Here is a 338,108-nt window from a genome sequence, read left to right on the forward strand (position 1 = left end):
TTTGAATATTTCCTTGGAACGATTGAATCACGTCAGACATACCTAGTGCTAATGACAGTGAAGCATTGAATTTTTCCCCACCTGAAAGTGTCTTAACGTCTCGATTTTGACCAGTATAAGCATCATATACATCTAATCCTAACCCGCTTTGTTTCCCTCTTGCCTCTTGTCTATCACTTCTGATCAGGCGATATTGTCCATTCGAGATTGGGTTCAACCGTTCGTTGGCAGCTTGAATAATTTGTTCCAAATATTCAATTTGCAAATATCGCTCAAATGAAATTTTCAATTGATTTTGCCCGCGGAGTATATCATATAAATCGATTATCTTAGAACATTTTTCTTCTAGTTCCATGATTTGTTGACTAATTTTTTTAATATCATTAGATAATTGCATAGCATCGATTTGATGTTGTTTTGTTTGATGTAGTTGATCGCTAGCCTCAATTGACTTTTGTCTTAGTTCTTCTAAAAGACGCTCTAGCTGAAACTCATCTTTTAGCGTTTTTTCTGCGTAATCATCTGCTCCATCCTTTAGTTGTTCTATGATTGCATATTTTTGTTTAACGTAATTTGTATAATCTGTTTCAAGCTGTTCTAATTCTTCTGTTTTTAGACGTGCAGATTGATAAGCATTTCCATTTTCAAATCCAGCTGTAAATACCGCTTCTTTAAATCGATTTTGTGATTGTTGAAGCGTTTCTTCGGCTTCTACTCTACTTTGTTCGGCACTTTTAATTGAAGCTTCTAATGAAACTACTTGTCGATTAGTCGCTTCCACCTGTTGTTGTGCTTGTTCATAGCGTTGTTTTAATTGATCACGATTTAATATGATTGTTTGAATTTTCGTATGAAGTACCTGAATTGTTGGAATGTCCTCAGGTATTTCTTTTTGAACACTATTATATTTCGCTTGAGCATCATAATATTTTTCTAGATGTGCATTCTTTTCAATTTCAATTTGTTGTTGTTTTTGAGTTTGCATTTCTAATTGTTGATCTAATTGTTGTTTTTGAGTTTGTACATTTTCAAGTTCTCTTTTTCTTTGTTTTAATTGTTCAATTTCATTTTGAAGTTGTTTATATTGGATAAGAATTTTCTGACCGTCTTGAGGTTGCAATTCTAATTGAGTTAATTTTTCTACTAAATGACTTAATTGTTGAGTACTTGCTTGAACTCTACCATGTAATTCATAATATTGATTGGTTGCAAGCTCTGCTTGTGATTTTAATGTTGATAGTTGATCATCACTTATTGTTTCTCCTAGACTCGCTTGTACAGAATGGTGTTCAAGACTTCCACAAACAGGACATGGCTGCCCGTCAACTAGCTGCGCAGCTAAAATGCTTGCCTGGTTGCTAAGCCATTTCTGTTCTTCAGTACGATACTTGGTTGTTACTTGATCATAAATACTTTTTTTCTCAACCTCTAGTTTTTGAAGTTCTTTTACTGAAATCGCTTGTTGCTGCCAATTTTGCCATGCATTTGTTTTTTCCTTTAACATGGTTAGCTGTTCATTTTTTTTATCAAAATGATCTAATTGTTGAGTTAAATTTATTATTACTTCACTATTTTCTAATCTGATTAAGTTCAGTTGATCAAGTTTTATTTTTAGCTCATTGATCGTTTTCGTATCTTGATCCACAACCAATTGTTGCTGGTTTAATAATCGCGTTGCTTTTGTTAAATCGTTAAATTTCTCTTCTAAGCTTTTGAGTGAAGCTATTTCAACTGTTAATTCCTCAATTTTGGGTTGTTGCAATTTTTCATTTTCAAAAAAGACTATTGACTCCTCCCATTTAGTTTTTGCAGAGGTATATGACTGCTGTAAGGAGATTAAAGCCTGCTCTTTTTCCTTTTTTGAATGAAGATTCTCATAATAACGTTCCTCTAACGGAATAATATGGCTAGCTTTTTTAGCAGCATCTATTTTCATTTTAGTTTCTTCAAAATTAGATGATTGCTTTTCTAATGCAACTAGCTGTGCTTCTTTTTCTTGGTAAGCACGTAAACGTTTATTAAAATCCTTTGTTTCAACAACTAAGTGATGTTGAATCTCAACTTGTGATGATATTTCTTGATAAAATTTTTCTTTTAATTGTTGTTCTTCTGAGTAAAATCCGATTTCTTCATTTAATGCATCTACTAATTGATACATATTGATATGTTCAGCAGACAAAACCTTTTGTAAAGTAGATTCACGTTTCGGTAATGAGGTTCTAACACGATCAATATGTAAGTGCTCAATAGATTTCGCACTATTTAACGCTTTTTCTGATTCATCTTTTTTACTTTTTAAACGATCTGCTAAATGGCGATAAGATTCTGTTTTAAATATTTTGCGAAGAATGGCTTCTTTATTTTCTGTTTCTGAAGTCAATAATTTTCGAAATTCACCTTGTGGCAACATAACAATTTGTTTAAATTGTTCTTTTGACAGACCAATTATTTCTTCAATTTTACGATTGATTTCACCAACTTTTTGTGATTCAACAACCGGTCTTTCTCCTTCTGGTAAAACTTCTACAAGTTCAAATTTATCACCTGTAGCTGATTTGTTTCCTTTTTTTTGGTGAGGAAGCTGTCGTAAAATACGATAAGTTCTTCCTTTTATCGCGAATGTCAATTCTGCAGCTGTATGAATTTCATCACTAGCAAAATCACTACGAATTTCTTTAATATCAGCACGATCTTCTCCACTAGCAGTACCATACAGAGCAAAACAAATTCCATCAAAAATAGTTGTTTTCCCTGCACCAGTTAAACCTGAAATAACAAACAATCTATTTTCGCCTAATTCATTAAAATCAATAGTTTCAGTATCTTTATACGGCCCAAATGCTGTAAGTTTTAGCTCTATCGGTTTCATTAACTCTTCACCTCGACTTCACGGTTTGTTAACAATTCTTCTTGCAAAACTTCATGGAAAAGTTCGATTGTTTTATCATCTGCTTCTTTCCCTAAAATTTCTCGATAAAATGATTTGAACAGCGTAAGGTCGTCCATTTTTTGTCTTGATACGACTTCTTGTTGTACATTAGTAAAATCTTTTAACGTGATACGTTCAACATGCATAGCGTTCGGATAGACAGATCGGATTTTCTCCATAGGTGAGATAATCGGTGCCTCATCTAATAACTTTACAAATATATAATCCTCGCTTTTAGGGGATCTTAAGATTTCTTCCATTGTCATCTCTACTGATCTTAGGTCACGTCTAGGTTTTAGTTCTTTTTTTGTTATATTAATTGAACCGTCGCCAGTTATGTCTACAATAAGGTATCCTTTTTTATGCGTTTCTTCTGAAATAGAATACTTTAAGGGGGATCCTGAATATCTGACCTTTTCTGAATCTACAAAATGAGCTTGATGTAAATGTCCAAGTGCTGTGTAGTTAAATGGTGCGAATAGTTTTGAATCGATACATTCTGAACCACCGATTGATAAAGGGCGTTCAGCATCTGTTTTATTCTCTTCCTCAGCACCATTTTTCGTAACAAAAGCATGTCCCACTAGTACATGTCTAGCATTTGGATCTAGGGAAACAACAATATTTTCTAGAATTTTGGCCATAGCATCTTGTTGGGTTCTTACAGTGTCATCATCGAAAATATAACGGACATGTGATGGATCAGTATAAGGAATTAGATGAAAATGTACTTCGCCAAATTCATCTTGCAATACGACCGGCTTTAAATCCTTTGATAAGTTTCCTATGATATGAAGTCCTTTTGACCCCATAAATCGGGAACCAAAATGTATACGACCAGGACTATCATGATTCCCAGCAATTGCAACGACTGGTATTCCTCGTTTGATGGCAATGGCAGATAGAACATCATCCAATAACCGAACGGCTTCCGTAGGTGGAACAGAACGGTCATATAAATCGCCTGCTATTACGACAACATCGGGGTTTTCTTTATCAATATCATCTAAAAATTGCTTTAAAATGTATTCTTGATCTTCGGTCATTGATACACCTTGTACTAATTTACCTAAATGCCAATCAGCTGTGTGAAAAATTTTCATATTATCACTCCGTTCCAGTTACTATATATATTGTATTTTATCACAGAATTATTTTAGAGAACAAATGTTCCGAGATGGTATTTTACAAGAAAAAAGGACATTAAGACAAATTTTGTCTCATATGCCCTTAAATCCTTTAATACTGCAAAATAGTATAAATTAACACTACAGCTATTACAATAGGAACGATAAATACCATCATAAATCTCCAAGCTTTATAATAGCCTATCGGAATAGTGCTCCCTCTCAAAAACTCATCTGCCACTAACTTTTTATCAATTTTATGAATGATAAAAATAGCAATTAGTAAGTTTCCTAATGGTAAGAGAATATTACTTACAAGATAATCTGTTGCATCAAAAATACTTTTTTTGAATATTGTAAAGTCGCTTAATGTACTTGATGATAAAGCCGCGGGAATTGATGCAATAAAAACTACTACCCCAATCCCCCATGCTATTTTACGTCTTGCATTTGGCCATTTTTCAACAAGTGCTGCAACGATAATTTCGTATAAACTAAATGACGAAGTAAGTGTCGCAAATAAGAATAATAATAAAAAGATTGCGAAGAACACTTCTCCAAATGGCAGTTTACCAAATACAGCGGGAAGAACCATAAACAATAATGCTGGCCCTTGTTCTGGTTTAAAGCCAAATGCGAAAACTGCTGGGAAAATAGCAAGACCTGCTAACAAAGATACAAATATATTCATTATGACTACTGATCCAGCTGAGTATGGTAAACTCTCATCCTTTTTCAAATAAGAGCTATAAGTAACCATACACGAAAATCCAACTGCTAAAGCAAAAAATGATTGTCCTAAAGCATATAGCACAGAACTTGCAGTAATTTTCGAAAAATCAGGAGCTAAGAAAAATTTTACACCTTCCATAGCACCGTCAAGAGTTAACGAACGTACGACTAAAATAATAAAGAAAATAAATAACAATGGCATCATGACTTTATTTGCTTTTTCAATACCATTTTGAACACCTAAGCTTATCACTAGTACGTTAACAACAGTAAATAATAACAATCCTACTATAGTAACCCAAGGAGTCCCTGTGACCATTCCAAATAATTCACTTGGATTTAGACCCGTTTGGATAACATTCCCTACAACAGCTTTTCCTGTATAAATTAAGATCCAGCCACCTACAACACTATAAAACGACAAAAGTAAAAAGCATCCTACGACACCTAACTTACCGATCCATGTCCATTTTGAATTTGGCGCTAATATCTTATATGCACTAACTGCTTCTCGATTTGTGCCACGTCCAATGATAAATTCCGAGATTAACATGGGCAAACCGATTAATAGTGTAAAACAAACAAATAGTAAGAAGAAGGCACCTCCACCACTTTGCCCGGTTACATATGGCAATTTCCAGATGGCACCTAATCCAATCGCTGCTCCCGCGGACGACAAAATAAATCCCAGTTTTGTTGACCACTGATTGTTGTTCTTGTTCAAAAAAATACCTCCTATACTCTGCTCAGCTCGTCTCAACAATTTTACGATTGAAGAGTCTCCTGACGTTCACTATTTTATCACTAAAATCGACTTTTGAGCTTTATTATTAAATTTTCCGCACTAAAAAACCCGTTATATTCAAACATAACGGGTAGTTGTTTACTATCTATTGTTATATATTTTGAAAATTCTATGCATGAAGCTTACTCATTTTAGCTTCTTCTGACCATGGTAATTCATCTAAGAATTGAAGTGTATCTTCATATACTTTGTCACGTTCCTTACCTAACGTAATGATGTGACCTGAATTTTGGTACCATATAATTTCTTTATCATCTGTTTCAACTGTATCATAAATAAATGGTGCACTTTCTTGGTATAAAGAATCATCCAGTTTGCCTTGTAATACAAGCGTTGGCGCATGTATTTCTTCTATTTCATCTGAAGTATGTTGAATCATTTTTTGAACTTCATCGATTGCATTTTGTGGTAATTTCTTTAATTCTTCAAGCTCTTTTTCAATTTGTTCTTCATCTTTTCCTTCAAATTGTTTATACGCTTTTGCGTAGTTATATAAGCGTTCGAAAAGACCGTCTTTTGATTTACGTTTAATAGGGGCACACATTGAAACAACACCTATAACAGGGAACTCTGCACCTACTTTTAAAGTAAAGACACCACCTAAAGATATACCGACAACAGCAATTTCCTCATAACCTAATTCTTTTAAATGATGATAACCTCTTGTCACATCTTCCCACCAGTATTTCGCACCGTATTTCAAAATTTCTTCGGCACTAAGACCATGACCACGATACATTGGTGCATGACATGTATATCCTTGTTTATTTAAATACTGTCCTAATTTTTTTACATCCTTTGTACTTCCAGTAAATCCATGCAACAATAATACAGCTCGACGATCTCCCTCTAATGTAAATGGTTGAGGTGCCAATAACTTCATCTTTTTGAACTCCTTTTTAATTTGAGTGCCTTAATTATTTTTCTATTAAATGTAAATAATATAACTGTCAACTAAAAACATAGACAATCTTACATTTTTACCTTTTGGGGCGCTCAATTTTGTTCACATTTAATATTACATAGAGAATAACACCTTTCTTTTATAATGTACACAATATTATCTTATAAAAAATCATGCATTTTAGTTATGATTTTAATGCCTTAAACGCTGATTTAATAGGATTTCAGAAAATTTACAAAATAAATCATTACTTTTTACAAATGTCCAATATTTTGGTTGAATTTCACTTAATTTTTTTGACTTTTTACAAATATTTCATTATTTTTTCTTCGAATTACAAAATTTTCAGTTTATTTTCACGCGTTTATCATTATTTTAATTTTTAAATAAATTCTTTCTAGACTACAACAGTTATATCTGTTATATAATAGAGATAATATGAAAATTAGGGGGATAATGATGAGAGTTTCTACAACTAGACTAGAAAAAGAAGATGCCAAAATCATTTATCAAGAAACGGCAGGTTTAGCCATTATCACGATCAGTCGTCCACAAGCGAAAAATGCGCTTACCGCACATATGTGGGATGAACTTCGAATAATCGCCTTACAAGCATTGGATAATCCCAAAAATAAAGTATTGCTTATAAGAGGATATGGACAACAATTTACAGCTGGTTCTGATATTAAAGAATTCAATTCCATTTCTTTAGAGAAATCTGAGGAGGCGTTTATTCATATGGAAAAAACGATTTCTACTATTGAACATCTACCAATTCCAACAATTGCTGTTATTAATGGTCCTGCAATGGGTGCCGGATTGGAACTAGCTCTTGCCTGTGACATTCGAGTTGGATCAGATAAAGCAAAGCTTGGAATTCCTGTAGGAAAGTTAGGAATCACTTTAAATAATAAATTTGCAGCACGACTTGTTAATTTAGTTGGCCCAAGCATGACGAAGGATTTAGTTTATACAGGCCGTTTACTCAAAACAGATGAAGCTTATCGTGTTGGCATGTTGAATTATATAACACAAGAAAAGGATTTGGATCGTTATGCAATTCGTCTAGGTAAACTTGTCGCATCAATGTCGCCAGCTTCAGTACTAGCAGTTAAAAAATCAGTCCAAGAATGTGTTGATTCTGCACCTGTACTTTGGAAAACTTCTACACCTTTTGTGGATCCTCACGATTTTCCCGAAGGAGTACGAGCATTTGTAGAAAAGAGAACTCCACAATTTAAACGTTTACCATAAGAATAAAGGAACTAGCTATTCATTTACTTGTGAATAGCTAGTTCCTTATTTTTTCCATTCTGAATAGAAATTATATTTACATCGATACTATGTAATTCCAATTCAAATTCCTTTTCAAAAGCATGCATGATGTTTCGCTGCACTTTATCAATCGGTATCTGTTCATTCAAATTAATTGGTCCGCTTAATACAATGCTAATCATTGTTTTAGGTAATGGTAACAATTCAAATTGTACTTTTGTTACTCTTTCTATTAAGTCTTCTTCTTCACAAGCATGCTTGATAACCTGAACAAATTGTTGTTTTTCAACATGTCCTATTACTTGATGAAAGTCCGGTTGTACTATTGTTGTTTCTCCAATTTTTTCTTTTTTAGGTGAGAAAATCTCCACGCCCTTTTGTATGAATCGTTTAAAGAAATTTTGCTCAACCTGCACAACAGGAATTGGCATTATATGCTTCCCTTCCGTTTTCCGTATAAATTTAGCTAATTTCATTTCAGAAGATGTTCTTAAATTTTCTATATGATATAAATATTGAATATCTCCAAATGCTAAGCGTTCTGCTATATTTTTAGTCATACGGTCAGATGTACCGATGATTAATAGTTTTTCTATTCCTTGCTCATTTATAGCATTTTGTACTTCATGTAAATGATCTTCGTCTGTGAAGATCGCTCTTTTTACTGCTTTAAAAGCGCTTTTTTCAAACTTTGCAGATGTGCCAGCAATTTTCTTCCCTTTGACAATAAAAAGACCGTCATCAATAATTCCATCGATTCCGTGATCATGTGCAAATGAAAGAGCTGCTGTGCTTTTTCCAGTGCCACTAGGTCCACTTAATGAATATATTTCCAAGGTAAATCACCTACTTACTTATTTTTGAATCCAATTAGATAAAATGCTTTTTTAGATAAAAAATACGAATATTTTCTAAATAAACAGCTCAATAATTCGGTTGATATTTCATTCCCCGTATTTACATAGTATGCCGCTCCAGATGGCGCTTTCCGCGGGCGAGCGTTGAGCCTCCTCGGAAGCCCGTACCGTGCTTCACTGCGGGGTCTCACCTGTCTCGCTTTCCCGCAGGAGTCGCCATCTTCCGCTCCATAGATAATGTTTAATTGATATGGCATATACAATGCACATTTAATGTTCGTGTTTTTTATTAAATCTTTGAATTATGAAATTGATTTAATTAATAGCTATATACTAGTCGGTTCTTTATTTTGTTGCAAATTTATTTCTAGTTTAATATGAATCAATTTCATAAATCTATTATCGGTTATTAAATACGAACATTTCAAAATATTAACTTTACCATATTCAGATTTAGATATTCCGCTACAGACGGCGTTTTCCATAGGCTGTATTTTATTAAATCTTTGAACTATGAAATTAATTCAAATGAATACTTCCCAAAAATATTTTAATATAAAAGTAAGCCTTGAAGCACTATATAGCTTCAAGGCTTACTTTTTTGTGTTATTACACTTTAAACTGTTGTGTTAATTCTTGTAGCTCAACGGATTGTTTACTTAATTCTTGGACGACACTATTTATTTCTTGTAAAGTTGCATTTTGTTCTTCTACGGAACCAGAGATATTATTAGTAGCTTGAGCTGATAATTGTGAATGATTTGCGATTTCTTCTACTGATGCTGTTACTTCTTCTGTTGCTGCAGAAAGTTGTTCAGAAGTAGCTGTAACATCCTCTAATCTACTTGTCATATCTTCAACAGAATTTACAATGTGACCAAATGAATCGGATGCATTTGTTATGACATATACACCTTCTTCTACATTCTTCAAACTATTAGTAACTGATTTTGCTACGACTTCTGTATCTGTTTGAATTGTATTTGTTAACTTAACAATTTGTTCTGCAGAGTTCTTAGATTGTTCAGCTAATTTACGAACTTCATCTGCAACCACTGCAAAACCTTTACCATGTTCACCTGCTCTTGCTGCTTCAATTGCTGCATTTAACGCCAATAAATTTGTTTGTTCTGAAATATCTGTTATTTCTTTCGTCATAACTTGTATTTCTGTTGCTTGTTTTTTTAGACGAATGATTAGCTCATTTGTTTGATTGGTGGATTCTGAAATTAATTGAACTTGTCCTTTTGCAACTTGTAGAATTTTACCACCATTATCTGCAAGTTCAGTAGCTTGTTTTGCTTGTTTAAATAGTGAATGAGAAGCTTCTGCTATTCGTTGTACCCCAGTCGATGTTTCGTGCATAGCTGTAACTGCATCTTTTGCAATTTCTGCTGAATCATTTGCGCCTTGGGATGTCTCTTCAACACTATTTGATACTTCATCAGCAGCATTTGAAATTTCTTCAGTAGATGCTGAAAGTTCTTCAATTGATGCAGATAATTGACGAGACCCTTCTCCAATATGAATAATAATCGTTTGTAAATTCTTTTTCATCTCATTAAAGGATGAAGCTAATGCCCCTAACTCATCTTTTGATTTTATTATTATATCGTCTTGAAGTAAATTTCCAGAAGCAATTTGTTTCGCTCCATCTACGACTTTCAGTAATGGTTGAACAACTAATCGTTTAACTCGATTGATAAATAACAGTGCTATAATCATTCCAACAATCGCAATGATAATTGCCACAACCTTTGCTACTTGAGCTATATGATCTACATTTTCATGTGCAGCATTTAACTCATCTTGCTGATATTTTTCGGCAGATGTAATTATACTCATCATGTCATGATTAGCTGATTCTGCACTCGTCAATTGTGATACCGCATCATCGTTATTTCCTTCTTCTTTAAGCTGGACGATATTAGTAATTACTTTACTATAGTTTGTCATTAAATCACTCATTATTGCTGAATAATCCTTCATTTTCTTTGAGTCTGCATTTTTTTGAAGTTCTTCAACCGATTTAGATAACTTTTCTTGATAAACAAGTAATTTTTGTTTGTTTGAGGCATTATCATCAATGATGAACCCTCTCAAATACAAACCTTCAGTTGCTAGATCAGATTTCACGTTATTGACCAAATCAATATTTTTTATGTTTGTATTGATTACGTGATTAAAAGAATCAACAACACTATTCATACGATTGTTATTATACCCCATTAAAATTAAGATAAAGACAAACAATATTATAAATCCTAGACTTATTTTTCTTTGTACAGACATAATCATATACATCCCCCATTATAGTTAATTTATCACTATTTATGCAAATGTACTATTATAATAGCATTAATATTCAGAAAATGACATTAGTATGATTTTACTAATTAATCGGTATTTCCCCGTAACAAAAAAATTATATAATACAAAAATCCTAGTATAATAATTTTATACTAGGATTTCCATGTTATACTTTAAACTTTTGAACTAATTCGTTTTGTTCCACTGCTTCATTTGTTAATTCATTTGCAACTGAAGAAATTTCTTCAATTGTTGCTGTAACTTGGTGTAAATTAGATGATATTAATTCAATTTGTTCAGTAGAGTTGCTGGTAGATGTTGCTATTTCAGTTACTGATGCCGCTACTTGCTCTGCAGCAGCAGATATTTCTTCGGTAATTGCAGACACATCTTCAATTTCGGCTTTCATACTGTCAACTGCTTGTACAATATTTTCAAATGATTCACCAGCATCTTGGATGAGATGTACGCCATCTTCAACAGTATCTAAATTAACTAGAATTGCTTTTTCTACATTTTTTGTATCCTGCTGAATTTCAACCGTTAATGATTCTATTTGACTTGCCGATTGTTTTGATTGCTCCGCTAATTTCCGTACTTCGTCGGCAACTACTGCAAAACCTTTTCCGTGCTCTCCGGCTCTTGCAGCTTCAATTGCAGCATTTAAAGCCAGTAAATTCGTTTGTTCAGTTATATCTGTAATGACCTTTAATATATTCCCGATTTCTTCAGATTGTTTACTCAATGATTGTATTAAATCTGTAGTATTTTTTGTCGAAGAATGAATAAGCATCATTTGTTGCTTTGCATTTGAAATCTTCCCTTGACCAATATTGGCAATATCTGATGTATCACTTGCAGAACTATGTAAACTTTGAGCAGACTCAGCTATTTTTTGAACACCTGCAGCAGTTTCATCCATAGCAATTGCACTTTCTTTTGCTGCATATGTAGTAGATTCTGCGGTTTGAACTGTACTTTCAAGATTTTGTGACACTTCGATTGATGATGCAGATACTTCTTGAGTTGATGCGGACAACTCTTCTGATGATGCACTCAAGCGTTCTGAACTAATTGCTAATGAAGAAATCAATCCTTTTAACGATTCTTTCATTGCATTAAATGATTTTGCAAGTTCCCCTACTTCATCCTTTGAATGGATTTGAATTGCAGGCTCAGTTAAGTCTCCTCCAGCAATAACATTAACAGATTGATTTAGTTTCGCTAAAGGTTTTGCAATAATCCGGTTCATATAAAGTAAAATAAATACGCCTATCATAATCGCGATAATGATGATGATGACCGCAAGAGTGAACGCTGTATTAGCCATAGTTTCTGATTTGTTTTCAGCTTGTTTAAATAAGGTTTTTATATAGTCTGATAGTTCTCGTGTATTATCTGTTGCTTTTTTTAATTCAGCAGCACCTTCTGTATTTGTTAGCTGAAATGCTTCTTTACTTTTCCCATTTTGATTTAATTCAATAATTTGATCTGCAATATGATCATAATTATCAATCTCAGTAGAAACTTGTGCTATCAAATCTTTTGTTTTTTGTCTTTTTAATTGCTTACTTAAATGATCGATTTCGTCATTTAATTCTTTTCTAGTATTCATTAATGTATCTAAAGAATCTTTATTTCCTAAAAGATAAGATCTAATTAATACACCTTTTTGTAAAGATAAATTTTCAATTTTTGCTGCAGAATTGATTTGAGGTAATCCACTATTTATTGTTGAGTAGTATTGATGATCAATCTTTGTTAGTTGACTGAAAATAACTATGCATGCAATTATGGTAATTAAAATCGATGCACTAAATCCTGCAATCAGCTTATTTCTTATAGACATATTTTCACCCCATAATAATATTTCCTAGTACTTTTTCATCGTATATTATTATTGGTAAAAAAGATATACATTTTATTAATTAGCTATAGATTCGTAAAAAAATACTAAAATTTAAACAATTTCGATTATTTTGTTATTATTATGAGAAAAAACCTTTCTCATACTTATCATAAATATATGCTTTAATAAATTGAATACAATTAGATGATAAAATACTTTTCTCCTCTTTTATCAAATCTCCATAGGGAACTCCGTCTACCATTCGAATCATTCCATCAAAAGGTTGATCATTTAAACCATCATATCCTTGAACTTTAATAAAACATGTAATTGATCCGTGAAAAGAATAGTCTAAAATTACTACTTTATGTTTCATTTGTTTTTATTGTCCTTTGCTTCATTTGTTATTCGTTTTCGATACGATTTTAGTTGCCAAACAGTTATTAAAATGACTATCCAGAAAAATGGCTCTTTCATACTGAATCCAACAGCTGATTGCCCGCCTAAATATGGTAAGAGAATAATTAATAAAACTAAGTACACCATAACTGCAACTTCTACATAAAAATGTATCATTTTATCTTTGGAGGCTGGTGCATATACGCTAAAAATTAATAAAGCAAACCCCAAAACAACCCAAGTCCACTTGGGAAGTGATTGCCATATGGTCCACTCTTGATAAAAGTCATAACACATTAATAATGTTGCACCTAAAAGCCCACTCAATAACTTCAAAACATTCACTTCAAACACTCCTTCAAAACAAGTGTAGCATAGGTAAAATGATTGAACATCATCAATAGCTAGGATAACGACAAAACCCACAGAAAATATAATTTTCTGTGGGTTAAACCTAATCAGTTTTTTTGCATCGTATCAGTATCAATTTCAAAATTCGAAGGTTATTACTCTATATCTTATAGCTAGAAAAGCATTGATGAATTTGATTCATCTATTATAATATATTATCCCGCGTGTTGATTATCCAGTTTTATCCATTAAAAAACGGATGATCAACTGATACTCGCTACGGATTGCTCGCTTTCCTGCGGGCGTGCGCTGAGCCGCTTCCTTCGCTACGCTACGTGCAGGGTCTCAGCTGCCACGCTTTTCCCGCGGGAGTCGAGCAATCCTCCGCTACAATCAATAAACAATGTAACACAAGCATCTTGAAAGTAAGTATACAAAAGAATATTCTTCCTATTTTATCCTAATCAACACGCTTGAATATCTATATCTTTTTAAAAGTAATGATTGACCTAAGTAGGGAGCAATTATACCCCTCTTTTATTCCCCCAAATATACGTATGCAATTGCGGAAGAACTTTTACATTTGTCAGCTCCTGATCGGAAATGACTTTTTCAATCAACCATTCATACTTTTGTAAAAGTTTTTTTATAAGCTTCGAATCATCAGTCGTGGTTATATCATCATTTCCAACTTGAAAATAGAATGGTACATCTGGATAACGATGATGTACCCTTTTCCCGTACTCAAAATCTTCATCATTAAAGATAACAATCTTTAGCGACACATGTTGACTGTTCTTACTGTCTTTAAGATTCGCTAATATGTCATCGAGAATTGCGAAATTTGTTTTCATACCAGAGCTAGGTGGTTTAGGTGAAATGGTTAGTTCATCTATCTCATAAAACCATTCTTGCCATCTGCTTCCCTGTGTTTCGACACCAATTTGTATCTGGTTTTCTTTTAATAGAGATACTAAACGATCTAGGTTTTTCAATAATGCTGGGTTACCTCCCGAAATAGTCACAAAAGAAAAACCATTTCCACCAATTCGTTTCAGCTCATTCCATATTTCTTCAGCTGTCATTTGTACAATTTGATCTTTCCCACTACCATCCCATGTAAAAGCAGAATCGCACCAGGAACAGGAATAATCACAACCTGCCGTACGAACAAACATTGTCTTTTGACCAATAACCATTCCTTCACCTTGAATAGTGGGACCGAAGATTTCTAAAACAGGAATTTTACTCAAAATCCATCCACTCCCGTCTTGCTTCAGCAAAACTTGTCGGAGTTTCGTAAAGGCGGACAAATTCTACACGAGCTCCTTTATAGGATTGCTCCTCTAGCAAAGCTTCTGCCATTTTTTCATATATCCAAACAACCATGTTTTCAGCTGTTGTATTCATTAAAGGAAGCGTTTCATTCAAATATCGATGATCCAAATAGATTTCAATTTTTTCTTTCCAAATATTTTTTATATCACCAAAATCGATCATCAAACCACGTTCATCTGTATAGCCACTTAAGCCAAATATTACTCGATACGTGTGACCATGCAGATTTTTACACTTTCCCTCATAACAATGTAGATGATGAGCTGCATCAAAAGTAAATTCCTTACTTACCAGAACTCGTTTAGCATGGTATTTTAATTGATCTCGTTTTATATCTTCATCAATCTTTTGAAGATGATCGACAATTTTAAATCCATACATTTCTTATGACTCCTTTCGAACACTTAAGTATTCCGAAAGACCTTTCAGCCTTAACTTGCAAGCAGGACATTCTCCACAGCCATCTGCGATGATGCCATTATAACAAGTTAAAGTTTTTTCACGAACAAAGTCAAATGCCCCTAATTGATCTGCTAGAGCCCAAGTTTCTGCTTTGTTTAACCACATTAGTGGTGTATCAATAACAAAGGAATCATCCATTGCTAGGTTTAAAGTGACATTTAAAGATTTTATAAACATATCCCGACAATCAGGATAACCGCTGAAATCTGTTTCACAGACACCTGTGACAATATGTTTAGCACCAATTTGTCTTGCAAGTACTCCTGCAAATGAAAGAAACAGTAAATTACGTCCCGGCACAAAAGTCGAAGGTAGTTCTCCATCTTCTCCTTCTTTCACTTCTATATCACTACGAGTCAATGCATTTGGAGCCAATTGATTAAGAAGTGACATATCCAGAATATGATGCTTTACGCCAAGTTCTTTGGCAATATTTTGCGCACATTCAATTTCTAGACTGTGTCGTTGGTCATAATCAAACGTCACTGCCTCAACTTCTTCAAATTTTTCGAGTGCCCAGAACAAACATGTTGTACTATCCTGACCACCACTAAACACGATAACAGCTTTTTCTTTTTTCATTTCTGCAATTACTCCTTTATTGCAAAAAAACAGTACTCTAAGAAAGAGTACTGTTTCTTCTTAGTTTTTTAAAGAGGGTAGCTAGAACCTCTTCCGCTTTAAAGCAGAATATTTAATTCCATACTAATAGTATATTTATGTTATCAGTAAATCAAGGATTTTCTTATTGTTATCAAAATGAATCTATTCCAAAAAATACTTTTCTATACGAAAAACGCGAATGTAATCTAAATATACACCCAAATGATTCGGACTATACTGCAACAATACTATTTGCTTAATACGCTGCTTCAGATGGCGCTTTCCGCGGAAGAGCGGTGAGCCCTCCTCGTCCGAAAACCCTTTGCTCCTGCGGTTACTCGTCGCAGTTAAAAGATTGCTCCTGCGGTTACTCGTCGCAGTTAAAAGATTGTTCCTGCATCGCTACGCTAACTTCGTCGCAGGACTTTGAATAGATCTCACTGAATTAACATAGCACGAAGGAAATGCGAATGCATTTTCGAGGACTCGCCATCTTGCTTCTTAGACAGGTATAGCACATACAATTTCCTCATTTAATGTTCGTGTTTTTCATCAAAACTTTGAATTATGAAATTGACTCAAATTAGTTAATCTCCCGTTTTAAAGCTTATAAACTTTTGCTCCATCATCTCATTCATGGCATATTTTACGCCTTCTCTACCAACACCACTGTCTTTCCATCCACCATAAGGCATATTGTCATTTCGATATGTCGGAATATCATTTACAATCACTCCACCTGTTTCAAGACGTTCAGCTACATAGAATGCCCGTTCAATACTTGGAGTCATCACACCTGAATTTAAGCCATAACGTGAATCATTTGCATCCTTGATGGCTTCATCCAATGTACCAAATGGAAAAATGCATACAATGGGACCAAAAACTTCAAAGCGAAATACTTTAGAATCTCGATTTACATTTGTTAAAACAGTTGGGTATAATACATTCCCTTCTACATTTCCGCCGCACTCAATTTTTGCTCCCTCTTGTACGGCTTCATCTAACCAGGTTTTTAATCGATCTAAAGATTTTTTTGAGATAACTGCCGTGATATTTGTCTTTTCATCCAATGGTGGACCAACTACAAGTTGTTTTGTTCGACTTACAAACCGTTCTAAAAATTGTTTATACAACGATTGATGTATATAGATTCTCTGAATCGAGATACAAACTTGACCATTGTTTGAAAAAGACCCCAAAACACTTCGATCTATGACTTTGTCAATATCCACACCTTCATCAATAATAAAAGGAGAATTAGATCCTAATTCAAGTGTTAATTTGCGGAAACCTGCTTGTTGTTGAATTATATGACCAACCTCAACGCTACCTGTAAACGTTACTTTTTTGACATGTGGATGAGACGTTAACACCTCACTTAATACATCGCCTTTTCCTGGAATAATGTTCAACACTCCATCTGGAAGTCCAGCTTCTTTAAAAATTTCAGCCAAAGCTAATGCACTAAGCGGTGTTTGTTCAGCAGGTTTTAGAACAATTGAATTTCCAGCTGCAATCGCTGGTCCTACTTTGTGAGCCACAAGATTGAAAGGAAAATTAAAAGGTGTAATAGCCGTCACTACCCCAATTGGCGTTCTAATTGTAAATCCAAAACGCTTCTCGCCACCTTCTGCTGCATCCATTGGAATTTGTTCACCATAATTATTTTTTGCTGCTTCTGCTGCAAAGCGATATGTTTGTACTGTTCGATTGATTTCCTCACGAGCATTACGTATTGTTTTAGCAGATTCCAAAGAAATAATCTTAGCATATTCTTCGCTGCGTTCTTCCATTATGGTCGCCGCCCTCGCTAATATCTTTGCTCGAGCATGTGCTGGAAATGTTCTAAAGTTTTGAAAAGCAACATGTGCCTCTACTACTGCTTCGACAGCGTCTGCAGGTTCAGCCTGTCCAATTTGTGTTAATTCCTCATTTGTATGGGGATTAAATAATGGTTCGTATGTTTTTGCCTCTCGCCATTTTCCACCGATCCATAATTGCCATTTTTGTTTCATTTCTAAATGCACCTCCAATTAATAAGCGTAAATATTAGTATGATAGGTTAATCTTTACATTACCTTACAAATTACAAATATAGTCACCAAGCATTTTAGACAGTTTTATATTCTCTGAATAATCAACATCCACATCAATTAATACAATTTCTGAACTTTTTATTGCTTTTTTTAGAGCAGGGAGTAAATCCTCTGAATGCGTAACTTTTATTCCCTTTGCACCAAAGCTTTTAGCAAACTCGATAAAATCTGGATCTTCAAATTCTATTGCATTCGATCGATTAAATTTATTGAGCTGTTTCCACTCGATTAAACCAAATTTTGAATCGTGAAAGATAACAATTACTATGGCAAGGCCTAGTCGTTTGGCAGTGGCTAACTCCACACCATTCATGAGAAAGCCACCATCACCGGTAATCGCAATGACCGGCTTTTCGGGATGGGCTAGCTTGGCTGCAATTGCTCCTGGTACGGCAATCCCCATTGAAGCAAAGCCGTTTGAAATGATTGTGTGATTCGGTTTTTCAGGTTGATACATACGGGCAACCCATAGTTTATGGGCACCGACATCCGAAATAATAATTGCTTCTCCTTTTTCTGCCTTTTTTATATCCGCGATTATACGCTGTGGAATTATTGGGCTTCCTTCTATCTCATCATAAGCATGCAGTTTTTCATCTAGTTGTTCTTTTAAACGTTTTATCTCTGACCAAAGCTTTTTTTCATTCACTAGGGGGCTTAATGCTTCCAATGTTTTTTTAACGTCACCGACTAATTCAGCTTCAAGTGGGTAATAAGCATCGACTTCGGCAGGCATGGTATCGATATGAACAATAGGATTCATAACTTCATCATTCCAATATTTTGGTAAATACTCGACAATATCATATCCGACAGTAATAATGACATCTGCAGAATCAAAGCCGCAAAGTACATAGTCTTTCGATTGCATCCCAACTGTAAATAAAGTTAGCGGATGGTCAGAAGGTAAAACTCCTTTTGCCATAAATGTATTAACAACTGGTATTTGCATCGCTTCGGCAAATTTCCGTAGTTCTTCTGTAGCTCCATCTCGTATTACTCCATTTCCAGCCAAAATTAGAGGTCTTTTTGCTTGATTGATCAGTTTTGCAGCTTTACTAATTTGTTCTTCAGCTGGACAAGAAATTGGCATTGGGGTAACTGGTAGTGGTTCCCCCTCTGTATCCATCATCGCTATATTTTCTGGAAGTTCAATATGAACAGCACCAGGTTTATCAAGAAGAGCAGTTTTAAATGCTTTACGAATAATTTCTGGAATTGTTTCTGGCACTCGAATTTGTTGACTCCATTTTGTTACTTCTTCAAACATACCAATAATATCTATATATTGATGTGAATTCTTATGAATACGTTCTAGACCTGCTTGTCCTGTAATTGCAACAACAGGTGAATAATCAAGATATGCATCTCCAATTCCAGTCAAAAGATTAGTCGCACCAGGTCCAAGTGTAGCTAAGCAAACACCCGGTTTACCTGTCAAACGACCATATACATCTGCCATGAAAGCAGCTGCTTGTTCGTGATGGACTATGATAAATTCGATTTTAGATCCAATGAGCGAATCAACAAGATCTGTATTTTCTTCACCAGGAATTCCAAAAATGTACTTAACTCCTTCATTTTCTAAACAACGCACAAATAAATCCGATGCCTTCAAGTCATTTCCTCCTCTATTTAAGTTTTAAACTAATCATTTTGTTGTTCTAACGATTTTTGATTCATTGATAGACTTAAAACTTAAAATCGCATTCTTCCTTTTATGATGGCATGTTCATCAAAAATTATGTATTCTGGCCATTTCACTCTCTGAATAAATGTAAGTATTTTCGAGAAGATTAAAACCAAATAGTTTTAATATTTTTAGGAGGAATTTAATGAATATCGCTGATTGGTTAATTATTTTCGTTTTTACTTTGACTGTACTGGCTGTTATAGCTGTTATTGTTCTTCTAGTTTATATAATTACATTTGATCGAAATCAGAAGCGTCATGCTATTTTAAGAAATTATCCTGCGCTCGGTAGAATGCGCTACTTTTTTGAAAAAATCGGTCCTGAATTTCGTCAATATTGGTTTGACGGAGATCTTGAAGGGAAACCATTTTCCCGTGTAGATTACGAACATATAGTAAAAGGCGCTAAATATATGCGTGAAGTGGTTGCCTTTGGATCAAAACGTAATTATGAAGAAGAAGGTTTTTATGTTCGAAATGATATGTTTCCTAAACTAACAGAGGAAATAAAAATGGATAATGAAACGAGGGTAGATACCAAAAGATATATTTTATTGAAAGATTCTCTCTTTTTTCAAAGAGACGAAAAATGGGAAGAAGAAGAATCATCTGCCTATTTATTGCATGATGATGATGCGATTGTGATTGGTCCAAACACAAAGTATCCTTTTAAAGTGAAAGGCCTTATTGGTATGTCCGCTATGAGTTATGGTTCATTAGGTAATCATGCAATTACAGCTTTATCAGAAGGATTAAGTTTAGCAAAGGGTACTTGGATGAATACCGGGGAAGGCGGTCTATCTCCCTACCACTTAAAAGGTGGAGTAGATGTCATCATGCAGATTGGTCCTGGATTGTTCGGTATACGGGACAAAAATGGCGAAGTTGATTGGGACGAATTAAAAAGAAAAAGTGAAATTCCAGAAATTAAGGCATTTGAAATCAAACTAGCTCAAGGTGCAAAAACACGCGGTGGTCATATTGATGCAGAAAAAGTTACACCTGAAGTGGCAGAAATTCGCAAAGTAGAACCGTATAAATCCGTAGATAGTCCAAATCGATTCCATCAGTTTAGTGATGTAGTAACTATGTGTGATTTTATAGAAAAAATTCGTTCTCATACTGGAAAACCAGTTGGCATGAAGATTGCTGTAGGTGGAAATGACAGTGTAAAAGAACTGGCAAAATATATGAAGGAAACTGGCAAAGGTCCTGACTTTATAACAGTTGACGGAGGTGAAGGCGGAACAGGCGCTTCTTATCAAGAATTAATTGATAGTGTAGGTTTACCAATTAGATCAGCTTTACCTATTGTCGTATCTACCCTTCAAAAATATGGCGTACGAGATCGAGTTAAGATCATTGCTTCTGGTAAAATGTTCACTCCAGACCGAATCGCCATAGCTCTCGCTATGGGGGCTGATTTAGTCAATATAGCGCGTGGATTCATGATATCCCTCGGATGTATTCAAGCGATGCGATGTAATTCAAATACTTGTCCTGTTGGTGTAGCTACTACCGACCCGGATTTACAAAAGGCGCTTGTGATTGATGAAAAGAAATATCGCGTTGCGAATTATCTTGTAACTCTTCGAATAGGTCTATTTCGAATCTCAGCAGCTGCTGGAATCGATTCACCTGTTCACTTTCAACCTAAACATATTATGTTTAAAGATGAAAAAGGTGTGGTAATTTCCTTAGAAAATATTCTTCAGGATATTGATAAACAGATTGGTTAAATATGATGATTAACATTCATTTCAGACTGTAGACAAACTTTATGATTTTTAAGTTAGTCTACAGTCCGTTTACTTTCACAATATATAAACAACTCAATAATTCGAATAATATTTTATTTCAAGTATTCACTTAGTATGCACCTCCAGATGACGCTTTCCGTGGGCGCGTATTGAGCTTTGAGTCCACTGAAAAAGTGTAGTAATACAAATATTTATAGTATATATCTGCTATTACATGAAGTGGAATTAGCTCCGCTTTCCGTGGGCGAACTGACGAGCCTCCTCGCTGTGCTCCGGGGTCTCGCCTAGCTCGTTTTCCCACAGGAGTCTCCGCTAATTCCACTTCAACGAAGATAGTTTTCCAGATTTTTATCATAAATTTCCATCTATTTTTACTTTTCCAGTGTCCTCCTAGATTTCCCGTAGGACTATGAATGAACATCGCACTAAGGAAATGCGAATGCATTTAGAGGACTCGCCGTCTTTCACTCCAATTGTGGTTTTAAAAAATATTGTTATAAGAAATCCTGTTAGCTTAAAGCTAACGGGATTTCTTCTTTCACTAATGGAGCAGGATTATACGATAAGTGTATAGAATGTACTATAACATCAATAATGTTTCGTGAGGTGAATAGAAGATGGATTACTATGGGGAACTTTGTACAAAAATATATGAAAGTGAAAAATCCATTGCAATTGGAGTAGAACTGAATTTTTATCTATCTTTCGTTAAAGATAATAATATGAAAGTTTTAGAGCCTATGTGTGGCAATGGTAGAATGCTTATTCCTTTTCTGCAAAGAGGGATTGATATCGAGGGCTTCGACATCTCAGAAGAGATGCTGAATGTATGTGAAGAAAAAGGAAAAAAACTAGGTCTCAATCCAATAGTTTTTCTTGAAAAAATAGAGGCATTTAAGAGCAATAAAAATTATGATTTAATTATGGTTCCTTTCGGTTCCTTCTCACTTTTACCTGATAAATTAGTGCACGTCAGTCTTCAAAATTTAAAGTCTGTTCTAAATCCAGATGGTAAACTACTTTTGACTGTTATGATAAAAAATACAGAGGTTAAAGAAGTTCCTGATTGGATTGAAACGAATAGGATACAATTTGTTGATCAAATGATTATTGAATATAAAAAAATGAACTATGATCAGGAATCTAAGGTATTAAATATTGAGTTGAAATATCAATCAGTTCAAGGTGAGCAGTTAGTGAAAATAGAAACTATGGATTTCCCTATTCGTCTTTATGAGTTAGAAGAATTCAAGGATTTACTCCAGACAAATGGATTTAGAGACATAGTAGTTCACGAAGTAATTAACGGATATGGCGAAGGAAGTTCGTTCAATGTATTTGAGTGTGAAATATAATGTTATGTTTTTAATGAACTGAAGGTACGTTATATCTGAGCTGCAGTTTTGTTGGCTCTTTTTGCTTTGTGAACTAACCAAAATAATAGTAAGCTTGATTTCAAACTGGCTATAAAAAACCGACTCCCTCTCTTAGGAAGTCGGTTTTTTAAATTATCGGCCTAGTATACTAAACCGTATAATGCTTTGATATGTGATAAGTAACGAATGTTACTAGCTTCTTTCATCAATGTAGCTGGTAGACCTTTAAGTTCAGTATTGTTTGCTCCGACTGTTGCTACCCCATCTTTGCGTCCAAGAGATGCAAGTGTACCAGAGTTAACTGCACTGAATTCTTTCATTGGTTGACCTTTTAATTGTGCGAATAGGTTATATCCTGCTGTTTCGCCCATTTGCCATGCTACTTGAGCAGTTGGAGCATATAATGGACGTGCGCCTTCTTCAGGAATTAAAACTGAAGCGTCACCTACAACGAATACATCTGAGTGAGATGTAGATTGTAAAAATTCGTTGATTGTTGCTTTACCACGGTTTACTTCTAAACCTGATTCAGCAACTACAGGAAGTGCCGCAACACCACCAGTCCAAACAAATGTGTTTGCTTCGATTACTTGACCATCTTTAAGTGAGATTTTGTTACCTTCAACAGCTGTAACAGGTAGACCAGTTAAGAATTCTACACCACGTTTAGCTAATGATTCAGTAGCACGTACAATTAAAGTATCTGGTAATACAGGAAGAATTTTTGGACCTGCTTCGACTAATTTAACTTTGAATTCGCTGAAGTCAACGCCGTATTTTTCAGCAACTTTAGGCATGTTGTCGATGATTTCACCAACAAGTTCGATACCAGTTAAGCCGCCACCGCCGATTACAATTGTGCCGTCAGCAGGATCTTTTGTTTCAGCATATGCTTTAATTTTAGCTTCGATATGAGCATTGATTTGGTTTGCTTCGTTAACAGATTTAAGTACCATACTGTTTTCTTCTAGTCCAGGGATACCGAAATATCCAGTTTGGCTTCCTAAAGCCACTACAAGAACATCATAAGATAGAGATGATCCATCTTCTAATTTAACAAATTTGTTATCTGGTGAGATTTCTTTCACTTTAGAAATGTGAAGATCAATATCTTTCCCTTTGAAGATTTTTTCTAATGGGAATGAAATAGCTTGTTCTTTAATAGTACCACCAGCTAAACGGTGAAGTTCAGTGATGATTTGGTGTGTTGGGAATTGGTTGACTACAGTTACTTCTGCGTCATCTTTAGTTGCATATTCACGGAATTTTAGAGCAGTTAAAACGCCGCCATAACCTGCGCCTAAAATGATGATTTTTTTTGACATAATTAATCCTCCATAATCAGTATTGATGTAAAGACTATTTTACTTGTTTATGTTCTTCGTTCACTTGAAGAAAAGCATTAGCGAAACGGAATAATTGTTGTACTTGTGGATCTTTTAGTAAACGGAGTACACCAAAAAGACCAATAGTTTCAGTGCTTTCAGCAGCACGATCTTTTGCTTCAATAGCTGTTGCAGCTATACTTTTAGCTGAATTTACAACTGGCGTTGCCATTTCTCCTACAGCACCAACGATATCATTTTTTAACACACTGTCTGTTGAAAGAGATTGTGCTATATCATATACCTTTGTTATAGTTGACACCATTTCTGTCAACTTTGGTAATTCGTTTACCAATGCTGTAATAGACTCTTGCACCTCAGGTTTTAATAATTGATCTAATACATCAAGTTTTTCTTGGCTTACAGCTGGTTGTTCAGCTTGTAATTGATTAGTCGTTTCTGACATATCCAATTCTCCTTTGCAATAACTATTTACTTATTATTTGAAAATACAAATAATTGTGATACTTGATCATCTTTCGACATTCCATTAGTTCGATAATTCTGGCCAAGCATGCCTGTAATCATCTTTTTTAACGCTCACTCTACTTCAAAAAGTGCTCGTATACCAATCTTAAAAACGATTGCCATTTTGACGATCTATATTCAACCTCTATCCTATAATATGTGGAATGTAACCACTATTATAAGCCTACAAATGAATAATACACCTTTCTTTACATAGTTTCCATCAAATTTGAATATTTTATGTGAAAACATGAACAAATACACGAATTTCTTAGCATTTTCCTATATTTTTATATTGACTTTCCCTATATATATTTTCCCTATCAATTCTATTGGTGTATTTATAAAATTCTACCTTTTGTATAATTGGTGAAATTTGTATTATTTTAATAAAATTTTTTAAAAGTTATGTTATTCTACATAGAGTAAGTGGCTATTCTATTTTTCTAAGGAGGAATTAATTTGACATTATTTAATATTCGACATGCAGAAGGTATACATATTATCGTCGACGTCAAAAAACATAAAAACCATATTGAATTACGTACAACAACAGGGGAAGAATTATTTATTATTGCACTTACTGATGAAAGCTATACGGTTTATGATGATCGTTTTGCTGGTGCTTCGAAACAAATGAATTCAATAGAAGCTTTTGAAATAGATGGTAGCTTTAGAAACTTAGATTTTGATAATATACGAACATTATTTACAGATTCTTTTGAACGTTTAATGGATGAACTTGCGAAGTATGTTGGTACTACCGAATTAGTCAACTTAGAAACATTAAAAGAATCTGTAACAAAAGATGTTAAAGGCATTTACTTTAAAATCATTTCAGATACAAAAACTTATCAAATTTAGCTAGAGGTTCCTTATTAGGAACCTTTTTTTTGCTCACTATCCCCCTATATATAAAACACACTGGCTAATTGCGATATAAAAAGCAGGATTCGTAATCGTTGCTTCTTCTTCAATTTGTAACTCAATATGAAAAGAATCATTTTGCAAGTTTGCTCTCCATCTCGCAACCACCCTGTCATTCACTAGAAATGTAGACCAATCTTCCATTTCTTTATGTATCTTCATCAAAAAATCGCCTTTCGTCAAAATTAAATCCGGAATCATCCGTTGCCAACCATCGTAAGCAATCGTATATTTTTCATTTTGTTGTTCATCTATTACTTCATAATAAACTTTGCCTTTTCTAGATATCTTCCTACAAGTAAAAAGCTCTTGTTGCTCAAGATTATAAGTTTTATATGTTAAAAAATATTTATTTTCTAATAGTTTGTCAATCACACGTTTTAAAAAGTTACTATAAATTCTTTGACATGTAAAAATTTTTTCTTTTTGTTCATTTTGAATCTCTAGAATAGGTGTTTCTTTTATCGTATTTGGATGTACATAATAATAACTATTCATGTGTTTACTCCTGTCTTAAATACCATTTTCCTTACCCAAACTATATCGAATAATATTGCCCAAAACAAATAAAAGATACCTACTTTAAGTAAGGATCGGTATTTACTTAGTAAGACGCTGCAGATGGCGCTTTCCGCGGGCGAGCGTTGAGCCTCCTCGGAAGCCCGTACCGTGCTTCACTGCGGGGTCTCACCTGCCTCGCTTTCCCGCAGGAGTCGCCATCTTCCGCTCCATAGATAATGTTCTAATAGATATGGCAAGTATTTTATTAAATCTTTGATTTATGAAATTGAGTCATTTATAACATTTTTATTGTAAAAGAAAAAAACTGTAAACAAGCTCAAAATACTTCGAGTTTGTTTACAGTTTGAGTTACCTATCAAGTAGGTGATAATTCTATAAAATTGCACTTAGATAATCAAATTAAGCATGAACCAATTGAATTTTATTGGCAACACGATTTGTTAATACGCTTGTTGCTTTTGGAAGTACTGCCGTGAAAAGTGGATTTAAAACTGGTGCAGCAAGACCCCCTGCTTTTACTTCTAAATGACCTGTCATTTGCGTTTTATTTGCATCTAATGCCACGTCTTCGAAATAACCTGTTCCTGAGAATTTATCAGATAGTCCAGTTAGTTCGAAACTAATTTTAGAAGGTTCTTCCCAGCCCGTAATATCAATTTGTACTTTCACTTCTTTTTTTAATACACCTACATTTCCTGCAAATGTCCATGTAGATTGTTTGTCATTTAAAATTTGGTGTTCACGATATCCTGGTACTAGTGTTGCCCATTTCTCCATTTGACTTACGAATTCCCATACTTCTTTTTGTGGTACTTGAACTTCTACTGTGTGTGAGGCTGTTGCCATTATTGGTCACTACTTTCTCTTTTAAGTAATTTTATTATACAATAATATCAATCATTTAATAGAACTTTAAGACCCATATTTCCCTATTATTCACGAATTTGTCCAGTTCCTGATATATAATATTTACTAGAAGTCAATGCAGGTAAGCCCATAGGTCCTCTTGCATGTAGTTTTTGTGTACTAATTCCGATTTCTGCTCCATAGCCAAATTCAAAACCATCAGTAAAACGAGTGGAAGCATTATGATATACCGCTGCAGCATCTACTCCCGTTTGGAATTCTCTTGCATTTTCTAGATTTTCAGTAATAATCGCTTCTGAATGTTTTGTTCCATATTGATGTATATGCTCAATCGCTTCGTCGATATTCTTAACAATTTTGGCACTTAACGTTAATGCTAAATATTCTGTTGCCCAATCTTCTTCTGTTGCTTTTTTGACTTTTGGATCAGCTTCTCGAACGGTGTCATCTCCAAACATTGTGATGTCCGCTTTGAGCAATGATTCTATTAATTCTTTCCCATGAGCTACAAACCAATTTTCATGAATCAACAGACTTTCAGCAGCATTACAAACTGATGGACGCTGTGTTTTAGCATTTAAAATAATATCTTTTGTCATTTGTAAATTTGCTGTTTCATCAATGAAGATATGGCAATTCCCCGCACCGGTTTCAAGCACAGGCACCGTAGCTTTTGATACAACGGTATCAATTAAATTCTTGCCGCCTCGAGGAATTAATACATCTAAGTATTCTTTTAAATGGAATAGTTCTTCAGCAGCTTCATGACTTGTATTTTCAATAAGTTGTACTGCATTAATAGGTAATGTTGATTTACTTAATGCTTTATGGATCGAATCGACTAGAGCCATATTTGAAAATTTTGCAGATGAACTACCGCGAAGAATAACAGCATTGCTAGTTTTCAGTGCAAGTGATGCTGCATCGACTGTTACATTAGGTCGGGCTTCATAAATCATCCCTATAACCCCAATCGGAACACGTCTTTTTTCGATATGTAGGCCATTTTCTTTTGTAATATTTTCAAGAACTTCCCCTACTGGATCTAGTAAGCTTACTACTAATTCAATGGCTTCGGCAATGCCATTTATTCTGTCTTCTGTAAGTAAAATCCGGTCCAAAACTGATGGAGAAAGTCCTTTTTCTTTACCAGAGATAATATCTTTTTCATTCTCTCTTTGAATAGTTTCTTTATCCATTAGTAATTGCTTAGCAATTAACTGTAATGCTTCATTTTTTTCTTTTGTTGACTTTTGATTCATCTCATAGCTTGCTTTCTTAGCTAATTTACCTTTTTCTAAAACTTCCGTCATACTAATTCCTCCTTATATTTGAACCCAACGATCACGATGAATCACTTCTATCGATTGCGTTTCAATTTCGCTTGTTCTTTTTCCCATCGATTGTTCCAACTGTTCTGAAGAATATAGCACTTCTCCTCTACCTAAAAGACCTTGTGTGCCATAAACTTCTACAACATCTCCTGTAGAAAATTCGCCTTTTAAGCCAATAACACCTGCAGGTAAAAGACTTTTCCCGTGATTAATCAACGCAACTTCTGCACCTTTGTCAATCGTAATTATACCTGCGACAGCTGAGAATATTGAAATCCATTGTTTTTGACTATTCAATATTGGTAACTCATCTTTTTCGATATAAGTTCCATCTCCATCACCATTTAAAATGGATAATAGCTTATCTTCCCCTGTACCTCGTCCTATGAAAACTTTAACCCCTAAATCATAGGCAGTTTTGGCCGCAAGAAGCTTGGATTGCATGCCACCAGTACCTACTTTTGAGCCTTCTGCTGTTGCAAAACCAAGTAACTCATCTGTAATTTCAATTAATCGATTGAATCGTATTGCATCTGGATTTTTTTTAGGATTCGCATTATAAAGACCATTAATATCCGTTAAGATAATAAGTTGATCTGCATGTACTAAACCACTTACTAATGCAGATAGCATGTCGTTATCACCAAAGGTTAATTCTTTAACCGATACTGTATCATTTTCGTTGATTATTGGTAAAACTGAGCGTTCTAGCAATTCAGACAGTGTTGCATAGGCATTTTTGTATCGATCTTTTTTTGAAAAATCGGTTCTTGTCAATAAAATCTGTGCAGTCACAATATCGTATTCACTTAACTGCTCTGTATAAGATTGCACAAGTAAGCTTTGACCTACTGCTGCAGCTGCTTGTTTTCCTTTTAAGGTTACGGGTCTTGAAGAATATCCAAGTTTACGGAATCCACAAGCAACTGCTCCCGAAGAAACGAGAACAACTTCATGTCCTGCTTGTTTCAATTTAGCAATTGCTCGTATATGATCATGAAATTTTAGCTGATCAATCTCCCCTTTGGAATTAGTTAGAGAGCTACTACCAATTTTCACAACAATTCGTTTCTTTTCCATATCATTTCCTCCAATAAAGTGAAACTTCAATCTGTGAGTTTACTTCCCCTACTGATAGTTAGAATTGAACTAATCGAGGTTTTACGGAAAGTTAAACACAATCTCTTTGAAAAACGGCTCTATGTCAAACTTTGGGGTAAAACATCAAAATATCTAACGCACCCGTTCCGGTGCTTGCCCCTCCCTTTCCGCCGACTGACTGCCGAGCCTCCTCATTCGCTATCGCTCACTGCGGGGTCTCGACCGCCAGTTTTTCGGCAGGAGTGTCGGGGCATTCACCTCCACTTTTCTATTGCTTTTTGCTAACTTATATGAAAACCCAACAGTTAGTATAGAGCCCAAAACAAGATAAAAAAACCCTTTTCATCCTTAAAATTAAGGACGAAAAGGGTTACTCTTCGTGGTACCACCTTAGTTGAATACCAATTTTGATATTCCACTCATTCCTCATAACGCTTGAGACTGCGCCTAGTTTTGCTAGGAGCTATGAAGTAGGTTCTGCATGGTTCTGTTGCAATGCCTTTCAGCCGGTGAACATCGCTCTCTTTTACAGAAGTGACACACGTACTAGTCTTCACTTACGCTTAATATTACATATAAGAATGCAACAGATTAAGCTAATTGTCAATATTTTAAAAATGATTTCTTATAATGCGCGGTATTTTTTCAATGAGAATATATTTAACACGATAAATACTAATGCAAAACCTAATAATACCGTTAAATCGATTCCGATATCACTAAAGCCATATCCCTTGTACATGACCCCAGTAATCGCATCTGATGCATAATATAGTGGCATGATTCGACCAATGTTAACAAGCCAATCTGCCATTCCATCCATCGGAAATAGTCCGGTAAAGAATACTTGTGGGATGATTACTAAAGGAATAAATTGCACCATTTGAAACTCTGAAGTTGCAAAACTAGATAATAGAATCCCAAGTGACAATGCAACTAAAGCTAAACATAAATTTATCAAAAGTACATTCCAAATGGAGCCGATAAGTACAACATCTAATACATTTACTGCATAGAAAACGACGATTAAGGTTTGAATAATAGCAAAAATACCATACCCCATTAAATATCCTAAAACTACTTCATATCGTCTTATAGGTGTTGAAAGCAATCTTTCTAGAGTTCCTGTCGTACGTTCTTTTAATAACGCAATTCCTGCGATTAAAAAAACAAAGAAGAAAACGAAAAAGCTTACTAATATCGGACTGATTACATCAAATAATACCGTATCCTTGCCACCGTAAACATAATCGATAGAAATTGGCGTGGACTGCTGTGGTTGACCAGAAAGTGCTTGCTTTAGCTTTAATTGAAGTGCTTTTGCACGACTTGGTTGATCATTTTGTAATGTTAGTGAAAGCTTGCCATCTTCAACCTTCAACCAGCCATCCAGTTTATCATCAATGGCCATTTTGTTTGTTAATTCATCATATGTTTTAACTTTTATATCAGACTTTTCAATTGTTTTCACAATTTTTTCATTTACATTCACAACACCTAATGTAGTATCCACTTCATCTGAATTAAAAATAAAGTACATCAAACTTAACACAAGTAAAGGTGCCAAAAATAGCAACGCCATTGTTCGTTTATCACGAATCATTTGCTGTATGATTCTAGTCACCAATGCAAAAAATCTCATGATAGTTGCCCCCCTGCTTTTAGGAATACATCATCGAAATTATCTGCTTCGAATTGAGATTTTAGTTCTACTGGCATTCCTTGTGCAATAATTTTACCCTCACGCATTAAAGCCAACTCATCACATTTTTCTGCTTCGTCCATCACATGGGTTGTGATGAAAATAGTTTTTTGCTCTTCATCTCGAAGTCTTTCAAGTTCTTGCCAAATTATTTTCTTCAAGGCAGGGTCAATCCCTACTGTCGGCTCATCTAATATTAAAATTTCCGGATTTTGAATAAGAGCAATCGCAAGCGATAAACGACGTTTCATCCCACCAGAATAATCTTGTACTTTTCTTTTTAAGTCATCTGTTAATTGCACAACTTCTGCAGCATAGGCAATTTGTTGGTCTCTTTGTTTTTTAGGGAATCCATATAATTTAGCAAAAAATTTTAGATTTTCATAACCTGTTAAATCTGTATAAAGTGCATCAGATTGTGCCATATACCCTATTTTTTCTAATTGATCAAATTGAGGGACTGGTTTATCTAATACGATCACATTGCCACTATCTGGCTTTAACATCCCTACCATCACTTTTATTAATGTTGTTTTTCCACAACCAGAAGGACCGATCATCCCAAAAATTTTCCCTTTTTGAACAGTTAAACTTATATCCTTTAAAACTACATGCTTATGAAACTGTTTGTTTACTTCTGTGATTTCAACTGAAACAGTCATCCTTATCATCCTTTCACTAAACACGGTGTTAACTATAGTTTGAGTGTAATTCAACGATTAGAGGAATACAATAAACATTCTTAATGAAAGTGTTTATTCGCATTTATATTCATTTAAATACTAAATTATTTTTTGATAAGGGGAACAAGTGTACAACTGCTATTCACTTAAAATCATAAATTATCATTGTAAGACAGATTAATACAAAGGAGGTGATATGATTGGGTAGCTCGAGAAATCACCGTAATGATTGTCATAAATGTCACGAGAAAAACCGCTGCAGAGGCTGTGCATGTGATCAATTAAGAAGATTACAAGTGCAAACAGAAGTTGATCTTTACCTAAAAAGTGGTACAGTTTTTGACGATGTTCTATTTATCTTCTTTGACGAAAAAGATTGCTGTGCATACTTCTTTGATCCTGAAAATCCACATGAAGCACCATCTACAATTATCGTAGACTGCCGAGATATTCAAGCTATACGAATCGAAGGTAGAGATTGTTAAGTTTTTAAGGCCTCTTTCTGTCTGAAAGAGGTCTTTCTCTATATGATCAAGAATCAATTTAAATAGTAGCTACTCCCTTGATTATTTACAGTTCTTTTAATTTTTATTGCATTTCAATTATTGATTTGAAATATCTTACAGATAAATAAAACTATGCTACAATATTTATTAGACAAATTTGGATTAAGAAAGGTAAGGAAATACATTGGGGAAAATCCATGAGCAAATGACTTTGCAAACAAAACAAAAATTACATGATGCTTGCATCCATCTTATGGAAGAACGAGGGATTCACGGTGTTTCTATTCAAGCATTAACTTCTGTTACTGGACTTAACCGTGGGACATTTTATCTTCACTATACAGATAAATTTGACTTATTATCTCAAATTCAAGAACGACTTCTTGATGGGCTTCAAAATTGCCTAAATAAAATAGAACCATTAGATGGCTTTATGTATATAAAAAATGGAGATCCTTACCCAGCTATCATTCAAATGTTTACATACTTTGGTCAAGAAGCAAATGCTTTTAAAGTATTATTAGGACCTAACGGTGATCCTTCTTTTTCAAAAAAAGTAAAAACACTTTATAAAAAGACGATTTTAGCAAAACTCCTTAAAGAAATGGCTAAACAAAACACTAATCATTACTTTAATAGTAAAGAGAATCAACTGAACAATTATTTTCTATCTTTTATGACTTCTGCCATTTTTGGTGTAATTGAAGAATGGTTAGCAAATGACGCAAAAGAAAGTCCAGAAGAAATGGGGAAAATTCATTTATCTATTATTCAAATGATTCGATCTCAATTAATTCGTTCATAATAGTAAAAACATAAAAAGCACGATAGAAGAAACAACTTTGAATTTGTTTCTTTTATGGTGCTTTTGTCATTTTAATTATTCATTTAATTTTGATTGCGTTTCTTTATTTGTTGGATTACCCTGATTTTCATTTTTATTTTTTGCTTTTGCTGCATTGTTTTGTCCAATAACATCTAAGTCATCAGGACTAAGATCGTAACCATAGCCGTATTCTTCACGGCTTACATTACTTTTCTTATTCTTATTATTCTTTGTCAATTTAGCTCACCTCCATCAAATAGAATTGTCTATTTCCTGCTGTTTTATACTTGGAAAGTAATCCTATATTAATAAGAGGTGAATAAAATAATTATACTAAAGCATGCCATTACTAAATTACGAATAAATTGGACAAGGGGTACACTCATCGATGAGCGTACCCCTTGGATTATATATATTAGCTAATTTATGAAAGTTCTAATTTCAACCCGATCATCCGGGGAATATTTACGAGAAAGTCTACCTTTCTTGCCGCGGTAAAATTCCACTGGAAAGCTTTCTAACTTAAGCAACGCGAACCCTACCTTCTTTCGCGTCCTTGTGACCCCAAAGTCACGCCAGTGTGAATAAGTATCTTCAAAAACAAAAAGCAGAATGCCAATAACTCCTAAATTAGCTAATCAGCATATATTCCATTATCGCATAGAATAATGTGTTTGTCTATTTTAATGCTTATAAACATAATAAAGTTTAAACATACTTATTATCTTTTCTTCAACTTTATCCTATAGGACAAGCATTCAGATAAAATAACCTTTTCATGGGATTCCAATTTTTCATAATCCATTACACCACCATATTTCTTATGTTCAAACAAGCATCTCTGCCATTATTAAATAATTACATCCCCTATTAAGTTTATTCGTTTTTTTATCTTATTGCTTTCTTTTTAATTTTACATATAGACTATCGAGGTTTATAAAAAGATAAAGTATTTTAAAATTTTGAACTTTGATTTCTATGGTCTGTCTAAATATTACACAATAAGGCGATAAATAATTTAATGACTCTTACGAAATTAATCATGTACTTGAGGTGATAATAAGTGCCAATTGTAACTATACTTGGTGGGAAAACTTTTGAAGTTGAAAATGGGAAAAAGTTAGTATTAGCACTGGAGGAAAACGGTGTAAATATTCTACATCATTGTGGCGGTAATGCTAAATGTACGACTTGCAGGGTAGAGATTCTTGACGGAGATTATTTAGAATTAACAAATAAAGAACATAAAGCTTTTGTAAATAAAGGAATGGATAATCATATATTTGAAGATCATTTACGATTATCTTGTCAAATACTTGTGAAGGGAGATATTACCGTTCGTCCAATCATGACAGTAGAAAACACTGGAAAAGCTGCTGGACCTAGACCTGTTGACTAGAAGAATTTTATTGCAAATAAAAAAAGCTTCACACAAGTAACAAGACTTAAGTGAAGCAATAATAAAAGGATAAAAATCCCTGTATTATTTAGTATGCATTTTGAAATACATTGGTTTTCAAATTACTAGCTGATGTCAGATCGAAATTGGGTAAAGCTCTCCATTTAATGCAAAAGATACTCTACCTGTTTCCTCCGAAATTACTAGCACCAGTGCATCACTTTGTTCTGATAAACCGATAGCCGCACGATGACGCGTACCTAACTTTTTTTGATCACCAATAGACTTATTTGTAAGTGGAAGTACATTTGCGGCAGATTTAATGTGATTTTGATTTACTAAAACAGCCCCATCATGTAATGGATTTCCAGGATAAAAAATGGATTCCAATAAAGAATGAGTTAGCTCTGCGTTTATAGTTATCCCTGGTTGAATTAAAGATGACAAGGAATCTTCCCGTTGAATGACGATTAAACCACCATGTCTTTTATTGGATAATTTTTGTGCGCAAATTGATATTTCTGGATATTTATCTGTATATGGTGCCAGATAACAATTTAAATAGAAAGTAGCAGCTTTGACTTCAATATCACTAAATTTGTCTTTTACATTTTCAAAATTACCAAGAAGACAATAATTTTCTTTACCCATTTCATCTAAACTATTCTGCAGTACAGTTATGACTTGTCTAATATCTTCTTTTAATACTTGTTCCATCGGTGTAAAATCGCAATTACAATCATTCACAAACAAGCAACTCCCTCATAATCATTTCAACCTCGTTTATATGCTGTTATCATACAAAGCGAGATAAATTAAAGGCTTAATAATTCCAAAGTGTAAAATCTTCTCAGATATTCATGATCCCTGTATTAAAAGTTTGTCTAAAATAGAATTTATTATTCCTTTGTTGGAAGTTGGATTGATTGTCTTATTAATTGAGTCTATTTCATAAGTGCTTTTCTAGTTAAAAAATACGAATATTTTCTAAATAAACAAATCAATAATTCGAATAGTATTGCATTTCTAGTATTTGCATAGTAAGCCGCTCCAGATGGCGCTTTCCGCGGGCGAGCGGTGAGCCTCCTCGGAAGCCCGTACCGTGCTTCACTGCGGGGTCTCACCTTTCTCGCTTTCCCGCAGGAGTCGCCATCTTCCGCTTCATAGACAATGTTCTAATAGATTTGGTATATACCAATTACTCATTTAATGTTCGTGTATTTTATTAAATTTTCGAATTATTAAATTGATTCAATTAAATGCAAAAATAACTTTGCCTTGATCAAGTTTTAACTTTGCAGAAAAAGTAGTACCTTTTTTAGACTTAAAGCCTTTCATCTCTTTTGTCACACTTTTAGTACATATCTTCTTTGTTTAAATATTTAATCGTACAACCGATATTATCGTATAACCTGTAAAAGGTGATTGGGAAAGAAAATCAAGACCATTAAAATGAGTTTATAGGGTGAAATTGGTTCAAAATTAAAATATTCTAATTTCTAAAGGAGTAATGTGAATGACAGATGCTCAAACAAAAATCAACGATTAAAGAAATAATCATTCGTTTAGTAAAGATAGATGATCTTGTAATGTATGTTATTGCAACTTAAAAAGCATTTAATCAGAAATATTTTCAAGAAATCTTTAATCATCTTACAAAAAATATTTCACGGATTCAGTGATAAAGAAAATCTTTCTTCTATCTTACTAAAAAATAAAAGGGGTTAATTTTATGAATATTCAAAATTCTATTAAAGTAATAAAAGTACTAGTATGTTTATTAATTGGCTTTTGCACTATTAATTATCCGATTATCTCCTTCGCTGAAACACAAACTAGTAATTCAGCTGATGCAACAAAGAATACTAGTGGCATTGATAATGGCATAGCAAATTTAAAGTATGATAATAGAGATATTTTAGCAGTAAATGGTGATAAAGTAGAAAGTTTTGTTCCGAAACAAGGTATCAATTCAAAAGGTAAATTTGTAGTGGTTGAACGTGAGAAAAAATCACTTACAACTTCACCAGTCGATATTTCAATTGTTGATTCTATGACTAATCGTACATATCCAGGAGCAGTACAACTTGCAAATAAAGCTTTTGCAGATAATCAACCTAGTTTATTAGTGGCTAAGAGAAAACCTTTGAATATTAGTATAGACTTACCTGGCATGAGAAAAGAAAATACAATAACTGTCCAAAACCCAACATATAGTAATGTGTCTGGAGCAGTAGATGATTTAGTATCTACTTGGAATGAAAAGTATTCATCAACACATTCGATACCTGCAAGAATGCAGTATACAGAATCTATGGTTTATAGTAAATCTCAAATAGCAAGTGCTCTTAATGTTAACGCTAAATATCTTGATAATGGACTGAACATTGATTTTAATGCGATTGCCAATGGAGAGAAAAAAGTGATGGTTGCGGCGTATAAGCAAATATTTTATACCGTAAGTGCAGAACTACCTGACAATCCATCAGACCTTTTTGATAATAGTGTTACTTTTGAAGAGTTAACTCGTAAAGGGATAAGTAATGAGGCCCCACCTGTTATGGTGTCAAATGTAGCCTATGGAAGAACAATTTATGTGAAATTAGAAACAACTTCTAAGAGCAAAGATGTACAAGCTGCCTTTAAAGCTTTAATTGAGAATCAAGGCGTCCAAACGAATCAACAGTACAAAGATATTTATGAAAACAGTTCCTTTACTGCTGTAGTGTTAGGCGGAGATGCAAAAGAGCATAACAAGGTTGTTACAAAAGATTTTGATGAAATACGAAATATAATTAAAGATAATGCAGAATTAAGTCCTAAAAATCCAGCATACCCAATTTCATATACTAGCACTTTCTTAAAAGATAATGCGGTTGCTGCTGTTCATAATAATACAGATTATATCGAGACTACAACTACAGAATATTCCAGTGCTAAAATGAAACTTGATCATTATGGTGCCTATGTTGCTCAATTTGATGTTTCTTGGGATGAATTCTCATATGATGAAAATGGAAATGAAGTACTATCTCATAAAACTTGGGAAGCAAACGGCAAAGACAGAACTGCTCATTTCTCTACTGTCATATCACTTCCACCTAATTCAAAAAATATAAAAGTCATAGCAAGAGAATGTACAGGTCTTCCATGGGAATGGTGGAGAACAGTTATTAATGAACAAAATGTTCCATTAGCAAATGAAATTAACATCTGGATTGGCGGAACGACATTATACCCAACCTATAATATTAGTTATAATTAAAAGTGATGTATACGTTCGAGGCGCCCTGTTTATAGGGCGCTTTATACTTTTGAAATAATTACTTATTATATTTTTTATCTCACTTAATTTAATCCCTCTATTCTAAGTTAATTTAACGTGAAAACTCAAATACTTAGCAAAAACATATTTCCCTTGATTTATCTTTTGTTTTTGAAACGGTTAAATCTGGATACAAAAAAAGGCTATCAGCAGAACTGACAGCCCTATTCCTAATCCAAACATTCCTTATCGCTCCATTTTGAAGCGACTCCAAAAAGCTAGACAAGTAGTTATTTCATTAGGCATCTTTTTAGTGTGTGGTAATTTGTCGATTTACTTTAACAAGTCGCTAAACACTTTTCTCCCCTTTACACCCTACCTCATCGAATGTTTATATGAGTTAAAAATACTCTTTGGAAGTTATATTTAGGTTCAATTAAAATTCAAAAATTACTTTCCCCTGTTCCAACTTCAGTTTAGCAGAAAAACTTGAGCCTTTTTTTGACTTAAAGCCTTTCATCTCTTTTGTCACACCATTTTGACATAGATCTTTTATTTGATTTGGTGAAAGTTTTTTGCTAGCTATTGTTTTAGAAACAGTGAATTTACATCCTGCTTTGTAATTTGAACAACCGTAGAATGATTTTCTTGCGAGCATTTTTCCTTGATGGCAAATTGGACATTCTACAATTGGTTCGTTTGAAGGCGTCGCTTCTACTGCAGCTTGGATATTTGTACCCGCTACTTTTTCAGGTGTTACTTCTATTAAATGGTGGAGAAATTTTGAAACGCTTCCTAAGAATGCTTCTTGTGATCCATTCCCATTACCTATTTTTCGTAGATATGTTTCCCATTTAGCTGTCATTGCTGGGCTAGATAATAGCGAGCCCTCAATCGTTTCACAAAGTACACGACCTTTATCTGTAATCATAACGATATTTTTTGCTACTTCAATATAACTATGTCTTTTAATCGTTTCAATAATTCCAGAACGCGTGGCTTCAGTACCTAGGCCTTCCACTTCTTTCAAGATATCACTTTCTCCCTCATCCTCTATAAACTTACCGCAAGTTTTCATCATTTGTACAAGCTGTCCTTCTGTATAAGGCTTTGGAGGTTGTGTTGTGCCTTCATGAATATGGATATGTGCTTCAACTATTTCTTGTTGTTTGACTTGTGGTAATAAAGGCTCTTCTTCCTTTTTCTTTTTGGATGAGACTGGCCACAGTTCTTGGAAACCTTTATCTAGCTCTACCTTGCCTACTGTTTTAAAATCAATACCTTTGACATCTGTCATAATGGTTGTTTCTTCATATAAATAATCTCTATGGAACATCGCTAGCATACTGCGGACGATCTCAAGATAAATATTCTGCTCCATTGGTGGCAATCCAGCAACCTTTTGTTCAGATGGAATTGTTTTAGTTGGGATGATCGCATAGTGTTCCTCAACTTTGGCATTATCAACATAGCGTTTTTGAGGACGGTGATTGGCTACCTCAAATGGGTGTCCAATAATTCTCTGATAGGCCGGAATTTGCCCTACTAGATAACCAAATTCTGCTTCTGTAATGTATTGACAGTCAGAACGAGGATAGGAAACGAGTTTCTTTTCGTATAAAGATTGCACAATCTCCAACACTTTCGCCGGACTATATTTCCAAATTTTATTGGCCTTTGCTTGTAAAGTAGATAGTGAATGAAGCTTTGGTGGCTTGATCGATTTACGAGCTTTTTTCACATCTTTGATTGTTCCCTGAAGAGGATCATCTTCTACAATACCCGCTTGCATTAAAATCGCTTCTGCTTCTTCACGCTTGTCCTTTTTTACAGCGGCCTTCCCTTTATATGGACCAAATTCTGATAAAAAATCACCCGTTAACTCGTAAAAATTGGATGGCTTAAAGTTTTCAATCTCCATTTGGCGTTGATAAATCATATAAACAGTTGGTGTTTGTACACGGCCAATTGACATTGTCTCGTTTAGTCCCTTTGCTTTTAAAAGCATCGTATATAAGCGACTCGCATTCATCCCTACGAGCCAATCACTGATTTGACGAGTTTGAGCTTCACGATATAATAGCAAGTCTTTCTGGTTATCTCTTAAATTCGTAAAGCCCTTTCGAATCTCATCTATTTCTAACGAATTAATCCATAATCGTTGTACCGGTTTATTCCGCACACCGGTTTGACGTAAAATCGAATAAAAGATATTAGATCCTTCTCTGTCCACATCGCATGCGTTAATCAATAGGTCTGCTTCTTTAAAAAGTCTCTTCACTTCTTGGAATTGATCCCACTTCCCTTTTGATACACGAAACTCATATTTTTCAGGGATCATTGGAAGTTGAGCAAGCGACCATCTTTTCCATTCAGGTTTATAGTCTGCAGGTTGTTTTAATTCAACTAAGTGACCGATTCCCCATGTGATCGTAGCACCTTGAGGAAATGTAGCTGATGGCTGTAATTCTATGTAGTTTTTTGTTTTCTTTGCTACTTTAAATGCGTCCGCATATGCCTTTGCCTGTGAAGGTTTCTCAGCAAGTATACATATAAGAGTCAAATTAAGTCACTCTCCTTGAATCCTATTAAAATTGATTTAATTCTTCTTTTACTCAAAAAAGGCAATTTATTTTATTATAATTTATTTTACGAGTTTTGGGACAAACAATAAGATGTGATCTTTTATAACTTTGTTCAGCAATCGGCTCATTTTCTTGAACAAAGTTATGAAGATTTGTACATAAATTAACGAAGCATTATTGAAAAAAATAGATTCAACAGTCCACGTCTATTTTTATTCGCTTTCAAATTGAAAAATATCTTGATTAATCATTTGATGGAAGTATCTATCCATTTCTTCTGCTGAAACACTTTCTCTATTTTGAAACCACCATCCACTTAACGTTGTAATTACCCCCGAATAGAATGCGATAATTAACTCATTTGGTATCGTATGATTTTTACAAATTCGATTTAATTCTTGATTCTCTTGTTTCTTCGTTTCACGAGTTTGATAATTTATAAAGCTAAAAAATTGTTCATCATCTATTTGTGACTCTAATATTTTCCCTATCTCCTTATGATGTAGGAATTGCTCCATCACTTGAAATGGTTTAGTTAATCGTTCTAAAAGTGGTATTGTAAAAGCTTCCTCTTGAGATTGTTTAAATCCAAATGCCAATAACGCATCTTTATCTTCAAAATGTTTATAAAATGTTGTTCGATGCACCATCGCACGATCACAGATTTGATTGATAGTAATGGAACTATATTTCTGTTTTGATTGCGTCATTAATTCAAATAAGGACTCCCACAATAATTTATGTGTACGTCTAATTCGTAAATCCAGCTGTCCCTCATTACTTTTCATCTACACTTCTCCTTTTTTGTAGATTAATTATACAACGACTGAAAATTGATTCTCCCTATTTTTAATCTACACATGTATATTATATTACATGTGATTTTTTATATACACATGTATAAAAAGAATAGAATGCAGGAGGAAATTGAATAAATGAATATTACGACCACGGATTCTACAAATAGTAAAGTTGATATTTCTAATATTAGACATACACCAATTTTAATTGCATTAATTTTAGGTGCAATGGTCGCATTTTTAAACGAAACATTACTTGGTAATGCTTTAACTGTATTAATGCAAGAATTTGATGTAACACCTTCAACAATTCAATGGCTTTCTACGGCCTACATGTTAGTAGTTGGGGTTTTGGTTCCGATTACAGCTTTACTTCAACAATGGCTCACAACAAGACAAATGTTCTTAACCGCCATGTTAACATTTTTAGTCGGTACATTGATTGCTGGATTCGCACCGACATTTTCTGTTTTATTAATCGGTCGTATTGTCCAAGCAATCGCTACTGGATTAATTTCACCACTACTAATGAATACGATTTTAATTATTTGTCCTCCAGAAAAACGTGGTGCCACAATGGGCTTAATCGGACTTGTTATGATGTTTTCTCCAGCAGTTGGTCCTACATTATCCGGATTGATCGTTGATACACTTAATTGGAGATGGTTATTCTACATTGTTATTCCTATCGTAATCATTTCTATTTTAATTGGAATGAAGTACATTCAAAATGTCACAGAGTTAACACGACCAAAAGTTGATTATTTATCAATCCTTTTATCAACATTAGGTTTTGGTGGTATTGTGTATAGCTTTAGCGCTTCAGGCGATTTGGGATGGTCAGATTCTAAAGTGTATTTCTCTTTAATCATCGGAGCTATATCGTTAGTCATTTTTGTTGTTCGTCAATTAAAGATCGATAATCCAATTTTAGAACTACGTGCATTTAAATTTCCCATGTTCACTTTAACTGTTGTGTTAATGTTCATCGTCATGATGTCGCTGTTCGCGTCAATGACATTATTACCAATGTTCTTACAAACGGTTTTACTTGTTACAGCCTTTAAATCAGGGCTAATCATGCTACCAGGCAGTATTGTTAGTGGCATAATGGGGCCGGTTGCAGGTAAGTTATTTGATAAACTTAGTCCAAAGACGATTATCATCCCTGGCATTGGGCTAGTAGCTGTTGCAATGTGGCTATTCAAAGGCATTACCCCAGAAACAACATTGACACAAATTATCTTGATGCACAGCTTATTAATGATTGGACTCATGTTTGTGATGACAGCACAAACGTATGGTTTAAATCAATTGACGCCGGATCTTTATCCACACGGTACAGCACTCTTTAACACGTTATCGCAGGTAGCCGGTGCAATTGGCACAGCTATATTTATATCTAAAATGACAACAGGTACAACAAAATATATGGAAAACTCAACAAATCTAATGGATCCAGCAGAAAAATTAAACGGCTTAACATCCGGCTTCCAAGAAGCATTTACGCTTGGATTTATCCTTGTAGTTGTTGCCCTCGTTGTATCATTTTTCTTAAAGGGTCAGAAAAAGGAGGTAAAAGCGACTCAGCTCTTACACAATGAGAATTAGCAGATCCTTAATTTAATATTAGCTGTAGAATGATTTAATAAGAAATAATAAAACTTAAAAAGAAGCTTTTAATATTGCAAAATCTTTAGATGTGGACACTTCAATGTATCAGCTTTAATTATCATAAACAGACACACAAAAAGACCAGGTACTCACATTTTTATGAGCGCCTGGTCATTTGTTTATATGGCTGAAAAGTAATTCTTCCACTTGTGTTTAAAAAATTGCAACAATAGATCATGAAAGATTGGCTTTATCTATTTAATTTTTAGTATTACTATTGTCCATTATAGGTTTGTCAAACACATAAATTGTCATTGCAATATCCGTTTTTATATCGATATCTGTAAAAACATTGACTAGTTTCGCCTGAACTATGTCCTCAAGCTTTTTCACCTTTGCAGGGTCCTCATAAATTTCTTTCACTAATGTCGTCCTTGCTTTATGAACCATCTGTTGTCCTTCTTCTGATTCGATCATAAACTTTTCAACATTCGTTAAATTACCTTTCATCTCGCAAATTACCCAAGAACCTACAATACGAACATTAATTTCTTTTGGGCCATTTCCGATATTTTCCTTACGAATTTCGCGGATTAACATACTCATTGCATGTTCCATTTTTTTTGTCATTATATCCCTCCTCGGATTCTAATCTTTAATTTTCTTCTAGGTTATTCAATATAAAATTGATTCAATTACATCATTAATTTACAGAGTTATAAATGTTTTTCAGGTTGATTGTAAGGAAGTTTTAGTCTCCATTTATAATGAACCGATAGCATACGAATAAATACAACGACAACTACTATGGTCGACAATTCAATAGGACTGCTCCACCCAGCCCAAATACAAAAAGCACACATGAATGTAAGTATCGCATGAATTTCTTCTTTTAAAGCAAGTGGGGGTCTACCCGCTAACAAATCTCGAACCATTCCTCCGCAAACACCAGTAAACATAGAAGCTATGACAATAATACCTAGATCATAATTCAAACTTTTTGCTAACAGTGCCCCATTTATCGCAAAAGAAGCAAGACCAATAGAATCAAAGAAATATCCCCATCGTTTCCAATGATGAACCCATTTTCTCTCAATGAATACGATTGTAGATAGCGTTATTATTACAACAAGTAAGGATTGACGATCCCATATTTCAGAAATTGGAACATCGAGAACTATGTTTCTAATCACAGATCCACCATATGAAGTTGTAAGTCCAAGCACAAAGATTCCAATAAAAGAATATTTAGCCTCCATAGCAACAACTGCCCCACTTGCTGCATAAGCAATAATTCCGATTGTGTGTAAAACCGACCAAGTCAATTGACTCTCTCCCCCTTTATCAAAACTAAGCCTTTATTCTCGAAGTCAGAGACTTGATTAGGTTGTGTGTAATAGGAAAATTACAGTTAGAAGGACATCATCACCCCAAAATAAAAAAACCGCCATAAAATAGTTTGCGTATGACTTTACACAAACTATTTTATGGCGGGCTAATATCTAAGCAGTTCATCCTACTAGTTTATCCATCTCACCATTTAAAAATAAAAAAGAAATAGAAGTAAGCAATCTAGCATTACTTATCATCCATAACTTATATTTTATAATTATATTACATTAAACTTTTTAACTCAATATAAAATTTACAAAAAATCAAGTTGAAAAGCAACAAAATTCCATTTAAATACCGTGATTTATTTCTTCACTTTAAAACCTCAACATCTGTTAATTTCCAATCGAAAACATTGTTACTTTACCTTTATCGAAAGCTACTATTCTATTTTTGATAATCTATTTTGACTATCCACCGATATGTGACATTTCGATTTTTGATTTTTTTCTTTTTTCCATCGTTTGTTCATTTCGTTCATCGGAATAGCGGTCATTTCTATTTTCCCAAACATTCGAAATGCATTTGATGATTGATGCATCATCTTCCCCAGTTCTTAACAATTCTCTTAGATCAGTTCCATCTGTTGCAAATAAACAAGTATATAATTTTCCTTCTGCTGAAATACGTGCACGCGAGCAAGTTGAACAGAAAGAATCTGTTACAGATGATATTACACCAATTTCGCCCTGCTCATCTTGATATTGATAACGCTTAGCTACTTCCCCTGTATAATTAGGTTCAACAGGGTTCAAAGGGGAAAATTGATGAACTTGCTCAATGATTTCTTTCTTCGACACAACGTCATCTAGTCGCCAACCATTTGTGTTACCTACATCCATATATTCAACAAAACGAAGAATATGCTGTTTGTCTTTAAAAAATTCTGCCATCGAAACGATATCTTGTTCATTTTTTCCTTTTTTAACAACCATATTGATTTTCACTTGTAAACCTGCTTCTGCAGCTTTTTCAATACCTTCTAATACCGTTTTCACTTTTCCTCGATGACCATTCATCTCGAAAAATCGCTCTTCATTTAGCGAATCTAGACTGACAGCTACTCGTGATAATCCTGCTTTTGCCAAATCATTTGCATATTTTTTCAATAAAGTACCATTGGTTGTTAAAGCAATATCCTCTACTCCAACTATGTTATGAATGCGTTCAATTAATTTTGGCAGATCTCGACGTAGTAAAGGTTCACCACCAGTAATACGCACTTTTTTCACTCCTAATGAGACGAAAATCTTTACTAATCGTTCGATTTCTTCAAAACTCAATATTTTATCGGACGGTAAAAAAGCGTAATCTGGACCAAACACTTCTGCTGGCATGCAGTATTGACAACGAAAATTACAACGGTCTGTCACTGATATTCTTAAATCTCTTAACGGTCTGTGTAGTTGGTCATGTAGATTGTTAATTTTAAACTCCTTCTTTCATATTAGTCAATTGCTTCATTCGTAGGTAATTGATTACGCTCTTTGTGCGTACAGAACCACTTTCTAACGCGTAAAATCTCTCGTGATTCTGCTCTTTTCAAAAGACATCTCGTTATTCACTAATCTTATCTTCAAAAACAAATACAGAAATAGCAATATCTTCTTCAATTTTTATATCTGAAAATAAATGGAGTAACTTAGTACCCATCAATTCTTCCATACCTTCAGGGATTGCTTTAGGATATAAATCTTGAATCATCCTTGTACGTGCAGCATGGACCATTTTTAATCCATCTGGTGTACTCGCAATAAACTTTTCTGTTGGTGTAATATTGCCATACAAAGTTGAAACAGCCATATTCTCAATGAAAACCGTATGCATACGCTCTGGTCCTTTTCCAAATATATCTTTGCGTAGTTTTCGAATAATATCGTTAAATTCATGCACTTTTTTTGACATCTTAACGATTCTCCCAACGTAATTAAACTTATTTTGTCTTGTTATCTTGAGACGACCCTTACAGTTTGTTAATGATATAGCAACTTGAAAAAAATTTAAAGAGAAAATAATTATTGATAACAATTCTCATTTAAAGCGATTTTATATTGCAAAATTTATATGGAATATATTCGAATATTTAGTGATATCCAATTTGTTCATTGTGGAGCGAAAGACGGCGACTCCTACGGGAAAAGCTTGAGCTGAAAGCCCCGCAGGAACATAGTGACGAGGAGATTGAAGCCAAGCCCGTGGAAAGCGCCGTCTGTAGCGGAACATCGGAATCTGAATATGGAAAAGTTAATATGTTGGAATGTTCGTATTTATAAAAATTCATAATTATTCTTGTCCATTTTGAATGATGGGGCTATAATAAGTGATATTACAAATGGAATTGAGATATTTTGATTCTTATGTCGTAGTTTTATACGACCAGAGTTGATCTATATTTGAATTCTATTGTTATACTAAAAAAATAAAGTAGATTGAGTTTTTAGCAAGTCCTGCTAAGAATTTTATCCACCATGAATAATCAGCACGTGAAGTCCGTGCCGTTTCATGGTGGATTTTTTATTTTTAGAGCAATGTCAACAATATGACAACTCGTTAATGAACGTTTCTTAATCCACTCTGGTATAGCAACACGATAAATCGAGAATTGAAATTATAACTAGACAATCTTTAATCAGTGTTACCAACTCGATATACTCCCCCGCTTTACCATAAGTATTAACGTGTTGTCTTATAAGTGACAAAGAACTAAAGGAGGTTATTACCTTGTCTAAAATTAAAATTAATGGCGTTCCGTATGATGTTGCAGAAGGAGCTACAATCCTTGATATCATCAATCAAAATGACATCGCCCATCCACAAATCTGTCATGTACCATCTGTTGATCCTATCGAAACTTGTGATACATGTATCGTTGAAGTTGATGGTCAATTGGTTCGTTCTTGTTCAACAAAAGCAGTAGATGGAATGGACATCCAACTTACCTCTGAAAGAGCGAAAGCTGCACAAACAGAAGCAATGGATCGTCTTTTAGAAAACCACTTGCTGTACTGTACAGTTTGCGATAATAACAACGGTAACTGTACTTTACACAACACAGCAGAATTGATGGAAATTGAACATCAAAAATATCCTTATGAACCAAAAGTTGAAACAAATGAAGTAGACATGTCACATCCATTTTATCGCTATGACCCAAACCAATGTATCGCGTGTGGGCAATGTGTAGAAGTTTGTCAAAACTTACAAGTTAACGAAACATTATCCCTAGATTGGGAAGCAGAGAGACCACGCGTTATTTGGGATGAAGGCGTTAATATTAACAATTCTTCATGTGTAAGTTGTGGACAATGTGTAACAGTTTGTCCTTGTAACGCACTAATGGAAAAATCAATGCTTGGAGAAGCTGGTTTTATGACTGGGCTTAAACAGGATATGTTAGAACCGATGATCGGTTTAATTAAAGACGTTGAACCAGGATATAGCGGTATCTTCGCCATTTCTGAAATCGAAGCTTCAATGCGTAGTAAACGTACTAAAAAAACAAAAACAGTCTGTACTTTCTGTGGTGTAGGTTGTTCGTTCGAAGTTTGGACAAAAGGTCGCAAAATCTTAAAAGTTCAACCTTCTGAAGGTCCAGTTAATGCTATTTCTACTTGCGTAAAAGGTAAATTTGGCTGGGACTTCGTCAACTCTGAAGAACGTATTACAAAACCATTAATTCGCAAAAATGATGAATTTGTTGAATCATCATGGGACGAAGCACTTGACTTGATTGCTTCAAAACTTGGTGGTATTCAAAAAGAATATGGTTCAGGTTCTGTTGGTTTTATCTCTTCTTCAAAAATTACGAATGAAGAAAGCTACTTAATTCAAAAAATGGCACGTCAATTGTTCGAAACAAACGACATCGATAACTGTTCTCGTTATTGCCAATCACCAGCTACAGACGGTTTATTACGAACAGTTGGTTTGGGTGGTGATGCAGGAACAATCAAAGATATAGCAAAAGCTGGTCTTGTCATTATTGTAGGTGCAAATCCTACAGAAGGTCACCCTGTTTTAGCTACTCGAGTAAAACGTGCTCATAAATTACATGGTCAAAAATTAATCGTTTCCGATGTTCGTAAACATGAAATGGCTGAACGTTCCGACATCTTCATGCATCCAAAACAAGGTACAGACCAAGTATGGTTAATGGCCGTTACAAAATTCTTGATTGATCAAGGGTGGCATGATGAAGCCTTCATCAAAGAGAATGTGAATTTCTTCGATGAGTTCAAAGATGTTCTTGAAAAATACACACTCGAATATGCAGAAGAAAAAACAGGTATTTCAAAAGAGACACTCATTAACGTTGCTGAAATGATTCGAGATGCAGATGGTACATGTATTCTTTGGGGTATGGGTGTTACACAAAATACAGGTGGTTCAGATACATCCGCTGCTATTTCAAATCTTCTTTTAGCTACTGGTAACTATCGCCGTCCAGGTGCAGGTGCCTACCCTCTTCGTGGCCATAACAATGTACAAGGTGCTTGTGACATGGGTACACTGCCAAACCATTTACCAGGATATCAAAAAGTAACAAACGAAAAAGAACGTGCAAAATTTGAAAAAGCATATGGTGTAAAAATTCAATCACAACCAGGTCGTAATAATATGGAAATGTTAGATGCGATTATGGAAGGTAAAATGAAAGCTATGTATTTAGTTGGAGAAGATATGGCCCTTGTAGACTGTAACGCAAACCATATAGATGAAGTTCTTTCACAATTAGATTTCTTTGTTGTAGAAGACTGTTTCCTATCACGTACAGCACAATACGCAGATGTTATTTTACCTGCAGCACCATCTCTTGAAAAAGAAGGTACATTCACAAATACAGAACGTCGTGTTCAACGTCTATATCAAGTGTTACCAACGCTTGGGGAATCAAAAGCTGATTGGGAAATTCTCCAAGCAGTAGCTCGTCGCCTAGGTGCAGATTGGAATTACAGCCACCCAAGTGAAATCTTTGCTGAAATGGCTAGTCTTTCTCCAATCTTTGCTCAAGCAAACTATGACGTTTTAGAAAATTGGGGTAGCTTCTGTTGGGGTAGTCTTGATGGTAAAGATACACCTTTACTATATGAAGATGGTTTTAACTTCCCAGACAAAAAGGCTCGTTTTGCTTTATATGATTGGGTAAAACCTGCTGAATTTGAAGCACAATACGACTGTCATATTAACAACGGTCGTGTGCTTGAACACTTCCACGAAGGAAACATGACAAATAAATCACAAGGTATTCAATCAAAAATACCTGAGGTTTTCGTTGAAGTATCACCAGAATTAGCAAAAGAACGAGGCATTGAAGATGGAGCACTTCTTCGTTTAGTTTCTCCATACGGCGCATTAAAATTAAATGCCCTAGTAACTGATCGTGTACAAGGAAATGAACTATTCATACCAATGAACTCTGTTAGCAAAGATTCAGCGATCAACTTCTTAACAGGTCCTGCTGCAGACATCCGCACATCTACACCGGCATACAAACAAACAAAAGTGCGTGTTGAAGTGTTGAAACGAAAAGGAAAAAATCCACTTCCTAGAACGAACCCACGTTATAAAAAACGTCATCCACAAAATGGTGTTGAAGTACAACGTAAATGGAATCGTCCTGACTACGTTCATTTAACAACAAATAACGAAAGGGAGTGATAATATGGCTACACCAATTACAACAATAAATAAGCAACAATTAACAGAAGAACAACTTAAGGATCAAAAGCTAGAGAATTTAAAACAACTACTTTCTGAGAATGAAGAAGCTGTTAATCAAGTCTTTACTATCATGGCAGAGTTAAATGATATCGGAGCACTTGAAGCAGCTACAAAACTAATTGAAGCAAAAGAAGAAATAGCTCATATTGCACTTGGCCAGATGACTCGTAAGCCTGTTACTAATATCATCAACAACTTAATGGGAGTTGCTGGAGTATTAACTGAAATGAATCCAGAAACGACAACAAAACTTGTTGAGAGTTTAAATACTGGCTTAGATGTAGCAAACAAAGCAGTAGAGTCTGATGAAAAAGTTAGTGTCTTCAAATTGGTAAAACTCTTAAAAGATCCTGATATTAATCGTGCTCTAAACTTTGGCATTCACTTCTTAAAAGGGCTTGGAAAAGGCTTAGAATAGTAAGGAAGTTTCTTATATGCTAACAAACGAGAACATCTTAAATGCACTGAAGAAAGTTGATGGCCCGAAATTTCATAAAAGCATCGTCGACTTGAATATGGCTCGCAATATTCAAGTTGATGGTACGGATATCTCACTTGACGTTATCTTAACCATACAAGGTTGTTCACTAAAAGCAAAAATTCAACAAGATATTGAACAGGCTTTAAAAGAAATTGGTGCTTCAAGTATCTCGATTAAATTCGGTTCTATGACACAAAATGAACGTCACAGTTCAACTTCTTCTTTAAAATCACAAAGTGCAATTGATAAAGATATGCCTAAAACCTTTTTACTCAATTCTGATATCAAATTTATTGCAGTTACCAGTGATAAAAGCGGTGTCGGTAAGTCAACAGTTACAAATAGTTTAGCTGTAGCCCTTGCCCGTCTTGGAAAAAAAGTTGGTATTTTAGATGCAGACAATTATGGCTTTAGTTTTCGTACCATGTTGAACATCGATCAAAGACCAACAATAATTGACCAAACAGTTATTCCTGATGCGAGTGATGATGTAAAAATTATGTCAACGGGCTTTTTTACAAAATATAACCAACCTGTTATTTGGAGTGGCTCAATGCTCAACAAATGGATTCGCGATTTCCTTGTCAACACAGTGTGGGGAGAATTAGATTATCTCCTACTAGATTTACCACCTAGTACTGGAAAGGTCACCATTGATGTGGTTGCAATGATTCCACAAGCACACGAAATAATTGTAACAACACCTCAGAATGCCGCTTCTCATGTAGCATCTCGTGCAGTTCTAATGGCTCAACATACAAAACATACGATTCTGGGTGTTGTTGAAAACATGGCTTACTTTGAAAATTTAAATGGTGAAAAGAACTATTTATTTGGACAGGGTGATGCCGAAAAACTAGCAGATGAACTTCATACAAATGTCATTGCTCAAATTCCATTTGCTCAGCCTGATGAAAAGACAGGTTCTTCTGGTTTTGACGAAAACTCAATTATCGGTGAAGTATTTACCCATCTAGCAAAAGATATTATTTATCAATAACATACAAAAACCTGACTCGTTCTTAATCGAGCCAGGTTTTTTGTATGTTTAGTGTTTCACTAACACAGCCCTACTATCTATTTTAATAACCGGCCTTTTTTAAAACCTGCATAAAATAAAACCGATACGTATTTTTGACAAAAGTGTCTAAAGGCAAGCCAACATTCAGTTGATATTTCGTAAAAATAAAATAAAATCTCTTATCCCATTTTAAACGTAATAATTCCCCTGCATCTTCACCGTATTTCTCCGTAAATTCCACTATTAAAGGTTCTATCATATCGTAACAATAGTCTTTTAAACTTGCGAGAGCTTCGATATCTTTATCCTTTTGAAAACGCGTAATCCAATCTGCTAATTGCTCGTTCATTATAGATTTCCAACCTTCTATCTTTTGAGTTTCTTCCTATTTAATTATACCTCTTCTAATCATTTCTTGCTTTGCTTGTTTCTTAGATATTTAATAATGCTATAAAGTTTACCAAATGAAGCCGTTAGCTTTATAAAACAAACTCAATTAATTGAAAGTTGGTATGGAACATAGAAATCAACCTCGTTGAAGTCTGCATTGCTCAGCACTCTTCAACTTAGCAGTACTACGATAGGGTACTGAACAGTATGTAAATGCAAATATAATAGTATTAACTGTTTTCTGAAAGATGTGGAAATAGCTTCGCTTTCCGCGGGCGAGCGTTGAGCCTCCTCGGAAGCCCGTACCGTGCTTCACTGCGGGGTCTCACCTGTCTCGCTTTCCCGCAGGAGTCTTCGCTAATTCCACATCAACAAATATAGCTATACAAGATTTTTATTATAAATTTCCATCTATTTTTACTTTTTTAGTGACTTCACTGCGTTATTTCAGGGCTTTCAGCTCAAATTTTTCCGGTATGACTATCAATAAACCTCATTAAATTGACATCTCGTGTAGGAAGTGCTCATGCATTTTCATGAAGCCCTCCACAAATAATCTCTATGGAACATTGCTAAAGTATTTCGTACGATCTCCAGATAAATATTCCGCTCCATCGGAGGCAATCCAGTAATTTTTTGTTCAGATGGGATACTCTTTGTCGGAATAATTGCATAGTGCTCCTCTACTTTTGAATTATCATCATATCAGGTGATGAACTATCAGTCTTGATGAACGATAAATTTAGGCAGTGGATCATTCAATTGAGACCAATCTTGTGTCATTTCGACATCAGTCAATAAGCATTGGTCTAACTCTGTCTCAATTTGTTGTTGATTTATTTCTACTCCAATCCAAACAATTTCTGTTTGTCGATCTCCATATACTGGATCCCATCTTTCTTTTAGAGAGGGGTCTTCTCTTAACTCTATCGTTTGTTCTTCAGGAGATAAATCGGCGATCCATTCTCCTGCTCCTTGAAATTGAATGGATACTCCAGCTTGTGAAATCATTCCTGGCATATTACGAGTTGCCAACCAAAAGAATCCTTTTGATCGCACAATTTCAGAAGGTAGATTTTCTAACCATTCAAACCATCTTTGGGGATGAAATGGCCGTTTTCTTCGATAAACAAATGATGAAATACCAAATTCCTCTGTTTCAGGAGTATGTTCTTCGTTTAGCTCTTTAATCCAACCAGCTCCTTGACTCGCTTGATCGAAATCAAACAAATGACGATTTAGTAGTACATTTGGTGAAATTGATCCATTCCGAACAATCTGTTGCTCAGCTATTGGATTTATTTTTTTTAAAAATGCTTGGAACATTTCTAAGTATTCCATTGTCACTAAATCTGATTTCGTAATACATAATATATTTGCAAATTCGATTTGATCAATTAATAAATCCGAAACGTCTCGTTGGTCGTAAGGATCATCAGTTTGATGACGTTCTAATAATGTTTCACCACTTTCATAGTCATGCCAAAAGCGATTAGCATCAACAACAGTAATCATCGTATCCAAACAACAATATGGCGTTAAATCAATTCCTGTTTCTTCATCAATATACGAGAAGGTTTGTGCGACTGGAATCGGTTCACTAATCCCTGTCGATTCAATGACAATGCCATCAATGTCACCTTGTTCTACTAATTTTTCCACTTCAATCATTAAGTCTTCTCGTAATGTACAGCAAATACAACCATTTGATAGTTCTACTAGTTTTTCAGTCGTTCTTGAAAAGCCTTGATTTTCAACAAGTTGCATATCAATATTAACTTCGCTCATGTCATTAACAATAACAGCTAGTTTTCTTCCTTCTCGATTTTCTAATAGATGGTTTAAAATTGTTGTTTTGCCTGCACCTAGATAGCCACTAAGTACGGTTACTGGTATTTTATTCATGATATTCTCCAATTCTTTTAAAAAATAATTATTATGATTTTTTATCTAGTAAGGTAAATAATTTTTCTAAAAAGCCTATTATAATCTGTTTGTTTCTGTAGATTGTTACCTCATTTCCCAATTAAAAGGATTTTCCAATGTATTCCAATTGCTATTAAACTCTTCTTCTGTTAAAAGACATTCATCTAATTGTTTTGTAATTTTACCTTTTGGTAGATCCATACCGATAATGACTAATTGAGAATTACGGTCTCCTATTTCCGGATCCCATTCATCTGATACCTGAGGATTTTGAAGAAGAATTTGTTTTCGCTGTCCCTCTGGCAACGCAGCAACCCAGTAAGATAACGGTGAGATATTAATAGAAGATCCAGCTTGTGAGAATAGAATGGCGATATCATTATGACAAGCAATCCAAATAAATCCTTTCGAACGTACAATTTCAAGAGGCATATTCTCCGCCCAAGCTTTGAATCGTTTTGGATGGAATGGCATTGTTCGTGTATAGGTAAAAGAACTTATGCCATATTCTTCTGTTTCTGGTGTATGATTCCCGTGACCTATTTCAAGTTCTCTTAACCACCCTGCAGAATTGGCTACACGATCAAAGTTAAATCGTTTTGTGTTTAAAATTTCCCGCGGATCAATTTCACCATGAGTTGTACGAATAAATTTTGCTTCTGGCTGCAATGTACGTAAAACCCCTTCAAGACGTTCTAACTGCTCCACTGTTACTAAATCGCATTTGTTCAAAATAAGAACATCACAAAATTCAATTTGGTCAATTAGTAAATCTGCAACGTCTCGTTCATCTAATTCAGCAGCAGCTTCTTTACGATCCAACAAACTTTCACCAGATTGAAAATCAGTCCAAAATCGATTTGCATCTACGACTGTTACCATCGTATCTAACGAGCAACTTGCAGTTAAATCAATCCCCAATTCTTCATCGATATATGAAAATGTCTGAGCAACAGGAATTGGTTCGCTAATACCTGTTGACTCAATAACTATGTAGTCAATATTTCCTCGCTCAGCAAGTTTTTGAACTTCAATCAGCAAATCCTCTCGCAATGTACAACAAATACAACCATTTGATAGCTCAACAAATTTTTCTTCTGTTCTTGAAATACCGCTTCCTTTTTCTACAAGAGAAGCATCGATATTAATTTCACTCATGTCATTCACAATGACAGCAACACGTAAATTTTGTTCATTTTGTAATACATGGTTTAAAATAGTTGTCTTACCTGCACCAAGATAACCGCTTAAGACGGTAACTGGAAGTTTATTTTTCATTTATTGCAACCCCTTTAATAGTAATGATTACGTTTTAAAAACACCTAAAAAAATATACTGTTTTATTAATGGAATTTCGAGTACTATGCATCAAAAATAAATACATCTTTAACTGATTATTATTTGGTTTCGCGATGCAATATCACTTTTTTAATTCTAAACGCTCTAGTCTGTTACTTTAATTTTTTTGAAATGTAATTTTTATCTCCTGATGTTTCAATCAAGGATAAAGTAACTTGAAAAGCAATATATTTCTCTCTTTATAAATAGTAATGGTTACGCTTTAGAATATTACACCTGTAAGCTGCCTTTGTCAATAGAAGCTATTATTAAATCTCCTTATCAATAAAGTGGTTCCCTTCTATTGCCCAATTTAATAAAAAAAGCGTATTCGAAATAAATACTCGAATACGCTTATTAACTTGAAGAAAATCAACAATTAATCTAAATGGCCTTATTCTTAAAAATTCCGATATAATGTTTTTTCTCTCTCGGATGTAATACTAAGATTTAGTAGTCTTATAATTCCGGTGCTTTTCTGCTTTTCGTTGCTTGTTCAAAAGCAAATGCAAGCTTAATTAATGTACCCTCACTAAAAGCGGTACTTGCAAAAGTAATACCAAAGGGTCTTCCATTTTCCATATAGCCTGCAGGTACTGCTATAGATGGATACCCAGCCTTAGCACTTATAGTCGAACCAATATAAGATGGAAATAATATGGCATCAAGATTATACTCATTCAGTGCATAATCAATGCCCATTTCTTGAGATAGATACACATCTTCTAATTTCGCATTTAAATATTCAGGATTTCTTAACGTGTTTGTTAAAAATTGTCTTTCCTCCAATTTATCTTGGCCATATTTTAATGCTTGTCCTTCATGTTTCTTGTTAAATTCTATTAATTCTTCAATAGAATGTACTGGAATGTAGGAAGGCAACTTAGATAAATAATTTTCTAAGCTATGTTTTAGTTCATATTTATTTACACTCCAACTCCAATCACTATTGAAAGATGGAATTTCGATATCTTCAATAACTTCTGTTCCTTCATCTTTTAAAATTTGAATCGCATTTTCAAATAGATTTTCATTGTATTCTCCAGAGTTATAATATTCATTTGAAGCTTTATTGAAGACACCAATTCTTGCTCCTTTTAATCCTTTAGAATCTAAGAAGGAGGTATAATCATGACTAGCATTTCCATCACTTTTAAATGTAGCTGCATCAAGTTTATCAACACCTGTTAAAACACTTAATAAAATAGCTGCGTCAGTAACTGTTCTTGCAAAAGGTCCCGCAGTATCTTGTGAATAAGTAAATGGAATAATTCCTGTTCTACTGATTAGACCAACTGTGGGCTTAATGCCAACTACTGAATTTTGAATCGCTGGACTAAGAATAGAAGCATCTGTTTCCGTACCGACAGATAACATTGTGAGATTTGCAGCGACTGCCACTGCAGATCCTGAGCTCGAACCCCCAACAAAAAGATCTGCATCACCATAGGGATTTAATACTTGCCCTCCCCTTGCACTATAGCCTGCCCACATTTTAGTTGCCATTCCATTTGCTAGTTCTGTCATATTTGTTTTACCCATTATTACTGCACCTGATTGACGTAGTTTTTCCACAAGAAATGCGTCACGATTACTAAGATAATTTTCTAGTGCAAGTGTTCCAGCACTCGTATGCATGGAATCATTAGTTTCTATATTGTCTTTCAAAAGAATCGGTATACCATGTAAAGGTCCCCTTATTCCCTTTGTTTTTCTTTCATGGTCCAGTGCTTCTGCAATAAATATTGCATCAGGATTAATTTCCAGAATAGAATTTAATTTCGATCCACTCTGATCATACTTTGCAATTCTTGAATGATAATACATAACTAACTCTTTCGATGTTATTTCACCTTTTTCTAAAGCGGATTGAATTTCATAAACAGTTAATTCTTCTTTAAAAAAATCTTTAAATTTAATTCTCATATGCATCCCCCTTTGATTTTATTACGGAATATAAACATTGTTCGACCTTATATTACTGCATTTATAATTGAAAAATTGTTATACATATAGCAACTTTAAATTAAGTGAAAAATAATTTTAACCCTCTTAGTTACAAAGTAGGAACCTTGTAAAATTACTCATTTGAGTCAATTTCATAATTCGATGTTTTGATATAAAACACGAACATTAAACAAGGGAATTGTTTGTGCTATATCTATTAGAATATTGTCTAGTAGCGGAAGATGGTGACTCCTGCGGGAAAGCGAGAAAGGTGAGACCCCGCAGGGAGATTAAGGAACGGAGTCTAGGAACGCCACGTCCTGTGGCAACGACTCCGTGACCAACTTCCTGTTGCCCCGAGGAGGCTCAACGCTCGACCGCGGAAAGCGCCATCTGTAGCGGCATATTAAACAAATAGTATATTTGAAGTATTTGTATTGTACGTTTAGATAATATTCGTGTTTTTTGCCTAGAAAAGTATTTATGAAATTGATTCATTTCGATTTTAATTATTTATTGTAATCAGATTTTGTCTCAATTTCTTTCGCTTGTCTGATGGATAGAAATAAAGATGTTTTGAAACTTTTCTTTAATCAACTTTTTTGGGAAACAAATATTTCAACTTAGTCCAATTATTTAATAAATTGTATGAATCGCTTCTTCCCTATTTGTAAAACATCGTCATTCATTAAAATTTTGTCCATATCATCTTCTGCAATTTTTTCACCATTTAAAGAAACGCCATTTTGTTTAATTAATCGCATAAATTCACTTTTACTTTTAATATAGTCTTTAGCAATTAATGTTGGAATAATATCAAATACAGATTCTTTCCCTATTTCAATTAACATGAAGGGAATGTTATCAGGGATTTGTTTCTTTTGAAATGCTGTTTCAAAATAATGCTTTGCCCTCCTCATAGCCTCTTCCCCATGGTATAAAGTAGTAATAATTTCTGCTAATTCTAGTTTTATATCTCGTGGATTTTCACCTTTTGATAATCTATTCTTCACTTCCTTAATCACTTTAGGATGCTCATCTGTTGCAAGTTCAAAATATTTAATAATTAATGCATCAGGTACTTCCATTACTTTTTTGAACATTACTTCAGGTGCTTCATTCACCCCAATATAATTCCCTAAGCTTTTACTCATTTTTTCGACACCATCTAAACCTTCTAATAGAGGCATGAAAATAGCGATTTGTTTTTCGAGCCCTAAATGCTTTTGTAATGTACGTCCCATTAATATATTGAACGTTTGGTCTGTACCGCCTAATTCAATATCAGCAAAAATTTCAACTGAATCATATGCTTGCATTAATGGATAGAAGAATTCATGAACACCAATTGATACTTGATTGTTATATCGTTTATAGAAATCATCACGTTCTAAAATACGAGCTACAGAAGTCGTCGCAGCTAATTTGATAACTTCCTCAAATGTTAACTTTGATAACCACTCACTATTAAAACGTACAGTTGTCTTTTCCTTTTCTAAAATTTTAAAAATCTGCTCACAATATGTTTTAGCATTTTCTTTTACAATTTCATCACTTAGTGCAATGCGCCCTTTGGCTTTTCCTGTTGGGTCTCCTATACGACCTGTAAAATCACCAATAATAATGACAACGCGATGGCCTAAATCTTGCATTTGTTTAATTTTTCGTAGAACTACAGCATGCCCTAAATGAATATCTGGTGCAGAAGGATCTAAACCAAGCTTAATCGTTAAAGGTTTTTGTTCTTTAAAAGAATGTTCCAATTTTGCTAATAACTCTTCTTCATTGACAATCTTGTCTACACCTTTTTGAATAATCACTAATTGTTCCTCTGGTTTTAAAAACATACAATACAACTCCTTAAATTTGAATTAATATTGCAAGTTCTATAAGAGCAAAATAAAAAACGTCCTTTAGGGATTAACCTAAAGGACGTGTATGAACGTGTTACCACCTTTATTTAAGAGTTATTCGCATAACTCTTCTCAATAGGTACGGCTAAATTGCGATACCTTTGCATTGATTACGGATGCAAACCCGTCGTAGCCTACTAAAGTTCGGTACGCAGCTCCAAGATGTATTCATTTTAACTTTCCTTCGCGCCTCTCATCTACCGGCTACTTTCTGTAAGTTCCATTAAAATTACTCGTTCTCTTCAACGCTTTTACTCTTATACTCCAAATTGTTATAAACAATTCTTTGTTATGCAAATCTTGATATCTATTATATTGTAATTATTAGAATTGTCAATAAATTTTTAATTCTCTTGTCATTGTATACTTAGATTAATACAACAAAAATAGCTGGTAAATTGTAATACATATCGCCACAACAATCGGAGAAATTCTTAACACTTTAAAACCGGTTAATGAAGAATTTATTTCTTCTAATGGATCTTGCGTAGGAGATGCTAAGTATCCAATAAAACGTTGCCATCTATTCAGTTTAAATTGACTTAGTTCTTTCGGTATTTTCACTTCATATTCATCGAGTCGATTTTTCAACGGTTTTTCTTTATTGAACTCTTCTTTCAGCATAACAAACCTCCCCCAGCTCCTCTTTTAAAGATTTGATCGCGTTATGCAATCTTGACTTTACAGTACCAATTGGAATGGATAATATCCGTGCAATTTCTTCTTGCGTTAAATCATGATAATACGTCAATAGGATGACCGCTTTTTGCTTTTCAGGTAAATTAGCAATCGCCTGTTGAACAGCTAACTTTTCATCTGATGAAAAAGATGTAACTGCAGTTGGTACTAAAAATGGCAATAAAGTTCGCCACTTTTTTCGTCTATTTAATTTATTGATCAGTATACGATATGCGATTTGAAAGACATAAGATTTCACGGATCCTTTTTGCCTATTATAATCTGATTTTACTTTTTGCAATTTTTCAAACGTATCGTGAACAATATCCATACTTAGTTGTTCCTCACATGTATAGCGGTATAAAAAACAATAAAGAGGCTCATATAATTGCTGATATAACAAGGTGAATGCCTCTAAATCTCCTTGTTTATATGACTCCATCCACTCTTCATTGCTTTTCATTTAGCTCATCCTCCCAATGAGCTTTAATCGATTTTAAGGTAACTGAAACACGTGAGATTAAATAAAGAATGGTCACAAGCACCCATACTTGCGATTGGTTCGTAAAAAATTGAACATAAGGATTTTCAACTGATTGATTGAATGATAGCAACAGATTTAAAACTTGCACACAGATGATTGTATAAATAGCCAAAATAAGTGTTAATGTATCAAAAACATTCCATCGTAAAAAAATCGTTGTTTTTTTATAGTCAATTTTTCTGTTCTTCCGTACAATATATTTCCGGTCCATAGAAGGCATAATTACCGCAATAAGAGTAGTTATTAAAACAATAACTATTAACGATACAATCCAACCTATTCCCATAATGATCACCTATCCTTCAAATATTTTCTTTTTCCATTTTCATTTACTATACAAATGAGCAAAGCAAAAAGTTCATTCAAATCCAAAAAAAATAATAATTCCCTTTATATTACTTTTATTTTACTAAAGGCGATATATAAAACCCACCAACTTTCTGATAAGTTGATGGGTAGTAAAAACAAGCAAAAATCATTATTATGGCTGAAGAAGCAAAATATTTGCATGATTATTATCAAACTGAACACATTAACACAAGAAATAAGAGTTCCGAAAGTTTTATGACGAAGCTAGAAAAAGTATCACCACTTCGTTTTTAAGTTCAAAAAATCCCATAGCTGATATTGCTGGTATGAGAATAATTTATTCCTTAGTTAATAATATCTATCACATATACTCTCAAGCAGCTAAAACTACAAAATTAATCGATTAAAAAAGATCACAGCGATGTAAAAAAATTAAATTAAAAATGTAAATACATTTCACAAGGAGAATATATTTTGGGAAAAGTTGAATATCAAAATAAATATCAAATAACCTCTTTGATAAAGGGTTTCTCACCTATTGAGCAGGTGAGAAAAAACTTCAACAATAAGGTGCAAGTGCAAAGTTATGTATGAATTTATTTTTTAAAGGGGTTGGTTCAAATGGATAATCAGAAAGCGGTAGCTTTTGAAGATGAGAGTACAAAACATCGGGGACTATTGATCGTCGGTTTATTAGTTGCTATGCTTTTCGCTGCACTTGATAATACAATTGTTGGAACCGCTATGCCAAGAATTGTGGGGGAACTTGGAGGATTAGGTGTCATGACATGGCTTACAACAGCCTACATGCTCACATCCACTACCGTTGTACCTGTTACAGGTAAATTGGCAGATTTGATTGGGCGCAAATCCGTGTATGTAACGGGGATAATTATATTCTTGATTGGCTCTGCTCTTTGCGGAATGGCAAATTCCATGACCCAGTTAATCATTTTTCGTGGGATTCAAGGGTTAGGCGGAGGCGTAATGATGCCTATGGCAATGATTATTATTGGTGATATTTTTACGGGTGCTCAAAGGGCAAAATGGCAAGGTGTTTTCGGTGCTATTTTCGGTCTTTCATCCATTATAGGTCCCCAGATTGGTGGGTGGATTGTAGATGCAGCCAACTGGAGATGGGTATTTTACATTAATATGCCAGTTGGTATTATTGCAGCCATTCTAATTAGTTTAGGGCTTAAAAATAAAAAACTAGAAGGACCAATTAAAATAGACTTCGTTGGTATCTTTACGATGATTGTTGGCGTTGTTAGTTTACTTCTTGCTTTGACATTTGGTGGTAAAGATTATCCATGGGGCTCATGGCAGATTGTCTCTCTTTTTGTAATTTCTGCGGTGTTTCTCATTAGTTTTGTAATCGTTGAATCTAAAACAAGCGAAGCGATATTACCTATGCATTTATTTAAAAATAAGACTTTTTCCATTTTAAATGGTATTGGATTCCTTATGTCTGTGGGAATGTTTGGTGCTATTATGTTTGTTCCTCTTTTCATGCAAGGGATTATAGGAATGAGCCCTTCACAATCTGGAACGATGATGATTCCAATGATGGTATCTATGATGATTGCAAGTATTTTTGGAGGTCAGATAGTTAGAAAAATTGGCGTTAAAACGCAAATTATTATTGGTATGATTATCATGGGTGTAGGTTTCTGGTTATTATCAACAATGGGTATTGACACTACAAAAAAAGTAGCAATGAGCTTTATGGGAACACTTGGCTTAGGTATGGGATTAGTTATGCCAATAATAACCCTTGCCTTACAAGAGAGTTTTCCAAAGTCAGAATTAGGCGTTGTTACTTCATCCAGTCAATTTTTCCGTCAAATCGGTGGAACATTTGGAATGACTATTTTGGGAGCGATTATGAATTACCGTTCAACCAATTTATTGACAGAAAAATTAGTTCCTACGCTAGAGAAACTTCCACCAGAAGCAGGTGGGTTAGTAAATCAATTTGAGGGTATGATTAAAGAGTCGCCGCAAGGTGTCTATTCGATATTGCTTAGTCCAGAAACATTAGAAAAAATTCCTACTTCTATTCAAAATATGATGATCCCTATTCTAAAATCTACATTAGTTGATGCATTGCATAGCGTATTTCTTGTAGGCTTAATATTTGTAATATTGGGTGCCATTTTATCATTCTTTATGAAGAAAATTAAGCTGTCTGATCCTAAAAAAGAAACAGAGGGTAACAAATAAATTCCGATAAATCTACTGACAATAAATAATTAGAAGAACATTCCTCAATGATACGATATCCGCGTATTGTTATAGAATTGTTGTCCATTCATTAATGTATACTTTTTTAATAAATGAAATATAAACATGTAAAAAAGCATGGCATTCGCCATGCTTTTTTTCTTACTATGTTAGTTCCCGATTTTCTTGTCTTTTAAAACAAATTGCTAAAAACTCCAAATCCACAATAAATTGATCGCTTAATTTAATTGTTTCTTACAGATGGCTTTCCCAACCGCAAAGACATCAATCCCTGGATAAGTTCATGGTGCTCTCCATCCCTGTTTTTCCATCCTCATTTAGCGGTGGGAGGAAATATGATTTTAAACAATAAATGAAAGCGAGTTGAGAAATTGAAAAAAGCAATTATCATCGGAGCTAGTTCAGGTATTGGAAAAGAGTTAACCAAGATTCTTTCCGTTGAGGGATATATTGTTGGTATTGTAGCTAGAAGTACAGCGAATTTAATTGAGCTTTAAAAACAACTCCCAAATAAAACATTTATTAAAACTGTCGATATTTCTTGTCCAAATAGAGCAAATACTCTTATAGAGGATCTAATTAGAGAGATGGGAGGAATAGATTTATTTGTCATCAGTTCTGGAGTGTGACATCTTAACCCCGAATTAAATTTAAGTTTCGAACAAGAAGTTATTGATGTGAATGTTTCAGGGTTTGTAGCTATTTCCAACTAGGTATTAACAATTTTCCTTGTAATGAGACTTGTTGTTATCCCAACTACTAATAAAGTAATAATTGATAGTAAGAGCGTATGTGCGGATATTAATACTCCCCCTAATATAATAACTGTAATATCAATCACGAAAATAACAATTCCAACGTTTACTCCTGTTTTAACACTTACGAATTGAGCAACTAGATCAGTCCCTCCAGTACTTGTACGGTGTCGTAACATTAATCCAATGCCAGTACCAACAAAGATGCCTCCTAATATCGAACTAAAAACAGCACTAATATCAATTAAGGAACGAAAGGGTTTGAACAAATCAATGGTGAAAGAAGACAAAAGTAATCCATGCAAACTATTGTAAAAATAAGTTCTATATCTAAACCAAGCAACAATAAAAATCGGCATACTCAAAATAATAATCATTAGGCCGACTTTCAAATTGTATAAATAGTTTAAGATTAATGCTAATCCTACAATTCCTCCATCTAGTATTTTATATGGTGTTAAAAATAAGTTTATTCCAAGTGATAAAAAAACACTTCCAATTATTATTATTGAGCCTTTCTTTAGGAAATACATATAAACCCCCTCTAAGGACAACACATATTTCATGTTATGAAATAATAGAACAGAACATGTTTTAATTGAAATACAAAGTTGAAGTGTTAATGATGTTTTTTTTGCATAATGAGGTAATTTCATATTTTCGGTTTTTAAATACGAACATTTCAACACATTAATTTTTCAGTTTACAGATTTGGATGTTCCGCTACAGACGGCGCTTTCCACGGGCTTGGCTTCAACTTCCTCGTCACTATGTTGTGGGCACTGAAAAATGATTTTACCCCTAACTTATAGTACAAATCCGCTATAACATGAAGTGGAATCAGCTTCGCTTTCCGCGGTCGAACCGACGAGCCTCCTCGCTTCGCTGTGGGGTCTCTCTGGCTCGCTTTCCCGCAGGAGTCTTCGCTGATTCCACTTCAACAAAATATGTATCACAAAATTTTATTATTATTCATGCATTTTGACTTTATCAGTGGCCTCCACTACTATCCAGAGGGGCATTCAGCACAAGCTTTTCCCTTAGGTCTATTAATGAACCTCACTGAATTAACATCGTACGTAGAAAATGCGAATGCATTTTCGAGGACTCGCCATCTTCCGCTTCATAGACAATGTTCTAATAGATACGGCATATAACAATGCCCAATTTAATATTCGTTTTTTTTATTAAATCTTTGCATTATGAAATTAATTCTAATATATAAAGCTACCAATTATTTTGAAACCATCTATTAAGTTTTACGTATATTATGTAAATAAATTAAATGGAGGAAACATATGTCATTATTACATAAGGCACTTGCAAGCTTTGGAATAGGAGCAGCAAAAGTTGATACAAAAATAGAACAATCTGTTTTTACAGTTGGACAAATAGTTCAAGGTGAAGTCCACATTCATGGAGGAAATGTTAATCAACATATAGATGCGATATTTTTAAATGTTTATACCTCTTATATACATGAGTCTAATGATTTAAAGCACATTGAACATGCATCTATTACACAAGTAAAGGTGACCGAACCATTTACAATTCAAGCAAGTGAAGAAAGAGTTATCCCATTTTCGTTTACTCTTCCCATCGATTGCCCTGTCACAATGGGAAAAACAAACGTATGGATTAAAACTAGCTTAGCTATATCAAATGCTATTAATCCTAAAGATGAGGATTATATAGAAGTTCAGCCTACTCCCCTAGTTGCGGATATTCTAGATGAAATTACTAACCTTGGTTTCAGACTTCGTGAGGTAGAATGTGAGAAAGCATCCTACAAATTACGTAATCATTATCCTTTTGTACAAGAATTTGAATTTGTTCCTACTGGAGGTAGTTTCCGAGGTAAACTAGATGAGCTTGAAATAATTTTCACTGCGCAAGCAATAGACTCCGTAGAACTACTAATGCAAGTGGATCGAAAAGCACGTGGATTAAGTGGTCTTTTATCTGAAGCATTAGAAATGGATGAATCTTATGTACGCTTCACAATAAATCAACATGATATTCCTAACCTACGTGGAACATTACAGAAGTTGATTTCTAAATTCGCATAATATAGTGACTAGTAACTTTCCCTCAAATCGCGGAGAAAATAGGAACTAGAAATAATCATTACATTTCTAAAATTCTGCATGAATTATAAAAGGAGTGGTTGAATGTTTCCAATGTTAGAAACAGAAAGATTAGTTTTGAGAGAACTATTAGAAGATGATGCACAGGGGCTATTGAATTGTTTTTCGAATGAGGATGTACTACGTTACTATGGGCAAAAACCATTAGTAGATAAAGGACAGGTTAAAAATATTATTAGGAATTTTTCAATTAACTACAAGGAAAAACGAGGAATTAAATGGGGCATTGAATTAAAAGAAACAGAAGAGATTATTGGAACTATCGGTTTTCATGACTGGTCATCTGAACACAAGAGAGCTGAAATAGCTTATGCACTTTTACCTGAGTACTGGGGAAATGGGTATGCTACTGAAGCGGTTTTAAAAGTTATATCATACGGATTTAATGAACTTGATTTAACTCGTATTGGAGCAGTTGTTTTTACAGAAAATACAGCCTCTAATCTGTTATTAGCAAAATTAGGGTTTAACAAAGAAGGCGTTCTTAGAAATTATATGTATCAAAATAATGTCCCATATGATACGAACGTGTACTCCTTGCTTCCAAGTAAATCATAAAGCAAGAATATTTCGAAATAACCTTACTGCTATGTTAGAGAATTCCTTCATACCTTATAAAGGGACGATGGTTGGGAAGATTAATCTGGATTACTCTAATTCAATTTAAAAATATGAAAATAAAAAAAGTCGCGTCTGCGATTTTTTTTATTTTTAATAGCTGTTTTCTAAAAGATTGTTGCTTATATGATATTTAGTTATACTCGTTCCACTTTTTGTTGAAATATAGTATATATTTATCAAAGAAATAGAGATTTCAAATTTAATAAATGAAAAAAGGGGGAAAAGAAATGTATTGGGAAACTCTACCTAATTGGTTTTGGGCAATATACTATTTGTTTTTATTAGCAACATTAGGAACCGCCATATTTAGTGTTGTCAAAAGGAAAATGAAAGGTTTGTCCGTTATTGCAATTGTATTCACTTTAACAGTTCCAATAGTTAGTCTGGTAAATAGTATTGGAAGAGCAGAAGGAAGGAATGAATTTGAACATTTAGTGAGTCAATTGCAACAAGGTGCTATTTGGTCTGTTTTTGTAATTATAGGTTATTTGTTTTTATTAGTTTGGTGGGTTTTATTCCTATCCAAAAGCAAGACCGAGAAGTAAGTTATCGTTTCAAATAAAAACAATTCGAAGTCCTCAATTTGGAGGTCTTTTATTATGCACTTCTCAACATCTTAACTGTTCTATAAAATTCCAACTATATTTAGTTGGATCCTTTTTCCTTTATTTCTTCTTTACGCTTTTTTAATATAAAGAAAATAATTCCATACAACACCATTAATAATAAAATGTCGATTAAATATCTAATTGTATCCCCCTCTTTGAAGTTTTTATAAAAGTCTGGAAACACTAAGCCTATTAAACCACAAATTATAATAATTGAGAAAATTTTCATTTTTGTCCAATTCTCCTTTTTTCTATATCATTATCTATATGTAAATAATAACATTAGAGGGATTTTATTGCGAAAAAGGTTATTATTATAATCTTATCATTTATATTTCTAGCAAACAACTGAGCCTGCATATCCTGAAGAAAAAAGCGAGACTTTAGTAACTTGTTTAAGACAAGAAATGAAATTACAACAAACTGATGAAGGATTTAACGGTGGTGTCTCTACTTATCAACTACCGGGATATGATCCTTTTCCCTATTGTGTAGAAAGTCTCTGAATGCCCCCTCTATTAGTACAATAATTTCAACAGCAAAAGCGTTAATCCTTTGGATCAACGCCCTCCCAATTATGGTTACTAGAAAATTCACCTTGTTAATTCTCAATTAATGAATTTATCATACTATCTTATGATTAGTTTCATCGAATTCAATGACTTTCCTGTTTTCTTTTGAGCTTTTATCTGTGTTCAGCTTAATACGTATTAGTCTACCAATCTTAATTATGCCAATAATAATTAAGGATAATGAAATGATGAATAAAGCATGCCCAATGCCTGGAACAAATAATGTTACCGTTGATAAAGGTGCCACTAAAGTAAATTCATACAATATTAATAATGGTAGTAAGAAGTTAAAAACAAGCAAAGACACTACATTAACTATTACCCTGAAAGGCTTTACTTTACGTTTTTGTCCTTTGAATATTTTATAAATTGAAAAAGCCACGAATACTATTGCCACAACAATTATTAAATCAAATATGATATAAATCATAAAAGGATTCTCTTCGCTTTTCAGAGGTTCATTATGTTTAACAAAATTGTATAGATTCGTCACCATCTGATCATATTGGTTACTATTTAAATAATCGAATGAATTGATTAGTAAGGTAATTCCATACTCATTATCTAAAAGGACCCTTGTATATGTATTTTCTGTCCAACCATTATGCGATATCACATCATTATCTACTTCCCATCCCATTGCATAATAAGTATGATCCTTAATGAGAGATGATGGTTGATGCATTTCCTCCATACTTTGTTTTGTTAAAACCCTTTCGCCTTTAAATTGTCCTTTATTTAATATGGCAATCATATAATTTGCCATATCTTCAGCACTTGAAATGAGATAACCATGAGGAACGTTTGCTTCATGATTCAATTGTTCTGTTGGACGTTTAAATCCAAACATCGTTTCATAGCCAGTAGCTATCGTATTGTTTTTATCTTCTTTTGGATTTGTATAACTATTTACCATATGAAGCGGTTTATAAATATTTCTTTTTATATATTCATCATAGGGAGTCTTTGTGACTTCTTCAATGACTAAACCTAGAATAGCGTAATTCAGATTGGAATATTGGTATGATTCACCAACTCCTTTTTCTAGGTGCAGCCCTTTTAAACTCTCTACAAGTTTTTTTAACGATTGATCACCTTCAGATATAGCACGTTGCCCATCATATTCAGAGATTCCACTGGTATGATTTAATAAATGCCGGATGGTAATTTCTTTTGATTCTTCCTCATCTGCTACTCTAAACCAAGGGATATATTGTTGAACCGGATTATCCAATTGAATCATTCCTTGGTCCACTAATTGCATAATGGCTAGTGCGGTAAAAGATTTACTAACAGATCCAAGAACAACTGGCGTCTGTGGTGTCATTTTAGTACCATTAGGACCTGATATTCCATAACCTTTGATATATTGTACTTTATCACCTTTCACTATCGCTATTGAAGCACCAGGGATGTGTTGTTTCTCAAGTTCTTTGTTTATGTATTCATCAATTTTAGAAGTGTCTAAATTAGTATGATTTTCAGCTGCCAAAGCCTTCTCATTTAATGATGAAATAAAAGACAGAAGAATGATTAGTATTAATTTTCCGATTTTCGATACTGTTAAACTTTTCATGCTGTCCCCCAATTTCTATAATATAATCTTTATTGTATCTTCATTTACGTCTTTTCCAACATCATTAAAATAAACAGTTTGCAAGCTGCAATGGATTTGAGCATGCACTTTTTTACCTCCTTTTTAAATTTCATTTCATACTTTTACTCTACAAATGAAAAGTAATATACAGTAGTTCCGGTAAGTCATTAATAAGTAATATCTATTTTAAAAAAAAACGAAAATTTATGACCATTGGCTAATATATATTACTTCTTAAAAAAAGTGACTATTGAAAAGTTATTGAGGCTCTCTTTTATTGCGAAAATCTATAGGACGTCTACTGTTGTAGCATTTAAATAAGGTTTGATCAAAAACACCTCAAAAATCAGTATTTTAAGTTAAGTAAATAGAATCCATTTTGAAAAAAGATTGATCAAAATGGATTCCTGTTTTAGGAATGTGAAATTAGCTATTATTATTTGTTTTATTTATACAACAAGTTAATACTTTCTAGCTGGGCAACTCTTTTGTATGTTTTCCCTAATCTCCATACCCACATCGCGACTTTTTTTCAAATCCACACCCTTTACAGTAGGCCAAATAATGAAAAGTAAATCGAACCCTATTGAGACTGCCAACGACTTGGATACGAAGAGGTAGTCGATTTGTTGAGTACGAATATGTGAGAATAGAAATTTCATTTTCAACATCTCCCATTTACAAATCTATAAAAGTAGATATAATTGTTGTTATGGAACCTTCATTAATTTATAAAGCATTATCAAATGATACTAGAAGTCAAATCTTATTATGGCTAAAGAATCCAGAAAATTTTTTTGACGAAAAGCCTTATTTAGAACAAGGAATTAGTTTTCAAGTTGGAATATGTGTAGGAGATATCCAGCTCAAAACTGGCTTAACCCAATCTGTTGTTTCTAATTATTTATTAACGATGAAGAAAGCAGGTTTATTAGAATCCGAACGAATTGGGAAATGGACGTATTATCGACGAAATGAAAAAACAATACAAGAATTTTCCGATTACGTCCAAAACGAATTATAAAGTGAAACTTGAATCAGTGAGAGTTTTCTTCACCCTCACTGATTATTAGTCTTCTCGAATTCTGCTTTTACAGGCAAGATAAATAGAAAGGAGGATTTTTTTTAGGATTTCATATCTAGTTATATAGATATCTGTTATTGTATATTCAAAATAATTCCGTACATAAACAAATGAAAGTTGACACTTTTAGCGATATCTCCTTGCTACAATATCCACTTTTTTTAAGTTAATGAATTGGATCCCTATAAATTTTAAGCATTTATGTATAAAGACTTTTAAAATCAATATAAGAATGGAGAATTTTATATATGAAAAAAGTAAACCATCTACTTATTATTATGCTAGCAGTAGGTGTATTTGGAATTATTACAACAGAGATGAGTATTGTCGGAGTATTACCACAAATCACTCAAAAATTTGGAATTTCAACTACACAAGCCGGATTATTAGTAAGTATATTTGCTCTTGTTGTTGCGATTTCTGGACCATTTTTAATACTTCTTGTATCTGGAATTAATCGTAAAATACTTTTATTAACAGCAATATCTATTTTCGCTATCTCTAATATGATTTACGCTTATACAACACAATTTGAAGTTATGCTCATTTTCCGTATTCTACCAGCAGCACTTCACCCACTCTTCTTTTCAATCGCTCTTGTAACTGCTGCTAAACTTGTTCCTCCAGAAAAAAGCGGTCAAGCAGTTACAAAAGTTTTTATGGGAATTACTGTTGGGTTTGCTTTAGGTGTACCATTGACTTCTTACCTTGCAGAACAGTTTTCATTAGAAATTGCGTTCCTATTTGGAGCATTTGTAAATGCTCTAGCATTTATCGGAATATTGATTTTACTTCCTTCTATGCCCGTTGAAGAAAAAATGTCTTTTGGCAAGCAAATTCGTATATTGCGTAAACCAGCATTATGGTTAAATATCGCAACTGTTACCTTTCTTTTTGCAGCCATGTTTTCAGTATACAGTTACTTTGCCGAGTACCTTGCAAAAGTAACAGACATGAATAGCTCTCTCATCAGTTTCATGCTATTCATATTTGGTGTGACTATGATTTTAGGTAATCATTTATTTGGAGTTTTTCTGCAAAAAAGTGTAGTAAATACCGTAATATATTTTCCAATTTTATATTCAGTCGTTTATTTATTGGTTTATTATTTAGGGCCTTATCTTGTTCCAATGATTTTTATGGTATTCATTTGGGGCATCGTACATTCCGGCGGTTTAATTGTTGGTCAAACATGGTTAATAAGTGAGGCAAAAGAGGCTCCGGAATTTGGAAATAGCTTATTCGTCTCGTTTTCCAACCTTGGAATTGCTTTTGGAACCTCTATTGGAGGCTGGTTCATTTCTCAATTAGGCATTCACCAGCTTACCTGGAGCGGATTCACATTTACACTGCTTTCGTTTTTATTGATCATCATAAAACTAAAATTTTTCAACTCTAATAACCAAGCATCGTTATCAAGCTAACATAATCTTATATTCATACAATCATGTAGCTTTGAAATAAAGTTTGATTAAATTAACGCCTTCAACTTTGATATAATTATCAAAGATTATTCAAAATCCACAACTGTGAGATTTTGTGAATGATGGACTTTATAAATTTCCCATGGAGTAAACAAATCCAAAAAAACGTTCCAGTTCAACACAATAAAAAAAGAATGTAGACAAAGTCGATTTAACTTTGTCTACATTCTTTTACTTCAATGTTTCTTATCTTCTACTAGACTCTCTTCCATTGCTTTAATAATAGCAGCAGATCTGTTTTTTACATTTAACTTCGAATAAATGGTGGAAATATAATTTTTCACAGTTCCAACTGAAAGAAACATCTTTTCTGAAATGTCTTTATTGGATAATCCTTGAGTTAAACATTTTAAAACTTTTAATTCTTGATTATTTAAATCATATGGATTACTTATAGAGTTATGGTCAAGTTGTTCTGAGTGTACGATATTATTTAATTGTAACTGACCAAATACCTCTTTTGCTAATTGTTGAGGAATGAGGGAACCTCCGTAATACACCATTTTAATTCCCTGAACTAAATATTCAGGATCAACAGCTTTTAATATATAACCTTCTGCACCAGCATTTAAGGCATTCAAAACGTGTGTAACATCTTGAAAAGTAGTAAGGATGATAACTTTTATATTGGGCCAACGTTTTTTAATTTCTTCTGTCGCCTGTACACCATCCATCACCGGCATTTGAATATCCATTAAAACAATATCAAGGTTTTCCTTTTCGCATAAAGCAATTGCCTGTTCTCCATTTTCCGCAGTTCCAACTATCTCAATATCTGAAATACTTTCAATTACAATTTTTAAGCTTTTTCTTAAAATCTCTTGATCTTCAACTATTGCCGCTTTAATCATTATAATTAAACTTCCTTTACCATAGGTATGTTACACGTTATCCTCATACCGTTATTCAATTTAGAATAAAAGTTAACTGTACCCGCTAATGCCGATATTCGATCTTTCATTGAGCGTAAGCCAAACCCTAAATTTAATTCATTACAACCATTTCCATTATCTTCAATAAGAACAATCAATTCTTCTTGTTTAAACGAAATATGTATTTTAATAAAAGTTGCCTGACCATGTTTTTTCGCATTTGTAAGTCCTTCTTGTATACAACGAATAATGGCAAGCTTTATTCTTTCACCAACTTCGGTCGCATTCCCTTCGACATTCAGTTTTATAACTGTTGATGTATGTTTGGTAAAATCAGCAATCAATTCTTTCACCGATTCGACAAGGGTTTGATGATTCGTTGGCGACATATGGTGAATTGTTTTTCTCACATCATTCAATCCATTTCGCGCTAAATCTGAAATCTCTTTTATACTTTTTTCTGCTTCTTTTTTATCTGCCTGATATAGATAAGGAAGGGCATCTAAACTTGTTATGACCGATGTGAAAATATGGCCAACTGTATCATGCAAATCTTGTGAAACTCTGTTTCGTTCTTCCTTAATCGTCAGTTCCTCAATCTTTTTTGAGTAATATTCCAAATCCTTGTTTTTTTCCTCAATAGAGGCAATTAACTCTTTATTAGCGTTATTGACAATCGTCAACCTCCCTAAACAAAAGCCAATACCATAAAAAATAGTTGAGTCAATAAAGAGTGCAAAGAAATCATTATTAGTAAAGAGAATGCTGGCCCATGTACCAGCTAACAAAAAAGGTCCTACCCAAATTAATGTCCTAACTTGACAAGCATAAGCAACAGTAAGAATAGGTAAGAGTAGAAAACTGTAAGTCACTGATATTTCATACTGACTCGATAAGTAAATAAACAAAGAACCCGTTAACAGCACCTCGGCGATTAAATAATATTGGAATTTAATACGCCCAGGCCGATAAAATTGATAAGGGATTATGTAAGAACAACTAGCCCATAATAGTAAAATCCACTTTACTGAACCAATCGTACCAACGAATATCGCGTAGCCATTATTAGTAAACCATACCGTACGCATGAGAAATAGAAAATAGTCCAACCAATGCCATTTCCTTTGATCCATTACTGCTCTCATACTTTTATCCCCCATTTTCACTGTCTATATCATCGTTCCTAAAACTTCTCAAATCAAGAGGGAGAAAATAAATTGAAGTGCACGGGAGTTTTTGACGGATACAACCCATTCATTTCATTTTTTGCATTTACAAGTTTATATCTAAACTCTAAGCTACTATCCTCATTTAAATTGCGATTAGTATCCCTTGTATCATTTCTCCATCACTATATGATACAGAGATGATATTTCCTTCTTGTCTATATTCAAATAAAGTTTGGATAGAAACTTCTTCATTCTCTGTATTTTCAATTTGAATAAATTTACGACCGTTATATTTTATCATATTAAGCTACTACCCTTTTACATTTTTATCAATCTTTATTATAAACAGTAAATCTTTTTTAAAAGGCTACAGCTACTTGATATGACTATGAAGTAATGAACTAATAACTCAATAAGAGATTCTATTGTTTGTGCTATATCTATTAGAATATTGTCAAGTAGCGGAAGATGGCGACTCCTGCGGGAAAGCGAGACAGTTGAGACCCCGCAGTGAAGCACGGTACGGGCTTCCGAGGAGGCTCAACGCTCGCCCGCGGAAAGCGCCATCTGGAGCGGCATACTAAGTAATGAAATGTTATGCGAATTAATGGATTGTATATTTAGATAATATTTGTGTTTTTAGGCTAGAAAAGTATTTATGAAATTGAATCAAATACTTAAAAATAAAAATACTTCTTTTTTTTTAATAATATCGCTATCATTGTGTAACAAAGGTAATTTAAAGGAGCATGAAGAATGACAACTATATTAATCGTAGACGATGATATGAATATTTTAGAACTAGTGGCAACACATTTACGTGAGGAAGGATATTCTGTTACACAGGCAAAAGATGGTACGATCGCCTTACAGAAACTAAAACAGCAAACCTGTGATTTAGCTATTGTCGATGTCATGATGCCATTTATGGATGGATTTTCTCTTACAAAAGAAATTCGTAAAAACTATGATATTCCCATCATTTTATTAACGGCAAAAAGCCAAATATCTGATAAGAAACAAGGTTACGAAGCTGGTACCGATGATTATCTGGTTAAACCATTTGAACCTGAGGAGTTACTATTCAGGGTTAAAGCATTACTCCGTCGCTATGATGTTGTAGAAGATGATAATGTATTGAAAGCTGGCAACATTATTATTCAGAAGGATCGTTATGAGGTCCAAGTAGAGGATCGTTCACTATTCCTACCACCAAAGGAATTCGAATTATTATGCTTCTTAATGGCACATCAAAAACAGACATTTAGCCGAGAACAACTCATTGAGCAAGTTTGGGGAATGGATTTTATTGGAGATGATCGCACGGTTGATGTTCATATCAAACGATTACGCGAACATTTTAAAGACATTACCGAACATGTACATATCAAGACAATACGCGGTGTCGGCTATATGTTGGAGGAATTTTAATGAAATCTCTTTATTCAAAATTTGTTATCCTCTCGATCGCCATCATGTTTTTGAGTGGTGTTATTGCCTTTATGATTTCAAATACGTATTATCAACAAAAACTAAAGCCATACAACGATGAAAAAAATACGAAAATTGCTCTTGATATTGCAAAGTTCACTGATTCACATCCAAATGTTGACCTAAAAGACTATTTAAACAACATAGCTTCAGTTGGCTATCAACTCTATTTAGTCGATGACACTGGTAATGAGCAATTTTTTGGAGCAGATTATCGAGTAAAAGATTTACCTAAACAATCGATTGCGTATGTATTACAGGGACAAGTTTACCACGGGATATTAAATTTCCCACAAGAAACTTTTGTTACGGGCTTTTTTGCTAACGAATTACGAAATACAATTGGGGTTCCACTAAAACATAATGGCCATGAATACGCTCTGTTTTTACGACCAGATATTAAGCTATTATTTAATGAAATGCATATACTATTCGGTATTCTTTTCGCGTTAACCTTTGTATTAATCATTGTGTTTATCTTGATCAGTACCAAGTATTTAGTGAAGCCTATTACACATTTAACAAATGCTACTCATGATCTTGCAGCTGGAAACTTTAATGTACAGCTTGATATCGATCGAAAAGATGAAATCGGAAGGCTTGCTAACAGCTTCTCTCATATGGCACAACAACTTGAACAAACCGAAGATATAAGGAAAGAGTTTATCTCAAACGTCTCACATGATATTCAATCACCATTATCAAATATTAAAGGCTATACAAATTTATTGGAAAAAGAAAATTTAAGTTCTTCACAAAAATCACAGTATATTAAAGTGATTAATGGTGAAATTAATCGTTTATCATCGCTAACACAGCAACTATTATTATTAACTTCATTGGATCAAACTAATAATCTAGTCAAACCTGAACACATTGAATTATCACTTATGATCAAAGAATTAGTTCGCCAATATCAGTGGGCTATTGGTGAAAAAGGGATTATGCTTAGTTATAATTTGCCTGAAATTAGTATTGAAGGTGATCCTGTTTTACTGAACAATGTGTTCGATAATTTACTAACAAATGCGATGAAATATAATCTTGATGGTGGTCGAATGGATATTTCGTTAGAGGAACATGCAGATCATATCATTATTTCATTTAGTGATACGGGTATCGGCATGACTAAAGAGCAACAACTTCGTATTTTTGACCGTTTTTATCGAGCCGATACTTCTCGTACAAAGTCAACTCCAGGAACAGGACTTGGACTTTCAATTGTAAAGTCTATTATTACAATGCATCATGGCAGTATTTCAGTTGATAGTGCATTAAATCAGGGTACTACTTTTACGATTACATTACCGAAGCAATACACAAAATCCAGTAGCTAATTTAGTTACTGGATTTTTTTTACATTTTTTATTCATATTCCATTCATAATCCCCTTGTATAGTAAGGGTATCAACAAAACAGGAGGATGATGAAAGATGTTTTCATTATCATTGAAAGAAATTCAATTTTTTAAACTACGTTATATATTAATTGGCTTTATATTATTTTTTATATCGTCACTTGTCTTTATCATTAGCGGACTGGCAAACGGGCTAGCAAATGATAATGCCTCAGCTATGAAAAATATGCAAGCTACTTCCTACTATTTAGCAAAGGATTCGGAAAATCGATTAGATCGTTCTCATTTTTCCGCAAATGATGTTGCAAAAATGGACAATGATCACGCACAAGCTTTTGGATTACAAATGATGTCACTTAAAGATACAGACTCAAAGAAAAAAGTTGATGTAACATTAATGGGCCTAAACCCAGAGAAGTTTATTATGCCCACTGTAATAGATGGTAAAAGCTTAAATACAACTACAAAAAACACAGTTGTTGCTGACAAAACACTCCAAAAACAAGGTGTTAAAATTGGGGACAAACTTTATGAAGAAAACACAAAAACAACATTTACAGTAGTCGGTTTTACAGAAAATCAAACGTACAGTCATACACCTGTTGTCTTTATGAATAACAAATCTTGGAATGCATTCTTTGGTGGAAAAGACCACGCTTCTTATAACGCTATTGCAGTACAGAACGACTCTAGAAATACAAAAGCAGATGTTGAAAAACATGTCGCTGATGGGAAATGGATTGTAAAAGACGATGTTGTGAAAAAGATTCCAGGATATGATGCCGAACAAAGCTCATTAAATATGATGCTTGCATTCCTTATCGTAATCGCAGTATTTGTACTAGCAGCATTCTTCTACATTATGACGATTCAAAAAGTAAACCAATTTGGTATTTTAAAAGCAATTGGTGCAAAGAACGGCTTCTTAATTGGCTCTACTATGCTCCAAGTGCTTGTACTTTCAATTATTAGTATTAGTCTTGCAATTGGCTTTGCATTTATTTTGCAAAAGATTATGCCAAATGGAATTCCATTTGTCTTTGACTTTGCGTTAATCATGAAATTCGGTGGCGTATTATTAGCCGTTTCATTACTTGGTGCACTTTTCTCAAGCACAAGTATTGTGAAAGCCGATCCACTACAAGCAATGGGGAGAGTTGAATAATGACTACAATACCTTTACAACTAAAATCAATTACAAAGAAATTCAAAGATGGGGATAAAGAGATTGAAATCTTACACAATGTAGATTTCAAAGTTGAACCTGGTGAATTCGTTGCCGTAGTTGGGCCATCTGGTTCTGGTAAAAGTACAGTTTTATCAATTGCAGGTGCACTTCAAAGTCCAGACGGTGGAGAAGTATTGATTAATGGTGAAAATATAGCTAACTATAATGAAAAGCAAAAAGCCGATGTTCGTTTACGCTCTATCGGATACATTTTCCAAGCTTCCAATTTAGTACCTTACTTAAAGGTAAAAGATCAATTAAAACTTGTAACGGAACTCGCAGGCAATTGGGATGATGAAGCAAAAAAACGTGCAGATGATCTTTTAGAATCTGTTGGATTATCAAATCGTGCCAACAAATTCGTACAGCATTTATCTGGTGGTGAAAAACAACGTGTAGCCATCGCACGAGCTTTTATGAATGAACCAGATATTATTTTAGCCGACGAACCAACCGCTGCCCTCGATTCTTCTAGAAGTAGTGAAATCGTTGAACTTATTGCAAAAGAAGTTCATGACAAAAACAAAGCTGCAGTGATGGTAACACATGATGAATCTGTTCTTCACTACTGCGATAAAATCTATGAAATGCAAGATGGACGTCTTGTATTACGCGATAATGATCTTTTCATGCCTCAACAAAATGATGCTTTTTTTGAAGAAGTAAGAGGTGTCTAGAACTTCAAATAAAGGGAAACCCAATTTTCTAAGGGTTTCCCTTTTTTATTAAGCTAATGGCTAAATGCTATCTTATTATTTTTATGAAGTTATAACTGGCAGCTCGATGATAAAGTGCAACATTCCATCCTTATACTCCGCGTTAATCTTACCCCCATGTAGTTCTACAATGCTCTTAGCAATTGCAAGTCCTAGTCCTGAACCATCTGCTACACTTGTTCTCGATTGGTCTTTTTTATAAAACCGCTCAAATAAGCTCATTAGCTCTTCAGACGTAAATTCAGCACTTTCATTTGCGATACAAATGCGAAAATTGGCTTCTTTTCTTTCGAGTGAAACAAAAATTCTACCGTCACCTGTACTATATTTAATTGCATTCATTAATAAATTATCAAAAACTCTGACAATTTTTTCGGAATCTAGTATTGCAAAGATGCGTTCCTCCGAGAAATTTTTTATAAATGAACGATGATTTTCCTCTGCCTGCGGGATTAGCTCTTCAATTAATTGATCGAGGAGTTCATTGATACATACCTCTTGTTGCTCAAGAACAATACTTTCATTCGTTAGTTTCGTATATTCAAATAAATCATCAATCAGTTTTTTTAATTGTTCGGATTTTGAAAAAGCAATCTTTAGATACTCATCATACTGCTCTTTAGTTTCATACCTCTCTTCTCTTAACAATCGTAAATAGCCCATAATCGAGGTAAGTGGGGTCCGTAAGTCGTGTGATACATTTGTGATTAATTCACTTTTTTGTTTTTCTACCCTTCGTTCCATTTCAATACTTGTCATGATTGCTTCAGCCATATGATTTACATTGTCTGTTAATACAGCAATCTCATCCTGCCCTTTTTTCTTAATTCGATAACCTAAATTTCCTTTAGCAATTTCCATAACGCCCTTCGCCAACACCTCAATTTGATTCATTTTTCGTTTCGTTATATAGAAGAATGAAAAGGTAAATACAGCAATTCCAATAAATAATGGGATAAGACCTTCCTTCGAACTTGCGATAACCATTCCCTCTGGAATACCACTGACAAACAAATATAAGTTTTTATCTTCTATGGTTAATGGATAATAGGCAATAAATTCTTGTCGCAATTGCTCGATTGCCGGTATCTCATAATTATAGAGTGGATCGTTAATCGTAAAATCCATTGCATTTCGAATCTTAGAATGCAAATTGATTTGTTCCTCTTCCACTTGCTTTGTTTTGTATATAACCTTTCCGTTCTCATCGGTAACTATTACTTTCAATGCACTCTGTTTCATTTCCAGCTTTTCATTTTCTGATTCAATCATTTGCTGTAAAGCTTCTACACTATTTTCTGTGATAGCTAAATCTGCGGTACGCTGCGCTTGATCATTTATTTGTTGCATCCCTTGACTATAGTCAAAGGTAGTTGTTTGGTTGAACGGAAGTGTGGCTCTTGCAGCAAGTAAACCTAAAAATGCGCAAAGAATAAAAGCCGTCAACAGTTGAATTCTAATACTCTGCCGAACTTTTGTAATGGAATTTACAATGAGCATTTTAAGTTTATTTAGTAAATATTTGAATGGCTTAATGATCTTTCTCAATTTTATAACCTACTCCCCATACTGTTTTAATATATTGAGGATTTCTTGGATTTGTCTCAATTCTTTCTCGGATTTTGCGAATATGTACCATTACCGTATTTTCATACTGAATAGCCTCTTCCTTCCAAACCTTTTCATAAATTTGCTCAGCACTCATCACCATGCCTTGATTTCTTGCAAGTAATTCAAGAATTGAAAACTCCCTTGGTGTAAGCTTCACTTTTTCATTTTTGACAATTACTTCATGTGATGCAGTATTAATTCGCATATCGCCAATTTCTATTTCATTCTCGTTCATCATATCTAGTCGATTCATTTTGATATATCTACGAAGCTGAGACTTTATGCGCGCAATTAGCTCTAAAGGGTTAAAGGGCTTTGTTACATAGTCGTCTGCCCCTAATGTTAATCCAACAATTTTATCCATATCCTGCGATTTTGCTGACAGCATAATAATCGGCATCTCGGCTATTTCCCTTACCTTCTTACACATCTCAATGCCATCCAAATTCGGCATCATAATATCTAAGATAATTAAATGTACTTTATGCTTCTTTAAAAAACTTAGCCCCTCCTCTCCATCTCTCGCCTCAAGTACACCGTAGCCTTCGTTTTTTAAATAAATCGCAATAAGATTTCTAATCTCTTTTTCATCATCAACAATAAGTATCGTTTCTTTACTCATCAAATCCCACCAATTTCAAAGTATATTAAACTATCAGGTATATTATTCAGAGCCATCAGCATAGCGTGGTGTTGATTTCCGTTCCGTCTGGCCGTTTTCCTGGAGGCGTCCATTGATCCGCTTTGGCCAATAGGATGTTGGTCACGAAGGCGTTATCACAGGACGTGATGCTTTTAACTTTCGTTCCCCTACTCACTCGCTCCAGGGTCTCATCTGTGACGCTGATCCCCAAGGAGCCGCCCAGTCTCCACTCCAATCATCCTCTTTGCATACAACACACTTCCTAATTTTAACTATTTTTTTATTTTTCGTATATAAAAATAATAAAAACATTCTATGATATCGACTTTAATTTTTGTGCATAAATATAATAAAAACATCCTAAAATACCGACGAAAGCGCCAAAATATATACCGTATTTTGTTGCTAGTATGGAAATATTTTCAATGTATTTTCCAAAGAACAAACCAAGTGTAAAGTAAATCAATGTCCAAACAAAACCTGCTGAGTAATAATACAAAGCGTATTTTTTAAACGACATGTTGTTCATACCGACTAAGTATGGAAGTATATGTCTTACAATTGGTATGAAATAGCTTATAACTAAAGCAAAATGACCATATCTATCTATTAGTTCTTTTGACTTCAATAAATATTTAGCCTTTTTCTTTTTCACCAATTTATCAAGTATTTTATGGCCAAACACTTTACCAAGGATAAATCCTAAGGAAAGTCCTGAAACTGCACCAAGATAAGTTATTACAAAAGCTTTTAATACACTCATTTTTCCTAAAGATGACATTAATCCGCCACTCATAACGATCATCTCATCAGGAAGAGGCATGCCCACAATACCTAGCCATAAGCTAAAAAATAAAGCAAAATAACCATATTGCTCAATATATGATAAAAGATCCTGTAACCCCATTAACTAAACCTCCTATTTCCAAGTTTGCAGCTCAGTACATAAGCTGGCGGAAGGTTAACCCACACTTTTTCATGTGAAATATTCTCAAAAAATTGTTGAATAAAGGATTTCTTTACAAGTGAATATTGGAAGGTAATAAATTCTCCGTCATCTAAGCAATCCTTTACATTTCGTAAAATACATGATGAAATATCAGGATTCAAAGAAGTAAAAGGTAACCCAGATACGACATAGTCAATTTTTTCGATATTTAATGTTGACATATATATGCATAAATTCTCAGCTGATCCGTGTATAACGATCACACTCGGCTCATGTTCAAATTGCTTACGTAGCTTTTCAAAAAACACCTTATTATTTTCAATAAGAATTAGCTTTGTTGACTGCTCTTTTCTTTTCATTAGCTCATTCGTAAATGAACCTGTACCTGGGCCAAGTTCAACAATACATTGGGCTTTTTCAAAGCAAATTGTTTCGATCATTTTTTTTGCTAATTTTTTTGAACTAGGTGAAATCGCACCTATATTTTTTGGCTGTTTAATAAATTCTGTAAGGAACGTTATAAATTGCATAAATTTTCTCCCCAATCATGTGTAATATTAGATTGTTTTTAATATAACGAGAATTCCTTAAAGAATTGTGAGGGGATTTCTTAACTTTTTCTTAATAATCAGCATTATTTAATTGTATTTATCATGCTATCTATTATTAAATCAATGTTTTCAAGTTCTCTATGTATGGAGTATTTTAAAGCTATCATTATTTGTATTTAACCGTATTCTCATGTGGGAAATAATTGGGGTACGGAACATTTTTTACTGGGGACCCAAATTTATACGGACAGGTATATACGTCAACGTCAAGTAACTCCAAAATATAAGGAAAAAGTTGTTTATTTTGGAGTTATTTTTTATTTACTTCACCTTTTTGGGTACTCTGCATTTAGCTGGTAAATCCAATGAACACGGTAAGACTTTATCGATTTTCTCTTTATTGTTTAAAGCGATGTTTGGGAGAGTTTCAACTAGGGTTAATTGTAGGGGGGGAATATTTGACGCTTACATAGCGTCAGGTACAGGAGTGTCGGAGCATCCACCTCCACTATTCTTACATTTCGCTAAATTGTATGAACACCCCAACAAATAGTATAGATCCGTAATTTAAGCAAATAAAAAACAGACCCTACAAGTAGGGTCTGTTAAAAGCTAATATTAAGCTTTTTGAACGTTTGTAGCTTGTGGGCCACGTTGTCCATCTTCAATATCAAAAGTTACACTTTGACCTTCGTCTAAAGATTTGAAACCTTCGCCTTGGATTGCTGAGAAATGTACGAATACGTCTTCTCCTGCTTCACGTTCGATGAATCCAAAACCTTTTTCTGCATTAAACCATTTAACTTTACCTTGTTCCATAATTGTTGCCTCCTAGTGTGATATCCACACAATTTAATACTATCCTTGCTCAAATACCTTAGACGAATAACAAAATGCTATTCTCAATCTGAAATTTAACAAAAATAATTCTTCTTAAGAATACCAGCTATAATATGAAATAGCAAACATTTTAAAGACAAGAAAGTGAATTAATTTCATAAATGCTTTTCTAGTTTAAAAACCGAATATTTTTCTGAATATACAATTTAATAATTCGAATACTATTTTATTCATAGTATTTACATATTATCCCGCTACAGATGGCGCTTTCCGCGGGCGAGCGTTGAGCCTCCTCGCTCACTTCGTTCACTGCGGGGTCTCACCTGTCTCGCTTTCCCGCAGGAGTCGCCATCTTCCGCTAATAGCCAATATTCTAATAGTTATAGCATATAACAATGGTCCATATTTAATGTTCGTGTTTTTAAAAAAACTTTGAATTATGAAATTGACTCAAGTATATACTAATTACCATTCTTCAGAGTACCTGCTCCGTTAACTCAATAAGCGATTGCTCTAATTTTTTTCCATTACTGCAAAGTAATTATTTTCACTATCTGCAAAATTAAATACTCTACCCGAAGGCATATTTACAATTTCTCCTACTGTAACGTTTTTCTTTACTAAGTCACTATATAAATTATCGATTTTTTCTGAGAAGAACATTAAAGAAGGTGTTCCAAGATTTAATTCAGGCTGCATTTTAGCAATTAGCTCCTTATTATGGAGAATAATACTTGTTTCAGCTTCTTTAGTTGGGGCAACTTCAATCCATCTCATTCCTTGACCGTTATCTTCCTCTGAAATGACACTAAAGCCTACCTTTTCTGTCCAAAACTCCTTTGCTTCATCTTGGTTATTAACATACAACATGATTTGACCAACTTTACTTATCATTGATTTTTACACTCCCTAATAAAATTAATAACTAAACTCAATGCTCAAACCTTACTGACGCTGAAAACAACTTTATGGAAAATCTACTTCAGCGACTCCACTAGCTCGTTCAAACGGTCCCAAGTTTCGGTGATGCCTTGCAGCATGCCCATGTCCATGACGGTCTTAAGAGCATCTTCGGAAACATATTCAGCACGGTTTATCAGCTTTGTCTTTCCATCCAAATCGATGAATTCCAATGTGATCTCGGTCGACGGTATGGAGTCATTCAAATTACCTTCGGCATCCGAAAAATAATCAATGTAGACGATATTCTCCGGCGCGACAATCTCCTTATATATCCCTTTGCTCCAGGCTTCCATACCAAAAAATTGACCTAGGTTCTGATCGACGCACTTCATACAATAATGCCAAACGCCTCCCGGACGAAAATCGACGGTGCAGACCGGAATCTCCCAGCCCCTCGGCCCCCACCAGCGTTTCAGATGCTCAGGTTCTTTAAACATTTTGAATACGAGGTCTCGTGGCGCATCGAAAACGCGCTCCAGTACCAATACTCGATCATTCTCCACTCTCGATACCATTTCATTGTTTGACATTGTAATTCCTCCTTGATCATCAAATGGTTTTATGATTTTTCCTTGTCCTGTAATTCCTTCAAATAATCATCTAGATTGTCGAATCTTTCTTGCATCACGCGCTGGAAGGACTGTATCCAAGAATCCAGCGCTTGGAAAGGCTCGGGCCGGAGCTTGTAGATGCGGCGGTTAGCTTCTGCCTGCACTTCCACAATCCCGTTGTCGCTTAGAACTTTAAGATGCTTCGAAGTTTGAGGCTGCCTTAACCCCAGCTGGTCTGCGATTTCCCCAACTGTCAGTGGACCGTCACGCAAGAGTTCGACGATATTCATACGATTTGATTCAGACAAAGCGCTCAGCGTCGTCATGTTCACGCTCGAAATCTTACCTGACATGTTACTTCACCTCGTCAAGTGATGGCCTTTTGTTAAGCCCATCTACATCATCTTAGTAATATCGTGCTGTTGAATTGATCATACTCGATGAGGAATATTCCTGTCAAGGAATATTCAAAATCCAAAGTGATTCTGTGTCAGTGCCAAAACGATAACATTGGAAAACATTCTAAAATTTTATTAAGTTGCCTTTCCACTTTAGATTATTCATTCACTTACTCATCATTCAATATATGACTCCTATAAAATAAAAATAGCGCCAACTTCTATTTAATAGAAATTGGCACTTCGTTTATTCGCTATACGTTTAGCGTGACTCTTTTGGCGGTTGACATACTTCACATTTACGTTGGTTATTATTTTTAAATTTCGTAAATGTTTTTTCAAAGTTGCTACCACATGCACATTTAAATAGTAACTTTTGAGAAAAACCGTGATATTCCGTCGTTAACAACTTACTTTCTGAATTTTTCTCAACAAATTCTCTAATTTTACTGATCGTCCATCGTTTATTCATTCTCTTATACCTCCATATTTTATCGCTAGGCGGAGGCTTTTCTTGGCATCCGTTCAATTATGAGCAAAAGTTCGTAATTATCCTAAGTTCAGTTTTTCATTATATCACGGACTGGCACACAATTAAACAAATCGTTATTTTGAGCAGGTACTAGTTTAGTTTAGCTTTGAGATAAAGTTTGAATAAATTATCGATCTTAGCCTTGATATACTCTACTTAGAAACTCATCAACCCTATGGCTTTAAATCTTTTTTTAAATAGTAATGCTGATGATCTCTACCTACATTATCTATACTCCCAAACACTTGATATCCATTCTTTTCATAAAAATCTAATGCTTGAAAACTCAATGTATCTACTTTAATGAAATCACATTCTTTTTCTATAGCGATTTTCTCAAGTTCTAGTAATAATTTAGTTCCAAATCCCGATTTTCTTATATCCTCATCTATCATAAAAGTATGAATCTCTAACCAATTCCAACATATTTCACTAAGGATTCCACCACGAACATTGTCTTTTTCATCTTTTAGAAATATACAGATTTCTTCGTATCTCCCTGCTAAATCTTTTGGGAAGTGCTTTAAATTAAACTTATAAAGTTCATCGTTAATATATTGTTTATTCTTTTTATTTAATTCTTTAGTAATATGAAGATTCATGTACATCCCCTATTCTGCCATAAAATAATGAATTGCTCTTTTCTTAATTAATTGTTGTCAGTTCTCAATCCATCACATCAATAATTTTGTTGGAAATCATTACTACCTCCGTGTTTAAATCTTTAGGTTTAAAGTTAGGATCAATACACTCATCCCAATATTCAAGATGTTTTTTATCAATCCAGTGTTCTGATTCTTCTACTTGAACACCGCCAGTTCCTTGTACAGAATACCAATATAGATATTCATGTCCATCTAATACTTCACGGAATATTGTTTCAACGTACATTTTTTCACCTTCAAGTGTAACAAGCACATCTTCCATATTCTTATTTAAAAAATCTAGCCATTCCGTAACCTTTTCAGACTTCCCTTCTTTTACACGAAACCTTGTTAATTCAATATTCAATTTATTCACTCCCTATATCTTTATTTTAATATGAGATAAATGGTGCATTATGAACATACCTGGTGTTATTACCAGATAAGATGCATAGACATTGAAATATAATCTTTATCGTCTTAACAATTCAGCTACATCTTTATGATTTTGTCGAAGAGCTACATCCAGCGCAGTCTCGCCATCATCCTTCTTAAGGGTGTTATCTGCCCCATATCTAATTAATAATTGAAGCATTTCTAGTTGTCCGTTCATCGCCGCTTCATGTAGTGGAGTCCAACCGGAATCTTGCTTTGCATTTACTTGAGCCCCATTCTTTAAGAGCAATTCCGCAATGTCCACTTTTTTTGTAGCTACTGCTGAATGTAAAGGCATCACTTTCATACTATTTTTAGCTGTACTATTGATATCTGCCCCGTTTTCTATTAGATACTCTACGATATTTTTATAACCTAGGTAGGAAGCAAGACCAAGAGCAGTAAATCCGTCATTTGCGAACTCTAAAACGAGTGAAGGATTTAACTCTACCAGCTCTTTTACTCGAGAAAGTTCACCAGTTGCCGAAGCTTCGTATATATCAAGAGGAAGCCTTTTTTCTAACAAAAATTCTAAAGAATGACTAGCACCATTATAAATAGCGGTAAGAACTAGAGATTGACCTGTTTGACTTCGTAAATTAAGTAATTCCGGATTTTCACAAATCATAGATTTTACTTCTTCTAGGTTATCTTTTTGAATTGCTTCTAACAATTGTTGAGCCATTTGAATTCAACTCCTAATGGGATATTTGTAACTTTCTGTATTATATGAAAAATTATACACAATTTCAAAAGTTTGTAGATATAGTAAATTCTAGCTCTTTTATCAAAACTTCGTTTGTTCTCCACAAATTTTAATATTTCGATCATTCCCAATGTCATTTGAGTAATTTTGACAAAATCCCATGCATATGTTATTACCAACAAATGAAAAGGAGCTGATTCATATGGGGGCAAAATGGATTAAAATTGCGGTTGTTTATTTTGCGTTGGGAATCACTTATGGCCTTTTTATGCATTATACAGTCGAGTTAAAGTGGGCAGCAGTTCATGCTCATATTAATTTGATGGGTTGGGTGACGAGTGGTGTTATTGGATTAATCTATTCTTATTATAAGGAAGCTGGAGAAACTTCTTTAGCTAAAGCACAATTCTGGTTATATCATATTGGTTTACCTTTCTTACTTCTCGGAATGAAATTCATTCATTTTGATGTACCACGATATATGATGGAGGTCTGCGTTTCTGGCGGTGGGATTGCAGTAGCACTTTCAGTTGTACTGTTCATTGTGAATGTATTCAAGAATATTAAGTAGTAAAGGTTTTAATTGAATTTAAGAAAAATAATCTTATTCATTAAGATATATTAATTGCTAAAAAGAGTTGTACCTTCCCCTGAAAGGTCAACTCTTTTTATATTTGGTGAATAAATCAACTTCATATTTCGATGTTTAACATCAAAATCTAAACTTATCACTTTTGATTGGAGTTTGTTTCTCCGTCCTTTCTTATAATTCTACAGAAAGGATTGCTAATTTTTCATTTCAGGATGAATTTCCCTTTGTTTGTTTGATATTTTCATAAAAACTTACAAACTATTTTATGCAAAATTTCGAACATCGTTATTTCGGCCAAATCTATAAACCGAGACTAGAAAAAATACGGCGGCAAACGCTAGTAGAATCATAAAATTAAGGTAAAGACTGCCAAAATGATGTCCCTGCTGTAGTTGGCTTATGGTATCAAGTACCCATCGCTGCGGCGTAAAGTTGGCAATTTTCTGAAGAGTCTTCGGCATAATATCAAAGGGAAAAAAACAACCTGCCAAAAGACACGATGGTGCCAAGATTAAATTTTGCAGTGCACTTGCTGCCCCGGAACTGTTAGAAAAGGAAACAAGCATTAGCGATAAACCTGCTGCCACTAAAGCAAACAAGATTAAAATGATTGACATTTGCCAAATGGGTACATGCATCTCAATATTGAAGACATTCGTTACAACCAGTAGCGTAAAGATGATTTGGACAACCATTACCAGCATACTGACCGCTATATTCGCAAGCACATACTTCCTGGCATTAATCGGCGTTGATAACAGACGGAAATAGGTACGATTTTCTTTTTCCTTCAAAATGATTTCCGCAAAGTTTCCTGCTGATAATAGCATTATCATTAACAAAAAGCCGATGGTCCCATTTGTCATATTTTTACCTTTTGAGGTATCTTGCAGTGTCTCTACATGAAACTTGAAATCAGCCTGTTGATAGCGGGCAGACATTTTTTGATATGCATCTTGATCACCATTTGCAGCCTTATTTAAGGCCATAACATTATCAAGATACTGGTAAAGATATGATTTTACAAAGCCGGTAACTTGTGCTCCTTTAATCGAGACAAGCTGTATATGCTCCGGGTTTTCGGTTTGAATACTTTCCGAGAAGCCTTCGTCCAAAATAATCGCACAATCTAATTTCCCCGTAGCAATTTGATCCTTCATAGAAGATTCATTGACCTTGACCAAGCTCATATTTTTCAAATGTTTTAGAAAATTTACTGTATCTCCCGCAATCTGCCCCGAGTCATGATTGATCACCCCAACTTTCAGTGCTTGTTGGCTGCTTCCTCCATAAGCCAGAAAGGCAATGACAATTCCGATGAGCGGCACGCCAAAGTATAGAAGGATATTTCCTTTTTTTCTAAAAGTCACACTAAGAATTTTCTTAATCAGCCAGATTATATCTTTCATCATAATCCCTCCCGTCTTTGGAATGAAACGATGGCAACCGTTAAAAATAGAAGCGAAATCACAAGATTTAAGGTGATTGGGAACATCGCAGCCGATAGGTCATTGGCATAGATGATTTTCGTAATCCCCTGGTTGGACCATGTAAGTGGGGATAAATCCGTTATAAATTTAAATGCCCCCGTGGCACCTTCAATTTTGAAATAGGCGCCGCCAAAGAATGACGCAAGCTGAATCAATAGAGTGATGATTGTTCTTGTAGCCTCATGTGTTTTGATCAAATAGCTAACACCAAGGCCTAAACTGACCGCCAGGAATACTTCCGATATTAGGATAAGAAGAATCCACCCAATATGACTTCCCCAGTCCGCTTTGTACACATAGTGACTAAAGATAATAATTACAATAATACAGATCATGTTAACAAGAACACAGCCAATAATTTTTCCGAGAAAAATCTCACCTTTTCGAATTGGGGCAGCCAATAATCGAATCGAAGTATGATTGACTCTTTCATCGCGAAGAAGTCCCATTCCATACATCGCCGAATAAAAGGCAATCATCGTCGTCATTGCAATCGCATAATAGTCCATTGAACCGGGCTTCTTCGTTGACTGCAGTGAAGATTCTGCTATAAAATCATGCTTGGCCGGGCTTCCTAAAACGGTACTGACTTTTGCTGGATCAACACTTGCTACCGCAGCCGTAAGATTATATTTATCGGCAAATGTGGTCAGCATTCCTTGGAGAATACTCTCCTCGATGCTATTTTGGCTACTGCCATATAATTTGACTCCTTTATTGGTCACCTCAGCAAAGGCAGTGTAGTGATTTTCTTCTACCTCCTTTTGCCCGTTCATCCCGTCAGCTGCCTTCTCAAAATTAATGCCGGTATCTTTAGCTTCCTTGATAAACGCTTGAAAATAGGAGGAAATCTCTGAACTAGCAGTAGTTTTATATAAGACATGAACATTGTCGACTTTTATTTTTTGATCAAAATCTTTTGATAAGGCGGAACCAAGAATCAACATCATGACAATGGGAATGGCCAGCATGAAGATAAATGTATGGTAATCCCGGAAACTCACTTTAAGTTCCTTCCAAATAATGCTAAGTACATTCAAAGAAATAACCTCCTTTCTAGTCTCTTAAATTCCTTCCAGTAAGTGTAAGAAATACGGTTTCCAGATTCGGTTCCTTTTCCTCCAGTGAACTGATTTCAATCCTTCGATTCATTAAATGCAAAAGAATATTATTTAAATTATTTACGTCTATTTCCGAATTGATTTTGATCAGGTTTTCTTCCAAAAGGACGGATTTCACCCCGTTGATTTCCTTGATTTCCTCTAAATCGATTTGTTCAATCGATTTTACCTCAATCCAAATATCCTTTGTATTGGTAATAATCGCGATTAATTGCTCCTTCGTGCCTTCTGCAATCACCTTGCCGTGATCCATTATGGAAATTCGTGTACAGATTTCCTCCACCTCTTCCATATAGTGGCTAGTATAAATAATCGTACATCCCATCTCATTTAACTTGTGAATCGATTGTAGGATATAATTCCGCGAATGCGGGTCAATTCCGACCGTTGGTTCATCCATAATAATCAGCTTCGGACGATGGGCAATGGCACAAGCAATGTTCAACCGTCTTTTCATCCCGCCGGAGAAATTCTTCGGATACTCCTTCTGCTTATCAAGTAGGCCAACAAATTCTAACGCCTTTTGAGCCATCTCCGTTAATTCCGTCCCTCTTATCCCATATAATCCGGCAAAAAATTTCACATTTTCAAAAGTAGTAAGATTCTCATAGATCGCCAAATCCTGTGGCACAATCCCGATATTCATCTTTGCAAAGCGGCTGTATTTCCTACTGTTTTTCCCAAGAATATTAATTTCACCCTCTTCGCAGCGCAGGAGACCGGCAATCAGATTAATAGTGGTACTTTTTCCAGCACCATTGGGTCCTAAAAGCCCGAAAATTTCACCTTCGCTTATGGAAAAAGATATATTATCAACAGCAAGAAAATCATCAAACTTTTTCGTTAAATTTTTCACTTCAAGTACCTTCAAATGATTTCCACCTCTCGTTAACTTTCTGTCTTTATTATAAAAAAAAAGATGAAGCCGCATAAGTGCAACAATTCATCCTTTTCACATGAGATATTTCATATTTTTATAGTTACCTTTTTCATTGGAACAGTGGTTCAGGAACCATGTGTATTTTTATTTTTCACAATTATATTGTTTATTGGATTGGAATTAACATCGTGACTGAAAAGCCATCGGTACCGTCCACAATAATCGTTCCGTTGATTGATGCAGTCCGCTCCTCCATTCCAATCAATCCAAGTCCTTTTTTTACATTTTGGATTCCAACTCCATTATCCTTCACTTCCGCTTTGATCATCGTGTTTAGGACGTGAATTTCAATGGAAACCGTCGTCGCTTCAGAATATTTAAGGGCGTTAGTTACGGCCTCTGTCAAATTTCCCTGAATAATTTTCCACTGAATCGGGGTGATCCGTTCCATATTTCCCTTATAAACAAAGGGCATATCCATCGAATGTTTGGCAGAAAACTCTTCTATGAAAAATTTAACCCGATTAATGCCCATTTGTTCTGTAGGCGGCTTCAAATTTTTCAGGGTCATGCGGATACTTTCGATACCCAGTTTTGAAATATTAATAGCATTTTGCAGCAATTCTAGAGCTTTCACCTGATCAGATCCCACCAACCGCTTGGCCGCCTCCATTTGAATGAGAGCGCCGGTCATCGAGTGGCCAATTTTATCATGAAATACTTGAGCAAGGCGATTCCTCTCCTCCAATTTAAACGTATATTCAGATTGCCTGATGAATTCATTATTTTCATTCAAGCTTTTCGTTAACTTCTGAAGATTTTTCCTCATCATATCCAATTGATCCTCTTGCCTTTGCAGCCGTGAAACGAACTGCATAAGCATCATATAAATGAGACAACTTAGAGCTGCCACCAGTCCATATTGAAAACTTAAATCATCTTGAAGCCAAATAAGCGGCAGAAATACCAAGATTAGCATCATAAACCGTTTTTCCTGATTAAAAGGAGAAAATTCGCATAAATTTAACGGCAGCAGCAAGATAAAAAACGGCTGTACCTTATAATAGGAAAAGAGAATTTGGACCAGTGAGATGAATAGAACAACCTTCTTCATCCTTTGCCGCTTCACGATATAGAGCACAATATTGATGCTCAAATAAAGTAGCAAGGAAAAAATAATCCAAGGAATATTCGGGTCCGGCAATGTGCCATGAATAAACCAGAGCGACAAATATCCCAATAATATGAGTTTACTAAGAATGATGAAGAATTCCATGTTAGTGAATTCTTCCCGTTAAAAAGTAAATCGCAATTTGCGTGCGATGACTCAACCCCGTTTTACTAAGAATAGAGGTAATATAGTTGGCAATAGTTCCTTCTGAAATATAAAGTTGTTTGGAAATCTCCTTATTTGAAAACCCCTTTGCAATCAAAGCCATAATATCCAATTCCCGCTCACTAAACAGGCTCGTATCTACTTTACTTTCCTGCTTATTTTCCATCAAATTGGATTTTATTTTCTCCAACACAACATCCTGCATGATGGTATTGCCATTATATACACTAGTAATCGCTTCACGAATTCGTTCCGGGTCATTATTTTTCAATAAATAGCCTTTGGCGCCATTCTTAATGGCATCCAAAATATACTCATCATCATCAAAAGTAGTAATAATCAACGTCTTTGTCTTTGTTTGTTCACTAATTAACTTGGTTGCTTCCACACCATTCATATTCGGCATCCGCACATCTAATAAGACCACATCGATTTCATGCTGTTTACAGTAATCCACCGCCTCTAGCCCGTCATTTACCGCAGCTATCACTTCGAATTCTTCATATGTATTTAAAATTATTTTCATTCCTTCACGAATAAAGGAATTATCATCAGCAATCAGCACTTTGATTTTCATGTTCCCACCATCCTTTTCCATTATCATAGCAAGGATGGTGTCATAACGCACTAATAGGTGTTAGAAAAACATTCGACAAAATGCGAGTTAAGACAGTCGCTTATAATAGATAAAGGCGATTGCTATAGATTAGTAGCAATCGCCTTTTATAAAACCTCATTTACTTGTGGTATGGCTCACCGTTGGGTCGCTAATAATTTTGAGCAGTATAAATAGATAATTTAATGAGATAAAAAATAGCCTTGTTAAATTATTTTTAACAAGGCTAACTTTACTTTCTTCTGTTTCGACTAATTCACCACTTTACCTTTGGCATTCAAAATTTTTATTTTATAAGAGTCAATATGTGATACTGAGTTTAGTTCTTTAGAATGTAAGATTTTATTTATTGTTTCTTCAATTTCTATTGCTAACTTATGTGCATCTTTATTGGAATCTTTTATTGATGTATGAATGGTAATGGATTCTTGAAAAGCAGTATTTATATTTCCTATTACTTCGTAATCTTCTTTTAGATTCTCCGCTAATGTATTTGTTAAAAGTAGAAGTTCTTTATGTTTATTTTTTTGTTCTTCAGTGATGAAAGATAAATCAAGCCTCTTTACAACAACTGTATAGTTTTTTAATGTAGAATATTTTATTACACTTTTTGCAATGGACTCAATATCCTTTTTTACTGAATTAAAATAATCTTCATTTTCTTGAACTTGTATATTCAATTCATTCTTTGGATCCGAACCTACAACAAATTTCAAACCCTTATATTTATCATGGATTTTTTCAGTTACTGTGTTCAATATAGGAATATTTAGTTCTTCTTTTTTAGTAAATAAAGGTTTTCCCTCTTTATTTGCAACAGCAGTATCAGCTTCTAAAGATTTAATTAACAGGCTTAATGCTGCTATTCCGACTATTAGTATTCCAACAATAATCATGATCCTTTTTAACATATAATCCCTCCCGTTAGAAGGTATGTCCTGCATCTACCTGAAATTACATAAAAAAAATTCATTCAAATAAAAACTCATTGTATTGCATGGCTTTTATTAGCTGCTCTTATTATGGTATTACGTTCTCAAAAATACATTATTGTATTTGTTTGTTTTAAATCATTATAAAGATCTGAACATTTGTATATCACGTAAATAAAAAAGTGACGTCACTTCAATCAAGAGGTAACGTCACTACTAACAGCCGGGTCATATAAAATTTTATTCCTGATCTTCTAGAATTTTCAGAATTTCCCCATTAATATTCTGGAAGGTTAGGATCTTCCCAGAAAAACTCTCCAGTCTTTTCAATAACGTTCTCAATAAATGAAGCAAATGACTCTTTTGTCTCCTCAGGCATTATATGGCCCACGTAGATAGCTCCTTGCGAAGAATCCTTTTTTACTTTTTTATCATCTATCATAATATATCCTACATCTGGGAATTCCCCAATAGGATAGTCTTTGGTAGGTTCAAGGTCATCTACTTTTCGGTCTTCTTGAACAATCAAGAAATTCTCACAAATTTCATCCAAGCTAAAAAATTTATATTCTACAAGGTAACTTTTGAAAAGCGTCATCCCATTATGTAGCAGGAGAAATTCTCTATAATCTTGTGGGATTATTATCCCTAATTCTTTTTCTAACGAAAATATTTCCTCTTCTGTTGAAGGAGGATTAAATTCACACTCTTCGCGTAAAATAGTACCATCACGCCCTATTAAGCCATCTGGATCTAATCGAATAAAATTTTCATCTAGCTGACTTTTAAGAGCATCTAACACTTTTTTGATTTTTGTCATATTTATTTACTCCTAACTAATTAATAACTATCAAACCAAGTGGTGATTTTTTGGTGTTTTCTCTAGGAATGGAGAAAAAATTAGAAGTAGACTGAACAATAATAATATATGGTTCTTTACTGATATCAAAAATATCTCTCCTCTTATTCCATTTAGTATATTACACAATATAACATTTATGGGAGTCATATAAATCCACATATTTCACCAAATATTAATCATGACCATTTAACTAATTTTTATAATTATCTTGATTTTTATTCCAATTTTTAAGATTGCTAATTACTTATGTTATTTAGCATAAATTAGGAACTTTCACCTTTTTAAAAGAGTTTATCAACTTTTTTAAATAAATTTTTATCATCAATATTGATTTTGGGTAAACATCAAAAACCCCCTCTTCCATTTAGGCTGAGGGGTTAATCTTGAATCAAGTTTCTTTAATCGAAGCACCTTTTTAGTTAAACAAAAACTAATAATTTTCTTAACTACATATATATAAATCAAAGTAGATTTCCGCTTGGATTAAACTGGCGAAATCTATAATGTGTTTCCGTAAATACGTTGCAGGCGTTTCTTCATTTTCCACTTTAATTACAATCATAAAAAGAAACTCTAAACTATATTTCTCTTTTAATTGTTTTAATTCTTTCGTTTTGCCTTCAAGAGATTTAAGAATTGGATTCAACTGGTCATAAATGTCGTATGATTCTTGATATCCAGTGCTTAAAGTCCAATCGGTTACTTTTCTCCGTCTAATTTTGTTTGAAGTTGATACAAGATTGGGATTATTAGTTCTTTCTATAATATCTCCCTTTTTGTATGATTCTGTAGGTTCAATAGCAAGAGTATCGGTTACTACCTCCAAAGGAAATTCATCACCTGTAGCACTAAAGTAAGCCATTACTTTTGTTTTATCCAATACACTTCATCCTCTTTCTTTTATAAAAAATGTTTATTTACTCATAGCATCATTAATATTTAATCTCTAAAACATTAAGGGTTTCCTATTCTACAAATCTGCCCTTTAGGTGAAGAACAAAGAAAACATTTATCTTCATAGCACTATAATTATCTTATTTTAAGGCAATTTTTCGTAAAGATATTGCGGATCTGATTTTCCACCTTTTTTCATTATATATAATTTTTTTGTTTTCTTATCTTTAATGAGCTCCTTGAGCTTTTGATTCTAGATACTCCACTTTCAACTTATGAGCATCAATCCCTTTTCGTTTTAAATATGAAGTACTTACCATGTCTAAATCTTGTTTTTTGACTTTTTTTGATTTAATTTTTTTCTTTTAATATTTTTTAGGTAGTTTTCCAATATATCTAACCGCTTTGTGTCCAGCCTTTTTAACTCCGTACGAGACTGTTTTTCTAACAATTAATCCACCCACTATTACAAATGAAACAGTCCTAAAAACATTAGTAATTGCATTTGGAGGTCTTTTATCGTGTCAACAGAACTATTTAAATATTTTTTTCTACTATCTGTTTTTGTTCTTCTAAAAATTGATACCATCTATTTAAAAATAGTTCTTGATTCTTCTCTGTTACTTCAAAAGACATCGTGAAATATCGAAAATCACGAGCTGGTATTGAAGGAACTTTAAAATCCCATATAACATCATAAACTTTAGTGCTATAGTCTATTTCTTCTAATGAATTTTCGTATCCTTTAGGATGATTATTTTTTTTAGGATCTTGATACAACCACAATAAAGCAATATAAAGATATTTGTTTTTACAATCTATCATGAATTGTTTATTTTCCAATAACGTTGAATCAATTATTTTCTCTTCTATTAAATCATTAATATATTTTTTTGCTAAGTCTTCTTCATCTTTAAAAAGTGAAGCAAGCTCAAATAAAGTATTTGAAGCACTATCATTAATTGATACGACTGATACTGCTTTTTCAATAGCATAGTTTATAGAAACATATTGACTTTTAAATCCAAAATATAACTCATTCCAATTTAAAGTGGTGTGTTCTGTAAAGAAAGCATACGGAATATTTAAATTTAACGAGTTCTCTGGCATATCTAAAATAAACTCTTCTAGTTGATAATCTTTCATATTAAAAATTAATCTCCATCTTTTCCATCATTATCTCGAATAGACACAACATCATCACGGTGGTTTGTTTATTAATACTCGTATAGTTTTTATGGAACAATACAACACCCCTATAACTGTTAAAATAATCGGGGTTAATTTAGTAGGTTAATTTAGTAATTGTATAGTTTACTAAAAAACCATTATTCTTTGATTACATCTTTCTTTTTTCCTTTTCACAATTCCAAATCACTATTTGCAAGATTTATAGTCCAATTATCTGGTATAAGAGGAAGTAGCTTTTTAGGTTTATTTATTTTTTCATCCAATGTACGAATACTAATACCTACTTCACTAATATCAAGAAATGTCATTATTTCTTCTGTTAGTAAGTTTGGAAATGCCACATCATTCACTAAATCATATCCTAGGAAATGCTCGAAAGGGATTTCTTTCTTCTTTCTTCCTATGATAATACTACTACCCAGCCCGTTTATTGCGTTTATATATACATTATGCATTAATTTTTCGAATTGACTTCTAGAATAAATATTACCAATCAATAGATTATTTTCTGATTTTATCACTTTCATCTTAATTTCCATATCCTCTTCCGAAGCAAATAAACCATCTAAAACAACTGTACATGGATAATCGATGATTTTAGCAAGAAACAATCCTAAATTAACTTCTTGATCCTGCGAATCTAATGAAACTCCTATTTCAATTGATGAAAAGTGTTTTTCATTTTTAAAATATTCTCCCTTCCATAAATCGGATGTATATTGAATAAAGACCTCATTTTTCATTTTATTCACCTCTTTTTAATTCAACTTTTATTCCAAATTTTTCAATTCATTATTTTTACATTCTATATTCTTAGCATCTTTATAATAAATCTGGAATAGTGTTAAAGAATAATATATATTCATATAATTCAACGTTATTCACATCTATTTCAATCCTCAATACAAAAAGTTGGAATGTTGAGACCAAATCATCCCCAAACATTCCAACTTTGTGATGTTGTTTATACTATAAGTTTTACAATCTATCCCCACTATTTTTTGACTGGATTATATAGATGTTACTAGATTCACACTCACATTTATAGTGTCCCACGTTAAATTCATTCAGGTTTATTAAATCTTTTAAATATTTGGGGACAGTGCAATTCCAGTTTAAATTATCTATTTTAAAAGGGAAATTGTCTTCATTAGGGTTAGGTGTATGCAAATAAATGGCATCTGAACCCGCCTCTTCATCAACTATTTCAATCCATAATTGATAAGGTTTTTCAAATTCTTGAAGCTTTTCTAAAAAATCATTGTGTAACGCTATATATGCTTTAATTTGTTCTTTTCTTATCTTTAAACTAGTATTTCCATGCCCGTAAAAATCAAGATGCGTATGCCATAAATCAAACCAACTGCCCTTCCCAAATTCTAAATCATAATACTTAATTCTAGCCTCTCTCCATAAATTACGAAAATAGCGTTTTTTTCCACGGAATTTTTTCAAAAAAAATATTCCTCCTACTTACTAAAATTACTCTTTAATTTTAAACAGATATCAATTTTCATAAGTATCATTTACTGTATACTTAAACTTTAAAACCTCTTTTACGTAAGAATTATTTTATTTCTTTTGGTGGTCTAGTTGATTCACCTTTGTGATGTGGGTACCATCTTGATTAACCGATCCTTTTTTTCCTCCCTTTTTCCAATGCGCGTGATTCTTACCATGATGTTCTTCTACTCTAACATTCCATCCTTTAATATTTTTACTAGTAAAATACCAATTTGAGTATTTTTTCTTTGCCCATGGGATACCATATTTTCCAATCAACCAAGCACTACCTACCACTGCTCCAATAGCTGCTACAGTCAACCAACCTATTCCAGGAATTAAAATTACGGTAGCAACAGGAATTGCATATTTCCCATCCGAATCCACATAAATCACTGGATTATTATTCCCATAAGTATACCCATTCTGTGACAACGGTTCATCATCACCAGGGTGTGGATCTAGTGCTAAGAATGCACCATTCTCTGGGTTGTAATAACGAGCTTGTAGATAATAGTTCTTAGTTTCCTCATCATAATAGTAGCCTGCATAACGAATAGGGTTGTCTTTTGCGATATCGCCTTCTATTGATAAAACATTTCCATAAGCATCATAACTATAAGAGCCAACTTCTTGGTCGTCTTGATTACAAAACAGTATTACGTGATCTCATTATTTAATTTCACAACTTTCAATTTAGTATAAGTTTTTTTTAGCAATTTTTAATGACTCCATGGAGTTAGGAATAGTGCCACTATAAATATTCCACAGATTGACGCGAATAATATAACTTTGTATGTATTTGCTTTGTCATCAAATGCTTTGAGCATAAAGAAGAGGCTAGTCATTATGCCTAAGAAAAAAATATGAAACAATATAAATATAATAACGTCTGGAGCGTTGCTAAAAATACAATAGAATACAATACATATTAAATATAATAGTAAAGTAAATTTACAAATAGTTAAATAAATTTTACTGTTCATGGTACTCTTGCCAAATACCCCTAGGAAAATTAATATCCAACATGTCAACCCTAGCCAAATATCTATAAAATCTCTCATTCACATAATCTCCCAATCAATAAAATACAATATACTCATATGTTTTTTCTTTCCGAAATATCAACAAGCTAACGATAGTTGTCATCTATACATTATAAAAGCTATATAGAAAATAATTATGGATATTGTTATTAAACTAAATAAAATAATAAGCATTATTTTTTGGACTTTCCTTGGAAATAATTTAATTATTGCTAATAAGGTACTATTTGCCGCATAAATTGTTTCACTCTTTCTATCCCATTTAAAAAGCCATAGTGTGCATCCAAATGATAAAATTATTAGTACAATAAATATTAAATGTACCCACATTTTAAACCCTCCTTGCTACTTTTATAGCTCGTGCCTGCCTCCTCGGATATACGCTTGATAAACGAGCTTTAATGCTCTAGTTTCACCTTGTATCATACCTATTCCAGCATCATATAATGCTTTCCAAACATTAATTTTCCCTCTTTGTGAATATTGTTTTGCTAATTCAGATTTAAACTCCCCTTAAAAAATGTTCAAACTATGCTTCTGTGATTATGATAATTAGAATAAAAATAATTCCTATTAAAAAAACAGTGCGAAACCTTTCATAATAGAGTAATAAATTCCTTTCTAATCTTTATAAATATACAAACCACTACTAAATATTGTAATTAACATTAAAGCAGATAAAATAAATCTAATTTTCACCATAATCTCATCCTATTTTTTTTGTGAATTTTTTAGCCAAATTTATTAATATACCCTCCAAGTAAAATATTTACTTACTTGTATAATGGTATATTATTAATAATCCATTAGAAATAGTATATAAAAATCACATAATTAATACCATATGTATTTTCATCTCATTTGTTATTTAGATATCATTCATTAGTAAGCGTATTGATTTACCTATTCAGCCACTATAACCATCAAATAATAAAAAAACCCGGTGGAAATAGCCCTGTAGATACAAGGTTCTCAACACCGAGAAAGTTCTAAATAATTAATATAAAATTATTGGCTTCACTGAAACTAATTTTTTATTTCAATTTCTTCAATTCATTAATTTTACATTCAATATTCTTAGCCTCTTGATTAGTTAATAATGCATCTGGAATGATGTTGAAGAATAGTAGGTATTCATATAATGAAACATCATTTTCATCTATTTCAATTGCTTTTTTTGCATGATAAAAGGCTGATTGGTACGCTCCCTCTATATGACATAATGGTTCAAAGGTCACAACTTCTCGCAAAATACCCATTCGAATAGAATCATAATATTTATCTTTGTCATAAAGTACTTTGCGAATTTGAGCGATATTCTTTTTAGTCAGCTCTAAACGCCTGATACATCAATAATTGCTACGAGGTTCATCGCCACAATTGTCGCTGCTTGTAAACTGACACATGATAGCCAGCACCAGTTAAGGATCGAAACTATTAACTAAAATCTTTTAATATTCTTAAGTTAAGTTCATAAATAGCTATCTTTCAAAATTATCTATACTGAAACTAATTAATTCAACCCCTGGAATGCGGGAATCACAACATTGCCCTGAAAAATCCAGCAAACCGTTTTCATAAATATTAGGACCCTCAATTCTTATGTCATCCCCTAAAATATTTACTACTCTTAAAGTTATAAAAACAGCAAGTTCAGGTTTATTTAAGTCTAGGCTATAACTTGATTCTACTACAAACATATTATCTTCTTTCCAATAAGGTTCTATAGAAACGATTTCCAATTCTGAACTTTCATTTTTAATTTTATTTACTACTTTTAAAGCCTTCTCTTTATTCTTAGCTTTAATAAAAAAAGTAAACATAATAGCTTTAAACATCTTTTTTCTCCTATCTTTTAGTGAATATTAATTATGTGTTATTTTTCAATCGAGAGACACTTACCAAGATAAAGGATCCCCCCAACCTACACAAAAAAGATTGGGGGAAATACAACTTTGATAAATGTAATTAGGGGGAATTCTGCACTTTTTAGGAAATAAAGGTTTAGTTCTTATCTATTATTATTATTATTTTCATATCTTTTAAACGCCCAATCTGACATAGGAGCCATTTCCATTTTTTGAGGATAAGAAAGTTTTATATATTGCTCTTCCACGCGCTTAATATAATCTGGAAAATCAGAAAGCACTTCTGTGCATGCACAGCTTAATAGTTCTTTCTCGTCTTCCGTATAGGAACCGTCAAAAAATACCTTCCATATTAAAATTCCATTTTCATATCTACAAATTATACCTCTTACATTTGGAGGTATTGCTTCATATAAAGCTCTATGAGTAGACAAAATTAAATTATTCTCATTTGGTGATTCATTCATTTTTTATTAACCCTTCTAGGTTATTTTTTAGCATTTTTTTCGGTGTAGCAGGAACAATATGAGCACCCTTTTTAATTTATGATTCATCAACTTCTTGCAATTGACTCATGAAATCAACTTAGTATTAATTATCAAAGTTTTTAACTAACCTATCCAGAACATATTTAATGCTGGTTCCTCTGTATTCGAAGTAATTCTGCGCTTTTTGCCTTACTCCCAAATGTTTAATTTGGGAATGTTTTTGCAGCTTCATATGTATAATTATTCTTCTCTATCTTTTGCTAATAATAAGCTACTCACCAGTGTGTGAATCCATAAACTTTCTTGTTTTTAAATCGTAAATTTTATAATCCATTTCCCACATATGGTCTTTGGTCCTGTAACCTCACAATAATAAGGTATGGATGTTCCATATGCATCAAGATCAGGAACTCTTTGGATTAAACTTGCACCTTAGCTCCGAAATTAAATAATCCTAAATGAAGATATTTTTTACTCTTCATTAAAATTGTATTGAACACCACTTGGTAAGCTAGCTATCAGGTCTGTTAAATTTGAAAAGTTATTATTCTTTGACAAAAACAATATAGCATCTCCATCTAAATCCACTCCTATAACAATAGCATTTCCCTTCATATTTATCACAGGTTCTGTATCTTGAAAATAGCAAACATCTTCAATCAATGAAACAGCTGCAAACTGATTCATACAACCATTGCCATATATATAAGGGAAGATCATTTTAAACTGTTCGATATTTTCAATACTTCCCTTATAATAATGACTGTCCAAATAAGTATAATGATTGAATAATATTTTTTTCTTACTCATACCCTTTTCAATTTCCGAAGTCATAAAATCATAAGCTTCAAACAAAAAATATACAGGAAATCTATCTATTTTTTCAATCCAATTAATACAAAATTTAATTCTATGGTTTTCCTCTCTATCCTCAAAATAAATGCCACATTTATATACATCTTTTCCCGTAAGGTTAAAAGGAATTTCACCATATGATTCTGGGGTTGTAAGAAAAGTAACTTCCAACTAATTTTCCTCCTTTACTTCTTTTTTAATTAATAATCTTAATTACATATAGAATACTTGGTTATTTATTTATTCTTAGTCCATCTGGAGCTAAAAACCAAGATTGATAGTGTCCTCCATTTGGTAAATGATAATGCCAATAACCTGTTTTTTTCTTTTACTTTTCTTTTCTACTATAACTATTAAATCATTTCCATGTTTAGAGAACTTATTTTATATTTTTACTCCTTGAATCATAACTAACTTTTCGGATTCTGTTTTGGAGTTTTTTGATAGGGAGGGTGGCTATATTTCCTGAAAATAATAATCCGGTTACCACAAATACTGTTGCTGTAATATCAAACATAGTAATAGATTCATTTAAAAAAATAGCAGCTAATATGTATCCGAAAATTGGAGTCATAAATAACCAATTGTTAGCCCTTACCGTATCCTGTTTCAACAGGTAAAACCAAAGCAACATTGTGCCGATCGAAATAAAGAACACCAACCAAATTAGCGAACCAAGTAAATCATAATCCAATTCTAAAAAAAATTTTTCTTTTTCGAGAATATAAGTTATTGGGATTAAAACAACTCCACCAATTGAGACTTGCCAAGTATTAATGACAATACCCGGAAGATTTAAATTGATTTTTTTAAAATAAACACTTCCGATCGCCATTGATACCATTCCTAGTTCTAAAATAATTAATCCACTTACACTAGCCTCACTGGTTGTGATAGATGGCCATATGCCAATTAACAATCCAAATGCTGCTATGACCATTCCTATCCATTCTTGTAAATAAACTTTTCGTTTTAAGCATATAGAGGATAGGAAAGCAACCACAAAAGGATTTGTTGTAACAAATAAATTAAATAAGCCTGCCGATACATAATTCAATGCCCAAAAGGTTGCACCCAGATAAATTGTTGTATTCAATAACCCTAAAACAATTAGTGAGCGCCATTCCTGTGACCTAGGCCAAGGATATTTTTTATTTAACAAATAAACATAAAGAAATAGCAAACCTCCAGCGATCAGAAAGCGAGTGGTAGCCAATACCAAAGGGGTGGTAGAGTTTAAGCCAATCTTTGTAGCTATTGCAGCAGATGACCATAAGAGTGTAAAAAATAAACCTAATACTGTTTTCATTTTTTGCTCCTTTTAAGTTAAGTGACTGCTCAAAAAGAACTGTGATTACAGAAAGAACCACAGGAATCAAGAAGTAACTCGGACTTTAACTAAGTCCATATTAAAATTTTACAAGCATCGGAAAACAGTATTTTTACTGAAACTCAGAATCTTTTTATCCAAATTTCATTATTTGCTTGGTTTATACGATTCATAAGGGTTATTTTCCCAAAACCCTATATTTTTATCGAAATTGGCTTGGTGTTATTTCCTCATATTTTTGGAATAAACGTGTTAAGGACGATTGATGTTCAAAACCTACTTGAACTGCAATGTGTAGAATGGGTAAATCTGTATTCCGTAGTAATTCTTTTGCTTTATTCAAACGAACTTCATGTATATATGCTGAAGGGGATTTCCCAGTTTCTTTTAGAAACCAATCCGAATAATATGAATGATTGTAATGTTCAAGTGAAGCCAGTTTACTTACCGTAATATTCTCATTGTAATGTTCATGGATATAATTAATAGATTTAGGTTGTTGCTCTTGGAGTAAATAATGTGAAATATAGGGGTAAAGGTCTTTAAGAGCAGAGCCATGTAAAGATTGTTTATCGATTTCATTCAGGATTAGATATCTAATCCCTTTCCATTGATTATCTAATTTAAAGGAAATTCCTTTATTATATAGCTTTCTCCTAGTTAGCATAAAATGAGGAATATCTATAACCAAGAATTCGTTACGTACAACTGAATGAAAAGTATGATTACACTCGGGAGGAATAAAAAATAACGTTTGATGGTCTAGTCGAAAATCCTGTGCCTCTGCCTTTATATACAGTTCTCCTATGAGAGGCAAAATTAACTGAGCATAACAATGTGAATGAGTGTTTTGCTTATGTGTATAGGTTCTTCGTTCTGCTACAATTTCTTTAATCTTTTCCATTTTCAATCCTCCTACCCTTTTTTAGTAAGAAAATCCCATACAATTTTACACTATTTTGAGCTCGAAACATTCATCATTATTCCTTCTTTTACTCAACAAATCTAATCCTAATAAAGAAGCACAACTTACTGCAGAATAGATCCTTTGATGGAATAAATAAAATATGATCTCAATCATTAAATCATTTTAAATCACTTAATTCTTCTTTCACTAAAGCACCCGTTTATTTAAGTATAATTATTCACAATAGCTATTAACTTCCCTAAGATTTTTAAGTTATATACAAAAATTGCGCTTTGACATCATCTAAAGAAGTAAAATAAAACTGCAAAGTTTTTTTTAACTCATATATTTATTGAATTCATTAACTCGAAAAAGTATTCAGGTTTATGAGTCTTATTTAGGTTATACCACGAATGTAATGTATCTGGTAAAAATACATCTATTTTCTTCAGTACTTCCATCGCAAATTCTAGAGGAGCTACTCCTGATGCAGTAACCAAATTTTCACCAGCTACCACAGGCCCCATCTCATAAAATTTTTCTCCTTTATAATTAGGACAGACCATTTTAATATACTCTAAGTCATTGCTTGTATGCTTTCTTGAATCTAAGTATCCATTATTCGCTAGCCCCACAGTTGCACCACAAATTGCAGCAACTAAAGTACCCAGCTTTAAAGCTTCACCAATTTTTTTTAAGATAGGTTGATGAATATCTTCTCCCCAAGTATTTCCTCCAGGTAACACTACAAGATCTTCACTCTCAAAGGTACATTCATCTAGAGAAATATCTGGTTTTATACTCAGTCCTCCCATCGTAGTAATAATTTCTTTATTCGCTCCTACTGTAATCACTTTTAAAGGTGCTAAATCCTTTTTGAAATATCTTCCTGAGTTTAGTTCAGCAATTAAATATCCATATTCCCAGTCTGACATTGTATTAAATACATAAAGATAAGCTTTCTTTATTTTCATCCACTAACACTCCAATCACAATTTTTTCATAGTTTATTATTACCAAAATAAAGAACAAACGTTCCTATCAATAAAAATTATATACCACAATTAACCAATAGTCTATTTCTTTTAAATCTATTCTGCTCCATTAGTTGAATAAAAAAAGAGCAGTCTGAACAGATTTAAGTACATTTCTTTACAAACTATTAGCTGGTTAGTTCAATAACTATAAATCTGGAACAGTAAAAGGCTTGCCGATTACTTATCGGTCAAGCCTTTTTATAATTAACTGTTTAAAGAAGAAGCACCTTTTTTAAAATATTCCTGCCGTTTCGCACCTGATACAGCTTTCAATGCCATTAGCCCTAATAAGAAGAAGGCAAATGAACCGATTAACCCCACAGGACGGATCGAAGTTAATTCAGCTGCTAAACCTATTAAAACCGTTAAAGCAACAATGAAACCTGCTTCAATGACACTAAAGATGCTTCCGAATCTTCCCATCATCCTCACAGGAATATGATTTTGGTAAAAAGTCAAATACCCTGTATTTGCAAACGTTACAGCAAACCCTATTAAAAATACACCAGGCGCTGCACTAAAAAAGCCACTTGAACTATAAAGTACTATATAACCTATTGAGGTAAAAATGGTACCAATACCTATTAAAAGATTAACTGCAAGTTGTTTTGAAAATACTGAATTAATAATTGATGCTATTATTATTCCAGCTCCAAAGACACTTAATAAAAACCCATAATTGGTGTCTGATATTGAAAGTACTCCTTTAGCAAATGCTGCCTCGAGAGAATCTATTGCAGTCATGAATATTGTAGTACCACTAAATAATAAATATATCTTTGTGACATAGGTATCGCCCTTACTGAATTTAAAAACAACCCGAAAATCATTTTTTATCAAATCCCATGTAAATCTTTGCCTTTCTGTCTCTTTGAGTCTTGAATCAACATTGGGTAGCATCATTATAATAAGTGCCGAAAAAAATAAAGCCACTGCATTCACATGGATTGCGGTATAAGGAGTACCCATCCAAAATAAAACCCCAGCAATGGTAGGGCCTATTAGTGATCCACAAGAGTTGATAAAACTACGTAGTGCATTAAAGCGTTGCCTATCTTTTTCAGGTATTAGTTTAGTCATATAAACCATAGATGTAGGTTGAAAAATAGCACTTCCCATATTAATGATAAACGCTAGTACATAAACATAAATAAGTGAAGGTAAAAATGGAATTAACGCAATACATATTGCTCGAAAAACGTCTAATCCCATCATAAGCCGCCGTGTATTTACCCGATCAATTAAACTACCTGCCCAAGCATTCGAACATATAGTTGCAATTGGGCCTAGTATATATAAGAAAGCAATTGCAAGTGGGGAACCTGTTTCATTCAATATTATTAAATTTAGTGCGATTAGGTAAACCCATGCACCCACATTTGAAATGCCTATTCCCCCTAATAGTATTAAAGGATACTTCCATGTGGACATAATCACCACTCCTATTTTATTTTTTTGTAAATCAAAATAAAAAAACTCACCCCCAAGATATTTATCTTGGGGGCGAGTCATATCGCGGTGCCACCCCAGTTCATTTCTACATTGCTGCAGAAGCCTTATCGAGTACGGCTTTGTGAATAAATCACCTGCGATACTCTATCTCTTTAACGTGAGAATACGTTGCATCATCATTGTTTCAACAAACAAATCCAATGCACAGCTCCAAGGCTTGTTTCAACACATTTCCTATCCCTCTTTTTCAGCTACCAGAGGTCTCTGTAGATAGTACGTATGTTTACTCTTCTTTTCATAGCTTTGTTATATATAATTTTGTAAATTTTATACTATTTTAAACTAAAATTCAATACAAAAAAGAAGCCCACCAATTATTCAACCACACCTTATTCTTATTCAACTAACCTGCATCGTCAGTTGAATAATTTAAAATATCCTATTCACTAATTTTAAAGTTTAGTTCGGAAGCTAAATGTTTTTCATCAAATGAAAATGGAAATGCGTTCTCCCTTTGACAATCTTGAACTAGGTTTAATGACTTGTTCATTTAATTGAATCGTTCCTTTTTCAATCTTTTCTATGATCTGTGATCGACTCCAATCCTCAATTTGGTTTGCTAGCACTTTATCAATTCGATGTTTTCCTATCACATCATCTAGTACAATGTGTATCACCTTTACTCCTTGTTCTGCTAAGCTGGTTATTGGAAGAATGGCTGACATAATTGAAGATTCTTCTTTCTGCTCCTCAATTTCAGCAACATGCTCTGAGAACGTTTTATAAATAGCTAATTTTTTGTTCCACGTATGATTTTTTTCGCATTTATAAATTGCAAATTTGTAAATGCTTTTTCCGTTTGCGTTATGCCTTCGCACATTGGTGTCAGTAAAAACTGATAATTTGCCACACATTTTGCAGTGCTTTTTTACAGCTCGTTCTGGTATTTGAGAAAGTTTCCAGTGGAATGTTATATTTAACATTAATCCTTCACCCCTTAATAAGATAAAGGTATGCAAGCATCTATTTGGATATCTTGCTTCGCAGTATAAAATTAAATTGAAAAAATTAAAAAGGAGATCCCACAAATGGACCTCCTTTCTTATCTCACTATTCTGATTCGTTACTTTAAATACATTTCTTCACAAGCTCTTCTAAACGTTACTGTAGATCCCCATTTTCCTTAAAAAATGTTATTTCACAAACTGGCCCGATTGCTAGCCCTATTCTTATTAAACTAAAGCACCCCGTTCGCATTTTTAGGAATTTTTAAATGAAATATATGTTTTATAGGTAAATATCATTGTAAGTTATAATATTTTTTGCATAATAAAAAATGATGTTTTTCATGTATACCTAGTATAGCAATACATTGTATTAAATTTGGATAATGAGCTATTGGATCGGGGTAACGTATATGTCCAGCAACGTTATCGCTAATATTAGAAAGTATTTTTTCTAAATGTCTAGTTTCGCTATCTAGCTCGTTTACTATCCAATCAAATGTAATTTTCTCTTTAATACCTTTTGGTGGCACTAAAACAAAAGGTGCTTTCATAGGTTTGTTATGTTTTTCTTTATATTCAGTGAATATATCTTCACTATTAAATTTGTATGACTTTCCTCTTCTTATTGTAGCAACGGGCTTTGAAATCGGTAAATACGGTTTGTTTAACTGTCTAAATAGTCTAATCATTAAGTATAAATGATAATATGTTTCTCCAAAAGACCACTTGTCTTCTTGAGGACGTTCCCATTCTTTATTTTCAAAATTTTTTAGCTCATCAGCAAATTCTTCTCGTTGCTCATAAATGACGGTGAAATAATTTTTCATATACTTACTTTTCATAACGTCTCCTCTAAATATAATCAAAGTTTATTTATCATACCTTATTTAGAGTATAGCATAATAAAATTCCATTATTTAACTATTTATCAATAATCCTCTTATTCAACTAAGCTGTACTGTTAGTTAAATAAAAAAGGAGAAGTCTGAACAGCTCAAATATCCTCCACTAAAGCACCCGTTAGTTAAGTAATTTTTTTCAAGTATAATTTTATGTAACCCTTTTTTATAAGTATCAATGATTTTTTATATTTAGTATCAGCATACTACGCCATCTATTCATTGTTTTTGTTTTCACAACTTTATAGCCATGCTCCCTTAAGTATTGATGTTGCTGTTCCTATTGTTCAATTACATGGTCCCCTAAATGAAAATAAGCGCTTATCCTTGTAATTCAAGGATAGCGCCCGATTGCTTATGTGACAATGAGTATCTTCTAATGAAATTTATTGCATTTCATTTTAAAATGTGCAATTTAATTCGTATTCAAATGATAGATTAATTGCACAACACCAGATGAGAATGTTTTTGTATCAACCATGTTTAAATTTAACCTTTGCTTTATATCAGTAAACAGCGGTTTTCCTTCTCCCAAAATAACAGGATGAACAGATAATCTATATTCATCAACAAGCCCTAAATTGATAAAAGTTGTAATTAGACTTGATCCACCATATAGCCAGATGTCTTTACCAGGCTTATTCTTCAATATATTTACTTCTTCAAGAATGTTATCATTTATGTAAATGGTTTTAGGATTAGTGCCTTTTTGCGTTTTAGAAAAAACAACTTTTTCTTTACTATGAATTAATTTCCACATTTCTATATCAGTATTAGGATCATCTATTTCTGGAGTAAATTCTCCCCATAAATCGTAGCTTTTTCTTCCATAGAAAATAGTATCAATTTGATTTAAGAAATTAATAAACCCCATTTCAGAGTCCATGATGCACCAATCAACTTCTCCATTTTTCCCTTCAATAAAACCATCTAAAGTAACTGCTAAATCTAAAATAATTTTTCTCGATTTTCCCCCATTAGACACAATTCTTCCTCCCTTTAATCATTTAGGTAGTGTTTCTCTCCGATTTTTTATTTTATCATTATTTACACAATTAGTTATACAAGAGTATTCCCCTAATTTTTATAAGAGCACTACCTTTTACTAGGATTAATAAAATTCAATTTTACATCTTCTTATTTGCTTAGGCACAGCATCATTATTTCACTTTCACTTTTGTTCTATTCTTGATCAGCATCCACAAACTACACCCGCATAATAACCATCCAAATAATGAAATTATTGCAACTGGAGAAATGATTTTCACAAAGGAAAGAGATATCATAACCATCCCAACTATGACATAGTGATTCACAGCATGGAGATGGTAGGTATCCTGTTCAACATGCCACGCTCGAAAATATCCTTGAAAAAATCCTAATAGAATTTGTAAGAGTAGCGCAATGTATGGTAGGAGTTCAAACTCTGATTTAATCTGTCCTACGAACAAATACATACATCCCATTCCTAAATAAATAAGTGTGATGTTCGATTTTTTCTTGTTCTTTTTTACTTGGAATACCCGATAACCCCATGCAGCAGCAAAGGAATGTATGGCAAAAAACCAAGCAAATAGCGTGAACGTAAGTGATATACCTTTTAACCATATTATATAGTAAGGAAAAACGGCTACCTGTCCTACTGTAATCACCAATGGAATTATTCGGTTACTTTTACTTATCATACATTCCCTCTTTACTTCAAATAGTTTTCATAAAAATTGTTAACAAACACTTCATTTGGATCTTGAATACGTTTCTCTTCTATAAATTCTTTCCAATTTGGATATGATTCTTTAAATTGTTTCTTAGTTTGATAAGGATAATAAGGAAGATAATATGTGCCACCATGTTTTAGAGTGATATCTGTCCACTTTTGAATCATTTCTTTAGCATTTTCAATATCCTTTTCTTGAAGACCATGCTGAATTAGAATCACTAAACCTAGCATATCTTCTTTTGCATAGTTTAGAGATGTTGTTTTGTCTTCTGCTGCATAGCGAATTGTAATATTATGAATTTTAAAATCATCATCAGAATCATTCGCAGGAAGTAATTTCTTTAATTCTTCCATATACTCATCAAATTCATGAATAGGAACAAAAAACTCCTGCAACACTTCTACTTTTTCGGGTTTCGTAAATTCCATAAAAGTAGATTCAGAACGCATGACATTATTACGTGTAATTTTTGAATTATCAATCTGATTCAAATAGAGATTTTGTGTTGTCCAAAAAACATCCTCTAAAAAGCCACCCTGTCTCCCTAATTCAAGTGAATATTTTGTTAGATGTACAAAATCTTCACCTTTCAACTTTGTTACATGATCCGATTTGCCCGTCTTGTGATAATCAATCACATACATGTTGTCTAAAAATGAGCTCGGTGCAACACTCACCCTCGCATAATGCATAGCAATATCGGGATTATTAAGTACTTTCAAAAAATATGATTCATATTCGTTTGTTTTTATTTTTTTCGTATGAATGGTATACACTTCGTTATCAGTCAATTCGAGTGTCACATCCAATATCACACCAAATAGCCCATAACCACCTAGCACATATTGCATCATATTGTCTGCATCCTTATTTGATATGGTTTTAATTTCACCTGTTGGTGTCAACAGTGTTATCTCCTTTACCATATCTGCCATGGGCCCAAACCGAATGTCTCTCCCATGTGCATTCACTGAAAGAGAACCACCAATCGTGAAAATCGATTGTGATTGTGTTACCTTAAGAGCTAATCCATATGGTTGAATGGCTTCTTGAACATCCTCCCAGGTAGCCCCCGCTTCAACTCGCACAGTTTTTGCTTCTTTATTCACTTCTAATACTTTGTTGAATGTTCTCATATCTAATACGATGCCATCTTTATAATATGTATGTCCCCCTTGAGAATGTTGGAGACCTGCGATCGATATATGTTTGCCTTCTACATTGGCTTGCTTCACAATTTTTTGTAAATCGCTACGATTGCTTGTTTTTATCACTTGATCAACATGCTCAGGTAATAACCCAGTATAATCGGTCGTCAGTCCAGATTGAGTTAGCCCATATTTTCGTTTCTCAATGGGAATATTGAACGTAATTACACACGCTATGATTAAAACTAGAAAAAATAGAATCCATAGACTCCTAATTATTCGCTTCATTTTTCTCTCCTCATATATTTAAACAATTATGAAAAAACGTCTATGCAAATATTAACACAAAGTGAACTCGCACAATCACATAATCTGTTCATCAGAACACGTTGTTTGATTTGAAAAATACAAAGGTCGCCAACGCTATCGTTGTAAATGTTGCAACAAAGCCATTACTAACGATAATTGGTTATTTATAGTAAAATATTATTTAGGGAGGAATGGTTTTGAAAATTAACTCTTATCTTATTCAATTAGCAATTTCAATAATAGTCATTTTTGGTGGTACTTTTACTATTCGCTATTTCCGAACAGGTGAACTTTTATTAGACCAAATCATCGGAGCTACTATAGGTGTTATTCTACTGGTAGCAACCTTAATTTGGAGAAAAGTAAACAAATCATATTCATAAGTCAACGTAGTATGTTGGTTTAATCAGAGCAGGAAACTCAAGAGAAAAAAGGGTTTCCTTTTATTATGTTTAATTATCAACATTAAAATTTAACAGAGCCATTCTTTAAAAGAATTATTAGCCGAACTGCCTTAAATTTCACACTTGATTTAAATTCAAATATAAAGGTCGTTTTTTGTATTGTAAAAGCTGAACTCGGTAAAAATTACTGAGTTCAGCTTCAAGTAGTTCAAATCGTAATTAGATTTTGTGCTTCTTTATTTCTCGTTTCAAATCTCCTTACGATTTCTTTCCCAATTTCTAAAGAGGCCGTTGCCGCTGGAGAAGGTGCATTTAAAACATGTGTACAACGTTTACCGGAAATAATATAGAAGTCATCAATTAGCTTCCCATCACTTCTAAGAGCTTGTGCTCGTACCCCCGCTCCCCCAGTTTTTAAATCTTCTCCTTGAATTTCTGGTATTAATTTTTGTAAACTTTTCACAAACAAATTTTTGCTATATGAACGGGCCATCTCATTTAACCCCTCTTTCATAAAGCCGCTCGCTAACTTCCAAAATCCTTTATAGGTTAATACTTCAGCTAAATCATAGATGTTAATGTCAGTCTTCTTATAACCTTCCCGTTTAAAACTTAATACTGCATTCGGGCCAGCTTCTACTTCACCACCAATCATACGTGTAAAGTGTACACCTAAAAATGGAAAGTTTGGATCGGGCACTGGGTAGATTAAGTTTTTCACGAGATTTCGTTTTTCTTCTTTTATCGTGTAGTATTCACCTCTAAAAGGTACGATTTTAACATCGGTCATATATCCAGCCATTTTTGCGATACGATCACTTTGCAGACCTGCACAATTGAAAAAGTACTTAGTTTCATAGGTCGTTCGATTTGTTTCAATTATGACACGATCTTGTTGCTCAACTATATGATGAACGGTTTCGCCACAATGGATTTCTCCACCCCTAGCTTCTATTAACTCACGAATTTTATCGGATACTTGTTTATAATTAACAATCCCTGCATTCTTTACATGAATGCCTCCAATCCCAGCAACATGTGGTTCGATTTCTTTTAGCTCATCAGCAGATAGTCTACAAATATCGAGTTCATTTTGTAAGCCTCTTTCATATAAATTATGTAGTAGCGGTAATTCTTTACCTTCTGTTGCAACGATTACTTTTCCACAAATATCATATTCAATCCCATGCTCTTCACAAAAAGCAACCATGGATTTACTTCCCTGTCTTGCAAAACGTGCTTTATAACTTTCAGGCTTATAATAAATACCCGAATGAATGACACCACTGTTATTGCCTGTTTGATGCATAGATACTTCTGGCTCTTTTTCTATAATGATTACCTTTCGATCGGGGTACTTCTCGATCAAAGCAAGTCCAACTGAGAGACCGACAATTCCTCCACCAACAATGACAAATTCTTGCATTAGCGAATCACCATCCTAATTTGTTTTTTATTGTGTCGTTGTTAAAATAAATGCAGTTAATAAAATAGATAGGGGGTCTAATTTGTGGATTTCCGTTGCAGGCGGACGCTTTCCGCGGGCGAGCGGTGAGCCTCCTCACTTCGCTCCGGGGTCTCACCTGTCTCGCTTTCCCGCTGGAGTCACCGCCTTCCACTTCAATCAACATACTTATTCATAAAATGAAAAAAAGTCTGTCAAGAAAAAGCAGTTTTCTAATAATTGAAAACACAATATGTTATTCAATATAGACTTTTCGGATAGCCCCTTCTTCTTTAAAAAGAAGTCAAATACTAATTCCACAGGCTTCTGATAGTAATTCGACTAAATGTACTGTTCGAATTTCGTTCTTTAACCCTTCTCTTTCTATTCCTAGTTTCATTTGCAAATGACATCCAGGATTTGTTGTAACGATAATTGCTGGTTCTGGATTAATTTCTTTCACATATTTCATTTTATTGTTTAATATTTTCATAGATTCTTCGTATTTTACGATATTATAGATACCAGCTGAACCACAGCACATATCTTTCTCCTGTAATTCTACGTATTGTATTCCTGGAATTTGCTTTAGCAATGCTAAAGGCGCTTTCACATTCTTTTGTACATTTGTCATATGACAAGATGGCTGATAAGTGACCGTGGATATAATCTCTTTGGTAAAAGGTAAATCATGTTTAGACAAAATGACACTAATATCCACCACATGTCCTGAAAATTGCTTTGCTCTTTCCGCCCACTCGGGATCATCGGCAAATACTTTTTCATATTCAATAAGCATTGCTCCACAACCACCAATACTATTGACGATAAAATCAAAATGATATTGTTCAAATGCTTCAATATTTTTTTTGGCTAACGTAATGGTTGTTGCAATTTCACCACTATGTTGATGTAAAGCTCCACAACATTGTTGTTCAGAAATAACCGTAACCTCACAGCCAATAGATTGTAATAGTTTAATACTTAATGTATTTATAGAAGAAAACATCGTATCCATGATACAACCTTTAAAAAAACCTACTTTATATAGTTGCTTTCCATTTGGATCATAATGTTTTTGGCGTTTTCTTTTTTGCATCGCTCCCTGTACAACTGGTAAAACCTTTTCAAATTCGCCTAAATTTTCGGGTATTATTTTTAAAATCCCACTTTTACGTGCAATTTTTTGAATCCCTGTTTTTTGATAGATTGCTAAACCCGCACCCATTGCATTTAGTATTCTATTTTTAGGTACAACATGATTCAATAGCATAGATTTTATGATTCGATTTCGAACAGTCATTTCTTGTTCACGTTGCTCAGCAATGGCTGCAACTGCAGATTCTAAGATTTTTCCATATTCTACACCTATGGGGCAAGCAGTTTCGCATGCGCGACACCCTAAACACAGATCAATAGAGTCTTCCATATCCTTATAACTTATTCTGCCTTCAGCAGCCATTTTTACTAGGTTGATTCTTCCACGAGGTGAGTGAGTTTCTTTTTTGAATGTAACGTATGTGGGACATGACGGTAGACAGTAACCGCATTGAACACAATTAAGTGTTTCGCTATATGCTAACTGATGTTTAACCATTTAGAAGTTCAAACCTTTGCCCAGGTTTCGGGAAAATTTTCCCTGGATTTAATACATCATTAGGATCCCAAGCTTTCTTTATACGTTTCATCATGTCAATGCCCATCTCACCTAACTCCATTTCCATAAATGGTGCTTTCAAAGTTCCAATTCCATGTTCACCAGACAATGTACCACCCAGTTCAATCGCGGATTTGAAAATTTCCTCTACTGCAGCTTCCACTCTTTTCATTTCTTCTCGATCTCTTTTATCTGCAATAATATTAGGATGTAAATTCCCATCCCCAGCGTGACCAAAAACGACAAGATCTACTCGATACTTTTCTTTAATTTCTTGCAATCGTTTAAACATTTCTGGAATTTTACTACGAGGAACAGTGGCATCCTCTGAAATTTTTGTCGGTTTTTTTCGTACTATGGCCGGCGAGACAAGTTTTCTTGCTTTCCACAATTTTTTTGCTTCTTCTTTTGTTTTGGCAACCATGACTTCTCGAGCATTTTGTGCTAAGCAAACTTTTTCTACTCTCTCAATCTCTTCTCGAATAGCTGCTGGATGTCCATCTAATTCAATCAGGATTAGCGCATCTACATCTTTAGGTAATCCAGATGGCTGGTATTCCTCAACAGCAATAATTGATGCCTGATCCATTATCTCCATCTTAGCAGGTAGAATTCCTGAACTTAATATTTTTGAAATTGCCCTTCCCGAGTCAACTATATTGTCAAACAAAGCCATTAAAGTCTCAGTTGCTTGTGGTTTTGGATATAATTTTAGAATTGCTTCTGTCACGATCCCAAGAGTACCTTCAGATCCAACAATTAGTTTAGTCAAGTCATAACCTGTAACGTTCTTTACTGTCCTGCCACCCGTGCGAATGATTTCCCCTTCAGGAGTAACTACCTCTAAACCTATTACATAATCTTTTGTTACTCCATACTTTAATCCCCTTGGGCCTCCTGAATTTTCTGCAAGGTTTCCGCCAATTGTTGCGATATTCATACTACTAGGGTCTGGAGGATAGATTAAGTTATAATGTAAAGCTGCTTCATTAATGGCCATTGCTGTAACACCTGGAGAAACAGTAGCTAACATATTATCTGCATCAATATCTAATTTTGAATTCCACTGAGATAAATCCAACACAATACCACCTTGAACAGGTAATGGCCCTCCACTTAAACTTGTTCCCTGACCTCTAGGATAAACTGGAACTTTATGAATATTAGCAAATTTCAATATATCTGAAACTTCTTTTGTACTCAGGGGCTGAACAACTATATCTGGCATGTATTCTCCAAAAGAAGCATCATAAGCATAACTACATAAATCTGCAGCGTCAGTAAAGATTCGTGAATGATCGGTTATTATTTGTTTTAGGTTTACTTCTAGAAGTTCTATCATAACCGCCCCCTTATTTCAGTTAATAACAAACATATTCAATAAATTCTTATTCTTCAAACTTCAAACTTTGAAGCTTTTGCATTACATTGTCTAAATGTATTTCCATAGCTTCCTTAGCAGCTTCACTATTTTTATCTTTTATCGCCTGCACAATTCTTTCATGTTCTCGATAAACATCATTTCGCTTTTTCTCCCATCTTAAGTTTTTCGTTAGAGAGTATTCTAAAGCACGCACATGTAAATCTGCTAAATTACTAATGGTTTCAATGATAAATGAATTTTTTGATGCCTGCATGATTATATGATGAATCTCAAAGTCTTCTTTATATCCAATTGCGTTTTGATCATCCATTATTTGTTTAAAATCAGCAAGTTTATCAATTAAACTTTTAACATCTTCTTCCGTTCTTCGTTCAGCAGCTAATGCTGCTGCATTCGTTTCAATGATTTTACGAAATTCAAGTAATTCTAAAACTTGATTTCTTGTAACCATTTCGAATTTAATAGGATCCATCATATCAGATAAATTGACCTTCTTTATCCAGCTTCGGCCACCTTGTCTGCTTTCTATTACACCTGAAACTTCTAATACTTTAAGAGCCTCCCGAATTGGAGGACGACTGACTCCAAACATTTTGGCTAACTCATTTTCTGTAGGTAACTGAGTATTCGGTAAAAACTTTCCTGTTTTAATCATCTCGATTAACGCTTCGAGAACTTGATCTGCAACTTTTCTACGTTCGATCTGCATAAATAATCCTCCTTTATCAACTATGCAGACACTTCTTCTGTATTATTCTTTACTTCGGATTGTCTATATTTCTTTGCCCTTGTAATATTTGTTGCTAATACAACAATAGTTACGATACCTCCTGCAATACCTGTCAAAATAGAAGGTTCGATTAATAAGAATGCTGCAATAAACATTCCAATACGTTCGATTATTTTTAACTTGATATTAAAGAAGTTAAAAGTAGCTACTGACAAAGCAAATACTCCTAGTAATGTTGTTAAAAAAGCAATAATAACATCTACAATTGCAGCTGGATCACCAGTTGTCGTTTGCGTTACTAATGCTGGATTATAAACAATCATAAATGGTAGCAAGAAACCTGGTAAACAAAGCTTCACTGCTGTCCATGATGTTTGCATAGCATCCGCTCTAGCAATACCTGCTGCTGTATATGAGGCAAGAGCTACAGGTGGTGTTATATTGGACAATGCCCCAAACCAAAATACAAAGAAATGTGCTGCAATCGGATTTACCCCAGCTTCAATTAATGCAGGTGCTGCTGTAACAGCAACAACAATATATAAAGCTGTAGAAGGTAATCCCATACTTAAAACAATACTTGTAATCATTATTAATAATAAAATAACTGCTAGATTATTGCCTGATAGTTCAATTATATTATAAGCCAAAGTTGATCCTAAACCTGTCATTGTTATAACAGCTATAATAATTCCTACTACAGAACACGCTACAGAAACTTGAATTGCACCACGTGCACCCTCTATTAATGCAATTGTTGCCTTTTTGATATCAATTCGATTTGTTTTATCCTTTGTAAGCCAACTAGCAACAATACTCGAAATTATTCCCGCGAAACCTGCAAATAATGCTGTTTTCCCAATCATAAGTGTCACGATAATTACAATGATTGGAATTATCAAGATACCTCTTTCTTTAATTACTTGTAAAACATCAGGTATATTTTCTTTACTAATTCCTTTTAACCCTTGTTTTTTAGCTTCAATATCTATAGCAATTATTAATGAAGCATAGTAAAGTAATGCTGGCACTATAGCAGCGAGTACTATTACGTTATAACCTACGCCTAAAAAACCTGCCATAATAAATGCTGCTGCACCCATAATTGGTGGCATAATCATCCCACCAGTAGAAGCAGCGGCCTCAACTGCAGCTGCAAAACGTGGTTTTAATCCTAGTTTTTTCATAAGAGGAATAGTAAATGTCCCCGTAGTTGCAACGTTCGCAACAGCTGAACCACTCAACATACCTGTAAGAGCGGATGAGATTACCGCTACTTGTGCAGGGCCCCCTCTTCGCTGTCCAGCTATAGCCATTGCAACATCATTAAATAAACGTGTTGCTCCACTAGAATTTAGAAAGGCACCAAATAAGATGAAAATCACAATATAAGTAGTCGCGATTGAAAAAGTCATACCAAAAATACCTTCAGTTGTCATATATAAACGATATAAGATCCTTTTAAACGTAAATCCAGCGTGACCAAACATCCCTGGGAACCAAGGTCCAAAGTATGCAAAGAATAGAGCAATAAACGATAGGATTGGTATAAATAGTCCAATTGCACGCCGAGCTACTTCAAGCAATACAACGATAGCAATGAATGCAAACACATAATCAACAGTTGTAGGCTCTGACATCTTAACATTATGAATAGTATAATAATTAAAGAGAATATATAACCCTCCAGATAACCCCAATACCACCCATACATAATCTACAATACTAGCTTTAGTTCTACTAGATTTCTTTGTTGCAGGATAGAGTAAAAATGTAAGAACCGTTATGAATGTAAAAAATATCGCGTTTCTGTACATTTCCTGGATATTCATAAACCCATTCACATAGATAGAAAATGCAGATAACGTAAAACAAAGTATCGCTGTAACTAATCCTAAGGTACCAGAAAGTTGACGAAGGCCACCCCCTGCCTCTTTATCACTTTCTAATACTTCGTTTACATCAAAATCTTCTTTCTTCTTATTAAATAGCAATTTAATACACCCCTTTGTTTAAAAATGAATTCGATAACCCCAAACTTATTTTTTCACTTCTGGAGGGATTAATTTTTCAGGTATTTCTAAACCAACCTCTTTAAAATAACGATATGCCCCTTTATGTAAAGGGATTGGTATTCCATTTAGAGCTGTTTCAAGTTGAATCTCATTAGCAGAATTATGCACTTTATGCACTTCATCTAAATTTTCATACATAGTTTTTGTTAACTTATAAACAATTTCTTCGTCTAATTCTGTTGTCGTAGCTAAAAAATTTGGTTGTGCGATTGTTTTAATTTCTTTATCAATTCCTGTATATGTCCCAGCTGGAATTACATATCGAAACCATGCATTATATAATTTATTGATACTTTCTAATTGTTCATCGGTTACATCTAATACACTTGCTTTTACGCCTGATGCTGACATATCCATAATTGCTGAAACCGGTACACCTGCTGATATGGATCCACCATTTAGACGACCATCACGCATTGCAGATATCGCATCATCATAGCCTAAATATTCTGGTTTAATATCTTTTTTAGTTATACCTAAACCTTTCATCATTACAAGTGTAGATTGCTCGGTACCACTTGCCTGTGGACCAACTGAAAATGATTTCCCTTTAATATCAGAAATTGTTCCTGTTTTAACTTGATCTTCCATTAAAACAAAGTGTTCAACATTAGACCATAACATCGAAATAGAACGAAGATCTTTGTAAGGTCTTCCCTCAAATGAATCCCCTCGACCTTCATACGCTTGAACACCAATTAACCCCTGTAAGATTGCAATTTTTGCCTCACCATTTCTTAATAGTTGGATATTTTCAACAGAACCTGCTGAAGATTGCCCTGTAGCTTGTACCTTATCTTCCTTTAATAACGAAGTCCATAAATTTCCTAATCCGACTCCAATTGGGTAGTAAGTACCTCCAGATGATGCGGTTGCAATATTGATGAATTCACGTTTTTCAACACAACCGCTTAATACAATAGATGTCATTAGTAGTAATAACAAAAGCCCTCTTTTCATTTTTATCTCCCCTTTGTTCAGAAATAGCTAATTGAAAACGTTTTCTATAACTTGTATTACAAATATACAACATTACAAATTTAGAAATCAATATTTTTTGAAAATTTTGTTAATATTTTTTTAGAATCAACTAACGGGGCATCTTAGTTAAAGATGAATCCTATTATTGGTTCGAATTTAATGTAGTTATATGGTGAATTCAAATTGGAGGAAAATTGATTTATAAACAATAAATAAATTTCTGTTAGTTGAGCTAGAGTAATTCTACAAAATTCCTACAAAATGCTTGGAGCAGGTTAACTAAAAAATAGAAAGCACTTTCGATTTAGATCCATGGCAGATATGTATCTCTATTGGTTCCGTCGGCTTGAATAAGAAAAGGATTAAGCTTTGATAAACGTGTAGAGCAAATGCAAATTCAGCTTGTCAAAAGTTTAATTATACAAAGTTGAAATGTTTAGAAGTGCATAAGAAAAGACCTCAGTTTTGTGAGGTCATTTGCTTAAAGCGATATCTAAATATTTATCATATCTTTTCTTTTCAATGTTTAGTTCATAAATTCTAATAAAACTCACTTCAAAATTGGGATAAGGAGTCAATTCTTTATCTACTAATCCTTCCATATCTTTTAGTTCTTTTTTTGATAGTCCAGTAGAAATATTTCCACCGTACTTTCCTTTCCCCAATGTTACGTGGGGTACAAAGGCATCAAGTTCAAAATAACTCTTTATTAAGTCCTCTGATGGTGAAATTTCTTTCACTTTTTTTTGATGTAAATTGTGTAAATTATTTGAGTTAACGCTCAAATATAAAATGTTATCTCCAAAATACATTGGTTTATCTAATGTCACTTGAAATGGTTTGAAATTCTGGCACACTTTTCGTACTTGGTTTATCCACTTTTTATCTGGAGTTAATCCACCTTGTGCTTTCAGAGTTATATGTGGTTCTACACCTAAATAGTTAACCCATCTTCCTTGAAAATGCTTAATTCGTTCTAAATAATCTTCTGGCGGGACAATTCCAATAAAATATTCTAATTTCATTTTTCTCCTCTCCTCTCATTTCAGTTTTTTAGTGTTTTTACTCAAAAATTCAGAACCTGCAACCAATAGAATTGTATGAAAAACAACAATTTTTTAGAAAACAACCAAATTAAAAGAGCTTTGTTCCTTATCCAACCAAAGCTCTTTCAGCTAATATTAAGTTTATTTGTTGATTTTCAAAATAGATCTTTCAACATCAAATCAGATGGTACAGGCTTTTTTCCAATTTCTCTAGCCCAAACCGATAATTGTCCCATATGATGAATTTCATGAGTTATGATGTGATGAAGGATTTTCTCATACGAAAAATGCAGTTCTTCTCCATTATTCTTTTGAAATACAAGTGTTTTCTTATCATTCCTTTCAATATAATCTAAAATAAATTGTTTAGTCACAGTTTTTGTTAACGTTGAAAATTCTTTTATTTCATTCAAACTTGCTATTGTGCTAATGTCTTTTTGAATAACCAGTGTTCCTTTCATTTGATTAATCCAAAGTTGTTCACAATCGATAACGTGAAATATATTATGGAGAATACTGCCCATTCCTCCAGTTCGTTTCTTTATAAGATCATCCTTTGAAAGATCCTCACACCAGTTAAACCAATCTTCTCTAATTTGCCAATTATACTTAAATAATTCGTACATGCCATACCTTCTTTCTACGTAACCTTAAATAAGTTGAAGTTTCTGTAACGCAAATTCAATCCCTCTTCATTTGACTTTTTGGTTACAAAGTCTGCGACATGAATAACGCCTTATTTCGGGAGAGGATTTGTTTCATTCAAAAGGAATCCCTTAATGTATTTGTTTGCTGCTGGATCTGAAGCATGTGCATGATGTCCACCCTTTAATTCTTCTGCATATATCCCTGTATTTTTTATCTTCTTTATTTTCTTTTTAATTTTGAATTGAACTTTTGTAGGTTCTTTTTCTTGATTTCCATAGAGTATTAAGCAAGGAACTTTTAATTTTTTTGTCATTTTAGGCAAATTTGATCGATAAGCTGCCATCATCAAGCTAATTCCTTTTAAATTTATACCCGCAGGTTGATTTTTAATGGCATTTCTAATAAAAGGATTATCTTCTAATTCTAAAGTGTTAATTACCTTTAAAATGTTTTCTTCTGTTATTTCAGTTTTTGCTTCATTCCATTCCATTTCTTTTCCTAACGCTTTTTCGCCAAAAATTTTATGAAATACATTAATAATTGGAAGAGCATAACCAACAGGTCCCATCATTTTAACAGGGAATCTAGGAAGATTTGAATAGCCAGTATCTAGTAGTATTAGTTGATTTACTCGATGTGGATAATAAATAGCGTAAGATAAGCTACAAATCCCCCCCAGTGAATGTCCGATTAAATTAACTTTTTCCAATTGATTCTCTATTATGTAATCTTCTATCCAATCTGCTATATCTTTAAGTTTTACAACCCCATCGAGGCCTTCGCTTCTACCAATGCCTGGTAAGTCTAGCATATGTGTAACGAAATTTGATTCTAATTCTTCTGCTATTTGGAGTCCAAATTCAGCTGTCCATCCAAGTCCTGGTAGGAACAGATTTATATCATTTCCTTTTCCTTTCACTATAGCAAAATGTTTTTTCATCGATTTACACCCTCCATGAATTTCAATATCTTATAAAAACATGCAATCGTTTATATAATTAAGTAACTTCAATTAATTAACTTCTTTATATAAAAGTTTGTTCGTTTCATTATAAGTTCATCATTTGTAAGACCCTCACACCACTTAAACCCATCTTCTCTTCGCCATTTCCACTTAAATATTCGTACATACTATGCCTATTTTACAAAGTATCCCCTTAAATAAGTTGCAGTTTCTGTAACGCAAATTCAATTCCATCTTCATATGATTTTTTGGTTACAAAATCTGCGACACTTTTTAATGTTTCATGAGCATTTCCCATTGCAATACCAAAGCCAACTTGTTCTAGCATGTCTATATCATTTTCTCCATCCCCAAATGCTATAGCTTCTGATGGTTTTATGTTGAAGTATTCTAATACTTTTTTTATCGCAATCGACTTCGATACATCTTGTTGCAATACATTCACAATAAATGGATGCCACCTTTTAAAAATTAAATCAGGGAAATTTTGAAGATATTTTTCAACAGTTGAATCATCTGCATATAAGCACATTAGATATATTTCTTGAGTCACTACTTCTCCAATAATAGCCGGAAATTCATGTAGTGATAGTGTTTCATTCATTGCTTGAAGAGTAGTTGAATTTTGAATCCTATTCATAGATAGTCCCTCTGTAAAGAATAATAGACTTTGTTTATTCTCATGAGCAAAACTCTTTACAGTTTGTACAACATCAATTGTCATTGAAGTTTTATGTATGACTCGATCTTTATGTTTAACATATGCACCATTTGCAGTAATGAATGTATCTATCCCTAATTCTCTTAGTTCTTGGCACATCGATAAAGGTCTACCCGTAGCCGCTACTAATCTTATTCCATTACTTTTTAACATTTGTATAGCTTTTTTTGTACTTGAAGAAATACAACCATCTTCGTAATTTATAAGAGTCCCATCAACATCAAAAAATATTATTTTAACATTCATTATTATCTCCTTCAGTGAATTTATACACTTTTCTGATAATTATTAATAATATAACAATTTATCGTCTTATTCCACCATTCGGTTAAAATAGATATTTTATGTAATTAGCTTTAAACTGATCGTGATCCTCTTGAAGGAAAATGAATAAAATAGAGCCAAGAAAAAAGCGATTTTTCATTCAAAATCGCCTTTTTTTGTAAAAATTGTTTTATAAGATTGAAAAACGAAAATTTTTCAATCTCCTCTATCACAAGTGGTGTTTTTAAATTATTTACATTGTAACTGGTTTAAAGGGATAAATTTATTTGATTTTATAATTAAATAATTGTGTCTTCTTTAAAATGAGCAATGGAAGGGTTGTCAAGAAATTTATCAACCTTGTTTCACTCCCTTTGATACAATTTATTGTCTATATTTGTACCTTTAACTACACCATTCATGGAAACAATCATATTTTACAATGAGCAAGAAATGGGAGGTGATAGGTATGTCAACTAATTGGCTCAAAGTATCTGCCTTATATCTAGCTGTTGGAGTTGCTTTAGGTATTTATATGTATGCCACATGCAACTATGAATGGGTAGCATATATTCATATTCTCATATTCGGATGGTTGACTAACGCTGTAATTGGTACACTGTATATGTGTCACAAATGTTTAGGAAAATCAGATTTAGCTAAAGCACAATTCTGGTTATTCAATATTGGTTTAATCGTTTTCTTAGTGGGATTACTGTTTATCAGTCCTGCTTATTGTGGAACTTGGATCTATATTGGTGCTATTTCTGTAGCGCTTTCAGTATTCTTGTTCGTCATAAATATCTTCAGTAATTTAAGAACATAATTAGAAAAAGCAGATTCCATGTTAATTTGGAATCTGCTTTTTTTAATTATTAATAGGTTCATTTATATCTACTTCTACTGAAATATGTTTAAAGTTTGTAACATCAAACAGTCCAGTATCTGTCAGCTTAATATTTGGAATAACGGGCAGTGCAATAAATGATAATGTTAAGAAAAGATGGAAGTTTAAATCCGGATTTAATTGTAACAAAGCACAATGTAAATCATGTAATTTTTTAGCTGCTTCTTCCGCTTTTAAATTTGTCATAAGCCCTGCAATGGTTAGAGGTAATGTACTTAGTATTTCCCCATCTGCGACTACAACATAGCCCCCTTGCATCTTTTGTAAAGTATCAAGAGCTAGGAGCATATCCTCATCATTTATTCCGCAAACTAGAGCATTATGAGAATCATGTGCTACAGTTGTTGCGACTGCTCCTTTTTGAAGGCCAAAGCCATGTACAATACCAAGTCCTATATTACCGAGATTGTGATGTCGTTCGATGACAGCTAATTTTAAATAATCATCTTTTATTGAAGGAACAAACATTTCATTTTCTACTTGGACTTTTGCTATCTTTTTATGAGTAATTAATTGATTTGGTTCGATTTCGATGATATTTGCTAGATTACCTTTTTTAAATGCAATGCTCAAATCCTGTGATTTCAGCATTGGAATATGAACTGATTGTAAAATAGAAGGAGGTATAGGCACAGATTCTAGTTTTCTTTGAAGCAATTGACCATTGTCGACAACTTTTTTCCCATTCTTCCAAACAGCTTGAGGCTTACAAGTTGTTACATCATCAAGTAATATAAAATCTGCAATATAGCCTTCTGCAAGGGCACCTTTTTGATTCAATCGATAACATTCTGCAGCATTAAGTGTAGCCAGTTGAATTGCTTGAAGTGGTTCCATTCCCTCTTCTACAGCTAAGGCGATTGAATGGTTTATACTCCCCTCTTCAATTAATTCATCTAAATGTTTGTCATCTGTGCAGAATAAAAATCGTCTTGCATTGGCAGAATTCACTGCTGGTAATACATCACGTAAGTTTTTTGCAGCCGATCCTTCACGAATAAGGACATACATCCCTTGCTGTATCCGAATTCTTGCCTCATCCGCTGTGACACATTCATGATCTGTTTGAATTCCTGCAACTCTATATCCACGAATTTGCGTAGCAGTTAAACCTGCACCATGTCCATCAATAACACTTTTATTCGCTTCTGTTTGAGCAATTTTCATAAGCATATCAGATTCACCATTTAACACTGAAGGAAAGTCCATTACTTCGGCTAATCCTAAAACATTGGAATGAGTTAATAAGGGGGCTAAGTCATGAGCATTAAGTGTGGCACCAGCATTTTCAAAAGATGTGGCTGGAACACTTGAAGGTAACATAACATGGATATCCATTTCAGCATTCTTCGCATCTTCTAGCATAAATTGAATGCCTTCAGTACCTGCTACATTTGCTATCTCATGTGGATCTGTAACGACTGTTGTAATACCGTGAGGCAATAAAATTTTACTGAACTCAGAAGGAGGTAACATAGAGGATTCGATATGAATATGGCCATCTATTAAACCAGGAATTACATAACCTCCGTTTGCATCTTCCTCATGCTCCGCTTCAAAAATCCCATCTTCATCAATCGCAATAATCATTCCATTAGTTACGATAATATCTGCTTTTCTCCATTGAAGATTAAAAACATCTGCAATTTGTGCGTTACGCAATATAAAATCTGCTTTTCTTTTATGTTGTGAGCTTAAAATCCTCTCTTTTTTACTTACTATAGTGTTATCCATTCTTATACCCCTCCCATATGCTTTCTAATGTTATACCACAAACTATTAACCCTGAACAAAAAAATTTGTTTTCCTCATAGCAGCTATTTCTCAAAATCATGTTAGTTTTGCCCATTTCTTACAAAATCGCTTTGTGAAGTGATATAGCAAATTATAGAAATCATTTGTAGTTCAATTGGATAAGAAAAAGACCAACGAAATTTATTCGTTGACCTTTTTTGAGAATGCTCAATTATTAATTAAATTTTATACACTTTCCACGTAATCTTTTCTTAAATGAACTTTTTGGATTTTTCCAGATGCAGTTTTCGGCAATTCTTTAATGAATGTAACACCTGTAATTGCTTTAAAATGGGCTAATTTCGAACGAGAGAAATCTATCACTTCTTGCTCCGTCAAAGTTGCATTTTCTCGTAATACAACATATGCATGGGGTGTTTCTCCCCATTTTTCGTGTGGTACAGCAATAACAGCTGCTTCTAAAATATCTGGATGTTCGTATAACACTCCTTCTACTTCAATAGAAGAAATATTTTCTCCACCACTGATAATAATGTCTTTTTTACGGTCGGTAATCGCTACATACCCTTTTTCATCAATCGACCCTACATCTCCTGTGTGTAGCCATCCATCTTTTATCGCAGCAATTGTTGCTTGTTCGTTCTTCCAATAGCCTTTCATTACACCGTTACCTCTTACGATGACTTCACCAACTGATACCCCATCATGTGGTACTTCATCGCCAAACTCATCCACAATTTTCACCTTAGTACCAATCATTGCATTACCAGCTTTTGCTTTTAAGCGGTATTTCTCTTGATCAGGTAAATCTTGATATTGTGGACGGATACGTGAAATCGTACTTAGTGGTGATGATTCCGTCATTCCATATACTTGTACAAACTCCCAACCAATCTCTGTTTCTACTTTTTCAATAAATGCTTGTGGTGGCGCTGATCCTGCAATGACTACACGGAGTCTATCTGATAGCGCTGGTTTTTGCTCATCATAATATTGAATCAATGAATTCAGAACAGTTGGTGCCATATGCGTTACTGTAACATTGTGTTTTTGAATTACTTGGAATATTGCTTCTGGTGTAGCTTTTCTTAGGAAAACTTGTGTTGAACCATTTGCAGTATAGTAAAATGGTGAGCCCCAACCGTTTACATGGAACATAGGTAAAACATGTAAAAGTACATCTTCATCTGTTACACGTAAGTGATGCATAGAAGTTAATGCGTGAAGATAATTGTTTCGGTGTGTTAACATAACACCTTTTGGATCACCTGTTGTTCCACTTGTATACAATAGGCTGCATATTTCATCTTCTTCTAATTCAGCTCGATTAAACTCACTATTATCAAAAGCTGCAAGCCATTCATCATATCCTAATTCTGGTGTTGTTTCATCTTTATAATGGACAATAATTTGTTCAACTGTTTCTAATTTCTCTTTTATTGGTACGATTAAATGATATAAATCTTGATCTACTAGTAAAATCTTAGATTCACTATGATTTAAGATAAATAAGTAATCTTCTGGCTTTAAGCGAATATTAAGAGGAACCATAATAGCTCCTAATTGATAAATGCCGTAAAATCCCTCATACATCTCAATCGTATTTGATGCTAAGTAAGCAACTTTGTCCTCTTTTTTTACTCCAAAGGATTGTAGACCCCGAGATAACTGATTTACACGTCCGTTTATTTCACCATATGTAAATGCTCTCTTTTCATCAAATATAGCTTTTTTGTCTCCATATAATTCTACAGCTCTGTCTAAAAAATCCGTAAGTATTAATGGTACATTCATCCCTAAACACCCCTTAGCAAAATGGAATTAGATATATTTTACAATATTCAGATATTTTTGTCATTTAAAAGTTATTTTTTAGTTTAAAGAGAAAATATTTACATTAATGTGTGCGTTGTTAAATTGATATTTGACTTAAAAGTATTAGCACAAGAAGATGAAAGCTTGAAAGCTATTCTTTTATTCTTAAATGGAGTAATATAAGAGTCTTTCAATTTCTTAATATGTATTGTTAAAATAAATCAATTCCCATAAAAAAATGGATGTATCTGTGTAGTATCAGCAAGATGATACAGTTCAATTAAGCAATAAAAATTCTTTAGAAAAACAGTTTATATACAACATATCCAACTATTAATATAATTATAAGTATTCCTGTTTCTTTCCAACCCAAATCACCAAGGTCTGCTAAATTGCCATTTCCAGCTCTATTAAATCCATCTTTTAATGCACCTGTTGGATTTTTTTTAATTTCTTCTTGTCTTAATCTCTCTCTTTTTTCTTCTGAAGTTTCTTGTTGATCATTCAGATCAAACACCCCTTACCTAACTAACACCTTATTCAACTAACTTAATCCGTTAATACAATAAGTTCAACAAAAAGGACGCTAATCCTCCTAGATCAACGCCCGCTTTACCATCAAAAGATTTTATTGTTCACCAATACCCATCGCTAATAATAATAGAAAAGCATTAGGCAAAACTATGGGCATTTTCCTACAAGAATTGCATCGAAAGATTATTGTTGGCTATGCATAAACACCGTCACATGTATCAGGTGCTGGTTCATAAAAACAATGGTTTTTAAATTGACCAGTAAATGGTTGACCGTACCATGTTGGAGGGCATGGAGCATATGGATTGAAATACCAAAGTGCATATTTTGCTGGGTGTTGTCTCCAATAATCCAAGTTTTGTTTTGCTAATTTTCTTTCATTTTCTCTCGCTCTTTGATAAAATGAATTCCCTTTTTGAACAGCTTCAAAAGAATAATTTCCTCCTTGCACCTGAAAGATGACATCTTCAATTGTTCTTAAATCTACAAAGTCTAAACAATTAGCTACTAGGCGATTAACAATTACATTTCCAACAAATAACATCCCCATGTTTCCTTCGCCTTCTGCTTCTGCTCTCATCATCCTTGCCATTAAGTCAACATCTGAACTTCGGTAATTTGCTCTTGGCATTTTTTCACCTCAAATATATAGTATGAAAAAAACCCTAAATTGATATCATTATTGCCTCCTTAGTTGAATCAATTTCATAATTCTAAGTTTAAATAAAAAAAGAACATTAAATAGAATATTGCTATATGCAAACAACTCAATTATTTGGATAATATTTCATTTTCAATATTTACTTAGTATGCCGCTCTAGATGGCGCTTTCGTGCTAAGTGATCGTTGAGCCTCCTCGGAAGCTAAAACAATGGTGCTCCTGTGGTTACTAGTCGCAGAAAATTCTTTCTGCGGGGTCTCACCTGTCTCACTTTGAAGCCACTGAAAAAATAAGAAAAGCTATATTATCATGATAATAATCTTGTATTGTAATCTTAGTTGAAGTGGAATTAGCGTAGACTCCTGTGGGAAAACGGACTAGACGAGACCCCGCAGGAAGCGAAGCGCACGAGGAGGCTCGTCAGTTCGCCCACGGAAAGCGAAGCTAATTCCACTTCATTCACTAGCATATATAAACTATAAAATTTTGTGTTACTACACTTTTTCAGTAGCCTCCTCTCTTTCCCACAGGAGTATCCATCTTCCGCTTCATAGACAATGTTTTAATTGATATGGATTTAGAAACTATTCTATTTTTACTATAAAAGCATTTATGGAATTTATTCAGTTAGAAGTTTAACAAAAAAGTGTTAATCCTTCTTGGATCAACGCTTTCAACGATTCCTTCATTGTAAAAAAGTGTTTTGAGATTAGCCTAACTATTTATTAATGATTGCTTTATCACTTGTATCGGCTTCCTGACTATAAATCACTCCATTGTAAAATGTAGCCATTGCTGTTGAGACATAAGGAACTAGCCACAAAAATCCTATTCCTAAAGTAAATAAACAAAGAATACCCCAACCAATAAAACTAAGTCCCAGCAAAAAATATTTCCACTTAAACCCATCCATTCTTCTTCTACTCTCTGTTATTGCTTCAAGAATAGTATATTCAGGATGATCACGTAATAAGTAAAATGTTTGTGAGTAGGCTAAGCTTTTTATTATTCCCGGAATAATTAATAACAAAGACCATAAAAACACAAAAATCCCTTGTAATATAGATGTTCCAATTAATTTTAGTGAAGTTTTTCCATCTTTATAGATTGAAAACACATTAGAAATCTGAGGATTGTTTTTCCTTACTAAGGATAAATAGAACCAATATACACCAATAGAAAAAGGAATTTGTAAAATTGAAATGATTATACTTATAAACCTTAATCCTGTTGGTTTTTCATATTGGTTAAACCCACCACTTATAATAATTTCGACAATAGAGGGGAGAGTATAACAAAATAGAAACATGATGAAAGAAAGTAATACACCTAGCCCCCAATTTCCTTTTAACGATTCTAAAGATTGTCTCTTAATTTCAGAAATTTTCATATTCACAAATATACTCCTTTTTGTAATATATTCACCTCACTGAACAGTACAACCCTTTAAAAAAATAGAAAAGCAATTCTAGTAATAAAAATCTAAGAAAGCTTATTAAAGCTCAAATCGAAATCTTAAATTGAAAATTCCCTCCTAATTTTATTTTGCTAAAAAGTTCTTAACATTTACCGAATTTTTTTTATTTATCCTTCTTTAAAAACCTCCTTTTAGTTGAACAGACATTTCTTATTTTATATTTCACCATCAGGTCCTATAAGGTCTTGGAAAACAAAAAAGTACACCACTATATATAAGTAATGTACTAATAAAAAAATAATTATATTACAAATCACCCTATTATGTGATTATTCTTACTGTTACCACTCGATACACATATTACTCATTGTTCCAAATTCATATGTTTGGTTAATCTTTTTTGGTTTGGTTGCTTTGTCAATTGCACTACCCATTGCGATAAATAATGGAACAAAATGTTCAGGTCTTGGCACTGCAAGAGTTGCGTTTGGAGCAAGTGAACGATATTGATCTAATGTATCAATATCCCCTTTTTGCACATGGTCAAATATCCAATTATCAAAATCTACAGCTTCTTTTACTGGGCTTGTAGCATTTGGGAAAAACCAACTGAAGTTGTGTACAGTTGTACCACTACCAATTACTAAAATATCTTCCTCACCAAGTCCTTTTAATGCTTCTCCAATTTCAAATTGCTCTTTGGGTGATAAGAATGGATTGACTGATAGCTCAACTACTGGAATATCTGCTTCTGGATACATATGTTTTAGTGCGACCCATACACCATGATCTAGTCCCCGCACTTCTTCACGTTGAGATGGTATTTCCGCTTTTTTAAAGCGATCTTCCAATATTTCTGCTACAACTTTCGATCCTTTTGCAGGATATTTTTATTTGGTACATTTCCTCAGGAAAGCCATAGTAGTCATACACTGTATCTAAAATATCATCTGTATAGGTTAACGATAATGTTTGACTCTCCCAGTGAGCACTAAAAATTACAATTGCTTTAGGTCTAATACGTTTACCTAATTCTTTCAGAAATTCTGAATAATCATTTTGAGTAACTGCTAAGTATGGTGAGCCGTGTCCTATGAATAATGATGGGACCATTTAAAAACTTCCTTTCTAATTGCCCTTGTTCTTATGTCACTACGTTCATCATAAACTTTTAGTGCTTAAAAAAGAAGTAAGCAGTTTTTGCTTCTCTCCCATGATCCACTAAAGGGCTAGATTGTTGAACATCACGTTTAAAGATAATTAAAGACTGAAGAGACTATGTAGAATGTCTTTCTATACAACTAACGCATCGAATCAATTGTTTCGATGCGTTAGTTGTTTAATTAATTACATTACTCCTTTTCAACAGATTCTAACTAATCTTTTTTCAGGTATAAGTGCTAAGATGATGTATTTGATACAATTTTAAATCAATAAAAATCATATAAAGTTAGGAGAATAATTATGTTCGAGAAATTAGGTAGATTAGCAGTTTCAAGCCCCAAAGCAATACTATTTACATGGATCGTTTTATTTTTACTCTCTCTCTGGTTTGGTCCACAACTAAATAATCATCTTAGTGGCGAAACCCTAGCTTCACCTAATAGTGAATCGATAATGGCAAATAATCAAATTAAAACAAATTTCGATGGTAATTATTCACAAAACATAATCGTTGTTTTAGAAAATCCCAATAAAAATACATCTGATCCAGAATTTATAAATGAATTAAAGAAAGTTGAACAGCAAATCAAACAAAATAAAAGGGTAGAGAAAACTACAAGCATTTTAAATTCTGCAGATCCAAATTTGGTAGACAAGAAAAATAATCGTATGTTCATCAATATATATATGAACGCCTCATCAAAAGAAGCTGAAGAATATGTTCGGACTTTAAAAACAGATCTCTCAAATGAAAATTCAATAAAAAAAGGGGTTAAAATTCATATCACAGGTGGAGCCGCTATTTTAAACGATATGAATGAAGTGAGCAAAAAAAATGTTCAAATGGTTGAAATGATTGGCCTTCCTATCGTGTTTATACTATTACTATTTGTCTTTCGCTCATTGATTGCCTCCTTCTTACCTATTTTGATTGGTGTATTTTCAATCATGATTACAATGAGTATCATATTTTTCATATCGTTACAATTCAATCTCTCTATGTTTCTAACTAATATAGTTACTATGTTAGGGTTAGGTGTTTCCATAGATTATGCATTATTCATTACTCAAAGGTTTCGTGAAGAATTACAGACTACCAATGATATTAAAGAAGCAGTCATTCACAGTATGAAATCAGCGGGACGGTCAGTATTTTTTGCAGGTCTAACAGTAATGGTCTCGCTAGCGTCCTTAATTTCTACCAATACGACATTTTTCACATCAATTTCGCTTGGCGGACTTATTGTCTTGTTTGTGTCCATCTTATCTGCTATGACCTTACTACCTGCACTGTTAGTACTACTTGGACATAGAGTTAATTCATTTAAAATTCCTGCTGTTATTAAAAGTAATAAAATAAATCGTTTTTGGCATTCAATCATTCAATTAATTTTGAAAAAACCAATTTTATTAATTGGAACCTTTCTATTAATTCTTATTGCTGTCTCCTTTCCTGCACTAAAACTACAAATGCATCTCCCTGTAGCAGCTTTTGAAGAATTACCAGAAGACAGCGACTCGCGGATTGGAATGGAAGCATTAAGTGACCATTTAGGTTCAGGTAAAATTTTCCCCATAAAAATATTACTTACTAATAAGACAAATTCTATATTAGATACAAAATCACTCAATCAAATTAATGAATTAACTAATGAAATCGAAAATCATGAAAATGTTAAGGAAGTCTTAAGTTTAGAGTCTCTCATAAATAAAACTCAAGGCAACATGATTTCTCTAGAAAGTGACAATCTACCTCTGGAGATTCAGCAACAAGTTCAAAGTTTTTTGAGTCGAGATAAACAACAAACTATATTATATGTTATTCCTAAGGACGGACCTAGTTCCGAAAAAACTAGAGACCTTGTAAAACAGATCCGTTCCATCATTGATCATAATTTAGAAAAACCTTTTACTGCAAAAGTGACCGGTGAAACCGCTACTGGCTTAGATTTTGACCAACAAATTATAAAAAGTATACCGTCTATCATTTCAATTATTGTGATAATGACGTTAATTGTATTATTCTTTGCATTTCGTTCAATCATTCTACCAATAAAAGCTGTTTTATTAAATGGACTGGTTACTTTAAGCACATTAGGTATATTAGTTTATATGTATCAGTTGGGCAATTGGGTTAATACTAATGCTCAAGCACTTAATGTTGGAACTCCAGTATTATTATTTGCTATTTTATTTGGATTAAGTATTGATTATGAGGTAATTATCGTATCCCGAATTAAAGAAGAGTATGAAAAAACACATAATAACCGATCATCTATCATAAATGGGGTTATATCTACCATGGGCATGATTAACGGAGCCGCTTCCATTATGATCGTTGTATTCGGGGTGTTTATATTTGCAGACTTTCGATTTGTACAAGAGATTGGAGTGGGGTTAGCCATAGCAATTTTTATTGATGCACTAATTGTAAGAACTATCATTGTTCCTGCGTCTATGCATTTACTAGGAAATCTCAACTGGTGGGTACCCTTTAATCGTTCAAGAAAGATATCCAGTGATATAAAACAAAAAAGAGAAATGTAAAGCCTTATTGTATTCACACACATTATTCCAGGTATCCTTTTGAAACATTCCAATCGGCCAAAGATGATATTACCACGTTCAAAAGTATTTAAAATATTTAGATCTATTATGCCTTACTTGCTGACGGAACCTTTAAAAATCGTCTGGCACTTTTCTGGCAAAGCATAAAAATGACAAACGGCATCGAATGTTCACATTCGGATGCCGCTTGTATACAATCTGAACTGCCGGATGGCTGCTCTTCTTTCAATTTTTTTACTCTAGAAAAACCGCTTCACAAAGGAATTTCCAATCAATCACATCATTGTTACGATACTTTCTGCCATCTCTGGAAAATCAATAAATGGATTCCTATTGCCTTGAAGTTCATAGATAGCTAGGTTGCGATGCTTTTCATAGATGGATACTGGAAATGTTTGATGCCATTTTAGCAATAAAGAGACATTCTCAAGTTCTCTTTTTATTGTGTTTGGATAGCGAATTAGGAAATAGAGTGTTGCTCTGGCAACGATTCCTTTGCCGTATTCTGGTTCGAATTTACTTTCTTCAGCCTTGCCACAGCCATCTTTGATGCCTAAAATCCGTCCTTCAGGGACATAATCCTGGAAATCGTAGTAAGGATAGTTGCTGCGACTGCTATTACAGGTTGGTTCGCAGGCAAACAGATGATGCAAGTCTCCTCTCATCGGTTTTTTTTTATCGAACCATGATTGAGGCACTACATGTTCACAGTTAAATAGATCATCCGAAGAGATGCTGATTAACCCTTTTGCCTGCATTTCATGGAGCCGAACGTCCTCCTCTATGACAGAAAGTGGATCCATCTCATTTCCAGAATAAAGGCTTTTTAATGAACCGTTTTCCTGCAAATCAACCCAAGGGTACACATAACGGTACGGGCTGTAATTTAACTGATCTGTATGTGTTTTTTCAAGTAATGAATGAAGGCTGTCTGAAAGATTAGCATCCGTGAATGAAATGCTCTGATAGTATTGATTTCTGACTTCCTTGTCTTTCTTTTCGTCATAATAAGGTCGATTTTCCTTATAGTTTAAAAAGTCTGACTTGGCCTTTTCCCATTCACAGTATAGCAATCCTTGCTTTTCCATTATATTTCCAACACCTGTGCAGATAATATTTGGTCGAACACTTCCGATAAGTAATCCTCTAATGTTAAGTACAGCAATCCGTTGCCTTCGAGTTTTGGCGAGTTTCCTAAAGGAATCGTTCTCTTTATTAATTGTGCATACAGCTCATCCTCTGTCAGATTTCGCTCAAAGTTTTTGGTGGCAATATCTTTTATGAGTGCAAGTGCACCGGATATATGCGGTGTTGCCATCGAAGTACCGCTTAGTTTTGCATAATTTCCTTTTAAATATGTTGAAAGGATTGCTTCACCAGGGGCTACTAAGTCGATTTCATTATTCGAATTTGAAAATTTAGAAGAAAGGCGTTGCAGATTAACGGATCCGACACTGATGACTTCATTGTAGCAGGCAGGATAGGTCAATTCATCTGAATCACTCTTTCCATCTCCCTCATTCCCAGCAGCACAAACTACTAGAATTTGCTGAGCGATTGCGTTTTGAATAGCTTGGTGTAACTCAAATACATCCTTAGAACCGCCTAGGCTCATGGATATGATATCCACCTTTTGTTCAACTGCATAATTAATCCCATTTATAATCCAGTCGTATTGCCCTGATCCATTTTTATCAAGCACCTTTAAAATCAATAGACTTGCTTCAGGTGCAACACCAACTACTCCTGTACCGTTATGGACGGCAGCAATTGTACCAGCCACATGGGTTCCATGGCCATTATAGTCGGTGTAAACATCAGGATTTCCATAATCATCGCCAGTGAAATTCCGTCCGCCGACAATACGTTCACTCAAATCAGGATGGGTGACATCGCAGCCTGTGTCCAATATCGCAACAGTGATTCCCTTCCCTTTAGATTTCTCCCAAATTTGTGGCGCTGCAATAAGCTCAATACCTTTTGGTACCTCAGACACCACTTCGATAACTTCATTCACTTGATACGGAATTAAATGTAATTTTTGCTCCATTTGTATCCCTCCTAATAGAATTAAGTTTCAAGTGTATTCTTGGTAGTTATAAATAGTTTAACAATTCAGAATTTATATGAACAGTTACTATAGACGTGTTTTTTTACTGAATTATCAGAATTTTAATAAAAATAGATTTAAATAGTAGGAGACCGAAAGAATTATATTATTATCGGAAGCATGGAAAAAGGATAAACTAGATAAGATTATCGAGGGATATTCATCACTTTGTGAAGTGATAGTGAGGGTTTTAAATATACTTATGGTTCAATTTTATGGAAAATCTTGACATAAGTTTAAATTGGTTTACAATTGAGTAAACACTCAAACTTTCAGAAAATTAGAGGTGGATTTTTTGATATCAAAAAAGGATAAAATTGCACAAAGCGCATTGAAGCTGTTTACAGAACAGGGATTTAAAGCAACAACAACAAAAGAAATTGCATTAAAAAGTGATGTAGCAGAAAGTCTTATTTTCTATTATTTTAAAGATAAAACTGAACTACTTAATCATTTAATTCGTGAGTTTTCATTTATTGGATCAATGTCCAAGGAGATGAAGGAATTATATGAAATGGATCCCATTCCGGCTTTAATTCAATTGGGACATCTATATTCCGATTTTTTATATCTTAATAAAAGCTTCTTGTCATTTATTTGGTCCCCTGAAATGATACAGAACAAAGATGTAAATGTGAAGGTTGTTGACCTTATTCATTCAATGTCTCAAGAAATCAACACACATCTGACAAGGGCTGTTTCTGTTCCTATTGAAAAAGAGACAATTGAAATGGCAGCTTCTATGTTTCTTTCAACCTTATTAACACATTTTTTAGTTGGAGAAAGAGCATCAGATGAATTTCCTCTTGAAAATGATAACTATATTAAGAATGTAGTAACTCTAATATTAAATGGACTTGATAGTTCTAATTAAATATACTTTATTTTTTTGAACTATATTGAGTATTTACTCAGGAGGTGCTACATTTTTTCACCAAAGTGTATAAGGTTACCACTACTTGAAATTCTTATGAAGAAATTCCAAAGGCAAAGTAAGTAGTTTACGGTTACAAATAGATTCATTAATTTCCTCATAATGGATTTTTTTATGAGTTACTGGTTTTCAGGTTGTAATTCAGAATTATTAACGTAGAAAAAATAGTGGGAAGAGGTGTTGTTAAATGAACAATATGCAAGTGATTATATGGCTGTTCCCTATCCTTTTTATGTTCCATGATTTTGAAGAAATTATTTTTATGAGAGCATGGATAAATAAAAATAGAAGTTATATGTCTGAAAGGTTTCCTACTTTATCAAAAAAGTTACTACCTCATTTTGAGCATATGACAACATCTGCATTCGCTTTGGGGGTAGCTGAAGAATTCATTTTAATTAGCACCATTACTGTTATTTCTTATATGACAAATTGGTATGACCTTTGGATAGGCTCATTTATAGCGTTTACTTTACATTTATTAATACATTGTTTTCAAGCATTGATAGTAAGGAAATATATTCCTGTTATTGTAACAAGCATTATTTGTTTGCCCATTTGTATTTATATCATTATGCAAATACTACAGATATCTTCGTTATATACCATTATTTTGTATTCTATTTTGTGCTTTATTATTATGATTATCAATATAAGTATCGTTCATAAGTTAATGGCTATATTTAGCCAATGGATAGTGCGATATGAACATAAATAGAAGTTTGGATAATGAACAGTTTGTCATAAATAATTAAAGGACTAAGGCCATATTTAAGCTATTCTATTAAATGGCGCTATTTTTGAATAAAACTTAGATTTTCAAACAACATTATTGTTATATTTTTCATTATAGTGAAGTATCTTACATCAAAAATTAAATAACTATTTTTTTAACCCCGTCCTAAATTTAGAACGGGGTTATACTTGTTTGAGCATTTCATAAATCCATTTTTATATTCGAACATTTTAACATACTTACTATTCAATATTCATATATATATTCCGCTACAGACAGCGCTTTCCACGGGCTTGGCTTCAATCTCCTCGTCACTACGTTCCTGCGGGGCTTTCAGCTCAAGCTTTTCCCGTAGGAGCCGCCGTCTTTCGCTCCATAATAAACAAAATGGGATATTATTAAATATTTGAATATTTTATATTAATTTTGCATTATGAGATTGATTCAATTAAATAACTTTATTCTCTTTTTACAATTTTCTTGGTATAGTAAGCGAGGAATTAGGCTTTTTCTTCAAAATGCCAGTCAGTGGTCGGTGTATTTTATATTAAATTATAGTCTAACCTTAACTTCAGTACCGTCCTTAGCTTTGACATCTACTAGCACGATTCCCTTATAATTTTTCAGTTCCTTGACGATAGGCTTTAGCGTTTTTTTGTTTATTAGTGGAAAGGTAAAGTCTAGTTTTTTTCTTTCGAAGTGCTCTTTTGTCCATTTGTTTATATTTTTCTGAAAAAATTTTGAAGACAAAATTGAAACAGCAATATTTAAAACAGTATATGGAATTGGGATGGTAAACCGAACGTCTTTTGTTTTCACTTTTACATGCAACATAAACAAATCACTATTCAATGATGACCGAAACGGTATCTCCGTTTGCTGATTTAATATCAACAATTTGGCCATCTAATTCGTTTTCAATTGCTTCAGTAAGAAGGTTGATGTCTATATCTTTAACGTATTTTTCCGATTGAGGAATACTTGCTGCGATGCTGTGCCCAGCCATTAATACTACCTTGAGAAGTTTAATAGGCAAATTAACCGTGACGTTATCATTTTCGGCTGATACAACACGAATTTTTAATGTTTTATCTAAATAGTTAGTGGATTTTTCAACAAGTTTAGTATCTGTTACTGCTTTCTCTTGTAATACTTGAATCAGTTGTGATCCCTTATCTGCATCGATTTTCCCTTCTTGAACCATTGTTAACACTCTTGTAATTTCCTCTTTCATGATAAATTCCTCCTTATTCCTCTTTTAATAGCTTAATGGCTTCTTCTGGTGTGATTTCGCCATTTTCCAACATGGTGACAACTTTTTTCTCATCTACTTCATTTTTCTTTTTCTGCTCATATCCAAGGGATGAGATGATGTCTGTTAGCTTGCCTCGAACCGTTGGATACGATATCCCTAGTTCCTTTTCAACTTCTTTGATATTCCCTCTACATATTAAAAATACTTCCACAAAATGAAGCTGATCCTTTGATAAGGATGCCAGCTTAGATAATTCAAACTCATTTTCAATCGTAGTGTTACAATGAGAGCACTGCAACTTTGTAATTTTCAATGTTTTACTGCAAACAGGACAATTTGTGATTACTTTATAAGCCATATTGTATTTCCTTCCTTTTAGTTGATTCGATTATATAACAAGTGATTAATAATGTAAATTATATAATTAATTTTTTTAATTCAAAAAATCAATAAAATTAATTTATCGATTAACATTATTGATAATCTATTTTAATTATTCATTTAATGACTGAAATTGTAGACATTCCTTTTGGTGAAATCCCCAGTTACATAATGAGCACAATTACTTAGACTATGAGATGCAGATTTATAATCCATAGTTATTTGATATTAATAATCCAACTGATGATGATTCAGCAGTCGTTAGCATTGATGAATTATTTAATGATTTAGAACTTGAATATTATTAAGCATACGGGTTAATTAATCTCCGAATATGTGGTGATTTGAGGACTTAGTCTATATTTTAGTTATTTCAGAATAGAGCGCATTTCCAAAGTAAATGATTTACGCTTTTTTACATAAAAGGGCCATATTTCGGAATAAAATGTGTTAAAGTCGAACTGAAGAAGCACGAATATTAAGAAATTTAGGGTGTGATAGGATTAAATTGATAATAGTCATACAGTTCGGGGAAGGAGTAGATAAGCTTGATATTTTTTGCAGAAGTCATTCGTACAATTTCTTACGTAATACTTATTATTAGTTCTGGTTTCTATTTAAGGCATTTAGAAAAAACTAAAAAGCAAAATAAACTTTCAACCTTTGAATTTACAATGTACATAATCATTCAAATAGCATATTTATTATTAACAATCAGTTTATTGATTTTTGTATTTGGCGATAAGTTTTAAACAATCGTGCGCGTTTGTTGAACAATAAGTAAGAAGTTAATACACATTAGACATGACTAATGTGTATCAACCTCTTACTTTTATGCCTTTTTACAGATCATGATATTATTTTTCAAACTTCAAAGATTTGTTTATGCTTCTTTCACAACAAGTGACTTCACCTTTGAACGTTTCACATTTATTGCCCAAGCTACAATAATTGAGATGATTAAAACAAATCCTAAGTAACCCATTGCCGGATATACGGCGCTAACAAGTTGTATAAAGCCAACAAAACTTAAGGCATATCCAACTGCCCCTATTGCCCATACTACCCAATTGAAATGTTTACTTTCTGCTGGCACAATACGTACTGTAAACGCATAAAGCATCCCCACAGCTGTATTGTAAATCATACCTAGTAAAGCAATCGACATCAGTACACCAAGAATTGGTGATATTTTAGTTGCTAGTACAAGCATTGGCATATCTGTACTGCCTACTTGACTAATTTTTGTGAATATTGCGACATTTATGAACAAAATAAGAAGGCCTAAGCCTATACCACCTAGAATCCCGCCACGTTTCGCTACTTTTTCATCTTTTTCAAGTCCACCCATAACTGTAAGCATCGATGCTCCTGCTGCAATATTATAGGATACATATAATAGTCCTCCCAAAATCCAATTGGAAGCTCCTGAATTTTGTTGTTTTGCCAAATGATCCATCTGAGCAGCAGTTAAATCCGTTGTGAAAATGGAATAACCGGCAATGATCACTACTAATAACATTAAGAAGGGGGTTATGGCACTGATCAACCCTATAATCATTTGAATATTAAACATCAATGTCAAAATGGTCACAACCAACATTGCTAAACTACCATACATTGCAGGAATACCAAACTGGTTTTCAAAAATTGAACCCGCACCTGCAAACATAACTACTGCTACACCAAACAGGAAGAAAGTGATAATAAAATCAACCGCAGCCCCTAAATACTTTCCGCAAATTTGATAAACCACTTCTTTGTGGGAAGTCGCATTTAAACGACTTCCTAATGTTGTTAAATTCATTCCTAAAAAGGCAAATAATACGGTTGCAATCGCAGTACCTGCAATCCCCCACCAGCCGAAGCTAGTGAAAAATTGCAATATTTCTTGTCCTGAAGCAAAACCTGCTCCAACAATTACTCCGATAAATGCACCGGCCATTTCTAAACTTTTTTTCATTGAGCCACCCCTTCTTCTACTAGGTTGTATACTCTTTTCTCCACAGTAAATTTTTCAATTAACTCAAGATTTGGTTCATAACCTATGCCAGCTTTATCTGGTACCTTAATATAGCCATTTTCTACAGTTACTTCTGGATTAATAATATCTTGATCCCAGTAACGATCTGAACCTGCAGTATCACCAGGCATGATAAAGTTTGATAATGTCGTAAGAGCTACATTATGTGCACGGCCAATGCCAGACTCTAACATACCACCACACCATACAGGTATCTCTTTTGATTCACAATAATCGTGGATTTTCTTCGATTCTGTTAAACCACCCACGCGACCGATTTTAATATTAATAATTCCACAGCTTCCTAGGTCGATAGCTTTGCGTGCATCCTCTAAAGAATGGATACTTTCATCTAAACAAATTGGTGTTTTCAATTGTTTTTGTAATGTCGCATGATCGATGATATCGTCTGAAGCAAGTGGTTGTTCAATCATGGTTAAATTAAATTCATCCAGTTGTTTTAATAAATCTGCATCCTCTAAGCAATAAGCTGAATTTGCATCTGCCATTAAAGGTACTTCAGGGAAACGCTCACGAATTGCCCGGATAACATCAACGTCCCAACCTGGTTTAATTTTCACTTTAATGCGTTTATACCCTTCATTTACATATTCATCTATTAATGCTAGCAATTCATCAATTGAATTTTGAATACCGATGCTAATACCAACCTCAATTTTCTTATTATCGCCACCCAGCGCAGAAGCTAAAGTTTGGTTTGTGCGCTTGGCATAAAGGTCCCAAACAGCTCCTTCAAGTGCCGATTTAGCCATATTATTTTTTCGAATAGATGCAAATAATTCATTGATCTCATCCGGATGTTCAATTTCTGTTCCCTTTACAAGTGGGATAAGGAAGTCTTCTAGCATAATCCAGTTTGTTTTATAAGTTTCTTCGTTGTACCAAGGAGCATCAAATGCAACTGATTCTCCCCATCCTTTATTCCCACATTCATCGATTACTTCTAATAGAAGAAACTCTTTATCATAAAATGTACCGAAGCTTGTCGTAAAAGGTGCTTTCATTTTCATTTTCATTTGACGAATTGTAATTTCTTGAATTTTCATTTATAAAATCCTCCCTATTGTGGAATGTTGACTGAATTCTTTTTAACAACTAAATAGTGATGAACCGATTCATCATTTGATTTGACTAACTCGATTGCTACATAGCCTGCTTGGAATAATGCTTTAAACATTTGACGTGTTTTCAAACGCCAATCGATTGCTAAATTCAAGTCACGCTCTTTCAATGAAGTAATGTCTGCTGGTACAGGTACTAGATAAGCTGTATCTTTCAAAACAGTAAAGTCTTCAGAATCAAAATCTTCACAGTATGGTAAATGTTGATCATTGTATAACCATGCTACAAGTACTTTGTGGTTGTCGTATCCCTTATTCACAAATTGATTGACATAATCACTTGTGATCCACCAATCGATTTGGAACCGATCTGAAGGGAGACCACCATTCAAACCATCTTCCATTTTGCCATAGCAATCTTCTATATATGTGTCACAGACACCATGTAATTTTGTTAAGTTTAAATAGGCATTTCGTGTTTGCAAAGGATCGTATGTCCAAGTCATTCTTTCGTAACCAATTGTGGTAGCAAGTTGTTTTTGTTGTCGTTTCAGCTCTTCTCCAATGCCACCTTCACGGTATTCCGGTAATATCCCAAGCATATGGGAGCAAAGAGAAACTTGGCCATTTTCAAATCCTGCAAAGCCATAGCAAAAACCGACTATTTTGTCACCATCAAAAGCACCTATGACGGTACCACCATGTTTCACTGCTGTTAGTGTTTGATGAGTTGGAATCGGAGATATACCCCAAACGTCTTGTTCTACTTTTTGGACTAGCTCCATCTCATCATTTGTTTTTAATACTTTATACGTTATCATTACGTGTCACTTCTTTCTTTGCATATGCCACTGCATTTAGTACAGTTCGTGTTAATATTTCAACTCCTGTAATTAATGCTTCTCTATTAAATGTCATTTTCGGATGATGTAAACCTGGTTGCAATCCGCATCCTAATCCAAGCATAGTTGCTTTAATATTCGGACATTTCAAGGTGTAAAAATGAAAATCCTCTCCTCCAGGTGTTACAATAGGCGGTTTCGTATTTGCTTCACCAACTGTATCTACAATGGCTTGACGCATAATTTGCATTGCATCTTCATCAACCTCAGCGGCAGCAATATTGGCTTCAATTTGATAGTCTATTTCAATATTATATTGTGTTTCAATACCGTGGATGGCATTTTGAAACGCATTCATCAAAGCATTAATTCCTTCATTCTTTTGAGAACGCGCATCTATACAAAATTCTGCTTTCCCTGGAATAACATTTGCTGCAGCACCTGCTTGGAACTTCGTCAATTTAATTGAAGATGGAATCAACGGATCAATGTGAATACTTTGTAATGCATTCACTAATGAGGCTCCAATTTCTATAGCATTTTTTCCAAGATGGGGACGGGCACCATGCGCTTCCCTACCATAAATTGTTCCTGTTATTAATCTTGCTGCACCATGGTAGATTGCTGGACTAAATGTACCATCTTGTAATTCTTGAATAGGTCGAACATGAACACCAAATAAGTAATCTATATCGTCGACTAATCCTTGTTCTATGAAATGTAACGCACCTTGACCTTTTTCTTCTGCTGGCTGGAATAATACACGAATCGTAGCATCTTCTGGGGTAAATAATTTTTGTAGTAATAGTAATGTTCCAATTGCCATCGTCATATGGCCATCATGTCCACATGAATGATTTGCTTGAAATTTGCCATCAACTTCTTGCCATAAAGCATCAATATCTGTTCGAAGGCCAATCACGGGTTTACCTGATCCGATTTCTACGTATAAACCTGTAGATTCTACTAACAAATGCGGTTCAAAACCGTATGATTCTAATAATCGTTGTAAATAAGTTGTCGTGTTATACTCATGCCAACTTATTTCAGGGTGATTATGTAAATGCGAAAAAACCTCCTTTAGCTTAGGGGTAATCTCCTCTAATAGTTGTTTCATTCCAAATCATCTCCATCTAAAAATAAAAAGCTACTGTCAACGCTATCGTACTGTGCTTTATAAGCTTCGTATTGTTCTGGCGCTTGTACAGTCATTCCAGAAACTAGGGTATTCAAAAACGAAATAACGGTAGGCATAATATCAATTGTCGATGTTTCCGCTGCCGCAAGAGGGAAATAATAATCAGAATATCGATAAATCGGTGCAATCTGTGCATCTGAAACCCCTATAATCGTTACACCTTTTTTCTTGATCATTCGTGTTAAGTCAATTGTTTCTTTGTAATAACGGTGAAACGATAAAACAACTAACACTTCCCCTTCTTGCATATGACTGAGAAGTTGAATAATGTCCTGAGACTGTGGCTCAATCATATGAATATCAGAACGTAGTATATTTAAAGTAAAACCAAGCCACTGTGCTGCTGCAAAAGAAGAACGTAAACCGAGTACATATATTTTCTTTGCTTCATGTAAACAATGACAGCTCATTTGAAAATCATCTAGGTTTAACCTTTCAGATACAGTTTGAATTTTCTTCGCATCATTTTTCATAACCTTTTCGTGAAAAATATCATCTGCTTCTATTTCAGCTTTTGAAGCTAAATAATTACCGAGAGAACTTTTCTTATGAATTAATGAATTTCGAATATTCGATTGTAATTCACTATACCCAGACATTTCGATTGCATAGCAAAAACGAATAACTGTAGTTTCACTCACGCCAACTAACTCGCCAATTTCTTGTGCAGATTTTAAAGCTACATCATGTGGAAACTCTAAGATGTAACTTGCTACCTTTTTTTGCCCTTTCGATAGCTCCTGAAAATGTTCTTGTATTTTTTTTTGATACAATATCTTCTCACCCTAATGCAGTATATGCTGTATTATTTTGTTCTTATGAAGTGTAAGCTTCATTTTTGATGTATATAACAATACCACTTTTATATTTTTAATTCAATAATTTTTCAGAATATTTTATTTTCTTATATAAATGAATCAATTTCAAAATACTTTTCTAGGTAAAAAACACGAATATTATCTAAATATACAATCCAATAATTCGGGTTATTCTTCAAATATACTATTTGTTTAATATGCCGCTACAGATGGCGCTTTCCGCGGGCGAGCGTTGAGCCTCCTCGCTCACTCCGTTCACTGCGGGGTCTCACCTGTCTCGCTTTCCCGCAGGAGTCGCCATCTTCCGCTACTAGACAATATTCTAATAGATATAGCACAAACTATTCCCTCAATTAATGGTCGTGTTTAACCATTAAACCCCTTGCCTGCATTATAAAATTGATTCAAATATTATTATATTTTTTGAAACAAATTGGAATTTTTTACGTATATAGAGATAATACATAACGAAGGGATGAACAGATTTAATGTTAACTGAAATAAAAGATGCCTTCCTTTTCTTATTGGACATCTATAGGGGAAATTTGCCTCAATCTGATTTATATTTACTTTGCTTGATCATGGCAATTATGCCCCTTGCTGAATCTATAGATGAAATAAGAAAGAAATCAATTGGAAGTAAAAAGTGGATTATTGTCTATTTGAAATGGATTCCTATCTCATTTTTAGTTATTTCCGTGTATCTATCTGGTTTTTATTTTATTACAAATATATTTGATAATTTAATTTCTATACCTGAAGCTCTTCATCAAGAACAAAGTTTACGATCAATTGCCATTATGTCTTTAACGATGGCGAGCATTGGTTCTTTAATTGTTGCTATTTGGAAGTTAAACGCCTTCTTTGTTTCTAAAAAAGTCTTATTTACTTTTATTATAAATACATTGTTTATTGTCATCGGTATGTTCCTAATCAATATACTTTGGTATGAAATGATTCATCTACCATTATGGTGTTACGGATTGATTGGAGTGATTAATACTGCTATGTTTTCCTTTTTACTATTTGAGGAGAATAAAGAGTTGGCGCAAACTCAAAATAATGCAATACGATAATTCACCTAAAAAATTGAATTTGTCAGCACATTCGAAAAGCCGAGCAAACTGCAGCTCGGCTTTTTTTGTATATATTGGTTTCCGCCTGTTAGGAGATGAAGCCTTAAATTTCACAAAATAAAAGTTAAAACTAAAAAGAGACAAACTATATTTGTTATTCCATGTATTATGACATCTAGCCAAATTGAATTTGTTCGTTCATATACTAAAAGCTCAATTTCTCGATTGTTGGAAGAGAAAAATTAAGCTTTAATTAAATCATAAAAGGGCTCGATTACGGTATAAGAAGCATAGCTTATTTATACTTTATCGGTGAACTGTTTAATAAATCCCTAAAAAGTATGGCTAATGGAATCATCTATTTCTATTAATAAGCTCTATATATTGTAAATCCCCATATCCTATTGTTGGGAAAAGATCAAATAACTTATTAATTAATTCTGATGTTGGTAAATCTTTATTTTTAGAAATATACTTTACTACTGCATTGTTTACTTTTAGCATATCTAAATATATATCTATTGCCTGATACATTACTGGAAGTATTTCATTTGATGGTCTTTCATGATTTACCAATACTTCATTGTATACAGAAGAATAGTTACCTAATTTAAGTTCAGTTTGACTTACTTTAAATTCATCCTCTCTGAAACTATTTAAGAAAACTTTGCCATCATACCCTGACTGTTCAAGATAGGCAAGTATTGTAAGTAGATTCATTTGACAAAACATGTCTTCACCAAACCATAAAACAATACATTTATACTCTTTATTAAAAAGATTGTCTAATGGGTCAATTACTTTTTCGGTATAATTTTCTATTGAATCATGGTGTCCAAATGCTCGTGTTTTTATAAACTCTTCATCAAAAACTTGTTTAGTAGCTACGTTTACACACATCGCTTCATTAAAAGGAGCGTAATCAGAATATCCCATTAGCTTTTGATCTTTAAACTCTTCATACATGACCTGACCATTCAAAATGTTGAGTACATCTTTGTCAAACAACTCACTCTTCTTATTTTTTAACTTTTCAACCTCAATTTTTCTAGAAATATTCATTCTACACCAATCCCCTTCTTTATTGATAGTGAGTTTAATAAATGATTGAATAAGCATCTTGTTAAGTTGAAATTCTCTAGGATATATACCAAAAAAATTTTTAAACGCTCTACTATATGCTTCTTGCGAAGAATAATTGGAATCAAAGGCAATGTCAATTATCTTCCTATCATTCGTCAAATCTTCTGTAGATAAGGTAAAACTTTCCATCGGCGGGTTCTAACTGCCCGTTAATGGGGGATAAATACAATCTTCTAAGAAACATAAAGCGCCAAATACTTATTCCTGTTAGTTGGTGAAATTTAAAAGAACAATCAACATGGTTGGGAAAAGAACAAAAGCGTGTAGATCATTCGTATGTGTCAACTCTTTAGCTCATAAAAAGCAGCCCCTAAAGGACCGCCTTTTTGTCCGCTTACCGTTGACACTTTAAACAATAGATTCTTTTTAATTGTAAAACTACTGCAAAAATCGGGTTGAAAACAATGTAAATAATTGTTAACATTAAACTTAATTGTTAATATTTGAGAGAGGAGGTTAAAAATATGAAAAATATAAAGATACTTATCGCAGTATTATTAATTAGTTCAATAAGTATCGTTACTGTAAATCAAACTCATGCCACTACTCAAGCCGTTATATGGGAACATCCAAGTAAAGCAAAAAAAATAGGTTATAGCTTTAGTACAACAAAAACAATTTCAAGAAAAGAATTAAACCAGATAAGCAAATATTTCGATGATACAGAAACAAACAAAATTGTACAGGCAGGCATTGCAACAACAATATTAACTACTCCATTAAGTCCTAAAATTTCAATTAGTGCAGGCTTAGGCGTAACATTATTAACTTCTTACGTAAAAACACAGGGAAAAATGGTTAGTAAAAAGTTAAAAGAATCGAGCAGCAAAAAATTCAAAGTAAAAATCAGTTATTATTACAGACAAACAGGATCAAATGACGGATACTATTCTATTAGCAAAATTAAAATTTATAAAAAATAGCCCTTTAAAGGGCTATTTTTTATATTTTATTTCAATAAACACCACATTAACAAAAACTCCAATAAACATTACAATAAATAAATAATTAGGTAACTCAAAGAAATTAATTAAAACTAAAAATAAAATACATATTACCAAAAGCTCCACATAATTAGCTAATTTACTCTTATATTTAAAAATACTCATAAAACAATACCTCTCAATTCTTGATACACGTTGATACACGTGGATTTAGACCAAAAAGCAATTCTTTTAGATAAAAAATGAATGGAAAAGTTTAACCCTGGAAAGAGAAGAAGGCAGCGAATGTCAATTATTTTGAGTTGTTAGAAATATTGCAGTTCAAGAACGCGGAATCTTCGCACCTTAATCATAACACATTGGGATTTTTTTGTATATTTCCCTTTCAACCACCAACATCACCTAAAAGCCCTACATATCAACGTTTCGTAACGCTTTTAAAAAATGACTTTATAAGGAGAATATCCAATATAATTAGATAATTCACCTAATGAAAAATCATTTTTTAATTTGGCTTCAATCCAATCTGAATCTGTTCATTCATTTATCTCACTCCTCTATAAAATTATAAGAGGTATAAATTTCTTTATTTTGATATTTCTTGTGATTTATAAAATTAATCTTATTTTTCCTTATAAATATCTCTTCATCACACGCCATTCCTCCACCTTTTCATCAAATGATTTAATGTTCTTTCCTGGTATTGGACTTGTTGATGGCATTTTTGCATAATCTATTTTTTGTAATAGTTGCAATCCCATATATTTTTTGAACACTGAATAGGCTTTCCCACCATTAAACAAGAGCAAGCGAATATTGGGATATTTTATAAAGAGTTGCTTAAAATCATTCGGTACAATGTTACGGATATTGGAATCTAAACTTCCTTGGCGTTCACAAGATTGAATCGTATCCCATAGACCGATATGATGTTTCTTTAGTAATTCCATTCGTTTTGTATAGTCATCAGGCACTTCTTCCAGTAAGATTTCTCCAATGATTGACCAAAAATGATTACGTGGATTACCATAATATTGTTGTTTTTCAAGTGAAAGCTTACTTGGCATTGAACCCAAAATAAGCACATGCGTCGATTCATCTACAATCGGAGGTAATACATTTTGAATATTGTCATTCATCTCAATCACCTACAATCCCTTTTGATCACGTAATTCAACAATTGTTCCTTCCGGTGCTTGTACTTTGCATAAACTACCACTTTCAACAAAATAAATATCTTCACCATTTTTCTGTAGAAATGAAACCCCTAATTCGCGCAACGGTTTGACTTCCCCTTCTAAATCATCGACCCATAAGCAAAAGTGCACAACTCCCTCTTGATGCTTATTATATGGTTTTAGCTCTTCATCTTTTTTTGCAGTTTGTAGCTCAATATAGAAATCCCCTAGTTGCAACCATGAATTATAAGCCCGACCGTGAAAATCCTTTGTTTCTTGTGCCAATGTGAATCCTAATGCTTTCGTATAAAATTCGATTGATTCCTTGTAATGATTTGTTTGAATACAAATATGATGAATACATCGTTTTAGCATGATGTTAACCTCCATTTTCTTTCAATTGTATAGTTTTTCACCAAAAAAATTCCACATACTAATTTGCTTAGCATGTGGATCTAAATTCTTATTAGAATTTTTTTGCATTTGCTTCTCGATCAGGGAAACCGAGTGCATTGACCATCACATTATATGTAGTGAATACTTCTTCATAAGCTGCATCTGCTTGTTTGATATCTACAACAGCTTCTAAATCTGTACGTACTACAGCAAAGTCTTCTCTAAATAACTGTAATTGGTTTTGGAAAGCAGTTACTTCTGCTGATTCTTGAATTTCAGGATCCATAAATGTATATACACCAAATGAGTGTTGATTTGCACAAAATCTTTCATATAAATCAAAGCGTGCTTTGCCTTTTTTCTTAAGACTACGTTTTAATTCTTTCAAGCTTGTTAGCACATTTTCAGCTTGTTGTACTAACAATTCTACTGTAGTATTTGTTGAACCCATTGATATTACGACCTTTCTAAGATAGATGCCATGTAAAGCAAAAAAATATATAATTACTCTATCTATAATAATAGCACAGTAATAATAGTAAAACATTGTTGATGATTTACCTACTTGTACTTAATTGAATAAGGACAAGGTAAAAAAAGAGGATAAGCGAGGGATTGAATTGATCGTTCAAATAAAAGAGATGAATGAAACACTTGCAAAAGAAATTCTTAACTGGCAATACAATCCACCATATGACTTCTACAACAATGACTGCACAGATGAAAATATAATAGAAATGCTTAACGGTACTTATAAAGCTCTTGTTGATGAACATAATCGATTAGTTGGATTTTTTTGTGTTGGGGATTCCGCTAGGGTACCAGCTGGCTACAAATTTGGTGTCTATAAAGAGGATTGGATCGATATGGGTCTAGGAATGAATCCTAATCTTGTTGGTAAAGGACAAGGTTTTGAATTTTGTACTCATATTATTGATTTTATTAAGAATCGTTTTGGAGATTTACCTATTCGACTAACTGTTGCTACATTTAACAAACGAGCCATTCATTTATATGAAAAACTAGGGTTTGTCTGTGAAAATCGATTTAACTCTGATATTGCAGAATTTATTACAATGGTAAAAAAGAGTGCTGAAATAAAGGATTGAGTAATCTAAATAATACAATCAATTACTAAGAGCCTAACTAATTTTATTTGTTGCAAGGCTCTTAGTTACAATTTCATACTTTCCCCAATGGGACAGTTTGGTTAATTTCTATGGTATTTCTTTTGAGAAATCCAATAATGAGAGATCTTTAATGTTATCAAAATACATATAAGTGTAATAAAAATATTTCCGTAAAGACTCGAATCTACTGATCCTGTTATTAATAACTCAGTGGCATGTTGACTCATGCCTGCAGGGTTTAGTAATCCATTTATTGAATGTAAACCACAAATTAATCGAATAATAAGGAGAAATACAATACTTAACATAGCAATAATTCCCTGCCCATTAAATATCGTACTAATCATAGTAGTAAACGAAATTATAAAAAGAGCCCATACAAGGTAGAAGACCAATGCCATTAACATGCTTGAAAAAGGAATGCTATTAAATAAATAACTTACATATAAGTACGAAATAAAATAGCCTATTGTAATGCTTGTAGCTACAAACAAAAAGCTTGAAAGCGTCTTTCCGCCGATGTATGTGCCCACTGTTACTGGCCTTGTTAAAATAAAATCAAGCATTCCGTTAGACTTGTCAGACTGAATAATTCCCATCATAGAAACAACAATAATGATAATACCTAGCTGGTCAAATTGAGACCCAATGGTTGAAGCAAGCACCTGTCCTCCGTCTTGTTGAACCATATTAGGATCAATAGTAATCCCCTGGGTTCCCCCCATTGACCCTAATATCGAAGGTAGAAAATAAGTGATAATAGGTTGCGTAGCACCTAAAAAAATAAATATGAGTGGCATCCAGACAATTCTAAAATCACGAAATATTTGTACATGTTCTTTTTTCATTAAAATATAAAATTGTTGGTTCATGTGTTCACCACCATTTTCAAAAATATTTCTTCGAGTGAATCAGTGCTACCAACCTCAAATTTTAATAGATCTACATTGTTTTCCAATGCATTAAGAATTAATAAATTTTTATTTTTCTGAATATTATCCATTGTAATTTTTACTCTAGTGCCTATTAATTCCACATCCTTTACATATGGAAACTTTTTAATTAACTGCACCCAATTTAAATCTTTAGCCATAATTTCAAGATGAATTACAGGTTCACAATCTCTATTTAATAATTCTGCCAATGTTGTATCTTCTATTTTTACTCCTTCTTTCATGATGACAAATCGTTCACATATTTCTTCTGCATCACTTAATATATGAGTGGACAATAATATAGTCGTTTCATGTTTAATTTCTTGAATTAAATTTAACACCTCTCTACGACCTATGGGGTCTAAAGCAGAAACAGGCTCATCCATGACTATCAAAGATGGCTTATGAAGAAGTGCTTGAGCAATACCCAACCTTTGCTTCATACCCCCTGAAAAGGTTTGAACTTTTTTATTGTGTTCTTTAGAAAGTCCTACTTTATCCAAAATTACTGGTATATCTTGAACTAATACCTTTTTCGATATACCTGATAAGCCACCCATAAAAAATAGTATTTCTTTAGCTGTCATCCATGAGAAGAAATCAGGATATTGCGGAAGATACCCAATCTCTCGCTTCATATCGGACATTTTGTTTCCATCCAGAAAAACTTCTCCCTGATCAGCGATTAAAATATCTGCGATAATTTTAATGAGTGTAGATTTCCCTGCCCCATTTGGACCAATAAGCCCAATACATTGCCCTGTTTCAAATTCCAATGAAAAATTATTAACTGCCACCTTATCCTTAAACTTTTTTGTCACATTCTTTATTTCTAATTTCAATTATGCTCTACCTCCTTTTCGGCCGATTGTAAAGTATAATATCGGACCAATTGTGTTAAAAAACAAAATTACAATTGCCCATAATAAAACATTTTCCCTTATCTTTCGATGCCGATATAAATCAATCAAAGCTATAAGTATCAAAATTAAACCAACAATCATAATTGGCAAAACAATTGGCAAAATCGCCATCCAATCGAAACCTTTCAAGTCATCAAATCCATAATGTAGCTTCATTCATATCACCTTCCGTCATTTCATTATCATTATTGATAATGATAATATAACACAAAGACTTCTCATTTGCAGTTGTTTTTTTACCAAATTTTATGATAATATTTTTTATTATTAATATTGATAATATAATTGCTTAAAAAAAATAAAATCTTACTATTTACAAAAGGAGTAAAAAATGACGAATAAAGCTGAGATCTTAATGCATCCTGTAAGATTAAAAATAGCCCAGGCTTTAATGAGAAACAAAGAAAAAGGTTTGACTCCACTTGAAATGGTAAAAATCATTAAAGATGTTCCTCAGGCAACATTATATCGACACATTCAAGTTTTACATGATGCCGGGGTTATTAAAATTATCAAAGAAAAAAAAGTTAGATCCGTCTCTGAAAAATACTATACGCTAAACGAAGAAGCAGCTCGACTTAACTCGGAGGAGTTGAAAAAATCTTCAGATGAAGAAAAATTGAATTACGTATCTAATTACCAACTTACTCTATTAACACAGTATCAAAGTTATCTTTCAACACTAAAACAAAAAAATTGTACAGAAGATCGTTCAACCTTTTCTCTTGTAGAATTGAAACTCGGGGAGCAGGATTTTGAAAATTTCCAACAAGATTTAAATGATTTAATGTTAAAGTACTACAAAAGAAATACGAACAATCCTGATGTTCCAGCACATACTATTGCAGTTACCATTATTCCTGAAATTTAGATAAACATTTCAACACTTTTATTTTTTAATATTTAGATTTGGATGTTCCGCTACAGACGGCGCTTTCAACAGGCTTGGCTTCAATCTTCTTGTCACTACAATCAGGGTACTGTAAAGTGTTAAATGCTATGATTAATAGTATTATTTTCATCTGAATGATGTGGAATTAGCTTCGCTTTCCGCGGGCGAGCGTTGAGCCTCCTCGCTCACTTCGTTCCCTGCGGGGTCTCACCTGTCTCGCTTTCCCGCAGGAGTCTTCGCTAATTCCACATCTACAAAGATAGCTATATAGGATTTTTATAATAAATTTTCATTATTTTACTTTTACATTGTCATCACTTGGTTCCTCTGGGGCTTTCAGCTCAAGCTTCTTGATTTATTATCTAAACAAAAATGGCTACTATATTTAATTTAAATAATAACCATTTCTATCTATTGGTTTGATAACTACTCATAATCCGGCATTATTAAATTTGTTTCTATTTTCAAAGCTATAGCGATTCTTTCCCCAGTGCAAAACCTTCAAATAATTTCCCACCAAAAGGTTTCAAAACTTTTTCTGTCAATTCGATTACTATACTTTTGTCACCTGTTTTATAAAAAACATCAAAAGCATTAACAAAATCTTTGGTGAATTCTTCATCTAAATTTTTTAAGGAACGTACTACCCATTTTGATGTACCAATCCAATTCCGGTTTGTTCTTAATACGAATACACTTACCATTTCAGCAAGTGTATTTGCAATAAATAATTCTTCTGCTCTATTGGTACAACCTATAAAATCATCCAGTGTATCTGTTATAAAATAGCGTTTTATTTTTATCGTTTCCTCTGTCCATTCCTCTGGGCCCTTCTCTAATAATTCATTCGCTTCTTTTTTGATTGAGCTCATTACACCCTCATCTTTTAGAATAATCCCTTCTGAAACCATATTAGGTAAAGAAGGCCTCGCTCTTTTAACATCATTTTCAAAATAAGGCTTATACGAGAATAGATTATGTACAAAGACTTCAATAGCCCAACCAAATTCAATTAAAGACTCCCTATAGGATGAACGAATATTTTGATCAAAAATAACAATATCGAAATCAGATGTTTCTGTTTCCTCACCGCGAACTACACTTCCAGCTAATACTGAGCCTTGGCAATTTGGAAAATGTTTATCTATAAAATGATGGGCTGCTTCGACTGCATTCAGCCTTTTTAAATTCTTCACTGATCTTACCTCCGATTAGAAAATATCACTTCGTTATTTCGTTAATATTTCTTTTAGCATGGATACTCAAATTACTAACATCATAAGATCTACTTAGAATGCTAATGTTATTAAATTCTAATTTACTATTACTAAACTCTTGATTACAGCAATCCAAAATTATTTCCACATTATAAGTATTGGAATTAATAAAACGGATAATTTGTGTTCCTAAATAAATGATTATTGAATCCTCTTTTTCCTCATAGTCATTAAACAAAGCAAATAATATTTTTTTATCTTCCTTAAGCAGCTCTCCGTATATGATTACTTCTACAATGCCTTTAATATCATTTTCACGACTATTAGGAACCATATATTGTTCCATAAAGTTCTTTGATTTTTCGTCGTTCAATTGTTGAAGAAAAAATTGAAATGGCAACCCTTTGAATTCAGGTAAATAGGAGTTCCGCCAAGGCATTGTCTTGCTTAAAAGGTTGAAAAACCAGCGAAACTTTAAAGGTTCTGGAGTAGTAACGTTTATGTTGTGATTTCGAAGTTGTTGATAGGTCTCGTCAATATTATCTACTTCGAGTGCGAACCCAATTAGGCCTCGATGTCCGTTGAGATATTTTGTCGTCCAATTACTAATCCAACCTCCGCCATCTTTTGTTTTAATCCGAACAAGCTCAAAATACTCTTTCCCAATCCAAATATTTGATACCTTAAATCCCTTTGTCCCCTTTCCCCATTTAGGTTTATAAGGAAGCCCCATTGAATGAATTTTAGTGACCATGTCTTGATCTTCTTGTACTTCTTTATCTACATTGACTACTAAATGATCAATTTTCAAAAATATCACCTCTGCTTAATTTAATAGAATTACCTTCTTTTCTTTATTTGGATAAATCTATGATTAAATTGGAAAAAATTATAATTTAATTCTATTATAAGTTAAAATAATTAATAACTGTAAATTTTTAAAAGTAATTATAATGAACATAGTCTCAATTTTATATACAGTATCCCATCAGTTGATTTTTTTAACTAAATTCTACTATGATTCCATCGCCTTATCCTTGTTTCATGGATATACTGAACATATGAAGGAGTTGATGGAAATGAAAGAATTACAGTTTGCAAATACCATTTCTGCTTTACGCAAGCAAAAAGGGATTACACAAGATCAATTAGCTTCATATGTAGGTGTCTCAAAGGCTGCTGTATCGAAATGGGAAACTGGCCTGAGTTATCCTGATATCTTATTGTTACCAAAACTTGCGACCTACTATAATTTATCGATTGATGAATTACTTGGCTATAAACCACAATTGACAAAAGAAGATATACAGAAGTTGTATGCTGAATTATCTCAAGAATTTGCTTCAAAACCATTTGATGAGGTTTACTCCCGTATTCGATCCATCATTGATGAATACTATTCTTGTTTTCCCTTATTAATGCAAATGGCTGTATTGCTACTGAACTATCAGTCAATGGCAGGTGAAAAACAGCAAGATGTAATCAATAATGCTATTGAGCTATGTAATCGAATACAACAATCTTCTGATGATCTTCGACTTATTCGTCAATCAAGATCAATTGAAGCCCATTGTCAGCTAATGTTGAAGCAACCTGAACGTGTATTAGAATTACTTGGTGATGATTTTGAACTTTATACGGGCAATGAAATTATTGTAGCAACTGCATACCAATTACTACAAAATCCTCAAAAAGCAAAAGAAACTTTGCAAGTAAGTATGTATCAATATGTAATTGGCATTTTATCAATTGCACCAAATTATTTAATGATGCATATTCATGATTCAAATCAGTTTGATGAAATTGTTAATCGAAAGGAAAAAATCATCAATACATTTGATGTTAAAAATTTGCATTACAATGCTGCTTTAGTTTTCTATTTATCCGCTGCTCAAGGATATATGATGCAAAAAAATGAAGACAAAGCTGCTGAGATGATACGAAAATATGTTCAAGTGTGTAACATGATTGAATTTCCTTTTACATTACATGGTGATGGATTTTTTGACTTAATAGATGAATGGCTTGCAAGAGAACTTGATCTTGGTTCCAATGCACCTCGTGATGAACAAACAATCAAAACAAGTATAATCACGAGTATAACTAATAATCCACATTTCAAGACCTTACTTGAACGTACTGATGTTAATGCGATGCTTACAAATTTACAACATAAGTTAGGATGTGATTAATATGACGGTACAAGAAGCATTACCCCTCATTATCCCTTTAGTTATTTTAGAATTGACGCTTGCAATTGTTGCATTGGTTCATGTATTAAAACACCCGAATTATCGATTTGGCAATAAAGCGATGTGGGTTGTCATCGTACTATTCCTTCAAATTATTGGCCCAATCGCATACTTCATATTTGGAAGAGGGAGAGAGGCATGAGTATTTTAACACTAGATCATCTGTCCAAATCGTTTGGCTCACACACAGTAATTGACAATATTAGCCTCACTTTAGAAGAAGGAAAAATCTTCGGTTTGCTAGGTCAAAATGGTGCTGGTAAAACAACATTAATGAAAATGATTTTAGGACTCCTCCCTATTTCAAGTGGTAAGATTCGCATATTTGATGAAGAAGTTATTTACGGAGATACCCCGACAAATCGTTATGTTGGTTATTTACCAGATGTACCAGCTTACTACCCTTACATGACTGCTTTTGAATATTTAATGCTTTGTGGAGAAATTACAGGTATGCCTAAGGCTTTACGAAAAGAACGAGCGACAAAATATTTGCAACTAGTTGGCCTTTCAGATAACAAAAAGAAAATCCAACAATTCTCACGTGGTATGAAACAACGTCTTGGAATTGCTCAAGCGCTCATTCATCAGCCTAAACTACTTATTTGCGATGAACCTACTTCTGCGCTTGATCCAATAGGTAGAAAAGAAATTTTAGATATCTTGCAATCAATCAAACATGAAACAACTGTCATATTATCTACTCATATTTTGCATGATGCGCAGCAAATCTGTGATGAAGTAGCTATGTTACACAATGGCAAATTTGTAGTTTCAGGTAGCGTATCAGAACTTATGAAAACATACAGTAAACAGCAAATTCGCGTATTGTTTGATAATGAAAAGGAAGCGAAACAATTTATTGAAGAAAGTGATTTAAAAGAAAAAATCACATCACATTCAAATATTTTGTTAATCGAAGTAAATAATCTTGCTCAAACGCAACAACAATTATTCGCTCAATGTAATTCCCTGAATCTATATCCAACAACCATTGAGGTTGTTCAACCATCTCTTGATGAAATTTTCTTGGAGGTGAGCCGATGAATTCTTTTATCGCATTATTAAAAAAGGAAACAATGGAATTCAGTAGAACTTATAAGTTTCTTATCATTATTACTGTGTTTTTAATTCTTTCCATGCTAAGTCCTTTAACAGCCAAGTTTATGCCAGAGATTATGGCTCAATTTTTGCCTAAAGAAGTTGCGGAGAGTTTTCCTGATCCTACTGCACTCGATTCATGGGCACAGTTTTTCAAAAACTTTTCTCAAATCGGATTATTCGTTGTTGCCTTATTATTTGCAGGCACTCTAATTCATGAACGTACTGAAGGTACACTGATCATTTTACTTACTAAGGGTTTAAGTAGGAGTAAAGTTGTATTGGCGAAGACCATCTTTGCTATGCTGATATGGACTGGTATGTACTGGCTTGCATTTTCAGTAACGTATTTTTACACTTGGTATTATTGGAAAACTGACCACGTCGAACATTTAGGTCTTGCTGTAGGTAATTTGTGGTTATTTGGTCTAGTATTAATTGCCGTTATTTTACTTGGAAACGTGTTATTCAAATCTATCTATGCAAACTTACTATGGACAGCATTCTTTGTAGGCGTTTGGTTTATTGTATCTATTTTTCCAAAGGCTGCTGATTTTAACATTCTACGACTTGCTACAGATGGCAATAATTTATTACAAGGTCTTATAAAGACTGATGAATATACATGGATTTACACAATTGCGATTGGATTAATTGTTATAATGTTGTTGCTTACTGTTCGAGTTTTTAATAAAAAGGCCATTTCTTAATATTCTCTTATTGTCAAAGTATGTGTTTTATATATAGACTGACGAGGTTTATAATTCTAACGATAATTATCAGGTTACATTTTTGGGGATTTAATTTTTATCTTTTTTTGCAAATTAAAAGAATCCTTTTCGTAAAAATAATACAAAAAGGATTCTTTTATAGTTTTGCGATAGTTACCATATTCAGATTTGGATGTTCCGCTACAGACGGCGCTTTCCACGGGCTTGGCTTCAATCTCCTCGTCACTACGTTCCTGCGGGGCTTTCAGCTCAAGCTTTTCCCGTAGGAGTCGCCGTCTTTCGCTCCACACTGTACAAAATTGGATACAATTAAATGTTCGTAGATTTTATATTAATTTTGCATTATGAAATTGATTCTATTAAGTTACCTTAATTTTCTTGGATCAACGCAACCCGATAAAAGGAGGGATTAATATGGATGAAATAGTATGGAAAGAATTTAAAGAAGCCATTGAGGAAGGGCAAGAATTAGCATTCGATTATAAAGATGAAGAATGGTGGATCAGTAGAGTGCCTGAAGAAAAAAGCTTTCTTCTCACACGTTCAACAGATTCTTTAACCCAATCATTTAAAACTTCGGATGAATTATTTAATAATGGGGTAATTGATGATAAACCTTTTATCGAACGCATTAAAGATATCGAATAAATAATTCTAAAAAGAGTAGCTACAGCTACTCTTTTACTTATATTAATATTTAGTTATCACTTAAACCCAACTAATTATAGATGGGGTCTTTTATATTCAAATAGCTTTTAGTGTATGTGGCAACACATGATATCGATGACCATTAGATACAGTCGCCCATTTCAAAATCACATGGAATTTGCAATTATTCATCTACTCTACAAAACTGATAGCCTTTTGGAACCAATTCATGAAGAACCTCATCTAAAGCTTTAATGGTATTTTGTGGGGCATCTAAATCTGCACCAATTGTCTCACCATTGTCATGCAATAGGATGATATCACCTTTTTTTATTTTGGTGAGAAGTTCGTTTTTTATTCTTTCACTACCACCAACACTTTTCCAATCCCTTGCCATTACGGACCATAAAATGATTTTATAGTCTTTTAAAAGAGTTGGATAAAAGAGATTAACTAGCCCCCATGGCGGACGATAGTAGATTGGTTTTGTGCCAGTTATCCCTTCAATAATCTTAGAACTCTGGTCTAATTGTTTTTTCACTCCCCAAGGGCTCATTAACCAATTGGCACGGTGTACATAATTATGTATGCCTATAAGATGTCCTTCTCGTTGCATTCTTAATAATAGTTCCGGATGCATTGCAGCTTTAGAGCCATGTACAAAAAACGTTGCCTGTACATCGTACTTCTTTAAAACATCTAATACCAATGGTGTATATATTGGATTGGGACCATCATCAAAAGTAATGGCTATTTTCCCGCTTTTTTTTCGTTGTTTTGTCACCCCTAAACCTAATACAGAGGTCAAAATGTATGGCAATACAGTATACATTAATACAACAGTAAGGAAGATCCTCAATATTCGACTGATCATTTTACTTCCTCCATTCTTACTTTAACTATATTTGAAACAATTATATGGACTATAAATTTGCATATCTTTACTTTGATTCATTTCACGTTTAATGACATCTATCACTCCCATTGTAGAAGATTTAGAATGGCCACTTTTATATTTTTCTTTGATGCTCATTAATTCGTTTGGATTTGAGATAATTTGATTAATTTGACTAAATAGGTCTTGTTCATTTTCCGCAAAAAAGGCTAGTCCAGAATTCAGTAAGTATTGAGTATTATCTTCCTCTTGGCCAGGTAATGGTTTATAAATAAGGAGAGGGAGTTCCATGACCATCGCTTCTGATACTGTTACACCGCCCGGTTTACTAATCATTAAATCCGAAATAGCCATCACTTCTTGCATTTTTTCACAAAAACCCATGACGATAATTTCATCACTTTTTGACTCAAACTTAGCAGTTAATCGTTTTTTCAATTTATCGTTTCGTCCACACACAATAATGATTTGCATATTATTGGACATCGCAAGGAAATCTTCTATTCCCTTACCAATAAATCCATCTCCTCCGCCCATCACCAATAACGTAAATTTTTGTAGGTCTAATCCGTATTTTAATGAGAGTGCTTCCCTTGATTGATGTTCATCAAAACTTTTCCGAATAGGAATTCCTGTATCTTTTATTTTATATTCCTCAACTCCAAGTTCCACTAACTGTTGACGAATTTGCTTCGATGCTACGATATACTCATCAGTATATGGATAGAGCCAAAATGAATGATTCGTATAATCTGTAATTATGGTGATTGCTGGGATGTCAATTAGACCATGTTCTTTTAATTTAGAAACAATGCTCGCAGCAAATGGGTATGTACTGACAATAACTACTGGCTGAGTTGTTTCAATGATCTTTTGCAATGACCGCATACCAAAAGACAAGATGGCACCTATTGTTTCTGAAAATGCGCTTCTCAATCGGGTTTTTCTATATAAATAACCATACATTGCAGGGAATTTTTTTACACTACTTTTGTAAAAGTAGCTACTTAATGTGTTCGTATGTGGATGAGTTAACTGCATAATATCCACTATGATTGGGTTGATATTCGGTATCTCAAGATGAACCGCTTCATTTATTGCATTAGCGACTTGTTTATGTCCATCCCCATAGGCATTTGCAGATAGAATCAAAACGCTTTTCTGTTGTTTTTCATACATACTATTTCATCTCCTAATGATTTCTATTTAATAGCTTTTATGCTTACTTTTTCACTGTTGGAAAAGTAAAGGGTGAGATGGTATCAGCCTATTCCACTTCATCAACCATGTCATCCTTACTGTTTTGCCGTAATTTCTGAATTCCCATTTTCATAAAAAAACGTCGAACATAACATGAAATAAAGACTATTATTTTTATTTTTTTTATTTTATCCAGAAATAAGATGACAAAGAGCTCTTAAACGGCAATCATATTTATATGATGTACCTTTTTCGCAATATCATAATCGAAAAACTTAAATAATTTATATTTCAAAAAAATGAATTTAAGTTGTTGTTTCGGTGAAAATATCAAGAGCAACGATGCCAATGCCTCCAAAGGCTTGTAGCATTTTTGAATCTGTCATAAATTCGAAAGGTAGTGGCAATAAAAATTAAAGAACAACAAATAATAACGTTTTAAATTTCATTTGGTTCACCTCTGAATCGATGAATTTAGTTTATCAGCCGAAACTTTAGTCGTGAAAACAAGTTGAACATTATTTTTCCTTTCAATTCGATCAAAAGAACAGCTACAGAAGTGATAAATATGAGCAAGAAGGTACAAGTAATAGTAACCTAAAACAAGCATAACCCCGTTCTAAATTTAGGACGGGGTTATGCTTGTTTTATATTCAATATAAGATACTTCACTGTACTTAAAAATATAACAATGTCGTTTAAAAATCTAATTTTCATTCAAAAAATAGCACCCGATTACGGAAGATTGAAAAACAAGAAAGCTGTAAAATAATTCCTTAGTTATTTTGCAAAAGCTCTCGTTACTTTAAGTACATTTCTTCCCAATCTAACATTACAAAAGATTAGTTTTATGGTAGCTAAAAAATATGTTCGAGTTCGGGGACTGTTATTGTTGCTAAGTCTAATTTTCTTTAAAATTGTGCCAAGCACCATTCTTTAGTTTCTTGGTCCGCAAAGGATGCTTCTACACTATTTAAATAAATTTGGCGATAGTCTTCTTCGCTTAGATTAAATTCATCGTTAACTAAATGGATTTCTTTTGCCATTGTAGTATCTGATACTGTTCTGTTATCCGTATTAAATGTCACTTTTATTCCATCTTTATGAAACTTATAAATCGGATGTTCAGAATAATCATGAACAGCTTTCGTTTGGACATTACTTGTTGGACACATTTCAAGCACTACCTGTCTTTCTTTCACAATCTTATAAGCCTCGGCACAATCTTTAATAAATACTCCGTGTCCTATTCTTTCAGCACCCAGCAGTTCAACAGCCTCTAGAACGTTCTTACCAATTCCCGTTTCACCTGCATGAATAGTGACTCTGTAGCCATATTCTTTGGCTAAAGCGATTGGATCTACGAATTTTTCACAAAAGCCTTCTTCCTCGGATGCACATAGGTCAATTGCCACTACACCTTTTCCAAGAAACTTTTTCCCCTTTTCAACCACGTCAAATGCGCTTTCTACAGACATCGTTCTCATGCAAGACAGGATTATATTTCCCTTTATTTCGTAACAGCTTTCAGCGTCCCTCATCCCCTCTATAACAGATTGAATAACTTCTTCAACACCAAGGCCTTGTAATGTGTGAAGTAACGGGGCAAATCTGACTTCTAAATATTTCACATTTTCCCTTGTTGCATCCTCAAATAGCTCAAAAGTAATTCTTCTTAAGTTCTCCTTAGACTGCATGACCAAACTAGGAAGAGAAAATCTCTTTAAATACTCATCAAGGGATTCACATTCTAACGGAGCAATCAGCTCCTTTTGCAGTTCATCTTTATCAAAAGAGGGTAACTGAATACCTTCCTTCTGTGCAATATCGATAATAGTTTCAGCCCTAAGGCTTCCATCCAAATGACAATGAAGTTCAATTTTGGGTAATGTTAAAAAGTTCATTTTTGACCTCCTGAAAAATTTTTACAAAAAAACCAGAAAAAAATTCCTGACTACAAAGAAAATACAAATTTTGTACTTTCTTCGTAATCAGGAATTTAGGTTCCTGGTAGAGACCCCCAAACCATATTATTGGGGTTATACGAAAAATTATATTGAATTCATTAACGTTTTTAATATAATAATAAAAAAATTTCGGGTTGTCAATATGGTCCCTAACAGCGATAAATCATTTTGTTTATCCTAAAAGCATGTTCTACAAAAAAATTTCATTTACCTTTTTCAACAAATCTGCTTCGTTAGCACAAGAAGCGATTGCTCTAATTGAACAATCGCCCCTATAGTACAAAAAGAAAAAAGGAGCTGCCTTCTTTTTAAAGCAACACCACTTCTTATATAGACTTTTTTAGTTTAGGTACGCCTTTAATGATAAAATAAATTAATACGCCTGAAATTGTTATTGCTATAACTCCATTTAAAGTATTCGGCTTCCCTAGTATCATTTCAAGTAATTGGTCATATGTTGGGATATTTAACCATTTAAGTATTCCATTCATTATAAATAACACGATTACAATACTAAATATATAAAATAGACTGTATTTCTTTATCACACTTTCAACTCCTTAAAATTTAGTCCGTTACTTAAATGCCAATCATATCTTATATACTTCCACAACCTTCTGAAAATACCTGCTTATTCCATTAACCTGTCCCTTTAGCTAAATAAAGAAAGAACTGTCTGAACAGCTCTAAAGCACCCGCTAGTTGCACACTAAATCCTTTGAATTTATGAATTCCAGTTCCGAATCTTAGCAGATCTTTTTCTTTAAGATCTTTAACTCCAATTTTCACTTCTTGTAAAAGACTTGCATCAAGACCTAGTGTATTATGCCCACCATATATCTTCGCTACATTGGGAATGTTGGATATTTTCTTTAACGATTGCGCTAAATCTACAGGATTGGTTGTTGGGAAAAAAGCAAGCGCGGTTCCTTTTTCAAAGATAGCGGCCGATTGCAGAATATCCTAACAGAACTTTCATTTTGTCCGCTGTGTATAAAAAAAGACAGGAGAATCTCCTGTCTAAATAAGCATCCCAGCAATCTGGATGTGTAGTGCCGTTTAATTTGTGAACACTTTTATTAAAATTCATCACAACTTTTTTGAAAACTCGTTTTTGTTTAACAATAAGAAGTGCCCTCTATTACTTTTTTGCTAATTCAGTTATATAATCAAAGAACGCATCGCGATTCACATCATAAACGACATTCACAGGTCGTCCATCAGCGGTTTCAACTGTACGGCCTTGGCTTGGACCGTCTGTGTGTACAATGCTGTTAATGGTTTGTACTTTCACAAGATCACGATTGCCAACAAATGCGGTTGTTAACACATCCCACAAATAGTATGTTGAGTTCGTTGAAAAGTGAACAAGTGGTGGTACCATCGCATAACATTGTCCAAGAAAATCAACACCCAGGTATTTGCGTTCTTTAGCCCAACGCTCACGTACATCTAAAGTTAGCGGTACTTGGTTTGTACTTTCAAGCGCCACTAAATCAATTTCGATGCTGGTATCCCATACACGAGCGGCTGCTTCAGGGTCCCAAAATACATTCCATTCCGCTGTTCCATCATGTTCAGGCTCGTGCACATTTCCTGCTTCACGGAATGTACCACCCATCCAAACAAGTCGTTCAATTTTCTCTTCGATTTCAGGATCTTCATCTAAAGCACGGGCAAGATCGGTAAGAGGCCCTGTAAATAATAAAGTTGTTTTTTCTTCAGTTGCACGAATCGTTTCTATCAAATGATGATGTGCAGGTTTGTCCGCCACCGGTGTTACAACTATTCCAGATTCATTTAAAATTGGTAGTGCTTCTACATAAAAAGCGTGCATTCGCCAATCTTTTGGAAAAGGGTTTTTTGCGCGTGAATTTGACTCAGCTACTTCAAGGCTGCCGTTTCCAAAGCGATCAATAATTTTTCGGCTCGCAAACATTGCCGGTTCTAAATAACAATCTGCTGGAATGACTGAAACACCTGTGAGTTCAACAGTGTCCATTTTTAGTAATAAAAATAGCGAAACAAGATCATCAACTCCGCCATCATGATTAAAGTAAATTTTCTTTTTCATTATTTTTTCGATCCCTTCATGGTGAATTTTTATAAATTGCTTGGGATTCACCCAACTATTTTCTTGTTGGAACACTCGAATAACGTCGTACTTTGCTCCACACTAATGCCACCAAAAATGCCTGACGTACCACCTCTCATGATAGTTTATAGACATCTTAAAATATAAAAATGCTCCGATAGCTACTGAAACATTGACTAGGGCATGTGTATATATAAAAGGAAGAATTGATCGCTTCTTCCATTTAACAGTTACCACTTAGTCAAGCCCTTTACGGTGGCATGGTAGAAACTATTGGGCAATATCCCCAATACTTGACGACATTATTCTAACTTTAATTAACATTTAAAATAATAATAGTAATTTATGGTTTCGTCAATTAAATCACGAACATTTTTATCGATTTTTATTATATCATTCGCATTTTAAACGCATTTACAACGTTATTATCCCTTTACTGCTTTCATTCTTTTGCAATGTGAGGGCTGACTCAAATCCCTCAACTTCTATATTCAGCTCAATTTAATATCGAAATTGTCAGGATCTGGTCCGTCGTGAAGATTTTGATTTAACCCATGATCCGAACCATGGTGGACATTCATTAATATTTCAGAAAGTGAATTTCTACTCTAATCATTTAGAAAAAAAGAAACCCCTGCTCAATTCTTCAATAAAAAATGAGTTGTCTAAACAACACATAGTTCATCAACTCTTGCAAACCGTTACCATGTAATTGCTTAACAAACAATCTTTTTGAGTATCCTTACTCTTCCTGTCTTCTCAACAATCTAGCCCTTAAATGAAAATAAGCGCTTATCCTTATTTTTTCAAGGATAGCGCCCTTTAATCGAATAATATGATCTTAGCCATAAAATCATTTAATTCTTGATGAACTAACGTATTCGTTTATTTAAGTAAATTTCTTTACAAACAATGTTATCAATTTTTAAATTCAACAATCTTATTTTTCAATGGAACTCTTTGTAAAATCTCTTTTTTTAATTTTATATCCAATATATAGAATCAAAAACCATATAGGTGCTACAATTAATGCTATTCGCATGTCCTCAATAAATCCCATTAAGACAACGACAAACGCTAAAAATGCTAATGCTAAATAGCTTGAAACTGGATATAACGGCATTTTAAATACTAATTTTTCTATATCCTTTTTGGTTTTTAATTTTCTGAACTTTAATTGTGTAATCAGGATAATCGTCCAGCTGGTAATAACCGCAACCGTGGCAACAGAAGAAATATACAGAAACACTTTTTCTGGGACAATATAATTCAAGAATACTGCGACTAATAAAAACAATGAAGAGAACAAGATTCCACGTATCGGACTTCCATTCTTGCTAAGCTTTCCGAAATATTTCGGACCGTTATTTTGCAGTGATAAATTATATAGCATTCTTCCCGAAGCGAATAACCCACTATTAAAAGCAGATAATGCTGCTGTTATGACAACGAAGTTAATTACATCCGCAGCACCAGGAATGCCAACTTTATCAAAAATTAACACAAACGGACTACCATTCGTGCCTATCTGATTCCAAGGATATAAAATCATCATGACTCCTAATGCACCAATATAAAAAATTAATATCCTCCAGATAACATTGTTGATGGCTGACGGAATTGAATGTTGAGGATTTTTTGCTTCCCCTGCAGTAATTCCAACTAGTTCTACCCCGCCAAAAGAAAACATCACGAGGACCAATGACATAATAATACCGTTGATTCCATTCGGCATGAATCCTCCATGAGCCCAAAGATTGTCAAAACCAATTGGCTGTCCTCCGTTCCCAATTCCCAGGAAGATAATTCCTAATCCAAGGAGAATCATTCCGATAATGGCTACAACTTTAATCAGCGCAAACCAGAATTCAAACTCTCCGAATGCTTTTACATTAGCAAGGTTTACCATTGTAAATACGATAATTACAGCCAGTGCTATCAGCCAATTTGGAATATCAGGAAACCAGTAATTTACATAAACGCCTACTACCGTTATTTCTGACATCCCAACGACAACCCACATAAACCAATAAGTCCAACCAGTTAAATAACCTGCAAACTCCCCTAAATATCGATGTGCATATGAACTAAATGAACCTGAAACTGGTTCATCCACAGCCATTTCCCCAAGTGCTCTCATAATGGTAAAAATGACTAAGCCTCCAACTAAATATGAGAGTAAAATGGATGGACCTGCCATTTGAATGGTTGCACTTGAGCCGTAGAACAATCCAACTCCAATTGAACCCCCAAGGGCAATTAACTGAATATGCCTATTGTTTAACCCGCGTTGAAGACTCTTTTTTTGATTATCCTTACTCAATCATTATTCCTCCTAAAAATTATTACTAATATCGCAAGTTCTATAAGAAACAAAATAAAAAATAAAAAAAACGCCCTTTTGGATTAACCAAAAGGACGATTCAACTCGTGTTACCACCTTTAATTCATAAGCAACTCACATTGCTTATCTTTGTAAGTACGGTCATCTGACGATACTTTAGCACATGATTACGGGTGCTAAGCCGGTGTAGCCTACTAAGGATTCCTTTTCAGTACACTGCTCCAAGATGAATTCACAATCTTTCAACATGCACCTCTCATCAGCCGGTAACTTTCTGTCTGTTTACATGATTGCTACTATTTCTTATCATAGCATTTGTTCTTATACTTATATCTCGAAATGTTTTTAACAAATCTTCGTTATGCAAATATTAATTATTTATTATTTTATCCCTAAATTTAAGTTTGTCAATATAAAATTTTCTACTTCAATCCTTTTTCAAGGATAGCGCCCGATTACGGAATATTAAAAATGCGATTTAGAGTAATTATTTTTCAGTGGCTGTATTGCCCATTGCAATAGAAATTCTATTCCAACTGTTAATTTGATTAATTATTAGAACAAGGTCAACATACTGTTTCTCATCATAGTGTTCACGTACTCGTTGATAAAGCTCTTCTGGAACACGTTTTGTCGGGATTAATGTCACATGCTCTGCCAACTCTAAAGCTATTTTTTCTGCTTCTGTATAGAATTCACACTCTTGCCAGGCACTAATACAGTATATTCTTTGTTCTGTTTCACCCATTTTTCGAGCATCTGCTGAATGCATATTTAAACAATATGCACAGCCGTTAATTTGAGAAACACGAATTTTAATAAGCTCCCGAAGTTTTCGTTCGATCGCTGTCATTTTCATGTATTTTTCCATATCCATCATAATTTTCATACCATCAGGTACAATTTCATAGTAAGAAACTCTTTGGTTCATAAAGCAAGACCCCTTTGATTTAGTATAAGATTATTATACCTATACAAGAACATCTGTACCATTTTTATAAAGAAATTGCCCTACAATCGGTCCTTTTCGTGAAGAAAGACGCTTTCCTTATTTCAAAAAAGCGCCATTTAATGCAATAACACATAATATTAATACAGGGGGGGGCACCCATTTCCCTACACGTTCAAAGTATGGATAAAAGGTGTTAGGATTAATGCCCAGATAACTGTAAGGATGGCAGTTAGAATGAAGGATACACTGGAGGTTGTTCCCTCTTTTTCCCCGATTTTAAACGCTTTTGCGGTCCCAAGTGCCTGAGCACCCAAACCATACACCATGCCGATTGACAATGGATGCTTAATGGAAAAGTACTTTATTATAGATGGGCCTATGAAGACGCCTACAAAACATGTCAACATACTAAAAAGAACGGTTATAGCAGGAGTCCCTCCAATTGATTCAGACAAACTGACAGCAATTGGAATGGTGACAATGCGAGGAATAATACTGAGCATATAATCCTTTCCCATTGAAAGCAAGTAAGTACATAAAATACCATAAACTACAGCAACGAGGGAACCGGCGACAAGACTACATACAATCACACGCCAATTTTTCACCAGAAACGACCAGTTTTGATACAATGGAAGGGCAAATGCAACGGTTACTACATCTAACAATTCATTTAGTGGTAAAGTGCCATTTGCATATTCTTTGTATGGTATATGCATGATCAAAAGGAGAATAATGAGCATAACAGGAGTGAGAATAATTGGTGAAAATAACAATCCTGGCTTCTTCCGACTGACTTTTTTCGCAAAAAGATAAAAAAGGACAGTGATAATTACATAAAAAATCTTGGAAACCATCTCCTAGATTCACCGCCTTTTCTTTCTAACATCCTTTTGGAGATGACACCTGTTGCTATCATCATAAGTGCTGTTCCACTAACAATAATGAATAATATACCTAGGCCTTTGATGCTGAATAGCCATGAATATTGCATAAATCCAACGACGGCCGGTATGAAAAATAACAACATCTCGGAAATAAGAAGCGTAGCCCCAGCTTGCACCCAATTTAATTTTATCAAGCCTGCATGAAGAGCGAAGAATAATAAAATCATCCCGACAATACTTCCTGGAATAGGTACATGAAGAAAAGAGACAGTGCTTTTACCAATCCAGGTAAATGCAATAATAACCCCAATTTGCAATATAATCATTAAGCTCTTTTTCAAGAGCAACACCTCCGAAATAGAACAATATTTAATATAGATCATTCTACTTGGAGAATTATGATTCGTATAATATATAAAAACCATCAAAACTATTCCATGAAGTTATAGTTGGCGTTTTCCTTCCTGAATATAATTAATGAACTCCCGAACTGCATAGGAAAGATACTTATTCTTTTTATAAATCAATGCCAATTCCCAATCAACCTGAGGTGAAGTGAAAGGAACAATAGAAACCTGATTCTTAAATCGGTTTGCTACCGACTTAGGAACGATAGATATCCCAAATTGTGCCGCTACCATCTCTCCAACAATATCCCAAAAGGAACTTTTGTAGACTAAATTAGGTTCAAATCCCGATTGCAAACAGGCCACCATTACCACATCATGCAGAACATATTCCTCGGTAAAAAGAATAAAGGCTTCTTCCTTTAAATCGGATAAAAATACTGACTTTCTTTCCGACAGCCAATGCTCCCTGTCAACAATAGCAACTAGTTCTTCTTTTAATAAGGGGATGTATCCAAACACTTCAGAGTCAACTGGTAATACGGTAATACCCACATCTACTTCCCCTTGTACTACCTTTCGTTCTAGTTGCTTCCCGCTAAATTCGACCATTTGCATATCAATTTGCGGATAACCCTTTTTAAAACCAGCAAGAACGTTCGGAAATAACATTACTCCCAAAGTCGGCATTAATCCCATTTTGATGGTTCCCTTTTTTACATGAACAACTTCGTTTACAGAAGAATGGATATCTTCTATCATCTGCAAAACTTTCAATGCTTGATCATAAACAATCTTCCCCGTATCTGTCATCTCCACTTTTCTCTCCGAACGATCTAGCAGCGGTACTTGAAGCTCCACTTCCAAACTTTTTATCATCTTGCTGATGGAAGGCTGAGATACATGCAGGCTCTCAGATGCCTTTGTAAAATTCTTTTGTTTGGCTACTTCTACAAAATATTTAAGATGTTGAATATCCATTTTAAAACTCCCTAATACTATAATAATAATTCCTACCCACCATTACTTAAAGGTTTCATATTTTTATTTTATCTTGTTCGTTTATACATAATTTGGAACATTGTGGAAAAGTATATCAAAGGGACTGAGCCACAAGAGTTGCACGCATGTAATCCGTACGCTCCCTCTTATTCAATAACCTAATTCACATTCCTAATAACCTAATGTTAGCATATTGGTTATTATATGGAGTATTTTTTGAACACCACCAAAATTTTGAATTGTTTTGCTCAAACTAAATTTTAAAGCTATACGTCAGGAATCAATCTCCTTGAAAAAAAATTATTGTTTGACGATAACACTTTATTGTTTTAGAGTAATATGTAAAAAAAGGAGTGGATTTCCAATTAATCTTTTTACCAAGACCGTTCTAAAATTTTTATCGATTATGTCGCTAATTGCTCAAGTTTTATGTGCGTTTGCTGGATTAATTCTATTATTTGCGTCTGGTGCTTTATTGTTAGTACCAAACGGAGCCAAAAAACAATTGCTACAGTATGCAGATTTAAATTCAAACACAAACCTAACAGTATGGTTTTTAGTTTCTTTCTTACTCGCACTAGCAATCATTGCTTGTTTGTTTATCATTACGTACGCTCTACATAAGATAATTGGTAATATTTACAAACAACATTTCTTTGTTTCTCGAAATCTTAAATACCTAAAACTAATCTTAATCTCGATCACTAGTTTTACCGTTTTGAACTTCATTAGTAAGCTGTTATTTGCGCAAATACATGCGTACAATGTCAGTGATGTTTTTCCAGATTCTTGGCCAAGTTTAATAGGAAACATTCTTTTGTTATCCATCGTGTATACGCTTTATGTGGTTTTTAAATACGGCGTATCTTTACAAGACGATTCTAACAACGTGATTTAGGTGGAAGCTCCTAATGATAAAAATTAATCTAGATCGAGTAATGTTAGAAAGGAAAATTTCTTCAAATACGTTAGCAGAAAAAATTGGAATTACCCAAGTTAACATATCAATACTAAAAACAGGTAAAGCGCGTGGTATTCGCTTTGCCACAATAGAAAAAATCTGCCAAACATTAAATTGTCATCCTGGTGATATACTTGAATATGAAGAAAAACTGACATATACAAAAACAAATGTTATATGTCAGTTTTCAACTATTCCACAATATGGCCCGATTGTTGAATACAAGTTAAACAACACTCTTCAACTAACCTGTCCGGTCTGTTCAATGAAGAAATAAGAGCTGCAAATGCAACTCAATGATCTTTTAGTAAAGCACCCGTTAGTTAAATAAAGAATTAATTTTGTTAATTGATTGGACTATTATATCGGGTCTATCAATATGTATTGAATGACTTGCTCCTTGTGCGATTATAAATTTACTATTTGAAGTAAGATTAACTTGATTCATAATAAGTTCTTGCCACTTTTCTTCAAATAATCTTAACTCCCACTCTGGTATACCCTCCTTAGTACCTAACCTAATGTTATACTCTTTATCTCGGCCAATAACAATTAAAGGTATATCCGGGTATTCTACCAAATTTTTTATCATATCTCCGTCCCTCTTCCAGTTGCTAATTTCAGAATGCATTGCTTTGTATAAAGAAGGATTTATCTGGAAACTTATTAAGCGTTGTTGAATATCATTTGGGAGTAGCTTTTGTTTTTCTGTTAGAGTAGGGTTAATAACTTCTCTTAATTCTTCCCTTGTCATTTGAGAATAAGAATGACATTTTTCCATCCAAATTTCATCGGTTGACCCTTCATTTAAAACAGGTAAATCCAAATCATCTAAAATCTTTAAATCAACAGAAGTTGAATCTACTAATACTATTCCAGCAACCTTTTTAGGATGCTCTTTCACAAAATGCTGTACACATAACCCACTATAGGAATGACCAACTAATACTACGGGTTCTGATAATTTAAGTGATTGCATCAACTCACTTACTTCATTTACGACTGTCTGGGTATTACGGACTTCATTACGAATTTCACTTGCACCTTGACCTGGTCTATGAAACATTATTACTCTATTTGATTTACTTAATGACTCTGTCACTTCGTACCATTCATCGAATGAACAATCCATTCCTGTAAGGATAATTATTGGTGTCCCATTTTTCCCTTTTTGAAATATCTCAATCTTATTTTGATTTATTGTTAAAAATCGTCTAATTTTACTCACCTCTTTGTTCAAATATGAATTAATATTAGGTATTCTTTTTTAGCTAATCTGCCCTATAGTTTAAGTACAATCCTTCACAAACATCAAACTATCATTATAATAAGTATTCAATTTTGCTGAGATTCTTCCTCCATTAAATAGCCCTATTCATAAAGAAAGACGCTTTTCTAAATAAGAAACACGCCCTTTAATTGAATAACGATTAACCTTCTATTAGCTGGTTTTGCTGAAGATTGTTTGAACAAAAAATTTTTAAAAAAAGGTATACTGATAGTGACATTTTACTGTCGATAACAGTATACTGTTATTAACAGTAAGGTGTTGCCAAAAAATTTTACATTTAAATTAGGAGGTTATATATTTCATGAAACATACAGGGAGACATACAGGTGCATTTATTCTGCTGTTTTTAACAGAAGGAGATAGCTATGGAGGGAAACTCCTGCAGAAATGTGAAGAAGAGCTTCCCATCAATCCGATTGATAGTGCCATCATATATCGCACACTAAAAAAATTAGAGAAAGAAGGTGCTGTTGAGTCTTATTTGGATACATCTGATCAAGATAAACCGATAAAGATGTACAAAATTACTACAGTTGGAAAAAGACAATTAGAAGATTTTCAAATGGATATTGAAGAAAAAATTAAAAATTTATCATTTTTCTTAAATAAATACCAACAATGGAAAGAGTCTGATCATGATTAATGGTGCTATCCTTTACTCTATAGCTATTATTCTTATCAGTTTTTCTTTTATAAAAGATCGAAATAAAACAAAAGATGCTCTATTAAAGTCATGGAACATGTTTCGTAATCTTATACCTTCCATGCTATCAATTATGCTTTTCGTTGGACTATCACTATCTATATTAACGCCTTCCTTCATTTCTTCCATCATTGGAGAAAAATCTGGATTCATCGGTATCGTTTATTCAGCAATCATTGGCTCTGTTGCGCTCATTCCAAGCTTTGTTGTGTTTCCTCTTGGAAATACATTAGTCCAAAATGGTGCGGGCCTCCCTCAAGTTGCGGCATTAATGTCTACATTTATGTCAGTAGGAATCACAACTCTACCGATGGAACAAAAAATATTTGGTCGAAGTTTTGCTTATTCTCGTAATGCATCTGCATTGTTAATGTCTCTCATATTCTCGTATATTATTTGGGTGGTGATGGTATGAATGAATTAAGAAGATATCGTTTCTTTTTCATTTTACTATTGGGACTCATTATTTTGACTTTTATAAACCAATCGTTGGGATGGAACGCATTTCAATTAACAGGAAAAAGTATTTTAGATATGCTGTTTCTACTTCCTCCTGTCTTAATATTCGTAGGGTTACTTGATCAGTGGGTGAAGAAAGAAACATTAATGAAATATATGGGGGAAAAATCTGGCATCTACGGCATCTTGTTCTCCCTATTATTAGGAGGAATTGCAGCTGGTCCCCTCTATGTTGCTTTTCCAATTGCGGCACTATTATTTAAAAAAGGAGCGAGCATACGAAACATTGTATTTTTTCTAGGAGTTTGGACAACAGCAAAATTACCGGTTATGGTGTATGAATTTGCTTCATTTGGAGCTAAATTTACACTCATTCACATTTGTTTTGGTCTATTATTTTTCTATGTAATGGGTATTATTTATGAGAAGTTTTATGATCAACGACAACTGTTAAAGTATGATATAACGAAACAAATTTAGATTTAGATCGATAAATCTTTAACCACTCAATCCCAGATTATTTATAGCTGCACCTACAACGGACTATTGCGTGCAGCAAAAGATTAGAAGATGCAGTTTGCACTGCACCCTCTCTTTAATTATTCAAGTGTAAAATTATTCTTTCTTAATGTTCCGCCTTTTAACTTTCATAACAATTCGATTAAATGATCAATTACTTTATCAGCTTGTTTTAGTTCCTCAGCCTGCGCAAAGTCAAAATTGACACCGATTGCAGTTAACTTATTATCCTTTGCAGCCATGATATCGGATAATCGATCTCCTATTACTGCGCCTCCAGTTATATAATTTTCATTCATTACTTTCTTAACTAAATCTGATTTTTGTCCTGAAGAAATAGATTGAATGCTATAAACTTTTTTGATGAATCGATTCAAATCGTACGTATCAACAATTGCCTGTAGATACGCTTCTTGTCCATTACTTGCTATGTATAATGAATTGTCAATACTTAGTCTTTCGAGTACAAATTCTGCATTTGGATAGAGCGATCCTTTTTTAGCTTTTATGAGTTCTATTAATTTCTCTTGAAAAATCTCGTTACTCTTTTCTCGAATCAAAAGTGTATGACTTGGACATAATGTTTTCCAAACTACTGGTAATGGTACACCAATAATTTCTCGATATGTATCGATTGGTGTATCCTCATCCCATAGATTATTTTTTCTTAATACATCAAAAGTTGCAATTAATGCTGGTTCTAAAATTAGATTTGTTTGAAATAATGTACCATCCATATCAAAGATTAATGCTTGTTTCATATCAATTCCACCTTTCTTTCAAGTTGAGTTTTAGATTTAGCTTCGGTTTCGAAAATTCAGAATATAGATACTGAATTTCTTTCTTATCCGAATGAGTCAATTTCATAAGCAAGAATAATTTCTAAACTATTCATTCAATAATTCTGAGAATATCCCATTTCTAGTATTTACCTAGTATGCCGCTCCAGATGGCGCTTTCCGCGGGCGAGCGTTGAGCCTCCTCGTTCGCTTCGCTACCTGCGGGGTCTCACCTGTCTCGCTTTCCCGCAGGAGTCGCCATCTTCCGCTATATAGACAATGTTCATTTTCATGTCAAATAGAAGTTAAAATAGTAAAGTACTTATTATTGAATTAACATTGAATTAGCATTTAATAACCCATTTATTAAACTGTGAATTTTGTTCTTGAAGTTGCCAACCTGACTTGTAGTAGTATTCATTGAATTCTGATTCAATCGGGCATAACGCAAGGATTGGTAAGTCATTTATAATCTTTAACATCTTTTTTAACAACCCCTGCCGACGATAAATCTCGCTTATAGCAAATTGATATAGCGAGATGGTATTTGATGATTTTTTTTTGTAAAATCGAAAAGCTCCTACTACTTGACCTTCGACTATTGCTACTATCATTTGTTTTCTTCTTATAGCTGCTTCAATTCCGAGAGGGCATAAAAACTCTTCAGAATAAATCCCATTGTTATTACGATCTAAATTATGTTTGAAGAAAGACAAGACTTGAGGTGTATGGGTTATTTCAGCTAATGCTATCTGCAACTATCTCACTCCCCTAGCAAAAAAATATCTTTTCTTATGACATAAGAGAATTATATATTTCTCCTATAATCCCTTCCATTTGATGAACACCCAATTCTGCATTCGTCATGATGACAGCACCTTTCTCTATATACGGAAACGCCACCATCATACATTGAAAACCTACTCCCCAACCAAGTGATGTAATTTCAGGTTCTTTTTCTGAACCACTTAAAAATACGCCTAGCCCGATCCCGTTCTTTCCTAACTGTGGGGTTATCATTTCTTTTGCTATACTTACAGAAATTCCGACCTTACTTTCCCCTTTTAAAGCATTCATTAATTCAAGGACCAATTGGGCAAGTTCTGAAGTAGTTGTCCATAGTCCAGAAGCTGCTGGGTAAGGGTACATTGGATATCCTCCATCTACTAATTCACCGTTCTTGTTATGACCACAAGAAAATTCTTCTCTATTCGTTACTGATATTTCCGTGCAGAATGTGCTTTTTTCCATTTTTAAAGGTTTAAATATTAGTTCGTTCATTATTTGCTGATAAGGTTTTTCTAACACATCTTCTATTAGTTGCTGGATAATACAAAAACCAGCATCTGAATAGTGGAATTCATTCTCAGGATTATACTTCACATCAATCGGTTCTTTACAATAAGTGGTTTTCCCCTCTAATAGTTCAACCATTGAAGGAATCCCTATAGTCGAATTAAGTTCAGCAAAACTATATTCTGGATCTATAATTCCAGATTGATGACTAAGCAAGTTTCGTAATGTAACTCTTTTATTTTTTATTAAATCACTATCAGGAACTTTCCACGATACGAGTCTTTTGTTTACATCCTCATCTAAATCAAGAAGACCTTGATCTGTTAACTTCATAACGAGCATTCCTGTTAGGAATTTGCTGATTGAACATGCACTGAAAATAGAATCTCTGTTAACTTTTTTATCGCTGCCTACCTCTAGCAAACCGTAATTTTCTGTAACACTGATTTCACCATTATCAATTAAGGTAATACTTAAACCTGGTACATTATAATGCTTCATACGCTCTAGCATGTTTATATTTTTTAATTTCATATGTTCCCCCTAATTTAGTAACTTTAATAAAACTATAACACGAATATATGTTCTTTTGTATATATTTGGATGATAAATTTAATTTTTATTATTTTGATTTAATTGAATCAATTTCATAAATGCTTTACTTGTTAAAAAATACGAATTTTTCCCAAATAATAAACTCAATAATTCGGATAATATTTCATTTCTAGTCGTTACTAAGTATGCCGCTCCAGATGGCGCTTTCCGCGGGCGAGCGTTGAGCCTCCTCGGAAGCCCGTATCGTGCTTCACTGCGGGGTCTCACCTGTCTCGCTTTCCCGCAGGAGTCGCCATCTTCCGCTCCAAAGACAATGTTCTAATTGATATGGCTTATAACAATTGTCAATTTAATGTTCGTGTTTTTTATCAAATCTTTGAATTATGAAAATGATTCAAATACCAAAAATATCAATAAATATCATTGATACAATAACAAAAATATCAATAAATATCATTGATACAATAACAAAAATAAAGATGCTAAATCATATGTGATTTAGCATCTTATTTGTATTGCTATTCGTTGTTTTCTCTTCCAATACTGAAACCATTTTACGCTGCAGCAGTATTCTTCTTTTTGTTTGATTGACTTTTAATCATCGTGCTATTTATCACAAGAGCCAGTAAAGCACATGCAAACATAACAATTGCCATCGGTACCGCAGTAAGTTCCCCTGCAATCCCAACTAATGGAGAAACAATTGAACCACCTACGAACGGCAGTAAACCAAGCATCGCAGAAGCACTTCCAGCATGTTGACCTTGGTTTTGCATGCCAAGTGAAAAACCTGTTGGTCCTACAAGACCAACACTAGAGACAGTGATAAAGAAACCTAACAAAATCATAATCAGTGGCCATTTAAAGATTGCAACTAAGAGCAATAGTAGGCATCCAATCGTTGCTTGCCAAACTCCGAATTTCAATATAGTTCGTTCATCATATTTCCCAATTAAGTGTCCTGTTAGTTGTGTCATCAATACTATACCAATGCCATTTAGTGCAAATGATGCTGAAAACCATTGTGGCGATAAGCCATACATCTTTTGTAAGACAAATGGTGAAGCAGCGATGTATCCGAACATACACGTTAAAATAAAAGATTGGGTTAATGAGTACCCCATGAATTCTTTATCTTTAATAATGATAGGAAATGCTTTAAATGGTGTAAAAAAGTTACCATCGGTACGCTCCTGAAGATGTAATGTTTCAGGAAGTTGCCAAAGTACACCAATCAGTAAAAGGGTACCTCCAAGTGAAAGTGTATAGAAAATAAAATGCCAATCCCCAACTGCCAATAATAGTCCACCCAAAAGTGGAGCAGCAATTGGTGCAATACCATTCACTAAACCAAGGATTGTCATAAATTTCGTCAGCTCTTTGCCACTGTACAGATCACGCGCAGCAGCTTTTGCAATCACAATTCCAGCAGCACCTGTGAAACCTTGCATAAATCGTAAAATAAGATGGATAACAATTGAACTGGTCAAGCCGCAAAGAAATGACGCAAGTGTAAACAAAATAAGTGCACTAATTAAAGGTTTTTTTCGTCCCGATAGATCACTCAGTGGACCGAAAAATAATTGACCAATTGCAAGCCCGATAAAGCAAGCGGTCATACTAAATTGAGTAACTGATGTTGATGTATGTAAGTCATTAGCAACCATAGGTAAAGCGGGTAAATATAAATCCATACAGAGTGGACCAAAGGCAGTTAATGAACCTAAAATGATCACAACCCAAAAAGTAGTCTTTTTTTCTATCGCAATTGTAGTACTCATTTTATCTCCTTTCATTTTTTCATATATCCATAGTGTATAAAGCTTAATGGATATTGTCTAGATGATTAAGATTATTTTTGATTTCAAACTATGTCAATTTCATAAATCCATTTTCGGTTTTTATATACGAACATTTAAACACATTAACTTTTCACTATTCAGATTTGGATGTTCCGCTACAGACGGCGCTTTCCACGGGCTTGGCTTCAATCTCCTCGGTCCAACACGATGTTGGTCACGAAGCCTTTGCCACAGGACGTGGCGTTCTTAGGCTTTGTTCCTTAAAAGATGTGCTCCTGCATCGCTTCGCTAGCTTCGTCGCAAGAAATTCTTTTTAACAAAAGAATTTCTTCCTGCGGGGCTTTCAGCTCAAGCTTTTCCCGTAGGAGTCGCCGTCTTTCGCTCCACAATGAACAAAATTAGATCATTACATCTTGTATATTTTATTAAAGATATTCATTATGAAATTGATTCAGTTAACTATTCTATATAATAATCTCGTTCAACTTTGGAAATTCTGACATGATAATTCTGATACCATTCTTCCTTTCCCCTTTTTTGAGCGATTTGATGTGATGCATTGTTTTTCCAATTCTTAATTGCTTCTAGTGAATTCCAATAGGAGACGGTAATTCCTAATTCATTATCCCTTGCGCTTTCAATACCTAAGAACCCTTCTTGTTTTGTTGCCAGTTCTTCCATTCTTTTTGCCATTTCAGCGTATCCATTGTCTGCTTCTGTACGCTGGGAAGTAAAAATAACCGCATAATATGGTGGCTCCGGCGTTTTAGCTGTTGAATTCATAAATAACACTCCCTACTATTTAATATAGTTTACTTTCACTTGCTTTTAATTGGATTCCTCTATCCTTTAATTATACGAAAATCCACATCCAAATAAAGGGGAATCCTATTTATCAATTTTTATATCCGAGAGAAAAGAAAAATAAAAAAAACTTAATAAAATTCTTACGAAATAAATTCAATTCTCCTAATAATCATGTATAATTATTCGTAGTATATCGAAATGAGGCGAATGACAACATGCATAGTTTAGCAAAAGAATTAAATGAAACTATTCAACAAGAAAATCCTTATGTATATGACATGCTATCTGGTTTAGCAAAAGAAATGTATTTCCCGAAAGAAGGGATTTTAAGCCAATCAGCAGAAGCTGGGAAAAAAGCGAACAAGTACAACGCTACAATCGGCACTGCTTTAGAAAATGGTAAACCAATGCACTTAAAAGTAATTCAAGACACTTTATCTGCATATGAACCTTCTGATTTATACTTATATGCACCACCAGCGGGTAAACCTGCACTTCGTAAAGAATGGCGTAAAAAAATGCTTGCTGAAAGCCCTTCATTAGAAGGCAAAACTTTTAGTAATCCAATCGTTACAAATGCTTTAACACATGGTTTGAGTATTGCTGCTGATTTATTTGCAGATGAAGGTGACGCATTAATCATCCCTGATAAAAACTGGGAAAACTACGACATGGTCTTCGGCATCCGTCGCCATGCGCATACTGTAACATATCCACTTTATAATGCTGATAACAAATTTAATGCAGAAGGTCTTCGTCAAGCTATCCTTAGTCAAAAAGACAAAGGAAAAGCAATTGTATTATTAAACTTCCCGAACAATCCAACTGGTTACACACCTGGTGCTGAAGAAGGTGCAGCAATCGTAAATGCGATTACTGATGCTGCTAATGCTGGTATCAATGTGGTGGCCATTACTGATGATGCATACTACTCATTGTTCTTTGAAGATTCTTTACATGAATCATTATTTGGTGCATTAAGTAATGTTCACGAACGTGTACTTGCAGTGAAAGTCGATGGAGCAACGAAAGAAGAATATGTTTGGGGATTCCGTGTTGGTTTCATCACTTATGGTAATACAAGTGAAGCTTTGTTAGCTGCACTTGAAGAAAAAACAACAGGTATTATCCGTGCAACAATCTCAAGTGGACCACATCCATCACAAACATTCTTACTACATGCACTTCAAAGTCCTGAATTTGAAGCACAAAAACTAGAAAAATTCAACATCATGAAAGGCCGTGCAAACAAAGTAAAAGCGGTTCTTGAAAACTCTGAATTCGAAAATGTTTGGGATTACTACCCATTTAACTCAGGATACTTTATGTGCTTAAAACTAAAAACTGTTGACGCTGACAAATTACGTCTTCACCTTTTAGACGAATATGGCGTTGGTACAATCGCACTAAGCGACACGGATCTACGTGTAGCATTCTCTTGTATCGAAGAAGAAAATATCGAAGAATTATTTGAATTGATTTATAAAGGTGTTAAAGATTTAGAAGAATAAATCTTATATTGAAAAGGCTGATAAGCATATGCTAATCGGCCTTTTTTTGTGCAATTTCCCAACTAACATAGAAACTTCCCGAAACTTCATCTCCAGTAACCACAGCTCTATAAATTCCCGTTTTCTTGACTTTAAACTTTGATTGATCATCGTCAATTAGTTGAGTGGCTACATATCGATTATTTTCATCTTTAATATAAAAGCCGTGTCCCCCACCGTTTTCAGAATGAAACTGTTGCGTAATTTTAACGATTTGACCTTTCTTTACATCAATCGGAATTTCGTATTGTCCATTAAAATAACTAAAAGAAGCTGCATAGGAATTTTCATTCTGTATACTTTCCCAGTTCTTTTTAATTGTATAATCTCTAGACATTAAGATGAACAAACCAATTGGAATAAGGAATGCAAATATATATTTAAAAATCTTCGAATAATTTGATATAACAGTTCCCAGAAAAAAAATTAATGCACAAAACGCTCCAACAACTCCAGCCAAGATAGCATAAACTAAAAATTCCAAATTAAAAAAATCGGCTGAAATGATATTTACTATAAATCCCAAGATAAGAAAAATGCCAAACCCAGCAATTGCATACAATCCGATTTTCTTTTTTATATGAGTAACTGTGTATCTCCGGATTAGCCTATCGATGAAAATGGAAGCTAAAATTCCATAGCCAAATACGAAAGCCCATAGAACTTTGTTTGAAATTCCCTCAACAGTTTGAAACATTTTCATATCTGAACCAAAGAATGCAAATAAGAAGAAGAAAAAAAATAAAAAGCCTGCCGCTGCTAATTTAATGATGATATAAGAAACAATTTGGTTTATATTATGTATTTTGGACAACTCCTTTTCTTTGCACATAAATATCCGATTAATGCCACAAAATCATATATTTTATAACCATCACTAAAGAATCAAATGCCATTCTTATATTTTAACAAAATTCCCTAAATTAAGAAGTAATATAATAGAACAACATTGAAAGAATAATAAAATCCACGTATAATAAAGTAAATAACAACATAAAATTAAAAAAAGACCGCCGATGTTGGTGCATCAAGCGGCCAATAGATAGTCGGTTCCCCAAAGGGATTGGCCTTAAAGGATCAGATAACCCAACCCGTAGAGCGCTCAACTCAAGGATGGGTTATTTTTTATGATTAAATGACAGAATTGTGATGACTAACGTTGCAAACGCAATTGCGAACATTAACGCTTCAAATACTGTCACGGCATCACCCCCCGGGCCCACACAATGTGGGTTATGCAAACGCGGCCGCAGTACGCGGCGAATATTGTCTGCCAATATCTGGAGTATGCCAACCACCCTTGAGTACCAACTATCTAATACATATTATACCAATTTATCGTTCTATTTAAAACTCAAATAAATTTATTAGAAATTAACTTGTATAAAATATTAATCATCGAAAAAATGTACATAAGTAATCAACTAATATATTTTCTCATCGATACAACCTTTAGCTCCTCTCCGTTTGGCTTATGTACAATTTCCTCATCAAAAATTTCATACCCAACTGAACTATATAATTGGATATTCCCTGGAACTACGGGAATAGCTTGAGTTGAAAGCCCCGCAAGGAGATTGAGACCAAGCACGTGGAAAGCGTAGTCTGGAGCATTAATATAAAGTTTTTTAATTCTAATAAAAAAACCCGCCAACATTTCCAGTTTGTTGACAGGTTTCTATTTATTTATTTATATTTTGTACTTCCTATTTTTAATTTCCTGATGACTATGCTTTTGTATACTTTTTAATAGCAGGCATAATCTCTGTAGCAATTAATTCGATATTCTTCATAATTTTATCGAACGGTACGCCACCAAAATCAATTTGAGCCATAAAACGTTGGTGACCATATAATTCATACTGATATAGCATCTTTTCAATAATTTGTTGAGGACTACCTACCATCAATGCTTGGTGACGATCCGGTCCTTCTTCCAATTGCCATTTCGGATAGCCCGTTCCACGAATAAACTGCATTCCAGCATTTAGATGCGGATACATTTCTTCTACAGCGTCTTGTGAATTCTCAGCTGTGTAAAATAATGATGCCGTTGCAATTGGCAATTCAGATGGGTCATATCCACTACGTTCAGCTGCTTCTCGATAAGCATCAACTGAAACCTTAAATGTCTCTGCTGGACCACCTAAAGTCGTTAACATCATTGGAATACCGGCATAACCTGCTTTGATTGCACTTCCTGGTGGTCCCCCTACTGCACGCCAAATCGGAAGTGACCCTGTTTTTGGTTGAGGCAGTATTTCTGCATTTTGTAGTGAAGGACGAAATTTTCCTTCCCACGTAATATGGCGATCTTTGTTTAATTGTATTAGCAAATCCAGTTTTTCTTCAAATAATTCTTCATAGTTATTTAAATCGTAGCCAAGTAAGTCATATGCTCCAACTCGAGAACCACGACCTGCAACAATTTCAGCTCGGCCATGTGATATCAAATCAATTGTGGAAAAGTCTTCATATGTTCGAACTGGGTCTGCTACACTTATGACAGAGGCAGAACTAGCAATTTTTATATTTTTTGTTGCTTGAGCAATTGCCCCTAAAATAACTGTATGACCTTGTGAAGCAAAATATTTTTGATGACTCTCACCTACTGCAAATACATCGATACCTGCTTGGTCTGCTAATCTACTAGCTTGAATGATTTCTTGAATTCGCTGTTCTGCACTAATATGATCACCGTTTAAGGGATTCATCACGTGATCCCCTAAAGTATATAAACCAAATTCCATTCCTTTTGAAGGATCAATACGATATTGTTCCATCATTTTACTCACTCCTTTTAATCAAGCGGTTCTAGTTTTGCTTCGATTAGTTCACGTTCGTCTTCTAAAAATGGCGGTAAATCTAATTTTTGTCCTAGTTCTTCTACTGTTGAATCTGCAGTAAAACCTGGTCCATCTGTTGCCAGCTCAAATAATATTCCATTTCTGTCACGTACATATAAACTTTGGAAGTAGAAACGGTCAATAATCCCTGATGTATGAAGCCCATAATCGATTAACTTATTGTTCCACATTTCAAGTTCCTCTAGATTTTCAACTCGAAGGGCTAAATGATGAACACTTCCACGACCTGGTTTTTCACTAGGTGCTTCAAGCTCTTTCACGACAATTTCACCAGTACGTTCACCTTTAACTGATTGAAGACGAACAAAATCTATTTCATTATCAACAACAGTGAAGCCAAATAAATCTTTCAACAAATTTACTGTTTTATTTAAATAACGAACAGTAATGTCAATTGTGCCTAAAGCGAAAATTTGATGCTCCTCTGGTACTTCTGATGAGGTAACAGGCTTCCATGTTGTCGGAATTCTAGCACCATTATTATTTAAAAGTACCATTCGCAAATCCTCGTGATCTTCAAAGAATAATGCATCCTGCCCCATATATGTCGTTATATCACCGTGTTTTACATCTAGTTGTTCAAAGCGTTTTTTCCAATATTGTAAACTTTCATAGCTTGGTACTAATAAACCGATTTGTGTAATTGCATTCGTGCCTCGTTTCGTGCTTCCTGCAATTGGCATTTCAAAAAATGTAATATCTAGTCCAGGACTTCCTACTTCGTCACCGTAAAATAGATGATACATCGATGGATCGTCTTGGTTTACTGTTTTTTTCACGCGTCGTAGACCTAGAATATTTTGATAAAAATGATTATTCTTCTTTCCGTTTTTTGTTAGCATTGAAATATGGTGATGCCCTTTCATATAAATCGCTCCTTTTTTCAGTTGATTAGTCAATTGATACTTTAAAAAAATTTACTCTGGTTGTAAATTTTTTTCATGTGTGTGCTTTTGTAATTTTGTTGTTAATTCATATAATAGCTTTAGCTCTTCTTCTGTTAATGCTTCATTGAAGAAGGAGGACTGGAATGCCACTTGCTCTGGAGTTGCAACTTTTAATATGTCTTCACCTTGTTCGGTCAGTGAAATCTTTTTAATCTTCCATTCCTGTTTTCGCTCAATCAAGCCGTCCTTCTCAAGTCGAGCTAACATTCGTGAAATTCCACCTTGTGTAACAGTTACTTTTTCAGCAAGTTCAGATTGTGTAATCGGCTGATAGGTTTGAATTTGAATCAGTACATCAAACTGCGCTACTGTCAAATCAAAGCTTTTTAAAAACTCATTTGATAAATAATTACTCTCTGTCACAAAACGAGTGATTCGCATCCAAGTTAGTGATTCAAGTGTATTCTTTTTCATTTTGTTGTCCTCCTTTCTTTGTTCTTGTTATCACTTTACTACTCAAGTGATAAATTGTCAACTACTTGATCAATTAATTTTTGGTACTGAAAAAGTGTAGTAATACAAATATTTATAGTATATATCTGCTATTGATTGAAGTGGAATTAGCTCCGCTTTCCGTGGGCGAACTGACGAGCCTCCTCGCTGCGCTCCGGGGTCTCGTCTAGCTCGTTTTCCCACAGGAGTCTCCGCTAATTCCATCATCAACAATGATAGCTATAAAAGATTTTTATTATAAATTTTCATCTTTATTTCAGTGCCTTCGCTAAGTTCTTGAAGAGCTTTCAGCTTAAGCTTTTCCCGTAGGACTATGAATGAGCTTCACTGAATTTACATCGCACTAAGGAAATGCTAACGCAGTTTCGAGAGCTCGCCGTCGAAAGCGAAGTAATTACTAATTGGATATCATTGAAATTCAGCCAAATTTTATTAAACAGATGTACTCTCTTACTTTAATAAGACATCTTTTAGATTTCGTGAATTCTCTTTATCTAATCTTCCAAATCCTTCTTTTTCATTATTACTGATAATTATTGCAGTTTCATTTGTATTAAACCAAATTCTATATTCATAAATTTTCTCAGGCATATTTTCATCAATCGTGTAGAATAAAGTAGCTAATATATCCTCTTTTCTCGCCATGTCAGCTTTTGTTTTAGGTTCCCAACTCACATTTTCTAAATAGTTACTTATTAAATCTATCTTTTCTTGGTCCGTTATCATGATAACATCTTCATAATTTCCTTCTTCGTTAACTTTTTGAACATCGACTCTTGTTAAGAGTTCTTCTTTTTCAGAACAAGCTACAAGTATAATTCCAAAAGCGAATAAAAAAATCACATACTTTATTATTTTAATTTAGAATCACCTCCAAACAATTAGGCAATGATCGACAATGTGAATTGCTATACGATTCTTTCGTAGCAACAAATTTTATCGCTACACTTCCCAAAATCAATAGTCTTTCACAACAATATATTTAGGATAATCAGAGATATCTTTAATTTCTGATTTTATAAATTCAGGATATAGTTCAACTTCATCAAGTTGAGCGATTGGGATCCATTTATATATCAAGCTTTCGCCTTCAATTCCGTAAAATGGTTTTGTATTAATCTCATAATCCTTATTTATAGTGACTTGATAATAGAATCCTATTTCATGAAAGTTATCCTCATTGAATTTAAAGAAATTTTCAACTGACCATAGTAATCTCTCTATTTGAACGTCAATGTCAAGCTCTTCTTGAAATTCCCTTCGCAATCCGTTCTGAGCTTGTTCTAATATTTTCACCCTACCACCTGGTAGCGACCAAAATGAATCGTTGACAGATTTATGTATTAAAATATGACCCTCCTGTACCAAAACTCCAGCTACCCTAAAATTGAAAATCCCTTGTTCTGTTTTAAATACGGCATCCATTTTAAATTACTCCCCTCATGTTTAAAGATTGCTTTTAGTCTTAGAATTCAACTCCATCCCCCTTTAACATTTTTCATTTTATTATTTTTAACATATTAAACCATTTATTATATAAAATTATATTTAGTGCAATTATATACAGTATAATAAAAATAGATCGATGTTATGAAGATAGAAAAATAGTTCAACAGTTAAGTATTTTCAAAGGAGTAATGATATTGAATGAAATGCTGAAATTTTGGAACGGTGCAGCTGCCATTATTATGTCAGATAACAAATTACTAATGGCTAGAGGAAAAGGTACTTCAAGCTGGAGTATACCATCAGGTGGCATTGAAGATGGCGAAACTGCAGAAGAAGCATGTATAAGAGAAGTATGGGAAGAAACTGGTTATAGAGTGGACATAAGTAAATTGTTACACATCAAAAAAGCATTAATCGAGAATTATAATGTCACGACATCTTATTTTCTTTGCAAAGTGATTGATGGGCATATTGCATACCACGATCCAGATGAAATTATTGAAGAAATTTCTTGGAAAACATTTGAAGATTTTAAAAATATCCAACTCGATTATCCAAAAGATCGAGAAATGTTACTATCCCATTTCAACAATGAGAAGCATTGAAAAAAATTTAGTACTTCTTCTATCATTTCAAAGATCATTCAGCTTGTTAGGTTAATGTAGTAATAATCATAAAAAACAGGCTGCTCTTATTTTAGAAAAGGAAAGGAGGCAACAATAATGATGAAATTTTATTCTTCTTTAGTTTTTACGGTAGCTCTAGTTATTGCTGGTATAGTTTATTGGGATTATACAGAAAGTACAATGATGGGAAACTCTGAAAATGGAATGTGGAAAGCCATGTATAAAGAACAAAAAATCGGCGGTACCCCAATAGGGTGGTTAGCGTCCATTAAACAAAAAAACAATGAAAAGGTTACTGTAAAGAAACTCAAATTTTTAGAAGAAGATAAAATATTAGTAGAGAGAACAGAGTTTTATGAAGGAAGAGATGATGTTGATGGAACAAAATACTCTTTACACCCATTTTCATATCCTGATATATATTTAGGAGATGCTCCTAAAGAAAGTCTTTCATATCAGATTCAAATTATATGGGAAGATAGTAGCGGCAATGAGTATAACGATAAAATTAAACTGAGTAAGTTAGAGTGGCGATGATGATTTACTCACCACTCTAATAATATGAAAGCACGTTCTCTTATTACAGTTCTTTCAATTTCCGTTTCGCTTCTTCATCCCCCTGTAAAGCAGCTCTTTGATACCAATACTTCGCTTTTTTCATATTGATGGGGGTTCCGATACCTGATTCATAACAAAAGCCCAGATTGAATTCTCCGTCAACATCTTGTTTGTCAGCAGCCATTTGATACCAACGAATCGCTTCTTCACCTCGATCATTTTGGAATGATTCATGACCAAGACGATTGGCAGCAAATACATCACCTGCTAATGCTGATTGTGTGAACCAATGTTTTGATTTTTCTAGATCTTTTTCAGTGCCTACTCCATTTTCGTACATATACCCTAGTGTATACATAGATTCCGCCACACCCCGTGCTGCAGCAATTGAAAACAGTTCGTATGCACGTTTGTCATCCTTTTCTACATACTCACCGCGAAAATACATATCTGCGTAATTATTCATCGCATCCGCATGCCCTTTTAACGCTGCTTCCTTATAGCACTTAAATGTCTTCTCCCAATTTTCTTCCACAACCGTCCCATCGTAATAGTAATTACCGATCCAGTAGATTGCATCGATATTCCCTTGATTGGATGCTGCTTCATACCAAGTAAATGCCCAATCATCATGTCCTATGAACTTATAAAATTTCCCAAGTTCTAACTGAGCATCGAAATTACAGTTCATTGCTTTTTGATAAATCATTTTCACTTCTTGTAATTCATCATCTTCCATGAAAATGGTTACTAATTCATCAGCTGGTTTGATGATTTCTTGTAAGATCGTTTGTAAGTCACGAAGTAGAATGTCATGATATTTTGGGTCATAGGTGGAGATACTTTTTACTTGAGTATAGAGGATACCTATATCATCAGAAAAGTCGATTGTTGAAGCATGACAAGACTCAAATACTCTAGAAATATTTGATATCACATCATTTCCAGTCTCAATTAATGGAATAAAATTTGCTGCTACAACATTTCCATATTCAGCAAGTTGTTGCTGCAATTGTTGTAAATTCATGATGGTACACTTCCTTAATGTGTTACTTAAAATCATATTTTTTATTCTTAACTTTGTATTATTTTAAAATAAAATAAACACCGCGTATAGAGTAAAGACAAAATCTTTAAATCAAGTTATTTCCAAGTTTCATCTAATTTATTTGCATAAAATTTAATTGCTTTCTTATAATCTAAAATATTGTGATCTTGTGATGTCTCAGCAATACATCGTAAGAGAAGTTCCATTGCTTCATGATGTTGTTTTAGATTATATAATGTCATTGAGTAAAAAACTTGAAGGGCCTTATTGTTTGGAAAGCGCTCGATTGCTTTTTGAAGTGTCTTTTGCGAATTTTCATATTGGCCAAGCGTTCTATATGTACTTCCTAATCCTAGTAATGCACCTTCAAGATCTTCATCAGTTAATCCAAGTTGAATAGCTTTTTCATAATAAGGAACTGCTTTCGCTTCCTCCCCTAATGCATCATAGCTCCATGCACAATGGTAATTAAATTGAGGATTATTCGGAGACATACGAATTAAATCTAATAAACTTTCATTCGATTCCTCTAGCATACCTTTTTCTCTTAGTTTAATCGCTTTTTGCAATCTTTCATCCATTTCGTTTTAACTCTCCTTCAAATACTAGAATATTTATCTATTTATTAAAAAAGGCGAACAAAAAAATAAAGACTGTCTCAGATGCCTAATTCTCTTTTCAATGGTACCATTGCCATTCCCCTTTTAGAGTTTCTGCCTTTTTTGGACGACGACTATAAAGATTGCAATTAATATCAGGCTGTAGATGAAAATCCAGCCAAACTGCAAGTAATACTCTGCAGGTAAAGAGGTAATTTTATCACCTACACTCATGATTTCAAGGGAGTCCCGCAGAGGCGGAAAAAGCCAGTTTAATGGTTTTATTCTTAGAAAATCAGCTTTCGCCACTGCTATACTCAAGGAAACAATCAGAATACTGATTACCCCCCACCATGAATTTACACTGTTTTTTACAAGGTCCCTTGTAAAAAATAAGGAAAGCGCAATCGAAAGAACGGCAAAACTAAAATGCGCTAATAACCCAATCACAAGATGAATGGTATGGTACCCAGGAGTAAAGGCTTGAAAAACGACAGGATAAGCTACGGCTAGAACGCTAAGGAGCAGACCAACAACTGCACAATTGATCACGAGGGCAATGTAATATCCTCTTTTATTTTTGGCATGCATAATGGTAATTTGTTTTTGCCCTTCGTCCTCCGCATGTAAAATGGTGATTGTGACCCAGCCCATTATAAAAAACAGCACGAGTGAAGTAAATGAGTAACTTTCCAAGATTGGATTAGGTACATAGGTGTAATTAATGATGAGCATCATGATAAAGACCGAAACCGGGGGAATGTATTTGTGTGTTCGAAAATAATTAGCAAATTGGTAGTGAATTAAGCCCTTCATTGTTGCGTTTCTCCTCCTTCTTCAAAACTGTTGCAAAAATTCTGTTTCTTTCTTATGTAAAGGTGCTAAAAGTTTAATCGAGGCCCCGCGTTCCAGAAATTCTCTTACAATCTTATTGGTTTGTTCTTTACTGACATTCACTTCGATCAACCTTCGTCCGGAACTGATTTCCATATCTTTCTCGATGATTACTTTGTCTATTAATGGGAGGATTGATACAGTGCTCGACAATTCAAACACAACCCTGTTCATGAGCTCACTCTGTGGTTGCTGACTGCCCATCTGGATGATTTGGCATTGATGAATGACGAGTATTTGGTCCACAACCTTTTCGAGTAGCTTAGTCTCGTGACAGGTTAAAATAATACTAATGTTCCTTTCCTTTAAGGATATTAAGAGTTCTTCCATTTCACTTTGTGACTTTAGATCAAGGCCGGAAAGCGGCTCATCCATGATCAGTAGATCAGTTTCTTCCAGCATCGCCTGCATGATGGTTACTTTTTGTTTCATCCCCTTTGAAAAATGAGCAATCCTATTGTTTCGGTCGTCTTCCATATGAAATAATTTCAGCAAGGTGTTAATCCGTTGCTGCAGCCAATCTTTCGGCAATCCCCGGATTGTCCCCATATGTGTCAAATACTCTGCCGGCGTAAAGGGAATCACCACCGGTGTTACCTCTGGTACGTATCCAATCCGAACAGGCTCTCCGTTCCGAAAAAGAATTTGCCCGCTATCAGGCTTCGATACCCCCCCAATCATTTTCAATAACGTACTCTTTCCCGATCCGTTTTTTCCAACGATGGCTGTAACCTGGCTGGTTGGAATCGAAAGGGAGACCCCTTCCAGGACCGATTTGTTTTTAAATGTTTTGGTTACATTCTGTAATTCTATAATTGTGTCCACTTTTACACACCCTATCTCTCTTGTTAAAAGAACGAATCTGCGTATTCATAAACCAATAAATACGCAGAAAAGTATAGCTGAACCAACAGCCTCCAATCTGTCCCCTCACATAAAATACAATTTAATAATTTGAGAATCTTGATGTCTAGTTTTTTACTAAATTTCATCCCATGCATACGTTAACAAATTGGCTTGTCCTCCTGCAATTTGGATAGTGCATTGATCAATCAGCTTTGCTCCTAATTTTTCATAAAAGTAACGACTGTTGTTTTCTTCCAATACTTTGACAATGGCGTTTTTAAAACCCTTTTGTTTAAATTTCTCATTCAAATAGCCAAGCAATTCCTTACCATATCCTTTTCCCTGATATTCTTCATAAAAATAAATGGATGTAACATCACCATCATATGAAGGGTACTCCCCCTCTTTCACTTTTGCTCCACTTGCAAAACCAATAATTTTGTCATCTACAATTGCAACAATCACTATATCTTCAACTCGTTGCATATTGCTTATCCAAAGGTCTGTCCTTTTTTCAACTGATAGATTTTGCAAGAAATTATCACTCATAATCCCCTTATAAGTCGTTTGCCAGCTACGAACATGAACTTTTGCAATTTCCTTAGCATCTTCTATTTTTGCTTCTCGAATCATAATTTCCATAGATTTTCCCCCTTCACTATATTAAAAAACTCCAATATTCCTTCATTCCGCTAATCATTGACAAACACAATAACAAAAATAGTTTCTATTTATATTCCCACGCCTCATCGTGGCTTTCTATGCCTCGTTGCGCCTCTCGGAAATGATTTGTTTTTGGGCTTTTTTTGTTAACTTTTCAAAAACTAAATTATATGAATGTAGAATTAGATTTTCTATTAAATCTGTGGGTAAACTTGAATCAAGATAGATAGAATTCCAGTGTGTTTTGTTCATATAATATCCAGGGACAATACTTTCATAAACCTCTCTTAATTCTTCAGCTTGAGTAGGCTCACATTTTAAAGTTATAATAGGTTTTCTTTCAGAATCTCCCCCCATCATCGCAAACATCTTCCCACCAACATGATAACGATCCGCTTGCCAATCTTCTTGATAATCATGCGTTGCTCCAAGTAGGCTCAAACAAAATGAATGTAGTTGTCCTCTTTCCATTAAAAGCCCTCCTTTTTTAATAATAAATCCAATTCCATTCACCAATTGATACAGGTTAATTATTTGTACATTTTACCATTAAAAGATATAAATGTATGCAAAATAAAAAATATTTATTATTGGTTACTTTTTTACTAATATTCTATAGGAAATGGCGTGAAACCTACAGTTTGTTATCTGTTATCAGAGCTTGTACAAGTGAATTGGAAAAAGCTTAATTCTTTCCAATTACAAAAAATGCCTCCCTCTAAATTGTAGAAAAGAAGGCACTTTTTTATTAAATTATCTAAAACACTGATAATGTATTATATTACGTCTATTTACTACACGGAAACTCCATCTTCTATTGCGACTACTCCAGCGATAACCAAATATTTGATCCCTTGTTACTGCGATTGGGAAAAACCAAAAATTAGCTCCATCGAATGTCCAAATATACGTATTAGTAAATAGGCAAGAGTGTATGCCACTAGACCCTTGTTGCCATGTAGGCATAAATGGTACAAATTCTGGTGGTGCTGATGTTGGCATTTGACCTGAAGGTGGTCCTCCTGGCGGGCCCATTGGTGGCCCTGATGGGAATCCTGGTGACGGTCCAAAGGATGGTGGGCCTGATGGGAATCCTGATGGTGGTCCCATCGGCGGTCCAAAGGATGGTGGGCCCATTGGTAATCCTGGTGGTCTTCCCATTGGTGGCATGTTCTGTCCTCCTGGAAATTGAGGTGAAGTCATTTGAAATCCTCCTTTCTTCATAACGTAATATATGAAGAAATAGATATTTGCCCTCAACAATAGCCCGCTTTATAAACGAATATTAAATAAAACTTTCTAAATACTCTCCCTCCCCAATCCAGGTCAGCCAGATATTTCTGATTGACCTTTAGTTCAATAATGAAAAGCTTCCATTAAAGAAAGCTTCTTGTTCATCCAAGTACCCGGTAGTTCAATAAAAGTAAAACAAAATTGCTACCACATAACTTGCGCTAGTTAGTAATTCAAATTAGGGAATGCTCAAATCAAAACGTAATTATGATAATCGTAAGGGAATTGTATGTATATATTAATCTAATTAAACTGCATATTAAAAATAATAATTTGAATAAATAAATAATTATGAATATACTAATAATTACAAATTCGTATTAATGAGTTTTCTGTTGTAAACGCTATCAATGTGCGAATTTGAAAACTAACATTAGAAGAGGGGATTTTTAATGAGTAATGTAAAAGCTGTAGAAGTATATGATGCAGGTAATATCTGTCCAGATGATTTACCGTGGGTTCCTTATTTTGGGGTGGCTCATTTTAAGTTACTTAAGGTTAATACAGTAACAGGCCAAACTATTACCCTGTTAAAAGTTCCTGCGGGGACACAGCTTCCTACCCATTTCCATCCGGGAACGGTTATTGTGTATACCATTAGTGGCTCTTGGAGATATATAGAGAATGATTGGGTTTCTAACGCTGGGGACGTAGTTTATGAGCCTGCTGGATCCCAACACACACCTGAATCTCTAGGAGATGAAGAGGTTATTACGTTAAATATTGTTGAGGCAACATTAGACTATGTGAATGAGAATGGAGAAATTATTGCTAGAGATAATTGGCAGTCATTATTGCAAAAATACCACGATCATTGTGCGGCTGAAGGAATTACACCTATAGATGTGACTCAATTTTAATAGTAAGATTAAAAAAAGAGAAGCCCTTCCATAAGACGAAGTGGCAACTCTTTTTTCTTATATTTTCGTAATTTCAGATTTTAGATAATGAATATACTTGTTTAGTAAAATGGATAAAAGTTTATCTTCAGATAAAACTAATCCAAAAGAAATATTGAGACCACTATGATTTACCAAATCAACGGGAATGATATCTCCATTTATAACGGAGGGATAATTTTTCATGATAAAATCAGGAGCAAATGTAATAGCCAAACTTTCAATGATAGCTTGGAGAATGCCGTCCGAATTATTTGATGTAAATAGGATTTTCATGGGCTGGTTTTTGTTAAAAAACTCATGAACAAAGTATTGCATAAATTCACCGTAATATGTAACGAGCATTTGATCTAGTATCTCATGTGAAGATATAGCATCTGTAAACGCTAAGGGAGAATGTTTAGAAACATAAACTTTCTGCTTCCCTTCAACTAGTGATTCAAAAGCTATTCCTTCCATGTTTATGTTCCAATCTGGTGAATAGGCTATCAGTCCGATGTCGGTCTTATGCTGGCGAACATCTTCAATCACAGAAGAGCCGCTTTTTTCATTTATTTCTATATTTACTTGTGGATAATCTTGTTTAAAAGCAGCAAAAGCCTTTACTAGAACCGTCGTCAATCCCGGTATGGAAGATACTTTTAGCTCCCCTCCTACCATGGAATTAAGTGAGTGGGCGGTCTCCTTGATTTCCTCAAATTTTCTTAACACTTCGTAGGCTTGTTTCAGAATGATTCTACCTTCCTCGGTTGGTACAGCACCATGTCCCCTTGAGCGATGTAAAATTTTAAGCCCCAATTCCTTTTCTAAACTAGTAATGGATTGGCTAATAGCAGATTGAGTCACATAAAGATTTTGTGCTGCTATAGAGAGGGAATTGTGTTTTGCGACTTCAACAATATATAGTAATTGTTCAAAGTTCATAGTTTTTCTCCTTGTCTATTAAAAAATGCTTATCAAACTAAATATTGTGTTTGATTGGAAATGAGAACCAGTAACACTAGGCTGTTTAGTTAGTAGCTATACTTGAGTTAATTTCATAATTTTGAGCCCTTGCTTCTATAAGCTTAAAATAACAAGAAAATAGAGCATCTCCCCAAATCCTGTAAAATGAGTGTTACGATACAAACATAAACAGACTGGAGGAATGCTCTATTCCTATTATACGACAAGATAGTCTAATTGATATGCAAATTTTATATAATTCGTTATGGAGACTACTGTTAAGCATGATTTTAAAGAATCAAGCACGCCTACGCTATCTATGGAAGGATTACAATTAAATATTCAAGGACCTTTGAAAATGTTGTTTAAATTGTATTTTTGTTTCTGCTTTACTTTCCAACTAATACAAAGACATTTTCATCAGGTGCCTCCATTACAGCAACATGTCCAGATTCAGTTGCAAATGGAGTTCTAATCCACTGAATTTCTTCGTTTTTACTAAGTTCAGCATATACTTGTTGCACATCTTCAACAAGAATTTCAATTTCTATGAAATCGTTTTCTGGATGATTACTTAGTACAAGTTCTGAACTTTCTTTGTGAGGGAATTTTAAGCCAATCAAAGTCCAAGTATTCCCGTTTTCCAAGATTCTTTCAATCTTCCAATTTTCCGTTAACCCCATTGAAGTATAAAAGGAAATTGATTTTTCGATATCCTTTGTATGAATACAAACACATTCTAATTTCTTAAACAATTGACACATCTCCTTATGATAGTGAAATAAGAACAAACGTTCCTCATTGATAATAGTACTATTTACCATTTAATAAAGCAACAATTTGTCAGAAAATTCCCTTTAAAAATTGTCTATTTTTATATAAAGGATCTGTTTAGCTTAAATGTTGTTTTTCTTCAAATTAATAAGCATATTCAAAAATCAAATTCGAATCCCCTTTTCTTTTCAAGTCACGAATTACTAAGAATCACTCCCTAAATAACAATTAGCTTTTAATGCATTCTAGGCAATGGTGGATCAGGAGTAAAAGTATCAACTGCAACTACGATAAGATAAATAGTCCAAATAATCATTGCAAATACGCTACCAATTTTAATTAATTTGATTTGAATGTCTGATAGCTCTGGAGTTTCTTTGTATCTCCATTTATCAAAATAGAAATAACTTTCTTCTGGGTCATAGAAACTCCAAATACCAAACAAGTAAATCGGAATCGAAAATACTATACTAATAAATAACATTTCACGACCTCCATTGAACATTTAAAATATTTACGTATGTAAATCCTTTCAAGATTCATTAATTCTATTTTTATTTTTAACTAAGGTGAATCAATTTCATAAATACTTTTCTAGGTAAAAAACACGAATATTTCTAAATATACAATCCGATAATTCGGATTATACTTCAAATATACTATTTGTTTAATATGCCGCTACAGATGGCGCTTTCGTGCTAAGCGATCGTTGAGCCTCCTCGGGGCAACAGGATGTTGGTCACGGAGTCGTTGCCACAGGACGTGGCGTTCTTAGACTCCGCTCCTTAATCGCCCTGCGGGGTCTCACCTGTCTCGCTTTCCCGCAGGACATTGAATGAACTTCACTGAATGAACATCGCACGAAGAAAATGCGAATGCATTTTCGAGGACTCACCATCTTCCGCTACTTGACAATATTCTAATAGATATAGCACAAACAATCCCCTCATTTAACGTTCGTGTTTTATTTCAAAACATTGAATTATGAAATTGACTAAGCTAACTTGTTTTATATATCCCCAATAAGCTAGTTACTTAAATAAAAAACCACTTTGAAAATCAATTCAAAATGGTTTCTTTTGGTTATTTTATTTCGTGTACTATAATCCCTTGCTAGTTATCTTGATTTTTCTCGACAAATTCTTTAAGTGCGAGTAACTTTTCATCCCAATATTGTTCAAAAAAGATTAGCCAATCTTTAATTTCAGTTAATGGTTGTGGATTTAGCTTATAACGATTTTCTCGCCCAACTCTTTGATTGCTTACAAGTCCTGCATCTAAAAGAACTTTTAGGTGTTTATTTATAGCAGTTCGACTTATTGGGAATTGTTTTGTAATTTCAGAAATAGGAAGTTCATTGTTTGCAAGTAATTGTAACAATTTACGACGAGTAGGGTCTCCAATTGCTTGAAAGACGTCATGTCGATCTTGCGATGAGTCCAATTTATGCCTCGATGTACTTTGGTAGGCTGATATTGACTATTTTTCCCCAGCCTCCATCCATTATTTCCCGAATCATTGTATGTGGTTGTCCAAACTCGGTATTTTTTTCTTCATCCCAACCAGAGTGAATTAATGTGAATTCTGTTTTTCCTGCTTCTAATTCTTTTAATTCCATTGTCAAATGCCAATCCTTGCCCCAGTCAAACCCTACTTTGTACGGTGGATCTAGTTCTGTTACTTTACATGGGGAATCACCAAATTGGCCTGCATGTAGGATGAAGTCACGACCTAATTCAGCTTCAAAAGTATTGGGCATCCACCATGCACCAATTCCTTCAGATGTTGAAATAGCTTTCCATGCTTTCTCAATAGGTGCATTAAGAATAATTGTTTTACGTATTTCTGGTAATGTATTTGTCATTAATTTATAACCTCCGTTGTTAAATGCAACACCTTTTAGTGTTACATTTATTATAACACCTTTTAGTGTTACTTTGTGAGTAAATTTATGATTCTATACATCAGCATTTATTTTTGATTGAGAAGTAATCCTCAAGAAATTACATGTACATATGATTCATAAAAAGCATTCAGTTTTTTAAGTGCTGTTTCAAAATTTAGTGAAACCACTGAAATTTGTACAAGGCGATGTTTTTTCAAATACATACTTTCATCATGTAAAAGTAATCCATTCAGTTTTGCGTCATCGCTAAAATGTTCAAGTTCCAATGGTAATTTCATCGATACAATCATTGGATATAAAGATTTTTGAACTATACAGTATTGTAAGAATGGCGATTTTGAAATTTGTTCCATTCTAGTTTGAAGTAGGTCAAATCGCTTGGGATATTCTTGTAATGCTAAAAGTGTATTTGCCACTAAGAATGCAGGCATTGTAAATGGTAGCGGATTATTAAAATGATGTGCTAAGTTTATATAGAGAGGTGCATCATTTTTTTTTGGTTTTCCATTTGTAAAAATAAATGCTAATCCACTCATTGCACCTAGTGACTTTCCACTCACAGCGGTTGCTATATGTAATTTCTCTATTGAAAATGAAAAAGAGCCAAATGAGCTAATACAGTCTGCACAAACTTTAACATTATATTTTTGGGCTAACTTTAGTAGCGGTTCAAAATCGTTGCAAATTCCTATCGATGTTTCACCGTGTACAAAGCAAATCCAATGATAATTACCAGTCCATAAATTCTGTTCAATCTCCAATAAATTAAACGATTCTCCCCATTTGTACGTACAAAGATCAAAGTTTAAATGCCATTTCTTTGCTTGTCGTATTAGTCGTTCACCAAATTCTCCATTTGAGATTATTAACCCTTTTGTTTCTTTAAAATCGGCTTTCATTTGACCAAGCATTACATCGTTTGCTAAGGTTCCTGTTCCGACAAGTGTTGTAACATGTTTTGCGTTTGATAATTCCAGAAGCTTCACTCTCATCTCATTATATAGAGATAAAAACTCTGAAGATCGATGTGAAGTACCTGTATGTGTAAGTGGTTGTTCTTGTTCAACGGGTCCCGGGAAAAAAGTATTTTGTGTAAATCTTATCCGTTCACTCATTTTGGATCCGTTTTTCCGTGTTAAAATCATAGGCAAAAATTTCGCATCTTCTGTCCCAACTTCTTCAGCAAATTGATGAAAACCTAATTGATTATAGAGTTTTTTCTCTCTCGTAATGCCCGAAATAACAGCTGCTGTATAACCTATATCATACACATAAGAATAGATACCTTTAGCAAGTTGACTAAATACCCGCCCATTTCGAAATTCTTTTTTGACAGCTAAAAGTCGTATTTCACAAAGTTTATGACAAACTTCTTTCTCCAACAACAACTCCACATTTCCAATTTTCTCATCTAACGAAAATGGACGCTGATCTCGAAACGCTAGCATACCTACCATCTCAGTACCTTTGTATACAAGCAAATATGTATTTTCAGAATGGAAACGATCTATTAATCTTTTCTTTTCATTTGGTCGATGCTGTGGAATCTCCTCTACAAATGTTTCATAATTTAATTTAGCAATTTCATCAAATTCCTTATCGGTTCTGGCAATTTTACACCAATACATATTCAAATCACTCTTTCCATTAAATTTTCACGATGTTTCCAAGTAATAAACAAAAAACTAATAATTATAGGGCTATACATTGGTAGATGAAGAAGATAAATACAAAAACTGTATGTAAGGAAACCAAACATCATACTAGATGTCAGACTCTTTGTAAATGGCAAGGTCATTACTGTTCCGCAGATTAGCATTAAAAAGAGCAATGGGTTTAAACTTAATAATCCACCAATCATTGTAGCTACTCCTTTTCCTCCCTTTAGACGTAGCCAAAATGGAAAAAGATGCCCGAAAATACAAATTACAACTCCAAAAGATACGATGATCTCATCAAACTCAAAAAATCTTCCTATATAAACAACAAGTGCACCTTTTAAACCATCAAACAAAAGTGTAATAACAAATGCCCATTTTCCTAAGGTCCGCCCTGCATTTCGTGCCCCTAGATTTCCACTGTTTTTCTGTTGTAATGATATACCATACCAATTACCCACGAACCAAGCAGACATAAAGGTTCCAATGAAGTAACAAAATAACAAGTAATAAAAATTCTCCAATAAAGCACCTACTTTAATCATTTATGTTTCATTTTCATTTTTTATAGCTCTCCAAACAATATAAACTTCCTATATTTACTAATTATCCCCTTAATTTTATTGTAAAACACTCTTAGTAATATTCCCACATCATTTAGCTAAAACATTTTTTACACTAAAAGGAATACTGACTAATAAAGCTTTCTATATAAAAAATGTTAACTAGATAAATATCAATCTAGAAATCTTAGCATATATTGAAATTGACGACTAATTTGAAGGTGGCGGTTCTTTGTTTATTTATGTCGTAAAGTATGGTGATTCAATCTTTTCTATTGCCAATAAGTTTCGGGTTACGATGGATAGTATAAGAATAATGAATGGTTTATCCTCCGACTCGATTGTACCTGGTCAAGACTTACTGATACCTACTGATCAATATATTGTCCAACCCGGTGATTCATTATATTCAATTTCTCAAATGGCCATGGTTCCTGTTCAAACAATTCAAGCTTATAACGGTCTTCACTCTACAAATCTGACTGTGGGAATGCGGCTTTATCTTCCACCTCGTAAAAAATATAGTGCTTATAGTTTTGGATATATAACTGTTACTACCCCAGAAAACGATCAACTTCTCGTACAAAATTATTCACCATATAATACTTATTACGGTATTTTCGAACATCATATTAATGCTGATGGAAGTTTAAGTGACTTGGATGATCAGCAAATTGTTAGACTGTCTAGACAATATTTTGTAGCTCCAATTGCAGTTATCACCAACCTAACACCTACTGGGTTTAGCTCCCAATTAGTGAGGCAAGTCCTTTCTTCAGCTGCAGTAAGGCAACGGTTAATCGATAACATTTATAATTTGGTAAAAAGTAAAAACTATGCAGGGGTTAATATTGACTTTGAACTAGTCCCTGTTGAAGAAAGAGATAATTTTACCAGCTTCTTGCGGGCATTGAGTAGTCGATTAAGACCTGAAGGATTATCTACTTCAGTAGCAGTACCATACAAAACAGGTGATAATGATCCTCCTTACAATAAGGGCTACGATTACGGTGGAATCGGTGCAGCAGTTGATTTTGTTTTCCTTATGGCCTATGACTGGCATGAGTTGAGTAGCGAACCTGGTCCAGTAGCGCCAATTGGTGAAGTAATGAAGACAGTAAATTATGCAATTGGGAAAATGGGACGCAACAAAATACTTCTTGGAGTTCCTCGTTATGGCTATGATTGGACATTAACGGATAGCGGCGCTGTGATAACCGCTAAAGCAATTTCTGTCGCAGATGCTTATAAGACAGCGATGAGCCATAATGTACCCATTCAATATTCGGCACAATATCAACAACCTTTCTTCTATTATTACGATACAACTGGTAGAAGACATGTTGTTTGGTTTGAAGACGCTCGTGCACTCGCTAAGAAGCTCCAACTTATTGTTGACCAACGTTTAAGAGGTGTTGGATCATGGCAACTTGGTTTACCATTTACGCAATCTGCCGTTTTGTTTAATGAGTTCTTTAGAATTAGAAAAATCCTCTAACTTTAAAGCTTTTCCTGTACAGATAATACTAAAATAATTTACAAAACAAATTATCATCTTCATAAAAAAACGCCCGTTCAAATCATTGAACGGGCATTTCAGATTGTCGGCAAATTGTTCGAGTGGGCAAGCTTCCAATACATTTTTAAATATTTTATAATGGTTTTTGAATTTATCCTAGCTTTTCAATAATAATTGCATTATCACTTGTATCGGCGTCTTGATTATAAATCACTCGATTATAAAACGTAGCATTTGCTGTTGAGACATACGGTACTAGCCACAAAAATCCTATTCCTAAAGAAAATAAACAGAGTATACCCCAACCAATAAAGCTAAGTTGCAATAAAAAATAATTCCATTTAAACCCATTCATTCTTCTTCTACTCTCTGATATTGCTTCAAGAATAGTATATTCAGGATGATCACGTAATATGTAAAATGTTTGTGAGTAAGCAATGGTTTTTATTATTCCTGGAATAATTAATAACAATGACCATAAAATCACAAAAATTTTCTGCAATGTATATGCTACAATTAATTTTATTGGGGTTTTTCCGTTATGATAGACTGATAAAACAGTAGAAATCTGAGGTTTGTTTTCCCGTACTAAAGATAAATAGAACCAATATACTCCGATTAATAAAGGAATTAGTGAAATATCAATAATTAGATATAAAACCACCATTACATTGGTTATTTCATCTTGGTTAAACCATACATAAAGTCCACTTGTTAAAACAAGATTAAGGAGGCTAATCATAAAGAGTAAGACATAAAACAATATAGACATTATAAAAGTAAGTAATACAGCTAGTCCCCAATTTCCTTTTAACGATTGTAAAGATTCTCTCTTAATTTCAGAAATTCGAATATTCAATAATATCCCCCTTTTGAAACATAATTTGAAACTTTAATTAAAATCTTAAATGAATCAATTCTCGTTTTTTGAATACGAAATTTCAAAAAATTAAACCAATAATAGATACACTCCTACTTTTTACATCATCTCCTCCAATTTTATATTATTGTACGCATGTAAATATATTATATAATAAATAAAAATTCCAAACTACCATTTATTGTATTTATTTAGTAATTAAGGATAAATTACCCAGTTATTTGAAGGGAGTAACCTAATTAATTGATAAGTCGCATCTGTTTTATTTGTGTTTTAATTCTGTCCAATCTTTTCCTGAATTTATTTCTGTTATCTTCGAGTAAATGAATGTCTAACATGGATGCGATTGTTTCCGCTACAGTTTCAACTGTCATAGTATCGGTTTCTAGTCGATGTTTAAATATATCATTGGACAACCCTTGAATACATCGCTCTATTTGTTTTGCACCCCATGAATTTTTGCCCTCCCCCCTACTTCGTAACCTCTTTTGTAATGTTTCTTTAGAGGCCCAAAGTACAAAATGATTGACTATCACTCCATCATCTCTTAGTTTCCCTACTATTTCTTCAAAATAATGTGGGTTTACTATGGTCATTGGAACAATAATAACTCCGTCATATTCACTATCTATGGATTTTAAAATAGTGTAATTTAACTCTCGCCAGATACTATGATCTTGGAAATCTCCTTTACTAATTTCTTTGGGTATATTTTTGTTAATAAAAAAACCCATATTTTCTGGATCATAGACAAAGGAATTAGGTATCCTTCTGTTTAATTCGTATGAAGTATGAGTTTTCCCAGAACCAAATGCACCATTTATCCAAATAATCATAATAAACACTCTTTTCTATATGGAATGATTTCTCCTTATTAATCATAATTTTCTTATTGAGCTAACCCTGCACCGTTATTATCTACATTTGTTCACAATCTTCATTCGATATTAACATAAATATCCAATAAAAAATCATCTCACAACTAAGAAACATTTAGAGGAGAGATGATTTTAACCAAACTTTATTCATTTCTAGTATTTACTTAGTATACCGCTCCAGATGGCGCTTTCCGCGGGCGAGCGTTGAGCCTCCTCGGAAGCCCGTACCGTGCTTCACTGCGGGGTCTCACCTGTCTCGCTTTCCCGCAGGAGTCGCCATCTTCCGCTTCATAGACAATGTTCTAATAGATATGGCATATAACAATGGCTCATTTAATGCTCGTGTTTTTTATCAAATCTTTGCATTATGAAATTGATTCATCAAGTAAATAAAGAATAAACAGTGTGTCACATAAACTCAACTAAATTATTCACAAACTGATAGATAAAATATCCCGCAAAGAAAAATAATAATCCTCCAGCAATAATGGAACTCCATTTGATCATATTTCTACTCATGGCTTTTCTTGTTGTTGCAACGATTGACAGTAAACCAATATCATGAGCTAAGATACCTGATAAAATCCCTAATGCAGCAATTACAAAGCTCCCAGTATGTGTTGTACTGTAGGATTTTGTCAATACCGTACCGAATACAGTAACCCAAAACACTAAATTCCCAGGAGAAACGGCTACAAGTATCCCATTCTTATATGTACTCCAAAAAGACTTCGTTGTTTTTTCACCAGCTAATGTTATGTCTTTATCGGCATTTTTGATAGAATCATATCCTAACATACCGAGGAAAATTGCGCCTATAATCCATAACGGCATTTGCACGTAAGGTAATGATAAAATAGAAGCAAGTCCAAAATATAATGCTAAAATAAGAAGTCCATCTATTGTCATTCCTCCTAAACCAACAGCCCAGCCATGGAAAAATCCATTCTTTAAACCTTGCTTCGTCATTTCCACTGTAATAGCACCTACAGGTAGTGCAATGGCAAGCCCAACCAGAAAGTATTCTAAATAAATATCCATTATCATCTTCCTTTTTCTTCAAGTATCGATGGTATAATTATGCCTATTAATGAATATAAAATCAATGTTAATTTTTTACTTACGGTCGATGATATTGGGCTGGATGATGTTTTTCACAGTTATGATTATAAAAATACTATTCGTAAAGAATTAGAGTTATAAATAAATTCCCAAAATTCCCAGCTGGCCAAACGTTATTTTATATTTGAAAAACTGGCTAAATCCTCACTTTTTCCGATCATAACCAGAATATCTTCTTTGTGAATAACCTCATCTGGAGAAGGAGATATGATAATATCCCCCTCTCTAATCAGGGCGATTGCAGTCACATTATATTGAGCCCGAATATCTAGTTCTTTGAGCGTTTTTTCAGCCATTTTAGGAGAAATCATAATTTCCTCTATATTATATTCTTTGGACAGCTCAATATAATTCAACATATTTGGTGATAGGAGTTGATTTGCAACTCTTTCCCCCATATCCCGTTCAGGGAATATTATCCAATCAGCACCTATTTTATCTAAGAGATCTCCATGACGCTTTTCTAAAGCTTTTGCAATCAATTTTTTTACGCCAAGATCTTTTAGAAGCATTGCAGTTAATATATTCGCATGCAAATCATTACCTATAGCTAAGATTACACAATCAAAATTACTAATTCCAAGGGAGGTTAGAGCTTTCTCTTCTGTTGCATCCGCTACAACAGCATGCGTTACGAACAATTCTGCTTCCTCTACCATCTCTTCATCTATATCTATTCCAAGAACTTCTTGACCAGCCTCGAATAATCTTCTCGCTAAACTTATTCCAAATCTTCCTAATCCAATCACAGCATATTGACCCAATGAGGACACTCCTTTACTTTTGTTAACCAATCATTATATTTCCTTTTGGATGTTGGTAAGCTTGCTGTTTTCGCTTCTTGGAAATAGCAAAACCAATCGTTAAAGGACCTAATCTCCCTGCAAACATTGTTACAATAATTATTATTCGACCGATAGTAGAAAGTTCAGGAGTTAACCCCATAGAAAGTCCTACGGTTCCAAAAGCAGAAGTTGCTTCGAATAGATAGACAATAAAATCGTGTTTCTTTTCAGTAATACTAAGTATAAAAGTAACGAATACAACGATTGCTAATCCACTCATTGCAACACTTAGTGCTTTTAAAATTGTCTCCACTACTATACGGCGTTTAAATAATTCAACATCTTCCTTCCCTTTCATTTGAGACCAAACAGTTGCTACTAAAACAGCAAATGTTGTAATTTTAATGCCACCTGCAGTTGAACCTGAACCGGCTCCAATATACATTAGGAAAATGGTCAAAAATAAAGTTGCATGTGTTAATTCATTTAGTGGTAATGTATTAGCGCCTGCCGTTCTAGGAGTAATCGCCTGAAATATTGCACCTAACCCTTTCCCCTGAAAAGATAAGGGACCAAGTGTTTTCTCATTACCATATTCAAATAGCATAATTAGAAGAGTTGCACCTACTGTTAAAATAACAGTTGTCGTTAATACCACTTTCGTATGCATTGTCAATCGGTGTGTTTGATGATATTCATACAGTTCATTGATTACAATAAAACCTAGTCCCCCTATTGTTATAAGAAAACAAATAGTTAAAACGACAATTGGATCGTTTTCATAGGAAGTCAAACTTCGAAAATTCCCCATTAAATCGAAACCAGCATTATTAAAATTGGAAATAGCGTGAAAAAAGCCATAATAGATGGCTTTACCAACTGTCATATCAAAAGAAAATCGAATGGATAAAATAATCCCACCTAAGATCTCAGCTATTGCAGTGAAAAGCAATATTCTTTTTACGAGTATTCCCGTCTCTTCAAGAGTGGTAACGTTAATTGATTCTTTTAATAATAACCTTTCTTTAAGTGTTATTTTTTTGCCTAATAACATAAATAAAAAGGTTCCGAATGTCATAAATCCCAAGCCACCTACTTGAATTAGTATTAATATGACCACCTCACCAAACGTTGAAAATGTATCAGCTGTATCTACTACAATAAGTCCGGTAACACAGGTTGCAGATGTAGCAGTAAATAAAGCATTTAAGAATGTGAGTCCCTTTCCGTCTTCAGTTGCAATGGGAAGCCTTAATAAAAAGGTACCTATTAGAATGACAATTGCAAAACCTAATACAAGAATTTTAGAAGGATTGAGTTTATCTTTTACTTTTTTCATCTTTTTTCCCTTATCGAGATGATAAAAAGGATGATCTTTCATTTAACTCACTCCATTTAAAGGTCAAATTTGACTTCAAAAATGACTAGTTTTTTCTAAGATTTGTCCATTAATTTAATGTGTGAAAAATAGAACGCATTATACATTTATCAAATATTTTGTAAATCAAGAATAGAAAAATACATCCAATCAGTAAATTAAAAATTACAAGATTAAATTTAGTGAGCTAAATGGACTGAGGAATCAAACATGCTAATTGAGTGATCGAAAAATAGTAAAAAAACAGTTGGCTAAGATGGATAAGCCAGCTGTTTTTTGTGTCTGATTAATAGAGCTAGAACGGCGATTTAGTTATCGTTTGAAGTCTTCTATTGCAAATGTCGTAATTTATCGGGATTAGCAACCGAGTAGATCGTCTGAATTCGATTGCCACTAAAATCGAATGAGAATACATATTGTAAGTGATCATCAGTTGTTAAAATCAGTCCTGGTAGACCGTTGACAGATGTATATTTGATGGTGAATTTGCCTGCATACATTTTCATTAGACTTCGAAGCAATTGAACTACTTTTGCAGCACCGAAAATAGGTATTTGTGCGGCTTTTACTTTGCCACCGCCATCCGAGTACATTGCTACATCTTCGCTGACAAGGTCCAATAATTGATTTACGTTTCCATTTAAGATGGACTGTACAAACTCTTTTACTTTAGATTCAGCCATTGATATCGAAGGCTGTTTATTAGGATCATATTTCATACTTTTTTTCGCACGGTGAAAAATTTGCCGGCAGTTATCATTACTTTTACCAAGAATCTCAGCTATTTCATCATAAGAGTATTGGAAGACTTCACGAAGCAAAAAGACTGCTCGTTCTATCGCATTTAATTGTTGTAATAATAGCAAATATGCGGTGGAGAGGGATTCTTGTTGATAAAAGGCTTGTGAAGGATCGTTAGGTGCATTCTCTAATTCAAGTAATGGTTCTGGAAGCCACGGTCCGACATATACCTCACGTTTTTTTGAGGATGACCGTATCAAATCTAGACAGCGATTGGTGACAATCTTACATAGATACGCTTTTTTGTTTTCAATTTGTTCGTAGTTAGGGAGCTGATTAAAGGTTATAAACGCTTCTTGGACAATATCCTCTGAATCCATGACGCTCCCTAACATACGGTAGGCTAAAGAAAAAAGCAGAGATTGATAGGTTTGATAAAGTCTTTCTATACTCATATTTTGATTTCCTCTCTAGTATTTAGTAGTTGTGAAACGGCTCGATTAGCACTAGCTACGGATGCATCAGCGAGCAGCTCCCCATGTGAGACCCAGTCTCCAGCAACATATAGTCCCTCAATTTCAGGAACAGAAGGGCCTGGATTCTCCATTCTTTTCATATGAGGAAAATCGTGGACAACCGTCATTTTAGGCAGGAACTGTCTTGCAACTAATTCATTCTGCCAGCCGGGTTGAGCCACATCTAATACATGCTCCAACTCACTCTCATCCTTCGCTGCATCTGTTTGTTGACCCTGATATTTAATAAGCGATATTACTTGTGTCCCATTATCACTCAAGATAGCTGGTCTTGGTTTTCCCTCCCGTGATTGGTGCGTAAAGAAAAATGATTGATCCAATCCATAGATAAATTGGTGTTTTGGATTAGGCAACTGACGTAATCCAACATCTAGACAGGCAACCGTAACAGGAATAGCTTGCTTGTTCCACGTGTCGAGTGCTGTTTGATCTGCATGAGAAACTAGTTTGTGAGAAATGGAAGGTGGTGTAGTTAGAATAACATTCGATGCTTCTATTCTAGTGCCACCCTCACATAAAATCGATTGTACTTTTTGATCTTGATGTTCGACTGCAACCACTTTACAACCTGTGATTAGCTCCACTCCTTGTTGGACAGCAAGTTCACGCAGTTCTTCTACGACTGTCGCCCAACCTCTATCGAGATACAAGACCCCTTTTAGTGAACGCTGCACCTGCTTTAAGGCAGGACCAGCAGCATGTAATTCAGGTGCAAACACATAAGTGGATGTTCGAAGTAGTGCATAGAAAACGTTGCGCAGCATTGGATCATGCAATTGAGTTTCAATCCAATCGCGGATACTGATTTGGTTCCAAACGCTTGTATCCATTTTTCCTAATTTAATGAACCATTTTGCCAATTCGAGCTTTCCTCCCCAACTTAGGAGAGGCGATTGAAAGAAAGAAGATAAGTTCGTTGGTATGGGCACCAATTGTTCTTTCCACATCCCGTAAGCATCAATAGACGGTGTGCTTCCCTCAAGTCGAAGTCCGAGTTCGCGGAATGCTTCATACGCCTCCCCTTTATACAGTGCATGCCCACCCAAATTAAAATATACACCCTGCTTTTTGTTTGTGATGGCTCTGCCTCCCAATTGCTTTTGCAGTTCCAATACAATGGTTCGTTTTCCTGCTTTTGCTGCATAGATCGCAGCCGTTAATCCTGATATTCCCCCGCCTACAATAGCCACTTCATATTTTGTCATTATCATCATCCCTTTTCGAGTATTTACTAATATAACGGATGAGTGGATGATTCTGTGACAAATTGGAGATGAAAGTTTTTTGAGGGAGTGGATTGTTAGGTAACACGAACTGATTCAAGAAGTATATTTTCCATTCTTTTACCAAACGCTTTGGTGTGGTGCGTAATTCAACTTTGTCCCTTAAAACCGTTCCTGCGGGCTGAATTTTTCTTAATTAAGTGATCATGTTTGTTTCATTTGATGGATGTAACCAACTTTCAACCGCAAATGTTCAAATACTCCGTTTATCCATATCTTATGAAATGTATCAATCCAATTATAAATTTATTCCCTAAATATCCTAGTATTCCCACTATTGTGTCCATAGTTTGACTTATAGATAAAATCAGTTACTTATATGACAAATATCACTATCTCTCATTCCTCCTCTATTGTAGGCTTAACGAAAATAGAAAGCGTTTTCAAAAAAATAGATATAATATTTATTTTTATAGAAATGTTTTGAAGGGAAAACTTATACTATGACAAAGAAAATTGCTTGGGTCACAGATACAGCAGCATTATTAAACGAGGATTTTATCAAAGAGCATAACATTCACGTTCTACCATTAAGTGTGGTGTTTGAGGATGGCGTACTTAGAGAAACTGTTGATATGACTCAAGATGAATTTTATGACAAATTACGGAAAACAAAAGCTCACCCCAAAACATCACAGCCTGCTATCGGCGAGATGGTAAGTTTATACGAAAAATTAAAAGAAGATGGATATACTTGTGCAATCGCAGTACATACCTCTAGCCAGCTATCAGGAACATATCAGTCATCGATTGCAGCTGGTGAAATGGCCAATTTTAAAGTCTATTCGATTGATTCAAAAATCGGATCATACCCTATGATGAAAATGATTGAATACGGACAAAAGCTCATAAAAGAAGGTCAAGACGTGGAATACGTCGTAAAAAAAATACAAGATGTTACAGATCAAACTGCATTATCTTTTATCCCTTCAAGTCTTTCTCAGCTTCATAAAAGTGGCCGTGTCACTGGTACTCAAGCTTTTTTAAGCAATCTATTAAATATCAAACTAGTTATTTCCTTTGATAATGGGAAAGTTGAAATGAAAGAAAAAGTGCGCACGTTTTGTAAAGCAAAAAAATACGTAACAGATCAATTCCGTGAAGAAATGCAAAAGAATCCGATGGAAGAAGTAGCTATCATTCATTGTAACAATGAAAAAGAGGCCACAGGCTGGAAAGCTGATTTACAAGAAGAATTTCCAAACTTAAATACTTTAGTATTACCTTTAAGTGCAGCTGTTGGCGTCCACGCAGGTGAAGGCACGACAGGTTTAAGTTGGGTGACTTTTTAAAAGTGGCTCTTAAAATTTTGCTATCTTTTTCATAGTATTTGATACAATTAATTGAAGAGTAACTGGCCTAAAGTAGTTAACCATTAAAAATAGATAAAATTGATGATATGAATAAAATATTTGAATCAAAAAGAATTCGCGCCAATTATACGGGAAAGCAAGGATAGAAATAAACATCTCAATAATTTGGATAATATTCTTAGTATGCCGCTCCAGATGGCGCTTTCGTGCTAAGCGAGCGTTGAGCCTCTTCGGAAGCCTTTGCTCCTGCGGTTACTCGTCGCAGTTAAAAGATTGCTCCTGCACCGCTACGCTAGCTTCGTCGCAGAAAATTCTTTTTGCTTTTGCAGAGCAAAAAGAATTTTCACTGCGGGGTCTCACCTGTCTCGCTTTCCCGCAGGACTATGAATTGACCTCTCTGAATCAACATCGCACGAAGGAAATGCGAATGCATTTACGAGGACTCGCCATCTTCCGCTTCATAGACAATGTTCCAATTGATATGACCTATAACAATGACTCATTTAATATTCGTGTTTTTTATTAAATCTTTGAATTGAAATAGAAACTTAGAAAATAGTTCCAAATTCTATTTTATCATTTTGATTTTGGAAGATTTCTTTTAATGTTAACCCATTTATTTTAGCTTTTATTACAAACTCTTCTGGATCTTCAATATAAGGATTTAAATTGTCTCCTTCTTCATTTAAAAGTACTCTTCCTTCACTGTGGTTAGGAATAAAATATTCTTCTTCATTGTAAGTAAACTCAATTTCTCTACCCTGCTTTAAAAAAAACAAAAAAACTTCGTAGTTAACTTCATTTGAATCTGATAAATCTATAAAATCATTATTTTTCATAATGAGTTAATCTCCTTTCTTTCAGTGCCCGCTTTTTTCCATTTTCACCAAAATTTCTTCTTTGATTCACACTTTTATTATCGACTATTATTTATATAAAGACATACATATAATTTAAATTATATAATGCAAAGAAGATGATTAATGGGAGAAGAAAAGATGAAAAAACTTCTAATAGGTGTAATCGTTATCGCTGGTTGTGTATATGGCTATAAACATATCGATCACACACAATTGACTGAAAAAATTGTCACTGCCGAAAAAGTAATAAAAAAAGAAACGCTACAAAGAATAGAAAATCTCCAAGTGAAGGAAGAAGTTTCTAAAGAACAACGAAAAGAAATAAAAGTTGATAATCTAGGGATTCCTAAAATATCTAGTGATCCTAAAATGACCGTAGCAAGTGAGTATAATAAAGATTGGTATGTGTATGAGGATCATTTTAAAAACTTCACATTATCATTCCCAGATAAAAGCGGCGGATATATAGCAGGAAATGGTCGTACAATATTTGATGCTACCATCGGCAAGACAACCTATAACGAAATAAAACAAAAACTAGGTACACCTTTATCACAAATTGAAAAAGGAAACGTCATTTACCAACTTTCAAGTAGTAAAGACAAGGAACAATTACTATATAATATCGATGGTTATTATGTAACCTTCTTTATCGATAATCACAATCATAACAAACTTCGTTCAGTGCAATATATAAAAAAAGATGTAGAGATGCAGAAAAATGGCTATTACGGACAAGGTACAGCCAAATTAAAAGTAGGATATGAGAAGCTAATGGTTGAATTAATCAATGAAAGTCGCGTTGAATTTGGCTTAAAACCACTAACCTATGACCATGGGTTAACTGCTCAAGCTAGAAATCATAGCCAAGATATGATTGATCATCACTATTTTTCTCATAGCGGCAGTGATGGTAGCCAACCTCAAAACCGAATGAAAGCAGCTGGCTATAACGAACATCTTTACGCTGAAAACATAGCATCCGGGCAATTCAGTAGTATCTATGCACACGAAGCACTTATGAACAGTCTTGGTCATCGAGAAAATATTCTCAATCCCGAATTAACACATGTAGGCGTTGGCGTGGCATTTGATAAAAAAGATGTGCCTTATTATACAATTAATTTCTATACCCCCTTCTAGTTTCTTACTATATAAATCAGTTAATACTAAAAGACGTTAGTTGTATAAACTAACGTCTTTAAAATGCGAAAATTAGTCTTATTGAATAAGACCTCGTTCCTCAATGATCGAAAATTCTATCTATTTACCGTACAACATTTTCCGTTTCGATCCCATACCATGCACACCCGTTTTTATAAAGGATTTTTTCTACAATATCCTGTTCAAAACATTGTTTTACTATTTCAATATCATTCGCGTGAAAGGGTCTCTTAGCCCTTGTTGAGGGTAAATCGGTACCAAACATTAAAGCCTCCGAATTGATATCAATGATTTTCTTCATTGTATCAATCACATCAAGATGAACCCGCCCAAAGCCTGTTGCTTTCACTTTTATTCCTTTCTCTACAAACCTTAGTAAAGTAGGTACACCCTCCTGAGATAAGCCAAGATGATCAATCGATACTTTTGGCAATTTAGCAATAACCTGCTCCAACTCCCCTATTTCCTTTGCATCTATATACAATTCTGTATGCCATCCCGCTAACTCAAAAACACGGTTTGCCAAAGTTTCAAGCGTTGATATCCCCTCTGAACCACCCCTTTTCACATTAAAACGTATTGCACGTACTCCAATTTTGTCTAACCTTAAAATTTCTTCGTCACTTGTATCAAATGGTAATTGTGTAACACCTACGAATTCTGGTCCAAGTTTTTTAAGAGCATGTTCTAAATAACTTTGATCAAATTTTTGAAAGGAGCCAGAAACGATTGCTCCACCCTTAATATGAAAATCTTTTGTTGCTTTCAGATAATCATCAACTGTAAAAATAGGAGGTATATACCCGTTATTCTCGTAAATTGGATAAGCATCATCGATAATATGAAAATGTGCATCAAAAATAGTCATTCAGCACTCCCCTTTCACCCTCAATAGTAATTGAAATAAAAGTATAATTAAATATTAATTATTTTAACCATTTCCATAAGAATTACTTATATACCTGAATCAATTTCATCATGCAAAATTCAAAAAAATTATTTTAACATTTAAAAATATCCAATTTGTGCATTGCAACGTATTCGACGAAGAGTCCTCGAAAATGAATTCGCTTTTCCTTCGTGAAATGTTACTTCAGTTAGGTTTATTCATACTCCTACGGGAAAAGCTTGGTCTGCCCTGCAGGAACTCCTGGAACTTAATGAGGGCACTAAAAAAGTAAAAGCAGCTTGATTTTTAGGATATAAATCTTGTGAACTATCTTAGTTGAAGTGGAATTAGCGGAGACTCCTGTGGGGAAACGAGCTAGACGAGACCCCACAGCGTAGCGAGGAGGCTCGTCAGTTCGCCCACGGAAAGCGGAGCTAATTCCACTTCATGTTATAGCCGATTTGTACTATATAAAATTTTGAAAATTGCTAAATCTATATTTAAAAAATTCACTAAAAAAAACTCGACATTTTCTTAAAGAAAATGTCGAGCATTTTAACGTAATTTTAAATATAGACCAACGAGTGAATAAATAATAATCGTTGAAAAAAGGATGGTCATATAGAACAACGAATAGACAAATAGCAATGTTGCCCATTTCTTCGGATCCTTTTTATGATAACCATAAATATTCATCGCAAGCCATACTATGCTTAATAATAACGCAACTAACATTAAACCTTTACTTAATGTTCCAAGTAAAAAACAGCTAGCAATCAAAAGGATTAGATAGATATTTGTTGTGATATAAGTACGTTTCATCCCTTTTGCAACTGGTAGCATTGGAACATTTGCTGCACTGTAATCGTCTTGTTTACGTATAGCAATTGCATAAAAGTGTGGCATTTGCCATATAAGCATAATAACAAACAGCCCTAAAATTGCAGGGTGCAGTATATTTGGATGAATTGCCGCCCAGCCAATTAGTGTAGGCATTGCCCCCGAAATACTACCGACTTCCGTGTTGTATACTGTATATCGTTTTGACCACATTGTATACGGAAAAACGTAGAAGAAAAGACCTGTAAAGCCAAGTAATGCAGCTAAAGGAGTTGCGATATAAAGAGCCGCAAGCCCAACTATAGCTGAACCTATTCCAATTCCCCATACATATTTTATTTTAATCTCACCTGTTACGGTTGGACGTACTTTCGTTCGCTGCATAACGGCGTCTATATCTCTGTCATATAAATTATTAAAAGCACCAGCAGCAGCTATAACTAATGCTGAACCAATAATCGCACAAATAATTTCAAGTATTTTATCAAAAGGGTTTATTTCATACGTATAAAGCGCAAGAGTTAACCCGGCCACCATTGGAATAAGATTTGATTTTATAATACCTGTTTTGACCGTTTGAGCTAAAATTTTTGAAATAGATTGCTTCGATACAGTGACAGCTGTATCTTGTGATGCCTGATCTCGTTTTGTGTCACTACCCATTATTCATTTTTCATTCCTTTTCATAGCAAGAGCGCCACTATATTATAACAACTAATTGAAAAAATTTCATAGTTGCGGTTTTAATTTATTTTCTCTTTTAAAATAGCAAACAATAATTAAATCATACCAAAATTTTAGAGAAATATATATCAATACATACGAATTCACAATAATGACATGATTCTATGCAAACAATTCTATAAATTGGCTCTTAATAATCCATTCTCATTTACAATATAAGATGAAATATTACACAAAACGATCTTTTCATCTTATACTATACTATGCTTGATTATTGTAATTCGTAAGGAGTGTCAAATAAATTGACGTATGGTTTTATCGGACTTGGCAATATGGCCACAGCTATTATAAAAGGAATGATTCAAAGTCAACAATTTAATGCGAATGATATTTTAGGATTTAATAGATCTCAAAACAAAACAGAGAAATTGGTTAATGATTATCAAATAACTGGATGCTCAACATTGCAAGAAGTTATGACAGCTGATGTCATCATTCTTGGAGTTCAACCGCAAACTTTTCCGGACTTACTTCCAAAAGTAAATGAGTTATTATCTGAAAAACAAGTAGTGATCTCGATTGCAGCTGGAAAATCCATTGAGTATTTGGAATCTGTTTTACCTAAAGCAACTTCTATTATTCGAGTGATGCCGAACATCAATGCCATTGTAGGCGCATCAACTACATGCTATACTGCCTCTTCAAATGCAACAGATGAAGACAAGAAAATGGTACAAATTCTATTTGAAACAATCGGTTCCATGATTGAACTACCAGAGGAACAATTTACGGTATTTTCTGCGATTGCTGGCGCTTCTCCTGCCTTTAGTTATCTTTATATTGATTCATTAGCTCGAGCTGGGGTACGTGCTGGGATGGATAAAAAAAGAGCACTTGAAATCGCTTCTAGCGCTGTATTTGGAAGTGCGAAAATGGTAATTGAAAGCAATGAACATCCATGGGAGCTTGTCGATCAAGTTTGCTCACCAGGTGGTACAACAATTGAAGGCGTAACTTCCTTACAAAATGACCACTTTGCTAGTACCATCTATGATGCTGTCAATGCAGTCATTGAAAAGGATCACAAACTTTCATAATCTGTTCTATAATTAAATTAAAGTCCATCCCAAATTGTAATCTTAATTGGAATGGACTTATTTTATTTGCTTATGTCATTGATTTTTGAAGTTTCACTTGCAATAATTTTGCACTTATTCATAAATTTTTTATAATCTTCTTCATTTGTATCCATTTTGGCATGAACCAATGCCTTTTCAAAAGTTAGTGCATTTTGTTTATCTTTTTTCTTCCATATAGCTATAGTCTGACTCGTATTTTGAGGTAAACTTTGAAGTGCTTGATTTATATCGCGTAAATTCGATTTTTCTTCCTCTTTTAATTTTGAATGAGCAAAATGACGTTCTTGTAAGACATCCTTAATGGCTTTTTGAATTTTATAGGCTTGAAAGGACACTAATTCTGGATGTTTCCAGTTATTCTCTTGTTGATCATGAATCATACCTTGTAACTCAACAAGAGGCTCCTGAATTTCTTCTATAAAGTAATTATTTTGTTGAAAATCTTTGTTAATAAACGAATATGCAAGAAAACAAAGTGTCAATAAATTTGAAATAATTAAAAAGGCAATGAGCTGTTTGATTTTCGACATAATAACCCCCTTACCTATTATTATACTTTTTATCAAAGCAATAAAACTAGATTTTCAAATATTAACAAATCCTTAAAAGTAAACGCTTTCATTTTGTGTTAATATCTGCTATCTTTATTATTACACCTATCACTTAGAAAAAAATGGAGGCGGTTCACTATGGAAATGAAAGCGGTTACTTCTTCTAAATTAGCTTCAGTTGGCTATCAACCAAACGCTCTAATTTTGCGTATCCAATTTATTAAAGACGGTGTTTACGAATACTATGGTGTTCCCGAATTGTATTATAATGGTTTAATGGAAGCTGACTCACCAGGAATTTATTTCAAAAAATTTATTAAAGACAAATATCGCTATGTACGTCTTCAAAATCAATCTTAACGCAAATCTAAAGGTGATTTATTCAGCTTCAAAATGAATAATTCTTTTAGGTTTCTAACCAATAAATCGATGAAATCAATGATTTATTCATTGGAGCTGGCTAGTATTAAAATTAAATAGATCTTCATAAATCCATTTTCGGTTTTTAAATACGGACATTTCAACACAGTAACTTTTCACTATTCAGATTTACATGTTCCGCTACAGACGGCGCTTTCCACGGGCTTGGCTTCAAACTCCTCAGGCCAACATGATGTTGGTCACGAAGCCGTTGCCACAGGACGTGGCGTTCTTAGGCTTTATTCCTTAAAATCGTTCCTGCGGGGCTTTCAGCTCAAGCTTTTCCCGTAGGACTTTGAATGAACTTCACTGAATTAGCCTCGCACGAAGGAAATGCGAATGCATTTTCGAGGACTCGCCGTCTTCCACTTCACAATTATTATTTGCAATCATTAAATGTTCGTAAATATTTTATAATACAAAAACTCAGTAACCTAATCGTTACTGAGTCAAACTGTAGACAAGCGCGAAGAAATTCGAGATTGTCTACAGTTTTTTTCTTTTACTATCAATAGTGGCTCAATTGTAATAATCATAGTATTCATTCTGTTAATAGGAGCTTTCACAATTTAATTTTTTGAAGTAACGCCTGCTTCAGTTGTATAAGATACTCAACAGTGACTATTTCCTTGAAAGGTAACCTTTGAGTGTAAAACCCTAAAAAAAGGATGGCTAGAATCATTAATTCTATTTAGAAAGAGAGCAACAAACTATACGAAAGAGCACTTATTTAACAACATCCACCTGCCCCACTATCGCTCCCTCCCTGCCTCTTGGGATAAATTACCTGAACAAAGGAAATAAAGTGCTTTTGTCATCAAAACTCTCCCTATAATTTGATTTCCTTAAAATATTTTTTCTGCCACCGTAGCGCGACACTTACAAGTCCAATTAGTACTGGCACTTCTACAAGAGGCCCTATGACAGCTGCAAAAGCTGCTCCTGAATGTAAACCAAATACCGCAATCGCGACAGCAATGGCTAATTCAAAGTTATTACTTGCAGCTGTGAAAGAAAGAGCTGCTGTGACTGGATAGCCTGCCCCTGCTTTTCTAGATGCAAAGAAAGACACAACAAACATAATAATGAAGTAAATGAATAATGGTACCGCAATGAGAAGTGCATCCATTGGCAATTCCACGATTTTGTCGCCTTTTAGTGCAAACATCATTACAATCGTAAACAATAATGCAATAAGGGTTAATGGTGAAATCTTTGGTAAGAATTTTTTCTCATAAGCATCCTTACCCATTATTTTGATACCAATCGAACGAGTAAGTATACCAGCTACAAAAGGAATACCCAGATAAATCAATACACTTTTTGTAATTTCCCAAATAGAAATCGACACATTGAATGTATCGAGTCCGAACCATCCTGGCATTACATTTAAAAATAGCCATGCAAATACGGGATACATGATAATTTGAAAGATGGAATTAAATGCAACTAAGCCAGCCACGTACTCAGGGTCACCTTTTGCCAAGTCATTCCATACAATAACCATCGCAATACAACGCGCCAAGCCAATCATGATTAATCCCGACATATATTCAGGATAATTATGTAAGAAAATGATGGCTAAGAAGAACATTAAAAATGGACCTAATATCCAGTTTTGGAATAAGGAAAGTGCTAAAACTTTTACATCCTTGAAGACTCGCCACATTTCTTCATATTTTACTTTGGCAAGTGGTGGATACAGCATAATGATTAATCCAATCGCAATCGGAATACTTGTTGTACCAACACTCGCAGCATCTAATACCTCTTTAAAATTGGGAATTAGTAAACTAATTGCAATCCCAATTGCCATTGCGACAAAAATCCAGAGAGTTAAATATCTATCTAAAAAAGAAAGTTGTTTTGTTAATGATTGTTTGTTCATGCTTCATCCCCACAAGTTCCACATTGGCAAGTTGGTTTATCATCTAATTCTTCAAGAACTTTTCGAATGATAGGAGTTTGTTCTTCAACCAGCCGATAATGCTTCCACGTACCGACTTTTCGAGCTGTAATAATCCCCGCCTCTTCTAATTTTTTTAATTGCTGGCTTACTGCAGGCTGTGATAGCCCTAGAACATCTACTAAATCACAAACACATACTTCACCAGACTTCAAACAGCTTAAAAGAGTTAAACGATTTGCATCAGCAACTGCTTTTAACTGTTTTTCTAAGTATTGAATATCCATAATTCACCTCTATAAATTTATATATAAGAATATACTTATATTATACCTTTATTTTTTATTAATCAATAATAAAAATGTGTCTGTCATTTTTGGAGATGTTTTCGCTTATTTTTATGAAAAGGCCGAAGACATGTTCAACAATAGGTATCATGCTGCTTCCAAACTTTATTTGGAACAACATGCACCTGAGCTTCATGCGGATGTTGTAGTTCTTAACAATAATTTGAAGAATCCTGTGTTTGGCTAATTTAATTGTAAAAAGACAATAAAGTTATTTATTTTTAAAAGGTCAAACAAGCATAACCCCGTTCTAAATTTAAGACGGGGTTAAAAATATAGTTGTTTAATTTTTGGATGTAAGATACTTGTTACTCCAATGACTATCCCTGAATATTAGTACCATTAAAAATTCCAAATGCCAAGAATTATTAGTTAGCTGTCACTTGAAAAGCAATTGGTCCATAATAACTTTCGCCCTTCCGTACTAAAGTTGAAGCATGTTGATTGTCAATCCAGTCCGCGCCTATGAAATAATAATGAATCCCTTCTTCATTAGGAATTATTATTTTCTTATCTTTTATTTCATAGTTTTCTTTTTCTGAAAGTCCAGTATCATAGCGATAGGAACTGTCAAAATACAACGATGTTGGTTTCGGATTATTTATTGAAATGCTCACTTCTGAACCACCAGCTACATTTAATGTTTTAGGGTTCTTTAATTTTATTGAATCGTTATTTAAACGATCTAATGAACCAACACTTTCACAATTGTTCCAGCAAAAATCGTAAACATCTAGTTTCGTTTCTTCTCCATTAACTGTTATTGTTAACGTAGGAGGAGTTTCCCCTGGTAGAGCCTTCTTGTTTGTTTCTGTTGTTACATCGCTTTCTTTTGAACACCCCAATAAAGTGAATATAGTTAAGAAAACAATACCCAATGGAATAAGATGCTTCATTTGCCCCCCCTTATATGTAATATATATCCATTAAATTATACAATAAAAATGAATATCATTTTAATTAATTTAAGCTATTTCAAAATATCGTTAAAACAATGGAATAGTTTAATCGAAATTAATTGACAAATTTTTATAACCGAAAAACAAAAGGCACCGCATATAGCGGAGCTTTTTGGTATGGATTTTACCTTACATTTTTCGTTGTAAATTCGCTGTTTTGCGATAGGAAACGGAACCCGTTATGAATTCTAACGGGTTCTCTTTTGGGGGACAAAAGTAAAAAAAACATCAAAAATAGTAAGTAGTTTAACACACAAAAAAGCATCGGTATTAGCACCGATGCTTTTATATTAATGTTACTTTTTCAGCATATTTAATAGTAAATACTTATTCTTTTTTATTCAAATCAAAACGGGCTATTTCTTCGTTGTCCAATAATACAATTAAAGTTGCTTCTAAAGCATTATCTTCCAGTTTTTTTAATTGCTCTTTAGATGGGACAAGAAGAGCCTCAGTAGTTTCTTCATCAACACCTAAATCATAATGCAGAATAAATTTTCCCTCTGTATTAGGTTCAAGAATAGTACCATAGGTACTTCCTCCATAACCCAAACCACTATTATTATATTCCTCTGGATTAAAAATATTAAACCCCATCACTTCCTTGGAAACACTCAATAACTTTTCGTTTGGTTCAATTTTAACTATCAAAGGTTTGGTTTTCTTACTTCTTCCTTCGTTTTTAATTGTAAAAGTGTAATACAATGCTGTAGGGACAACTTCTTTCCCAGCTTTCTCGCCTTGTTGTAAAATCATCGCACCAGTCTTACCTTTATCGTTGATAATGTCCACTTTTTTATTTATAAGTTCCAAAGATGGTTCAGATGAACAAGCAGTTAAAATTGCTATAACTGATATTAAAGTTAAAAGTACAATAAATCGTTTCAATTGTTTACCCCCTTTTTATATTTTACTATTCATTCTATTATACCCTTTATTTTACATAAGAGGGATAATTTTTAAACGACAGATTCATCTTAAATATAAAATATCTTCTATTGTAAAAACTTTTTCTGTAAAAAATGACTGCTATTTTTTAAAATAATTTAATGTAAACCCTTATATAACAATAAAAATGACCTACCCGCTATTGCGAATAGGTCTGCGATTTTGATTACCTTTTGAAATATGTTTACTATAAAATTTAACCGTTGCTTGAAGTGCATTCCTTCATGAACTTCATTTAACATAAATATCCAATTTAATTACCGAGTGTTATTCAAGAATTTGACCCTTTAATGAAAATAAGCGCTGTTCCATGGTACAGAAAAGCGCCCCTTAATTGAATAACTAAAATCTGACTTCACTCATAATATCACTTAATTCTTATTAAGCTAACGCACCCCGTTACTTTAAGTACAATAGTTCACAAATTTACTTTGCTAGGACTGGTAACACTCTTAATATATTCCATAGTATCTTTGATTAAATCTGATTATTTGCCATGCAGACGACCACCTTTCCCTTGACGTTTCCTTCGCCAAGGTGAAGAACAGCCTCTTCAACCTGATGTAACGAGTATCGTCTATCTATAATAGGTACAAGTTTATCCAGCAACGAAAAGTTCTTTTAAAAAATTTTGGTCATTTTTGTTAGGTTTATGAATAAGAAGAGCCATTTTCTTATTTTCAGTTTTATAAATTATGGGTCTCAGTATCAACAATTGCAAGATTCGAGACGTGGAGCCTCCAATCATAACATATCTTCCTTTAGGATTTAGTACCCGCTTGTAGTCGAAAATAGACCGAGTTCCTACAACATCGAGAATCAAATCATAAAACTGTCCTTTTTGTGCGAAATCCTCTTCAGTGTAATCAATAACATGGTCTGCACCAATGGACTTAAGAGTATCTAATTTTTTCTTACTGTCCACACAAGTTACTTCAGCTCCATATAATTTAGCAATTTGCAATGCAAATGTCCCAACGCCTCCACCCGCACCATTAATTAAGACTTTTTTAGCTTCTTGAATCTGTCCTATATCACGAAGCCCCTGTAGAGCTAGAACTCCCGCTTGTGGTATCGCAGCAGCCTCCTCAAATGTCATACTGGCTGGCTTCATCGTTAATGCCTCTGCATTCACACTTACATATTCCGCAAACCCACCCCAACCACACCAGGATATGTCTCCGAATACCTCATCCCCTACAGAGATATGATTGACTTCTCTACCAATTGCTTCAACTCTTCCTGCAATATCCGCACCCAGGATTTTGTATTTTGGCTTAAGAAGACCCCCAAGACGATTCATGAATGGTTTACCTCTAAGGAGGTCCCAGTCCCAAGAATTTACAGAAGCTGCATGAATCTTTACCAATACTTCATTTTGTTTTAGAGTAGGTATTTCTAGTTCTTTTAGATTAAGAACGTTAGTCGTTCCGTATTTATTGTATACCATTGCTTTCATAATAGGCTCTCCTTCACATTTGAGTTTTGATAAAAATTCATTCTGTTCCTACCTTTACATTGCTTATATTAACTAAGTTAAGGGATATTTGTTTTTAGAAGATTAACTTTATGGATGGCTCTAATATATATGTGGAATATTATGTATTTATTAATTTTGTTAATTCCTTCTTCAAGTAACCTGCCAGTTATTTTAATTACAATTTTTCATACCCCCTAAACAATTTTACATAAAATCTCCATACTTTTTTTCGACATCAGGATGTGACATCAAATAATCACGAAATGCCAGATGACGATCAATATTGGAATCATACTTAGCTAATCACTAATCAGCAAAATTAAAAATACGACTTAACTGGAACTATGTGAAAATGACACATAATTTCGATTAAGTCGTATCGCTGTTTTCTATTTTATTGGAATCACGGTTAAAAAATTTACGTTACCTGTCCTAAATACAAATTGAATTAAATGTTTAAGCAAGTTTGTAAGAATATTTAACCATAAACTGTTCAAATAATTATTGAGCTTGAGGTAATGATCGATCGTTTTCTATATGTTCCTCATCTTTTATTTTTTCGACATGAGTGACATACACTGCACAAACTGCATCCCCTGAAACATTCACTGCTGTTCGTGCCATATCTAAGATTCGGTCAATCCCAATAATTAAAGCAATCCCTTCAACTGGTAATGAGACTGCATTTAATACCATCGCTAACATAATTAAACCTGCTCCAGGCACTGCTGCTGTACCAATACTTGCTAAAACTGCTATGATAACAACGATTGCAAGTTGAGTTAATGTAAGATTGACATCGTAAACTTGTGCGATGAATACAGTCGCAACACCTTGCATAATAGCTGTACCGTCCATATTCACCGTCGCTCCAAGTGGCTGTACAAAACTACTGATGGATTTAGGGACACCCATTTTTTTCTGTGCAATATCCATTGATACAGGTAATGTAGCACTACTGCTTGAAGTACTGAACGCAATTGTCATAGCAGGGAAGAAATCTTTGACAAATTGAATAGGATCTTTTTTCGCCATAAATTTAAGTGCTCCACCGTAAACCAATATAAAATGAACGATTAATGCTAAAATCACGACAATCATATAAAGTCCCATAGCTTTAATTGCATCGAATCCTTGCTTACCAATTGCCGAAGCGATCAAACCAAAAGTACCATATGGCGCAAACTTCATAACTAAAGTAACTAAATACATCATAATTTCGTTACCCTCATCAATGACTTTCAAGACCGTCTTTACTCTCTCACCTAAAAATGCCAAGGCGATACCAATAAATACTGAGAAGAAAATAATCTGCAGCATATTTGCCTCAACAAATGCGGCAACAGGATTTGTCGGAATAATACCTAACAAAGTATCTGTAACTGCAGGTGCTTTTTGAGATTCATAGCTCAACCCTTCAGTATTAAATGTACCGACCATACCAGGTTTGATAATAGAAGCAAGTATAATAGCAATTGTAATAGCAATTGCTGTCGTTAATAAAAAGAATGCAACTGACCTCACACCAATTTTACCAAGTTTTTTAGGATCACCTATATTAGCAGTACCTAAAACAATGGAAAAGAATACAAGTGGCACAACGAGCATTTTGATCAAGTTAATGAAGATCGATCCTAGAGGAGAAAAGAAGTATTTGTCAATATACGGGAAAATACTCGGTATTGTAAAATTCATCACAAGACCCACGATTGCCCCCAGAATCAGTGCTATTAAGATATGTCTCGCTAATTTCATAAAATTCTCCTTCCTCATTTTATTGAATATTCAAATAATTGTAATGTTATATTAATCATATGCTATTTTTGTAAAAATAGTAAAATAAAAACCTCTTATTTTGTAAAATTATATAAATAATATAAATATAAAGCTAAAAGGTTCCACCATATATCAAAATCTTTACTATTACTTTTAGTTGTCATTAACCTTAAATATAATAGTCATGTATGACTTCATAATTTAAACCTTATTCCTCTACCATTCAGCTATTCATTCAGTTGCATAAGTTTCAATCATATCCAACATTAACTCATCCAATTTTTTACTTAATCTGTTATACAGGTAGCCAAATGAATTTTGGATAGGGAATTTTTTTGTTTTTTGAATGATGTCTTTAAAGGTCTCAAAACTAATGTCTTCTAGCTGTCTTTTTTGTGATTTCCAAACGTCCCATTCTAATAACGGGTTTAATTGCTTTTGAATCACATCTACGAACCTCTTAGTCTCTTTTGTATTTCCAGTAGTTGCTGCAAGATGATGGAATATACGATTTCTTAATGATGAATTTAGGATCGGATATGTATGTTTTACATATTGATGTTTTTGATTAAGAGAATAAGATGGTTCCTTTTGAATTTTTGTTGGTTCTTCCTTACTCTCACAAGCATTTTCAGCTTTTTCTTGATGTGACACGCTCGATGTGTCATGACTAACTAAAATAGAAATAATGTTCGCTCCTTTAATGCCATTCATCTTTTTCGTGTGAATGCGTTGAATAATTTGAAGTTCTTCTAAATGCTTTAAACTTCGAAAAACCGTTCTCACCGAAATATCTAGCACTTCGGCAATAGTTTTCGCTTTTAAATGACATGCCCCAGGATAATCAAGTGCATGTGATGCGATTTTATATAGAACTACTTTATCTGACTCTGTTAAATTGTAAAAATGTCTTCGAATGTGACATTCCACATGCTCGTCCATTTCTTGTACGGATTCAAATGATACATGAGGTGCTAAATAGTCAAAACGTGCCATAATCTCCCTGCTTTCTACTCTTTTATTAATTAAATAGAAAGTAAAGGGACAAACAGGGACAAGTCGCAAAATTTTTTTATTCCAACCGGCTAAACCTATATTCTTCCAATTCGTATAGACATATGTACAACCAAAACTTAAGAATTGGAAGTCTTTCCATCTACGACTATAAGTTTGTTGAAGTGCAAGTGGGTTCATTAACTGGCAAACCAAAAGAAGATTATCAAGCGATTATTAACGAACACGCATTAGAATGTTGGTGCTACACATCTTCCAATCAATAACTTTCTCGACTGTTGGGCAAGCATTACAAACACAGCTAATCTTTTAAAAAGAAATTCAATAATGAAAAGGCTTAGAGTAGAAATTTCTCTAAGCCTTTTATTTATAAAATGAAGAATATTAGGTTGTAATGAATAACTTATTCTAGGGTATTCTTACTTTGTAAATACTTATTTTCTAATGGTATTCCATATATCTCCCAAGCCCCAGTTTAAGCCAAATACGTTAGTTTCATTTGCTTATTTTTAGTATTTATCTGTAATAACTCCTATTGATGTTGCTTTAATAAATGGTAGACCTTTTAATTGGGATAATGTTTTAGCGTCTCCTGTTACAACTGCTCCGTAGTAGTGTAAATCATCATCTGTTAACTGACCATCTTTCCCACTTAACGTCTCATCTAAGCGTTTAAATTCCCCTTGCCATCGCGTTTTATATTGTTTTCCAGATTCTATTGCGCTAATAAAACTTTGGACAGGTTCTTCTTTTGTATCGCCATTTTCATCGAGTAAGGAAACCCCATAGACAGTCTTTTCCGAACGAAGAGCATTTTCTGTTCCGATTACTTTATCATTTTTTTTATCAAACTTTTTAAATTTAAAATTATCTTTATCTTCATTGACGTCATCCACCCAAAGCCAAGTAAGTGTCATTTTACTTGGTATTAATGACTGTACCTCTTTGAATGTATACCCTCGGTCAAAAGAAAGGGCGATTTCCATTACCTTTTCTTTCCCAATATGATCAAGCGACGCTAAATCATTACGATATGTTTTATATTGTAAAAAAGGATAGAAAAAAACCATTTCACGTTGGCCTAGTTCGTTATAGTGCTGTTTTTGTAAATCATCTTCAGCAAAACTATCACCAATTATGCTGGGTGATTCTGTCGATATTCGATTTAAGTATTCATCACGGAAAAGACCAAATCCGTACTTCTCTTGCCCCGTATAAACGACTTTCCCTTCAATTATCTTATAAGTCGTATAATGATTTTCCCCTCCTAATATTTCTTGATAACGTTCAAGTTTTCCAATAAATTCATCTGGTGCTGATATTTCATGGAAATCATCAGATGATTCTAGTACTGGCATCTCTAAACGGTAATTAATTTCCCTATTTGCAATCATACCTATAACTGTGACGACAATTAGAACTATAAGCGTAATCAATACTGTTTTCCAATTGGCACGTCGCTTTGCTTTTTTAATGGTTTTTTCCATTTTCGTTACATCGAAAATATCATCTATTTTATCTTTGCTCATATCCTTTATCCTCCCAAATCTTTTTAAAATTTTTGCGAGCCCGTTGTAAATACGTCTTCACATGCGTTTCTTTGACACCAAGAATCTCACCAATTTCTTTATATGATAGTTCCATATAATACTTTAGGATGAGTAGTTGTTGGTAGGTTTGCTGAAGTTCCTGTAGTACTTCAGTCAATTCTTTTGCTTTCTCTTTTGTCAATAAATCACTCTCTACATGCTCAAGAATAGGCATTAAAAGTTCTAAATCATCATCTTCTAGCTTAACAACTAATTTACTTTTGTTATAAAGAGAATAATAACGATGAATCGCCACCTTAAACATCCAAGCCCGCATTTTATCTGCTTTAATTTGTTGGAGACATTCAATTGCTTTTATTATCGTCTCTTGCGTAATATCTTCTGCATCTTCTTTAGCAGCCCCTATTTTAATCAAATATTTGAAGATAATTTTTGCATGTTCAAGAAGTAATTGTTCCCATTCATATTTCAAAACTTCACCAACTTTTGGATATCCATTTTTTATAATTAGCGATCACTCACCTATATAACAATTCTAATGTAAAAAAGTATACAACTTTTGAAAAATTTTCTTCTTAAATAAAAAAAACCGAAAAACCGCATATAATTCAATGCGATTCCATGGTTCTACAAGTTAACTACTTTAAAGTTAAGGTAAATATTGCTGTTTTTAATAAAGAACTTTAATAACTTTTAAAAGTAAAAGACTTAGAGTAGAAATTTCTCTAAGCCTTTTACAATTAATCTATTTCATCATATTGGATTTTCTCTATCACACAAAATTATAATTTTCGCATTTTCTTTCCTGATTTCAGGATAATATTTACTCCCATCGCATTACCACCATATATGTGATTCTTTATCTTTGATACATCTATATTCGTCTCAATATTCTCAGTTTTTCTCTGATTCCCTTTTAACTCTACTTCATAAGGACCATTGTTGTTCATAAGTGTTACCATTGGTACTCCCCCATCATATTTATCATAAAACTCAATACTGAATTTGATATCAGTACTACTATAATTTTTAAACGGAAGCTTACATTCTCCATGTAAAGTTTTTTTATTGATCATATTGAAATTACAACTACTTGATCCACTTTCATAAGATACTGCGTAAATACCTGTTGCAAATGTTTTTTGATATGAACTGACTATCATTGATGGTGCAAAATTGACGACCATAATTGCAATCAATGTTGCACGAACATGATATTTATTCAACGAATTGTTAAGGAAAAATAAACCTGCCAACAATAAGGTTAATGAAGTAATTCCCACATATAAGATTCCATTTGTAGAGCGAACAGGAATGTTCAAATCTGATGCAACAGTCTCACCTAAAGGACCTTCGTTTGGAATTGGCAAGTTCAATATTAATACTGCAACAAAAATAATAATTGCAGTATAGAACATCTTTTTATTATCTATCATATGTAGCACATCCTTCTTGATCTTATAATCTTTTAATCTTAAGTGCTTCGCATTAACAATCATTATGAGACCATTTCAACTGCAACTTACACTGTAATTGCTCGACACTTATTTAGTATTCTCTTTACCTCACTTTAAATCACTAACGCCCTTCCAACCTATATAATACAAGTTTTATGAAGAAATATGTAATCTATAACTATAAAATAGTATAAGTTAAGCGCACCTTACGCATTAATAGAAAATGGTTATAAACCAAATTCAAAAACGAAAGGAGCGCTCTTTTTATTTTCATCTATGAAGCCTGGGATTGTTAGTATGGCAGAGAGTTGGAACGTTAGGGATTAGTTTAATAAATAGAATGCGCGTGAGGCTGAGGAAACAAACCTTTTGTCTATGGTACTAAGCAAACATTACAAAAAGATGCGAATAAGTAGGATTAACAGTGTTTGATTAATATATGACTTACATTTTCTTTGAAAAAAGATAAAAAGCAGGGACTTTATATCCCCGCTTCTTACCCTTTATCCAAATATTAAATTAGTTAGATGCCGTCTTATCATTACTATGATTGATAGAAATCTCAACCGTCTCCCCTAATCTCAACTTTCGCTTCATCAACCCATAATACATGAAGGATGGCACGGCCAACCCCAAGATCCAAGCAAGATCTGCTCCCCCCAGTGCTTTAGCAATCGGCCCCATATAGAGCGATGTATTGATGAACGGAATTTCCGCGAGAATGGATACGACAAAGGTCATTGTGGTGATCATATTAACTTTTCCGTATTTTCCGTTTAAATCAAAAATATCTTTAATACTATATTCTCCATGACGAAGTAAGTAGAAATCTACTAAGTTAATAGCCGTCCATGGGATTAAAAAATAGCTGATAAATAATATAAAGTTAGTAAAGTTACTTAAAAAGTTTCCTTTTCCCAATATCGTCAATAGCGTACCGATGATGGTAATTCCTAAGACAAAGAACATTCTTACTTTAGGGGTGAATTTCAATTTGGAAAACGGTTCAATTGTAGAAACCGTAGACATAAATGAGCCATATAAATTAAATACATTAATCGAGAGCTGCCCCAAAAAGATAGCGATAAACATAATAAGGGCAAAATTGCCAAACTGATGGGCTAAATGATCTCCTGAATTATTTAGATATCCAGGAATGGCTGTTGCTAAAATAACACCTAGAAGCATCATCCAAACAGTTCCTAAAACAGCCCCAGCATAAGTATACCAAAAGGTTTGAGCTGAAGGCGTATCTACTGGAAGATATCTTGAATAGTCTGCAACATAGGGGGCAAATGACAGCTGCCATGTTGCAACAACACTAACACTCAGCAAAAATGCCGGAATATCAATATGTGTAGGAGACCAACTTCCTTCCGGAACAGGCAATTGAATAATAATAATGGTTGCAATAAGAAAAACGATGAAAAAGAACCATGATAAGTATTTCTGCATTTTATGAATCAGATCATGACCAATCATGGTCACAATAAATGTGATTATGTTAAGGATAATTATGCTCCAGGTTAAGTCTAGATCTAAGGTACTACTCAGAACTTGTGCCCCTAACAATCCACTGCTTGCAAAAAAACCTAAATACATAAAGATAACTAGGAGTAACGGAATGACGGCTCCTATCACTCCAAATTGTGCACGACTTTGAATCATTTGAGGGATGCCAAGCTTTGGTCCTTGTGCAGAATGTGAAGCCATAAAAATAGCTCCTAGTAAATTGCCAACGATAATGGCTACCACACTCCAAAATAGATTTAACCCAAAGCTGACACAAAGTGCCCCTGTTACAAGCGTGGTCAAATGCATATTGGCTGCAAACCAAACGTGAAACAAGCCCTTTGCTTTACCATGACGTTCATTAGCAGGAATATACTCAATGCTTCTGGTCTCTATTTTCATCTACATACCTCCGTTTTTTTTATTTGAAGCAATGAGTTTTACTTATGAACCGCTTCCTTTTTCGTCTTATTTTCCTCTTTGATTTCTTTTTCCTTTAAAACAAAACTGAGCAAATCCAATGCCAGCCTTGCTCCTACTTGACCAGTCATTCCTGAAGAATCATAAGGAGGGGCTACCTCAACTAAATCAAAACCAATGACATTTCCTCTTTCCGCAATTCCTTCAAGCAATTCATTGACTTCATCGTAAATAAACCCACCTGGCGAAGGGGTACCCGTTCCAGGTGCGACAGAAGGGTCTAAACCATCAATATCAATGGTGATATAATATTTTTCGCCTTTTGGAAGCAACTCCAAAACATTCTCAAATCCCATTTTTCTCATTTTCCTAGGAGATAAGATGACACTTCCATATTCACGAGCTGCATCCACGTCTTCTTTTAAGCTACTACTAATTCCTCGGATACCAAACTGAAAAATTTTTTGAACATGATCCATTTCTGATAGCCTACGGATACAGCTACCGTGTCCATATCGCTGCCCAGAACGATGGTCCGCCCAATCTAAATGAGCATCAATTTGTATTACATGAAAAGGCCCTAACTCTTCTAAGGCCTTTCCAACAGGAATTGTAATCGAGTGATCGCCACCTAACACAACGGGCATGGCACCTTTTGAGACGATTTTTCTAACTGCTTCTTCAGTATTTTCATGACACTGCATAATGTCACCATGAACCATATCAACATCACCACAATCCACAACTTTCCATTTTGGTCCCAGGTACATAATATCTTTTTCAATATCGTAGGCACCGTTTAACCCAAAGCTATAAAGAGTTGAGCCTTCACGAATTCCTCTTGGTCCCATCCTTGCACCCGATTTCCACTGGGTACCCATATCATTTGGAACCCCAATAACCGCTACATCGGCATCAAGTTGCTCTAAATCGGAACAAACGGGATATTTACCAAATGTGCAGATTCCCGTAAAAGGTAAGTTTAAAAACTGCTTGTCATCTTGTTTATTCATGTAAATTGCCCCCTTTAAGTTTTCTGCTAAATTTTATTGCAACTTTCATGCCAAACACTTAAGAGAGTGATTAGCAATGAGTTTGCCAAGTATCTATTACAACTAGTAGAAAAATTATAGTCAATAATGACTACCCTTTTGAACATATTTTCTAATTTTCCGATTGGCAGTAGACTGACTAATTCCTAATTTTTCAGCAAGCTTAATGCTACTGGGATATTTCTGAAACATTCTATTAATATATTCCTTTTCTAAAGTTTCGATATAATCGTCTAGCAGTAATTCTTTTGAATTCAAGCTCATGACATTACCATCCCCTTCGTCTTCTTCCTCAAATTCAATTTCATTACTGCTTGAAGTGATCACTTTTTTTTCAATATAGTTTCTCAATTCTCTAACATTGCCTGGCCAGCTTTGTTGATTAAGCCATGCAATCATTCTCGGTGTGAAATACTTAGTCATTCTATATTTACGGTTCATCTCTTCTGTTATCTCGTATATTAGAGGAATAATTTCTTCCTTCCGCTCCCTAAGTGGTGGAATCTCAATTTTTACGACATTGATCCGATAATATAAATCTTCTCGAAATTTTCTCTCTTTGATTAAGTTCTCTAGGTTTTGATTCGTCGCGCAAATGATTCTGCATTTCACCTCAATTTTTTTTCTTCCCCCTAGTCTCATTAACGTTTGATTTTGCAGAACGGAGAGTAATTTAACTTGAAGATTCATAGGCAGTTCGCCAATTTCATCGAGGAACAAAGTCCCTTCCCCAGCTGCCTCAAAATAACCTTTTTTGCCACCTTTCTTCGATCCGGTAAAGGCACCTTCTTCGTATCCAAAAAGCTCTGACTCAAATAGAGATTCTGGGATTGCCCCACAATTCACCTCAATAAAAGGATTTTTTTCTCTGTCTGACATTTGATGAATCATTTGTGCAATATGGTTTTTGCCAACTCCTGATTCCCCATCCAATAGCACAGTAACGCCCAGTTTTGCCACCCTGGACGCGACATCAAAAACCTTTTCCATTTTTCTGTTCCTTAGTAAGAAGGTATTTACCGATTGCTTCTTTAATTCGGCGATTTCCTTTTGATAGGATTGCAGTGCTTTGGCCACCTGCTCATTTTCTTTTTTTAGGTATTCAAATTCTGTAACGTCCCTGGAAACACTCATTGCCCCTGTCAATTCGCCTGAAGAATCATAAATGGGATAACCAGAAATAATGAGTTTCCTGCCATGCTTCGTTTCCTGGATGAAAGTATCTTTTTTCTTGGTACGCAGGACATTAGCAATGACGGATGGCGAAAATATTCCCTTCTTTTCTAAATCGAAAATATTATGATGGACAATTTGATCACAAGGAATACCAAACACTTTTTCAGTAGATTGACTCGTATATAGAACCATTCCTGATGCATTTGCTATAAATATTTCATCAAACGAATGCGCTAATACATAATTTAAAAGAATTGAATCATTCAAAGTTCCCTTCATATTCATCACCTAGTCATTTTTGATATAATCATAGTCAAATTTGATTAAATATTCAAATTATTCAGATTATTATTTTGATATAATTACATAAATAATCCGGATATCTATAAAAAAATCAACGAAATCAGCTTGTTTTCGTCGATTTTAATCTTATTAGGCATGAAAACTTATTTTGAAGAAATATGTAAGCTATTCCTATCGAATAGGAGGTTTTAACATATTAGATTATAAATTTGTTGCAGTATAAGTTAAGCGCTCCTTTCGCATTAATAGAAAATGGCTGTCAAACCAAATTCAAAAGCAAAAGGAGCGCTCTTTCTATTTCACTCTATATAATTTATTTTCAAACTTCAGATTTGAATGTTCGCTACAGACGGCGCTTTCCACGGGCTTGACTTCAATCTCCTCGTCACTATGTTCCTGCGGGGCTTTCAGCTCAAGCTTTTCCCGTAGGAGTCGCCGTCTTTCGCTTCACAAGGAACAAAATCGGATAAAATTAAATGTTCTTATATTTTATATTGATTTTGCATTATGAAATTGATGCATTTATATAAAAAATCACATTGATTCTTTTGTTTGAGAAGATTCTTTTAACATCGGTAACTCTTCGTGCCACCAAAGAGCTTCTTCTGGATCTTGTTTCATGACTTCACGAACTTCTTTTTTCGTTTCGACTGTAGGGTACGAACCTTTTAAAGCACGACCTGAAGTTTGAACGAATAATAGACTAAAGACGATTAAACCGATAACACTTATAGCAGCTAAATAATAAGCTGGTGCAAGTGGGTCGCCTGTGATGTGTACCAAATAAGAAGCTACAAGTGGTGTTGTACCACCGAAAATTGAAACAGAAACATTAAATGTTAAAGCTAAGGCACGATAACGAACGTCTGAAAAGAACAGACTTGGTAATAGAGAAGGTAGTGTCCCTTCATAGAAACTTAATAAGAAACCAAGTAAGAAGACACCAGCAAAAATAAAACCAACATGTCCATTCCCAATTAACATAAAGGCTGGAATTGACAAGAATGTTAAACCAATTAAGCCCAATTGAACAATCCGCTTGTTACCATATTTGTCAGAAAGACGACCAGCAAACAACGCTAACGGAATCATTAGTGTCATAACAATTAGTAGAATAATTAAGCTTGTTGTATCATCTACACCTAATACTTCTGTTAAGTAAGATGGCATGTACGACAATACCATATAGTTTGTAATATTAAAGAACGCTACGATCACAACACTTAAAAGTAAATCTTTTTTATAATGTTTTAAGATTTCTTTAAATGTAAGTGGTTCTTCCTCACCTTCTTGTTGCGCCTGTTCCATTTCTTCAAAAACAGGAGATTCATCTAAATGGCGACGTAAATATAGACCAACAAGACCAATTGGTGCAGCGATTAGGAATGGAATACGCCAGCCCCAAGCGTGCATTTGTGCATCAGATAATGCAAAAGTTAAAATCGTTACTAAAGCAGAAGCGGCAATGAAACCAGCTAATGTACCAATTTCTAAACCACTACCAAGTGTACCGCGTTTCTTGTCGGGAGAAGATTCAGCGATATAAACCATCGCACCTGAATATTCACCGCCTGTTGAGAAACCTTGAATCATACGAGCAGCCAATAATAGAATTGGTGCCCAAACGCCAATTTGTTGGTACGTTGGCAGTAAACCAATTAATAAAGTTGAAACAGCCATCAAAATAATAGTTGTACTTAACACTATTTTTCGACCGTGTTTATCACCAATTTTAGCAAAGAATATACCGCCAAGAGGGCGTACTAAGAAGGCGGCAGCAAATGTACCGAATGTTAAGACTAGTTGAAGTCCACTGTTATCAACGCCAGCGAAGAATTGCTGACTTAAAATAACAGCTAAATATGCATAAAGACCAAAGTCAAACCATTCCATTGCATTACCGATACTTGTGGCGACTACAGCCTTTCGTGCTTTCTTTGAACTTACTATATTAATATCTTGAGGTTCAATTTCTAAATTGTTTTGTTGCATACTCTAGAACAGCTCCTTTAATGGTTTGCTATTTTCGAGGACTGCAAAAGATTTGAAAAACATTGTTGGATAATAAAATAGCGGAAAAAACAACAATTTAATCTTTTAAAAGCCCAAATTATTTTGTTGTCGACGTATTGATTACCTGAGGTTTTTAATGTGGAGTAAAAATTTTTACACTCTAAGTATATTCAGATTGGATGTATTATGTCAACTAATTAGCATAGAGCGACAAATATTTAGTATAATTACAAGCCCTTCAAAGAGAAAAATAATCTTAAATAAAAGTTTAGTTTTACTAATAGATTTTAAGTATTATTGATTCAATTTTATTTAATATGTAATAGAATATTGAATAAGTAAAACCCTAGAAATCCAAAGGTCTCTAGGGCTTTATTATATATTTACCTCTTTTTTCTTTTTGGTTTGTTTATGTCTATAAAGAAGTTTACGACCTGTTAGAGAAATCAGGAATAAGATCAGTATTAGTACTAAAATTTGCATATATGATAAATTAAAATATTTAGCACCTGTAACAATTAAAAGTGTAGAAATCGTACCTTTTACAATGAAAAAAATAACAATCCATAACCCGCCTTTTTTCCAGTTCATTATTTATTTTATTCCTTCCTACGTTTAAATTCATAAAAAAATCAGTGATAATTCTTGAAAGTGTCACTTTAATGAAAATCTATTACATTAATAAAAAAGTAGATTTTTTCACAAAAATTATCTCCAATTAAATGTGACTACTTCATAATAATTGAAAATGATATTCATTGTCAATTTCATTTAATATTTTTAATTCCGAGCGTCTCCATCCCAATACTTTCTAATAAGTTCAATACATTCTGAACCACGCGGACCCTTCCCATCCAAATCTCCCAAACAAAATATCTGATCCAGACCACGTTTTTCAATATCCTTTAGCATTGATTCTCAAATATCTCTAGTCTTTAAAGACTAAAAAGGAATAGGTTTTCACCTATCCCTTCAATTAACCATGATACCAACCTGTTTTACAGTTTATGTTCTCAAATGGATACCATTTTCCCTTACCATCAAATTGGATATACATAATATAAAAATTTGTTTCATACTTAGATTTCACTAATTTCGTTTTATCTTTATTAGATACATTCTGGTTTTTCTTAATGTCTTTAATGGTTTTCGATTTTACTCCTGGTACCCAACTATAAGGATTAGTAAACGTAAGTTCATGTGTTTTTACCCAACCATACTTCTTACCATACTTAATTTTAGACCAACCATATTGTTGATAAGAATACCAATTTTCTTGATCTTTACCGATTGGAACACCTGCATATACTTTAACCGATGTGCCTAACTTAATTTTCCCCAACGTCTTATATGATGTACCTGGTGATGTTTTTACTGTAAGATTTTTAGAAGCATATGCTTTGTCATAACTTGCAGCTTGGCTGTTTATATTATTAGAAAATATTAATGTAATGATAATGCCAATAGCGATAAGAGAAGAAATAATTCTTTTCATTACTAAAACTCCCAACTTTTTAATATATTAGAATTTTATATCAATTCTTTTATATTTACAAACTATCATTAAAAAATGCACTACATTTAGTCAAACAGAAGTGAACCCAATAAGTGGTGCATTTTAATTTATCTTATTAAGAGTTACAACCGATTTTGGGTTACTTTGCAACTATCCCATTACGGCCAGCTGCTTTTACCCATTTACGAAGGTCTGGTCATACACTTCTATATCAAAATGAGTAAGCTCTAAATCATCTACATAACTCCATTACAAATGAGTCGTATCATTTTTTATATAATTTTTACCTCAATGTATTTCCAATTCACTCTCCCACTATAAGCTGTTCCACTATCACCTTTCCACATTTGCTGCCTTCCTTATAATCATTATTTTGCGGGATACACTCCACACTTGTGGTGTATATCTGGCAAAAATAGATGTTGGCGTGGTTTATAGACAATAGACGAACGGTTCTATTACAGTAGGATATTGGTGGGTTTAATTATATAGCCCTCGATTCCTATTTCAATTAAAATACTTGGAAGTTTTACTTGAAAGTTTTGTTGATCAAGTTGTAAATTTAACATTTTAAAGTAAGAGCATTTCTTTGTAATGAGAAATGCTTTTTATTTATGTCAAAATTAAAAGGATATTTCAATAACAATAATAATATAATAAAAAACAATATGAATTTATTGTGAAACGATAAATAGCGTGTTAAAATCATGTTGTCATTAAATATGTGAGGTGTTTTTAATAAATGTTAAACGAGGTTCAACCACTTTCTTAAAGGTAATTGTTTTTTTTGCTGGAATTGCAGTGCTTGCTTTTTGTATCTATTGGTTGCCTGGGATAGCCGTTAGAGATGCAAGGGTACATCCAGATACGGCTTACTTCCTAATCCCCTTTTTAATATGCGCATACGGATTCTTTATTACGTTTTCTGTTGTGTTGTATCAAACATTTAAACTATTAACCTATATCGAAAGGAACAATGCTTTCTCTGAGTTATCCCTTAAATCTTTGAAGGTTATAAAGAAATGTACTTTTGCAGTCATTTTCTTCATTGTGTTAGGGATAGTAAGCTTAATGATACTTGCTAAAGTTACAGGTGACGATGCAGCAGGTCCAATATCACTAAGTCTAATGGGTATTTTAGTGACAAGTACCATTGCAACTTTTGTAAGTGTTCTTCAAAAACTAATTAAAAATTGCCTAGAAAAAAATGAAATAAAAATGTGAGGTGTTTATTTTGAGAGAAGTCACAACATTGTTTTTAAAAATTGCTGTTTTTATTATAGGACTACCGGTTCTTGCTTTATGTATATTTTTAGTTCCCCATATGGCGAATTTCGCAGCAAAATTGTATCCAAATATTGCCCCAATGAAATATCTCGTTTTCATCGTGATGTATGGTGCAGCTGTGCCTTTTTACTTTGCTCTCTATCAGACTCTCAATCTTTTACGGTACATTGACGAGAACAAAGCGTTCTCGGAATTATCTGTAAAGGCGTTAAAGAACATAAAGTGCTGTGCGATTACAATTAGTGGTTTGTATGTATTAGGTTTGCCACTCTTCCATTTTATAGCAAAGAAAGTTGACCCTCCAATTGGATTAATGGGAATCATCATCATTTTCACTTCGTTGGTTATCGCCGTTTTTGCTGCTATCCTCCAACGGCTGCTACAAGAAGCGATTAACATAAAATCAGAAAATGATTTGACGGTCTGAGGTGGAGGATATGGCAATTATTATTAATATTGATGTGATGTTAGCAAAACGAAAAATGAGCGTAACCGAGCTTTCGGAGAGGGTTGGAATTACTATGGCGAATCTTTCTATTCTGAAAAATGGGAAAGCAAAAGCGGTTCGTTTTTCAACATTAGAAGCGATATGTAAGACTTTGGAGTGTCAGCCAGGTGATGTTTTGGAATACAAAAGTGACGAAGACACACAATAATAACAGACAACAAATTTATATATCGGGAGTTGATAAAGAATTTAAGGGATCCATATTTTATCCCCGTATATACTTTTTTTGTCATTACCTAAGAGCTTAATATGCCACTAAATGTATTAGCAGCTTTAGCATTATCTTTTGGAGTTATGGAGAAGAAAGTTGCTAGAAATAATATGAAAATTAATGAAAGTTTAAATGTTCGCATCATAAGATTTTAACCTGTGACCAACCAACATTAAACATCCATAACTCCTTAAAATATAAAAACGACTTATCTAAAATTATGCGCAATCGATACTTCAAAATCCGAATGAATCATTACTTCTTCTTTTAGTTCTTCTATTCCTATAAATCTCATTTTAAAATGTTTACCAGACCTTTTTTTCTGCGTAAAATCCAAATTGTTAAACCAAAGACTAACCCTGCTGATAAGAAAAATGAATGGAAAAGTATTGCTTCTGCGGAAAAAATATTAAAAGTTCCACCTAGACTAATCGTAATAAAAGACGTAGGTACAAAAAAGATAAGCATACAACTTAACGGATAAAAGATGTATTTATGTTTAAACGAAATAAAATCAATAAATTTGATTGTTAACAAATATATTGGAAAAGCAATTACAAAAAAAGCAAATCCACCCCAATATAAAACGGCATAAGTATCTCCACCCAGTGATTCATTCCAAACAAGTTTCAAGGTTAGAATATAAGACATAATTCCAACAATAAATGACAGAACTCCTGCAATGAATAACCTCATAAGTATCGCCTCCATTTTAATTAATATCTACCAAACCCGTTAACATTATTATTCTATAATTGTAAAATCCATCCTTCTTATTATAGAACTTTTCTTAAACGAATTGTTTCATTTATTTCTTGGGTAGGATAAAAGTAATTTTCAACAGCATACTTTCTAACACTTTGATTATCTGAATCAAAAGAGAGCGTATCTAGGAAATTAAAATATGCTAAATAATGCTGCAAATACTTTGTTGTAACACTTAACAGAGCCTTATTGTAAAATATCCATTTTCTTAATTTGCATTGTATCTCTTGTATAAGACATTCCCCTAAAAAGAAGGCAACATCCCTCTATGAAGTGACCCCTAAAAGTTAGACACAACAGACGGTTCCATTAAAGTAAATGCAATTCTATTAAATCTAAATGTGCGTAGTTTGTGACAACACACGAAGTTTTGGTGAAGTTTACGGGATTAATTTGTGTCATTCAGTTGTTTTATAACGGTGGTACTTTTATAGCTTCCCGCAATTGCACTTTCCATTAAAAAGGTAAATTCAGTTTTGGTATAACCTTGAATATTTTCTACCGATAACCTTCAACAATCGCGTCCAATTGTAGAAGATACTATATTCTTTTTATTGAGAGAAAGTTCCGTTTAACAAGAACCAAATAAATCGATCATGCACCCGTGAAGAGATAGTCTTTTCAACGTACAAGTCAATAGTAGATTGAAACACATAGTCAATGTGACTTGCAGTGTTTTTAAAAGTAAATAACAATAATTTCCCAAAAATTAACAACAGATTAATGTTCTATTAACACTGATTATGTATTGTTAAAGCGTAGCAAATATTAAAGAATAGGAAGTGGAGAACCGTGAAGAAAAGCATCCTTTCGTTGGCTGTGCCATTTATGTTGGCAACATCTGTGTTTGGAAGTGCTGCAAGTGCAGCGCCGAATGATAACTGGTTACAAAGCAGCAAAACGGAGTTAAGTGCTCACCGTGGTGCACAAGTGGCCGCTCCTGAAAACACATTAGAAGCGATAACTCAGGCTGGACTATTAGGATATGGCTTTGTTGAAATTGATGTCCAAAAAACAAAGGACGGTCAATACATATTAATGCATGATACAACGATCGACCGTACTACTACAGGCTCTGGTAAGGTAAAAGATTTAACATTAGACCAAATTCAAAGTTTTGATATCGAAGATAAAGAGGGAAATGTAACGGATTATAAAGTACCAACACTTGAGGAAGTGTTAGAGGAAGCTTATAAATACAATATTGGTATTAATTTTGATGGTTCAAAAGGCGACTGGCATGATAAGGAATTCGTGGACGATATTATGGAAGAAGCTGAAGAAGCCAAAGTATTAAATCATTCATTCTTTGTACTAAGTAATGATGATATTCGAAATCAATTTAACGAATGGTACCCAGAAGCAACTGTTACATTCCTTGGAAATGCATTGAACAATGTAGAAGCTGATATTGAAGAATTAAAACAATATGATAACGCTATTTACTCAACTTCAATTAAAAATGTAGATAAAGAAACTGCCAAAGAAATTAAAAAAGCAGGCCTAAAACTGCATGTATACTCAGTTAACTCTGCTGAAGCATATGAAAAAGCGAAAAGTATTCATCCACGATTGATTGAAACAGACGTGATTATACCTTAATATCATTGCTGGAATATATGAATTTAATAAAAGTGTCCTACGTAATGGGACATTAAGAAAAATATAAAATCTCGTCAGTCGATTGTGAATTGGCGAGATTTTTGATATTTAAAACACGGATAACACTGTACTTTTCATCAACCCCCCATTTGAAGTAATTCTCAGACAGCTTTATCTAAATAAAATCCGATAGTATGGATCATTTCATTAATTGCCAATTAGAGTTTATCCCCTTGTATAAAAAAATATCGAAATTTTTTCCTATTATTATCTTATTTTTAGAGATTATCATTTCAATCTTATAGTGATAAGTAAGCCTTTGAGGTTATCTCCAACTTTTCCCCCACCTCACACCGTAAGTGCGACTTTTACCGCATACGATGTTCCAAATAACCTCCTCAATCGACTCCTCGATAAGGAATTGTCACCTGAAGTACTTCACACTTTAGTCGATAAGATTACATATACAGACATTAACGTTCGTATTCACTATAAATTCGTACATCCCTTAAAAATAGCTAAAAAAGGAAGGCAATTGTTACCTTCCCTATAATCATTATTGCGGGATACATTCCACACTTTCAGAATGCATATAAATATTATTTTCGGTACTGCCTGACCAACTTATTTGAATGACTCTCCCATCAATTACATTGTAGAAATATTTGGCCTTTGGTTCATCGTTAAAGACGACTTGTACAATCCATTCATTCTTATAAGGTAACCAAATTCCAGAGAGTGTGTGTTTAACAGTAATACTTTCCATATCACTTTCGTAATACTCTCGATCGTTCATTAAATAATCTAATGTATCTTCGTATTTTCCTATTTTTTCATAATGGAAATAAATTGGGGTTGCGATTACGATTAATAGGACAATAGCTGTTATGATAATTCTGCTTCTTCTAAACGCCATCTGTCCACCTTCCAACTTAAAAAGAGTTTTAAATCACATGACTTGGATTAAATTGTGTATTGATTTTAATCAAAGGATTAAATATTTGTTATTTCATTTTTTGTTAATAAAAAATATTTAAACATGAATTTTAAATTTCCTTCCACATGTAATTATTAAGTTTTCATCAATCCCCCTTTATTTATATCTCCTAACAGAATTTAAAATATATTATGTTAATCAATTATCGATTGATGATTTGAAATATTTTATTTGCCTGTAAGTAAAACTCAAAAAATAATAGTTTTCTCTCTACTTATCTGAAAGTACTGTAAATTCTATTAATATTAGTGTATTCTTATTAGAATATAATTTTGCAAGAGGTGATTTATTTGAATACGCCCACGGAAACTGTCGATCAAGTTAGGTTCCATGAGGATGATTCGTTCCTTCAAGGTATTAAAGATTGTATACCGACATTATTAGGATACATAAGTATAGGTTTAGCATTTGGCGTTGTTGGTTCGGCATCTGGATTAAGCTTGTTTGAAATTGCTCTTCTAACAGTGCTAGTTTATGCTGGTTCTGCTCAGTTTATTTTTTGTGCGTTAATCATTACGAACAGCCCGCCATCAGCAATCATCTTAACGATATTCATAGTGAATCTGCGCCATTTTTTGATGAGTCTTACGCTGGCACCACACTTCACAAAGTATTCTTTATTGAGAAATATTGGTTTCGGTACGTTACTTACTGATGAGACATTTGGGGTAGCGGTGACAAAATTAATGCAAACGAAAAAGTTAAGTGGAAAATGGATGGATGGATTAAACATAACTGCTTATTTAGTCTGGATTGCTTCATGTATTGCTGGGGCTTTTTTAGGCAAATGGGTTGCAAATCCTGAAAAATGGGGTCTCGACTTTGCACTGACAGCAATGTTTGTTGCATTGCTTGTACTACAACTTCAAAGTGTTGGTAAATCAAAGCTTGCAAAGAATTTATTGCTAATCGGATTAATTGCCTTATGTATGTATGTCTTTTCTTACTTTATGCCCTCGCATTTAGCAGTACTTATCTCAACAGTTGTTGTAGCTACCGTCGGGGTGGTGATTGATCGATGAGTACGAATACGATTATTTGGATTATTGTTGGTTGTGCGCTTGTGACATGGTTTCCTAGAATCATTCCGTTTATCTTTGTTCGTAACGTAAAATTGCCGGATATCTTACTAAAATGGTTGTCATTTATACCTATTTGTATTTTAAGTGCTTTAGTTGTTGAGAATTTACTGAATACAGATCAATCATTCGTATCACTCGATTGGCCAGTTTTTGCCGCATTTATACCTACTCTAATTGTTGCAATATGGACCAAAAGTTTATCAACTACTGTAGTGGTAGGTGTCATTTCAATGGCTGCTATTCGGTATCTTTTATAAGAATGCTTGAGTAATTTCTTATCTGAGTTAAAACTCTAAGTATAAATTTTTTTTATAGAAGAGGGGCTAGTTCATAAGTGGTAAAACTTATGAATTAGCCCCTTTTATCTCTTATCCCATGTAAAAATGGTTTATGAAAATCAGAATAGCAACCATAAGAGTCATGAAAATCATTTCGATGAAGCTTATTTCTTTCTCTCTTTTATTGCGAATTTGTTCTCGATAAAGCTTTTGAATTTGTTTCTTATTTCCAAACTTCATCTAGACCCCCCCTGTACATCTGGACAGAAGAATGATTGAGAAAATGATTTGAAATGGTTTTCCATGTATTGTATGCAGATTATTCTATAAATTGTTTTCTTTTTATATCCAATCTAAAAAATATTCCAAAATTTAATTATATATGAGTCAATTTCATTAATGCTTTTCTAGTTAAACAATACAAATATTTTCTTAATAAACTATCTGCTATTGAACGAAGTGGAATTAGCTCCGCTTTCCGTGGGCGAACTGACGAGCTTCGTCGCAGAGAAAATCTCGCTGCGGGGTCTCGTCTAGCTCGTTTTCCCACAGGACATTGAATGAACTTCACTGAATTAACATCGCACGAAGAAAATGCGAATGCATTTTCGAGGACTCTCCGCTAATTCCACTTCAACTAAGATAGCTATACCAGATTTTTATCATAAATTTACATCTATTTTACTTCAGTGTCCTCTCATTCCCGTAGGACTATATATGCACCTCCCTGAATTAACATCGCACGAAGGAAATGCGAATGCATTTTCGAGGACTTGCCAAATTGATTCAAATATATAATAACTGGTCATTCCAAAGATTTTTTGTAAAAAAACTTCTATTACTATAATATTTAGTAGTTTAATGTAACTATCACATAAAAAATGTGTTATCATAGAAACATACTGTTTAGAGAAAAGGGTCAGTGTCCATAATTATATATATAATAAATGGTATTATAGGATTCTGAATTGTTAGAATGTTTAAACTTTTTTCTTTTGTGCTATTGGAGGGCTTACTTATGGAGTTACTTATTCAGCTAGTTATTATCATCTTAGCAACTAAAATTGCCGGATATATAGCTACAAAATTTGGACAACCTAGTGTTCTAGGTGAAATTATAGTAGGGATTATAATCGGTCCTGCTATTTTGGGGCTTGTAGAAAGTAACGGTAAAGATGATTTAATACATACCTTTAGTGAACTTGGGGTAATCTTCCTTATGTTCTTTGCGGGTCTTGAAACCAATCTTAAAGATTTAACATCAAATTTAAAGTCAGCATTAACTGTTGCCTCATTTGGTGTGGTTCTTCCTCTTATAGGAGGATATTTAGTAGGAATTGGATTTGGAATGGATCCATCTCATTCATTGTTTTTAGGGATCGTTTTAACAGCTACTTCTGTTAGTATCTCTGTTCAAACATTCCGCGAACTTGGTCAGATGAATACTCGAGAAAGCGCAACTGTCCTTGGCGCTGCAATTGCAGATGATATTATTGGTTTAATCTTACTTGCAATTGTTATGAGTATTACTGTAGGTGGGGATACTTCGATACCAATGGTGTTGATGAAACAAGTGGCTTTCTTTGCAGTTATAGTTATTTGTAACTGGAAGATTGTCCCTGCTATTTCAAAAACAATTGATAAATTTAAAATCCCTGATCTTTCAATGGTATTTGCTGTGGTTCTTTGCTTTTCATATGCTTATTTCGCTGAGTTTATGGGAATCAGTAATATTATCGGTGCATTCTTTGCGGGTCTATCTCTTGCAAGTGATAAACATCGCGAACAATTCGAAGACAAACTATTACCTTCAGTTAGTGTGATTTTTATTCCAGTATTCTTTACAAGTATCGGTCTATCCGTCACGTTTAAAGGAATCGGAGATCATATTTGGTTGATCATCATTTTATGTGTAGTGTCAGTTCTTACGAAAGTTATTGGCGCAGGATTTGGTGCGAAAATCACAGGATTTAATATGCTATCTTCCACATTAATTGGTACAGCAATGGTATCTCGAGGGGAAGTTGCATTAATTACTTCATCCATAGGTTACAATGCTGGATTATTCTCTCAAGAATATTACACCCCAATGATCATTGCGGTTGTCTTCACAACGGTTATCACACCGCCATTACTAAAAATATGTATTAACAAAAAAGACCAACACGCTACACATGCAGTTCATTAAAAAAGGCTCGTTTCCACGAATGGAAACGAGCTTTTCTTTATGCTTTTTTCGGTATACTTAATGTTTTCCATTGTTCTTTTTTAATCAGTTTACCAATATACATTACTTGCCCAACATGCGTTGCATAATGTGCTAATTGTCTATGCAGTGCCTCAACAACTGATATTTCTTTACCTTTTAATCGCACATTTTTTTCGAAATCTTCAAGTGATAACTGATCGATCGTTTGAAATAACAAATTCCATGATTTATCCCAAGACGCTATAAGATCTTCTTTTGAATCGGAGTCATCTACAAATTCATCATCCCTATTTCTTGATATCTTCTCACCATCGGTTGTAAGAAAATCAGTACTTCTTGAATTGATATTTCCACAAATATGTTTCATTAAAATGGCAATACTATTCGATTCTGAATTTGGAATCCATTGCATTTCTTCAATTGATAATTGTGAAATTGTACCATCCCCTTGATTTTTAACTTCAGTAAAACGTTGCAAAATAGATTCTTTAAATAACTTTTCAATCATATCGTCAACTTCTTTCTTTATTTAATTATATGAAGCAATTTTATATATCCTTTATTTGTTTTTAAATACGAACATTTTAACACATTTACTTTTTAATACTGAGATTTGTATGCTCCGCTACAGACGGCGCTTTCCACGGGCTTGGCTTCAATCTCCTCGTCACTACGTTCCTGCGGGGCTTTCAGCTCAAGCTTTTCCCGTAGGAGTCGCCGTCTTTCGCTCCACAATTACAAGATTGGATACAATTAAATATTCATATCTTTTATATTAACTTTACATTCTGAAATTGATTCTAATGGTCTTACTTTTTATAACATGATTGTGCCTAATCTTACCATTAAAATAACTAACAAAATCGTAAAAATAATAAATAAGAAACGCATTCTACTGTTAATTTTTGAATTCATAGCTTACATCCCCGTATCTAGTTTTAAACATATATCCATCATAAGAGTTTTTTATAACTAACACGATTCCTAATAACATAAAATTCGATAATAACGAGCTTCCCCCATAGCTTAGGAATGGTAATGTAACGCCAGTAACTGGTAACAATCCCATTGTCATACCGATATTTTGGAAAATTTGAAATGACAATAAACCGATAATTCCTACTCCCATTAATGTTGTTAAATGTTGATCTGCATTTATAGTTATGATGACAATACGATAAATTAGGAAAAAGAAGAGTATTACTATCGCAGCCCCCCCAACAAAACCCATTTCTTCAGCAATTGCAGCAAAGATAAAATCCGTGTGTTTTTCAGGGATATAAACATCATTACCGAGATAACCTTTTCCCGTCTTTAACCCTGATCCAATTGCTAATATGCCTTTTCTCGTTTGAAAAGATGAATCACCATATTCAAAAGGCTTTAACCACCCATTGATTCGAGAAATTTGATGTGATGATAGACTACCTAATATTTGATTATTGAAAAAGCTTTGGAAATTAATATAGATAATAATTAATGCTGTCACCATTACTGAAGGAATGATGGTTAAAACAAATAGAATGCTCCTATGTATACCGGAAAATAATATCATAGCAACGAGTAATGCAGCATACAACATAATCATACCTGTATCGGGCTGTTTATAAACAATAAGCATTGGAGGTAACGTAATTCCTGCAATCTTCAATAAAAGCCATAAATCTGAACCAATTGTTTGATTTCGCCATTTTCTATGATGCTCTGTAATGGTCAAACTAACAACTAGGATCAATGCAAATTTTAAAAACTCGGAAGGTTGAAAAGTTCCTATAAACGGAATTTGATACCAACATTTTGCTTCATTTATTGGTCTCGCAATACTTTCGGGAGCAACTATTAAAACAACTAATAAAAAAATGACAACCCAATAAAATGGCCAAGCAATCTTCTTTAGTTGACTGAGATCCATTCGCGAAATCAAATACATCAATGCAATGCCTATTAAATAAAATATTAATTGTTTCCATATAAATGCTCCGGAATATTGATTGAATACAGAGCTGCTCGAGTATATAAATAAACAACTAATAATTGCAAACAAAAGGATAAGACCCATAATATTTGCATCTATTTTTCCAAATTTCATCTTATCACATCCATAATTAGGTAGACGAACCAATTATTAAATTGTTGCGTAAAAAAAGAAAGTTTTAAATAAAACTTTCTTTTTTTATTATCTAATTTTCATCCATTGCCCGATGAAATGTGAAACAATACCTTGTAACTCTGGCATTATTTGTCTGAATTTCAATGCGAAATAAAAGGTTTTCATAAAATGAAGAGTTTGGGTTCTCGCTTTTAAAAATAACGGACTGTAGCCGCTACTTTGCTTACTATATTCTAAGGAGTCAAAGACTTGTTCCACCCATTCAATAAGTAGTTTTTCATCTATTCCTTTACGAATAAGTGCTTCAATGATCTCCACAAATCGTTCTTCTTCATCATCAACATAAACTGTTCCTTTCCAGAAACAATCTCGAATGCTTTGCAAAATCGGTGCAGCGTCATGTATATCAAATTTAGGATGTTGAATCAGTGCAAGTTCTAGATCTGCCCCATTAGCAATGCCATATGCCCACCCTTTTCCTTCAATATAACCTCTTGTATCCTTCTCTTTTGATAAATAGCGAGTGGCAAGTCCCAATATTTCATCATATTGATTTTGCGTTAAGAATGCTTGTCCGGCATCACTTCTGATTAGGTAAGTAAGCCACAAAGCTGACAAAGCGCGTTGGAAAATCGAATCTGTGTCCTTTTCTCCAATATTAAAGTAAAAGTATGAAGTTTGTGTTAATTGTGAAACTAAATACTGTTTATTTGATAAGGACAATAAATCATACTGTATGAATTCCAAAAATAATCGTAAATTTTGATGGTCACGAATTGTTTCATCCGTATGCCCTATATGTATTAACATTTCTTGCAAAATAGGAGCTGCATCCTCTTCTATTAATAGTTTGCGTTCAGCATTTGACATTGCTAGAATATCGGTAATTTGGTATTTCAAGTACAACTTCCTTTCTAATTTTGAGGGAAATAGATTATCATTTCCTGTTATTAAACATTTCAACACGTTAACTTTTCACTATTCAGATTTTGTTCCGCTACAGACGGCGCTTTCCACGGGCTTGACTTCAATCTCCTCGGGCCAAAAGGATGTTGGTCACGAAGCCGTTGCCACAGGACGTGGCGTTCTTAGGCTTTGTTCCTTAAAATCGTTCCTGCGGGGCTTTCAGCTCAAGCTTATCCCGTAGGAGTCGCCGTCTTTCGCTCCACAATGAACAAAATTGTTATTATTAAATATTCGTATATATTATATAAATTTTGCATTACGAAATTGATTCAATTGAAAAAAAGATAATATTAATTAGTAGCTTTTGAGACATGTAAATAAACTAAAAACCCATCTGAATGATGAGTTTTTCAAAGTTTACTTTTAAAATGGGAAATCTGAAGAATGTTCTTTCATGTAAAATTCAACAAGCTTTTTAAAATCTTTGTATTTTATTGTTACGTATTCTTCGCCGTCTTTATTTTCAATTGGTAGTTGAGTGCATGTTTCTTCCATTGTTTTACGAAAATGTTCAGTTCCATCAATCATAAATGTCCATTCTTTCTCCAAAAGACCCACTCCTTATGATTCATGTTGTCATTATATAATTTCATAGAGATGAGGTCAAAGATTCTAACTATTAAATTCAATTATTGGTGAACTATCAAAATATACATAACAGCTTGCTAATAATTGATATTGATCTTCTAATACAATTCGAGGATTAACCTTTTTTATGCTTTGCAAGTAGTGTTTGCTTTCAATTGCTAAAGCATTTAAAAAATCTTCTCTTGAGCAATTAAACTTCTGTATGACCTCTTGTTTTTCTATACTTTTTATAATAATTTCATCGGATTGTAGGGAAATTTTATATAAATGGGATTCACCAATAGATTTTACACTCTGCTCTTTACCAGTTTTCAACAGTTCAATAATCGCATCGCCCAAATTCAATAAAAAGCTGCCATGTACTGCTGAATGGAAAAGCTCGATTTTTTCATACTTCACCGTTTTCACGAATATTTTTATTTTTTCAAAGAAAAAGTCATTATAATACGGGGATCTTAATATATCTCCATCTTCCACCAAAAATTTCAATTCCATTTTCTCGCCTCCACTTTCTCTATTATATGTATTTTTTTTCTTCGTTCAATGCTATTTTCTCTAAAATTATCAAAAATCCATTGAATTGAAACAAAATAGCCATATTTATGGTTATTAATAGGTAATGGGCGAAAATTTATGTTGATGATTTTGATTTTTTTGGGGCGAGAAATGTAGTTTTAGTTTAAATTTTAAATATTTTTGAGATGATTCGATATGTTTTTTTGCTCAAATTCATAAAAAAAGCTATCTACTTTGTAAAATTAAAGACAAGTAAATGTACATGATAGTTTACTACATCATCACTACGTAAAGAGCGTACTGTATCCATTGGGATTGATACAATTGAATATCTCGTTGAACAAGGTATTCCTGTAACTTTGTTGAAGGATCGCGCCCGATCGTTGAATATTGAAAAAAACGAATGTTGTAAAATAGTTACTCGGTTATTTTGCTAAAGCCCAATAGAGTTGTTTTGGAACCGTAAACGTAATGTATCAAAATTAAGCTATTTAAGCCATAGCCATTCACCACAACTAGAGCGTCTCATCCAATTTCTGAATCTTTGAGTGGGAAATTAAAAATACATTGCCTAAAATGTCGATTTTGTCTTCCTTTACACGTACAGCGCAATCTTTGTTTGACGCATAAATATTCATTTCTTCAGATAAGGGAGACAGTTCGTCTTGAACCAACGCAATGTTATTTTCGAGATCAAAATGAGACAGGACAGAAAAGTTATCAAGGCCGATTCCATCGTAAACAGAGCTTATTTCAACTTTATAGCCAAAGTTTTTCGAGCATAACCATTTAGCGGACATGTTGATTGCACCTGCGCTTGCTCCTATCACGACAGCTCTGCTTTTTTTAATCAAATCCGACAATTCATATTCCATCAAAAACACATTTTGTTTAAGAGTATTTCCACCCAACAAGAAAATAACTGAAGCATTTTGAATTAAGGTTTGGGCATCTTCCTTCTGTACGCGATAATTAATTAAATGATATTCATCAAACATAATTCCTGCCTGGTCAAGCCATGAGCGTTCAGTAGTACCATCATCTTCATAAAAAAATGGATTCGAGCTAATCATAGCAAGCGATTTTCTATCAGTTATATCCTCCTGTAACACCCTGCCCAGATTCTCTGGAAAAAAATTGTTAAACCAACCTAAATAATAGTGAGTTTTCATAAGTACCCCCGTAGCAAAATGTAATGGATTGCGACACAATTTTATCAAATTTTTTCCAAACGGTATAACTTTATTTTAAACGATTTATTTTTTTTACAAATGGTACAACCTTATTTCAAATCTACATTAAGTTCTTCTTCCATAAACTGGTCCGATTGCTGAACAAGAAAAAATTCTGCATTTTAACATCAGGATTTTAATCTAATATTATAAGTGATGAATCATCGAATAATAACTAAAGACAGGATCTTTATGATTCTGCCTTAGATTGAACATTAAATGTGCAACATCTTATTAAATTGCTCGCTATTTAGTTATTCGTAGATTGATTATTGACTTTTAATAAAACAATCGAATAGCTTTTTAAAGATTTTTCTTTTGTCTTTTTGCGTAATCGTCAATGTAGAAAAAAGCTGCAAAGGCTGCTAGTGATAATAGATAATAGTAACTTGCACCATTTTTTACTTGTACCATATTAATTCCCATGATAAAAATAATAATAGCAATGATTCTGAGGGCAAATACTTTTATATTCATCTTTAAAACTTCCTTTCTATATAAAACATAGCTGATTTAAGAAAGTTGTCAAGAAGATCGTTATCGTATATTATTTTTTTATGATCAACTATTATTCAAACAGTACGAGATAATACTTTTAATTTTTTTAATAATTCACGTGCGATATCCTTTTAAATTTGAGAAAATACACTTAGAACGATTACAAAAAGGCAAGGTGACATAGATGCTAAATGACCACAAAATAGACAGAGAGCAATTGAAAAAGTTCAGACATGAAGTTACTCGTTGCATGTTACTTTATAAATTTGCACTAGCTGAAATCACAACGAAGGTTAATATTTTACAGGAAGAATTTCAACTTATTCATGAATACAATCCAATCGAACATGTGAATACACGTGTGAAATCACCAGAGAGTATTTTAAAAAAAGTTCAAAAGAAAAAGCTTCCTCTATCGATTCCGTCCATTCAAGAAAACATTCATGACATCTCTGGAATTCGTATCATTTGTTCTTTTGTATCGGATATCTATCGTATTGCAGATATGATTCAATCACAAGAAGATATTGAAGTGATTGAAGTAAAAGATTATATTGAAAATCCTAAACCAAATGGTTATCAAAGCCTTCATATCATTATTAAAATTCCTGTATTTATGACTTACGGTGAAGAGTACGTCTTTGTTGAAATGCAAATTCGTACAATTGCTATGGATTTTTGGGCTAGTTTAGAGCATAAAATCTACTATAAATACAATAAAAAAGTTCCTAGCCACTTAACGAATGAGTTAAAAGAAGCCGCAGAAGTTGCTGCTAATCTTGATCGAAAAATGGAAAAGTTAAATAATGAAGTAACGCTATTAAAAGAAGCTGATGTAGATGAAGAAACAATTGAAAATCCAAGTGACACCTTAAATTTACTATATAATGAAATTAAAAAAATAGAATTACGTTATAGACAGTAATTATTTTATGAGCAAAAGCCAAACAGTTTAATCGAAAGATCTGAAAACACATCTTCGAATTCTTGATCTATGTAAACCAAAAAAAGGAGCATTCTCTGCTCCTTTTTTCATTCTAGCTGTTTTTAAATTGAATCCCCTGCTCTTCCATTGCTTCTTTCAATACATCTAAAGTCCTCTTCCCCATGCCGTGTAATGCCATTAATTCTTTTTCCTCAATTTTGGATAAATCATCAATCGAATATAATCCTGCAGAATTTAATGCTCGGATCCCTGGCTTTGCTACACCTTTTGGCCATTCATTCATTGAAACACCCTCCCCTTTTAGTACAACTACTCTATTCATATAATATAGCTGTACTGGCTTTTCCGCTAGATTTATGTTAGCATGAAATCTATATGAATATGAGGACGTGAATTTTTTGATTAAAATTGAAATGCCAAAACCAGATGTAGTAATTCGACAACGCGAACAACAACCAAAAGAAGGAGAAGCAATCATCCCTTCAATTTACGGGTTTATTGATTTCCATAAAGTCCCACGTGATAAGGGTGGTCTTATTCTTTTCTTTAATAAAGAAAATGAACTTCTATTCGTTGGGAAAGCACGTAAAATGCGCCCACGTTTAAAAAAGCACTTCGAAGATAATGTTTCTCCATTAAAAGACCACCGCGATGAAGTTTATAAAATTGAAGCATTTGTCGTTGAAGATCCTATGGAACGTGAAATTTACGAAACATATGCAATTAACGAATTGCGTGCAAAGTACAATACAGATAAAGTTTTTTATTAATAAAAAACCATAAAAGTTCTGAAGAATAATTTATTTTCTTCAGAACTTTTTTCTTTTACCCTCTTCTAACAATCTGAATATTTCATTAATTATTTCTCGGGAAATTCTTTAGTAGCAGAAAGAACTTATTTTTTCTTATTTAGCCATCCATTTAAAGTCATGGTGTAGTTTATTGCCTTTTGAATCCGGTTTATTGCTTTGTCTATTTTTAACGCGCATTATCATCTAGATTTTGGAAATTAATCCTGTAAAATATAGAATATAAAAATAATTTGAACGTTTTCTGCATTTGAATTGTCTAATAAGTAACAAGGGGGTGGAAGTGTGGTAAGAATTGAACTTGCAAAAAGTGCAATCGAAGGCGATGAAGAAGCGATATTAGAATTATTAAAAGAAAATGAAGAAATACATTATCGTACGGCATTTGCTTATTTACGTAATGAACATGATGCAATTGAAGCCATTCAAGAATTGACATATCGTACATTTAAAAAAATACATACAGTAAAAAATCCTGCTTATATCAATACTTGGCTAGTTCGTATCCTTATCAATATTTGTCTCGATATGAAAAAGAAACAAGAAAAACTAATATTCAAAGAGCCAATTGAATTACCAAGTGTACCTGACGAAAAGCAATTTGAAATCGCAAATTTAATCGAACAGCTTCCAAAAGATCAGCAAGAATTAATTTATCTTAAATATTTTCAAGACTTAAAGAATCAAGAAATCGCACAACTTCAGAATATCCCTGAAGGTACGGTAAAATCCAGATTACATTCGACTTTAAAAAAATTGCGAACAATTATTGGAAAGGAGGAGATCTAGATGCAGGATTTTAATGACCAACAAATGAAAAAACTTATTCAAGAACTCGAACAGATAGATGTCCCAAGGGATGCATTACACGTTGCTCGGAAAAAAGGGGCGCAGCAATTTCGTATAGTAAAACGGAAAAAACGTAGTTATTTCACAGCAGCAAGTGTAGTTGTCGTCTTGATGTTGCTTTTTGTCACATGTATTCGTGTATCCCCTACTTTCGCTCAAGCAATTGAGAAAATCCCTGGCTTTGCACCCATTGTCGAAATGATTGGTTATGATAAAGGTGTCAAAGATATAGTAAACGAAGATTACTATGAAACTTTAAATATTTCCAAAACAAAAAATAATATTACCCTCACGCTTCTAGGTACTGTTGCAGATGAGAGTGGTATGATTCTTTTCTATCAAGTGGAAGCACCCTACGATATTTCAAAATTAACAACAAAAGAAGTGAAAGTATTACAAAATAGTAAACCTATAGAAAATGGATCTATTGAATATGGATGGCCACATGAACCAAAAACAAAAATCATGAAAAACAAAATAGAAATCGTTTCAAAGAATTCCTTATCATATGAACACCCAAACTTCGAACTCAATATGTCATTTGAAGATACAAAACAAACGACTTTTTCAATTCCATTTTCGTTGAAGGAAAAAATTCAGCCAACTAAAACATATAACTTAAATAAAAATATAACCGTCGATGGTCAAATCATTCATTTAAAAACATTGAAAATTTCACCACTAAGAGCAGAGATTAAATTAGCATACGATGAAAACAATACACAACAAATTTTAGGAATTAATTCTATTAAGTTGATAGATGAAAATGGCGAAATATGGGGCAATAAAATGAATGGGGTTACTGGATTTGGTTCATTTTCTGACGGCAACCGGAGCTTATTTATACAAAGCAACTATTTTAGAAAGCCCGAGAAATTAACATTAGTATTGGATAAAATAGAAGCGTTACCTAAAGGCGAAGAGTACATTGTAGTGGATTTCAAGAAAAAAGAAATTATCCAAAAACCAAATTTAGCCAAATTAAATTTTAGCTTTTATTCACCAGATACAATTGCTGTAAATTATCAAACGAAAAATACAAGTACAATAAAATATCTATTTTCTTATGCAGTTGATGGTAACAATAAATCATTTACTATTGAAAATAGTTCGGGTACTCATAATGACGATTATATAAACACTACCTATTCATTTAATACTAACAAAATGAAAAACCCGGTTCGAATTTATTTTGATAGCTACCCTAATTATTTAGATGGAAAAATTAATTTAGACATTCCATTGAAATAAATGGAATTACGTCAGTTCAATAATTCGGCTAATTTTTTCATTTCTAGTATTTACTTAGTATGCCGCTCAAGAGGGCGCTTTCCAGCGGGCGAGCGTTGAGCCTCCTCAGAAGCCTTTGCCCCTGCGGTTACTCGTCGCAGTTAAAAGATTGCTCCTGCATCGCTTCGCTATCTTCGTCGCAGAAAATTCTTTTTGTGGGGCAAAAAGAATTTTCACTGCGGGGTCTCACCTGTCTCGCTTTCCCGCAGGACTATGAATTGATCTCTCTGAATCAACATCATACGAAGGAAATGCGAATGCATTTTCGAGGACTCGCCATCTTCCGCTAGATTGACAATGTTCTAATAGATATGGCCTATAATAATGGTCCATTTAATGTTCGTGTTTATTATCAAATCTTTGAAATATGAAATTTATTAAATTAAATACTGAAATTTCCGAAACTTCATAAGAAACCAACCGTAAATATAGTCAAGCAAAGGAGATGATATTATGAAAAATTTTATCGTATTCATTATTAGTTTTGTCGTATTGTTTACAGTAACCCAAATCTTATCTGGTATGTTACTTACCACCCTATACACCCCAGATCTTTCTGAATCATGGATGATAAGCGAACATTTACCTAAATCAATCAGCTTTGGAAATTCTACTTTTATGCCATCCTTAATTCTTGCTATGTTTTCTGTTATTGTTGCGTATTTCATGCCACGGTTATTTAAAAGAATTTCAAAAAATTAAAAAGGAGCGCCCAAAACAGCGTCTCCTTTTCCTAAGATCTCCCTATGAAGATTTGCTTAATCTTTGTAATTCATATTTTGTATAGTGATTTAAATTGCTATCAGAATAGTCATAGTAATTTCCCAAATATTCGTTCCACTCGGCTGTGATGTTATTATCTGATAGTTCATCCATTTTCTCTTGATTCCAAACATCAACATATAGTTCATCTGCTAACCGTTTTGCATCTTCTGTCAATTTCGATGCAGTGATCAGTATACATTGGCTACAGTCAAAATACGCCCTACCAATAGCAATTTTATGAACATCATCCATCGTAATCATTAATTCATCTTTTACTACACTAATCGCGTGTTTCATCTGTTTATTCTCTGCAAAAAAGTGAATGCCAAATGAATCGAAATGATTATTAATTTGAATGTTTTTATACCCTAATTTCTTTAAGGATTTTACAGCAAAAACTTGTAATTCACGAATCGACATTTCAGACATTGGCGTTTGCTGTAAGTATGCACGGTCAAATCGATTTCGTAGACCTTGGATAAAGTCATTTAAGATTTCAATTCTTTTAGGCGACAAAAATTGATTGAGAATGTATGTTAATTCTTTAGTAGATTCAATAAGATCCTGCTTTTTCTGTTGGATCAAGGAAATATTTTTTATTGCTTTCACGATATAAAACAGTCCAAAAATAAAGAAAACAGCAATCACTAAATAACTAATAGGATGTAAATAGTATGTTCGATATATGTAGGCTACTCGATCAATATACTGGTTACTGTAAGAAAACGGGTAAAACATTGCAATAACAAGTGGGATTATCATTAAATAGATGCTTACCACCATTCCTTTCCAAAACTCTGAAAAGGCTACTTTTTTCTCCATTTCTAACTCAGTAAATTCTTTAGAAAATGCTTGATTTTCGAGAGTTACAATTTTATCCATGTTATTTTTTGCACATTCTGGACAAAAAACAATAATCTTCTGATCTAAAACCACCTTAGCTGAGGTTACTTTATGTAATGTACATATTGGATGTCCCATTCTTACACCCTCTTATTTCACGGAAATTTCAATTCTATTAAATTTTTATTACATCCATATTATATAGAAATTCCCCATTTAAATACATAAGATATATTTATCGCATTTATGGAAAAAATTTAAAATTATATTGTAACTTTTTATTATAAAAAAAAGATGCCTATTGGGCATCTTTTTACTTATTGTTAATTTCTACTAATTTTGGTGGTTCTTCTAACTGTGTTCTGACGTCATCTTCAGTCATTTTAAGTGGATAGAATGGATTTTTTTCTTCAACCATAGTTTGAATTTGAGCATTACTTAATGGTTTCACTTGTTGGTATTGATTGATATATTTTTGATAATCAAAATTTACGTTTTTGATTACTTGCAATGTATGTTCTAATTGTTTCTTTTCATCTTTTGTCAAAATGAAATCTTCTTTTAATACATAGTCATTTACAAATTTAATAATGAATGCTTGAGCCTCTACAATGTTATCAAAGCCTTTTAGTTTGATAATGGCATTTTGAATCTTTGAATTCTGTGAATTTCTTTGAAATTCAATTGTAGAGAAGTCTTTTGAAATAGAAGCTAATTGATTTTGGACGAATTGGTTTAATCGTTTTTCTACGACCTTGAAAGAACTTAGTAATTCTTGTTCTTCTGATTTAAGTACATGATATTTTTTTTCTATATGTTGTTGCTGTTCATTTAACTTTTCTACTTGTTCACTAAAATACTCATTTCCATCGTGTTTCCCAAAGATATGTTTTAATAAAGCCATACCATTTATTTTTCGATGCTTTTTATCTACTAATTGATATAGATTATTATATTCTAGATGCAGTTTTCGATATTCTCTTACTGATGAAAGATACTGTTTTGCTTGGTTTTTAAAAGAAACAATATCTTGGTTCTCACTAAAAGGCTTCGTTTCGATTACTTGGATTAGCTGATATAACGTACTAACTTGTTTAAAGACGATACTATGTCTTTTATAGAGTGTTGTCAGTTCACTAAGATGTTCGTTTTGAGCTGCTTCTCTTAGCTCTATACCATCAAAATTTTCTACATATTCTTTTAGGTTTGAATAAGAAGTATAATAGGGTTCTCTTTCTTGTATAATTTCAAGTTCTGTTTGAAATCTTTTTAGCCAGTGAATGAACCGTTCTGTAATATAGGCTAAACGTTTCGCATGATTATTAGCCGTTTTTTCTAATTCTTTTAAAAGTAAATCCATTTGGCTCTTTTGCCATTTCTCATCATCATGATTTTGTATTGATTCAAGTGCATCTTTTGCAGATACACCGATTATTTCTCGGACATACTTGGATAATTGATCCTCATATTTGATCATCAGATTGTTTGTATTAAAATCCTTTAAATCAATACCATTTAATACGCCAAGTGGAATAACGTTTTTTCTATTTAATTTTTCAATCAATTTTATCTCTTCTGGCACTATTTCTTGCCCATATTTAAATATCCAAAATACATCATCTGCTCGATTAAGAATGGTCTCTTTTATATATGCTGTTTCATTTCCAGAAAGCTGTAGAGGAGTTGTATCTATTAATGTGATCATTTTCAAGAGATCATTTCGAACAAATATTTCTATAAAATCAAGACCTTCACGCAAAATTTTTGCACTCGATGTATTCAAAGCTGTAAACAATTCAACTTTATCGATATCAAATGATGCGATTTGACCATCCAAAAAATGAGCACGAACTTCTTCTTTTTCACCATAACAAATAATGGAATTGATAGCTGTCGTTACTTCGATTCTAGGACTCATAATAGGTCTACTTAGTAATGCATTGATTAAATTTGTTTTACCAGTTCCAGTCATTCCTGCAAGTAAAACCATTGTGTTACTCGTTGCATCCTTTATGATGTAATTTAATACTTTTGATGTACCTCTAATATATGAGTTTTGTGAAAGTAATTGATTTAAATACTGCAGCTTCGCAACAAATTTTTGCAAAAACTCTGCAGGTTCTGCTTGTGCCCAACGAATAGGTAATTCTTCTTTTAAATCATCAATCGTTGTTAGGTCTTTTTCCATTCGCGCTAATTCTCCTTTATACTCCTTAATCATTAGTATACATGAAAAAAGAAGAGGAGTTGGTTAATTTTTTGAATTTTATCCAAAAATATTTTGGTATTTTATTGATATGGAATATAATGGTTTTTTTAAATTTTACCCTAATTAACAGGCAGTACTCCCTCATTGAGAGAAGCGAAAAGAATGGTGGGGATTACTGCCCGTAAAAGCCCGATTGGTTCGGTCCAACAGGATATTGTACACTCAGTTGTTGCCACAGGACGTGGCGAAATTAAACTGAGTTCTTTTTTAGTAGGGATAAAGCCCCTCACTGATGGAAGTTTCACTTTATTAGAAATAATCTACAAAAGTTGGTACACCTGTTGGAATGATATTTTCTAATAATGCAATGGATGTTGCATCTCCTTTTAGTCTTTCGATATTATGAAGGTATGTTGGTCTTAAGTACCCCAGCAACATCGTAACTAACGTTTGTACTGTCATTTGAACTGCATTTTCTTCTAATTTATCACTTATTTTTTGAACTTGAATAACGCCCTTGTTTGAAATAACTTCGAAAGTGCCATGATTCCATTCTGCCAACGGATCCTTCACTGCCCAGTGCATATGAAAATCTTCTCTCAAGAATGGGAATTGTTCTACAAATCCCTTCAAATCGACGATACGTGCCATAAAGTATGGGGACAGACTTTGTTTAATTTCACTATCCTGCATCAAAAAAGCAACCGCTTCATTTCCAGTTGTCTTACCAAACACTTTATATACCATTGATTGATGTGCGTAAACAAAATTCCAAAGCGCTTTTCGTGCTACTTCCTTTATAGTGATCAACTCATCAATATAGAAGTTTTCTTCCATGATACGGTAAAACATATACCCCAGTGCATTGCCATCTTCATCGTAGTAAACTGCCGCCTGTAAATTGGCATCACTATCGATAAATTTTTCTTCCCAATAATCTTCTTGATATTTTTCATTCCATGAGATGTCATTTCTGATCATTGCACCATGAGTACGCATTGCAAATTGATGATATACATCTTTTATGTCATCATGTGTAGTTGATAATCTTCGCACTTGTCCAGGAATTTCATCATAATGTGGGATCTGGGTATCTCTAATTTGATACTCCACAATATCACTCATAATTTCAAACCCTTTTTTACGATAATATGGAATTGAATATGGAAACAAATAAGAAAGATGATAGCCATCTTTTTTCATTTGCTCAAGACTTGCATAGATCAATTTGTGCATTAAACCGTGTTTTGAATATTCCGGATAGGTACCAACAGCAGTGATTCCGCCCATCTTATAAATTCGATTATGAATATTCACTTCAAAAGGCAAATTCAAAATTTGAGCTACTAGTTGATCTCCATCAAACCACCCGAGTGCTACTCCCTCATCAAATTGTGTGGATTTTGCAGACACAAATAAACGATCTTTGTTAATGGATAAGTTAACTTGAAACACATAATTCAGTAGTTCAATTGACTGTGATATCTCCGTTTGCTTGATTTCTCTCATATGTAAGTTCGATTTCATTTTTTCTTCCCCTTTAAATAGGATTCTCTTCTCTATTTTCACACATGTCTTAGGTTTTCACAAAAAAAAAATTGCCTCAAGAAAAGTCGAAGGCAATTAAATCAATTTCATAAATGCTTTTCTAGTTAAAAAATACGGATATTTTCTAAATAAACAATTCAAGATTTCGGATAATATCCGATTTCCAGAATTTACTTATTATACCACTCCAGATGGCGCTTTCGTGCTAAGCGATCGTTGAGCCTCCTCGGAAGTACGTACCGTACTTCACTGCGGGGTCTCACCTGTCTCGCTTTCCCGCAGGACTATGAATGGCCCTCTCTGAATTAACATCGCACGAAGGAAATGCGAATGCATTTTCGAGGACTCGCCATCTTCCGCTTCATAGACAATGTTCTAATAGATATGGCATAAAACAATAGCCAATTTAATGTTCGCGTTACTTTAAATTATGATTCTCACATTGCTTTTATTCATTATTATTTTTGCAATGTTTTAAGTGCTTCAGTTGGGTCTGTTATTGCCAATTGGCAGCTATAATTTTGACATAGTTGCATTTCAAAAGTACCCTGCTCTTCTATGTGCCAAACATCAAATGGACGATATTGTGAGTAAAGTGCACTACGAATTTCATCTGTTGGGTTTGTCAGATGGATTTCTCTCGACTCTGTTTGATGAGCCAACATCAGTTGTAATAGCCATAATGTTGCGGAAGGATAGCGATTAATATCTGCTGAAAATGCATCAAGAATTTCATCAGCTAATTTTATATAATCTTCGTTTTCAGTTAATTTCCCAAGTCTCCAAAGTTGCATTGCAGCTGTACTGTTACCTGCCGGATAGGCATTGTCTAGTGCTGTTTTTTCACGAACGATTAATGTCTCTGCAGTATGATTGGTTAAGAAAAATCCACCATTTTCGGTATCGTGAAATTGATCTACTATTTCTTTTGTTAATTGTTCTGCACGGTCAATGTAATCTATATTTCCTGTTGCTAAATATAATTCATTTAACGCCCATAAATAATTTGCATAGTCGTCTATAAACGCATTTTGTTTTGCTTGTCCATCACGGTAGCTAACAAGAAGTTTACCTTCATTAACTAAATTCTTTTGTACAAATTCATCAATCTCTTTAGCTATGTTTATAAAAGATTCTTCTTCAAATACTGCGCCTGCTTTTGCTAATGCACTTATCAGCAATGTATTCCAAGCTGTTAGTATTTTATCATCTACATGAGGGTATACTCGTTTTTCTCGGTATTGAAGTAATTTTTGCCGACATTGTTCAAGTTCATCTTTGGACAGTACATGAAAATCAGTTTCAATTAAGTTCGGAATATTCTTTCCTTCGAAATTCCCTTTTGGAGTAATATCATAGGTTGTAGCATAGACTTTCCCCTGTTTATCTCCAAGAATCTCTAGGATTTCTTCATAATCCCACAAATAATATTTTCCTTCTACCCCTTCACTATCCGCATCAATCGCACTATAAAATCCACCTTCAGGATGTTGCATTTCTCGTTTTAAAAAGCGAATCGTATTGTAGACAACCTGCTTAAACGTCTCACTTTTGGTAATTTGATAAGCCTCTGTGTAACAATGCAATAACAAGGCTTGATCATACAGCATTTTCTCAAAATGAGGTACTAGCCAGATTTGGTCAGTTGAATAACGTGCAAAACCAAAACCGATATGATCATAAATTCCACCGAGGTGAATTTGCTCTAAAGTTTTCGTTGCCATAAGTAATGCATTCTCGTTACCTGTAGCTACGTAATAACGGAGTAAATATAATATTTGACCAGCAGTTGGAAATTTCGGTGCTGTGCCAAATCCGCCATATATATCATCAAACTGAGCTTGCAAGTTTTGGAAAGCTTCTTTTGTTCTAGTTGATGGTATTGTCGCCACTTCTTGCTGTACCATTTCATGTAACGCTGAAATGACTCCATCCACTACTGTTGTGATTTGTTCAGGATCTTCATGATAAACCTTCGCTAAATTTGGAATAACCTCCAGCATCCCAGGTCTGCCGTACTTACTATGTTTTGAAAAATAAGTTCCAGCATAAAATGGTTTTTGATCCGGTGTTAAAAAAACATTCAATGGCCAGCCACCAGACCCCGTCATCATCTGACAAACATTCATATAAATCGAATCAATATCTGGTCTTTCTTCTCTATCAACCTTGATGCAGACAAAAAGTTCATTTAATAATGCAGCCACTTCTTCGTCTTCAAAGGATTCGTGCGCCATAACATGACACCAGTGACAAGTTGAATATCCAATGCTGACAAGAACGGGTTTATCTTCTTGCTTGGCGATTTTAAAAGCTTCTTCACTCCATGGGTACCAGTTTACAGGGTTATATGCATGTTGTAATAAGTATGGTGAAGTTTCGTGAATAAGTTTATTAGGTTTATTTGTATTAGGCATTGGATCACCCTCTTTCATTTTTTATTTACTTCACATTTATTTTAACCATATTAAATTTTATTTAATATAGAGATACATTAAAAGCTTCAAACAGAATTGTTTTTTGAAAATTAAAAAGAGTACTTAAAATATCCGAAAATCTGCTGTTATTACCCGGTTCATCATCTTATAGTTTTACTTGATGTATCTGTACGTTTGAAGTGTATAAAAAAATATGAAGAAGTTATGGAGCGATAAAATAATGGATTCATTATAACAACAATCAATAAAATAAAAGAAAAACTCGGCGGCAAGATCCCTGTTCAATACTGGATTCTCCCACCGAGAAAGTTATTCATTAATTTTACATTCTATATTTTTAGCATCTTGATTAGTAAATAATTTATCTGGAGTTTTAAAATGGTTCAAACTATGCTTCTTTGATTACGATAATTAGATAAAAAATAGATCCTATTATAAAAAACAGTAATAAACCTTTCATAATAGAGTAAAAAAGTCCTTACCTCCTGGTTTAAAGAGCTGATGAATTACATGGCCTTTACTATTCATAATATATTCAAAGACTCTTTTCTTTCCATTAACAGATCCTTTAGCTCTTAAAACTGTAATCCATGAGCCATTTTTGTTTTTCTTTCTATAAATATTGCTATTTTTTAACTAATTATGAAGAAAACGAAAAATGCGGAAAGAAAAACAAACTGTTTTTCTTTCCGCATTTTATTTTTTTAGGGACTAATTAGATAGCCCCTTTGTAGCATCGTTATTCCACATTATCCTCAACTTCCATACTTTTCGCAGGTGAGCCTCCCTTAAAGATGACAAGGAGTATAATAAAGATTGTTAAAACAAGGCTAACCCAACCTTTGCCTAGCCCCAGACCTCCAGAGCTATGAGCCGCCCCTAACCAATCCGAGAACGAGGCACCTACTGGACGCGTCATGATATAAGCGAACCAAAAAGCAAAAGTTTCATTTAGACCAAAGAATCGATAACCCAAAGCAGGGATAGCAAGCAAGACGGTAAATAATAAGCCTGAAGAGAAGTAACCCAAGTGCATGCTTGTCGCGGTCATATCTCCTGCGGCGGTACCAAGTGCGAATGTTACCGACACGGTGAGCCAGTAAAAGATCTCACGGCGACGGGTGAAGATGCTGTGGACGGACAGAGTTTTCTCTTTTGAATACCAAGTTATGAGGACAACAGCAAGTGCCACCATAAAGAAAATGGTTGAAACGATGTAGGGAATGCCCAGTCCGACACGAACGATATCTGCAGCCATTGTGCCAAATATGCTGACCATAACAACAACTAGCCAGTAAATCTTTGGTATATATCGTCGTACTTTGAACTGCAAGATCATGGCGGTTATAAAAATAAGAAGACTTAAAGGTACCGAAATAAATGGATTTAGATTCTCGAATAAATAATCGGAGGCCACTTCACCCATTCCAGTAGTCAGTAGCTTAGTAATCCAAAAGTAGAATGTAATTTCCGGAACCTTAGCAAAAATTTCTTTTGTTTGATTCATGTTGACTGATAAAGATTTGTTTATATTCACGATTTGCCTCCAAATAACCATTAATGACAAAAGCTTAATCCAACTGCAAATTCTCCCCTATTGATAATAGCCAAACATTCCTTCAGCTAATACTATCATCTAAATTCTATTTACTTAATTTACATAAACTTTGCGGAAGAATTTCCTTACACCTATTGAGAAGGAATCCGTGATGGTGTGGCTAAAAGTCATCAAAAAAAAGAACGATATATATGTGAAATGGTTTCATTTGCAACGGTGAAAATAGACTTTTCTTTAGGAATGAAGCGTCTAATTAGTCCGTTATGACGTTCGTTTTTACCACGTTTGCAGGACGTATAAGGATGTGTGAAGTAGACATCTGTCTTTTCCTTATTCAGCCATGATCTTTTCTACTATCTAAACGAAGCTTTTGTTTTGATAGTAAGATGTTTATTTTTCTAAAGTCTATTTACTTTTTTTGTCAATAGCCTTTTTCTTTAGTTTCTAATTTACACACCTCCTATTTCGACTTTTAGTAACCACCACCCTTATACACTATTTTTATCGCACCCCTTCAATATTTTTAAGTTATGGGTATTTAAAGAAAAATAAAAAAGCGGTCCACTTTACATGGTTCGCTTTAACTCTATCTATTTATTTTGTGGCTTTATGCCATCAATTTGGTAAAGGGCTATGCAACGACAACCATCATGAAATGGTGGGTGATTTACTCCTATGACTGCATCTGCAACACTTGCCGTGTAGCCTTGAAACTTCGAACAATCAGGACAAACTCTTTCATTGTAGTTACCCTATAGGACATTAAAATCCTTTGCACCATTTAAAAGTGAAGAAACCAACCAATTAGTTGAAGAAAACATTGCTATTACAAATTATTATTTTAGTAATCAATTTAAACAGATTTAATTTTATGATTTCTTAGTGATGCAAGAAATATAAATAATAGAATACTAGCAATGATTGCAATTAAACCGTTTATATAAAATGAAATCTCTGCACCAAAAGTCTCCCATAACCATCCTGTAAGTAATGATGCCGGAAAGAATGCTATTCCTGTTACCATTGAATAGAATCCAAGTGCTGTTCCTTTGGACTCCGGATTTGCAAGATCAACTACCAATGCTTTTTCCACACCTTTTGTTAATGCCGAATATAAACCATAAAGGATGAACAAAAATACAAGACCTAGAGTAGAATGGATTGCTCCAAAACCTAAATAAACAATTCCATAGATTGCATATCCAGCAGTCAATATACCTCTTCGTCCGAATTTATCAGAAATCACACCAGACACATAAGATAGAAGTGAAGCAGTAAGATGAAAAAGTAAATATAATAATAATACATTAGTTGCGGAAACGCCTAAATCTGAAGCTCTTAATAATAAGAACGAATTAGAGGAATTTACTATGGTGAAAAGAAATACAACAATTAATAATTTTTTTACAGTTGGATTCAATTGCTTCCAGCTAAGTTTGTCCTTTGTAGGCATGGGATTTTTCTTCACCAACGGATTCAACTTATTCTCTTTAACTGCAAATAGAATTAACCATCCAATAATGACAGGAATTAATGAATAAAGAAAGACTTTAGGCATACTCTCTGTACCATTGAATCGGATTATTAAATATGCAGCACCAATTCCAAGAGCAGCACCCAACATATCCATCATTGAATGTAATCCAAACATTCTCCCTTGTTTATTTTTCCCACCTGATTCTGAAATAAGTGCATCTCTAGGAGCAGTTCGGATACCTTTACCTGTTCGATCAATTAGCTTCCATAAAAAGATTCCTCCCCAACTGCTGGCAAAAATCAAAAATACCCTTCCCAATCCTGATAATCCATAACCAGTTATTGCTAAACGTTTTCTCTTTTTTATCCGATCGGAATACCGACCTGAAAAGAATTTCAATAAACTAGCCAAGCTTTCAGATAAGCCATCAATCATTCCAATGATAATAGGACCAGATGATGCTAGAATAATCGGTATAAGAGGAGTAACCATATACGTCCCCATATCTGTAAAAAAGCTAACCAAACTCATTAACCAAACATTATTCATTTAAACGTCCCCCCCTAGGTAATAACAATTTTACCTCGGTCCCTATTCCTTCTTTACTATTTATCGTAATTTCTCCATTATGCTGTGTGATAATACTTTTTGCTATTGATAAACCAAGACCAGTTCCTCCTGTTTCACGGCTACGGGCCTTATCTACCCTGTAAAAACGCTCAAAAATTTGATTCATTTCATTTTCTGGGATACCAATACCATAATCTTTTACACAAATGAGTACTGATTGGTCATTTTTTTCTAAGAATACTTCTATTCTTTCATTACTATATTTCATTGCATTATCTAACAAAATGATAACTACTTGCTTAATCTTTAATTCATCAGCACGAATAATGAATGAATCATCTTCAGAATGGCATGTTATTTCACGCTTATAAACATACTTCAGTTCATTTAGAGTGTTTTTACACAAAGCAATCAAATTAACCTCTTTCATTTCTAAGACATTTTCTTTTTCTAGAGTAGATAATTCTAAAAAAGTATCAGTCATCTTTTGAATTCTAGTAGCCTCTGAATGAATAGCCTGAATAGCCTCACCCGCCATTTGGTTATTTTCCGCCCCATGCCGTCTTAAATAATTTGCATAGCTCTTTATCACAGTTAAGGGCGTTTTTAATTCATGAGACGCATCAGAAATAAACTGTTTTTGTTTTTCCATATTAGATTGAATCCTATCAATCATACGATTAAAAGTCCTAGCCATGATTTGAAGTTCGTCGTTTGTTTTATTTTGTGTATTAACTTTTTTAAGAACACCACTCTGTTCAATTTCTTCTATGGTTTTGATCATGTTGGAAATGGGTCGCATAATTATATTAGATAGCCATCTACCTCCAAGTAAGGACAATAAAGTTGCTATTATTGTACAAAGCACTAAGATCCCTCGAAGAATTTCTTTTCTCGTTTCTAGACCCGTTAATCTTTCCCCAATTTCCAAGCTCTCATTTTTTCCATTATTAATCGGAACTCGAACAATTAATACTTCTTCTTCCCCGTTTTCCGCCGAGATCAAACGGGTTTGCGCAGTCTTTTTGTTCTGGTATTTTCCTTTAATCTTTTTTGAGAGTTTCTGATCATTAGTTACTTCATAAATTACTTTGTTATTGGGTTGTAAGATTCTGATATATGAATGGTCAGTTAAATAGTCTCTTAATTTTAGCTTTCCATCATGAGAGAGTTGATTTGTATCGTAGTTTTTTAGAATATCTTCTGCCTTTTGAAAAAGAACATTCTCTTCCATGTTTACTGTAGTTTTCATAAATAAAAAATAGACCGCGAAATTGATGAGCATTAGTATGCAAAGCATCCATGCAGTTGTTAGAAGATTAATTTTTGTTGTAATCTTCATCTATTTTCTCCTTTATAGTAAAACCAATCCCTCTTACGGTCGTAATAAGACTAGAAGAAAAGCCTTGATTAATTTTTTTTCTTAGATGGGCTATCATCACATCAATTACATTGGTTTCACCCTCATACTCATAGCCCCAAATATTAATGATGATGTTTTCTCGTGTAGCTACTTTATTTTTATTTGTTACTAGATAAACCAATAATTCGTATTCCTTTGGCGTTAACGAAATGAATTTTTTATTCCTTTTCACTTCTCTTGCATCTGTGTTTATTATCAAGTCCGCAACAGTCAATAAGGAATCTCCATCCTTTGATTCTTCCTTATCAGATTGATTACGAATACAAGCACGAATTCGGGCTAATAATTCTTCAATTTCAAAAGGTTTTGTAACATAGTCATTAGCCCCCTGATCCAATCCTGCTACTTTATCAATTGTAGAATTTCGAGCGGTTAAAAGAATAACAGGAGTGTTACTGTTTTCCTTTCTTATTCTCCTAAGAATATCGATTCCACTTAACCCAGGCAACATAACATCCAATAAAATTAAGTCAATACCAGGTTGTAAGGCAGTTTCTAATCCTGATTTACCTTCATGTTCTACTGTGACTTGATACCCCTCATACTCCAATTCTACTTTTAAGACACGCGCAATCTGAGCTTCATCCTCGATTACAAGAATATGTGTTTTCAACTTCCCCCATCCCTTCTAACCATTTTTTCTATTAGCCCTTTTTCAAATTATTCCTTTTCTACTACAAGTCTTAACATTTCAAACAATAAGAAATTGAAAAACATCCAGACACCACCGTATACATATCCCCCCATAATATCACTTGGAAGTACATTATTTGTTGCAATATTGACAACTGTTAAGCCAATTAATACTAGCAACCCGGTGATAAAAACGAATAAGGAAGTATATGAATTTTTCGAATGACGAATAAGTAAAAATAAGCAAGTTCCATATATAATTATTAGAAAAGTAGCGTTAAGATCAGGAAATTTTGTGGAATAAAATTCTCCTACGAATCCTTTTGATTGAAGGAAAGAAAAGATCTTTATAACTGATTCATGAAATGGCCATGCTCCAAAAATAGAAACAAAAAGTAGAAGATACTCAAGTAACTTATTTCTATTATTTTTCCAAATACATATCATCGTTACCCCAATAATTACTCCAAGTACATAAGGGGATTGAAATACAAGCAACCCTTTCATCCAACTTAAATATATTGATGACTTCACTATATATTCAGTAATCTCATTAAACTGAGTAAACTCATTATATAAATAGTCTTGAGCCATTCCCAGCATTAAAGAAACCATACCGATCAAAACTACAGTGAGAAAAATAAGAAAAATCTCTGTTTTTCTTATGACCTTTAATCTGTTGGTCAACCAATTAATTAAATGTATAAATGCATTTTTAATTTGAACTTTATAAAATCTAAAAACTAAATATCCAATTAGCAATATCGCCAAAATGACAATAAAAATAACAATATATTTACCTGCTGCTTGATGGAAGTTCTCCCAGTGAGGACCCAATTCTTTTCCTAGAGTAATAAAACATACTCCCCATAAAAATGATCCTATATAAGCGAGAATAGCAAATTTTTGGAATGACATCTTTGATATCCCCGAAATATAACCAGTGAAATGTCTAACTCCTGGAATAAAATATGCAAAGACCAACAATTTACTGCCTGAACGGTCAAACCAATCAGATATTTTTTTATATCTCTCTGGACCTAAGTGGATATACTTTCCATATTTTTCAATTAGTTTATACCCCCCTAACCTACCAATCCAATAGGTTACGGTAATTCCCGCACCAGCTGCAAGAAATTCTGTCAGAAGTGCCAAAGAATAATCCATTTTTCCCTGATATATAAAATACCCTGCAAAGCTCATTAAAAATTCACCTGAAATAGGTAAAGCCATAAGTTCTAGAAAAATGCCTATGAATAATATCAAATAACTGTGCTGTTCAAATAGAGATAATAAGTAGTCCATATACAAGCCTCCACGTTTTATAAAAGAAACTCAGAGTAAGTATTCCTTCAAATCTAGATTTAATTACAATTTAGCATGATAAATGTTCGAATGAGCTAAGTTAATGAATTCTTAATCTTATATTAATGGAACAAATAGGTAAACAAACAAAAATAAAAAACCTAAACTCTTTTCAAAATTATTCATTTTGCATCTTAATGAATTTTTAATCATTTATTCATAGATTGAAAAGTTTCCTTTTGTATACTTAGACTACCCTTTTGGAAATAAGTTTCATAGTTGAATTCATGACACTATGTAACTGCCAAGAGATTAGCTTTTTTTCATAATGATTAGTGGATTCATAATAAGGGAGGTATACGAATGAAAAAATTTGTAGAGGCAGCCATGCAAAGAGCCATTCTAATGATTGTGTGTGTTGTCCTCATTTTGACTTGGGGTGGTATTTCTGCATTCCAAATGCAACGCGATTATTTGCCAGGTATAAATAATACAACGCTTTCGGTAAGTATGCGGGTACCTGGTACTCAAGCAGCTCAGGTAAAACAGCAAGTGACCGATAATTTGGCAAGTGCCGTCAAAACAGTGGATGGATTATCCAATGTGGAAACTACATCGTATGACGGTGGGTTATATATGAGTCTGTATTTCCCGATGGATACAGACATGAAACAAGCAGAAGATCAAGTAAATAAAGCTTTAGCAAATGCAGATCTTCCACAAACAATAACAACCACTCCATCGGTAACCAGATTAACAACAAGTTCATTTCCAATTTTGACTTACAGTATAACAAGTTCAAAATTAGATGAACAAACACTACGTTCAACTGCAACACAAGAAATTGTTAAACAGTTAAAATCTGTTCCAGGTGTAGCAGATGTAACCGTATTTGGCGGAGCAAAAGATGGATATGTATTAACAATCCGCATGAAAGACCTTGTGAAAAACGGATTAACATTAGATGATGTAAATAAATCTTTTGCTTTAGCTGTTCCATCAATGCCACAAGGGAATATTGCAAATAACCAACTATCAATACCTGTTTCTTTTGATGGATTACCATTAACTGAGAAACAAATGGAAAGCGCAACGATCCAGAACAAGGATGGGAAAGCAATTCCTGTTTCAGCATTTGGGACCATTACGCATTCTTTAAATGACGTTAAAACCGTTTCCAGAACAAATGGATCACCAAGTGTTACGTTAAATGTAATCAAAACTCCTTCAGCAAATATCACTGATGTCGCTGATCAAGTTAAAGACCGTGTTTCACATCTACACTTGGATACAGTAAATCCAAAAGACGTTTCTTTCCAACTTTTACTTGATCGCGAGAAAGAATTAAACAGCTCTCTTTTCGGATTGATTCGAGAAGGTTTACTTGGTTGTTTGTTCTCAATGATATGTGTATTCTTCTTTTTCCGAAATGTAAGATCTACCTTATTAATTGCTATTTCGCTTCCAATCTCATTGTTAGCGACCACGGCTTTCTTAAAGTCAATGGGGATTACGTTAAATATTTTAACGGTTTCTGGTTTGATTGTAGCGATGGGACGTATTGTCGATGATTCCATTGTTATCTTGGACAACATGTATCGAAAACGGGAAGAATCGAAAGACAAACCTTTGCTTTCCATTCTTGCATCATCTGTTACTGAAATGCTTCCTGCGATATTAGGTTCTACTTTAACAACGATTGCCGTTTATATTCCAATTGCCTTTGTTGGAGGCGTAATTAGCGCATCTTACAGTGGATTTGCGTGGACAATCGTTATTGCATTAATCATTTCATTCTTTGTTGCAATGCTTGTCATCCCTGCTCTTGCATTTTTGGGATGGAAAGGTGGAAACAGAGAAAAACAATCGATCAAGCTCGATTCAAAAATGAAACCAATCTTGCAATCTGCTTTTAAACATAAAAAAGCAATGCTTATAGGTTCTATCTTAGTATTCTTAGCTGCTGGTATCTATTCTGCTTTTCTTCCAGTAAGTTTATTACCTAGTGCTAAGATTGGACAAATTGCCATTAAAGCAGAATTACCAAAAGGAAGTACATTAGTCCAAGTCGATTCTGAAGTACAAAAAATTGAGAAAACATTGAAATCTAATCCGAAAGTCGAGGCGTATTCATCAAACTTTGGCTCTACCATGACACCGCAAAGTGATGATGTTTTTGACCAAGGTGGAGGCTTTATCACTTATCCAAATGTCGCCAACCTTTCTGTTGTGTTGAAGAACGACAAGGATGCTGATACTGTCATCAAACAGTTACAAAATCAACTTCCGACATTATCAAAAAATGTCACTTATACAGTAACCAGCCAGAACATTTCTGGTGATGATTCACAAATGCGTATATTGTTTACGGGTTCAGATCAAGCAACTTTAGATCAAGTAGCCCAAGAAGCAAGAACAAACTTATCAAAAATTGCGAACCTAAGTGTAGATGGGAAAGTTGATTTAACAAATAGTTCACCTAAATACAAAGTTACTTTTGATCAAAAAGCAATTCAAAATAAAGGTGTAAAAGTTGAAGATATTCTAACAGTCATCAATCGTTATATGTCTCAATCAAAAGATGCAACCATTTCGGTAGATCATAAAGCACTTCCTGTTGACCAATATTTAGATCAAATTGCATCAGGAGTAAACTCTGCGATTACGATAAATGCTTCAGCGGAGGATGTTCTATCTTCTCTTGCATCTGAAACGGTTAAAGGAAAAAATGGCGAATTAGTCCGTTTTAACCAAATAGCTAAAATAACAAAAGATTCGTCTCCTTCAACGATTAGTGAACGAGATGGTCAACCATACTCTCTTGTCACAGCACAGATTACTTCAAATGATATTAGTAAAGTATCAAACGAAGCAGACAAAACTTTAAGTAGCATGAAACTTCCTAAAGATGTAACGTACTCATTGGGAGGAATTTCTGAACAAGTTAAACAAATGATCTTCGATATGTCAGTTGCCATTGGACTTTCAATCCTTTTAGTATTACTAATCACTTCTTCGATTTTCAAAGGATGGAGAGCACCATTATCTGTACTTTTAAGCATCCCGCTTGCTTTAAGTGGTGTAGTTATTGCACTCACTCTATTCCATGGAGAATGGAATTTAGCAGCATTGATTGGTATTCTGATGCTAACTGGTATTGTTGTAACAAACGGTATTGTCTTAATCGACAAAATTGAAAGAAATCGAAAAGAGGGAATGCCGCTTAAAGAAGCTGTACTATATGGTAGTCTTTCAAGGATCAGACCTATTTTAATGACAGCAGCTGCAACAATCCTTACGTTGTTACCACTTGCCTTTTCTCATAGCGCCGATACAGTTGTTTCTCAAACTCTCGGTATTGTTGTAATTGGAGGTATGATCACATCAACACTTAATAGTTTCATCATCATTCCAATAATTTATGAATGGTTGCACAAAAAATCATCAGAAAAGAATAATATTAAAACTATCAGCTAATTCCGATTATTACTACTATAAAAATGGCTTGGAGAAAATTCCAAGCCATTTTTATTAATAAGTAAATTGTAGGATAGCGCCCGATAATTGAACAAGATAAATTTCAAATTCACTATTTTTCTATTAGTTCTTCTTTCCATAAACGTTCCATATTTACTTCATTGTTTGTGTAATTTAATACAAACACATCAGGATTACTAAGACTCTTCCAACAATCAAAATCAAAGCTGTTATCATAATTCTTTAGCAGTAGAGACATTAAATTTCCATGGGTAACGATTATTGTGTTTTCGGATTCACTTTTAAAAACTTCATCTACAACACTTACTATTCGGTTCATAGCTTCTTTACTTGACTCTCCACCTTGAAATTTCAACTCCAAATCATTGAATGTTGCTTTAAGTTTTTCAAGCCAGTCAGGTAAATCCATTGTACTTAGTGTACGTTCTGATAAACGTTCATCAATCTCTATTTTTATGTTTGTTTCCTCGCTAATTGGTTCTACTGACTGAATTGCACGTAAAAAAGGACTTGATATAATTCGGTCAATTTTAGTATTTGAGAAAAATCTAGATAAATATTTTGCTTGTGTAAATCCTTTTTCTGTAAGTTGTGACTCCGGAGGTTGCCCCTGTGCTTCACAATGTCTTACAATATATATCCTTTTTTCCATTCAAAGTTTCCCCCTTTTAACTATAACAACTTTACTTATAATATTAATTTAAAGCAGTGATGACAAATGAATTTGAATCAACGCCTCCGCATGTTTAATACTTTCCTTTAAATATATTGGCGAATTGGGGTGGCTTAATATTTCTTCAGTAGTTAACCATAATACCGCTTCGACCTCATCGGTGCTTTTAGAAAATGCTTCCCCCGAATCATATTCACAAAGGAAAACAATATTTACAACATTTCCACCTTTATCTGTTAGAAATGATGTACTATGTACATAATTTATCCTGTCTTTTACGTTCACACCGACTTCTTCTAATATTTCTCGCTTCACTGTTCTCTCTAATATGTCTGATGAATTCCCTTCTATATTTACCTTACCTCCAACAAGAGAAAGCAGACCACCAGCATGTTCCTCTTTTTTGCTTCTTTCAATAATAAGCCACTTATCATTTTTCCTTATAACACCTTCAACATTTACGATAAACATTTTAAAGCACCCCCCATAAATTATCGTTATTCCTTCTTCAAGGTTTGGAATATTCCCTTCCCGTTACACGAATTCTGTTAAGAAATTAACACGATTACAATACTAAATATATAAAAGAGATTGTATTTCTTTATTCATTTTCAACTCCTTATAATTTAGTCCGTTTACTTAAATGACACTCATATTTTATATGCTTCTACAACCTTCTGAAAATACCTGCTTATTCCATTAACCTCACAATTCTTCGCTCCATAAAGATTTTCTTTAAATGTGTTACTCAAGAAAATAGCCCTAAAATGAAAAATGAGCGCTTATCTTTATTCAAGGATAGCGCCGATTATGGAAGATCATATATGTTGTCTTATTGAAGATAAGCACCCGGTAGCTTAATAACATTTTTAGTTTGAACTTAAATAATTTAGGACAATATTTACTCGTTCTTTAACTGTATAATCTCCTTCAATCCTCAATATTGGGCGTACTAAGTCTGACATCCAATGTTCGTGTAACATTTTACTCCTAACTTCCATTCCTGCTTCATCATATAAGGAAGCCCACTCCAAAAAAGCCTTTGATTGGTCGTATTTACTACCACCAGCTAATATATCATTACCATACCTTTGAAATTCCCTTTGTTGCAACCTCACAAGTCTTACGTTCTGGGGAATCCATAAAAAAATAACCAAGTCAAAATAGGATTTAAAGTTGTCACCCCAACCACAAACTGCTCCCGAAAGAATCCAATTTTGATATATTGATAAATCGTGCCTTAGCACTTCCATTCTTTCAGGTATAGGTCTTTGTTCTGTAAACTTGGTTATCCAAAAATAGTCATCCGTATCAAGATGAATATGAGAAAGTTTCTTTGATAACGAGGCTCCAAGTGTCGAAGTTCCTGAACCAGCAGCACCAAAAATATGTATTTTTTTACTCAACATTTCCTCCACTAATACGCCATTCTATCGGTTACTTTTTGTCTATACAGATAAAATTCGACTTATCTCGCAATATTTCCTTTATAAAGTTTTATTCCACAAAATGGTCCAATACATAAAGAAGGAGCGCAATTTCTACTCTATAATTGCGTCCGATTGTTGAATAAGAAAATCCGGCAATACAGGATTTTTAATCAAATTTTTTTTCAAATAATCGAACTTTATAGCAAAGCCACAGTTAATAAAATATTAGTACAATACCAATAAGGATAGCCCCAAGTGATAATATTAAAGCAAAACCGCCTGTACCAAACAAAATATCAAGTATTCCTAAAATCAAAAAAAATATTTTTTTTGATTTTTCATCATCATCTTCCTTAAACTCTTTATACGCATAAACCAATAAGAATATAAGAGAAACCAAACCTATCAAAAGGAGAAGTAACCCAACAAACACAAACACAATCAACTTTCCCTTCTTTCTTTTCTTTAAATGCTTCGTTAGTAAAAAATTCAGCATTATCACATCAGGATTTACCCCACAAACCAGTATTTTGCTAAATAAAATGAATCCATTTTGAAAAAAGATTGATCAAAATAGATTTCCATTCCAAGTGAATAATGCAAATTTTTTAAATCTAAATTATATTCTCTTTGGTTTTAGCGCTTCTATCTATGTTTTTAGCCACATTAAAGGCTTATCTATAGATTTTTCAAAAAAATCTTCTATTCTTTTATTTCTATTTCGTTCTTTATCGTTCTTTTTCTTATTGCATATACGACTACTAACAAAAGAGGTAAAAAAAGTCCGATTAATAATGTTAAGGAATTACCCGTTGTATCGTCAAAATGTTTTTGGTACATGACATTAGGATAAATCACGAGAGAAAGGACAACAGCTATCATCCCTAAAGGTAATGTTAAAGGGCGGTAATCTTTCAAATTAAGAATTTGTGCCATCCCTAAAACGGAAGCGTAAAAATAAAGGGTCGACTTAAAATAGAGGGTGATAACCCAAAGTGAAGCCATTAATCCCTCAATACGCTGTAAAAAATTCCCGATATTTATCCTTTTGGTCAATTCATAGCTTGGATAAATCTCTCCTGTTGTTTTCTCAGTACCTAATACCGTAATACTCAAAAATGTAATAACGATGATGACGATGCCGCCTATTAAGTTTCCAATTAAAAAAGATTTTTTACCTTGTTTCATTTTATTAACAAAAGAAGGAAAAATCATTAAGAGAACAATTGCATCTACTGAAGATACAATAACATAAAAAATGGATGATTGAACGATCTTTTTTGTCCCCATCTCATATATAGGCTGAATGTTTTCAAACTTCATGTCAGGTGAAATAGACACCACTAAAACGAAAAAAATAACGAAAAACACGACAATTAGGATTTCTGCAGTACGAGCGAAAGTTTCCAATCCAAGACGCACTCCCATCACCACAATCCCCGCCATAAGAATATTAAGGGCTACCATTGGAGTATTTGGCATCATATGGATGTTTAGGAATACCCCAAAATAATACAAAAGTTCTGAAGCATAAAGAAGAGACATGAGTACAAACAAAATAGAAAAGGCTTTACCTACCCATTTCCCAAAAAGTTTTTCAAGGATTTGGACATAAGTGAGGTGAGGGAACCAAAGAGCTATAGTGACGAATAGCCAAATGATCAAAAACCCGATTCCTGTACCAATTATTGCGGCAATCCAGGCGTCTTGCTTCGCACCGGTTGCGAGTGCAGATGGTACAGTTAAGATGCTCGTACCAATCGTAAATAAAATAACTAAAACTAGAAATTGGTACGAATTTATTTTAACGTCTTTCATCATTTCATATCATACCTTCCCCTCTACACTTCTCTTTTATTTCAACAAAAGAGAAATAACGTCATTAAGCGGTTTAAAGATAAAAGTGAGTAAATCAAATGGATTTGGAATAGGTTTTTCTAATGCAAGTGTAATACTTATACCTACCCCGATTACAAGAAGAATTGAAAACACAAGTAACTCTTTTTTATATTTTTTTTCCAAGAGAGGTGGAACTTCAATCCACAGAATGGTCGCTGAAACCAAGAGTATTCCTATACTTTTTATCATGATTATTTAACCTCTTTTAAGAAGGAATTACCTTCTGTTTCTGTATGCTCAAGTTTTACGTCTACTTTAACATTCGCCTTCATCCCAGGGAAATCCACATCCCACTGCTTTTTAAGCTTTTTCCATTCTTTCGGATTAGATCGATGAATGGCTTCACCAAATCCAAATATGTCTGAATTATATTGTTTTTGTGCCGTTTCAATGGCCAGATTAATGTTCTCTTTCATCTTTTTTTCAGTACTTTTCTCTAGCTTATCAATTGTTTTTTGGTCATTAAGATTAATTTGACAATCTACTTCCCCAACATTTCCCTTTACTTTAATATTGATATCCACTTCAGGCTTACCTTTGTTTATTTTACCTTTCATTTTAGAATCCAAATGAATAATCTCTATAGTGGCTTTCCCCTCTTTAGGACAAGATATAGCAGTTACAGAATTTTTCACTTTGTTGACGATGTCATTATACCCTTTGCTTTCTCGTTCAGTTAACCAGCCCACTAATTTATCTTTTTTAAACACCGCTAAGTCATCAAAATTAATTCGCGCAGCAGGAGTAATCGATTCCACATTCTGTTTGTTTGATCCCATTTCTTGTTCTCCTGTAACTAGAATCCCTGTTAATACGGCTTCCTTACCATCACTTGTAAGATTGGTTATCAAATCATCTAATATAAAGCCTTGCGTTGCAGCCCAGGTTTCTTCTGACATTTTAAGCGTACTAAACATTTTATTGGCAGGTATACTTTCAATCGGTGTTGTGACATTCAGTACTTCCCCTGCGGTCATATCCTTAGCAATAACAACAAAGAAATCAGATCGAAGTTCCCAATTTCTTGACAGTAAATCTAAGGATTTGGCTATACCTTCTTCAGCCAAATCCTCACCAAGTACAAGCATTCGAAGATGTCCAGCATATATTTTTCGAGGCGAGAGCTTTGAAATTTTTCGCAAGGCTTCATATACCGTTTTTCCCTTCGCCTGAAACAGGGTGACTGGTGAACGCCCAGTACTTGTTTTCATGGATATTTCCGAAGGTACAACCACTTGAGTAGTTATTTGGTATTCATCTTCTACTTTATCGATTCCTATTGCCAACGTAATGCCTAGCTCATTTAATTCCCTCCGGTCCCAGCACCCCGTAAGAAAGAGACTGAGAATCAGGAGAACAAACATACACTTTTTCATCGTTTAAACCTCTTCATTCTCCTTATTTTTTGATGGTTCTGGTTTTGCAGAGGCTGAATCTTGTTGACTAACGGTATTTTGTTGATTGATTAAACGAGGTCGATTAAACATTTTCCATATAGGCAAGCGAATAAACACATCCTTTTGGTCGGAAAGATTAAAAGGAGCTAGTGAAGACATATAAGGCACGCCAAAAGAACGCAAGCTGCATAAATGCAGAATTAGAGCAATTAATCCAATCATTATTCCTATTAAACCAAAAGAAGCAGCTATTGCCATAAATCCAAAGCGTAGTATCCTGGCAGAGATAGCAAAGTCGTAAGTAGGAGAAACGAAACTAGAAATAGCGGTTATTGAAACCACGATAACCATCGCAGCAGAGATTATACCTGCTTCAACCGCTGCTGTTCCAATTACAAATGCCCCTACAATAGACATGGCTGAACCGATGCTTCTTGGCATTCTTAAGCCTGCCTCACGCAAGATTTCAAAGGTGACTTCCATTATGATTGCTTCAACAAATGCTGGGAATGGAACACCTTCTCGTTGGGATGCTAGACTAATAAGGAGTGCAGGAGGTAGCATTACTTGATTATAAGTTGTGACCGCTATAAATAATGCCGGTGCAAGCAATGCAATTGCGAATGAAAAAAATCGAAGGAGTCGAATAAGACTCGCAATATCTGCACGTTGATAGTAGTCTTCTGACGTTTGAAAAAATTGAACGAATAATGCTGGAACAATTAGGACAAATGGTGTTCCATCTACAAAAATGGCTATGCGTCCTTCCAATAATGCTGCAGCTACTACATCCGAACGTTCCGTATTAAATATGGTTGGAAAAGGTGAATATTGTGCATCCTGAATCAATTCCTCTATATTTCCACTTTCAAGAATTCCATCAATATCTATTCTATCCAAACGCAAACGGACTTCTTTCACTATTTTGTCATTTGCAATTCCGTTGATATACATTATGGCAACATCCGTTTTCGTGCGTTTTCCAATAACTTTTGATTCCATCCAAAGATTTGAGTCTTTCAGTCTTCTACGAACTAAGGCGGTATTTACACGCAAATTTTCGGAGAATCCTTCGCGGGGTCCTCTTACTACCACCTGGGCTGTTGCTTCCGTTACTCCACGTTCAACCAAATGCCTATTGGAAATGATTAAACCTTGGGCATATCCATCGATTAAAAAAATCGTATCCCCGGATAGAAGTCCAGTAAAAAGTACTTCAAAATTAGTTAGTTCTTCAATTTCTCCTACTGTCATGGCAGAATCTTTTAATACGCTAATAAGATTCTGATCAGAAGAAAGCTTTTTCTGTAATTCGGTCCCATTGATATCTAGCATGAGCGTTTCTAAAATGAAATTTTGTAATGTGGTTGTATCGGTTAATCCATCTGTATAGATAATACCTGCTTTGATAGTTTGTTCTTTTCCAATTCGAATTTCTCGAATGATAATATCTGAGCTTTTTCCAAGGGAATCTTTTATTATTTGTATATTTTCTTGAAGATTTGTTTTTAATTCGTTTGTTGAACTTGTCATCATCATTGGGCTAGTTGAAATAGAATTGGAATGCATTTTAGAATTACTTTTCTTTCTGAAAAAGCCCATAGACTACCTCACAATTAATTTATAATTTTTGCGTACTTATTTATAATTTTATTTATTCCATTGCTAATTAGGAGAATATCGACTGATCCGTTAACTTTTTTATTAAGTATGTTGATGAGATATAGATTCTCATTTTCTTTAGCATGAGAAAACTTCTTTTAATTTATACCTTTTTTGTAGGGTCATTGTCATATTATGGAACTTTACATCTGTTCTAAGATTCTTTAAGCGATTGTACATTGTTTTTCGTAGATAAGAGTTTAACTCATTAAGATTTATGTAATTCGAGTGGCTGCTGAATAGTATTTTTGTATCCCCATTACGGGTTGTCCCTTTTTGAGCTTTTTATTAAATGGATTATGGTTATTCATCCTTTCTATGTATGTCTTATATCTATTAGACAAACGAAAGACTGTTTTGGCTTAAATTATATTAAATTTTTTCAAAAGAAAAAAATCGTCTATTAATGCGACGATTTTTATATAAATTTTGTATTATTAAACTTTCTTACTTTAACTAACCTGTCCCGTTTCGCTTAAGTATTTCCCCTCATAACCTCTTCGATATTTTAATATAAACATCCAATTTTTTTTACTGAGTGTTATTCAAGATAATAGCCCTTTAGCTAAAGAAGGCACAATTCTTTTTCAAGAATAGCGCCCTATGAAATAAATAAAATATGGTCTCAATCATAAAATCACTTATCCGTCTTATTTTAGAACATACTATTCTTTATATTGATCCAAATATCCCATATGGGGATTAGTCTGGGTAATATATTGTCATACTCAGACGAGTTAACTTATCCCCCGAATTATAGTATGTGTGAGGTCTATCTTGTTGAATTTAGTAGGGAAACCTTCTTTAAAGAATGCCCCTTATGTAGAATTATCCTATTTCAACCTCAATATCCTTTACATATACAGCTGTACCTGAAATAGAGATGTCTAGTTGCTCTTCTTCTTTTACATGTACATATACTCGTCCATCTTTATTGATTTCATGTCCTTGCTCAACAATAAGTGTCGCAGGCAAACTAATATCTTTATTTACATACTTTTTATAATACGCTCCCATCACGCCTGAAGCTGTTCCTGTAATTGCATCTTCAATCGTTCCCGAATAAGGAGAAGAAAAATGACGAGCATGCATATCATTTTCATGATCCCGCACTTCAAAACAGATAGGGTGTACTGAAGCTTTTGGCATCTCTAATAAAACCTTCGGAAATTCTTCGGTGTTTGGTGTCATTTTTGAAAAGCTTGATAACTCTTTAATTGGGATAATTAAGGTCCAAATGCCTGTACTTCCATAAACAATTGGATATTCTGAATGTAAATCTTCTTCTCGTAAACCAATGGAAGCTGCTAAATCAGACTTTGAACCGCCAAATGATTGAAACAGTGGTTTCGCATGTTGCATATTTATAAGTAATTGATTATTTTCTTCATGGATCTGTATCGGCAATACACCTGCATTTGTTTCAATTGTAAAAGCTGATTTTTCTAATAATCCATTCATTCTTAGAGCATAAACCGTTGCCATTGTTGCATGACCACATAAATTCATTTCATGTCCAGGAGTAAAGTAACTAATGCGAAAATCAGCAACATTCGAAGGAACAACAAAAGCTGTTTCATTAAATCCAACCGCTGCAGCAATAGCGAGCATCTGTTTTTCTGTATAATCCTCTCCATTCAATACGACACCAGCCGGATTCCCTTTCTCTGGAATGGAACTAAACGCATCAATGTGCTTTATACTTACTTTTACCAAAATATGTACCTCCTTCAATCGTAAAAAATCATTCCTTACTTTAACTATTCAATAATTCAATTCTTTTTTTGAATGAAAATCCTTACTTTTATTGTATCGTAAATTATAAGAGCCGCCAGTGTTCATTTTGAAGTATCTGTACGTTTCCCATACTTTGTGAAAACTCCTTGTAAGCTATGACCCTCTAGTGCATCTATAGAAAAAACTCATGCACCTTAATGTAACAAGGCTTATGAGCTTCATAGCTATCATAATCGATTCTAACTTTATTCTACGAACGACTCGTTTAATTGGTCGATTTAGTTTATTTTCTGCTTTCTCATCCATTGTGTGGCTATCCACTTTTCTCCTTTTACAACTGGAGCTCCTCCATGTAACGTTAATTCGTTTATCATTTGATCGTTATAAAAATATTCAAAGTACACCGCCATACCCTTTTGTGGACTAGCAGAAAAGTTTAGTTTTGGGAAAAAGGTGCTTCCTCCCTCTTCCACATCATTTAAGTAAATCACAAGCGTTGCGATTCGATTGTTACTCGCCGCTTTGCTTGTAGAAGAGAAATAATCAAAATGTTCTTTATACTCTTGACCCGGTTGGTAGTTCAGAATATGAAGCCCTTCCCCGTGCTCTATAGGAATCCCCATAATGTCAGATACCCTTTTTTCCACCCTCGCAAGAATATCATTGTTGATGTCTGTTAAAAACGCACCACTGCTTGTTCGTATATCACTGACTTCTCGGATTCCTCCGATTTTCGAACGCTGAAGGCGGTCTTTTGCCAACTGAATTAATACATCGCATTCCTCATCGTCCAATACCGAGCCTAAAACTACGACAAGTGGTTCTTCTAATCTAGCAATGATATTAATCTCTTTGTCTTCTGTTTTTATTTTATTTCCAATATGGCTAAAAATAGTTGCTTCTTTTATACGTGCATCTTTAAAAACCATTTCTATTCACCAACCCCTGTTTTTTTCGAAATATTCACTTATTTCGACAAATAGGTTTCTATTTCCTTTCAATTTTTTACTGAGCAAAAAATTTATTTTATATTCTTCATTTCCTTTCACATTTATAAGCTTCTATCTATAACGAGTTGAGCGATATATTCTCATTAACAAGCAAAAAAAGAACGAATTCCACCAATCGGAATTCATTCTTTTAATATAATTGATATCTCAACCACGCAGCTCACAATGTGGTAAGTGTATGTGGAAACACAAGTGTGCCGGTGGGTTTATTACATTGATGTATTCATTTCCCCTCTAACTCTTTGAGAGTTACATCTTTTCACTGTCCCTGTCTCATCAACATTCTTTTCCAAAGTTATCAAGCAATGCACGCACTTCATCTGTTGATTTCGTGTTCATCAATTGATTTCTTAAATCAGCAGCTCCAGGGAATCCTTTGACATAAATTTTGAAAAAGCGATGAAGCCCTGTGATTGAACGTGGCAGTGCTTCCGCATATTGATCTTGAAGATCAAGCTGCAATCTTAAAAGATCAAGGTGTTCTTTACTGCTATGCTCTTTTGGCTCTTTTTCAAAAGCAAAAGGATTTTTAAAAATACCGCGCCCGATCATCACGCCATCAATACCATATTGTTCAGCAAGCTGCATCCCAGTTTGACGGTCAGGAATGTCTCCATTGATTGTTAGTAGCGTATTTGGTGCGATACGGTCACGTAATTTTTTGATTTCCGGAATTAGCTCCCAATGCGCATCTACTTGACTCATTTCCTTTCTAGTACGTAAATGAATAGAAAGGTTCGCAATATCCTGTTTTAAAATATGCGTTAGCCACTCCTCCCACTCATTTACCTCCTTAAAACCAAGTCGTGTTTTCACGCTAACAGGCAGTCCGCCCGCTTTTGCTGCTTGAATAAGTTCTGCCGCAACGTCTGGTCGTAGAATAAGGCCACTACCTTTCCCTCTCGATGCCACATTCGGTACAGGGCAGCCCATATTAATATCGATGCCTTTAAATCCTAGCTCTGCCATGCCAATACTCATTTGACGGAAATATTCGGGATTATCCCCCCAAATATGTGCTACCATTGGCTGTTCATCTTCTGTAAACATCAAACGACCACGCACACTTTTCATACCCTCTGGATGACAATAGCTATCCGAGTTTGTAAACTCTGTGAAAAATACATCCGGTCGACCTGCTTCACTTACTACGTGACGAAATACAACATCTGTCACATCTTCCATTGGTGCAAGTACAAAAAATGGTCGTGGTAAATCACGCCAAAAATTATCTATCATTTCAAACTCAATTCCTCTCTAATGGATACAACTTCAAACTCTCGGGCAAAAAATATAAAGTGAAACTTTAATCAGTGGGGTTTTCTTCATCCCCCACTGAAATATAGGAACTCAGGTTAAAAACGCCACGTCCTGTGGCAACACCTGAGTGACCAACATCTTGTTGGCCCGAACCAATCGGGCTTTTACGGGCAGTTATCTCCCACCTATGCTTCTTCGAATTTTCTATAGCCTTGAGGTGGGAGTCTTACTGCCCGTTAATGCGGGATAACTTATTATCAAACCCAAGTACATTTGCACATTTATGATATGTGAATCGACAATGTTTATTTTAACGAAAAACTGCCCTGAATGGTATCTTTATAAACAAAAAAGCAGATGGTATAGATTTTTTTCTATATCAACTGCTTTTCTATTATACCAATTTCAACCACGCGGCCGCTTCGATTTATTGTAAGTCAACCATTTCTATATGCTCCCCCTTCTATAAACGAAAACCTCCAGAAACATCTAGAATTTGACCTGTTATCCAACGACTATCAGAAGAAGCAAGGAATGCTACTGCATCTGCAATATCTTCAACTTGCCCTATTCGCCCAAAAACAGAAGATTTAGTAGCAAAATTTCGTATTTCTGGGTCATATAGCAATTTCGTATTAATATCTGTCTTTGTATATCCAGGCATAATCGTATTAATTGTTATACCTCTTTCTCCAAGATGCTTAGCTAGAGGAAGAGTCATAGTGTTAAGCGCGCCTTTACTTAAACCATATGCAATTGACCCAGTTAAACCAATTCGTACTTCGGCTGATGAAATGTTAATAATACGCCCTTGTTCCCGAAGCCGCGGTAATGTTTGCTGGATTAAGAAGAATGGTGCTTTAATATTGACTGCAATAATTTCATCAAAAACTTCTTCTGTCGTATCTTCAATAGTTCCCTGAGTACCTATGCCTGCATTGTTTACTAGAATATCAATTACTGATGTACCAACTCTTGTTTGCAGTTCATTATCTAATTGTTCTATTAGTTTTTTTACACCACTAATTGAATTGAGTTCAGCCTCAACTAAGAAGGCTTTTCCTCCATTAGATTCAATCTCTCTAATCGTTTGATCCGCAGCTGTTTTATTTCGCCCATAGTGGATGGCAACTAATACACCGTCTTGTGCCAATCTCTTTGCAATGGCACGGCCGATTCCACGACTTGCCCCTGTAACTAACGCTATTTTCCCATCAAGATTCTTCATTTTTTCCACCCTTCACAAACTTTCGTTTCATATTTTTGTTTAATAAAAATCTATATTTATATTTTCATTTATATATCAAAAATTTTAAATGCTTATTTATAGGTAAATTAATCAGATAACTTATGATATTATAGGTAAAAATCAATATTTACTTTATAAAACAAAAAAAGAGGTTAGACAATGAAAAATACAGTAAAATTGGATGAAATAGATCATAAAATTATGAATTTGTTGTATGAAAATGCGAGAATTCCTGTTTCAGAAATAGGACGGATTATATCAATGACACAGCCTGCTGTAAAAGAACGGATTAACAAGCTTGAAGAACATGGAGTTATAGCTGCATACAGAACGAAATTTGAACCTTCCAAAATTAATAAAAACATTCAAGCATTCGTTATGTTTAAAACAAGCCAATGTTCTGAGTTTGTACAATTTTGTAATTCTGCTCCTGAAGTAACGGATTTATATCGAATTAGCGGGGAATTTAATTATATGATGAAGGTAATGGTTGATTCGATGGATTCTCTTGCTATTTTTTTAGATTCTTTAATGAAATTTGGATTATCGTCTCCTTTAATTGTTTTAAAGAATGAATTCGAAGAGAAAATATTGTTCTGATAAGAGGACTACCCAAATACTAAGATAGAGAAAATAACAGATGTCAAATTTATGGTGCTGCTCTAACCGAGGGGCAAAACATCGCGACTTTATTTAAAAGCCCACTCACAGTATTCACAATGTGGTGAGTGCTGTGCGTGGTGCAATCATGATAAAATTAAATCTCGCCATTTATTTGGCTTTTCTTATATATCTTTTGATTTTTGTAGACTCTCTAATAAGGAAATCCCTATATTTTCATCATCATTTCTACCTAATTGATAATTTGCCAATACTACTGCGGCAACTTTCTTTTCTTTATCAATCCCTAAAAATGAACTAAAGCATCCTGTTCCACCGCCATGCATAATAACATTATTGTTTTTCTTTAAAAGCATCCATCCAAGACCCATATCATACTTCTTTCTTCCATTTCCGTGTTTTTTATGACAAAGAGACAAATATGATTTATCTTCATAAATATTTATTTTGGCATATTTAAGTAAATCATCAGCAGTTGAACTTATTGCACCCGCGGGTGATATAAGATTTTCTTTGGTCCATTTCCAGTTGCCGCAATCATTATTTTTTCTGTTATAACCATGAAAATTATTATTTGATGTGCCTAAATAAGTATCACTTAGACCTAGCTCATTATGAAGAAAGTCATTCATAGTTTCCCAATATCCCCTTCCTGATACAATCCCCAACCCATACCCAATAAGTGATATACCGAAATTAGAATATTTACATGAATAATCCATTTCTTTCAATTTATTTTTTTCAATTAGCATTTTCATTTTGTTAAAGTCCATAATTAAAGGATTATTCTTATGAAAACCATCGCCGCCAGTAATCAAACCTAAAATTAAGTTGAAATATTCCCGTTTATTTAATGGTATTCTTGCTGAATATCCAGAAGAGTGAGTAGCAAGTTGGCGCAATGTAGGATAATACTCTTCTTCCTTAAGTTCTTCTATATACTTTTGTATTGAATCGTTTATGGACATCTTATTTTCAAATATATATTTTGATAGCAAAGATAAAGTAAAAGTCTTTGTAATAGACCCAATTTCATAATGATATTTTTTTGATGAATCAACTTCACCGTTTTCATTATAAATTTTTATTTCAGAATTATTATCTGTCAAATAGCCAACAGTTAATTTTATATGTTCTTTTCCTTTGCAAGTCTTTTTAATTAATCGTAATGTTTCATCACTGATTTCAAACATAATGATCACTCCCCCATTAGCCTTCATTTTGAAGACATTTCAAATAATGGATATATATATATCCAAGATAAATTAGCCTATCCAATTTATTTTTCACATTTTATTTTCATTATTAATTGCTTGAATTCTTCGTCTCTCAAACTCCTTCATTACTCTTAATTGTAATCCATTGTTATCTTCATCTATTTTTATGTTACCCTCTTCTTCAAATCCATCTTGTTCTTCACCGTCAAAACTATAAAGTTTCTTTAAAAGGTTCCACATTGTTTCTAATTCTTCAGTTGATAACTTTTTAAAAAGTTCTTCCAAAAAATAGATTCCTTTTTCTGAAACAACAAGCAATACTTCTTTTCCTGTTTTAGTTATTTTCACGTTAATCGCACGTTTATCTTTCCTACTTGGAACCACATTAACAAATCCCTTGTTCTCCATAATTGTGATTAACTGTTTTACGCTCTGCTTTGTGGTACCTAATTTTCTAGCTATATTATTCAATGTTGTTTCATCTTCAGGTAAATGCGCAATTGCCACCATTGCCATATACTGTCTGGATGTTAAAAGTTCAAGGGACTTGTCACCTTTTACCTGAATTTTATTTGCTAAAGAAAATAAGGTACCGTAAGTTTGCTGCATTAAAAAAAGTTCTCTGTAAATATCCATATTCAGCCTCCACTTTAGTCAATATACTGTCTAATTTTAGAGTATCATATTTTTTATTTTAGTCAATATACTGTCTATATTATTTTATCTTGAAAAAATCGGTCTTTTAGTTCAATAAGAAAAAGACTGCTGGTACCCTTAGCAACCTATTTGAAATCTTATTATGCAACAATCAGTCCGCATTATTGAACAACAAGTTAGCCATATAGCTTTCAAGTTCACTAGTAAAAATGTTTTGTTACGCCATACTAATTTACTATTTTAGGTATTTCAAACAAATCCATACATTACAGGAGGTATTAATCAATCTAGCAATCAATTAGACCCTTTTTAGTATTTTTTAATAACATAGAGAGAATTTACCTTTATAATAGATTGGTAATAAATGAGAGAGGGTGTACAAAAGTGAAGAACATCAAATATTTACTAGGTTCAACTTTTCTCCTAGTAATTCTTGTCATCGGAGCACAATTACCAGCTTCAGCAACAAGCTTCCCTGCCAAAGGATCATTTGTCGATACAGACGGTGATATGGGAGAAATGTCAGGAAAAGTGATTTTTTATTGGGACAAATCGTACTGGTATGATGATGAGTCAGATCATAATCCAGGTAACGATCCCATGCAATTTAAGCTTTTCTTAAATAACGGGTCGACGAAAGCATTAAAAACTTATACTGGATACCGTCACAATGATTACCGTTTTGTATATACAGTTCCAAAAAATACAAAGCTTACAAAAAACGAAACATTAACTGTGAAGACCTATGGCTATCATGATCACTTTAAGAAATATATGGAAGGTTATTCTTATAATTTCCCAGTCATCGATAATGTAAATAATGAGAAATTTACTCGCAGTAGCTCAGTGAAATTTCCAGATGGATTTAATGTCCGAATTAATCCACGAAAAACCATTTCTTTAATTTCAAATGATCGCTCCTTTAATGTTTTCTTATCTTATGCCGATAAGAACGGAAAAACCATTAAGAATATTGGCGTAACTAATGTTACGTTTAAAAACAAAATTATTGAAATGCCAAAAATTCCAGCAGATGCTAAATCATTAAAAATCTTTGCGATCGAAGGAAATAAGATTTCAAAAGACCCTATCGTTGTACCACTTTCTAATACAGAAAATATAATGACGAATTATCCGAAAAACCGTTCTTTCACAGATATCAATAAAGATGCAGGTGTATTCGAAGGAACACTGAAATGGGATGGGATGAGAAATGAAGATAAATTTACAAAGTATACTATTTATTCATATGAGCCACCACTTTTCCCCTGGTATGCAACTGACAGAAATAACCTTGTCAAATTAGGAGAAGTCAAAGCAACTGGGAAAAAACGTTATAGTTTTACATTACCACCAACTAAAAAGCATTATTTAAGACTGGTTATTCTTCCTGAAATTAAAGGTCAATATATATCAGCATTAGATGTGGATAATAATGAAATGAATAAACATTATAATCAAAGAATTCGGCGCTATACGGTAACAGATGACTACTCTGTATCAAAGGAAAAGCTAACATTAACGAAAGACAGGCTGTTCTATACAGAACATAATTTCTTTGAATTGCTGTTCCCAGTAGATACATTCTTCCCTTATACGTTTAAATTTTATGACTCTAAAGACAGTACTGAGCCATTTGATGAATATACCCTTAACACAAATGATATTAATAAGGGGGAATATCGATTCACTAATATAGATGAAAAATATAAAGACGTGTATGTAGAATTCACTAATAAATTAGGACATACAAGTAACCGAGTTCACTACAAAATCGAGCCAAAAACATTCCAAGTCACGCCAAAGTTAACAAGTAAAGACATTGTCTTCTATAATAAAAAAGACAGAAAAGATGATTATATCCTTGTAAAGAATGTTTCTAGAGGAGATGTAATTTACGCTTATTACTCTAACCACGATCAATATCGTAGAGTGGACGTAAAGAAAGAAGCTATTCGTGAGGATGGCACCATTAAAATTCCAACGGACCTAGATGATAATGGTGGCACACTCTATATTGGGTATGAAAAAGCTGGTTATTATTCTATATCTGAGAAAGCAGCTATCCTTTACGGAAAAGCTAAATAATTCAATAAAGAAGGGTTGTCACATAAGTGGCAACCCTTCTTTATATGTTGAGTAGGACATTCGGATGTTGAGTTGGTCATTAACATATGAACTACAGAAACAATGATTTCCTATTTGTAAACTTAATAAGTTAATTCATTTCACTTTACAATATTTTGGGAATTTTTGTGGCATAATATAATAATAAAGGGGTTACAAAAATAAAGTAAAGATGGGGCTTGGTAAAGATGTTAGATAAAATAAAGGATGCATTTACATCTAAGCAATTAATTTGCACTAATTGTGGTAGAAAAATTGAAGAAGGTGAAAGATTTACCGCTAATATAACAATGCCCTCTGAAAAAGAAATGTTAGTAGGAAGATTAGATAACGCAATTGCAAGAACTGCTAACAGTGTATTTTGCGAAAGATGTCAGTAAGGGCTATGATAAATTATTCAAAAGAACTAAATGTAAAACTAAAAGCCTTTTTAGTGGGACTTATAAGTTTTATAGTTATAACTATTGCTTTAGTTTTTATTGGGCATGAGTATTCGATTTCTTGGCTAGCTTTTACTTATACTAAGCAAAATAGTGAGAGTGGATTTTATGTATCGATTGAACCGCTGATGCCAGTCGTAATTGCATTGATCACTTCTTTTATTGTGGAATATTTGTATTTTAGTTATAAAAGAGGATACACCACTAAGAAAACATTGTTTAAATTATTTATAGTTAGTTCATACATATACTGTTTAGGATATATTTTCTTTGACATTCCTCATGATACCTTTGTGATGCGGGGTATTAAAGGTATCATGTCGATTACTTTTTCTTATAGTCTACTATATTTCTTATTAAAGAGAACAAAACAAAAAAATAGCGATTAACAATGAAATTATTCAACATCTTTCTTCTTTTTGAACACTACTTGCTAAGAAATAAAAGAAAAGATGCTTATGCGTTAGTTGCATAAGCATCTTTTAGGATTTTCTAAGGCAAATATCTAACTTAATCTGTACCAATCAGCCTCGACCAGCTTGGAATGATGGATATAAAGTCATTCCGCCATCTGCAAACAGAGTAATTCCCGTTACATAGCTAGCTTGTGAAGAAGCAAGCCAAACTGCAACTGCCGAAATTTCTTCTGGTTCTCCGATATACCCCATTGGAACCATACTTTCAACATCTGCACGTTTTTCTGGATCCGCAAATTTTTCTGCATTAATTGGCGTATTGATAGCACCAGGACCAATATTGTTTACGCGAATTTTCCTTGGTGCATATTCTAGTGCTAGTGTTTCTGTCATTAACTTAATACCGCCTTTACTTGCTGCATAGTGCACAAATAATGGCCACGGAATCATCTCGTGAACACTAGACATGTTAATAACGCAACCTTTAATATCATGTTCAACAAAATATTTGATTGCTTCTCGACTACCTAGGAAAGCACCTGTTAAATTCGTGTCAATTACTTTATTCCAATCACTTAGAGGCATTTCATGAGAAGCTACCGGGTTTTCAATACCCGCATTATTAATCATGACATCTAGTGTTCCAAACTCTTTCACAGCTGACTGAATCAGATTAATCACATCTGATTCCACTCTGACATCTCCTTGCACAGCAATGGCTTCTCCGCCTGCTTTTTTAACGTCTTCTACTACTTCATTTGCTTCTGCTTCATTTGAATAATGGTTAATCACAACTTTTGCTTTTTCTTCTCCAAAGCGAATTGCCATCGCTCTTCCAAGGCCTGTTGCAGCACCAGTAATAACAACCACTTTTCCATTTAAATCATTATACATAATTTATGTCTCCTTTTATCCTTTTGCAATTCCTAACATAATTCCAGCTGCGACGATAAAAATAATTCCAATGATAATTGCAATGAATTGCTGTCTTGTTTTCTTTTCACCTAATATAAAAATTCCACCTAAAGTTGAAATAATAATCCCCATTTGAGAAAGTGAAAAGCTTGTAGCTACCCCTACGCGTGGCTGTGAAATAAATAAAAACAGATTTCCAGCAGCCCATATTAAACCTGGTATAATATTTCGAATTGCATATTTATTAAATGGCTTATGTCTAAATGTCAATAAAATTCCACCTAGCACCATTCCAATTGCTTGGGGCAGTAAGGCAGCCCATCCATCTATATCAAATAGGCGTATTATTACCACATACACTAAGTAACCAAGAGTTGAAACTAATAAAATCCAAATTCCCTTCTTGAAATCTCCTGATTGATCTTCGTTTTTCTCTTCTTTACTTTGGATAGATGTAAGAACGATACCAACAATGATGCATATAAGTGCAAGAACACCTAAAATGACAGACGTTGTTGTCGACCATTCATGAAATACAATTACTCCAAATAAAGTAGTTGAAACTAATTGCATTCCTGTTGAAATAGGCATTGTTTTGGAAACACCCATTAAATCAACACTTTTCAATTGGTTTACTTGTCCTACTGCCCAAAATAGACCTGATATAATTCCAATGGTTATAACTATAGGTGTTAAAACAGGTTGTACAAAAATAAAAATACCTATAGAAAAAATTAGTGCACCAAAGGTAGTCCCGAGCATTTGACTATAAGGTCCCCCACCAAGTTTTACATTAAACAGTACAATGCTGCCCCAGAATAGAGCTGGTAAAACCGCTATCAAGATATCCATTTTTTGACCTTCCCACTTTAAGATAACTTAGTTTGTATTAAGTTTTATTTTTTATACTTTCAAAAAAAGAGACATAAACCTTTTTTGGTCTCTAACTAATTCCCTTTTTAATGGCTTTTAGCCACCTGTGAAATCATTTGATTTTAAAAATTAGCAAATTCAGCTCTTATAATGGAAAAAATAAAAGACACTTTTGAGAAGATTCTCAAAGTGTCCTTAAAACGAACTCTTTTGTCTTAGCAAATTAGCAGTTATCAATTTATTATCAAATGCTTCATTTTTTTACTTCCAATTTTTCAAAAGCAGCATGATAGGTCGAAAAAAACTTCTATTTACATCTTTGATTCTGTAATATATATAAGGGCACCCAAAAAGAAAGAGGTGCATAATTATTATGTTTGGTGTAATTCATTATGAAGTATTTTTATTAACTGGTATTTTATTAAACTTAATTCCTGGTGCAGACACAATGTATATAGTTGGGCGCAGCATGTCACAAGGCAAAAAAGCTGGTGTATATTCTGTTTTAGGTATTATTAGCGGTTCTTTGATTCACACGTTTTTCGTTGCGTTTGGTTTATCAATGATTCTTGTAAAATCTGTTTTCTTATTTAATACTATTAAGATTATTGGTGTAATCTATTTAGTGTATTTAGGGATTCGTATGCTACTTGATAAGTCCAATGTAACGTTTCAGGCAGCTGCAAACGACAAGCTAAATATACGAAAACTATACGTACAGGGACTTTTGACGAGTCTAACAAATCCAAAAGTATCCTTATTTTTTATTGCGTTTCTTCCACAATTTATAGATACAAAGGCTTCAGGTCCCGTTCCATTTCTCATCCTGGGATTGACCTTTACATTCACCGGTCTAATATGGTGTTTATTTGTTGCTTATTTTTCTTCTTATGTTACAAAAAAACTAAGAGGAAACCAAAAAGTAGGAATGGTTTTAAACAAAATTACAGGAACGATTTTTATCGGTATGGGGATTAAGCTACTGCAAGCAAAAGCTCCTAACTAAACATTCATTAAATAACAATGCCCCCCTATTAATAATCGAATTTAAATTAACTATATAAAAATGCCCTTCAGATCTACTTCTGAAGGGCTTCTGTTTCTTTTTCTATAAAATATTTTATATTTTTTAAAGGTGTTTATACCATTGACAAGCAGCATCCACTTCTTCAGCCGTTAATCGATGCCCTTTATTTCCCCAATGAATTTCTACACTTGCGTTTGCAGATTCTAATAATGATTGTAATTCAGATGATTCTTCTGGTATACAAATCGGATCGTTTGTACCAGCAGAGATAAATACAGACTTCCCTGATAAATCAGGAAGCTTGATTCCTCTTCTTGGAATCATTGGATGATGTAATATCGCTCCTTTTAATGCATTTTGATAATGAAATAACAAACTAGCAGCTATATTGGCTCCATTTGAGTAACCAATTGCTATTATATTATTTCTATCAAAGTTATATTGTTCAGCTGCTTCGTCAAGAAAATCATTTAATTGTTTTGTTCGAAAAATAAGATCCTCTTCATCAAATACTCCTTCACTTATTCTTCGGAAAAAACGAGGCATTCCATTCTCTAAAACGTTACCTCTTACACCCAATACGGGAGCTGTGGGATCTATTCTCTCTGCAATAGGTAATAGATCTAATTCATCTCCACCGGTACCATGAAGTAGTAAGAGTGTTGGTTTTTTTGAATCTTGTCCTTTTTTGAATATATGTTTCATGATTTCCCCTCCAGTAAATGACTCTTACAGTATATATTCTTCTAACTCTTATCTATGATTAGTTAATCTAATTCTTTAACTTTAATCGGTATCAAGCTTTGTTCCAGTTGTTTTCTAAATGGTTCATACTGAGCAGGTAACATTAACTTTTCACCCATTGTATCGAGTGATTCATCATGTGCGAATCCTGGGGGATCTGTTGCAATCTCAAATAGAATTTCACCAGGTTCTCTAAAATAAATAGCTTTGAAATAATTACGATCTTTTACTTCTGTTACATGTCGTCCATTCTCTGATACATGAGTTTGCCATTCCAATTGATCGTTATCATCTTTTGCTCTCCATGCGATGTGATGAACTGTTCCAACACCAATTACACCTTTTACACTTGGAATCTTTTTCAGATCTATTATATTCCCTATATCTGCAGAAGATCGGAAACGGATAAATTCACCCTCTTCACCAATAACTTCAAGACCTAACACCTTTTCTAATACGTCTGCTGTTTTGTTTGGTTGAGTAGAAAATAGAGTTGCTCCACCGAATCCTTTAATCGCTACATCTGGTGTAACGTCACCATATACCCATAAATTATTCTCGCCTTCTTGTCTTTCTACAATTTCCAAATGGAGACCATGAGGATCATCAAATGATAAATATCGTTCTCCAAAGCGTTCTTTTTTTGTAAAGGTAACGTTAAATTTCGCTAATCTCTTTTCCCAAAAAGCCATTGATCCATTAGGAACAACATAAGTAGTAACCCCTACTTGACCATCTCCTATAATACCTGGAAGCGCATCAGCCCAAGGGAAAAATGTAATGATAGTCCCTGGTTTTCCACTTTCATTACCAAAATAAAGGTGATAAGTTTCTGGATCATCAAAATTTACGGTTTTTTTCACTAAACGCAGACCTAAAACTCCTGCATAGAAGTCTAAATTTTCTTGTGGATGACCGACGATTGCTGTAATATGGTGAATTCCCATTGTTTTTTTCATTTCTATTCCTCCTATTAAATTTGTCTAAATGAACGTAACAAATTCATTAACGGGTTTACGATATCCGTCTTCTAATTCATTCTCCTATATAATTATGTTCAAAAAGGTGTTTTAGAATAATAAAGCATCAAGACTATAAGCGCCAGGGCCAATCAATGCTATACCGATAGCAATCGCAAGGATTGTAAGGTTATATTCGTAGCCATTAGATGTTGCCCATAAACCATTTGCCCCGTGCACCTTAATTATTGCCATTAGCATAGTTCCCGCAATCAAAATCCCCCCAATTGGTGTTATGAATCCTGTAGCAAATAAAATTCCTCCAACCAGTTCTCCTAGTCCTGCAAAAATAGCCATAGCTATTCCGGGTTTCATACCGATTGATTCAAACCATCCTCCGGTACCTTTTATTCCATAACCTCCGAACCAACCAAACAACTTTTGTGCGCCGTGACCAATAAATAACAATCCAATAACTAAGCGGATTATTAATAAACCTATATTCATCATATTTAATTCCTCCTAATTTATCTTGAATTCGAGATATTAGTTTAAAAAAATTTTCTTAAAGGCAAAAACCTCTTAAACTGTAATTCTATTTAAAATCTCAATTTAATTTATCTTGAATTCGAGATAATGTTAATACATATAAATCATATTGTCAATTAATTAATTTTTATTGGTTACGGATAATACAAATCATGCAGAGAAAGGGCTTTCTAGATCTCAACTTCCGTTTTGGTCGAAACTACATTCTTTCTCTCCTCATCAATAAAAAACCGACACAATTTATAGTGTCGGTTGATTGTTGAGGAAGCCCTTACCTTGCTGCACGCACGTACGGATGAAGAGCACTATGGATCGGGAACGAGTAACTCTTTTAGAAACCTCTTTTTAAGCCTTAGAAATATCAATAAATCCTTCCCCGAACACATCACGAACATCGTGTATAGCGACGAAAGCATTCGGATCAGTAGATTGAACAATTCGTTTCAGCTTTATAATTTCTTGTTTACTAATCACAATATAAAGAATTTCCTTAGGGGTTTTTGTGTAATAACCATGACCCGAATATACGGTTACCCCTCTGTCCATTGATGTAGTCACCTGTTTAGCAATGGCATCCGGTTTATCAGAAATAATCGTAATCGCCTTCTTCGTATTCAAGCCTTCAATTACAAATTCCATCACTTTCGTTCCTACATATAGCATAATAATTGTCAACATCAGCTTTTCTGCACCAATGATAAAATAAGATGAAAAAGCAACTATTAAATCAAAAAACAATAGACCATAGCTCATACTCCAGCCTAAACACTTATGTGTTATCCTTGCTAAGATGGTAGTACCTGCAGTTGTTCCGCCAACCCGAATGATTAGGCCAATCCCGCACCCTACAAATATTCCTCCAAAAATGGCATTTACCATCATTTCATCAGAAGTAATATGCCAGCCTTCTGTCAGATGAAGAAAAAGCGAGTTAGTAACTACAGCAATAATCGTATAAATCAATGTTATCCTATTCATAAATTTATAACCAATTATTAACAAAAGCGCATTCAGAATTAAGTTGACTAGACCTGGTGACCACTCAAATAAATAGTAGGTAATAATCGTGACACCAGTTACTCCACCTTCACCAAGCTCATTTGGAATAACAAATAAATTAACACCTAGTGCAAAAAGAAATGCACCAATAATGATAAAAATAATGTCTGTGGTTCTTTTTTTCATACAATCCCTCACTGCTTATAAAAATATTTTCTTAGGTACAAACTCTCACCATTATATCGTGGAACATGTTAATCGAACAATAGTCTGTTTTATTTTTTAATAAATGATGATAATAAAAATATATTAGTGAACACTGATGATTCTATTTATTAAAAAAACATTATCAAACCAATAATAAAGTGTTTTACTAATACAATTCAAATTCGGATGAATATATTCCTGCGATAATTGTTACTCAAATGCTAAACATGTGTTACCAATAGATTTCTTTCAATAGTTAAAAATGCATTAACATAGTTACAATGTGTCAAATGTCTATGATTTATGTGCTATAATTATTCTCTAATACATAAACAACCAATTTCTGAAAGTTATTGAAATAATGAAGCCTGACTTGAATCATAGATACTTCTATCTACAAATTAATGTAATGTGAACTTCGATATTGGTGTGGTTGTTAATTTCGCATTTGTACTCTTCTCATTCTTTAGTGCAATGGTGATTACCAAATAACTAAAAACTCAGTTACATCCTGATAGATACGTTGAATTAAATACTACAAATTAATTAAAATAGCTCTGACATTTTATAGTGCCAGAGTTCTTTTATCATTAATAATATACTTTCCTGGTAACACAAATACCGTAAACATGGACTGTTAAATCTTTTATCTATGTTTGTATTAAAATTAAAGCAGATTTAATAATGATTATTATGTTGAAAAAATACTATTTTATAGTTCGGGAGAGAACAGAATGATGAAGACTGGAATAAAAAAAGGTTTTGATTATATTGATCTATGGAAAGAATCCATGATCGATCATAATGGAAATATACCGAAGAGATTAGTAGATGATGAGGCAGAAGAAGCCTTTTGGTCTTCTATGTTGGAGAGAAAAAAGCGGCATAAATCAGATCCATATGCACAAGTCGTACAACGAGAACTCCTCCCTCTTTTAAATAGTGATGATCATGTATTGGAAATCGGCCCTGGATGGGGAAATTATACCTTTTCAATCGCCGATAATGTTCATAAGCTTACATGTATAGATAGTTCAAAAAGTATTGTGCAATTTTTGGAATCACAGGCTGCTGTTAAAGGTTTGGATAACATAGAACTGATTTACGACAAGTTTGAAAGTGAAAAAGAAAGTGAAAAATATGATGTTGTGTTTGGATTCAATTGTTACTACCGTATGTATGATATTGGGAAAGCATTATTAAAAATGAATGAGGCAGCAAACCGTCTAGTTATTGCTGGAATGACAACAGGTCCAGAAAAGCCTCACTACATGGAATTACATGAAATGGGATATAATATCAATTTAAGACGGCGAGATTATATTCATATCTTAAACGTACTATATCAGCTTGGAATTCTGGCAAACTGTAAGATGGTGAAATTACAAAGTAAAAAAAGCTATTCTTCCTATGAGGAATTGATTCGTGATAACACCACAAAGATTTTAGATGAACACTATAATGTTAAAGAAGTGGAGACCGTTATTAATAAATATGTGTCAGAAAAAGACGGTACATATGAGTACGAATATCTGTTTCATGCTGCTTTAATATATTGGAATCCGGAAAATTGCAAAATCAACAAATAAAGAACTAAACTCAAGTGCAAAGACGTATGCAATAGGTACAACAGCTGTTGGCGCTTTAGATGCAAAAAAGCATGACATTTTTTCGTGTCATGCTTTTTTGTATTATCTCCTCCAAAAATTCGTATAGTCTACTTTATCCTTAATATTAAATTCAATCATTTTTTCAAGCAGTTCGTAATTTACCGTCCCATTCCACGGAATTCGAAACAAGCCTTTGGTAGCGCTGTAACCAGCTTGGACGATTTCATCGGCAAAGTGAGCAATGCCTACTTCTTCGGGGGAAACACTCAAATGGTGCTTCGTTGTGGAAAAACCGATGATAAATGTACCGTGATCGGTAAACATTGGTGTATTCCACTTGATTTGCGGTTCCAAATTCGGGAATTTATTAACAATCCACGCTAAAATTTCCTCTGTACGGTCGCGATGGTCGGGATTATCGATACCTGCTAAATATTTTTCGAAAACTTCCATGTCTTCCTCCTCGGTATTATGCTATTGCCGCTAAAAACTCAAATTCTCAGCGTATCCTTGCATTGGTTATCATTCAGAAAGAATGCACTTATTAATCTTTTTTATTGGATTCTTGAATTTGAAGTAATTCAACAAAAACACTTACTACGTCCTGTATTTGAATTCGATTATCAACAAAATGTTGCAGATTAAATCCATTAAAAAGAGCCATGCTAGCCGTCGCTAAAGTTCTAGCATCCAATGGACTTCCGACAATACCTTCGTCCTTCATTTTCTGAAATAAATGTGTAAGGAATGACCTCCATTCCTCCATTTGGAGAATGAGCTTTTCTTTTATCTGAGGTAATTCATTCGAAACCATACATCCTTGGAGAAGCATAGGAGAAGACCCCTTTTCATAAGCCTCATTCACTAAACGTATAGAGTATTCTTTAAATGTATTTAGTAAATCACAATCTTTTTGAGTAAGGGCTTCCTTTAAATCCTCAAAATAGAAATCAATACCTTCTTTTATCAACCTCAGTAAGAACTCCTCCTTGGTAGAAAAATGAGCATAGAAAGCACCTTTAGAGTAACCAGCATGTTTTACAATTTGATCAATGCTTGTACTAGAATAACTTTGCTTAGAAAACAATTCAATTCCTGATCGCATTAATTTGTTAATGGTTTCTTCTGATTGTTTTTGATGATGATTTAACATAAAACCCCCCTTTTTTAAAGAACTAAGTATTTAATTAATCGTAACGCATACCTCATCCATATAATACATTAATAAATACCAACTAGTTGGTATTAAAAAATAACACGTATAAAGGAGTGGATTTAATGACATTATCTCAAGGAATTATAAAGAAATAGCTGTTACCCTTTATCTTATACGTCCCCCACCATTTATCTTTATTCCACCATGAGTAATTAGTATCTATAACCATTTATATATCTAAGCCAATAGAAATATTCAGAAGTAAGACCCAAATATAATATTTAAATGGAAAGGATGATTGAAATTAGAAAAGTAAATAGTATCATCTTGAAAAAAGTACTTGCAGCTCTTTTATTGTTGGCTTTGTTTGTAGTTGCCCCTTTTTCTAATGTTTCTGCTGCAGTTCTTGGAAATGACTATCCTTACAAAGGCCAACAGGGAGTCGATCCATGGTTGTTCTATAAGGGAGAGTGTACCTCATTTATTGCTTGGCGAATGAATCATTCGGGTAAAAAATTCTCCAATAATATGAAGGGTGGTCATTTTGATAACGCAAAGTATTGGGCCACTAATGCAAAAAAAATTGGTTTCTTAGTTAATCATACCCCAAAGGTTGGGGCAATTGCTCAATTCACTGGTGGTAAGTTTGGTCATGTTGCTTATGTAGCTGAAGTAAGTAAAGATAATAAAAAAATTAAGATTGAAGAATATAACCATGTATATAGACACGGCTACAGTGTACGAACGGTTTCCGTATCTAGTGTAAGTAATTTTATTCATGTTCCGGGGAGCGGTACTAAGCCTATTAAAGCACCACCATTCCCAGGAAGCAAATATTTCAAGCCGGGTGCAAATAACAAATATGTCACGATGCTTGGCAATCAACTTGTAAAAAAAGGCTACGGTAAATACTATAAGGTTGGTCCTGGTCCTAAGTGGAGTAATGCAGACAAACAAGCGGTTGCAGCATTCCAAAGAGCCCAAGGGTGGAAGGGCAAAGATGCTGATGGTTATCCAGGACCTGAGACATGGAAAAGGCTTTTTAAATAATAATAATAATAATGAAATGTGTTAGATTTATGTAGTTAGTAGTTACACGTAAGTTCTATTAAGGGGTGAAAACGAATATTGTTACAAGATAATTATGTGACAGTATTTTGTTACGACCGTTTTTCCATTAAGATAAACACTTTCTTTGTTGTAATACAGGACCTTTAAACGTTTGTATGCCCTTGGTCGCAGCCACTCTGGTATTGGGCATATGATCCATTTCCAACAGTTGAACATTTTGATAAAGATGATTATGTAAATATATAAAGGTAACTGAAATAATTATTAAACGGCTATATTAGGTATCGTCACATCGCTATAAAACTAAAGTTTTGGACTATCCATAAAGTAAAAAAAGACGTTATCCTTTCTGTAGAATTATAGGAAAGGATGGCGTTTCTTTTATGTTTTTATATTTTATTTTTGAATTTCTTCCTGTTCTATATATTACAGCACCACTAGCATTTTCTTTGAGATGAACTTCTCTTTTATTCATCATTAGAATTTTAAGTTTTTTTGTACCAGGATGCAATAATATCCTATCTGTAAGGTACAATCGTGATAAAATCAAACAAATAGAGCTATGAAAACTCATATATGAAATCGGCTAATAACAGGCATCGTGGAAAAGTCGTTAAAATAAAGGGGAAAGATACGAATGGCAGAAATAAAGGATTGGAAAAATAGTGCTCGTGGGCATAAATTTATAGCTTCTTTTAGCGGAGGAAAAGATAGTGTCTTAGCTCTGTATAAAGCAGCGAATGCGGGAGAAGCGATTGGATTGATCGTGATGCTGGAGGATGAAGGGAAACGTTCCAGATCCCATGGAATGTCTCTGGAATTTATACGTGCTCAAGCTAAATCTATAGGTTTGCCCGTATATACAGCAGCTGCAAGTTGGGCAGATTATGAAAAAGTATTTATGCGCCTTTTAGACAAAGCTAAAAATCAAGGTGCAGAAGTATTAGTAACTGGAGACTTAGATATGCCTGCTCATGGCTGTTGGCATGAAAAGGTCACGAAGAATGCCGGATTAAAGCTTGGGATGCCTTTATGGGAAATGAACCATCGTGAAGCTGTCGAAGAGTTCATAAATCTAGGATTTGTAACGATCATTGTAACTGTTAATTTATCACTTGGCATGCGAGAGGAGGATTTAGGGCGAACGTTAACCCATGAATACGTGAAGGAGCTTGAAGCTCGTGGTATTGACCCCTGCGGAGAAGGTGGAGAGTTCCATACCACAGTGATAGATGGTCCCATTTTTAAACGCCCTATTCCAGTTCGTAAATGTGAGATTATCAAAGACGGAGATTATGCTTTTTTGCCATTGGAACTTGATCAGATGGCGGGTATGGATAACTATTAATACAGAGTTTCGATAAAAATCCATATCAAATTGAAAAGTGGAGCAAGGGAATCTCCCCAGGCACTTACTGCAAAAATCTACGTGATTCTTCCATATGGAACAACAGATACTGGGAAATTAGAAAATTCATGATACAACTGTCCAATCTATTTTTTGGACGTATATAATAAAGAAACCGACACAATTTATAGTGTCGGTTTCTTTATTAATGACTTTTGAGTTAGCCCTTCTACTTCCACCTATTGTCTTTTCTTTGTCTTTTTATTATTTAACTTTTCTGTTGCTGTTAATGGCTCATTTGCAAATTCCTGATTAAATTGTCTCGATTGTTGCTGACGAGTCGCTTGCTTATCACTGAAATCTTTACCCAATTGCTTACTTACTTTTTGGACTTTGTTCATGTTTTCCACCTCCATAAGAATAGGTTTTGCAAATTCTTATGAAGTATTCAACAACAATAAGAAAACGTTGGATACTGTAAAAGTATTTAAATCCAAATATTAATAGTATAACCTTCTGCATAAGTTGGAATTAGCTTTGATTTCACAGCCGAGTGATATAAATATTAATTTATTCTACCTTAATTTGCCCCATCATACCATTATCTTCATGTTCAAGAATATGACAATGGTACATATAGATTCCTTTATGCGTAAACTTAACAGCAATTTTTGCTGTTTGTCCTGGTTTTAATGATATCGTATCCTTTAGACCAGATAAATTTGCTGGTGGTTCTTTGCCGTCAACTGATACTACTTGGAATTGTGTTCCATGAATGTGGAATGGATGGTTCATCCCCCCCATTGCATCTTTTACATTTTCTATTTCCCAAACTTCAGTTTCATTTTGTTTTTGGATGAAATCTATTCTATTCGGATCAAATTTCTTATTATTTATGGTCACATTGTTCATCATTCCAGCCAATTTTATTGTTTTAGTAACCTTTTTATTTTTCATTTCATCGGTAGCATTAACAGAATTTAATTGATATACAGTTTCTGTTGTTTTGGAATTATTTACTGTTCCTTTTAAATGAATGGGCAAAATTGTTTTGTTGTCTTCATTTACTAAAGAAACTTCATTTCCATTCACTTTTGTTAAATCTACAATCACTTCAGCTCGTTCACCAGGTGCAACTTCAATCTCTTTTGTTGTATTAGGTTCATTTAAAAAGCCTCCGTCACTTGCGATTTGTTGGAATTCCATATCATTATTAAAATGCAGCGTATAACTTCTCATATTAGAACCGTTTAAAATACGTAAGCGAACTTTTTTGCGATCTACTGTTAATTTTGGATCGACTACTCCATTAATCAAAAGCGTATCCCCTGAAGTACCGTCTTCGTTCATCACTTTGTCATAAACAAGTTGTTTATCATCAGTGAATGTTTTATCTTGTAGAATAATTGGTAAATCATCTACACCATATGTTTTAGGAATATTCAACATTTCGCTATTCTTATCGTCTATATAAAGCAAACCAGCTAATCCCTTAAATACTTGTTTTCCTGTTTCATGCATTGGATGTGGATGGAACCAAAGTGTTGCTGCATCTTGCTGAACTGTAAAGTGAATGGTCTCTGTTTCTCCTGGTTTTAACACTTTATGTGGCCCTCCATCTTCGTTACCAGGTATTTCAAGTCCATGCCAATGAAAAGTTGTATCTTCTTGTAAATCATTCACTAAATGAATTGTAACGTTCATTCCTTTTTGTACTCGAATTACAGGCCCTAGAAAATCACCGTTATAACCATATGTTTTTGTTTTAATTCCATCAAATATCTCAGAAGTACCTTGTTGAGCTCGAATTGTATATGAAATGGTATTGTAATTCATCTGATCTGGTTTCAATACATATGGATACGTTAATTCATTTTCACCTAGACTACTTTTTAATTCTGTGATTGTTTCATGGTTCATATTAGTATGATCCATGCCCTCCATATTCATAGACGAATGGTCCATTCCCTTCATGCCCTTATTGGAAGAGATATCACTATTACCCTGGCTACAAGCACCGAGTAATCCTAAACTAACAATAATACCCGCAAGTGCCACTTTCTTCATACATCAACACGTCCTTTCGCAATCATCATACGAAACAGTTGTGTAGAAATTATGTAGAAAGAGGCATTTTTATATAAAAAGTTGTTCCTTCATTTACATGACTTTTTACTGAAATCGTACCTCCATGTGCCTCAACAAGTTTTTTGGTAATTGTCATCCCAATTCCACTTCCAGTATAGAGGTTCTTCCCCCGATAATTTCGATCAAAAATCTTCTTACTTGTTTCTAAATCCATACCTATTCCGTTATCGTGTATAAGAATTTTAAAGTAATTCTGTTCTTCAAATAATTTGATAAAAATATATCCTTCTCTTTGAACATGGTACATGGCATTTTTAATAATATTATGAAGAATTTGATTCAATCGAAGCTCATCTACATATGCATGGATTGTTTGATCTAATTCCAATTCTAGCTGTATTTCTTTATCAAGTAATTCACTTGCTATTCCTAAAACTGACTTTTCGATTAGATTTGCTACTGACTGTTCTTTCTTCACAACTTTAAATGAAGGATTATTAATATCATTAAAAGTATCTAATTCACCAACAAGGATTATTAGGCGGTCAATTTCTTCTACACAAGCCTGTAAACGTTCTGGAGTAGCTTTCCAAACACCATCCTCGAAGGCACTTAAATAACTTTTAATCGATGCTAGCGGATTTCGAATTTCGTGAGCAAGATCTTGAGTCATTTCCTTCCGACGAATCTCATAGGTTCTTAATGTTTCATCAAGTTTTAATAATGATTGACCTAATTGGCCAATCTGATCATCGGTTGTATATTTAATTTGTAAGTTACGTTTTCCTTGAACAAGGAATAAGGCAAAATTATTCATTTCCTGAATAGGTCTTGCCAATGCTCTAGCAATTAATAAACTAGAAATTAATATGACGATGAGTAATAAGGCTATAGACCAAATTGCAGTTTCTCTTAATGCCAGATCAAAATGATGAATAACTTCTTGCGAATCTGTTATATGAAGCATCATTAAATGTTCATGACCTTTATAAAGCAAAATACCAGTAATAATTAAAAGCATGCTTAAAGTAAAAATTGCTATAATGAACGCAACTTTGACGTTAAATTTCATTTTCTTCAACCTTTTCATTCATCTTGTATCCTAGACCGAAAACGGTTTGAATATATTTATCCTTAATTTTTTTACGGAGATTCTTAATATGTTGGTCAATGACACGTGGATTTACATCAGTCTCAAACCCAAATATTTTTTTTATAATATCATCACGGCTAAAAACCTTTTTAGGATTTTCGACTAATAACAGTAAAATGTTATATTCATGTTGAGTTAACTGAATACTTTCATGATCTAATAATATCCGTCTTTCACTTTTGTGAATTTCTAGCTGTCCAAATTGTATAACTTGTTTTTTGTGTGAATCAGGTAATAGCCTCTCTGCTCTCACTAATATTTCCTTAGGGTGAAATGGTTTTACTACATAATCATCAGCGCCAATCTCAAATCCCTTCAATTTGTCTTCAATTGAGATCTTTGCCGTAAGCATTATTACTGGAATATCATAATTTAATTTTACGTATTCACAAATATCCTCCCCTGCCATATCTGGCAACATTAAATCTAAAACAATTACATCCAGAGGTACCTTATCCACTATTTGAATTGCTGATTCTCCTGTATGTGCAACATACGTGGTATCCCCATTCTTTTCAAAATAAGAAACCAATACATTTGTTATCTTTTCTTCATCATCTATGATTAATACTTTCATGTATAACTTCACCTGTTTTCAATAGATTCTAATAATTATATTTTAAATAAATATTATTTTGGAATATTATTCCTTTGAACTACACCCTTTAGTTAAATAACTTCAACGAAAAAGAGCATTAATCCTTCTTGGATCAATGCCTTCGTTCGTTTGACTAATAATAGTAATTTTTAGTGAGTTCATTTGAGAAAATATAAATTATTTACCATCCTCAATTAATGCTTCCATATCTGATGCAATAGTATCAGTAGATACATTTTGATAGCCATTATAGCTTTTCACTACTACCCCTTCTTGATTGACTAAATAAAAGCTAGTACCATGAATTACCTGGTTAGAATTTGGATCATCCTTTACTACTGTCTTGAAGGACTTTCTTGCTAAATCAGCAATTTCATCTTGCGAATAACCAGTAAGTAAATTCCATTTTGAATCATCAGGTACTGGATATTGTGCCAAATATTTTTTTAATACTTTTGGTGAATCATTTTCAGGGTCGATGCTAAATCCAACGATATTATAGTCTTTCAAACCCTTTTCCTTAAAAGCTTTTTGAATATCCATCATATTCGCGGTCATAGGTGGGCAAACTGTTTCACAATTCGTAAAGATAAACATTGCAAGCCAAGGCTTCCCTTTTAGGTTGTCTAAAGAAACTTCATCGCCATTTTGATTCGTATAGTTAAAATTTTCAACTTTCCAGTCTGTTTCAGCCTCAAATTTTTTACCACACGCAGTTAACAGTACGGTAGCAATTAATAAAAGGCATAATGTTATGTATCCTTTTTTCATCCTTCTTTCTCTCCTTCATTCTTTTTTTCTTTTCCAACTTAGTTTTGAACTTTTTGTTGACACACATATTAGTCATAACTAATATAATAATAACAAAACATATTAGATTCGACTAATATGTCTGGAGGAAAAAAATGAAAAATATCAATATAGATATGAAAGTCAAACTAATTCATGGATTTTCTAATAAAACAAGGATTCAAATTTTAGAATGTATCAAAAATCAAGAAAAAACGGTTTCTCAAATTGTAGAAGAAATTAAAGGAAATCAGTCTAACATTTCACAACACCTTGCCTGTTTAAAAGGTTGCGGAATTATCGTTGGAAGAAATGAAGGGAAATATTGCTATTACGGTTTAAGAAATCAAGAAATTAGAGAATTATTAACAATGTTCGATGTAGTTCTTGAGGATGTTCAAAGTGACGTAGCATGTTGTAAACATCATATATACTAGGAGTGATTCAATTGGCTGATCAATGTTGTGGCTCAAATAATGCATCTAATGATAATAAAGATAGTTGCTGTAGCTCTTCTGAAAAATCAAAACAAGAGAATTTAAGTTGTTGCTCCAATCATACCACCACATCTCCAAAGCTTAATATAAGGCGAGAATTAGATAGTTGTTGTAGCAATAATCCATCGAAGGATTCGGTAAATATATTAGAAAAATCAAGTTGCTGTAGCACTTCTCATGATCATGAACAATCCACAGAAGAAGTAAATTCTAATTCATATTCTTCTGGTGAAAAGATGGCATATAGAGTGTACGGAATGGATTGTGCAGCATGTGCTAAAACGATTGAAAAAGGTTTAAGTAAACTACAGGATATTAATGAGGTTAGAGTTAACTTCAGTACAGCCAAAATGCAGGTGGCCGCTACTAACCTTGATGCATTCATCCCTATAGAGAGTGAAATTAAAAAACTTGGTTATTCTGCAGAACCTGTAAATAAGAAAAGCAATATTAAAACGTATGATATTGCAGGTATGGACTGTAGTAGCTGTGCTAAGAGTATTGAAAACCACTTAAAAACCCTTGATTACGTAAAAAGTGCCAGTGTTAATTTTTCAACTGGGAAACTGAAAATCGAACATTCGGGAAATGTGGATGACATTATTTCTGAGGTATCAAAAATTGGTTACAAGGCTTCATTACCCTCCGTAAATAAATTGGCAGAGAAGAAAAAAATTAAAGGTGAAAATAACTTAATCATTTTTTCAGGTATTTTAATTGCTCTTGGTTTTATTGGAGCTTTAAATGATATTTCTACATGGATGTCAACAATTCTATATGCAATGGCGATGATCATCAGTGGAATAAAACCTGTAAAGAGTGCATTTTATTCCATAAAAAGTCGTTCACTGGATATGAATGTTCTCATGTCTGCTGCAGCTATTGGTGCTGCTATTATAGGAGAATGGTTTGAAGGAGCTACTGTTGTCTGGTTATTTGCAATCGGTACTTTCTTACAAACAAAATCAATTGAACGAACTAGAAAATCAATCAGTAAACTTATGGATCTAGCTCCTCAAGAAGCTTGGGTCCAAATTGGATCAGAGATTATCAAAAAACCAGTTGACAACGTTACAGTTGGTGAAATGATCATTGTTAAGCCTGGAGATAAAATTCCATTAGATGGTGAAATCATTCAAGGTGAATCAAGTATTAACCAGGCTCCTATAACAGGAGAATCGATTCCCGTTGATAAAACAATTGGGGATATTGTGTATGCGGGAACAATCAATGAGCATGGTTCCCTTACAATCAAAGTCACAAAGCTAGTTGAAGATACAACCATTTCCAAAATTATTCATTTGGTTGAAGATGCTCAAGAACAAAAAGCACCAACAGAAGCGTTTGTAGATAAATTTGCAAGTATTTACACACCGATTGTATTCATTCTAGCGTTAGTAATGATGGTGCTACCTCCCATATTTGGATTAGGTGCTTGGGGAGAATGGTTTTATAAAGGTTTAGAACTACTAGTTGTAGCTTGTCCTTGTGCTTTAGTTATTTCCACTCCTGTTGCGATCGTATCCGCTATTGGTAACGCTGCGAAGAACGGGGTTTTAATTAAAGGCGGTACTTTCTTAGAAAAAGCAGGTGTCATCAATGCGATTGCTTTTGACAAAACAGGAACTTTGACTGAAGGAAAGCCTAAAGTATCAGAAATTAAGGCTTTAACAGTAACAGAAGAAGAATTACTTTCAATAGCTTTCACTTTAGAAGATTACTCAACACACCCTATCGCTAAATCGATCGTTCGATATGCTAACGAAAAAGGAATTCAACCTAAGAATGGTGAGTTATTCAAAAATATTGTTGGTAAAGGCGTTCAAGCAACCATTGAAGGTGAAATTTATTACGCTGGTAATTTAAAGTTATTCCAAGAAATTAGCGATTCTTTAAAGAATCAAGTTCAAGAGACGCAAAACAAAGGGAAAACCGTTGTAATTATAGGGAAACAGAGTGAGATTATCGGGATTATTACTGTTTCAGATACAATCCGTAAAACAACAGTTTCGGCTTTAAATGCTCTAAAACAAAGTGGAGTAAGGCAAACAGTTATGCTGACAGGGGATAACGAGGGAACCGCAAAAATGATTGCTTCAGAGGCGAATGTGAATCGTTATTTCTCAGATTTACTACCTGAAGATAAAGTATCTGCTATCAAGAATTTGCAAAATGAAGGCTATAAAGTGGCAATGGTTGGAGACGGTATTAATGATGCTCCAGCACTCGCAACTGCAGATTTAGGAATTGCTATGGGTGGTGCAGGAACTGACACAGCAATGGAAACTGCAGATATCGTGTTAATGGCGGATAATCTGGATAAGCTGCCTCACACAATGAAGTTAAGTAGAAAATCTTTAACAATTATTAAACAAAATATTTGGTTCAGTATCATCATTAAAGTTATAGCACTAGTCTTAATCTTTACAGGATCGCTTACACTTTGGATGGCTGTTTTAAGTGATACAGGAGCTGCATTAATTGTTATTTTAAATGCAATAAGATTGCTAAAATTTAAAGAATAGATATGGATCTATCGAGGACGTAATTTGCTGTAAACGCAAATACAATTTAAAAATTCGCAAGTAAACAGAGCCAAGTCGCAAGTAAATCACCCAATTTCGCAAGTATTATTTTTTCTGAAGTCAAAAGAGAGTGTGAAAACATTTTACACAATAAACCTTCATAAGGTTCAGCATATCAGCCGTAAAATTACCAGATACTGAATTAACGGCTATTATTGGAGTTCCCTATTTTGGTAAAGATAAATAGGATAAATTAAAAGCAAAGGCAGGACTTTAGCTAAGAATAGCCAAAGTCCTGCCTTTTTTACATTCATCTTATCTTTTGACTCTATTAAAGCTTAATGTTGATACTACAGGAAAAATAAATTCCATTTTTGTGGAAGTTATTTTATATGCTATCGTCTTCTATACTAAGCCCCTATTAGTTGAATAAGGCTTTTATTTAACCCCACTCACAATTAGGTCTGCTCTATCAAATGGTTTATGCTCCTCAACATACATATCTTCCGAAACCATCCAATTACTTTCCCACATTTCACGAGCTTCTTCTCCGTCTCTTTCTAAGCCTCTTAAAAGACGAATATCTCTTGGGCAATCAACCCATAATTTCAAATCATATTTGTCAGCCAGTTCTTTTCGAATGGTATATACACCTTCGATTATTACAATGCCACCAATTGGAACTGTATGCCATTCAGCTAGGCAATCCGTTTTCCAATCATATCTTTGGTAACATCCCACTTTTTCTTGGATTAGAGGTTCTAACACCTGATTCAATAATCGTATCCAATCAAAATCAGCTCCAATAGGCTTTTTAGTAGGTTCTATTTTCATAATCAGAGAGGAAGGAAGATAAAAATCATCCATATGAACAATTGTTACATCTAAAAAATCCTCTTTTATTTTATCGGCAAATGTACTTTTTCCAGAGCCGCCACAACCATCTATTCCAATCAAGAAAGTGGATTGCTTTTTAGAATTACCTTTAATTACCTTGCCGAACAGTTGTCTTAAAGAACGATATTCTTCGTTTCTCATTTTGGTATCCTCTCCTAGCAATCCACTTAAAAGTGTTCTCTCCCAGTTACTTCTTAAACTAAACTACCGCAATAGATGAAGAAGTAAATTGTTTATAACTTGAACTTAGATAAGTTCTAGATTTTGGATGGCTTATCTACCGCTCACTCGGCCAACTTTCAACATACAAATTTAACAAAGCCTATTTTTTAAACAACCTTGACCAAAAACCACCTTTATTTCCATCGGTTGTTGCCAATGTTTCTAATTCGGCAATCTTAGAATTTAATATACGAATTTCAGCAGTTAAAAAGTTAGTATTTGGTGCAGTTTCAGCTAACGTTGTTTGATGCCTTAGCATTGTATCTAACTGTTCCTCCATGTGCTTGAACTCGGGACTTTTTTGAGGATGTTCAATTGCTTTTAAAGCCCTATCCTGCTTGTTCTCTAAATCTCTTATAGCACCGTTTTGCGCACTTATTAGCGCCTTTAATTCTTGGTTTTCGCCTTTCAGCGCTACCATTTCGTTCGTTAATAATTCTAGTATCTGATAAAACTCGTTACTTTTGATATCATTTGGTAACACGCTAGGTAATTCGCTTTGGTGCTCTGCGATTGTTTGAAGTACGCTAGAAGGCGCAAAGTCAGCACTCGAAACCTTGTCTACTGCATCTTTTAGCGCTAAACCATGCTCATTTTTTAGAGCTAGCATAGCGCTAAGAATATTAACATCATGATCACTATACTGTCGCTGCTTATTTACATTCTTTTTAAACTCATATCCCACATGTTCTAATAGTTGTGCATATGACCTTAAGGATCCCGTGGAAATATTGAGTATGTCAGCGACTTCACCAGATTGGAAATACTTCATTTTGCAATCTCCTCCCGTTTTATTACTAATATTTCTACCAATTATATTGAGCGTAAATAAAATTTACATTTTTATGCATTATTGTTAATTGTAACATACAACTTGACTATTTTGTCTACTCCTATCAATAGTAGGAATATATTTTATAAAGTAATTATACAAACAAAAACGCATTCAGTTTGATGCGTTTTTTATTCGATCTTATTTTATTTCGAAAATCAAGAATTTATAGAATTACACCTGAAAAGTCTCCTTTTAAGACTTCTATTTCATTCTGATTTTTACATAAAAAAGACGTATAAATAGCAGTTCGATTTTTATTTTCTTGCCATTCGTATTTTTCTATTTTCACTTCACAAATAATAGTATCACCGGTAAACACAGGTTTTAAAAACTCAAAATTCATGTTACGAGCAAGTACGTTATTATCCCCACCTACTTTTGTTGGGAGGGTAGCCGTTAGAAGTCCTTGAATAACAAGTCGCCCCTGCTCATCTAGGGTTCTATGGTGAATCCCTTCATCACCTGAGATTTCTGTAAATAATTTAACATCACTTACTGTAAATGTCCGTTCGAACGAAATAATATCTCCTACTTTTAAGGACATATAAATCTCCCTCTCTTAAAGGTGTTATTTTCATTAAAAATCTGTGCATTTTGTTTGTTAAGTGAACAAATTTTGATGTTTCCAACCTTTTGGCATTATGTTTTTATCCAGCCATTCTTTTTGTGGCGCTTGGTATGGGGCGGTAGCCATTAAATGATTATTGTACCAGGTTGCTGCTCCAGAACGAATCATCTCATCTAAAAGGGTTTGTATAAATTCTTCAGGCTGACGATGGAAGGAGTAGCGTGCAAAATCTTGGAACCAACCACAGTTTAGTAGGTAGTCATCTATTTCTTCTTTTGCCAATCCGTTTTTCATGATTAATGTAAATGAAAAAATCCTTTTTAGGGCATGCCATGAAATTTTTTCTGGATTCTTAAGCCACTTTTCAAATCGTTTCTTTGCTGAATCAATAGAAGCAATAGGATTATCTATTTGAGGTCCATGTCCTGAATATGCTTTTTGAATCGGAAGCGTGGACAACCGATCCAAACTTTCTAGCGAACGTAGGATAGATGAAACACCTTCTCGGAAGATATTTAACCACCCAATATCGCTTTTGTGAAAGAGATCTCCACAAATTAAGATTTCCTCTTCTGGATTATATAAAGAAATATGTCCTAAGGTATGTCCTGGTGTGTGCAACACTTTCAAAGTTCTGCTTCCTGCATGAATCTCATCGTTATCCGATAGTTTTCTATCAACTCGATAAGGTTCTACAGGTTGATCTAACCATTCTGCACTACAGGATTCAGGGTCACCAGAATTAATTAATTCGGCGTCCCATTTATGAGCAGCAATCGGGACACCATAATTTTTTTGAAGATGATAATTGCCACCTACATGATCACTATGATAGTGTGTGTTCACAATAAGGTGTAATTCTTCTGGTGAAACGCCTACATCTTTAACTAATTGCTCTGTATTTTTCACATCGCTTCCAAAACCAGTATCAATAAGAATCGGGAGCTGATCTTTAATAAGGATCATGTTTGCACTTGGAAATTGCCTTTCAAAGAAAATAATATTGGACTTTTTTATAAGCTATTCCCCCTAAAAAGTTATGAACTCAATTACGATTGAACGTTCAATTATTAATTTTATTTTTTTACGGTTTGAAAGAGTAAGTTCTTTATAAAAAAATACCTTTGAACTCTATTAGTTTTATCTCTAATTCGATATAGTAATTGAATATTCCTTCTTAAACTAAACTGCTAGTTATCTTAAGCTTCACAAACTGAGTATTGAATTACTTATCGGAATGAGAGTAAAGCCCCCTACCCTTAAGGTTTGCAGAAACAGGTCTTTTTCCAATTTCCCTTGCCCAAATTGATAATTGTCCTATATGGTGAATTTCATGAGCAATAGTATGTCGCATAATTTCACCCCATGTATATGTCTCCATTTTCCCATCTGGTAAAGTATCGTATAATAAACGATTTTCCATACTAGCATCCCAGTTGTTCACAAATCCCTCCACTTCAAAATGAAATTCAGCGTCCAATTTTCGAACTCTATTCAAGCTTTTATATCCATCGAAACTCTCCTGAAAGTCAGTTTTACCTTGTAAGTGACGTATCCAGCTCCATTCGACATCAACTATATGGAAAAGTGTATGCAATATACTTCCCATACCTCCCGTACGGTTTTGCAGAAGTTCTTCTTCACTTAACTCTTCACACCAACGATACCAGTCTTCTCTTACCATCCAGTTATATCTAAAAAATGTTTTCAACAAAAGCCCTCCCCTTTACTTCTATTTTTAACCTTAAAACTCCACAGGTCTGTTAATAAAAATCCCTTATAATAAAAAATAGGTAATAAACCTTTAATAATAGATTCATTGAATTATCAATTGATTTTATGCATGATTCACTCTTCCTTTATTTAAGTATTATCATAATTAGAGAATCAGATTAAGCTCTATCAATCAACAAGGATATTTCCGACATATTGAGCGCTTCCACTGTCTTAAACCCTTTATTTATATATGAATATCAGACTTAATTATACTTAGTTTACTGAGTTAAAATTTGAAAGATTTATATATATAAAATTAAAAAGCAGAAGAACACATTATCGCAGGACACTCTAACAGAAACTTCTTTTTCAACACTTATACACCATCGGATTTTCACCTGAGAAGTTATGAAGTAACTGCACCACTGTTGAAATGTGTAGGAATGCATAAGAAAATCCCTAAAGGGAAAAATGTTGGATAAGGCAGGACGGATATCTTATTTTCGTATGATTAGTAAAAATAGTTAAATATTATTATTAAATTTAATACATGGCTATTCGATCAGTAAATCACCATGTGTCATTTTATGGGGAACGATACATTTTCGCCTTATGTAGGGATGGTTTAAATAAAGAAGGGAGATTTCTATGTCTCAAACTAATATGAATAAACCAACACATGATGAACAGCATTTTATGGCATCCGATCTAATTCGTGATATTGTAATCGGTATGGCTGATGGATTGACAGTTCCGTTTGCACTCGCCGCTGGGTTATCAGGTAGCATTTCAAATGCAAGTTTAGTTGTCGTTGCAGGCGTAGCGGAAATTGCTGCGGGGTCAATTGCAATGGGGCTTGGCGGTTACCTTGCTGCACGTACGGACGAAGAGCACTATGCATCTGAACTGGACCGGGAAAGAAGAGAGATTGTGGAATTGCCAGATCGAGAACGAGAAGAAGTAGCTGAAATATTACGAGAATGGAATCTACCTGAATCCGCAATCAATGAGGCAGTTGCTGCAATGAGTAAAGATCCTGAAAAATGGGCAGATTTCATGATGAAATACGAACTTGGACTTGAGAAGCCAGAACCAAAGCGTGCAATAACGAGCTCCATTACAATTGGTGGATCCTATATAGTTGGTGGTCTCATTCCTTTGTTCCCTTATATGATCATCCCAAATGCTAACTCAGCCCTTCTTCTTTCCGTCATTATGACACTCATCGCATTGTTTATTTTCGGATTTGTAAAAGGACAGTTTACTGGAGCTAAGCCGTTTAAGAGTGCTTTTCAAACGACATTGGTCGGCGGTTTAGCAGCAGGTATCGCCTTTTTAATTGCAAGATTAATTTCGTAACTTTTTCACAAATAAAACGATACTTAAATCCGGACACGTGCGGCTTTATGTCTTACGTGTTTTTTTATAGTGCATGAAAGGTTCAATCTTAACCAAGATAGCCAATGGGTATCGTTTAACCTAGTTCAGCAATCGGGCTATAATGAAATAAATCTAACCGTTTAAAGTGGAACGGTTAGATTTATGATTGAAAGTTTATTCACTCGTATTTCTTTAGAACAATCGTTGCATTATGACCTCCGAAACCGAATGAGTTAGATATACCTGTATTTATTTTCACTTGGCGAGCAACAGACGGTACATAATCTAGATCACATAAAGGATCAGGATTTTCTAAGTTAATTGTTGGAGGAATTATCCCTTCCTTTAAACTCATTGCTAAAGCAATTGCTTCTACTCCACCAGCTGCCCCTAACATATGACCCACCATAGATTTATTAGCTGTTACTGGAATTTGATAAGCTTGTTTTCCAAATAACTGCTTAATTGCCATCGTTTCAGAGATATCCCCCACTTTTGTACTTGTTGCGTGGGCACTAATAACATCAATTTCTTCAGGCAATATATTGGCATTTTTTAAAGCTGATCTCATTGCAAGATAAGCACCTTTACCTTCCGGATGTGTAGCTACGATGTGGTGAGCGTCTGAACTTGCACCATATCCAATAACTTCTGCATAAATCTTTGCCTTTCTACTTAAAGCATGAGATAAAGACTCTAAGATTAATATTCCAGCTCCTTCTGACATGACAAATCCATCTCGATTTTCATCGAATGGACGACTAGCTTTAGTGGGATTATCGTTTCTTATTGATAATGCTGTGGCGTTACCAAAGCTTGCTATTGATAAGTCTGTTATAGCTGCCTCTGTTCCACCAGCAAACATAACGTCAACTTCTTCAGAGCGAATTAGTCTAAAAGCTTCCCCAATAGCTGTATTTCCAATTGCGCAAGCAGAAACTGGAGACATAGAAGGTCCCATTGCATTCCACTTGATACTAATTTGGGCAGCAGCGGCATTAGATATCATAGCAGGAACGAGAGTCGGACTCACTCTCCTTGGTCCCTTTTGTCTAAAAGCATCAATATTTTCAATCAAAGTTTCAAGTCCACCTATTCCTGAACCTACATATACGCCTAATCTTTCAGAATCTACACAATTAATATCTAATCTAGAATCTTCCCACGCTTGATTTGCCGCAGCCAAAGCAAATTGAGAAAAACGATCTAAACGTCTCGCTTCTTTTATCCCTAAAAGTTCCTCTGCATTAAAATCTTGAATAATGCCAGCAATTTTTGTTTTATGGTTAGTGACATCAAAGGTTTCAATAACGGATATACCGGATTCTCCATTTTTAATATTATTCCAAAATGTTTTAACGTTGTTTCCTATTGGAGAAACAACTCCCATACCAGTAATCACTACTCTTTCCATTTTTAATACCTCCAATTAAATAATATACTTATATTCTACAAATCATTTATCCTATTACAAGATTATAAGTTATACTAGTATAAGCGCTTCTAGGTTAAACTAAAATGAACAGGAGTTTTTAAATGAAGAAAGAAACTCGGCTTGAAGCTTTGTCAGCTTTCTTAAAAGCTAAGAGAGCCGAAATAAAACCAGAGTCTATTGGATTACCCGCTGGATCTCGGAGAAGAACACAAGGATTAAGAAGAGAAGAAGTTGCGCAATTAGCAGGTGTTAGTACTACTTGGTATACCTGGTTGGAACAAGGTAGGGATATAAAGGTTTCATCAAATGTACTTGATTGTATTTCTACAGCTTTACAATTAAATAATGATGAAAAAGACTACCTATATGACTTAGCATTAGAAACAAAAACAGAAATTTCAAATGTCAAAAATGATCACTCAGATCTTAGCTCTTCTTTAAAGAGAATACTAGCTGAATTAACATATTGCCCGACTATAATTACAGATCGACATTGTCATATTGTGGGGTGGAATCCCGCAGCCGCTTATGTTTTTTTAGATTTTGAACAAATACCGAGTCAACAGAGAAATTTGATTCGTTTATTATTCGAGAGAAAAGAATTTAAATCATTGGCCGTTAACTGGGAACAATTTGTGAAAGGATTTCTTGCCATATTCCGTACCTATTATGGACACTATTTAGGCGATGAATGGTACAATCAGTTTATTCAAGAAATGAGTGCTTCTCATCCGGAATTCAAGGAATTTTGGAAAGAAAGTCAAGTAAGTAAGGCTCCAGAAATGACAATTGAATTTAGACATGCTAAAGCAGGCAAAATGTTGTTTAATTTAACTTCTCTTCAAGTTCAAGGTGATATAGATTTACGGTGTAGTATCTATACACCAATAGATGAAACAGATACAGAAAATAAATTAAAGCGACTAATGAAAAAGGTTTCCTATGAATATTAAAAAATAATTTCATTACACTAGTCCCTATCATGAATCATTTATTCCGGCCAATTGCTTGATGGCTTAAGAACCCCAAGTGTACAATAATAGTTATTTGGTATTAATTTATCTCACAGGTGTAGTCACTTTTTATGTGATACGCCTTTTCTTTTTACTACGTCCTTTCTTTCTTTTATTTATTACAACTGTGATTTTATTATCGATATTGACCAATCTCTCCCATTCTGAATCTCGATGGTTCGAAACTTATGAAATTAAGTAGCATGTATAGCAATTATTATCAAAAATTCTTTCGAAATATCCTCTATCTTGATGACTAAGCATTCTCCCTAAAAAAGTTGAGAAAAACCTCGTTACTTTAGTTACGAGATTTTTCTTATTTGTTTACTGAAAAAGCACAGTTAATGGATTAAAAATAATGAAACTACAAATCAAATGCCCACCGAAATTAGGAACGGTAGCATTAATAATCGTGGATTAAAATCTTTTAGGACTTAACATATCGTAAAAAGCACTTATCTTCATAGAATTCTATTACTATTATCAGTCATTTTCACTTAAAATTTTGTTTTTAATCAAATTTGTACAAAGATACCCTACAATATACTCCCTCCTTGTTAATTCATCTAAATCTTCATTTTCAACTAGTTCATCAACTAAATCCAAAGGACTTTCCGTAATTTTGTATGCTCATAATCCTTGTATAAAAATCATTTATTCTTTATCAATTGGCGAATGAATATGATTCTCATATGTATCAACATACATATTTCCATTACCGGACAGGACTGCATATAATACATCATCTTGAACTAAGTTACGTCTCTTTAATTCCGAATGTAACCATGATTCCGTTAAGTTATTCTGTTCTAGATTTTCCATTATTACCTCTCCATCCATAATAAGTTCAATTGGTAAATTAATTTCAGGAGTTATCGGTATCATTAAATCTTGTCTAGTTACATTTCTGAATTGAGGCTTTTTTAAGACTGTTAATGTCCCATTTGTCTCTATAATCGCAAACAGTACCTCTTCAATATTAAAGACGTCCTTTTCCCTTAATTGTTGATTTAAATAATCTAACGTATAGCGCATCTTATTCATATTTTTCTCTAGTATTTTTCCGTTTTGAATAACAACCGTCGGGTCACCAGCTAAAAACTTTCTGCCTTTCCTACTTTTTAAGGAAATGACAGCAATCGTAAAAATTATAATGACATAAATGACAAATGCTAGGATAATATGATGTGCTTTTATAGATGTATTAAAGGCTAAGTTCGCTGCAATGGCTCCTAAAGAAATGGTTGCAACAAAATCAAACATCGTCATTTGAGAGATCGTTTGTTTACCTAGTATTCGCGTGCCTATTAGTAACAGTCCAAAAGAAGTGATTGACCTCAAAACAACCTCAAAATGTTCAGGCATTTTAACACCTCATTTAACTTTGTTCTTTTACTAATAGACTTTACTTTTTCTCCCTTTCTAAACCTTTATTTTAAGGATAGGCTCTTAATAATCTCGAAAACGGGTATGGTTAAAAAAATGGAACCAAACTCGTTTTATTGTTAGAACCTGTTAGATCCGCTTCTGAAAGACCTGTAACTGATACGGTTTAGTCACCTGTAGCCATAACAGATGTTAAGCAGTTTAACTAAGAACATTTATTCAAAAACTAACGATTACCTGGTTTTGTGGAGTAAGAAAAGCCCTTCCTTTATTGGTTATGGATTCGGTCCACTGGGAGAAAACTTAAATTAGCATTAGAAAAAGAGGTGCAATTCGCACCTCTTTTGTAAAGCATTTAGCATACCAATCAGTAGTTCGCTTATTGATTACTTGGTATAGTAACTTCCTTTAAAATATTTACTTTCCAAGAAATTATGGTAGTGCTATCTCGTACATTGTTTTCTCGGATGTTTTGAAACATTGTTTTAATACTTTCTTCATCCTTAGAATTAACGAAAGAATTATAAATGTTTTTTGGTTTTGAATATGGTTCATTAGGACATTCAATTAGACCATCTGTGGTCAGAAAAAGGCAATTTTCTCCTTGTCTTAACTCTTTTATCCCCACACTGTAACAAGGTACTTCTTGTTCAAAAGTATTGACTTGTCCTATCCATTCATAGAATTGTCTTTGATTTATTTGGTATTGACCTAATGCAGATAATTCTGGGTGAAATAAATAAAGAACGCAGTCCCCAACAGAAAACCACCAAATATATTTATCTTTTCTAACAACAATTAAACAAGCAGTTTCTCCTTTCATATTTCTGCAAGTAGATAAGAATTCCCTTGATTGAAACATACTTAATATCTTTTCTTCTAGCATCTTAAAAGTTTTTTGAGTTGTCGCCATAGATAATAAATGCTTTATTTGAGCCTTTTCATTTTCAAACAATCCTAATACTCTTTCGGCACTCTCGGCTGTGTTATGTGCATCTAAAGCAATAACGAACTCCCAATCTTCTTTTTCGTTAAACCATACTAGACATCCATCTTCATTCTTATATTGCCCTGCATTCGAATTCCCACCATATCGTCCCACAATTATATGATTTAAATACTGGATTATTACTTTATCCACGAAGTTTTCTTGACTACCAACCCAACTAAAATCTTTGAAATTATTATTCATATTGATTATTCTCTAAATATGTTTTAAGACGATTACAAAGTTCAATAACCTCATTATTTTCACCCAAAGGTGCATCTTCCCAATCGTAAACCTCCATTGGTCCCCAATGTTCTTTTGGTGTATTAGGATAACGAGCAACTAGGTGCATATGAAGGTGCGGAACAGAATTCCCCGAAACAAGCGAGTAGATATGCTCAGCGTTTTCTGAATCTTTTAGTGCTTTACTAACTCTAGACATAATGACACCGAATGCTTTTGCTTCTTCTACTTTCATTTCGGCAAGTGTCGGTACGTGTCTTTTTAGGTCAATCATAATATGACCTAAATAGTTGGGTTTACCATTTCTATCAATGTGCCCCACATACAAATATTCATCTTCATAAATCATAACTCCAGAAGTTTCAATATTCCCAGCGTGTTTATTACAAATAAAACAGTCATTCATTTGAATTACCCCCTTTTTAAGTATTTATAGAATTATAATGCAAATAGTATTGTATTTGTATAATTTTCTAAATATTACTATTTAAATTCAAAAAAACACCACCAAGTATGGTGATGTTATCTCAAATAAATTATATTTTTTAAAGAAAACTGTTTATCTGTTATACCTAATCTTTGTCGTTAAAGAGTTATGGTTCACTAATTCCCATTGCTAATAATAAGAAAAATGTGCAAACCAAAACGAACCCGTTCCCTATTACTCCAATAATTAAAAAAATTATACGTTTAGACATCAACCAAGAGAATATGGCAAATAAAAAACCAATAATTGATAAGATGCTAAAAATTTCAATTAGAAAATAAATATCAACATTTGGCCCTCTTGTTGTATAGAAAATAATTATACTGATTATCGCTGATAATACGGATAAAACACCTAATATACTTCCTACTTTTCTCTTATCCATAATTTAACCTCCTCCTGACCTATTCTCTATAGTTTATGTACAATATTTCACAAACACCACACTAGCATTACCATAAGGATTCAATTTATCTTGACTTCCTCCATTAAATTGACCTTACTCATGAAGAAAGACGCTCTCCTTATTCAGAAAAGCGCCCTTATGTTGAATAACATTTATAATTATTAATTTGTCTTTAAATTTTTTCCAATATATTGGACAATCTTGCGAAGTTCAGTAGATGACGGGCGCCCAAATGGACTTGTTTGTCTCTGTTGATATAGAAGTTGTCCATTTTCATCAACAAGGAAATAAGCTGGCTCTCCATGCGTGCCATGATCCTCATATGGAGCATCTTCATCATGATAAAAAACATCATATGCTTTTAATGTCTTTAAATCTTCATCAGCTAAAACAGTAAAGGTAAGGTTATTCTTATCAACCATTTCCTTTAAATTATCCAATTGATCTGTTGAAATTGAAATAAGATGTACATTCTTGCCTTCAAAAAAACTTTTGCTTTCTTCAAGCTCTTTTAAGTCATGATTACAAACTGGACACCATGATCCTCTGAAAAAGATAATGAGATGCCAACTTCTATGCTGATTTTGATGAGATACAAAAGAGAATTTTTCACCATTAGTTGTTGGAAGTGTGAAATCGGGTACTTTGTCACCTAAATTAAATGTAGCCATACTTTTCCTCCGTTTGTACTTTTTTGTTTTATTTTGTATTTTAGTTTTAATGTAAGATAAATTACAAATTAGCATTAATTTCTTCGTGCAATGTAGTTATCTTTGTCATTATCTCCTTTTTCATATCAATTAAACCTTAACAAGAAATTTCTCTTTTTCATTTTATCTGCTTAAGTGATTTAATTTTACAAATTGCACCTTTATTTCTGACTTAATTCGGTTTTTCAACAATATAGCCCTTAAATGAAAAATGAGCGCTTATCCTCAATTCAAGGATAGTGCCCGATTGCGGATTAACTTTATCGACGTGATTACATATTTCACTGGCAGTATGTCAAAGCTCATCAATTATCGGCCGGATACCTATGAAATATCCTTAATTTACTTGATTTGCTCCGCCAACTCTAAAATAATTCCCTCTGGTCCACGAACGTAGCATAACTTATAAGCGTTTTCGTAGTTTTGTATCTCACCAAAAAGTTCTGCGCCTTTATTTTTCAATTTGGCAACAACTGATTCAATATCTTCAACAGCAAATGCAATATGCTGGATACCCAAGGTATTTGCATAAGATTGCTGAATACCTTTTTCATCTGACGGCGTATGGAATTTGACCAGCTCCAAAGTTGTCTGGCCGTCTGGCATCCCTAACCATACAACTGTTTCTCTAACATCAGTAAGCCCAATTATTCGTTCCACCCACTCTCCTTTCACTTCTGTTTCCCCTAGCACTTCAAGTCCAAGGTTAAGAAAAAAGGCTTTAGCGGCAGGAAGATCATTTACGATTACACCCACATGATCTATTCTATGGATTTTCATATCTCATACCTCCAATTTTCCTAAGTTTATCACATATGTCTCCTGAAGATTTCTTCTCGATTGCTTTAAGCACCCGTTAGCACAACTAGCCAGAGTAAAAATATCTTCAACAAAAGTTCCAGAATATTGAAGACTAATAAGACTCCTTCAATTTTTGTTATTTTTCCCCCATGTATCCAGATAAAATTCTTCGTCATTAATTTTAGCTCTGTGTGGCGTCTACGGTTATATAAGTATTGCTATAAAGAAGCATATTAATGTTTTTTATATTCCATAATTTCCTAAATTCATTAATAGGAACTTTTCGATTATAGCTATTGTTATCATCATTACAATTCACCAGTTGCCTTAATGATTCTGAAAGGTAAAAATACTCCTTGTCATATCCTACGACAGGGACAAAATGCAAATCATTACTATCCTTATGTACTTTAATAAAAACAATTACGGGAGTTCCTTTACTAACTTCGTACTTTAATGTATTTATATTTCCTTTATAATAGTTTGTTTTAAATCCCTTTTTTCTTAACACCGTACGGATTCCCTTTGGATATACATTGCCTGACCTCACTTTACTAGGGAAATTAGTATATAACTCTTCACCATCGGCCTCCATTCCAAAATGACGCAACACATATGCTGTTGAAAATGCTGCACATTCCCTATTCTTTTGTATATCTATCCTATTATTTCGTTTAATTAGATAGTTAGCCGGATAATCTCTTTTACGTAAAACAGGTATGGGTAATGTCATTAAATATGCATTTATGATAGTTGATATAATAATCCATAAAATAACTGTTCTAACTAAAAACATACTACTTCCCCCCATTGCTTTGCGTCCATATCGAAACAATATTCTAAGTCCTTGGTTTAGTTCAATAAAAAAGGTCGTCTTAAAAGACAGCTCCGTTGTTTTTATTGCTGTTCGCTTTTTTCTGTGCTCGCCAAGTATTAATCATACTAGGAACCCCTACAATCATACTCACCATAAAACTCCACATTACAAACAGCCAATTTGTTGTGAATATCGCCACTCCTATGAAAATTGCTAACTGCCCCACAAGTGCAAACCATGAAGTTATCCAAGCAATTTTTAGATTTTCTTTCATTCCCTTCACTCCTCTTATCTATTATAAAAAATAGGATTGATCCCATACCAAACTACTGTTTAGTTATATACCAATTATTTTAAATCCCCTTATTTAAAGCAATTGCTATTCTCCATTAACAGTTATATTTACTATATAAAGAATATATTTACAATTATACCACATTAAACTATTTTTGTTTTTCTTATAGATACTTTCGTCTTTCTCCTTCTTCAACTAAATACTTCGTTAGTTTAAGTGAATTCCTCACAATCTTCACTATACAATTTATCATGTTATTCAATAATCTGGCCCGATTGCTGAACAAGAAATAATTCTGCATTATCACATCAGGATTTTGATCAAACTATATTACAAATTATCAAACTTATTTCAAAAGCTACAATTCCAATTGTTACATGTGGTTGCTGCGGCTGATACATCAAGATAGAATTAAATCTTGGAAAGGAATTTCATTTCCTGGAGGACATGTGGAGGATGGGGAAAGTCTAATTGATTCCGTTATAAGAGAAGTAAAAGAGGAAACAGGATTAACAATTTCTAATTTAGAATCATGTGGAGTTATTTATTGGTTTAATAATGAAACTGGTGAAAAATTTTTTGTTTTTAATTATAGGACAGAAGTATATAATGGAGAGCTGCTAGATAAAACAGAGGAAGGTAGTATATTTTGGGTACATAAAAATGAGTTATCTACACTTAATCTTGCAGAAGGAATGAAGGAAAGATTACCAATGTTTTTAGATAAAAAGCATTCAGAAGGATTTGGTATTTGGAATGAACATACCCCTGGTCGATTAATATGGCAATAAAATCTAACGGGAAATAGAAGTTAATGAGTGCTTTAGTAGAACAAGCCAATCTAAAAAAGTCGGATTCGCAGCTTACGGGAATTTGACTTTTTTATGTTTAGATTTGCTTAGCGTCCAATATCAGCGTTTTGACGTCAGAACCCCTATTAGCTACTTTGTTTTATTAACTCTTCTGAGTTATTTTTAGGTGAATTTACTTTATTTGATACTTCATATGCCATCATATTTTCTGCAGGGTATGGGACTAACAATGTTTTTAATTGCTTATTATCATGGACATTTGGATTAAGCCAAATTGCTTGAGACGATTCAGGTATAATAACAGGCATCCTATCATGGATATCTATCATTAATTCATTTGGTGTCGTTGTTAAAATAGTACATGTATGTATTGCTTCACCAGCGGGAGATTTCCAAGTATCCCATAATCCAGCGACTCCAAATAACGAATCATCCTTCATTTTTATACGCATTGGGATTTTCGCTTTTCCTTCACGTTTCCATTCAAAAAATGAATCCATTGGGATGATACAACGTCTTTGTTGAAAAGCCTTTTTAAAGCTAGGTTTTTCATCTACTGTTTCAGAACGTGCATTAATCATCTTAGAAGCCATTCTGTTGTCCTTGGCCCAAGATGGAATAAGGCCCCATTTTAAATATCCCATGCGATTTTTTGCCCCATCATTGATTATAGAAACAATGTTATGTGTAGGCGCAATGTTATAGCTTTCCATATAATAATCTTCATCAAATGCTTGTTGTATATCGAATTCTTCAATGATTTGTTCATATGGGGTAAATAGTGAAAATCGACCACACATAATTGAAGCCCCCTTTTTACATAGATTAACCTAAGTTTAAACAGCCTATTGTTTACAGGTCAAATTATCAGCACTCTTATTATGCATTTCATCTTATTACTTCCTTGAAATAAAGTTTGATTTAAACCACCCCACAAACCAGTATCTTACGATAAATAAAAAAGAATCCATTTTGAAAAAAAGATTGATCAAAATAGATTCATATCCAAAAGATTTAAATATCGGTTTTATAAATAAGTTTGATCATTTTCTATTCAAAAATCGCGCCGATTGTTGAAGACTATTTTCGAAGACCTTATTAAGGTAAACCATCCATCAGTCAAAAATCTTACTTAATTTTTTTATTATATTCCTCTTACATATAAACCCCATACATCTTGTGCCATCAAATAAGTAATGTGTTCTGGAAATACTATTATGGGTATTGCTTTTTAATAATTTTTAATAAATCATCAAGTAACTTTTTATCAACAAATTTATAATATTTACTCAATGTTTTATCGAGACGTACAAAACCATCATCCGATACTTCAAATTGGAATGAACCGCCACTCCCGCCGACGTATACTAAATAATCATTTTTTGTTTTTGGAGTCTTTATAACTCCCTTTAGTTCAACTTTTTTAAAAATTTGCATAATTTTTTCTGATTCATTTTTATCAAAATCTTGTATGATATCAGTTTGTCTATCATATACAAAGTCTGCTTTAACTTTATCAAAATTAACATTTTTTAAAATATCATTAGCTAAAGATTCCGTTTTTAAAGCGTTGGCATAATAAAAACCTGTAAATGCTAGAACGATGATTAATAAAACAGAAAAGCCAACTTTAGTTTTACTCATTTACACTCCCCCTGTAACTCAAATACTACCATTTTTATATTCTTTATTCCTATTTATAATCACCGTTTAATTGAAAAAAGACGCTATTCTTATTTTCAGAAAAGCGCCCGATTGTGGAATATAGAAAATACGAAAGAAATGCATAAATGACTTCTCCGGTAATTTTACTAAAGCTATTGGTTACTTTAATAAACCTTTAGTTTTTTCCCCATTTATTTTCGAAAATAAGATGTTCTAGTGAACGTCTTTTTTCCCAATTAGCTAATTCCAAAATGGGTTTATCCGGGTAGTCATTAGTATAACCAATAGATATAAGAGCAATAGGGTCAATATGTGGTGGTATTTCTAAAATATCTCGAATATCATTCTTTTTATAAAAACTTACCCATCCCATTGCCAATCCTTCAGCACAAGATGCTAACCACATATTTTGAATAGCACATGCTGTTGATAAAATATCTGTTTCAGGAATTGAATTTCGTCCTAATACATGGGAGCCTCCTCTTGTAGGGTCGCATGTTACACAAATAGTTATAGGAGCTTCTTTTAAGCCCTCAATTTTTAAATCAAGAAATTTCATTTCTTTTTCCCCATCATAATGGATAGCTAATGCTTTTCTTTCTTTTTCTGCCGCCCAAGCTAATTTTTCTTTTACTTCGTCAGAGGAAATTAAAATAAAGTTCCAAGGTTGCATAAATCCTACTGAAGGTGCATGATGTGCAGCGTTTAATATTTTATATATCGTATTTTCGGGTATAGGAGTTGACAAAAAACTTCGAATATCTCTCCTGTTATAAATAACTTTATAAATAGAATCTCTTTCTTCATTAGAAAACATAAAAGCTCTCTCCCTCTACTTTATTAAAAATATCTATCTTTAATATAAAGCATTTTTCGCTATTCTGCCCAATAGTTCCAATATAAACCTTCACAATATCCACTTTGTTTTAAAATTTTTATTAAACAATCTGGCCCTTAACATAAAAAAAGCACAATTCTTGCTACAGAATTGCGCCCTTTAATGGAAGAAATAAAATATGGATTCTATCCCAAATCAATCAATTCTTCTGATTATAATGCATTGGTAGAACAAGATATTTTATTAGTATTTTATTGTAACTCAAATTTTACAGGTCTTAAGAATAAATCTTCTAATGTTTCTTTTGCATTTTTTTTCTCAAATAAAATCTCATATAAGGCATTACAGATTGGAAGTTCTACACCATACTGTATAGATAATTTCCTTAATGCCTTAACTGTAGAAACGCCTTCCGCCAGTTTTCCGAACCCTTCACCTTCAACGTATGCTTGTCCAAATTTCCTATTATGACTGTGCATTGAGAACAATGTTGCTTCATAATCTCCTAAATGACTTAAACCATAAATCGTCAAATCATTTCCACCCATTGATCTTACTAGACGAGAAATTTCTCTTGTCCCTCTAGCCATAAGTGAACCTTTTAAACTGCTATAACTTAATCCATCTAACATACCTGCTGCAATTCCCATAACATTTTTTGTTGCAGCACCTATTTCATTACCAATAAGGTCTTGACCATAATAAAACCTGATTAAATCACTATTAAGCTCTTGAACAATCATTTTTGTTATTTCAACATTTTCAGAACCAATAACCATACAATTCGGAATATCATTTACAAAATCTTGTACATGTCCTGGCCCTACCCAAACTGCTAAATTTATACTTCTTCCGACCTCATCACTAAATACTTGAGAAAGTCTTTTTCCACTAGAGGCTTCAAGTCCTTTCATGCATAAAATGAATATTTTGTTTTGTATTCCTTTTAATAAGCTTAATTGTTTAGCAAATGACCGTAATTCTTGAGCACTGATTGAAATGATTATTATTTCTGCAAATGAAGTTGCTTTCTCCAATGAACTATTTAATTCTATAGTATTTGGCAATGACAGATAATCATTTTTTCTAGTTTCTTTTAATCCTATAAAATTCTTTGAACTTTCCCTTCCCCATAGCATTACATTATGGCCAACTTTATTGACGTACCAAGCCATAAAGGTTCCCCATCGACCACATCCTAAAACTGAAATGTTCATTATTTTCTCCTTCATCATTTCATAATCTAATTATTAATTTCTTTCCAAATTAAGGGGGTTCCACTATTTTTAAGGACACCCAAGTTTATATTCGACTAACTAAACAAAATTCCTTCATCAATTAAACTGCCCTATAGTTTATATTTATATCTTCACAAACTCCACAATAACATTCTCATAAATATACAGGCTTTTTTTAAAAGCGTTATTCAAGAAAAAAGACGCTACTCTTATTTTAGAAAAGCGCCCGTTTGTTGAATAAGAATACCCGGCAATACAGTTCGTAATTTTATTGATTGCTGCGAAATCAATTAAATTGACAAAAGGTCTTTTAGGTTTTACTCTTTTAATTTGCATTTGTCGTAGGATCGTAATTTTTTAAATCCTCGGGAGGAATCGTTTCCCCATCAATCACATAATATTCGAACTGCCCTTTTAAATCATTAGCGAAATAAAGATAGACGACATTTGGTTCGTTTTTAAAAGTCACTTCTACATGATACTTGGGTATGCCAAAAAAGTTCCACTTGCTTTCAAGAGTTATTATTTCTGATTCCTCATAGCCTTTTTCTTCAATTAAATAATCCATTACTGTATTAGCGGATAACTGTTTTTTTAATTGAATATACAAAAAAATTGAAGAAATTAATATTAGTATAATAGACAAGGTAATTAGAAATTTTTTTATTGAAATCACTCTCCCAACAAATTGAACTGAATTATCTCCATATATTAACTATTTCAACATACTTCTAAAAACACCTCTTCCACTAATCTTCAGTTAAAATACATATGTTCCAAAGCGTCGTTTGGTAACTTTTCATAAAAGAATGTTATTCATTAATCTGGCCCTTAAATGAAAAATGAGCACTTATCCTTTTCAAGGATAGCGCCCTTTTAATGAAATAACTTAAATCTGACCTCACTCATAATATCACTTAATTTTTATTCAACTAACGCATCCATTAGTTGAATAAGGAAATATGTTAATCCACACGCTGGCCCTTTTCATGAAGAAAAGACGCTTTCCTTATTTCAGAAAAGCGCTATGTTTTTTAAGTACATTACTTCAAAATGCGAAACTATAAACTAGTAGTTAAGCCTAACAGTTACAATGAATCCTCATATCCACTTTTTTCGTAAAGCTCCTTTGGCGATAATTTCGACCACTCTTCTGTCGTTGCCTCGGGATGATTTTCTACATACTCGCTAACAATTTGATAGCCTAGAAGATACCCATAAATGTACGGAAAATCATTTCTGCCTCCGTATAGTACAGTATTTATTTCGTCTCTATTCGTAGAATAAAGTGAGTCTTTAACTTTACTCCATAGCCTTTTTTCTTGCTCTGCATTCATATTATTTGCAACAGATTGTTCAAATACTAACGAAGCAAAATATTCTGCTTTCCCTTCGAATATAATATCACCAAGTAAATCCCAATTGTAATTATCTGAGTATTTTGCTGTCCAGGTGCTGTGGTGGTATTCATGAGCTATTGTGCTTTTTAAAATTGACTCGTTTTGGGACGGAGAGTTAAAAATTGAAATTTTCCCTGCATCTAAATTCACCCCTAAAAAGTTCACTTTGTCTCCCCGTGGTAAAAGACAGACAGTTGTTTCTGGACCAGGAAGTATTTTTGCTGATGCCTCTAATGCCTCAATTGTAGCCTCTTCTAGATTTGAAGAGTTTAGTATTCCAACGTCCCTTTTTAAGTTTTCCAAATTCCCTGGTGGAGTAGAAACATATTCTTTCACAAGGTGTGAATACTCCCCGCTCAAACATTGATCCTGAATGTTATCCATTACAATTTTCTTCCATAACTCCGAACGTTCACTTTCGCTGTCCGTATCTTTTGTCTTTTCTACATACTGATTGACCCACTTATAGGCAGAAATCACATGGAATAGCTGGCCCTTTTCATTCTTTGTGGTTGTTACGTATTTTTCACTATTTACATCTGCATCATTAGAATCTTTGTTGTTTGTCTGTCCAGGGTCTAATGAATTATGATCTCTTTCCTTTAAGGTTGAATTTTGACACCCTACTAGGATTAACACTGTCACTAAAAAGAAAATAATACTTTTTTTCATCGTATCCCCCCAATCATCTTAACAGCTATACGATTGAACAAAGAAGAAGGATTCAAAAATCTGTCAACGCCCGATTAATATGTATTAGTAATCTTTATTCAATTTAATGGCCCTTTAGCTAAAGAAGGAACAATTCTTTTTCAAGAATTGCGCCCTCTGATAGCGATAATAAGCAAAAGTTAACGTTCTACATCTTTTTCCTTACGCCTTCTAATTACAAGTATCAGGAAAACGATAACGAAGATAACTATGTAAGAAGTAAAAATAATTCCCAGTCCAACCCATATGCCCTCCTCAAAGAGGCTAAAGAAGCTCTTTGATGGTGGAATCAGTCTAAATACTAACTTGATGAAAATGATAGCCAAAGCTATGACCGCAGCGTCCCTTACGTTTCTCATTGATGCACCTCCTTACAATACAGTAAATCATATTCATTTCTGATTACCTTCAACTAAATGGCATTTAATGAAAATAAGCGCTGTTCCCTGTTACAGAAAAGCGCCCGATAATTGAATAACTATAATAAGTTCCCAAACCTAAAATCATGAATTCTTCTTTAACTAACGCCCCGTTAGATTAATAAATTAAAAAAATTCGTTTTCACTATTGAAATTAATACAACAATCATGAGTGCCATTTCAGAAATAGTTAAAATATATGTCTTACGATTAGTTTCATATTTCCATTCCATAAAGGCTCTGACAGACTCTGATATAATTATAAATATTGTTAATATAAACCACACATCTAAATACCAGATAATTTCTGTGGAATCTATATTAATTCGATAAAATGTACTCGCTAATATTAATACCGTAAACGTAATTCGAATCGCCCAATCTACTATCTTATGTAAATGATTGATATGATTATATGAAAACCACTTTTTGTTCTCGACTTTCAATAGCTTCCTCATAAAAAAATCAAAAGCAAAAAAGACAACACATATAGCAATGAATATTAAAATTATTATAGAACCATTATTATTCATCGTATCCACCTACAGTTTTTTTGTATGTCTAACTTAGCGTTTAAAAAAAGTATAAGTATTCAACTAGCCTGTCTCGATAGTTTAGGCACATTAATTTACAATCCCGACTAAATGTTAACATAAATTGACAGCTTCATAAAGAAGTTGGTGTTCAATTATATGGCCCTTTAATAAAAAATGAGCGCTTATACTTTTATCAAGGATAGCACCCGATTGTGGAACAATCATCATCATTTATTTTTGGTTACAGATTCACTTATCAACTTGCAAAGATAGCCGATTATGTATTCTCTACGTGTCGTTTCTTCTATATCGTTTTTTTCTACAAGGTCATCTATCCCTTTATAAACGGTCTCCCATAAAGGTGTACTTCAAATTGTTTATACGGATGCGACATACCAATGTATACCTCACTATTGTTACTCAACAATCTGGCCCGATTGTTGAAGATCGTTTTTCTTATTGAACTAACGCATCTGTTCGTTAAGTGTAACTCTTCACAATTACTTGATATTATATAGGTGAATAGAAAGATAAATTAAAATTTAGTTTAGTAGTTGTAAAAGTAGGTTATTTATATTATTCTATTATATTTTTTCAAAAAGGAGAGTTTATGAAAAAGATTATTGTTTTTGTATTCACGATATTTATATTATTCTCAGGATTCGCAACACAAAGTTATGCGTTGTCTGATTCGAAATCTGCGGCAATACAAGCGTTGCTAGATGATGCCTCTCGTATATCAGGTGTGCCGGGAATGTCAATCTCAATACTTGCTGATGATGAAGTGTTCTACTTTTCTTCAGGGTATGCTGACCGTGATAAGGGGTTGTCTGCAAGTGAAAATACACTCTATGAGTTAGCCTCGGTCAGTAAAGCTTTTACCGGTATGGGTATTATGCTGTTGGAAGAGCAAGGGCTGCTCTCAATGACTGACCCTGTCCAAAAATATTTACCTTGGTTTACGTTAAAGTATCAAGGGAAACCTGTTGATATGCAAAGCCTTACACTAAATAACTTTCTTCACCATACCAGTGGTCTAACAAATATTAGGCATACTCAAAGTATTCCACAAGGCAATACACCGGATATGTTGCAAAAGACTGTGGAAATGCTCGTAGATGCTGAATTGGCGTTCCCTCCCGGTGAACAGTATAACTATGGAACCGTTAATTATGACGTATTGGGTTTGGTTATTGAGATTGTGTCGCGACAAAGCTATGAAGACTTTATGAGGGAACAGGTATTTCAGCCGTTAGGTCTTCACCAGACGTATGTTTATAAAGAAGATGCTCAAGCCACTGGACAGTTGGCACAGGGCTACCGTTCTTCCTTTTTTATGACAACTCCATTTAAAGCTCCGGATTATGCTGGGAATAAGCCCGCAGGCTACATCATTTCTAATACAAAAGATATGGCGCGTTGGATGGGCATACAGATGGGTATTGTGCAGGACATACCCGAAATATTTCACACGGTTATCGAAAAATCACATAGGGGTGATATGTCTGTTTCGGCTGTCAACGATATGTATTATGCGGCAGGCTGGTCGGTAAACGCCGACCAAACGATTATAGAACACACTGGGGGCAATCCAAATTTCAGAACCGAAGTAGTCATACTGCTAAATGAACGAAAAGCCGTCTGCTTGCTGAGCAACGGCGCAAATACCAATATAAACCTGGTACTAAAAGTTAAAGATATATTAGACGGCAATCTAACTCAGTCATATGAAATAAGCGGCACACAGCTTTTGGATATCATTTTGTCGTCTATCACTATTATTCTTTGCCTATTGGCCGTTCTCCTATTTCTCTTAGGATTACGCAGAAGGAAAACGAATGAGCGGCAGCCAATGACAAAAAAGAGAATAATCGTAACAGTTATTTTCCTGATCGCTACGATTGCCCTGGGTATACTGTGCTGTGCTTTCGATTGGTCAACGATACTTATTTGGCAAACATATAGTGTTCTTACAGCTTTGATTTCTTCAGCATTATTTACAGCAAGCATTACATGGTTTGTATACACTCACCGATAAAATACCTAGCTCCCAAGATAAACATAATGTTAAGTAATTAAATTTCAATTTATCGGTATGCTTAATTTGAAAAACAAAAGACACTTCGGTGCCTTTTTTAATATCATCGACAATTTTCCCAGTCAAACCTAATTACTATTGCTTTCACTAACCTGCTCCGTTCGTGGAATAAGGATTTTTAAACAACTAATATTATTTTTCAAATGACTTTATTGTAAATTAAACAACAATATTATTTTTGTACAAGCGTCGTTAGATAACATTTCTTAAAAGACTGTTATTCAACAATCTGGCCCTTTTCATGAATAAAGTACATTGCCTAGAGGAGAAATCTGTAATTAAGCTAACGGGGCAGTTTAGTTGAAGAAGGTTTATTCTGGCTGGTATTGTAAATATTAGATATATGGTAAAATAAACCACTAAAAACAAATTAACAGATACGGAAAAATATTGGCGATTTGATAGAAGGTTGAACATATGGATGATAAGAAGAAGAAGGGGAAATTACAAGTCTCGGTAATTGTTTTAATGATATTACTATTGGTTGCGGCGTTTGTTTTATTTTTCTTAGGTCATTACATTGTGGCGTTTATTTTATTTGGAATTTTTATGCTGATTTTGGACTCTATTAGTAATTCGTTAGGAAATAAAAATGCAGATTACGTTTATAGAAAAAAT

327 protein-coding genes, 6 pseudogenes, 3 riboswitches and 3 other annotated features (1 of these 339 running past the window's edge) are annotated in these 338,108 nt (G+C 33.8%); of the genes and pseudogenes, 81 read left to right on the forward strand and 252 right to left on the reverse strand.

From position 1 onward, the window contains the following. The 4 genes from ACIQ4I_RS03030 to ACIQ4I_RS03045 all read right to left on the reverse strand — a co-directional run. Positions 1–2,869, reverse strand: partial view of an AAA family ATPase gene (locus ACIQ4I_RS03030; RefSeq protein ID WP_403092674.1) — the 5' portion only. It extends 209 nt beyond the left edge of the window; 2,869 of the gene's 3,078 nt are visible here — the first part of the coding sequence; its start codon is at positions 2,867–2,869; its stop codon lies beyond the left edge, outside the window. After that, positions 2,869–4,032 (reverse strand): exonuclease SbcCD subunit D, encoded by a 1,164-nt coding sequence (locus ACIQ4I_RS03035; protein ID WP_403092676.1) that lies wholly within the window; start codon positions 4,030–4,032, stop codon positions 2,869–2,871. Before ACIQ4I_RS03035 ends, ACIQ4I_RS03030 begins: the two co-directional genes overlap by 1 nt. 136 nt (positions 4,033–4,168) lie before the next feature. Next, entirely contained in the window at positions 4,169–5,512 is a 1,344-nt protein-coding gene (locus ACIQ4I_RS03040) for a sodium-dependent transporter (protein WP_403092678.1), read from the reverse strand. Positions 5,513–5,702: 190 nt separating this feature from the next. Next, positions 5,703–6,476 carry an alpha/beta hydrolase gene (locus ACIQ4I_RS03045; protein ID WP_403092680.1) on the reverse strand — a complete coding sequence of 258 codons (774 nt, stop codon included), beginning with the start codon at positions 6,474–6,476 and terminating at the stop codon, positions 5,703–5,705. Between the two features lie 480 nt (positions 6,477–6,956). Here ACIQ4I_RS03045 and ACIQ4I_RS03050 point away from each other — a divergent pair, with 480 nt between their 5' ends. After that, entirely contained in the window at positions 6,957–7,751 is a 795-nt protein-coding gene (locus ACIQ4I_RS03050) for an enoyl-CoA hydratase/isomerase family protein (protein WP_403092682.1), read from the forward strand. A 23-nt stretch (positions 7,752–7,774) separates the two neighbouring features. Here ACIQ4I_RS03050 and ACIQ4I_RS03055 read toward each other — a convergent pair whose 3' ends face one another. From ACIQ4I_RS03055 to ACIQ4I_RS03100, 10 genes are all read right to left on the reverse strand, one after another. Next, a complete protein-coding gene (locus tag ACIQ4I_RS03055) occupies positions 7,775–8,608 on the reverse strand; it encodes a nucleoside/nucleotide kinase family protein (RefSeq protein WP_403092684.1) in 834 nt (277 codons plus the stop codon). 630 nt (positions 8,609–9,238) lie between these two features. After that, positions 9,239–10,927, reverse strand: coding sequence for a methyl-accepting chemotaxis protein (locus ACIQ4I_RS03060; protein ID WP_403092685.1), 1,689 nt, complete (start codon positions 10,925–10,927; stop codon positions 9,239–9,241). A 178-nt stretch (positions 10,928–11,105) separates the two neighbouring features. Beyond that, positions 11,106–12,788, reverse strand: a complete 1,683-nt coding sequence (locus ACIQ4I_RS03065) for a methyl-accepting chemotaxis protein (protein WP_403092687.1) — start codon at positions 12,786–12,788, stop codon at positions 11,106–11,108. Between the two features lie 139 nt (positions 12,789–12,927). Then, the gene (locus ACIQ4I_RS03070; protein WP_403092689.1) at positions 12,928–13,164 is read right to left on the reverse strand and encodes a hypothetical protein; all 237 of its coding nucleotides are present in this window, start codon (positions 13,162–13,164) and stop codon (positions 12,928–12,930) included. After that, on the reverse strand, positions 13,161–13,532 hold the full coding sequence (locus ACIQ4I_RS03075; RefSeq protein ID WP_403092691.1) for a hypothetical protein: 372 nt from the start codon (positions 13,530–13,532) through the stop codon (positions 13,161–13,163). The genes ACIQ4I_RS03070 and ACIQ4I_RS03075 overlap by 4 nt, the downstream gene beginning before the upstream one ends. A 530-nt stretch (positions 13,533–14,062) precedes the next feature. After that, positions 14,063–14,791 (reverse strand): 7-carboxy-7-deazaguanine synthase QueE, encoded by a 729-nt coding sequence (gene queE / locus ACIQ4I_RS03080; RefSeq protein WP_403092693.1) that lies wholly within the window; start codon positions 14,789–14,791, stop codon positions 14,063–14,065. After that, positions 14,784–15,257 carry a 6-carboxytetrahydropterin synthase QueD gene (queD, locus tag ACIQ4I_RS03085; protein ID WP_403092695.1) on the reverse strand — a complete coding sequence of 158 codons (474 nt, stop codon included), beginning with the start codon at positions 15,255–15,257 and terminating at the stop codon, positions 14,784–14,786. The genes queE and queD overlap by 8 nt, the downstream gene beginning before the upstream one ends. 3 nt (positions 15,258–15,260) lie before the next feature. Then, positions 15,261–15,929: a 7-cyano-7-deazaguanine synthase QueC gene (gene queC, locus ACIQ4I_RS03090; RefSeq protein ID WP_403093357.1), complete on the reverse strand. Its 669-nt coding sequence runs from the start codon at positions 15,927–15,929 to the stop codon at positions 15,261–15,263. A 45-nt stretch (positions 15,930–15,974) separates the two neighbouring features. Next, a riboswitch (PreQ1 riboswitch) is annotated at positions 15,975–16,017 on the reverse strand. A 511-nt stretch (positions 16,018–16,528) separates the two neighbouring features. After that, complete coding sequence (locus ACIQ4I_RS03095; protein ID WP_403092697.1) at positions 16,529–17,959, reverse strand: aldehyde dehydrogenase family protein; 1,431 nt, start codon at positions 17,957–17,959, stop codon at positions 16,529–16,531. A gap of 64 nt (positions 17,960–18,023) precedes the next feature. Continuing rightward, on the reverse strand, positions 18,024–19,658 hold the full coding sequence (locus ACIQ4I_RS03100; RefSeq protein WP_403092699.1) for an acetolactate synthase large subunit: 1,635 nt from the start codon (positions 19,656–19,658) through the stop codon (positions 18,024–18,026). 217 nt (positions 19,659–19,875) lie between these two features. Here ACIQ4I_RS03100 and ACIQ4I_RS03105 point away from each other — a divergent pair, with 217 nt between their 5' ends. Both ACIQ4I_RS03105 and ACIQ4I_RS03110 read left to right on the forward strand, forming a co-directional pair. Then, the gene (locus tag ACIQ4I_RS03105; RefSeq protein WP_403092701.1) at positions 19,876–21,471 is read left to right on the forward strand and encodes an FMN-binding glutamate synthase family protein; all 1,596 of its coding nucleotides are present in this window, start codon (positions 19,876–19,878) and stop codon (positions 21,469–21,471) included. A 638-nt stretch (positions 21,472–22,109) separates the two neighbouring features. Beyond that, on the forward strand, positions 22,110–22,847 hold the full coding sequence (locus tag ACIQ4I_RS03110) for a class I SAM-dependent methyltransferase (RefSeq protein ID WP_403092703.1): 738 nt from the start codon (positions 22,110–22,112) through the stop codon (positions 22,845–22,847). Between the two features lie 161 nt (positions 22,848–23,008). Here the strand turns inward: ACIQ4I_RS03110 and ACIQ4I_RS03115 are convergent, their stop codons facing one another. Further along, positions 23,009–24,193, reverse strand: coding sequence for an NAD(P)/FAD-dependent oxidoreductase (locus tag ACIQ4I_RS03115; RefSeq protein WP_403092705.1), 1,185 nt, complete (start codon positions 24,191–24,193; stop codon positions 23,009–23,011). A 34-nt stretch (positions 24,194–24,227) separates the two neighbouring features. Continuing rightward, complete coding sequence (locus ACIQ4I_RS03120) at positions 24,228–24,659, reverse strand: DUF1641 domain-containing protein (protein WP_403092707.1); 432 nt, start codon at positions 24,657–24,659, stop codon at positions 24,228–24,230. A 524-nt stretch (positions 24,660–25,183) separates the two neighbouring features. On the opposite strand from ACIQ4I_RS03120, the gene ACIQ4I_RS03125 reads away from it, so the two are divergent. Next, positions 25,184–25,585 carry a hypothetical protein gene (locus tag ACIQ4I_RS03125; RefSeq protein WP_403092708.1) on the forward strand — a complete coding sequence of 134 codons (402 nt, stop codon included), beginning with the start codon at positions 25,184–25,186 and terminating at the stop codon, positions 25,583–25,585. 36 nt (positions 25,586–25,621) lie between these two features. Here the strand turns inward: ACIQ4I_RS03125 and ACIQ4I_RS03130 are convergent, their stop codons facing one another. The 6 genes from ACIQ4I_RS03130 to ACIQ4I_RS03155 form a co-directional block, all read right to left on the reverse strand. Beyond that, positions 25,622–26,146: a tubby C-terminal domain-like protein gene (locus ACIQ4I_RS03130; RefSeq protein WP_403092710.1), complete on the reverse strand. Its 525-nt coding sequence runs from the start codon at positions 26,144–26,146 to the stop codon at positions 25,622–25,624. A gap of 423 nt (positions 26,147–26,569) precedes the next feature. Further along, the gene (locus ACIQ4I_RS03135; protein ID WP_403092712.1) at positions 26,570–27,016 is read right to left on the reverse strand and encodes an SRPBCC family protein; all 447 of its coding nucleotides are present in this window, start codon (positions 27,014–27,016) and stop codon (positions 26,570–26,572) included. A gap of 86 nt (positions 27,017–27,102) precedes the next feature. Then, on the reverse strand, positions 27,103–28,350 hold the full coding sequence (locus ACIQ4I_RS03140) for a glutamate-5-semialdehyde dehydrogenase (RefSeq protein ID WP_403092713.1): 1,248 nt from the start codon (positions 28,348–28,350) through the stop codon (positions 27,103–27,105). Positions 28,351–28,362: 12 nt separating this feature from the next. Next, positions 28,363–29,451, reverse strand: a complete 1,089-nt coding sequence (proB, locus tag ACIQ4I_RS03145; RefSeq protein ID WP_403092714.1) for a glutamate 5-kinase — start codon at positions 29,449–29,451, stop codon at positions 28,363–28,365. Positions 29,452–30,097: 646 nt separating this feature from the next. Continuing rightward, positions 30,098–31,114, reverse strand: a complete 1,017-nt coding sequence (locus tag ACIQ4I_RS03150; protein WP_403092715.1) for an ABC transporter permease — start codon at positions 31,112–31,114, stop codon at positions 30,098–30,100. Continuing rightward, positions 31,111–31,836: an ABC transporter ATP-binding protein gene (locus ACIQ4I_RS03155; RefSeq protein ID WP_403092716.1), complete on the reverse strand. Its 726-nt coding sequence runs from the start codon at positions 31,834–31,836 to the stop codon at positions 31,111–31,113. The genes ACIQ4I_RS03150 and ACIQ4I_RS03155 overlap by 4 nt, the downstream gene beginning before the upstream one ends. A 221-nt stretch (positions 31,837–32,057) precedes the next feature. Here ACIQ4I_RS03155 and ACIQ4I_RS03160 point away from each other — a divergent pair, with 221 nt between their 5' ends. Beyond that, positions 32,058–32,342, forward strand: a complete 285-nt coding sequence (locus tag ACIQ4I_RS03160; RefSeq protein WP_403092718.1) for a hydrolase — start codon at positions 32,058–32,060, stop codon at positions 32,340–32,342. Between the two features lie 205 nt (positions 32,343–32,547). Beyond that, positions 32,548–33,168: a TetR/AcrR family transcriptional regulator gene (locus ACIQ4I_RS03165; RefSeq protein WP_403092719.1), complete on the forward strand. Its 621-nt coding sequence runs from the start codon at positions 32,548–32,550 to the stop codon at positions 33,166–33,168. A 75-nt stretch (positions 33,169–33,243) separates the two neighbouring features. On the opposite strand, the gene ACIQ4I_RS03170 is transcribed toward ACIQ4I_RS03165, so the two are convergent. Further along, positions 33,244–33,426 carry a hypothetical protein gene (locus tag ACIQ4I_RS03170; RefSeq protein ID WP_403092721.1) on the reverse strand — a complete coding sequence of 61 codons (183 nt, stop codon included), beginning with the start codon at positions 33,424–33,426 and terminating at the stop codon, positions 33,244–33,246. Positions 33,427–34,252: 826 nt separating this feature from the next. Between ACIQ4I_RS03170 and ACIQ4I_RS03175 the strand changes: the two genes are divergently transcribed. Continuing rightward, complete coding sequence (locus ACIQ4I_RS03175; RefSeq protein ID WP_403092723.1) at positions 34,253–34,588, forward strand: 2Fe-2S iron-sulfur cluster-binding protein; 336 nt, start codon at positions 34,253–34,255, stop codon at positions 34,586–34,588. A 135-nt stretch (positions 34,589–34,723) separates the two neighbouring features. Here the strand turns inward: ACIQ4I_RS03175 and cdaS are convergent, their stop codons facing one another. Together cdaS and ACIQ4I_RS03185 are read right to left on the reverse strand one after the other, a co-directional pair. Next, the gene (gene cdaS, locus ACIQ4I_RS03180) at positions 34,724–35,335 is read right to left on the reverse strand and encodes a sporulation-specific diadenylate cyclase CdaS (RefSeq protein WP_403092724.1); all 612 of its coding nucleotides are present in this window, start codon (positions 35,333–35,335) and stop codon (positions 34,724–34,726) included. Between the two features lie 504 nt (positions 35,336–35,839). Continuing rightward, positions 35,840–35,953, reverse strand: coding sequence for a topoisomerase C-terminal repeat-containing protein (locus ACIQ4I_RS03185; RefSeq protein ID WP_403093360.1), 114 nt, complete (start codon positions 35,951–35,953; stop codon positions 35,840–35,842). 367 nt (positions 35,954–36,320) lie between these two features. Between ACIQ4I_RS03185 and ACIQ4I_RS03190 the strand changes: the two genes are divergently transcribed. Next, the gene (locus ACIQ4I_RS03190; protein WP_403092725.1) at positions 36,321–37,853 is read left to right on the forward strand and encodes a thiol-activated cytolysin family protein; all 1,533 of its coding nucleotides are present in this window, start codon (positions 36,321–36,323) and stop codon (positions 37,851–37,853) included. A gap of 436 nt (positions 37,854–38,289) precedes the next feature. Here the strand turns inward: ACIQ4I_RS03190 and ACIQ4I_RS03195 are convergent, their stop codons facing one another. Continuing rightward, entirely contained in the window at positions 38,290–40,416 is a 2,127-nt protein-coding gene (locus ACIQ4I_RS03195) for a type IA DNA topoisomerase (RefSeq protein WP_403092726.1), read from the reverse strand. Between the two features lie 234 nt (positions 40,417–40,650). Beyond that, entirely contained in the window at positions 40,651–41,226 is a 576-nt protein-coding gene (locus ACIQ4I_RS03200) for a TetR/AcrR family transcriptional regulator (protein WP_403092727.1), read from the reverse strand. A 147-nt stretch (positions 41,227–41,373) separates the two neighbouring features. On the opposite strand from ACIQ4I_RS03200, the gene ACIQ4I_RS03205 reads away from it, so the two are divergent. Next, the gene (locus tag ACIQ4I_RS03205; RefSeq protein ID WP_403092728.1) at positions 41,374–42,849 is read left to right on the forward strand and encodes an MDR family MFS transporter; all 1,476 of its coding nucleotides are present in this window, start codon (positions 41,374–41,376) and stop codon (positions 42,847–42,849) included. 261 nt (positions 42,850–43,110) lie between these two features. Here ACIQ4I_RS03205 and ACIQ4I_RS03210 read toward each other — a convergent pair whose 3' ends face one another. The 4 genes from ACIQ4I_RS03210 to ACIQ4I_RS03225 all read right to left on the reverse strand — a co-directional run bounded on the left by ACIQ4I_RS03210 (position 43,111) and on the right by ACIQ4I_RS03225 (position 46,149). After that, entirely contained in the window at positions 43,111–43,482 is a 372-nt protein-coding gene (locus ACIQ4I_RS03210) for a Na-translocating system protein MpsC family protein (protein ID WP_403092729.1), read from the reverse strand. An 86-nt stretch (positions 43,483–43,568) separates the two neighbouring features. Then, entirely contained in the window at positions 43,569–44,177 is a 609-nt protein-coding gene (locus tag ACIQ4I_RS03215; RefSeq protein ID WP_403092730.1) for a trimeric intracellular cation channel family protein, read from the reverse strand. A 477-nt stretch (positions 44,178–44,654) separates the two neighbouring features. Continuing rightward, the gene (gene moaA, locus ACIQ4I_RS03220; protein ID WP_403093363.1) at positions 44,655–45,671 is read right to left on the reverse strand and encodes a GTP 3',8-cyclase MoaA; all 1,017 of its coding nucleotides are present in this window, start codon (positions 45,669–45,671) and stop codon (positions 44,655–44,657) included. A 130-nt stretch (positions 45,672–45,801) separates the two neighbouring features. Beyond that, entirely contained in the window at positions 45,802–46,149 is a 348-nt protein-coding gene (locus ACIQ4I_RS03225; RefSeq protein ID WP_403092731.1) for a Na-translocating system protein MpsC family protein, read from the reverse strand. A gap of 816 nt (positions 46,150–46,965) precedes the next feature. On the opposite strand from ACIQ4I_RS03225, the gene fdhF reads away from it, so the two are divergent. From fdhF to ACIQ4I_RS03240, 3 genes are read left to right on the forward strand one after another with little or no spacing between them, the layout of a single operon-like run. Next, positions 46,966–49,902 (forward strand): formate dehydrogenase subunit alpha, encoded by a 2,937-nt coding sequence (gene fdhF / locus ACIQ4I_RS03230; RefSeq protein WP_403092732.1) that lies wholly within the window; start codon positions 46,966–46,968, stop codon positions 49,900–49,902. Between the two features lie 4 nt (positions 49,903–49,906). Next, complete coding sequence (locus tag ACIQ4I_RS03235; protein WP_403092733.1) at positions 49,907–50,383, forward strand: helical membrane plugin domain-containing protein; 477 nt, start codon at positions 49,907–49,909, stop codon at positions 50,381–50,383. A 16-nt stretch (positions 50,384–50,399) separates the two neighbouring features. Next, positions 50,400–51,446, forward strand: coding sequence for a P-loop NTPase (locus tag ACIQ4I_RS03240; RefSeq protein WP_403092734.1), 1,047 nt, complete (start codon positions 50,400–50,402; stop codon positions 51,444–51,446). 82 nt (positions 51,447–51,528) lie between these two features. On the opposite strand, the gene ACIQ4I_RS03245 is transcribed toward ACIQ4I_RS03240, so the two are convergent. The 8 genes from ACIQ4I_RS03245 to ACIQ4I_RS03280 all read right to left on the reverse strand — a co-directional run bounded on the left by ACIQ4I_RS03245 (position 51,529) and on the right by ACIQ4I_RS03280 (position 60,489). Then, complete coding sequence (locus ACIQ4I_RS03245) at positions 51,529–51,816, reverse strand: hypothetical protein (protein ID WP_403092735.1); 288 nt, start codon at positions 51,814–51,816, stop codon at positions 51,529–51,531. Between the two features lie 761 nt (positions 51,817–52,577). After that, a complete protein-coding gene (locus ACIQ4I_RS03250) occupies positions 52,578–53,765 on the reverse strand; it encodes a GTP-binding protein (protein ID WP_403093366.1) in 1,188 nt (395 codons plus the stop codon). Positions 53,766–53,867: 102 nt separating this feature from the next. Then, positions 53,868–55,061: a GTP-binding protein gene (locus ACIQ4I_RS03255; RefSeq protein WP_403092736.1), complete on the reverse strand. Its 1,194-nt coding sequence runs from the start codon at positions 55,059–55,061 to the stop codon at positions 53,868–53,870. 519 nt (positions 55,062–55,580) lie between these two features. Further along, positions 55,581–57,047 (reverse strand): amidase family protein, encoded by a 1,467-nt coding sequence (locus tag ACIQ4I_RS03260; RefSeq protein ID WP_403092737.1) that lies wholly within the window; start codon positions 57,045–57,047, stop codon positions 55,581–55,583. A gap of 653 nt (positions 57,048–57,700) precedes the next feature. Further along, positions 57,701–58,915, reverse strand: a complete 1,215-nt coding sequence (tyrS, locus tag ACIQ4I_RS03265) for a tyrosine--tRNA ligase (protein WP_403092738.1) — start codon at positions 58,913–58,915, stop codon at positions 57,701–57,703. A 78-nt stretch (positions 58,916–58,993) separates the two neighbouring features. Further along, positions 58,994–59,236 (reverse strand) — a binding site (T-box leader). 117 nt (positions 59,237–59,353) lie between these two features. Beyond that, entirely contained in the window at positions 59,354–59,605 is a 252-nt protein-coding gene (locus ACIQ4I_RS03270; protein ID WP_403092739.1) for a hypothetical protein, read from the reverse strand. Continuing rightward, the gene (locus ACIQ4I_RS03275; RefSeq protein ID WP_403093368.1) at positions 59,583–60,101 is read right to left on the reverse strand and encodes an RNA polymerase sigma factor; all 519 of its coding nucleotides are present in this window, start codon (positions 60,099–60,101) and stop codon (positions 59,583–59,585) included. The genes ACIQ4I_RS03270 and ACIQ4I_RS03275 overlap by 23 nt, the downstream gene beginning before the upstream one ends. A gap of 7 nt (positions 60,102–60,108) precedes the next feature. Next, entirely contained in the window at positions 60,109–60,489 is a 381-nt protein-coding gene (locus tag ACIQ4I_RS03280) for a group-specific protein (protein WP_403092740.1), read from the reverse strand. A gap of 644 nt (positions 60,490–61,133) precedes the next feature. Here ACIQ4I_RS03280 and ACIQ4I_RS03285 point away from each other — a divergent pair. Continuing rightward, complete coding sequence (locus tag ACIQ4I_RS03285) at positions 61,134–62,738, forward strand: MDR family MFS transporter (protein WP_403092741.1); 1,605 nt, start codon at positions 61,134–61,136, stop codon at positions 62,736–62,738. A 392-nt stretch (positions 62,739–63,130) separates the two neighbouring features. Continuing rightward, complete coding sequence (locus ACIQ4I_RS03290) at positions 63,131–63,256, forward strand: hypothetical protein (RefSeq protein ID WP_403092742.1); 126 nt, start codon at positions 63,131–63,133, stop codon at positions 63,254–63,256. Between the two features lie 212 nt (positions 63,257–63,468). Here ACIQ4I_RS03290 and ACIQ4I_RS03295 read toward each other — a convergent pair whose 3' ends face one another. Then, positions 63,469–64,047: a YitT family protein gene (locus tag ACIQ4I_RS03295; RefSeq protein ID WP_403092743.1), complete on the reverse strand. Its 579-nt coding sequence runs from the start codon at positions 64,045–64,047 to the stop codon at positions 63,469–63,471. Positions 64,048–64,812: 765 nt separating this feature from the next. Here ACIQ4I_RS03295 and ACIQ4I_RS03300 point away from each other — a divergent pair. The 3 genes from ACIQ4I_RS03300 (at position 64,813) to ACIQ4I_RS03310 (ending at position 66,827) form a co-directional block, all read left to right on the forward strand. Beyond that, positions 64,813–65,583, forward strand: a complete 771-nt coding sequence (locus tag ACIQ4I_RS03300) for a sporulation protein (protein WP_403092744.1) — start codon at positions 64,813–64,815, stop codon at positions 65,581–65,583. 102 nt (positions 65,584–65,685) lie between these two features. Next, complete coding sequence (locus ACIQ4I_RS03305) at positions 65,686–66,219, forward strand: GNAT family N-acetyltransferase (protein WP_403092745.1); 534 nt, start codon at positions 65,686–65,688, stop codon at positions 66,217–66,219. 290 nt (positions 66,220–66,509) lie between these two features. Continuing rightward, the gene (locus tag ACIQ4I_RS03310) at positions 66,510–66,827 is read left to right on the forward strand and encodes a hypothetical protein (RefSeq protein WP_403092746.1); all 318 of its coding nucleotides are present in this window, start codon (positions 66,510–66,512) and stop codon (positions 66,825–66,827) included. A 100-nt stretch (positions 66,828–66,927) separates the two neighbouring features. On the opposite strand, the gene ACIQ4I_RS03315 is transcribed toward ACIQ4I_RS03310, so the two are convergent. After that, a complete protein-coding gene (locus ACIQ4I_RS03315) occupies positions 66,928–67,119 on the reverse strand; it encodes a hypothetical protein (protein ID WP_403092747.1) in 192 nt (63 codons plus the stop codon). Positions 67,120–67,514: 395 nt separating this feature from the next. Beyond that, complete coding sequence (locus tag ACIQ4I_RS03320; RefSeq protein ID WP_403092748.1) at positions 67,515–69,038, reverse strand: serine hydrolase domain-containing protein; 1,524 nt, start codon at positions 69,036–69,038, stop codon at positions 67,515–67,517. Between the two features lie 733 nt (positions 69,039–69,771). Between ACIQ4I_RS03320 and ACIQ4I_RS03325 the strand changes: the two genes are divergently transcribed. Both ACIQ4I_RS03325 and ACIQ4I_RS03330 read left to right on the forward strand, forming a co-directional pair. After that, positions 69,772–70,083 carry an ArsR/SmtB family transcription factor gene (locus ACIQ4I_RS03325; RefSeq protein ID WP_403093371.1) on the forward strand — a complete coding sequence of 104 codons (312 nt, stop codon included), beginning with the start codon at positions 69,772–69,774 and terminating at the stop codon, positions 70,081–70,083. 308 nt (positions 70,084–70,391) lie between these two features. Further along, entirely contained in the window at positions 70,392–71,567 is a 1,176-nt protein-coding gene (locus ACIQ4I_RS03330) for an MFS transporter (RefSeq protein WP_403092749.1), read from the forward strand. Between the two features lie 236 nt (positions 71,568–71,803). On the opposite strand, the gene ACIQ4I_RS03335 is transcribed toward ACIQ4I_RS03330, so the two are convergent. From ACIQ4I_RS03335 to ACIQ4I_RS03345, 3 genes are all read right to left on the reverse strand, one after another. Then, complete coding sequence (locus tag ACIQ4I_RS03335) at positions 71,804–72,478, reverse strand: response regulator transcription factor (RefSeq protein WP_403092750.1); 675 nt, start codon at positions 72,476–72,478, stop codon at positions 71,804–71,806. A gap of 5 nt (positions 72,479–72,483) precedes the next feature. Beyond that, the gene (locus ACIQ4I_RS03340) at positions 72,484–73,644 is read right to left on the reverse strand and encodes a sensor histidine kinase (protein WP_403092751.1); all 1,161 of its coding nucleotides are present in this window, start codon (positions 73,642–73,644) and stop codon (positions 72,484–72,486) included. 166 nt (positions 73,645–73,810) lie between these two features. Continuing rightward, positions 73,811–73,969 carry an avidin-fold protein gene (locus ACIQ4I_RS03345; protein ID WP_403092752.1) on the reverse strand — a complete coding sequence of 53 codons (159 nt, stop codon included), beginning with the start codon at positions 73,967–73,969 and terminating at the stop codon, positions 73,811–73,813. 455 nt (positions 73,970–74,424) lie between these two features. Here ACIQ4I_RS03345 and ACIQ4I_RS03350 point away from each other — a divergent pair, with 455 nt between their 5' ends. From ACIQ4I_RS03350 to ACIQ4I_RS03365, 4 genes are all read left to right on the forward strand, one after another. After that, entirely contained in the window at positions 74,425–75,099 is a 675-nt protein-coding gene (locus ACIQ4I_RS03350) for a response regulator transcription factor (protein WP_403092753.1), read from the forward strand. Beyond that, positions 75,099–76,496 (forward strand): sensor histidine kinase, encoded by a 1,398-nt coding sequence (locus tag ACIQ4I_RS03355; protein WP_403092754.1) that lies wholly within the window; start codon positions 75,099–75,101, stop codon positions 76,494–76,496. The genes ACIQ4I_RS03350 and ACIQ4I_RS03355 overlap by 1 nt, the downstream gene beginning before the upstream one ends. A gap of 96 nt (positions 76,497–76,592) precedes the next feature. After that, on the forward strand, positions 76,593–77,681 hold the full coding sequence (locus ACIQ4I_RS03360) for an ABC transporter permease (protein ID WP_403092755.1): 1,089 nt from the start codon (positions 76,593–76,595) through the stop codon (positions 77,679–77,681). Then, positions 77,681–78,421: an ABC transporter ATP-binding protein gene (locus ACIQ4I_RS03365; protein ID WP_403092756.1), complete on the forward strand. Its 741-nt coding sequence runs from the start codon at positions 77,681–77,683 to the stop codon at positions 78,419–78,421. The genes ACIQ4I_RS03360 and ACIQ4I_RS03365 overlap by 1 nt, the downstream gene beginning before the upstream one ends. A gap of 81 nt (positions 78,422–78,502) precedes the next feature. Here ACIQ4I_RS03365 and ACIQ4I_RS03370 read toward each other — a convergent pair whose 3' ends face one another. From ACIQ4I_RS03370 to ACIQ4I_RS03425, 12 genes are all read right to left on the reverse strand, one after another. After that, positions 78,503–80,008 carry a sensor histidine kinase gene (locus ACIQ4I_RS03370; protein WP_403092757.1) on the reverse strand — a complete coding sequence of 502 codons (1,506 nt, stop codon included), beginning with the start codon at positions 80,006–80,008 and terminating at the stop codon, positions 78,503–78,505. Continuing rightward, positions 79,992–80,693, reverse strand: coding sequence for a response regulator transcription factor (locus tag ACIQ4I_RS03375; protein ID WP_403092758.1), 702 nt, complete (start codon positions 80,691–80,693; stop codon positions 79,992–79,994). Before ACIQ4I_RS03375 ends, ACIQ4I_RS03370 begins: the two co-directional genes overlap by 17 nt. Before the next feature lie 334 nt (positions 80,694–81,027). Beyond that, positions 81,028–81,621 carry a DedA family protein gene (locus tag ACIQ4I_RS03380; protein WP_403092759.1) on the reverse strand — a complete coding sequence of 198 codons (594 nt, stop codon included), beginning with the start codon at positions 81,619–81,621 and terminating at the stop codon, positions 81,028–81,030. After that, the gene (locus ACIQ4I_RS03385; protein WP_403092760.1) at positions 81,621–82,193 is read right to left on the reverse strand and encodes a class I SAM-dependent methyltransferase; all 573 of its coding nucleotides are present in this window, start codon (positions 82,191–82,193) and stop codon (positions 81,621–81,623) included. The genes ACIQ4I_RS03380 and ACIQ4I_RS03385 overlap by 1 nt, the downstream gene beginning before the upstream one ends. 639 nt (positions 82,194–82,832) lie before the next feature. Next, positions 82,833–83,033, reverse strand: a complete 201-nt coding sequence (locus tag ACIQ4I_RS03390) for a cold-shock protein (protein ID WP_403092762.1) — start codon at positions 83,031–83,033, stop codon at positions 82,833–82,835. Positions 83,034–83,567: 534 nt separating this feature from the next. After that, the gene (locus tag ACIQ4I_RS03395; protein WP_403092763.1) at positions 83,568–83,948 is read right to left on the reverse strand and encodes a VOC family protein; all 381 of its coding nucleotides are present in this window, start codon (positions 83,946–83,948) and stop codon (positions 83,568–83,570) included. An 83-nt stretch (positions 83,949–84,031) separates the two neighbouring features. Further along, positions 84,032–84,547: an SRPBCC domain-containing protein gene (locus tag ACIQ4I_RS03400; RefSeq protein WP_403092764.1), complete on the reverse strand. Its 516-nt coding sequence runs from the start codon at positions 84,545–84,547 to the stop codon at positions 84,032–84,034. A 29-nt stretch (positions 84,548–84,576) separates the two neighbouring features. Further along, positions 84,577–84,921, reverse strand: coding sequence for an ArsR/SmtB family transcription factor (locus tag ACIQ4I_RS03405; RefSeq protein ID WP_403092765.1), 345 nt, complete (start codon positions 84,919–84,921; stop codon positions 84,577–84,579). Between the two features lie 307 nt (positions 84,922–85,228). After that, the gene (locus tag ACIQ4I_RS03410; RefSeq protein WP_403092767.1) at positions 85,229–85,438 is read right to left on the reverse strand and encodes a hypothetical protein; all 210 of its coding nucleotides are present in this window, start codon (positions 85,436–85,438) and stop codon (positions 85,229–85,231) included. A gap of 233 nt (positions 85,439–85,671) precedes the next feature. Next, a complete protein-coding gene (locus tag ACIQ4I_RS03415) occupies positions 85,672–86,100 on the reverse strand; it encodes a GNAT family N-acetyltransferase (protein WP_403092768.1) in 429 nt (142 codons plus the stop codon). A 64-nt stretch (positions 86,101–86,164) separates the two neighbouring features. Beyond that, complete coding sequence (locus tag ACIQ4I_RS03420) at positions 86,165–86,509, reverse strand: DUF6176 family protein (protein WP_397538840.1); 345 nt, start codon at positions 86,507–86,509, stop codon at positions 86,165–86,167. A gap of 105 nt (positions 86,510–86,614) precedes the next feature. Then, positions 86,615–87,262 (reverse strand): ankyrin repeat domain-containing protein, encoded by a 648-nt coding sequence (locus tag ACIQ4I_RS03425; protein WP_403092769.1) that lies wholly within the window; start codon positions 87,260–87,262, stop codon positions 86,615–86,617. A gap of 223 nt (positions 87,263–87,485) precedes the next feature. Between ACIQ4I_RS03425 and ACIQ4I_RS03430 the strand changes: the two genes are divergently transcribed. Then, entirely contained in the window at positions 87,486–87,854 is a 369-nt protein-coding gene (locus ACIQ4I_RS03430; RefSeq protein WP_403092770.1) for a hypothetical protein, read from the forward strand. Positions 87,855–88,138: 284 nt separating this feature from the next. Here the strand turns inward: ACIQ4I_RS03430 and ACIQ4I_RS03435 are convergent, their stop codons facing one another. The 25 genes from ACIQ4I_RS03435 to ACIQ4I_RS03555 form a co-directional block, all read right to left on the reverse strand. Further along, on the reverse strand, positions 88,139–89,284 hold the full coding sequence (locus ACIQ4I_RS03435) for an ABC transporter permease (protein ID WP_403092771.1): 1,146 nt from the start codon (positions 89,282–89,284) through the stop codon (positions 88,139–88,141). Next, positions 89,284–90,405, reverse strand: a complete 1,122-nt coding sequence (locus tag ACIQ4I_RS03440) for an ABC transporter permease (RefSeq protein ID WP_403092772.1) — start codon at positions 90,403–90,405, stop codon at positions 89,284–89,286. The genes ACIQ4I_RS03435 and ACIQ4I_RS03440 overlap by 1 nt, the downstream gene beginning before the upstream one ends. 16 nt (positions 90,406–90,421) lie before the next feature. Further along, positions 90,422–91,357 carry an ABC transporter ATP-binding protein gene (locus tag ACIQ4I_RS03445; protein WP_403092773.1) on the reverse strand — a complete coding sequence of 312 codons (936 nt, stop codon included), beginning with the start codon at positions 91,355–91,357 and terminating at the stop codon, positions 90,422–90,424. A gap of 175 nt (positions 91,358–91,532) precedes the next feature. Next, a complete protein-coding gene (locus ACIQ4I_RS03450) occupies positions 91,533–92,642 on the reverse strand; it encodes a sensor histidine kinase (protein WP_403092774.1) in 1,110 nt (369 codons plus the stop codon). 1 nt (position 92,643) lies between these two features. Then, positions 92,644–93,279, reverse strand: coding sequence for a response regulator (locus ACIQ4I_RS03455; RefSeq protein WP_403092775.1), 636 nt, complete (start codon positions 93,277–93,279; stop codon positions 92,644–92,646). Positions 93,280–93,569: 290 nt separating this feature from the next. Then, positions 93,570–94,229, reverse strand: coding sequence for a hypothetical protein (locus tag ACIQ4I_RS03460; RefSeq protein WP_403092776.1), 660 nt, complete (start codon positions 94,227–94,229; stop codon positions 93,570–93,572). 298 nt (positions 94,230–94,527) lie between these two features. Beyond that, positions 94,528–95,070, reverse strand: coding sequence for an SMI1/KNR4 family protein (locus tag ACIQ4I_RS03465; protein ID WP_403092777.1), 543 nt, complete (start codon positions 95,068–95,070; stop codon positions 94,528–94,530). A gap of 484 nt (positions 95,071–95,554) precedes the next feature. Further along, the gene (locus ACIQ4I_RS03470; RefSeq protein WP_403093374.1) at positions 95,555–95,974 is read right to left on the reverse strand and encodes a DUF4279 domain-containing protein; all 420 of its coding nucleotides are present in this window, start codon (positions 95,972–95,974) and stop codon (positions 95,555–95,557) included. A 569-nt stretch (positions 95,975–96,543) separates the two neighbouring features. Then, positions 96,544–97,152, reverse strand: a complete 609-nt coding sequence (locus tag ACIQ4I_RS03475) for a DUF2247 family protein (protein ID WP_403092778.1) — start codon at positions 97,150–97,152, stop codon at positions 96,544–96,546. 215 nt (positions 97,153–97,367) lie between these two features. Further along, entirely contained in the window at positions 97,368–97,940 is a 573-nt protein-coding gene (locus tag ACIQ4I_RS03480) for a hypothetical protein (protein WP_403092779.1), read from the reverse strand. A gap of 235 nt (positions 97,941–98,175) precedes the next feature. Continuing rightward, positions 98,176–98,652 (reverse strand): hypothetical protein, encoded by a 477-nt coding sequence (locus tag ACIQ4I_RS03485; RefSeq protein ID WP_403092780.1) that lies wholly within the window; start codon positions 98,650–98,652, stop codon positions 98,176–98,178. Between the two features lie 117 nt (positions 98,653–98,769). Beyond that, a complete protein-coding gene (locus tag ACIQ4I_RS03490) occupies positions 98,770–99,360 on the reverse strand; it encodes an RHS repeat-associated core domain-containing protein (RefSeq protein WP_403093376.1) in 591 nt (196 codons plus the stop codon). A gap of 1,420 nt (positions 99,361–100,780) precedes the next feature. Beyond that, positions 100,781–100,996: a hypothetical protein gene (locus tag ACIQ4I_RS03495; protein WP_403092781.1), complete on the reverse strand. Its 216-nt coding sequence runs from the start codon at positions 100,994–100,996 to the stop codon at positions 100,781–100,783. 231 nt (positions 100,997–101,227) lie between these two features. Continuing rightward, on the reverse strand, positions 101,228–101,584 hold the full coding sequence (locus ACIQ4I_RS03500) for a hypothetical protein (protein ID WP_403092782.1): 357 nt from the start codon (positions 101,582–101,584) through the stop codon (positions 101,228–101,230). A gap of 173 nt (positions 101,585–101,757) precedes the next feature. Then, positions 101,758–102,081, reverse strand: a complete 324-nt coding sequence (locus tag ACIQ4I_RS03505; RefSeq protein WP_403092783.1) for a MafI2 family immunity protein — start codon at positions 102,079–102,081, stop codon at positions 101,758–101,760. A 492-nt stretch (positions 102,082–102,573) separates the two neighbouring features. Next, positions 102,574–103,128 carry a hypothetical protein gene (locus ACIQ4I_RS03510; RefSeq protein ID WP_403092784.1) on the reverse strand — a complete coding sequence of 185 codons (555 nt, stop codon included), beginning with the start codon at positions 103,126–103,128 and terminating at the stop codon, positions 102,574–102,576. A gap of 208 nt (positions 103,129–103,336) precedes the next feature. After that, positions 103,337–104,266: a DMT family transporter gene (locus ACIQ4I_RS03515; RefSeq protein WP_403092785.1), complete on the reverse strand. Its 930-nt coding sequence runs from the start codon at positions 104,264–104,266 to the stop codon at positions 103,337–103,339. 223 nt (positions 104,267–104,489) lie between these two features. Continuing rightward, positions 104,490–105,191, reverse strand: coding sequence for a helix-turn-helix transcriptional regulator (locus ACIQ4I_RS03520; RefSeq protein WP_403092786.1), 702 nt, complete (start codon positions 105,189–105,191; stop codon positions 104,490–104,492). 344 nt (positions 105,192–105,535) lie between these two features. Then, positions 105,536–106,168, reverse strand: a complete 633-nt coding sequence (locus ACIQ4I_RS03525) for a type 1 glutamine amidotransferase family protein (protein ID WP_403092788.1) — start codon at positions 106,166–106,168, stop codon at positions 105,536–105,538. A gap of 267 nt (positions 106,169–106,435) precedes the next feature. Then, positions 106,436–107,743, reverse strand: a complete 1,308-nt coding sequence (locus ACIQ4I_RS03530) for an MFS transporter (protein WP_403092789.1) — start codon at positions 107,741–107,743, stop codon at positions 106,436–106,438. Next, positions 107,728–107,991, reverse strand: a binding site (T-box leader). Its footprint overlaps the gene before it by 16 nt. Before the next feature lie 177 nt (positions 107,992–108,168). After that, on the reverse strand, positions 108,169–108,666 hold the full coding sequence (locus ACIQ4I_RS03535; protein WP_403092790.1) for a S4 domain-containing protein: 498 nt from the start codon (positions 108,664–108,666) through the stop codon (positions 108,169–108,171). Between the two features lie 317 nt (positions 108,667–108,983). Then, the gene (locus tag ACIQ4I_RS03540) at positions 108,984–109,532 is read right to left on the reverse strand and encodes a DinB family protein (RefSeq protein ID WP_403092791.1); all 549 of its coding nucleotides are present in this window, start codon (positions 109,530–109,532) and stop codon (positions 108,984–108,986) included. A 472-nt stretch (positions 109,533–110,004) separates the two neighbouring features. Continuing rightward, positions 110,005–110,574, reverse strand: coding sequence for a dihydrofolate reductase family protein (locus tag ACIQ4I_RS03545; protein ID WP_403092793.1), 570 nt, complete (start codon positions 110,572–110,574; stop codon positions 110,005–110,007). A gap of 175 nt (positions 110,575–110,749) precedes the next feature. Beyond that, positions 110,750–111,274, reverse strand: coding sequence for a hypothetical protein (locus tag ACIQ4I_RS03550; protein ID WP_403092795.1), 525 nt, complete (start codon positions 111,272–111,274; stop codon positions 110,750–110,752). An 11-nt stretch (positions 111,275–111,285) separates the two neighbouring features. Continuing rightward, positions 111,286–112,746: an FAD-binding oxidoreductase gene (locus ACIQ4I_RS03555; RefSeq protein ID WP_403092797.1), complete on the reverse strand. Its 1,461-nt coding sequence runs from the start codon at positions 112,744–112,746 to the stop codon at positions 111,286–111,288. A 218-nt stretch (positions 112,747–112,964) separates the two neighbouring features. Between ACIQ4I_RS03555 and ACIQ4I_RS03560 the strand changes: the two genes are divergently transcribed. After that, on the forward strand, positions 112,965–113,150 hold the full coding sequence (locus ACIQ4I_RS03560) for a hypothetical protein (RefSeq protein WP_403092799.1): 186 nt from the start codon (positions 112,965–112,967) through the stop codon (positions 113,148–113,150). A gap of 229 nt (positions 113,151–113,379) precedes the next feature. On the opposite strand, the gene lhgO is transcribed toward ACIQ4I_RS03560, so the two are convergent. The 10 genes from lhgO to ACIQ4I_RS03610 all read right to left on the reverse strand — a co-directional run bounded on the left by lhgO (position 113,380) and on the right by ACIQ4I_RS03610 (position 125,067). Next, on the reverse strand, positions 113,380–114,597 hold the full coding sequence (gene lhgO / locus ACIQ4I_RS03565) for an L-2-hydroxyglutarate oxidase (RefSeq protein ID WP_403092800.1): 1,218 nt from the start codon (positions 114,595–114,597) through the stop codon (positions 113,380–113,382). Positions 114,598–114,919: 322 nt separating this feature from the next. Beyond that, positions 114,920–116,212, reverse strand: coding sequence for a (Fe-S)-binding protein (locus ACIQ4I_RS03570; protein ID WP_403092802.1), 1,293 nt, complete (start codon positions 116,210–116,212; stop codon positions 114,920–114,922). Then, positions 116,205–117,614 (reverse strand): FAD-binding oxidoreductase, encoded by a 1,410-nt coding sequence (locus ACIQ4I_RS03575; RefSeq protein ID WP_403092804.1) that lies wholly within the window; start codon positions 117,612–117,614, stop codon positions 116,205–116,207. Before ACIQ4I_RS03575 ends, ACIQ4I_RS03570 begins: the two co-directional genes overlap by 8 nt. Positions 117,615–117,660: 46 nt before the next feature. Then, a complete protein-coding gene (locus ACIQ4I_RS03580; RefSeq protein WP_403092805.1) occupies positions 117,661–118,365 on the reverse strand; it encodes a FadR/GntR family transcriptional regulator in 705 nt (234 codons plus the stop codon). A 20-nt stretch (positions 118,366–118,385) separates the two neighbouring features. Then, positions 118,386–120,380: a TRAP transporter permease gene (locus ACIQ4I_RS03585; protein ID WP_403092807.1), complete on the reverse strand. Its 1,995-nt coding sequence runs from the start codon at positions 120,378–120,380 to the stop codon at positions 118,386–118,388. Positions 120,381–120,425: 45 nt separating this feature from the next. Then, a complete protein-coding gene (locus ACIQ4I_RS03590; RefSeq protein ID WP_403092809.1) occupies positions 120,426–121,421 on the reverse strand; it encodes a TAXI family TRAP transporter solute-binding subunit in 996 nt (331 codons plus the stop codon). A gap of 494 nt (positions 121,422–121,915) precedes the next feature. Then, entirely contained in the window at positions 121,916–122,467 is a 552-nt protein-coding gene (locus tag ACIQ4I_RS03595) for a 2'-5' RNA ligase family protein (protein ID WP_403092811.1), read from the reverse strand. Between the two features lie 176 nt (positions 122,468–122,643). Further along, entirely contained in the window at positions 122,644–123,114 is a 471-nt protein-coding gene (locus ACIQ4I_RS03600; RefSeq protein ID WP_403092813.1) for a DinB family protein, read from the reverse strand. Between the two features lie 110 nt (positions 123,115–123,224). Then, the gene (locus ACIQ4I_RS03605; protein WP_403092815.1) at positions 123,225–124,076 is read right to left on the reverse strand and encodes an alpha/beta hydrolase; all 852 of its coding nucleotides are present in this window, start codon (positions 124,074–124,076) and stop codon (positions 123,225–123,227) included. 217 nt (positions 124,077–124,293) lie between these two features. Beyond that, complete coding sequence (locus ACIQ4I_RS03610; protein WP_403092817.1) at positions 124,294–125,067, reverse strand: Cof-type HAD-IIB family hydrolase; 774 nt, start codon at positions 125,065–125,067, stop codon at positions 124,294–124,296. A 487-nt stretch (positions 125,068–125,554) separates the two neighbouring features. On the opposite strand from ACIQ4I_RS03610, the gene ACIQ4I_RS03615 reads away from it, so the two are divergent. Continuing rightward, positions 125,555–125,911 (forward strand): hypothetical protein, encoded by a 357-nt coding sequence (locus ACIQ4I_RS03615; protein WP_403092819.1) that lies wholly within the window; start codon positions 125,555–125,557, stop codon positions 125,909–125,911. Positions 125,912–125,953: 42 nt separating this feature from the next. Here the strand turns inward: ACIQ4I_RS03615 and ade are convergent, their stop codons facing one another. The 6 genes and pseudogenes from ade to ACIQ4I_RS03645 all read right to left on the reverse strand — a co-directional run bounded on the left by ade (position 125,954) and on the right by ACIQ4I_RS03645 (position 133,287). Further along, positions 125,954–127,726, reverse strand: coding sequence for an adenine deaminase (gene ade, locus ACIQ4I_RS03620; protein WP_403092820.1), 1,773 nt, complete (start codon positions 127,724–127,726; stop codon positions 125,954–125,956). A gap of 246 nt (positions 127,727–127,972) precedes the next feature. Further along, positions 127,973–129,541: a long-chain-fatty-acid--CoA ligase gene (locus ACIQ4I_RS03625; RefSeq protein WP_403092821.1), complete on the reverse strand. Its 1,569-nt coding sequence runs from the start codon at positions 129,539–129,541 to the stop codon at positions 127,973–127,975. 319 nt (positions 129,542–129,860) lie between these two features. Next, complete coding sequence (locus ACIQ4I_RS03630) at positions 129,861–130,070, reverse strand: DUF6366 family protein (RefSeq protein WP_403093379.1); 210 nt, start codon at positions 130,068–130,070, stop codon at positions 129,861–129,863. A 219-nt stretch (positions 130,071–130,289) separates the two neighbouring features. Beyond that, complete coding sequence (locus tag ACIQ4I_RS03635) at positions 130,290–130,727, reverse strand: cell wall hydrolase (protein ID WP_403092822.1); 438 nt, start codon at positions 130,725–130,727, stop codon at positions 130,290–130,292. 748 nt (positions 130,728–131,475) lie between these two features. After that, entirely contained in the window at positions 131,476–132,147 is a 672-nt protein-coding gene (locus tag ACIQ4I_RS03640; protein WP_403093380.1) for a DUF975 family protein, read from the reverse strand. 368 nt (positions 132,148–132,515) lie between these two features. Further along, a pseudogene (locus tag ACIQ4I_RS03645) lies at positions 132,516–133,287 on the reverse strand (DODA-type extradiol aromatic ring-opening family dioxygenase). Between the two features lie 351 nt (positions 133,288–133,638). Here ACIQ4I_RS03645 and ACIQ4I_RS03650 point away from each other — a divergent pair. Further along, the gene (locus ACIQ4I_RS03650; RefSeq protein ID WP_403092824.1) at positions 133,639–135,885 is read left to right on the forward strand and encodes an MMPL family transporter; all 2,247 of its coding nucleotides are present in this window, start codon (positions 133,639–133,641) and stop codon (positions 135,883–135,885) included. Between the two features lie 296 nt (positions 135,886–136,181). On the opposite strand, the gene ACIQ4I_RS03655 is transcribed toward ACIQ4I_RS03650, so the two are convergent. Continuing rightward, the gene (locus ACIQ4I_RS03655) at positions 136,182–136,994 is read right to left on the reverse strand and encodes an endonuclease I family protein (protein WP_403092825.1); all 813 of its coding nucleotides are present in this window, start codon (positions 136,992–136,994) and stop codon (positions 136,182–136,184) included. Continuing rightward, positions 136,994–137,956, reverse strand: a complete 963-nt coding sequence (locus tag ACIQ4I_RS03660) for a S8 family peptidase (RefSeq protein ID WP_403092828.1) — start codon at positions 137,954–137,956, stop codon at positions 136,994–136,996. Before ACIQ4I_RS03660 ends, ACIQ4I_RS03655 begins: the two co-directional genes overlap by 1 nt. Positions 137,957–138,311: 355 nt before the next feature. On the opposite strand from ACIQ4I_RS03660, the gene ACIQ4I_RS03665 reads away from it, so the two are divergent. Then, positions 138,312–138,890 carry a TetR/AcrR family transcriptional regulator gene (locus tag ACIQ4I_RS03665; protein WP_403092830.1) on the forward strand — a complete coding sequence of 193 codons (579 nt, stop codon included), beginning with the start codon at positions 138,312–138,314 and terminating at the stop codon, positions 138,888–138,890. A 247-nt stretch (positions 138,891–139,137) separates the two neighbouring features. After that, complete coding sequence (locus ACIQ4I_RS03670) at positions 139,138–139,668, forward strand: HXXEE domain-containing protein (RefSeq protein ID WP_403092831.1); 531 nt, start codon at positions 139,138–139,140, stop codon at positions 139,666–139,668. A 570-nt stretch (positions 139,669–140,238) separates the two neighbouring features. Here the strand turns inward: ACIQ4I_RS03670 and ACIQ4I_RS03675 are convergent. From ACIQ4I_RS03675 to ACIQ4I_RS03710, 8 genes are all read right to left on the reverse strand, one after another. Continuing rightward, entirely contained in the window at positions 140,239–140,520 is a 282-nt protein-coding gene (locus ACIQ4I_RS03675; protein ID WP_403092833.1) for a hypothetical protein, read from the reverse strand. A gap of 10 nt (positions 140,521–140,530) precedes the next feature. Further along, the gene (locus ACIQ4I_RS03680; protein ID WP_403092835.1) at positions 140,531–140,920 is read right to left on the reverse strand and encodes an SHOCT-like domain-containing protein; all 390 of its coding nucleotides are present in this window, start codon (positions 140,918–140,920) and stop codon (positions 140,531–140,533) included. A gap of 13 nt (positions 140,921–140,933) precedes the next feature. Next, complete coding sequence (locus ACIQ4I_RS03685) at positions 140,934–141,299, reverse strand: DUF2089 domain-containing protein (protein WP_403092836.1); 366 nt, start codon at positions 141,297–141,299, stop codon at positions 140,934–140,936. Between the two features lie 906 nt (positions 141,300–142,205). Continuing rightward, positions 142,206–143,285 carry a YkvI family membrane protein gene (locus ACIQ4I_RS03690; RefSeq protein WP_403092838.1) on the reverse strand — a complete coding sequence of 360 codons (1,080 nt, stop codon included), beginning with the start codon at positions 143,283–143,285 and terminating at the stop codon, positions 142,206–142,208. Next, a complete protein-coding gene (menC, locus tag ACIQ4I_RS03695) occupies positions 143,282–144,412 on the reverse strand; it encodes an o-succinylbenzoate synthase (protein WP_403092840.1) in 1,131 nt (376 codons plus the stop codon). The genes ACIQ4I_RS03690 and menC overlap by 4 nt, the downstream gene beginning before the upstream one ends. 14 nt (positions 144,413–144,426) lie before the next feature. Beyond that, on the reverse strand, positions 144,427–145,248 hold the full coding sequence (locus ACIQ4I_RS03700) for a GNAT family N-acetyltransferase (protein ID WP_403092841.1): 822 nt from the start codon (positions 145,246–145,248) through the stop codon (positions 144,427–144,429). Then, positions 145,235–146,386 (reverse strand): M20 peptidase aminoacylase family protein, encoded by a 1,152-nt coding sequence (locus ACIQ4I_RS03705; RefSeq protein WP_403092842.1) that lies wholly within the window; start codon positions 146,384–146,386, stop codon positions 145,235–145,237. The genes ACIQ4I_RS03700 and ACIQ4I_RS03705 overlap by 14 nt, the downstream gene beginning before the upstream one ends. Further along, positions 146,383–147,240: a MurR/RpiR family transcriptional regulator gene (locus ACIQ4I_RS03710; protein ID WP_403092844.1), complete on the reverse strand. Its 858-nt coding sequence runs from the start codon at positions 147,238–147,240 to the stop codon at positions 146,383–146,385. The genes ACIQ4I_RS03705 and ACIQ4I_RS03710 overlap by 4 nt, the downstream gene beginning before the upstream one ends. Positions 147,241–147,773: 533 nt before the next feature. Between ACIQ4I_RS03710 and ACIQ4I_RS03715 the strand changes: the two genes are divergently transcribed. Continuing rightward, positions 147,774–148,361, forward strand: coding sequence for a hypothetical protein (locus ACIQ4I_RS03715; RefSeq protein ID WP_403092847.1), 588 nt, complete (start codon positions 147,774–147,776; stop codon positions 148,359–148,361). Between the two features lie 354 nt (positions 148,362–148,715). Here ACIQ4I_RS03715 and ACIQ4I_RS03720 read toward each other — a convergent pair. Next, a pseudogene (locus ACIQ4I_RS03720) lies at positions 148,716–149,736 on the reverse strand (helix-turn-helix domain-containing protein); the annotation flags it as partial. 232 nt (positions 149,737–149,968) lie between these two features. On the opposite strand from ACIQ4I_RS03720, the gene ACIQ4I_RS03725 reads away from it, so the two are divergent. Further along, on the forward strand, positions 149,969–150,427 hold the full coding sequence (locus ACIQ4I_RS03725) for a hypothetical protein (protein ID WP_403092848.1): 459 nt from the start codon (positions 149,969–149,971) through the stop codon (positions 150,425–150,427). A gap of 653 nt (positions 150,428–151,080) precedes the next feature. Here ACIQ4I_RS03725 and ACIQ4I_RS03730 read toward each other — a convergent pair. The 3 genes from ACIQ4I_RS03730 to ACIQ4I_RS03740 all read right to left on the reverse strand — a co-directional run bounded on the left by ACIQ4I_RS03730 (position 151,081) and on the right by ACIQ4I_RS03740 (position 152,473). Then, on the reverse strand, positions 151,081–151,587 hold the full coding sequence (locus tag ACIQ4I_RS03730) for a DNA-deoxyinosine glycosylase (RefSeq protein WP_403092849.1): 507 nt from the start codon (positions 151,585–151,587) through the stop codon (positions 151,081–151,083). Positions 151,588–151,596: 9 nt separating this feature from the next. Then, positions 151,597–152,001 (reverse strand): VOC family protein, encoded by a 405-nt coding sequence (locus ACIQ4I_RS03735; protein WP_403092851.1) that lies wholly within the window; start codon positions 151,999–152,001, stop codon positions 151,597–151,599. 91 nt (positions 152,002–152,092) lie between these two features. After that, positions 152,093–152,473 carry a hypothetical protein gene (locus ACIQ4I_RS03740; protein ID WP_403092853.1) on the reverse strand — a complete coding sequence of 127 codons (381 nt, stop codon included), beginning with the start codon at positions 152,471–152,473 and terminating at the stop codon, positions 152,093–152,095. Positions 152,474–152,642: 169 nt separating this feature from the next. Here ACIQ4I_RS03740 and ACIQ4I_RS03745 point away from each other — a divergent pair, with 169 nt between their 5' ends. After that, a complete protein-coding gene (locus ACIQ4I_RS03745) occupies positions 152,643–153,131 on the forward strand; it encodes a GNAT family N-acetyltransferase (protein ID WP_403092856.1) in 489 nt (162 codons plus the stop codon). A 101-nt stretch (positions 153,132–153,232) separates the two neighbouring features. Here ACIQ4I_RS03745 and ACIQ4I_RS03750 read toward each other — a convergent pair whose 3' ends face one another. Genes ACIQ4I_RS03750 through ACIQ4I_RS03760 form a run of 3 tightly spaced genes read right to left on the reverse strand, consistent with a single transcriptional unit; the run spans position 153,233 to position 155,166 of the window. Further along, complete coding sequence (locus ACIQ4I_RS03750) at positions 153,233–154,024, reverse strand: ABC transporter permease (protein ID WP_403092858.1); 792 nt, start codon at positions 154,022–154,024, stop codon at positions 153,233–153,235. After that, positions 154,021–154,929 carry an ABC transporter ATP-binding protein gene (locus tag ACIQ4I_RS03755; RefSeq protein ID WP_403092861.1) on the reverse strand — a complete coding sequence of 303 codons (909 nt, stop codon included), beginning with the start codon at positions 154,927–154,929 and terminating at the stop codon, positions 154,021–154,023. The genes ACIQ4I_RS03750 and ACIQ4I_RS03755 overlap by 4 nt, the downstream gene beginning before the upstream one ends. Further along, positions 154,930–155,166, reverse strand: coding sequence for a PLD nuclease N-terminal domain-containing protein (locus ACIQ4I_RS03760; protein ID WP_403092863.1), 237 nt, complete (start codon positions 155,164–155,166; stop codon positions 154,930–154,932). It lies immediately after the preceding gene. A 175-nt stretch (positions 155,167–155,341) separates the two neighbouring features. On the opposite strand from ACIQ4I_RS03760, the gene ACIQ4I_RS03765 reads away from it, so the two are divergent. Further along, on the forward strand, positions 155,342–155,881 hold the full coding sequence (locus tag ACIQ4I_RS03765) for a helix-turn-helix domain-containing protein (protein WP_403092865.1): 540 nt from the start codon (positions 155,342–155,344) through the stop codon (positions 155,879–155,881). 491 nt (positions 155,882–156,372) lie between these two features. Here ACIQ4I_RS03765 and ACIQ4I_RS03770 read toward each other — a convergent pair whose 3' ends face one another. Continuing rightward, positions 156,373–157,098 carry a nucleotidyltransferase domain-containing protein gene (locus ACIQ4I_RS03770; RefSeq protein ID WP_403092867.1) on the reverse strand — a complete coding sequence of 242 codons (726 nt, stop codon included), beginning with the start codon at positions 157,096–157,098 and terminating at the stop codon, positions 156,373–156,375. A 25-nt stretch (positions 157,099–157,123) separates the two neighbouring features. Then, positions 157,124–157,930, reverse strand: coding sequence for a VOC family protein (locus ACIQ4I_RS03775; protein ID WP_403092869.1), 807 nt, complete (start codon positions 157,928–157,930; stop codon positions 157,124–157,126). Positions 157,931–158,198: 268 nt separating this feature from the next. Between ACIQ4I_RS03775 and ACIQ4I_RS03780 the strand changes: the two genes are divergently transcribed. The 5 genes from ACIQ4I_RS03780 to ACIQ4I_RS03800 all read left to right on the forward strand — a co-directional run bounded on the left by ACIQ4I_RS03780 (position 158,199) and on the right by ACIQ4I_RS03800 (position 161,851). Then, positions 158,199–159,311, forward strand: a complete 1,113-nt coding sequence (locus ACIQ4I_RS03780; RefSeq protein WP_403092871.1) for a helix-turn-helix domain-containing protein — start codon at positions 158,199–158,201, stop codon at positions 159,309–159,311. Position 159,312: 1 nt separating this feature from the next. After that, positions 159,313–159,513: a PLD nuclease N-terminal domain-containing protein gene (locus ACIQ4I_RS03785; protein ID WP_403092872.1), complete on the forward strand. Its 201-nt coding sequence runs from the start codon at positions 159,313–159,315 to the stop codon at positions 159,511–159,513. Continuing rightward, entirely contained in the window at positions 159,510–160,418 is a 909-nt protein-coding gene (locus tag ACIQ4I_RS03790) for an ABC transporter ATP-binding protein (protein WP_403092874.1), read from the forward strand. The genes ACIQ4I_RS03785 and ACIQ4I_RS03790 overlap by 4 nt, the downstream gene beginning before the upstream one ends. Beyond that, positions 160,415–161,182 carry an ABC transporter permease subunit gene (locus ACIQ4I_RS03795; RefSeq protein WP_403092876.1) on the forward strand — a complete coding sequence of 256 codons (768 nt, stop codon included), beginning with the start codon at positions 160,415–160,417 and terminating at the stop codon, positions 161,180–161,182. Before ACIQ4I_RS03790 ends, ACIQ4I_RS03795 begins: the two co-directional genes overlap by 4 nt. A 435-nt stretch (positions 161,183–161,617) precedes the next feature. Beyond that, positions 161,618–161,851 (forward strand): hypothetical protein, encoded by a 234-nt coding sequence (locus tag ACIQ4I_RS03800; protein WP_403092877.1) that lies wholly within the window; start codon positions 161,618–161,620, stop codon positions 161,849–161,851. A 184-nt stretch (positions 161,852–162,035) separates the two neighbouring features. On the opposite strand, the gene ACIQ4I_RS03805 is transcribed toward ACIQ4I_RS03800, so the two are convergent. The 10 genes from ACIQ4I_RS03805 to ACIQ4I_RS03850 all read right to left on the reverse strand — a co-directional run bounded on the left by ACIQ4I_RS03805 (position 162,036) and on the right by ACIQ4I_RS03850 (position 173,519). Continuing rightward, complete coding sequence (locus ACIQ4I_RS03805; RefSeq protein ID WP_403092879.1) at positions 162,036–162,725, reverse strand: polysaccharide deacetylase family protein; 690 nt, start codon at positions 162,723–162,725, stop codon at positions 162,036–162,038. Positions 162,726–162,746: 21 nt separating this feature from the next. Next, positions 162,747–163,925, reverse strand: a complete 1,179-nt coding sequence (locus ACIQ4I_RS03810) for an MGDG synthase family glycosyltransferase (RefSeq protein WP_403092880.1) — start codon at positions 163,923–163,925, stop codon at positions 162,747–162,749. Positions 163,926–164,857: 932 nt separating this feature from the next. After that, positions 164,858–165,850, reverse strand: a complete 993-nt coding sequence (gene add / locus ACIQ4I_RS03815; protein ID WP_403092882.1) for an adenosine deaminase — start codon at positions 165,848–165,850, stop codon at positions 164,858–164,860. Between the two features lie 64 nt (positions 165,851–165,914). Continuing rightward, positions 165,915–166,013: riboswitch (purine riboswitch) on the reverse strand. A gap of 226 nt (positions 166,014–166,239) precedes the next feature. After that, the gene (locus ACIQ4I_RS03820; RefSeq protein ID WP_403092884.1) at positions 166,240–166,461 is read right to left on the reverse strand and encodes a hypothetical protein; all 222 of its coding nucleotides are present in this window, start codon (positions 166,459–166,461) and stop codon (positions 166,240–166,242) included. A 593-nt stretch (positions 166,462–167,054) separates the two neighbouring features. Then, complete coding sequence (locus ACIQ4I_RS03825) at positions 167,055–167,987, reverse strand: nucleoside hydrolase (RefSeq protein ID WP_403092887.1); 933 nt, start codon at positions 167,985–167,987, stop codon at positions 167,055–167,057. 239 nt (positions 167,988–168,226) lie between these two features. Continuing rightward, positions 168,227–168,328: riboswitch (purine riboswitch) on the reverse strand. A gap of 620 nt (positions 168,329–168,948) precedes the next feature. Further along, positions 168,949–170,331, reverse strand: a complete 1,383-nt coding sequence (locus ACIQ4I_RS03830; protein ID WP_403092890.1) for an amino acid permease — start codon at positions 170,329–170,331, stop codon at positions 168,949–168,951. Positions 170,332–170,419: 88 nt separating this feature from the next. Further along, positions 170,420–170,671: a binding site (T-box leader), on the reverse strand. Between the two features lie 168 nt (positions 170,672–170,839). After that, entirely contained in the window at positions 170,840–171,283 is a 444-nt protein-coding gene (locus tag ACIQ4I_RS03835) for a carboxymuconolactone decarboxylase family protein (protein WP_403092893.1), read from the reverse strand. Positions 171,284–171,468: 185 nt separating this feature from the next. After that, on the reverse strand, positions 171,469–172,161 hold the full coding sequence (locus tag ACIQ4I_RS03840) for an LrgB family protein (RefSeq protein WP_403092896.1): 693 nt from the start codon (positions 172,159–172,161) through the stop codon (positions 171,469–171,471). After that, positions 172,137–172,532 (reverse strand): CidA/LrgA family protein, encoded by a 396-nt coding sequence (locus ACIQ4I_RS03845; protein ID WP_403092899.1) that lies wholly within the window; start codon positions 172,530–172,532, stop codon positions 172,137–172,139. Before ACIQ4I_RS03845 ends, ACIQ4I_RS03840 begins: the two co-directional genes overlap by 25 nt. A gap of 102 nt (positions 172,533–172,634) precedes the next feature. Further along, positions 172,635–173,519: a LysR family transcriptional regulator gene (locus ACIQ4I_RS03850; RefSeq protein WP_403092902.1), complete on the reverse strand. Its 885-nt coding sequence runs from the start codon at positions 173,517–173,519 to the stop codon at positions 172,635–172,637. Between the two features lie 427 nt (positions 173,520–173,946). On the opposite strand from ACIQ4I_RS03850, the gene ACIQ4I_RS03855 reads away from it, so the two are divergent. Continuing rightward, on the forward strand, positions 173,947–174,438 hold the full coding sequence (locus ACIQ4I_RS03855; protein ID WP_403092904.1) for a DUF2975 domain-containing protein: 492 nt from the start codon (positions 173,947–173,949) through the stop codon (positions 174,436–174,438). A gap of 13 nt (positions 174,439–174,451) precedes the next feature. Then, a pseudogene (locus ACIQ4I_RS03860) lies at positions 174,452–174,649 on the forward strand (helix-turn-helix domain-containing protein); the annotation flags it as partial. A 171-nt stretch (positions 174,650–174,820) separates the two neighbouring features. On the opposite strand, the gene ACIQ4I_RS03865 reads toward ACIQ4I_RS03860, so the two are convergent. Further along, positions 174,821–175,729, reverse strand: coding sequence for an alpha/beta fold hydrolase (locus ACIQ4I_RS03865; protein WP_403092907.1), 909 nt, complete (start codon positions 175,727–175,729; stop codon positions 174,821–174,823). A 364-nt stretch (positions 175,730–176,093) separates the two neighbouring features. On the opposite strand from ACIQ4I_RS03865, the gene ACIQ4I_RS03870 reads away from it, so the two are divergent. Genes ACIQ4I_RS03870 through ACIQ4I_RS03880 form a run of 3 tightly spaced genes read left to right on the forward strand, consistent with a single transcriptional unit; the run spans position 176,094 to position 177,434 of the window. Further along, the gene (locus tag ACIQ4I_RS03870; RefSeq protein WP_403092909.1) at positions 176,094–176,435 is read left to right on the forward strand and encodes a PadR family transcriptional regulator; all 342 of its coding nucleotides are present in this window, start codon (positions 176,094–176,096) and stop codon (positions 176,433–176,435) included. Further along, a complete protein-coding gene (locus ACIQ4I_RS03875) occupies positions 176,428–176,910 on the forward strand; it encodes a hypothetical protein (protein ID WP_403092912.1) in 483 nt (160 codons plus the stop codon). Before ACIQ4I_RS03870 ends, ACIQ4I_RS03875 begins: the two co-directional genes overlap by 8 nt. Further along, on the forward strand, positions 176,907–177,434 hold the full coding sequence (locus ACIQ4I_RS03880; protein WP_403092915.1) for a permease: 528 nt from the start codon (positions 176,907–176,909) through the stop codon (positions 177,432–177,434). The genes ACIQ4I_RS03875 and ACIQ4I_RS03880 overlap by 4 nt, the downstream gene beginning before the upstream one ends. Before the next feature lie 167 nt (positions 177,435–177,601). Here ACIQ4I_RS03880 and ACIQ4I_RS03885 read toward each other — a convergent pair whose 3' ends face one another. From ACIQ4I_RS03885 to ACIQ4I_RS03905, 5 genes are all read right to left on the reverse strand, one after another. Further along, positions 177,602–178,234 (reverse strand): HAD hydrolase-like protein, encoded by a 633-nt coding sequence (locus ACIQ4I_RS03885; RefSeq protein ID WP_403092917.1) that lies wholly within the window; start codon positions 178,232–178,234, stop codon positions 177,602–177,604. Between the two features lie 362 nt (positions 178,235–178,596). Then, positions 178,597–179,010, reverse strand: coding sequence for a GNAT family N-acetyltransferase (locus ACIQ4I_RS03890; RefSeq protein ID WP_403092919.1), 414 nt, complete (start codon positions 179,008–179,010; stop codon positions 178,597–178,599). A gap of 34 nt (positions 179,011–179,044) precedes the next feature. Further along, positions 179,045–180,082: a serine hydrolase domain-containing protein gene (locus ACIQ4I_RS03895; RefSeq protein WP_403092922.1), complete on the reverse strand. Its 1,038-nt coding sequence runs from the start codon at positions 180,080–180,082 to the stop codon at positions 179,045–179,047. A 575-nt stretch (positions 180,083–180,657) separates the two neighbouring features. Then, a complete protein-coding gene (locus tag ACIQ4I_RS03900; protein ID WP_403092925.1) occupies positions 180,658–181,884 on the reverse strand; it encodes a multidrug effflux MFS transporter in 1,227 nt (408 codons plus the stop codon). A 480-nt stretch (positions 181,885–182,364) separates the two neighbouring features. Continuing rightward, positions 182,365–182,688, reverse strand: a complete 324-nt coding sequence (locus ACIQ4I_RS03905; RefSeq protein ID WP_403092928.1) for an antibiotic biosynthesis monooxygenase family protein — start codon at positions 182,686–182,688, stop codon at positions 182,365–182,367. Positions 182,689–182,927: 239 nt separating this feature from the next. On the opposite strand from ACIQ4I_RS03905, the gene ACIQ4I_RS03910 reads away from it, so the two are divergent. Then, a complete protein-coding gene (locus ACIQ4I_RS03910; protein ID WP_403092930.1) occupies positions 182,928–184,223 on the forward strand; it encodes an aminotransferase class I/II-fold pyridoxal phosphate-dependent enzyme in 1,296 nt (431 codons plus the stop codon). A 31-nt stretch (positions 184,224–184,254) separates the two neighbouring features. Here the strand turns inward: ACIQ4I_RS03910 and ACIQ4I_RS03915 are convergent, their stop codons facing one another. The 6 genes from ACIQ4I_RS03915 to ACIQ4I_RS03940 form a co-directional block, all read right to left on the reverse strand. Continuing rightward, a complete protein-coding gene (locus ACIQ4I_RS03915) occupies positions 184,255–185,076 on the reverse strand; it encodes a hypothetical protein (RefSeq protein ID WP_403092932.1) in 822 nt (273 codons plus the stop codon). Positions 185,077–185,989: 913 nt separating this feature from the next. Then, the gene (locus tag ACIQ4I_RS03920; protein WP_403093382.1) at positions 185,990–187,045 is read right to left on the reverse strand and encodes an LLM class flavin-dependent oxidoreductase; all 1,056 of its coding nucleotides are present in this window, start codon (positions 187,043–187,045) and stop codon (positions 185,990–185,992) included. Between the two features lie 17 nt (positions 187,046–187,062). Then, positions 187,063–187,995 (reverse strand): ring-cleaving dioxygenase, encoded by a 933-nt coding sequence (locus tag ACIQ4I_RS03925; protein WP_403092934.1) that lies wholly within the window; start codon positions 187,993–187,995, stop codon positions 187,063–187,065. Positions 187,996–188,046: 51 nt separating this feature from the next. Next, positions 188,047–188,490 carry a MarR family winged helix-turn-helix transcriptional regulator gene (locus ACIQ4I_RS03930; RefSeq protein ID WP_403092937.1) on the reverse strand — a complete coding sequence of 148 codons (444 nt, stop codon included), beginning with the start codon at positions 188,488–188,490 and terminating at the stop codon, positions 188,047–188,049. A gap of 489 nt (positions 188,491–188,979) precedes the next feature. Next, positions 188,980–189,255 (reverse strand): hypothetical protein, encoded by a 276-nt coding sequence (locus ACIQ4I_RS03935; RefSeq protein ID WP_403092940.1) that lies wholly within the window; start codon positions 189,253–189,255, stop codon positions 188,980–188,982. A 231-nt stretch (positions 189,256–189,486) separates the two neighbouring features. After that, positions 189,487–189,954 carry an NUDIX hydrolase gene (locus tag ACIQ4I_RS03940; protein WP_403092943.1) on the reverse strand — a complete coding sequence of 156 codons (468 nt, stop codon included), beginning with the start codon at positions 189,952–189,954 and terminating at the stop codon, positions 189,487–189,489. Between the two features lie 227 nt (positions 189,955–190,181). Here ACIQ4I_RS03940 and ACIQ4I_RS03945 point away from each other — a divergent pair, with 227 nt between their 5' ends. Further along, complete coding sequence (locus ACIQ4I_RS03945; RefSeq protein ID WP_403093384.1) at positions 190,182–190,583, forward strand: NUDIX hydrolase; 402 nt, start codon at positions 190,182–190,184, stop codon at positions 190,581–190,583. Positions 190,584–190,700: 117 nt separating this feature from the next. Then, the gene (locus ACIQ4I_RS03950; RefSeq protein ID WP_403092946.1) at positions 190,701–191,141 is read left to right on the forward strand and encodes a hypothetical protein; all 441 of its coding nucleotides are present in this window, start codon (positions 190,701–190,703) and stop codon (positions 191,139–191,141) included. 43 nt (positions 191,142–191,184) lie between these two features. Here the strand turns inward: ACIQ4I_RS03950 and ACIQ4I_RS03955 are convergent, their stop codons facing one another. The 7 genes from ACIQ4I_RS03955 to ACIQ4I_RS03985 form a co-directional block, all read right to left on the reverse strand. After that, positions 191,185–192,189: a tetratricopeptide repeat protein gene (locus tag ACIQ4I_RS03955; RefSeq protein ID WP_403092948.1), complete on the reverse strand. Its 1,005-nt coding sequence runs from the start codon at positions 192,187–192,189 to the stop codon at positions 191,185–191,187. A 116-nt stretch (positions 192,190–192,305) separates the two neighbouring features. Further along, positions 192,306–192,791, reverse strand: a complete 486-nt coding sequence (locus tag ACIQ4I_RS03960; protein ID WP_403092951.1) for a tetratricopeptide repeat protein — start codon at positions 192,789–192,791, stop codon at positions 192,306–192,308. Positions 192,792–192,914: 123 nt separating this feature from the next. Further along, positions 192,915–193,625 carry an ABC transporter permease gene (locus ACIQ4I_RS03965; protein ID WP_403092953.1) on the reverse strand — a complete coding sequence of 237 codons (711 nt, stop codon included), beginning with the start codon at positions 193,623–193,625 and terminating at the stop codon, positions 192,915–192,917. A gap of 21 nt (positions 193,626–193,646) precedes the next feature. Beyond that, a complete protein-coding gene (locus tag ACIQ4I_RS03970; RefSeq protein WP_403092955.1) occupies positions 193,647–194,528 on the reverse strand; it encodes an ABC transporter ATP-binding protein in 882 nt (293 codons plus the stop codon). Positions 194,529–194,684: 156 nt separating this feature from the next. Further along, positions 194,685–195,191, reverse strand: a complete 507-nt coding sequence (locus ACIQ4I_RS03975; RefSeq protein ID WP_403092957.1) for a GNAT family N-acetyltransferase — start codon at positions 195,189–195,191, stop codon at positions 194,685–194,687. A gap of 117 nt (positions 195,192–195,308) precedes the next feature. Continuing rightward, positions 195,309–195,683: an MmcQ/YjbR family DNA-binding protein gene (locus ACIQ4I_RS03980; protein WP_403092960.1), complete on the reverse strand. Its 375-nt coding sequence runs from the start codon at positions 195,681–195,683 to the stop codon at positions 195,309–195,311. Between the two features lie 282 nt (positions 195,684–195,965). Next, positions 195,966–196,415, reverse strand: a complete 450-nt coding sequence (locus ACIQ4I_RS03985; RefSeq protein ID WP_403092963.1) for a hypothetical protein — start codon at positions 196,413–196,415, stop codon at positions 195,966–195,968. Positions 196,416–196,897: 482 nt separating this feature from the next. Between ACIQ4I_RS03985 and ACIQ4I_RS03990 the strand changes: the two genes are divergently transcribed. Continuing rightward, entirely contained in the window at positions 196,898–197,365 is a 468-nt protein-coding gene (locus ACIQ4I_RS03990) for a 2,4'-dihydroxyacetophenone dioxygenase family protein (protein WP_403092965.1), read from the forward strand. Between the two features lie 57 nt (positions 197,366–197,422). Here ACIQ4I_RS03990 and ACIQ4I_RS03995 read toward each other — a convergent pair whose 3' ends face one another. The 7 genes from ACIQ4I_RS03995 to ACIQ4I_RS04025 form a co-directional block, all read right to left on the reverse strand. Then, on the reverse strand, positions 197,423–198,328 hold the full coding sequence (locus ACIQ4I_RS03995) for a LysR family transcriptional regulator (RefSeq protein WP_403092968.1): 906 nt from the start codon (positions 198,326–198,328) through the stop codon (positions 197,423–197,425). Positions 198,329–198,738: 410 nt separating this feature from the next. Beyond that, a complete protein-coding gene (locus ACIQ4I_RS04000) occupies positions 198,739–199,104 on the reverse strand; it encodes a VOC family protein (protein WP_403092970.1) in 366 nt (121 codons plus the stop codon). 254 nt (positions 199,105–199,358) lie between these two features. Next, positions 199,359–199,607, reverse strand: a complete 249-nt coding sequence (locus tag ACIQ4I_RS04005) for a DUF6199 family natural product biosynthesis protein (RefSeq protein ID WP_403092973.1) — start codon at positions 199,605–199,607, stop codon at positions 199,359–199,361. Positions 199,608–200,236: 629 nt separating this feature from the next. Then, positions 200,237–200,566, reverse strand: a complete 330-nt coding sequence (locus tag ACIQ4I_RS04010; RefSeq protein WP_403092975.1) for an ArsR/SmtB family transcription factor — start codon at positions 200,564–200,566, stop codon at positions 200,237–200,239. Position 200,567: 1 nt separating this feature from the next. Beyond that, on the reverse strand, positions 200,568–200,987 hold the full coding sequence (locus tag ACIQ4I_RS04015) for an SRPBCC family protein (protein WP_403092977.1): 420 nt from the start codon (positions 200,985–200,987) through the stop codon (positions 200,568–200,570). Positions 200,988–201,118: 131 nt separating this feature from the next. Continuing rightward, a complete protein-coding gene (locus ACIQ4I_RS04020) occupies positions 201,119–202,657 on the reverse strand; it encodes an aminotransferase class V-fold PLP-dependent enzyme (RefSeq protein ID WP_403092980.1) in 1,539 nt (512 codons plus the stop codon). 2 nt (positions 202,658–202,659) lie between these two features. Further along, positions 202,660–203,211 (reverse strand): glycerol-3-phosphate acyltransferase, encoded by a 552-nt coding sequence (locus tag ACIQ4I_RS04025; protein WP_403092983.1) that lies wholly within the window; start codon positions 203,209–203,211, stop codon positions 202,660–202,662. A gap of 271 nt (positions 203,212–203,482) precedes the next feature. On the opposite strand from ACIQ4I_RS04025, the gene ACIQ4I_RS04030 reads away from it, so the two are divergent. Beyond that, entirely contained in the window at positions 203,483–204,748 is a 1,266-nt protein-coding gene (locus ACIQ4I_RS04030) for a glycosyl hydrolase family 18 protein (RefSeq protein ID WP_403092985.1), read from the forward strand. A 172-nt stretch (positions 204,749–204,920) separates the two neighbouring features. On the opposite strand, the gene ACIQ4I_RS04035 is transcribed toward ACIQ4I_RS04030, so the two are convergent. The 7 genes from ACIQ4I_RS04035 to ACIQ4I_RS04065 all read right to left on the reverse strand — a co-directional run bounded on the left by ACIQ4I_RS04035 (position 204,921) and on the right by ACIQ4I_RS04065 (position 212,303). Next, the gene (locus ACIQ4I_RS04035; RefSeq protein ID WP_403092987.1) at positions 204,921–205,628 is read right to left on the reverse strand and encodes a DUF975 family protein; all 708 of its coding nucleotides are present in this window, start codon (positions 205,626–205,628) and stop codon (positions 204,921–204,923) included. Positions 205,629–205,888: 260 nt separating this feature from the next. Then, entirely contained in the window at positions 205,889–206,485 is a 597-nt protein-coding gene (locus ACIQ4I_RS04040) for an AAA family ATPase (protein WP_403092990.1), read from the reverse strand. 450 nt (positions 206,486–206,935) lie between these two features. Beyond that, positions 206,936–207,568, reverse strand: coding sequence for a LysE family transporter (locus tag ACIQ4I_RS04045; RefSeq protein WP_403092992.1), 633 nt, complete (start codon positions 207,566–207,568; stop codon positions 206,936–206,938). A 194-nt stretch (positions 207,569–207,762) separates the two neighbouring features. Further along, positions 207,763–208,422, reverse strand: coding sequence for a potassium channel family protein (locus ACIQ4I_RS04050; protein ID WP_403093387.1), 660 nt, complete (start codon positions 208,420–208,422; stop codon positions 207,763–207,765). Positions 208,423–208,435: 13 nt separating this feature from the next. After that, positions 208,436–209,773 (reverse strand): TrkH family potassium uptake protein, encoded by a 1,338-nt coding sequence (locus ACIQ4I_RS04055; RefSeq protein WP_403093390.1) that lies wholly within the window; start codon positions 209,771–209,773, stop codon positions 208,436–208,438. Between the two features lie 368 nt (positions 209,774–210,141). Beyond that, complete coding sequence (locus ACIQ4I_RS04060; protein WP_403092995.1) at positions 210,142–211,008, reverse strand: RNA polymerase sigma-70 factor; 867 nt, start codon at positions 211,006–211,008, stop codon at positions 210,142–210,144. After that, on the reverse strand, positions 211,005–212,303 hold the full coding sequence (locus tag ACIQ4I_RS04065) for a protoporphyrinogen/coproporphyrinogen oxidase (protein WP_403092996.1): 1,299 nt from the start codon (positions 212,301–212,303) through the stop codon (positions 211,005–211,007). The genes ACIQ4I_RS04060 and ACIQ4I_RS04065 overlap by 4 nt, the downstream gene beginning before the upstream one ends. Before the next feature lie 512 nt (positions 212,304–212,815). Here ACIQ4I_RS04065 and ACIQ4I_RS04070 point away from each other — a divergent pair. Then, positions 212,816–213,664 carry a DegV family protein gene (locus ACIQ4I_RS04070; RefSeq protein WP_403092998.1) on the forward strand — a complete coding sequence of 283 codons (849 nt, stop codon included), beginning with the start codon at positions 212,816–212,818 and terminating at the stop codon, positions 213,662–213,664. A gap of 569 nt (positions 213,665–214,233) precedes the next feature. On the opposite strand, the gene ACIQ4I_RS04075 is transcribed toward ACIQ4I_RS04070, so the two are convergent. Continuing rightward, positions 214,234–214,524, reverse strand: coding sequence for a hypothetical protein (locus tag ACIQ4I_RS04075; protein ID WP_403093000.1), 291 nt, complete (start codon positions 214,522–214,524; stop codon positions 214,234–214,236). A gap of 159 nt (positions 214,525–214,683) precedes the next feature. On the opposite strand from ACIQ4I_RS04075, the gene ACIQ4I_RS04080 reads away from it, so the two are divergent. Continuing rightward, complete coding sequence (locus ACIQ4I_RS04080) at positions 214,684–215,688, forward strand: CAP domain-containing protein (protein WP_403093003.1); 1,005 nt, start codon at positions 214,684–214,686, stop codon at positions 215,686–215,688. Positions 215,689–215,812: 124 nt separating this feature from the next. On the opposite strand, the gene ACIQ4I_RS04085 is transcribed toward ACIQ4I_RS04080, so the two are convergent. Beyond that, positions 215,813–216,577 carry an amidohydrolase family protein gene (locus ACIQ4I_RS04085; RefSeq protein ID WP_403093005.1) on the reverse strand — a complete coding sequence of 255 codons (765 nt, stop codon included), beginning with the start codon at positions 216,575–216,577 and terminating at the stop codon, positions 215,813–215,815. Positions 216,578–217,153: 576 nt separating this feature from the next. Next, positions 217,154–218,101: a heme o synthase gene (cyoE, locus tag ACIQ4I_RS04090; protein WP_403093008.1), complete on the reverse strand. Its 948-nt coding sequence runs from the start codon at positions 218,099–218,101 to the stop codon at positions 217,154–217,156. Positions 218,102–218,424: 323 nt separating this feature from the next. On the opposite strand from cyoE, the gene proC reads away from it, so the two are divergent. Beyond that, complete coding sequence (gene proC / locus ACIQ4I_RS04095; protein ID WP_403093010.1) at positions 218,425–219,219, forward strand: pyrroline-5-carboxylate reductase; 795 nt, start codon at positions 218,425–218,427, stop codon at positions 219,217–219,219. A 62-nt stretch (positions 219,220–219,281) separates the two neighbouring features. Here the strand turns inward: proC and ACIQ4I_RS04100 are convergent, their stop codons facing one another. Further along, positions 219,282–219,791: a hypothetical protein gene (locus ACIQ4I_RS04100; protein ID WP_403093013.1), complete on the reverse strand. Its 510-nt coding sequence runs from the start codon at positions 219,789–219,791 to the stop codon at positions 219,282–219,284. Between the two features lie 159 nt (positions 219,792–219,950). On the opposite strand from ACIQ4I_RS04100, the gene ACIQ4I_RS04105 reads away from it, so the two are divergent. Continuing rightward, positions 219,951–220,172, forward strand: a complete 222-nt coding sequence (locus ACIQ4I_RS04105; RefSeq protein WP_403093015.1) for a KTSC domain-containing protein — start codon at positions 219,951–219,953, stop codon at positions 220,170–220,172. A gap of 889 nt (positions 220,173–221,061) precedes the next feature. Here ACIQ4I_RS04105 and arsB read toward each other — a convergent pair. The 7 genes from arsB to ACIQ4I_RS04140 all read right to left on the reverse strand — a co-directional run bounded on the left by arsB (position 221,062) and on the right by ACIQ4I_RS04140 (position 228,842). Next, positions 221,062–222,120, reverse strand: coding sequence for an ACR3 family arsenite efflux transporter (gene arsB / locus ACIQ4I_RS04110; protein ID WP_403093017.1), 1,059 nt, complete (start codon positions 222,118–222,120; stop codon positions 221,062–221,064). Beyond that, positions 222,117–222,425 (reverse strand): ArsR/SmtB family transcription factor, encoded by a 309-nt coding sequence (locus ACIQ4I_RS04115; protein ID WP_403093020.1) that lies wholly within the window; start codon positions 222,423–222,425, stop codon positions 222,117–222,119. Before ACIQ4I_RS04115 ends, arsB begins: the two co-directional genes overlap by 4 nt. A gap of 428 nt (positions 222,426–222,853) precedes the next feature. Further along, positions 222,854–223,381, reverse strand: a complete 528-nt coding sequence (locus ACIQ4I_RS04120; RefSeq protein ID WP_403093022.1) for a hypothetical protein — start codon at positions 223,379–223,381, stop codon at positions 222,854–222,856. 390 nt (positions 223,382–223,771) lie between these two features. Next, the gene (locus tag ACIQ4I_RS04125; RefSeq protein WP_403093025.1) at positions 223,772–224,332 is read right to left on the reverse strand and encodes a hypothetical protein; all 561 of its coding nucleotides are present in this window, start codon (positions 224,330–224,332) and stop codon (positions 223,772–223,774) included. Positions 224,333–224,990: 658 nt separating this feature from the next. Then, positions 224,991–225,851 carry an NAD(P)-dependent alcohol dehydrogenase gene (locus ACIQ4I_RS04130; protein WP_403093026.1) on the reverse strand — a complete coding sequence of 287 codons (861 nt, stop codon included), beginning with the start codon at positions 225,849–225,851 and terminating at the stop codon, positions 224,991–224,993. A gap of 522 nt (positions 225,852–226,373) precedes the next feature. Then, a complete protein-coding gene (locus tag ACIQ4I_RS04135) occupies positions 226,374–227,627 on the reverse strand; it encodes a dicarboxylate/amino acid:cation symporter (RefSeq protein WP_403093028.1) in 1,254 nt (417 codons plus the stop codon). Between the two features lie 252 nt (positions 227,628–227,879). Further along, complete coding sequence (locus tag ACIQ4I_RS04140; RefSeq protein ID WP_403093030.1) at positions 227,880–228,842, reverse strand: helix-turn-helix domain-containing protein; 963 nt, start codon at positions 228,840–228,842, stop codon at positions 227,880–227,882. Between ACIQ4I_RS04140 and ACIQ4I_RS04145 the strand changes: the two genes are divergently transcribed. Next, complete coding sequence (locus tag ACIQ4I_RS04145) at positions 228,767–228,928, forward strand: DUF4177 domain-containing protein (RefSeq protein ID WP_403093033.1); 162 nt, start codon at positions 228,767–228,769, stop codon at positions 228,926–228,928. The two genes, ACIQ4I_RS04140 and ACIQ4I_RS04145, sit on opposite strands and share 76 nt — an antisense overlap. 243 nt (positions 228,929–229,171) lie before the next feature. Here ACIQ4I_RS04145 and ACIQ4I_RS04150 read toward each other — a convergent pair whose 3' ends face one another. The 9 genes from ACIQ4I_RS04150 to ACIQ4I_RS04190 form a co-directional block, all read right to left on the reverse strand. Beyond that, complete coding sequence (locus ACIQ4I_RS04150) at positions 229,172–230,191, reverse strand: anti sigma factor C-terminal domain-containing protein (protein WP_403093035.1); 1,020 nt, start codon at positions 230,189–230,191, stop codon at positions 229,172–229,174. Further along, a complete protein-coding gene (locus ACIQ4I_RS04155) occupies positions 230,178–230,684 on the reverse strand; it encodes an RNA polymerase sigma factor (RefSeq protein WP_403093037.1) in 507 nt (168 codons plus the stop codon). Before ACIQ4I_RS04155 ends, ACIQ4I_RS04150 begins: the two co-directional genes overlap by 14 nt. A 310-nt stretch (positions 230,685–230,994) precedes the next feature. Continuing rightward, on the reverse strand, positions 230,995–231,648 hold the full coding sequence (locus ACIQ4I_RS04160) for a hypothetical protein (RefSeq protein WP_403093040.1): 654 nt from the start codon (positions 231,646–231,648) through the stop codon (positions 230,995–230,997). Positions 231,649–232,188: 540 nt separating this feature from the next. Continuing rightward, positions 232,189–233,583, reverse strand: a complete 1,395-nt coding sequence (locus ACIQ4I_RS04165) for a purine-cytosine permease family protein (protein ID WP_403093043.1) — start codon at positions 233,581–233,583, stop codon at positions 232,189–232,191. Positions 233,584–233,621: 38 nt separating this feature from the next. Beyond that, complete coding sequence (speB, locus tag ACIQ4I_RS04170) at positions 233,622–234,614, reverse strand: agmatinase (RefSeq protein WP_403093046.1); 993 nt, start codon at positions 234,612–234,614, stop codon at positions 233,622–233,624. Between the two features lie 120 nt (positions 234,615–234,734). After that, entirely contained in the window at positions 234,735–236,108 is a 1,374-nt protein-coding gene (locus ACIQ4I_RS04175; protein ID WP_403093049.1) for a sigma-54 interaction domain-containing protein, read from the reverse strand. A gap of 558 nt (positions 236,109–236,666) precedes the next feature. Further along, positions 236,667–238,124 (reverse strand): MFS transporter, encoded by a 1,458-nt coding sequence (locus tag ACIQ4I_RS04180; RefSeq protein WP_403093051.1) that lies wholly within the window; start codon positions 238,122–238,124, stop codon positions 236,667–236,669. 396 nt (positions 238,125–238,520) lie between these two features. After that, positions 238,521–238,736: a hypothetical protein gene (locus ACIQ4I_RS04185; RefSeq protein WP_403093054.1), complete on the reverse strand. Its 216-nt coding sequence runs from the start codon at positions 238,734–238,736 to the stop codon at positions 238,521–238,523. 385 nt (positions 238,737–239,121) lie between these two features. Next, positions 239,122–239,640 carry an SH3 domain-containing protein gene (locus tag ACIQ4I_RS04190; RefSeq protein ID WP_403093057.1) on the reverse strand — a complete coding sequence of 173 codons (519 nt, stop codon included), beginning with the start codon at positions 239,638–239,640 and terminating at the stop codon, positions 239,122–239,124. Positions 239,641–240,399: 759 nt separating this feature from the next. Here ACIQ4I_RS04190 and ACIQ4I_RS04195 point away from each other — a divergent pair. From ACIQ4I_RS04195 to ACIQ4I_RS04205, 3 genes are read left to right on the forward strand one after another with little or no spacing between them, the layout of a single operon-like run. Next, the gene (locus ACIQ4I_RS04195; RefSeq protein WP_403093393.1) at positions 240,400–240,885 is read left to right on the forward strand and encodes a DUF2975 domain-containing protein; all 486 of its coding nucleotides are present in this window, start codon (positions 240,400–240,402) and stop codon (positions 240,883–240,885) included. A gap of 10 nt (positions 240,886–240,895) precedes the next feature. Next, positions 240,896–241,375 carry a DUF2975 domain-containing protein gene (locus ACIQ4I_RS04200; protein WP_403093059.1) on the forward strand — a complete coding sequence of 160 codons (480 nt, stop codon included), beginning with the start codon at positions 240,896–240,898 and terminating at the stop codon, positions 241,373–241,375. A 10-nt stretch (positions 241,376–241,385) separates the two neighbouring features. Continuing rightward, complete coding sequence (locus ACIQ4I_RS04205; protein ID WP_403093061.1) at positions 241,386–241,604, forward strand: helix-turn-helix domain-containing protein; 219 nt, start codon at positions 241,386–241,388, stop codon at positions 241,602–241,604. Positions 241,605–241,958: 354 nt separating this feature from the next. On the opposite strand, the gene ACIQ4I_RS04210 is transcribed toward ACIQ4I_RS04205, so the two are convergent. Continuing rightward, entirely contained in the window at positions 241,959–242,363 is a 405-nt protein-coding gene (locus ACIQ4I_RS04210; protein ID WP_403093063.1) for a hypothetical protein, read from the reverse strand. Between the two features lie 861 nt (positions 242,364–243,224). Between ACIQ4I_RS04210 and ACIQ4I_RS04215 the strand changes: the two genes are divergently transcribed. After that, positions 243,225–244,034, forward strand: coding sequence for a glycerophosphodiester phosphodiesterase (locus ACIQ4I_RS04215; RefSeq protein WP_403093065.1), 810 nt, complete (start codon positions 243,225–243,227; stop codon positions 244,032–244,034). A 556-nt stretch (positions 244,035–244,590) separates the two neighbouring features. Here the strand turns inward: ACIQ4I_RS04215 and ACIQ4I_RS04220 are convergent. Beyond that, positions 244,591–244,950, reverse strand: a complete 360-nt coding sequence (locus ACIQ4I_RS04220; RefSeq protein WP_403093067.1) for a DUF3139 domain-containing protein — start codon at positions 244,948–244,950, stop codon at positions 244,591–244,593. A 371-nt stretch (positions 244,951–245,321) separates the two neighbouring features. On the opposite strand from ACIQ4I_RS04220, the gene ACIQ4I_RS04225 reads away from it, so the two are divergent. Then, positions 245,322–246,053, forward strand: coding sequence for an AzlC family ABC transporter permease (locus ACIQ4I_RS04225; protein WP_403093069.1), 732 nt, complete (start codon positions 245,322–245,324; stop codon positions 246,051–246,053). Next, on the forward strand, positions 246,050–246,370 hold the full coding sequence (locus ACIQ4I_RS04230; protein ID WP_403093071.1) for an AzlD domain-containing protein: 321 nt from the start codon (positions 246,050–246,052) through the stop codon (positions 246,368–246,370). Before ACIQ4I_RS04225 ends, ACIQ4I_RS04230 begins: the two co-directional genes overlap by 4 nt. 111 nt (positions 246,371–246,481) lie before the next feature. Here ACIQ4I_RS04230 and ACIQ4I_RS04235 read toward each other — a convergent pair whose 3' ends face one another. Continuing rightward, positions 246,482–246,631, reverse strand: coding sequence for a hypothetical protein (locus ACIQ4I_RS04235; RefSeq protein ID WP_403093074.1), 150 nt, complete (start codon positions 246,629–246,631; stop codon positions 246,482–246,484). Between the two features lie 778 nt (positions 246,632–247,409). On the opposite strand from ACIQ4I_RS04235, the gene ACIQ4I_RS04240 reads away from it, so the two are divergent. Further along, entirely contained in the window at positions 247,410–248,579 is a 1,170-nt protein-coding gene (locus ACIQ4I_RS04240; RefSeq protein WP_403093076.1) for a cation:proton antiporter, read from the forward strand. A gap of 37 nt (positions 248,580–248,616) precedes the next feature. Here the strand turns inward: ACIQ4I_RS04240 and ACIQ4I_RS04245 are convergent, their stop codons facing one another. The 7 genes from ACIQ4I_RS04245 to ACIQ4I_RS04275 form a co-directional block, all read right to left on the reverse strand. Then, a complete protein-coding gene (locus ACIQ4I_RS04245; protein ID WP_403093078.1) occupies positions 248,617–249,108 on the reverse strand; it encodes a DUF1572 family protein in 492 nt (163 codons plus the stop codon). Between the two features lie 390 nt (positions 249,109–249,498). Then, on the reverse strand, positions 249,499–250,689 hold the full coding sequence (locus tag ACIQ4I_RS04250) for an FtsW/RodA/SpoVE family cell cycle protein (protein ID WP_403093081.1): 1,191 nt from the start codon (positions 250,687–250,689) through the stop codon (positions 249,499–249,501). Between the two features lie 87 nt (positions 250,690–250,776). Next, positions 250,777–251,610 (reverse strand): DUF2785 domain-containing protein, encoded by an 834-nt coding sequence (locus ACIQ4I_RS04255; protein ID WP_403093084.1) that lies wholly within the window; start codon positions 251,608–251,610, stop codon positions 250,777–250,779. A gap of 429 nt (positions 251,611–252,039) precedes the next feature. Further along, positions 252,040–252,225 (reverse strand): hypothetical protein, encoded by a 186-nt coding sequence (locus ACIQ4I_RS04260; RefSeq protein ID WP_403093087.1) that lies wholly within the window; start codon positions 252,223–252,225, stop codon positions 252,040–252,042. Positions 252,226–252,288: 63 nt separating this feature from the next. After that, on the reverse strand, positions 252,289–252,759 hold the full coding sequence (locus ACIQ4I_RS04265) for a hypothetical protein (protein WP_403093090.1): 471 nt from the start codon (positions 252,757–252,759) through the stop codon (positions 252,289–252,291). A gap of 536 nt (positions 252,760–253,295) precedes the next feature. Beyond that, a complete protein-coding gene (locus tag ACIQ4I_RS04270) occupies positions 253,296–253,952 on the reverse strand; it encodes a Type 1 glutamine amidotransferase-like domain-containing protein (RefSeq protein WP_403093093.1) in 657 nt (218 codons plus the stop codon). 363 nt (positions 253,953–254,315) lie between these two features. Next, on the reverse strand, positions 254,316–254,489 hold the full coding sequence (locus ACIQ4I_RS04275) for a hypothetical protein (protein WP_403093096.1): 174 nt from the start codon (positions 254,487–254,489) through the stop codon (positions 254,316–254,318). Positions 254,490–254,694: 205 nt separating this feature from the next. On the opposite strand from ACIQ4I_RS04275, the gene ACIQ4I_RS04280 reads away from it, so the two are divergent. Next, on the forward strand, positions 254,695–255,435 hold the full coding sequence (locus ACIQ4I_RS04280; RefSeq protein WP_403093099.1) for a GTP pyrophosphokinase: 741 nt from the start codon (positions 254,695–254,697) through the stop codon (positions 255,433–255,435). A 112-nt stretch (positions 255,436–255,547) separates the two neighbouring features. On the opposite strand, the gene ACIQ4I_RS04285 is transcribed toward ACIQ4I_RS04280, so the two are convergent. Next, positions 255,548–255,739, reverse strand: a complete 192-nt coding sequence (locus ACIQ4I_RS04285) for a helix-hairpin-helix domain-containing protein (RefSeq protein WP_403093101.1) — start codon at positions 255,737–255,739, stop codon at positions 255,548–255,550. Positions 255,740–255,854: 115 nt separating this feature from the next. Here ACIQ4I_RS04285 and ACIQ4I_RS04290 point away from each other — a divergent pair, with 115 nt between their 5' ends. From ACIQ4I_RS04290 to ACIQ4I_RS04305, 4 genes are all read left to right on the forward strand, one after another. Then, positions 255,855–256,226: a nucleotide excision repair endonuclease gene (locus ACIQ4I_RS04290; RefSeq protein ID WP_403093102.1), complete on the forward strand. Its 372-nt coding sequence runs from the start codon at positions 255,855–255,857 to the stop codon at positions 256,224–256,226. A 324-nt stretch (positions 256,227–256,550) separates the two neighbouring features. Beyond that, positions 256,551–257,054: a sigma-70 family RNA polymerase sigma factor gene (locus ACIQ4I_RS04295; RefSeq protein ID WP_403093104.1), complete on the forward strand. Its 504-nt coding sequence runs from the start codon at positions 256,551–256,553 to the stop codon at positions 257,052–257,054. After that, positions 257,055–258,365, forward strand: a complete 1,311-nt coding sequence (locus ACIQ4I_RS04300) for a DUF4179 domain-containing protein (RefSeq protein WP_403093105.1) — start codon at positions 257,055–257,057, stop codon at positions 258,363–258,365. Positions 258,366–258,857: 492 nt separating this feature from the next. Further along, positions 258,858–259,106, forward strand: a complete 249-nt coding sequence (locus ACIQ4I_RS04305; protein WP_403093107.1) for a hypothetical protein — start codon at positions 258,858–258,860, stop codon at positions 259,104–259,106. A gap of 42 nt (positions 259,107–259,148) precedes the next feature. Here the strand turns inward: ACIQ4I_RS04305 and ACIQ4I_RS04310 are convergent, their stop codons facing one another. From ACIQ4I_RS04310 to ACIQ4I_RS04360, 11 genes and pseudogenes are all read right to left on the reverse strand, one after another. Beyond that, a complete protein-coding gene (locus tag ACIQ4I_RS04310) occupies positions 259,149–260,150 on the reverse strand; it encodes a restriction endonuclease (protein WP_403093110.1) in 1,002 nt (333 codons plus the stop codon). A gap of 175 nt (positions 260,151–260,325) precedes the next feature. After that, the gene (locus ACIQ4I_RS04315; RefSeq protein ID WP_403093113.1) at positions 260,326–262,200 is read right to left on the reverse strand and encodes a dynamin family protein; all 1,875 of its coding nucleotides are present in this window, start codon (positions 262,198–262,200) and stop codon (positions 260,326–260,328) included. Positions 262,201–262,530: 330 nt separating this feature from the next. Further along, a complete protein-coding gene (locus ACIQ4I_RS04320; RefSeq protein WP_403093116.1) occupies positions 262,531–263,748 on the reverse strand; it encodes a GNAT family N-acetyltransferase in 1,218 nt (405 codons plus the stop codon). Positions 263,749–264,227: 479 nt separating this feature from the next. Continuing rightward, positions 264,228–266,186 (reverse strand): thioredoxin domain-containing protein, encoded by a 1,959-nt coding sequence (locus tag ACIQ4I_RS04325; protein ID WP_403093119.1) that lies wholly within the window; start codon positions 266,184–266,186, stop codon positions 264,228–264,230. 760 nt (positions 266,187–266,946) lie between these two features. Further along, positions 266,947–267,744 (reverse strand): COG4705 family protein, encoded by a 798-nt coding sequence (locus ACIQ4I_RS04330; RefSeq protein WP_403093139.1) that lies wholly within the window; start codon positions 267,742–267,744, stop codon positions 266,947–266,949. A gap of 209 nt (positions 267,745–267,953) precedes the next feature. After that, a pseudogene (locus ACIQ4I_RS04335) lies at positions 267,954–268,085 on the reverse strand (IS30 family transposase); the annotation flags it as partial. Positions 268,086–268,355: 270 nt separating this feature from the next. Then, a pseudogene (locus tag ACIQ4I_RS04340) lies at positions 268,356–268,496 on the reverse strand (hypothetical protein); the annotation flags it as partial. Between the two features lie 122 nt (positions 268,497–268,618). Then, positions 268,619–269,791, reverse strand: a complete 1,173-nt coding sequence (locus ACIQ4I_RS04345) for an MFS transporter (RefSeq protein ID WP_403093140.1) — start codon at positions 269,789–269,791, stop codon at positions 268,619–268,621. Then, a complete protein-coding gene (locus tag ACIQ4I_RS04350) occupies positions 269,784–271,154 on the reverse strand; it encodes a sensor histidine kinase (RefSeq protein ID WP_403093142.1) in 1,371 nt (456 codons plus the stop codon). The genes ACIQ4I_RS04345 and ACIQ4I_RS04350 overlap by 8 nt, the downstream gene beginning before the upstream one ends. Next, complete coding sequence (locus ACIQ4I_RS04355) at positions 271,132–271,848, reverse strand: response regulator transcription factor (protein WP_403093144.1); 717 nt, start codon at positions 271,846–271,848, stop codon at positions 271,132–271,134. Before ACIQ4I_RS04355 ends, ACIQ4I_RS04350 begins: the two co-directional genes overlap by 23 nt. 47 nt (positions 271,849–271,895) lie before the next feature. After that, the gene (locus ACIQ4I_RS04360; RefSeq protein WP_403093147.1) at positions 271,896–273,173 is read right to left on the reverse strand and encodes a DedA family protein; all 1,278 of its coding nucleotides are present in this window, start codon (positions 273,171–273,173) and stop codon (positions 271,896–271,898) included. Positions 273,174–273,536: 363 nt separating this feature from the next. On the opposite strand from ACIQ4I_RS04360, the gene ACIQ4I_RS04365 reads away from it, so the two are divergent. Further along, positions 273,537–276,650 (forward strand): efflux RND transporter permease subunit, encoded by a 3,114-nt coding sequence (locus ACIQ4I_RS04365; RefSeq protein WP_403093150.1) that lies wholly within the window; start codon positions 273,537–273,539, stop codon positions 276,648–276,650. A 112-nt stretch (positions 276,651–276,762) separates the two neighbouring features. Here ACIQ4I_RS04365 and ACIQ4I_RS04370 read toward each other — a convergent pair whose 3' ends face one another. The 13 genes and pseudogenes from ACIQ4I_RS04370 to ACIQ4I_RS04430 all read right to left on the reverse strand — a co-directional run bounded on the left by ACIQ4I_RS04370 (position 276,763) and on the right by ACIQ4I_RS04430 (position 288,967). Continuing rightward, positions 276,763–277,323, reverse strand: coding sequence for a histidine phosphatase family protein (locus ACIQ4I_RS04370; RefSeq protein WP_403093152.1), 561 nt, complete (start codon positions 277,321–277,323; stop codon positions 276,763–276,765). A 48-nt stretch (positions 277,324–277,371) separates the two neighbouring features. Beyond that, positions 277,372–277,815 carry an NUDIX hydrolase gene (locus ACIQ4I_RS04375; protein ID WP_403093154.1) on the reverse strand — a complete coding sequence of 148 codons (444 nt, stop codon included), beginning with the start codon at positions 277,813–277,815 and terminating at the stop codon, positions 277,372–277,374. A gap of 398 nt (positions 277,816–278,213) precedes the next feature. Continuing rightward, complete coding sequence (locus tag ACIQ4I_RS04380; RefSeq protein ID WP_403093156.1) at positions 278,214–278,750, reverse strand: ATP-binding protein; 537 nt, start codon at positions 278,748–278,750, stop codon at positions 278,214–278,216. A 238-nt stretch (positions 278,751–278,988) separates the two neighbouring features. Continuing rightward, positions 278,989–279,276, reverse strand: a complete 288-nt coding sequence (locus tag ACIQ4I_RS04385) for a hypothetical protein (RefSeq protein ID WP_403093158.1) — start codon at positions 279,274–279,276, stop codon at positions 278,989–278,991. Positions 279,277–279,476: 200 nt separating this feature from the next. Next, positions 279,477–280,595 (reverse strand): GerAB/ArcD/ProY family transporter, encoded by a 1,119-nt coding sequence (locus ACIQ4I_RS04390; protein WP_403093161.1) that lies wholly within the window; start codon positions 280,593–280,595, stop codon positions 279,477–279,479. A 33-nt stretch (positions 280,596–280,628) separates the two neighbouring features. After that, positions 280,629–280,862 carry a hypothetical protein gene (locus ACIQ4I_RS04395; protein WP_403093163.1) on the reverse strand — a complete coding sequence of 78 codons (234 nt, stop codon included), beginning with the start codon at positions 280,860–280,862 and terminating at the stop codon, positions 280,629–280,631. A gap of 2 nt (positions 280,863–280,864) precedes the next feature. Beyond that, a complete protein-coding gene (locus tag ACIQ4I_RS04400) occupies positions 280,865–282,049 on the reverse strand; it encodes a Ger(x)C family spore germination protein (protein ID WP_403093166.1) in 1,185 nt (394 codons plus the stop codon). 3 nt (positions 282,050–282,052) lie between these two features. After that, entirely contained in the window at positions 282,053–283,672 is a 1,620-nt protein-coding gene (locus ACIQ4I_RS04405; protein WP_403093168.1) for a spore germination protein, read from the reverse strand. Positions 283,673–284,434: 762 nt separating this feature from the next. After that, a pseudogene (locus ACIQ4I_RS04410) lies at positions 284,435–284,509 on the reverse strand (DNA-binding protein); the annotation flags it as partial. Positions 284,510–284,560: 51 nt separating this feature from the next. Further along, positions 284,561–285,448: a PhzF family phenazine biosynthesis isomerase gene (locus ACIQ4I_RS04415; RefSeq protein WP_403093171.1), complete on the reverse strand. Its 888-nt coding sequence runs from the start codon at positions 285,446–285,448 to the stop codon at positions 284,561–284,563. Positions 285,449–285,747: 299 nt separating this feature from the next. Then, positions 285,748–286,398, reverse strand: a complete 651-nt coding sequence (locus ACIQ4I_RS04420) for a 2OG-Fe(II) oxygenase (protein WP_403093173.1) — start codon at positions 286,396–286,398, stop codon at positions 285,748–285,750. Between the two features lie 357 nt (positions 286,399–286,755). Continuing rightward, a complete protein-coding gene (locus ACIQ4I_RS04425) occupies positions 286,756–287,718 on the reverse strand; it encodes a tRNA dihydrouridine synthase (protein ID WP_403093176.1) in 963 nt (320 codons plus the stop codon). A 484-nt stretch (positions 287,719–288,202) separates the two neighbouring features. Further along, entirely contained in the window at positions 288,203–288,967 is a 765-nt protein-coding gene (locus ACIQ4I_RS04430) for an SDR family oxidoreductase (protein ID WP_403093179.1), read from the reverse strand. Positions 288,968–289,147: 180 nt separating this feature from the next. Between ACIQ4I_RS04430 and ACIQ4I_RS04435 the strand changes: the two genes are divergently transcribed. Beyond that, positions 289,148–289,588 (forward strand): Lrp/AsnC family transcriptional regulator, encoded by a 441-nt coding sequence (locus ACIQ4I_RS04435; RefSeq protein WP_403093182.1) that lies wholly within the window; start codon positions 289,148–289,150, stop codon positions 289,586–289,588. Between the two features lie 185 nt (positions 289,589–289,773). Here the strand turns inward: ACIQ4I_RS04435 and ACIQ4I_RS04440 are convergent, their stop codons facing one another. Together ACIQ4I_RS04440 and ACIQ4I_RS04445 are read right to left on the reverse strand one after the other, a co-directional pair. Further along, positions 289,774–290,802: a serine hydrolase domain-containing protein gene (locus ACIQ4I_RS04440; RefSeq protein WP_403093184.1), complete on the reverse strand. Its 1,029-nt coding sequence runs from the start codon at positions 290,800–290,802 to the stop codon at positions 289,774–289,776. Between the two features lie 93 nt (positions 290,803–290,895). Then, entirely contained in the window at positions 290,896–291,462 is a 567-nt protein-coding gene (locus ACIQ4I_RS04445) for a MarR family winged helix-turn-helix transcriptional regulator (protein ID WP_403093186.1), read from the reverse strand. 405 nt (positions 291,463–291,867) lie between these two features. Between ACIQ4I_RS04445 and ACIQ4I_RS04450 the strand changes: the two genes are divergently transcribed. The 3 genes from ACIQ4I_RS04450 to ACIQ4I_RS04460 all read left to right on the forward strand — a co-directional run bounded on the left by ACIQ4I_RS04450 (position 291,868) and on the right by ACIQ4I_RS04460 (position 294,439). Continuing rightward, complete coding sequence (locus ACIQ4I_RS04450) at positions 291,868–293,571, forward strand: hypothetical protein (RefSeq protein ID WP_403093189.1); 1,704 nt, start codon at positions 291,868–291,870, stop codon at positions 293,569–293,571. Positions 293,572–293,798: 227 nt separating this feature from the next. Beyond that, positions 293,799–293,990 carry a hypothetical protein gene (locus ACIQ4I_RS04455; RefSeq protein WP_403093190.1) on the forward strand — a complete coding sequence of 64 codons (192 nt, stop codon included), beginning with the start codon at positions 293,799–293,801 and terminating at the stop codon, positions 293,988–293,990. 5 nt (positions 293,991–293,995) lie between these two features. Next, positions 293,996–294,439, forward strand: coding sequence for a hypothetical protein (locus tag ACIQ4I_RS04460; RefSeq protein ID WP_403093193.1), 444 nt, complete (start codon positions 293,996–293,998; stop codon positions 294,437–294,439). A gap of 135 nt (positions 294,440–294,574) precedes the next feature. On the opposite strand, the gene gdh is transcribed toward ACIQ4I_RS04460, so the two are convergent. Both gdh and ACIQ4I_RS04470 read right to left on the reverse strand, forming a co-directional pair. Next, entirely contained in the window at positions 294,575–295,360 is a 786-nt protein-coding gene (gene gdh, locus ACIQ4I_RS04465; protein ID WP_403093195.1) for a glucose 1-dehydrogenase, read from the reverse strand. A 15-nt stretch (positions 295,361–295,375) separates the two neighbouring features. Continuing rightward, positions 295,376–296,233 (reverse strand): GRP family sugar transporter, encoded by an 858-nt coding sequence (locus ACIQ4I_RS04470; protein ID WP_403093199.1) that lies wholly within the window; start codon positions 296,231–296,233, stop codon positions 295,376–295,378. Positions 296,234–296,627: 394 nt separating this feature from the next. Here ACIQ4I_RS04470 and ACIQ4I_RS04475 point away from each other — a divergent pair, with 394 nt between their 5' ends. Next, the gene (locus ACIQ4I_RS04475) at positions 296,628–297,260 is read left to right on the forward strand and encodes a LysE family translocator (protein ID WP_403093202.1); all 633 of its coding nucleotides are present in this window, start codon (positions 296,628–296,630) and stop codon (positions 297,258–297,260) included. A gap of 123 nt (positions 297,261–297,383) precedes the next feature. Here ACIQ4I_RS04475 and ACIQ4I_RS04480 read toward each other — a convergent pair whose 3' ends face one another. The 4 genes from ACIQ4I_RS04480 to ACIQ4I_RS04495 all read right to left on the reverse strand — a co-directional run bounded on the left by ACIQ4I_RS04480 (position 297,384) and on the right by ACIQ4I_RS04495 (position 300,718). Beyond that, the gene (locus ACIQ4I_RS04480; protein ID WP_403093396.1) at positions 297,384–297,989 is read right to left on the reverse strand and encodes an alpha/beta hydrolase; all 606 of its coding nucleotides are present in this window, start codon (positions 297,987–297,989) and stop codon (positions 297,384–297,386) included. Positions 297,990–298,048: 59 nt separating this feature from the next. Continuing rightward, positions 298,049–298,984, reverse strand: coding sequence for a ring-cleaving dioxygenase (locus tag ACIQ4I_RS04485; protein ID WP_403093205.1), 936 nt, complete (start codon positions 298,982–298,984; stop codon positions 298,049–298,051). A gap of 111 nt (positions 298,985–299,095) precedes the next feature. Further along, positions 299,096–299,494 carry a DoxX family protein gene (locus ACIQ4I_RS04490; protein WP_403093208.1) on the reverse strand — a complete coding sequence of 133 codons (399 nt, stop codon included), beginning with the start codon at positions 299,492–299,494 and terminating at the stop codon, positions 299,096–299,098. Positions 299,495–299,878: 384 nt separating this feature from the next. Further along, on the reverse strand, positions 299,879–300,718 hold the full coding sequence (locus tag ACIQ4I_RS04495; RefSeq protein ID WP_403093210.1) for a YitT family protein: 840 nt from the start codon (positions 300,716–300,718) through the stop codon (positions 299,879–299,881). 755 nt (positions 300,719–301,473) lie between these two features. Between ACIQ4I_RS04495 and ACIQ4I_RS04500 the strand changes: the two genes are divergently transcribed. Next, positions 301,474–302,328 (forward strand): class I SAM-dependent methyltransferase, encoded by an 855-nt coding sequence (locus ACIQ4I_RS04500; protein ID WP_403093213.1) that lies wholly within the window; start codon positions 301,474–301,476, stop codon positions 302,326–302,328. Between the two features lie 102 nt (positions 302,329–302,430). Here the strand turns inward: ACIQ4I_RS04500 and ACIQ4I_RS04505 are convergent, their stop codons facing one another. Continuing rightward, positions 302,431–302,802 carry an iron chaperone gene (locus tag ACIQ4I_RS04505; protein ID WP_403093216.1) on the reverse strand — a complete coding sequence of 124 codons (372 nt, stop codon included), beginning with the start codon at positions 302,800–302,802 and terminating at the stop codon, positions 302,431–302,433. A 91-nt stretch (positions 302,803–302,893) separates the two neighbouring features. Then, on the reverse strand, positions 302,894–303,502 hold the full coding sequence (locus tag ACIQ4I_RS04510; RefSeq protein WP_403093219.1) for a TetR/AcrR family transcriptional regulator: 609 nt from the start codon (positions 303,500–303,502) through the stop codon (positions 302,894–302,896). Positions 303,503–303,799: 297 nt separating this feature from the next. Here ACIQ4I_RS04510 and ACIQ4I_RS04515 point away from each other — a divergent pair, with 297 nt between their 5' ends. Further along, positions 303,800–304,555: a peptidoglycan-binding protein gene (locus ACIQ4I_RS04515; protein ID WP_403093222.1), complete on the forward strand. Its 756-nt coding sequence runs from the start codon at positions 303,800–303,802 to the stop codon at positions 304,553–304,555. A gap of 658 nt (positions 304,556–305,213) precedes the next feature. Beyond that, a complete protein-coding gene (locus ACIQ4I_RS04520) occupies positions 305,214–305,924 on the forward strand; it encodes a Dph6-related ATP pyrophosphatase (RefSeq protein ID WP_403093224.1) in 711 nt (236 codons plus the stop codon). Positions 305,925–306,163: 239 nt separating this feature from the next. On the opposite strand, the gene sspO is transcribed toward ACIQ4I_RS04520, so the two are convergent. From sspO to ACIQ4I_RS04545, 5 genes are all read right to left on the reverse strand, one after another. Then, positions 306,164–306,325: a small acid-soluble spore protein O gene (gene sspO, locus ACIQ4I_RS04525; protein WP_403093226.1), complete on the reverse strand. Its 162-nt coding sequence runs from the start codon at positions 306,323–306,325 to the stop codon at positions 306,164–306,166. Between the two features lie 169 nt (positions 306,326–306,494). Then, on the reverse strand, positions 306,495–307,991 hold the full coding sequence (locus ACIQ4I_RS04530; RefSeq protein WP_403093229.1) for a multicopper oxidase family protein: 1,497 nt from the start codon (positions 307,989–307,991) through the stop codon (positions 306,495–306,497). A gap of 49 nt (positions 307,992–308,040) precedes the next feature. Continuing rightward, on the reverse strand, positions 308,041–309,084 hold the full coding sequence (locus tag ACIQ4I_RS04535) for a sensor histidine kinase (RefSeq protein ID WP_403093231.1): 1,044 nt from the start codon (positions 309,082–309,084) through the stop codon (positions 308,041–308,043). Beyond that, positions 309,074–309,742, reverse strand: a complete 669-nt coding sequence (locus ACIQ4I_RS04540) for a response regulator transcription factor (RefSeq protein WP_403093233.1) — start codon at positions 309,740–309,742, stop codon at positions 309,074–309,076. Before ACIQ4I_RS04540 ends, ACIQ4I_RS04535 begins: the two co-directional genes overlap by 11 nt. A 198-nt stretch (positions 309,743–309,940) precedes the next feature. After that, positions 309,941–310,534 (reverse strand): SCO family protein, encoded by a 594-nt coding sequence (locus ACIQ4I_RS04545; protein WP_403093236.1) that lies wholly within the window; start codon positions 310,532–310,534, stop codon positions 309,941–309,943. Between the two features lie 134 nt (positions 310,535–310,668). On the opposite strand from ACIQ4I_RS04545, the gene ACIQ4I_RS04550 reads away from it, so the two are divergent. Both ACIQ4I_RS04550 and ACIQ4I_RS04555 read left to right on the forward strand, forming a co-directional pair. After that, the gene (locus tag ACIQ4I_RS04550; RefSeq protein WP_403093238.1) at positions 310,669–310,989 is read left to right on the forward strand and encodes an ArsR/SmtB family transcription factor; all 321 of its coding nucleotides are present in this window, start codon (positions 310,669–310,671) and stop codon (positions 310,987–310,989) included. Positions 310,990–311,000: 11 nt separating this feature from the next. Beyond that, positions 311,001–313,574 (forward strand): heavy metal translocating P-type ATPase, encoded by a 2,574-nt coding sequence (locus ACIQ4I_RS04555; protein ID WP_403093240.1) that lies wholly within the window; start codon positions 311,001–311,003, stop codon positions 313,572–313,574. A 438-nt stretch (positions 313,575–314,012) separates the two neighbouring features. Here ACIQ4I_RS04555 and ACIQ4I_RS04560 read toward each other — a convergent pair whose 3' ends face one another. The 5 genes from ACIQ4I_RS04560 to ACIQ4I_RS04580 form a co-directional block, all read right to left on the reverse strand. Further along, a complete protein-coding gene (locus ACIQ4I_RS04560; protein WP_403093243.1) occupies positions 314,013–314,612 on the reverse strand; it encodes a uridine kinase family protein in 600 nt (199 codons plus the stop codon). Positions 314,613–314,793: 181 nt separating this feature from the next. Next, positions 314,794–315,465, reverse strand: coding sequence for a helix-turn-helix domain-containing protein (locus tag ACIQ4I_RS04565; protein ID WP_403093244.1), 672 nt, complete (start codon positions 315,463–315,465; stop codon positions 314,794–314,796). A 226-nt stretch (positions 315,466–315,691) separates the two neighbouring features. Continuing rightward, the gene (locus tag ACIQ4I_RS04570; RefSeq protein WP_403093246.1) at positions 315,692–316,072 is read right to left on the reverse strand and encodes a hotdog family protein; all 381 of its coding nucleotides are present in this window, start codon (positions 316,070–316,072) and stop codon (positions 315,692–315,694) included. Positions 316,073–316,129: 57 nt separating this feature from the next. Further along, positions 316,130–317,062 (reverse strand): MBL fold metallo-hydrolase, encoded by a 933-nt coding sequence (locus ACIQ4I_RS04575; RefSeq protein WP_403093249.1) that lies wholly within the window; start codon positions 317,060–317,062, stop codon positions 316,130–316,132. A gap of 259 nt (positions 317,063–317,321) precedes the next feature. Further along, complete coding sequence (locus tag ACIQ4I_RS04580; protein ID WP_403093250.1) at positions 317,322–317,807, reverse strand: DinB family protein; 486 nt, start codon at positions 317,805–317,807, stop codon at positions 317,322–317,324. Positions 317,808–318,460: 653 nt separating this feature from the next. On the opposite strand from ACIQ4I_RS04580, the gene ACIQ4I_RS04585 reads away from it, so the two are divergent. After that, complete coding sequence (locus ACIQ4I_RS04585; RefSeq protein WP_403093253.1) at positions 318,461–319,171, forward strand: VIT1/CCC1 transporter family protein; 711 nt, start codon at positions 318,461–318,463, stop codon at positions 319,169–319,171. A gap of 199 nt (positions 319,172–319,370) precedes the next feature. Here ACIQ4I_RS04585 and fabF read toward each other — a convergent pair whose 3' ends face one another. Then, positions 319,371–320,606: a beta-ketoacyl-ACP synthase II gene (gene fabF, locus ACIQ4I_RS04590; RefSeq protein ID WP_403093256.1), complete on the reverse strand. Its 1,236-nt coding sequence runs from the start codon at positions 320,604–320,606 to the stop codon at positions 319,371–319,373. A 122-nt stretch (positions 320,607–320,728) separates the two neighbouring features. On the opposite strand from fabF, the gene ACIQ4I_RS04595 reads away from it, so the two are divergent. After that, the gene (locus ACIQ4I_RS04595; RefSeq protein ID WP_403093257.1) at positions 320,729–321,580 is read left to right on the forward strand and encodes a helix-turn-helix transcriptional regulator; all 852 of its coding nucleotides are present in this window, start codon (positions 320,729–320,731) and stop codon (positions 321,578–321,580) included. A 714-nt stretch (positions 321,581–322,294) separates the two neighbouring features. Here the strand turns inward: ACIQ4I_RS04595 and ACIQ4I_RS04600 are convergent. The 8 genes from ACIQ4I_RS04600 to ACIQ4I_RS04635 all read right to left on the reverse strand — a co-directional run bounded on the left by ACIQ4I_RS04600 (position 322,295) and on the right by ACIQ4I_RS04635 (position 327,752). Beyond that, the gene (locus tag ACIQ4I_RS04600; protein ID WP_403093260.1) at positions 322,295–323,005 is read right to left on the reverse strand and encodes a DUF421 domain-containing protein; all 711 of its coding nucleotides are present in this window, start codon (positions 323,003–323,005) and stop codon (positions 322,295–322,297) included. A gap of 400 nt (positions 323,006–323,405) precedes the next feature. Beyond that, on the reverse strand, positions 323,406–324,218 hold the full coding sequence (locus ACIQ4I_RS04605; protein WP_403093263.1) for a PP2C family serine/threonine-protein phosphatase: 813 nt from the start codon (positions 324,216–324,218) through the stop codon (positions 323,406–323,408). Then, positions 324,211–324,663 (reverse strand): HIT family protein, encoded by a 453-nt coding sequence (locus ACIQ4I_RS04610; protein WP_403093266.1) that lies wholly within the window; start codon positions 324,661–324,663, stop codon positions 324,211–324,213. The genes ACIQ4I_RS04605 and ACIQ4I_RS04610 overlap by 8 nt, the downstream gene beginning before the upstream one ends. A gap of 187 nt (positions 324,664–324,850) precedes the next feature. Further along, the gene (locus ACIQ4I_RS04615; RefSeq protein WP_403093269.1) at positions 324,851–325,129 is read right to left on the reverse strand and encodes a hypothetical protein; all 279 of its coding nucleotides are present in this window, start codon (positions 325,127–325,129) and stop codon (positions 324,851–324,853) included. A gap of 182 nt (positions 325,130–325,311) precedes the next feature. Continuing rightward, positions 325,312–325,821, reverse strand: coding sequence for a peroxiredoxin family protein (locus ACIQ4I_RS04620; protein WP_403093272.1), 510 nt, complete (start codon positions 325,819–325,821; stop codon positions 325,312–325,314). 381 nt (positions 325,822–326,202) lie between these two features. Then, positions 326,203–326,640, reverse strand: coding sequence for a VOC family protein (locus ACIQ4I_RS04625; protein ID WP_403093274.1), 438 nt, complete (start codon positions 326,638–326,640; stop codon positions 326,203–326,205). Positions 326,641–326,842: 202 nt separating this feature from the next. Continuing rightward, entirely contained in the window at positions 326,843–327,457 is a 615-nt protein-coding gene (locus ACIQ4I_RS04630) for a cysteine peptidase family C39 domain-containing protein (RefSeq protein ID WP_403093277.1), read from the reverse strand. Between the two features lie 79 nt (positions 327,458–327,536). After that, positions 327,537–327,752: a hypothetical protein gene (locus tag ACIQ4I_RS04635; protein ID WP_403093280.1), complete on the reverse strand. Its 216-nt coding sequence runs from the start codon at positions 327,750–327,752 to the stop codon at positions 327,537–327,539. A gap of 398 nt (positions 327,753–328,150) precedes the next feature. Between ACIQ4I_RS04635 and ACIQ4I_RS04640 the strand changes: the two genes are divergently transcribed. Then, the gene (locus ACIQ4I_RS04640) at positions 328,151–328,564 is read left to right on the forward strand and encodes an 8-oxo-dGTP diphosphatase (RefSeq protein ID WP_403093281.1); all 414 of its coding nucleotides are present in this window, start codon (positions 328,151–328,153) and stop codon (positions 328,562–328,564) included. 146 nt (positions 328,565–328,710) lie between these two features. Here the strand turns inward: ACIQ4I_RS04640 and ACIQ4I_RS04645 are convergent, their stop codons facing one another. The 8 genes from ACIQ4I_RS04645 to ACIQ4I_RS04680 all read right to left on the reverse strand — a co-directional run bounded on the left by ACIQ4I_RS04645 (position 328,711) and on the right by ACIQ4I_RS04680 (position 335,389). Then, positions 328,711–329,385 carry an SOS response-associated peptidase gene (locus ACIQ4I_RS04645; RefSeq protein WP_403093283.1) on the reverse strand — a complete coding sequence of 225 codons (675 nt, stop codon included), beginning with the start codon at positions 329,383–329,385 and terminating at the stop codon, positions 328,711–328,713. Positions 329,386–329,800: 415 nt separating this feature from the next. Beyond that, on the reverse strand, positions 329,801–330,229 hold the full coding sequence (locus tag ACIQ4I_RS04650; protein ID WP_403093286.1) for a hypothetical protein: 429 nt from the start codon (positions 330,227–330,229) through the stop codon (positions 329,801–329,803). 196 nt (positions 330,230–330,425) lie between these two features. Then, complete coding sequence (bluB, locus tag ACIQ4I_RS04655; RefSeq protein WP_403093288.1) at positions 330,426–331,067, reverse strand: 5,6-dimethylbenzimidazole synthase; 642 nt, start codon at positions 331,065–331,067, stop codon at positions 330,426–330,428. Between the two features lie 272 nt (positions 331,068–331,339). Beyond that, on the reverse strand, positions 331,340–332,305 hold the full coding sequence (locus ACIQ4I_RS04660) for an NAD(P)H-dependent glycerol-3-phosphate dehydrogenase (RefSeq protein ID WP_403093291.1): 966 nt from the start codon (positions 332,303–332,305) through the stop codon (positions 331,340–331,342). A 346-nt stretch (positions 332,306–332,651) separates the two neighbouring features. After that, positions 332,652–333,002 carry a DUF3139 domain-containing protein gene (locus ACIQ4I_RS04665; RefSeq protein WP_403093294.1) on the reverse strand — a complete coding sequence of 117 codons (351 nt, stop codon included), beginning with the start codon at positions 333,000–333,002 and terminating at the stop codon, positions 332,652–332,654. 412 nt (positions 333,003–333,414) lie between these two features. Beyond that, on the reverse strand, positions 333,415–334,398 hold the full coding sequence (locus ACIQ4I_RS04670; protein ID WP_403093297.1) for a DUF2268 domain-containing putative Zn-dependent protease: 984 nt from the start codon (positions 334,396–334,398) through the stop codon (positions 333,415–333,417). A gap of 179 nt (positions 334,399–334,577) precedes the next feature. Continuing rightward, positions 334,578–334,796, reverse strand: coding sequence for a hypothetical protein (locus ACIQ4I_RS04675; RefSeq protein ID WP_403093300.1), 219 nt, complete (start codon positions 334,794–334,796; stop codon positions 334,578–334,580). Between the two features lie 173 nt (positions 334,797–334,969). Then, entirely contained in the window at positions 334,970–335,389 is a 420-nt protein-coding gene (locus tag ACIQ4I_RS04680; RefSeq protein WP_403093302.1) for a DUF4181 domain-containing protein, read from the reverse strand. A gap of 613 nt (positions 335,390–336,002) precedes the next feature. On the opposite strand from ACIQ4I_RS04680, the gene ACIQ4I_RS04685 reads away from it, so the two are divergent. Together ACIQ4I_RS04685 and ACIQ4I_RS04690 are read left to right on the forward strand one after the other, a co-directional pair. Beyond that, on the forward strand, positions 336,003–337,430 hold the full coding sequence (locus tag ACIQ4I_RS04685; RefSeq protein ID WP_403093304.1) for a serine hydrolase domain-containing protein: 1,428 nt from the start codon (positions 336,003–336,005) through the stop codon (positions 337,428–337,430). 477 nt (positions 337,431–337,907) lie between these two features. After that, positions 337,908–338,108, forward strand: a 201-nt coding sequence (locus ACIQ4I_RS04690; protein ID WP_403093306.1) for a hypothetical protein, incomplete at its 3' end; no start/stop codon positions are given.

It is taken from the genome of Rummeliibacillus sp. NPDC094406, from assembly GCF_044763875.1.
GTDB lineage: Bacteria > Bacillota > Bacilli > Bacillales_A > Planococcaceae > Rummeliibacillus.

Coding starts and splice junctions, on each gene's coding strand:
- ACIQ4I_RS03035 (WP_403092676.1), bottom strand. CDS start 4,032: ATGAAAATTTTTCACACAGCTGATTGGCATTTAGGTAAATTAGTACAA.
- ACIQ4I_RS03045 (WP_403092680.1), bottom strand. CDS start 6,476: ATGAAGTTATTGGCACCTCAACCATTTACATTAGAGGGAGATCGTCGA.
- ACIQ4I_RS03050 (WP_403092682.1), top strand. CDS start 6,957: ATGAGAGTTTCTACAACTAGACTAGAAAAAGAAGATGCCAAAATCATT.
- ACIQ4I_RS03060 (WP_403092685.1), bottom strand. CDS start 10,927: ATGATTATGTCTGTACAAAGAAAAATAAGTCTAGGATTTATAATATTG.
- ACIQ4I_RS03065 (WP_403092687.1), bottom strand. CDS start 12,788: ATGTCTATAAGAAATAAGCTGATTGCAGGATTTAGTGCATCGATTTTA.
- ACIQ4I_RS03070 (WP_403092689.1), bottom strand. CDS start 13,164: ATGAAACATAAAGTAGTAATTTTAGACTATTCTTTTCACGGATCAATT.
- queD (WP_403092695.1), bottom strand. CDS start 15,257: ATGTATGGATTTAAAATTGTCGATCATCTTCAAAAGATTGATGAAGAT.
- ACIQ4I_RS03095 (WP_403092697.1), bottom strand. CDS start 17,959: ATGAAACAAAAATGGCAATTATGGATCGGTGGAAAATGGCGAGAGGCA.
- ACIQ4I_RS03105 (WP_403092701.1), top strand. CDS start 19,876: ATGAATATCGCTGATTGGTTAATTATTTTCGTTTTTACTTTGACTGTA.
- ACIQ4I_RS03110 (WP_403092703.1), top strand. CDS start 22,110: ATGGATTACTATGGGGAACTTTGTACAAAAATATATGAAAGTGAAAAA.
- ACIQ4I_RS03115 (WP_403092705.1), bottom strand. CDS start 24,193: ATGTCAAAAAAAATCATCATTTTAGGCGCAGGTTATGGCGGCGTTTTA.
- ACIQ4I_RS03120 (WP_403092707.1), bottom strand. CDS start 24,659: ATGTCAGAAACGACTAATCAATTACAAGCTGAACAACCAGCTGTAAGC.
- ACIQ4I_RS03130 (WP_403092710.1), bottom strand. CDS start 26,146: ATGAATAGTTATTATTATGTACATCCAAATACGATAAAAGAAACACCT.
- ACIQ4I_RS03135 (WP_403092712.1), bottom strand. CDS start 27,016: ATGGCAACAGCCTCACACACAGTAGAAGTTCAAGTACCACAAAAAGAA.
- ACIQ4I_RS03140 (WP_403092713.1), bottom strand. CDS start 28,350: ATGACGGAAGTTTTAGAAAAAGGTAAATTAGCTAAGAAAGCAAGCTAT.
- proB (WP_403092714.1), bottom strand. CDS start 29,451: ATGGAAAAGAAACGAATTGTTGTGAAAATTGGTAGTAGCTCTCTAACT.
- ACIQ4I_RS03150 (WP_403092715.1), bottom strand. CDS start 31,114: ATGAGATTTTTTGCATTGGTGACTAGAATCATACAGCAAATGATTCGT.
- ACIQ4I_RS03155 (WP_403092716.1), bottom strand. CDS start 31,836: ATGACTGTTTCAGTTGAAATCACAGAAGTAAACAAACAGTTTCATAAG.
- ACIQ4I_RS03190 (WP_403092725.1), top strand. CDS start 36,321: ATGAATATTCAAAATTCTATTAAAGTAATAAAAGTACTAGTATGTTTA.
- ACIQ4I_RS03200 (WP_403092727.1), bottom strand. CDS start 41,226: ATGAAAAGTAATGAGGGACAGCTGGATTTACGAATTAGACGTACACAT.
- ACIQ4I_RS03205 (WP_403092728.1), top strand. CDS start 41,374: ATGAATATTACGACCACGGATTCTACAAATAGTAAAGTTGATATTTCT.
- ACIQ4I_RS03210 (WP_403092729.1), bottom strand. CDS start 43,482: ATGACAAAAAAAATGGAACATGCAATGAGTATGTTAATCCGCGAAATT.
- ACIQ4I_RS03225 (WP_403092731.1), bottom strand. CDS start 46,149: ATGTCAAAAAAAGTGCATGAATTTAACGATATTATTCGAAAACTACGC.
- ACIQ4I_RS03235 (WP_403092733.1), top strand. CDS start 49,907: ATGGCTACACCAATTACAACAATAAATAAGCAACAATTAACAGAAGAA.
- ACIQ4I_RS03240 (WP_403092734.1), top strand. CDS start 50,400: ATGCTAACAAACGAGAACATCTTAAATGCACTGAAGAAAGTTGATGGC.
- ACIQ4I_RS03245 (WP_403092735.1), bottom strand. CDS start 51,816: ATGAACGAGCAATTAGCAGATTGGATTACGCGTTTTCAAAAGGATAAA.
- ACIQ4I_RS03255 (WP_403092736.1), bottom strand. CDS start 55,061: ATGAAAAATAAACTTCCAGTTACCGTCTTAAGCGGTTATCTTGGTGCA.
- ACIQ4I_RS03260 (WP_403092737.1), bottom strand. CDS start 57,047: ATGAGAATTAAATTTAAAGATTTTTTTAAAGAAGAATTAACTGTTTAT.
- tyrS (WP_403092738.1), bottom strand. CDS start 58,915: ATGTTTTTAAAACCAGAGGAACAATTAGTGATTATTCAAAAAGGTGTA.
- ACIQ4I_RS03270 (WP_403092739.1), bottom strand. CDS start 59,605: ATGCTGAAAGAAGAGTTCAATAAAGAAAAACCGTTGAAAAATCGACTC.
- ACIQ4I_RS03275 (WP_403093368.1), bottom strand. CDS start 60,101: ATGGAGTCATATAAACAAGGAGATTTAGAGGCATTCACCTTGTTATAT.
- ACIQ4I_RS03280 (WP_403092740.1), bottom strand. CDS start 60,489: ATGGGAATAGGTTGGATTGTATCGTTAATAGTTATTGTTTTAATAACT.
- ACIQ4I_RS03285 (WP_403092741.1), top strand. CDS start 61,134: ATGGATAATCAGAAAGCGGTAGCTTTTGAAGATGAGAGTACAAAACAT.
- ACIQ4I_RS03295 (WP_403092743.1), bottom strand. CDS start 64,047: ATGTATTTCCTAAAGAAAGGCTCAATAATAATAATTGGAAGTGTTTTT.
- ACIQ4I_RS03300 (WP_403092744.1), top strand. CDS start 64,813: ATGTCATTATTACATAAGGCACTTGCAAGCTTTGGAATAGGAGCAGCA.
- ACIQ4I_RS03305 (WP_403092745.1), top strand. CDS start 65,686: ATGTTTCCAATGTTAGAAACAGAAAGATTAGTTTTGAGAGAACTATTA.
- ACIQ4I_RS03310 (WP_403092746.1), top strand. CDS start 66,510: ATGTATTGGGAAACTCTACCTAATTGGTTTTGGGCAATATACTATTTG.
- ACIQ4I_RS03315 (WP_403092747.1), bottom strand. CDS start 67,119: ATGAAAATTTTCTCAATTATTATAATTTGTGGTTTAATAGGCTTAGTG.
- ACIQ4I_RS03320 (WP_403092748.1), bottom strand. CDS start 69,038: ATGAAAAGTTTAACAGTATCGAAAATCGGAAAATTAATACTAATCATT.
- ACIQ4I_RS03325 (WP_403093371.1), top strand. CDS start 69,772: ATGGAACCTTCATTAATTTATAAAGCATTATCAAATGATACTAGAAGT.
- ACIQ4I_RS03330 (WP_403092749.1), top strand. CDS start 70,392: ATGAAAAAAGTAAACCATCTACTTATTATTATGCTAGCAGTAGGTGTA.
- ACIQ4I_RS03335 (WP_403092750.1), bottom strand. CDS start 72,478: ATGATTAAAGCGGCAATAGTTGAAGATCAAGAGATTTTAAGAAAAAGC.
- ACIQ4I_RS03340 (WP_403092751.1), bottom strand. CDS start 73,644: ATGAGAGCAGTAATGGATCAAAGGAAATGGCATTGGTTGGACTATTTT.
- ACIQ4I_RS03345 (WP_403092752.1), bottom strand. CDS start 73,969: ATGATAAAATATAACGGTCGTAAATTTATTCAAATTGAAAATACAGAG.
- ACIQ4I_RS03350 (WP_403092753.1), top strand. CDS start 74,425: ATGACAACTATATTAATCGTAGACGATGATATGAATATTTTAGAACTA.
- ACIQ4I_RS03355 (WP_403092754.1), top strand. CDS start 75,099: ATGAAATCTCTTTATTCAAAATTTGTTATCCTCTCGATCGCCATCATG.
- ACIQ4I_RS03360 (WP_403092755.1), top strand. CDS start 76,593: ATGTTTTCATTATCATTGAAAGAAATTCAATTTTTTAAACTACGTTAT.
- ACIQ4I_RS03365 (WP_403092756.1), top strand. CDS start 77,681: ATGACTACAATACCTTTACAACTAAAATCAATTACAAAGAAATTCAAA.
- ACIQ4I_RS03375 (WP_403092758.1), bottom strand. CDS start 80,693: ATGAGTAAAGAAACGATACTTATTGTTGATGATGAAAAAGAGATTAGA.
- ACIQ4I_RS03380 (WP_403092759.1), bottom strand. CDS start 81,621: ATGGGGTTACAGGATCTTTTATCATATATTGAGCAATATGGTTATTTT.
- ACIQ4I_RS03385 (WP_403092760.1), bottom strand. CDS start 82,193: ATGCAATTTATAACGTTCCTTACAGAATTTATTAAACAGCCAAAAAAT.
- ACIQ4I_RS03390 (WP_403092762.1), bottom strand. CDS start 83,033: ATGGAACAAGGTAAAGTTAAATGGTTTAATGCAGAAAAAGGTTTTGGA.
- ACIQ4I_RS03395 (WP_403092763.1), bottom strand. CDS start 83,948: ATGATAAGTAAAGTTGGTCAAATCATGTTGTATGTTAATAACCAAGAT.
- ACIQ4I_RS03400 (WP_403092764.1), bottom strand. CDS start 84,547: ATGTCAAACAATGAAATGGTATCGAGAGTGGAGAATGATCGAGTATTG.
- ACIQ4I_RS03405 (WP_403092765.1), bottom strand. CDS start 84,921: ATGTCAGGTAAGATTTCGAGCGTGAACATGACGACGCTGAGCGCTTTG.
- ACIQ4I_RS03410 (WP_403092767.1), bottom strand. CDS start 85,438: ATGAATAAACGATGGACGATCAGTAAAATTAGAGAATTTGTTGAGAAA.
- ACIQ4I_RS03415 (WP_403092768.1), bottom strand. CDS start 86,100: ATGAATCTTCATATTACTAAAGAATTAAATAAAAAGAATAAACAATAT.
- ACIQ4I_RS03425 (WP_403092769.1), bottom strand. CDS start 87,262: ATGGCTCAACAATTGTTAGAAGCAATTCAAAAAGATAACCTAGAAGAA.
- ACIQ4I_RS03430 (WP_403092770.1), top strand. CDS start 87,486: ATGGGGGCAAAATGGATTAAAATTGCGGTTGTTTATTTTGCGTTGGGA.
- ACIQ4I_RS03435 (WP_403092771.1), bottom strand. CDS start 89,284: ATGAAAGATATAATCTGGCTGATTAAGAAAATTCTTAGTGTGACTTTT.
- ACIQ4I_RS03450 (WP_403092774.1), bottom strand. CDS start 92,642: ATGGAATTCTTCATCATTCTTAGTAAACTCATATTATTGGGATATTTG.
- ACIQ4I_RS03455 (WP_403092775.1), bottom strand. CDS start 93,279: ATGAAAATCAAAGTGCTGATTGCTGATGATAATTCCTTTATTCGTGAA.
- ACIQ4I_RS03460 (WP_403092776.1), bottom strand. CDS start 94,229: ATGTTAAAAAGGATCATGATTATTGTTGGAATACTAATAGTCGGAATA.
- ACIQ4I_RS03465 (WP_403092777.1), bottom strand. CDS start 95,070: ATGACAAAAATCAAAAAAGTGTTAGATGCTCTTAAAAGTCAGCTAGAT.
- ACIQ4I_RS03470 (WP_403093374.1), bottom strand. CDS start 95,974: ATGGCTTACTTTAGTGCTACAGGTGATGAATTTCCTTTGGAGGTAGTA.
- ACIQ4I_RS03475 (WP_403092778.1), bottom strand. CDS start 97,152: ATGAAAGATTATCAACTAGAAGAGTTTATTTTAGATATGCCAGAGAAC.
- ACIQ4I_RS03480 (WP_403092779.1), bottom strand. CDS start 97,940: ATGAAAAATGAGGTCTTTATTCAATATACATCCGATTTATGGAAGGGA.
- ACIQ4I_RS03500 (WP_403092782.1), bottom strand. CDS start 101,584: ATGTTTAAAGCTATTATGTTTACTTTTTTTATTAAAGCTAAGAATAAA.
- ACIQ4I_RS03505 (WP_403092783.1), bottom strand. CDS start 102,081: ATGAATGAATCACCAAATGAGAATAATTTAATTTTGTCTACTCATAGA.
- ACIQ4I_RS03515 (WP_403092785.1), bottom strand. CDS start 104,266: ATGAAAACAGTATTAGGTTTATTTTTTACACTCTTATGGTCATCTGCT.
- ACIQ4I_RS03520 (WP_403092786.1), bottom strand. CDS start 105,191: ATGGAAAAGATTAAAGAAATTGTAGCAGAACGAAGAACCTATACACAT.
- ACIQ4I_RS03525 (WP_403092788.1), bottom strand. CDS start 106,168: ATGAAAATAAAGAAAGCTTATCTTTATGTATTTAATACAATGTCAGAC.
- ACIQ4I_RS03530 (WP_403092789.1), bottom strand. CDS start 107,743: ATGACTCGCCCCCAAGATAAATATCTTGGGGGTGAGTTTTTTTATTTT.
- ACIQ4I_RS03535 (WP_403092790.1), bottom strand. CDS start 108,666: ATGTTAAATATAACATTCCACTGGAAACTTTCTCAAATACCAGAACGA.
- ACIQ4I_RS03540 (WP_403092791.1), bottom strand. CDS start 109,532: ATGAAAAGTAAGTATATGAAAAATTATTTCACCGTCATTTATGAGCAA.
- ACIQ4I_RS03550 (WP_403092795.1), bottom strand. CDS start 111,274: ATGATAAGTAAAAGTAACCGAATAATTCCATTGGTGATTACAGTAGGA.
- ACIQ4I_RS03555 (WP_403092797.1), bottom strand. CDS start 112,746: ATGAAGCGAATAATTAGGAGTCTATGGATTCTATTTTTTCTAGTTTTA.
- lhgO (WP_403092800.1), bottom strand. CDS start 114,597: ATGCAAGAATTTGTCATTGTTGGTGGAGGAATTGTCGGTCTCTCAGTT.
- ACIQ4I_RS03570 (WP_403092802.1), bottom strand. CDS start 116,212: ATGGTTAAACATCAGTTAGCATATAGCGAAACACTTAATTGTGTTCAA.
- ACIQ4I_RS03575 (WP_403092804.1), bottom strand. CDS start 117,614: ATGATAGAACTTCTAGAAGTAAACCTAAAACAAATAATAACCGATCAT.
- ACIQ4I_RS03580 (WP_403092805.1), bottom strand. CDS start 118,365: ATGCAGATCGAACGTAGAAAAGTTGCAGATCAAGTTCTCGAAGCGTTA.
- ACIQ4I_RS03590 (WP_403092809.1), bottom strand. CDS start 121,421: ATGAAAAGAGGGCTTTTGTTATTACTACTAATGACATCTATTGTATTA.
- ACIQ4I_RS03595 (WP_403092811.1), bottom strand. CDS start 122,467: ATGAAATTAGAATATTTTATTGGAATTGTCCCGCCAGAAGATTATTTA.
- ACIQ4I_RS03600 (WP_403092813.1), bottom strand. CDS start 123,114: ATGTACGAATTATTTAAGTATAATTGGCAAATTAGAGAAGATTGGTTT.
- ACIQ4I_RS03605 (WP_403092815.1), bottom strand. CDS start 124,076: ATGAAAAAACATTTTGCTATAGTGAAAGGAAAAGGAAATGATATAAAT.
- ACIQ4I_RS03610 (WP_403092817.1), bottom strand. CDS start 125,067: ATGAATGTTAAAATAATATTTTTTGATGTTGATGGGACTCTTATAAAT.
- ACIQ4I_RS03615 (WP_403092819.1), top strand. CDS start 125,555: ATGTCAACTAATTGGCTCAAAGTATCTGCCTTATATCTAGCTGTTGGA.
- ade (WP_403092820.1), bottom strand. CDS start 127,726: ATGGATAACACTATAGTAAGTAAAAAAGAGAGGATTTTAAGCTCACAA.
- ACIQ4I_RS03625 (WP_403092821.1), bottom strand. CDS start 129,541: ATGAATGTACCATTAATACTTACGGATTTTTTAGACAGAGCTGTAGAA.
- ACIQ4I_RS03635 (WP_403092822.1), bottom strand. CDS start 130,727: ATGCCAAGAGCAAATTACCGAAGTTCAGATGTTGACTTAATGGCAAGG.
- ACIQ4I_RS03640 (WP_403093380.1), bottom strand. CDS start 132,147: ATGAAAATTTCTGAAATTAAGAGACAATCTTTAGAATCGTTAAAAGGA.
- ACIQ4I_RS03650 (WP_403092824.1), top strand. CDS start 133,639: ATGTTCGAGAAATTAGGTAGATTAGCAGTTTCAAGCCCCAAAGCAATA.
- ACIQ4I_RS03655 (WP_403092825.1), bottom strand. CDS start 136,994: ATGGAAAAGCAAGGATTGCTATACTGTGAATGGGAAAAGGCCAAGTCA.
- ACIQ4I_RS03660 (WP_403092828.1), bottom strand. CDS start 137,956: ATGGAGCAAAAATTACATTTAATTCCGTATCAAGTGAATGAAGTTATC.
- ACIQ4I_RS03670 (WP_403092831.1), top strand. CDS start 139,138: ATGAACAATATGCAAGTGATTATATGGCTGTTCCCTATCCTTTTTATG.
- ACIQ4I_RS03675 (WP_403092833.1), bottom strand. CDS start 140,520: ATGTTGCATGTAAAAGTGAAAACAAAAGACGTTCGGTTTACCATCCCA.
- ACIQ4I_RS03680 (WP_403092835.1), bottom strand. CDS start 140,920: ATGAAAGAGGAAATTACAAGAGTGTTAACAATGGTTCAAGAAGGGAAA.
- ACIQ4I_RS03685 (WP_403092836.1), bottom strand. CDS start 141,299: ATGGCTTATAAAGTAATCACAAATTGTCCTGTTTGCAGTAAAACATTG.
- ACIQ4I_RS03690 (WP_403092838.1), bottom strand. CDS start 143,285: ATGAAAAAAAGTTTAGAAATGGCCGGTGCATTTATCGGAGTAATTGTT.
- menC (WP_403092840.1), bottom strand. CDS start 144,412: ATGAAAATTCAAGAAATTACAATTCGTCAAATGAAAATGAAAATGAAA.
- ACIQ4I_RS03700 (WP_403092841.1), bottom strand. CDS start 145,248: ATGATAACGTATAAAGTATTAAAAACAAATGATGAGATGGAGCTAGTC.
- ACIQ4I_RS03705 (WP_403092842.1), bottom strand. CDS start 146,386: ATGAAACAACTATTAGAGGAGATTACCCCTAAGCTAAAGGAGGTTTTT.
- ACIQ4I_RS03715 (WP_403092847.1), top strand. CDS start 147,774: ATGTTAACTGAAATAAAAGATGCCTTCCTTTTCTTATTGGACATCTAT.
- ACIQ4I_RS03725 (WP_403092848.1), top strand. CDS start 149,969: ATGAAAAATATAAAGATACTTATCGCAGTATTATTAATTAGTTCAATA.
- ACIQ4I_RS03730 (WP_403092849.1), bottom strand. CDS start 151,587: ATGAATGACAATATTCAAAATGTATTACCTCCGATTGTAGATGAATCG.
- ACIQ4I_RS03735 (WP_403092851.1), bottom strand. CDS start 152,001: ATGCTAAAACGATGTATTCATCATATTTGTATTCAAACAAATCATTAC.
- ACIQ4I_RS03740 (WP_403092853.1), bottom strand. CDS start 152,473: ATGGGTTCAACAAATACTACAGTAGAATTGTTAGTACAACAAGCTGAA.
- ACIQ4I_RS03750 (WP_403092858.1), bottom strand. CDS start 154,024: ATGAACCAACAATTTTATATTTTAATGAAAAAAGAACATGTACAAATA.
- ACIQ4I_RS03760 (WP_403092863.1), bottom strand. CDS start 155,166: ATGAAGCTACATTATGGATTTGATGACTTGAAAGGTTTCGATTGGATG.
- ACIQ4I_RS03765 (WP_403092865.1), top strand. CDS start 155,342: ATGACGAATAAAGCTGAGATCTTAATGCATCCTGTAAGATTAAAAATA.
- ACIQ4I_RS03780 (WP_403092871.1), top strand. CDS start 158,199: ATGAAAGAATTACAGTTTGCAAATACCATTTCTGCTTTACGCAAGCAA.
- ACIQ4I_RS03785 (WP_403092872.1), top strand. CDS start 159,313: ATGACGGTACAAGAAGCATTACCCCTCATTATCCCTTTAGTTATTTTA.
- ACIQ4I_RS03790 (WP_403092874.1), top strand. CDS start 159,510: ATGAGTATTTTAACACTAGATCATCTGTCCAAATCGTTTGGCTCACAC.
- ACIQ4I_RS03795 (WP_403092876.1), top strand. CDS start 160,415: ATGAATTCTTTTATCGCATTATTAAAAAAGGAAACAATGGAATTCAGT.
- ACIQ4I_RS03800 (WP_403092877.1), top strand. CDS start 161,618: ATGGATGAAATAGTATGGAAAGAATTTAAAGAAGCCATTGAGGAAGGG.
- ACIQ4I_RS03805 (WP_403092879.1), bottom strand. CDS start 162,725: ATGATCAGTCGAATATTGAGGATCTTCCTTACTGTTGTATTAATGTAT.
- ACIQ4I_RS03810 (WP_403092880.1), bottom strand. CDS start 163,925: ATGTATGAAAAACAACAGAAAAGCGTTTTGATTCTATCTGCAAATGCC.
- add (WP_403092882.1), bottom strand. CDS start 165,850: ATGAACTTTTTAACATTACCCAAAATTGAACTTCATTGTCATTTGGAT.
- ACIQ4I_RS03825 (WP_403092887.1), bottom strand. CDS start 167,987: ATGAAAAAGAAAATTTACTTTAATCATGATGGCGGAGTTGATGATCTT.
- ACIQ4I_RS03835 (WP_403092893.1), bottom strand. CDS start 171,283: ATGAACCAAAGAGTTTCTTACTATGAAATTGTACCTGATGGTATGAAA.
- ACIQ4I_RS03840 (WP_403092896.1), bottom strand. CDS start 172,161: ATGGTTTCCAAGATTTTTTATGTAATTATCACTGTCCTTTTTTATCTT.
- ACIQ4I_RS03850 (WP_403092902.1), bottom strand. CDS start 173,519: ATGGATATTCAACATCTTAAATATTTTGTAGAAGTAGCCAAACAAAAG.
- ACIQ4I_RS03855 (WP_403092904.1), top strand. CDS start 173,947: ATGTCGCTAATTGCTCAAGTTTTATGTGCGTTTGCTGGATTAATTCTA.
- ACIQ4I_RS03870 (WP_403092909.1), top strand. CDS start 176,094: ATGAAACATACAGGGAGACATACAGGTGCATTTATTCTGCTGTTTTTA.
- ACIQ4I_RS03875 (WP_403092912.1), top strand. CDS start 176,428: ATGATTAATGGTGCTATCCTTTACTCTATAGCTATTATTCTTATCAGT.
- ACIQ4I_RS03880 (WP_403092915.1), top strand. CDS start 176,907: ATGAATGAATTAAGAAGATATCGTTTCTTTTTCATTTTACTATTGGGA.
- ACIQ4I_RS03885 (WP_403092917.1), bottom strand. CDS start 178,234: ATGAAACAAGCATTAATCTTTGATATGGATGGTACATTATTTCAAACA.
- ACIQ4I_RS03895 (WP_403092922.1), bottom strand. CDS start 180,082: ATGAAATTAAAAAATATAAACATGCTAGAGCGTATGAAGCATTATAAT.
- ACIQ4I_RS03900 (WP_403092925.1), bottom strand. CDS start 181,884: ATGAGTACTACAATTGCGATAGAAAAAAAGACTACTTTTTGGGTTGTG.
- ACIQ4I_RS03905 (WP_403092928.1), bottom strand. CDS start 182,688: ATGAATTCAACAGCTAAAACGCCGGAGCCACCATATTATGCGGTTATT.
- ACIQ4I_RS03910 (WP_403092930.1), top strand. CDS start 182,928: ATGCATAGTTTAGCAAAAGAATTAAATGAAACTATTCAACAAGAAAAT.
- ACIQ4I_RS03920 (WP_403093382.1), bottom strand. CDS start 187,045: ATGGAACAATATCGTATTGATCCTTCAAAAGGAATGGAATTTGGTTTA.
- ACIQ4I_RS03925 (WP_403092934.1), bottom strand. CDS start 187,995: ATGAAAGGGCATCACCATATTTCAATGCTAACAAAAAACGGAAAGAAG.
- ACIQ4I_RS03930 (WP_403092937.1), bottom strand. CDS start 188,490: ATGAAAAAGAATACACTTGAATCACTAACTTGGATGCGAATCACTCGT.
- ACIQ4I_RS03935 (WP_403092940.1), bottom strand. CDS start 189,255: ATGATAACGGACCAAGAAAAGATAGATTTAATAAGTAACTATTTAGAA.
- ACIQ4I_RS03940 (WP_403092943.1), bottom strand. CDS start 189,954: ATGGATGCCGTATTTAAAACAGAACAAGGGATTTTCAATTTTAGGGTA.
- ACIQ4I_RS03945 (WP_403093384.1), top strand. CDS start 190,182: ATGCTGAAATTTTGGAACGGTGCAGCTGCCATTATTATGTCAGATAAC.
- ACIQ4I_RS03950 (WP_403092946.1), top strand. CDS start 190,701: ATGATGAAATTTTATTCTTCTTTAGTTTTTACGGTAGCTCTAGTTATT.
- ACIQ4I_RS03955 (WP_403092948.1), bottom strand. CDS start 192,189: ATGAATTTACAACAATTGCAGCAACAACTTGCTGAATATGGAAATGTT.
- ACIQ4I_RS03960 (WP_403092951.1), bottom strand. CDS start 192,791: ATGGATGAAAGATTGCAAAAAGCGATTAAACTAAGAGAAAAAGGTATG.
- ACIQ4I_RS03965 (WP_403092953.1), bottom strand. CDS start 193,625: ATGAAGGGCTTAATTCACTACCAATTTGCTAATTATTTTCGAACACAC.
- ACIQ4I_RS03975 (WP_403092957.1), bottom strand. CDS start 195,191: ATGGAAATTATGATTCGAGAAGCAAAAATAGAAGATGCTAAGGAAATT.
- ACIQ4I_RS03980 (WP_403092960.1), bottom strand. CDS start 195,683: ATGGAAAGAGGACAACTACATTCATTTTGTTTGAGCCTACTTGGAGCA.
- ACIQ4I_RS03985 (WP_403092963.1), bottom strand. CDS start 196,415: ATGACTTCACCTCAATTTCCAGGAGGACAGAACATGCCACCAATGGGA.
- ACIQ4I_RS03990 (WP_403092965.1), top strand. CDS start 196,898: ATGAGTAATGTAAAAGCTGTAGAAGTATATGATGCAGGTAATATCTGT.
- ACIQ4I_RS03995 (WP_403092968.1), bottom strand. CDS start 198,328: ATGAACTTTGAACAATTACTATATATTGTTGAAGTCGCAAAACACAAT.
- ACIQ4I_RS04005 (WP_403092973.1), bottom strand. CDS start 199,607: ATGTTATTTATTAGTATAGTATTTTCGATTCCGATTTACTTGTTTGGT.
- ACIQ4I_RS04015 (WP_403092977.1), bottom strand. CDS start 200,987: ATGACAAATACATTACCAGAAATACGTAAAACAATTATTCTTAATGCA.
- ACIQ4I_RS04020 (WP_403092980.1), bottom strand. CDS start 202,657: ATGTATTGGTGTAAAATTGCCAGAACCGATAAGGAATTTGATGAAATT.
- ACIQ4I_RS04040 (WP_403092990.1), bottom strand. CDS start 206,485: ATGATTATTTGGATAAATGGTGCATTTGGTTCTGGGAAAACTCATACT.
- ACIQ4I_RS04045 (WP_403092992.1), bottom strand. CDS start 207,568: ATGGATATTTATTTAGAATACTTTCTGGTTGGGCTTGCCATTGCACTA.
- ACIQ4I_RS04055 (WP_403093390.1), bottom strand. CDS start 209,773: ATGAAAAAAGTAAAAGATAAACTCAATCCTTCTAAAATTCTTGTATTA.
- ACIQ4I_RS04060 (WP_403092995.1), bottom strand. CDS start 211,008: ATGAGTATAGAAAGACTTTATCAAACCTATCAATCTCTGCTTTTTTCT.
- ACIQ4I_RS04065 (WP_403092996.1), bottom strand. CDS start 212,303: ATGATGATAATGACAAAATATGAAGTGGCTATTGTAGGCGGGGGAATA.
- ACIQ4I_RS04070 (WP_403092998.1), top strand. CDS start 212,816: ATGACAAAGAAAATTGCTTGGGTCACAGATACAGCAGCATTATTAAAC.
- ACIQ4I_RS04075 (WP_403093000.1), bottom strand. CDS start 214,524: ATGAAAAATAATGATTTTATAGATTTATCAGATTCAAATGAAGTTAAC.
- ACIQ4I_RS04080 (WP_403093003.1), top strand. CDS start 214,684: ATGAAAAAACTTCTAATAGGTGTAATCGTTATCGCTGGTTGTGTATAT.
- ACIQ4I_RS04085 (WP_403093005.1), bottom strand. CDS start 216,577: ATGACTATTTTTGATGCACATTTTCATATTATCGATGATGCTTATCCA.
- cyoE (WP_403093008.1), bottom strand. CDS start 218,101: ATGGGTAGTGACACAAAACGAGATCAGGCATCACAAGATACAGCTGTC.
- ACIQ4I_RS04100 (WP_403093013.1), bottom strand. CDS start 219,791: ATGTCGAAAATCAAACAGCTCATTGCCTTTTTAATTATTTCAAATTTA.
- ACIQ4I_RS04105 (WP_403093015.1), top strand. CDS start 219,951: ATGGAAATGAAAGCGGTTACTTCTTCTAAATTAGCTTCAGTTGGCTAT.
- arsB (WP_403093017.1), bottom strand. CDS start 222,120: ATGAACAAACAATCATTAACAAAACAACTTTCTTTTTTAGATAGATAT.
- ACIQ4I_RS04115 (WP_403093020.1), bottom strand. CDS start 222,425: ATGGATATTCAATACTTAGAAAAACAGTTAAAAGCAGTTGCTGATGCA.
- ACIQ4I_RS04120 (WP_403093022.1), bottom strand. CDS start 223,381: ATGAAGCATCTTATTCCATTGGGTATTGTTTTCTTAACTATATTCACT.
- ACIQ4I_RS04130 (WP_403093026.1), bottom strand. CDS start 225,851: ATGAAAGCAATGGTATACAATAAATACGGAACGACTAACGTTCTTAAT.
- ACIQ4I_RS04135 (WP_403093028.1), bottom strand. CDS start 227,627: ATGAAATTAGCGAGACATATCTTAATAGCACTGATTCTGGGGGCAATC.
- ACIQ4I_RS04145 (WP_403093033.1), top strand. CDS start 228,767: ATGTACAACCAAAACTTAAGAATTGGAAGTCTTTCCATCTACGACTAT.
- ACIQ4I_RS04140 (WP_403093030.1), bottom strand. CDS start 228,842: ATGAACCCACTTGCACTTCAACAAACTTATAGTCGTAGATGGAAAGAC.
- ACIQ4I_RS04150 (WP_403093035.1), bottom strand. CDS start 230,191: ATGAGCAAAGATAAAATAGATGATATTTTCGATGTAACGAAAATGGAA.
- ACIQ4I_RS04160 (WP_403093040.1), bottom strand. CDS start 231,648: ATGATAGATAATAAAAAGATGTTCTATACTGCAATTATTATTTTTGTT.
- ACIQ4I_RS04165 (WP_403093043.1), bottom strand. CDS start 233,583: ATGAAAATAGAGACCAGAAGCATTGAGTATATTCCTGCTAATGAACGT.
- speB (WP_403093046.1), bottom strand. CDS start 234,614: ATGAATAAACAAGATGACAAGCAGTTTTTAAACTTACCTTTTACGGGA.
- ACIQ4I_RS04175 (WP_403093049.1), bottom strand. CDS start 236,108: ATGAAGGGAACTTTGAATGATTCAATTCTTTTAAATTATGTATTAGCG.
- ACIQ4I_RS04180 (WP_403093051.1), bottom strand. CDS start 238,124: ATGCAACAAAACAATTTAGAAATTGAACCTCAAGATATTAATATAGTA.
- ACIQ4I_RS04185 (WP_403093054.1), bottom strand. CDS start 238,736: ATGAACTGGAAAAAAGGCGGGTTATGGATTGTTATTTTTTTCATTGTA.
- ACIQ4I_RS04190 (WP_403093057.1), bottom strand. CDS start 239,640: ATGAAAAGAATTATTTCTTCTCTTATCGCTATTGGCATTATCATTACA.
- ACIQ4I_RS04205 (WP_403093061.1), top strand. CDS start 241,386: ATGGCAATTATTATTAATATTGATGTGATGTTAGCAAAACGAAAAATG.
- ACIQ4I_RS04210 (WP_403093063.1), bottom strand. CDS start 242,363: ATGAGGTTATTCATTGCAGGAGTTCTGTCATTTATTGTTGGAATTATG.
- ACIQ4I_RS04220 (WP_403093067.1), bottom strand. CDS start 244,950: ATGGCGTTTAGAAGAAGCAGAATTATCATAACAGCTATTGTCCTATTA.
- ACIQ4I_RS04230 (WP_403093071.1), top strand. CDS start 246,050: ATGAGTACGAATACGATTATTTGGATTATTGTTGGTTGTGCGCTTGTG.
- ACIQ4I_RS04235 (WP_403093074.1), bottom strand. CDS start 246,631: ATGAAGTTTGGAAATAAGAAACAAATTCAAAAGCTTTATCGAGAACAA.
- ACIQ4I_RS04240 (WP_403093076.1), top strand. CDS start 247,410: ATGGAGTTACTTATTCAGCTAGTTATTATCATCTTAGCAACTAAAATT.
- ACIQ4I_RS04245 (WP_403093078.1), bottom strand. CDS start 249,108: ATGATTGAAAAGTTATTTAAAGAATCTATTTTGCAACGTTTTACTGAA.
- ACIQ4I_RS04250 (WP_403093081.1), bottom strand. CDS start 250,689: ATGAAATTTGGAAAAATAGATGCAAATATTATGGGTCTTATCCTTTTG.
- ACIQ4I_RS04265 (WP_403093090.1), bottom strand. CDS start 252,759: ATGGAATTGAAATTTTTGGTGGAAGATGGAGATATATTAAGATCCCCG.
- ACIQ4I_RS04270 (WP_403093093.1), bottom strand. CDS start 253,952: ATGAAAACTCACTATTATTTAGGTTGGTTTAACAATTTTTTTCCAGAG.
- ACIQ4I_RS04275 (WP_403093096.1), bottom strand. CDS start 254,489: ATGAATATAAAAGTATTTGCCCTCAGAATCATTGCTATTATTATTTTT.
- ACIQ4I_RS04280 (WP_403093099.1), top strand. CDS start 254,695: ATGCTAAATGACCACAAAATAGACAGAGAGCAATTGAAAAAGTTCAGA.
- ACIQ4I_RS04285 (WP_403093101.1), bottom strand. CDS start 255,739: ATGAATGAATGGCCAAAAGGTGTAGCAAAGCCAGGGATCCGAGCATTA.
- ACIQ4I_RS04300 (WP_403093105.1), top strand. CDS start 257,055: ATGCAGGATTTTAATGACCAACAAATGAAAAAACTTATTCAAGAACTC.
- ACIQ4I_RS04305 (WP_403093107.1), top strand. CDS start 258,858: ATGAAAAATTTTATCGTATTCATTATTAGTTTTGTCGTATTGTTTACA.
- ACIQ4I_RS04310 (WP_403093110.1), bottom strand. CDS start 260,150: ATGGGACATCCAATATGTACATTACATAAAGTAACCTCAGCTAAGGTG.
- ACIQ4I_RS04315 (WP_403093113.1), bottom strand. CDS start 262,200: ATGGAAAAAGACCTAACAACGATTGATGATTTAAAAGAAGAATTACCT.
- ACIQ4I_RS04320 (WP_403093116.1), bottom strand. CDS start 263,748: ATGAAATCGAACTTACATATGAGAGAAATCAAGCAAACGGAGATATCA.
- ACIQ4I_RS04325 (WP_403093119.1), bottom strand. CDS start 266,186: ATGCCTAATACAAATAAACCTAATAAACTTATTCACGAAACTTCACCA.
- ACIQ4I_RS04345 (WP_403093140.1), bottom strand. CDS start 269,791: ATGAATAATGTTTGGTTAATGAGTTTGGTTAGCTTTTTTACAGATATG.
- ACIQ4I_RS04350 (WP_403093142.1), bottom strand. CDS start 271,154: ATGAAGATTACAACAAAAATTAATCTTCTAACAACTGCATGGATGCTT.
- ACIQ4I_RS04360 (WP_403093147.1), bottom strand. CDS start 273,173: ATGGACTACTTATTATCTCTATTTGAACAGCACAGTTATTTGATATTA.
- ACIQ4I_RS04365 (WP_403093150.1), top strand. CDS start 273,537: ATGAAAAAATTTGTAGAGGCAGCCATGCAAAGAGCCATTCTAATGATT.
- ACIQ4I_RS04370 (WP_403093152.1), bottom strand. CDS start 277,323: ATGGAAAAAAGGATATATATTGTAAGACATTGTGAAGCACAGGGGCAA.
- ACIQ4I_RS04375 (WP_403093154.1), bottom strand. CDS start 277,815: ATGTTTATCGTAAATGTTGAAGGTGTTATAAGGAAAAATGATAAGTGG.
- ACIQ4I_RS04390 (WP_403093161.1), bottom strand. CDS start 280,595: ATGATGAAAGACGTTAAAATAAATTCGTACCAATTTCTAGTTTTAGTT.
- ACIQ4I_RS04395 (WP_403093163.1), bottom strand. CDS start 280,862: ATGATAAAAAGTATAGGAATACTCTTGGTTTCAGCGACCATTCTGTGG.
- ACIQ4I_RS04400 (WP_403093166.1), bottom strand. CDS start 282,049: ATGAAAAAGTGTATGTTTGTTCTCCTGATTCTCAGTCTCTTTCTTACG.
- ACIQ4I_RS04405 (WP_403093168.1), bottom strand. CDS start 283,672: ATGGGCTTTTTCAGAAAGAAAAGTAATTCTAAAATGCATTCCAATTCT.
- ACIQ4I_RS04420 (WP_403093173.1), bottom strand. CDS start 286,398: ATGGTTTTTAAAGATGCACGTATAAAAGAAGCAACTATTTTTAGCCAT.
- ACIQ4I_RS04425 (WP_403093176.1), bottom strand. CDS start 287,718: ATGATAGATAATTTTTGGCGTGATTTACCACGACCATTTTTTGTACTT.
- ACIQ4I_RS04430 (WP_403093179.1), bottom strand. CDS start 288,967: ATGAAGAATCTTGATGGGAAAATAGCGTTAGTTACAGGGGCAAGTCGT.
- ACIQ4I_RS04435 (WP_403093182.1), top strand. CDS start 289,148: ATGAAAAATACAGTAAAATTGGATGAAATAGATCATAAAATTATGAAT.
- ACIQ4I_RS04440 (WP_403093184.1), bottom strand. CDS start 290,802: ATGTTTGAAATCAGTGATGAAACATTACGATTAATTAAAAAGACTTGC.
- ACIQ4I_RS04445 (WP_403093186.1), bottom strand. CDS start 291,462: ATGGATATTTACAGAGAACTTTTTTTAATGCAGCAAACTTACGGTACC.
- ACIQ4I_RS04455 (WP_403093190.1), top strand. CDS start 293,799: ATGTTAGATAAAATAAAGGATGCATTTACATCTAAGCAATTAATTTGC.
- ACIQ4I_RS04460 (WP_403093193.1), top strand. CDS start 293,996: ATGATAAATTATTCAAAAGAACTAAATGTAAAACTAAAAGCCTTTTTA.
- gdh (WP_403093195.1), bottom strand. CDS start 295,360: ATGTATAATGATTTAAATGGAAAAGTGGTTGTTATTACTGGTGCTGCA.
- ACIQ4I_RS04470 (WP_403093199.1), bottom strand. CDS start 296,233: ATGGATATCTTGATAGCGGTTTTACCAGCTCTATTCTGGGGCAGCATT.
- ACIQ4I_RS04475 (WP_403093202.1), top strand. CDS start 296,628: ATGTTTGGTGTAATTCATTATGAAGTATTTTTATTAACTGGTATTTTA.
- ACIQ4I_RS04485 (WP_403093205.1), bottom strand. CDS start 298,984: ATGAAAAAAACAATGGGAATTCACCATATTACAGCAATCGTCGGTCAT.
- ACIQ4I_RS04490 (WP_403093208.1), bottom strand. CDS start 299,494: ATGATGAATATAGGTTTATTAATAATCCGCTTAGTTATTGGATTGTTA.
- ACIQ4I_RS04495 (WP_403093210.1), bottom strand. CDS start 300,718: ATGAAAAAAAGAACCACAGACATTATTTTTATCATTATTGGTGCATTT.
- ACIQ4I_RS04500 (WP_403093213.1), top strand. CDS start 301,474: ATGATGAAGACTGGAATAAAAAAAGGTTTTGATTATATTGATCTATGG.
- ACIQ4I_RS04505 (WP_403093216.1), bottom strand. CDS start 302,802: ATGGAAGTTTTCGAAAAATATTTAGCAGGTATCGATAATCCCGACCAT.
- ACIQ4I_RS04510 (WP_403093219.1), bottom strand. CDS start 303,502: ATGTTAAATCATCATCAAAAACAATCAGAAGAAACCATTAACAAATTA.
- ACIQ4I_RS04515 (WP_403093222.1), top strand. CDS start 303,800: ATGATTGAAATTAGAAAAGTAAATAGTATCATCTTGAAAAAAGTACTT.
- ACIQ4I_RS04520 (WP_403093224.1), top strand. CDS start 305,214: ATGGCAGAAATAAAGGATTGGAAAAATAGTGCTCGTGGGCATAAATTT.
- sspO (WP_403093226.1), bottom strand. CDS start 306,325: ATGAACAAAGTCCAAAAAGTAAGTAAGCAATTGGGTAAAGATTTCAGT.
- ACIQ4I_RS04530 (WP_403093229.1), bottom strand. CDS start 307,991: ATGAAGAAAGTGGCACTTGCGGGTATTATTGTTAGTTTAGGATTACTC.
- ACIQ4I_RS04535 (WP_403093231.1), bottom strand. CDS start 309,084: ATGAAATTTAACGTCAAAGTTGCGTTCATTATAGCAATTTTTACTTTA.
- ACIQ4I_RS04540 (WP_403093233.1), bottom strand. CDS start 309,742: ATGAAAGTATTAATCATAGATGATGAAGAAAAGATAACAAATGTATTG.
- ACIQ4I_RS04545 (WP_403093236.1), bottom strand. CDS start 310,534: ATGAAAAAAGGATACATAACATTATGCCTTTTATTAATTGCTACCGTA.
- ACIQ4I_RS04550 (WP_403093238.1), top strand. CDS start 310,669: ATGAAAAATATCAATATAGATATGAAAGTCAAACTAATTCATGGATTT.
- ACIQ4I_RS04560 (WP_403093243.1), bottom strand. CDS start 314,612: ATGAGAAACGAAGAATATCGTTCTTTAAGACAACTGTTCGGCAAGGTA.
- ACIQ4I_RS04565 (WP_403093244.1), bottom strand. CDS start 315,465: ATGAAGTATTTCCAATCTGGTGAAGTCGCTGACATACTCAATATTTCC.
- ACIQ4I_RS04570 (WP_403093246.1), bottom strand. CDS start 316,072: ATGTCCTTAAAAGTAGGAGATATTATTTCGTTCGAACGGACATTTACA.
- ACIQ4I_RS04575 (WP_403093249.1), bottom strand. CDS start 317,062: ATGATCCTTATTAAAGATCAGCTCCCGATTCTTATTGATACTGGTTTT.
- ACIQ4I_RS04585 (WP_403093253.1), top strand. CDS start 318,461: ATGTCTCAAACTAATATGAATAAACCAACACATGATGAACAGCATTTT.
- fabF (WP_403093256.1), bottom strand. CDS start 320,606: ATGGAAAGAGTAGTGATTACTGGTATGGGAGTTGTTTCTCCAATAGGA.
- ACIQ4I_RS04595 (WP_403093257.1), top strand. CDS start 320,729: ATGAAGAAAGAAACTCGGCTTGAAGCTTTGTCAGCTTTCTTAAAAGCT.
- ACIQ4I_RS04600 (WP_403093260.1), bottom strand. CDS start 323,005: ATGCCTGAACATTTTGAGGTTGTTTTGAGGTCAATCACTTCTTTTGGA.
- ACIQ4I_RS04605 (WP_403093263.1), bottom strand. CDS start 324,218: ATGAATAATAATTTCAAAGATTTTAGTTGGGTTGGTAGTCAAGAAAAC.
- ACIQ4I_RS04610 (WP_403093266.1), bottom strand. CDS start 324,663: ATGAATGACTGTTTTATTTGTAATAAACACGCTGGGAATATTGAAACT.
- ACIQ4I_RS04615 (WP_403093269.1), bottom strand. CDS start 325,129: ATGGATAAGAGAAAAGTAGGAAGTATATTAGGTGTTTTATCCGTATTA.
- ACIQ4I_RS04620 (WP_403093272.1), bottom strand. CDS start 325,821: ATGGCTACATTTAATTTAGGTGACAAAGTACCCGATTTCACACTTCCA.
- ACIQ4I_RS04625 (WP_403093274.1), bottom strand. CDS start 326,640: ATGAAAATCCATAGAATAGATCATGTGGGTGTAATCGTAAATGATCTT.
- ACIQ4I_RS04630 (WP_403093277.1), bottom strand. CDS start 327,457: ATGTTTTTAGTTAGAACAGTTATTTTATGGATTATTATATCAACTATC.
- ACIQ4I_RS04635 (WP_403093280.1), bottom strand. CDS start 327,752: ATGAAAGAAAATCTAAAAATTGCTTGGATAACTTCATGGTTTGCACTT.
- ACIQ4I_RS04640 (WP_403093281.1), top strand. CDS start 328,151: ATGTGGTTGCTGCGGCTGATACATCAAGATAGAATTAAATCTTGGAAA.
- ACIQ4I_RS04645 (WP_403093283.1), bottom strand. CDS start 329,385: ATGTGTGGTCGATTTTCACTATTTACCCCATATGAACAAATCATTGAA.
- ACIQ4I_RS04650 (WP_403093286.1), bottom strand. CDS start 330,229: ATGAGTAAAACTAAAGTTGGCTTTTCTGTTTTATTAATCATCGTTCTA.
- bluB (WP_403093288.1), bottom strand. CDS start 331,067: ATGTTTTCTAATGAAGAAAGAGATTCTATTTATAAAGTTATTTATAAC.
- ACIQ4I_RS04660 (WP_403093291.1), bottom strand. CDS start 332,305: ATGAACATTTCAGTTTTAGGATGTGGTCGATGGGGAACCTTTATGGCT.
- ACIQ4I_RS04670 (WP_403093297.1), bottom strand. CDS start 334,398: ATGAAAAAAAGTATTATTTTCTTTTTAGTGACAGTGTTAATCCTAGTA.
- ACIQ4I_RS04675 (WP_403093300.1), bottom strand. CDS start 334,796: ATGAGAAACGTAAGGGACGCTGCGGTCATAGCTTTGGCTATCATTTTC.
- ACIQ4I_RS04680 (WP_403093302.1), bottom strand. CDS start 335,389: ATGAATAATAATGGTTCTATAATAATTTTAATATTCATTGCTATATGT.
- ACIQ4I_RS04685 (WP_403093304.1), top strand. CDS start 336,003: ATGAAAAAGATTATTGTTTTTGTATTCACGATATTTATATTATTCTCA.